We start from the raw sequence: 461,373 nt of genomic DNA on the forward strand, positions 1-461,373 counted from the left end.
TTTACTGCAGCCTGTTGTTGCGATATGGTGTCAAATGCAGAGAGTAGCTGGGAGCCGTTATGGTCAGTTCTCCGGGACTGATCTAGGCAAAAGTGTAACACCAGCCATTTGTTACCGTATCGCTAACCTGTTTAACAGGGACATCGGCAGGTGGGCAGTTCGGCTGGGGCGGCACCCCCTTGAAAATGTATCGAGGGGGCCCAAAGATTGGCTCAGGCGGGACAGAACTCCGCCGGTGAGGGCAAAGCCAAAAGCCAGTCTGACTGGATTCCCAATGATACGGGATTCAGAGGCGAAAGCCGGGCTTAGCGATCCATCATGTCCTCACTATTGGGGGCTGGTGGTGACAGAAAAGTTACCCTAGGGATAACAGGCTCGTCGCGGGCGAGAGCTCCCATCGACCCCGCGGTTTGGTACCTCGATGTCGGCTCTTCCCATCCTGGTTCTGCAGCAGGAGCCAAGGGTGGGGCTGCTCGCCCATTAAAGGGGAACGTGAGCTGGGTTTAGACCGTCGTGAGACAGGTCGGTCTCTGCCTGACAGGGGCGTGGTTGTCTGAGGGGAAGTTGCCCCTAGTACGAGAGGAACAGGGCAGCGCAGCCTCTGGTTTATCAGTTGTCCGACAGGGCAAGCTGAGCAGCTAAGCTGTTTAGGATAACTCCTGAAAGCATCTAAGGAGGAAGCCTTTCCCGAGAAAAGACAACCTTCCGTAAGGAGGAGGGCGGCCATAGAAGATGGCGTTGATGGAATGGAGGTGTAATTATCAAGCCTTCGGGCGAGATATTCAGCCTGCCATCACCAATAGCCCAACGCACCTGATCTGTAATTAAAAAATTACAACCGACAAGTAACTATAAAAAACAAATACAAAAACAAGCAAGCAAGCAAAAGTATGTATGTAAAATACATTATCTTTCTTAATTGCACTCACTCACAATACACAAAAAATATGAACTACATTTCTATTTCATGCGTAAAGAATAGCATTATAATTTGTCAAAGTAATTTTGATCATGTTCAGAGTTTTATGATTTTTTTCTTCTAAATGAATTGTTATGATTGGACTTTCTTTTATTTGTGGTAGTCAAAGGGTGAATTCAAACTAACTTGTTATTTGAAATCAAAGCTCGAGTCCTGTTTTCATCTATGGCTTCTTCAATAAATGCATTTACGGTCTCAATCGAATATAATCTCAAAATTTCAACTAATTTAGAATTTCTGTTTAATTCATAATTTTTAATCTTGCCTTTATATTTATTTTCTATTACAATCTTGTTTTGAACTAATTGAGGAATGATTCTTTGGACTGTTCTTAGAGGTATTTCACTAGATTTGCTTATTTCTACTGTAGTAAAATTAAACTGCTGATTTATTATAAGGAAATCAATCACTCTGGCAATATTATTTCTAAAAATTCTTTCTAGCGGTCTATTCTTTATGACAGTTAATTCTATATTTTCATCCATGTTAGGTACTATTTCTGACAATATAAATTGCTTGTGCCAAAACTGGCGCTATAGATCAAATCTTAACGTTATAGCTTTCTTCTTGAACCCTATTTTTTCGTAAAATTTAGATACTTTTTCATCACAATCAAGAATTATTTTATAGCATCCACGGTCCCGTGATATGGTGATTAGCTTTTTTATTATTTCTCTACCAATACCTCTACCTTCGTACCCTTTTCTAGTTGCTACATCTTCTATGTGGCCAACCTTACCTCCGTTATGGATAAATTTTTGTTCTATAAATAATGTAGCTGTGCCGATGACCTCTCGACTCTTTGCATCCTCTGATATAATTATTACATAATCCTTATTTGTTATGATTTCTTTTATGATTTCTTTTTTTAACACTTCATTGGTGTCTATGCCTCCTATCGTGGATAAGTTTGAGAGTGTTTCAAAAAACCCATTATCAAAATCATTCTCTTCAATTTCTCTTATTGTGAATGACATGCGTTTTAAATTATTTTGACGTATTGTTAAATTAATCTTTATTCAAGTCTTTGTTCTAAAACACGAAAATTTGGTTTATGGATATTAAAATTATATAACATCTCTTCCTAGTGGATTGAACATACAATTAATATCTGTATTTTCATTTGATACCGTCTCCATCGTCTTCGAGTCTATAATCTTTATTAATATTTCTTCCAACATCTCATTGACGCTATGCCATCTTGAGAATGCATTAGTTTTGAAACAACAATTCTCTGGATAAATGATATTGATATCACCTTGTTAAATGTATGTAACTATAACTAGCATTGTCTTTTCACGGACGAACTTTGTACTATTAAAATTAAACTATCAAATGTCTTCAGCTTATTCTATTGTATAAAGGAATTACGAATTCTTTAGAAATGCTAATTAATATATTTCCTTTAATCAATTATTAGTGTAAAAATAATATCCATGACGTCCGAAGTTGAAATTAACAATCCTTACAAGAATAAGATGGCTAGAATAATGGTAGTGGATGATGAAAAAGATATTCTTAGAGTTATTAAGAGAGATTTGGAAATAACAAATGAATTTAAGGTGGAAGTATTTTCTAGTGGCCAAGATGCGTTTAGCTCTTTTAAAAATCATGAATCAGGCTACTATGACGTAATCATCACTGATATTAGAATGCCGAGGATGAATGGTTTCGAGCTATATAGAAATATCAAGGAAATGCGCCCTGATACCAAAATTGCGTTTATTACTGCGTTTGAAATAAACAGAGATGAATTTACAAAAGTTCTTCCTTCAATTGATGTTAAAGATTTCATTATCAAACCGATCGATATGAATGATTTAGTTTTCAAGATTAAATCTATGTTAGCAATTTAAATGGAATTTTTATACCAAAAATGTTAAACAGCTTGTAAATGATAAGTATAGTATCATCTAGAAATAATATTTTCTTGCTAATTCTTGTAATTGGCGTAGGTATTTCTTTGTCTATATTATCTTATCATTATTCTGGCCTAACCGCAGATCAAATTGGTGAGATTGCTTCTAGTGATATCAGGTCAAATGCTATTATTGAAACAGATGGTCTTTCTAAAACTCTGTTACATATCATAGATCCAGTATCTACTAACCTCGAGATCTTATCTAAAATCGTAAACTACAGTAATATAGATGGAACTAAGATAATTATGGATGAAGTTCAGAACTCGACAAAGTCATTGACTGAGGGATATTATTGGATAAATGAAAACGGTCGAATTGTCTCAATAAGCAACGTTAACTCTAGTATAATTGATTCATATAGTGATATTGATCTAAGTAATCGAGAATATTTTGTGATCCCTAAAGAGACTCATGCTAGCTATTATAGTAGTGCAATAGAGTCTATAGATAAAATTCCGCGACTTTATATATCATTTCCTATTATGAAACAATCCGCCGGAGAACCTGTGTTTAAAGGGGTTATCGTTGCATCAATCAAAATCCATGAATTAGGTCGTTTCTTACAAAGCGAATTGGCCCCTCAAGTAGCAGGCAATGTTGGATTAATGGATAAGAATGGTATTATTATTTATGGTAGTAATCCTTCGCTCATTGGAAAATATTATCTTGGAGAAGAATTTCAATCCCTAGTACCCGAGGAAATTAGAGGACCATATAATTCTCTATTGGCTAGATCTCTTCAAGGATCTGCTGGAGCCGAAGATCTAATACTAGATGGGGGAAACAAGACTACTATTACCTATCAACCAGTTTATATCGGTGGAAAGTATTTGTGGACTTTGTTTGTAAGCTCTCCACATCAATTGGCAGCTGAGGTGGGGTTCTTGATTAATAATCAGAAAAATTTTAGCACTTTAATGATCCTGATAATTGGAGCGGTAGCCTTGGGCATTGCGTTTTTGATCCTTTCCTGGAATAAACGACTAGAGTCAGCAGTAAATTCGAGAACTATAGAGCTAAAAGATGCAAATAATTCATTGATAAATTACAATAAGTTACTCGAATCGGCCAATGAAAAACTAAGCATTCATGATAAGATGCAGAAAGAATTCATAAATATTGCTGCTCATGAATTGAGAACTCCCATAATGCCTATACTTGGAGATGCAATATTTCTTGAAAAGCAATTCGAAGATGGAAAAGAAGAAGTCAAAGTTGACAGAGAACAAGTGAGTTCTATTATTAGAAACGCCAAACGCTTAAAGAGATTAGCATCAGATATTTTGGATATTACTAAGATTGAAAGTCAGTCCCTGAAGCTTAACAAAGAACGCTTTAATATTAAGGACATTATTTTGTCATCGATCAGTGATATAAAAACCCAGCTATTAAGCAGTAATCCAGAACAGCTGGAAAATTTGAATATAATCTATGAACCCCAAGACATTTTTGTATTTGCAGACAAAAATCGAATCACACAGGTTATTTTTAACCTTCTTGGTAATTCTGTAAAGTTTACTGAAAAAGGATCGATTGGCATCGATGTGAAAATCGAGAGAGATGCGGTAAAAAATATTGAAAATGTGATCGTCAGTACCTCGGATACTGGACAAGGTATCGATCCAGATATACTTCCAAGATTGTTTACGAAATTTACTTCCAAGTCTTTTGAAGGTACTGGTCTGGGCTTGTTTATATCAAAAAGTATTATTAATTCTCATAATGGCAAGATCTGGGCAGTCAATAATCCTAATGGCGGTGCCACCTTTTATTTTAAAATACCTCAACAGTGAATTAATTGGGGGTAAATCAATGATGCTTTTGCAGATTTTATATAATTCGAATTGATCTCAGCTTTGAAAGTATAGTACTAGACTGGAAGAAAAACTATCTCGCAGAATAGAATGAAATAAAATTCAGATGCTGGATCTAATGTTTCTGGATATATATAATATTATTCTGGGTTGTTTTCCTTTTCGTGGTTCGTTTTTTTGGCTAGTCTTTTATTCCATAACTTACTTGCGATGAATAATAAAACTATGGTTATTATCAGTGATATTTCAAGAATTATTAAACTCGTCACGGTAAGAGTATCAAATATTTGAATCAATACTATGCCCATTATATTTCCGGTAATTAATGCGATAAAAAAAATCTTTAATATCTCCTTCCTTGTCATACTGCGATTATCTCTTCATATTGTAAATTTAAATATATTTTTATTGAATTGACTAATTTACATGACTGACTAAATATTGAATTAATGTAGCCCATATACAGAATCTATAGGGTAAAATATCAAAAAATTATGTTTTATTAAAAGCTGTCAAAACCTCCACCATCAAAATCAAAACCTCCTCCCCCTGCGTCTCCGCTCTGCATGTCTACATTTTCTGTTGCTCCTGTTTCCGTGACGGCTCCAGAATCAGACTCCGACCCCGTGCCACCGGTATCTCCTGCGTCTCCAGCCATTGAACTCTCCATTGGATTAAGGGCCATACCCATAAATGACATTAATGACATAAAAAACACCATATCCATAATGCCTGAAAAAATCAAAAATGGCATCCATGATCTGTTATTTCCCATAAATGTTTGAAGTTGGGCCTTATCACCTTGTGAATACCATTGTTGAACTTGTCTCAACTTATTCTCTAGTTCCTGTTGTTTTGAAGTTAGTATTTTTAATCCAGTCTCTGTTAATTTATATTGCATTTTCTTCCCTAGGAAAAATTTTTTCTTTTCAAATTTAATGACAAGTCGTTGACTTTCTAATTCCTTAAGAATTGTCTCAACTTCTGATTTTGTAAGTTTTGTAAATTTTATGATTTTATCTAAAGTATTAAAATTCTTATATATTGCATTAAGAACTATGAAATGTGTTGGACTATCATTAAGATTGAATGACATATTTATAAAATATATAAAGGTATACTTAAATACTATTGCATTTTTGCATTTCTATTAAATTGGTTTTTGTAATGAAAAAGTGATCTCCTAATACCGTGTCACTGAAAAATTTAGCAAGATGTAAATCTTTTCTGCATTATAGATTTCACCCGCTGAAGAAATAACTAATCCTAGTAATCTTACGATCATTCGTATGTCCTGTATCATCCATATCAATAATGTCCACTCCATACACTTTTTAACAAATACCATATTATGATTAATGAAATCATTACGAGAACCGGAACATCCACAGAAACTAGGAGGTTAAAAATAGTTATAGTTATACTAACTATTTATCTAGCGGTAGAAATCGTGGCCGGATATATCACTGGAAGTCTGGCTTTGATTGCTGATGCTCTGCACATGTTTGCAGATGTCTTCGGGATCTCACTTGTTCTTGTGGCTTCCATATTTAGTAAAAAACCTCCAACTCCTTTACATACCTACGGATTCTATAGGTCTGAAATCCTGTCTTCTCTTGCCAATTGTGTTATTCTTTTGTTAATTTCAATTTTTATCATGTTTGAAGCTTATCAACGGATTTTTGAACCTCGAGATATAGAAAGCTCCTTCATGTTGATCGTTGCTATAATAGGATTAATTGTAAATCTTATTGGGCTAAGGCTTTTAAAAGGGACACATGCCCATGCTCATGCGGATCATACATTTTCTGCATCAACGCAAGAAAATGATAAATTAAGAAAGACCGATGCTCTTCATATTCAAGGTGCGAAGCTAGAACTATTTAGCGATCTTCTCGGATCTATTGCAATCATCGTTGGAGCTGTTCTCATTTATTATACTGATTATTATCTGATAGATTCTATAATTAGCTTCGGTCTTGCTCTGTTCATTATACCTCGTGTTTGGTATTTGTTACAAAGATCAATATCCATTTTGATGGAGAGTTCTCCTTCAAGTTTGTTGTATAAGGACATAAAGGATTCAATTCTGCAGATAAGAGGTGTGACAGGAGTGTTCGATCTCCACATATGGAGTATAACGTCCGGAAATATTGCATTATCTGCACATATAATTATTTTTGATTCTACCAAATCACAAGAGATACTCCAAGAAATAAATTCACTCTTAGAAAAGAAATTTGCAATTTATCATACTACGATTCAGATCGAAAAATATCATACAGTTGATGATAGGGATCATTAAGTGTTTTTTTATTATATTAGCATAAACTTGATTATAATGTCGTCATCATTATCGGATGAAGTAGATATTTATGTATGCAACCTGATCAATATTCGTCCTCAATGGTCTCTGAAATAACTATCGCGTTGGATCTCGATTCTGTTTTGGCTGATGTAATGCAAATCTGGTTAGAAGAATATAATGCAATTTTTAATAGCAAAATAAAAAAACGAGATATATCTGATTGGCACATACATAATATATTATCAATAAGTAAACAACAGATAACGGATTTATTCATAATGGTCTGGAAAAAACGATGGCAAGACATACCTCCTACTAGTAATGATCTTTCAGATGTAATAAATCAATTACAAGACAAGGGCTTTCGAATTTCCATTATTACAAAAAGGGAGCGAGTTACAATGCCATTTGTGGCTCATTGGCTCGATCTAAACGATATCCCGTTCAATGACATTGTTTTCATTTTTGATGATGTGTCAAAGAGCCATTTTCCTTTTTTTCTATTGGTCGATGATTCTCCTATCAATGCTAGGGAAATTGTTACTCCCAAACAGATAATAATTTTTGATCAGCCTTGGAATAAGTCTTTAGCATCTTTTACAAGAATAAGCAAATTGAATGAACTAATCGACTTGGTATAGGATATAACCCTTGACCTTCCATTCTATCTTATTCTACTATCCAGATCTATGAATAATCTATTTAAGACTGATGATAGTCCGTTATGATTACAAAGGAAATTGAAACATTCTTCAAATTTGTCTCTATCCGAAGTTGGTTTTCCCAAATAATCTAATTCTATGTCTTCCAGATCTGTTTTCAAATAAATCGCTATAGAAAATGCTTCATCTTCATCAATGTCACTTAATTTGTATTCTCTAAGCTCAATCTTTGTTATGATCCTCCCTTCGATCACAAATTTATTCTCTAGAATAACTTTCCTTCTATTTAATCTCAACAGTATTGAAACACTATGATAACTAATTTAATGTTTAAGTTCTCTTTATGAGGTATATTATTGTCCACTTATTTATAGTCCAAAAATCGTATCCATTCTGGAAACCACAGCTGACTTTCATGAACACCAATACCTTTTGCCAAAATCTCAGGAGAGTTGTAAAATACTGAATCAGCTCCTAATTCTGATGCTATTTTCTTATTCAGATCATCTATATAGGATATCTTGCCAACATATTTTCGTCCAATAAGATCCTTTTGTTGAGTATATAATCCGACTTGGCGGCCATCAATGGTGGGAACGTAGCTAACCACTATATCAATTCTATTAACATTTGCTTTTCTTAAATAGAAGACTGTTTCAATTATGGTGCCTCCAGTTTGTATTGTACCTTGAACGGATAAAATGTTATTGTTGTGGGTAACTGGAGTAATAATGAACTTGAGTGTTTTGCCATTGGATAGTAATTTGTTCTTACTTACCTGTTCTGAATAATCTATCATTGGATCTGAATCGTCATATCTGTCTTTTATTATGCCTTCAACCATTTCAATTTTTTTTCCGTTATTTTTGAATCCTATGTTTAAGCCTAGAGCCATTGGTCTCGTATAATCTGGTTCCGCAAAGATCATGTCAGCGTCTATGTTTTTGTTTGATAGATATTGTGCCTGAATGTTTCCAATATTTTTTCTTATAGAATAAATGCTCTTGTTATTAAAAATACTTGACACATGTGACTCGCGAATAAATTCGAATGGATCCATTAAGATTCTATTCTTATCCAGTTGTGTCAATATATCCATACCGTACTTGGGACTCAAACGAATTAGCTGTCCTGGATTTATTTCTTTTAATTTTAAATGGAAAAAACTCTCTAGGTAGTTCTCGGAAGTAACCATAAAAAATAATTCGTTTTCATCCTTTCCCAGAAAGAGGGGTTTAAATCCTGTACTATTTCTAAAAACATAGATTTCCTTGTTAATATTTATTACATAATTACCCCTTAAATGCCTGTCCAAAAATTCAGCTGCTTTATAAGGATCTTTTTGTGCCAGTAGCAGTTCTTTGAAAATGTAATGAATTTGCTCTAATGGTTCGGAATTTCTGTTTCTTATTAAAGGATGTGTTGTCAATTTATCTAAATCTATGAAAAATCCATCTAGAGCAAAATTTATTCTCTCCATTCTTTTGGACTTTGGCTTTTTTTTTGAAAGATGTCCAACCGTCGTTTGCATTGGATTATTCAGCTGCTTTACGATTTTTTCATGGATGGTATCAAATGTAGGTAATGAGCCATATCCACTGACCTCAAATTTACCTGAACTAATTTTCCAAACCGCCTTTCCACGATGTTGGAGTAATTGCATTCCGCGGAATACTTGATAAATTGTCTTTTCGTTATTGACGTTCTCATCCAGTACGCATACTGCAACTATTCCACCCATTAAAATTCAGAATTGTTTTCTCGTTAGAACGATAAAAATTTTGATATTTTTCCATTTTTTGTTCGATCATTTTGCTCAAAATGCTAACGTAAATATATATTCCATTGTTAGCTAATCTTTTAGAATTGATAATTGGCTTGTTGGGTAAAGCAAATGTTGGTAAATCAACATTCTTTAATGCAGCTACAGATTCATCAATACCAATTGCTAATTTTCCGTTTACTACTATTAACCCGAATATCGGTGTTGCATTTGTAAGAGTAAATTGTGTTTGTAAAGAGTTGGGTGTTTTGGATAATCCCATCACTTCTAAGTGTATTGGTGGAATAAGATATATTCCGATAAGACTAATAGACGTAGCAGGATTAGTTCCCGGTGCACACTCAGGAAGAGGTCTAGGAAATAAATTCTTAGATGACGCTCGTCAGGCTGACGTTCTCATCCACGTAATAGATATCTCGGGATCTACCGACGAAGAAGGCAGACCAGTTAATCCGGGTGAAGGAAATCCGCTTTTTGATTTGGAGTTCATAGAAGATGAATTTGATCTTTGGATACGTTCATTAATTCTGAGAGATTGGGACAAGATAATAAGAGAGAGTGAAAATTTAAAACAAAGGATAGAAACTGTATTGTCTAATAGACTTTCTGGTCTATCAATTAGCGAACAATTGATCAGAACTTCCTTGGATAATATCAACTTGATCAAAAAGCCAAGCGAATGGACTGAAGAGGATTTGCTCATATTAAGCAAACAAATACGAACACGTTCTAAACCTATTATTTTAGCAGCTAACAAAGCCGATATCTCGTCATCAGATAACAATATCGAAAAATTGAAGAATTTAAAAAGACCGTTTTTCCCTACTGTATGTGAGGCTGAATTATTGTTAAGAAGAGCTTCTCATAAAAGTCTCATTTACTATTTGCCTGGAGATTCGAGTTTCAAAATCAGACAATCTGAAACACTTTCCAACAAACAGAATGAAGCTTTGGAGGTTGTATCCGGTATATTGCGTAAGTTCGGCTCGACAGGGATTCAGCAAGTAATAAATCATGCATGTTTTGAAATATTACAAAATATCGTAGTTTATCCAGTGGAGGACGAATACAAATTTACAGACAAAAAAGGGAATGTCTTTCCTGATGCAAGAATAATTTCCAGTGACTCTACTGCCAAAGATTTGGCATATTTAATTCATAATGACTTGGGAAAAGGGTTTCTCTATGCTATTGATGCAAGAACAAAACAACGAATTGGTGCTGAGCATAAATTGAAAAATGGCGATATTATTAAGATAGTATCCACAATGAGTAGGAATTAATGCATGCTATGCTATGTTTAGGAATTGAAAGCACCGCCCATACGTTTGGGTGTTCTATAATAGAAATTGACAAAAAAAGTGATGCTGGCAGTGCATATAAAGAGTTCATTTTATCAGAAGTAAGGGACATTTATAAAGCATCAGCAGGATGGGGTATTCATCCCAGAGACGCATCCAAACATCATGCCATGGTAGCTACCGAAATATTAAAAAAATGTCTAGAAGGAGCTGGAGTCGGGATTAAGGATATTGATATTGTTTCTTATTCTGCTGGTCCAGGATTGGGGCCTTGTTTAAGAATAGGTGCTGTTGTTTCTCGATCATTGGCTTCTTTTCATGATATACCTCTAATTCCTGTAAATCATGCAGTGGGACATATAGAATTAGGAATTAAACTTACTGGATCTGAAAATCCATTAACATTATTGGTTTCTGGTGGACACACTATGTTACTTATTTACTATAAGAATAAATGGAGAATATTTGGGGAAACTTTGGATATTACCTTAGGACAGCTTTTTGATCAGGTGGGAAGAAAAATGGGCTTTTCATCCCCATGTGGGAATAAGATCGAAGAGGTATCTTATTTATCAAAGGGTCTAAAGGTATATTCCCTCCCATATATTATTAAAGGGAACGATGTATCATTTTCGGGATTACTTAGTGCAGTTAAAACTTTGCTAAATGACAACGATAATGATATCCATGACATATGTTTTTCATTGCAAGAAACAGCATTTTCTATCATTGTAGAGGCGGTCGAACGTGCATTAGCCTTTACTGAAAATAAGGAATTTCTAATAGTTGGGGGTGTTTCAGCGAATAAGAGATTGTCTAGCATGCTTGAAACCGCCTGTGATATACATAATTCTAATTTTAATTCTTGCCCGCAGAGGTTTTGTGGAGATAACGGAGCACAGATAGCATGGACTGGCGCTCAGATGTATTTAAGTCGTCCATCGAGTAGTGTTAAACCTGAAAATGCATCTGTTAATCAGTCTTGGAGATTGGATAGCGTACATATTCCATGGAGATAACTTCATGAATTATTTTTAGCTTGATCTTCAATCTGTAATTTAATCTCTTTAACCCAACCACCGGGATTCAAAACTCCAAACTTGTATGTTTTATTACTATTATTTAGTTCTATCACCAATTTTTTGATAATTCTTCCTTCAGATCTTGCTTGTGCAATGTCTTTTAATTCAAATTCTATTTTTTCTCCAAGTAATTCTTTAGATAATGTTGCTATTCGACCTTTGGTTTTTTCAAAGGCAAGTTTTCTAGTTGTTAGAGTAAGAATTCCACTCTTCAAAGTATCTTCTGAACAGTCTTCAAATAGAACATTTTTTTCATTATTTGATGAATTTGATGTTTTGTCCATAATTTTTAAAGTAATAACGTATTACTAAAATTATCTATTGACGAACGATAGAATATTATTAAAAAAAGGCGCTGAATCTGAACTGTACCTCATTGATTGGCATGATGTTCAGGCCATTTCAAAGATTCGAATTGCCAAAATATATCGTAACTCATCTATCGATATTCCATTGAGGAAACGGCGAACAATTCATGAAGCTAATATTTTATCCCAAGTAAAGTTTTTTGGGGTCAATACTCCTTTCATTTATTTTCTTGACATAAATAATTTTGAAATTATTATGGAATACATCAAAGGAAAAACGCTTAAAGACTTTTTTTCCCCCGATCTTTGTATAAATCTTGGGGAAATCGTTGGAACCCTTCATTGTAATAACATAATTCATGGCGATATTACCACATCCAATTTTATTATATCATCAAATGGAGCCATTTTTGCAATCGATTTTGGTTTATCTTTCTTTTCTGAACGATACGAAGATAAAGCTGCAGATATTCGGTTATTTAAAGAAATATTGACCAGCTTCCATGTCGATGAATTTGATATATCTTTCAAAAATTTCTATGATGGATATAAGAAAATATGTGGTAGTAGAACGTCAAAAGTATTTAAAACGGTAAGTGAAATTGAAAAAAGAGGTCGCTATTCCAGATCTGAATTCTAACATTGTATGTAATTTTCTTATAATAATAAAATAACTATTGTATAACTTTTTTACACAATCCTTTTTCCTTATGTTGTACAAAATGATCTTGACAAAAATCAGTTTCGCATTCATAGCAATGCCAACCGCATAAAGTATAACATACATTGCATTTTGAAATCGGTTTATTATAGTCAAATTCTTTAGTTTGTTTTACAATTCTTGGCTTTTGTATTCTTTTTTGCTGTTGCCTCATATATCTATCCTCTATTTAAGCGCAAAACATCGTCGTGATGTTTGAAAATTCTTCTCCAACTGTGTGGATCTATCAACCTGTTTCATAAAATCAGAATGTTATTTAAGCTTTTCAAACGATAATTAGGGAATTTGCAATTCCAATTATTTCATAAATGCGGGAGGTGGGATTCGAACCCACGAATCCCTAAGGAACAGGGTTGTAGGAAACTTCCAAGCTCATTCTAAGCATCGCACAATTTCTGACCTGCGCCGTTGACCGGGCTTGGCAACCCCCGCATTACCTTGGACTACATTAAAGCCAAATTTATCTATTGTTAATACGAATCAAGTTGAATTCTTTGTTTGATGATCTTTTTTTTAAAAGACCTATTATTCATCCCCTTATCGTTTAATAATTATTAGGATGGTATAAATATTGATTTAACTGGGGAGATGTTTTGACAGAAAAAAAACTATTTGGAACTAACGGCATAAGGGGGATATTTGGAAAAGATCTGTCGATTGAGTTTTTGATAGATATCACTTTTTCTATAGGATGTTTTTTTGAGAAGGGACCAATCGTGTTAGGATATGATGGTCGTTCTTCTAGTTTTGCAATTCAAAAAATTATATCGGCTGTGTTAATGTCAATGGGTATCGATGTATATACGATGGGCATGACGCCTACACCCTGTCTACAATTCACTGTCAAAAATTTAAGATCTTCTGGTGGAATTATGATTACAGCATCACATAATCCTAAAGAGTATAACGGAATAAAACCAATTTCAAGTCATGGGTTTGAATTGTCTAGAGATGATGAAATAAAAATTGAGTCTATATATTATCAAAAAAAGTTCATGAGAGAGTATTCTGGTTCCTTTGGGAACTTATTCAAATTGGATGTTTTGGAACAGTATATCAACAAGGTGCTTTCTTTTATAGATGCCGACAGTATTAGACGATCAAATCTTAAGATTATTATGGATTGTGGTAACGGGGTCCAATCGTTAGTAGCCCCTTTGATAGGAAGAAAATTAGGATGTGAAGTGCTGATTATGAATGGCTATGTTGATTCAAATTTTTCTGCAAGGGGCTCCGAGCCGAAAATGGATAATTTATATGGTCTTACTGAAATGGTAAAAAAGACAAACTCTGATTTGGGTGTTGCATACGATGGGGATGGCGACAGAAGCATTTTTTGTGATGAAAAGGGAATTATCCATTGGGGAGATAAGACAGGATCAATTCTATCTTATCATTTAATTCAAAATAAGAAAATGGATACTACAATTGTATGTCCTGTTAATTCTTCACTTGTTATATCAAAAATTGGTGAGTTGGTTGAGAGAGATGTTTATTTTACTAAGGTCGGAAGCGTTCAAGTTTCTTATGGCATGAAAAATACTAATTCTCTTATCGGATTTGAAGAAAATGGAGGTTTCTTTTATGGACCTCTGAATTTAGTTCGTGATGGAGCGATCACTACAGCTCTGGTTTTAGAAATGATGAGCTATTATAAGCAGGAAAAACTGGGACAAAACACAAATTGCGGTGATAATCTATTGGATAAAAAATCGTCCCTATCAGATATTTTCTCTATGTTAGATAATACATTTCAATACAAATCCAGCTTGAATTTGTCTAGCAACGATGATATGCAGCATGTTTTGGATTTATGTGCTGCACATGGATCTGTATACAAGATAGAAAGGATAGATGGAGTGAAAATATGGTTTGATGCTGAGTCTTGGATAATGTTCAGACCAAGCGGCACAGAACCTCTGATTCGAATCTATGCCGAATCCAATGATAAAAGCTTATTAGATTCAAAAGTAAAAGAATACCTTAATTTAATAAATAAAATTCTGAACGCTTCTGATTGATACATGATAACATTTTTAATACTCTTTTTTATCATAAGAAAGAGTGGAAATGATCCCAATGGGTGATTGTAAATTATGAGTAAACCGTATTATGTAAAATTTGAGATACCTAAAGATCTGGTTAGTGCCGTTTATGAGGCAGTAAGACTTGCCAAACAAAGTGGTAAGGTTAGGAAAGGAACAAATGAAACTACAAAAGCAATAGAAAGAGGAATCAGCAAATTGGTCGTTATTGCAGAAGATGTTGAACCACCAGAGGTTGTAGCACATTTGCCAATTTTGTGCGATGAACGTTCATCTAAATATGTTTTCGTTCCTAGTAAGAAAGACTTGGGTAGTGCATTAGGAATTGATGTTGGTTCTGCTGCTGCAACCATAATAGATCCTGGCGAATCTCAACAAATTCTTGACCAGATTACAAATACTATTGATAGCATAAAAAACAAGTCCGAGTAAAACAGGTGTATTTTATTAAATGAGCAAGACTGAGGAAAAGGTCATTCCTGCAGAAGTAATTCAAATCGTAGGTAGAACTGGTATCGCTGGAGAAGTAATTCAAGTTCGTGTAAGGATATCTGAAGGAAAAGACAAAGGCAGGATTCTGACTCGAAACGTTAAGGGACCAGTTAGAATGAATGATATTTTAATGCTTAGAGAGACAGAACGTGAGGCAAGAAAAATAAAGTGATGCTTAAAATATGGAGTTATTGTAGGTGGTTAAATAATGAGTAAGAATGTTGCGTCATTGCGAAACTGTTTTTTTTGTGGAAGACATGTTGATACAGGTAAAGGGATAATGTTAGTCAAAAATGATGGATCGATCCAATGGACTTGTTCATCAAAATGTAAAAAGAATCTTCGCGATTTGAAACGTGATCCACGGTTGTTTAAATGGACTGATAAATATATCAAAGGTGGAATTAGGAAGCAAAAGTGAAATGGGGGTAGAGCAAACTCTAATACTTATTAAACCTGATGCATTTAAACGAAAATTGGTTGGAAAAATTATTCAACGTTTTGAAGAAAAAGGATTTGACATCAAACAACTAAAGACCTATGATTTTACAGATGAAAAAGCTCAAGATTTTTATTCAATTCATCAAAGTAAACCTTTTTTTAAAGAGCTAGTTTCATTTGTTTGCTCTGGTACCGTCATTGCATGTATTTTGGAAGGAAATAATGCTGTCAGCACGGTTAGGATAATGATTGGACTTACAAAATCTTTTGATGCTGCACCAGGAACAATAAGAGGCGATTTTGGTCTGGGAATAACTGATAATATTATTCATGCTTCCGATTCGCATGAAAGCTTCATAAAAGAGTCATCAGTAGTATTTTTATAAGTGCATCTACGTCAGCCTGTAGTAGTAGTTCTAGGTCATGTAGACTCTGGTAAAACCTCGTTACTAGATAAGATGAGGGGAACATTCGTTCAATCGCGAGAAGCTGGCGGTATTACTCAACATATCGGTGCAAGTTTTTTTCCAATAGAAATAATTCAGAGTTTGACAGGTCCGTTATTTAAGAAATTATTATCACATGATCATGCTATTCCTGGATTACTGGTTATTGATACACCTGGGCATGAGGTTTTTGCAAATTTAAGATTAAGGGGAGGATCAGCAGCAGATATAGCAATTGTTGTAGTTGATGTTAATAAAGGATTTGAACCTCAGACTATAGAAAGTATAAACATTTTAAAGAATAGGAAAGTACCTTTTGTAGTCGCGATAAACAAAGTCGATCGTATTACGGGCTGGAAAAAAGGGATTACCAATTTCATTACCGAAGAAATTAAAGTTCAACCTAAGGAAGTTCAAGTAGATCTTGATAATAAAACATATAGTGTGTTGGGTTCTCTTTCACAATTAGGATTCAATTCAGAGGCTTTTTGGCGTGTTAAGGATTTTACGAAAGAGGTTGCATTAGTCCCAGTTAGTGCATCAAGTGGTGTTGGTATTCCTGAGCTTTTGACAGTCCTGGTAGGATTGGCTCAACAATTCATGATAAAAAAATTAGAAAGGCATGAAGGATCCGCTAAAGGAATTATTCTAGAAGTAAATGAAGAAGTTGGTTTAGGACCTTCTGCTAATGTCATTCTTTTAGATGGTATCATAAAACAAGGTGATTCAGTAGTGGTCGCAAAACGCAATTCTGTTATCGTGACTAGGATTAAATCATTACTTCTACCAAAGCCACTTGATGAAATGCGTGATCCACGGGATAAATTTCGTCATGTAGATATGGTAATTTCTGCTGCGGGATTAAAAATAACTTCCCCTGAATTAGATGGTGTAATAGCCGGCAGTCCATTGTATGGACTTGCCCCTACCGATGACGAAGAAAAAATAAAAAATCTAGTTGAATCAGAAGTAAAATCTGCACTTATTAATACAGACTCCAATGGTATTATTCTTCGATGTGACACTATCGGTTCTATTGAGGCAATTTCGGAAATGCTAAAAAAAGAGAACATCCCAATCCGGTCCGCAGACATCGGACAGATAAGTCGAAGAGATGTGATGACTGCCTCTGCAGTTAAAGAAAAGGACAGATACCTGGGCATAATATTGGGCTTTAATGTCAAAATTTTAGAAGATGCAGAAAAAGAGTCATTTGAAAGGGATGTCAAGATCTTTAATGAAAAGATTATTTATAACCTTGTGCGTAGCTATACTGACTGGGTATCTTATCAAAAGAATCATGAGGATTCTATCTTATTTAATGAAATATTTCCAATTTGTAAATTTGAATTTATGAAAGGCTATGTTTTTAGAAGAAGTGATCCTGCTGTGTTTGGTGCGGAAATTACCATAGGTAAAATGAAACAAAAAATGTCAATAATGAATCCTGATGGAAAAAAAATAGGAGTAATACATCAGATCCAGGATAAGGGTAAATCAATTGAAGAAGCTACTAGGGGAATGCAAGTGGCTGTATCAGTTAATGGACCTCAGATAGGTAGGCAAATTAACGAAGGTGATGTTTTTTATACATACCTGGATAGTAGGCAAGCTAAATTACTATTAAATCGTTTTAATAATAAATTAGATGACGAAGAGAAAGTAATTTTGGATCATATTGTTAGCCTAAGAAGAAAATCAGATCCTGCTTTTGGATACATATAGTAAATTCGTTTTTATTGTCATCTGATATTTATATAGTGTTAAATTTGTAAATAATATAAAACCTATGAATGAATTCAATTTAATAGGAAAAGTTTTCTTTGCTCCTAATACTTCTGATTCCGAATTAATCGAAAAAGCCAAACTAAGATTAAAAGAACATGGGATACCTGAAGAAACAATTGAAATTAATTATAATGTTCAAGAACTAAACGAAGGTGATTTATATATAAGCTATGATCCGCCAGATTTGGTATTGAGAAAAGTGTATGCCAAAACTCCAAGTGGTTTTATTAAAATGAAAAGTGTAAAATCTATCAAACTCTAAATTTATCTCGATCTATTTGTCGACTAACTCTTGAACTAATTCATCAAAATCCTTAGTTATGTTTATCTTCTTATCTGTCTTATGAAATGCATCTCTTAATGTTAGTTTGCCATTTTTTTCTAAATCCTCTTTACTTACAATTATGATTTTTTTACTCTTCTTATTTTCTGCTTCTGCAATTTGTTTTGAAAATGATCTTCTTGACAAGTCGTAGTCAACTGGAAAATTGTTTCTCCTTAAATACGAGGATAATTGTTCTATATAGCCAAATATTTCGATAGAGTCATATACTATATAATTCAAATCTTCAAACTCACTGTGTTTATCTTTCTTGAATTTTCCCTGTTGTTTCATTGCCAAAACAATACGCTCAACCCCACCAGCTGCCCCGATGGCTCCAACTTCTTTTCTTCCAAAAGCATCGGTAAGTTTGTTGTATCGACCACCTCCAACAAGGGATCCTAGGTTATTTCCTGTGTCTATTGCTTCAAAAACTAACCCTGAATAATAGTCCAAACCTCTTACGATGCCCAAATTAATTCGAATGTTGTTTATTCCTTTATTTGATAATGACGTGTTGATTTTTCCTATTTCTTCCCAGTTCTTCAGTTCGAGCAAATTCATAGCATCATCTAATTCCTTGAAACTACCTTTTTTCTCTGCAAAATTAATCACTTTTTCTAAGACTTTACTATCGATTCTTTCACTATATTCTTTTAACACATTGGCTTTTCCCTTCTTTGGTATTTTGTCAATTGCCCTGAATATCTCAAATATTTCTTCATCATTTGATACCTTGAGAATATTTTTGATATATTCTTCAATTAAATTTCTACTGCTAATATCGATAAGTATATTTCTCAATCCGAGTTTTTGTAGAAAAATTGAGGTAAATTCAATTATTTCAGTATCCGATTCTATTGATGAAGGTCCGTATATTTCAATGTCCCATTGATGGAAAAATCTGTATCTTCCTGCTTGTGGCTCATCATATCTCCAAACTCCACCAAATGAGGCCATTTTTGTGGGAATCTTCAGATCTCTTCGGGATACAAAGTATCTTGTTAATCCTATGGTTAAATCAAATCTAAGAGCAATATTTCTATTCCCTTTGTCTACAAAATTGTAGATCTCCTTAGCTATGGAAGGACCTGACTTTGTCTCGAGGGTAGATAATAATTCTAATGGAGATGGTTCCATTAACATAAAATTAAAAATTCTTGCAGAGTCTATGAATGCATTTCTGATCACATTGATGTCCTTATACTCGTCAGGCTCTAGATCTCTCATCCCTCTCGGCAGTAGAAATTTCATTGTTGTTTAGACTGTCAATATTTTTAAATTTAGATTTTCCGGTTCATTATAATATCTATCAGTTTAAAAAGACTGCATGTTTCTTGACAGTGTTGAATATCTTGACCATATGACGGACGCATACTTACGTATCAGAGGTCAAACCATGAATGAAGCTTTTGAATATTCGGCAATGGGCTTGGTTAACATCATGTATGATATAGAAAATATAGAGAAAAAGCAGCGGATTCCTATTTTTGCAGAGGGTGACGAGTTAGAGAATCTGTTGTTTGATTGGCTTGATAAAATCTTGTTGATGATGCTCATTGATAAAGTGATTTTTTCAAAGTTTAAAATTGAAATTACCTTTGATAAATCTTCTGATAAATACAATCTTACTGGCTATGGTGAGGGTGAACTTGTAGATCTTAGTAAACATGAACTTAAAGTGGAAATTAAGGGAATAACCTATCATGAAATGAAAATACTCGATTATAAAGATACAAATGAAACCATAATTGAATATATAGTAGATTTATAGCCCTTCATTTAATATGCGTTATATCTGTTCTTGCAATTCTAAGATTCATTAGCAGATAGAATATATTGTACAATTGAATGCGGTTTACTTATGCCTAGTTCTTAGACGGATACGCTTTCCTTCGAAATGTCATGAATTTTTCATTAATGTACTAATTCATGTAATCGTAAAGTCTTATATATCAATTATTAATATAGATTATCCGTAAAAATGACTAACGAATCAGGATCTGCTTCTTCTTCTAATACTATAACAGAATTATCGGAAAATAATTTTGAACGCTTTATATCTGATAACAAGATCGTCTTGGTTGATTTTTGGGCAACATGGTGTGGCCCATGCCAATTTATGCTTCCAATATTTGATAAACTTTCCAAAAAATACACGGATAAAGTCAAATTCGGTAGATTAAACGTAGATGACAATCAATCAATAGCAATGCGTCTGGAAGTATATGCAATACCCACATTTGTAATGTTTGTAGGTGGTAATGCGGTAGATAGAGCAGTTGGTGCAGTAGGCGAAAAGGGATTGGATAGTCTACTCCAAAAAACCAAATCCTAACAAATGAAATCTATCAATATAATTACGAGTTTTATTCTTAAATTTTCTATTTATACAATCATATTAAAAATTGATAATAAATAACATATACTATGTAAACTTGTGATTAATTATTAGAAAGAATTTATTATTGACTTGATTTAGATATCATGAGATAAAGTATTTGACGGAAACTCTTTCTTATGATATACTTATAGTAGGATCCGGCCTGGCAGGACTTAGGGCTGCTATTACTGCCGCCTCGAAAAACAAGAATCTAAAAATTGCTGTTCTGTCAAAAGTTCAGGTCATGCGTTCTCATTCTGTATCTGCTGAAGGGGGCACAGCTGCCGTACTATATGAAAACGAAGGTGATAACATAGAATCGCATATATATGATACTATTAAAGGTAGTGATTTTTTAGCAGACCAAGACGTTGCAGAAAGACTTGTAAATTGGATTCCATCAGAAATAATACAACTAGATAGATGGGGAATGCCATGGTCAAGACGGGATAATGGAAGAATCGATCAACGGAAGTTTGGTGGCTATTCTTTTCCGAGGGCTACCTATGCCCAGGATAAAGTGGGATTTTACGAGATGCAAACGCTCTATGATACATGTCTTAAATATGATAATATTTTTTTCTTTAATGAATGGTTCTGTACCTCCATCCTTCATGAAGGGAATACCTTTCAGGGATTTACTTGCATAGAGATGAAAAATGGCAATTTTGTTAAGGTGATTGCCCCATCAGGCATAATTTGTACTGGGGGAGCAGGCAGAATCTATAGCTTCTCTACATATGCTTATTCTTCTACCCCAGATGGTTTAGATATGGCATACCGTGCTGGTATGGCTTTAAAGGATATGGAATTTGTTCAATTCCATCCTACGGGTATTTTGCCATCTGGAATTTTGATTACCGAAGGTGCGCGGGGAGAGGGTGGATATTTAATTAATTCTGAAGGCGAACGATTCATGAAAAATTATGCAGGCGAAAAATTAGAACTTGCTCCAAGGGACGTGGTGTCTCGTTCTATGATAACTGAAATCCAGGCAGGGAGAGGATTTAAACATGTTACAGGTGCTGATTGTCTTAAATTGGATCTAACTCACCTGGGTGCAGAAAGAATTAAAGAAAAACTTGCAGGAATCAGAGAAATTGGAATTAAATTTTCTGGGATAGACGTAATTGATGAACCTATTGAAGTGAGACCTGTGTGTCATTACATGATGGGTGGCATCCATTCTAATGTAGATGGTGCTACTGAATTTAATGGATTGTGGGTAGCTGGTGAGGCTTCGTGTAATAGTACTCATGGAGCAAATCGATTGGGGGCAAATTCTACTTCTGAATGTCTAGTATGGGGTGCCATTACTGGAGAATTGGCTGCCAATCACGCGTTAAGTAAAAAGACTAGTATTCCAAGTACGGATAATCATCAATTTTTGATGGAAGAAAAGAGAATCTATGATGGGATATTTAGAGGTCGTGGTGATGCTAATCCTTATGAAATTAGAAAGAATCTGACTGACACTATGGATGAAAGATCTTATGTTTACAGAAATGAAAATGATCTCATAGAGGGCTTAAAAAGAATTCGTAGTCTTAAATCGTTGAGTTGGAAACACGTTGATGATCAAGCAAAAGAATACAATACAAATTTCATTAATGTGATGGAAATAGATTCCATGATGCGGGTTGCCGAAATAGTATTGATAGGTGCAATAAATAGACGCGAATCTAGAGGAGCTCATGCACGAATAGATTATCCCAACCGCGATGATAATAACTTTTTAAAACATACTCTTGCGTATTATAATAGTGACGGGGAACCTAAGATGGCATGGCATCCGGTCGTATTTACAAGATATGCACCAGTGGAGAGAAAATACTAATTGGATATAAAACCTAATAGTGGGAATAATTCTAGTACAGGTGGCGATATTAAGCTCAAATCTGGACGTGAAGGATTAATGGGCTGGTTGAACCCTACTAGATATGGTTGGGAAAGAGTATCTTATTGGCTGCAACGTTTAACCGGAGTCGGTTTATTAATCTACTTTATAGGGCACATATATGAAACTAGCTCATTAGTAAATGGGATTAATGCTTGGAATAGTATGCTAGAGTTGACTCAAACAACCGGAGGCCACATATTTCTATTATTGGTCATAGGTGCAAGCACATTTCATACAGTTAATGGATTACGTCTTATTTTTACCGAGTCTGGAATAGGCATAGGTAAACCAGGACGACCGGATTATCCATATTATGCAACTTCTTTGAATTATAAGCAAAAATCTGGCATATGGGTTGCCATGTTATTAGCTGCTATTGCCATGTTGTATGGTGGTATGGTTATGTTTGGAGATATGAGCTAGGGTTGGACATGACAAACACCTATAGCAGCTTGAATTATTTTATGGAGCTTAGAATCTAATGCCGCTATTAAAATTACGCGAAAGTCAAATAATGAAAATTCATTATTTGACGGGGATATGTGCCGTATTCTTTGTAGCAATTCACATATTATTTAGACTCATTATGCCATTTGGCCAAAGTTTAGAATTTCATAACGTAGTAGCTAATTATCATAATATGTACTATGTCATACTGTTGGAATTAATACTTGTTTTTATCTCCATTCATGGATTTAATGGCTTGAGAATTATTTTAATAGAACTAAAACAAAATCAATGGTGGGAATCCACAATAACTATATTGGTGCTAGCCGCAATGATTGGGGTTGTAGCATATGGTACTAGAACAATTATTATTGGGAGTCAATTATAATATGTATCAAGAAAATATAATACCTTGGTCATCTTCTACACTAATTCTGAATGTTAATCTTGAATATGAAATAAAAAACATGTGCAGATAAATATGAGTGACGAAACTAATAAAATAAAATTAAAGGTATATAGAACTAATTATAACAAAGAAGAGTCTCCACATTATGACGAATTCGATGTGTCCGTTAAACGATGGACTACCGTTTTGGATGCATTGTTAGATGCCAAATCTTATTCTGACAGTAGCTTAGGAATTAGATATTCATGCAGAATGGCTTCTTGTGGTTCATGCGGCATGAAAATAAATGGCAAGCCCCGATTAGCATGTTATACAAAAATATCTGAACTAAATGACCAAACAATAGTTTGTGATCCACTCCCTAGTTTCCCAAGGATAAGAGATTTGGTCACAGATTTTACGGAATTCTTCGCTCATCACAAAAAGATGGAACCGTACATACACAATGAAAAGGTGCCTATTGAAGTTGTAGATAAAGATGACTTGGTTGAATTTAAACAGACTCCAGAAGATGTAGACAAGTATTTGCAATTCTCGTATTGTATTAAATGTGGTTTATGTTATTCTGCATGTCCTACAGTAGCAACGGATACAAAGTTTCCAGGACCTCAGGCTTTGTCTCAGGCTTATCGATATATGGCCGATAATAGAGATTCTGGCGATTCAACTAGACTTGACATAATTGATGATAGACACGGAATTTGGAGATGCCATTTTGCGGGTTCTTGCAGTAATGTGTGCCCTAAGGGGGTTGACCCGGCCTTAGGGATTCAGCTTCTTAAGGGTCATCTGATCGGAATTACAAAAAATGATAAAAAAATCGCGACACTAAGGTCGAAAGAGGAATAGTAAAAATTCATTAATTACCTGGTGACAGGCTATTTTTCACTCTTTTTCTCATCTGGTTTATCTGAAGGTTTTTTACTCTCATTTACCTGCTTGTTTATCGCTTCTGCCATGAAGTGATTGCTTACATTTACTTTTACATCGTTGATGCCTTCAACTTTAAAAATATTGTCTCTTACATCTTGTGCTATTTTAAATCCAAATACTGCTGGACAGAATGGACTAGTAAGATGTAAATCGACATCAACTTTTCCTTTATCGATGTCTACTTTGTCTATTAATTCTAACTCCATTATTGAAACTCCTATTTCCGGGTCAACTATTTTTGTAAGTTCATCAAATATTAGACGTCTAGTTAGTTGTAAATCTTGAGACATGATTAACATATATTGTCATCTTGCCTATTTATTAATTATTTAATAAATCCAAATATTTTTCGCCTAATCAATTTTATTATGTTAAAATATCCGATTAAATTAAAATTTTTGAATGTATAGGTCTAGGCCCAGCGGAAATTTGGATAATAAAGCTCTATCATTTTTGTCCTCAATAGCCGACGATGCTGACTTATTTTATTACGATATCTTGGGGAGTCAGGCTCACGTAATAATGTTATATGAAGTTGGTATCCTGGCTAAAAAAGAACTGGTTACTATTTTAAAAGGTATGAATCACTTATTGACCCATTCCGATTCATTAAACAGATATGGTGATAGCGCTTCTGAAGACATCCATGAACTGATAGAATCTGCTATTATAAGGATTACCGATATCAATTCGGGTGGGAAAATGCATACAGCAAGGTCGAGAAATGACCAAGTGATATTAGACATTAGAATGAAACTTCGGGATGATCTAAATCGAATTAGTGCTAATATAATATTGTTAATAAAATCATTATTATTACAGGCAAACCGTAATGTTGATTCCATAATGCCTATGTACACTCATATGCAACAGGCTCAATTGGGTGTTTTTTCTCATTATTTACTATCGTATTGCTTTTCTTTGACCCGAGACTTCGAAAGGTATTCAGAATCATATAAAAGGATCAATTGTTCTCCACTGGGGGCTTGTGCTATCGGGGGAAGTAGTATGAACATAAATCGTGAAAGAGTGTCCTCCATGTTAGGTTTTTCAGATATTGTCTATAATAGCATAGATGCGACAAGTTCACGAGATTCGTTGATAGAATTCGCTTCTGCCTCTCTTACTTGTATGTTAAACCTATGTAAGATAGCAGAGGATCTTATTGTTTGGTCTACATCTGAATTCGCTTTTGTTTTCTTGGATGATCGATTTAGTTCATCCTCTTCTGTAATGCCACAAAAAAAGAATCCTGATCCTCTGGAACTTATTCGTGGAAAGACTGGCGTTATACAAGGGATTTTGGTAGCAATTTCTACAATTATGAAAGGACTGCCATCAGGATATAGCAGAGATTTACAGGAGATAAAACCTTTGTTATGGAAAATTACTTCAATACTCGAAGGGTCTCTATCTATTATGGCCGGTGTGATATCTACAATGAGTGTGAATAAAAACAAAATGTATGCAGATTCATCCAAAAGCTACGCTATATCACTAGATATTGCAGAACAACTTATCAAAAAAGGGGGAATATCGTTTAGGGAGTCTCACAAATTAATCGGTACTTTAGTAGATTATGCGGTAAAGAATGGAAATATCCCGCTGAATCTATTAAAACCAAGTGATATATCTAAGGCATTAGGACTGATTGACTATTCAAATCGTGATCTAACTATAGAAAAGATTAAAAGTATAATCCAAAGTATGACTCCGGAAAATTCAATAGAATATCGTACTACCAAAGGTTCTCCTAATAAAAATGAACAAAAAGAGATGATATCATACATAACTACAAAAATGAATGAATATGAGGTAATTCTTGAGGACCGTTCTAATAGATTAAAGATCGCTAATGACAAACTTAATTTGAAAATAAAAGAATTTATTGATGAGTCTTCATAACGTTTTAATAGGAGATTATTCTCTATTACTAAAAAATCTTAGATTTAAATTATCCCCTCAAATTACTTATATTGATGTCAGAAGTACACTCACAACCCAATCAACAAAACAAAGAAAATAGCCCTACAAGAGATGCAATATACATCGGTAAAAAACCATTGATGGCTTATGTAACTTCAACACTTATTCAATTGGCGAATCAACCTTCTGTAACTATTAAAGCCCGTGGTTTAAGCATTGGCAGAGCTGTGGATGTATCACAGATAATACTAAAGAGAATGGAAAATGCTGGCTATGCTGTTGGTGATATCCTCATAGGATCTGAAACCGTTCAAGCTGAGGACGGCAGAACAAGAAATGTTTCAACAATAGAAATTCAGATAAAAAGAAATTCTTAAATACCTTTAGTTTAATTTTTCTCCCTTTGTGCTATGGAAAAAAAAATTGCAGCGATATTTTTAGCACATATTAATCCTTTGACTGTTTCGCATGAGTCAATTATTCGGAATCTTTTACAGAATTATAGTGTTTATATTTATCCGGTAAGGTTTTTGAAAGATGGGATAGAAGTAAATACACGTAGTTTCCCATTTTCCTACGAAATTAGAAAACAAATGATATTAGAATCCTTTAATTGTCACAAAAATATTCATGTTCTTGGAGATTATGCCTTTCTTTCTCCATACATACAATATTTTCCACCGTTTGTATCTCCTGCATTTAAAAGATTAAAAAATAAGATAATTCTAAATATTCAAGAAAATTCTTTTATAACCTACACTGGAGATAGAGCCGAACGGGTTCTGTTATCCCTCTTTGGTTTTAATCCCGTTAAAGCTAATCGACAAGTTGTCTCGTCGACGAATGTAAAAAATCTTTTATATAAATCGGTTTTATCCACAGAAAACCTAAACCCGGATGAGGGATCAAATAACAATGATTTGAAATGGCACGAATACGTTTCCCCTAAAGTCGGCCAAGTGATAGAAGACAATTGGGAAACTATAAGAAATTTTTCCATTACAAAAGATGAAACTATACGTGTTATGGGTATGAAATTCCCAAAAAATGGGTTTATTTAAGTTGATTACTGTAGATTTAACACTTTTATAGAAGTAAAAAACTTGCAAATCTATGAATACTAAGAATGCTGATTTTATTTGGTTTGACGGTGAATTCAAATCATGGGATTCTGTTACCGTTCCTATTACGACTCATGCGTTACACTACGGAACGTCAGTCTTTGAGGGCATCAGGGGATACTCAAATGATCAAAATCTGTTTATTTTTAAACTTAAAGAGCATATGCAAAGATTGCTTCAGTCTGCAGAGGTCTATTCTATCAATTCAAATTATGCGCTTTCTGAAATGTGTACATCTACTATTGAATTATTAAGGAAGAATAATATTAAAAAGTCTTGTTATATTAGGCCCTTATTATTTGTTGGATTACACGGAATAGATCTTAATGTTACTAAGCGCTCCCCTTCTCATCTGGCCATTATTGCTTTCCCATTTGATAGATATTTTCCAGAAACAGGGATAAGAACATGCATCTCTTCATGGAGACGAATAAATGAGAACTCTACTCCACCGATGGCAAAAGCTGGAGGAAATTATATGAATTCAGTATTAGCTACTCAAGAGTGCAAAAGAAATGGGTATGATGAATCGATATTACTCGATTATTATGGCAATGTGAGTGAAGCACCAGGAGAAAATATTTTTCTAGTTCGAAATAATAAGATTTATACTCCATCATTATCAGATTCTGTGCTTGAAGGAATAACTAGGGATACGGCTATCACGATAGCGAGACATCTTGGTTATGATGTATGCGAGCGATCCATTACCCGTACAGAATTATACATTGCCGATGAAATATTTGTTACAGGTACTGCAGCTGAAATTACTCCAATAATAAGCGTGGATAATCATAAAGTTGGAAACGGAACAGTTGGCGAATTTACAAGAAAAATCTCTGACTACTACCAAAAAATAGTGGGATCTCAAATACCCGAATTTAATACTTGGGTTACTCCAGTATGGTAACTTCAATGTTATTAATTCTACATTCAAGAAAAAATAGCGTAAATTTAGGAGATGTTGAAACAATTGGATGAAAAGTCAATTAAAATTGCGGTAATTGGAACTGGTGGCTGGGGAAAGAACCACGTACGTGTATTAAACGATTTGGGTGTATTATCTGCAATATGCGATTCAGACTTGAATAGATCTCAAGCCCTGGCAAAAAAATTTAAGATCAATTGCTATTCAACTGTTGAACAATTACTTGAAAAGGAAACTTCTCTTGATGCATGTCTAGTGTGTACTCCGACCAAAACACACTTTCCGATTGCACAAGAAATAATTAAACGTGGAATAAATGTTTTTGTAGAAAAACCGTTATCTTTCTCATCAATTGAGTGCGAAGAACTTACAAAATTGTCAAAACAGAATAATGTAATTTTAACCTCTGGATACATAGAGCGTTTTAATCCTGCTGTGCAGGATCTCAAGCAAATTATTGATGACAATACCTATGGGGAATTATTAATGATGGAATTTCATAGGGAAAATCGAATGCCTATGCATATAAAGGACGTAGGTATAATCTATGATACTTCGGTTCATGATATTGATACTGCTTTGTTTATTTTTGATAGTAAGCCAAATGTCGTTTTTGCTCGTGCAGGTAAGAAGTTTCATAATTCTGAAGATTTTGCAACAATAATGTTAGGATTTCCCAATCAAAAAGTAGCAATAATTGTATCTAATTGGATTACTCCAAAAAAAGTTAGAAGATTTTCAGCTGTTTGTTCTGAAGGAACCATCACAGGAGACTTTATTACTCAAGAAATAAAAATAGATGATGAGAACCAAACACTTATTCCACGAAGGAATATCCGAGAGCCATTAACCTTGGAACTAGAAAACTTTGTTAAATCTTTATCTGGTAATATTACCAAGTATCTTGTAACTCCTGAGGATGCGACCGCCGTAACAAAAATAGCTGAGGCAGCTTTAATTTCGAGCAACACGGGGACACCTGTTTACCTTTCTTTCTAATATACTCACATATCTGCTAACAATATGCACATTCTGAAATATGTCTTGAATTGTAATGTTCTCAGATGAAGATAATGTGTTCGTAACTAATATTATTTTCCTTGTAGATATGGGTGTACTTCTTATCTTTTTCATTTTGGCTGCTTGATTTACTGACTCAGTTCCTGCTCCACATCTGTTAGGTAAATTCGTATTTTAAGTTAATTATAAATGGACTGCGATAGAAATCTAATTGAATTAGAAATGTCTGAAAAAAAAGAAAGTTCTATAATAAATTTCATTTCTCCTAAAGCAACGATTGGTAAAAATGTTAAGATATGGCATTTTGCGTATATTGGGGATAATACCGTTGTAGGTAATGATGTTATGATCGGCTCACTTACCCACGTGGATTACAATGTTAAGATTGGAAACAACTGTAGGATAGAAGGTTCTGTTTATATTCCTCCACTTACAGAAATTGGAAATAATGTTTTCATAGGTCCTGGAACTACCTTTACCAATGATCCTTATCCTATGAGCAAAAGAATGATTGGGGTGATAGTTGAAGATGGAGCAATCATTGGAGGTAGATCCATTATTAAAGCTGGTGTAACAATAGGTAAAAATAGTGTAATTGCAATGGCCTCTGTTGTAACTAAAGATATACCTCCAGATGTAGTGGTAATGGGACATCCGGCAAGGATAAAATATACTAGGTCGGAATACGATGTAAAAAAAACTAATTGGGATGTTTAGTATTTCCTTATTTTCAATTTTTTTTACTCCTGACAAATTCATATTCTAGATTAGATCCTCTTATGTAGATGATATCACAAAGCCTGAAGTAACATTGAACGTGGATGGAGAACAAATGATACAGATCACAATTAATGCTTTATTCATATCCAAATTTTCTGCATAATGCTGATACTACAATTCCATTGTGTTGAAAGTAGAATTCGCAGCTACTACAATTAACTTGTAGTTTGGATGACGATGGTTGATATTCTTCTCCATTCTGTGAATTATTTTCTTATAATCTGCACTTGAACAGGCAATTATGATGTTGTTAGTAGAATTGGGGATATAACTTTCAACGTCTTCGATTTCTACTTCTGCAATATAATCTCGTAGTTTTGATTCCAATAATTCTCGAATAATTGTTTTGTCTCCTCTTATTTCGTGATTATCAATCGTCCAAAAAATAGTAACCTTTGTTCTACTGGCCTTTATCTCTCTGGATTTTAGTTGACTTCTTGTTTCGTCAACCAAATTTTTTATGAATCCTTCGATTGACCTTATTGTCCCATTTACTACATAGCTTAATGCTGTGGAGCTGGATATAGACAAACCAATAATCCTTAGATCGAACAAGCCATTTGCTATTTCATCAAAATATATTGATTCTACATTTTTGTAAAAGATTTCTTGTTTATCTTCTTTTGATTTACCTAATTTTGAAATTTCATTGATACACGTTAAATTTGAATACTTGTTTATGATATTAATCGAATATACTAATTCTGCAGATGTTATACTTGCTAACTTGATATCATTTTGAATACGATTGTTCTCATTAATCAAATCAAAAATGCTATCTATAAATAAATTTTCATTTCTTTGTTGATGGGAACCTAATATTATTTCAGATGTCTTGTCTGAATTTATTGGATTATAATAATATGTAACATCTGTTCCAACCATTAAACCTGATTGATGTTCAATGAGTGTGATTATTTCATTATTTCCTCCAATACCTAATGGAACATTAATTACAATCACAGTATTTTTCATTAAATAGGTAATTATCTCTTTAAATTTTAAAATTATTTCATTCTTTACATCTTGATTGACTTTTCTTATTCTAGGTGCAAAAAAGACTATTGGAGCATTACTAATTGCTTTGTCGAAAGGTTCTAAATTTAGCAGTAGCTCCTCCTCATTTAAGAAGTTAATATGCGGGTATTCTTTTACAATTTCAGAAGTGAGAATAATTCCCAACCTAGAATTTTCATCAATAATAATTACCTTTGATTGTTTGCGGAGTATCTTTTTTGCAATTTCATAACCCTCAGTGCTCAACCCATAAATCACAATAAGTTTGTCCTTCGGATCACTCTTTTCTATATCCAGATTTTCAATATTCTTTCCATTATTAAGATATGTATAATTTGATAATTTTTTAGGTTCTTCACCAATGGTGTCATTTGGTTTAGCTATTTTGTCTGAAATTCTCTACGCCCCAAATATCTTAATTTTAGATTTCTTTATTTAGTTTTGGATTTATTGATTTTTATTGCAATTTCGACTAATTAACGACATTAAAAGCGAAAGAATTTTTTAATATTAAAGAATAATTCTAATTGTGAAGATTTGGTTTGACATTCTGACTCCCAAACAAATAATGTTTTTTAAACCTGCGATTAACATATTACAAAAACAGGGTCATGAGGTCTTATGTACATCACGAAATTATAGAGAAGCCAATGAATTATCACGATTAATGGGGTTGAATCTTTTGATGATTGGTAACCATGGAGGATCAGATCTTTTTGATAAACTCTTTCAAAGTTCAAAGCGAATTATGGAACTGACTAAAATAATTTCAAAATTTTCACCTAATTTGGTGATCAGTTTTTCATCTCCTGAAGCTTCGAGAGTTTCTTTTGGTTTGGGAATAAATCACATTGGTTTCAATGATTCACCACATGCTGAAGCTGTTGCAAGATTAACTATTCCTTTATTAACGACGTTATTTTCTCCATATGTCATACCTATTTCTGCTTGGAAAAAATATGGCATATCATCTAAGCAAATCATTCGGTATAAGGGCTTAGATCCTGTTGCATGGTTGAGCCGAGACATTGATGAAATTACCTTCCGACTGCACGGTAGGAAACGACCTCGAGTAGATAAAGATTTTGAATTCTTGAAAGAGTTAAAGATAGATCACTCGCGAAAAACTATCCTGATAAGACTTGAAGAATCAAAGGCTGCCTATATATCTAACAAGAATTTGCGAATACGACCATTAGATTTAGTAGATTTTATTGTAAATAATTTTGCTGATAATAATGCCATCATTATTCTATGTAGATATCCAGATCAAATTGCAGAAATGTCCAAAAGATTCAGAAATAAAGCCGTTGTATTGAGACAAGTTGTTGATGGAGTTAAATTACTAAATAATATTGATATTTTTGTCGGTGCAGGGGGCACAATGACTGCAGAGTCTGCACTACTAGGCAAACCAACTATTTCTATAGCCCCAATTCAGTTCTATATTGATGACTATTTAAGAAAAATTGGATTAGTTGTTCAAGCTTCTAGTCCAGTACAAATTGATAAATTATTGAAATCATTCTTAGACGACGAGCGAGAATGCATTTTAATACAAAACCGTGCTGCAAGGATTTTAAATAAAATGGAAGATCCAATTGAAAAACTCGTAAGTTATGTATCTACAATTGATAAAAAATAGATTCGTAAAATTAATAACGTCCGTACTTACAATATAAAAATGCCCGGAAGCCCGGTAGTATTACAAGTGCCGAGTGTAGTGGCCAAGCATAGAGGCCTTTGGAGCCTTTGACCCCAGTTCGAATCTGGGCCGGGCTATTTCTATGAATAAACTAATAAATATATTCTGAATTTCTATTTTATTGTGCTGGGCTGTCATCCTGATAACTGCTAATTGATCTTTCTTAATCCAATAATAAATCTGAAACTGGTTTCAAAGATACACAAAAACCAAATGACTAGATTAGAAAATTTTGCTTACTAGTAGGACGAAATTTAACTGGTGTTAATTTTACTTGATCAAAACAATTTCATGAAAGATATCTCTATGACAATCCTGAAACCTATAGTTAGTATAATCGATTACATCAACAATATGAACTGTGATTACCTTTGTATTTATCATAACCATTATATGAGTGAGGGCTGGTCTGTACTTCCGTAAACTAACAGTGTTCGTTTAGATGTCACAACTTTAGCTACCATTTTTCTCATGAACCATGGTTATGAGTTACGCCAATCTCATGTTGATTTCTGATGATGAAAAAACAAGTTATATAGCATAATACAAAATAAGCGTATTGAACTGCATACCAATACTAAGATCTTTCTGCTAAAAGATGAAGAATATATTGTTCCTTAAATAAGGAGATTACCAAATTATCACGACATTGACATGAGAAAATGGGTACATCGATTCGATTAACACAGTATCGATGGAAGCATAATTGGTTTACATATACAAGGTATCAACGTGTTAAAATAATTCTTAATCTAATAACTTAATTAATCAAGCAAAATATTACCATGATTACAAGTATATAATTTTTAACGTACTGGGCCTAATTCACTTTGTTAAAGATATAATATTGGATATAAAATTTAATATACAACCATTAATTATAGAATTAGGGAAATATGCAAAACTCACCAGATCATTAGTTGCGGTTGTATTTCTCTTTAGGCCAAAGATTGATGTTTCCTTCCCTAAACCTTTCTTTACAACTAGATGTTTAGTTTAGTTTACATACGATTCTATTGTACCAATTATTCTTTTATATTAATAATGATCATATGTATTGACTATTCTACAATTCGTAGTACAGTAACTGTTACCCTATATGAGTAACGAATGCCCGTTAATAAAAAGCTAGATAGCACGGGTTGAGGCTATTGAGTAAATAGTTACTACAGTTAGATATTCTAACTTGATGGTTGTAATTTACATAATTACATTTTCCCACAGTATATGAATAGAATGGCGTTTTGACAGGTAATAAGTCGGAATTCTAGGTCACGCGTTTCTTCATAAGCTCCTCCTTCATAGCTAGTAATAGTGATTATTTTTTCTCAGCTTTCCTCTAATACTGAAGAGAGTTGTATTTATTGAATTGATAAGCATCGGCCTTATAAGCATCGGCGCCAGAAAAATATCGATAACATAGAGACAAGTCTATTCATCAATTTAGTATTTTGTAGAAACCGAACTATTGGTAATTTAATTTAACCTCCAAAATCAATTGAGGTATATGTGATAGAAGTAAAATCAATAGCTAGAGTTGAACCATGTTCCATTCAAAGAATAAAAGCTGGAGGTCCTAGCACGGTTGGATGAAGACAATAGTGGACATACAACTTATCAATGGACTCAACCATTTGAACTACCACTACATTTTTTGTTATATTCACATGTCCAGTCATATACTGCTTTACCTATATCGTTCATTTTCAAAGGTGGAGTTGTGTATCAAAATAGTTAGGTAAAGGTGTTGTGGTATCTAACCGACCACTGTTAGTTTAAGCAAGAATATAGATCATTTTTCACACAACTTTTAACCATATGATTCATGCTCATAGCACCATTTCCACGATTTTTTTGGTAGTTCTACTATGACTGGATGTTTGTGATTCTCAAAGTGTTTCCTAGCATGAAGCCCGACTGAAGAATCACAACAACCTACATGACCGCAAGTAAGACACATTCGTAATGCAACCCAATTCTTTCCTTCATTTTGGCATTCTTCGCATCCTATGGTGTTTGGGACCCATTCTTTTTTGTTAGATTTATCAATATGTTCACATTTTTGTGTCATATGCGAATATGAATATCAATGAATTTAAACAATCACTCGTTGAATTCCAATTTTTGTGAATTGAATGTATGCGGAAATAAACTTGTGTCCCTTATCTTTGAGGTATGTAATCAGTCCATTGGATCTGAATGATTCCTATAATACCAGCCGATCCTTTACATCTCCGTCTTAATTTTAGACTTTAAGTAGTAATAAGTTACCAACTTTATATCAAATTGATCATATACTATATTTTGAATCCTTGTATACAAGACATGTGGTGTGGTGTTACTGTCTGAAACTTGTTTTTATATATTTCAGATATAGTTTTGGAGATTTCTCTAACCTAGAGGAACTAATGTATATATGATGTCACAAATTAAAATAGTCTAAAATTGTTATTCTTTCTGTAGTTACCTCTATTTCTATTCAACTGAATGATTGAATGATTGATTTCAACCAATTTTTTGAATATTGTTTGTTTTTGAAAATTCAAACCCTTGTTTAATTTAATCTTTCAGGATTAGAACAACCAAAAATTCTAGAATTGGCGGCTCAGACCCCCGATTGGACTTGACAAAGGTAATAGAGATTAAATAGTATGTTTCACATGTCTTGATATTATGCCTCAAAATAACAACAAAAACGGTAATAATAGAGGTTTAGCTTCAGCTAGCGAAGAAACTAGAACACGAGTAGCAAGGGCCGGTGGAAAAGCTCAACATGATGAAAGAGGACTGCAAGCAGCTAGCGAAGAAACTAGAACACGAGTAGCAAGGGCCGGTGGAAAAGCATCACGTAAGAATACATAATCCTATTCATTGAAGGGTTTACACCCGACTTACTTTCCTTTTATTCGATGATTGTAAGGCTCTCACTCTATCTAATACTTGTACTTAAAGTTTTGACTAAATATGTACTAGATTGAGGATTAAAATCTGATTTCGTTATATTATTTTCTTATTTTTTCGTCTACTAATTGTGACATTAGTATTAACTATCCATTTAAATATTTATTAAATTTATACAGCTGACTAATTTTGAATGCTCATGTAGCCATATCTTAGTAAATAGATTTAAGAAATAATTGATAAAAAAATAGAAAAAAATTTATGTTTATTGTTGTCCGACAGCGTTACTACCGGTGTTATTTTGACTTTGTGTGTTTGCGTTGTTTCCTGAACCAGCAGTGTTGCCACCAGATACTACACCACTACCTTGGTTAGAAGATTGTGATTGGCCTATGCCTTGAGTAGCTGAATTGCCACCACTACCACTGCCACCTTGTTGTGCAGCTGCGTTGTTTCCAGTGTTTGTTTGACTTTGTGTGTTTGCGTTGTTTCCTGAACCAGCAGTGTTGCCACCAGATACTACACCACTACCTTGGTTAGAAGATTGTGATTGGCCTATGCCTTGAGTAGCTGAATTGCCACCACTACCACTGCCACCTTGTTGTGCAGCTGCGTTACTACCGGTGTTATTTTGACTTTGTGTGTTTGCGTTGTTTCCTGAACCAGCAGTGTTGCCACCAGATACTACACCACTACCTTGGTTAGAAGATTGTGATTGGCCTATGCCTTGAGTAGCTGAATTGCCACCACTACCACTGCCACCTTGTTGTGCAGCTGCGTTGTTTCCAGTGTTTGTTTGACTTTGTGTGTTTGCGTTGTTTCCTGAACCAGCAGTGTTGCCACCAGATACTACACCACTACCTTGGTTAGAAGATTGTGATTGACCGATTGCTTGGTTAGCTAAATTGCCACCACTACCACTGCCACCTTGTTGTGCTAATGCATTGTTTCCGCTATTTGCTTGATTTTGTGCATTTAAATTGTTACAAGAAACAAAAGTTCCAGAACCTGATACACATAGAGCATTTTGGTTAGAGGATTGTGCTTGACCTATACCTTGGTTAGCTGTGTTGCCATCGTCATCATCGTCATCATCGTCATCGTTGCCACCACTTTGTGCTGCTGCGTTATTTCCGCTATTTGCTTGATTTTGGTCACTCAAGTTGTTACATGAAAAAAGGGTGCCGTCACCTGATACACAAACACCAAGTTGAGTTGAGGATTGTGATTGGCCTATACCTTGATTAGCAGTATTGGTTGTAGCAGATACATTCATGGTCATTGAAGTTTGACCTAAAAGTAATACGAATGATATTGCTAATACGGCTGAAGTCGCTAAAAATTTATTTACAGTAATGAAACTATTCATCCGATCTTTATTACTAATAAAAGTATATAAACTAATTTATGTAATTATTGAATCTAAAGATGTTTTATATGTATTTTCTGTTATGTTCTTCCATACATCAAGAACCGAATATTTCATTCATCATGGAATTCTAGTATGAATCAGACTCCTGAATCTTATTTAATCAAAAAATAATTGTTGTAATTATCAACAGGATATATTTTATTTGGTGTTTTCATCCTGTTTGATATTTCTATTCATATATGACGGCCTTTTTAATTTCATATTTCTGAACCGATCCATTCTTGAAGTTACTCGCGTCTCTGAAGCGGAATAAGGATGTGGTATTACTAAAACTCTTTCAATGGATGGAAATTGAGAACTAATCACCAACTGTATTTTTAAAGATAGCATTTCGACTTCTTCTAATGATTCCTTCCCATCAACTGCTATGTGTATCTCTGCTTGATCTATCATGCCCGAAGAGCGCAGCAATACGTCTCTTACAACTATTTTTTCATCGCTAAATTGTTCTGAAATTATGTTTTTTATTACTACTGTTAATTTGGGGTTTTGCCATGAGTCTATGAGTATCAAAGATGATTTTTTAAGAGATATATATGAAACTGAGAAGATATAACACGCTATTATCATTGCTCCTATTCCATCCATTTGTACAAACCCAAATTGTGTGGCAACAAGTATACTAAAGAAACCGATAACTGAAGCTGATCCATCTTTTATAGAATTTCTCGCATCTGTCTTTAGTGAAAGCAAATTATATTTGTTAGCTATAATACGCATCTGAAATGCTCTATGAAGAGATAATGCACTTGCTCCGGCTAGGACTGCCATAACAATATATGGATGAGTTATTTCGTGTGGATGAATTAATGCCTGATAGCCATTATAAAGTATAACTATACCAATCACTATCATTCCTATTGCAGCAACTAATGCTGTAAAACTTTCAACTTTATGATATCCAAAATGAAACTTTTTGTCAGCCGGTCTATGTGCAATTCTTAATCCTAATAATACTATAAAAGAAATGGCTGCATCTGATATTGAATCTAAACCATCAGCGGTAGCGACTACACTGCCACTGAGAATTCCTGTGATTATTTCTACAATACCTATAGCCACTAAAGTTATAACTGAGGTTTTTGCAATTTTTTTGCCTGCAATGATTCCTTCTTGGACTAAATTGGGCGATTGCTGTGTATTAGTGCCGCTTTTTATTAGATTTTCCTTAAGGTCCGCGAGTTCATCAGTAGATTTATTTTCTTTACTATCTTCTTCATCGTCCAAATTAATAATTTATTCTAGTATCTTACTTACACTATTTAAAATTTGCTAACGAGTCTATCTTCGTAAAAATTTTTCTAAATATATAATCAAAATTAACAATTTATTAGTAATATTTTACTAATTTTAAATTATTTTATACGTTTTTTGACTAATACTAAATAATCTAAAGACCGTGCTATCATTTAGTAGTATTGGTAATATTCTTATTTCAGTTTACATTCGAATTGGTACAATCTTTAAGCTTTTGTTGATAGTGTATAAGTCAGATTGTCTGAGTTACTTTTGCATAATACATGTTAGATATATTTGTGGTTCTATTATTCTAAAATGGGATCAGCCGGATTTGAACCGACGACCTCCAGCGCCCGAGGCTGGCATCATACCAAGCTAGACTATGATCCCTCCTATTTTCATATTATACTAATTATGCCTGTGGCAAAAGTATGTAAGTAATGTTATCAGCTTTTAATCCTTTGTTTATTAATTTTATGATCAAGTAAAATCAAGATCAATTTCATACTTACAAGCTTCAATTAATTTCTGGTCAAAACATGCTACTTGAGCATCCTTGTGGTTATCCACCCAATCATTTCTTAAAATCCCTAGTTGAATAAGTTTAAAAATTATTGAATAACTAATGGGGAATGCACCTGTGGCTCCTGGAGAATTGTAATTTAATATATGCAACATGTTATTTCTTAACATGAAAATTGGATTCATTACAAAATCACCTTCTTTGTCTATCAAGTTTGACCGAATTCCAGAGGTCCCACGAATTTTAAAGTCTCTATCTTCTATAATGGGAAGAAATTTCTTAACTCTATTTATCATATATTTTTTAGAAATGCTACTTAATCCTTCCTTGTAGATTAAATTGAGCATTTCTCTATTAAATAACGTTCTTTTTATTTTACTATTTTTTCTATTCATAAGTTTGTATATTTTGGGAAGAAATTCCTTTATGTTAACGATCTTGCTGTAGCCATATGGTGAAAAAACCGGACATGCATTGGGTCCTACTTCTCTATTTCCATTAGCTCTAATTATCCAGTGAGGATCCAGAAATGGATATTGTTGGAATTCAGGCACTGAATAAATACTATGGTTTGTGAGTTTGTTATATTTTGGTGGTGCTATCCAATATTCACCTCTGAAAAAAAGATCACTATATTGATGGATTATTTTAGCCATATCTAAAATATTAATCGCATTGCTTCCAGCGGCGTTGATCAAGAAATCACATTTGATTTCTTTTATCTTGTTTTCGAAAAGGTTGATATATTCTAGGATAATTTCAGGACTTGAATTACTTTTATTTTTAATGTTTAGAACTTTAGATCGCGTTATGAAGGATACTTGATGATTTTCACTGCATATCTGGATTGCTAATCTTTGGGTAATTTGGCCGTAATTTACCGAGGCATCTTTATGACATAAGATCGCTGACTGACATTTCAGATTGGGTTCCAAAATTGATATCTCCTTTTCATCCATCATCATTATTTCCTTTTCATCCAAACCATTTTTTATTCCCCATTCCAAATGTAGTGAAAGTGTACTCAATGCTTTATCATCATTTGCTACTTCAATTACTCCATCCTCTACAAACAAAATCTTGTTTGCTTGACAATATCTTTTCCAAAAATCATAACCATACAAGGCAGCTTTAGCCCAAATTTTCTTCTTTTCAGGATTGTAGATAAAAGGTGCATGGACCTTGCCGGTATTCCTCGAACTTGTATGCAAACCTGCCATTTTTTCCTGCTCAATTATTGTTACCTTTGAGCTTGATAGAGTAGAAATAGCATATGCTAAAGTTGTTCCTAGAATACCTGCACCTATAATTATAACATGGTTATTATTTATGGTCAGACACTCTTTCCTCTATCTAGTATTATTCTTATACTCCGGTCATAGTTACTTTGCCCATCATCAACGATTGGTTAATCTCATTTATTTCATGACTTTTATGTTTTCTTCTTTCTATTACATACCCTGATTTAGAATGATAATATATTATCATGTCCGTCGGATAAAATGAAATTATTGAATGGTTGTCAGAATCAGATGCAAGATGTCGAAGGTGGATACTTTCCCATTCAAAGAGTTTGTCTATATTGCCATCAAAATGGAAGTTGCTTCCACAAGCACACTGAACATTTCTCCAGCTTTCCTTAATATTTCTTAACCATTTGTCCTTTTTTGGCACTACTTCGACTTTTTCAATGTTATTCTTTTTACCCATTATTTTTGAATTATTAGATAGCTGCAAATCCCTTTTCTCCGCACTCTTCAAATACAATATATGATCTTCTTATTTTAAATCTGTTTACTTTTATGAACACCCATTATCACATCTATTAGTTTTTTTGAATAAAATGCCTCAATCCAATTAAGATATATGATCTCCTCTGAGGCTATTTTGTAATTCTTTAAAAATATATTTTTTTAATTCAAAAATAATTCGCTATTTGGGTAAATCACTGCTTTTCAATGTCATTTTGGCCTTCGAATAGTCAAGACCATTCCACTCTATATGGAATCCAAGCGACGTGAGTAGATTAATATGTATTTTTTCGGGTATTTTTTTGGAATCTAAAATCTTACATGCTTCGCCCAAATTAATGACATTTTTTATATCTTTCCAAATCACTTCAATAAACTGCGTTTTGAGAATATAATCATCAATCATTAGTAGTCGTTTTTTGGATAACTCACTTTCAAATATAAACTTGAAATCATTATTCTTATCTATCAACTCCTTAAGGCTCACTTTTAAGAATGCATCACTAGTAGTGCAACATTTCTTTAACTTTTCATCTAGGTCACCTAAATACAAATAATTTATATCAGAAATTCTAAATTCTTCTATCAGTCCAATCATATTTTGAATGATCTTGTTCTGATTCTGTGTATTGAGAACATTACGACTTATGTAAATGTTTTCAATATCTTTAATATATTTTAATATCTCTTTGAATGAAATCTTATCGTTCTTGTACGAGGTTATTAACACATTCCTATTATTTTTAATATGAGTTATCTTATATTCTTCATTTAATTCATATGACATCAAATTTTCAAGATTGATCACAAGGATCATGAAAAATTTATCATCATGAGTCTTGTTTTGTACTATTTCAAATATTTTAGTTATTTTCCTTTCTAGGTATTCTTTTGTCCAGAAACCAATGATCTCAACAAATACACTATTGTCAAATTTTGACAAGACAAAATCTGGTATAAAAGCAGTTTTTTGTTTTGTTATCATAGGCTCAGGTTCTCGCTCTATAGTCCATCCTGTTTTAAATAGTTCAAATTTTTGTAAGAATATCTTTTCTATTTTGCTATCAAAAAGCATTGGCACATTAGAATTATCTATGAAATTCCTGATATTGATTTCTTGCATGTTTAAATCCTTTCTATCTTTGGAATTATATTCATCCTGAGATTTCTTGTACATTTGAAAAGGATCTTTCTTTGATTCATTGTCCTGATAAAAGGGATTTTCTAAGTGCATTTTAATCATTTTATCTGAAGGAAATGATTTTGGATAGGATTTTTCAGAAATTTCAAATTCGTAAACTAGTTTCTTTCCACTATTTGTTACCCTGAGAATATCTGCCTGTAGGTGCCATCTTTCTGATTTCATAATTGTAGGTATTATTTTTGATATTGCGCTACCGTATCTATCAGTCAATTTTATTACATTTAAAGCACCTTCAATGGAACAAATTATCGTATTTTCTTTAGAATCCTGGTTTGTTTCATCTACCACATCTAGCCAGTACATTAGACCAAGTCTTTTTACTTCTCTGAGTACTTCTTTCCATCGAGTCCCTAGATTTAGGTTCGACCCTAAACCTATTCTAATTTTTAGACAACCAAAAAGTAAAGTTTGAATCAACGATACATTATAAGAAAGCAGTAACTTATCGACACTGACTGGTACAAATGTACCCATTATCATGTTTTCATCAAGATCAGACCACATTCCTTTTGATAACACCTCATTGGATATTCCTAGTTTATTAGATATTTTCTCAAGAATTGCTTTCCTTGTTTGCTCACTTACGGCGATATTCTGTCTGGCTGATTCATCAAAAACGCTTCTTCTAATATCCATGGCAGTGAAATTTTCTAAAATTTCGATTGGTTGTTTTGACTCATTATGATGAGGGTCTTTTGAGTGAACTTGCGATATGGATTTAAATGTACATCTTTTTTCTAAAACCGAGGCTAATCCCCTAATGAGCTTATAGTCGTTATAAGTTTGCTCCAGACCCTTAAGGGACTGACTCAACTTTTCTTTTATAACGCTATGTTGATAGGAATATTCAAAAACTTGTATGAGTTGTTTAGCTATCTCGACGTCTTTAGAGTTCTGTTCCAGAGAACATAAAATGGGATATATTTTATAACTTTTATTATCCAATTTACATCTGAGTAAATCTGAAGATATCATTTCTTATTCACTAACCATTTTCTGATCATCAGACTCGGAATAATAGATGATATTGTCATTTAGTACTCATTGATCTGATTTATCTATTAATTGCTTTTTATTGCTTATCCCTTTATTTCTTCTGTTGCTAGTAAAGATTTCACTCGTATCGGATGAAATTATTTCAATAAGATTAGCTACGTTTTCAACATCCTTTTTAGGTCTGAGTAATCTTCCCAGTCTTTGAACAAATTCCCTTTTGCTTCCTGTGCCGCTTAATATTATCCCCAAGTTGGCATCAGGTACATCTGTTCCCTCGTCCAACACCTTGGTGGTGACTATAATTCGGTATAATCCTTTCTTGAATTTTTCTAAGATTTCATTCCTTTCTTCATTCTTTGTTCTATGTGTTATGACCGGAATCAAAAATCTGTCTGAAATAATATAGGCCAATTTAGTATGAACCGTAAAAATTATTGTTTTCTCTGTAGTATGACGTTTTAATATCTTTTCTAATTCTACAATTTTTGCATAGCTATTTAGGGCTGTATCTACAGCTTCATTTCTCAAAAGTAAAGCCTTTCTAAGATTGCTATTGTTAGCAGATAGGATAATTAATCTTTCTAGTCTAATGGGATAGAAGATTTTTGCCTCTTTTAACAATTGGTTATATTGAAAAATTCTTCGTTTATATCGTAAAATTTCGTCTGGTAACATCTCTACCTTGATTTTTTTCAATCTAAATTTGGCTAGATGGTTGTCTTGAGATAGTTCATAAAAATCTTTACTGAACACTATCTTTCCTACTAATTTGTAAATATTCACATGTTTGCCATCTTCTCGCTCTATTGTCGCTGTTAAACCTAATCGGTAAGGAGAAATAAATTGTTCTCCAATTAACGAATATTTATCAGAAGCCAGGTGATGTACTTCATCGAATATTAAGAATTCAAATTTGTTTCCTAGATATGATGATTTTAGGTATGCTGAGTCATATGTTGTAATTGTGATACTTTTTATGTCTTCATTGCCACCTCCAAGCTTGCCTATCTGGTTCTTCACTTTTATAATATTTTCCATGGCTTCAAACCATTGTTCCATTAAATTTAGTGTAGGAACTATTACAAGAGTTGAGGTATTTGTTTTCAATATTGCATGTAATGCAATTATTGTTTTGCCTGCACCCGTTGGTAGGATTATACACCCTTTCATATTATGTGTTATCCATCTTTTCCAAGCTTCTTTTTGATAGTCCCTTAATTCATTAGTTATTTTGAATTGGTTCCTATTGAGCGGAATGATGTAATCTCGTACTTTATCCATAAAATCAATCTTATTTCTTCTGAAATAGTGAATTATTTCCGGATAGTAGATACCTAGGGCCCGATATCTATTGATTCTGGGGTCAAATACTGAATATGGGGTATGAAAATCGCCATTTAATAGAATAGTGCCCTTATCATATATTAGCTCAGTCACAGCATTTTTTTTATATGTGATATATCAAGAGGTTTTTTTATTTAAATCTATTTTCAGTTCCCAATAACGCTAGATTTTCTGCGTTTATATCATTGGTCTCATCCTATTTCAATGTCTTTTTCTAATATTTGAATTACCATGACAATTCATTCTGCTCCATCCATCCGTCTTATATATTAAAAGCTTTTGGTATATTATTCCAATTAATGAGTAAATAGATAAAATTAAAAGGATAGTGAATGAAATAATTATTGATTACATAAATGTCAGGTGACGAAAGATTATCACAATTTTTAAAAGAAGGTAAAGATTGGGAAAGAAAACCTACCAACATAGCCGGCGTTTTTTTATTTAAACTTCCTGAATATCGTGGCAGACCAGCATCGATAGCAATAGAAATTAATCCACTCAATTCAAATGGCACTCCCAGTAAAAAAAGAGGGATTGTAATCAAATCACTAGAAGAATTAAATTCCATCTTGGAATTAATTAGTAATTCTAAGGTTTTACAATTAGCACAATCTATTGACAGTGTTAACCCTGAAAGGAAAACCATGGTAAAGAGTGAATCAAATGAGGTATTTGAGATCTGAATATTGATAAGTTCAGTCCTATACCACCATTACTAGCCTTCTCTGATATTTCATAATCCAACTTTGGTCAAGAACTATTTTGCTCATCCTCTATTAAGGGATGAAATTATTAAATATAGACAATACCAGGAGGACATTGTAAATAGGGCGCTATATAAGAATTCATTAGTTGTGATCCCTACATCTTTAGGAAAAACAATTGTTGCTTTATTAGTTAGTCTTGACATTTTACTTAACTGGAAAAAATCAAAGATTCTAATTCTTGCTCCTACTCGCCCTTTGGTGTTTCAACATTTTGAATTGTTCAAAAAGAATACCTTTCTTTCAGACCAATGCATTGCCTTAACAGGAAAGATAGGACCAGAAATTAGAAAAACAATGTGGAAATCCTCTTCGTTTAGGGTGTACTTTGCTACACCCGAGTTGGTAAAGAATGATATCCGAGATGATATAATTAAAAAAGATGAATTTTACTTAATTATATTTGATGAAGCCCAACGAGCTGTTAAGGACTATAGTTATACATCCATTTCTAAACGATTTTACGATAATTCTGATCATGGTAAACATCCACTGGTCCTAGGGTTATCTGCTAGCCCCGGAGCAAAAGAAGAAAAAATCAAAGAGATTTGTTCAAATCTATTTATAGAGCAAATCATTGCCAAATCCGAACGAGATGATGATGTGTTACCATATGTTTTTGATACTAACATAGAGCATTGCTCCATCGAAATGAATGATTATCATAAGGATCTCTCAGCCATCTTGAATTCTTTGATTAATGACAAAATCATCTGGCTAATCAATAACCGATTCATAAGAAAGAGGAAGGTTGAAAGTGTATATAAAAAGGATCTCTTGTCACTTGGAGACTATATAAAATCCAAACTAGATCCAAAAAATATGAATTTTTTCTTACTTACTGCTCTGAAGTTTCAATCTTTATCTTTGATCTTGTTATACTGTCGTGATTTAGTTGAATCTCAAGGCAGTTTTGCTCTCAAAAAATTCTTAGACAATGCTAAAGATAACTCCGAAAGTAAAACTTATCAGGAACTATTTTTGGATTCACGAATAAAAACAATATTCGAAATATTAAAGGATCATATTGATGAACCTCCACCTAAATTAATCAAGGTGTTATCGATAGTTAGTCAGTTTCTTAATTTAAGAGAAGACATGAAAATATCCAGTAATTCATCTAGGGATAATGATGATAATATTACCAAACAGGGTAATTCGGATTACAAAGGCTGCGAAGACAAACTGATACCTACTAATTATCAAAAAAAGATTTTGATTTTTTCTCAATACCGTGATACGCTTGAAGAAATTACAAACTTTCTAAATTACAATGGTATACCTTGTCAAGGATTTTATGGGCAATCAAATAAAAATGGACAGAAAGGCCTCAGTCAGGATAAACAATTATCTATTCTTGGTGATTTTAGACTGGGAAAATTCCCGGTACTTGTTGCTACGTCAGTTGCAGAGGAGGGTCTTAACATCCCCAATGTTGATCTTCTTATTATTTTATGAACCTGTTCCAAGCGAAATTAGGTTTATACAAAGGAAAGGAAGGACGGGCAGATTTTCCAATGGAAAGGTGGTCATTCTAATTTCTGAAAATTCTATCGATACAAAATATTTGGAGATCTCGAAAAGAAAAGTTAATCGGATGAAATCAAGTCTTCAGAATTCAAATTTTACTTTTGAGAAACATGACAAGAGAACTTTCAAAAATCCAGACAAAATGCTTGAATCTGAACTCTTTTTTCTCTACGATAGATCTAAAAAATATTCTGATTTTGTAGATAAAGATAATTACAACGAAAATATTAATCCTATTTTGGATTCTATTACTTCAAATTCCAATAAGAAGATTAAAAGTCTTGTCAAGAAACTATCCTACCGTCATAGTAGCTCCAATGATTCAGAATTATCTGCACCATTTACAAAAAAAAACTTAGAAGATCTTTATGAAGTCTCATTGAATTTGGATAGAAAGAAATTAGTCGAGCGAGTTCAAAGACAAATACATGACTTACTAGGAAAAGCTGGGAAAAGTGGACTAGAAGTTTCATATCTAAATGAGGTAATAGGCATTGATCATGAGATTATTAGAAAGGCGATTGAAAACCTAGCCAAAATGAAGAGAATTATATGGGTAAATAAGAATTCAATTGCATTAATCGAATCTATCAAATTTCTATCTGGAAGTAAATATTCTGTATCCGTTGAAAAGATTGTAATGGGTAAAGCTATTGTAATCGTAAATGAAAAGTGGTATGCTTCTTTGGAACCCAAGGATTACTTTGGTCCTAGGGCGATATTAAAAAAAGGTAATACTTTCCATATTATTGGTGAATTGTATCGACGTGCAGGAACACTTCATTTAATTGTAAAAAAAATAATCTAGCTATTGATATGGTATATTGACAAAACCTTGGTCCTAATGGGTAATCATACTATAAAGGTGAAACACTTGGTTGAACATGATTATTATCCATCCGAAATCCTTATGATATGAAACCTAGTATGAACGCCAATATGGAACCAAATGTTGATATCCAATTCCGTTCTTTATGAGCTTTTGGGATTATGTCGCGATATAGCATGTAAAATATACCACTTGCCGATAGAGCAAGAATTATGGATATAATAAATTGCATTCCCTGAAGAAAGAATGGGCCTACAAGTCCTAAGATTATGGGTATGATGGATACTATGCCAATCGCACCTAACCCTTTCTTTGGGTTATTATTAATAGCGGTCTTTCCTGTCATCATTTCTTTATATGATGCAATTCCTTCAGGAATATTTTGTATCCCTATGATAACAGCTAAAGCAGTTATTGGTCCTGCTGCTGATGCGGCTGTCGACGCTCCAATTGCTAGAGACTCTGGAATCGAATCTAATCCTATTCCTAGTAATATGCCTGCACCCCCACCCTTTTTTCAGCAATATAATCTGCAACAGTGATATTACTGTTTCCAAAGCAAATGCAATCATGGTTAAAACCAATCCCATATCTTTTTTTGCTTCTAAAACTATTTGAAAAATCGCTGCAGCCATGAGTAATCCAGCACTAAATGCAGTTAATGTTAGTATTTTTTATTCTGAAAGTTGTACCTTGTGAGATATCAGAGCACCTACAAAGGATGTACATCCCGCAAACGCAGTAATTGCAATGACCGTTATTACATTAGATATTTCTATCGTCAATCTGATGGACTATTGGTAATATTTCTCAATCTAAAAATCTTTCATTATTCAATTATGTATTTTTTGAAGATCAATTGGTCTAGTTTTATTCCAATTATTGTTAAATTTCTGCTATTTGAATGGAAAATACTACTTAGTATGAATCTAGTTGTATTACTAATATTTACTATTTATATGTATTAGACAATCAAACAATCAAACAATCAAACAATTAAGGAAATCTTGTTATTTGCCATTGTGATTTCAAATATATAATCATCCGACATCTCGAGATTATTTCTTTGTCTCTGGTGGATCATATCATTCTGGAATAATTTGATAATTGTGGGTAGATAAGATAATTCTGATATGCTTAGTCAAGGTGTTCAAATATATGTTGCATTTCTATGAAAAAGATTTAATCTTTACCCATACATCAATCGATGACTTGGAACGTTCCCATCTTCTGGTCCTCCTCCTCCTCCTCCTCCTACTCCAGCGGCACGCTGTTCCTGTTCAGCTTTGATAATTTGTTCTAGCTGTTTTTTCAATTTTTGTCCTTGTTCTCTCAATTGACTTGTCTCAATCTTTAGTTTATTGTCTTTTATGAAATTATTAAAGGATTCAATCAATAGGGAGGCGCCTTCAGGATCAGGAATTCCGCTCGAAGATGGAATGAGAATTGCAGCGCATGGAATTTGATTAGATAAACAAGCAGACAACAATCCGCCTGCAATACCTCCTATGAATGTAGTGTACTTTTTAGTTGAATCTTCAATCGCTTTTCGATTGAAATTACTTTGCGGGTTAAATCCATCATCCAAGGCATATTCGGTTTCACTTCCCTTGTCTTTTTTTACTTCATTATCTGTATCTTCAATTTCTTTATTTGTATTCTGTTCCATATTCTCGCTTGCTAAAATCACTGTTTTTCTATCAGAATCCGGTATGCCTTGAACAGGAATTCCATCTAAAACCATTACTTCTTCTATTGAATTTTTCATCGCCCAATCCATTACTGCATCTAGAACAAAATGTATACCATCCATCATTATAGGCGCTTCGCATACCAAAACGCAAACATTTCCTTCTTTGTTTGCATATAGCCTAAATGGATGCCTTAACTTACCATCAATAAATATTACTCCGGGAGATATATAATGGGATTCTACAAATGCAATCTGATACATTTCTAATTTGTCAATTATATAGCTTGTACTAATTGAACCGACTAGTCCAGGCCCTGGAAATCCAGCAATAAGAATTGTTCGGTCTTTTTTTAAGTTATTTAAGTCTGCAATAGTGATAATTTTTGTCGTAATCGGAGTTGTGGTCGCAGTTTCACTACTACCTGATAATGACGAAGACATAGAATTCATTAATTATCTATACCTCTCATATTTGCTTATTAATTAATATAGTTATTAATGGTTATATGGGAGAAACTTTGTACTAGACATCTTTGGGTTGTCCTATCGTGGGGAGATTTTTTGATTCTTCGTTATTTTATTTTAGAATCTTTGTTAGTATATGATTCATACCTTCTCTGATATAGATTTCGTGTCAAACCTTTCACTAAAAGATAACTTTGTAGTTGAACACCTGTTGAAATAAAATTATATAGATATCAACTCAGTTTGATTACCTTTATGAAACTAAATGGATTCAGTTACACAATGTTGTTATTCCCATATATTTTCCTTGAAAGTCCATTTTTTATTAAATAAGAAATTGCTAACTGATGCTATTGTGACTCCTATTAAGAGTGAAACATCATATGGAACACCTGATTCTCTAAGCATATAAATTGACAAAAACTGTATTAGGATGCCTAATGAACTACATCCAACGAACATTCCGTATTGTCTAATAAATCGGGTCAAATTGACATTTTTGTCTTCAAAAGTCCAGAATTTGTTTAATAAGAAATTCGTGGTTACTGAAACTGCTATCCCGACTGCAGTGGCTTGTAAATATCCAAAGCTTCCCAAGATTCCATTTGATAAAAGAATTGATACCAAATAATTCAAAACAAAGCCGCTAGCTCCTACCGTATAGAACCTGGCCGCCTTTGAAATAAATCGAACCGATTTTCTCTTTTCTAATTGAGTGTTTTGTTTCTTAGATTTCCTTCCATATCGATAGAGTTTCCAAACTGCCTTAACATAATCTAAAATTATTGGAAAGCTAAGTTTACTCTGTCCGTATTTTCGATCCTTAAAGGTATAGGGTATCTCTTTTACCTTGATGGTGTTTTTCTTCTTTATTAAAATTTCTAACAGTATCTTAAACCCGTCAGTATTAAATTCTATGTCGTGAAGTGTATGCTTTGGAAAGGCAAAAAAGCCTGACATCGGATCATAAATGTTTTTTAAACACAATCCATGTCTAGCAATAAAATTTGCTCCAGCACTAAGCAAGAATCTCTTAAAGGGCATCCCCTTGATAGCTCCGCCTGTAATATATCTAGAACCAATGATGATGCAATTAGGTTCCTTCTTTAACTCTGATATCATTCTATTTATTACCTCTGGAGGATGTGAAAAATCTGCGTCCATAATTAGGACATTTTGTCCCTCACTTGTACTGATTCCGTTCACAAGGGCCGAGATCAAGCCCGTCTTTTCTTTTCTATGAACTACCTTAATTGAGATGTCTTGTACTGATTTGTCTCTACGTAAAGTGCTCATGTTAGATTCAATATATTTTTCGACTATTAGACCAGTCCCGTCAGGAGAGTTATCGTCTACTATTATGATTTCTACAATAGTTCCTGAAGGTATATTTGATTGAATTTGATTAAGTAATTCCTTAATATTCCTAGATTCGTTATAAGTAGGTATGATGATAGATACAAATTTTTTAAATTCTGTGGTTTTTGGTATGGTATCATTTACATTTAGCATCGTCATTGGTAATCCCTCATCTCACACCTTTAGTTTATTAAAATACTATATAATATATGCGATTGTTTTCTAATATAAGGATGGGTTTGTTAGATTCAAAATTTGGTTTCCAATTAAATTTTGATTGTAATCTTTCACTTTTATTTTATATGTTTTCACTAATGGATTCCTAATTACTATTAAATGATCTTTATATTTTCATCGACAAATTATATGAATCTAATTATCTTATTTACAAGACAGCAGATAATTTAAATGACAACATGTAGTTTGGGTCATCTTTTTTTGATGATATTCTTTTTGTGATCGATTGGCCTTTCATGATCGATAAAGTCTTGACTAATTTTGCTAAATTGTTGTTTTAATTGATGATTTCTATGATATATTGTTATTTCCTATTAAAGTTAGGACTGAATTACATAATATGATTAGACCATGTTATTTTTCATCAATGTTAAATTGTTGTAATAACCTCGGACTATCTACAACAAGATCATGAAATTTATCTATCTCAATAGTCTTAATCGGATCCATCAAGATAATTTGATTATTCGATTTGACATTACTAAGACTATCTTTTTGATGCAACATGAGTAAATGATTTTTTATATCTGTGGTAATATCAGTATTGCAAATTTTACTATTATTAATTACATTAAGGGACTCTTGAAGCATTCCTTGAATATGTTCATTTCCTTTATTTTCATGGAAGTGGGGGTTTCTTGTTTCAACCTGAAATATTTCTACACCATGCTGTCCGATATCAAATGATTTATTGGAAATAATGCCTCCATATTTTTCTAAAATATTAATTAGTTCATATGGTTCTACTGAATATCCACTAGAGAATTCTAAGTTTTCTGCAAGCGACATAGAAAGTGAGTGTTCTCCAGCATTTCCTGTAGTAATGATATCTCTCTCATATCCGGTAATATAGGAGATCAAGTCATTTAGGTATTTGTTACTGTGTTCAGATATTCTTCCCCATTTCGGAAAATATACTTTGTTGTTTGCTATTTTTGGTTTAGAGTGCCAGCATATTCTTACATTACACAAAGGAGAATTCGACATAGCAAAACCCGCTGCAAAAATCTTGATGTACTCATTCACTGCTCCAGGAAAATAATTGTCACTGTCTACAAACCCTACATACTCTTTCTTAAGCAATTTGGATAACAAGATCCCTATTATCATTCCTTCTGCTTTGCCTTGACGAACTTGATTGTTGAGATCCAAAATTGAAGGATAATTAATCTTGTGGAAAATTCTACTAAGGTTGGGATCCGTTTGATGTATTGTAACAATCCTTTTGTTTGAAAACAGAGAATACTGCTTAACCATTTCTACTTCCATAGCATATTTGTCAACGGGATGTCTTTGGCTGTTTGATACTATGATTATTAGACATTCGTTAGGAATACCACTTAAAACACCTTCCAATAGACTCAATTTTTCATCCTTAACTGGAATCACTACTGCCATGGCTTGAAATGTCTTTGATAATGTGTTACTGTCAAATGCAATGGTCGAACTGTTAAGCTCCTGCGAAGTGGTACTAAAATCATGTCCCGAATCTATTTCATATATTTTTTGAAGTGAGTGAATCTTTACAGCACCTATAGTTTCAGTATATTTAGGTGGAAAATCTAACCTCATTATCCCTAGGCGTATGTATATAAATGTTTAATAATATGATATATTCTAAAAATTCATTCTACGTTTCCATGGGGGTCAAATATTTAACTTTTACTATTGGGACTAGTCCTTCAAAATGATTTAGATTTTCTTTGGACTTTAAGATCAATCCTAATCCAAATAGGTCGAAATTCTAATTTAATCATTGTCACCATATTTAGTTCACTTACCTTGGTCAATTTTAATATCCTTTATTTAATTATCTGTTACTTTATCCAATATTTTATCCCTGTGATTAGGGTAATTGCAAAGAATGGTACTAAATACTTGACTGCTTTATAACAAAGATTAAATGATGTACTCTGGAGCACTGAGATCTTTGTTAGTAAATTCACAATTCAGTGCCAATAATGTATCACTATGTATTATCTCATAGTATCCGTCATTAGGGAAATGATTGAACAAATTGAGACGAATTGCTTAATTGTTGTCATAGTTGACAAAGTACTGTTGAATTGGTTCGTTGATTTCTATATTTCTACAAACTATTAATTGTCATCAATCAAAATGTTATCATATTTGAGGATTGCCGTCAATCTTATATTTATTATGGTTAAACTACGAATATGAAGCTTTTTCTTACACCATTATATGTTCTGTTTATATCTTGTCGATCTTTTTTATCACAAATTTTTTGGTTTATATAATCAATTCGTCTTTCGCAGCACCGACCTCTCCGGTGAATCCATTTGGATGGGGAGTAAAACTTTACCAAATGCAAGAACCGAAGTAACAGCATCCAATTTGGATGAGGCAGTTTATGTGATAGGTGGTTTTACTTTTGACGGTAAAATTACACATATTGTCGAAATGTACAATTCAACTGACAATACCTAGTTTCAAAATATAACGTCGTTACCTTTACCTATTCACTATGCTTCATCAGGCATCTATGGGGACAAGATCTATGTGGTTGGAGGATATACAGGGAATTGGCTCCCTAGTAACAATCTGTTCATTTACGATCCAGCTACCAATAATTGGACTTTGGTTAATCCTATGCCTACACCACGAGGTTCGCCAAATGCAAATTTCGTTAATGGAATATTGTATGTAATTGGAGGAGATAGTTACGATCATTCTCATGTAGTTGTTGAAGGATCTAATCCGATTACCAACGAATGGGTGACACTAGCTTCGATGCCTACAGCAGGGCATCATGCTGCATCTGCAGTAGTTGATGGAAATATTTATGTGATGGGCGGTAGACTCACTGGTTCTTTGGTAAACGTAGATGTAAATGAGAAATATAATCCTTTTTTAGACGAATGGACTACTGATCTGCAACCCATGCCGTCAAAAAGGAGTGGTGTTGCGGCCACATCGGTAAATGGGTCAATTTATGTATTGGGAGGTGAGCAAAATCAAGGAACGTTTGATAATAACAAACGTTATGACGTAGCTACTGATGCTTGGAGCGAAGAATTGCCAATGCCCACTGCTCGTCATGGATTGAGTATCGCTTCATATGACGATAAAATATATGCAATAGGTGGTGATCCACATACTGGATTGACTGTTTCGAATAAGAATGAGATTTATTATTTTGAATTAATACTGAATCTAGTTATTGACCCTTCTCTGATCCTTGTTACAATTTTCACTAGTACCAATTTTGGGGGTAGGATTTAAGGTTATTAGAGAAAAAAAGGAATATCATTGTAGGGAGGGGGCTAAGATACTTTTACTCATTGTTATGTGTTAGATGGACCCTAATTCTATTGGATAAATCCTATGAATTTCACTACTATTTCAATATATTCTTGAGAATCCAACATTGTTATGATATTAATGTTTTGCATACTTATTCTTGAAATAACTATGCAGGCATGAACATTGACGGATTATTACGAAACCTTAATTAAATTATGATATTTCTCTATATTATTAGACTTACCTATGTTTCATAGATCAAAACTATTGATTTCTTTTTTCGCTATATCTTTGATTTTACTTTCTACTATAACTTCTTCATATGTTCAGGTTTCTTATGGGGCTTATGCTAAAGCCCCTTTATCCCCAACTGGACCGACAGTTAACGATGATACCCTTACGGTTGAAAAAATAGCTGATGGTTTGGATTTTCCTACCAGTATGGCGTTTCTGGGTCCTAATGATATTCTAGTCACTGAGAAAACTACGGGTAAAGTGATGCGAGTTACAAACGGTTTTGTATTGCCTCAACCTGTACTTGATGTACCAGTAGCAAATGCAATAGAACGCGGCTTACTAGGAATAGCCGTTTCAAAGCAACCTGACGGCAAAACTTATGTATTTCTATCTTATACTGAATCAGGCGACGGTGTAGATGGCAGTGATGTTGATGCTCTTGTAGATCCATTAGGAAATCGATTATATCGTTATGAATTTGTTGATGGTAGATTGATAAATCCAGTATTATTACTGGACTTGACTGCAATTCCTCCAAATACAAGGGCTGAACATAATGGAGGTAAAATCCGAATCGGTCCTGATAATAATGTCTACTATTTTATAGGGGAAGTCGGAGGTCACAGAACCCAGGCCCAAAATATAATAGCTGGGCCTGCCCCGAATGGTCTAGGAGGCGTACTTCGAATCACTCAAGACGGTGGTATAGTAGATCCCGGTGATCCAATATTTGGTGAAGGGTTGCCTCTTAATGTATATTATGCAATGGGTATTCGAAACAGTTTTGGCATGGATTTCGATCCATTGACAGGGAACTTATGGGATACAGAAAATGGACCAGTAGCAGGCGATGAAATAAATCTTGTTTTTCCTGGCTTTAATAGTGGTTGGTTTCAAATCCAGGGCTATGTGGACAAGGATTTATTAGAACATGGTACCACAGAAGCAGATTTGGTCTATTTTGGAAAAGGTCAATATGCTGATCCAAAATTTGTGTGGGATACGACAATAGGTGTGACAGCCCTTAAATTCTTAAATTCACATAGACTTGGAGATCAGTTTGCAAACAATATGTTTGTAGGTGATATCAATAATGGCTTGTTGTATAGATTTACACTGAACGAAGAGCGGGACGCTATTTTTGTAAATGATACTTATGTTGGTAATACAGGATTATTAGAAGATAATGAAGTAGATGAACCTAAAGAAAATCAGCCTCTGATCTTTGGACAAGGTTTCGGGGGAATAACCGATATTCAGGTAGGTCCAGATGGTTACTTGTATATTTTAAGCTACACTGGATCAATTTATAGAATATTGCCTATATCTGATAGCATTGAACCAAAGTCTCAGCCAAGTTCACCTCCAAGCTCCCCTCCACAAAATGGTACTTCAGCTTCCAAGTCCGTTTCGGCAGTCATTTTGGGAATAGACGGTGATAATTCCTATTCACCAGAACCTATCGAGATTGAATCTGGACAAACAGTAACGTGGATTAATGGAGATACCATATCTCATACGGTAACCTCTGGACAGGATGGTGACTTGGATGAGGGCACTCTATTTGATTCTGATGCTATAATTCCAAATCAGTCATATAGTCTGACATTTGATAGTCCTGGAGAATTCGGCTATTATTGTATATATCACCCCACTATGGTTGGCGAAGTAATAGTGAATGGACCAGATACATCTTCACCTACATCAGAAGATTCCCCAGATGAAGAGTCAGATGAGGAAGATGAGGATGAGTGAAAATATGGATCCATTTGGATTTCTCAAGTAACTCTTACCAAAATAACTAACTAACTATACTTTCACTCCCATACCCATTTTTATACATATAGAGCATATTAACCTATGAAGCAATTGAACCATGATCAAAAACTACAACTACTACTACCTGACTTTTTTTTGAACTTATGTTTTTATAGAAGTGTTGACTTGTCAAATTCACAGCGGGGGGATTTATTATGTTAAGTAGCAAGAGTGCACTAGCAAATATAGCTGTTGAGAATCTGGAAATTTCTAGAAAGTTTTATGAGAATACTTTGGGACTGGAGAAAATAGACTCTGTTGGAGATGAAGTGGTGGTTTATAGATGTGGTAACTCTGCCATTATAGTATATCAATCACAATACGCTGGAACTAATAAAGCTACTAGCGCGACTTGGATAGTGGGAGAGGATATCGATGTCTTGGTAAAGGAACTTAAATCTAAAGGTGTACAGTTTGAACATTATGACATGCCTAATACAACATTAAAAGATGATATTCATGTTGATGGTAACATGAAAGTAGCATGGTTTAAAGATCCCGATGGTAATATCCTAAATATTATTAACAAATGACCACATACAACTATTCTTCAAGCAAGCGACAATAGTTGTTCATTTTTATCTTCTCAACCACAGAGAATTCTATATTTATAACCATAAAGCAAAAGAAAACAATGTGATTCATCGTGAAATTAATCATATTCTCGCGATGCTATTATTTCTTTAACGTCGACATACTGCTATATTATAATCGATGAGAATGATACAAATTAGTTTCTTTTCTGATTTCTATAATGTTCTAAATAAAAATACCTTGCCATTCATTCGGGTAGTAAGTGAATGACAAGGTAACGTCTTCTTTATCTTGTCTGTGGCTTATGGATAGGGCGTGTATTCGTAGCCCAGCATTCAACGTTGTCCTACTAATTTGTATCGCTATTTGAGCTGGGGGCAATGTTGTCGCTACTGTCGCTACTGTCGCTACTGTCGCTACTGTCGCTACTGTCGCTACTGTCGCTACTGTCGCTACTGTCGCTACTGTCGCTACTGTCGCTACTGTCGCTACTGTCGCCAGCATTATCACTGGATGTTGTGCCAGTATCTGCCTCTGGATCATAAATCGGTCTAAAACAATCTCTTATTTCGCTTTCAGATGCAAATGCCTTTACGCCTTCTGATTGAGTCAGACAATTAGAAAATTCTTCATAATTATTTTTTCCTGTTTCAACATTTTCGCCATTAGGTTGAGCAAATACAGAATAACTTGTTATGCCGGATGCGGCAAACAACGATGCTATCGCAATTACGATGGTAACAGTTATTTTCTTAGTCATGTTCATTAAATTTATCTGATTAACATCGTATAAAAACATTAACATCGTATAAAAATAGGGACTTGTCTTTCTACTATAGGGAGTTACCACAAATTTTTCTATACCCTAAGAGTTTGTTGTCATACATTGTGAATAGTTAGACACAAAATGGATTTCATTTTTAGGTTTTAGTGTTATTATAAGTTACCAAGGTTTTCTACCCCTATCGTCAGCAAATAGACAAGCAAGATTGCAAAAACAAGCAAAATATCATCTAAATAAAAAGCGAAGAGTTGACGATATTCAATTATATTTGTTTTTCTTAGTACAAATATTCATCAAATCTTTATAAAGATATTTTACTATATATAGAATATATTTGGGTAATTATAGATAGTTTTGTGTCTAAAGAGACACACATATTTTTTCTAAAAAAGGTCAAACATCTAAAGCACCGATGTTAATTCATTGCTACCTAGTATATGTCAATTTAAGTTTAAAAGGCAGAGATCTAAACGGAACTGGATGAATAACAATTGAGTATCGATTTCAGATTCTATATTACAATTTGTCATCATTATATCTCTCCGGACTCAGACCCTAGAATGAATCGCTAGAGAGGAGCTTAACAATAGATTATAAAATTCAGACTAACAACTTTCAAAATCAAATATCTAAGGATAACTTTTTAGATACATAAAAAAAGGAAATTTGGTTGTATAAGGATGATGTTATTTTGATTTGCTATTTATTGTGTAGTTGTGCTATTGTCTGATGTGCTATTGCCCATCATGGTATTAGCGTCCATTCCCATCCCTGTATCTGATAATTCTGTTGTATTATCAACCGGCGTAGAAGAAGAAGTATTCATTGTCATGTTTTCTTGGGCGAATACTGACGTGCTTGCTCCTATTAATAAAATTGATGCGGCTAATACGCCAATGACTGCAACTGTAAGAATATTGTTCATTATCAGATCCTTTGCAACAATGTTTATAACATTCCACCATTCTTAAAACATGATATAAATTAGTATCGATGAACCAGAATATCGTAGCTTACTTTTATAATTGCCATTGACCAGAATTCTATAAATTAACGTTTTATTCAAAAGTGTAAGATCTTTTGAATTATTTGTGTATCTATATGAATTTATTTGATACAATAGTCGTAATTTTCTTTAAATATAACCTATAGAGTATTTAAATTGAAATGAAGAACATTATCTTCCTGAAATCAGCAATCATATCCATGCTTTTTGTAACAATTGGTATAACATTTGGAGGGTGGACATCAAACAATGAAGTTTCTGCTCAATCTAATAATCAAGAAAATAGTCAGGTACTTGCTGAATTGATCGCAAATTTAACCCAAGCACAAAATACTGTATCAACTAGTAATTCAACAGTATCAACCGCTCAACTAACTGCAATAATAGGGGAACTTTCTGATATTCTCGGTAAAATTACAACTGATAACGATGGTCAATATTTAGATGAACATACTCACTTCTTTACTCACAACGGTCATACTCATACCGTGACCCATACTCATCCTCATCATGCAGATCATCATAGTCATCATCAGAGCTGGACTGAAAAACATCATATCTTTGATCCCAGTAATTGCAAACCAGGTAGAATGTGTTAAATATTCTACCCATCCTATTTGCTCTTAATTTTTTTTCCTGTTGTGAACTATTTATCATTTAATGGTTTTAGTTAGATGTCGTAGCAGTATATTGATATTTCATTTAATAACCTTAACCTCATTGCGTTCCTTAGTCCATCGTCAGGAGATATTTATTTGTTTGATAGATGAGTAGGATCGATTAATAGCTGGGTTAGGGTTTATGGCTTTAGAAAACATTTGTTGATAAGCTCTAATGATGCCCTCTTAGGTATCTGATATGTGATATACATTAAATTCAATCATACAGTTCTTGTCAATAAGTCTTGATAACAAATAAAGTCAAACTGTGACCAATTTATATCAAACTTGGTCAATAAATTCGACCATTCTCTATAATACTATAACAAAATGACTACTATAATAGGAATTAAAACAACTGAGGGAGTAGTACTTGCATCTGATAAACGAGCCAGTAAGGGTTTCTTTATAGGATCCAAAGATCGTACAAAAGATTTCTAAAATAGATGATACTCTTGCAATTGCTATTGCAGGACAGTTATCTGATGCAGAACATTTAATCAAAATTACTGCAGCGGAGAGAAAATTGATAGAACTACGGAGGGGATTTCCATTGAGTGTAAAAGAATCTTCAAGACTAATCGCAAATCTCGCCTACTCGGGGCTAAAGAATTATCAACCATATTACGTCGAGTTACTAGTAGCAGGCGTAGATACCAGCGGATCACATGTAAATGTTGCAGATATGAGTGGTGGGATTACAAATGAAGATTATGCTGCATCAGGTTCGGGAGCCCCCATAGCTTATGGAGTTCTTGAAAGCCTTTACCATTTTGATATTACAAACGACGAAGCAAAGGAAATTGCTAAAAAGGCTGTTGCAGCGGCTATGGAACGAGACCCCGGCTCTGGCAACGGGATAGATGTTTTAGTCATACCAAAATTGGTAGCAGCCGAACGGGTTGTATTATAAGGAGTAGGAAGATAACAGAAAATGTCTGAAGATAATAATTCTGCAGGTTCTCCTTATAGTTTTGGGAATAACAGTAGATATCCATACTACTATGGACAAGGTGGTCGCCTGGTACTAGTAGATAATGCTCTAGAGGCGGTAAATAAGGGTTCAACAACTATTGGGTTAAAAACTCCAGAATTCGCCCTCATTTCAAGTCATATCAAACCCACTTTGCCCTTAGTGGATCCTAATGAAAAAATATTTGTAATTGATAAGCACATAGGAGCGACTGGAGCAGGCTATATTGCAGATATAGAACATTTAATAGAAGAAATAAGGTTACAAGGACAGAAACATCGCATTTCATATGATAGCTCTATCGACATAAGATCTATCACAAAACATCTAAGTACTTATTTACACAATTACACAATTTATGCTGTAAGACCACAAGCGGCTTCAATAATCATTGCTGGCGTAGATGAAAATGGGATACATTTGTACCGAGTTGACCCCAGTGGAACTTATTTGAAAGGAGGTGGGTTTGCAATAGGTCACTCTTCAGATGTGGCACTAGACGTGATTCAAAAAGGCTATGACACAAATATGAATATTGAACAGGCATTGAAATTGTCAAATGAAGCTATAGAAAAAGCAATCGGAGAAAAACCGGTAGTTGAGTCGGGGATAGTTACGTCAAAAGGATTTACAAAATTAAGAAAGGATCTCTAACATAATGTAATGTTGATACCTTGATATCAATCAATTCATTATACGTGGTAATGATTCATAAACACATTTTTTTTGCTATTTTATTCAAAACCTGTAGGTCATAACGCACGAAAAAATAGATTGATTATTTGAAATCTTGTATCTTATAATATCTTAATTCCCAGTTTAGGTGCAAGTCCTAACAAAATGAATTTGATATTTCGTCACTTATTTCCTATTATGCGAAAATTTAATGTCATTAGTGTAAACAGGCGTGTATTCCTTTTCTGGTATAACTTCTTCAAGTAAGTTCTCTTGCAGAATTTTTATTATTTCCTCAATTATCCTGTTTGAGTAATACATAGCTTCCACTTTCTCACTATCAGAAACGGCATCGGATTCTACAATAATATATTCTGACAGAATATTAACATTAATCTGAAATATTTTATTGTTGCTGTTTTTGTCTACTACTATCCATTGAAGTCTAAAACCTGTTTCTTTTTTTATCATGCCGAACCATCTTAATATGCCAAACCATTTCCCGGTTAAATGATCTACGATGGGTTCGATGTTACCCTTTACAGGCATATATATCTGGATTAATTGCTTATATTTTCTAAGTTTTTTTGATTTATCTATTTCTAGCTCTTCATTTAAAAGATTATCTTCTAATATTTGATTGAAGTTATACGCACTTCCTTCAACCAACTTGTACCCTGATGATGTTTTCTCAATTAGGTTCAAGTCCAAAAGTCTCTTTAAAGCCCTTGATAGACTTTGTTGGTGAATATCAAGTTTTCTCTCGAGAGCCTTAAATGAATATGTTGACCACATTTCTTTTCGTAGCAAAGATAGAATTTTCTTGTCGTTATTACGAACATCATTGATAGCTATTATAAACTCCTCATCATCAATATGAGGGTCCGTTTTCTGTTTTGAATTTAATGAAAAGTAATTATAACCCATTTTTAAATTAGTTGTCTGATTTGGAATTATGTGATCAGCGTGAAGAAGTTCCGCATAGTTTTGAAAATTATCACGATTACTAGATTCAGGCAGTGGTAACAATAACTTTGTCATTTGCAATTTTAGTTCAACCTCTTGCCTAGAGATGGAGATAATTTTACAAGAGTTGATGTCGAAATTTTCCCAGAAATAAATTTTATTTTATTTATAGATAATTCTTTCCTCAATTCCATGAGTTATATATCGATTAATCCGCTTAAATACTTATTTCAAAGACCATTTTATCTAGTAGTCATGATCAAGTTTTATGGCTCATTTTCATAGTACTGAAAATATAGATAAAAATGATTAAGGTACAAAAAGTAGTACAAATTAAACAATAGAGCGTTGTTTGGTTTCCACTGAAATTTTATTGATCCCTTTTGTATTTACTAACGAGATTCGCTGAACCCATCTAGACAAATAAATAAATGAATGGAATTAACCTGGTATTTCAATTTAATCACGACCTAAAATTATTCATGAGTTTCATCAAGTCATAATGTTTTTCAATGTATTCACATACGGTAAACCTTGTTACTGAGCTAAAACATTTCGTAACTTTATATCTCCATTTGTTGATCTATCGGGTAGAAAATTTCTGTGCTTACAACGATTATGACTAAATAAATCTGAATTTGGTAACGAGAAATACTAGTATATAGTAACTAGGTGAGCAAACAAATAGGTAAGAAAATTATATTAGTATGTACTAATATAAAAAATGGATTTTCATCAGAATTTTACCACAACAAAGCTTAGAGGGAGAATTATCTTTTCGTTTAGTTTATCTATTTTTTTAATAGCTGGAATGGTTATTTTGACTAGTACTTCTTCTGTTGCAGATGGACAGGTAGGGATACTAAAGCCGGCGTATTCAATCACACTCAGACTGATTCTTCAGGAAACACAACTTGGATAAATTCTGGTAACTGGTCAATGATTGGAATAAATACATCATCTCCCAGCTTGACTGCCATTATAGAAATGGCCAAACCAAATGGGAGTGCGGGACATGAACATGAACATGAGATAAATGATTTCAAATTAATAGGGTCACCAGTTATTGAAAACCAAACGATCCACCTTAATGGTACTTCAACTATAACCATGAGGGATGGTACAGTTACAAATGAACCCACAGTAATTGCTTTATCACAGGAAAAAATTGACATTTACTTTGATCCTGAGGATATAAAAAATCATTTTGAGAATCAGTCAATCTTAGGAATAGCGAATTGAGTACATCAAACTTTCAATAAGTAATAAATATATCTTCTTTTATTTGATAATTCCATATCTTAATAACCTCTATAACTGGTAATTATTCTAGCGACTAAAATTCATTCCTTGAATCCTTTTATATCTCAGATCTTTTTTTACTTTTGAAGTTGCGCATAAAACTCTAACAAGTTAGTGTTAAATGGTAGACATCATATAGACTCTTATTAACGCAGTCGACAATTACGTTACCTGTTCTTAATATGCATACAACTGAAGTTAGGATTCCACTCTGATTTATAAAATAAATCAATTATTTCATGGAGATAGTTACATTTGTACAAGTTAAATATCGATAAGTTCACATCTTACTGATCCCCAAATTAAGAGTGTTCTATTTTATATCACTTGCAATTTTTTGTCTCTAGAACAATTATAAAAATAGAAAACAGGGTCCTACTTTGCTTGGAAACTCAGTAAATATTAATAAAAGAACTCCCTTAAATTCTTATTGTATTCCAAATATACCTTTAAGCAACAAACCATTTGAGTCCAACCTTGGCAGTTACTGTATGATTCATCTAATGATGGCTGGTCTTCATTTATCCAACCTGCCTCTGAAATTGTTACTAGCGTCGTGTCATCTCCAAGTCGTTCAAAATCCATCTCTACTGTCAAGCGATTAGATTCTACTGCACTAGCCCATTCAAAAACGATTTTCTGGTTCTTAATTGTCTGTTTTACATATACTGAAAAAGCACCAGGATAATCATGAAAATCCCACATGACCTCCATTCCTTCATCGAGTGGGCCACTTGCTCCACCTGTAGTAAAATATTTGCTTAATTTCTTTGGATCGTAGACTGCGTTATATACTTCCTCGACAGGCTTTTTTATTTTGGCTTGCACTCTAAATTTCAAATTCATACATATACGCCGTTAGAAGGTTTATTAGTAGTATATGTTATATAAATGTAACATGTATTCAGAGAGCCACTATGACCACGTTTTTAAGGCACTGGGTCATTCTGGCAGACGTCAAATCCTTGATTTGATTAAGGATAAACCACATACAACCTCAGAATTGTGTCTTATCTTAAAAAAAATGGATAGATGTACGGTAATGCAACATTTGAACGTCTTAGAAAAGGCTGGTTTGATTATAGTTAAACATAGTGGAAAATATCGCTGGAATTACATTAATCTTCTTCCTATTCGAGAATTACATGATCGCTGGATAACCAAATTTTCTGTGGATGCCATAGACTTGCTTGCAAAGTTGAAACATGATGTAGAATGAGATCACTGAATACGGGAATCTGAATTTTAGTTCAATAGATGTATTGAATTATCCAATTGTTATTTGGATTTTGCAATTGCTTTTGGGTAGCAGTTAGGTTTATTGATGTCGCGGATCAGATAGAAATCTAGTTTCTGAAGAGGAACAGCATGATTATCCATTTGTTACTAATGGGATTAAAAATTAAGTGTGATTAATAAAATTTCACTTTGAGTACTAAGAACAGCCATTGATTAAAAAATTAATATGGTGTTTCAAAAGAATTAAATCTGTTTCTTAACCGCTGATTTGGTATGAGGTTTACATCAATTGATACATTCGTGCTACTTCAGATGGCAACGTATAATCTAACTGAGTGTAAGGTACAATCCCAAGTTTCCTAATTGCTAAGAATATCGTTCCATAAACTTTATCTATTTTATTCATAAAGTAGTCATATGGGGTATCAAAAATACTTTTTATTCTTATCATTTCTTATTGTCATGTCATTAATATCGCCATTCAATGTACCTATAGAAGAATCATTAGCTCATAATTTTACCTCGGATATTGATGCTTCCTTTCTCAGTGAAGATAATAAGTTATATCTTTTAAAAGGCGACCAGTACGTTCGCCTTACATTTTACGTGGGCCAGGGTGCAACGATGGATAGTGGTTATCCACAACCAATCAGTAATTGGGTTGATCCGCAAGATTCTTAGGCTCATAGGTAGGATTACGTATATATCACTACAAAAACTTTTATTTTTTCCCTCTTCTCATATTACTTTAGATATTTTTGGTATCAGTGAATCCAATTATTTATACAAAAGGTTCATTAATAGAATTAAGTCTGTTTTTTTCATTTGTGAACGTTCCTTTTTTTGTTGTAATAGGGTGTCATCCTGATTAAGTGCGTGGTGATTTCCAGGAAAGTATTTTGAATGAAAAAGATAAAAATTACCAAATAGATTATCTAGTTATTTACCAATATTGAATATTATATACCATTTCTGATATCGTATAAGTACAATATGCTTGGTTAGTTGTTGGTTGGTGCGTCCTATATGCAACCCTTAAAAAGTTAAGCTATCAAATGCTAATTATCATGATACGATACGCAAAATACTACTGTGAACAGCAATTTGAAATCCTACTTACATGTTACTTGAGATATCTACTAAACACCAAATTCTATACATCTCGTTATAACCATTGATAGATACCCACATGGCTGATTATAGGTCAAACAAATCGACTGTGAATAATTTAATAGCCTATTCTAAACCAAATAAAAATAAAAATTTTCCTCTGATTATTGCGTATTTGAAAGAATCTGCAAGTCAAAAGCTTTTATCAAATTAGGATGAATCTGTGTGTGAACGATCATCATTATATCCGTTGGTGAGACTTTGGAATCTAGCGAATTTACAAGCTGCATGATACCACTTTCCAGATTAGTACCATAGGTGGAGGTCCTATTTTGGGATATAATGGGTTTAAGTTCTTTATTAAATATATCCAATAGTTTTTCAGCCATCCCTTTTGCACTTTGATAATTTGCCATATTTACTATGGGTTTATTTGTATTCATTTTGGTATCCGAATCCTTCATTGTTGGTGACATATCAATCATCTTGTTCATATCCATGTTGTTATTGTTACTAGAATTATAACTATTACTATTTTCAACCATAGACCCGTTGTTCATATTTCCCATATTTCCCATATCGGTCATATCAAATTCAACACTATAAGCATCACCATAATTCCTTAATACCTCGTCTACCCCATCAGCAAATCTCATAGGATGGATTGAGCCACTGTTGTTATCCTTTTTCGGACTAAATATATTTGATATGAACGTGGTAACTTGATTTAGAAAGTTAGAATCTTCCGCTTGCTTTTTAGTTTCCGCTAGGGTTATGACTTTGTCTACATTCGTATTGATACTTGTAACTAATTGGTTTGATTGTTCTAGTTTTTGTTTTTCGCCTTGAACTGATGTAGGGGTATTTGAAAATGAAGATGTTAGGTTGCGCAAATCTTCTACAGCTAATTTGAGATCATCTCCAATTTTTTTATCCTGTTTAACTATTTCTACCAACAAGTCCCAGTAAAAAATACTAACAGCTTCATCTGCATGTTTTTGAGCCAAAGTTATATTATTATTTAGAAGATTTGACTGAACAAGATTCGATTCTGTCTGAAATTGATCTAGAGATGCTACAAATGAAGCATAATTATTTGGAGGAAAATTGTGACCATACGCATTTTGGAAAAAAGTAGAATCAGAACTAATACTTGTATTATTATGTATGATTAAGCTAAATAAAATACCTAACACAAATAGAACATACAGGGTATTTTTCTGCTTCACAATAGTAAAATTAGGTTTGAATGTTATAATAATACTTCGCTTGATTACGATTAACAATCTATTGCTTAATCGCGCATCATCTATTGATATAATGAGTGTTTTAATTTACCTATATTAATCCAAAACACAAAAAAGATCAATTGTTTTTTATTCTGACAGTAACTTCAACAAGTTGTTCTCATTCATCGATTAATTTATGGCGATATCGTAACAATCATTATCAAGAAAAATATAATGTCGTTCTTCCTATAATTCGAGTATCAGGCAGAGAATAATACAAGAAACTTCATCCGTCTATTTCTTCGTGGCACAATATTAAATGTTTGACTGAAAATAGATCACCGGATATTGCCTCGATAGATATAGTGGAGAGACGCGAGAGACTGGCATAAGTATTATTATAGAAACTTCTCCCATAGGATCTAGTCCACGATATTACCAAAAACTAGTTCGAAATGCTGTCATCATTATTACTTTCTTATCCACCTTCACATAACGCATATTACGGAATTTCTATTCTGTTATGGATGTGTTATTGCCAGATCACCTTGAATATTTCTTTGATCCAGATATACCGAAAAATAAATCAGTTAACTTCTAGGTTCCACATCGTATAATTGTAAGTATTTAGCTCATTGTCTATATCCCAATCTGCTATGCCGATAACTTTATTGAGAAATGTAAGCGAACCGTTATCATTTAACTGTGGATCGTATAGTTGTGCAGTAGGATAAAACATGATATTCCCATTTGAATCTGTAAACCCACGACCGTATCCTTTCATTTTGACAGAATCGTGCTTTGAATTGGTATTATTATTCTCATTATAAACTAGTTTGCCGTTTCCTTCTCCTTGAATTACGCCATCGGATCTATGGTTGTTTATATAAATCCAGTATCCAGTAACCTTGGGTCCTCCGTCAGTAAATTGCCCAATACCTTCGTAAGAAACCTGAACCTTTGTCCCATTTATTCCGCTCTCAATTATTGTTTGATCTATGATATTGCCATGACTAGAATAGATCTGTTTTGCATTCACTGTATTTGTATTTGAATTATTTGATTCTTGCCATAATAAATTATCTTTGTTATTAGGTTCTGAATCTAGACCATTTGAGTCCGGATTTGAAAAAGTACTGGAAAAAATTCCAATAGCCATAATCCCTGCAATTGCAATAAATAACTTGGTTGATACATGGTTTTTTGCATCTGAAATGTTAACAATGCTTATATTAAAGCGATATGTCCATTTTCACATAGGGATACTACCAATGATATCAAAATACACTTAATTTTCATGATATGTTAGGAGACAAGGAACATGGATATCCTCTTGTTAAAAGCATTTACAAATTCTTCAATTATTCGTACCTGTTCTTTCGTTAACCTGCCCGATTGTATTGAATTGGAATCCATTTTTATCTTATTGTCCATTATTTTTGCCACCTCTTTAATTGTTTTATTCATAGAGTGTCTATGTCGCTCAGATATTTATATATATTGGTATAAATTGGCAATGACAAACAATAACATCATATCAGGGCTATTCGAGCAGCATAAAATATTTTAATCTTTTCAAGCTATCCACGAGTAAAACAAGGATTCTTGCGAACTTATAATATTGAGAAAACAGGATTTTGAATATTTTAACCTCAGATTCGGTTTGCTTGGGAAAATGAGATTATATCCAAAGGGTCTATCGATTTTCATCATCAGATCACCATAAGATCCTGTAAAAATGGTCCTGCCCTTTAGTTCAAATCAATTCTGTACACTTCGCGAAATTCCAAGATGAAGAGTGAAAGTTATCCCCGTAAAAAAGAAATATCATAATCTGATTCTTTTGTAGATGTGGATTTTAACTCAGGACAATTGCTAAGTACCATATCTAATTTTTGTAATTCCACCTGAGATCGATTTGATATAGTCCCTTCTTCATAAGATGCAAGAAAATTTTCCTTATTTCCTTCCAGTGAATATAAATTATTTAGGATTTTACTGGCATTTTGTTTACATTGTTCTTCAAAAGCGAATGGGGCAAACGATCCTACTACTACTGTGGTTACGATGATTATTGATATAGATAAAACTATGATGATTTTTTGGTTTTTTTCCATAGTATATTGAATTAGTCAAATCGTATTATAATAAAGATATCTTATATCTTGTTTATTGAGATGATTTCGTGTCCTCTTATAAACTTGATATCTACTGATCTATTTATTCTCTTTTTACATCGTTCCATTCAATCAGATAATTTCGCATTTCCTTGTCAGAAAATACGAAATTGTTAATTTCTATCCTAGAAAACTATAGATTTGTATGGACCAGCAACGACAATATCCGTGGTGGGCTACTAATGAAAATAATTTGATGTACTTGCTATCATGATGTGTAGCAAAAAGATCTGCCTTCTTAAATAATGATAATCAAAATTAGTTTTATTATCATGGATAGGTGCGAGAAGTAAGATGGAAGTAACAAATTAATCTAATGTGTTGGGAATTGGCATTGCCCAAGCCAAAAATATTACCGATTGTCGTAGCATATAGCATATGCCTGTACAGTTAATGCTGAATCCATATTTGAACTCGTAGTAATTGTGGTGGTAAATGTGCTAAGAGAATCTGGAATTGCAGAATAAGAAATTACATTTCCATCAGTAATATCATATAGGGATCCTCCTCCCAAGTTCAAGTCCGTTGTGACATGATGCAGTAGAGGAATAAGGGTTACCACCAGTTTTATCGGTCGGTCCATGAATTATGTATATTTTTCCATCTAATGACGATGAACCAGTGGAAGACGATGAACCAGTGGAAGACGATGAACCACTACATTATTTGTGGTATCTGTGGAACTGCTTACATGATTAGCATCAGTTGAACAACCTATACTAGATGTGCCTTTGGGACCAGTTGGACAACCTACACCTCCAATACTTTTCGCATTACCTTGACCTATTTGACCTCCAGCATTCTCCATGCCTTGATTACCAAAATGAAAATTACCTCTTTGCGCTAATGAAAAATTTAACAGATCGGGACTATAAGGGGTGTTAAAACTATAAAAACTAATCCATACATTAATAATATACTATTTAAAAAAGTCATAATTTAGACATCAGAGAATGGTAATATAGATTTTATTCATCATACTTTATCTTGATGTTGCTGTCATAATAAAGATAGATAATCCATGATATTTTCATTCCAAGTGTTTGGTATCTATGTATATGTGGTTTGATCTTATCTGAATTTATTTGCTAGTCGTAGAATGACATTTACCGAAGTTTAAACAGAATATTCCTCTTTTTTGATGTGATACCTCAATGCACGTATAAATGATGATGCTATCAAAAGGCGTCTAATAATGTGTCTAATAGTGGTTAACATTTATGAGCATTGTTATTAGAGATCCGTTAATTCTTTAAGAGAATGTCAGCCAAAAAGCAAATCATTGTTAATTATTTTTCAATCCTTGAGCAACTAGTATTGAATAACATCCCAGTCCACATTTTTCACATATTGGCTTCATTGCTTTACTGTCGGAGCTTCCAATACAACAAGGCTGTTTTGACATTCCTTTATGATCTAACGATAATATTGCCCACGAAGGACAGTCCACGGGGGTAGTTTTAATCCCTCCCCAGTTCCCTTTCATTAGTTCTAGTTGTTTTTCAGTGTTCATGATAAAGTCTGGATATTTAGTTCTTAATCTTTGAATATTATTAATTATATCAGTTCTTGTATCACCGAATGGTAACCAAAGCGGATCATTATCTGCGAAGGGTGTATGAAACTGAAACCCTATTTTATTTATCGTATCTTTCCATTCATCAATTAGATCTTCTATGGTGGTATAATTCAGAGAATTTATAGTCATTGTGATCCAAATGTCCTTCCAAGCTGGTTTTCCATTGCGATCGGGCCCGGAGATATAGTCTAAAATATTCTTTTTGGTTTTGGAATAAGCGCCTTTTCCTCTAATGCTATCATGAACTTGTTCTGTACCATCAAGAGATACCCAGTAAAAGTAAAGCTTGTCAAATCTTACTAAAGGATAAGTACCGTTAGTTACTACACATATTCTTCTAGGCATCTCATCACAAAAAACCTTTATGATATCTTGACGCATCATTGGCTCGCCTCCAACGAGTGTAACTACATAGACATGATGTTTTTTAAAGGTCTGTTTTATTATTTCTTTCCAATCCCCGGGACTCAACTCGTCTAGTTCATTTCTTCTAGTTTTCCACCAGTAACAATGGGAACAATGCAAATTGCAGACGTTGATAATATCTGCAGAACCATAGAGAAATGGTTTAGATTTAAAAAACTTTATAGACATATATTTACTTAGGATACTAAAAATTGTAGGAGCGTCTTTTATTATATCGGTTATACCCATACCGTATACAATATCTACCAATAGTAATCATAGATAACATAGATTCCAAAGTATATTAATAATACGCACATTTAGACATATTCTTTAGTGGATCTGCACTTTTTTAGATAGGGTTAAACTTTCCATATTTCTCTTCTATGATTAATGTCCAATTAAATTAGAATGTCGTAAAAAAAGTATTTGGACAAATTGATCATAAATGACATACAAGTATTTTTATGTTCAAGATTTATCATTTCTCCTCATTACTTCCACTTGTATTAGTAGGGTTATTTCAAATTCAGGTTTTCATCCAATGTACTGGTCATCGACAACATAAAATATCTATATTGTTTCCGTATTCTATTTCTACAATATCCTATGGAGTAATTTGGATTTAATTAAGTTGTTCTATAATTGCAAGAAACTATGACCTACTACAATACTGTTTGTTTCTATCTCTGAAGTTTTATCATGGTATTTTTCTAAAGCATTCCCCAAACAAATCCAATCTATTTTCCATCAATTGAGCAATGTCCATAAAAAATAGAATTTCTTTTATGTGCTCTTAATAGTGCTATGTAAGTTATCAGGTGGGGTAAACTGAGATATTGCCTTGAAAAGTTAACACAAAAATGGTCAATTATGACCTAATTATTCTGTTCGTTATTCTAGTTCCAGATCATGCTGTTTGCTACTGAATTAATGGTTCATGTGAAGGAATCATTTGTAAAAGATATTGAAATGATGATTAACATGAACTGAAAACGATATCCATCATAATATACTTAAGAGACATGGTATGTATATAGTAATATGGTAATAGAAAAAAGTTATAATAATAATCACCTTCCCTTCCTGTCATTAGATTCTCTTCATAAAAGCACTGTGATAAATCAGACAAAAAATGAAAGTATCGTTGTCATAGCTGAAGAACAATCAAATGAAAATGTGGAAACATCTTTTCGCCAAAGATATTCTCAAGAATTGAGAACTAAGAAACAGCAAATATATGATATAGAAAGAGGATTTAATGAGTTAGACGACGAAAGAAGAAGTGTTAGACAGCAAATGATGCGAACTCCTGGACGAAGAGGAGAGATTATAAAAGAAGAAGAAATCTCAAAGGAATTTAGCAGGAGATTTTATGAAACTCCAGAGATACGTACAAACTAGATCTCCTTCACTACATCACATAATATCATAATTTTTATATCGTTTTATCTCCAAAAAATAAAGTTTTTACCAGTTTATAGAATTGTACTTCATGTTAGGGGCGTTTATTCGTATTTTGGTCATCATATCAACATGATCTAGCCTTGCTTATAGCAAAGATACGTTAGTAGGTTTTTCTATACGTGTTTTGAAACTCTCTTCAACCCTGATGGCACCACTTTTTATTTGATCTTGTGATTAATACATCGTATAAAAATAATGACTATCAAAATTTGAATTGGTAAAATATGTTCTAATAATATCTATTCGAAATAAAGGCTAAAGTTAAATCTAAATATACCCAAAAGTCAAAAAGAAAGGATTTCCTCTGATTAACCTCTACTTGTAATATATTACCATTAGCAGCTATCACCAATTCTTCAGAATTGTTGGATGAGATGATGGTTAGATAATGAAAGAAAGCTTTGTTGGGTTCTATTGCAATTACTTCAGGTCTGGTTTTTATCTTATTATATATGCTATTTAGTTATATTTTGATAATCCTTAATATGTATCATGTATATCTTAAGGTATGAGTAATATGGACAACATTCAATTGTTAATGTGTAAGAATTGTACCCATTCAAAGGATGAGCATAGACAACAACCCAGTGGCCCAAGATTTTATGATCATCGCTGTTTATTTTGTAAGTGCCAGCAATTCACATAAAGTTATTTTTTTGTCTCATTTCTATTATTCGCATTAATGACGTGAGTGCCTGATTCTAGTTGTACAAGTAATATTCCTCTGATAATTCATACTACCATCATTATTGCCATTTCCTTATAATTTCCTACATGAGAATAGAATCGCAATCATCTATATGTCAATATGAAATAAGCACCTTTCAAACAAACATCCAGTAAAACATTGCTTTTAATATGCTATTTAAATACCACGGAAACAACCGTATTCAATGTTTATACCAATTATGAGCAACATCATCCCAAAAGATAAATTCTGTGTTAGCGATTTACCCAATTGAACTCCGTCCAATTGAACTCCGAAATCCTAAAGAGATATCCAAATAATCCTATACTTATTCCCAATAAGAATAACTGGTGGGAATCAGAAGCTGTTTTTAACTGTGCCATATTATATGATGGAAAAAAAATTCATATGCTTTATCGTGCGATCGGAGAATATGAACACTACCTTTCAAGAATAGGATATGCATCCAGTGATGATGGTTACCTCTTTAGCAGGCGTGATGGAATTGCGTTTAATCCTACATTCGACTACGAAAAATACGGTATCGAAGATCCCAGATTGACCGAAATTGACGGTCAAGTTTACGTTACTTATGTAGTATTACCCGATCGTCCAAAAAAAGGTCCCATGGTATCAACTGCACTAGCAACTACTAAAGATTATTCCAAATTTGAAAGACTGGGCATTATTACGAATGAAGGGATGGATAACAAAGACGTGGTTCTTTTTCCAACCAAAATGCGTTCTAAAAATACCATGAATAGTGAAAAGATGGCGTATTTCTGCTTGCATAGACCAAGTTCTTGGGTAGGTGACGCATACGGAATTGATAAACCTAGTATATGGATTGGAGAGGGAAATACATTGACAAGTTTTGAAACGCATACTTTGCTCATGAAGCCGGAACAAAAATGGGAAGAACTAAAGATCGGTGCTGGTCCTCCGCCTGTTAGAACAAAATATGGATGGTTAGTGATATATCATGGTGTGAGCGCAGACAGAACATATAGTGCTGGTGCTGCACTTGTGGATTTAGAAGATCCATATAAAATAATTGGTAGAAGCAAAGAACCTATTTTAGTGCCTACTACAGCATATGAGAAATATGGTGATATAAACAATGTGGTCTTTCCTACAGGTGCGTGCATTATCAATGGAGAACTTTTTGTTTATTATGGTGGTGCTGACAAGGTGTGTTGCGTTGCAACGGCCAAATTAAGCGAACTTGTAGATTATATTTTTCAAAATAGTTAATCTACCCAGGGTCGTTAACTCATTGAAATAGTGTAGGATTAAGAAAACTGTTTATTTAGTAAGATTTAATAAAAATGGAGTGACAATTTCACTGACTATCATCATATATTATATTATTTCATTGTTCATAAAATGTAATTTAGAAAATCTTCAAATCATTACCTTTTACATTAACTATTAAATAATATAGTAAGCAGTGAAAACAAATTCAGAACCATGTCTTTTCATGTTATAATCAGAGATTAAAAAAATAATCTCTTTAATATATGAATTCTTTGAGCATAAAACTATTAAATTTCTATTATGGGCTGGCATAAGGGACTAGGTTGTTTTTGATTCCCTCGTTCTCGCCTAAAACAGTGGTATAAAGTGCATAATGCTGCAACGCAACATTATCCCACGTTAATTCCCTATTGAATTCCTCAATTCTTTTAGTATAATGAGAGTAATTCGCTCCGAGTTTCTTTATTGCTTTAGCAAATTCATTTGGTCTTCTTTTTACCACTATTCCCAGTCCTTTATTTGCAAATTCTCTAAAGAAACCTAAATCAGTAGCTATGAATGGTAACCCGTGAGCCAGTGCATCAAACATTACCCCTGAACCTGAAGTTACAGTATAGGGAAGAATGATTATATCACATGCATAAAAAAGAATTGAAAGCTCTTTATCTGTTAAGAATCCTCGGTTCAAATTAATTATTTTGTTAAATTGTGTATCTTTCCTTTCTGTGTGAAGAACTCTTTTCTGGTTATCATGACCATCAATTGAAGACGGCTTTATCGTATTGAATAAATTTTCAGACTGATTAATTACCATTGCCCAATCATCTGGAATAACCAAATTATTTAATATGTCCCAGCCTTTTGTGTGCGTCATGAATCCAAAGAATAGAGCTATTTTACGATTTAGTGGTAAGGAATATGCTTCTCTTGCCTCCTTTTTCTTTAAAGGCATATTCAAATTTGACTCTGCACCATGATATATGACAGTAAAATTTTTCAATGATTTTTCATCATTTTCGGCTATTAATTTGGCCAAATAATTTGAAAAAACAATACTGGCCTGACTCATTTGCATTTTTTGCTTGTTTGCTGTATTAAAAGATCGGTAGTTTATAAAGCGTTTCCAATAGGCTATTATTTGCTTGCTCAAATTAACTGGAAAAGTAATCATGTTTTTATCTAAAAGATTAGGGTGTTTTGATAACTCAATCCATTGTCGTAATGGATATGCAGAATGAAATGTAGTGATTATAGGTATTTTACATTCTTTATAAAATTCATCTATGTTAGTACTTAATTTACTTGGATTGATGGCGTCCATTTTCAGTCCATAAAGTCCATGTTCTAATTGGATGTGCACAACATCAGGGACATACTCATCAACTACATCTAGTATTATTTTTGAATTATTGCCATTTTCAGGATCAATACCCAGATAATCTCCTTTTCCCTTCTCGTTGCATAAAACAGAAACTTTCATACCTGATCTTTTTAATCCCTCTGTGAGATTCTTTGCATACCTCCCAACGCCTCCGGGAATGGGTGGATATTCGGTGGAAACCATTAGAATTTTTAACGAAAATTTATCATATTTATCTAACTTATAAGACATCATAATAATAGATTGTATATAACAACCAAGACATATAAGCAAATGTAATAACGCTATAAATTCATCGATATTTACACATTTTTTACCGGTATTTACTATATCTTGGTTATCTTACCAAAACTACTGGACACGTTGCTACTTCTGAAATCCATCTAGAAATACTTCCTATACCTTTTCTATCATGCCTTTTCTTTAATGATCCACTACTACCCATTACTATCATGCTTGCATTCTCTTCCTTAGATACAGTAAGGATCTCATCTGCAGGATGACCTACCCGAATTATTGACTTGGCTACAACACCTTCATGGATTAATCTATCTACCTCCTTTCCAATCATTGTCTTGGCTCCCTCTCTAATTGTCTTTTCAAAGTAGTGCCTAGTTTTATTTAAATCATCCATATTTGAAATAAATTTTGCAATCTCTTTGGGATAGAAGCTTGTATCGTCAATAACATACAAAACAATTATGGCAGAACTCTGGCTTGTTGCAAGATCTTTTGCTTTATCTAATGCCTTTATTGACAGCTCAGTCGCATCAAATGGAACCAAAATATTGGATTTATTGTTATTCATTCATTATTACATGATTCTTTGAATATATAGACATCACCTTTTCGCTATGATCCTATCTTTCTCGTTTCAATGATTGGGTTAAAGACCTTTTATCCTCCATACCCGCTAATTTTGTTTTCTTTATGATAGCATACGATATATCATGCATTACATAGTTTGATTACAAAATCTATTTCCGACATAAATACCGTCGATTGGGTTTTTTGGTCACCCATATTCTGACATGATGAATAGAAATAAGAAAATTTCAATTTATCTACGATATTAGATTAATTTATGGAATTAAATGGAATGGATTCGACTTGCTAGTAAACTTATTTCTGGATTAGTAAATTGGACTAATTTCAGCAATTAAGGCTTATCGATCCTTATATGTTATTGACCTATCTTAGGTAATGGCCCAAAAAATTCCTGTATTTCAATTTATATGAACGATTGCAAGGCATCAAGTGCGGAATCCATATTGATATACTTAATAGGAACAAGTTATATATCTAACTTATGAAAGGTACTTGTAATTATAGTGGTATAATGATGTCTTTGGCTTATTTACACAAAGCAATAGCCGAAAAAAACCTGGTAAATAAAGATGAACTGAGTTTGAAACCGTCTGTTTGAAGGAATACACTACTGACATTATCAACACATAAGAAAGAATAGTCCTACCATCATAAAGAGACATTTATTGTCAATTTGAATTCTTATTAATGCGACAGATATTTCGTTAGGTATAGTACGTGTTTATTTGCTCCTCCGAAATCTTGAAAAATGATTTAGGAGAATCATCCTGGATTTTTTCTCCAATCATGAATTTAATAAATTTTAGAAAATACTACAAGTAGATTTGACGACCATATCTTTCCAATAATTGCATTCATGTAATATGCAAATGAATTAAGGATTAAAGTATTAAGCCAAGTAAAAAACAAACTTATATTCAATAGATGCTTTAAGAAAATAATAAAATGAAGAAAATAACTTATAACATCGAGCGACAATAATAAAATGCCGAATAAACAAGTTAAACAAGATAAACAAGATAAACCATCAGCTAAAATAGAGATATTAAAAAAAGCTAAGAAAAAGGTATCCGATGCATCACAATGTGATAATCTATCTATCGCTGAAATAGATGCACTTCACTATCAATATAGTAAAATTTCTCCATTGTTTAAGAATGCTCCTCATCCTACATTCTTGGTTTTAAGGATCTTAGAACGATATATCCAAATAGACAATATTGTTATTGGAGATGTAATCAATGAAATCAAACAAAGAGGACTCGATGTCTCTCATACTGATGCGCAAATAGATGAATTAGTGAATGAGCTGGCATTAAATAATAAAAAATATAAAGCAAAATCCAGTGGTTAAGACCTAAAAAGTATATGTATTTATTGACACTAGGAAACATCAATACTGTTTCTTCATAATATTTCTACCATCAGGTAGATGTTCTGAAAAAAGATGTTTTGGATTAATTAGTAGTATTTCGAGAAATAAAGCAAATAGCTGAAATGGAATTTGCAAAGTCAATTTTACCTATAATAATTTATGAAAATGATTTCACAATTGCTAGACGATCGAATACTGTTGTTGAATGTCATATCCTGCTGGAGAGATATTGGAACTTGTTTTTGACTTCAGAGTTTTGAGGCCTTAACAGACACGTGTATTATCTTTAAATGGAATAAAAATGAGGTTCATCGTACAAATTGGAACTAGTGTAACTATAATTATTGCTAGTTTAAGATTGTTAATACCATGTTTTATTACTGGTCATCTTTCATTGTTATTTGATATTTTGGTCGAGACAAAAAAACATCATTAAGATAGATCAGTTAAATATTCTGAATTTATGACAGGTCCACATAATCCTCAAGCACATAATTATTTAAATGCCCTTTTGAACATTTGAATGTTGAATTTGGATTCTTCTCAGACTCATTTCTAAATTCATTCATGTTGTCTGTATATACTCCACTAAAAATAATACCACAAGTTTTACATTTTAACATAAGCATTGGCATCTTTATTCCTTCATCCTCTACGTTCTCAATACGTTGAACTTGTTATTATCCTTACATAATTCTGGAAAATCGATAACCAAAATCAAAATGATAATCGATAATCTGACAAGATCGGTTACTATTCAAGCATAAACTTCCAAACATTTGTGTATATTTACTTTAATTTAGATTTAAATGTCGTTTTTCATACTCCTTAAAAATTATACTTTTGTACTTTTTGAAGGGAAAAATGTCTATTTAGTTAATTCAAAAGATAAAATCGTAATTTATGTGCCTCATGACAGAATACCCGGTGTCTACAAAAGTTGTTGGGACACAAAAACTTTATGATATCTATACATAGTGTATTCACCGATTAAGGATATTTTTTCTTGTTACGATTTAGATGATTTATTCATTCTGGTAATCATGCATTTCAACAAAAACAGATCTTCTATACAATCTTTTGATAATTCTACTTATTATTTTCATACAGATGAACTAGACCGCTCAGTTGTAATTGTGTGTATTTATGATTACTAATCAGTGTAATGAATTGACTTTGCATTTAACGGCCTTTGAAATAAACAAATAATGTGTCATGATTTTGATGAACATTAAAGGTTTTTTAGCGGGAATGGATTTGCGACAATAGTAAGCAAATCCATTGACAAAGATCTTATTTTTAGTTTAAATTTAGTTATCTAATCTAATATGTACGTGAATATCTCCAACTGCCGTTATGAAATGTTTCAATGAATCTAACCCCCTCAGTATTATTTCTTATTCTCGTGTTTCCATTCTTAGGGTTATTAAGCTGATTTCTCCTATTAATGACCTCAATAAGTTTTCTCATATTTATATATACATTTCATCATATAAGAACGTATAAAATATTGATAACAAGTCAAATTTTACTTTGGAATAGTAAATTGGGGTTTTTTGACTAATCATAGATGATTATACCTACATAAAGTAAAATTTTATTCTTTAGAGTGAAATATCACCTGGCTCTGACCTATATAATACGCTACTTATTGCACTTGTAAATGAATTCGCAACTACTTCTCAGAAAGGAGCATAATATAATCCAGTTTTCTACCCGCCTTGATCTTTTATTGTCGTTGCTTATTACAAAATATTCTACCAGATTATTGAAAATTCTTAGTTATCGTACTTATATCATCAATCGTTTATTTTCGATCATGACTTTATTTCATTTGGTAAAATATTGATTTGTGTTCTTTGATGATTTGACATAAAAGATCCTTTATCCTTCTTTATGGATCTAAAACACTATTGTTATGTTCTCATGCTTCTTTTTATTCATGAAGTAAGAAAGATACAATCTTATCTTTGTTTAATTTCAATCAGTATTATTGTTCTTTTGAGTATTTTCATTTTGAGTATTTTCATTTTGGAAATACATGTGATTATTACCTTTAGTACGCTTTGGCACGTTTGCAATTGTTGCTTCATCATCATTCTTGCTATAAGACATCAATTACTATTCGGATTCATCTTATATAAGATTATATTAGGTTCTAATTTCCACGGGAATCAGTTATTTTGAAAGGCAATCTAACGGGAAGGCCTTCTGCAAAGACTTGGCGATAGAATTTTTCATCAAATTCAAATGTTGACCTTATCTTTTTTGGAATTTGAGGTATTTTCAGAAGTCAATGTATTTTTGGGTTGATTCGCCTATAATTCAACAGGCTGATGATATTTTTACTAGTTCGCTTTTTTTTCTTGTGCAGGAAGCAATCGTGGTTTGTAAATGAAGTCTCTCGATGGAATTACTATCAATCCAGAGTCCAGCATATCCAAAACTCAATCAATTATTGCGTGTCGATCGATATACGCTGAATTTCCAATCCTGATCTCGTAGACTGGATTTTACGATATAATCTACATAATTGTCTATATTCTTGACATACGTTTGAATCATAACTTGTCACCTTTATGGGGTAAAACAGAAATGCATTTTGAGAGGACTTTTTCAAATTCTAGTAGATCTAGAGGTCTTTATATATAGCCAGAAATTACTATTGTCTAGTAATTTTCCAACCATTAATATATTTGTAGGGCGAATAATAAGTAATGAATGATGCTAGTTTTCAATTATTAATATGTAAAAATTGTACACATTCAAAGAAAGAACACAGGGATGAACCTAATGGTCCAAAATTTTACGATCATAGGTGTCTTTTATGTAAGTGCCAACAATTTACATGACCTTTCATTCCCTATTTTTCTTAAGTTAAATGTTAAAAAATGCTGTCAAAGTATTAGCATGAAGATGGGGTCAGCGTCAAAGGATATATTCCAAAATAAATCATATCAAACAAGTTCTTTCTGAAATTATTGATATCCTATTATAATAATACATTCATACTTTATTCAAATGATCTTGCTGTGTTGTCATTATAATGAAAAGATCTGGTTATCAATCTATCAGATATGACCTTGGTTGTGCGTCAACCGTGTCGTTCTTTTTTAATGAAACTTATTTGACCATTTATCTCTAAATTTGATATTTCTATCTCATTTATGTCTCTTATTCCCGCCAATCGCATGAATGATTGATATTCTTTTATGCCTATTCTAGCTTTTATCATTCCCTCCTTATCCATCTGCCCATCTTTGACCAATTCTATGACTTCTGGATTTATTATTTTCTCCATCCTTTTGTTTTTGGCACTTACATAATCTAACAGCTTGAATACTACGATGATGATGACGACGACAGTAACCATAGATAGTATAGGTGTGTCACTATTGATCATAGGTTCTGCCACTATGTTTCCAAGACTCAATATTATGATTAATTGATAAATGGTTAATTGACTGACTCCTTTACTTCCAATCCATTTTATCACAAAAAGAAGAATTCCAGATACAATTAAAGTCCTCATGATTATGGATAATACTAATGCAGGTTCAAAACTCAATGCGGTATTCAAATATTCTGAAAATGACGCAACAATGTCCATTTTATCTCTTCATCGTGATATGGGGCTAACCTTTGATATAGATTTAATTTTTCCTCTTTCAAATAGTTTGAACTATTCTTATCTATTTTTCGAATTAATTGATAATCACTTTGTAAGTAATATATGAATGGTTAGAATAGAAGAAAAGGTAAAGCTTTGTTGAAGTTTCAGTGACAATAAATAATACTGTGACGGTCGATTTGAAGTCTTAAAGCCCATCTCACCATACAAATAGTCTAAAATTAATTGGTAAAAAATCCTTGTATGTAGAATATGGTAATTGCAAAATCCAGATCAGGTGGTTAGACTAAATTGTTGATATGTAAAGTGAGATCCGTTGACGGAGCTACTATATTTTCTGTATAGAAAAATGTTATGAACAATCTTGCGTTATCATTTTTAAATTAATGTCTATAGTATTTATGAGATGTATGGTCTTAAAGTATTGGTACTTTTTAGTGTTGTTTTCTGTTTTGGGTTAATAACTCTAACATATTATGAATATGGTATTGTCTATGGTTCGTTGGCATCAAATAATTCCACTGAAAACATTTTGAATTATACTATCTACTCTGATGATAGGTTGGGAATCAGTTTTGAATATCCTTCTGACTGGAACGTTGAGGAGAAAATTAATCGGTTTTCAAAATATTCCGATGTACTAGTGTATAATGGTAGTAATTCATTCAAAATCATGAAATCTCAATCAAATTCCGATGCAGTAATGGCAGAGAAACTAGGAGGATTAAAGGAAGTAGTGGAAATAATTTTGCCCCCCGAAGAAAGGGTAGTAGGAGATATAGAGGAGAACAGGTATGCGATAGATGGTTCAGATACCGTGTCAGTGCTAACTGCAATGGAGGGATTGACTAATATTCCTGACAAAGGTTTGGAAAGAATTCTATTGATACATGATGAAATTTTGTATATTCTTAGTTATCAAAATACCGTGGATGAATTTGATTCAAAGCAAAGTCAAGAAACAATAAGACACATATTGAGTTCCTTCAGATTTATAGACTCAAACAATGAGGATGACCCAGATGGTACTACCGACGAGGACGACTAAAATTCGACAAATACAATATGGGTAACCTTTGTTATGATAGAAAGCATATCTCCTCTACTTATTTTCTCGTCTGAATTGTAAGATGAATTTAGAATTTAGCGTTTTATTGATCGATAAATCGTAATAAACCATAGGACAAAAAAATATTTCCAGGGCTACTGAGTGCTTCCCTCTTGAGTAAAGTCTTATCCTGTATCAATCAAATCGTTCCTTAGATGATATCACTCGATCTTAGTATCTATTCGATATGTGGATCGACAAGTATTTTTACATAAAAAATCATGTACTTTTCTCATCGTATGTCTGAATACTGTATAAATATCTCTTCTTTTCTGTTCGCATTAAATAAATGATTCCAATTACTAATACTATCTCTAAGGCCTTGGCCATAATTCCGGCAAGATCGACATCTTCGGGAGTTGAATTTGGTGAAAGGGGAGGGGGGAAAATGACTGAGTACAAGTATAAGACTATTAGAACCAAAGACCCTACTAATCCAATCCAGTTTAAGATTAAAGATTTTTTGTAATACTCTTTTGAAATATACTTTTTGTCAGTTTTTTTGACCGTTAGTTTATCATCAGAGAAAATTAGCAAGATATATGAAATCCCATAGAAAAGTTGTCCACCTGCGGCGGATATTAGAAATATGCTATATTCATACCTTAACGTTGCATGCCCCGAATATACTGCGAGGTGAACTATGGCTGCACCAAGTGCTAAAAACAAGACTGAATATTTAATAAATTCATCATTCGATATGGGATTTGTTTTGCTTTTTCTTCTGCTTAGAAACATCCAGCTTAAAACTAATCCGATAATCAAGATAACACCTACAGCTGAACCATAAATCACTGTAGTAAAAATGAAACCAAACGATTCAGTTATAGAGACATTAAATACGGCTCTTTCACAGTTGCAATTTGAATTATCACCTAATATTGTACGTGCAGGAGGAATTGTATTGATGATATCATCAGTAGAATTATTGGAATTATCATCTAGTATGCTTAGAACAATTTGATAATTTCCTACCTTTGGAAATATGTATGGAACTTGGAAATCGCCTACTGCTAGCCTTGTCCAAGGATAAGCAGACAACCGTTCATTGGTAAGTGTTGAATAAATTTCAACCATCCCTACCAAATTGCTCGTGTCTTTACCTTGCTTATCTTGAATGCTAAATTGGATCTGCGATAATTCATTTGGTTTGGTATATTCTGGCTCTACTTGTTGAAGAACCATGTACTTATCCCCAATTCCTGTATCTCCATTATTATAGTGAGCAGAGTGGCTGAAATGTGCCTCGGCCGAACCAAATGAGCCTGGAATAAGAAAACAAATAGAAAATATTAAAGATATTGAAATCGAGAATTTTGTATTTTGCTTAAAAGAATAAATATCATTTATTCTATAATTTTTCAATTTTATATAATTATACGAAATCATGCTATAAATACCGTTATCTTATTTATGATCTTCGAACTTCCAAATACTATAGGCTTATCTGTCTAATAGCTATTACTAGAAAATTTATGCCGAATTGCCGTTCAATAATTGCGTTGGCAACAAAATTCTGGCACTTTTAACTGAATTAGCATCATATACTTGATACGACATGTTAAAGATAGTTTTAAACATGTAGACCAAGGTACGTTGCCTATGCCTGTCAAGATATTTTATTAGAGATGTAAAATTTTATGTTTAGTTTATAGTACTGGTCACTTAATCCAAGGCGTGTGAGTGATTCAAATTTGTAGAATTAATTCTGGGATTAGAATTAATAGTATTGTTGGTATTAGAACCATCCAATCCTATTCCGCTGATTAGAGTACCAAACATTTCATTAGAACTATAAAAATGACCTCCAGTTTTATTAACATCAATCATTAAACCCAAAACCTTTTTGCCCATAAGGTGAATGGTAATTGGCACCTGTGCGTATTGGGTTCCATTATCTGAATGTATGCTTGATAACCCTGTAACTACGATGTCATTTCCAGCAAAAATAACGTTATTTGAGGTAAAATTATTAATCAGATGATTATGGGAAAGGCTTCCATCGGGTTTTATCATGGTAAAATTGGCATTAAAAGTTGCACTCATGTTCGAATTTTTCAAATTTTTGTCTCTAGAATCTTTGATTTCCAAATTCCATAATCCCCCTTGAATCCAAGTTACTATACCGTTTTCCATCTGGTTATTTGCAAAGTGTCCTGATGCAAATACTAGCATTGGCTCGTTTTGTCCACTCATAGTTAGGTTATTGTTATCATGGCCCAGAGGAAAACTGGCTGTAGGATTGGGAACTGGTTCGGAAATCATTTGTGCATGCGCCTTTATCATGTACGGTTTCTGCTGTATGGGATCCAAAATCGTAAGTGCTATTCCGACGGAAGTGACTAACAAAATTATTACAAGGGATAGGATGATTGATATATCATATTTTGATATAGAAAAAAATATACTCACTAGATGATGTATTGAATTAATACATAAATTTTTTTCGCAAGGGGATCTTATTTCTTACCCAAAATGTTTCCTATCTATGTTTATTGTGATCATGTCTTAATGTAAACTAAATCTAAATACTATCAATAAATTATTTTGTAGGGTTTTGCTACTTTGTCTTGAAAAAGTCTGTAAATCCAATAGGACAGATCAAAAAAAATATTCTGTATTTCATTTACTTGGTCTATATTTTCCTAGCCATAGAGAATTTTGAACTATTGTTCCTGAGATCGTATCCATTACAAGCATACAATGAATGATAGCATTTCAATTACCACTAATCCCGTTGTAGAAACTAATGGCTGTTGCCAGGGGTACTAATCTCCTATTATATACAAAAGCCCGGACATTTCAGAAGTATGAAAAAATCACTATGTTTGGCATATTGATTATAGATCTTACATGATGACCTTAGTTGATTAGATTTGCATCTTCATCAAAACCAATCCATGGGGTAAAAATGAATAGCCATGAATATTAGATCCAGGGACTCTCCTCTTACAAATATCGGCTAATTCATTTTGACAGAGTTACTACGGATTCAGGAAAAAAAGATTTTGATACTGATTCCTCATTCACAACATAATTGGGTCTATATAGTATTTCTTATGGATTTCCATTTACATTAATGTGAAGTGAAAGCGAATAATAACTGAAGGCTTCTTTTGATCCTACAATTAAATTTGAGAGAAACTATAGAGCAAATGAATGATGATGTTTAACAAATGATTCTACCACTGCGGATAAAAATTGATATCATTCCTAATCAAACAATCAGTAGTATGTTATGAATAAATATTTAATTTCCTCTATTATCGTATTTGGAATTTTCATAGTCTTTACACTTTTAGTTTATAATGATGTTATTAAATTGCATGATAATTCATCTGAGGACAGTTTCTTTTATGAATTTGATACTGGTGGGTTACAGACTCGAAGCTATTTTTTTTCCCCAGTCGTAACCGAATTTATGAATATTTTGTCCGATTTTGGTCGAGAGTATTTTTGGATTATTGTTCCTATTCTGTTGTTTGTTTTTGGAGGAATTGATGGTAGAATAGCTGCCATAACCATCTTGATTTCATTTATACTTGTTATTCCTTTGACTACTTTGGTGAAAGATTTGGTTGACCGGGACAGACCGCATATTTATTACGAAACTTCAGTCAATAAATTACCGGTAGATGAATCCTATCCTTCTGGTCACGCCAGTATGGTATCAGCTGGTGCATTAGCAACTCTATTATCATTAAGAAAATGTCCTATGCAGAAATTGATATCCTCTCTTCTTGTAATCGAAGCAGGATTAGTTTGTTTATCCCGTTTATACCTTGGAGTCCATTATCCTACTGATCTAATAGGCGGTATTCTATTGGGAAGTGGAGCGGCACTTTTAGTAACTAGTGCTCATAAGATGATTGAACGACTTGCCAAGCTCAAAATTTGATATGTTTTTTTCTGAATATTATAGTTTAATTCAATCTCAGAATCATCAGTTGGATTCTAAAGATTGATTCAAAACGACCAATGTTAGAAAAGGATAATATGAGAACGTTTTGTCCTAACTTGATCCTTAAGGGCTGTTATTGAAAAGACCTCCATGAACATGCATCTTGAAATTAATCAAGTTGACTTGAGAAACTAATCCAGATCCTGAATCACTAAATCCTCATTTTCTGCATTTAATAATCGTGATCTAATCTATAACACAAAGTCAACTGGTTCAATGGGTTTGTCGACTGTCATGATGATATAAAGATTGTATAGTGATATCCAAAAATCATTGCAATACTGTGATGTTTAAGAATCTCATAGTATAAACATGCATCACTTAATCCGATTTAATATATGTCATTATAACGTTGCAATCCTTTGTCTCTACTTTCATTATTCCACCGTTACAGTCACTGGAGAAAGAAGAATTGTAGTTTGGAATAGCTGATATAGTGACGCTGTACATTCCCATTGACAATTTTACCGTAGTTCCAGAAGCATTTCCTTTAAAGGTATCAGGGATTGGGTCGTTGGCGTGAATATTCACTGTGAAATCAGAAGAGACATTCCTTCCATTTTCTCCATTTAATATAGTTACTTTCACTATCATTACTCCTTTATTCTCCGCTGTTCCCAAGGCTGATGATGAGTTATCAGTGCTACGCTTACTTTCCTGATCGATTTGATTGGGATTGGTGTTGATGAAATTGGCCCCAGTGGAGGTGTCATTTCTTAAGTTTGAATCTAATTCTGAACCAAAACAGGTTAACGTTACAAGAGAAGTCATTAATACAGATAAAAATGGTAGTAAAAACAGTTTAGATGTAAATTTCATAAATTATGTTTGTATTTCCATATTAAAAAGAGTACAGGTCTTTATAATCCCTATCTAACAATTGATTGTATAACTAGTCCGATATTTCCTGGGATGGCTGTAATTGGTCCTTGACCATTGGTAATCATTTTAAAAGATTTTTGGGGTGAGTATAGTTCCACCGAATGCCTTTTCTCTGGTGATTTTATGATGTTTTTTAATGATTGTTGTTTGACGCAATGCCAATTGAGCAAATTAGAATAAGAAATGGCGTACCAGTAACTAGATTAAATTCTGCTATTAACATCTACTATTAGGAAAAAGGATTCGCATATTTGTGACAATTCATTTAGCTATCTTGTGATTTATCAATAGGCAATTTTTCATGAACCATAAATTAAATGATTTTTAATTTAAGACCGCAAATTAAAGTAAATAGTATAATCAATTTCAAAAATAAGGCAAAAAAATTAAATAATAAATCACAATTATTCTATATGATTGTTCTAAAATTAACGAGTAGTATTATTTTTGTTAACCATGTTAACAAATTATTTTAATAAGTGTTTTTGTTAAATAATTAACAATTAATTTGTTAAGGTCGAAAAAAACTACAAGCATATTTTTACAAACTACTTTGATAGCGTCACTCTCTTTCATTTTTACTTTTGCCGGATCTGACCCTTCATTAGGAGCCAATTTGGGATTTGCTCAAAACCTTGATTCTAACACCATCCGGATTCTTAGTACTTCGACTTTCATCGATGATATGGGAAATTTTCATGTCATAGGTGAAGTAAATAACACTGCATTTGATCCTCAAACAAATATTGTAATTACAACAATTTTGTCCAATACAACAAATAATACTATAGTAGGCAATCATTCTGCTTTCTCATCAATAGGAACCCTGAGACATGGTGAATCCTCCCCATTTGATATATTGATACAGGACCCTCAAATATTAGGCAAGTTTAACTTTATTGAATTCGCTACAAGTTCTCAACCTGCAATAGAAAAACCTGGTAACCTATTTATCAATGGCAGCAGTGCCTTCTTTGACAATATTGGTAATCCTCATATCACAGGTAATATAATAAACCAAGGACAATTCCCAGAACAATTCTTAAATCTTGTTGCAACATTTTATGACAATTCAAGTCTTGGTATAGTTGGAACTCAAAGTTTTGGACTAAATGTTGCTAATTTGTCTCAGAATCAAATGGCTCCATTTGATATCACCATTACAGACAATAAAACTAAATCCCAAGCTGCATTCTATTCACTAAATATTGAATCTGATCAAAGCTCTATGGGTTTACCTTTTAGTTCAAAATCATCATTTGTTTCAACTGGAGAGTCTTTAAATAGTGTTGGTGCTATGAGTAATATTTCATCGCCAAATAGTGGAGTTGGATTGTCAAGTATAGATAACAGTAACAATGATTCAAGCAATACTAGAAGTGATTCTGATGATAATGATCAAAATAGTAATGACAATGATGATAATCAACGCGGAGAAAAGAAAACAGATGATAATGGGAATCCATATTATAATGACGAAAATTGTAATGAGGAACCCGGCTCTTCTGGAGGAAACTCGTCTGAATGCCAGGATGCAGAAAATGAAGAACAAAGTGAGGGGGAAGATGAAGATTCTTCAGAAAAGGATCAAGGTCCCCCATCTAACTCCGACTCTTTAGGAAATAACACTGGAGAAGATAATGACGATGGCGATGGAAGCAATGACGATGATAACACAGATAGCAATGAAGACAATGGTAGTAACGATGACGGTGATAACAACTAGATAATTACCTCCAAATTAATCACAAGCCCACTTTTTTTTAAATGTAAACTATCTCAAATGATAATAATAAATTCAAATTGAACCCATTAATTCTTCAACCCAAACCAAGCAACCTCAAATATATAGAACAGGATTACTGCATTTATTTGGTCGATAAAGATAAAAGAAGAAATTACGTTCATGAATCATACGTGGTTTCTAAAAAATGGCTCTCATGGTTGAAAGGCAATGATAAAGTAATAATCGAAATGTTGGAAAAACAATCTGCTAATTTAGTAAATGCAACAACATCTTTGGTTGAAATCATACTAGAAAGTCAGGAAAAAAACATTAGTAAAGGGAAGATATCGAAAATCAAGGATTTGGAACACGAAGGTGATAATATAACTCATAATTTATTTACTACTTTATCTCAAACGTTTGTAACTCCTTTGGATCGGGAGGATATCGCTGGACTCGCTAGTGCGATAGATGAAGTGTTGGATTATACAGATGGGATAGCAGATAGGTTTTTGCTGTTTAACATTGAAAGACCTACTTCTATTATGATCGACCTATCTAAGATTCTACTTGGCGCAACCCAGGAAATACATTTTGTTACCAAAGCACTATATAATATGAAGAATGCTTTTGAATTGCTGCCTCATTGTAATAGTATTAAGAATTATGAGCAACAAGCGGATAAATTGTACAGAAGAGCAATTGCTGAATTATTTGAGACCAACACAGATGCCATTGAAGTAATAAAATTAAAAGAAATATACGAGAATTTTGAGTCTTCATTAGATAAATGTCAAGATGTAGCTGATATAATAGAAGATATTGTCCTTAAATATGGATAGTGTATTTCTCTGTATGTTATTTCAAGTGATATTTAGAATAGTGTAATTGTTGGATAGAAAGATATAGTCTCTATAATAATTTGAATATTTAACCATGGAGGAGAGTTTGTTATATATCACCATTGGGACTATATCTTTAGCCCTTTTGTTTGATTTCGTAAATGGCTTTCATGATTCAGCAAATGCAATTGCAACAGTGGTTGGAACTAGAACTCTTAAACCATTACACGCAGTGACCATGGCATCTATTACAAATTTTATAGGGCCGTTTATTTTCGGAACTGCTGTAGCCGCAACTGTTGGAAAAGGGATAATTCAGCCAGAATTCGCAACCACTGAAGTGATATTGGCTGGTTTAATTGGAGCTATTGTATGGAATTTGATTACTTGGTATTTTGGATTGCCTTCTTCCAGCAGCCATGCATTGATTGGAGGTTTAATTGGCTCCGCATTAATTTCAGGTGGGATGCAAACTATTGTATTTGAAGGGGTAGAAAAAACCATTATTTTCATGATTGCCTCACCGGCCTTGGGATTTTTAGTGGCATTTATTTTTGCTACCCTATTGGTGTATTTTCTAAAAAGAAAAAAACCACGATCAATCAATAGAATGTTTGGCAAACTACAAATATGCTCATCAATATTTTTTTCACTGACCCATGGTGCTAACGATGGACAAAAAACGATGGGTGTAATAACGGCATTGTTGATAGCTGGAGGGTTTTTGCAGTCAAATGAATTCGTTGTTCCTCTTTGGGTGATATTAAGTGCAGCAATTGCGATGGGATTAGGTACTTTTTTCGGTGGATGGCGAATTGTAAAAACGATGGCATTTAAGCTTACAGATCTAAAACCCTATCAGGGATTCTGCGCAGAAACTGGGGGTGGAGTAATTCTTGCAGCCATGGCATGGCTTGGGATACCTGTCAGCACGACACATGCTATTTCTGGAGCAATAATGGGAGTGGGAGCGACTCGGAGGCTTTCCGCCGTGCGATGGGGCGTAGGCAGGAGAATTGTTTATGCATGGATAATAACCATACCTGCTAGCGCTGCAGTTGCTGCTTTAGTTTTCGTAGTTTTTAACTACATTTTTAGATAAATGTTACAAATATTCAAAGCAGTATGGAAAACAACAACTCATATTGTTTACTGAAATTCAATGATTGAAATTATCTTTCTTTTCTCACACCTATAGGAGGATGTTTTGTTAGTTAATGACTCATTTGTCATCCATAATATCGCTTTCATAAAATATGAGATGACATTATCTAAAATTGAAATTGTGGGTGGAATCTGTGATTTAGTTCGAACTCCAACCATGCACTATCCGGAAGAGGCATTTATTATTTATATTAATTATCTTAAAAATTTTTTCTCTCTTAATGTTTCATAACTGTAACAATAATAGAAAACATTCTTTTTCTATACGACATATTGATTCACACGCAATTGTATACTGTTTTCAAAAAAATAACAATTGCATTTGTCTGTTCATAGGGAACATTAGTAACGTACATCTACGTGGCTATATTTTCAACAGACTGGCCTTTCTATGAGATATAATTATACAAAAATACAAAGACTGTTCACTTAGAACCTGATGGAGATTTAGAATCTCTTAAGACTCGTGGCAACAAGATATTACTAATCTGGTTTTATCCATGTGATTATACATAATGTAAAATATGTTATTGAGAATGAATTATAGATTGCTTTCTTCCTCAGCATATAGTATGAATATTTAACATAAACATTTTCATCTTCTAATGTTTGACATTATTTTTATTGTTCGAATGATAGATTATGTTTGATTAAGATGATCCGTGAGCAAGAAAATACCGTCCAACAACCAATGAATAAAGAGGATCAATCAGATCAAGACGTCCTTTTCAAGTACTTTATAAAATGTGACAGCTGTTCATGGAGCACATCCTTTTATGAAGCGTCCGGAAATATTCGCCTAGATGCTGTAAGATTACGTTGCCCAACATGTTTTAAGAAGGAAGTAAGATGGTGGAAAGGACCATTTTAAATATATTAAAATAGATTTTTGCATACCATTCACGAATCACAACCAATGCCACTTTCAAGACATAGTACACAAATCTTTGAATCTTTGAGGGAAAAATAGTATTTCAGAAAGTTCAATTTGATCTAAACTGTTCGCTATGCAACCAATGTTATGATAGCAATGCTTAACACTGAGCATGCTTAATGTACACGATGAATCTAAAGGGGAGAAAGGGGGATAGAAATTCCATGGTTACATGTAATTTATGCCACGGTGGATTGAGTATATGGACAGAAGCAGATCTAAAAATGCATGATAAAATATGGCATCAGAAAAACTCTATTAGTTATTTTATTAGGCACAAAAAAGCCAATTAGCCTGGAATAATTCTTTTCTTATGGTTGAAAGGAACGATTATAGTATTATCAATTTAAAAATCTGATCATTGATGACTCAATTATATGGAATGAGTATTCAAATTTATTGACTTCTTCAAAATTTAACGAATTTATAGGACTTGGGTGTGAATATTGTCAATTTTGGTCGCAGAAATATTTTCCATACACATACTTAATATTGACATTATTATCCTCAGTTTTGAGAAATACTATCGCTCAATTAAAATTCTGGCAACAAAGAACAAGACTTGCTGGTTAAAAGTGATGATAAAAACTGCAGAGCAATAAAGGCATCAATAGGTGTCTCGTAACCCTCCACGTTTTTGTATTTTGCTAAACAAGGCCATTACTGACTTTATTTTTCATCATACTTATTACATGAATGTAGCCTTTATTACTCCACACTGGTAGGTATTCGTTCAATTGAAAGAGTGAGCCTCTTCCATGAATTAGTAGGTATACAATAGATGATTCATCGGTTATTTATATATTGCCAATAATCTCCAATCTGATATTCTGAATTTCAAATAGTAATAACAATATTATGACTATCTGATTTATCGATAAATCCAAAATAGGAAAGGAGATGGGCGAGAATATTGATGGAAAACCCGATACCCAATTCACTTGACAGTATTTGACATGGATGTATTATGCATAAATTGGGGATCAGGTCAAATACCATAAATAGGTAACCTTCCAAAATGATCATCCACACTTTCCGGATCGATATTAAGGATTATTACTTTGTCATTTGATTTTTGTATAGAGGTAGGAATATCGGTTGCGAGACCAGCTTGCAAACTAATCGTCGATGTTCCATCATATAGCGTAGAGTTGTTGTCTGGATGAGACACATTTAAAACAACAAAATCTGTTAGGGTATGTGTATGTCTTGCTGTACCATCAGGTTTTATCATTTCAATAGCAGCATTAAAGAGATCTGAGGATTGATTATTCTGAATATCCGTATCATTTGCTATGTTTAATCTCCAGTTTCCTATTATAATCCAATCAACAGCACCACTTTCATTTTCCTAGAGTCCAGCAATTGGACCAAAAGCAAATTGGTCATCGATTAATTGTGGCAAAATAGCCATTACAGGGTTTGAGATAGATCCGATAAAAATAAAAATAGAAACTAAGATAACAGCAAATAAAAATATTAATGGTTTAATATTCTGCATAATACAAAAAGCAATTTCATTAGTATTAATTACGACGTATCTTATGCAAACGGATGTAAATAATGTAATTATACGATATTATCTGTCTTATTGTTATTAATCCAAATAAACAACCAGATCTAGTAGAATAGTATAGTATAGTATAGTTATGAGGGAGGAAACCATTATGCTATGGGGCTTAATCCAATCAACAGCATCATTCATTCTTTCAACATTTGCCTTAGAAACTCTGTTATAAAGTTTTTATTAATAAAGCATTTTCAAACTATTGAGATCAATTCATTTAAACTCTAAGAACAGTGCAAGTTATTGCTTATTAGAATTAAAAAAAGTACGTAGATTGATTCGATACGAAATATACAAAAAGCATAGAACAAAGTTTAAAATGGTATCTTTTTAATTTGAGTTATTCCATTTGTCAACAAAGGCATTCACACCCAGAATAAGATTAGAACACGTTATATCATTTAGTGATGCAGTATTCGCATTCGCCATAACTCTGATGGCCTTGACAATTGATATTCCTGATCTCAGTTCAAACCTTACTGAACCACAACTCATTGAAAAGTTATTTGATATGTCTTCACAAGTAGAAAGCTACGCCCTTAGTTTCTTTATTATTGCCATGTTCTGGATTTCATATCATCAGGTATTCAATCACATTAAGGATTCATATCTCTCTATGGTTTATCTGAATTTGCTTTTTCTGCTCTTAATAACCCTTTTATCTATCTCCACATCTTTGGTCATAACTTTTGATTCATATCGGGTCGCATATTTGATTTATTATGGAGTGGTTATTGCCGCAAGTACATCACTTGTTGTAATTTGGTGGTATGCAATAAGGATCAATGCCGTAGGTGAAAACCTTCATCCCCTGTTCAAGAAAGGTTTGTTTGTCCAACTGTTAGTTCTTCCTTTAGTATTTTTATTATCCATCATCGTTTCTTTTGTCAACTTAAATATCGCGCAATATTTTTGGTTGATTATAATTCCCTTGAGTATTTATATAAGACACAAATTCAAACACTAACAGTTTTTATTTTTTGGTATTGCCTTTTGATACTATAAATAATCTTCAATAAATATTATTATGAAAAGCTTTTTACATTTTATAGATTCATAAATATTTATTCTACCTACATTAAAAAATGCTGTCCATAAAAGTCAAAACCAACGGAACAACATCAGGTTGACTAATTCCACCCGAACAGATGGAAAATAGAAACGGTTGTAACTACACTTGCAAGTCTTCATGATTTGACACACTCTTTTTCATTTTGTGGATATATGGTGTCTATAGCTAATTGATTAAAATTGTATCAAAATTAATGCTATTAGGTTTGATAGATAATTAGGAACCTTAAATAATCTATGATAAAATGGATATGGGAAAAGACCGGATAAGAATTTTATCCTTGTTCAATAAATCCTCATAAGAAAAAGCTTTTAGTTCCCTATAATACAATTTACAACGTTAGGGGTAAATACAGTTTAATAAATACGATCTTCTCAGTTCAATTGCAGTTATTTCTTTCTTTTTGTTATTATCATTTTTGAGTAAAGGTTTTTTGCATAATGTAGCTATGGCTTTGTCACCCGCTTTTGAGCTTCAAGAACTAATAAATGAAAATCGTAACTGGGTTCAAACATATGGCAACAGTAATGCATATTTAAAATCAAGCTATACCGACATACTGGCAGTCAATTATATTAGCGATGGACAGACTTTAAACACTACTATTTGGTTGAATTCTGGTTTTGGCAATTATTCTTCTACTTATAATACTACTGATAATCAATCTTCTAGAAAATTAAGCTACGGCATGCTTATTGATGCAGACGCCAACACAAAAACAGGATATAACGGTGCAGATTATGATTTTTATATCGAATCAGTGGATGGAAAATTAAGTGGATATCTTTACCAGTTGTCCTCGACTGGTGGTTATATGTTAATAGGATCTAAAACGAACTTTACTCAATCCCATACCGAATCATCTGTAGGTCCTGGTTATGTTAGGATAAATTTGGATCTGAGTTCTATAAACTCACCCGTTGAATATAATTTATTATTCTATTCAGCAGAGTCAATCGGACCCAATGAAGTTAGACAATTTACTAACTGGCTGACTATACCTCCTCCTAGCCTGGAAATATCCACTTCACCAAGTGATATAACTATTAGGCAAGGTGAAGAACAGTTAATTCCAGCTCGGATAAAATCCACTTCTGGTTTTTCTAATGATGTCATTAATATAACCTTGGGTGATACTAGCAGTTTTAACAGCAAAATTAATGATTACAATATTCGATCCGGTTTTAATTCAAGTGAACTTCATGTGACTATCCAAAGAAATCAACCTCCTTTAATTAATATAGATGTTCCTCAACAAACTCCTGTTGGCATTTACACGATTCCTTTGGTTGTTACAATAAGGGAGCCATCAATGGCCACAACAACAAAACCAACATTTAACGCACCACTAGGTGGGACGGTAAATCCGAAGTTTGAATTATCCAAAAAATATCCAACTGTAGGCTATTTAACAAAGCCAGTAAACTTGACAGTAACAGTAATTCCACCCAAGGGTATCGATGATCAATTTAAAGACTTCTGGGGGACATATGGACAGTTCATCGGCATTTTTGCAGGTGCGTTTGTGGGTGCATTTGCTAGACAGATGTTTGATAAAGCAAAGAGAAAAAAAGAAAATGAATGAATTTTCAATAAGGATACGACAGAAAAAGTTGTCGCGAACAAGTCACAAATCAAAAAGGACATATTCCTAAAGAACATTTTATTAATCTTGCTGAGGGAGTATCTGTTTCCAAATAATTGATAATCCTTTTCTTATTTTATCAACCTTACATCACAGGTGATTGGCGTATTTCAACCCTAAAATAGTTCAATTAAAGCTTGGTATCCATAAACAATATTTTTATTATCAAGATAAAAGTCTATGCAACTTTTCTAAAAAATTCTTGTATCAAAATTTCCAAATTATCTTCCTTTTTTAGAGTAAATTTTTATGAAAATTTTAAAGCTTAAATATTATATACATTCGAAAACCTCTAAGTCTACACCATGTCAGTTCTAAAAATAATTCAACTATGTCTCGATGGTGATTCTTGTTAACTTGGTCTATTTCCTTTTGACTTTTATTCTATTTTATCAGTTTATTCGATAAGAATTCAAGTTCATTCAAATTTGTCGTTAGTCCCCACGGGCTGTTCAATAATGGGGATTTTATACCACATCAACTACAACAGATTGTCATTAGGTAATAATACTACCATTTACTCTCCCTCGACCATACACCATATTCATACCATGAATAATGAGGATAATAGAAAAGTGGTTATGATGTTCTATGGCTGATTCTCAAAAATAATAAATTACATTGAGTAATAGAGAATAGATTTTATCGTTACTATTTGATTATAGTATTATTTGTATTCGTTGTTTGATTCGATCCTGACATGATTGTAGTGTTTTCTTCTTCTGTAATATAGAGGTCCTCATAAGCATTTCCTGTTGATCCATCTACACCAGACAATATGGTAGCCTTTGTATTCTCGGGATAGAATATCGAAGGCAATACCTAGTAGATCAAAGTATCAAACATTTGATTAGGTATTAATACCTAGTAGATCAAAGTATCAAACATTTGATTAGGTATCAATAGCTAGTAGATCAAGATATTATCATCATTACAAATTTAAGATACATCATTTACCAAAACATCTGCAGACTTTCGACCAAATTTTTTGATTGGGAAAGCATTAGCTAGGAAGGTATTACAGATATTGAAATAAATGTGTTAGAAAACCAATTTAGAACGTATATTTTCTAGTAAGTAATGCTGAGATTCGTGTGAGTTAAAAATCACCCATTCAAATTGTCATCTTATTATTGTTATCAAAGCATTAGTAGTTTGGCTAACTCCACGAAACATGTCTATGCTAACGAATTGTAAGAAATAAGTATATGATTAATTGCCTCCGCCAATCATCTTGTTTAAAGATTCTCCCATTTGTTCTAAAGGACTTTTAGACTGCTGCTGTTGTTGAGGTTGTGCTGATTGGTTTTGTTGTTGGGGAGACTGCTGCTGTTGTTGAGGTTGTGCTGATTGGTTTTGTTGTTGGGGAGACTGCTGCTGTTGTTGAGGTTGTCCTGATGATGGTGTTTGTGAATTTGTCGAGTTATCCATGCCTATGGTTGTTTGATTGAATGGAACAGTGGTCTTATTCGCTATAATGGTGGTTGCAGGTCCAGTTGGTTGTACCATTGTCTTATTCTCTATATTAGATAGATTTCCAGTTTGAGAAGATATAGTCTGGTTTTGTAGTGGTTGTAATTGAGATTGATCTTTAATTGGTTCAGTTGTTTGATTAACTGTTACTGTTGTTTGCTCAGCTGGAACAGTAGTTTGGTTTGCTATTACCGTTTGAGGTTTGTCAGTCACAGTGGCCATAGTTTCATTTTGTGATGTAGCCTGAGAGAATGTCTGGTTTTGGGTTTGGTTTTGTGCATAAGCTATTCCTGTGTATGCAAAGCTAACAAAAAGTGCAATAGCACAGAGGGTAAGTATACTTGAACTTATCATTGTCTGGTCTTATGTTTTATTATTTAAATAGCTAATAAATTAATTCACCACACAGATGGTTTAACAGTAAGAATATGGAATCCAATCTGTGACTACAATTTTTCTATCTCACTTCATTATGGTATAAACTATCGCATACATTTTATATTAGAATACAAGCAGCGGATTTCATTGTGGGATTGAGGTAAATATTAATCCATATACCAACTTAACGAGGCTGTTGTTTACCTCTTCTCTATTTATTCTGTTTTATTATTATCATTAAATACTATCTTAAACCTAGATACTTACCTCTACAAGACTCAAAGGGACAACTGCATTACTAAGAGATGAGGAATAAGATGTTCATATGATATGTGCATCCGCTTTTCCCTATTCCTCATCTCTGGTTAGAAGACATCATTAGAATTAGTTATGTTTAGATCTGGACAGAGATTAGACTAAGTGTAAGTAATGGAATGCCCGTAACCAATACAAGTTATGAGAGTAGTTCAAACAAGTACAAGCCAAGACCAAAGCCTTTTTTCTATATATTATAAAGGCAAGAAAGTCAATCAAAAATAAATAATTGATGCCATTGTAGTAGAATTCTCATAGAGCAAAATACTATTTACTAATAATTTATAACTTTGGGTTTTCGTAAATGATCCTTTAGCAGTTTAAAATATAAGGCTAACAATTTTAAAATCCTTATCCAATGTTGAAATAATCAATATCTATAATATTAACAATGAGTTCAGTAGCGTTTAATGACTGATTCTTTGTACTTTTGTTTGACGCCACTTGCTCTAAACGATCTTAATCTTAATCTGTAATTGCAGCAAGGACAGGTACTTTTGTCCCATGAAATAAAGATTTCGCATATAGTACATCTTTTTTGTCTATCGTGTTCATATCTTAAGGATTCATTAGAGCTTCTTTTTGCTTTGTATCTTAGACAAATGCCATTACAAGTCATTTACGAGTACATTTTCAAGTAAATTGTTTGCTAAAAGGATTATCGAATATTTATCTAAAACATTTCAATATAATAATTCTAGCTACAAAAATACTACTAAGTTTATAAACAAAGAGAGATATAACAAGGAAGCTTAAGAGAGGATTAAAATTTATCCAAGCGATAAAGTTTGTAAGTTGCGATTATGATAAGTACAAGAATAATGGTAATAGTTTTATGATTGTAAAACAAATACATTCATAGATATATTTTAAGTATTATACACATTATTTATCGCATTAAATATTGTATGGAAATCTGAAAATTTTAATGGTTAGTACCAGTACCCTCCCATGCATGGTGGTGTTGGACGCTATGCATATAATTTGGTAAGATCTTTACGTTCAAATAATTTAGATGTTAAAGTCGTGTCTGATTCTCATGGTTCTGGAGACTACCATGGATTATCTCCACATAATAAGCAAAATTCCGAGTTACTCCTAAATATAATACAAGAGTACAATCCAGATATAGTACATATTCAACATGAGCATGGACTATATGGCTTTTATCTAAATCCTTTGTATCCTCCTAAAACCAGAACAGGGTTGGATAAATTTTATGATAAATGTACTATCCCAATTATTACTACGTTTCATACATCAATGTATTTCAAACAGTGGATGCAATTACTAAATACAAAACAAGGCAATAGTAATGATATACTAAGACTGCATGTTTTTTACAAAATTTGGAAACAACTTATTAATTATCCATCATTGCATCGAATAAATAAACAAATAATGTCAAAAAGTGCATATGGAATAGTACTTTCTAATTATATGAAGACTTTGATACCCGGAACCAATCTTATATATCACGGCTCAGACCCCTGGCCAACTACTATTGGTATTACGCAGAAAGATGCAAGGGAAAAACTAGGATTACCTCCACAGGGGAGACTAGCATTAGCGCAAGGCTTCTTTACATCCACAAAGGGATGGGATATTATAAAAAATATGAGGATGCCAAAGAATTGGAAAATAGTTGTTAATTATTCTAAAAATTTTTACAATACAGAAAATGCCAGTTTAGACCTAAGGAATAGCAAGATTATTGATCAGGTCATTAATCTAAATAGACAATATCTTTCAGAGGAGGAACTATCGCTATTGCTCTTTTCATGTGATGCAGTATTCCTACCCTACAAGGTTAGTTCAGGTTCAGGCGTAATGTATGATGGATTAGCACATGGAAAACCCTTTATTGCATCTGACGTTGGCTTTTTCAAAGAATTTTCCAAAATGAACCTTGGCATCATATCAAAACGAGAGCCTCGCTCTTTTGAAAAAGCATTGGTTGAACTAGAAAAGAACTATAGTAGTTTTGAATCGACCGTAAACGAATTTAGGCAGAAAATCAATTGGAGTGTTATAGCAAGACAACATTATTTGGTTTACAAAAACATATTAGAAAAACAAAAAATAACTATGGAAACAGCTTCAACGAACCACACAAATCAATATCCATAAGAATACTAATTTGAATTCAGATTAGCAAAATCTTGCAATATCATTTTGGTATCCGTTCCTTCATTTTTCTATAGTTGATTATAATCAATAAAAACTTAATCTTTATAATACAAATTTCATCTGATCTTTATAAAGATATTTTACCATACATAGAATATATTTGGTTAATTATAGATAGTTTTGTGTATAAAGAGACACACTTTTATTCTTTTAAAAAAATGTTCCAACATCTAAATAGACGATGTTAATTCATTGGAAATAGTATATACTCGTCTTAAGTTTAAAAGATCTATACTTCTAAACAGACAAAGAATGCATAACAATTAATAGTATCGATCTTAATTTGAATGTGGTTCCCTTCTACAATACAGTTAAAACAAGAATGTTTCGCCAACTAACTATACGCCAGCGACTATTGACAACGCTATATCTGATGTTGTACCAGAATTAACAAATTCCAGCCCTAAAGGAGCGATAGCAAATATTCCAACAAGAAACTGTAGTAAAAGTACTATAACGATAATTGCTATTATAATCAAAATAATTGTCCAAAGTGTTCCAAGCATATCTTCAAGAAATTTTATCAATAATAGTTTATAAACACCTACCATCAGTTATCTTGAATAATGTATCTGTTGGTAATATCATACAGAGATGGAATAAATAGTACATAAAAAGTCAATAATCTCTATTGAAATTACATATTGCCGCGTTGTTGATTAATACTGGATCATGATTGATTTTGATTTATTATTTGACAATCATAGTTTTAAAAATGCTTCGCCTAATTCAGCATATTTGGCTTATTTGACTCGAATGTTACTACTATAAAAACATTGTTAGATATTATATTTCAATGAAGACTTTCATCAATGTTAGTATTCCAGTGGTACTAACCATTAGTTTGGTATTATTACTAAATACTGGAAGCTCCAGTATCTATGGACAAATTATAGGACAGACAAATCAGACCAATCAAACTAGTGGACAAAACACAACACAACAAGCTCAACAGCAATTAGATCAAGCTAATCAACAGATGCAACAAGCTCAACAACAAAAACAGCAAGCTGAGCAACAATTACAACAATCTAATCAAACCCAACAACAATCTAATCAAACCCAACAACAATCTAATCAATCTAAGCAACAAGATCCACAGATGAATGAAAAATTGCTTAATTATACAAATGCAGCTATCTTAGCTTTAAACGACGATAACACAAGTGCAGCACAAGACAATCTCGTTCAGATTCAAAACGCACTGATCAACGCCAGTGGAAAACAAGTAGTAGTAGTTCCAGCTCCAGCTGTATCATCACCATCCGATGATGATGGAGATTCGGGCTAATTTTTTTTATTTATAACTTTAATTAAATATCTGTTATTATGAATTATTTACTCATTATTGAGAATCTAATATTTTGTCCGCAGAAATGAATGTGTGCTGAGCTTAAATTCGATCTTTACTAATTAGCTAAAACATAGTAATCCAGAAGAGCAGCAGACCTAGATGATCAATTTATCTCATTTCAAGATCTAGTAGAGATTCCTATAAACTATAAACTATAAACTATAAACTATAAATGAAATATTGATAGAAATAAAGAAGAAAAGACTAATTTATCTTTCTCTTCTAGTTTTTTGATTGGTGATCTTTTTGAGCAGATAACAATGCATCGTTGTTGTCTCTTTCAATTCTCTCATATGCTGATACATTTCTTTTTCCTATTTCTGCAAGATGTTTAGATTGTTTCTTTGTGTTATCAACTACATTTTTGAATAATTCAATATTAGAAAATGCCATATCATTAAAAATTCTACTCATTGCTATGGTATTTTCTGCATAATTATTTACTAATTTCGAGTACATCTCTGGCATTCTTCTATAGCAATCTTGGTTATTCAATAATTGGTTATTCACATCTTGTATATATGGAGTAGATATTGATTGAAAAGAATCAATTGTTTGTTTTTGATATTCGAGGTAGCTTACTGCAACATCTCTAGTAGCTTGAAGTGTTTGTTCTTGAACTTGATTAACGGTTTCAGTATAACGTGGAATCTGATTTCTTGCTTCTCTAATACTTTCATCTATACTTTTTTTTGACTCATCAAAAGCTTGTTCAAGTGATTCAGTATTTTGTTCTACAATTCTATTATATAATCTTTGATTACTTTGGTAAATATCTTGTTGATTATTGACATTCTTGTAATTCTGGTTATTAATTTCTTTTTTATCGTTCTGTGACATAGTATTATTATAGTTATTATACTATATAAACACAGGTATCTATTGGTTTTTAATACCAGACAAGACTTTATTCATCGATAATCGACTCCTGTTGATCAATTGGGAAATGAGGAGGGATTGACTGAAACGAGACCTAGAGATAAAGTCAATACAATGAAAAAAGCAGTTAAGATTAATCTTTTGATGATCAATAACCCATACCATTAAATTTTAGATATATTGACCATTGTTAATCATAACTTATTCAAATAATAGAAGACAATCGATCTAGAAACGAGGAGTAAGAGATACTAATAGTTACTAGAAGTAAGACATAAGCGAAATATGTACACGAACATACAGACTCTCTGTTCCATATTATTCAATAAATATATTAATTTCTCTCATTCTTTAGATTTCTTTTCGAGTTTGTCCCCGCATGAACTACAGACGTTATTGTCGAACCTTCTGTCCTTGTCAGAAATATCTGTAATTGCATTGCAAGAATTACATTTGAATAAGGATGCATATTGAATCTTAGTGTATTATATTAAAAATGTGTCTCTCTTTAATTCGCTATGTTTGTACTAAATAAATCCGTTAGAAAATCCAATAATGACTATTTTGGAATCTCAAGTTTTTCTCTCGAATGTGGTGGTGTTTAAATGTTTTCGTAACAGTATTAGAAGGAGCACTCAGTACCTCTGCAAACGACTTTAAGTAAACAATCCATCCTATGACAGCAGAATAATTTGCTATTGTTCTTCGTGTTGATAAATTGATAGACGGTGATGCTATCTGTGGCCTGTTTATGAGCACATTGAATGAGTGTATTCCAATTATTTTCTTATTAAAGTTTGTTAAATCATAATCGATGTAAGGTGAACATTTTTTTTAAATGAGGACAAAAATCGGATACACAATACCCATTCCCAAAGAATTGTTGCAAAGAATAGATAGATCTTCTCCTGCTCACGTTGGTAGGCTCCGAAATGCGGTGGATTTTATTGCTCCTATAGGTACACCCGTTCTTGCTGCAGCAGACGGTGTTGTAACTCACATGAAGGATGACTCGATTGTTGGAGGTCCTGATGCATCATACTGGTTTTATACTAATTTTATTACAATCAGACATTCAAATGGGGAATATTCTAGATACGACCACCTTGATTACAAGAGTTCTAAGGTTAGATTAAATCAAAGGGTTCATACCGGTGAAGAGATATCTAAAATAGGAATGACCGGTTATACTTTTATTCCCCATCTACACTTTCAAGTATTCGTATTCACAGGATACAATAATTGGACCGATTTTGAAACCATAGAGATTAAGAATTTTAGAAACATTTTGTAAATTAATCTTGATATAAACATGATGAAAGAAACGGAAGTAAATACAAATTTTGCACAGATTGTAAATTACCATATCCGTAAATTCGTGATGATTTACATTTCTTTCAATTATTTTTCAGATATCAAAATTTTCGCTTGCATCACTAATCATGACGAGTTTTGTTAAACTAATTCTTCAGAGAAAACTTATTATTGGAAAATTTTCTTGCTTTTTCTAGCATATTGTGGTAAGTTACTATTTGTTGAATAACCATACAAACGATAAAAAACATTGTGAAAATCACAGCTAGGAAAAAAGATAGATAACCTAGAAAATTCATAAACATTGTGAAAATCACAGCTAGGAAAAAAGATAGATAACCTAGAAAATTCATAAAGTCTCATCTACACTATTTCATTTATATTTTTAGATTCTTTCCTTTTCTATTCTGATTTTTTACGTATAGATTATTCAGCCAACCATTTCCGTCTGACTAACGTAGATTTGAAAGTAGTCCTGCGTTTTCAAAAACAGATAGACAACATATGCATTGTTTTTTATTTTTGGTAGAAAAAAGGAGAACCAAAATAGAGTGTATTTGAATTCAAAGATATAAAATTTTTTATATAATTTCAATTTTATTATAAATGTTACAATAAACAAATTCAACCTTCTAAAAGATTTAATAAATTTTATACAAACGTGTATAAAATGATTATCTAAATTGTATAGCGTTGGCAAAGAAAATAAAACTCGAAGTCATCGTTCCAATCCGCAAAAAGAACAAAAGCAATACGCAGCCCTTGTTAAGGTGATAGTAGGAATTAAAGTCGAACACGCGCTATTATTCTAAGCTTTTACTTCTTATCTCATACCAACATTTATCGACTATTTTGCTCTTAGCACATCTTCATTTTAAAAGCCACTAGATTGGAAATATGGAATTAATCAACAAATCTTTGAAATCAGGCTTCATTTCTTCATTAATCTTATGTATATATTGCTCTACGAATGACGTTTTTGTTTAACCTAATGCCTAATTTGTATTTAGAATAGTTAAAGTTAAATAAATCTACTAAAAACTATGAATAACAATGTCTTCTACTATTCGTTCAATTATGGTAGTTGACGATGAAGTGGAGCTTTCTAACTTGTTTAAGACATTTTTACAAAATGAGGGTTATAACGCAATCTCTTTTGTTGATCCAGGTACTAGCATTGGAACACTTTAGGCAAACTTCTGATAAATATTCTCTAATAATTACCGATTTAAGAATGCCGGGACTAGGGGGAATAGACCTTGCAAAGAGTATGAGAACATTAGGAGCACCAGATATCAAGATTTTCTTAATGACTGCATTTGATACAAGAGATTTGGAAGTTCAGCTGACTAATACATTGTTGATTAAAGACCCTTTTCTCTTTTTTGTTCAAGTATTTTATTACATGAGGGTGTAGCGCTAGACTCTGCCTCATCTGAAATCTTATTAGTATCGATGATGATTAATTATTATGCCCATAGTTAATATACAAATGTATAGTGGGAGAACTCAGAGAGAAAAGGATAGATTAGCAGAAGCAATTACTGAAGATTTAGTTAAAATATTGAAGGTTGGCAAAGAAGAGGTTATAGTACTTTTTACAGAAGCTTCGCATGGAAATTGGTATTCTTCTGGAGTACGTCTATAAAGAACAAACGAGAAATGTTATACACCAAGTCCAATTTTTACATTACCGGGAACTTCAACTGCATCAATCCCCTAGTTTGAATTCTCATATTGTTAAAGTATGTTGTTCTAACATGTAGATTATTTTCATATAATAGGACAAAATAATTTTGACATTCGGGGGACATAATATTATGATAATTGACATGAATTAATGTCTGGCATATTCCTTTCAATATAAGCCATCCATAAATAGACGAATTTACAGATATTAAATAGACAAGAGTTCCAGGATATTTTTAATCAGAAATCTTTTGTTCCTACATTTAATTTTCAATAAATTGCTAATAGTGATCTTACAGTGGATTTGTCATAATATTCATAATTTATTTCATAAATATTAACCAACAGATACTCAATTAATATATTTACTATAAAATAGTAATTGCAATTAAATGAAATCGGGAGATTTATAATAATTGGATCATCATATTTTGCCACACTTCAGTTGACAAACATAATGATAACAATTACTTGAAAAAGAAAGTTGAATAGCAGCCATTGAATACTAGGAAATACATGTGATTGATTGCCATCCTCCATTCTATACAATGGTTTATTTTTCTAAAATTGATTGTAAAGTTCTTCTCAAACAGTATCTATTTATATATTCCTTGGTGTATAGACGTTACTGATGAAACGCTTTCATTTTTATCTATTTGGAAAATGTTTATTATAGGATCATTTTCGATTAATTGCAGCAAGATAGTAAATAATGACAAAGATTGAGTATATTTATTGCCATTATTTACTACCACGAAGAGACATTTGTATCTTTGCTTTGTTGTTTGTTTCTATGACTAGGTCAAGGTCATATCTTTATTCAAATTCATAATTAATATGACTTCTTGTACATTCAACGAATGTATTACAAATCGGATCAAGATAAATTAGGAATCAATTGATTCGATAACTATCATATTAGCCTGCATCAAGAACTCCCAAATCAATAAATTGACCCGCTGATACATCATACTCTTAGGCGTATTAGTCATATTTTGTCGATCAACAGTCAGCAAATTCTTTAAGACATAAAAATAAATCTGTGCCTATTGCTGCTAATGCAAACAAATTGCCTGTTCTGTTTCTAAAAAAATTTTGATTTAATTTCCTTTTATCGTCAAAAATCGACTTCGATGATTGAACTAGATTGGTTAAATACTTTTTTGTACACATTAGACATAACGTTGATCCATCAAATTCTAAGGAATATGGTCCTTTGTTTTGGGATTTTAACACTTTTGTTCAATTTACCTAATTCACAATTCTTATTTGGACGACAGATACCTTTGTATTCTTTTGATGGAAAAAATCATCTGATGAATGTGAAGTGGGCCAACGAACAGGCGACTGTTGATGATAGGACTAACGTAGAATTAACAGTTGTCTTACCAAATATGATAGATCTGATAAGTACAGAAGCAGATACCACACAACCAGTTACAGGACTTGAAAATTCATTAAAGGTAGACGCTTTGGCTGAGAAAAATTACTCTTGCTTCAGAATTGGAACCTGCATTATTTTTTCTCATACATGAGTTTAGAGGGATTTGATTGTGATTACAATGAAATCTTTTGTTTCTTTTTTTCTAATTATTTCCGTACTATATACATTATCATTTGTATTACCCGTTGCTCTAGCGCAAGAGGTATTGGATGACACTTATACTTCTGATGCATCAACCGAATCGGTAACTTCTAACTATGACGCAGTGTTAAAGGCTATGCTAATTATTTCACAGGTTGCACTTATTGGATTAATATTTAATCATCTCATTTTACAAAGAACTCTTCGTAATAATAAGAAAGCTCAAGAAAATAGTGTAGTTCAATTCGTTTCTACTTCTTTCTTTCATACGTCGGGCAAGTTGGTGGTCTTTCTTCTGATTTGCTGCACATCAATTATCGTATTTTCTACAGGAATAATGCTACTTTCGTCTTATGAATTAGCACAAAATTTGGAACTTGATTTGTCATCAGCGTTTTGGATTATTTATTCAACTCCTGTTGGAGATGTGTGGATGTTGAGGATTGTTACTTCTTTTATAATAATTGCCATCTTAATATCATATCACATCAAGATAAGGAAAAAGATCAACAAGAAAAATAGATTGAATCAAGGGAAAGATCTAGACCCGAACCAAATTGCCCCTAGCTACGGTAAATTGGTTCGGATACTTTTGTTTTCCATTCTTGTATCGGGTTCGTTCAATCTTTATTCTAATAGTATGATAAGTCATAGTAACTCATTAGATTCATTTTCATCTTTAGCAGTTTCGGTAGATTGGATTCATTTCATGTCTGTATCTATTTGGATAGGTGGATTATTCTACCTTACAGTCTTATTTGTAAAGAGGCGTTCTAAACCTGCGGATGGCAACAATAATATTGATTCAAATGTTGTACCGCCTAGCTCAGAAAAGAGAGTTTTAGAACAAATGACTCAAGGTTTGATGTATTTCTCTTTTATCGCTGTTACTGCTATCAGTGTAATAGGTATAACCGGATTGTACTTGGCCTTCGTACACTTGCAAAATTTGTCATCCTTGTTTACTTCCGTTTACGGTCTAATACTTGTAATAAAACTTTCATTGGCTTTTCCAATGATATTTATCGGTCGTTATAACCAAGTCAAGATATACGATTATGCAAAACTAATTTTAACTAGTAACGCCAATATTAAACGCAATTCAGCAGCCTATCAAGATTCGGAATTAAAGTCAAACAGTGGGGTATTCTTGAGAAAAATTAATAAATACTTAAAAATAGAATCCGTGTTAGGGATACTGGTCCTTGTCGCTGCGTCATTTTTAACAGTAACTTCTCCACCCTCTTTAGAATCGATGGACCAAAATTTGAATCAAAGTACCCTGGATGTCCATAGTTCAAATGATATATTTGCATCAAATTTGACTCTTCTATACGTTGTAATATTTTTGTCAATAATTATATCAATCTTTGGCATAATAAATTTTAGGAAGAATCAAAAGCAAATTTATGAAGTAGCGTCCCTTTCTACTAATCAAAGAGCAAAGAGTGGATAGATCATCTAATCCAATGCTGTCATATTTACATCTTATTAATAATTTAGACCATAAAGAGCGATTATAGCAAACAGCCCAGATTGCTTCAAGACTATATGAGTCCTCTATGATGGATTCAGTCGTCCATTTGAGGAAAATTGAGACTTCCCTATCACGATGCTGTCATTTGATATTCTTAATAAAAAGTATTTAGAGTTATTTGGTTATAAATTATTTATCTCTCAAAAATTCCTATTACCCTCTGGATCTGAACAGCTTAAAGTCTTTTTAGGAATACATACGATGGAATAAGTCATGGTTTCTTGTCAATCAAAAACAATAATTGTTTCTCTGCTTTTTGGGATTCTTCTTATATTTGATATCAGTTGGAGTACGAATATTCTGGCTATATCTCATAATACAGTTTCACTTAGTATATTACAAGGATATGTGGATGAAATAAAGTTTAATACATGGTAACATATACATCTGATAGTAAAACGGCTACTTCCATAACTGAGAGGCAAGGACATAAAATAAACTCTGCACCCTTGCTAGCCTCCATTCCAAATCAATATCTTCAGCAAGGTTACGACTTCCTTAATGGAATAAGAGGAGAAGGGCCGTTCGGCTTTCAGCTCCCTGTTGGCTCAGCGCTACCAGGGGATGACGATTATAGTCCTTTAATTCATCTGAACTTAGGAAATTGGACGGATGGCTCTAAAGCATAGATTTTGAAATCAACAAAAGAAATTGTCCAAGCACGGTAATATGGTGAAGTTTGGATAACGGCATCTGGAATAATCATAAATAATCCTGCCGTAAATGAATAAATCCATTTGTCATTTATTATTTTAAATCCTTTTAATTAACTGGTTTGGTGGCTTATTATCCATTATGCAGATGAAAAATGTTATTATTACTTAAAATCTTATTTCAAAGCAGTATTACTGGCTAAACAGTCATGGCGATCAATTATTTAGATAATCCTTTGACTATTCCAGATATTTGCTAAACTATCCAAAATCATCTCTGGAAATCCTGAATTCTGTTATCACGTCTAACTATATCTCCTAGAAATGATTGAAATTAGATAAAGTTGATAATATTTTTGTATTTAAAACATATTATAATTCTTATCCGTATTACTATGTTAAACATAATTTCGTAATACTGTAGTTGTACAATAACAGATATTAACTCTACATAATATCTTACTATATCATAATGTATTGTTGCCTACGTAAGATTCTTGGGGTTTTTCTCTTTAGCATTATAATGATCATCGGAATAAGTCATTTCCTTGTAAATAATGAGAATCCCAAGTTATTTGAATTCGTAAATGCATATGCAACCTCGAATTCTTCTAATTCAAATCCTTTAACCGATATCAATCAATCAGCAATCAATAATAACCCTTATTCTAACTCTACAAATGTTAATACCGATGTTATAAAAACACTGACAGAAAAAGACAAGCCATTGCTATGTGGAGATGATGTTCAAAATTCAAACTTTTACTTTAACGAGTTTATTACTCCGATTCTTTGTAGCCAACCCGTTGGATTGGCCTTAGATAAGGATAACAATATCTGGATAGCATCTGGAAAATCAGGAAATCTCCTCATTTTTAATACTCAAACCCAAAAGTTTGACAAAATAATAAAGATACCTAATTGGCCAAAGCAGGAAAGAAACTTAGGTTCTATGATTTGGGAAATGAAGTTTGATCGAAACGGTGACTTGTGGTTTACCGACGAATTAAGCAATTCCATATGGAAATATTTTGTTAAAGAAGGAAAGTTTGAAAACTATAGGTTACTTCAAGAAGGGGGATATCCTTTATCAATAGCATTTGATTCTGACAATAACGTATGGTTTACACAGGTCTTTGGCCAAAGACTTGGATTTCTGGAGCCCTCAAAGGTTATTAACAATACGACAGAGGGCATTTCAGAACTGGATATGTCTAAACAGATCAACTTTCAAACGATGGGTCCTATATCCAATGGAATTGGATTCTCTCACCCTAACGAAATGGAAAATAATAGTAACAGCAATGTCAATGAAACACTGTGGTTTTCGACTTCTATTTTTCCTGTAGGAGGACAGTTAATTAAATATGATATACCAAATGGAGCACTAACTATTCATGATGTAAATCATACTCATAGTGTTCCATTCAATATTGCTGAAGATGAAAATGGAATTCTTTGGTTTAATAGCCATGTAGCAAATCTTTTCCTATCTTTAGATCCCAAAACAGGGGCAGTCATGCAATATGCTACATCAAATCCATCCAAATCAGGCAATTTGACCACATTGCCCTATGTTAATACCTATAGAGATGGAAAAGTATGGTTTAATGAACATTATGGAAATGCCATAGCTTCATACAATCCCCAAGATAGGACTCTTGTTGAATATTATATTCCATCCAAAAATCCATTATGGGTTAATTCTTCAAATCCATTAAGATTTATTCTTGACCATAACGGTTCTGTTTGGTTTACAGAATGGACCGAGAACAAGCTCGGTGTCATTCCTAAAGAAAAATTAGATCAAATTCCAATTACACTATCAGTTTCCAAAGACAAAATGACCATTGATGGTAAAAACAAGACTGGTGATGCAATTGATATATTCATAAACAAAAATATCCTTAACACCTCCAAGATCATGGATTCTACAACTGGTAATGCTAATGGAAACAGTAGTGATAAAGGGTTAATTGAACCTGTAAATATTACTTTGTCGATAACCTCTTCTATATCTAAAGATGGAAAGCTTGGTAATCTTACAAGTAATTTTAGTCAAGATCGTATACCTATTGAAGATTTAGGATCAGTATCATCAAATAGTCCTCAAATAGGACCCTCTACACCGTACAAAATCTCTTTGGAAGTTAAACCCACTGAAGGAGACGTTACACCGGGAAATTATACCTTAACAATTACTACAAGATATGGAGGTGACATAGCAGTATCAAAAATAGTCGATTTGATAATTCAATAACGGTTAACTACAACTTAATAATGATTTAATAATGTAATATTATTGTACATTTATTTTCATAAAATGTAAAAAATAGTTCAATTTGACAAAATCTTGATAAATTAGAAGCATCTTACTGCCATATCTAGCATAGTCCTGTGTTAAGATATTTTCACTATTAAAAGGATTAATTAGGACATTACTGACATACTGTCGTCGAGGGACGGTTTGTTTTCTAAATTGAGCTGTTCTGATCCTTTACTGGTATTTGAATGATATTATGCTTAAAAATTATGATTATAGTCATTGTCCTGTAAACCACGCATCACTAGGTTATCACCTACTCCTGTTATATGGACTAAAGATGTTCGGTCAAATGCCCCACTGATCAGGCTATTATCGTAGGTTGAAAATAAAGAGAAAATGCTGAACTGAAATTGTTAATCGATTAGCACAAAAAAGTAATAAACCTTATAGGTTTATTTACATAGGTCTGGAACTTCTACACAGATGAGATGCTGAGTTCCATAAATCGGAGTACTTCCAAAGTGCTTATTGGTTAAATTACTTTCAACAGTAATGACTATCGCACTATCATCTAGTAAACTTATTTGTGTTGGTACATTAGAAACTGGTCCATCCTTTAATGTGACTGTAGTAGTTCCATTATATGTCGTAGAGTTGGAATCGCTGTCAATAACTGGATCTCCAGATAACTTCAAATCGTATATTGAATGAGTATGCTCTGCTGTACCGTCAAGCCTGATCATATAGAAAGTAGCGTTTAATGTAGGATTAGATGCATTAACATCAGCAAATTTATACACTCCGCTCATTATCCATGCTGGTTCTGTTGTGTTGCCGTTATTTGAGTGGCCCGAGATGGCTCCTTTCAAGACAGTAGGGTCAAGATTAGAAGGATTTTGAGCAAGAACCTGATTCAAATTAAATGTTGCAAACATAGAAACAGAAACTGCCAGCAAAAAAATTGGTGGAATCATTTTATAAATGGTTTTCATTATCATTCCTCTAGAAGCATTGGTATTTAAATTTCGCCAATATGGAATAATGATGTTTTTTCTGATCTAACATAGATTACACTTTTTCCTTCGGTAAATAATTTTTGACATTGATCCTCCCGCAGACCTTAATGGATGATAATGATTTGTTATTTTTCAATTAAGGTGAAAAAGGGATTTATGGTAGATACCGGTAACAGACAAAATATTAGATAAAACTTTTGGCATAAATTAATTTTTTTTGCAATTCTAATTAGAAAAGAAGTTAGATAAATAATAATTCCTGAGGGGTCATAGTTAGGATGTTAAAGTTATAAACATTCTAAAAACCTATTATTCCATCAATTTGCTGTTTTAGCAATATGATCACACATTTTGAATAATTATGGATAATTCTACATTCATTTTCTACCGTACTTTCAGAATGAATAAATTTGTGAGTATGTCGATAATGTTGTTGGCTAGTCATTTAATGAACTTAATGTTTTTTTCTTTGTTGACATTTACATTTCTACTTATATTCCTCTCTTTACTATCGTTTGACGATGAATATATTGTAAAAGCACAACAGCAAATACAATCACAATCACAAACAAGGACAGGCGCGCCGCTAGCTATTGTTCCTGGACTTACTGGTAATATTCTTACTGCAGTTTCTTTCCTGATAGGAACATCGTCTTTTATTTTGGGATTAAGAATTCAGAGTGCAGCTAAAACAATAGCGGTATCAGATCAAGGATCTCCAACGAGTAAATCATCTGTGATTACAAAGTATTATGAATTATTAATAGTAGCACTAGTTGCCCCTTCAATAGTGATTAATATCTATGGAATACTTTTAGTTTCGAGCCACTTATATACGGAAGATACTCCTTATTTGTTACTACTTTTTGTTCTTTTCATACCAATAGGAGCTATTTTATTTTTAGTCAAGAAACTACACTGACAAGCAACACTTTAGCAAAAATATGTGACATAAGAAACACCGGTTCCTAATCCACTGATTTATGAGATCTTTCTTTTATTGTTTAGTTGAAGTGTTTTTTTGGTAATCTAATTAATAATGCAATAAATCAAGACATTGATAATAGAGTAATAGAAAATACAATTAATTAGAAAATAAAAATACAAGATTATTAATCTGTTAACAACCTATATCCCGCTGAGAATATACAATTTCAATTATCTTTTTTTATAGTCAAAAATGCCCATAGGAGGTATTATATCAAGAAAAGTTAATTGTCAATGACCTTCCTTCTATGTAAATCATGAATAAATTATTAAGTTGCGACAACTTAACTTTATAACAATGGTGGAATTAGTATGCGAGATATGTTATTATAAAGGAGATAAAACTGAATTTGAGGCAAGTAATGATTACTGCAAAGAATGTCTTTGTGATCATGCAATGTGTCCTAAATGTGGAGCCCCTTATCATTCTGCTACCATCACAGATTAAAATAAAAACATAATCATAACTATTATTATTTGCATAAAATGATTTCTGGATAGATTTGTGTAATGATCATTTGCCATGGTTGAGTCTTTTCTACTCGATTATTAAAAATTTAATACTTTTAACAAACCAGTCTGATAGTTTTTGAGATGTTTAGAGAATGTAAATAATCAAAGAATTCGATTATTATCTGTCGATCGACTTGGTTTTTCACTTTGACATCGATATTTTTGATAGTTGTTCCTGACTTTGCGGGAGAATTATTTATCTTCTTCTTTCATCTAATCTCTTACACAGCCAGGATTTATTTGGACCCTAGTGATTAAATGCCTTGGTGGGTTAAATAATAGATATAATACAAGTATATTGCAAAAAAGAATACATTGGAATGAAGAATTTTTGATTTCTAAGCTTCTTTTTATTATACCCATAGCAAACGGAATGAGTATTAATCATCCGTCAGATTTTAGCCTTAAGTTTCTATAACATGGTTAAGACGACTAATATTCATTCTCAAGGACTTGAAAAATTTGTAACTAAAACCAATCAATGATATATACATGGATCCAATCAAAATAGCAAATAAACATTTGATATACTTTTTTTGAATATGATTATTTATACTTTTAAAGTAATATTTGGTAAACTGCGTTAGCAGTAAGATCACTATAATTGTTATTATGTTTAGTACCATTTTGTTTCAATTCCTGTGAGAGGTCATTTGAATCAATAGTCGGTACCCGCTTGTCTGAAGGCAACAGAGGGCTGTGAATCCAAATACTTTTGTTGACTAGACGTTAGATGGGTAGACAAGTTGCGATAATTCTTACAATTAAGAAATTAATAAAAATTAAATAAAGTCTTATATATTGGAGATTTTAATTCAAATACAATATCGTGAGTCATCTTACATACAGCACAAATTCATCCCGGTGGTTCAGATATGTTTGATCGAGAGCTAGATGACAAAGATGATCATAGTGAGGATAATACTAGAGATTATAAACCCACCCCTTTAAGTCCAACGGATAAGCCTAATGAACTAGATGAAAGAACTGAGGTGATATATGGTACCGAGAAGACTACTTACATGATTCTAAAAGTTTTAAGCAACACATCACTAAAATGGGATAATTATACCAATTCTCAAGGTCCTTCCATTGGAATGGGTGTGGATCCAATAAGAAAGGGATTTAAAGAAGCTAATAAGAGAGGAGTCAAAATAAGATTTATTACTGAAATAAATAACAACAATATGCAATATTGTCAAGAATTTATGAAAATTGCAGAACTTCGTCATGTCGATAATGCCAAAGGTGGCATGGCTGTAACTGAAAAAGAGTACATAGCAACCGCAAATTTGCAGGAAGCTCAACCAGTTGCACATCTCATTTATAGCAATGTTAGGGAAATCATAGAACAGCAACAAGAGGTTTTCGAAAGCCTGTGGGACAAAGCTATTCCTGCGGAGCTAAGAATAAGAGAAATCAAACAAGGTTACCAAAGAGTCTCTACTAAGATAATAGATAATTGGAATGAGATTTATGAAAATATTAATAGTTTAGCCGAGAACTCTGATGAAGTGCTGATTTGTTCTGATATTAGTATGCTTAAGTTAGCATATCGGTCACTTTTTATTGTATATCAAAAGATGATGGATAGATACGATAATAAACACCATGAAGGGATTAGATGGATTGTTTCAGTTAATGGAAAGGAAGATGTTGAATTATTGAGATTGTTTATGGATATGGGGATTAAAATAAGAAGCATCAAGAATCTCCCTATAATTAATTATTTGGTTACGGATAAAATTTTTCTTTCAAATATTGAAGGTAACCATACTTCAGAATACGATAAATTAATTACTAGTATGTTAGTAAGTAACGACCCTTCGTATATTAGACATTATAAAACCATATTTGAAGATTTGTGGAAAAACGGAATAGATGTAGGAGATCTCATTAATGATATTGACTTAGGTTATGATCCTGAAAGGATAGATATTATATCAAGATCCAATAATGTCCTTGATCTTTATCATACCATAGTACAATCTTCTAAGAAAGAGATAATGATCATATTTCCATCTACCGGGGCATTTATCAGACAACATAAAGTAGGGTTAATCTCCTCCATATTTGAAACAGTAAAAATCAATGGCGTAAAATTAAAAGCACTGATTCCTTCCGATCATAGGATTTCACGAATTATTGAAGAGTTAAAATTGGAGAAGAATTTTGACGAATTAAAACTCACTAACATCGAATATAGAGACATTGAAAGCTTTCTTGAAACCCGATCAACAATTTTGATTGTTGACAAAAAGATTTCCTTAGTCATGGAGCTAAGGGATGATTCTAAAGATTCATTTTATGATGCTATTGGTTTATCGACTTATTCGAATAGTAAGGCTGGTGTATTATCATATGTCTTATTCTTTGAGAACCTGTGGAATCAAACAGAGATTTCAATAAATTTAAAGAAGGCAAATGAAAAATTAAGAGAGAGTGAGTCGCTTCAAAATGATTTTATCCACATAGCTGCTCATGAATTAAAAAATCCTTTGCAACCTATTTTAATGATGTCTCAAGTTATGAAATCTATTCTGAATCAGATGGCTCTAGACGAGCCAGGCGGTGAGGTAAGGGTAAATCCTGCACATCTAAACGAACTTTTGGACATTATCATCAGAAATACCAATAAGCTATCAAAGCTTACAAATAATGTATTAGATATTACAAAAATAGAATCAAACTCTCTCATATTAGATAAGGAACCCATTGATATGAGAAAATTTTTATACGATAGTATTGTCGACTTTAATAACCAGCTTTTGATAAATGGTAAAAAATATACTTCAGATCCCAAAACGAATGAAAATATAGGAAATGAAATTGTAAAACTGATATTCCATGAGGATCAGGTTATAGAACCAAATAAGAGCGCTTCTCTACCGACCCAAAAATTAGTCGTGGAAATTGATAAATCGCGAATTTTACAAGTTCTTACAAATTTAATTGATAATGCAATAAAGTTTACAAGTCTGAATGAGCAAATTATTGTAAAATTAAATAAGTATAGATTCAATAACTTAGATTTTGCAAAAGTTACAATAAAAGATACAGGAGCAGGGATCGATCCAGATATACTACCAAAATTATTTTCAAAATTTATTACTAAATCAGTAAAGGGAACAGGGCTAGGATTATACATTTGTAAGAACATTGTCAGTGCACATGGGGGCCAAATATGGGCACAGAATAACGATGGTGAAAGGGGAGCTACTTTTGTTTTTACCATTCCTATTTGTCCTGCACCATCATTAAATGAAAAAATATTCTAGATTGATTTTTGTATGCTGATTGATGATAACTTGATGCAATTAAAAGTGCTTCTGAATCTTTGATATCTAATTTTTATCGGTTACTTTTGATTACTGAAAATACTGCTTGATTCAATTTTTCTAACGATACCGGTTTACTAATATATTCGTCAATCGATATTCCATCATCCAATTTTGACATTATCTCTGACTTAGAAACCTCTTGTGCAGTAATAAAGATTACTTTTACAAAAGGATCAATTTTTTTAATCTGATTGATTAATTCATATCCGTTCATACTAGGCATGCGAATATCTGTCATTACTAAACTATATTTGGAATGATTAATCTTAAACTCATCAAGTGCCTTTATCGGATCCGAAAAAGACGAAACAACTAATCCGGACATTTCCAATGCTTTCTTATAAACAGTAAGCAGATCTATCTCATCATCTATAATCACAATACAGCGTTTTTGGTCCGGATCGGAGTAATTAGAATCTACATGATTGTCCAATAGTCTTGTATAAAGATCTGACTATAAATATATTCTTTTTGAACGAGATAAAACTTTTTGAATCACAAATGATATTGTTGTAAATTCGAAAATAACAACAAGTATGTTAAGATGGTAATATTACTTAACTAATTACTAATGGTAAATTCAGATACCTTACCTTCATCCTTTAATAGAAAAGATGAAATATTATCCAATAACAGTTCTTAATTTCCTTCCAGCGAAGTATTTGATTTTTGTATCTGTAATGCTATTTACAATTTATTTGTATTGATATCATCGCGATGGCTCAAGGATTGATTTCATGTGGTCAACCTCATAATGGACGGCAGGTCCAAGCATGACCGTTGATACTGCAATTTCGGCATTAAAAGATATAGGTGAAAAGTTGCCATATAAGTAGTAAGATATGATATGATATGATATAATATGATGTCGCAATAAATCAAAGGTTTTATTTATGCGAAATCCAAATTTTTTGCCAATGAATCTTATCCTATTGTTAGTAGCTTTCATTGCTATATCTTTTTTATCTTATTCGCTTCATCCTATAATGGCAACCAATAATAATTTGACGACTTTTCAAGGTCCAATCAATGAGAATTCACAGATAGATTCTACTTTAAATCCTAGTTCTCTTCCAGGTTTACAAAGTAATTTAGTTAACGGTAGTTCTCTTGTTGCCCCCAATAATAATAGCAGTAGTACCAACAAGAATTTACTCTCTACTGAGGAGTATGACAAGATTAAGAATTGTAGTCTTGATATCGATAAGAAACCATCTTCAATAGAATATTTGACTTTTTTTAACTGTGGGCATGTAAAGTCAAATAGCAGTACAACTGATGATAACAGAATCAATCAAACAGTTAGGGAATTTACTTTGATTATAGAGGAAAATCAATCCATACCGATTGCAAGTAATGGGTTAACATTTTTTGATGCATGGACTTTTAATGGTACTATACCTGGTCCCACTATGCGGGTAACAGAAGGCGATTTAGTGAAAATAAATGTAATAAACAATAAAGAAAACAACCACACGCATTCACTGCATTTACATTCCACACATCCTTCTAATATGGATGGAATAGATGGACCTGGGGGATATATTAAACCCGGTCAAAACTTTACCTATGTCTTTACAGCCCAGCCATATGGTGTTTATCCATATCACTGTCATGTTTCTCCAATTGATCAGCACATCAACAAAGGTTTGTATGGTGCCTTTATTATTGATCCAAAGACACCCAGACAAAATATGACTGAGACGGTAATGATGATGAACGGATATGATTTAGACTATGAAAAAGAAGGAATTGGTCCCAGTCATATTCCAACTCCTCAAGAAGTAATAGGAGACTATATGCCACAAGAATTTGAACACGGAAATGAAGTCTATACAGCTAATGGTAAAGCATTTGATTATGTGGAAAGCCCCATTCCTATTAACATGAACACGAACTATCGTATCTACCTGATTAATATGTTAGAGTTTGACCAAGTCAATTCATTTCATTTGCATGGAAATATGTACAAATACTACCCCAGTGGAACTTCTAAAGAACCTTCTTTTGAAAACGACATAGTGACACTAGGTCAAGGTGACAGAGGCATATTGGAATTCAATTATCATTATCCTGGAAAATACATGTTCCATTCGCATATTAATGAATTTTCAGATTTAGGATGGATGGGGTTATTTAATGTGATATAATAATAGTAGAAAAAGTCCAATTGACAGGATTATTATTATCCGTAGCTCACAACTTAACATATCTATTAATTTCATTATCATTATTTGATAGCTGTTTCTGGAATTTTTGATCTGATTTATCAATACGTGAAACTAGCTCGATATATCAAGACTGTGTCAGTCTTTCATGAGTGATTCCGTTCAAACTTGGAAGTTGATAGATATCCTTAACTTAATGCATAGCATTTACAATTTATGACATTAAGCCTCAATTGCAAGGATGCGGGAGACCCTGTGTGTACACATACCATGTATGGCCAAACAGAAGAAGAATTGATGGAAAATGCGAAAAAACATGGGATAGAAGTTCATGGGTATACGGAAGAGTCATTCAAAGAAGAAATGGCAAAGAACCTGGAACATTTTAGAAAAGTAATAAAAACAACTTAATTTATATACCATATTTTTTTCCAACTAAATAGCTAATTTTTGCTGAAGCACAAAGGAAAGAACTATACTAATAGAGCCATTTTTTTCTTCATGATTAGTTTTATAGACTTTTAATAAGGTGAATAAATTATGATCAGAGATATTTTTATATTATGGTGTCTATCAACCGCGAGAATTATTTACCACCTAACCTGTTAAAGGCTATTGCCAGTTTTCTCATGAATGCTTTGTAATATTTGTTTAAACAATTGGATGAATCGTTAGAGTTTTGGGCAGTCATTGATATAACATAGTGTAACAAGACTACCTATGATTAGTGTCAATTTCATTTTAGAATTTGACTATCAGAATTTCTAGGATAGTAAGAATTAAAGCAGGAAAAAGAAATAACAAAAGCATCAATTAGAAGTTCGCATGGGGAACTTTCTCATACTTTTGTATCCTTTTTTTGAAGGGTAGGATGCCATTTATGCCAATGTCATTATTACCTCCATCCCTTCACCAAATTAATCATTGTCATCTACGATTTAATTCTCGTTTTTCATTTTAAGTCCTATTTTGGGATACTTATCACATGATTGTAGCCTTATTACCTTTTTCTTGCAGTATTCAAGACTGAGACTTGTGGATTACCCTTCGAGGTCTGAGTAACATAATCGAAGAAAAAATCCTATTTATTTTTGATCTAAATTATCATTTCATGTTATCCATATAGAGAAGTCTAGGTAGAATGTCTAGGTAGCCTGTCTTTTCTTTTCTTCGTTTCAAATTTACATTAATCATGGGATGTATTCAATAACAAAAATAAATTTTCTTGTTTTGAAATTGGTTCTTAATTCTGAGATAGTCATAAGTGAAAAAATCATTATTCCTGTGGTAAAAGCGAAATCAAAAATTAGACCCAGACTCCAATCGATCAACGGAACTTCATAGAGTTTATCATTTCTTTTTCTAATTCCTGTGTTTGAACCGAATCAAAATCTGAATACAATGCTATGAATCTAATTGTAATAGTCCCGTTATTATAAGGAATGTAGATCACTTCATTTGTTGTCACCGTACCAGTGTGTGCACTCTCCCCGCTTGCATAGATAAATGAAACAGTGTTTAACCCGTCTACATTCCATTTGGTGGTGTTAACATCTTCTACCACAAAATCATCATAACCTAACAAATTTTCTTGTATTTTTGAAATACTTTTTGAATAGTTGTTTTCTGATGATGGTTCATCCAAATTGTTACAATCAACTATTACTTTAATATATGGATCATTTGAATATATAGAGAAATCAACGTAGCTTTCAATATTATATGTGTTTTTTTCGACTGTAAAATTTGTAGGATAATCGAGGTTTATTTTGCACTTGTCGGATCTAAGGGTACTCCAAGCCAAAGCGTCTTGATGAGTACCTAAGTGTTGAGGTACCTCATAACCTATAAGAAGAACCATGATAAGGATCGAGATAAAAAAATGCTTCACCATAATTAATCGCACATCTTCATTCTAAAATTTATTCCTAATTCTCGTACTCAATATTGATAAGAAAATCAATATGGAGAAAAGGATCAAGCGGAATGACCAAATTACTTACAGAAATCATACAAAAAAAAAATGTTAAAAATTTTTTATTGGAAACTGTCTGTAACAAAGACAAATTGGCAATATCAAAGAGATAAAGAACATCTTGTAAGAAACTAGATGAAGGTCTAAATATATGAATAGAAAGTATCTTTGACTGGTTAGGTGAGAATTACTATTTTAGTGGATCAAAAATAAATAGGATTTCTCAATACTTTCTCAATACTTTCTCAATACTTTCTCAATACTTTCTCAATACTTTCTCAATGCTCGATATATTATCTGTATGCCAGGATTTAATATCAAGATGAACCAACCGAAATTACTTGATTTATTGTCTGATGGAAAAATTTATCTTCTTCATACCATAACACCTGAGAAGTGACATCTAGATATTCCTTCTATTTGGTATCTTTATTACAGGAACCAAAGAAAATTCATTTATATGGATAAATTTATAGGAACAAAATTCAGAGATAAGCTAATTTAGAATGAAATATTGAGATGATATTGATTACAGTTTTTACCAATAATTAGAATCGTAGTTGAATAATTCTCAGATAATGTAAATGACATAATAGTTTAAATAAACATTAGCAATTACCGTAAAATGACATTGTGGTGCCACAAATGGCTTTATTGGATAAGGGAAGTGAATATGGGTTGCCAAGATTATTATCAATCTCTTTTTTATATTCATAACTTTAGGCGTATTATTTGGATTTCAAAAATTCATATGCTCAAATAGTCGATGACACACAAAATGATTCTCTATTGAATCTAAAATAGACAGGTCAAAATTCTACTAATAATAGTAATACTATAATAGTATCCGACCAAACTGAGAATTCAATAGAACCAACAACACCGATTCAGTTTATTTCAAAGATTAGAAATTTACTGAATCAAATTATAGATGCATATAATAATCAGAACTATACTGATGCGGAAGAACTTGCAACCTCTTCATACTAGATAATTATGAATATATTGAAACTCCTTTAGCAGAAAAAGATAAACCTTTAATGGAGACTACGGAGATCATGATGAGAGAGGAACTACGACAGATGATTCTAGATGGTGTACCAAGCGAAGAACTAGTATCACATATAGAAGACATAAATAATAATTTGGGTAGGGCCGTGGTGCTATTGTCTAGCTCATCCTCTACTTCTTCTTAGATTCATCTTAATTCATAAATTCAAATAAATTTGCTAGCAGGTTATTGAGACAGTTCAAGTATATCGACCATCACTCTGGCTATAGTACATATGGCTGATCCATGATATGAATTTTAAAGTTAAAAGAAATTCTAAAAGCACATCGGATTAGTCAAGTTTATGTAATTTCTAAGGTATGACACTTGATAAAAAAAGAAAAAAAGTAGTAATGGCATCAATTAGAAGTTCATATGGGGAACTTTCTCATGCTTTTGTATCTTTCTCTCATGCAAGAATGGTAAGATAGATTGGAGTGTTACCTATCTATTTTTTTGCTGTCATCATGGTCATCAGATTGTGGTATCATGACCCATATTAGCTCAACTGTCAAGATGCTTATCACATGAATGTAGCCTTTACTACTTTTCTGGCACACTATGCGCAAAAGTGATGAGACTTGAGTTTCATCCTTTGAGGTTCAGGTGTAAGTATTACTTAAGGGAAATTCCTATTTATCATTTATCTAGATTCTCATTTTTTGATCTAAGAAGAGAGTCTAGTAAGGGATAATCAAGGTCTAAGGAGATACCTCTTTCATTTTTCTAATTTTGTAAAAAGTATTTATTAATACGTTATATAGTTTTATAACTTTGTACTAGTAATGAACAAGATTCTGTTAATTTCCATAGTGGCGGCGATATGTACAGGAATCGCAGGCATTCTTCATCTAAATATGCTGCCGGCTTTTAACACTCAAATGACTATTTTGTTTCTAGTTGGCGGATTAGCGCAAATATTCTGGATAATTCCCACAGTAAAGAATTGGGGTAAAATATGGGATTATATTGGCATAGTAGGAACGATTGCATTTGTACTTATATGGGTTATTACTAGGATACCGGAAAATCCAATAACAGGTAGGGCAGGAATGGTTGGAGATACAGCAATTGCTATCGAAGTCTTTCAAATAGCGTTTATCGTCCTATTAGGGCTTTTAGTTGCAATGAAATCAAAAAAACAAATCGAAAATTATCCTAAGAACAAAAAGCCTTAAAATACTCTGTATAGACCAGATAAGCCTATTTATTTTTTTACAAATTCTATACCGATCCTCAATTACAATTTATGTTTATCCAGCATGTAATTTTATTAATCTGCCTGCCTGTCTGTCTTAACTACTGAACACTCAGATGGTACAAAGTATTTTATTGAGAATCTAATTAATCGTTTAAGCTGTACTATGTGGCTTAATATGTAGTAAAATTATAGTAGGACCGGTAGACCTCAAGACTATATCGGTCCTCTCGTGGGGATTTTGAATATAAAAGATGAATGTCATATCTTTCGATAGGTTTATCCAAAAAGAATTAGTAGTTAAATTATCCGGATTTTAATGTCAATCAAAAATCGGTTATTGATGATATTTTTAAACCGGTACATCAGTTTAACTAATATAATCCATTAATAGACATATTTGATCTAGAATTTTATTACCAAAACAATAGAGAATAAACCTTATCATAAGTAAGTCAAAACTGCATTTTACCATAATCCCAAGTAGAAAGGAACTTTGGATTAATTTCAACAAGTACAACTCCTCCCTTCTTTGAATCTTCGGCAATCATTTTTGCTATTGGATGATCTAGCGTACCAAGATATTTCAAACTAATTCTTTCTCCTAGTGGAATGACTGTTTTTAAATCATCTACTATGGTTGCAACCCCCTTACCTTTAACTCCTCTAACTGGGGGATTTTCATCGTCTATTGAAAAATAAATAGTTGATTTCTTTAGAATATTTTGAGTTTTCTTAGCAAATTTAGAAGTGTTTATCCAGAGTTTTTCTCCATCTTTGTCATAGTAAAACCAGACAGGTTGGATATTTGGATCACCGTGTTCATCGATAGTGGCCAACTGCAAATTCAATTTACTTTCAAGAAATTTCTCTGCTTCTTCTTTGGTCATACTAGGAATTTCGGAAGTAGCACTAATAATTTTCATAAAAGATAACTTGCATACTTGTAGATAAAATTTCCTTCCTTCTTTATGGCTTCATTTAACATCATTTCTTTAACATGAATGAATGAAGCACTAACCAAATTAAATATTGTTGAATCTTGAGGACGTGCTTTCATGTCTTAACTTTTGTGTCTATCCTCATCATTTAATGTTGTTAAAGCTGTAAAAGATACTTAATGATTATGATTAACTAATATTTCAATAATAGTTATTAGTGGAAAATGGTCAAACTTTCCCTCTTGTGGGTTCCATTAGGAGGTTCATTTAAAATAACAGATTTCTATAAATCATCAACTAGTCGTATCTTCTATTCGAGTTTGATACTGGCCGGATGGTTTCCGTTGCGTTTCTACTACAAACGATTGATTTGTTTATGTTGCCTTTAGAACATTTTTGTTAACCTCATTAGAAGTTTATGTTTTGGATTAGATTTTAACCTGGCTTGACATTTCATTAAATCTTGAATTCTTTTTATACGTATTCATTTAAAGTTAATTGCAGAATATGAACAACAAAGAAGAAAAAGGAGGAGATGTTTGGTCCGAATGGTTAGATTTTGATCACTCTAATATCGATGCAACTACTACGCTTGACAAACCCGGAGTCTTTAAGGTTCATGCAAACATGAAAATTCTATTTATTGGAAGTAGTGCCAACCTAAAACAATCTCTTTTAGAATCGTTATCAGATCCTTGCATAAGCAAAGCAAGGAGATTTAGTTATTTGATTACGGAAAACGCCCTACATGTAAAGGATCAATTGCTAAAGGAATACCGTGAAAGTCATGGTGGAAGTTTGCCTACCTGTATGAATAAATGATTGAATCAATGAATCCTCTAAAAACTATTCTATTCAAAGGTTAACTTGATAGAAGTAAAATTTTAGTTGAAAAATTGTAGTTGCAACATCGTGCAAATTTTGTTATGATCTGTCTTTATCATCTATAATGGATTAGCTCCTCATCCTTAGCAATTGCCTTCAAGACAATATCGGTCCTTTAATGTGGATTCTGCCATTATCATGCCTGTATTTGAAAATTCATTAATGTAGAAATCGCATGATATCGTACTATTTCTAATTAGATTACCAATAACCATAATACTAATTATTCTTAAATATTTATACAATAATAATAAAGCATTGTCAACGTATTCCATTGATAAATCACTTGTTTTAGTCCATGGTTCTTGTCATGGAGGATGGTGTTGGAATAAGATGAAACCTTTTCTAAAGGTTTACGATCATGAAATCTATACTCCTACACTTACCGGTTTAGGCGAAAGGAGTCATATATTATATGAATCTATTAATTTATCTACCCATATTAATGACATAATTCAAGTATTTGAGTATCAAGATCTTTGTGATGTTGTCTTGGTAGGTCACAGCTATGGAGGGATGGTCATTGGCGGCGTAGCAGAGAAAATCCCTAATAGGATCAAATCCATGATTTTTCTTGACGCATATATTCCACAAGATGGTAAGAGTGGATTTGATCTAATACCTGGTTTAAGAGATATTTATGAGCAAAGAAGATTAAGAGAAGAAAGTAAAGATTGGCTTGTACTCTCCTACACACCGGAGGAATTTGGAGTTACTAATAAAGATGATTTTAATTGGATGAAAAGTCGTTTATGTCCAATGCCTTTCCATACTCATGATGAGGCGTTATCGATCCAAGAAATCAAATCCAAGAGGTTATCAAGAACTTATATCATATGTACTGATTTCGGAGATTCTATGTTTCATAGTATGAGGTCAAAAGAAACAGACAGCTGGGGTTATTTTGAACTTCGAAGAGGTCATGATTCTATGATTACGGCACCAGAAGAACTATCTAGATTATTGTTAAAGATAATAAGTGATAGTGATTAGTGATATATTCCGAATTCAATTTTTCGATGAAACCTGATCTTAGGAATTCCTTTTGATGTATATGACATCGAAATCACGGATCTGAATTTACTTATGGCAATAATTCTTTGAGGTATTCATCGCAATTTGTTATCAGGGAAAATCTTAATCTCGAACTTCAATGCTAAATTATTATCTGTACTATGAAAAGTCAACAATCAATAATCACTTTACTCACCATAATTTCTTTTTCAATATCAATTCTTACTTCATTTCTTCTTACCACTAACACCAAATTATATTCTAACCCTATTTGCAGTATTGATTGCAATAATAATGATAATGATAATGCTAATAGCGACTTGCCGTTCCTAATCAATTCAAAAAATTTGACCAAAGTCCTAATCGGTAATACTGTAGATGCCAGATATGATACTCATCTCATTACTCTTGATAAGACTACTCAAATGCCTGAAATCCATGGATTTTATGACATTGTTTCCACCCAGATTAGCAAGATGTATAACAATGATTTGGTTTTCACCATTAATCTGGATGATGATCCAAATCAAAATAAAAAGTATGAATCAACATATCTTTGGCTAATAAGTCATCTTGATCCAGTAAATAACCAGAATAAGGTCTTTACCATAATTATCCCAAACTTTGGCAGCGAATCTAATTTTAATATTAAAGGATGGTATTTGGCAATCTATGATAATATCAATAACGAATATTCATTTCCCTTATCAAGAATAGACAAAATGACTGGTAATAAAGTGGAGATTACAATCGATCCTAATTTCATTGGCGGTATCCTCGATTTCAATTACACAACAGCAGTTATGATTAGGGTAAATGATACTTTTCTTGATAAGCAGCCAGATTATCTAATTGACTCGTCTCCTGATGATAATACCTTTTGGTCGAAATGGTTTGTTTAAGAATCATAGATACATTCATTCGCATTTCAAACAAACTAAAGGCGATATTAGTCTCGCTCTAAAGAATAATCCAGAAAACCGATCTTGAAATGTATACTTTTATCTTACGGGGATTCTTGGTTTAGTTTCAGTATTCTGTTCTAAATGAAGAGTTTTTTTGATATAATGGACATTCATAATTTGGTCAATTTGAGTGATACAATGCATTTCACAATCTTTATCAAATTACTTGAGCTTTGATAATTATACATAAAGATTAAAAACTCATATGTATACCAACCATTTCATTCTCTTCAGGAGATGCATTCCAATGTTCATACTTTCTGCTCACTGCGGAGAAATGAGCAAGATCTTTTGGTGTTGGGGGAGGTAAAGAAGGTACTGTTCTTTAACCTTCCAATCTCTTGAAAAAATTTTCCCATCTTCTTTGTCGTTAGAATGTGAACGATTGTGGTTGAACCCGATACGTTGCGCCATGCGTGAGGCGCATTGCATGGAACATGAATGTAATCACCCGTATTTGCTTTGATCCATTTGTGATCCTCGTTTTCTTTTCTTAAGCAGTCTAATTCGCCTGAGATAACAAAAAAATCTTCTGTATCTGCATGAGAGTGAAGGGGAACATAAACATCGTCAGGTATTATCCCTCTTAGAATACAGAAGTCACTTTTAGTGTCCAGCGGAGATGTTAGAAATTCTACAGTTGGTCCGAAAAGTTCCAAGATCTTGCCAGTACTAGGATTCTTCTCAAGATTCATGCTACTACCCTGTGAATTAATGGTATTTCTATTAAACATATCTTTGTAACCCCTGTCCACTCAGAAAATATCTAGATCTTCGTGTTACTAATTAAGACGCTCTCTTCTGTAAATTCTGTTAAGTTATTACATAAATAAGATAATTTGCAATAGCTCACATCTATGACAATAGATGTAACCATATTTTGATAAAAAGGGATTAGTATTTTATGTGGTTTGTTGTAGATAGTATTAATCAGATTCAGCAAAAAATGGAAGCATTATTTGGATTATTTTTAATATAAGGAACAATAAAATTCACTTCAATCTTACCTCATTCTGTAATTATTATTCATATGAGTGATATTAAAGCTATTTTAGTTATCTATTAAATGAGATTCTGATATTAAGATCTTATCTATCAGGTAAAATGAAATACTTGAGTATAAGTTTGTCATGGCTATCGAAACGGACATTGGATGATTACCTTTTTTTTACACTCTATTGTGATATTTAGTTTGGATGCGCTCAGAATGAGCAACTGTTGACATATTATATATATTATTAGTATTTTGATGCTTATTTTTAGCTCCTATCATTAAATCATTAGCAGGCATATCTTTCATTTATTAGACCTTGTGAAATAAGAACAAGGTTTCATTTTAATATATAATTAATTTAGCGAATAGCAAATGCTAGTATCGTAGCAATGTATGGTTCTTGAATAGTTGATAAAGATATGCAAATAACTAATATATCAATAGAACCAATTATTAGTAATAAACATTCGCAGTGGACACATTAGGATTAATTAACAGATATAATTCATAACCGTTCTTCATAATATTCCAATCAATTATTTTCTGAAGTGTTCCACTATTCAAACATACTATATAAGAAGTACATCATAAAAATATAGTATCATTTTAGATAATAAATATATGATATAAATTATACAGTAAAATCGCATGAATAAAATCTACTTATTTGCAATCGCAAGTATTCTTGCAACTGCTTCTTTAATGGCGGGCACTTTTACATCAGCAGCAATAGCCCAAGCTCCAACTACCCCAGATAGTGAAATGGGTTCTACAACAGATCCAATGTCATTAAACATGACTGCAACAGATGGAAATGTTACTGGTGCAGATAACTCAACAGCACCTATGTAAGCTAGATAACTAACATAGTGGCCACAAACATTTTTCAATTCTCTATTTTTTTCTGTTTTGGATTTTCAGAACTCATTAAACAGTATTGTTTGACCACATAATAAAAAAATGATTTTTCAAAAGTAATGCCGTTTCAACGTTGTTTTGTGAATCAATTTGAGGTTCTAGTTTAAATGTTACCACTCTAGCAATTTTGATTTCATACAGACTTTGAAGGTATTCCGTTTTCTTGTATTCATAAAAGAGATAGGCATCATCTAATGATATATCTATAGTTAAATGCATAAGGCCAATTAATAATAACCTCTAATTATATGATATATCCACATTGTGTAACCAAGTCCATTTAATGAAGGGCATAATTGGTCGGTTCTAAGAACACTAATTGATGATAACTTTACTACTGAAAATATTAATGTATGGTTGAACACGGATTAGTTGATTGATATATTGAAACTAATCTTTGATGGGAATGTATACATCTGTAGGCTAAACTACAGACTACTTTAGGTCAGATTGTGGACGTTAGTATCAAATCTTGCTTTCTAACTATCATGTTATGACTACTAATTTATTAATAAGTATGACTTTACCTATATATTCGCATGCGCTCTTATTTTGATTCAGAATTTTACTCTCACTTATCATATTTTTCCTTGCTATTACATGATTGATTTAGAATGGATTTTGAAAAAAAGACTTTAGATTTTGACAAGGGACGACTTGTATCTCTTACTGATGGAGTTTTTGCAATAATTATGACAATATTGGTGTTCAACATCAGCGTCCCGGAACTCATTTTATTTGAAGGGGGAGAGTACGCATCAGATAGACTTGCTGCTAAATTTGTTGATTTATGGCCTGATTTCCTAGCTTACGTGATTAGCTTTTCAACACTTGGTGCTTTTTGGGTTGCGCATCATAGAATTTTCCGTTGGATACTTTCTGTAGATCGCCCTTTGATTTGGATTAACATCTCTTTTCTAATGATTATTGGATTAATACCTTTCTCGACTACTTTGCTTACACAGTATATGGATAGTCAAAATTCGATCTTCGCCTTTTCATTCAATGCAATTCTTGCAGGTTTACTAATATATGCAATATACTACTATGTCAAACATCACCCCGAATTAGTGGACAAGTCGGTACAGGCTTTGATTGAGAAAAGCTCCAGTAGACGTGTAGTAGCCACGATATTAACGTACTCGGTAGCTATAGGATTTTCATTTATATACTTGCCTGCTAGTCTATTTCTTTTATTACTAGTTTTGATACCAGAGATTATACCAGACAAATATTTTGGAAGAAAGACTGCGTAGATACTGACAAAATGAAATGTGTGAGAAAATATTTGTAGCCCAATACAAGTAAGAAGACCAGTTTATGTGTTACCTCAAATGTAATTCTAGTTATGAATATAAATCCGCTAATACGCGTGGTTGTATTAGGTCCAAATCCAATTCTCCATTTTGATGAAGGATAAAAAAAGCAATTCTATTTTTTGTCCCAATTTATTTACTTCGATGATTTAACAAGATTGGTTATATACTCTTTTAACATATTAAAGGTAACATTGACCAATAAAATTCTCAGGAATCTGGTCCTTTGTTTTGGAATTTCAACACTTTTACTAGTTTTGCCTACTTTACAATCCTCATTTGCACATCAGATATCTCTGTACTTTATAAATGGAAAAGACTATCTTATGGAGGTGGAATGGGCAAATGAACCGGTCGCTGTTGATGACAAGACGAACATAGTATTAACAGTTGTCTCACCAAATATGACAGATCCAACTAATGCAGAAGCAAATGGTACACAACCAATTACAGGACTTGAAAATTCATTAAAGGTAGACATAATGGCTGGAAATAAAACCTTATCATCAAACCTAGATCCAGCATTTGGAGAACTGGGTGTATATGAATCAGAGACATTTTATCCTACAATTCCAACAACATTTAGTTTTAGAGTATATGGAGACATGAACGGAACAAGTTTCGATAACACAGTTAGTTGTAATCCAATTTTAGGTGAGGATGTTCCTCCAGATAACTCTACTGTAAAAATCTCCAATGGAGTTGAGAGAATGGCTTTGATTGGTGGACTAGAATGTCCAGACGATAGAATCGGATTTCCAGAACCCTATACATCCCAACACGAAATTGTTCAAGCGCTAAATGGAACCGACACATAACTTCCTTTTTTTATGTCTAGTTTTACCAAAATCTAGGTTAAGTGAGAAATAGTAAAACTAGTGAGTAGGAAATTTAGTAATATCTAATAATAATAACGGTATCGTTGTTTACTCGTTTTATAATTCATTAAATAGTAATCAACTTGAAAGATAGAAGAACATCTATCATGTTATTTCATGATTTAAACTGCTGGAATAACTGTCCAGGTTGTAAACACGATGTTAATACCAGTCCAATATTTATAAGTAATAAATACCATACTACCCACATTCTTTTAAATTGACTTTTAATTAATTAGTCTAATACTGAATGTTAAATACTATACTATACTAAAGCCATAAATGAGGAATTCAAATATCAAATCAGAACTGCATTACATACATTTTCATAAAATATCCATAAAATTGGTTCTGGTAATTATAGTTACAGGATTTTTAGGTATTTCGTCTTTTAATTTGACCCATAGTAATGTAACCGCCCAGACTCTTCAAGCAAAGTGTACTCCAGATACGGGAATAAATGTATCCAGGTCTAACTGTTTCTCGAACACCCCCACTAATCCGGTGTACAATGTTACCAATACTGAGAATGTTAGGCCACCATCTGAAAATACGCTTACTTACTCTAATAATACAAACTCTAATACAAATACATCCGCCAGATAATCTAATCACTAACAGCTTATGACTTCTATGATTTCATCAATAAATAAAGATGTTCCTGAGATTCCGTTTTCTTTATTTTACACTTTATAATATAATATGATTCTTCAATTAATGATGCTCCTATTTATTTTGCAGAATAACATTTTATTAAAAATGATTCTCGATGGTTCGATAGATCTTATTCATCTTTCTGTGGATTCGTTCATATAATAGAGAAACACAATCCAAAGGCTTAACGTAATGGCCCTTTTTACTTTTAATGAAGAGTAAACCCACTAACGATCAAAAGAAGTATGCTGCATTAGCACGCATGGTAAAAGAAAAAGCATTGCCAGATCATACTTGTGCAATGTTATTGAATATAGACATGCCTCTGCTATCACTAGACAAGATGGTTTGGCTCTAACCACAACACTGTCACAATTTAAATTTACTACCCTGTCCATCATCGGCCCTGCCTGATTATCATCATTAAGATGGTTCGTTTCGCATGTCGTACTCATCATGTCGACAAAACCACAGTCCCATTTCGTTGCGCCCCTTCGGCGCCCGGTCGAGCCACTGATACATCCCCCATAGCGCATCAAGGCCTCGCGCATAGGCGGAGTAGGTGTGGTAGACAACACCATCAGAAAATGCAAACGCGCTCATACCTGGTGCCTCACGAGTGTAGGTTAGGATGTCAGTGCCACTCATGGCCGCGAACTTATTTGAGCCTGCCTCAGAGTCTGAGATCGCGCTGAGTGCGCGGTAGTTGTAATCTACACTGCCGGAGAGTTGTTGCTCCTCTGTGAAGGACGTATTGAAGTCGTAGTTAAAGTCGCTGTCCAGAGATGACACCCAAGTAAACGTCCAGCCCATACGGCGTTTATAGGCCTGAAGCGCAGCGAGTGGGGCACGTGAGACAGCAATCATTGCTACATCGTGGTGTTCTAGATGCACGGCATATCCGTTGAAGCCGTCCGCGATGGCAGAGCATGCGGGGCAGCCACCCGTATAGTCGGGACCAAACATGAAGTGATAAACGAGAAGCTGCGAGCGTCCTCTGAATAGATCGGCTAGAGACATAGTGCCATCATCAGTCTCAAAAAGGTACTTTTTGTCAATTCGAACCCACGGTAGCCTCTGCCGCCATTGTGCCAGTTCGTCGCTACGCCGGGTTAGCTCCTTCTCGGCTTTGAGTAGCTCCAGCCGGCCGGCGAGCCACTCTTCTCGTGTTCCGATCTTGTGATCAGTCATTGTTTCTCTCCTTCTTGCCACAGAAAAAATAATATTCTATAATATATACTTCCAGTTGACGTATCGTCATTTTCACTCTGCATAAGTCATCAGAAAGAACAAATTATATAAGATGCACCTCTCTGTTGCACGATCCACTTTGATTTAATTCATTTAAATCCGGATATAGTTTTTTTGGATATTCTTTAGTTCAATTAGTAATAGAATCACAACAGACCCGAATAACCGTGAAAGGCAGCACTGATTTATTCAAAAGGTTGTTAAAGATAGATTTCATTAAATAATAATTGTAAGAATATAACACTACCATGTCAAATATAATGAATAATATCGACCTTGACAAAATACAAAAAACCATAGAAAGTGGACATAAAGACCCACAATTTTTAAAGAAACCAATAAGATTGGAAGGGGAATGGAATTTTGACATTCAAAAAGGATACCAATTCAAAACAGAACTAGCATATGAGAAAGGTAAAGAAGTGATTGAAATAGATTCGCCGTCCTTCTTAGGAGGCAGTGGTAACAGATTGGGACCTATGGGATATTGTGTGGTAGGAATAACCTCTTGTTTTATTACCACATTAGTAAGTATTTTATCAAGCCATGGAATCAAACTCAATAAACTACGAATAAATGCAGAATGTAACGTTAATTTTGCCAAGACATTTGATATTTCAGATGAACCTATTACAGAAGGGATAAATTTTGAAATTGATATTGGTAAAAATGAGCACGAAGGGGATAATACTACAAATGACCAAAAAATTCGAGAACTGATTCTTATGGCTGAAGAGAGATGTCCTGCTATTTACAGTATGAGTCACATAATTAAGGTTAGCGCAAAATTGAAATAAATAAGAGTCAAATTTAGGAAAATACTATCCTTTCAATCTTATTAAACGATGTTACTAAGATAGTCGACGATGCTGGTAAGTTTAGCAGTTAATAATTTACGAGTCGAAATGTCAGAACGAAATTTATAAAAACATAACAGTCTAATTTATAGAAAATTATCTTTTACAGGATAAACTAAATATGGTTGAAAGGATTAGAAAGATTTAGCCTCAGGGGTTAATTTTAAATTCCATTTGGCTTCCATTTATGACAGTGTATATGAACCACCCTTACAAATGTCCCCATATATGTAAATTATATAGATGATAGACATCGTGCATCACTATTTTTAAATCTCAAATAATAAATAATATTTGGAATTAAATGGAGTTCTTTGCAATCCATGGTGAGATTTCTCAGGAATTTATTATATGACAACTTAATAAATTCATGTTCCTCTATCGAATATCCTTCAATCTGTCTTATTCTTATGTTGAAGATTGTTGGGATGGTGAATGAAAAACCAATAGTACCGCTGGTTTTGTATTGATAAACTCAACTGCAGAAAACGACAATGATATCACTGTTGTTACTAATGCTAGCTGCTGCGTTTTATCATATAAACAAAAATGTTCATAGTTTCTTTTAACCTCTATAAGAGATGACTACTTTGATTCGTTGCCAAAAGGGACAAAATTATTTTGTTGCTTGCTGTTTGTCTTCTTCGTTACCAGTCGGCTGTGAATGCGGTTTCGGAAGGAGGGGAGTGATCGTTTTTGATATCACGAAACCGATGACTGCCCCAATAACAATCACTGGCAAAAGATCTGTCTGTCCTCCCATAAATCCTAGTAAGAGAGCTATTGTCAAAGGAAGCGGGAAAACAGCACACGCAACTGCTGCCATCCCTACGGTTACCCCTACACCTTCTGGAATGAATGTAAGGCCTTTAGAAATCGCAAGCCCTAACGCTCCACCTATAAATAATAATGGGAATATGGGTCCACCATCAAATCCTGTGGCAAATGATGTGCTAGTTATGAGGGCTTTAACAACAACCATAATAAGTAGAATTCCTATGCCAAAGGCGGCAGGGTTATGGATAATTTGTAATAGTTGATTTTGACCAGAGTACAGAGTCAGTGGGAGGAACGTTCCAATGAGGCCTATGATTATACCACCTATGACCGCACGGCTAATCGGTCTATTGGCAAGCGGGGCAAAGACACGGTGAACAATACCGATTATTAATTTAAACATTATCCCGACAAACCCACCAATTATTCCAACAAGCAAAGCCCACCACAAATCAACAAGGCGTGCTGAAGCATAGTCAGGGAAGCTGTAAATTCCAAGAAATGAATCCTGCAATATTGCGGTGTAGACGCCGTATCCAACAGCAGCAGCCAATAGGCCTGGAATCAAATGACGAGAGAGATCCAGCTCTTTGATGAACATGTACTCGATGGCTCCAGCAGCTCCAATAACTGGTGAACCAAAGAAGCCACCAAAAGCTCCAGCTATGGAACTGTAAACAAGTATCTGAACATCATCTTTATTGCGCCTAAGTCGTTCTGAAAGAATGGTTCCAAAGCCTCCAGTCAGAAAAGTTAGAGGCCCTTCAGGACCAAGGGGAGCACCACTCCATAGAGATATGAAGGCTTGAAGCATAATGCTCGGCACTTTGCGAGGATTGATTCGGCCAGTTTGGGCATATTGGCTCTGCGCAACTCCAGGTCCACCGTTCTCACCAAAAAATTTGATAACAAGGCCGATTAATACCCCAGCAGTAGTGAGTAAGACTAGTGGCCATATGTTGATATTAAGTACTATGAGACTTACTTGTTCAAAGATCTTGATGCCTTGAGTGTAGAGTGTTATATAACCCACTGTAATCAAGGAGGATAAGGCACCGAACAGTGCTGCATAGATCATCAATATGAAAAAGCTGTTCTTCGAAGGAACGTCCGGTTCGACTGTCATGGTAGACTACCATCTCCAATGACTGCCTTGATTGTGTTTAGAGAAGCCACTGCCTCTTTAGTGATCCCTCTACAAGTTTTCCCCTTTTCAGCTAATGCCAAGACAAGTTCCTCTTGCTGCTTTCTGTCAATTTACCACCTAATTTATATCTTGACTGGTTTATTATTTGCTATCTATAATTTAACACGAAAAATTATGCAATATGAAAGTCCGACAAGATCAGGATAAGATTAAATCCCTTCTTTTGATTGCCTATTGATAAAGAATCATTTAAGACGCATTTAAAATGATATGGTAGTATATAACGGGCTTGGTGGTTCTGATGTATTATCTCCACTAAAGCAGGACCCGATCACTGTGGATCTGAATTTTTTAAAATCTTTGGTTCTATTGAACTTGATAACTATAATTCTCTTACTGTATTCCATCATTTTGATTCGGTCCTGTTAGATAGACACACACACTCACACACAAACACAAAAGAGCAATCAAAGGTGTTTTCTTGAAGCTAAGGTTATAAGGTCGATATTTATACAGACTGTATGTCTATTTTAGGAAATGTAGGTGGTATCAATAATGATCTTAAAAGGACAGCGATTGCAATCATGAGGAAGTTGAATAGTGAACATATTGTTCAAACTCCTTGGGTGTCAAGACAGACATTGCAAGATAGTACCAGAGCAGTTCATACATATTTCAATCAAGCTATTCTAATCTTACAAAACAATAGATTAATAGAAATGAATGATAAAAATGAATTTCAAATAACTCAACGTGGTATTGCTGATTTAGAGATAATAGAGAGACAATAGACTATGAAATAAAATGTATATATTTTCAACCACGTATTAATTCAGATTATTCTTATCCTGTGAATTGCTGAATCATTTTATTTTGAATTCTAAAAGAATTAAGTGACTGATATGAAATCTGATCCGAATTTCGTTTACTCATTTTGGAGAATCCATATTTTTGAAAAAGGCCCGATAAATACAATATTTGAAATAATTTGAAATAATTTGAAATAATTTGTACTACTTTTCTGTGTGGGTTATTCGATAAATGTTCCCATCAAAATAAGTTAGTATATACAAATTACCATCCAATCCAGTTTCAATATCCGTAATTCTTCCATCAAATCCTTTTGCAAATATAACTTTTTCTAATTCGTCCTTACCATCCGCTACTAAATCTTGCAGCCCTCTTTCATTCCTATCATCATGAACACTTTTATTTATATCAATTCCAGATCTGTTTGAATCTATTTTAAGGAAATACAAATTCCCGTTATTAATGTCTCCTACGAATATGTTATTTTCCAGGTCATCGCCTAGCAACGAAGATTCTAAAAATTCAATGTCTGTTACCCCAACAGGCAGCCTCCAACTAAATTCTGGATCTGAATAGTGAGAACCATCCAAAACAACAAGATCGGAAACTAAAGTGTCGTTATTTCTTGAGATAGGGCCCATTATTTTGGACCATCCACTATTAAAACCTGGTTGGACAAGGTTAATTTCATCATAGTTGTCCTCGCCGTTTTCAGTATCCCATAGTTTTCCCGTTAGAGGATCAATATCTATTCCAAAACTATTTCTAATTCCGTATGCATAATAATATTCTGTCAAATTAAGTTTAGCACTATTAGAATGATATGGATAGAGTGGATTATGGGATGGCATGAACGATTCTATTGATGGATTCATTCGGATAATGACGGAGGAATTATTAGGTATAGAAGTAGATGGATTTTTTCCCTCCGGATAGTTTTGGAGTGTATTATTTATAGCCGTGAGGTCTCCTATTATTGCATATAAATTACCTAATTTATCCATGTGTATTTTCCCACCGTTGTGATAGGGCCCAGGTTCTGCGGGCATATCCATAATAAGTCTTGGATTTGAGAAAGAACCTAATCCATCCCAAGCATATTCATAAACCCTATTCCGGATAGTATAATTCGAATCTTCTAGTTGTACTTTGAGATTATTATCCATAGGGTCGTATATTTTCTCAGTAAAATATAGGTAAATCATATAGTTGGAATCGTGACTCATGGGCTTATGAGAGGCGATTAATACATCCCTGTCAGAGACTGGGTAAGAGGTTGAATTAAAATTTAGATAATCTACTTGAGTCTTTTTTTTAGATTCGTATTTGCTTGATGAGGTAATCCCCAACAAACCCTGTTCTTTTTCATTTGAAATGTTATTTATCGTGTAAATTGGATCTTTTTGCAATGTGCCATTAGATATCAGGCGAACATTACCTTCATCCTTCTCCGTTACTAGTATGGAATTATTATCAACAAATATCATGCTAGTGGGAAACGACAAACCCGTCACATAAAGATCCATGTTAATCCTATCCTTGTAATTTGGGCTAATTTCTATTTGTTTCTTGTCTTGTAGTGGATTTATATAACTTTCAATAATATGATAATAATCAAAATATTTGATCACAATGATTGTAATGACAATTAAGGCAATTAAGAACATAACAAGTCCCTTCATCCAAATACAATGTTAATTTATGAATTATCTCATGTATTTGTTTTACCTATCTTGTGTTTTCTTATCGTTCTAAAAACTTTATTTCTAGGATAAAGTCAATCAATGATTTCTCCTGTACTTTTCATTTAATTATATTTGTTAAATTTTAGTAACGCAAAGTCTTGAGATTTAGGGTCCAAATTCCATAATAAAGATATAATAGCCTTTTTCCTTTGTATGATTCATACTTGATGATTGTAGATAATTCATACATATCCCAAATCTCTTTCCTTATATGGATGGGAGATGAGTCACCAATAATGCCAACTCCACCAATAGGAGGCATAATAGGGTCAGGAAAATACAGACAATAATTCTCTTCTGATTTCCGTTTTTTTAATGAAATGTGGGTAGATAATATAATATGAGATTCTTTCCAAGTTTCTTAAAAATCTCGTACTAATACCATTATTTAATAAGTGGATTTTTAGTTTGCATTAAGACAAATAAATGTCAAAAAATAGTTACTAAAATGGATTACTGGCCCGGTGGTTTTAATAATTGATACGAATCCACTTTTTCAACAAAAATAAACTATTTTAATCTAGAGAAATAAGATTATTCTTTTAAATTAATTAGTTAACTCGATTTTGACCTACTATCATAATTGCTCCGACATTCATATTATTCTTTAATGGATTAATGGTCTCAATTTCATTTGCGTGAGTCTGAAAACATAACTGTAAATGGGCATAACAATAATATTTTGAACAACGAAGGCATCGTGCAATGGGTTTGGCCGAACAGCTATCATATATACATCTAGTAAATTTTATAGAGTGCATTTAGTTCCTTTCTTTCTTTCTTTCTTTCTTTCTCCTTCTTAGCCATGCTCAATTCAAGTTTATCAGTGGTACATTTTAATCGATTCCTGCGTATTTGGATTTGTGATAGCATCAATTGCTTCCTATCGATACATATGCTTTTAATTGGTTCAGTAAATCTATACAATCCTACTGTCACTTTTACAACCACAAATTTTCCCCTCACAAATCACTCGTGATTCATACATAGAAATATTCATTTTTCATTACTCATTCTAACAATGTTCTTACTTGACATGATTCTATACATTGTTGGGAGAATAGTAAGATAATTTAGTATTATTATTAGTCGAATGTCTGAGTTTTTGTATGAGTAATTCTGCATAATTCTCTATCAGAAAGATACTAGTATCCTTTCCTGAATCTTTTCGATTTGATAATTCCTGTTTCGTATTATTAGTACCTAGTACATCTGATTCAATAGTCCCATTAGGCTCATCTCTCTCATTCAAACTATTTGTTTTGTAGTCATTTCGATCGATAGACAACCCATTCCTGATCTGATTGGTATTTTTTGACAATTCATTATAGTATGTATTCAGTTGTCGCCCTTTTAGTCTAGGTATCCTAGATATTATTTTCACCATATTTACACTTCCATAGCAAAGCTATAAAAAAAGTGAAGTACTCTAGTTGAGGATCCATGTAACATTATTACTGCTTCATATAACTTATGTCATGAATCCTCAAATACTACTCTCCTAAAATAATTTTCAATGATAATGCGTTTAATTCTTCTTTAGGTATACTCAAATTTAAGACAGTATAGAACAATCCTTTATCCATTAATAACTATATTAATGGATCTACGTTAGTTTTTCAATCTTTCGATATTCAAACTATTACGAAATGATATAGACCATAATGGATTGGTAATTATTTTTTAGAAAATTATGGAAAAATAAAGAATGGATTATTATGGACCGCAACATATAAGAAGATACATTCCGCTGTGAAAAGATTCTTCAGCAGAATCATATGCTTGTCTGTTTATCTCTTTGCAAGCCCGCATATATTCTGACCAAATTGCGAAGAGTGTCAGAATGTGTGAGGCAGGACTGTATTCTTTACTCATATATACAATTCCGAAGAAAAAATATATTGAATTTGCTAACTAACTGCAATATTCTAATATTCTAATAATTTTGGAATTATCCAGCAAGTTATTATAAAATTTATAAAAATTATATAATGTATTATAATTATTATAAATATCTATTAACAATTTTATAAATTTACAGTAAGCCTAGTGGGCTTGGAATCAATAGGTATGTGTGATCTGCTACTTTATTTTGTTATTATGATCGGTTGAAACAAGATATATCTCATTTTGGCCTATTATTCTTCTCGATTGTAATACCTTGATCAAGTTACAAAGATAAGAATTTAAGCGTAGCACACACTTATTATTATGGATAAAATATCCAATTCCAAAGATGAGACAGACGCTCTTCACAATGTTGAAGGTTTTGTGTTAGAGAAATTATCTACCAAGTTTGACTCCAAAAACTCTTCAACCAGCATTGGAGACTTAATGGATTCCATAGATAAAACTATGTTCCCTCTACTAGATCAAGCAATTGAAGATTTGATTGCTCAAAGTCTCATACATTCTGAAGATGGCGAAAATTACCAAATTACTCCGGATGGTATTAATGAACTAGAAAATAGAAAGAAAGAGGCGATACCACTTAGCTGATGAAAGGTTTTTACATCGTTAGATACCAAGCCTTGATGGATAAGTGAATAATATACAAATTATATTAGTGACATATTACCTGGGTCTAACTTTTTCAAACTTTCAAATTTCAATGATAAATTAAAAGATGCACCAAATGATTAGGGGTTAAATACTATGTTATATAAAATAGTCTACCTTATGTGGAGGCACCGAATCGTTAAGAATCGGTTGTTTTCTATATAAGGTGTGATAAGGTTACAATCATGCCATAAGTTTACCACCAGTAGGAAAACAAAAGCATGAGAAGGTCTGAGGCATGCTATATAATAGTGATGCTAAGTACTATCATAAAAAACAAGGCCTTTATTGAAACCTTATTGCATTTCAAAAAAGTTGTCCTGAATGATAACTTACAGATATACAACACATTTAATGTCTGACAAGGATATAGAAAATCCAGTTATAGCTGTTCTCTAAAAGAATTGAAGGGGAACTGCAGTTTATATAAAAGTAGATTGATTTTACAATATTTAGTTACTGTCTTGGGGCATAGAATATTATGAATGCACCTATAAGAACTATAAAACCTCCAACTATTTCAAATCTGTCGGGTCTTTTTTTGTCTATCAGCAAACCCCAAATGATTGCCATCACAACAAATATTCCTCCGTAAGCAGCATACACTCTACCAAAATTTGATGGCTGAAGAGTTGGAATTATTCCGTATACAACTAGTATGATACCTCCAACAAGTCCAATGCCTATCGTTTTTCTTTCTCTTAGCCATTGCCATACAAGATATCCTCCTCCTATTTCAGCAATTGCAGCAACCAAAAACAATCCGAAGGTTGAAATGATAAAGATTAGGTTATAATTATCCGGAAGTGTTGATTCCAATTTTTTCCCCCCTTTTGCGTGGATAGTAAAAAATAATGATGACTCCAAGAGCAGCGACAGTAGTTCCAACTATATCATAAATATCCGGAATCAATCCTTCAAAGAGATAGCCCCAGCCTAAAGCCATTATAATAAAAATTCCTCCATAAGCTGCATATGTTCTGTGGAAATGTGTTTTTTGTAATGTAGGAATTACGCCATACAAAAATAAAACAAAACCGCCTAGTACTCCAAATATCCAACTATAGCTTTCCCTTAACCATAACCATACCAGGTAACCGCCTCCTATCTCACATACGCCAGCAATAAAAAAGAAAAATAATGAATAAAAAATGTCCTTTATTCTAATATACAACTATCAATTTGATGATTTGATTTAACTTATTTATCTATTTGATCATTTTTTCATCCGATTTAGTAATTGGCAATAGATTCTTCAAGATCTCGACCCTTAAGGTTACCTATTGCTTTCCTTTTATCAGATGAAGATTTTATGATTCTTTTTAAAAGTCCATAGAAACTAAGATATTGATAATAGGGTTTTATAGCATTCTGTAATAGAAACCTGTAGGAATAAGGAAATATACTTGAGATATTATTTTCTCTCTACTAATCAATCAAGTATTCTAAAGTTTAAAATGTTTTATTATTAAATATTCATAAAAGATTGTAAACTCCTTCTACCTAGCCACATAAAATCAGACAATCAGACAAAATCTGATTGTTAATCATACAAATAATCTTTACATTTTGGATTTTCACAACTATATTCCTGGGGAAGAATATTATTTCAAATGCTTAAAACGATTAGTTTTTCAGTGCCCTTCTTGCAAATCTTATGATGAGATAGCCAATAATGCTATTCTATTTAAAACCAAAGTCGAACTGATAAGATACAAAACCTATTTCAAGTGAGGGGTTAAATACATTTATCTTAATGATTTTTAAAAAGCATCAATGGTAAAAGTCTCTATATTTATTGGTACCAGTCTAGATGGATTCATTGCAAGAGAGAATGGAGATATAGACTGGTTAGATGATGCTAACAAGAAAGTAACTCTTGATGAGAATTTTGGATTCAAAAGTTTCCTAGAGTCTGTGGATCAAATAATTATGGGGAGGAAAACTTTCGAGCAGGTAATGACCTTTGACAAGTGGCCGTATAATAATACCAAAATGATTGTATTGACCTCAAAGAATGTTGAAATTCCTGAGAAATTAAAGGAAACTGTAACAACATCTAACATGTCATCACCTAAACAATTGGTTAAAGAGCTATCTTATCAATCTGTTAATCATATATATGTAGATGGGGGCATGGTGATTCAGGATTTTTTATCAGCAAGATTGGTTGACGAAATTACTGTTACTATAGTACCAATTCTTATAGGAAAAGGAAAATCATTTAGTGGATTATTATCAAAAGATTTGTCTTTGCAACATTTAAAAACGACAGTATATGACTTTGGTTTCGTTCAAAACAAATACAAGGTCAATAAATAAGAATATGAATAGGATTTATAGAATTTCGTTAATATATATATTCATCATACATGACCATGATAAGGATTTTTAACTGTTCCTCATGCATAGTTATGTGGACAAATTCGATACCTTAGATTCTTTTAAGATCTCTTCATTGTACTGATATAGCCGTTGACGGCTGTTAAGATTTTGATATCGTTATTCATGAATTATTTTTGGCAACTCTTTTCCCTTTGGAATAAAGTGTATAGATAATGAATTGACACATTCCCGTGTATTTTTATCTGTCAAATGTTCTCCCAGAAATTCATGTCCTAGATGTGCACCACAATTTTCACATTCTATTTCTGTTCTTATTCCATCAGGATCAGGTATACGTTTTATTGCATTTTGAATGCTTTCATCAAAGCTTGGCCATCCACACCCTGCATCAAACTTGCTTTTGGATGAAAAGAGGGGGATATTGCATCTTCGACAGATAAACGTTCCATCTTCATAAAAATTGTCATACTTACCAATGAAGGGATCTTCAGTAGCTTTATCTACAATTATTCTCTCTTCTTCTGGTGTTAGCTTATTGTAACTCATACTTTATAGCCTTCTCAGTCGAGGATTTAAGATCTTGTATATATTGTTATGTATTCTCTTTGCGATGGTAGTGATTCAAAATTATTTTGATATTGGATTATTTGAAATCTTTGGGCATTAACTGATTACTATTTTTTTAAATCGCTCATACCTGTAACGTTTACATTTGGTAAATGTTAGAGAATGAGAAGATGATCTGATTGTCAAAATGTCTAGATGACTATTATGACTCACAACTCGAACTTTAGAGAAAAAAATCTTGACTGAGGGTCTAGGATCGATACCGTTTGGAATGATTTAGTTTGACTTAATTATTCTCGGATAACAATCATTTGTAAAGGAAAACTCTAGTAAACTTTTGATCAATATGAGTTGATTAGGATGCATAAATCTCTTGCTGGGTATTAAAAACCAATGGATGCCTGTGTTTATCTAGTATATTGATTACGAATCCTTACAATGTCTAAAAATGATAAAAAAGAAATTAATGACGAAACTTCTTTAGTTAACAAAAATATCGAGAAGCAACAAGATATCTACCGAAATAATCAAAGAGTATATAATAGAATTGTAGAACAAAATACTGAATCACTTGAACAAGCTTTTGATGAGTCAAAAAAAAGTATAGATGAAAGTATTAGAGAAGCAAGAAATCAGATTCCACGTTATACTGAAACCGTTAATCAAGTTCAAGAACAAACACTTCAAGCTACTAAAGATATTGCAGTAAGCTACCTCGAATATCAAAAACAAACAATTGATTCTTTTCAATCAATATCTACCCCATATCTATACAATGTAAATAACCAATTATTGAATAGCCAAGATTACTTTAGAAGAATGCCAGAGATGTACTCGAAATTGGTGAATAATTATGCAGAAAATACCATAGCAATGAGTAGAATTTTTAATGATATGGCATTTTCTAATATTGAATTATTCAAAAATGTAGTTGATAACACAAAGAAACAATCTAAACATCTTGCAGAAATAGGAAAAAGAAATGTATCAGCATATGAGAGAATTGAAAGAGACAACAACGATGCATTGTTATCAACTCAAAAAAATTATCAGTCTAAAAATTAGATGAGAAAAATTAAATATCATTTTTTCTTAAAGCTATTGGCAAGATTAACTAACTTCCAAAGAAATAATATTTTTTGAATTTATTGGTTTGGTTAATTAATAAACTAATCTAATAGATTAGCTAAAAATGTTTATAAAATCCTTTTCAAAATTTTGAGGTGTCATGAAGGTTTTATTGCGTAATCGTGATGTTACATTGAAATGCTCGCCAGTGCTTTTGCAATTACAATTTATTTTAAGATAGAATTCTATCACTATTAATATCATTTTTGTGGGGTTTTTTGATTTTTATGGTAACGGTAAATGAACAGAAACTAACGTAGATAACACAAAAAAATATTTGTGTCGTAACGATATAGTTTCTAAATTTCTAGTGACGATGAGACTGTTCCTTCACCAATAGCGATAGTATTAATAATTTGTCTTTGCTTCTTTGGATCACTTTTTGGAATTCTAAAAGGGGTTAAAATTTTGCCGGAGGAAAAGCACGTAACTTGGGACCAAAACTTTTCATTTGATTGGTTATGCTGGGGGAAGGCCCAATATAGATGAAGCTTATTATGATAAAGTTTTTGTATTGTAGTATTATTGATACCAGTTTACATTTTAAAAAAAGGATGGATGAGTGTATTAGTTATTGTTGGGGCAACTGATACTTCCAGTTAACCACAACATTGTCTATTAGAAAGTTGTCTTCTGTATTCGGATTCCTTAAGAACTGTATACTGTTCTGGCCCTGTTTTAGCACATTCTCATCCAACAAGACTGTTAGTGTTGCCCAGTTTGCAGATCCAGAATTTCCAAAGTTGCCGCCGGGACTAGTTACACTTTGTCCATTAATTATTATTGTATGTCCCTCAAAGTACAATCCATATATTTGTACCAAGAGATATCCACTTCCATCGGGTATGCTGTCAATTGTAAAATTAAAAGTGTCGGACACATCTCCCCTGTATGGATAACCTGGAGCAAATATGTCGTTTTTATTGTCTCCAAGGTGTTGCTGGATAGGAACTATCGCAAAATCCGAAGCTTGCAAATGAGTCGTTGTCGTTGTTACGTTTTGGCCACTTGCAACATAGACTGACACACCTCCAAAGCTCACCATTCCAAATAATGCGATGATGCTAACAAAAACAATAGGTACTTTTAATTGAACTACCTCCTTTACATTTGACTGATTTGCCATATTGACATATTGATCATGTATAATTAAAATTTATATAAATGAAGTAAATATGAATCCTAAATATCGGTGATGGATAATCTCGTATTGAGAGTGCAAATAACCTTTGGAGCAGGAAATTATGAAGTAGTACAAATCAAAACTGGAACTATCATTGATGGAAATGTTTACTACACTGATTATAGTTTTCCTAGAAAATTATTTTTATAATTTTCCACTATTCAAGAAGATGTTGGATTCATTATAAGTCAGATAAAGCGCAATCGAGGGAATATTAATGTCGGTACTAGAATAGGTATCTGGCTCAGTGGACTTCAAATCCACGCGGTATATATGAACTGTTAATTAATTAAATAAATATTTATTCAAAGAAACCTATTTAGTAATTTTATAATATAACAGCAAGATTATAACAGGTATGGTGGACTTCAGGACGATATAAGTCCATATCTTTTTTAGTTTTGCTGATTATTACACAATCCGATAAAATCGGCCTTACAAAAGAAATTGCTTTTTTACTATTTTGACCGCACATAATTCGTTTGGAAGCGGATGAAGATTATTTACAGTCTTGTTGTTTTGATAACTTGTCCGCGACTCTAAGAGGTTCTGGAATGAATTGATTTGTTCTTGTCATTGATTTAACTAATTGTATTGACGTTGTTAAACTAATCTTATGTCCAACACTGATGTATGCAATTTTATTCGAGTTGTTTTTACCCTTTAATGCGTACCCAAGAATTTCACCTTTATGGCTTACAAAGTTGCTTGATTTGACACAACCGCATAACAAATTTTTTGCGACACCTATTGTTGGCAAGTTTGTAACTATGCCTATGTAACTTGCTAACCCACATCTCCTAGGATGAAGTATCCCATGACCGTCCACTAGCAAAAGTTGGAAAGGCTTTGTGATCAATTTCAAAGTTTGAAGGATGGGCGCAGATTCCCTTAGAATAAACAAGCCTGGGATATATGGATTCTTTATCTCGCTTTTGCTAATGGCTGTCTCTGTAATTTCAAACTTTTCTTTATTGATTACAACAGCTGAACAGAACGCAGTTTTTTCCCTGTAAGATACATCTACTCCACAAATAAATTCGAAGTTACTATCAAAATCATCTCTAACTATAACTCTTTTTGAAAATTCGTTTTGTAATTTTATTAATTCATCGAAGAAAGTTTTGTTACTGTTACTGTTGTCCAATTCTGATATATTCCGTTGCATATGGGAACTCTATGGGAACAAATCCTTCATTCAGAGGGTTTATACTATTTGTTAACTTCCGTGAGGGATATGATTCAAGATTAAATACAATTTTAGTGCATGCGATGTTTAACATATTAAAGATGGATTTTTTTTAATTCCGAAATAATTCGAGGTATTAAGGATTAATCTATTTGGTAAATGGATCCGCTTGTCCCTCTATTTGAATTCCGCAAAATGGACAATAGATAATATCGTAATTATGGAGTTTTGGATCTATCTCTAACTCCATAGTACCGTCGTGTTCTATCACCTTTAACCATCCTTTTTGACTAATACTTGATATCCAAAATGCATTTTCCCTTATCATAATTTTCATTCCATCACAACATTCACGTATCTTCATATATACCATCTAATACAGATTCAAATTTAACGATTATCTTTAATTTTGGGATGAATAATACTAAATTGATTTATAGCGGATATCTACAAAGATAAAGATATAATTTATCTCGATACTTCGAGATGATGTCGATACTTTAGAATAGGTTGCTTTATCTAGTAAATATTATTAATTTTATATTTACTTCAAAAAGCAATGGTTTTATTTTTTTAGGGTACTAGTAGTGGATTTTTTCACATTAAATTTACCTTCGACAAAAACGGGTTCATCAATTCCCCAACCCCATTTTTTAGTAGGCCTTATTCTTATATATCGAGATTGTGGATGGTCCGTATTGGACATATACCCTCCTTGACGATCAACGGTGTCTGCTATTCCATAAATCCTAATACCTCGTGGGTCCCAAGGATTGATAGTCTTTAAATCATCGATAACTAGGGCAACTTTACTGTTCTTTAGAATATTTTTGTATTTAGTAGATTTTAAAATATTTATTCCACCCACATAAAAGTACTCTCCATCAAAATCAAAACCCACAGGAGCAACATCTGGTTGACAACTTGCAATATCTGAGGGGGAAACTGCGGAGGCAGTAGCTATTCTTGCAAGTCTTTGTGATTTAATATACTCCTTTTCTTTTTCAGTGAACAAGTAGTATCTAATTTAATTAATCCTCATTGCATTTAAAATTAGTCTATGAATAATATTATCACATAATATTATCTCTCCTCCGGTAGTTGATAATATGTTTACGTTTGCCTAGTTTTTTTGATAAATAGTAAATTACAATGGGTCCGGTGGGCTTAAGTCCCGTATACTATGCGGGTTCGGTAGAAATCATGAGGATATCCACATGGGTTTAACAGGTTTTTATAACTGGAGTCAGTCCGGTGAATGGATTGATAATCTGAGAATATTTGATTTTATTACTAATATAACTTATTTATATTCTGACCTTTTGTTTTCATCATATTGTCAAATACTGAAATCTTATATTTACAGGCACAAAAACGATAATAAAATATCTTGATAATTACTCTAACCCAATTTTAATTTTAGTGTAATAAAAAAAAACCATACACACAATTGTTGATTATTGTAGGTATTATCGGCACTTGCTATTTGAGTTTATTTGACCACTTGGTGTAATTATTACCTTACAATCTCCAAAGTTACAATGTTCAGCTCCTTGACCACTTGACCCTTTGCTATCACAAATACCATGCTGGTGGCAGAAACCTGTTGAGATATTTGACCGACTAAGGCTGTAAAGCCTGCAAGCATTGAAATAATTACGATTGTGGCAATAATTTTCGAATTCATCAAAGTGCCTGCAATAACGTAAAATTAAAGGATTTTGGATTAGAATGCATTTTTGAATTTAATTGTAATAGTTTGATAATTCCATATGAAATGTAACAAATAAGTTAGTTTTTAATATATACTATCATATATAAAAAATAAAAGGTCGAAAATTAATGTTTTTAATTGTATTTTGATTTTATAAGATGAACAAATAACTGCAAGTTGATATAAAGTTCATCGTAATTAGATATTTAGTTATACGGGAATGGATAAATTGTTCTAAGATACAATACTATCATTGACCTTTTTTAAAAAAATTTTATCAACAATGAGAGGCAAATCTGAGCATGATAAATCTGTATCTGAAAAGTCATCGGCAAACATAACCAATTCCTTTATTGATAGCGATGCTATAGAATCACTATCAAGAGCAAGCATCAAACTTGATGAAAAGTTTGGACTAAAAAGTTCAGGAAAATGCGGAATTTGCGTAAAAGCTGTTGAAACAGAACAATTTAAAGAAATGAAAGAATTTATAGACAAATTTCTTTCAATTGCAACAGCAAACAAAGAGAAAAGTGAAATAGCTATTTCCTATAGTTCGTTAATTGATGAGTATGGGTATCTATGGTTCTTATTAAAAGGGACTAAATTAGAGGATCTGATAAGCTCGATATCATCCATAGGTGATACAATCCATGAAAAGGGTTTTTCAAAGCAACTGTTAGCAACAATATTTGAGTTTACTTCAGGATATCAAAATGACGGTTTCAAAAATAATGGCAGTGGTTCTAACCGACAATATTTAATTTACAATGATAAGTCGGACAAATTTTATCCTTTTGTACCTATTAGTGATAAATCTCATGATACTAATCTAAAGAAACGCAATCATGATCAGGAGATTAAACTAATGGAAGAATTATCGAATGAAATCATATTTGAAAAAGATTTGAGCAAATGGTTTCCTGTTTGGAATATACCATTCTGACTTTTTTGTAATTGATCCGCACCCATCTTTTTATTTTATTATTCCTTCATCTTTGAATACATTTTGTGCTTCGTCAACAGAAATGTCCGGCTGTGGAATATAAAGGTTAGATTTTACTATATCTGTTTCCATTACGGGCCGACCGTTATTTTTTATAAATGATATAATTTCCTCTAATTTCTCTTTTAGTTCCTTTTTAACTACTTCAGGGTTAGATTGACCATTACTATGATTTTTCAGAATGTTGACAACCTTATTGTCAATATCATTAATTTGTGTTAATAGATTATTGTCAATTTCATATTGACCCCCACCAGAAATTCTAATGATGGTTATGTTTTCCTTTGTTTTAGTTTCTACATTTTTGATAGTGGATGAATCTTTTTCAACAGTGTTTGACGCATTTGTCTGCAGATCATTTTTCATTTTCTTAATCTCTTCTTCGACTGCTTGACTAGATGAGACCTTATTCAGCTCGCTCTCTATGTCGGAATCTTTTGAGGATGGAAAGGATGAAGCAAAGTCTGTAAGAGTTCCTGAGTCAATCATTTCATCAAGTGCTTGCGCCTTTGCCTTCATATTTTCAGTTTTTTCTTCCACCCTATTCAAAATATTACCTACATCGCTAAACTCTTCAGAAAGCCCCGTGATGTTTTCTTTAATTTTTACTTGAGCCTCTGCCGCGGAATATTCAGCTTTAATTATTTCTTTTCTAGTCTTAAATTCTTGAATTTTAGTTGAGAGACGCCTCTCTGCGTCTTCCAATTTTGCCTGGTCTTTTTCTATTCCCGATATTTGAGATTCGAGCTCTTTTACTTGCACCATCAGAGCATTTTTTCTTTCGAGAGCAAGTTTAGTTAGATCCTCCCTCTTAGAAATTAATGAACGTTTAGCTTGATCCTCTAACGTATTTACATTTGCCAATAGTTTTGCCTTTTGCATTTCCAGTCTTTTTTTTGATGTAACTACCTGAGCAATATCTTGTCTTAATTTAATTATTAATTCATTTTGTTTTTCAAATGAATAATTTAGCATTTCTTGTGGATTTTCAAGATCATCTGCGATTTTACTCGCTTTTGCTTTAAAAATTGTAGAGAATCGTTCTATTAGTCCAGTCATGATTCTACGTATGAAGATTTTTGTATTAAAATATACCTATCGTATTTTGATAATCCACTAATAAAAGACAAAATAAAAATCATATATCCGTATAATATCTATATCCCTAATTGTTGATAACGAAAAAAGCAATTTTAACATTCGGAGTCATAATTCTTGTTATTGCGATTCTGCTTTTGCTTTCCAGCAATAATATATTTATTCCTTATCCTGACCAGTTCGGTGGAACTGAGATTCCAGATTCCAGTGATGAGCCATTCTCATCGATACCTGATCAAGATTTGCGATCGTATGATTCAGAACCTTATCAAATATTTCCAGATTCCAGTGATGAGCCATTCTCATCGATACCTGATCAAGATTTGCGATCGTATGATTCAGAACCTTATCAAATATTTCCAGATTCCAGTGATGAGCCATTCTCATCGATACCTGATCAAGATTTGCGATCGTATGATTCAGAACCTTATCAAATATTTCCAGATTCCAGTGATGAGCCATTCTCATCGATACCTGATCAAGATTTGCGATCGTATGATTCAGAGTTTAATTGATAAATGTGATCTGGATCTTTAGCTTTAGTTTTTAAATCAATAACCCCTGATTAATTGTGGTTTTTCTCAATTCAATCCGATATTTAACAAATACAAAACTTCGCAAGCATCCAACAACTGACAATATTATGGGGATACCCAATTGCGACTCAGAGCCCTCCAGAGACTGGTACGGCAGAATATAGTTGTCCACCCGATTCTAAAAAATGTAACTGTAGCAGTGTGACTGATTGCTTTAGTATGGGAAAAGATGGAGTTTGTAAGAGTGGAACAATTAAGCCTGACGGCAGTGGTGGAGCTACCCGTACTAGAAAATACTAATTTTTTTCAATATATCGAAGACGCATTATTCTCTAGTTTGCGAGATGATTGCACTAGCGAGCTCCATATGAAATAAGAAAAGGATTCTATTAGACCGGTGGGATTAAGCCCCTTATGGTATAAGGGTTCGGTTGAAATGACGCAGATATCTAGTCTATTAAAGGATTATAAGATGGCACTTATTATCAAAAATATTTTGCGGGGCTTTTGACATCATGTGATTTTGTTTTCTTTTCTTTATCATTAATTAGATAATATTTTATATTCTATGAGACAAGATAATTAGGAACAATCTTTCCAGACATCCGATCCGTAGTCCCACAACAAGCTTTGGAATACGTTTAGGTAAGCGAACTAGGATTATTTCCTATTACATGTCAATTAATCAATACTTGGCTCGAATAGTGGGATATGCGGTAAAAATGACATGGAACTATCATAACATATTAATGGTTCAGGATTCAGCCTCAGTGACCAATCTCTTTATGTCAAGAGGTTTGTGAAACAAAAATGAATAAATGAAAAAGGGTAATCTTACAGACTATTGTCTTGCCTAAAGAAAAAGGCGGTGGACTTAATAGTTAAGTCCAGGGCCCAAAGCATTGGTTTCATCTGTGATACAGAAACTTAGCGCATCCTTTTGTATTTGAGTAAACCCGGGTTGGGCGCCTGCCAAGATGCTATTAATTTCGTCCAATACCAATTGTCTATCGTTTCGAGTCATGACCTCGTTTTCCATTAAATTCCATACCTCTTTCATATCAGTTATTGGACCACTGCCTCCAGCTATATTTTCATTTATTGATGTTAGTTCGTTGTTCGCAGCTAGTAAGGAGAAAAAGCTCTGAACACTTTTTGTGTAATTTTGAACATCGCCGGTGCTTACCTTCGCTTCTCCAACTATCTTAAAACAATCAGTTGTGGCATTACTGAGACCTTTGAAATGTGAGTGTATAGGACAAGTATCTATGTTTTCGTTTGTCCTGAAACAATCATTTGGGTCGTTTCCTTGGTTCTGGGCTACCACAGACGAATCTGAAACATTTCCGGGTGTTAAATGAGGATGTTTGCCCAAGCCAGATAATTCCGCTACCACAGACGAATCTGAAAGATTACCGAGGCTTTGCGCTACCACAAACGAATCTGAAATAAAGGTTACTGCTGTGAGTCCGGCTACGATAGAGGCTAGCACTACAAATATAGCCGCTGCTTTTCCTTCTTGGGGCATAATTGTCTCAAACATGCTACTAATCTTCAACAACATCAACACCTATTTAACGACCTCAAAGACACCCATCATGCCAAAGTCCCCATGGAACATCAGGTGGCAGTGATATACGGCTTTTCCAACAAAATCATCAAACGGGATTCGAATGACCACCTCGCCTTCAGTTGGAATCATAACTATATCTTGATATCCGTGAGCATCATATGGTATTCCGTTAACTGACATTACCTGAAAGTCATTTACATGGATATGAAATGGATGAAGATTGCCAGATGAGATTTTATCAAGGTTTACCAACTTCCACTCCTCTACAGTTCCAAGTTTAGCTTTAATGTCTGTTCTGTTAGGATCAAAGGTCGTGTTATTTATCTCGTATATATAATCTCTATCATTTGATGAGAAATTAAGGACTCTATGATTAGTTATGTTCGCATTACTCAGGTCTCTCTCTGGAATTAGGCTTGTTGGAAGGATATCGGTAGGTTTCACATCTGTTTGGTTGCCTTGTACATTTACAGTTGCAACGTGTGAATCGTACGGTGCAGTAAAGGGGTTAGCAGGAACTCCTAATGGAATATACCCACTCCCGTTGGCAGTTACCAATACATCAAACCGTTTTCCCGATGGGAAGAAAAGAGTATCATTATTCCATACCTCCCAAACGGGGCTTCCATCTTCTGTTATAACATGGAATGAATTGCCTGGGAGTGTAAGTGTGTATTCATTCTCAGAACCGATGTTGGCAAGGCGCCATAACTGGGTCTCGCCTGATTTAATGTTGATAACCGGATTGACTTCCCCGTTAACAGTTAGGCTTTCATGGCCTGACATTGTGTTACTCAAATTATGTGTAGTAACCCATAGATCGTCAAACGGAAAATCCTTCATGGCAACGGCCTGTGTAGTGATATTCTGTAATGGCTCTGGCAATAACTTTTCTAAACCTTCAACTATAAACAAGCCAGACAGACCTCCCGAAACTTGTCCATAAGAAAGCATATGCATATGTGAATGATACCATAACGTGCCTGGATCGTGATCCTCGGGAAGTTTGACCGTATAATGCTGTGTCTTGCCAGGCTCAACCTCAAGAAATATGTTATCCGAATTATTTGCAGGAGACGCATGAACTCCATGGAAATGGAGGTTGGTAGACTCATTGAGATTGTTTACCAAATCAAGTTCAAGTGTATCCCCAGGATAGAGATGCAAAGCAGGTCCCATGAGAGAACCATTGTATACCATTCCAGTGATTGTCTTGTTGTCCACTTTACCTATCTTGTAATCTGCAACGAGTGTAGTTTGCAAAACTCCATCTTTGCTGTATACGTCTACAGGCTTTGAAAAGTTCATCCCAGCCAAATGATCCTTATCATTTATTTTTGCTAATACTTGTTCGCTATAAATATCAGCAAAAGGATCGGATTGATTTTGGGCGAAAACATTATAATTTGAATGATCAAATGCAAACATCACCAAAACAAGCATCGATATAGTAAGGGTACATAGTAAGGTACAAGTCTTGATCGGGGGTCGTATGTGTTGGATCATCGAATTACTCCCTCCATTAATTGACCATTCCAAACAATTCCGCTTACATTAGATTCCATATCGTATTTTCTATTATAATAATAATTTCTAGTGCTCAGACTCATGTATATTACCTAGTTCTAGTAATTAGTATTTAACTTTTGTTTAATTTTGCCATTTCTTGACCACTGATACAAATTATTATAGTACATCAGAATTATGAATGAAAAATGGAGGAAAATCCAGAATTATAACAAGTATTACTATCAGGATTTAAAACAAAAAATATTTTAATGTAAAGTGCCAGCCTCAAGAGTGCACGGAATTTGATATATATGACAATACGTCGCCAAATGAGAGGAATTCAGACAATATGAATAGAATGGAGTATGATTAGTGGCAAAATTGACATGGAACTTTAATCAATCGCTGATACATATCCATGTCTTTGTGTTATTTTAGTGTCAAAATCCAAAAACGATAATCAAAATTAGCCCTTAGCATTAGCAGTCATATAAAATGCTTTAAGAATTGCGCGATTAAGTTCCGTATGGTATAAGGGTTCGGATACAAAACGGACGAATCTGAAGATGAAATATCAAGATAAGAATTCGGTGGGCTTCTAATCTATGTGGTTTAGGGGAATTGCAACATTATTTATTATTTGATGAAAGGTCTATTTCCTGACAGGAAGTTAATTGTATCTCTCTAAATCCACTCGTGTCACAGAGCCTGCTATGATGACAATTCTAGCAGTCTTAGATAGTCAAGAATGGATACGATATATTAAAACAGAATGCAATTACTTAAACTAGTTTGGTCGTATCCAGGACAGTGTAATAATCTTGTTTGAAATAATACCATCTAGAAATATCATAATAGAGCTCTAATTGGTCAAATGCCGCTAATGAGTAACTCTTACCTAATAGAACTGGATAAAAGGTATCAAGTCTCTTGATAATATATATATCGAAAATTAACAAACAAATTGTAAACAATAGAATAAAGAGTATGTTTCTCACCCCTAAAAAGATTATAACATGTGACAGTATGAATGTGACAAACGATCTGAATAATTCTATTAGCACAGAACCAAAATATCTATTCATTTATCTATTCATTTATCTATTTTCAAATTTTACATTCTAATAGTTGAAAATGAAGTGAAGAGGAAAGATATCAAACGGGCCCGGTGGGCTTCGAATCCCGCTACAAATGAGAAAAGAGATCTTAATAGTAGTCCGATTTGGGAATTATTGTTACTATTGGGCAATATTTATTAGATGAAACTTCTGTCGACATAATCTATATCTGACATATCTAGTAATTGCTAACATTTATCGACTTTTATTTGGTACTTGTCTAGACTAAAGCACTCACTGTTGTCTCTTTTTTATTCATTTCTTTACGATATCTATTTTGAATTTTTTATTTCGAGGTTTGGTTCTCAGTTTAGATCCACAACATGGACATCTAAAACCATCTTTCCATTCGAAGAAGATTTGACAAATTTGGCATCATCTATGATTTGATAAATATCACTTGGATTTTGTTCATTGTTCGAAGGAGTTTAAGTAGGTTCATTCAATTCTCTATGTCTTTTTTTGTTTCGGATGTGTTTGAAATAATCATAAAAAACCACGGCTAAGGCGAGGGGAGTAGAATTTATGTCGATAAAGGTTCTTTATTAGAGATTCTACTATTATTATAGCAGGGAGTGATATGAATATTTTTTTGGTTCATTGTTAAAGCAGAATCATTGATTTTATGGGTTTAGTGGAAAGAGTCACAGATCTGGGAGTAATTCACTATTTATTATATGCTTTCTACAAATTCAATAGTTCAGTAAAATTGATCACAATTGCAGATATGATATCTCAACATTTTTACACATCAACTTTTTTTAAAATTTATAAATCGTTTTTAATTTGTTTATTTAATCTAAAAATTGATAGAATTTAAAATCAAAATTTTTAACTACTTGAAATAACCTATCCCAAATACCTTCAAATAATTAAGGAATCCTAACAGTAGTGATTTTAAAATGTTTAAGATCGTTCTTGTAAGCTCTCATCATCGTTGGTTGTGTCTGTGGAGTTTTTATCATCGTCGTTAATATTCTCTATAGTTTGGTCAAAGTCTCTACTTAATGAACTAAAAGTACTGCTATCGTTTTGTTCCGTCACTTCAAAAGACGGATTTGGGGAAGCCATGGAATTTGGAATAAAAGTAAAAGGTAAAGTAAAATAGATATAAAATCCAAGAACTAATGCCGATGTAATTATAGAGAAAAGTCTAATATTCATAATATATTATAATATGTTTATTAAATAATAAAGTTACGGGAATTGAAAATTTGAAAATTTCAACATTCAGTAGGATAGATGATACTTTGCCGCCTTCTTTTTTCTAAATAGAAAACCAATTATATTCAATAAGATTAGAGATTGTTCTGTGCAAAATGTGATTACTGTTTAGGTAACAGGTATTTTTAATCATGGCGGTTATTACAACTTATTATAAGGTTGAATTCCAAAATCAATATGGAATGGGCCATTGTAATTCCTAGTCATGGTTACATAGATCCATTCTGCATACATTAGGTATGAAAATAACTTAAGTAGTCTTTGTGATATGATATAGATAGTATGACAGTTGCCAATTCTAAGGAATTCCATAATTGTAGTGGCGAAGGTTTAAGCAAATACTATGAAATACATGTTGATACTGCAAAACGTGTTGTCCGTGAGGGAAAATATGAAACTTTGTATACCGATACGATGAGTGAAATTATTTGTTTAGTTAATAGTTTGAGTGGAGATTAGAAAGATGGATGAACTTAAAAGAAAAATTCTCTCAAGTTTTTACCATATTCCAGAAAAACCTTAAGACCACAAAGCATATGCATCCAAATAAAAGAGTTACCATAAGATGCATCCAATGATTTCTGGTCTTCATTTTTCCAACCTGATTCTCTTATCTTTATTAGTGTAGATTCAGTATTCAACGGCTCAAATCTTATTTCCGCAAGATTTTTAGTAACTTCATTGTTGTCCCATTCCAATACAATCATCTCATTTATTATTACTTGTTTAACATAAACAGGAAATGCTCCAGGAAAATCATGAAAGTCCCATGTGACCGTAGTTCCTTCATCCAAAGGGCCACTTGCTCCACCAGTTGTAAAGTATCCACTTAGTTTTTTTGGATTATAGACCGCATCAAACACCTCTGCTACTGGTTTTTTTTCTTTGAATAAACTTCAAATGCTAGTTTCATGAATGGTTAATATTTGATATGTTATATAAATATAACATATTGAGGGATAAAAGAGATGATTTAACTCTGAAAGCTTTGGGAAATCCTCAAAGACGTGAAATACTCGATATGCTTAGAAATAAACCCAAAACAACTGGAGAGATGTGTGATCATTTCAAACATTTAGATCGGTGCACGGTAATGCTACATTTACGTGTCCTTGAGAAGGCTGACTTAATAATTGTAAAACGCAATGGTCGCAATCGCTGGAACTATCTTAATCCACTCCCTATCAAAGATCTATATGATAGATGGATATGTAATTATTCTGTAGGGGCAATTGATTTGTTAAGCAAGATCAAAAAAGAAGTTTAAGGAGAGCCTAGAGGTAGAGAAAAGGAATGAACCTACTGTCAATGTCATAGTAATAGGGTTATCAAGGTATTTCCTCTTATGTATCCCATCCAAACGAAATTGCTGATTTCATTCTAGATGTAACAAAAGGAACCTGTGATAGTAATACTGTAACTATTAATCCATAGACCGAAAGATCTAAGAAACTCTGTCTATGATAAATTACTACTTTTATAAACTGGGTTAATCTAGTTTACGAAAATTGTCAGGTAAGAAAGAAGTAATTCGCAAAAGGGGTAACATATTGGGTCATTTAATAAGAATCTAATCCTTTTCTGAGTAGATAAATAAAATTATAGTTTATGCTAAGTGTTATCATTATAACTATAAGGAAATTATTGAAGATACACTATATCATCTTCGTAAGGACATACCTTAATGATATCATATTCAGGTGTATAGCCACATTTGGGATATTCCTTCTGTTTTATAATCGGTTGTTGACTCCAATCTATCAGTTCGCTACAAACTCCACATCTCTTTGGTATCTTATCATCTGTATAAGAAAAATGTAAAAAGCATTTACCACATTACTTGAGGTTTATCGCAGGTGGAACCATGTTATACAAAATCCCGATGCCAACTCTAGCCAAGTTTTGAAGCGCATTGGTAACTTGACTCGTAACTTCACTTCACCTGCATCTTTCGTTGTATCCTAACCTATATCTTTTCCATCTAAGGGTCTAAAACCAATAGACAGATGGTAACGGTACATACCTAAATATAGATTTATTTTGCTACCTTTATTTGATTATTTATACAGACATCTTTAAGGAAGGGCGTACATTATTACCTTCATAATATGACGCCTAAAGATATACATCTTAGTCAAGTAAATCAAGATATAGAACCAAAAACACCAAATGGTTGAGAAGAATGTCTACAGATGGGTTCTGGATGGGTACATTTGCGTTTGTGTTTAACATGTGGCCATGTAGGTTGTTGTGATTCTTCTCCTAATAAGCATGCAACAAAACATTTCAAATCTACCGAACACCCTATCATAAGATCCTTTCAACCAGGAGCAGATTGGAAATATTGCTACATCGATGATGTGATGATAGAGTGATGTCTATGGAATATCTTGTCGATATGGTTACCATAGTACCACAAGGTACTAGTTCACTCAAAGTTGATGAATTACGTGCGGCTGAAGCAGTGCGAGCTGCAGAGCTCTCCAAAAAGGGCCATTTGATTCGCCTTTGGCGTCCTCCGCTTGGTCCTGATGAATGGCATAGTATCGGGCTGTTTTGGGCAGAAGATGAAATAGAAATTCACAAACTCCTCGAGTCCCTTCCCCTTCATATCTGGATGAAAGTTGCCATAACTCCCTTAACTCCACATCCTAATGATCCGCAATATCGTTCCAGTCAAGCCAAGGATCATTCATAGACATAAGAGTTTGGACTTTGTACCTGTACTCACAAGACTATTGATAATAAGGAAGAGTTTTTGATCTTAAAATTTTCTTTTCAATTTGCGATTCCATTCTCATATGTTGGTTGTAAATAGTCTGTTCTAATCAAGTCTGTCAAAGATGCATTTACCATTTTCAAGGCTAGTTCGATTTTTTGGATTATATATCTTGTCTATTCGTAAGCATCATTCATATCCACAACCTTTCCTTTTTCATCAATTGCCATCGTACCTGATAAATGCAAGTATGACGAATAATGGGCCATTTAAGACATTTTGATATTTCATAGATTTTAATATATTTATTTCTCCTACAGAAGATACTCCCAAACTAAATCAAAATCCGCAAGCACGTGTACCAATACTATATCTAATAAATAAGAAGCCACTCTAATCCTGTGTATTCTACCTGGAAAGCCACCCGGTTAAGTAAAATAAGGGGAAAAAAGCATATGTATACTCTAACTATGAAAAACGTTGTAGCCCTAATCGGAAGCGCCACGACGTCATCGGCCAATCATAAATTGCTAGAGTACATCCGGTCAGAAGCTAGAGATACTTTCCATATAACGTTTTACGATCGGCTGAAAACATTGCCGCATTTCGATCCGGAGCTATCTCTGGAACATGCACCGTCAGAAATTACGGAGATGTGCAATCTTATTCAGGATGCGGATGGAGTAATAATCAGTACCCCGGAGTACGTGTTCAGCATACCCTCGGGGTTAAAGAACGCCATTGAATGGTGCGTGGCCACTACAGTTTTTTCCGGAAAGCCCTTAGGAATCATCACCGCTTCCACAAGCGGGATTAAAGGTCATGAAGAATTGCAGTTGATCATGCGTACCCTTATGGCAACCTTTACACCCGAAACCACTTTACTGATCCAAGGTGTTAAGGAAAAAATTGATGCACACGGGGCTATTATCGATATCCAGACCAGGGAAAGTCTAAAGCGCTTCACAAAAGCCTTATTTGCCTTAATTGGTACCTGATCACATTAAAATAGTAAAATTAGCCGACGTCTGGCTATTGCCACCCTTTTACAATATGTATGTGTATCCCTCTTACACAAAAAGCAATATTATGATTTTTAAACACCACCGCGCATGTCTTCAATAACTCTGCACACCGATTTTTGAATTAGGGGTGACAATACTTGTCTTGAGTTTCATTATATGATGGATGCACTGGTAACGATCTGTGATAATCCCAATGAGCTGAAATAAGGCTACGATCATGCTGTAACTTTACCATCAGTTGGAAGCAAAAACATGAGAGGTCTAAGGCATTATACGTAATAGGATCCCAAATTACTACCGTCAAAAGAAACAAAACCTTTATTGAGACCTTATTGCTTTTCAATTAGAATATCTTTGAATGACCACTCCATTAGACAAGAAATTTGATTTCTAACAGCGCATAGAAAATCTAAGTCATGGAAGTTCTCTAAAAGGATTACATGGGGACGTACTATAGATTAAGAATTCCGTGGGCTTCGAATCCATGAGGTATATGGGATCTGTTACTTTTATTTATTGTTTGAATTTGATGATTTGGTTGAATGAGAATATGATTTGTGATGAGGGGGGCAGTTGGGGATCGATTCTATCGCCATGATGGGTTTTAACACGAATGTGAATTAATTATAGGGTTAGTTTCATAATAATAAATTAGGTGGTAAAGGATTAAAGTAATTTATTGGTTGTTAGTCATTTATAAGCATGTGAGAGAGATCAATTCTATATCGAAAAAAGGGACATTGGCTTTACTAATGCAAAAATATAGTTATCTTTGTGTCCTATTTCTGGAGAACACATTTCTATGAGATGTCGTACAGTATCCACAAAAATCTACAATACCGGGTTTGCCATGACACATACATTCACAATTACTTCCTAATGAAAATCTTTGTCTCACAACCCTATGTACCATCCATGCCTTATAATATTATGTAATGATTTGGCTTTAGTATATTTGTTATATCAGGCTGGGTCATAATTCCCAACAAATAAAGCAAGTCTTATAGAGTATCATATTATGATGAATAACAAATACTATGGTTTCAAGACCTCTTCTACCACCTGGGATCATAATTGTACAAAATATCATTCATGTTAATATTGTTAACATTTTATAAGATGATCATTTTTGATTCGACAATAAAAAAACCTTAGTAAATAGAGATTTTCTAAAAATTGCAATAATTATTCTAAATTGAAATAACTTTTGCGTTTATTTTAGAAAATAATCAAGATTGCGTTAATTACTTTCCATAACTTTTAGTCTCTTAAAGTTTGTAAGAAGAAGAAATAAATCTCTATTTCTTTAGTATTATAAGTCAAAATATAGATATTAAATGCACAGCGGACTTCAAATCCCTACCGTCCATGGAAAATATACCGAAATAAACTACTTGTATGTCATGTTTAATTTTTGTATTAATTTAGGCATACAGGATGACATACAAAAATCAAGGAATCAAAAGAATCAGAACATTATTTTAATTTTCTGAATATATTAAATTAGTCTTTATTTATTATTAGATCGAAAGGAAAAAGAGAGGTTAGTTATCAAACTCATAAAAGAAGGGAAGACGACTAGAGTCATTGCGAGAGAGATCCGAATTTCTTTACAAGTTATTGGAAAAATAATTAGGAAGTATACAGGAGGTATTAATGAAGAACAGTTTGAAGCAAGGAAACTAACTCTAGAATCCACCATAATTCTATCTCAAGAATCAGCACCATTTGAATTCATGATAGATGAAATGATATGAGTGATATGGATGTGATAACAAGTGATAAGATCATTGCTAGCGATAGTTAAAAGAATCTATATTACTCAAATTTTCATTTAATGATTCCATTATTTATATAACATAATGCTAAGCTAAATTTACTCATGTACGAACTATATTACCAGTAATAGATAATAAAACTTTAATAGGCTCAAAAGAATCTTTCAAGAAGATAGGGCTATACCATATCGCTTGTAACATGTACTGTTCTATCGATTTACAAAAACAGTATACAAACCAAATAAGTCCAAATCAATATTATTTTGCAAATCAAACGGGCCCAGTGGGCTTCAGGACGATATCAGTTCTTTACTGTGGATTCTATTTCACAAATTAAGTGGGTCAATATTGTTAAGATTGAAGATGATTTTTGTGATTCTACAATTCCTTGAAAACAAATTGAAGTCGTATAATACCAATTTACCATCAATTATCACGAATAATTCGAATTAAAAATTTAAGTTCAGAGAATCAAGATCACTATGTTCCTTTCAACAAACACTTTATTTTGGACCCTCATTAATTAAGTATCTTTTCTCTTCATGATGCATAAATACTGGTTTTTTCATTTATAATTTTTACATTTTCCTAATTTTATCAATCAAATCAAGTACATCGCATTCGACTTCTGTTGTTATATATATCAAATGATCATTGTCCAATGGCATTGTAATTCTTTTTATCTTCTCGTATTCGGCCAATACGTACTTTCCATTACCTATTTTTGGTGCCAATTTACTTCTCATCTTCCATGCGTCAATCGCTAACTGAAGAGACTCCTGACTTTCTTCCCTTGTTAACAAATTGGTAGCTCCGGGTTGATGTTCTGAAAATACTATGCCTTCATTTCTGGTATCAAATATTGTTACAAATCGTATTGATGAATCTCGGTTCAAGATACTTCTTCCCATATTTCCGTATTTTCCGAACACCATACCATTAATAACAAAGTACATTGTTATAAATATTCGATTAACATGTTACAACTGGTTACCATGATACCAATTGTATTATTTTGTGGAGTTTAGATATTTGTGAACCACGACTACCGCATGGTTGAATATATCTTTTGAAATTTCAACATCTGAAACAATGAGTAGAAGTACTTTCTGGCTTAAAGCGAATAGAATTGTATTAATCCAGAGCAGGTAAATGTATGTTACAAATATCTGATGAGTTGAAACTTGAATCGACTCTGTACAACTTACATGGGCTGGGAAAATTAACACAGATATTAAGAGAAAGAAAGTCTAGTGACCATAGTCAGACAAAGGCTTCAGATCGAAAGACCATAATCACAATAGCCGATGCGGAAGTGTTAGAGAATCTTGATAAAAAGATAAAGGGTTTAATGATAAGAATCTCATTTAGAGACAATGGACCTGGCTGGCTTCAGGACGATATCGGTCCTTTAACGTAGATTCTAATAGTCAGATAGATTCAGATAGATTTAGATGTAAAGCTTATGATTTTATCACCATCTAAAGTAGAATATTTCATTTCTTTTGACTATTGTTTTATATGTAAATATTCAAATTTACTAAAGAAAGTCAAAAGATAGTCAAAACTTTCTTGGATCACTCGCTCATCTTCATCGTCATATTTCTTTTCACATTTATTAAACATCCTGAGGAAATACGACTTAAATTTAAATAATATCTATCTGAAAAAAAATAATGGACTTGCTTACGAAAATTGTAACGCTGATCAAAGGGAAGGAGTATGAAATGTTAATAAAAAGGACTGGTGATAAAATCACTTTGAATGGGACAAAGATAGGGTTTGCAGATTTAAATATGGATTTGGCTAACTTCTCAAATAAATTTATCGAATTTGTGAAAGCAAATGAAGTTGCAACAACCCTTGATAATTGTCAGTATTACCTAAGTAAAACAATTTTAAATATAAAAGATAATGATAATTTTAAGCAAGAATGTCAACGAATTAGACTGATGATCATCGTGGCATTTCATCAACTAGGTCAAATAATAGGAACAACGAAAATGACTTCGGATGAGAGTCTAAAAGAACAGTTGACGGAGTGGATAAGATATATGAATGACCTGATTAAACACACTATTTCGATACTAGAACCAGGACCAAAGTTAGTCACTAAAGGACCGGTCTATGATCAAATTATGAAGTATCAAGGTCTAAGTGAAAAAGAAATGCAAGAGGCAATAGACAATTTATGAATTATGATTATTTGTTAATTCTCCGATATAATATTAATCTTAATAAGAATATTTATCGGAGACAGAACTACCGGTATCGGTACTGAAAAAGGAATAACGCTCTAGTTAACGCTTTTCAGTCTGCTTAGTTTATCGATTAGGTTAAGTAGTGAAAATATCATGGAATGGGAGGTTAGACCTCTAATACAACTTTGTATGATGCATTTGTTATACAATGTCTACGTCAGGAGGGGTAGTCTTCACGACTACTCTTTTCTCAAAGCCCTCTCCTTTTATTAGCTTGTCTATGGTTTCTGAGGTATAATCTGCCCACTTATTGTATATACTATGTATATCATCCTTACGTTCTACTGTTACTATTCTTTTCAAATCAAATTTCCTTTAATGAGATCATCGTGTGTTCTTTGTTTATCGGCACGTTTTTTACTTTCAATATTAGTATTTAATAGGTCTTCACCATACAAGATCTCGAAAAGTATAGTAAGAAGTTTTATTATTTTGTTCGAAAATTTATTGGAAAGAGACAAGCTAGATTTATTAATTGTAGATTATAATTCTCAGATATGATTCCAAATAGGAGGCTTTCTCAGAAATTATTGGTTACAACCTTTTTGCTAATAGTAGCAGTATCAGTAATACTATCATTTAGTGGAATAAGCATTAATTTAACTAATAACATTAATGCTCAAGCACAAGCACAAGAGCAGCAAGAAGGGGAGCAGACACAGGTTAGCAAATTGTGGGAAACACCTGCCAATCTGAAGGATCCAGAATCCGTAGCTTACGGATCCAAGCAACATGTCTTGTTTGTTTCAAATATGAATGGACAACCAGATCAAAAAGATCAAAATGGATTCATTTCCAAGGTTTCACCTTCTAATGGGAGCATAATTGAATTAAATTGGATAACAGCACTGAATGCACCAAAAGGTATAGCTATTTCAAATGATAATAGTACATTATATGTTACAGATATCACAGACCTAATACAGATAGATATTGATAGTGGAAAAATTATCAAACGTTTCAATGCACCAGGAAGCTCTTTTCTTAATGATGTTGTAGCAGACAATCAAGGAAATATCTATGTATCAGATACCGATACCAATACTATCTACAAGCTAGATACGAATCCTGGCAATAGTACATCATCATCTGATATACAAGCTTGGTTGCAAAACCCACAATTAAACGGTCCTAATGGTTTGCATATAGACAATAACAAAAATAAATTAATTGTTGTTTCTTTTGGACCTTTAAGTAAACCCGGCGGAGGCATTGAGGATATAGATATGAAAAATAAGACAATAACTAGTTTAGGAGAACAAGGAACTACATCTCCTTTTGGTGGTCTCGATGGAATAGAATCCGATGCTAGCAATACACATTACTATGTTACTGACAACCCCGAAGGAAAGGTATATGCTGTTAACGCAAACGGAACAGGTTATCAAACGTTAATAGACTTGTACACCCAAGGGGCGGCGGATCTGGGATTTATACCAGGCCAAAGTACTATTATAATACCTCTTATGCAAGATAACAAACTTGTGGCTTACAAGTTATTAGAATAGAAATCTATGAGTTGTCGCGAATTATCAGATCCGTATGACCGGTCCTATGAATATATTCCATTGGAAGTTCTCTAAAAGAAATAGATAGGAACGTACGTTGCAACAAGAATACAGTAGACTACAAATCCATTAGAATATAATTCTTTGATTTAGAATCAAGAGAATCAAGGGCTTTTAAGTTTTTTGACATTACCTAAAGTTGTATTAATTCTCACCCGACAAGAAAGAACAACTAGTCATAAAGCTGACCAGAGAAGGAAATACAACTCGGCAGATTGCTCAAGCCGCACACGTATCATTGTTAGACATTGGAAAAATAGTTAGAAGACATACCGGAGAAGAAACAGAGTATCAGAATAAATCTCCATCAATAACTCTAAAGCTTTTCAAATGTTCAAAGAGAACAAAAGCCGAGTGGAAGTTTCGATTGCCATGAATCTGGATGCCGCTGTTAATGTTTTGAATCTACAGTTTGATTTCGTCGTAATTGTATAGGAATTTACCAAACAAGAGATGAATTTTACTGATTATTGGTAAATAATACTCCTTCATCTAAGTTGATAAATGGTTCTTCAGGATGGCTACCCTTTTTATTTGTGAATTGTTGGCAACTCTCAGCCGTATTAAATCCAGCATCTTGCGATTGTGGAGCAAATGTGGCACACACAGAATATGGAGCACCATCTTTAAACAAACCTGCTGGAGTCTTAATTGGATTTAAATCATAAATATTAATTCCGTCATCTTCAAAAGATTGCATGTTTGTAGAAGATAAATCAGTAGTAGGAATGATACAGAATGCTTGAGGATCATCAACTGAATCAAGCGTAACAGTTCCTTCATATACACAATAACTAAATGTCCCTTCTAAATTCTGACTCCATTGAACCGTAGGAGTAATCTCCAATCCATCCCCCGACTGCGACTGGATAGGGCCAATTGAAAGAGGAAGTAAATACAATATGAATTGAATAGATAAAACAGATAGTATAATCACTGAAATGCTGATATTCATGAAAGGCTTCATTAAGATATTTTTTCAACATTGTTTTTATAGTAGTAATAGTGTGCTAATAAGAATCGGGCCAAATGATATGTTCACATTTCTTGTTTTCATCAATTTATAGCCAAGGAAGTTAGAATAATTAAAAATGTTGTAAAAAAACCGGCATCGCCAGTTATTAGAGATCAGCTTGTCTCTACTTCGTCATCTAATACCTTGTCACAGTGAGCACATACCTTAGTAGCAACTCCACCTGAAGGGTTGACTACCCTCTTTACTTCTTTATGTTCACATTCCATTGTTGTTCTTTCTCCAGTAAGAATTTATAAAAACTATCATTATTTTATCCTCATCAGACATATTATTAAAATTTTGTATGATTTATGGAAACAGACAAGGAGAAATTAAAGATGAATGTCCTAACTACCTTTGATTGTGAATATCATACATTATTTGGATTTAGATCAGCTAAGGTCCCAAATACTGACTAAAGAATCCGTTACTGTCGATCGTTTAAAAGTTATAACGTCGCGTTAGAGGCGACGTGGATAGTTATAACCAAACCAAACTAACTAAGTTAATTGGGCAACTTTGTCTAAATTCTCGATAACAATCATGATGTTGTCATCACAATAATATGGTTACCAGGGATACTACAATGATGACACATTGTATGTACAGATTAAAAGCGAATTTAATAATTTATCCAATCATTTGTGTAGATATACCACGTGTATATTAATAAACAGACAGACGGGATTGAGCTTTTCATCTTAAAATAGATACAATAGCGCCGCCCCTTTAGGGCGGCGTAGAACAGCATTAAGACAATAACCTTGGCAACAAGATTGATAAATAAATGGACGTTTCAATAAGAAGCCTGCTCTATGCACAAAAAAATTAAGCATCAAGTTGCAATAATAATCGGTGGAGGAATTGCAGGTTTGTTAGCCGCAAGGACATTATGCGGACATTTTAAAGAAGTAATAATCATAGAGAAAGATCAGTATCCAACCCAAGATGGTCCTAGAAACGGCACTCCTCAATCTAACCACATTCATGTATTGTTGATCAAAGGTAAGGAAATACTTTTGAGATTGTTTCCAGATTTAGAGAGAAATTTGGTTGCCAAAGGGGCTCATATTGTAAACCTCACAAATGATGTCGATTATTATGTTGGAACGGGTTATTCAATAAAATTTGAATCCAATTTAACCACAATTGCTTGTACAAGACAACTTTTAGAACATGAGATCAGAAATGAAATCTTGGAATTTCCCAATGTGAATGTGCGCGAAAATACCCGGGCAACAGGATTGGTCGTTGCAAAAGACGAGAAAACTGAACAGAGTATATGCAAAGGGGTTACGGTGATCTCTACTAATACTAATTCCGAGGAAACCATTATAGGAGACCTAGTTGTGGATACTAGCGGAAGAGAGTCTAAGACCGCAGAATGGCTTGACCAACTTGGTTATGGCAAACCAAAGGAAACGGTTGTTAATTCGTATATAGGTTATTCTACTTGCCGGTTTAAACCACATACGGCCCAAATATCGCAGCAACCGGCTGCTGGTGCTGCTGCTGATAATGATAATGACAAACCTATAATCAAACCTATTATCATATTGACAAAGCCGCCCTTGAATCCAAGAATGGGGATTATTTATCCTGTTGAAGGTTCATCGTGGTTAATCGGGGTACTAGGGATAGGAAAAAATTACCCACCAACAGACAAACAAGGATTCCTGCAATATGCCAAGAAATTGGAAACACTTGACATCTACAACGCTATAAAGGACTTTGAGTTAAGTGGTCCAATATACGGATATCGAACTCCGGGAAGCCGGCAATATCATTATGAAAAAATGAAAACTTGGCCTGAAAATTTTGTTACCTACGGTGATTCCGTTTCTTCATTCAATCCTTTTTATGGCCAAGGAATTACTGTGGCATGCATTGAAGCTGTCACTTTAGACAAAGTCTTAAGAAAACACAAGAAAAAAAATAGCGACCTCCTGGGATTTTCTACGACTTTTCAGAAAAAGGTTTCAAAAATTAACACTCTTCCATGGCTATTGGGGACAAGTGAAGACTTTAGATGGCCTTCAACTGAAGGAATTAGACCACACATCTTTACACGGTATTTGCAAAAATATTCTCATCGTGTGTTACTTTTAACTCCAAAGAGCAAAATTGCCGCGAAATCTTTTTTTGAGGTTATGCATATGATGAGGTCTCCTCTAATCCTTTTTCACCCATTAATTTCACTTCATATCTTGATTGATATCTTAAAAAAGACTGCCAAACAAAGTAAGACTTAATCTAGCGGTAACCGCTCAGCATTTAATAATTAATATCAACTGATTATTGTCCAAAACAATTGATGGTATTGACAATCTGGCGCGTCCTTTAAGGGCGGCTCGGAACGATGAGCTTGAGAAAGAAGGGTAACCCAAATCGAACATAATTGCAAAAAAATATCAAAATACTACGCAGGCAAACATTCTATTAAGGATTCTTTGTCCATCTTTATCTCTTTTCTTATAGTCTCTAGAACTTTAAGAGCATAAGCGACTATTTAATAAGATAAGTATTTTCCCAGATGGGCTTTGCATAATCCTGAGTTATGCAAGTTAGGTAACAGAATTTGGGTTACTCAAATCCTCTTTTGAAACCTTACCTGAGAAAAGAGGTTATCAAGTTTCGGATTTTAAGATATAGTCTTCGCTTAACTTGAAAATACTTTTATATTGAAAAAAACACAAAATTCAAAATGGTTATGTCAAATTAATAGTAATTATTTCCAAAGGATTCATAAATTGAGGTTAAATTGTTTTTAAACCATCTACTACGTATTGAACTGCAATTGCTGCAACCAGAACTGCAAATATTCTAGTAATGATTAATGAACCACGTCTACCCAGTATCCTGTATATCGTTCCCGTTAGAAAGAACACAACATAAGTTATGCATATCACAATTGCGATTGATAGTACTGTTACCATCAACCCCGACATTTGAAAAGATAATATCACAGTAGTAATAGCACCTGGGCCGGCCAACAAAGGAAATGCTAATGGAACTACACCTGATTCGTCAGAAACAGTTCCTCCAAATCTCCAACCACCATGAGTTAACAATTCTATTGAAACCACAAAAAGCAATATCCCTCCAGCAATCATAAAGCTAGATATTGTAATCCCAAAGATCGATAGAATTTGCGTCCCTGCAACTGCAAAGATCATTAGTAAAGCGCCTGCCGTAACAACGGTTGTTTTTAATACTCTATCTCGTTCGTTTTTTTGCATTTTTTGAGTAATACTGGCAAATAAGGGTATAGTACCGATTGGGTTGATTACGGCAAAAAGGGATATCGTGGCCCTTAAAAGATCATCTCCAAAAATATTCAGAAATGAAAATAAATTATGTGGGGAAATAGTAGCTATCTCAAACATAGTCACCTATATTGGAATTCTATTTGTTATTAAGATTCGTCGGGAAAACAAAATTATGATTATGATAAGTTCACCTAAAATAAGATATTGCTTTGCCTGTCATTTATAAAATCTAAAAAATAAAGTAAATTAGAACTTCTTTAAGACTAGTTAACATTTATCCTTATTGTATTTTACATATGCCTTAATTTAATAACTTCAGGCTCAAACGATAAATACCCGAACCTCAACCGGTGGGCTTCAAATCCATGAGGTACATCAGAACTGTTGATTAAATAATCTTATCTTTATGTCTGACATATAATACGTTCATTGTATTCTAATGTTTTCTCCTTAATGTCTTGAATAAGAAATACGCATCTACAATAATTTTAGATTTGCCAACAATGAAGGAGCATTTGTAAATAAAGATTCTCGTAACAATTCAAAAATGTCAATGTGATGAACAATATAATATACAAAATTATAATTAAATATCTTTTAGAAATCCAATTTTTTTAATAAATATAATGTAAATTACGCCCGCGAGATCATAATACAAAAGACATAAACACGGGATCTAGTAGTTTAGATTACAAATAAAATGTCTTTAAGAAAAGACCATAGATGGAAATCAAGGAAAACAATTTCTTTTATAGTCTCAATCTTACTAATAGCTGGTACTACTACTAATATCTTTTTTATTACTAATAACGGTAATATTGCATTAGCCCAACCCCAGTCTCAATCTATTTCACCAGACACATCATCATCTAAACCTATTATAGAGAATGACAATATGACAGATGGCATTTCTCATTCAGTGAATCAGACCCAAAAAGAATTACAACAACAACCTTCACCGCCAAAAATCCACGAGTATACCCTAATTGCAGAAAATACTACCTTAGAAATAGCGCCGGGACTCCGTGTGGATGCATGGACTTACAATGGCACTATTCCGGGCCCTACTTTAACAGCTACAGAGGGAGATAGAGTAATAGTTCATTTTATTAATAAGACGCCATTACCACATACAGTTCATTTACATGGAGACCATCCTAGTGAACAAGATGGTGTTTTTGAAATAATAGGAACAAATGGAACATACACTTATGATTTTATTGCGCAACCGGCTGGTGCCCTAGCATACCACTGCCATGTTCCTCCAGTAATGCAACATGTGAGAATGGGTTTGTATGGTGCATTCATAGTTTACCCAAAGGATCCATTACCACCTGCTAGAGAATATGTTTTTGTTGCAGGAGAATATGATACTCAAAATCAACTTATTCCGTTACCCGAGTACTACTTTTACAATGGTTATGCAGAACAATATGAATTGAATCCTCTTCCAGCAATGACTAATGAGACAGTACGAATTTACCTTGCTAATATGGGAATGTCTCCAGCCTATGGTATGCATATTCACGGAACTCTGTTTAAAGCATGGCCTTCAGGTATTCTAGAAAATTCACCCCTAAAGGTTCAATCTTGGGAATTAGCCTCAGGAAATACAGCCATTTTAGAAGCAAAATGGCCGTGGCCTGGTAAATTCACATTTCATTTCCATGGAATACCGGAAGAGCGCGGAGCGATGGGATACTTTAATGTGACTGACCCTCCTGCCAACGCTATTGATGGAAAGAGCATAGCTATTACTAAATCGGTAAACATGAATGACTGGCAGATGAACTTGACAAAGACCTTACAAAAAGCTGATCCAAATGGAAATATAACTTCTACAGAAATGGTCGAGTCATCTCCTCCCAGTATGCATGGCAATAATCATAATGAAACGAAAGAAAAAGAAATGAAAAAACCTACCACGCAGGAACGGGAACAAGAATCATCTTTATCTAACATATCTTCATCCAATGATAACAATTCAATCCAAGTTTCAATAGTAAAAGGGGCAACTACCCTTGGCGATAAATCATATGTACCAAATCCAATTACAATCAACGTAGGAGACACAATAACATGGACTAATAACGATAATACTATACACACAGTTACATCTGGAATACCAAACACTCCAACTGTAGGTCAAATATTTGACTCTGGGTTAACATCTCTTATTTCACCATCTAAAACTTTTTCACACAAATTCATTAATGCAGGTGAATTTTCGTACTTTTGTAGATTGCATCCAATGATGGTAGGAACAATAAATGTTATTCCTTAGTCTTTTAAAATATAATGAATATAGGATGAAGTCTTACCCAACTAGAAGATGGGCCCGATTAATCTAACAATTACAGATTTACGTGACATAGACCTCTGAATATTATGGCAGAACAAATGAGTGGGACGCGTATGAAATTTCATACTAGTTTTAGAATAAGTTTAAAAAAATTTAAGGGAATTATTCAAAAATATTTTGAATTAATAGCCCAAAATGAATCCTCTTTGTTTTCGTTTTTGTTAACTAATCACTTTAATTGTGAACAGAAAATAAATTCAGATCATTAATAATTCAAATGCAGATTTTGTTTTGAGGATCGAAGAAAGATTCTGATCTACATGCTGTTTATTTCCGGATTTACCTCATATTCAATTCCATTTACATATACATCTAAGTCATAACAAGATCATTTTACATATTTTCACATCATCTAATTACTGCTTGCTTTTAGATCATTATTAGCAAATTTCTGTTTACAGGAAGTACCATCCAGGACACCATTCTTACATTCTTTTGTTTTCATGTTATTGCAGTCGTTATCAGATCCATTACACACGCATTTTTTTAAAATGGCAGAACAAGTATATCCAGATGCTGTCGTCAATGGAACTATATTTAACAGACTACCAACCAAGAAAGCGGATATAAAAAAGCCTACAAGGATTGCAATGGTTGTTTTTTGGTTTGTTGTTTTTTTCTTGAATAATTTTTTTATTCATATCTTTCCTGTATCAATAAAATATATGAGATTTGCTAACAAACTGCAATACTCTAATATTCTAATATCTTTAGGAGCAAAACATGAAGCTTTTAAATGGTTATAGACCTTGTCGACATTATGTTAATAAAATGTATGTAGTTTGGAAAATGTATTAAATGAATCTTTTTAATGACAAATTTGTTAGTATTAAACAAAGATGGTGAAGCAAACTATTATGGAAAAGTAATGACAACATCAGAAGCAAACACATACTATAATTTGTTACTAAAAAATATAAATTGGAAGAACGATGAGGCATTATATCACGGAAGACACATAGTTACAAAGAGAAAAGTTGCTTGGTATGGTGATCAAGGTTTTCTTTACACTTATTCTAATACTACAAAGCAAGCACTACCTTGGACCAATGAGTTAATAGATCTCAAAAGAAAAACAGAATTAATCACAAATTCGCAGTTAAACTCCTGTTTACTTAATCTATATCATGATGGTAATAAAGGAATGACCTGGCATAGCGATGATGAAAAATCCCTGGGAAAAAATACCGTCGTAGCCTCTTTAAGTTTTGGCGCGGAAAGAAAGTTTTCATTTAAGCATAGGCGCACAAGACAAACAATCTCACTACTATTAGAGAATGGAAGCTTGCTTGTGATGAGAGGTAATACACAATCAAATTGGTTACATTCCTTACCCCTCTCGAGCAAAATAAATCATCCAAGAATAAATTTGACTTTTAGAACAATTATAGACGAGTCAATCCATGACACATAGTTGACTTAGATAACATACTAATTTAGTTATTAATAAGATTGATTTTTAGGTAAATCAATAATAGTCATCAAATGGGATCTGTCAAATGGAAAAGATTCTATTTGGAGTTCACTTGCCAGTTATGGGGTTTGATAACACTAACCATGAGAAAAAAGGAATAGACGAATCGCCTAATACACGAGAACAGATGTTGTCTATTATAAAAAAAGCCGAATTTCTTGGATATGATTCATTAAGTGTAAATGATCACATCGTTTTTAGAACTAGCTGGTTAGGTTCATTAAGTGTATTGTCTGCAGCTGCTGCAGTAACCAACAAGATAAAACTTGGTACTTCAATACTGAATATAGTTGTAAGAACTCCTGTAATTTGTGCCAATGCTTTATCAGCCATAGACATACTATCATCAGGACGCTTATTTGCAGCAGGAGTCGGACCTGGTTCACATAAAGGGGACTATGACGTATGTGGAATTCCTTTTGAACAGAGATGGAGTAGATTTAAAGAGGCATTAGAAATTTTGTATAAACTTTGGGATTATACACAAGCAGAACAAAATAGTTTATTAGATAAAGTAGATTATAATGGTAAACATTATCAACTAGAACAAGTATCTTTTGCACCTAAACCATATCAAAGACCTCATCCTCCTATTTTCATAGGAACTTGGGGATCATCAGAAGAAGGTCTAAAAAGAGTAGCAAAATATGGTGATGGTTGGATGGCATCTGCCTATAATATTACACCAGATAAGTTCAAAGAAAAATGGGATATACTTTTATCGTATAGAAAAAGATTAGGTAAAGATACTGACTCATTTGAAAATTCCATGATGTCGATGTTTGGATATATTGATAATGAAAAATACAAAGTTAGAAAAGTGGTAAAAGATATTCTATCTCCAGCATTAGGAAGACCTGTAGAACAGTTAGAAGATTCACTTCTTTTTGGCTCTGTCGAAGAATGCACCCAAAAGATAAATGCTTTTTATGAAGCCGGTGTAAAACGAATACATTTTTGGCCCATAAATGATTTTGAAGAACAGATTGAAATTTTTAAAAAAGACATAGCTTGTAACTATTAGATAAAAAGAAAAGACACAGATTAACAGAAGGTCCAAAGATAACATATAGTTCACTACTCATAAAGTATGAGATATGGCTAGTGCATTTACTATGTTAATCCCATGTTATTTCTTCTATTTATTCAATAAAGAATATTATCTCGTATTTCTTGTAGTAATTAAATGAATGATTGTTCAAACGATACTCGAATTAATAAGGTAAATACACAAATGCTGAAAACCATGTATGAGTCTCTTCAGAATAATCCTTCTGCAATGACAACAACAACGTTTTATGTAAAATCGAATTGGAATGGTGGTTTAGGTGTTACATCCAGTTCCAAAAATTTTAGCCTTGGTGGTAGAACTATGGAAAGGAATGCAGAATATAAAATGGATTACGATTTTCCCATTCAATTTTCAGGTGAAGGAAGCGGTCCCACTTTTTGTGAGGTCCGTATGGGTAGCTTAGCTGCATGTTTAATACAAACTATAGTAGTTCATGCTACATCAAGGGGTATCCTTATTGATAGCATTAACGTTGATGTAGAAGGCGATGTTAATTTGCGTGGTTTTACAGGCATAGATTCGTGTTAGATCCGGGGCCCAGCAGTTTAGAGTAAATCTCAAAATCAATAGTAATACTGCATCAAAGGAGCAAATAAATGAACTATATGAAATTGGAAAAAAGTTTTCCCCTGCGTTTGACACCTTAACTAACGAAACTTCAGTTGTTATGGTTGGCTCTGAATGACTTGATATCCAAACTCTAAAATAACCAATTTAAACATATTGAAGTGTCCGCATATTAATGGTTACATTCTCTAGATAGTATCTCATATATCTCATATATCTCATATAACGTTAGTATCCTAAATATAATGGGACATTAGAAATGAAGTTATTTGCAGAATCATTTACCCAATTGCATACCATTTTTCTTGTTAGAAACATTGATACTGTTTATGTCTATAATAATATAGGTCAAAAAGCTTCAAAAGCATTAAAAAATTAGAAAAGGTATTCTTGAAAATAGAGGTTTTACAATTAGACCATCATCGTTTCTAGCCATCGAATTTTCTGCGTTAAAAATCCCTACATTCTTTATACTGTCGTTGTCTGGAGACAACATTTTTACTGTCACATAAGGGGATAGTCACTGGCGAATAATTTCGGCTCTGCCCTTCTAACTTATATGCAAAATTTGATCTGGCTCAGCACATCAAGATTGCATCACGGAACGCAATATGTTTATTAACAAAATCAAATTCTCTTTGCGTTTGTTTTGCTAGTTTCACAAAACGGCAAATATGTATCATCATTATTTTCCTGTTCATTCTCCCTTTTCTCTTCTATTCCTGCACGTTCTTTTTTATATTGTAATTTTATTTCCAACCAATATTTTATCACTCTTTAATTATTGAGTCCTAATAAAGTAGTAAATTTACAACGGGCCTGGTGGGTTTAGTAATAGATATATTACGAGTCTGAATTTCAGGTTTGAAAAAGATATGAACTCGTTGTTATATATCGATCTGAGACCATATTTACTGTAATTCATATCTACGATTTCAAAAGATTAATTATTAAGGGCAGGTCAGAGAAGAATCAAGATCAATAAAACTGTTTTTGATAATTAAACAAGAGATCTGTCCTTTAATAAAACAAAAGCAATAAATCAATTTAGGTATAACACCCTTAGATATACTCATTCATCATCAAAAATAATGATATTTAAAAGATGATAACAAAAAACCCAAGAATGTTTATTTTGCCCCTGCTATTAAATAATAAATATCAATAAGATGAATTATCATAAATATACTATCGTACAAAAAATTAGCAATTTAACAATTTCCGCATTATTCATAATCTTATTTGCAATATCTCTTCCCGTTGTTTATGCACAGCTGCAACAGGGGCCAGTAGGATCAGTCCCACCATTACCTGATAGAATAAACCTATCTATATCGAACATAACAGTTATCGAAAGCCCTACGGGCTTGACTGGTATAGATGGGATTATTTTAAACAATTCAACTGAAAACGTAAAAGATGTCAAAGTAGATATTATCTTATTTGATCCACTAAACAAAACAATAGAGGATACAACCAGGTCCATTACATCTCCACTTTCTACAATGGAACCAGGCTCTACAGAAGGTTTTAGTTTCCTTATGAGTACGAAGGATATTGATCATTATGATGCACGTTCCTACGGCCTAAGAACAGAATAAAAGACTCGATCTGAAGTATTTTGAAGATCGAACAATAGGTTTATTACAGACTTCGGGACGATATCAATCCCTTTAGATGGGTTCTATTAGTTTAATGAATTAAATTTATAGTGATATTAAACGGACAAACCAATAGGCAAATACTACTCTAGAAGTTTATCCGTTAGTAACGTATATCGTACGGGTGGAAATCATGCGGATAAAACTACCACTGAGCCACACAAAGTAAAAAAATGGTGTCGCAATTATGAAAGAGATCTACTGAATAAATAGTTGTATTGTCTTTATTTATTTAAGTTCCATATGTCATCTCACACAACTTCCGGTCATTTCAAACGAATATGCAATGAGATAATGAACCTAAACAAGTCGATTAGATTTGTAGGAGTAGTGAACAATTTGGGTACGTTGTTGGTCACATCGTACATAGAGAAGTTAATACCACTCATGACAAGTGAAGAGACCGAAAATTATGCAATGCAGACGGTCCTGAGAGCTGCAACAAGAGAAGACTTTGTAAACAAACTGGGTAAGTTTAAACACTCTATCGGAACATATGATGGGCTGATACGCCACAGTTCCAGTTATAATGGAGGAAAATCTTCAAGCTCAGACTAAATTCTATCTCCTAGTATCATTTGACATTGATGCCAACGTTAAAGATATTATAGAAAATGAATTGTTACCCTATATCGATAAAAATTTAGAACTATTCAATTGACAAGAATGAATGTTATTAACATATTGTACTAAGTCGTTAGTGGCCCTGATTGGCTCTGTTCAGTTAACGATAAGACTATACTTTGAAGACATCTTATTCCATTTATGAATACCGGAAATAGAACCCCTCAAAAATACATTAATTATGGTATGTATTTGTACTTTTCAGGTTTGTCTTTTTGAGGAGAGCATCTGAAAGACTGTCCTGTCTTATAAAACGTATCAAGTTCTATTAGCCAAAAAATGGAACTGGATTCAAAAGTACAGGCCTCAACTGATCATCAAGGGAAAACGATTAGAGATTACTCGAAGTATGGTTAATCCTCTTCCTCGCCAGGATAATTCTTGCATCTCACCTTACGGTGCGGTTATAGTAACTATTAGTGGACGTGAAACGCATTCCCCTGCGACAATTTGTAACAATGACCATCTTGTATATGATAATATTTTATAGCGTTTAGGTAAACCCTTTCAAATGAGAGTAATTACACAGGATGTTTCAAGCGACTTATTGGCTATCGATCCCTGCATTAAGGATCAAAATGGTGGATGGTGATTGCGTTGGAACATCTAGATGCAATGGTATAATGAAGTCTGAGGATGATGCTTCTATTACCCTCCAATTCAGATTCCTTAATCATCGAAAATTATTTTTCGTAGTGTTGTTTTGTCAAAATGGTTCTCTTTATTGTGCATGAGAAAGTAGTTTGACCACCTATATCAGATATGATCTCAGTTTTTCACGCTCATTGGTTACATTTCAAATTATACTACTTTAAAGAGAGGGTTCAAATAAAGTGATTGGACCTTTAATGTTTGTAAAATGAATACACAAAAAGTCTAGTAATTTTCTCAAATTACAAGAGTATTAGAGTATTAGAATTAGTTAGCAATTTCAATATGATTATTTGTAATAGAGACCGGTATGAGAATATCAAATCTCAAAAATAAAAACAAACACCGTAAAGCAATCTCCATCTCGGTGACAACGATCATAGTATTAGCAATAATGGTTAGTATGACTATCACTCCCGATGATGCTAAAGCAACGATCGAAACCTGCCCTGATAACTGGACATTTTTACTTGATGGGTTAAATCCTGATTACTTTGATTGTAGAAATGACACTGAAACATCGCAATTTCCAGTTGATGATGCCGCCCCTTCAACTTCAAAATTACACTCAAAATATCTACTAAATTAAACGTGATTTTATATAGAATGGTTGAAACCTTGAATAACGAATAGCACAGGTGAGATTTTCTTACTTCTGTTTACTGTCCTAATAAAGTAGTAAAATTACACCGGGCCCGGTGGGTTTAGTAATAGATATATTATGAGTGCAAATTCTTCAAAAAAGCTATTAATCTTCAGAATAATAAAATAATATGAATTCAATGGCTTCGAATCCATGGGGCATATGGCAAGTGTAATATAATAAAAATTAGGTTGAGATAATTAGAATAATTTGGTCCTATTGCGATTAGTATTACATCCTGTTACTTTGAAAATGGTTTTAAAATTTTAACACTTAGGTGAATGAAATAAATCGTGACTAAAACTATGTTAATAACTCATTAAAACATCTTTGTCGAATTGAATGAACACGATTTATCATTTAAAGTTAGTCTTGTACAAAACAAAAAAATTAGTATTTGAAAATGAAAGTTTGCACTGAATTGGGTTCCACTTGTATGTTATTCAATACTTTGTATGTGCTGTCGGGAAAATCGGCTACTATTACATATTTTCCTGGATTCAAATTTTGAAACACATACTTTCCTTCTTGTGTTAATTCTACACTTGTTGTTTTAGAGAGGCCATCTTGTCCTGCGGCTATCACAATCGTTCCAAGAGCTGGTAATCCTGTTGATGTAAATGCATATCCGTTCACAGCTCCAAGACCATTGTCATATACTGGTAAAGGATCAAAGATAGACCCCATGGTTGCATTAGGCGATGAAATATTTTCCAGGAGATACCCGATAACTAGAATAGTTGATATCATTGTTACGCCTATGGTTATTGTTTTCCTGTGTATTCTAAGTAAATTTAGTATACTTGACCGCTTTGTTTGTTGTATTTCATTGCTTTTGTGTTTGATTGTTATTAATTGCATTTATCTTACAATAACATATTGGTAATCGTTTTATTTAAGCCTTTGTGATAGCTTTACAAAATCGGAATAACTCATTCATTAATTTCAAATAATTATATGATGTGGTAAAAATTTTATAAATTTTTATATATTCTGCTATTGAAGGTAATAAGAATAACAGTAGTAGAATTCATTTGAATTTTTGATAGTTAAATTGTGTGAAGAATTACAGCGGGGAATGTGGGCTTCGAATCCATGAGGTATATGGGATCTGTTATTTTATTTATTATTTTTGCAAAAATCTGATTCCTGTTATGAAGTTAATTGAACCTGTCTAAATCTATTCCAGTTCCAGAACATGGTTATTTCATTGAAAAATAGATAATAAATTTTATAAATTTGGGTATTATTACCTAGAATAAACAAAGGAATGCAATCAATTATTCTAGTATTAGGCGGGATATTTTGGATCCTTACTTATATTTTCATAATTTCAAAAGGTTATAAAGATAAAACCTATGGTATGCCACTATTAGCATTATGTGCAAACATCGCTTGGGAATTCATATTCTCATTTTTATTACCTCATTCTCCACCTCAATTATATATTAATTACCTATGGTTTGCACTAGATGTAGTAATTGTATTCCAGTTTTTTAAATACTCTAAGAATGAATTCCCCACTCTATCATCACTGACTTTGTGTTTTGTTTTTGGAATCTCGGTAGCTACTGCTTTCATTATAATATTGACGGGTGGAATCTTTCTTGGCGATGTTGATGGCGTGTATGCTGCCTTTGGACAAAATTTACTGATGTCTGTGCTATTCGTAGTTATGTTCTTTAAACGTGGAAACACATTAAGAGGGCAATCCATTTTTATAGCCATATTTAAGATGCTTGGCACTGGTCTAACAAGCATACATTTTTATCTATTCGAACCTGTTTCTCAAAGCTCATTTATGTTATCGTTCTTGTTTGTTTCAATTTTCTTCTTTGATCTATTCTATACTGTGCTGATTGTGAAGCAATATAAGAAGAACAACAAATCACTATTTGCTGTGTGAACTTGAACTAAAAGATGAAGAGATATCAAACGGGGCCCGGTGGTTTTCGCTGTATTTTCACATCTAAAAAAGGACTCATTAACTATAATGATACCTGCAATTAGAGTTTTCAGGTTCTCTAGGATTTGACTAATATGATTAGTCTGTTTTATTCTACTGCCAATTAGTTAAACAACAGGAAGTTAAAATTTACAATAAAGAAAAAGATATAATTAATTTATTTAATTCTCGTTTTCTCCACTATCGGAGCCTTCTCCACTATCGGAGCCTTCTCCACTATCGGAGCCTTCTCCACTATCGGAGCCTTCTCCACTATCGGAGCCTTCTCCAGCTTGTGATGCAGCAATTTGTGGAGGAGCAACTTGTGATTCTCCAATTACAACAGTATCATTTTCCATTGTCATATTCATACTGCCCGTGTTATTCATTGGTGCTGTCATGTTGTCCATTGTCATATTCATACTGCCCGTGTTATTCATTGGTGCTGTCATGTTATCCATTGTCATATTCATACTGCCCGTGTTATTCATTGGTGCTGTCATGTTATCCATTGTCATATTCATACTGCCCGTGTTATTCATTGGTGCTGTCATGTTATCCATTGTCATATTCATACTGCCCGTGTTATTCATTGGTGCTGTCATGTTATCCATTGTCACAGTCGTATTTCCTTGGGCTGAGGCAGGTGTCACTATTGATCCAAAGATCAATGCTGTTGTGAATGCTAGTACAATACCTAAAATTGCGAGTAAACTGGTTTTATTCATGCATGCGAATTATAATTCTTCTCATATATAATATCTTTGTTTAGTAATCTCATATTGATATGAATTAATCTTAATTAACGATTTTGATTTGATTTATACCGAAACTTGATGATTTAAAGATTAAACGATGAGGAATTACATGAAATAATAATTTTTTGAGATTCAGGAGATGGTTAATTTAGACTGAAGAATTAAGATCTAATAGAAAAGTCAATGGTGGGTGTTATGGAATAAGGTCCAATAGATTATACCGATGGTAATAGGGTGGATTTAGATACGATTTAAAAAGACAGTGCTTGCATCATCAAGAAGATATGTGTAATAACTATTAAATGTTGTAAACAAAGATGATAGTGAAGAAAATTAGAGTAATTGATGGGCACTGATACCATGCTCTTTTAATTCTTGCCGTGAACCAAATGTTTGGTCACATTTATCGCAAGGGAATGATGCTTTGACATTAGTTGAATTCTCGTCTGAATCTTTCACACTATCGACCTCATAATTATTCATGGCATATAATAGTCTACAAATTATTTAAGGATCCAAAATTTAAAGCTACTAATTGATTGTTTTACTAGTGCCAATTTTGATTATTAATATATTATACTTAATACACAGATAACTTAGAATTAGGTATATACTCAAGTAACATTTTCGATGAAAAAAAGAGGAGAAATACTTTCTCCAATTTGATACTGGAATTAAACAATCACAAGACAGATCGCATCTTATCAATGGTTTCTGAAAACTTTGAAGCCGACTTAGTAGGACATAGAATTTGGCATGGGAAAGACGAATCGAGTAAATTTTTATCGGATTTGTTTCAAGGCTTTGCTGATTTGTTTATAACTCCGATTACTATTTTATATGATGATAGCACCAATAATCTTATTATCTCTGAGGTCGAAGTAGAAGGTCATCAATTGGGATGGTGGAACGGAAATCCTTCCAGCGGTAAAAAATTTTCAACCATGGGGGTAATTTCTATAAAATTTGATAAGGTGAACAAAATAAAAAGAATTGGAGTATACCTTAACTTTGCATCGATATACAAGCAATTGGAAATATTAAAATTTTAAATTGCTTTAATGAGTAAAAGACTTTTTTATACAACTAATTTATTGCGCTATTACTGTTCCATTGATTAAATTTGTTGGTCCTTTGACTAACTTTTTCTAATTATCTTAAATAATTTAAAAGACGAATTGATTCAACTTGGTCTGTGAAATTCTTAGAATATATAGTTCGGTCCCCCTATGAGGCAAAGTCCTTTCAGATATATTTTGTTTTCTACTATTATTGTTTTTACATTTTCTCTCTTTACTTTTGTTAAGCATAATTAGTTTGATATTGCAAATTTATAACCTGAATTCACAAGGATAATTTTTATGGAAATAAAATCAGAATTTATTAGAATTAATAGTGTTGAATTGGATTATTAAATTTAATTAATGATTTCTAACTCTAGTAGGCAGAATCATTTATTTTCTAGGATTAGAATTTAATATGAATCGCTTGTTTGATGTATATTTACTAAAACCCACCCCCGGCTTCGAATCCATGAGGTATATGGGAACTGATACTTTTTTTACTTTCCAAATTAAATTTCAATTATCCCAGAAACAAAATCCTCAAAATTGCACCATAACCAGATACGATGAAGTAAACCAGGTTAATTATAATCTATAAATAGTCTTTCCTATACACATATTTTACTATTGAAATCTAGAAATTCTTTCTTTGTATTAACTTTGATTTTTGTTGTTGGATATACTCTGTCACAATCCTATTCTAATTCCAATGCACAGTTAGAATCAACAACGGCCAATCAAACCAAATTCACATCCTATAACAATACAGAATTTGGTATATCATTTGATTATCCTTCTAATTGGGAGGTTTCAGAAAAAACAAATAGATTTGATACGGCAACTCCTGATGTAAAAATCACTTCTCCCGATAACTTCATGAATTCTTTTAGTTTCTTGAATCATTACGAAACATCAGATGAATCATTAGCCTCAATTGGATTAAAAGAAACAGCAGAAAGTTATGCAGATGCTTTCATAGCTAATCCTGGATCTGTTCTAATAGAAGATGTAAATGATTCTAAGTATACAATAGATGGAAATCCAACTGCCACATTCTTATTCACAGATCCAGGTAATATGTATGGCTCAGATAAAGACATTGGTAATCAATTCTTTATGGTAGAATATGATGGTAAACTGTATGCAATGGGATACAAAAATACCGTTGACAATTTTGATTCTCCTCAAAGTCAGGAAATTATGGAGAGAATCATTTCCTCAGTTAGGTTTTCCTAAATTTGATTTGGTTCTACAATAGCATTTAATTGAAAAAGCCTTAAGAAATATTAGATCTCTTGTGTAATTAGTACAAACAGCCTTATTTCCGTTTATCGTTTGTAAGGATGTCCTTTCCTCTTGTTATCCTATCACAAGTTATCTCGAAAGCCAATCCTGTTCAAGTCATTCACAGGTCGTTCGGTCCAAAAGTTTAACGATATTTATAAAATAATATAATCAAAGTATGCAAAATATGAGATAAAATGCTTATCTTTCCTAAAAAGAGAACTAGACGCATACTCATGCAGAAGTTTCAAACTTGTTGTTAAGAATAGGATTATCATGGTTTTAGTGTACTACCGTTCTGTACATCACCTACACCTTGATGGAATTACTCTTTGGTTTGGACCAGAGTAATGTATATAGAGATATCCAAAAGAATGAAGGGCTGATAAGACAATGCATACCATTCCTCAAAAACTATATAATATTACAAAAAGGTTAAAAACCGCGGAAGAGGTTGAACAGTACTTTCCAGACTTTTTGGCTTTTGTGGATTTTACAGAATAACCCCTACCTAGACATAAGAACAGGTTAAGAAGAAGGATATACCACTCTGATGGAAAGAAAAAGAAACACAAGGTAAAGAACCTGTACGCAGCAATCAAGAAGGGACTGATAATCTACAAATCCAAGCACAAGCAAATAGGTAGGAAATAAGGATAATTACTACATTTACAAAAAGAATTATCCTGATATACCAAAAGACGTAGTTGGCCTGTTTGATCTTGGATTCTTCGGAATAGTGGAAGACTGCCCCGCATAAAAATCATCATTACCCATCAAAAAGGAGAAAGATTGTGAGTTAACTACGGATGAAAAGGAGTACCACAGGAATCATTCTAAAAGGAGGGTAGTTATGGAACATGCCATTTGTAGGTTGAAGAAATTCAAAATAATGAAAGATGTATTTAGAAACAGGTTAAAAAGGTATGATAAAGCATAAGATATCGTTTCAGGTACTGGTAAAACTACAGAATTATGAATCCTGTTTAGTTATGAAGATTATTGTACCTGAAAGGAACTGTAAATTCTTTCTAATTAAGCAAGATCTAATATTGTCTGTTGAATTCATCTTAAAGTAGCCCTTATATCAAACGATCTTGTCACGAATTTAAAATCATGAAATCTTCATAGGTATTTGGATCCTTCACAGTCTTAGGATCGATTTTATTTTTATCGGTTATCATTTTATCTTCAGGGGTTATTATGGGATAAGCCCGACAACAAACCTCAAACTTTTAATATCTAAATCAAAATCAATCTGTACCTTGCTCAACCCTAGTACGAATAGGAGTCCTCAGGTGATTTCAGGAAAAGAACTTGATACAATTTGACGTCTAGTAGGACTCATATTTGGCACTTTACCAAATGTGACGAATAGAATGGTTGCGAAGAAGAGGAAGTTAATCAACTCTTTCACTAATTATCATCCTTTCGCAGTGCTCATCTGTCCATACACCTACCCCCTCCAGTTTATGTTGCCATTCTGCATCTATTTTATCGGAGCATGATTTTGTAAGGGCGTTAAAGTACGACTCAGTCATAGCGTTACTACCATTTATATCTTGAGTAACCTGTGTGTAATTAACTTCACTTAGTGCTGCCATCGCGTTTTCGCGCAAGTCGTTTATGTACTCTTGTTGTAATAAGATATCTTGCTTTGTCCCAGGCTGGCCATGTCCCCCCACGAAAACGTCAAAGTCCAAAGCCAGTGCTTGGTCAATCGATCTGACAAAGGCTGGCACGTCGGGAGTAACACTAAGGTGTTTCCACGGGACGCCGCCAGGCACAACGTGGTCTACTGCCATCAGAACTTTTTGTTCAGGGAGATAAACAAATATGTTACCCTGTTGGTGGTATGGGCCAGGATACAGGAGTTGGAGAACTTGGTCGCCTATTGGTAAGCTCATCTCCTTAGCGAAATTCATATCCGGCACCGGTCTATTCGTGTCGTTTCTCTCATTCAGAATTTTAGTAGTTTCGTTATGAGCAATTATTGTGACATTTTCAAATAAGTTGGCAGCACCTATGTGGTCTTTGTGGGCGTGACTGTATATCAGGTGAGTGATAGGTCTATCTGTGACATTCGACACTGCTGCAAATATCTTGTCACCCATCGCTGGCGGCGCGTCGATCACAACAACTCCCTCCTGAGTCACCAAGAACATAGAGTTGTATCCGCTTGCAGATACCACATATACGCCGGGCTTGATTTCTTGCAACTCATAGTCTGGAGCCTGTGAGTATACAAGGTTAGAGAAAAGAGTACAAAAAAGGATAGCAGCGGCGGCTGCCAAAGAATACTGCGCTATATTTGATTTCATGAAGAATAGTGGCCACCGTTACTAATAAGTATGTTGTTTATGGCCTTGTCACTGTATATGACTTCGTAGAATCGTCTAATCATCCATGGTTCCGTTTTGGGGTCCAATAACCTGCTACGATTCATCTTTATCAAGAATTAGAAAAAATAGCTATATCTTTTGGTATCATACATTTGTAATCCCTAAAGAATAATATAAGAAAGGAAAAAGGCAAACTAAGTCAGTAACAAGATTTCTGATATATGAACAAAAAGGAGATAAATTTATTAATTTTTTTATGGTTGTCTGTTGACCTGGTTTATTACTTTGATATAGAGATTTTAAAAGGATATGCTTAGAGGGAAATAATATATCTTCTCTTATCTAATCTCTTGTATCGCCCAGAATTATTAGAATCCATGTGATTAACGGGCCCGGTGGGCTTCATGACGATATCAGTCCTTGAATATGGGTTTTCTTCATAACAGGGCAACACCATTCTTTTTGATTGATATTTAGCGTGAACTTGATTAGAGCCAAACAACAACTTCCCCATTAACTTGTACAGAAAATATTAATTCAAATTGTTCAAACTATACTTTACAATTAGTAATTAGTTCTTATTTAGCCAAGAAGTTAAAATTAATGTTTAATTGGAACTGGGAGAATATGGAAATATCATGAAAGAACAGCATAAATATTTCTGTTTATCGGTGATTATTTTGTTATCTTCTTTTATTTTCCTTGGAGTTTTAGATTTACAATCCTCATGGGCTCAATCTGTAATTAAAACCATAGATGTTGGTGATGGACCACTTGACATAGAATATAATCCTTTTAACAAGTATATCTATGTAGCAAATGGATTATCAGATGATGTACCCGTAATAGATAGCACTTCTAGCAAGATAATTAAATCTATAGATGTAGGAGATTATCCAACAGCACTACAATATAATCCTAGTAGCAAGACAATCTATGTAGCAAATACTGGTTCAGGTGATATATCTGTGATAAATAGTGCTACTAATAATGTGCTTAAACCTATAGATGTAGGAGATTTCCCATTAGCACTACAGTACAATCCCAGTAACAAATATGTCTATGTAGCAAATTTTAGTTCAGATGATGTATCTGTAATAGGTTAATGCTTATTTCATTCCAGTTGCGTTAGTTGTCGCTCTACGTTAGATCGTCAATGACCACAATTCCTGAAATAACAACTATTATTCTCTTGACTTGCAAAAACAATTTCCTTAAAGAATCCAAAATACAAATCAAATGGGCCAGGTGGGCTTCAGGTCGATATGTCCTCTAAGGTAGGTTATATTGATTATTGACCGTATCGACTATCCATCCATTCAAACTCAAAAGAAGTTTGTTATTATTCTAAAGTCCTCTCATTGCTATTTGGCAAATTCATAACACTACCTTTATTTGGTTTGTCTGGCTGTTCAAGGACTCCATCATCTTGTATGGGGGCTGAAGGACCAGATGGTGAGGATGGTGGAGGATTAGGTGGAGTATCAAGCATCTGGAGTTCCTTATCGTTACAAACTGTATAACCAATACCCTCTTCCCATTGGCATGTTTGACAATATCTTTCTCCATTACTTTCTTTCCAACAACACGTTGTATTTTTAATTGGAGCGCCAGGGGCAAATATATTGCAATTCAGAGTACCAAGAAAACCCGGGTCAGGTTTTACCGCAAATACATAGGGTGAGCTAGAAATTAATCCTGACATCAAGATAGCCATTATGGACGTAATCATTAAAGTTTTTGTGACTATCATTTTCTATTCGTCTCCTCTGTATGATGTACCGAAAATATTTGTAAAAAAAGTTGGTTTTTCGTGTTTTTGGATATAATTGATTATGTACATGAACTTCCATGACCTAGAAAAGTATTTGAGAATGTCTAACTAATTCTAAGAATTTTAGACTAGCAGTAACATTAATCAAACTTAGAATGATTAGCCCAGTTAAAGACAATGGGCCAGGTGGGCTTCGAATCCATGAGGTATATGGGAACTGTAACATATTTATGATTTTTCTAGATAGAGACTGGAAATTCGATAACTTGGCATATTGTGGGACTAGCATGTGGGATAAAAAATGATAGTTTTTTTCACAAGACATCAATGACCTTAATCCCTACTAGCAGGTTCATTTATTCGCTTTGTATGCTGTAACCATGTTATAGGAAGATCTTTCTCGTCTAACAACCCTAATTGAAACAAAACAGATGCCTGATCCCAATAGATATTTTAATTATATGACTCAGAAATTGATTTCATTTTTTCATCAAACTTATCTGGTAAAAATTTTATTTTATGTTGTTAAAATTCTTGTTAATATTGTTTTATTCAACAATTATTTGATTATTCTAATTTTACTAGATAGTTTAAAGTAATATTTTAATATCACAATTTTCACTAAAATATAATGAATTGGAAATTAGTGGCAGTATTTGCCATAAGCTTTCTTATGATGGGAGTAGTTGTAGCAACTGGAATGACACTGGGCTCTGCTTATGCCGACAATCCTCCAAAGTACTCAGGTCCGGGAGAATCAGGCAAGGTTTCATCTAATAGCTTTAAGCAATGCGAGAAGAAGAGTCCTGGTAATAGTCCCTGTAGATAATCCACCCTTCTTTTTTTTAATATAAAATGAATAAAGTATTATGAAGTAAATGTGATGTAGTTATGCTTTTTATTTTAGATCTCTGGTTAAACTATTTCTATAAACCATTTTTGATATTTGGCTATTACAATAGTAAAAGTGATCTGTAATGATTGCTGCAGAGAGTATCATTATCCATACAATACATCTTTCAAAATATATAGATAAGTACGACTTATTTGAGCTGGAGAGTCCTGTAGGTCTATACCAAACCTATTCAGGAATTTATAATTTTGAAACCATTACCAAAATAATTGACGGTTATAAACCCATTAGAATTCTGGTTTATTGCAGTGGAATGCACGCATCTACGATTGTAAAAATTATTGTTACTATACAAATTAGAAAATATCGATTACGAATTCATCGAGTGGTAATCCAGGATGAAAAAAGTATAGTAAGAACTATGATCTTGAGATTTTGGTCACCTTGGTCATCTAATTTTGCATAAAAATGGAATGCAGACCATAAACTATGTACATCATAATGACATGAAAATACTTCTTACTAAATCCCTAACTTATCATATCTTATCACCCTTTTTATATCATGATTTTTTTGCAACTGCCCTTAGAACATGTATTACATCACATCCTCATCCTAGAGAAAAACTTGAGATTTTAAAATAGTTTTTTTGGATTTTCCTGACAGATCTATTTAGATCAATCATACCGAATTAATGAGAGAAACCTTGTTAAATTAATACTTTAAAATTCAATATGGCATCCTTATTCAAATGTCATTCTTGCAATGCAATTACAGATATATCTGAAAAGGACAGAAGGTTTGACAATAACATCTATAGTTCATGCGGGGGACAAACTCAAAAAGAAAGAATAAAGAATGATAGAAATTCATGAATTATTTAATAATACGAAACAGGGAGGTTAGAGACGTTACTAAAATTGGTAGCTGGGTCGGTGGGTTCGGTGGGTTCGGTGGTATGTGAAACATATTTGACCGAATATGCAACTCACATTTTTCTAATACGAATCGGTTGTTGTTTGCGCTGTTTTTTCCTTTCCCTTCTTTTCCACAATAATCACAGATTCTTAATGTTTAGAGGTTTAATATTTTACAGTTTTTGTTTGATTTGTAACCTACCTAGGTTGGATAGGATTTCATAATAAAGTTATGAATGAGGGATTATCAACTAGATAAAACTACAGGAAGTTAGGTTATGGTTTCAAAGTATGATTAACTATAAGAATATTCTACCGGTGGTAACTAATTAAGAATCTATTTTGTTGAAATCTTATTAATATCTGTGATGAAGGATTATCATGCCTATAGTTAGCGTACAAATGTATAGTGGGAAAAGTCAAAGAGAAAAAGACAGATTGGCAGAAACAATTACGGAGGATGTAGTTAAAATATTAAACGTAAGTAAAGAAGAAGTTATAGTATTGTTTACAGAAGCAACTCATGGAAATTGGTATTCTTCTGGTGTACGTCTCTAAGGAACAACAGGGAATGCTTTAACATACTGCCCACGCACTCTTTGATTTAATGTATTTCCTAAAGAAAGTATCGGTTTTTGTGATTTTTTATCGAATTGCTAATTGTATATGAATAACACGGAAATGCATAAAATAAGGCAGTTAGTATAAGGAATGAATGTATGATTAAAGGTAATAAAGAAAAACCACCACCCACAAATAATAGAGAAATACTGCGAGTTTGTATTCAATTATATTCTTACCATGATAGAAGAATTAATGAAACCGCGTTGTTTGTAGGAGAACTATATCATAAAATCTTTGGTAATGATGGTAGGTTGGAATTTAATAATTTTAAAATCGATATTGAGTGGCTAAATTCAAATGGTTTGATATCGTTAAATAATAATGCCATAACAATAGATAAAAAGGTTGCAAAAACGTTAATAGATTACGTTTTTGAACATAAAACTGAAATCTGATCAACTTGTCAAAAATCATCTTTTGTATTAAATGAATTTATTTCTGTTTTCTTTAAAACTTTTTAATTTTGGGTGGGTCAGGGTTTTTCAGTATTCAAAATAGACTAATTCTCAAATCATTATAATGATTTAATCGGATTGGTTAATTACAAATAGTAAAGATAAACTCAATCATTCAATAGCCCACATTCCTTATCGTTACTTTAACTTGGGCCATTAAGATTAGTTTAACTTCAGAATTTCATCCCGTCTGCTGGTCATTGATAACATGTAATATTTAATGTTATTTCCGTGTTCTAGTTCTATAAGGTCTACTGGTGTAATATGGATATGAAATAAATTGTAAAAAAATGTAAGAAACTAGGACCTGTTTCAATACTCTTTGTTTCTCTCTACAGGTTTATCATAGTACTTCTCTAAAGCCTTTCCCAAACCAATCTGACTCAAATTTTCTATCAAATGCGTGATATCTATAAAGATAGAATTTCTTTTACACAGTATTTTAGGATTGCTAACAAAATCTAAAACTCGTGTTATAACATTATTAGTAATAAACTTTAGGATTAATATTTCATGAAAATGTACCTGCTATATTGTCTTCAAATAATTAGATCTTTGTTTGTTACTAATTCCTTAAATGATTTATATATCATTATGTGTATTACTATATTAGGAGAGTGTTAAAAATGAATAATAATAAAATATTATTATATTATTGGTTTGACAGTTTTTTTGATCTGGTTCCTAGTAAAGAACTCTATGATAGATACGAAGTATTCAGAGACTTTGATGATAGTTATAGAGGAATAGATAGTAAGATCAGTGTGTTAGATCACAATTCAGTAAATATACCGAAGGAGATAGTCCGATTAAGAGAATATGAAACACAAGAAGTGTCAATGTACTGGAATAAAAAAATAATGGACACATCAATAAACTGAAAACCTGTGTTGGTGTAAGCGCTAATCCAATTTACTAAGCTCCTTTGTAGAGAAGCAGGATATAGAATTTTATGTGAAGAGTAATACCTTTTAGGGTTATATCTCTACTCGTAGGGCATAATTAATACGAGAAAAGCTTGTAATTTCACTTTATTTGTAAGCATAATACAATGATTATACAAGAAAGTACATGAAATCATAATAGAAGGAAACAATCCATAATATTTTTGTTTATAAGCAATGTTATTATAGATATGATATTCTACCACTAAGCCAACAAAATAGTAAAAAAATGCATCAAAAAGAAAGAAAAAAAATGAGCCACCTACAAAAAGATAGATTAAATTTTCAAAAAATACATCAAATTGCAAGAATTGTCGATCATGATAATAGAATAACTAAGTATACTATCCCATGGATAATAAGATGGCTAAAGACGATGGAATTAATGGAAATGATGAAATAGGTTAGTTTAAGAAATTTGCTGTCAAGTATATCGTGAGTTAATAAATAATTCAATTACTTTTAATGTTATAATTCAGTTTTTCTAACCTAATATATATGAACGACGTTTTGTTGTGGTTATAACTAATAGAATATCGCTCAAATCCAAAAGACATTAGATTTAGTATCAAACACATAGTTCGATAAAAGAGCCTTAAATACTATAGCCTTTATGATTTATTGCTGAGCAGTAATCACTTAACTATTTATTATGTTGTAATAAAAGAAACCAACCATCGATATGATAAATCGAATTTCATCAATCCTATGATAGCTTGATAAAACTTATTGCCACTGATTATACAATTCTTTATGGGATTTCAGTTAAGGGCCACGGGGGATTATTAATAGATATAATGAATCTAAACTTTTCACAGGTCCTGTTTATTTAGCTTCAAAACATGCAATAAACAATGAATCATCTAGTCCGCATTAAACCTAATCTTCTATTTGATACTAATAAAAATATAGGGAGGATGTTACAAAAGACTAGAGATTTATTCTATCCGGGCATGGACGATCAATTTGGTGAAATATCTTAAAATTATCAAATAATATCTTGAATTGAAGAACAAGAATTCAACTACTAATCATTCGCTAAGGCTGTCATTTATCACATATGCTCAAATGATTGAATTATCGTTATTTTTTCCAGGTTTTCGAAATTGTTTACATACACCATTTTGCTATTTTGGTAAGGGAGTATAATTATCCACTTCATAAGTTACAAATTCTTTGACATTCATATTTAGAATAATATTTCCTCCAACTTCAGATGTTTTTGATTTTGGAATAACATATCTTTGTACATAATTCCCAAATACAATGATCTTATCCTTTGTTTCCTTCATGATAAGGCCTACAAAGTCTTCATTTAATATTTTAACTCCTTTGCTGAATAATGAATCAGGATACTAGCTCGTGAAGCTATGGTCAATGTTTGCGAGATGATGATGTCGAGCATCAATTATATCCCCAACGTATGTCAACCCATTTCTTTTTACTAGAATCTTGATCGATATTTTTCTTATTGGAAGTCCGTTAACAGATTTCTGCCGTTTGTATTCATCTCATAAAAAGAACCATTATTTCTCCCATTTCGTTTTTCAAATACCTCCAAATTATTATCAATGGTCCATTCATTTATTTGCTCAATATAAGGAGAATTTAAACCCATCACACCTCGATTATATATTTAATAATAGTCATAATTACCTATCTCAATTGAATCTATTAAAGGTATCAATCCATATCTCGTTATTAGTGCAATTTAATCACTATTATATCACAATTTTTACTTTTTCTTATTTGGTGTATCATTTGATGAATTTATTCTTAAATTGTAGGAATTATGTTACTTTAATAAAGACCCAGTGCGGATCCTGCTTTGATTTTTCCCCGAAATAGTTACAACGGACTTCCGTTGGTTCATCATTTGACATTAATTGAATGTGCTTAGAGAAAGTTCTTAATCTTCTAAGATATGTATCCTTTGTTGTCGGAGTTCTTGTGGTATATACAAATAATGAATATTCGTCGCTTTCTCCCGGGTATTCATCCTCTACTTTTCGTATTTCTAATCCAATTATTATTTACCCACTCTTTGATTAAGAGTTCTAATAAAGTAGTAAAATTATAGCGGGCCCGGTGGTTTCCGCTGCATTTTCACCACTAAAATAGGACTCATTTAATGTAATCAATTACATAATTAAAACTTTTATGACTAGAATTAAGGAAGTTTTGGTAAAGGAATGTTGTAATTACAATAATCATTACAGTCATACTTGGTATAATCAAATCACGATTCTTTTTTTCAATGACTGGATAATACTTGTTCTACTATGTTTGGATAAAGGGAGAATATTTTCCTCAATGGCATCAATTCATCTTTGCTTTCAAATGATTCTGCTATCAAAATTACATCTTTATTTGCTTGTAGTGGAATCTGAAATAATTTTGGAATAAATCTTTGTTGTCATTTAGTTGCAAATTTATGTTCTTTTTTAAGAATTACTTATACCATAATAATCCTTCTAGTAAACATCTTACCTTGTCAATTTCTATTTTTCTATAGATATTTGTTAAATAAAATCTGGAAAGAAACATACCAATTGAATTGATTCATCTATCCAAGTCATTTTGTGATTCATTTGTGCACTCACAAATTGGACATCGGAATTATTATGGAAATTCAACTAACGTGATTTTGTTCTATTAAAATAAGGAAATATACATAGAACTCACATTTGGAGCGAGGGGAGTGGGATTCGAATATAAGTTTTTCAGACGTGGGTTCCAACGATAGTTCTCGATTAGATTTTGTCACTCCTCTCGATTTTTTTATTTATGGTTACTATATCTGGGTCTCATTTAGAATACATTGATTACAATAGTCAAGACAAATGATTGGATAGATCAAGTTTAAAGAAATTAGCCTCCTCGGATTATGCAATTGAATCTAGAAAAAATATGCCGACCATTTTTTTTAAAGTATATCTTTGACATTGACATTAAACTTAAATAAGACTATTTTAGAAAATTAATACGAAATGTCAATCTCTCGTTCAATCATCGTAGTCGATGACGAACTAGAACTTGCGTCTCTATTCAAAGCATTTTTAAAAAATGAAGGGTATCATGTGGTCTCTTTCACCGACCCGGTATTGGCTTTAGAATATTATAAGGCAACTGCCGATAAACATTCATTGATAATAACAGACTTGAGAATGCCAGGTATATGTGGGATAGACCTTGCCAAGAAGGTAAGGGAATTTGACAGTAAAATAAAAATTTTCTTGATGACTGCTTTTGATGCTAAAGATTTGGAAGATCGAGAAGACTTTGAAGATGCAAGAATTGACAGACTAATTCAAAAACCTGTTCGTTTTTCTGATCTTCGACTAATGATAAACGAATCTTTTAAAAACTTAACTTGCTGACTCATATTTTTATTGCAGTCACGTGATGACTTAGTAACTTTTGCTTTTGCTCCTCCGACAACCTATTCAAATCTTTTTGATGATATACACATATCCTCTTCAAATCAATATCGTATTTAGAAGGAAGCGATAACTCAAAATTTACAAGGTCGTCTATGCGATGTTTAAAAGGAAAGGTGCCTTTATCGGCTATGATTGATACACCGGCTTTTCCTTTCGTCTTAGCATACTCCACCAAGGTTTTGTTATAATTATAATCAGAGTCTGAAGATACGTTACCTGTGTATTTTTTTAACGAATCGACGATTATTAATGATTTTTCGGCCTTTTCCCATTTTTCTATATCTATGGACATGTGTCCTTCAGATAGTATTTTTCGCACAGAATCTTCGGTTTCATAGAATGGTGCCAATTGAATAACTTCATTTCTTTCCTCAATCCCTTTTTTTACATATTGGGAATAAAATTCTCTTAGGATTGTTAAATCCTCATAAACAACTAATGTGTGAATCCCATAATCTGATTCTGATATAGTATTGGATGCATTTGCTGCATTCATCTGAATAATATTATTTTCAATAGATATTTGGTAACACCTACCTGTCTTAATATGTTCAAAAAACTTTATAAACTTCACCAAGGCTGCAAGAAGTTATTTTACAAAGTTTGACCATCCTCTTTTTTTCTGTAAGTAAATAATCTCTTTTGTTATAACTCATTTGCAAAGATCCTTCTCAAGAAATAAGGAGAAAACCAATACTCGCTATTGATTAATAGCCATCATTATCTTAGATCAAATCCATAAAGTTCTTCCTCGATGGGCAATCGTATATCTGGAGTTTGTAAACGGTTATTCTTAATATTGATATCGTAATAGGAACTCAATACTCTAATTAGTGATATTGAAATTGAGGTTTATTTTGATGTTTGAAACAATATAATTAATTTAATAGAGTAAAATTTAAAATTATAATTTATGGTCCATTGGTAAGGAATACTTAGGCTAAATATGATTAGACAAAAATCTAAAAACCTCTTTTTCTCGGAAAATTGGGATAATTCCAATCAATATAAGAGATATACAATATAATAGAAACACGTTATTATACATTGAAATCCATGAAAAGATATGTGCAGAGGCATTCATCGGATGAAGACTGTAAATCATGATAATGATTTGAGAGTGCACTTATAATCAAAAATAATGAGAATAGGCGGGAGCCTTTTAATAACTCTGAACATTTTCCTTCAGATATTTTAAAGGACAAAGAAGGCAATCCATTTACAAAAGTAATTGATGGGTCAGAGGATGCAGATAGAGCAATTATAGAATTTGTTAATAGAACTAAAGAAAAGATTGACTCTTGTGTTAGTTCTACTGCACCCTCAGTATTTATAGAGATAAAAGCCATCAAGAATGCAAGAATTACTGCATTCAAAAACAGAGGGGTGAAACTTAGATATGTGATTGAGATGACTGCAGAAAACTTAGAGTATTGTAAGGAGATGCTTGAATTCTCTGAAATTAGGCACTTAGAAGGAATGAAAGGAAACTTTGAGGTAGCAGATGAAAAAGAATATGTGGCTGTAGCAACTCTTCACAAAGCACAACCTATATCTCAACTTATATTTAGCAATGTGCCTGAAATTGTAAACCAACAACAGTTTGTTTTTGATAGTTTCTGGGATAAGGGCATACCTTCAGAACAAAGGATAAAAGAAATAGAAAAAGGAATAGTCTCACCCGTTACCACTATTTTTAACGATTACAAGAAAGCAGAAAGTAAAGAATTCGACATGATTAGAGAAGCCAAGAAGGAAATACAAATAATTTATTCTACTGTAGGAGCATTTCATCTCCAGGAAAAGGCGGGAACACTTGAACTTTTAAAGGAAATGTCTGATCAAAAGGAAAATCTAAAAATTAGTATGCTTGTGCCAATAGACTCTTCAGTAAAAAAATCATTATCTCTTGCACTTTTAACTGGTAATATTAACCACAATATCCAAGTTCAAGATATTGCACCTAGCATTGACATTAAAATAAAATCATCAGTGGCAAATAGCAAAGAATGCCTTATCATGGAAATAAAGAACTTGGAAGAGGAAAAAACAACAACTCCGCTAATTGGTTTCTCTATTTATTCTAGTAGTATTCCAACAGTGTTATCATATTGTTCAATATTTGAAATGATATATAATCAAAGTATTCTTGCTCAAGAACTAAGACGCGAAGGAGAAATCAAGGACGATTTTATAAATACTGCAGCACATGAATTGCGAACGCCAACTCAAGCCATTACGGGATATTCTGAAATGAATGATGAATTGTTTGACATTATCTTGCAAAATAGAAAAAAAATGACAGATGAAGAATTAGCAAGAATCATTGTGAAACTTCATGAGCATCATCAAAATATTTCTAGAAATGCCTCAAGATTAAATATTTTGACAAATAATCTCTTAGACGTTGCAAGATTTGAATCAGATAATAGTGGTAACATTTTACTACATAAAGAGAAAGTAAATTTAGTTAAAGAGATAGATAATCTTATCGAGGTTGAATTTAGCAATAAAGTCAGAGAGAAAGGTATCAAAATGAATTTTATAAATAATAACCTGGGAGAACAATATTGGATTTATTCTGACAAATTGAGATTAAACCAAATTCTCGTTAATTTAATCGATAATGCTATCAAGTTTTCTAAAACAGCCGATGTTATTAATATCATGATAAGAGATAGCAACGATTTTGACCTCACTTTGAATCAAACAGAATTAGACGAAACTAACCATATTACAGAAAATAGTAGGAACTTGTCAGATGACCTGATAATAGAAAAAAGGAATAGCGAAGGAGAACGAAAAAAAATCGAAAAAGAAGAAGAGATGATATATGTTGGTATATCTGACACGGGTAAAGGGATATCATCAAAGATTCTGCCAAGGTTGTTTGAAAAGTTTACAACAGACTCTGATTTTGGAACTGGTCTAGGACTATTTATTACCAGAAAATTAGTCGAGGCTCATGGCGGTAGAATTTGGGCTTTTAACAACAATGATGGAATTGGTTCTACTTTTGTGTTTAGTTTGCCTAGATGAAAAGATAAGCATATAATTAATTCGTTACCGTTACATATACCTTCTAATCTATTTTTCATCTCCCTGGTAATCGCATAACTAATTTATCTCTTTTTTTACTTGATATCTAAAACTATTTTCGTTCTATCCAAATTAATATCTGAAATAGAAATTTCATTGAACTATATGATTTTCTACCTTGTCAAAGAACATTGTATGCAATGGCTTGTAGAAGAGAATCTCAAAAATATATGACCATTAACGGCGAATCCACACATACAAGGTATGCTATCGGTCAAAAAAGATGTGGAACTTGTGAATTATTCTTAACATGGGATCTTGACAATTACTGTCCATGCTGTGGACATAGATTGAGACTAAGACCAAAGAATTCACGGCTACGAAAACAATTTAATAATATACTAAAACAAAAAGTGCAAGATCAGAAAGTAGAACGATCGAATGATCTGTTAACCTTTCTCTTATATTTCTGGGTATAATTAATCTCGCATTCTATATCTTTATCTTTAAACTGTTTTCTATGAATTTACATTGCAATCTTTAAGGGGATGAATCTTGCATAGGCTGGAATCGTTTTTGATTTGATTTTAATTAGTAACTGAGATCTTTCACCTGTCTTCATATTTTGATGTTTATTTGATCTGAGATTGTCCGTGGAGTTTGACGAATCGATCTCAAGACAATTGTTAAATTTACACAGCAACTGATCTCTAATTATATTATTGTCATCTACATAAGTCATTATTGTAAAATGATTCTTTGACAAATTGAGCAGTAAATCTACTGCTTCGATTACCAATTTTTCATTATTTTTGAAATCTCTACTAAAACTTAGGTGACGGTCTCTATCAGTTGTATCAAATTTATGTGAGGATGTGAGTAATGTGTCCATGAGATCAAGAACTATAATCTGTATTTTGTAATTATTATTCAAGGTAAGTAGATAATCGGGAATTTCATTGATTATAATATGTAGCATTTGATAGAATGTGAATGCTCTTATGATTATGATTTCCTCCAAAATTCTCTCAAGATTAAACTCAAAATCTAACGATTTATTTACCAATTTTAAATAAAGATGTCCCAGATTGTTACCATTACCCGCATCTATTATAATCGTCTTTCTCTTTTCTATCGTATTACTGTCAATGTTATTACCTTCATTCACTGTCAGATGGAAATTGATACATACGTTCAATATAAGAGAGTCTAGAAAATCAGCAGTGAATTTAGAATGAGAATTATTTACAATACAAATATTTCTTTTATCTTCAAATGAAAGTAACTCATCAATTTCAGGAATTCCAAATAGTTTTCTATTTATTTCATTGTATTCGTCAAAGGCATTTACAAAACCACACTTATATGCTGTTTTATGAATTTGCAAACTAAATATCTCTACTCCTTCTTAATGTCACTATCGCTTTTTCCATGTAATAACATTCTATAACATGTTAATATGTATTACGCAGTGTAGTAATGCGTATAGTTATATATAGTAAAAGTGAGATAATGGATATGAGTTCCTTAGACGTCTCCAATATTAATTCAAAATATTGTGTATATGGCTGCAACACCAAAATTTACTGGAATAAATTAAATAATGAATATTCAGAGGTTATCACAAAGAAGAAACATTTTTGTCCCAATCGAATAATCAATAGTAATAAACCGACAGGTGCAGCGGCAATTGACAGTATTACCTCATCAAAGCCCACATTTTACAAAAACAATCGCATGAATAATTATAGCAATAAGAACAATTACACTTATAAAAAATCATGGCCTAACTCGAACGCTAAGCAACCAATGGATAACTCCGTGGAAATATTACAAGGATCAGCAGATACAATCATAAAACAATATGAGGTGTTAACTGATTTAATAAAAGAATTCAAAGGAAAAACTCATGGCTCTCAATCACATAGTCTGCTAAATAACTCTTTACAAATAGTAATCTATTATGAGGTTCCTGAAGGAAAGAGAGATGAAATTAAAGGATTATTTAAAGCATATACTAGAAATGAAATAGAAATTCATCAATAATAGTAAATAATTTTATTAATAGTGAAAGATAGGTTCATAACATAATTCGGAGTATGAACATTTCCATTGAATTGTAATTAAAAAAGAATGCAATAGTTACTATATTTTTTTGATGTCTTGGATGAGTCTGAATATTACTTGTAAGAGATGAAGATTATATCATATTTTTTAGTATACTAATCCTGCGGCAGTAGTAACGTCTGAGACATTCTTGTATTCTTTATCCTCTATCTTTGAAAGTGATGAATATATTCTTTCTTTATTGACAGGGGTAATCTTATCACGTATAAATTCCAAAATTTTGTCCTTTCTTGCTGGAAAGTTAAAATCTTTTAAAATTTGACCAATCTCGGCAACATCAGAATAACTTTCTACATTTACTTCTTTCCTTTGTCCTTCTATTGCATTTTGTTCACTTATGATCTTACCTGTTTGTCCTTCAGGTCCGCTTTCGCTTGGAATTTGTTCTCTTTTTTCTCCATTTAAATCAGTCATGGTTATCATTGATATCAAAATATTTAACCCTAATCTAATAAGGCAATTCTGGATAAGATCGAAAATCTTTTGCTATCGGTCGAATATTGGTATTACTTAAATCTATCTAGATTTGTAAATTACTTAAATTTCTTTTTATTTTAGCGTTATAGGAAATATTTGTTTGTTTAGTGGAACCTTCAAAAATATATGGCTTATATCTTTTTGACCGCTCTATAAGAATGCTTTAATAATATTGATACCCTTAAAGTTTTCCTATTTTGCATAGTCCGGTGGTTTCCACTGCATTTTCACCACTAAAATAGGACTCAAACATTATGGTTACAAACTCTAATAAATATTTGCATAAGTTGGAAGATTGAAATCTATTGTCACTACATATCAGACAAGTATCTCCGAGATGGATTGCATTCAGTTTTAGGATAATAAATGATCAACAGGGCAGATCCAATTTGAGCGATCCAGATTCACGACCTAATAATTGAAGTCAGTGAATAGAGTTAGTCTAATGATAAATCCTACATCCTGAGTTTTTTTACAATTAAAGAGGTTTCTATGATACAGTCAATCATATTTGGGATACATCATATATTTCGATTATTCTATCCAATTTTTCAAATACTTTAGAATCAAGAATAAATTTTGCTTCTTCTAACGCTTCTGGCTTTAGAGGATAACTACATTTAGAACAGTATTTATTTTCTAACATGTTAACTAAATCGTATTTGGGACAGCTTAACACTATTGGCTTTCGCTTTTGCACTTCTTCCGTGATGATACCGTTATATTCCAATATCTTATTTTTAAGCTCATTGCCCATTCTGTTTTTTATATATCTAGCTCCTTGTTTAGAATTTATTCGCCAGCGGACTTTTTTCTTCAACGCATATTCAGGCAAATAATCGGAGTCATGACAAATGGATGAATGGCGGATACAATAAGGATTAAATCGTTTACTGTTTATGAGTAACGCTATTTTGTTTCTTTCCATCATGTCTGCAATCTCATTTGTTTCAAGGAGTCTAATAATTCTCTTTTTTAACTGATCCATCATTGTTCGGAGAGCCTCAGGTTTTATGGGAGCTCCAGTATGTAAATTGCATATTAGCCTTACATTAGGTTCATTTCTAAATGGATGCTCATTTAGCCAATCTTAGACATAGGGAAATGACACTGTCAGAAGCAAAGGTCCCGAACCAGTTTTGGCTTGAAATGGAATTTCACCTTCTCCGTATTTTTCTTCAAGTCTAATGTTTTTGATACGTAATAGGGTAATTTCGTGATTTCGAGCATTAAGATCCCACATTAAAGCAAGAGCAGCTTTATTTCTCTTATAGGGTTCATATTTTATTATAGATAAAAATTCATCCTTGTCCCAAATTTCAGTTTCAGAATATGGACTTAACCTATTTGTTTTCTTGGGTTTAAGGGATTTCAAAAAGTCGGGGGTTTTCCATTCATCCATGGATACGCTGTTATTTTTGTTGTAGATCCGTCTTATGAAGTGCTTTAGTCTATGAACATAGTCATTATAGGTTGTTATCCACTTTTGGTCTGGATCCAAGTCTTTATCGTTTATCTTTGATTGTAAGAATGTTAAAATATCATCTTTGTTGTCAATCTCTGTTAGAGATTTAGTGTTAATAAATTGTGCAAAAGACAGGATTGCTTTCAAATTGTTGTTTTGGTGTCTTTCTGATGCACCATTTTCTTTCATAAAATCATGGAATTCTAAGATTAAACAAGAATTATTGCTATTAGAAAGCCTCGTTATCTATTCAACTGTAGTGGCAAGTTTAGCGGGCAATTAAATAATATCCTCCCCATAGCTTTGACAGTTCTTCATTTTCTCTGTTCTTAACCAATGATAATAATGAGGCTCAAGTATATGAGTCCACGTAATCAATGGGCCCAAGGGGTTTCGTAATAGATATATTACGAGTTCAAATTTTGAATTTTTTATAAATCATAAATCTTCTCCATAATCAAAGGATGTTATGTAGCAGGATAACGAATTTTAGACCTCGCATTTCTGTTACAATATTGATTTTTTTCTGGTACTACTGTACCATATAATAAAAAAATAGAGAGTTGAGATATTTGGATACCAGAAACTTCAATCTGATTTCTATGAAGTACCTCTGCCTTCATTCGTTAGAAAGACGCCCTCCTTGGTCATCTATCACCCTAGAAGGTTTACCTTCGTCCTAGCTAATGGTAAATACAAACGGTTTGGTAACATTACCGGGCTGCATATTCTCTGTTAGGTAATAAACAGTGGCGGTTGCTGGTGTCTTCCCCGCCTTGATTGCTTGGTATAAAGTGCCAGGAACTGGACCAGCAACTGTAACCTCTTCTCCTTGGTTTAATTCGAATGGGGTTGAAGCTGCAGTGCAGCCTTGGAATTTATCCTGTCTTATAGCCACATTGGCCTTAAAAAAGGCGGTTAGCGGTGAGTCACATCGCCCAGCGGGTAACGTAATTGAGTCTGGTGAATTATTGACTACTGTTGCTATTAGCTCAAAAGTGTTGCCCGTCTTTACGTTTAAAGGTGAAGGATGAATATCTATAAGGTCAACGCCAGTAGTTGTCATATTTGATGTAGAGTTTGTTGTTGGAGATTGGGAGTATGAATATCGATCTTGACCTAATGGAACAGCGAGGATGGCTACGGTGATTAGTATAGCTAATAATGGAAATACGACAACTAGATTGAGCTTGCTATTAATTGCTGTCACTATATTCTTCTTCTTCGTCTGTTTCGTATTCATTGCCCTCATAGGGCATCTGTCCTATTTTACCTTATCTGAATCGCTAGTTTCATTTTTATATGAAAAAAAATGGAAAATTCTATATCCTTACAAATTTAGAAGCATTATAGTTGTTTCATGAACTTTTATGCTAAATCCAATGGATAATTTGATTACGTCAAACCCATGTGGATATCCTCATGATTTGCACGAGATTAATTTACCTAATTAGCTCAAAAATTTATAATTTTAGCTTTGTTTATTGGAGTATATGCCATTAATATAACTAAATAAAATAATTTCAATTTAACTAATAGAATCCATCGTAAAGACCTGATATCGTCCTGAAGAACACCGGGCCCACACAGAATAAAATCGCTTTAAAATGAGTTCAGAACTTTGCTTTCTGTTCTTATTAGATATTTCAATTGGTACTTGTAATTTGATTCCTTTTATACGACCTAATCTAAAATCCTTTATGAACAGATGAATCTGTACTGTCACTAGATATTCATATAACTGCAGATTCAGATTATTTTCATGATATGCGTCATAAAAAAGATGATGTTCTGATCCATCGATTAGATCTTATCTAAAAAAATGGTTAGTCTAGTGCTTAAGGGCGTCCACCATCTGGACCCGTAATACTTCCTGATGATATTCTCGCATAATTATTAGCCCTTGTCCATTCAGATCCACAAAATGGATTTAACTCAGACCAGAACTTCGTTAGTTTAATGCCTGTCTGATCTATTAGTAGGACCAGATTCCGTTTGCTCTAGTTTGTCCAGGAGGGACATCTGGCCATTGACCATATATCCGGGGGTCCAAAAACACATTGCTTGACCTCTTTATTGCTTTTGTGACGCGCCCAATTTAATTGCCGTTCGTCTCATCATTATACACATTACTATAGTTGAAGCTGAAAGCAGTGCTCCTATCAAGAATATTATATTAAAGGCCATTTCATTAGGAATCGGTTCTGTTGTACCTGATACTGAGATGGGAACAACGAAGAGAGTTAAAAACACACCTGAAATAACAGGACCTATAGCTCCACCTATAATTCTCATGGTTGTGTTTGTTGATGAAACCATTCCAGTCGCCTCTTTTGGTGTATAGCGTAGCATCAAGTTGGGTACAAGCATAATAAAGACTCCGCCTAAAGCAAATCCTAAAAGAACCATTGCTGTTTGTACGGGTGTAGAATGAAATAGAAATAGAACAACCATTCCAATCGTAAGTATTACGCCTCCAGGTACGATGAATCTTAAACTACCGCGTTTGATTGCCATGAAACCCACTATAGGACCAAGGACTACAAATAATAACGCTTGGGGTAATTGTAACAACCCTACATAAAGAACACTCATTCCTAATCCATAAGGCTCTGGTGTCTGACCTAGGACGGGAATTGTAGTAAAAACCAGGTACTGAACAATTCCTAGCATCAGAAAAATCATATTGGCTATAATGACGATCCTGCCAAATGCTAGCTTTAGATTGACAAGCGGTTTTTTACTTCTCTTTTCAATCATTAGGAAGGCTGCTAGTGAAACTACTGCTATTGTCAAGAATACCCAGAACAAGGTAGCTCCTTCTGCACCCATACCTAAGAAGGTAAAAGTCAACATAAATGCTGAAATGGTAAGGGTAAGTGTGATCAGTCCAGGTATATCTACTAGATCTGTAAACTTTTGCTTCTTTACTTTGCCATTTGTACCTTCTTTATCTTTTTTAATAACTGTAGGGGCTCCAACTTTAGGAACAAGTTTCCAAAGTAAGAATAACAATACTAATGTAAACGGAATAGCCGAAATAAATACAGCTTGCCATCCACCAAGATAAACAACGGCTGCACCTAATACTAAACCCGCTGCACTACCCCCTTGGTACATAGATAATATTATACCCTGAGCCATAGGTAGTTTCTTTTCTCCAACAATTTCTCTTGCAATTCTTATAGAAACTGGAACGACTGCTACGGCTACACCTTGTAAAATTCGAAGGCCAATAAGGGTATAAATGTCATGAGCTAATGGGGCCAAAATTACTCCCACAGTATAACAAATAAATACAATAAGTAGCATTTTTTTTGCTCCATAAAGGTCTGCTAGGCGGCCAATTATTATTGTTACAGAAGCCCCTGATACAAGGTAAGCTGTAAGTACCCAGGTGATAACGCCATAGTCTACACCAAATTCTGTCACCATTTCGGGTAAAGCAGTGGTTAAAGATGTGTGAACGTAAAGTACTAAAACTATACTTAGACCCAGTATCCATATGATCAAATTTGCATGTTTATATAGTGGCTCGTGACTATCTGTATCAATATTGTCACCCACTTTACCCATGAATGTAGCTTTTTTGATTTGTTAAATATATAGTTTAAATCAAGATGTCAGCCGCTGCAATTTAGTGTAATCTATAACTATAAGAATATTTAATATATGTTAAGGGCCCATACCAAAATTATCTTTCTGTATAAGATTATACAACAGGAGAATTGTAACAATCCTAGATAATTCTCGACAGTCTTTTCATACCTTGTAAACAGTTTTCTAAATCTGTTGTGCCATGAGTTGGTACGCTCTAAAACCCATCTTTTAGGAGAATATTTTTCGCGAAAATAATGAGAATGCAAGAAGAAAAGCAAGTCTACGAATATAATACATTATTATGAGAATGAATATTTCTTCAAAAATTTACTTTTCTTATTTTAACTTTACACATCTATTCTAAATAATCTTATAAGTACTATTATCAGTAACAATTCTCATCCGTGGGGGCGCACCAATGATATCTAAAACTGATAGATAGCAATCTTCAAATACAATTGATAGAAATAGACAAATTTAGAGAAGGCGAAGTCTAAATAGATATGGCAGCTATGATTGCTATTCATGTTGTTTTTATTAGAGATTTCATTTCAGCGGATTTAGTTAAAAAAAAAGTGCGATTACTTTTGTTGAAAAAGAGGTCAAGTATGCCCCATCAGATTATATCATAATTGATTTTTCTAATGTAAAATCAATTACTCCCGAATTCGCCTACCAATATTTGATGAGTAAGCGCAAAATAAAAAAGGAACTTCACGAAGTGAATCTACCTTCACATGTGGAATCGATAATCAACAAAGCACAGATATCTATCAATAAGTAATATATTCTCTTTTGGCACTTTGTAGTTATTTTAATATTAAAATCAATTTTATATAATCGGTTGAGTTTTTCCTAAACTAAATCCTCATGCATCTGACTCATCAAATTATAAATTGGAAGTGAGTATCATAATACCGATTCATAGTAGAAACCATACTAAAGAGTCCGATTTTTTAGTAGGATCATCTGAATCGCTTTATTTGAATCCATCCATTAAAGAAAGTAGTAATCTATCTTATGATAATCGCAGTAAATAATCAAATAACATTTTCATATTCCTAGTGCAATTCCATTTGGCTAGTAAATCATAGTGATAAATTCTATCCTGCAACGGCGACATAGATAGGAGTTCCTAATACAACTCTTCTGTCATCACCACCTCCTGCGATTAGTTTTTCCGCAAGAAATTCCAGATTTTGTAAAGGCCCCTCCATTTGATCTGTTGCAAGCAATGCAGCCTCTAAATAAGATTCATCGTTGAGAGCAAATGCTCTACGCTGTCCTTCTATCTCATACTTATCTCCAGGAATCAAAGGAATATTTAATTCCACACTTAATTTGTTTGCTATTGCAAAAGGCAATGAATTTGGGTTAGCATGAGAACTTAGTTTTTCTTTTTCTAAAACATGATCCATTGATCCACCCAGGCCTAATACTGTTCCAGCATCGGTAAAACCGCCAAAATAAACCAACTGGGACTTTTCATCCCAACCATAAGAGCCCCAACGCATAGGAAGAATTCCCTTGAAATATTGTTTTGGGGAATCTACTGTCCCGATACTGCCTTCCTTTTCTAGAAAACTAGAAATTAAATCTAATTTATCATAGAGCGTTTTTCCACTATCCGGATTTGCTGTTAAAGTATTACTAAATCCAGCATTAATATTTGATTCATCATCAATGTTCTCCAAGATAGTCTTCAGTATTTGAGGATAAAGCATATCTATTTTAGTTTTTGAAACATATAGATAGTGTTTCACATTTATTTCACGATTTTGTATATATCCTACTAAAATGTAAACTTTTGGCGACTAATTCGATTTTTTTGATGTTGATATTTAACCTATTGATCCTTTTACAGACATTCCCGTAAATCGGATTAGATGGTAGACACTTTTCTGTAGCATTGATTATTACTCCGGTTTGCCAGTAAGGTAGATGAAGTGAGTAACCGATGTAACCAATAATGAGTAAGAATGATTCTGGAAATGTGAATGATTTATCCTTTTTGGTTTTATTCATCTTCTCTAGATCAGAAACCAAACTATAAAGAAAATCATATGAGCGAAGAGGCGGGTCTCACTACCTCGAACCAATGATCTAATGTAAAAAAGCCAGTCTATCACAAATCATCAATCTGAAATTCTCAATGATGACATTGAGAATAGACAAAATAGTGAGAACTCCAAGATAGATTTTCTGTATTTAATGATTTATCAGGATAAATTGTTAGCATATTTGTGCTAATTGATATATGTCTCTAAGTACTACTGTCGTTATCTTGTTCAATTTCAACATATATCTTTGATAGATTGGCATATGGTATAATCTCTCTTACCTTATTTTCTATGTTGTCAATTAAAGATTCAATTTTATCTGTGTCTAAATTTTCAACCACATTTACCTCAATGGCTATTAGAACATCGTCTGGAGCAAGGTGCATCGAACGAATTGAAATTATTCTCTTTACCTCTGGAATTTTAGATAATATATCATTGATTCTTTTATAATCTCTTCTTGTTATAGCTTCTCCTATGAGCAATGCTTTATTTTCTTTGGCTAAAAACACTGCAAAAGCCATCAATATCAGGCTTATTATAAGTAGGTTTGATTAATACCCTGTAAACTCCTCAACCTTTATTCTTTCTTTCGGAATTTCCAATTCTTTTTCTAGTAGTGATTGCATCGACTTTAGCATATCTGGAGGGCCACTTACATAGAATATTGAATTATTCAACATATTGTTATCAACATATTTTAAAATCATTTCTTTATCTATTCTGCCTTTCTCTCCTTTCCATTCCTCGGTGCCAGAAACGTTATTCCTTTGAAAGTTATCGTCACTAAGGGTATAGATTATTTGTATATTTTTATTTAAAGATGTCCAGTCATCAAACTCTTTCTTAAAGAGTATATTTTGCTGATTCTTGTTTGAATCAAACATTATTATTTTTAATGGTAGCTGTTTGTCTGTCGCGTAATTTATCATACTTCGAAATGGTGTTACCCCTATACCTCCAGACAAAAATATTATAGGTTTTGAATAATCTTCAGGTAAAACAAATTCACCTTCAGGTCCACTCGCGTTAACCTTATCTCCCACTTCTAAGGTTGAAAGTCTCTGTTTGTATGGCGAATCTCTTATTTTGGTACTTAGCATCATAAAATTCTCTGTAGGGGATGAAGAAATAGTAAAATGTCTAGTTGGACCTTTGTCGTCTCTTACAACATTATCTAAATTAAAATAGGCATATTGACCTGCAGTATACTCAAATAAATGGGGTGTTTGATATTTTTCTAATTTATTAAGAATCTGATTAAACCTAAAAGACATTACGCCAGTCCCTTCAAATTTTATTTTTTCTATCAGTACAAGTTGGAAATCAAAAGATGGTTTCATTATATTTTTTCTTCTACTTCAGTAAAATGTCATCATTATATTTTAACTTCGCATATTGACAGGCTTATGGGCAGAAAGGCACTCGTATTTTATTAATTGAACCAATTTTGTGCCACAGGCATCTTACCAATTATCTATCTAGATTTTCAATAGGCCAATGGATATTTGATATGAATAAACGTTGCCAGTATGATTGATGTCAATAAGGAAAGAAAATAGTTTGATAGGTAGATAACCATTCGCCTTTTTCCGTTGTGTTATTCTTTGAATGTATAATATTATCTTCCCATGCTGTATATTATATAACATATTATGTAATACCAAGAATATCATGAATATTATGTATCTAATCGTAATTGCTGTTGCAATATCAACTATTACTTTGATAGGGGTCATGACAAGTTCGACACAGGGACAAACTCCTACAGCGTCAGATTTACCAATGACTACAATTAACGAAACAAATTCGACCATTCAAATGTTAAATAAAACTCTCCCAGCTGAAAATGCAACTGACGTAGTGCCTGAAGTTCCTATGTAAAATAGAATGATATGAAGAGAACAGTCGAGTTCATAGAAACAAAAATATTAACGTGTTTATTGGTACGGTTCTGGTTCGGGATTCGGTTCCGGCGTGGGCTCAGGGACAGGTTCAGGTGTAGGTTGTGGTTGTGGGTCAGGGCTTGGATAGGGCTCCGGAGTGGGTGGTGGTTCAGAAAATTGAAAATTTTCGTTCTCTTTTTTCATATCTCCATTCGATAAGTTTACCATATTTTTCTTTGGTGTGCGGACTATTTTTGTTTTTTCAGAACAAGGTAAGAAATAGCATGACCTTTTAAATAACGTTCGTTAATTTTACGATGAATATTATTTTAAAATTATTTCAATGCAAACATGGGAAAATGAGTGATTTGAAAACGTCTATAACATTTCATAAACAATTCCATGTTTACGAATGCGTATAATTTACTAGTTAGTAAAAGACCTAACTAGTTTGGACTAAAGAACTTTTGAGTCTCAACATAGGCGTTGCCTAATTCGTTTGAAGTATCATTAAGAAGTGCTCCTGCTGATTTTGAAGTTGTCACTTTTTGAGTTGCATTGCTTAGGAATTCTCCAGTATCAGTAATAGCTCCCTTTATAGAATTAGATGCTTCTTGTTGTGCCGTTGTTTTAATGGTACTATTAGCAGCGGTTGGGGCGCTGGTTTGGTTTGCTGTTGAATTTGTTTGTGTCGGTGTTGTTGTTGCTGGAGTACTAGTAGCATTAGGAGTAGTAACGGCTGGGTTGCTGGTTTGGTTTAATGTTGAATTAGTCTGACCATACACTGAATCCCAAGCGCCTGTTGTACCTATCAATATTGTTCCAAAAATAAACAAAATTCCAAAAACTACATGTATTTCTTTTTTGTATTTCATCATATTCATAGGTTTAAGATTTCAAATTCATGCTTATATCCTTATCTTCTTTCAGCTATTCTAACATTCACGCCATACCAACATCTTCTTGCAGTCTTATTCTCGAGTTATTATAATCACAGAGATAGAAACAATAAATTTAGACACAGGATTTTGCAAGAGATAGTAATGAAATATTTGATTTTAATTTAATCTTTTAGTTTGATTACATAATCAATCTAAGAAATCCAAAATGAAAAAATGAAAAAGCTAAACCAAACACTATTTTAAATCCAAACTTCATCTTTTGTTTTAAATCGGGCTTCTGCTTCTTCTTTTGTTAGTTTGAATCGTAAAGTATGGCCGTCAAATGTATCAACAAAGGTCTTTGGGATACTGTATGTTACTTTATCTATTAGCCCAACTTTAGTTATGACATTTTCTTGACGAATCTCTTGTACTTCGCCTAAATCAGCATTCTCTATTCCTCTAGCTTCTTTTTTTAACACTTGACTCCAGTCTACACTATCAAATGAAGACATCACTAGATAACCAAAAATATCACATTTAAGCATTGATAGGGTAAATATGCGTCTCATAGTGCCGTCATTTGGAAATCATATATTTTTTTGATGAACGTGAAGTCAAGCATCCTTTTTACAAAGAAATTAGCCCAATTTAGACTATGATATTTTTCTATTATAGTCACCTTTCTCCCATTTTATATCTATAAAGGCCACTAACTCTTTTGATTCAGTATTTATAACAGGAACAGCCGTCAAGACTCTAGTAGAATCCTCAGAATCACGTTTGACTATGATTCGATGTTTAAATTTGTGGGTGCCGTCAGGCAACAAGTTAATATAATTATCATGCTTTGGAGAAACCATGATACTAGTTTTCATAAAAAACTCATAAGGAATTAGTAAAATCTTACTACTAAATTATGAAGCTATAGAGAAATACAATCACTATACCATTCAATCCTAAGGATATACTTGTATTTCGAATCTAATTATTTCGCACTTATTTTGTAGACACGAAAGACTCGGTCCATATTCAGACCATCATATTTCTTTCACCATTTGTTTAACCAAAGACCTGTGACAATGATTTTCATCTTTGCAATGACAGAGGAGTGTGACGGTATCAAATTTTGATAATATATCAGAGCGTTGGAGTGGAGGTTTCTCATGTTCTTCCTGATGTGAATCCAGACTAATAGTAGTCCTATCTAGCGAAGCCAAGTTTTGTAAGGCCTTGAATGCCAAAGGATTGTTTAGTGTTTCCAATTTATATCTACGAGAGTATTCATCCCAATCTATTTTCTTGTCTTTAAGATACTCTTTCCAAAGTGCTTTACTAGGGGCCAACTCCTTCCACCAGACATTCCAATTCTCGTCTTCTTTCCGCAGATATCGTGGTCTATATCTGGCAATCAGAATTCTAAGACCATCAGATTCTTCTGTAGGTTCTTTTAGAGATTTAAGTTTTATAGCATCTGCACTTACCATAGTATTTGTACATTAAACGTTTTCCAGGTTTAAGATTAATTAAATAATAATAAAGATTTACGAATAGGCTGATGGGGGAAAAGATGGTATATAGATATGCTTTTTCTTCCTTCCTAAGAGTTTTCCATGTCTAATTCTGTGTCTATTTTAAGGGTGTTTGTGTCCTTTTTCTTGTTTGCCATTCCCCTTGGTCCAGGCTCCACTGTGTCGCCTATCTCATCTACTATAATTTCACTATTATCAGCTGTGTCGCCAACGTCCTGCTGGAGGTCATCCTTCTTGTTGAGTGGTTTTTCTGACATTATTATAGTTAATGCAGGATAGTTTTTATTGCATATACAATTAGGGAGATTACAAGTTTGGTCGGCTAAGTTATCTGATGAAACGGGAGGCCCAAAAGCAAAATTACAAGTATTAATCGGATTAATATCTACTGTGTCGTTTGTCTGTTTCCAACAACATAAAAAAACATAAGTAGTAATGGTATCAGTCAGTAATTTGAAATAGCAGTCTATTATCTTTTTAAACCAAACCAATACTATTCGCATTATGGGGATCGATTCGATTGATGAGAAAGAAAAGTTGGTCATGAAATTATTAGAAGAGAACAAGAATTTTCAGGAGATAGCAAAAGAGGCTCATGTGTCTTTTTAGTTTTATTTCCAGGGTAAAAAAGAAAATGCTAGGTCAAGATTTGACAGTTAACAAACGGCTATCAATACCGCCGCAGGCTCTAAAGTTGCTTTCGGAAGGCAAATCACTTATTGAGGTAACTATAACCCTTGACAGACCCATCAGAAACCCGAGGATATCATAGCGACTTTCTTAGACTAAAAATATGGACTGTTTATTGTCTCTTATTGAATCTCATATAGACATTCTCCCGACAGTATCCAAATTAATCAAACATATTATACAGAACCCATTCACAAAAAATGATTTAATAATTGCCCTAGAATTAGTTTATGACATTAATCGATTAAGAAACATTAAAAAAACTTTAGAAGAGAAAATTGAAATACTAAACAAAGCAAAAAACCATTTGTTAAATAGCAAAAGAAGAATGAATCAATATTAGTATCATAATGATTACTCGGAAATTGGATTTGATGCCAACGTGGAGGGATTTAATCAAATCATGTAATTTTAAATAACAATGTAAAATGATTCATTGGTATAGTCGGATTGGACATTTTGTTTTTGGCTTTTATTTCCGGTACGTCAATGAATCCTGCCCGTTCATTGTCCCCAGCCATATTTTCTGGCGTATGGACTAGTCTATGGCTGTGTTGGACAGCCACATTTGTCGGTACCTCGTTAGTGACATTTATTTTTAGAAAGAAATTTTATTGAGCTGGTTGCGGCATTTCTTCCATCCTTGTTTGCTTATTCATTGAGGAGAGCCGTCCGCATTTCCATAATACACAGCCAACATATCTATCACATTGACTATCTTTGAGAAATTGAACATTCCTGGGATAAAAAACGGGAGATACCTCAACACCCTTTTTCAAGGATGTTTGCTTACGACAATATATCATGCCATATTTGTTACCACTCCCATTTCAAAAATGATTTTAAAATCTCGATTTTCAACAATTTCCAAAGGCATATTCAAGAATACAATATTTATTAATTGAAATCCATTAAAGTTTGAATATTCTCTTACTACTCTTTTATCAAAAAAGTTCGACTTTATGACCGGAGGATTTGATGTTACTAAATGCATAATTACCAAAGACCCTTTACTTCTCTTTGAATGGTACAGATTTCTATACCATTAGATGATTCAGATAATAGACTTCATGGAGAATTGATTATTCCAAAAACAGTAAAAGGTCTAATAGTATTTGTTCATGGGAGAGGAAGCGGCAGGGCTAGTCCTAGAAATCAACGTGTTGCTAATATTCTAAACTACAATGGATTTGCAACTTTTCTAGTAGTTTTGTTAACTCAGGGAGAACAACAATCTGACCTAAAAAGTCAAAAGATACTTGAAAAATATCCTACTCTAATGCTAAACAAATTTAATATTAAGCTTCTTGCTAGGAGACTTGAAACTGCAACAACTTGGCTAATTGAGATTAAAGCAGATGTTAAGAATCTACCAATCGGCTATTATGGTTCTAGTACAGGCGCTGCGGCTGCAATTGAGGCTTCTATTCTTCTAGATAAAGTGAAGGTAATAGTTTCAAGAGGGGTATCTTTCTTTTCGTCTATGATACTTATAGTACTTACTTTTCAGAACGACAAATTTGACATTTTATGGATTGTGAACTCCTTGGTAATAATATCTCTCAGTTTACTTATACCATACATGATCTGGCAAAAATTTTTAGGAAAACAACAGGAAACAGATAAGCTAAATGATATTATGTATGATACAATTGAGATTTTTGAATTAAAGAAAATTCAACTAGAATTCAAATATAGGAGCGTATAGGGCGCTTTTCCGATCTATATAATATACGGATTTATGCCTTTGTAGTCTATAAATAAAAGACTAAGAAAAATGTTTTTTGGACTTGCTATAGACCTTCTTGTTTCTCCGATAATAGCTTTTGTGAACGATGACTTGTAGATAGCTAGAAAATTTGATGTCTCAAAGAATCTAGAAAATCCCCTTTATAGAAATTCTATAAAAGAATTGAATAGGAACGTACTACATTATCGGAATTCGGTGGGCTTCGAATCCATGTGGTATATGGGATCTGTTAATTTAATAATTATTTATTTATCACAAATTCCTTCATACTCGTTAGCCAATCCGTGAATATACCATTATCTATCGAGTCATCTTAGTCATATAGTTAAGGATTTCTTCTAGTTTACCTTTAAACTTTAAGTTGGTATATAATATAGCGATGAAGTGACAATGGCTAATTAGATATTTGAATTTTTTTTAAAAGAGGGAAGGTGTGTCTCTTTATACACAAAACTATCCGTAATTACCCAAATATATTCTATATATGTTGTAATTTATTTATAAGACAAAATTGTTTTAAGGCGGTAAAAACCAATCCGACGATTGAGATAGTGAATATTACTGATTTTTCATATGATGTGGACTGCGGTAGATGATTGCGCCGCCCTAAACGGGCGGCTTCCCTTTATTACTAGTAATATGTATTTACCAAAAAATCTATTGAATGCCACTGCTGTTATTATTACTAATAGCAGTATCATTGAGAATAAAGGAACCAGTATATTTATCTCCAGATGTACTATGTGCCAGTATGCCGCCGCCATTAAAGCTAACAGATCCATCAGTTACATTTTTTAAAAGTGTGCTGGGTACAAATTTTTTATCTCCAACTTCCCAAATCTTTTTGGTTGCGTTTGCAGTTTGTTGTCCATCTGTAATCTGTTCAAATGAAATAACATCTGCAGGCTTTGAAAGATTGAATGTAACCATTCCTGTATATTTTAGACCATCACTAGAATTTTGGAAAATAATAACTTGATGAGAACCGTGTCCTTTTGCATTATGTGGTATCGATGTTTGATTATTTTGTTGTTGTTGTTGTTGAGCTAATACGTTGTTGCCATTCTCCACCAATATCTGACTTATAACAAATGTTAAACCAGCTAAAATTGCTATGGATAAGCCATAGACTATTACTTTTTTTTCAAAAGTTGGTTGCATATCATCTCATCCATGATCAATATTGGTAATTAAAGTATTTTGTTATGAATAAATGAGTTAAGGCGTATCCGACTAATTTTGATCTCCCCAGTCATGTTGCCCTCAAAATGATTCACTGTTATTCATTGTAAGTTATAGAGCGCGCTATTGACAACATCCCGATTAGATTTTTATAATTCTTTGATTTTTTAAAGAATCTGGGATCTCATTTCTAATTGATCTTAATGAACCTAACTAAAGTGTTAAAGAAAAAACTTGAGGGAATAACACGCATCTAGGGTTTCTCAATTATATAAAATATTTATCAGCTCTACATTTGATACAAATTATTTCCTCGCCTTCTTTATTTCCTTCTATAGTTATGAAGGTAACACAATTACGACAAAATATAAAATCGATTAGATTATCTCTATGATCTCTACTCTCTAGTTTCTCTTTAGTTAGTTTCAAGAATCCTCTATCTGGTATAGTGATCTTATGTAAAGTTTTTGCAGTCAATATACTTGCAGGTGTTTTAGAGGATTCTTTTAGGATAAGTTAAGACAGATAAGAAAAAGATTCGAGATGTTAGTTAGTGTTGGTTCACCTCGCTAATTATGAAATTAACCAAATCAATGTTCCCAATGCTATGAAGACTATTGCGCCAACGCCTCCGCTACTTTCTTGTAGTTCTTCTAGTTGATTGTATATCAGCAACTTCGCTATCATCTGTTTAGTTGCGTATTGGGCAAATGCAAGACAGCTAGAATCATCATATGTAATAGCCTGTCGATACTCTAATTCCCATTTATGTTCATCCAAATACTCTAATAATATTTGCTGAGATTCTGGTTTTACCCCATCAAGTTTAACAGGTAAATTATACTTTCGCGTGCTAACGACTATTAGGTCAACCTTACTTTCTATGTTATTCCAGTCTGTCGTCGTAGTAGTAGTCACCATTAACCTACTCTTTGCAAGCAATAGAATAGTTGATGCCCAAGATGACAAGAAGGAATTCAGGTTCGTTGTTACCACATCCAGTGCCGAGGCAAAGATCTGGCGCCCCGTCCCAAAAGAAATGAATACTGCAGCAATCACTATCATTATATTTTGATCGAATGAAATTACAATCAAAACTGCAATAACCCAAGACGCTATACCAATGACGGCTGCGCTAAATTCAAAGTAGTGTGTAGGCTGTCCAATTAACTTGATGTTGTATTCTGCTCCTGACTTTGTTCTTCTGCGAAGAAGGAATACGACAATAGCATTGACAAAAAGTAAGTTAACAAGGTGTTTTACCATCTCTTTCATGATGAAAGTCACTCCGCGGGCATTTTGCACGATGACTTATGTTGAGCGACGCATTTCTTTAAGAATGTTGTATGTAAGCCTGAGCTGATATATCATGGTTGAATTGGACTAGAGCCAAAAAAGTATGACACATGATCCTTACGGGCCTTGCCGTACTTACTTTTATTACAACTATCTAAATGTAAGGTCGATACTCATTCTCCATTTGTGAAATTTCGATAACGGAGGTGAAAATTATTGATATTTCTATGTTCAGCATGTACAATCTCAAAGGCCGAAAGTCTTTACCTATTTGGTATATCCAGATGGCTTAAATGAATTTAGCGCCAATGGCGGGCTTGTCGACATTCAGCAGCTGTCATGGAAACGGGTAGAAGAGTGCTGATATCGGTTTTTGATTTGGATTCAATTTAGGATTATCAGAAGTAATATACTAATTCAGAAAGATGTTAGTATATAAATCCAGTGGGATATGCGGCAAAAATGAAGTGGAACTTATCTTTCTGTATCACAATGGATGATTATTTAGAGGATTATTTAGAGAAAATTAAGTTAGATAAAAAAAATCCGATGAAACACATAAGACAGTTAGGAAATACGAGAGTCGAATAACTCTGAAAGTTTTGGTGCTATTAGATTAATAGAGTTAAATCCATCTACAAAGATAACTGCTCCTTTTTCCTCCATACCTTTTAGTTCATCCTTAAACCCTTGAAGAGTAATTAAATTTTCTTCTGAGGGATGAGTAAAGACATGAGTATATAATTCATCAATTGACCATGTTGTCTTTTCAGGCATCTTTACCGAACACAGCTTGTATAATTCATAAGCAATATTATTTTTATAAGAATTCATGATCCTTACATTCTATTCTGTGGAAACTCTTCACAAACTTCATGAATATAGATTAGTCAATGTTCTGCATCAATTAAGACGTTATCGTCTTTGTTTTTATTTTTGTGTTTATCACCGTATTTTTGGGTTCCTCCTTCGTCGATCATCCTTTGTCTTTCTATGTCACTAGTAGGAATTGACTTGTTGTCTTTGTTTTTATTTTCCTCGTGCATTGTGTATGTGTAAATTTATACCATATTATTTAACATTAGGTATATTATGTTTGGAACAAAAAACGTCTTATACATTACTTGATTTATTTAATAAAAAGGAGATAACAATAATGTTAATAATGTCAAAAATCGTCTGACATTTAACTTTGTCAACAAGCTGATAAAACTATCATTTTTTATACTCTTCTGCTGTCAGTCTGATAAGAATATCTAATTAAAATAATGATATCTTAGTGTTATGCAGGATCCGCCAATATTAGTAAGGTGTTGGTTAACCTTGTATTAATATGTCACTTGTTTCCCATGAGCACATCTTTTGCTAACCCGTACTCGTATTCACTTAATAAATTAGAGTGACAACTTTTACTATGTCCAAGGCTGTCTGAATACTCTAATGATTCTACACTGGATATGGGAACCATGCCATCATTAGGTTTTGGAAGATTATCGTATCCTCCTTGCTGGATAGGCGAAAATAGTGATAGATCGCAGTTTCCCATATCAGGATTCCAATCACCTGCAATAGTGTAATATTTGGTATTTGGATTCTCCTTTACTTTGGTATCTGCAGCTCCGGGCCTTAAATCGTATACCGCGGGTGTACATACTTCATTATTTACTGCTAATGGAGAGCCTGCATTAGGAGTTCCTATCATTATTAAATTTGCAACATCCTGAGTGCTATTTCCCAAATACATCCTTGCATCTAAACCGCCTTTGCTATGACCAACTATATTCACTTTATTTTGACCAGTTTTGTCTGTTACATCAGCGATTTGACTCGATAATTCTTTTGCATGTTCAGCAGCTGAACCACATTTGTCATCGGATTGCTTAAAAGTTATTGGGAAAACTGGAATATTGTCTTTTTTCAACAAATCTTCCCACTTTTTCCATGTGGATGCATCGGATAAATAACCATGTATCAAGAGAACAGGTAATGGTTTAGTTGCATTACTATTTGCAGGAGTAGTGGTAGCTGAGACTTGAACATAAATTTGTTGAAGTGATATAAAACAAACAAACATGCCCAAGGCAACTAAACTAAAAGAAGCCAATACTATAATTTTTTCATAGTTTTTACTTTTCAAATCAGTAACAATGGTATATAATACCTTAAATAGCCACAGTAAAAACCCAGGTTGCAAGAGCTAAAATTTGTAGTAATAACTAATATACATGATTCCTTTCTTATCAGGATATTTTGGTAACATTAACAGCTGGTCTATATATTAGATTATTATATTGAAGTTGATTCTTTTCACCTTATCTATTTAATCTATATTAATTACCATAAATTGAATGAATCATTCTAAATTGTGGCCTAATGCATCAATCAAAAAATAAAATAATGTCGATTACATTATCAATACTTTTATTCAGTGGGATCTATGTTGTCGCTTTATCAATAGAAGAGTACAATACTGTTCAAGCACAAGGACAATCTCACAATACTACTAATACTGCTACTCCTATGAATGCTAATCAAGCTAATGCTACTTCTGCTAATGTTACAAAACCAGTTGATGGTTATGGCGGTGCACCAACAGGTCCGTTAAATGCGGTTCGACACGTATTTGATGATCCGACTCTTAGAGTATATCATTTTTGTAAACCTAATGACAAAATAATGATGGTATGTCAATTATATGATAGCAGTTCTCCGAATGCAACGTTGATAGGAGTAGAATATATGATTGACTCTAAAACATATCAAGCATTACCAGATAGAGAAAAACCAAACTGGCATTATCATAAGGAAGAATTCTCTCCAGACAGAGCAAATCCAAAATTCCCATTGCTAAATGATCAGCAACAAAAGGAATGGTTGGTGAAATTATCAGAGTCATATGGAAAGGTCATACTGAATTGGAATCCTATGGATATATTGCCTGCATTCCCGCCTCAAATACAACAAGTACAACATCCTTTTATGTTGAATCAAACAGTCAACAATAATACTGAGGAATATGTTGGTAGCTTTAATCAAACATTAGACTACTGACCTTAGCAAGGATTAAGGATTTAATCAGCCGAAGTAACAAACCTAATAAATTTTATTCTGAAGTTGGGATGCCATACATATAAGCCATCTAATCAAATCATCCTGACCCATGTAGTAGCCCGTTCAGTCATAATTTAGAATCAATAATCATTTTGTTTACTACGAAATGTAAACGCAAAAAGTAAAATAAATAATAGAAAAATACGTTTAACAAGCTGTATATTCATTAGTTGAGTTATTTAAATTTTTATACCTATGTTATTTCAGTGTCAAACAAAAAAGAAAGTATAGAAAATCTACAAAAGAAATTAGGTGAAGTTCTAGGTTTAGAACGAGCAGCTCAAAAAGCAGTGGATGAATTAATATTAATGAAGCTGTTAAAATCTGATTCCAAAACTGAAGCAAAAGAGATTCAAGGAGAGGCAAGTACACATGAGGAAAAGATTCAAGAAGTTGTTAGTATTTTTTCTGAAGATAAAAATGTGCATTTAGATGTTAACAAAGTAGAGGAAAGTGCCAAAGAAACAGAGGAGAAAGCAACTAAAATTATGAAAACATATCTTGGTGAAAAGCCAGATACATCAGAAGCATTAGAATTCTTATGTTTAGCAGAAGGTGGTGAGGTCGCTCATTATGAAGTATTACAAGCTATCTGTGGAAACTTTGATAATAAAAAGGCGTTATCAACAGTCAAATCTATCCTAAAAGAAGAACAAAGACATCTTACTCAATGTATCGATATGGCAAAATCGGCAGTTTCATAAGGAAATAATCACCTAGGTCATCATTTTAAAAAATGGTCTCTTATATTTGATATAAAGTGAATCGGTCTTTACTTTGAAGTCAGTGGAACAATTAAACAAAGAAGGATGGGTAGAAATATGCGATTAAAAATTCATAGATTTGATCCTAGACCTAATGAGCAAAGTCCATTTACCCTTCTCTTTACCAAGGGAACTAAGGTTATTAGTTACAATTTCAGCATTAATCAACATGATACATTAGTTTGCATTGAAGATGATTCTATAAGTGAAAAAGAAAAAAGAACTTTTCAATGGATTAGGGATGGCGATATAATAGAGAATCTAGAGGATTATAAATATCTCGGAACAAGTAATGGTTATCGATATTTATTCGAAATTACAGGAAAAGGAGTAGACTAATTATCAAAGTAAGCGCCCTTCCCTTTCTTTAATAAAGATCCATTGTTTTTGTTTAAAGAATAGCAGTAACAGCAGGGCAATAACGCCCATAGTTGAAATCACTACTAACAAGGCCAATCGATTTTTTAGAAAAGTGAATTAAAAAAGTCAGTAAATGGATTTAATAAATTTTCAGTTTCCGATGAGGGTGTGGGATGAGGTATCGCCAAATCAAATGAACTTACGGTAAAAGGTGTAATATTCTTATATAACTGCAAAATTATTCTATGTTCGCCATCATCTGGAAAAATATAATCAACTGAAAAGTGACCTCCAGATATAGGAATTAGTTTATTTTCAAATTTATACAATCGTCCATCATGATCTGTTAGAGTAACCTTTGTGTTCAGGTTATTAATTAGTGTAGAATCATTAAGGTTTCTTACCTCAAAGGAAAGTCTTGTGACTTGATCTATTATCGGCACTTGCGGTTCAAGTCTTAGACTTATGTTCAAATTATCTTGTTCGCTTATCCAGGAATTATTCTTGATAACTGACATATTTGCAATTGAAGAAAAAGCTTGACAAGGATGAATAAATAACACAATGATAAAGAGTATAGATAAAATCTTTATAAAGTCAGACGGTGCACTCACAGGTGAAGTTAGACTCAAAATTTACAAAAGTATTATGATTTATCTCACTAATAAAACATTTATTTTATTAACAGCCTATATTGGTAAATTATTTTAGGTAGTTTCATCCATATGGCGAATGTATTTAGAACTGAAGTCTTTTCTACCTTTGCCAGGCTTGAATAATCGATTTATTAACTTTGCAGGATCAGACCACATTAATCCAACTTCGTCACTATTTCGAATATTTAATTTTAGTTCCTTCCATAACCATGGTGGATTTGCGGCGCCTCCATGAAATTGTCCATTTTCTTGAAATGTTGAGTTAGGTCTATGATGCCACCATTTCCAAAATCCCTCTTCTGGATCCAGAATGTCAACTAATTCATAGTGAAAGGTAGGACTATATGCAGTGCCCCTTCCTTTAAAAATAGATTTGAGATCATAGTATTTTGGTTTATCACCTGGAGCATAAACAACTACATCTGGATAGATACTTAGTAAGGAACGAAGCCAATTTAAGATTTTGGTAAAAGGATTTATCTTGGTGCCTAGAGCATTTAGACCATGTTTTCCTACTTCTTGTTGGATTAGAGGTCTTATGAAATCTATACTTACGTCAACCTCGAGATTATAATCCTCAGGGAATTCTTTACCGGACGCTTGCTTGATGCTATTCTCATAAGCATATAGCCAGAAATCGTGATGTGCTACTGTTATCATTCCCAAAAGCACTTCATTAAGATCCATTTTCTCGAGGATCAGAAGACAGCCCTCCATGTCGTTTGGATGAGTATCATCATCTGCATGATAAAAAGCATAAAGAATAAAATAATGGGTTTCTGTTTCTGCAACTGAATAATAAACTACTGGTAAAAGAAATTCCAGGTCAATCTTTCGTAATCTTTCCCGAATGTTTTTAGTATCCCAACATAATTCCAGATTGTCCTTTTTTTGCTTATAGAAGTTCAATGTAATCGGAACAAGAAGATCTTTTTTTGTTTGATAATAGTTATTTGCTGAATAAAGTCTGATATGTTGATAGTTTATAGGAGCCCATTTAAAGGCCAAGTTTTTGTAAAATTCGTTGTTGTGTTTGATCATTGGTAATGTTGAGGATGCTAAGGTATAACGACTAGAGAATGTTTAATCATATTTTTTTGTCATTAGGGTTTAGGATTTGTATTTTCATTTTTTTCATTTGTATTTTCTATTGCATAGGCTGCTGCTGCTGAACTATGTTATTCTTTCACAAAAAGAAGAAGATGAGATTGTTAACAGATAGGATGTAGGATGTAAAGCCATATGCATTCATTATCTTGGAAAATATGTAATATTTGGTCCCACTGTAACAGGCTCTACGGGGAGATACTTTTGCTGTCCTCCTACTAGGTCTTCTGCGATTCTAAATGCCAGAGCAGAAATTGTTAATGACGAGTTGACTCCCAAAGAAGTAGGAACGATAGCACCGTCTACAACACGTAAGTCATCGTAGATGTCTGTCAAGTTTGCCCCATCACCTTTGAATACTTTACCAAAATCGTCTACTACGCCTTCATCCCTATCATTACCCATAGAACAGCCACCAAGATTGTGTAATACTATTGTGCTATTTCCTGGAATATCTGCTGAATCCCAAAGAGGAGTTGAGAAACTTGAAACTCCATCCTTTCCAATAGTTTTTGCAATTCTTTCCATCTGATGAATCATTTTTGAGAAAAGAGGAGACAACTTGCTCAAGTCAAAATCCACGTCTAACACATCTAAAGCAGTCATGTCCCTGTTTGGATCATTTTTCCATGTGTCTTTGAGTTTTATAGTGCCATCTGATGAATCTGTCCCCATTCCTGAAAGGAGCAATACATTATCGAGATCATTTTCTGAGAACTGCAAAGGTATATTTCCTGCTACAATAGGAATCGGAGGAGGATTTTGAGAAATCATTGCCAAGACAGATTGAACCGAACCTGTTCCTGCAAATGTAAGCAACTTTCTAAATAAAGTTCCATTTGAAAGTAATTTTGATATTCCAGAAAACATTTTTGGTATACTGCTATCTTCTATAGTGTAAATGAAATTGGATCCTTCCTTAAACTTTATTGCAGAAGTAACTATAGGACCCCTTGTAGCATAGACATTTGTCTTTGTAGGATTTATTACTCCTAATAGATCTCCGTTAGTAGAATATCTATTTCCTAACTTCGTGCTAACTTTAAGTTTTAATCCTATAGTCCTAGCAGTATTAACTGATTTTAGTAGAATCTCTGTGCTTCCAATTGCTCCTGCTGCAAGAACCAGTTTTTTGCATTCGATCGTTCTCCTAGTTCCACCTTCAACGAAACTAAACATTTTTACATCTAAATTGTAGGTATCTGGACCTTGTGGCCAACTAAAGTTGTCTTGTTTCCACTGCCTTGATCCAAAATCGATGTAATGTATCTTGTATTTATGTGAAGATGCATTAGGTAACGGCTCGATATCAAATACCTCACAAAGGGGATAAACAAGAAGATGTTTCTTTTTGCTTTGGTTGTTCAAATAATCAAAGATTTTCTTGTTATTTGTATGACGAGCACCTGGGATACACCCTAAAGCACACCTGCCTTGACGCTCACAAATATTTGGCTCATCCATATATTTTCTAAGTAACAGAGATGCTTTTTCCTGTAAATTCGAGTTAGACTGCATGGAATTTTTTACAAAATCAAAAAGATTGTCAGGAATAGGAGCAGGAGATGGAGGCACTCCATAATTAGAGTTTCTTTTGTTAAAGAGGGTTCGTTCATCCTTTCTAAATGGAAAATCTGATATAGATAGGTCAACTGCAAAAATGTCTTCTATGTATGGATGTTGATTTGGATCCTTATCGGGGCTTGCAGGATCAAAGCCAGGTGTCGTCTTGTTTGTTATTATTCCTGAACCTAATGCGTCTTCTTCTTCTTTGATTTTTCTTGCGGCATCCTGAAAAGCCTTTGTTTTAGGAAGTTTGACTGTACCCAATGCTGTGTTAGTTGAAATTCTATTGACACCAATAAAACCACGTGCCATGTCAAAATAGGTCTTTAAGTTAGCATAATTAATTCCCAAATTCAATTGGGAATCCCATGAATCTATCACATTTTCATTAGGTTCTTCAGTAACATTTGTATAAACTAGGGAGCCCCCTCCAACTCCGCTGGCAGCAAGCGTGTGAACCTTTTTTGAAATTCGATAATCGTAGAGGCCTCGTCTATCGATAATCCTCGATGTGTTAAGAAATTGATTCATTCCATTAAGGTTATCGGGATGTGCCCATGTTCTGTGAGGAATATCGTTTGTATCAAGGTATTCTCGTATTCCCTCATCAGGTGTAGCAGGTGGTTTCTTTTCAAATTCATGAGAACTGGGGCTCAGGGGCAATTCATGGCTGACCCACCATTGTCCGCGTTCAAGGATTACTAGTTTACGCTTGTCTGCGTCAGGCTTTAGTTTATCCTCATCAGTAAACTGATTAACCAAAGATAATGATACAATGGTTCCACCAAATCCTGAACCGATAACAACTACTTCGGTTTGACTAAGTTGGTTTGGATTTGTATAGGGAGAGAAGGGGCTGCTAAACTGAGGTGTTTCATGAATCTGCGTTCCATTATTATCAAAGACCTTCATGTAAACATTGGGTTCGGCATTTGAAGTTTCCCAGAACTCTGTGGGTTTTCTGAAATCTTCTTTTCTAAAAGTAATTTTAAAAGTTCCATCATCTAGTGTTACTGCCTCACCAATGGGATCGTCTCCTAATATGTCAAATGGTGGATCCTTATCATATGCCTTTATAGTATAATATGATAAAGGGTTTCCACTACTGTTAGTTAATTTTCCTTTTAGTTCATATGACATATTCTATAATGCTATGGCAAGAATAAAAGTATTGCTTTTAATTAGCAATATCATACAAAAGCAATAATATCAGATTAATGCTTCACATTCAAACATGATTTTTAAATTCAAATAAATTTTTATTTTAAAAGAATATTTTGTTCGGATAATAATAAGACTTTGACAAAAGGCCCGGTGAGCTTCGAATCCATGAGGTACATGGGATCTGTTACTTCCATTTAAATTTGATCTTTGAACGTCTTTACTAAAAATGGATATGGGTTACCGAATCTAGAGTTAAATAAAAAATTAGGATGTTAATGATTCTTCTGCTTCATCTAGTACTTCGTTTGTTGCATTGACGGTTTGTTTGATTTCTTCTATTGATGCATTACTATCTATCTGTGAAGCTAGTTTTTCTCTCAAAAGTCCCTCTCCTTCTTCTGATAATTCTTCACCAATTGGTTCCTCTATATATTCAAAATTATCTAGATAAGCGGCTGTTGCTAGTTCTTTAGCCTTTATAGTATCGTTTGCTGAATATGCATCTATCGTTTGATTGAGTAATGATCTAATATTCGAGATATAGTCTTGAGTACTATTTTCATTATTTGTTGATGTCGTATTTGCAGAAGTATTGTTTACTTGTGCAAATGATGCTGTAAATGTAGTATTATATATTAATGAAGATATTGAAGCCACAACAAGAATCAAAATTATTTTTCTTTGTAGAATGTCCGTAAACACATTGGAAGCTTCTAGAAATTACATATATAATCCATTAGTAGATTCTCTTGGCGGAGAATATACGCAGATTTGGTCTGGGACATCAAAACTATTGTAATACAACGATATAGATACTATCAAATCTGAAAATCTGGATCAAAAATAAATAGGGTTTTCTCCATATAATATTTGCACTGACTCCTAGAATGGCGTAATTCACAATCTCAGGAAGCCTGTCCGCAACCTTAAGAAAGGAAAGTATCAAAGGCTACAATCATGTGATAAGTATCTTAATAAAATACGAACAGTACAAATTGGGCTTCATTTACCACCCGACTATCAGGATGATGATAAAACTGATATTGTCTTTCAGTTTTATACAAAAGCATGAGAAAGTTCCCAATGCGAACTTCTAATTGATGCCTTTATTGCAATTCCTTATTCAAATCCTCAATGGTCTAAAATATTATTATGATTATCATGTCTATAACATGACGGGAATAATTAACATTACGACTGTAGTTTGTAGCAAAAGGTCTAGATGTCAATAAACATCTACTCGTCTCTAAACCCTATATGAAAATAATATAGAACTAAACTCAAACCACACTCTAGGTTGTATTATGAATCAAATAGCCAGTCTAAATTATCACTAATCACGAAAAGTGAATCTCTATTCATAAGTCAATTGACCTTGTTAATTTTTGGTGAATTTAATATACCATGTTAATTTTTATAAACCATAATTGTTACCTTCTATGCTGAAATAATGCCTATAGTAATTATGTAAGAATATATCAATGCGTTATTAAGCATATTTCAAGAAATTACTTTTTTGTATTATTAAGATATATTAATGATGAATGTAAAGTAAGCCAATGTTAAAAAAGCAATTTTTGATAGTCACTTCTATTCTATTGGCTTCATTTTCAATTTTTCCTGTTATAGACGTGTTCGCTCAGAATCAGAGTATGAATTTCGTGTATTATACTAGTTGGGGCTCTGAAGGTGAAGGTGATGGTCAATTTAGTGGTCACAATGATGTTGACTATTTTAATGGAAAGGTATTCGTTCCGGACTATGAGAACCATAGAATCCAAATATTTGATCCTGAAGGCAATTTTATTGCTAAGTTTGGAGAGGGTGGAGAAGGTGATGGTCAATTCCACAAAACATCCGCCTTGTCAATGGATTCTGAAGGTAATATTTACGTAGCAGATCAATTCAATTATAGAATCCAAAAGTTTGATAATAACGGTACATTCTTAGCAAAATGGGGCTCTGAAGGTGCTGGTGACGGTCAATTTTTGCATCCACATGTTCCTGCAAATGATGCACAAGGCCAGTTGTTTGTAACAGACAGAGACCATCCAAGTGTCCAAGTATTTTCAACAGATGGTGAATTTCTAAATAGATGGGGCTCTGAGGGTGAAGGCAATAGTCAGCTTTCAAATCCTGAAAGCTCAATTGTTGACTCCAGCGGTAATGTGTATATAGCTGATTATGGAAATGATCGTATACAAAAGTTCAGTAACGATGGAACTTATCTTTCTCAGTGGGGCACAAAAGGTGTAGCCGATGGTCAATTCCAAGGACCATCTGGTCTCTCAATTGATAACAATGATAATATTTACGTTACTGATAAGAACAATAATAGGGTTCAGGTCTTTACAACCGACGGACAATTTTTGACGAAATTTGGTTCAACGGGCTCTGGAGATGGACAATTGATTGATCCTGAGGGAGTTGGAGTCGACAAAGAATCCGGAGATGTATATGTAGCAGACACGGGCAATTTCCGCATAGTCGTATTCAAGCCCACTGGATAATTTTAATATCTATATTTTTTACAAAAATTCCAAATAACAACATTGGCTATCTACAATATCCGATTAAAAGGTGTTCAGTAAATGAAAAACCATTTACTTTATTCTTGCCTCTTAGTTATTACTCTGCTGTTTGCCAATGTGGTTGGGACTACGGTGACAGCTCATAACTTTAGTACAGATGACAATTCTACCTTCCTTACTCTTATAAACATGATATTAATCGAAAACCGACTCATAAACAATAGCATTATGGACCGTTCAGCTAATGCGTCATTGCATTCTAACTATGTTAAGAATATTAACGAGATAATTGATGATATTCTTGTAAGCGAAGACTCTTTGCTTATTGATAGTGATCAGTTCTATAACAATACTATGATTGCAACAATGATGGCTAATTTGGGAGATGAAGTTTTGAGAAAATATGGCTATGCATATGGTGTCCCTTCAAATATTATGCTTTATATGAATTTTTCAGCCATCTATAATTTCGAAAAAAACATTGGCAAAGAATTGAATCCAAATAACCATTCTAGTCATGATACCTTTGATGTAGGTAATGTAGATAATTATTCTGCTAATCTTAAAGACAAATCCCAGTATTATGATGCATTGGAAACCTCCAAAAGGATGATAGAAATTTATGAAAATGACTTGGACTCAGGAGATACATCCATGCCAACTAATAGCTCTTTATCCCTTTTAAAAAAGTCATTGAATGAGCTTAATGAAAACATACACAATTATAGCAACCCTTCAAAGATTATGGAAATTGTTCATGGCAAAGTGCATCCGAATTTGCAATTAGCATTCAATCTCACATTGAAACGATAACAGTAGTCAATCGTTTGTTTGTGAGGACGGAGATCTTAAATGCACAAATATGGCGATCCTCAAAACAGTATCGTATTTCAATCTTGGATTTTCCCTCGCATTTATCAGTATTTACTGAAACTTTCTCTATAAATATGAATCAAAAACTAAAAATGATTAATTGTGATGTATGGGAACGTACAATACATTATGAATTCTATGGATCCGAATCCATATGTTACATGGGAAATGTTGATTAAATGAATATTTATTTTAAAGAAACCAAATTGGACGGGTTATTTAGAACTATAATATTACAACGTGCCTCGGTGGTTTCCGCTGTATTTTTACCACTAAAAAAGGACTCAATTACTATTTGTAAAGAATTAATTAAACCTTTGCAAACGGTATGACACTTACACTAGAATGCAATGAATATGGTTTGTCATTTAGAATTAGTCTTAAAAAAAATAAAAACTAGTATTTGAAAATAAAAGTTTGCACTGAATTAGGTTCTACTAGTATGTTATTCAATACTTTGTAAGTGCCCTCAGGAAAATCAATCACTATCACATATTTTCCTGGTTTCAAATCTTGAAATACAAACTTTCCTTCTGATGTTATATCTACACTTGTTGTTTTAGAAAGACCACCTTGTCCTGCAGCAAGGACTTAGATTTTTAATATCTTGTATTATTTTAAATAATATACCAGATGTTAGCAGCATGTGAATAAATACAGAACATGAAGAAATGAATTTTTTATAGTTTTATTACTGTATATCATAAAATACCAGTATAAATGAATTACAAAATCGATTTTAATGAACCAATTCCTCAAATGATTAATAGACTAAAACAAGAACACGTAGAATTTGGATTAGCTCTAAACAAAATAACAAAATATAATGACGAATTTAAGATCAACGAGGCAATAGAATCTATACATGATATGAGTGAATCAATAATCAAACATGCGGTTGAAGAAGAAGCAAGGATACTGCGTGTTATAATGCATAACGCAAAAGAAGAATCTACAGATTCTATTAAAATAATACAGGAACATAATGGGGTTGTAGATTTTCTAAAACATAAAATACCAAATATAGAGAATCATATTTACCAACAAAATGAACAGGATCAACAGTATCAACAAGCTGTTCAAAAAGAAATTAATGAATTTGTCGTAAATTTGAGGAACCATTTTTCCGAGGAGGAACAGATTGTTTTTCCTCTAGCGCTAAAAGCAAATTTGAGATAAACAAAAAAGTACAAAAGAAAATGAGGTAAGGTGAATGAAAAAAAAGCTAGATTTCAATGGGCCCGGTCTAATTCATCCTACTAACGATATAATTTAGAGGTTCAATTTTATTATTATATAAAGACAAGTATTTTTTTATTATTTTACGTATGCACCTAACAGACTTCCAACTAAAAAAGCTACTACAGCGGCAATTCCTCCCATCATTAACGTATTTAAGCCAGATCTTACAGGCGATTTGTCAACAACTTTACCCTTTACTAGTCCAATTGAAAAAAAAGCAATAGCAGTAAATACAATCGAATAGAAAAAAACATTGTCTATAGTATATATCGAATCCGACAAATCAAAATATATAAAATACACAAAAATAAACGGAACTAAGGGAACTAAACCAATTAAATAAAAAGCAAAAAAAGTTGTAATTGCTTTGTATATCGGATTTTCATTATTATTGTCTATTGGTCCTATTTTCTCTTCCATCATAGTATCAACCCAAACCTTTCTTTTTGAAACTATGACTTTAGTAATATTTTCAAGCAATTCATCTTTAAATCCCTTTTCCGAATAGATATCTTTAATTTCTTGTATTTTCTGAGCAGGGTTATTTTCGATCTCCCATTCTTCTCTTTTTCTTTCTCTTTGAATAGATTCAATTCTTGATTTTGACGATAGGAAATTTCCTATGGCCATTGCAAAACCATCTGCAAATAGATTTGCAAATCCTAATATCAAGACTATAGAAGGCGAAAGTGAGGCTCCCACTACTCCTGCTACAATTGCAAAAGTTGTAACAGCACCATCAGTTGCACCATATACAAAATCCTCAATGGACCATTTCAATAACAGAAATATATCAGTGTACTATATTATACACTATGATTTGTAAATATGGGGATACAAATGAAAAATTAACATGGCAAGTAGTCCATTGATAAGATTTCCTATTATAATTCCGACTTGAGAAAATAAAAATAAATTGGTTCATTTACCTAATATAAAAAAACTAGATTCTGCATAACCAAATTCTATCATCTAAAAAATGAAAGAGAAAAATAAAGATATAGATAAATAGACAGGTTCTTATTTTAACGATTGGGTTATAGAGGTGTCTAAATTCACACCAGATGATTTTCATTTATTGGCAGTTAATGCTGGGATTATAGGATCAATTTTCATCTTTTTTGCTATTGCAGTACAGCTCCCCCTACAACTATTTTTGATATAGATTCAGAAAAATGCTCTTTTGGATTCCATCTTACTAGTGAGCAGGCTCAAATTTCTGTTGTAATTTCTGTTGGGATTCTGATAATACCCTTTTCAATTTCCTCGATTCTTATTATTTCTCATATCAGAATTGCAAGTTTGTTTACAAACATTGGCTTTGCATTAATTATTACAACGGCGATTTTGATTATAAGTTCGCTTTCCTGCCTAATACCTTCGACTTTCTTTAATGTTTTGATGGTTTTCCCCGATGCAATATCGATATTAGTTGTAATTCTGTTATTTTATTTTAGGCGAAGAAAACCTACCTCTAGTTCCTAGAAAATATTTTCTATTTTCGTTTTCTAAAAACTAATGCAATTTATATATCCTCGTAGAACAAAGAGCCGCTATCAGATTCTAACCTTAATGATAATCATCTTTTGATTATGAATTCCTACATTATCTTCTATCATAAAATGTATACTGCCACTATTTTGTTTTCCTTAATGAATTAAATATTAGAGAACACTTCATCTCTAATTGTGTGTTACTTCGTTACTAAAATAGATGGAATGTCAGTAGTTCTAGTAATAATATCATTCTATGAATGCTCCTCCTTGATATAGATAATAACTTATCTATAATTTTATGTTATATCTTGATTGAATTAAATTGCTTTAATTTGTTAATACCCCTACCGATTTCAATAAGGGATGAATGGGATCAAATTCCTTGTGGTAAGAGGAGTCGGAAGATTGGCAAGGACCGTATATATATTATCATATATCCCCTCTTTTGTTTGTCAATAGATATTCGATCAAAAAATAGTGATAATTATGTTATTGCAATAGTTTTGACTCAATTATATATCATTTTAGAACGTACCGGTGACATTCTAAAGAAAGGATTAGGCTGACCTATGTTATAATCAGATTTAGTATTACACAAATAGAACTAACTAGAATAAGGTAATAATCCCGAACAGCCAAGACTATCATTAGTAAAATCTACTAAAGCTGTTGTACTTTTAATTAATTTACTTTTAAATTCTGTAAGGAAACAATTTATTTCGTAAAGGTAAACATAAAATCAATAGTATTGGAGAAAACTTTAAGGATTAAAGTTTTTTTTGGTATTTTTTGTAGTCTTTTTGGACTCTTTTAAGGAAGGCATTTTTCCTAGGTGTCTCTTACCTTGTGAGGTTATTGCAACCGATGATTTATCAGGTGCCAACATAATGAACTCATCGACAAGTAAGCATTGCAAAACGTTGTGTCTTAATCTTACATTGTCTGGAGAATGTTCTCCACATACTTCATTATATATAGCAATGAAATTTACTTCTTCCCATTCATCTCCTTCCGTAGCATCGTATAATCTCATTAAAAGCTTCTCAGCCAAATCTTGAACGGTTTTGTTTGAAAAAGTCTCGATCAATAAACTTATTCTGGAGCTGATGATTAAAAATATGCCGCTTGAGCAAATAAGCTATTTTGTCTATAATCTGTAGTTCAAATTTTAAGATCCTAGAATGTGTAACCCACACAAATCAAACTAAATATTGAGACTTGGTTCGAATCCGTCGGGATTAACGCCGATACCGGTATTCTAAATTGATGATTCACATCGCTATTCTTTGATAATCCCTTTATTTTTTTGAACTTATTTCCCTTAGAACTGTTCCATATTCTAGGTGAACTTTTTTTCTCATATAAGGAATTAATTTGTAATGAATTGAATAATATTTCTTATCTTGAGTAAGAATTCCTTTAACCAGGAGAGATACTATGCCTCCAGCCATCTTTGAAATAGGAATATTCTTTCCTATTGAAACTTTATCTCTCATCTCACGATATTCCATTGGGGTAAAATAATTTTTATTTAGTTCCAGAATTAATGGCCAGACAATATATTCCCATACTAATCTACGATTTTCTGTGGAGGATGCATATTTTCCCTTTCTATTTGATTGAGTATAATCACTATGCCTGTATTTTTCTACTGTCATTTTCTTGGTCTCGAATGATAAACAACCCGATAGATCCTCACAATTCATTTTGTTTAACAAGTTTTATAATGTCACCTATTATTATTGCTGGTTTGGAGGAAATCATGCAGGATTTGAATTACCTAATGGTATTACTAATTCTCCGAATGAGAATAATGAAAGACCTTTTCGTCTGATAGGATTTGATTCAGCTCACTAACAAAGTGAAAAATTTGACTCTAGTTGTTGTAATATGAAAAAACTCGTATAAACACAAAGATTCGATCATCTTATATAGATTATTTACTATAATAAGGTAATTAATACTCAAAATCAGGTTAATACTCAAGACAGAAATATTATCACACCAACTAATGTTATTACAAATGCAGCGCGATTCAATACTCTGTTTAATAGTTTACAGTTAGGTGGTAATCAAATTCCTGTGAGCATAGCCAAACTATTAACCGTAATGGGTGAACAAGATAACACAATTAGAATATTATCCGATATTGTAGGGCATAGCCACAGTGATAAACAACTACATGATATGCATAACAAATTATTTGGAGGTTCTGACTCACCTAATGAAAACATGGATCTCGAAAATCTGTTTACATCAATAACAAATTTTATAAATCAACAAAATCAACAAATTCAGGAGCTTATAATTAAAATTAAACAAAATGTGCAACATATTAAGAATCAAGTGGTCCTATTAGATTAACAAAAAATCAATATGAAAAAGTATTAGATTTGGAAACGGTTCGAATTAAAATCGAAATTCTATAACTTAGATATAAAATCTTCGAATAATAATAATAAATCTAACGAAAACATACAAAATCTATATGGGCCGGGTCGGATTTATATTGTTAACGGTACAAATTTGGGATTTGTAATTCTGTCATTCTGACATTTGTTAGTAAAGGGTATCTTTAACTACTGTTTGGGAAAATCAAGGGATGGGGCCCGGTGGTTTCCGCTGCATTTTCACCACAGAAAAAGGACTCATTAAGTATGTTTAATTAAATAATTAAACTTTTTTATAAGTAATTTGCTGAATCTAAAGGCCAGGTCGGATGTTTTTCAAATGAATTTTATCCTTTAATCAGAAAAATGAGATGTAGATCCCGCAACTAGTGCAATAAACGATAATCAAATTATTTTATGTATAATATTTGCAGTCCAAATTTTTTATCTAAGTTAGGATATAATAAGAAGTAGAATATTTGATTTCCTGAGGTGTCAGTCTTTAAAATATTCAAACTTTTATTATCAAAATAAAGGTCAATTTACTTACGTAAAACCATGTTACTGGACTACCTTATATATCATATATTCTTTAATTTGAAATATGACACATATAGCAAAAATAATAGAAATAGTGGGCTCATCGGACAAGAGTTGGGAGGATGCTGTTCAGGTGGCATTAGATGAAACTACAAAAACAATCCACGGTATAACTGGAATTGAGTTAACCGATATGACAGCTAAGGTGGATCCAAATACAGGAAAAATAACTGAATATCATTCTACGGTAAAGATAGCCTTCGGGGTGGAACATTCCTAAGGATCGGCAGATAAGGAACTTGAATTTCCTTTTTTCCATAAATTAGCTTTATTTTCTTGTCGCCCTTTACCTTTAAAAAGTGCCAATTTTATCACCGTTAGATTTGTAAAATCCGAAAAGAGATAAATGAATAGATAATCTTGATGAAGAGTTTGAATTCTTTTAATTCATTAATGGAAAAACAAGGACAAAACCATTCCATAGATATTTTTCATTTTTTATCAATTAGGAAAGCAAGATGTAGGAATTTTTGAATGAATTATGGTGGACCAAAACAAAGTTCCAATCTGCATAGATTGCTGTGACTAATATTCAGCCATGGAATTGAAAAGGAAATCATGACCTAATTATGTTTAATTGTTTTTACATTCAATTATTATCGTTGATTTCGCATTTAGTGATTGGAGATACGTCTGGAAATATGATATCATCTTTAATTCTTGTAATAGGTCCAACCAGATGATTGCATAATGAACTATAGCAGTAAGGGGTGTTTTTTCTTACAGCATTTTAAATTGACAATTGTTTAGCTAAGAATACACTAGCTGTAAGAAAATTACCCCCTTAGTCCTATATTTTGTTAAACATCTTGCTAAAGTATTTGTCATCTTTTTTATACAATTTTGGGAATAAAAACGAGATAAAAAATCTGTACACAGTAAGAGTCTGGTCTTATAATCCACAAATCTATACATAAGCAAATAGGTAAGAAACACGACTATAACATCTATAAAAAAAGAACCGTCCTGAATTACCAAAGAAAGTAGAAAGGATGTTTGATCTTGGATATCTGGGAGTAGAAAAAGACTTTCCTGAACAAAGATCATCCTTACCTTTTAAAAAGGAAAAGGACTGCGAACTTACTGTACAGCAAAAAGAGTACAACAAAGAACATTCTAGGAGAAGGATAGCGATAGAACATGTCATTTGTAGGATAAAAAGGTACAGGATAATGAACGATATCTTTAGAAATAGGTTGAGAAAGTACGATAAAGCATCAGATATAGTAACAGGATTGATAAATTACAGGATATCAAATATCTGTTAGTTATAGAAATCAACGATAGTTAAAAGACACTGTTAACCTCTGCTAATTATGCAAGAGATCTAGTATATCAAAGATAGAACTGAAAGTTTTGATGATTATTTTCCTTGTCGAAAAGAAAAATGTAAACTAGAACATTTAAAACGATGGTTTGAGTTGTTTGCATATCATCATAACAAAATTATCAAAACTTAACTTTACAGAGCCGGGTACATAGCTGTTATGTTTTTATTGTCAATCACAATGACAAACTTTAGTATACTTGTGCTAATTGGTATAGACGTAAACTATTGAAAACATTCATGCATTTTCTGCTTTAACAGTAATACACGACAAGAAATACAGACACATACAGAATTAAGACTAAATATAAGAATCAGGCAATTGTGATTTTGTTTTATTATCTACTTTACTATATTACCTACCACTATAGTGATATTTTTTCAGTTTAGAATAGCATGTTCTTTTAAATGGGTTTATGACTTAATACTGCAGGCTGCTCATATTTGAAAGTAATTTCGATTTTATCACCCTGTTCATAGGTACAATTATTGATTTGTCTTGGAACGTTGTCTGATGCTTCAACTATGCATGTTCCGTTCTGTTTAAGAATTACCGTAACCTCTTCGCTCTTGCCAGGAGACAAGACATCAAATATCTGAAATCCAGATATAAAGAAGACAGCAAGTACACCTACAGCAACCAGAGCCAAGGCAATTACTTTCGGAGATAAATCCAAACAAATGAATATAGATTAACTCGTATATTACCATATCTATATACACACAAGCTCTGGTGACTGAGAATATACAAAAAGCAATGAATAATTTACTATTTACATCGCCTTGTGTTATTTCAATTGAATTAATCACAATATTTAATCCAATAGTCTGATTTTGCACTTTCTAAAATATCTCATGTAACAGATACTACCATATTATGACAATGTAATAACCTCTTTCGTAAATCAAAAATATTTTTGACTATGAAGATCAAGGTATTAGTATGGGAGATGTTAAAAATTTTATAAATGCTCCTATTATAGATAAGACGGTCCGAGACTTCAATGATGGTAAGTCCACAGCATTGATTATACCCAAGTAGTTTCCCCGAGAATTGTAAATTGGAAACTCAAGTTAATGTCTTTAATCAAAGACTTATGGCAGCAAGCATTTACTTAAATCAAAAGCTTATGCTGAAATAGTTTTAAATTAATCGATTAGATCTACCTAAGGTTAATGATAAACGCGGTTCAAAGCTATAACAATGAAGTTTTAAATAAAGAAATGCTTGATGTGTGTTATATAAACTATTTTACTAAGGTTAATCACATGAAAGATACAAAATTTTGGAGTTTTACCTCTCAATCTAGTAAAAAAGCAATATCGATTACCATTGCAATTCTTTTATTCACCGGAATCTATGCTTTCGCCATTTCAGTAGAGCAGTACGGCACCGTGCAAGCTCAAGTACAGCCAAATAGCACTAGTCCTTCACCTATGAACGCTACCCAAGCTAATGCTACTTCAGCCAACGTAACAAAACCAGTTGATGGTTATGGAGGTCCACCCACAGGTCCATTGACCGCAGTAAGACATGTATTTGACGATCCGACTCTAAGAGTTTATCACTTTTGCAAACCAAATGATAAGATAATGATGGTATGTCAGCTATATGACAGTAATTCTCCAAACGCAACGTTGATAGGAGTTGAATATATGATTGACTCTAAAACATATCAAGCATTACCAGATAGAGAAAAACCAAATTGGCACTATCATAAAGAGGAATTTTCGCCAGACCGAGCAAATCCAAAATTCCCATTGCTTAATGACCAACAACAAAAGGAATGGTTAGCAAAACTTTCAGAGTCATATGGAAAAGTTATACTCAATTGGAATCCAATGGACACATTACCTGTATTCCCGCCACAAATAGAACAGGTTCAGCATCCTTTCATGGTGAATCAGACAGTAAACAACCAGACAGAAAAACACGTGGGTAGCTTTAACCAAACGTTAAGCTACTAATCTTTTTTTATATTATTTCTTTAAAGCCATGATAATTCAGGATTTGCTATGCGTCATGATCAGAAATTACTCTTTTATCTGTAAGATTGTTTTCTAATTCATATTTTCGAGAGGAGAATGGAATGGCTAACTCCCACAGTTTATTAATAATTTTTTGTTGTTGACTTACTATTGATTCTGAATTATTCCAAAGTGTTTGGTCAGGTTGTTCTTTATGATTGTGAAAAATAAATAACATATATGCCCTCTCGTCAAATATTCCGAAGTTTCCTCTGATCCCTTCCAGATGCCTCATGTTAGGACAGTTTAAAGAATCTATGAAACCAAAATTATCATTCGTAGTTTCTGTAATCATGCGAATTTTAATACCTTTGTCCTCAATCATTTTCTTTGCATGAAACATACCTTCTTTTCCATATTTCCACAAGAAATTGAACATGTTTGCATCCCATAGAGTATCAAATCCTTTATCAGCTATGTTTACCCAATCGGTTATAATTTCAATTACCTTTTCCTGGTCAAATATGACATCGGTTATAATGGGAGTGGAAATTGGATTCTTTCAACTGTTGAAAAGTTACCTCATGCATATGATAATTTACTGTCTTATAGTATTATAAAAAACTTTGCCAATACTCATCGAAAACTGTTACTAAAAAGAATGGCGGGCCCGGTGGGTTTAGTAATAGATATATTACGAGTCCAAATCCTAAATCTAATTACTTATCTTGTAAAAATAACTGTAACTTTAAAGGATGTTCACGGTCATATTGGTATAATATACATGCTGCAGTTTAAATTTATAATTTTATTAAATTGCTAAAAGAAAATTATACTATGAACAGCGGGATCAATCTCTATAATGAGGCAAAAAAGTCGGTTTTTTTATCTATAATTTAAGTGATAACCAAAAATTAGAGCCCATCGGTAGTGGTTTCTTCCTTCGATTTAAAATAGAATCAAGACCAGAAAAAGCGGTAGGATATATGATTACTGCAAAGCATGTTTTACTAAATGATAACGAGGAATTTATTCAAAAATTTGTTATTCGGTTAAAATCAAAATCGAAGGAATCGCAGTTTATCTCGATCGATTTACATCAAACAGGATACTTCATTCATGCTGACCCTCATGTCGATATTGTTGTTATTCCTTATTATCCTCAAATTGACCTGAATGATTTTAGATTTATTAAAGGAGAAATGGTAATGGATGAAGGATTAAATGGCTTGCAAGAAGGCGCCGAAGTCTTTTTTACAGGATTATTTATTCAATATACTGGTCAAATAGAAATTCAGCCAATTTTGAGATTTGGACGTCTTTCTATGATTCCAGTCGAGAAAATCCAAATAAAAGTGAATGAAAAGATTATGAATACAAATTTTTATTTAATAGAATGTACTTCATTTGGTGGTAACAGCGGTTCGCCTGTATTTCTGAAACAAAATGGAGCAGAAATTAATCGAATTGATTTAGCTGATTTGATTACGGGGAGTTTCAATCAGTTCGAAAAGTTGCCATACGACACTATTTTGAAACAAAACACCGGGATTGCGGCGGTAACACCTTCTTACAAGCTCAAAGAAATTTTATTATCTAGCAAAGCTTACGATGCGAGACAAATAACTCCTGATTAATCTTATTCATTAGGTATAGTGTGCTTAGTAATCAATAAGATGATTACAGAAAACTTATTTTAATAGCCTACTATTAACAGATAAATTTCCAGGTAACATAAATCGTCAGTGAACCTACTCCGAAATGAGTATTTTTGGTTCTGACACATCTAAATTATCTAGATCAAGTAGTAGACTCATTAACTAAATATCAATTATATGTGATAAATAGGAACGTACATCAAATTATTAATTCAGCGGGCTTCGAATCCATGAGGTATGTGGGATCTGTTACTTTTATTTACCTTATGAATTCGATGACTTAGTTAAGTAAATGTATAATTCATGATGAGTCTGGCAGTTGGAAATTGAGTCCATTGTGCAGGTGGATCTTAATACATATGTGGATTGGTAATGTGGCCAGAGGTTTCCGCTGTGCTATCGCCACCAAAAATGGATTCAGGACTCTTAAACATTTATGGTACAAGATATAACTTTATTATTAATGTCAATTGCAAATGTTCTAGGATGCAGAGATAATTTCTGTTTTTCACATAATAGTACTCGCGAAAAACACAAGCGAATCTGTTGAGTGAATTTCTATCCGCCCAAACTTTCTTCAGATCATTTCACAAATTTAATTTCCTTGACCTCATTATATTATAGGTAATGTTATATCTTACCAAATCTCAAATAAGCAAACGTGAATTTTGTTGATGACGATGGCTCAATCATAGTACCAAAGTCTGTAAGACCAATTATTGAATATTCTGAGACTGTACTTGGTACCAGGTCTGGAGCATTAAAGCAATTCAGAGCCGGGAAACTTCACATTCGAGATTACGGCAGCTACTATTCGGTTCATTCAGATAAGATTAATCCATCAGACGATCCCCTCGGTCATTTGATTGTCGATGCTCCCGAATACTTAATTGGTATGCTTTCAGGGATTACCACTTACTCAATTGTAAAGAGAAAGATAAAAATGAACTCGAAAATGAGCAATTCAAATCTAGACTCCTTAATAGAGCCGAATAATCGGGATCAACTTTCACCCTATATTGCAGGAATAATTGCGGCTTATACAAGTCACACATTCGTCAATTCAGTAAAAAATTGGCTCAAAGGCGAAGCTAAGCTTTGGAAAACGTAGAAAATTTGGATCCTTCTAATTCTTTTGAATCCACCACCGCTGCGACAGAGATTGACACAGATACAATAAAATCGTCCCCTCGGGTTTCAAAATTTTATCTTGCAAAAGTAGTGATCAAACTTGTTCCGATTCTTTTTTATCTTAGGAGGGACCGCCGGGAATGGGTAAGACGTGAGGGCAGAAATATTGACAAGAAGAAATATACAAAACACGCAGAGAAGGCACTCGCTACTTTTATTGCTCTTGGACCCTCCTATATAAAATTAGGACAATGGCTATCAACTAGAACTGATGTGCTTCCTCAACCTTATCTGGAAGTTCTTGCAAAATTGCAAGACGATGTACCGCCTGCGGATTTTTCAATGATTCAAGGGATAGTTGAAAGTGAAATCGGGAGCATAGAACAGGTTTTCGATAGCTTTGAAAAAACAGCAAAATCTGGAGCCAGTCTTGGGCAAATTCATCTGGCTCGCTATGGGGGTCAAGACGTGGTCGTAAAGGTATCTCGTCCACATATAGAAATGATCGTCTCAAGGGATATCCAGGTGCTAAAGTCTATACTCCCATTGGCAACTCGCTTCATAGATCCAAATCTAAAGTACTCTGTCGAAGCAATGTTTTCTCAATTTGTAGAAACTATTGGTGAAGAGATGGATTATAGAATTGAGGCAACAAATCTAAAGATGATTCGAAAAAACATGGGTCGGGATCCAACTGTATTAATTCCAAGGCTTATTCCGGAAATAACTTCCAAACACGTTTTATCTATGGAGTACATCCCTGGCACAAAAATAACTGATGTAGCAGCATTGGATGCCATGGGTTTAGATAGAGGGCGGATCGTTTCGAAGGTACATCGAGTATTCTTTAAGATGCTTCTCAAAGACAGCGTATTTCACGCGGATCCCCACCCAGGAAACATCTCAGTGAAACCTGATGGCAAGATCATTATTTATGATTTTGGGATGGTGGGACGGATCGATGACGAGACACGGCTAAAGTTAGTAAGATTGTATCTCAGTATGATTGAAAAAGATCCTGTGAGAGCGGTAGATGTGTTAATTGATTTGGGAACACTGGAACCTTCTGTTAACAGATACATCCTTGAAAAGGCATTGGAATTAAGTATCAGATCACTTCACGGGCAACAAGTTGACAGCATGGAAGCCAAGGCCCTTATCGATCTAACTAATAAAACAATGAGCAAATTTCCATTTAGACTTCCAAAAAATTTGGCACTTTACATGCGGATGACCTCCATTCTTGAAGGAATTTATCAACAACATAAAGTCAAATTTAAATTTGCAAGGGTGTTGGAAAATATCCTATCGGAAGAAGGGCTTTTTCGAGAAGCATATATCGAAGAAGCAAAAGACTATTTCCAGCGGTTTATAAAGGGCGTAGAAAGTTCAATAAGTCTTGCGCCTATGATAAGATCATATATGGAGGCCGACTTGCGTATGAAGGAGACCTCGTCAAGCAGACAATGGCTAACTTCCCTAAGCATTATAGGCTCAGGACTATTCATTGGATCTGCGGTATTGGTTCAGTATAATTTAATTCTGGGAGTAGGAGGATTCTTTGCCTCCGCAGCAACATTTATCGGACTCATTGCGATCAGTAGAAGAAAACATTAACGCTAGTCTGCAACTCTTAAGAAATAGGAATTGTATTGTACCGAGGGATGGGTATCCGTAGAGTAACGATACCGTCAGCGTACGTTGCAGAACCCAACACCTGGTCTTCCTCAGTAACTGTGATTGGTAACTGAACCTTCTTGTTAATACGTAGAGGTCTTTGCTGGAGGTAAATTGTATCAGCGCTTGACTCTCCTTCCTTCTGCCTTCTTGCGTTTATGGAAAGGACATTACCTAGTATTCTTAATGAAATATCCTGTTTTGAAAAACCTGGAAGATCAATTAAAACGACTAGCACGGAACCTTCTTCATACATGTCTATTGCGGGCATGACGAATTCAAAGAATTCCCTAGACTTATTTTCAATTTCTCTCATCAATTCTTTAGCCATATAATGTGCTAATCCCATAATATATGTAGTTATCATATTGTTATAAAGCCTTTTACGAAAGGACATTAGATCTTAAACCTTCTTTTTGAATCCTACTAGGCTCGATTATTATAGTAAATGATATATCAAAAAAAAGATACGATGAATTTGTTCAGTTGACTGACTGCACCAGACAAGATCCAAATTGGGCTTGATTTAAATGGGCTGTAAGGCTTATGGCTCTAAAGTTAACTAGATTTCTTATTGCTTTTCAATTAGAATATCTTCGAATAATGACTTAAAGAGATAAAATATTTGAGATATAATTAAGATTGAGAAAACCTATTGTTCCCTAGAGAATTAGACGGGGACGTACTATATAATAAGAATTCAGTGGGCTTCGAATCCATATATTACATGGGATCTGTTAATTAATTAATTTTTTTGTAAGGAAATCAAATTCGGATGATCTACAATGATAAAAAGTTATGTTTTCAAAATGAACCCTGTTGATATCAATTTGATATTAGTTCTATTAAGTTGATTTTATCTGGAATCACAAGCTAATGAGCAGATCCCAGTTTACTTTATTAGTCAAATCCTATATCATAAAATAGTCAGATTGCTATAGATATTTTCACTATCGTTGCCTATTCTTATTATCTTATCACGTCGCCCTCCAGATTACATTGTAATTGCTTCTTGGAAATGCGTAAACAGTTCAAAGTATTATTTTAAACAACAGAAATGCCTGCTGAAATTTCATCGTCCTATATATTATGATGACTTCAAGTCAGTATTTGTAGAGGTACTGATGTATAATTTCAAGATCTCACAAAACCTTATTTGTGATGGAATATATCATAACTGAATCATCCATGTCTAATACGGAGAACAATGACGATAGCAAGATTCATGTCGAGTCGAAACTACATATAGTTAAGGAACTAAACGGAGTACTCTCTATTGAAAACGCAGCAGCGGTGAGGATAGCTTCAAGAATAGACACCACGCCAATTGAAGGATTAAAGGAAATATTAAAAAGGCATTTGGATGTAACAAATATTCAAAAGATCAGACTCCAAGATATGATTAGACAATTTGGAGGAAAGCCAACTGATACAAAGGCCGACTTGTTATCATCATTCGTATCTACTACTACTACTGCTACCAGTACAACGGAGTCTGAAAATAGCCTTTCGGAAAGTTTAGAAAAAGAAGAACAGAATAAGATATTAAAACGATCTACGCCACAGGACTATGAAATTGTACTATTAAGGCAAGATTTCGCAATAAATCATGATGAATTAATGGCTTATGAATCGTTGATAGAGAACATGCAAGTTATGGATATTCCACATAAGCAAGAGAATATATCTATACTTGAAAAGAGTATGAAAGAAGAAGAACTGATGGTCTATTGGTATAAAACACATACACCTTTGATCCTTGACAGTCTCTGGCCAAAGGTAATTCATTCTACTGTGAGACGAGGTCAAAATTATCTTCTTGACCATATCCGCACCAAGATCCCAATAGTAATCATATACGCTGATCTGGTTGGTTCCACACAGATGAGTATGACCCTACCCATAGACAATCTTGTTTCTATAGTCAGGATTTTTGACTATCACATTTCAAATGTTGTAGATACCCTTGGTGGGTATGTCTTAAAATATGCCGGGGATGCAGTAATCTCTTTTTTTCCAAGTCGTGTTGACAATCAGAACAAATATCTTTCTTCAGATACAGCAGTTGAATCTGGGAAGTTGATGATCAAATCAATCCAAGAAGAAGTAAATTCCTTTATGCATAAAATATACAAGTATCCCGAGCTTTCAGTAAAGATAGGGATAGACGCTGGAGAAAACGCAATTGTTCAGTTTGGTTACGATCAACACTCACCTATTGACATATTAGGATATGGGATGAATGTTGCATCGAAAATAATGTCTGTGACCGGTGCAAATAAAGTATCTGTCGGAGAGAACGTTTACAAATCATTAAATCCTGAATTACAGAATGAATTTCACGAACTCACGATCACTGATCGATGGAAATATGTAAACTATGGTACTGATAGGCCTTACAAGATATATACTTTGAATACATAGATCCATATTTGACAGAATCCAATAAATTAATTGATTATTGTATGAATTTTCAGAAGTATCTATGTTCTGAAGATATTCATAAAAGTTCTTAATTACTTGTCTGTTAGTCTGATTCGTTACTTTGATGTCTATATTTGTAATAGTAGTAGATAACTTAGCGGGCAATTATGTACCACCTCATCTCTATTAACTTATACAACTAAGAATTATTTGAACCCATGTGATTAACGGGCCCGGTGGGTTTAGTAATAGATATATTACGAGTCTAAAACTACAGATTGATCCTATAAATAAGAGCAATTGTATAGGATAAGCCGGAACCTGGAAATTAGGTTACTTTACAAGTCCTTTGGTTTTAAGTCGTAAATATATCGAGCATATGCTTATAGAAATCCTTAGATTTTCATCAAAGTCCATCGGCATTACGTCCACTCGTAAAGTTTATGCCGACTTTAGCCCCTACCGCGGTAATGTTTGTCATTCTAATTCCCATAATTTCCACTCAATCCTTAGTGGCTTCGATGGTGGCAAATTTATAGAATATGTTCCCTCTAATGAATACTTCCTCATTTTTGATCTCTATTTCGAGGACTATCCTTCTTGGTCCACTTCGAATGATCAGATGCTGTGGCTTGTAATCTATATCCCATAACTCAGAGGAGTTTACGAACCAAACATTATCAGAAATAGCACCATATAACTTTCCTTTACTGTCATAAAGAGGGAAGTCTAAAGATAGATAATTTCCATATTTTCTCCTTAAAGATATGACATCAAAACTATCTACTTGTAAAATGTGTTCAGTATTAATGAAATTTAAATTACCCAAATGCACAATCAAATCTTTACCCGTTACCTCGAACTTGTCCTTGACTATTTTTTTATTATGAGGGTTTTTCTTAGCATCTCGAAGAACACTTTCTGGATAGTGTCCATGATCAGCTCTTGTATGGCAGGTTGGACACAGTGAAACCATGTCTTCAGATCTAAATTCATGACTTTCTCTAAAAGGTATGATGTGGGCATTCTCTAAAATCGGACAACCGCACATCGCACATCCAAAATTAGACTCTTGCCTGAGTTGTAATTCTATTCTAGCAGGGGTATTCCTGTTTTTGCATCCCATTTCTAATACTCAATATTGAAACTATGGTTTATTTAATAAAAAAGTCAATAATCTAATACAATCTTTGTGTACATCTAACAATTTAATTTATGAATGAGACTTTTTATATAATTGCTTAACAAATTTATTGATTTTAGTTTTGAATAATTTAGTATTTCCGACGAGTCATTGCTATTTTTTAAATCCTGAAGAGTGGAGTGAGGATAACTTTAATTTTATAATTCCATATGTAAATCGGCCCGGTGGGCTTCGAATCCATGTGGTATATGGGATCTGTTGATTAATTAATTTTTACTGTAAGGGAATCAAATTTGGAAGATCTTTAATAATAAGTTAAGTATTCGAACGGGCCCGGTGGACTTCAGGATACAATAAAGGATGGTAATTAGGTCGAGATTCAAAAAAAATTATAGGATTTATCGAATGACTTTGTTTTATTTTATTTTATCCCGGAGATTATTCATCATCTTCAGGTAATTTCAATAGTCGAGCAACATTTTCGTCAGTTACTTTTATTCCTTGTTTATCCGTGGGTGGGGCAGTGTGACTATTGTACCTGAAAAATAATCCTCCAGGCGTAATCAAGATTCCAATTCTTTTATCCGGTCTCTTTTTTTCTGATTCATGTATGAGTCTGTTGACATCATCTGTAAGTTTGACCAGGATATCGTCATGAACATTTTTTCTCTCTTCCATTGTCATCGATGTATGTATGAAATGGTTAAATTTATCCAGGTCTTCCTTAGCAAAGTCTACAACTGCTGCTGCTCTGCAATGACTACCGTCTCCGCCACATTCAATCGTGCCGTCACCATAAAATGTACAAGCTTTTAAGGCCATAATATCTATATGTTTGTGGGATATTTAATATTATCCCCAATTCTAAACAATATCGTAGTTTTTTTGAAATTCACAATGCTTCTCCTCGGATTGACAAATAAGCATCTAACAGAACTCATAGTGATAAATTTAATAATTGAATTCAATTGAACTAATCCTCTGTTCCGCAACTGCTGAGTGTTTCATATAATTTGAAAATTCTGTAGATATTCATAAAAATCGTTAATTATTTGTCTGTTGGTTTGGTTTGTGACCTTGATTTAGCAATATTGTAGTAACAATACAATAGCATTTTTGTCTATGATCACTTAAATATAAGTTTGAATATTGCATTTGTATGGCAAAAACACAAAATGATGATCTTCTTTCTTTCAATTATCCTCCTTCAATGCCTTATATTATTGATCAAATATGGTTAACATTAAACCCTGACTTTGAATCAAAAACGCTTTTTGGAGAAGAGCAATTGAAGCTAACTGCTAGACAGACCATTGATAAACTTGAACTTGATTGTGCTACAGAAATGAAAATCGTTTCTGTTTCATTATCTTTTGCCGATCAGTCAAATGATCCAATGACAAAACTAGAATTTGATCCACCGATCAATGATAAGCTTGTGATCAAACTTGGCAGCAGATCTGTACAAGAAGGAGGTAAATTTCACCTATTAATAAGGTATTCTACTGTTCCTAGTAAGGGATTTTATTTTATTGATGCTCAGGAAAAACCATATAAAAGAGATCGACAGGCTTGGACTCAGGGAGAAGCTATAGATTCTAAATACTGGTTTCCAACATTCGATCATCCTCAAATGAAATTTCCACGTGAAGTATCGGTCATTGTTCCTAAGGAGCTTGCAGTAATATCTAATGGTGAATTGGATATAAGAAAACATGATATTCATGATGTATTTTGGTCTAATGCTAAAGAAGATAACATACAAAAGGCTATGTATGTATGGGAAGAAGTAAATCCAAATCCCGCATATCTTACATGCATTGTTATAGGCAATTATGAAGAAACTAGTAATGGATTTAACTATAAGGATAGAGTGCCACTACGCTATTATGTTCCTAAGGATAGAATACAGGATGCAGATAGGACATTTAAAGATACCCCAAGAATGATGGAATTTTTTGAAACATTTTTTGGAATTGAATATCCTTACGGTAAATACTCTCAAGTAATAATTGAAGATTTTCCATATGGCGGTATGGAAAATACTACATGTACTACACTTATGCGAGAGGTCTTACATGACAAGAGGGCACATCTGGATTTTACAAGTGATGACGTTATAGCACATGAATTAGCTCATCATTGGTTTGGAGATCTTGTTACATGTAGGGACTGGGAGCATATATGGCTAAACGAAGGTTTTGCATCATATAGTGAAGCACTATATTGGCAATCCTCTAGGGGAGAGAACGAATTTCTTTACTATTTGGTACAGATGGCAGATATATATCTCAAAGATGCTCAAATAAATGGTAAGCACGAATTAGTTACCAAGAATTATCTTAATCCTGACTCCTTGTTTGATTTAGGTCATACATACAAAAAAGGGGGATGGGTGGTACATATGATACGTCAGTACATTGGTAATGAAAGTTTTAAAAAATCATTGAATCGATATTTGGACAAATATAGAAATAGGACAGCAGAGACAGATGATATTCGTCAAATTTTTGAAGAGATATCTGGTAGGAGCTTAGAACGATTCTTTGATCAATGGCTTTTCGGAAAAGGACACCCCGAACTAGATATTCAGATTTCTCAAGAGGAAAATAATACCTTAAAGCTAAGAATTATGCAAATACAATCTGATGATACTGTATTTAACTTTCCGTTAGATCTAAAACTAATTATATTAACGGCTGATGGTGGAATTGACACAATTCAAACAACTATCGAAATATCGGAAAAAGTGTCAGAAAAGGTTTTCCAGATTCCCCAAGGATCAACAGTCAAGTGTTTCTCAATCGATCCGGATTTGAAGATACTGAAAGAAATCAAAACAATTGATACTCCTTTAGAGATGTTAATAGATCAACTTAATGATAGAGTTTCTACTACAATAATCGAAAGAATCGATACCGTACGTTATATTGGACAATTATCGGCTAATGATAAGAATGTTGTAGATGTATTGACTAAAGCAATCCTAGAGGAAGACTTGTCTTTAGATAATACTTTTTGGGGGGTTTCATTTGAGGCTGCAAAAGTTCTTTCTTCAATGCTGCCAACTGAGATCACTTATGATGCGTTAATGCATTGTTATACTTCAGTAGATAATCCTAGGACAAAGGCTGTTCTTGTGGAGGGTCTAAGGAAGTTTGACAATTCTGAATTAAGTGAAATATTCCAAACAATCTTAGATGATGTGAGACAGAGTTACTTTGTGCAATCTCAGGCAGCCAGAGGATTTGGTAAGATGGCAGATGATAACTCTATATCTATACTTGAACAAGTCCTAGAAAAGGACCGTAGTTTTAAAAATGTAGTGGCACAAGGAGCAATTGTCGGATTAAGAATATTTGCAACAACAAGGACCCGAAATCAAGATCTAAAAACTAAAATTATTAATTTGCTTATTGACAAGACTAGTACTGAAAATTATGAAAACGTCAGGATTTATGCAACATCTGCTTTAGGATTTTTCATATCAGATAGGAATGGAAATATAGTCAATCCTGGATACGAACAAATAATAAAACTGTTAACAGATACAAAATCAGTCCTTGTTCGAAATTATTCTTGTGTTGCACTAGGTAGAGCTTTCCACTACACTAAAAATCAGACAGTTATTGATCAATTAAAGAATGTCGCTGAACATGATCCTGACGGCCAGGTTAGGCAGACAGCTCTCGATAGTATATCATTAATTAAAAAAGACAGGGAAGTTATTGCGAAGATAATGTTTGCAAAAGATGAAAAGCAGTTCTTAGAAGAAAAGCTGCAATTGATGGAGACACGAATAACACAAATTTAGTGATCCAGTAGTAATTAGACGATATTCTCATTATTTGTCTAAAACTTTGATATTAGATCTTTGACTCCATGAGTATATGGATCTGTTAATTAGATAAATTTTAAGTCAAACTTGTCATCATATTTCTAAATAACAAAATTACAACAACTCCGGTGGGCTTCGAATCGATGATGTATATGGGAACTGTTAATTTAATAAATAATTAGGTTTAGGTTGTTAGCATAATCTGGACCTATTATCATTAGTATTACATCTTGTTAAATTGAAAAAGGTTTCGAAATTTTAGAGCTTAGGTGATTGAAATATATCCTGACAAAGTATTAAATTTATTTTGAAATATCGTAGGAATTTATTATCATTAGTATTTGTTGCTTTATCTAATTATTAATCATCTATTTCAAATAGTATATATTGCAGAATATTGTATGATATTTGATGACAACCAAAATAACGATGAGTGTATTCGTTGTTTCGCTCATAATCTCATCAACCATTATGTTTAATACATTTTCGTTACAGTCCGTAAATGCGCAACGTGTATGTGATAATCAAATAATGCAATCTGCAGGAAATGCCCTTCCTGTAATTCTTATTCATGGATATAAAGAACCAGCCGGTGTATGGGCGCTATGGGAGCATAGGCTTGCAGAGGACAACATACCTTTTTGTACTGTAACTTTTGATTTTTCTGATGATAAATGCGGTTCTGCTATGGCCCATGCTACAGAATTGGGTGCCATAATTGTGGAAGTTAAAAGAGCAACAAGTTCTGATCAAGTAAACATAGTTGCTCATAGCAAAGGAGGCTTAGATGCAAGAGATTATCTTAGTTCTACTGATTCATCGGATGTCGCAAACCTTATAATGATTGGCACACCAAACGGTGGAGGACCTTTAGCTGACTTTGTCATATCAATTAACATATTCAACCCCGCCCTCTATTATCCCTCCCAGATCTTATGCACTCCTGCGCTGCTTGACTTGGAAACAAGTGCTGATGTGTTGGATGTAGCACAAAACCCTTATACTGACTACTACACCATTTATGGGAATTGGCAACCGGGTCTACCATGTAGAGAAATGGGTTCAGAGGGTGATGGTTATGATTATTTGGCCAGGAATGGTCATATACCCAATGATGGAATTGTTCCAGTTTGGAGTAGCGAAGCTCTTGGAAATCACATCAATCTTGGTTCCACAACCCATTGTCATACAGAACTATTAAATAATGAAGAATATAACCTATCTCGATCTGTACTTTCGCCTTGATGACCGTGATCCAATTATTTTCTTTGATCAGATGCTTAAGAATACGATGATATCCATTTTATCTCTAGTTGGAAAAATTACAACGACTCCGGTGGGTTTAGTAATAGATATATTACGAGTCTGAAACTCCAAATTAGTAATTCTATATTTGAGGGTTATTGATATGCGCCGGGTCGGATTAAGGTCATTTTGATGGTAATCTACAGGTCAAATACCTGTAAAGAACCATTCTAAATTTTATATATTCCTTCCAAATATAGGGAAAATTACATGTGCGGAACAATTCAATTCATATTTTATAGATTTTGAAAAAGGCAAGCCGATGGCTTGAGTTGTTGGAACAATTTCTACCCCTAATATTTTTTGTAATTCTCTAATAGGCTTAAAAATGCAATCTATTTGTACTACTAGACCAATTTTCTCCATTAAATTTTGAAAGTGTGAAATTTGATCGACAGGAATCCAATCATCCAGAGAACGACGAAGTCCCGTAATAACCGAGATATAATGTGGGATCTGCAGCTCGCTTCTCCGGATCGTCACAAGATCATGCAATAAACCCTTCCAAGCCCGTGATGTCTTCAAATGCTATACCTATATCAGAGTAACTTAAGAAATATTAATAGTTGCGATATTGCGAGCATTGCCAAAAATTATTTTATTAAAAGAGTCTGTTTTTCCCATGTGACGCAGTGCATATGCCAATAAATGCCAGTATTCTTCTACATTATTGTCAAACTGCAGACAATATTGAACCGATATTAGAGTTTTATGGAATTCTCCCAAGGTGTATGAAGTTGCGGCTGCACAAAAAGCACTCTCTTCAAAAATATTTTTAGTATTTGATACTATTTTATATATATATTCAATCTGGTCTCTTGGCAATTTTATCATGTAGTTTATTATTGAAAAGTCCAATTGATCGAGAGAATTTCGACGAGTTTTTCTTAATGTTTTAGGCATGTTAGTAAGGAAGGGAAAATTTATTGTAACATTTTTTATGGAGAGATTTGGAGTTTCAATACGAGGTACTCGTGATTCAAAATCCAAGTCCATTCCTAATTGCGATAGGAAGTTGATTCCCATTTGATAGGAACTCAAGTGAGAAACGATTTTATTCCAAGTTCTTCGTATATCTCATTAGGCTTACCAAGTAGTTCATTAACGGCCATGCGAGGTAAAAGATCTGATATAACTGAACGTATATCATAATCAATACATGAAGGATTTTTTATTTCATCAAGAGGGTTATAAACTAGTAGCCGTTTAATGCAGATCTCATCTCATAAGATAGGTTACATAGTTTACGAGGGTCTGTAGGATTTGAATTACAGAAGTCTCTTTCAAGTTTGCAGGCAGGAGACACCAGGCTTTCCACACAAGGATCGTATGCGCCACGGGAACATATCGTTTGACCAACTTGCTCAAAGCAAACATATGACGGATCGTTTTCCACACCGCCTGGGCACGTAGGATATTTGGAAGATGCTTGCTCGGCTATGCAATTGTATTGACGAGTCACTGGGGGTATTGGTTTTTGTACCGAACAACTGTAGCGGTCAGTTGGATGACCATTACACCATTCTATTTTGTTAGCACAGGCAAAAGATTTAGGGTCATCCGTACATGGATCGGTAATCCATTCACTAGCACGGGTGCATATCGTTTGCCCCTTAGTATGTCCATTATCAGCCTTATGACAATAATAATTCGGATCATTTTCCACATTAGTTCCGCATGTAGGCCATTCGGAAGATATCTGCTCGGCTATGCAAGAGTATGGATAAATAAATGGTGAGTCAGCTGTGGTAGTTGATGGGTCATCAGAAATGCACTTTGGACCACTAGGAGCATTCGACCCTGTCTTTCCACCAAACCCTACCATATGAGATCGTGCTGGACAAGTTCCATCTGGATTCATGGGTACTTCTGACTCTGTTGTTGTAGATGTTGTTAGTGTTTTATCGCATTCGGGACTCGTTGGATCTTGTCTACAAAAAGGCGTTGTATAGGGTGCTAATGTTGGTACAGCTGGCACTGCAGGACATTCAGCTAAAGTAGCTGCTTGGCGGCCATCTGGACAATTTACAAGTTCTGTTGTTGAAGGTGCAGTTGTACCTGTAGCTGGTGTTGTAGTTGTAGCTGGTGTTGTAGTTGTAGCTGGTGTTGTAGTTGTAGCTGGTGTTGTAGTTGTAGCTGGTGTTGTCGTGGATTTGCAATCGGGATCAGTGGGATCATTAGATTGGAGGCAAATAGCATCAAAACCAACACTGAAACGCGAATCAGCTTCCTTTTGAGTTTCCTCAAATGTAGTTGAGCTTGTCGTTGTTTGTGATTTACAAAATGGAGTTTCAGGAGATTTCGTACAAATATCATTCTTGACAGATCCTGAATCACCAGGAATGGAACCAGATGGTGATCCTGTTGTTGTACCAGGTGTTGTAGTTGTACCAGGTGTTGTTGATTCTTTACAAGCGGGATCAGTGGGATTAGATTGGCAAGGATTAGTATAGAAATAATCTCCCCACAGAACATTTGGTAATTCTGCTGATGGTCCTGGTCCTGGTGATGGTGTTATACTTGTACCTGTCCCTGTACCACATTCTTCCGTTGTAGCTGCCTGACTACCGTTGGGACAATTTACAAGTTCGGGTTCAGTTTCTGGCTCAGTTTCTTGTTCTGATACTCCAGATTCTGACTCTACTTCTGGTTGTTCATTTTCTGATGAGCTATCATTCCCATCTGAACTACCTCCATCTGAACTAGCAAAGATATTAGATGACATTACCATGACTGGGTTTGCAGATAGCATTATGGCTAATGTCAAAACTATAGTTAACCTAGCCGCAACTTTTGGATTCATCCCTATTACTCCTCACTGTTGCAGTCACATGCTAATTTCACATAAGTGTATGCGATAAGTGCTTTTTTACTCACCTTTCTATTTTCTCTTGTTTTTCTAAGATCCACACCCCTTTCCATAATTGGGAATGACTTGTATACATTTCTGCTGTAAAGACACATTATCATAATGTATATTGGAATCAATATGGTGGCTTCTATATAACCATTTTATAATCTGTATTATCGATGTTATCAAAAAATTCAAAACCTATACTTCTGTAATATATTTAACAGATCATTGGCTACTTTATTGTTATACCAGTAGTACTACGCCTAATAATGGGAATAGGCTATATCATTTTACAAAATCGGATCTGAAATTCCATCCTAACAGAAGTAACAGTCTAGGCATAGTTGTAAAACTTCTAATCTAATGCATATTAAGATATTTAGTAACCACTTTTAGAAATGATTTGGTAAAATAAACAAAAAGGAGTTAGGGGTTGTCGAAACAGTATACGATCGCTTGCACGGACGTCACAATACCAGTCGTACTTCGCGCCTGGATTGTCCAACTATTTTCTTCGGTATCGCCCTTATTGCTCAAACTTGTAAGATAAACGAAGGCTCCAAGGTTAGAAAGAATTTCGTATTGACCCCCGCCTGAAACCATTGTGTCACAGGGATCACATTTTGCAGTGCTCGAAGCATATTGTGGATTTGCTACTTCATTTTGAGGTCCGGTCCTTTGATATATTTTATGGAACAACGATTGAGGTCCCTCGGGACCCAGTGGATTTTGTACCTGTTTTAGTTTACAATTCTTTAACTTACAAGTGAAATAATCGTCAAAACTTTCTGTTCTGTCCTTAATGTATTACATCGTTCTCTCTATCAGACTTTTCGCCAGAGAGGAGTGGATATGGTGATCGACATTTAAGAATCTGCAGAGTTCTGGAAAATACGTTCCACCATCTGTTGATACTGGATGCTTTCTATGAATCTGGACCAAACTTGAAATAGATCGCTCAGCAATGAGCATATTTCTTTCTTTTGATTTATTAGCTAAAAAAGTGAGAGTATCTTTCTACTTTTAAGTTCGATAGATACACAAATCCACATGTAGACCGAACCAATTTTAACAAAGGTTTCATCGATTATAAACCCAGATATTCTTTTCCTATTTCTAGCAATTTTCTTGGGTTTATATTTTTGAATCCCTTTCCAGATTGCAACATAACTATCTTGACAAATTGAGCTAGTGCTTTGGATGTGTTCCTATAAGATAAACCTAGAAAGTATAAGTACAATCCATAGCCAATGTACTTTGAAGGTGTTCTCTTTCTTTTAATACTCATAACAAAAAGAGATAGGACATATTTAGCTATAAGATTTTCTTTAAGTTAACAGAGCCGTATATATAGTATAATAGAAATTTAGGATTTGTTATTTATTGATCAATGATGATGACTATTATAAAATACTAGGAATTGGCTATGGTGCATCTAGTGCCGAAATTAAAAATGCTTTCAGAAATCTAACAAAATTATACCATCCGGATAAACATTCTAACTCAAAACAATCTCACAATAAATATATGAAAATTGTAGATGCATTTAATGTTCTTTCCAATAGTGCTAAAAGAGAAGATTATGATAAAGGATTACAACTTTCAATAATTCAAGACCATCTTATTTGCATACTAGTAATGAGACCTCAAATTATCAGGGGTATGAAAAGGCAGGATATAGTAACAATAAAAAAACTAGATATACTAAAAAGGTAAATAAACCAAAAACATTCTTAGAATATAGTTTAATAGATGCCGATCTTATCTTTATGATGGATACCGTTGATATATTCAAGAATTTGCTTTATCGTTCAGCTACCGCTATAAAGCTTGATCTGTTTCCATCTTTAGGCGCTATTAGATGTGATAAAATAGGTCTGGTTTATTCTAGAAAGTGTAAATTGTTCATGTTTTTAGGGTTAAACGATAATGATACCTGTTTTGTTTTATACAAAGATAAAGACGTTTACAAACTACCAAATATTTATAATATTAATATTGAGAAAAATGTACCCAAATATGGATATATCAGAGAATAGCAACAGATTATTAAATTCTGTTTATGAACAAATATATGATCTGACTTCTGACCCACTACATTTATACAAAACGAGTGAATTGTTTAAAAAATGAGTTTGATTATCAGTGAATAATACGTGAGGAAGATTGAAGGATATTTAATTCATTTATGGGGAAAATTTTAATAAATGGGATCCATCTCATTGTATTTAGCTTCTAGCTTTGTTATTTCCTTGATTTCTTCTTCCTTAATTTCATCTAATGCTTCCGGTTTTAAAGGATAGCTACATTTTGAGCAATATTTGTTTTCAAATGTATTAATCAAACCGCATCTGGGACGGTTTGATATGAATGGTTTCTTTTTTCCAATTTCTTCAGTGAACCGAAATTATATACCTTTATGACTTTTAATATAAATTGATAACTTAGATATAAAATTCACAAAAATATTCTTCTTATTAATTATAATATTTACCGAGATAGCTTCGATTCTTCTATCTTAACTTTTTACTACAAATTTTTTTATAGGGAAGTTTCTATTGTTGTTCTGTGGTTGGCTCATCTAAGGATAATTATTTTCACGATGAGATTCCATTTAGACCGTCATCCCAAGATTTAATTTGTCAGAATTGTTCAAGAAAGAATAAGGCGGGATCACGTTTTTGCGATAAATGCGGAAATAACTTTGTCCCATCTTGCAAAAATTGTGGTAACTCAAAAAATTTGCCTAATGCCTCCTTCTGTAACAAATGCGGAGCAAAAATTGATGAAGGGTCGCAAAACAAAAATTATCAATTTGTAAATAATGATTTCAACCGTCAAAACGATAAAAAATCAATTGATTTTAGTGAATGTCTGTCAATAAAATATAGTCTTAAATTCAACTACCCATCAAGCTTCACCAAAATAGATCGCGTTAAAAATGATCTAAATATTATTTTTGCCTTTCAACAAATAGCAAAGAAATCTGATGTTAAATATCATCCTGAGATTACAATTTCGGTTAGAAATTTGGAAGACTCTGTGGCAGATTATCTTAGAGAAATGGGATACAATAGAGTAATACCGCGACACAAACTAGATCTTTTTGTCAGTGATATCGATGTGTATGCAGAATTAGGGTCAAGGGAAATAAGGAATTTATACTGCGAATGCAAATTCAGGGTTTATGATCAAGAATTGACGGACTCTGATCTTGATCAACTTATCGAAAAGATCAAAATTATTGAGAACAATAAAAAAAAGGGGATGTCCTCAGAATACTGGCTCGTTACTAATACTAGTAAAATCCCGCCACCCGTAAAAGACATTGCAAAACAGAACAAGATCAAAATCCATCTCGCTTCGATCAACAATAACTGGAGAAGAAGAGCTACTTGGAGTGTACACAAAATTGAAAAGATAGCCTAGATTGCAAATTCAAGTATTGCTGATTTTACTAAATGGATAAACCATATAGTAGTTAACATGGTATTGGACTTTCCTTTTGAAACGAGTATTCACTATGACTTCTAAAAATTTTTTTAATACTATTTGCATATACTGCATGAATTAGAAGCCACTGGTTTTGTTTAATAATTGGATCTTACTCATACCTTCCATTGATATTATAACACGAGCTTGAAAATTAATTTTATAGAGATTGGGAACTAGTTATCACTATAAAAGATCCTATATTAGATAGATTCGACTATTAAATTTGTATTTTAAGGTAAATATGATTTAACTGACCCAGGCAAAATAAGGTGCTAGTTGAATATACCTTCCTCGATCAATTGCTTTGCTATAGTTTGTTTACCCGATTCATCTACAGAAGAAATAGATTTAAGCAAATTTTGTAAAATACCGTTCATAGTTTGATATTTTGCTTCTAATTCTTTGACTTTTTCATCTTTTTCCTCCATTTTACCTTTTATAATATAGATACTTGTTTTATTTTGTTCTTCTAATTCTTTGACTTTTTCATCCAAGGAATTTTCATCTTGGTTTACAGTTAAAAGGGGTATTGCCTTTTGATATTCTGACAGAACATCCTCTTCCTTTGGTCTCAGATAATGTTGAACTATACCGGTATCATGCGACATTAACATTGAAACAATGAGTTCTCTCATTACTTTCTGACACTCTGTTTCAAAAAACTTCCGGAACCCATGTACACTTTTAAAATCGTATTTTCTGAAATTAAATTCTCCGTCTTTAGGCGTTCGTTTCTCTCTTAAACCTTGTATCTTCCAAGCATCATTGATTAATACTCTAATTCCTGTGGCACTTAATTTTTTGGGATGCTTTGCAAGACCAAGATAGTTACCATATCTTTGACTTTTAATTTGCCAAAGGTTACGAATAATACAAGAATTCGGACCGATTCTTTCACCAAAAGATTCTCTAAAAGCCATCCATTCTTTTACAGATTCGTATGCCTCTGGGGTAACATATGAATAATAATAATTCTTTGTTTTAGTATTAAAAACTTTTAACTTAGCAGCTATTAGTTTTTCGTCCTTATATACTGGGGTAAAGTCACCCCAAATTAGGTAACTCCATGAACTAACTCTTATTCCCGATGATTTCATTACCAAAACGATTGGTTTCACTCTACGATCAGGGTATTGAATCAACTTTCTGATTTCTTCTATACTCGGTGGTCGATCGTTGGAATATCTAATTCCTTTCTTTATCCCTTTTGATATTATCTTCCAGTTAACGCTAATCCTATTCATTTCACAGAATCTTTTAATTGGTTTGAGATAGTTCTTAATTGTTTCCGTGGATATTTCTCCACTTTCAACCCTCTGATTCTGTAATGAGAAAAATTTGAATAATTCGTTTTCAATCCATGGTATACCGTCTTCTTTTGCTTCTAATTTCTCATAAAACACATTACAATTCTCTTCGATAGAACTCGCTCTGATATCTATGAAATCAAGAAACCTCTGTAACCTCTTAGGATATTGACGTTTTGATTCTTTGGAGTTCAGAGCATACATGAATTTTTGATATGGAGTTAAACTAAGCGGACTTTTCTGATTTCCTAAATTATCGGAAGAAGCAAAAGATAGGCTCATTCTTGTTACATATGTATTAGTAACCTGGGTCTTAAAAAAGTAAGAGATATCAAACGGGCCCGGTGGGCTTCGATCCCATGACCTGCGGTTCCGAAGACCGCCGCGATATCCTGACTACGCTACGGACCCTCCTTCTTTTCTTTTGATATGTATTCCCATGGCAGTTATATAATTTATTGTGATTTAATCTTGTAGAATTTTCATGAATGTGAGGAAATGTTGGGAGATTTACAATATTATTGTTATCTGTCATCTTACTGTTTCTGGCAAGATCTATGCCTCATTTGAATTATTCTTACTGAATTTGGTAAGATGACCTGCTTTTTGTCCAATGAGCTGATTCTTACTGATTTTAGTAAGATCTAGTAAATGGGGAAAAAGAGAGTTCAGCAATGGCGATTCTTTATTCAATAATGTGACAATCTTTTTGTTCAAAATTGATCTCAATTTATACTCGTATGACTTTGAAACTTGCTTTTGACCTTGAAGAAATTGAATTTCGGATTTGGATAGAAGGGACATATCAAATGCATATATTATCAGAAAAGTATAAAGCTTTTTTCTACCCACACAATTAGTCATTTATGGGTAAAATTGGAAATGGCTATTCCTGGCCAGAGTTTATCACAGGACCGAAAATGCAATGGGGACCCGCTCTCTGCCCTAACGTCAAGTTCAAATCCCTAAAAATAATAGACGAGAACCCGCGATCCCTCTATCTTTAGTTATTGGTCATAGAGATAGATAATTTGATCGATAGTGTTCACACAAGACTTCACCCTCTTTATATACTCCGTCGAGTGAAATTGGTTATGAATAATAGTAGACAGGTAAGAAAAGGCTATCTTTTCATTGTAGTATTCATTTCTACCATAATTTTCTCAAGTATGACTATGGTCAATGGCTTTACTAATGTTACATATGGTCAAACAAATACTACTCATCCCATTCCAACAAGCAATGTTACTATAAACCTGGTAAACCTACAGGATATCCCATTACAAAAAGTCCGTGTTGGAGATATTGAAATGGCATACAAGATGTTTGGTAAAGGTGACCCCATTATACTTCATAATGGTATTAATGATGGCATGAATGCATGGGACCCTTCTTTTCTAAAAGGTCTTTCATCAAATCACACAGTAATTATATTTGATAGTCGTGGAATAGGAAATACAACTGCTGGTAGCGAACCATATTCTATAAAGTTACTTGGTAATGATACTGCGGGTTTAATGGATGCTTTGAAAATACAGGAAGCAAATGTTCTTGGATATTCTATGGGTTCATACATAACTCAACAATTTGCAATCACACATCCTGATAAGGTTAGCAGTATTACGCTAATTGCTGGAACTTGTGGTGGAAAAGATCATGTACCTCCATCAGAGGAGTTTATCCAATTACAAGAGGGTATTATGAATAAATCTCTAAATAATATACCTCTTTCTCAGGATGAAATGAAATCTCTTGTAAATGCCTCAGAAGGATCAGGATGGATAAAACTGCATCCTGAATCTCTTGATGTTCCAAAAAACATGACATTCCAACAAATGAAACCTGGTCTTTCATCTGAAACAATGAACAATCAATATAAAGGTGCAAAGGCTTGGGTGGCTTCCGACTGGAATGGTGCTTGTGACGACCTTGCAAAGATAGACAAACCCATGTTGGTCATAGCAGGTACAGACGATAATGAATTAGTGCCTCATGAAAATTCTTTAGTCATTGCAAGTAAAGTTCCAGGAGCATGGCTTGTACAGATAAAAGACGCTGGTCATGCTATAATGATTCAATATCCAGATGAAGTCGGTAAGATATTACAAACATTCCTATCTACTATAAAACAATAGGTGACCAAGCAGGAAAGAAGCATTTGGTTATCTAATTATTTTATCCTAGTACAACATAGCCAAGCGGGTTCAAATCAGTCTCAAAAGAAGTGCGAGGTGCGGGATTTGAATCCGCGATTCCCTTCGCTTTCTTGTTAAGTTCAAATCCCGAAATACAGGAGAGAACCAACGTTCCCTCAAATGCAATTATAATCGAGACACTAATTGACTATCCTGTACTGTTGATTGTATTTGATGATATCAAAACTATGATTTTGAGAGAAGTGATATAAAGAACATAATAAGACAAAAAGATATTTCGACCACTAATGGCAGTCATCTTGATTTATGATTTCAATTTGGTCATCAGCTTAATAATAGGCTCATCTAGAATTTAATTACCCAGACTAACCGTATTACAGTGTAGCAGTAAAATTAACCTGAAATTTTATATTGTCATGATCGATAGTAGCTCTAATAAATCAAAATTTAGTGATAAATTATATGATATTAAATACTAGGTCTGGTTTGACACTCTTTTGCATGGCATTAACTCTAACAATTGGAATATCATCATTAAGTTCAAGCGCATTCTCACAAAGTAATGCATTCACTCCAGATGTGGATAGCATTAACAAGATTAGGGAACAATGTGGTTTAAGCAAGGTGCCTGAGAGTACTGATGTATCTGATGTGTTAAAATCGTTCTCACAAAATAATGCTTTTGCTTCTGAAGATGAAATTATAGATCAGATTAGAGAGCAATGTGGTTTTAGTAAAGTACCTCAAGGTGCTGGAGTTTCTGATGTGTTGGAGTCATTTTTAGGTGACAATCCCATACAAGTACCAATAGGAACGCCAATCGCACTGGTTTTTATAGCTGCAGCACTTCTTTTTATCCCCTCGGTGTTATAGCCTCTCTATTTTTCTTTCAAAATTTAATTATACGAACCTTTCCTTCTTGTCCATTTTCCAATTGATTTCAAAAGCTAGTTACTAAATGTTTTAATTCAACACGATAAATGTTATACAACCATGTCCAGATTCTTATTCCAACCTGACCCAATCGACGGTTACGATTTTAATCCAATTCCAATAGACATCCATTTAGGGATAATCAAAATCCCCACTGAAGAAATTCTTGATGATTTTGGGATAAATACAACTGAGTCCGTAATTGTGGGGACGGATAAGAACGAAGTTCTAAACAGGTTGCAAACAACATTTGCAAGAGAATTTAACCGATATGGTAAACTTAGGGAATCAGATATACGGCCCATGGATTATAAAACTAAGCAAGCCTGGACTAGAATTAGAAAACACATCAAGAATGAACCTAATTAAGGATATTAACATATATCTCCAAAATCCAAATCATGATCTTTTCTAAATAATATAATTGTCTGATATCTTTAGGAGACAATAAAGGGTATATCTCCAGTCTATTTTAATTTCTTTATCTCCAATGCCACATAAGAAATGTGCCGGTTCCATTTTTGTCGACATGGTCCTTATAGACTCCTACTGAATTACTCAAAGAGGAGAGATTACCCGTAGCAACATCATCAAAAATAGCAATTCCGTTACTATCATAACCACCACCCACATGATAGTTGGCAATTGCATAAAAGGTATAAGTTGCTATATCTTTGTTATTAGTAATATACTTCGTGTTTCCTTGCAAATAAGATGTGTCATTATCTCTGAAGGTTTCAGTCACGTTCACATCAGCAGTTATATCTACTGTGCCGTTAATTATTCCCTTACCTGAAAAGCTTTCGGAAGCATTATTATTTGTCATATTCAGTTTCCCTAGCTCAGTTTGATAATGTTCAACAAAAAATGGGTTTCCCAAATTAACATTTTTAGAGACGTTGTTGCTATCTAGTGCTTTGGCATATTGCGCACCCATGAAGATAATAGATACAATTACAAATCCCAAAAGCAATGATGAAACATTATTAAATGTGTGTTGATATTTCATGTTAATCATTTTATCCTTTTAGATTATTAATATAGCGGTGTATTTCAAATTTGAAGAACCTCATGTATATTATTGTAAATTAGGAGTAATTTCTATCCACCATACTGGGTATTAGAGATCATTACAATGCTGTTACCTCGATTATCATCTGTCCGAATACGCTTAATTTCATGTGCCGAATTAATGGATCTAGGCTCTCCTTCTCGGACTTGGTAACCGGTTTAACAACTATTGTCGTTTCATTTGGCTCGCTTGAGTTATCTAATTCATTGGTAACTATTAATTGAAAGTTAAGTCTGTTTATTCATTTGTTTGGGCTAGCGATTAGTTATTCCTTGTTACTTTCACATTAACATTGTCTGATATCTTTATACTCTCTTTCATCTTTACGCTTACGTGCTTCTTAGCCTTAGCGACTTCATTCCCACATATTGAGCAACCTACTATACCGTTACTAAGTGTGATACCATATTTTGTCTTACATCGGGGGCAGTGAACATCAGGATAGATATATTCTATGTCTGGCATATACCTCATCATCATCAACCTGAGATAATAACCATTCTTCTATCTGTTCCTTCTGCTATTCGGCTATCATACTGCATACATCTCCCCAATACGCAACAAATCTATCAGCGAAGGTGTAAGCCTGAGCGGCTAGTGTATCCATGTCTCAGTTGTTATATGTCTATGCTTTCGTTATTATCCATATCCTTACAAGTCCCCAATATAATTACAGAAGGAAGATATAGACTTAGTTTAGAAGCATAGCAGCTTGGACAAGGATAAGAAAACATATCAAGAAGTTAACCTGATTGACATAAAACATTAGAACATTCCCTATAAAATATCTTTTGTTTTTCTGAACAGACAATTGTAAAAAACCTTAAGAGAAGAAAGAAGTTTTCAACATAGTGTTTCAATTTTATGTTCTAATGTTCTAATAAATATATAATTATATATATTATAAATTTATTATATAAAGTTAATAATTAATATCCTTGATGTAGCGATATAAGTCAAAAAATTGCCTAGACCGCACCGATTTTCGCAATATCCTTTAGAACAACTTAAAATGTTCTACTATGTTCTGGGCTTTCAGTCACCTACATCCGCATTAGAGGAACGAGCCAAGAGCTCTAGCCCTGGAATAATAGCGGTTGAAGGGTTCACTGTCCTACCTGGTGGCCTCCCCATTAAAGCAGGCAATGAACTCGTTGGCGGGTTTGGTGTAAGTGGAGCTCCAAGCGGTAAAATCGATGAGGAATGTGCCACTGCAGGACTTGCAACAATAGCCTCAAGTTTATCTAATTCAGACACAAGCAGTCTCAGCAATCCAACAAACAACACATATGTTACCAATGATAATTTAAACTTGAATAGTAATGTTACAGGCAATAACTTGACTTCCATAAAGTCTAGCCCTTGGTCAACAACTAGGTAACAGAGTGGATATAGTATAAACGGATCGAAACCATCTATACATTTTTTGTCCACACCGATTTAAAATGATAATTTGTCAGATCCGTTATGAAACAATGTAACATATGAACTATTGATCCTAACGTAAATACCAATACCTAGTAAGCGAATAAGTTCTTCACAGTAGTTATCGATTCTTACGACTCAATACTCACATATAATACCAAGAGATTTTATTTAAGAAATATTGGAATAAATCCGAGTCTTTCGTTATTGAATTTAACTACTGCATTAAATTAGAGAACATAAAAAGTGGCAATTAATTGCACTAATGCTTCTATCACGATAACTCATTATCAAGTAAAAATTACCATTTATTTATTGCCAATTATTTGCAAAACTCGAATCTTATGGTTAGGGAACTAACACTCCCCGCCTGAAACATGACCATTATTTTCAATGTCTGAATGTATTCATTTAATGTCTGAATGGATATAGTTTTGAGTCGTTCATAAGACTTTAGACCACACTCTGTTTTATTGCAAAATCAACTTAGTTTATTTTCCAATTCATCCAACACTGGTCTTATCTTTTTTCTGATTATTTCGCTAATATCTAGTTCCAAGTAACAATTATTATCTTCATGCTATATTATCTATATTTGGAATCTTCAACTCTGTTTCTAATAGTTGTATACAATAAAGTATTTTAGGAGAAGACCGGAATATAGCTTGATTGTTGATTGTCTATATATAATTTGAAATTAATCTCAACTGGAATTGTATTACTAGTATCTTTAAACATTTTACCTTCTTCTATTTCCCAATTAGCCTTTTCTTTGTCTGTACCTACAGAACCATATTGGACTACAGGGACGTCTATGCCAACGGCAAGGTCTGAAATTGTTGGGGCTGTATTAAATGATAAAATATACATTCTTGGTGGGTTTGATAACGAGGACCGCAGTACTTCTATCGTGGAGGTGTATGACCCTGTAACTGGCAATTGGACTCGATCGACTCCATTGCCCCAACCACTAGACCATGCCGCTGCAGCATCTTTTAATGGGAAACTCTATGTGGTTGGAGGAGGCTATCTTAACAGAGATATATTATCTGATAAACTGTACATATACGATTCGAGTACAAATAATTGGACTGAAGGAGCAAGTCTTCCAACTCCCCGTGGGGCATTAACTGCCAATTTTATCAATGGGGTGCTATATGTGACCGGAGGTGTGGATTATGAAAACACATTGACGAGTACTTTAGTATACACTCCTTCTCTAGATCAGTGGACGGAAAAAGCACCTATGCCAACGGCCAGAGAACACTTAACCTCAGCAGTCATTAATGATAGACTATACGTTATGGGTGGAAGAACCAATGGAATGGCTTCCAACGTTGATGCTAATGAGGTATATGATCCAGTAACTGATAAGTGGACTACGCTGGAACCAATGCCTTCAAAAAGAGGTGGCTTATCTTCTGCTGCAATAGCCGCAAATGAGTCAATCTATGTCTTTGGAGGAGAACAACCAACGGGCACATTTAACAATAATGAAAAGTTTGATGTGGTATCTGATGCATGGACCTCTGAGATGAGTATGCCAACGGCACGTCATGGTTTGGTTGCAGTTGCGATTGACAACATGATCTATGTAATTGGTGGTGGACCACAACCAGGGGGTTCATCAATTGGCTTGAATGAGATATTCAATCCTGGTAAAGGATAGCTGTGGATATCCCTATAACTTCGCCTCCACCATCAATTTAAGCATTCGCTGCTTCTGGCCCCATTGCATGGAGCCACATTCAAAGGCTGGATATTCACGTTTAATTTGATTCCTATGGAAGTATTAATGGGGCAAAATGTTTTAATTTGACTCCATATTAACAAATGTAATGAATCTATCAAACAACACTTTGATGATTGTAATGGTGCCGACTATTTTTATCCTCCTTGCAACCGCATTCGCAGGACCGCTTTCTGGCGTAGCAGTAGCTCAAATAGTAACTGGAACTCCAGGTGAAGTAGGAACTAAAAATAATTCTGAGGATTATTATGCTCCAGTGAACGAAACCGGCCCCGAGACGATTCAAACACTTGAAGGTATTGAGGGCAGCAATGCAGCAATTTTTGGAAATGATACCAACATAAGCAATCCAAACATTACCGCAGCTGACGCTGGAACAGTAAACAGTCAAGAGGAATGTCTGCGATTATCGAATCAGTCCGCCGTTGATTGTCCATAATTTCCTTTTTTTTACTCATTTTCGAATTATTTAATAATCTTATTCTAAATCAGAAAAAAACAGTGCTCCCCCTTTTTCGGTATCTTATAAACAAATAACTATGGTAATATAATTAATCAATCTTATTTGACTGCAGCTGACCTTTAAATTCCCTCTAGTGTCGCGCACATTTATCATAATCATGTATTTTCAGCATTATTCATGGAGTTTCTTTAATATAGTCCAAAGGGGTTGTCTATCCCTAATTTTGCTCCCTCCGTCCACTTCAGAAGAAACAACTTTTACATCGATATCATCAAAGAACCGATTCAAATACGCCTCTTGTTCAATCGCTAGGGGGGTTGTGAACAATAATTTTTTTCTACCCATATATGATACACATCAATGTAAAATCTGGCAATTTCTAATCTATTTTGTAAACAGTCAATGGCATTAAGTTTGAATTATACCATATCTAAATAGTAGCAAAGCTTTGTAATTTGCTCATTGAACATTCTATTACTAAATATACGGCCGCTAAATGTTGGACATAGTTATATAAAAAAGATAATATCTATTAAAAACGGTTAATATATCTAAAAATATGTAAATTTTCCATAAAGGAATAAAATATATTATAAACTTTTTATGCAAGTATGATTTTATTTAGTAATTATGCAGAAAACTAAAACTATAACATTCGATCCATTCAAAAACGGAATAGACAGTTTTGTGGTTCAGCTTTATACAATGTGCACGTCATATCCAAATAAAGAAATTTGGAGTTTAGATGAAATTTATGAAGCCCGGTATCCAAATTCCACTCAAGACAAGTCAAAAACAATGACAATTCTAAAAAATAACTTAAAATGGCTAAAATCAAAGGATGCTGTAGAGTTTCCAAACAATAATTCCGTTAAACTAGTAAAATATAGATTAAGCAGTCTGATTGACGGGGTCTGAAATGTGAATAATATTTTTTATTTCTTGAATTGATATTTAATTAATATTTTGGAGTAAATTACACTTGCGACAGTAATGGCAACAATAGAAAGGGAGATACAAATAAGAAGATATACCACTAACCTTGCTAACCCCTATATGTTTCTTAGTCATTCTTAGATGGTATAACTATTACTTTTAATCGCGTGCTATAGATCTAGCAAGTATCTCATAAAAGAAAACGATATCTAAAAATACTTCAAAATAAATCAGAGTATGATTCCAATATTATGTATATTAAATCTCATGTTATTGGAATTTACTTGATTATTGTCGGTTGCGAGTTTACAGTTTTTATTAATACGGCTTTTCCTTATGGAAATCTCAATGAATTTTACTGTATCTACAACAAAAAAATTTTACAAATGTTCAAAATAATACTAACTAATCTTTATGGTATAATTTAAGACCAACGGTAAGGGTTGGATATACCATTAAGCAAATCAAAATAGAGTGGTGTATTTCTCTTATCCTATCTGTCAAATATAGACATAATATTTAGTAACAAGTTATCAACCATCACTTGTATGTTATCCCTGTACTCTTTCTTCATATCCATTTTTTCGTTCGGATTTTTTTAACAGCGGTACTATTTGATAATCATCAAAATTATTCATTCTCTTGATAATTTCGATCATAAATTCATGTGGAACTATATCAGAACCTTAAAGGATAATGTCCTATTTTATCTTCAATATCTCGATCCCTTCTGATAACTGATTTTCTTTATTGGCTTCTATAGCTGATTTAATGCATTCTGAACAGCTTTCATTACCATAACACATTGGGAGCCTTTAATTCAGCTAGGCGTCCTTTAGGAGCAGTGAGATCTTCTAAATCAAATTATGATTTCACTCGATCTGTTTCGTTGGTTATGCACAAATACTAATTAATTAATGCGATAAGAATGAGTTTTTAGAAATGAAGTGGACTCAAACTGATGACTATAAAGAATAAAATTCCATAATGAAGATAAAGTCGTTAATTGTGATCTGGTTATCCGGTTGTCACTTCTGACCAAGGCTCTTCTGGTCCAAATTAAATTAGAAACCCTTTTCTATTATCTGCAATTACTGTCTTATCCAATAAAATAGTTGATAAATTATGAAATGGAAAAGTATCATATTTCAAAATTGAACTCAATTGAATGTTTATATAATTACGAATCGTTATCAATATTGTGATATTATAGATAATGAATATCATTGAAAATGAAATACCATACCTGGTAGAAGCAAGAACTTGCGGGTGTAATGAAAGGGGGAAAAGTGTTTCATATCGTTTCATTGAATCTTCTCATGCCTTGTGTATGGACAAAGTAGAATTGATCTCTGGTCAGATCCAAGCCTGTGAAAGGTTATTGAAATTAGCCAAGGAAGATGGTGAGATTGCTTTACTAAGAGATGAAATATCTAAATTGAAATTGGCTTTAGAAATAATACAACATAAGTAGTTGGTAGTTTAAATGATGATTCTAAAAAGAAATTTCTGCTTGATTTCCTTTTTTTATATGACCTTCTCTAAATCTCACTCAAACAATACAGGCTGAACCTTCTTAGATGATCTTATCATTTAGAATTTCTTGTATTTTACTTTAATTATGTATCCTGAGGTTTATTATGATTCACTTTTGTCAATTGCATATTTGTGTTAATTATGACCATATGGACATACTTTAAAGTGATTATTTATAAAAATATAATTAAAATAGTTCTAATTTATATGTTTGAAAAGCATATCTTTATCATGACTGACATCAGATGCACGATTATTCCAGAACCACATCGCGATCGAAAAGCGGTATTTAGACAATCCACTCTAAAGACTCCTTACATCGATGGAGATGACTATGAAGACGTCCAATCTATAAAGATGTCTTATCTCTGTGGTAATTGTGACTTTATTCTTGCAAAAAATATTCACTCAGATCAGATTGCCCAACTCTTAAGTACAAATAGTAAAGGATTAGATATCGTACTACAGTGTCCAGAATGTAAAAAATTCAATGAATTGAATTCAGATATGCATCCTTCTTAAGTTGTTTATCTTACTATCTATGTCAAGAAAATTTGAGTATTAAATGAATTCACTCAAGACGTCAATCAATTTCAATGCTTATTATTGAATTAGTTTCCCCTCCTCTACAGCGGAATATCTTGATGAGCCTGCAGGATATAGCTTGATTATATGCTACTCGAAGACTGGGAAATAATAAGTATCTGGCATTAGGGAAATAGGCGCTGTTAACTTAGGCGTCTGGCACCTCCTTGTTGTGTATTTTTACAAATAGATTCAACCAGTTTTTGACATGGTCTAGTTTACACTTCTCTTTACTACATGGAAAGTAATCGTCAAATCCTTCAGTTCGATCCTTGATGTACTGCATAGTTCTTTCAATCAGACTTTTCTCAAACGAAGAATTGATATGGTGTTTTAGTTTTAGGAATCTACAAGCCATTGGGTACCAGGTTCCACCGTCTGTTGATACGACATGTTTTCCGTGAATCTTGATCAGACCTGAAATAAATCTCTCTGCGATAAGCATGTTCCTCTCCTTGGATTTATTAGCTAAGAAAGAGTGCGAGAATTTGCCTATTTTCTGGTTCGATTGCTGCCCATAACCAGGAGTATTCTGAGCCGACTTTTATTAATGTCTCATCAATGAGGTATTCTGATATTTTTGTTCTTCTTGTTGAAACCTTTCGAGGTTTATACCTTTGAATCCAATTCCAAATTGCAACGTGACTTCTATTGATAATATGTAAAAAGGACAATGCCTTGGCAGTATTTCTAAGCGATAAGCCAAGAAAGTACAAATACAGACCATAGTAAATATGCTCTGAAGATGTTTTATTTCTTTTACTTAACATAACAGAAATAGAGCGTCTTTAAGCTAAAGATTTATCGTTAAGTTAACAGGGCCGGGAAATAGGCAGTCTTATTTAAATAAAAGTAATTACATTTTATGTAGAAAAACATAGATACCTTTAATACCTTTTCTGATTAAGATTGGTTGGAAAGGAAAGATAAAACAAGATTGTCTGGAAAGTCCCAACTAATTGATAACGATCATACCATGTCTACACTTGACTTTGGCACCATGGAGTTTATGAAATGGCTAATGGAGGTAGAAACAGGTTCAAAAGAATGTCTAATAATAGTGAAAGATTTTTTCGAAAACAAATATGTGATTTTGTTTGATAAGAATATTTCTAGTTCGGTTATAGTTTGTTACAGAGAAAGCATGCCTTGGTGTATTACTTGTGATACTGATGACTGTGGCCATGTAGGATTCGCAATATGCCTTAAACAGCACTATGATAGAAACGATCAAATTATTTGCTGATTAAGTTGTATATTTAAGGAGCATCTTTTTTGATTCCCGTGTCCGATGATGGCGATTCATTACCATTGTCTCGATCTTTTCTATATCTCTCAGTAAATTTCCACCCGTATTTAATAACATAGGGTGAAATGAACGTGGTGATTATCGTCATAGTTCCTATCATTGGTAATATGAAGGAACTTGCAGCGCCAACATCTATTCCACCTTTTGCTACTACTAATGCGATTTCTCCTCCTGATGAAGACAATCCTACAGCAGTACGGGTTGAAGATAGCTTACTCACGCCTTGTATTCTAGAGGAAAGGTAGACTGTTAAGAATTTTGCACCTATTGAAACCCCTATTAGGATTAGTGCTGGGATTATAAACATTGGAATAAGTTTAAAGTCCATCAACGCTCCAACAGAGACAAAAAATAATGCAGCAAAAATGTCTTTAACGGGTGTAGCTAAAACACTAGTTACAGCATGCGACCTTGATTCTGCAATCAGTACGCCTGCAAAGAATGCTCCAGCTGCTACTGATATTCCCAACTGAAAAGATATGAACGCAAATCCAAAAGCAACGCCGACGGCTGCGACGATTAATACATCATGTTGATTGGTCCTTGCAACAACATCAATTAATTTTGGAACTATTTTTGATCCTACTATAAGTACTCCTGCAATAAATCCAATAGTGATTGCTATTGATGTCATGACTTCATTGACAGAAATATCTCCACTCACTCCAGCAGATTGGAATATAGCTAACAAAGAGATAATGAGAATATCCTCTATGATGGCGGTGCCTAGTATCAAAGTGGCGGCTTCATCTTTCATCATGTTAAGTTCTCCTAAAACCCTCATCACGATGACTGTACTTGTTACTGATATCGCTAATGCTATGAACAAACTATCATAGAATCCGAGTCCCAGTGCCTGTGCGGTAAAGAATCCTATAGCTAATGTTCCGAAGGCTTCGCTGGTAGCGATGATAATGGCTTTTCTGCCTATTCTTCTTAGTTTTCGTATGGGGAATTCCATGCCCACTGTAAAGAGTAACAAAATTACACCCATTTCAGCAAATAAATTAAGGACATCTGAATTATGGATAAGACTAAAAGGTGGAGTATAAGGACCGATGATAATACCTGCAACAATAAAACCAATAACTACAGGTTGTTTTAGTCTGTAAAAAATCAAAGTCATTACAGAGGCAATTATCATTATAACTGCAAAATCTTGTAAAATTTGTTCAATCGGTATTTCCACAACAGAATTTGTGGTTTACGTTATTTAAATAATCACGCTAGGTCCATATTTGGCCAATTTAATTATTTTAGTTTTTCAATGTATTACTACATTTTTACCAAACAGTTGATTTCATCTTCTTGTCTTTTTCAAATCAAGAAAATCTTAAACTGGGTAGTTATCCCCTCCTAGAACCATGTCAAAATGTAAAAAATACCTTGCACCTATGGCATGGCATACTGAATTAATACGAAAAGATACTATATGGATCCTTTAATCGTAGATTAACAACAGCATTGTAGCTCATCCTCTTCCTCTTCTCATGTTTGACCAATTTTTTAACTTTTGACTCTACCATTAATTTCTAAAACTTTCCTAAGAGAAAAAATTGAATTTATGATGCAACCATTTTTTTGCTATGAAACCAGTATCACTAAACGAAATTGTTTGGGTCTTAATAACTTGATAGTTATTTCCTATTCCAGATTGGCCGCCAAATTATACAATCTCTTATCTATAAAATCCTTGGTTATCATTGTGGGTGATTCTATCTTTAAATCCCGTGGTAGAATTTTGTTTATCTTAATAAATAATTTAATTTTATCGTTTGTATTTTCCTCGTAAATACATTTCATGATCATACGTTTAACCGTATTTACATTAATCATATTATACTAATGATAACAATGTTTATATTCATATCTATTACCTTGGATTTAGATATCCATTTTAATTCTTTAAATTTAGTTCTGCTTATAAATAATCAAATTGGATGTGGTTGATTGTTCTTCTTTAGATGAAATTAGGAAAAATATTGATTCAATAGACATGGAAATAGTTTCATTATTAGTCAGACGAGGTAAATATGTACAGCAAGCCGCGAGATTCAAGAGTGATTATCGCAACATAGAGGACAAAAAAAGGGTGGATGACATTATTGATAAAGTTACAAACTATTCACGAGAATTGGATTTTGATCCTACTGTGATAGAAAAAATATACTCTTTTCTGATTGAGGTTTATATTCAATTTGAAAAGAAAAAGTTTCTGAATCCTTAGCAGTCATCCATTCTATTCTTTGACGTAAATCTTGTCCATTCCGTTCAACTTCATATGTCAGAGAATTTTCCTTAATGCTTCAAAAGGTGCTTTCATACATTAAAATTACTGTTATCCTTTTGCTAAATTTTCTTTGCCAAGTGAAGAAAACAATGCATTAATTATGATGATTACCTATTTGGATGCCTGATTAAATCTGGCCTACTCTGACCCTTCATTTAACTATACTAATCAGAAAACTGAATTATGAAACTTATAATTAATTTTAATAAAATACAAATATTAATTCAGTCAAAGATAATATTGGAACTAGATCGTTTATGAAAGTATCAGATAGGATTAGTCGAGTTGAATATGCAATTCGAGATGTTATGTTACATGCTAGAGAATATCAAAAAACTGGAAAAGAAATTATGTATTTAAACATAGGTGATCCTGTGGCTTTTGATTTTAAGACTCCTTTGCATATTAAGAATGCCCTAGTAGATGCACTTGCTAGTGATAATGACTATTATACTGATTCTGAGGGGTGGAATGAACTTAGACGATCTATAGTGGGGAAGGAAAAAGGGAAAAAAGGTCTGGATTTGACCCCTGAGGATGTTTTGGTTACAAATGGAGTATCTGAGGGATTGGATATGGTTATGGGTTCCATTGTTGAAGATGGCGACCAGGTTTTGTTGCCTGGGCCTTATTACCCTCCATATTCTTCTTATGCAAAATTTTATGGTGGCAGCATAACTGAGTTTGAGATACATGAGGACGGTACACCTAATCTGGATGATATAAAAAATAAAATTTCATCAAGATCAAAAGCTATCTGTATCATAAATCCTAATAACCCTACTGGTGAGGTTTTCAGCCATAAAAGTCTAAAATCCTTAATAGATATAGCTGCCGAAAATAACTTGTATATCATTTGTGATGAAATTTACGATGAAATTGTTTTTGATGAAGAATTTAGGGGGATTGGGAGTGTTTCAAGAGACGCCCCAGTTATACTACTCAATGGATTTTCCAAAACTTATTTGATGACTGGATTACGATGTGGATATGTATGCATGAATAACAATTCCAGACAACTCGATCCATTAAGGCAAAATATTTTTAAACTTGCACGTGTTAGAATCGCATCCAACTTTCCAGTTCAAATTGCTGCAAATGCCGCTTTACACGGGTCACAGGAACATTTGCCCATTATGGTACAAAAATTAAAGAAAAGGAGAGATTTGGTATACAAAAGACTTAATGAGATCGACGATTTAGAATGCACCAAACCAAAAGGTGCCTTCTATATGTTCCCGAAAATAGAATTGAACAATAGATGGAAAAATGATTTAGAATTTGTAATTGATTTGCTAAATTCCACTGGCGTTTTAACAGTCCATGGGTCGGGATTTGGAAGCTCAGGAACTGGCCATTTTAGAATTGTATATCTACCACAAGAGGAAATATTGGAAAAATCTATGGATAAAATACAAACATTTATCACAAAAAAACCGGTATGATGTAGTTGTCGTTTGTGCCGTTAATGAATTTGTATTTCAATTCATAGAAATTTATCCTGTCTCTTTCTCCTCCCAAAGTAAACAAGGACTAGACCTATAGCGTACATTGCTACCGTAAATTTTTCATTAGTTATTTCAGAATTGAAAAAATTATCAACAAAAAATTCTGGTCCTAATTCTGTTGATATGAGAATAAGATTTCTTATTAATATGATGGTTGCCATTACTATGAACAGTATCCCAAGCGGAAACATCCATTCTTTACGTCTATCTCTTATTCTCTTATCTATCTTATCAAAGTCCATTTTATGCTCTATTATGAAAAATTAATGTTTATACCAGCTTTATCCCTGGATGTTTTATCTTATTCTGCTTCGAAGCATTAAGTAACATTGGAGTCATGACTTCTGCTTGATAAGATAACGAAAGTGGGCCCAAATAAATAGACCTAAGACCATTTATTTCTGACACTAGATCCGAGACCTTTGCTAGGGATTCTTTGTTATCCGTGCAAATAAAAGTGTCGGCATCAAGTGTGGCTTCTATATCTTTAAGTTTTATTTCAGAGATTGTATGAAAAGCTGAAACTATTTTATTACATTTTGGTAAATTTTCGGCAACCAAAGTCCCAGCCGATTTTTTTCCTTCTTGAAAGGGAATGTAATAAAATCCATCCTGATTCCTACCCATAGGAACTATCGGTGATACTACGATACAATTGTCATCAATAATGTTTGCTATTTCCATACATGTACTTTGGATATTTTCATAAGGAATGGAAAGTATTAGTATGTCGCTCTCTTTTGCTACGGAGAGGTTATCGCTGCCTCTGATAGTTCCTTTGATTTTATCAACATGTTTGCTATTTTTTATATTTTTCATATGATTTTCCGAAATAGTTTGAGCTTTTTGTTTATCTCGTGAGCCCAGTATGATTTCATGGTTAGCACACCATCTTAAGGCAAATCCTTCGCCCATACCACCAGTTCCTCCAATGATTCCAACTTTCATATTAATGTGTTAGATATCAAGTTCTAATATATTAAAGCACGTTTGGAGAAGATATCGATGGGTTCGATCTCTGGGATTAATCATATACTATATTTAGATGTCTTTTTCTTAGAATGTGGAAGAAATTTAGTCTGTGAAAAAACCCAGAGTCGAGCATCTTGTATCTGATTCTAGCATTATTTGTCTATATTTATCCATCCTCTATTCGATCATCTTGTTATTAGATTAATATACATTCAATCATTCTATTATTATATCAATTTGAATTCTAAATTGACCGATTTGTATATTTAACTTTCCTTAACACGAAATCCTATATCTCGTCCTTTGATATGTGTCATTAAAGAATATATCCGAAGAATCTTCTAAAGAAATGATTACTCACGTCACACAATTACAATTGTTGAATTATTTATGAATAGTTTAATATTGAAATAATTTTTAATATATTTTAAGTAAATTATGTCACTTATTATTTTCATGAGGCATGGTCAAGCCTATAACAATGTCAAAAGACTGTTAGTTGGAAGAAACCTTGAATCTCATTTGACCGAATTAGGTCGAAAACAGGTAAAACAAAGCAGCGAATTATTAAAGACAATTCCAATTCACAAAATTTATTCTAGTCCCGTAATCAGGACTAGAGAAACTGCAGAAATTGCATCAGATGCACTAGGACTGGATTACGAATTAGATGAACGATTATTTGAAATCGAACTGGGAAAATTAGTTGGGCTTTATTATGATGATGTTTTATCCACTCATGGTGATTTGTTTGCAAAATTTTATTCAGATAACGATGACGAAAATTCATTACTCGAATTTGAAGTGGAATCCTTTGGTTCTGTAAGGGAAAGGATTCGAAATTTATTACAGGAATTCGTCGAAAAGCATGTAAAAGAAAATATACTCTTGATTTCTCATCTGGATCCAATCAAAGCTGCGATTTCACTTGCTATGAATATAAAGCCTTCATCTGTATATAGCGTTCAAGTCCCTAATGCCTCTATTAATGTATTAAAGAATTATCAAAATAATCTAACATTGTGTGGTCTTAATATCTTAAATATGGAACGGTTTCTCACTGAATTTTGATACTTTTATTTAAGGTTAATTGATTTTATTTTCATTTTATTTTCTCTTGCCATTTTTTTGATCGTGTGATTGACATTTATCAAATTGATATAGCAAAAACCTTAAATGGCAGAAAGATTCACCAATCCAAAGAGAGTGGAGATTAAGGTATGGCTTTTTCCTCTGTTAACAAGATATTGTTGATTTTCATATTTAGTTCTATGGCTGTAATAGGTATACAAAGTATACTGCAAATAGTACATGCTGCTGAGGGTGGTGAGACTGTGATCCGTAGAGTTGAAATCTGGGGTCTATTTTATAGAATGATGGTTGCAGCTTTTATTGTTGGGGCTGTAGTTCAGGGTTTGAATGTTTATATTTCTTGGAGGTTTAGGGAGTCTAATCCCCGTTTCAAGAATATCGATAAAGCTGGAGGTAAAATTTAGTGGGGCACAGTACTCCGGAATGGGTGTATATAGGCGCCGTCACTGCGATCCTTATTTGGGTGGGGGCGGAATCTTGGAATATTGAACATACCTTGGAGTATGCTCCGCCTAACTCAGAAACAGTACGAGTAGTAGGTCAGCAATGGTTTTGGTCGTTTGAACATGCTGATGGCACTCAAGAAATAAACGAACTTCACGTAAAGGAGGGGATACCCTACAGGTTCGAGATAGTTTCAAATGATGTCGTTCATAGTTTTAGCGTCCCTGATTTTGCTATGCTCATGGATGCTGTTCCGGGGAGAGTTAATACAATGTGGAATGTATTCGACGAAACAGGCGAATACCTGATTGAATGTAGGGAATATTGTGGTATGCTTCATCAAGATATGAGGGCAAGATTATTTGTTGAACCCAATACTGAAAATGCTACTGCTATTACAAGTGAATCGGAACCGACAATATCTCAAGGCACTGGAACTGCTACTGTAATTGCACCAGGTGGAGGCGAAGTAGGGACTACTGGAAGTGGAACAATGAGAGTAGTTGAACCAGGCAATATGACCCAAACAGCTGCAAACGATTCTACGGCTGCCACTAATGCAACAAGTAGCAACGGCACTTCCTCCGAAAATGCTTCCTCAACAGCTGCAGCCTCTGGTCCAGCATTGTCTATCCCTGCAGGTGCTGCAACTGCCGGAAATCCATCTTATGCTCCAGACATACTAACAGTTAAGAAAGGAGATGTAATTACCGTAACCAATGATGATACTGCACCGCATACTGTAACCAATGGAGCTAGTCCTGGCGATGCTGATGCTGGAAAATTGTTTGATACCAGCATTATGATGCCTGCAGCAACAGCCCAAATAGATACCGCCACCTTAGAAGCAGGAGATCATCCATTCCATTGTACTGTGCATCCCTTTATGACCGGAACACTCACGGTACAATAAATATTTTTTATCTTGTAGCTTTTTTAAGAACAATTAGATATAGATCTTACAATAAAAATGATAATTATTTTAGATATTTCTGGTTATTGAGACTTTTTTATATATTTTAGAATATTTTGTAACAAAGGGGGATCCAAATGCTTTTATAGACTCGTTCCAATTTTATTGGATATAGGGGTGTTATTGTAAGAAAATGGTTCTAGAATTAAAAAAACCTCGACCCATATGGGAGATCATATTTTCTACCCATCATACTGATATCGGGTTATTGTATATTATAGCCTCAATGACGGCACTATTTGCTGGAGGGGCTCTAGCTATGGCGATCAGGGCCGAATTATTTTTGCCTGGTATACAAATATTCTCTGGCCAAGCAGATTTTTCAAGATTTTTCACGGTCCATGGAACAACTTTATTGTTTTTATGGCTGATCCCATTTGCTTCTGGGGTTGGTAATTATCTAATTCCAATTATGGTTAGATACAAAGATATGGCATGGCCAAAACTTAATGCTGTTGCATTTTGGATGATTCCACCGTGTATGTTCTTGGTTTGGGGAGGATTTTCCGATACTACTTGGAATGCTTATCCACCATATTCTATATTAAAAGCTCCAGGTCCAGCAGCGGATATGTGGATAGTTGGGTTAAAGTTGCTGGGATTGTCTTCTGTACTAGGTGCTATTAATTTCACTGTTACTATATTAAAAATGAAGCATCCCGACCTACCGCTGATGAAGATGTCATTGTTTAGTTGGGCAACCTTGGCGACTTCACTAATGATTATTGTAGCAATTCCTACATTTGCGGCATCACTGGTAATGCTCTATACAGACAGGTTGGGAGTAACTGGATTCTTTAATCCTGAAATGGGTGGAGATCCTATAGCGTACCAACATTTGTTCTGGTTCACATTCCATCCGGAAGTCTACATATTTGTGCTTCCTGCGATTGGTATGATGTATGAGGTAATTCCTACCTTCTCAAGGAAACCTCTATTTAGCTACTATTCTGGTGTTGTGGCGCTAATAGTTATATCGATTATAGGTTTTGGTTCATGGGCGCACCACATGTTCGCAGTCGGTATGAGTTTTACCGAAAAGACTGTTTTCATGGTGGGGACTTTGGCTGCAGTACCATCATCAGCTATGCACGTCTTTAACTTCTTGGCTACTATGTGGGGCGGGAGAATTAAATTTGCCGCGCCTATGCTGTTTTCAGTAGGAGCCATATTGCTATTCTTCTCTGCGGGAGCTGGAGGTGTAGTAAATACCGCAATGCCGCTAGACTTTTTGACTCACGATAGCTATTGGGTTGTCGGGCATTTCCACTTGTTCGTAATGGGAACCATATCGTTGGCGTTCACTGGTTTCATCTACTATCTGTTCCCGTTGATAACAGGTAGAATGTATGATACTAGATTGGCGAAAATACATTTCGTAATGACGTTTGTCGGAATTGCTGTAATATTTGGTATACAACATATTCTAGGATTATATGGATTGCCTAGAAGAGTTGTTGACTACCTGCCAATACCTGAGCTAATTATTATGAACCAAATAGCTAGTTTCGGAGGTTGGGCAATAGGCGCATCTTATGCCCTGTTCTTGTACAACATGATAAAGTCCGCAATGTTTGGCAAACCCGCTAATCCAAAGGATCCATTCGAGTTAGGTACCGGAGTTGAATACTACTATGACTACGCACGACGAGAACCACATCACTAGAACTACGCCAAAGCGTTTTATGAAGGGGTTGATAATAATTGTCATCCCCCTCATTTTTCTGGGGTTTATTACTATTGTGTATTGGAATGAAACTGCTAGCATTCCTCCACCTGTCTCTGCTCCACCACCTGCTCCACCACCTGCCCCCGTTAACGCTCCAGGAGCCGCGTCTGAAACAACAAGTAGCGGTGCTACCACTACAACCGCGCCAAATGCTGCTGCACCCGCTTCAGCAGGTCCTTCAATCTCAATTCCAGCAGGCGCTGCAACTCCTGGAAATCCGGCTTACGCTCCAGACACTCTGACAGTTAAAAGAGGCGATGTGATCACAGTAACAAACGACGATACTGCGCCGCACACTGCAACAAGTGGCTCGGGACCTGAGGATCCCAACTCTGCACAACTATTTGATACAAGTATTATCATGGCCGGTGACACAGCACAAATAAACACAGATAGTTTGGAACCAGCGGACTATAACTATCATTGTACTGTACATCCCTTTATGAAGGGAACAATTACAGTACAATAATTTTTTTTAATGTCAAAATATTAGATAGACTAAAAAATAATGCCATGAATTACGATAAGTTTCTTCAGGTTTTTTCAATTGGTACCTTATGCGTATTGTTTGGATTAATGACCCTGGGTGGATATGTTAGTTCTACAGGTGTAGGCTTATCTTGTCCACAGTGGCCCTTATGTCCACAGGGATTGATCCCTTCATATGAGTTTTTGATAGAATATATCCATAGAACGACTGCTGCAACTACTGGACTCTTGGTGTTTTTAACCATGATTTTTGTCCTTAGGGGAAAACATTCGCTCAAATCCACCAAGATGTTTTCAATCATAGCAGCAGCTGCCGTTGTGGGCCAAATAACATTGGGGGCAATTGTTATCAATGAAAAATTACATGCAGATTTAGTAACTGCCCACTTGGGTTTGGGCTTGGTCTTGTATAGTAGTATGATATATGTTGTGATAAACATATTCTATACAAATCTCAATCTAAAATCCGCACTGAATCCGTCTAAGCAGTCTAGACGTGATAATAGTAATACTCCTCAAGTAAGTTCACCGACTTAGCAATAGATAAATAGTAACTGTGATGCCGTCGTTTTCTATAAAAAACTTGAACAAAGAAAAAAAAACCATTTCGGTCCAAGACCTCAAACCATTTTTTATAATGGTTTTTTTGGCATTTTCTATATATTCCTCGATTCCAATTCCCTTTTTTGCTGCAAATGCTCATATCGATCGTTTTGCTTCATATAATAGCTCTGGAATGGGAATAGGCGACAAATATTATGTAATACAACAGTTGGAACCTGAATATGTAAAACCAAATGAACCATCAAAAGTTATGTTTAGTATTCAAGACAAACACGGTAAGGACGTTCACGATGTTACAATCATGGTTGAAATATATTCTATAAATGGAGAACGTGTGTTAGTGTTCCCTTGGACTACACTTGAAACTGGAGATTTTGATATCCCATTTGTATTTACAAAAAATGGTAATTATCAAATTGTATTGAGTATACTAAATGAAGACGTGGCAAATAGCAAAATACTTGATACAGTTCCTCCACCACGAACTATCCTGAATAATAGTGTAAACTGTAATTGTGAAAGAGCTGTATTTAATGTATCTATAACCGAGACTTTTGGACTGATTTCTGCTCTTACCATATATGGTGCAATTTTTGGGGTTATCATTGTGTTGGGAATCGTATTAATCTGGATATTTGTCAGTAGAAGAAAGAACAAATCCAAGACTGTCTAACGATGAATTCATAAAATGATTGGTGCTTTTTTGGATATGAGTGCAAGAACAATTTTGCAGTATATCATATTCATGCGGCGTTGGAGGGGGAGGAGAGAATGAGAGGGAGTACAATATGTTCCCCACTTTTGCACATGGTATTCAAATCTTTAGGGAATTAACTGTATCTTTTATTCTTTTCTGACGATAAATTGATTATTAAACAACGGATTAATCTTCAAAAGGATATTAAAAAGAAAATTACTAATTATGAACCAATCTTCATAGATGGATTTCTTTTTCTCATCTGTTTGCATTTATGCACTGTTACTCTTCCATTAACTTTGTCTCCCGATCCATTATCCTGAAAATGTAAATTTGGATTGGAGTTATAGCTAAATCATTGGAAGTAATAAAATTAGTTAGCAAGGTCTATTTGATGCGAGTGAAAAGAAAAAATCTAGGAAGAGTATCAAGAAATTCACCTAAAATACAAGGTGATGTAACTTTCATTTCAAATCGTCTAGAATTTGTATACCTCTTTTTAATTTATGGTGGCGATATCAGAAAATAGTGGTAAATTATATTTGTTATGGAATTAATATATATAATTTAATATTAATCATCATTTCGTTTTAGTTGTATTTATATTGATGTTTCCTTTTTTACTGACTATGAATAAATTAAAGAAAATCTCTTTAATTTTTATATCAAGTACTTTTGTTATAGCGTTATTGGCATTAGTAACTCTAAATGTCTTATTTATAGTGAGTGGAGTTGCTAGTTTTGTGATGGCTTTATATTATCTTTACATACAGAGGGCTAGACAATCATTTAAGAAAGATTTTTTGGATGCAATGAAATAACCTTTCAATTCTCTCCCCTATTGTTGGTATCTTTATTGATGTTGTTTGTCTGTTTACAACTAGAAACAAAGTAATCTACTTTATTTTTTTCAGATTCGAGTTTTAGCTGTGGACATGACATCGTCTATTGTATTAACAGTCATCTCATAGTCATCTGGAGTGTAAGACCATTTGACCTTTAAACAATAAAAATTATCTTATTTACTTGTTGACCCCTTACCCTGATCAAATTATCTATTCTCTATTTATCTCAGAAGGTCCATAACCTTAAAGGAAATATACATTCATTGTTATAACAAATGTGCAGGAAAGTGATTTGTCTCGTACATATGTTGTTGAAGTTAAGTTTGATCCCAGTGGTCAATTCGTGGTCAATGAGGCAACAATGGAGATCAGAGTTTCATTACGATGTGTCCCCGTTAAAGGGAAGGCGAACAGGGAACTAATAAATACCATTTCAAAACATTTTGACATAAAACCTTCAAATATTAAGATAATTCATGGATTATATTGTAAAACTAAAGTGATTCAGATCGTCTGATTTTTATACTCTTGTACTAATGTTGTTTGATTTGGTATGTAATGGGAGATCAAACTATATTTTGTGACTGTATTTGTTAAATAAAGCTCGTTAGTAGAATAACTACATATCCATCTATAATACAACTGTTCTCAAACAAATAGCATTTGTCAGTGTATATAGAGAGTATTATAGTTTGTTACTCAATTTGTCTTTCCAATAATCTTTGGATTATTTTTTCACCTATTACTGCTGATGCTAATTCTTGTCCTTCTTTGGTTTGAGCTGCAATATGTGGAGTGCACACTATATTATTGAGTTCTAGTAACTCCTTGTTTGTAGGAGGTTCAACTTCATAAACGTCTAGAGCTGCTCCGCCTATTCTTCTATTTTTTAAACAGTCTACAAGTGCCTCTTCATCTATGACTTCCCCTCTTGAAGTGTTGATCAAGAATGCACTATTTTTCATTCTTGACAATATTTCTTTGTTAATGAGGTGCTTTGTTAGATCAGTATATGGAACATGACAAGTTATAAAATCCGAACTTTCCACCAACGTTTTAAGATCTGCTGTAATAAGTGAAACTTCTTGAACAAAGCTCTTATCAATGGGAACAACATCATATCCTATCAGGTTCATTCTTAATCCCCTTGCTAATCTGGCCACATTTCTTCCGATCTTGCCTAATCCAATGATTCCTAAATATTTACCTTTTAATTCCACTCCAATTAGATCTTTCTTAATCCATTTACCATTCTTAGTAGCATTATTGGCAGCGGGTATATTCCTGCTTAATGAGAACATAAGGCCTAATACCAACTCAGAAACTGCATTTACTGAAGCTTCCCCTGCGTTAATTACCTCGATATTGTTATTTTGAGCTTCACTTGTGTCTATGTTGTCCAGACCTACTCCTACTCTTGCTATTATTTTTGCCCTCTTTGCATTTTGTATTACTTCCTTTGTTATCTTAGTCCTACTACGTACAACGATTACATCATAGTCTTTCACTTTGGATATTAATTCCTGATTTGCTATCTCAGGTAAATAATCAACAGTGAGTCCAGCCTTTTTTAAAATCTCAATTCCCTTTTCGTCAATGGAATCACATACTATTACACTGCCATCAATTTGCATATTTGAAAACTTTTTTATGGGAATATATTGATTACTTTTTTAATTTAAGGAAAATGTTTCCAACGTTAGGTAGACCTAACTGATTCGACAGAACCATCAACATACTTATGTTTTTCTTTGGTCAATAGTTGTATTAATAATAAAAATACTTATAATACATAACGCCGTTATTAACAGCATGACCGCAAAAGAACTAGATATGGATTACAGTAAATATGATTTTAAAGATTCAACCCAACTTTATGTATATTTAAGTAAAAAGGGCCTTTCTAGAGGTACAGTAGAAGAAATAAGCAAAATGAAAGGGGAGCCTGATTGGATGCGTGATTTTAGATTAAGGTCATATGATGTTTTTATGAGTAAACCCATGCCAAACTGGGGGGGAGACTTGTCTCACATAGATTTTCAGAATATTTATTATTACGCTAAAGCTGCTGAAAAACAAAGTAAAAATTGGGAAGATGTTCCAGAATCAGTTAGAAATACCTTTGAAAAGTTAGGTATACCGGAAGCAGAGAGAAAATTCTTAGCTGGTGTAGGGGCACAATATGAATCAGAAACAGTTTATCATCATTTGCGTGAAGATCTTGAGCAACAGGGTGTGATATTCCTAGATACTGATACAGCAGTTAAAAAATTTCCTGATTTATTAAGAAAGCATTTTGGAAAAGTTATTCCACCAGAAGATAATAAATTTGCAGCACTAAATAGTGCAGTATGGTCAGGTGGTTCATTTATTTATATTCCTCCAAATGTAAAAGTAGATTTACCATTACAAGCATATTTCAGAATTAATGCCGAAAATATTGGACAATTTGAAAGAACTTTGATTATTGCTGATGAGGGTGCCGATGTTCATTATATTGAAGGATGTACTGCTCCTGTCTATTCTACCGAGTCTTTACATTCTGCTGTAGTCGAATTGATTGCAAAAAGAGGAGCACGAATTAGATATACTACTATTCAAAATTGGAGCAAGGATGTATACAACTTGGTTACAAAGAGAGCATACGCTTATGAAAATGCATCTGTTGAGTGGATAGATGGTAATCTAGGCAGCAAACTCACGATGAAGTATCCTGGGGTTTACATGTTAGGTAAGAATGCTCATGCTGAAATAGTGTCTGTGGCTTTTGCAGGAAAGGGTCAACACCAAGATGCTGGTGCAAAAGTGGTCCATCTTGCACCCAATACCACTTCTCGAATTACGAGTAAATCTGTGAGTAAGGATACCGGAAGAACCACTTATAGAGGATTATTGCATGTGGCAAAAGGAGCACATGGAGTAAAATCAAATGTTCGATGTGATGCATTATTACTTGATGAATTTTCAAGGACTGATACATATCCGTATGTTGAAGTTAATGAAGATGATGCAACCATTACTCATGAGGCAACCGTGGGAAAAATAGGTGATGAGCAAATATTTTATTTAATGAGTAGAGGCTATTCCGAATCTGATGCCTTGAGTATGATTATAGGTGGATTTATGGAACCATTTACCAAAGAACTCCCAATGGAATATGCTGTAGAACTAAATAGAATGGTAAAAATGGAGATGGAAGGTTCAGTAGGTTAATGGTAAGTTTAGCTTCATCTTTAGTCATTTTATTTTTTCATAAAGATTGATTCATAATGATTCCATTATCATTGCTTTCAGAAAATAATTTACATGAAATACTGTCCACTAATGAAAGTGAACCCAATTGGATGATGTCTTCTAGAAAGGAGATTTTATCCAAATTTTCTGGCTTGCCTAATGAAGTTTCACCTTTATATTCTAAATACTCTGGATTAACTCTTTTAGAACCAAACAAAGTTTATTTTTCTAACGAGACCACGAATTCTATTTCAAAAGACCTTAAAATGCGACTACAGGAAATAAAGTCTTCTCCAAGCATACTTTTAATAGGTTCCTCTGTTGCACATATTTTTGTTCCAGAGGAATTATCTAAAAAAGGTTTAATTATTTCGACAATTCAAGATGCCATAAAGAACAATTCAGAACTAGTGAAAAAGTACTTTCTAGATAAAACCAACAATTATGCAGATGATCGTTTTCTCGCATTAAGTTCTTCTGCCTTTCAGTCTGGTTTCTTTATTTACATCCCAAGAAATTTGATGATTGAGGGGCCGATTAGGATTGTATATTCTCTAAAAGACGATCGTACATCATCAATTTGTAGAAATATCGTTATTGCTGATGAAGGCTCCAAAGGAACAATAGTACAGGAATTGTACTCATCATTTCCTACATTTGCTTCATCATATTCATCGTCAAACCATAAAATATCAAATACAAAAAATGAAACTCAAGAAAATGATTCAAAAGATAAACGACAAGAATGCTATTTTGAGGTTCTTGAATGTATTGTCAAACCCGCTGCGGAACTTGAGTTCATTACTTTGCAAGCTATGAATTCTGAAACTGTTTGTGTTGCTAATAGAAAGGCCTATGTCGAAAAAGACGCTAAGATGTCCTGGTATTCTGGAATGTTTGGTGCACGCCTTTGTCGATTCAAGACCGATAGCGTTATGAAAGGCTCAGGCGCACGAGCTGAAGATGTAGAAATAGTTTTTGGTACAAATAATCAATCATTTGACATTTCATCTAATCTTGATCATATTGGGTTCAGTAGTAGGGGTAAAGTGCTAGTTAAATCAATTGTAAAAGATGCTGCCAAGTCCTTATTTAAAGGAATGATAAAAATCCGAAAGGATGCACAGGCTTCAGAATCTTATTTGGCCGGGCATGCAATTTTATTAAATAAAGGTGCCCAGGCAGATGCTATTCCCGGATTGGAGATTGAGACCAATGAAGTTAAAGCTACACATTCTGCGTCAGTATCTCAGATTGATGAAGAACAAATATTCTACTTGATGTGTAAGGGTTTGGATAGAGAAAGTGCTAAGCGGGAGATAATAAATGGGTTTGTGGAACCTTTATCTCGAAAAATGGGCCCATTTATTCGTGCTTGGATAAGTTATCTGTTTGAGAACAAGTGGACTGGAAAACCTCTAATGTTAAAGGGTGATGAGGTTATGGAACAGATTCTTGAAGTAGAAAAATCACGATATAAAGAAACTGCAGATATATTTGAGAAACATTACAAATACAGGTAAAGAAAAAATTTGAAAGATGAAACTTTACATCATTACCTTTATTTTTATATTTGAATTAGGTGTTATAAATTGACCAGCATACAAAAATGGATTGATATTTCCCAATTCCTCAAGTTAAAGAAAGGAGAAATGGACGAATTTGATTATGAAGGCAAAAAAATCATGATATTAAACCTAAACGGCGAATTTTGCGCCTCAGATCGCATTTGTACTCATGCATACGTTGACCTGACCGGGGGTATTTTAAATGAATCTGAAAGAACTGTAACCTGTCCATTACATTTATCGTCTTTTGATTTAAAAAGTGGCAGCGCATTGAACCTGCCTGCAGAAAAACCACTTGAGATTTATCCAATGAAAAAGGAAAAGAACAAGCTGCTAATTTTGATATAATCTTTACCCGTAATTATATTTTCTGTCTATGTTTTACGTATCTCTTAAATCATTTATCTAAAATATGTCACTATTTGATCAATCGAAGTACCGATTCCAGAGCACCATTAATGGTATATTCAGATGATTCTATAAAATCTATTTTATTTTTCTTTAATTCAAGTGAAGTTTTTGGTCCTATTGAAACTACCTTATTTACCTTTAAGGCTTGAAGTACTTCTCTTTCATTTTTGCGAAACGATAATTGAGAGAATTGATGATAAATTATTTTAAAAAAAGATCTGACCGTAGAGGGGCTTGTAAAAATCAGAAATATTTTTTCAACGCGATTAGGTAAACCCAATAACTTCTCCCACTCCTCTGAATTCGATACATTTTTGTTTTCTCTTGTTTCATAAAAGAAAACTTGATCCAGTATTATATTTTCGAATTTTGTATCGATATAATTATTAGACTTTACTGATTCTGCACTTCGGGGCATCAGGATTTTTGGGATTTCTTTTTGATATTCTGTTTTGCATTCTCTATTCAAGTTTTCTAAAAACTCCAGTATATCCGATGAGGAATATTTCTTATCGATGACATTGGTAGAAGATCCTAACTTTGACTTAAATCCATACCCCTGCAATGTTTTTTTGGTCTTAGGTCCAATTACTATCATATTTATCTTATTTAGTTCCTCGATGATTCTTTCATAGTTGTGTTGGTTTTTTGCAATTTCAAAAAATATTTTGACCGCATTCGAGCTCAAAAAAATACAATAGTTATAAAAGCCATTACTGAGTCTTTTAAAAGATTCTCTCACTTCTTGTGAGTCAATTTTATTAAAAGATATGGTGGGTAACGCAATCAATTCAATCCCATCTAAATGAGCTTGGTCAATGTTTTGGTTTTGGATATCATCCGTCAATACTCCTTCATTTGTAATCACAATAATTATTTTTTCCAACTTATTTGATTGTCTCTTTCTTTTTGATTAGAATCATGATTCCCCACTGGTTTGTTGAATGTACCATTTGATCTTCTTGTGAAGATTTACTATGTTTCCAATTATAACTATGGCTGGGGGTTTTACATTATATTCTTTAGCTAAACTAACTATGTTGCCTAAGTTGCCAGTAATTACTTTCTGATTCTTTAAGGTGCTGTTTTGGATTATTGCTACTAGGGTTCTATCATCAATTTTTCTCCCTTTTATTTTGTTTATGATCAATTCTAACTTTTCTGTTCCCATATAGATCACCACAGTATCAACCGCTTCAAATAATTTATCCCATTTTACTTCGGGAGTTTTCTTTTCTGGATCCTCATGACCAGTAACGAATGCTACAGCGGAGCCGTACTTTCTATGGGTGAGTGGTATTCCAGAATAATTAGCTGCCCCAATACCAGACGTAATCCCCGGAATGATTTCAAATGGGATTTCATTGTCAGCCAAAATCTCTGCTTCTTCTCCTCCTCTCCCAAAAATAAAAGGATCACCGCCTTTGAGTCTTAATACCTGTCTCCCCATTTTTGCATACTTTATCATCAACTCATTTGTCTTATTTTGATGTGTAGTCGGGTCCCCGACATTTCTACCGACGTACACTTTCTCTGATGTATCTGGAAATAGTTTAATAATTTCGTCTCCAATCAGTCTGTCATATAAAATTACATCAGCTTGTTTTATTAATTCAAATACCTTTATTGTCAATAATTTTGGATCACCGGGACCTGCTCCGCAAATGAAAACTTTGCCTAGTCTATCGTTGTTTTTCATTCTATCAACTCATCTAATGTATCGATATTCATACTAGTATTATTCCATTCTTTTGTTATTTCTTTAGCCCCTTTTGAAATTAATACTTCTGCTACCATTCGACCCAATTTTCGTGGGTAAGCAGCATTATATTGTTTCTTTACTTTGATAGATTTTCTTCCGTCTAACGAATAAACTACGGCAAAAAGTGTCATTAACCTATCCTTGTTTTTTAAAGTGGCTAACGCTCCCATTGGAACTGTGCAACCAGCTCCAATACTTTCGGTAAGAGATCTTTCAGCCTGGATTTCCTTATGCGAGTTCTTGTGCTCAATTTGCTTTAGCATTTTTACAAGATCTTTGTCATCTTTTCTACAAACAATTGCTAGGGCTCCTTGACCAGGAACTGGTGTAAAGCTCTGAATACTAAGTCTTTGTGTGATCTGATTTTTCATACCCAATCTCTCAATTCCTGCTTCTGCTAGTATTATTCCAGAATAAGGATTTTCTTTTGATTTGTTTATTCTTGTTTCTATATTACCTCTTATTGACTTTACCCTTAATTTTGGATACTTGGTTCTAATCTGTATGGCTCTTCTGATACTACTTGTTCCTATTATAGAACCTGTTTTTAGCTCATGAATCTTATTGTTATTTATACTGTTTATAAAAACATCGTTCGGTCTTTCTCTTTTGGGAATACATGCTATTACTAACTTATCAGATATCCCTCCGTGAAGATCTTTAAGACTATGTACTGCAAAATCAGCTTTATACTGAAGTAATCTTTCATTCACTTCTTTTTCAAATACTCCAGTTTGATTAATTACATAAAATGGTCTTTTATCTCTGTCACCTTTCGTAGTAACTTTGTCCATTCTAATGTTTAGGTTTGGTTTAATTTCCCTCAAAGATGAAATAATTAAGTTAGTTTGATAAGTGGCTAATTTGCTAGCTCTAGTAGCAACAACTATTCCCTTAATACCTTTTCACCTTCGATAATGCCGTTTCATAAGCATCTAAAGTTTTTTCAAGATCTTCCTCATTATGTTGAGTTGAAATAAAACAGGTCTCAAACGGGGAAGGTGGGATGAATACACCTTTTGCGAGTAATATTCTAAACATGTCCATAAAGAACTTTGTATTTGATGATTTTACTGAATAATAGTTGCTTATTATTTTATCCGAAAAAAACAATTGAAACATAGAGCCAATAGAATTTACGGTAGCGTCAATTTTCTTGTCTTGTACCATATTTCTTACTGCTTCAACTAATTTGTCACAGGTTCTGGCTACTCTGGGATATATGATGTTCTTTTCATCAATTAAGATCTCTAAAGTTTTCAAGGCTGCTGTTACTGAAATTGGATTCCCAGCGTATGTACTAGCTTGATATACCGATCCACTTGGAGCTAATCCCGACAATATTTCTCTGTTGCCTGCAAGAAGTGAGATGGGATATCCATTTCCCAAAGTTTTGGCAAATGTAGCCATATCTGGTTTTATACCAAAAAATTCGCTTGCTCCACCCAAGGCTAATCTAAATCCAGTTACCACTTCGTCAAATATCAAAACAATGTTATTTTGTTTAGTTAGGTTTCGAATACTATTAAGATAATCTTTTTCAGGAAGAATTAGACCCGTATTAGCCATAACTGGTTCAACTATGATACAGGCTATGTCATTGCGATTCTGTTCATTATCTATCGCCGAGGTAAGTGACTCTAGATCATTATAGGGAACGGTGATGGTTTTTGAGGCACTCTCTGATAATATGCCATCGGAATATTCTTGGTTGGCTGCCCCAGAACCAGCTTTATTTAGGACATAATCATAAGCACCATGATATCCGCCCTCAAATTTTATTATCTTTGATTTTCTTGTATATGCCCTTGCTAAGCGAATCGAATGCATAGTTGCCTCAGCTCCAGTATTCATAATTCTTATCATTTCTGCACATGGAATTATTTTGGAACAAATTTCAGCTAGCTGAGTTTCCTTTTCTGTAGGCGTACAAAATAAATTGCCTTTGTCTATCTGACTCTTTATTTCAGAGCCTATTTGTTGATTACCATGTCCTAGAAAAACTGATCCGTAACCTAGGCAATAATCAATTAATACATTACCATCATTGGTAAATAGCCTACTTGCGTTGGCAGATTCAACAAAAAAAGGGTACGGTTGAAAATATCTGACTGGACTATTAACCCCTCCTGGAATCACTTTGGATGCTTTTTCAAATAGAATACGTGATTTGTCAAATGTTATATCCGTCATGAGGTATAATGATATTGTTGGTTATATGTTCTAGATATACATTATCTAATATTTTAGTTATCAACACTTTTTGTCTAAAAATGTCTAACTTTCGATCATCTCATTAATTGAGTTTTGGATGATTCTTTGATTGTTTCTACCTTCTGGATAGATGCATATCTACATACATATTTACATTCATTAGCTACTAATCAAGTGATCGAAACAATTTTGTTTTTTCTTGGATTTTCATTTGTTTGGAGTCATATGTATAAGACAAGGACTAAGTAGACATCTATGCTATATACATACCTTCTTCATCAACAACAAGAAAGGGACAATTTATAAATACTAGATTTTGATCTGCTTGGTCAAAAAAGTAGAAAAAATGTGATTTAAGGGACACTATGAAGAAACTCTATCTTGCTGCTGCCAATATTATTAATACTGTTCCAACTATTGCTAGAATAAACCCTACTATCTTCGCTATGGTATTTGCACAAGGAGGCAGCATGCTTGAAATCGAATAAAATATTACACCAATTATAGTAATAATTATTCCAGAAACCCAACTCACATAATATTTGTAACTTTATTAGAATATCATTGTTTAGTGACAATCTTTTAGCAAATTCTAGGAATGCTCAACTAAAAGGCTGACATTCCTTCTGTAATGATTTTATCTATTGCAGCGGTCCCGATATTTTGACCTTCAGTGTGATTTAATCACGATCTGGTTTATTGAAACATCCGAATTCTAAATCTTAGTATTTGGCACGTTAGAGGATGATTAAAAATGTATCCTAAATAATCGCCAGCATGATTTTAAAAACTAGCTGCTTGTTTCCTGATTTTGGTTTTTTTTCCAAATTTTCTCGCTTTTTCTAGAATCTTGTAATAGGTCATTGTTTGGTTAAAAACTAATGAGATAATGAATATAGTCGCGAGTATTACAGCAAGCATAAAAGTTAAATGCTGTAAAAAACTCATACCTATTATAAAAAGTCATACACTTATATGTCTAATCATTTATATGCGTATTCTTAAATAGACAGAAATTAATAGGTTGTAAAAAACTTTGAATTAATAATTATTTTTTAGAAAATTCAGATCACCGAAAGTGGCTAGGTAGGAAAACCTGTCAACTGCTGGACTATCTCTTTATGGACAGATCCTTCAAAATACTTTAATCACTTCTTAATTTATCTTTAATAAGAAATTCATAAAAGATAATAAAGGCAAATGTCCATAATAGTTAATGCAAAATTATGTAACATTAATCCTTGTAGTTTTGTTGATAAGTGGTTTTTCTTCTTTAGGCTTGCTTGCAACTACCACTTTGGCATTGCCTATTGATTTTCTTGACAATACTTATGTTTTTGGACCTATTACTGGGTTAACACAGGATAATAACGGTACAATTGATTGGGTACTTGCAGGAGTATGGAGAGCGAGCTTACCTAACGCTACTGATACCTCCTCTGATACAAACAGTAGTTCATTTAATGCAGCAATCGAAATGATTCGACCTGATGGTACTGGTAGACATACCCATACTGTAACTGATTTTACTTTATTAAATTCATCGCAATCTGATACTAATTCTACAGTCTACAATGGGACTTCCAGTGTTAGCCTTGCCAAAGGTCCGGCACTTGACATTCCTACTTCCATTACATCGTCAAATAAGAGTATAATATCAATATGGCTTGATCCTGAAAGTGTGGATCATCATTTTGGTGAATCACATACAATATTTGGAATAGTAGCGAGCCCTGAATTTGACAGGTCCATTCAGAATTCTCCTCTACAAAATGGACCCGGTAATAATACACTGGATCATTAAATAACTGGATTTTTCTTCTCTTTATTTTTGGACTTTAAAAAACTATTTAAATAATGGATCATTGATATTACGAGATGAAGCTTATTCCATTTGCTATTTTAAGCCCACTTGTGATTGGTGTGATGTTATTAACGGCAAGCCAATTCTCTGCATATGCCCTCGAATTTGCACATAAAACTATGTGGGGGGAGAAAGGTGTTGCTCAAGGTCAATTTAACCAGGTTTCTGGTATCGGTGTTGACTCTGAAGATAATGTATATGTATCAGATTTTGCCGGCTATACAACCAAAATGATCCAAAAGTTTACTCCTAATGGCACATTTATACTTGGCTTTGGTACTTTTGGCAATGGACCACAGTACTTTACTAATCCTGCAGGCATTGCAATAAATTCCAATGATTCTGTTTACATAGCTGACTATGGAAATCCCACGTATGCAATAAAAGAATTTACTTCCAATGGCACATTTATTCGATCTATGGGATCATTTGGTCTTGGTCCTGGATTATTTATTAATCCAGGTGGTCTCGGCGTGGACAAAGAAGATAATATTTATGCCACAGACATCGGAGAAAATAGTAATGTACAGAAATTCGATCAGAATGGAAATTTCTTGACTAGTTTTGGGACTCCGGGTAATGGTAATGGTCAATTTAATAACCCTGCGGATGTAGCCGTGGATTCAAATAATAATATTTTTGTAACTGATTCTAGTAACAACAGGGTACAAAAATTCGATCAGGATGGAAATTACTTGATGAAATTCGGAACCTTCGGATCAGGCAATGGTCAATTTAAAAAACCTATCGATTTAGCAATAGATCCTGCTAACAATGTTTACGTGACAGATAGTGATAATAACAGAATCCAAGTTTTTAGCAATAATGGCACGTATATCACTCAATTTGGAAATATAGGTGCATTACATGAGATGGTTGAGGATCCGGTCGGAATTGCATTGGATTCCCAAGGAGATGTATACGTGGCCGATGGGAGAGATACAGACATTCACGTGTTCTCTCCAATACCTTAATTTTTTTATAATTTTCTATAGCATTATACTTGATTACCTAATGTTTGACTATTCTATACCAAACCAAACTAAACTTTCATTCTTTAACTATTTCTTAAAATTTCTGCCATTTTTTTTGCATAATAAGATATTATAATATTTGCACCTGCTCTTTTGATAGCCGTCAGAGATTCCGTAACAGCAAGATTTTCATCCATCCAATTATTCAATGTAGCTGCTTTTATCATGGAATATTCTCCAGATACACTATATGCTGCAATTGGATGAAGAGTATTTTGCTTTGCAGCATAAATTAGATCTAAATTGGGTATCGCCGGTTTTATCATTAGAACATCGGCGCCTTCTTCTACATCTGATTTGATTTCTCTACTCGCCTCTCTTGAATTATGATAGCTCATTTGATATGATAGTCTATTTCCAAATTCAGGTTTTGAGTGTGCTGCGTCTCTAAATGGCGAAAAAAAAGATGATGCCTGTTTAGCAGAATATCCCATTATTAGTGTATCTTTAAATTCATTATCATCAAGAATATCTCTTATGGTTTTTACCTGGCCATCCATCATGGCTGAGGGTGCAACTATGTCAGCACCGGCGATCGCATGGCTTAAAGCAGTCTTTGTCAGTATATCCAAAGATTTGTCGTTATCAATCTCATTTCCATGGAAAATTCCACAATGGCCATGTGAGGTATACTGACATAGACATACATCCGTAATTATAGCTAATTTTTCTCCAAAGTTTTTCTTAATGGATTTGATGGTTTCTTGAACAATGCCTTTGTCATTGAATGAATTTTTTCCATTAGAGTCTTTTTTTAGTGGGATCCCAAAGAGTATTATTCCCTTAATTCCAAGGGTTGAAATCTGGTCAATTTCTTCTAAAATTTTATCTGGAGAATATCTAAATATTCCTGGCATTGATTCTATTTCCAGATTTTTGTTTATCCCTTCTTGAACAAATATAGGCATAACAAAGTCTTTTGGAGATAAACGTATCTCTTGGAAGAGTTCTCTTATAGCAGCAGTTTTTCTTAATCTCCTTAATCGCATTTTCGGAAAGAGTTCATAACTAGAATGTTTATCTGAGATGAAAGTTGTGTTATCTCTAAAATCGCTATCTATACTTTGGTTCTTGTCTATGTTCCTTGATTTATCTACGTTACGGTTTTTCATAATTAAATAACTTTAAAGCCAAATTTATTAATTCATTTTCATTTTTATTATTTGCAAATTCCTTTCGTAGATTATTCATAGGTGTAGATAATATCCCTTCTACCAGTGCATATGAAAACTGTTCAAGAATCTTAATATCATCATTACTAACTCTATTACCAATTAGTGATAAGGCCTTTTTGAATTCTTTGTTTCTTATAGAATCTGCATTCTTGAATATGGTTATTATAGCTGGTTCAGAACTCTTTCTTTTTAAAATTTCCTTGATTGCTATCAGTTCATCATTTATTATCTTTTCTGCTGATTGAATTTCTTTTTTCCTTCTTCCAACATTCTTTTCTACAATTTCTGAAATTTGATCGATATTTACCAATTTGATATTATTTAGAGTAGCAATCTTGTCTTCTACAGTTCTGGGATTTGATAAATCAAAAATCATTAATCCCTTGTTTCTGTTTTTCATCATATTGGCAATTCTCTCATATGTTAGTAAATAATATGGAGCAACCGTTGAGATGAATACAATATCTATATTGTCATTGATTTTTTCCAAAGCCGTTTCAAAAGGTATGGGGGAACCAGCTACAGTATCTGCAAATGATCGTGCTCTTTCAAAAGTTCTGCTTGTAACAAAAAATTTCATATTTCTTTGTTTCAGAGCTTTCGCGATTAAACTAGCTCCCTCTCCAGAGCCAATGAGGAGAATCTCTTTTTCTTTGATGTCATCAAAATATTCATACGCTAAATTTACTGCCATAGACCCAACTGATGTGCTTCCTTTGTTAATACCTGTTAAAGTTCTAACTCTGCTTCCTATTTTTATCGTCTTGTCAAAAAGTATGTTTAGATTCGGACCTGCAAATCCGTTTTTTCTTGAAAACTCTAGGGATCTTTTGACCTGACCCAAAATTTGATCCTCGCCTACTACTAACGAATCAAGCCCAGATGTTAATTTCACTAGATGTTTTAAAGCTTCTTCCCCATCGTTTATTATTACATTATTTTTCACTTGATCTGCTGGTAAATTAATTAAATAAGACCATGCGGTAATTAAATTCTCATAATCAGGATTTATTCCTACACCATAAATTTCAACACGATTACATGTCTGCAAAATAATACATTCTTGCAAATCAGCCAAATTCAACAGGTGTTGATGAGCATCAAAAATATCTTTAAAAGCAAATTTTTCTAATATGTGAATAGGGGAGTTTTTAAATGTGACTCTTATATTGACAAATTGTGATGATTGTACTCCTAGATATAGCGTCATCTGCTTTTATTATCCTCCCATTTATCTAATGTATTAATAATTCTTTCTTTGGCCTTATCTATGTTATTTTTTGCTATTAATTCTTGAATCTCTCGATCGTCTACTATGCTGTACAAAAACTTCCTTCTTTCATGTTGATTCTCGATGTAGTCTCTTACATGTTCTCTGGCAAATTCTTGAATTTTAATATTATCTGTATCTTTTTTCCCTATTATATTTTTTATAGCATTTTCAATTCTGTCTCTAATGATTTTGCTCATTAAGGGGCTTTTCCCCGACGTGGAAATTGCTATCTGAATTATTTCATCAACATTTATTATCGAAGTGAAAAAGAAATCACTTGCTGAGGCATCATCAATGCTATAAGATAGTAGTCCTTTCTCCTTTGCCCTCTCTATAATTTTTTTGTTCAAAAATGGATCATTAGTTGATGCAAAAACTACAAAAATATCATTAAACTCATCTATGATACTTGGATCCTCAATTTTTCTTCTTATTATAATGATTGGATTATTTTTTCCCTCTATTTCATAAAGCGATTCATTGACAGTTTCGCTTATTACTATTATTTTGCAATCGTGTTTAGACAACGATATTATCCTCTTGGCGCCCTCCATGCCAGCCCCTATCACCAAGATATTTCTGCCTTTCAGGTTTAAGTCAACAATCACGTTTATTAAAGATCGTCTTCAATTAGATTTAATATAGTTTATTTATTAAACCCATGACTACATCATGCTTCAGGTAATAAACTAAAATTATGGCATTCTTTTTCGTTAGATTAGTCCCATTCCATATTTTTCTAATTTGCCTTTAACATTGTTTAGTCCGAATTATTAGCATTATTGAAATATTGGATTAGATAAAATAATGTATATTTGAATTTTAGTCCAGATTCTAGTCCGTTCTTTAATACTAAATCGAATAAAAATCCTTTTTCTTTAGATTTATTACCTAATTTACCCGATGATATGATAAAGTTATTAAAAGAATCAGGCTATCTGTCCATAAAAGATCTGGTTATAGAGGGACCGTTTGAAATTTCTACCAGGGCTGGAATCAGTATCGATGATTCTACCTTCATTTATAATCAATCTATTACATTTCTTGAGGAGTTTGGAATAATGGAAAAGCGCTTTACTCCCGCTACCGCCTTGTATCATAAACGAAAAAAAATAGGAAGGATTTCTACGGGTTCTGAGAACTTTGACAAACTTCTTGGGGGTGGAATTGAAACTAATGCTATTACCGAAGTTTACGGGGAATTCGGAACGGGGAAAACGCAGTTATGTCATACTGCTTGCGTAATGGTACAACTCAATCATTCGGAAGGCGGGCTAGAAGGCGGAGCACTATTTATTGATACTGAAAATACTTTTAGACCCGAAAGAATTGATGCCATTTCAAGAGCCCGTGCTCTAAACCCAAATAAAATCCTTGATAACATTGTGGTTGCAAAGGCATACAGTAGTTCGCATCAGGAACTGATATTATCTGAGTCAAGCAGAATAATTGAGTCTCAAGACATAAAGTTAATGATATTTGATTCTGCGATCTCTTTATACCGTTCTGAATTTCTGGGGCTATCTACCCTATCAATCCGTCAACAGCGTTTGAATAAGTTAGTTCATACTATTATGAGGATCGCTCAAACTCACCAAATCGCCGTCTTATTAACCAATCAGGTTCAGTCCTCACCAGAATCGGGTTTTGCCGGGAATGCCTTTAAAGCTGCTGGCGGAAATATCTTCGCGCATTCTAGTACATACCGGATTTTTCTGAGAAAGGCCGACAGAAATCGGATCGCTAGAATTGTCGATTCGCCAAATCATCCTGAGAGTGAAATTTTGTTTTCAATAGGAGAATCTGGAATTTCTGATCCTATAAAGAAATGAAGTACAAGTAGAGATATTGTATTTTGATTGTAAATAATTTTTATTAGGGTATTTATGAAATGATGTTATGCCCTCATCACACGGAACTAGAAGGAAATCCCGATCGATATTAACAAAATCTAACAAAATTACCGGTATATCATATTTGCTCATAGAATATAAACCAGGTGATAAAGTTGTAATTGATATAGACCCAAGCGAGCATAATACTATGCCTCATAGACGTTTTCAGGGCAAAGTTGGAATAATCGAGCATGTTGGCAGACGCATAGTTAAAGTCGTTGTAGTGTTCGGAAGTAAGCCAAAGTACTTGCAAACAAAACTTAATCACATTCGACCAATAGTTGTCTAACTAATTATAAAGTGTGTGCTTGATTTGCCTGAAGTAATAAAAAGAGAGATCGTCACTTTGTCTGAAGTGAAAAAAATATTAGAATCTATTCCTGTGGATGAGATGGATCAAATTCAACGTTGGACATTTGATTACTCTAAGAAGTTTTCAAAGGTTGATTACGAGCCAGCTAAAGAAATGGTCGATAGGCTTATGGCTGAAGGTGATTTGACCACTGAAGAGTCTGTAGAATTGGTAAACGTAATGCCGCGGTCCATAGAAGAATTGAGGGCTTTTACATTTGGGTGGAAAAAATTAATAGTTACAGAAAAACTTGAAAAGATTAAATCCATTTTACTCTCTAAGAGTGAGAATAATGGGGACGAACAACTTCAATCACAAGTTGAAAGTTAAATAAAAAGTCATTTCTTATATATTTGTAAAGGTAAAACATATTTTGTCAAGGTATAATTCAAACAGAGATAATTATAGCAGACATGGTGATACTTTTTCTCCACGAAAATTCGAAGAGTATGCTTACATTTTAGATTATATTCAAAATGGAAAATCTTCTATAGTGAGAATGAGGGAGGGAGTAATTATTCACGCAATAGGTGAAGAGCATTTAACATTATTGGAATTATTGGGAATTAGTAACGAAAAATTTAGCATTGGTGAACGTGTGTATATCGGTAAAGATGGGCGTGAGAAGATTATTAGTGTATTGGGCAGACTTGATTATACTCACATTTCTCAATCCGCAAAAAATGAATTACCAATTGTAATTGAAAAAATAGTCAATGTAAATGAAAAACGATTTATAGATTATTTCAATTCCGCTCAACCAATGACACCACGGGTTCATTCCCTTGAGCTTATCCCTGGAATAGGAAAAACATACATGAAGTCGATACTGGATGAAAGAGATAAGCGAAAATTCGAATCATTTTCAGATCTACAAAATAGGACAGGATTACGAGATGTAACAAAATTGATTGCAAAAAGAATATACGATGAAATTTCTGGCGAAACCCGAATGAATATCTTTGTAAGAAAATAGGGGTAATTTTTATTCCAGAATTTTCACGGCAATCTATTCAAAAAAGTTAGGTCACAAAATTTCTCAACTCACATTGAAAAAACCTACTATTTTAGGACAAAATTTTCTCGTAGATCATACTATGATGAGAAAAATAATTCAGGAATCTAAAATCAATAGAGAAGATGTGATATACGAAGTTGGAACTGGAAAGGGCATCCTTACTGCAGAGCTATGCAAAATTTCAAAATTTGTACATTCATTCGAATTGGATTCTACTCTGTACTCGCATTGTAAGAGAAATTTGAAACATGCGAATTTAGCATTATTGCAACTGGATGGTTTTAATGAAAATCTGACTATTCCCTTTGATGTTTTTTTCTCTAGTCTACCTTACTATGAGAGCCGAAACGCAGTAACATGGTTGTGCCAAAAAAATTTTAAAAGGGGAATAATCCTATTACAACGTGAATTTGTTGAAAAACTTCTCTCAAAGCCTGGAGAGAAGAATTATAGGGCTATTTCTATATTGTCTCAATATAGGTTCTCAATCAAAAAGTTATTCGATGTTCCTCGTACGTCGTTTTCACCAATCCCAAAAGTTGATTCGGTCTTAATCGAGATATGCCCAAGAACATCACCCTTAACAAATAAACTCATTAAGGACATTCAATTCTTGTTATCATTTAGGAAAAAGACCATCTCCTTTATAGTCAATTATTTTAAAAAGAATTATAACAGTGAATTTGACGATTTTGATCATAATGGATTTGGAAAAAATAAACTTGTAAAATTGTCTCCTGAAGATATAATTCGTTTTAGTACATACTTGAATAATACCTTTAATGGCAAACAGATAATAAAAAATTGATTCATTAGTCAACCATAAATTTCAGAAGGAAGACTAGTATCTACAGTTGATATCTTATTTGCTATTTCCTTTTGCTTTTTCCATCGTCATACATATACAAGAATATTCCGCATTAAAACAAGCTCCGTCTAACATTTGTCTTGATTTACATATTTTTATGATGAGGTCTAGGAGAAAAATAAATTATCCAAGTTTATTGTGACACCTTCTATCCACTGTGGTTGATAATCTTGTTCATAATCATCCAAATGTTAGAAACAACCATAATTCAAAAAACTAGAATATTAATAAAAATAAGTGATATTTATCATGATGTTTAACTATTTTTTCAAGGCAGAACACTGTAAATTATATAAGGATTTCTACAACTATTTTATTATCGATTGCATTAGAAACATTTAGAAATTTGTATTAAAAAAAGATAGTTTGTGTTGTCTTGATTGGCGAATACAGTATACTATTTCAAGGTATTCATTCGGTTTCATCAATTTTATGGTGGAGTGTTACCCTAATTGTAGTTGTTATTATTAGACCTCTAAACGGAAGGGGTAACTTATCTATCATCTTGCCGCACATTCGTAAACTTGTGATATTTGCCTCTACAGTTTCTATTACAAGCGGATTTGTCCTATTTGGCTTTAATTCAAATTTCCAATTTGAGGATTTGATTCATACAACAAAGGGTATCATCATTCTATTTGGCGGTTCTCTATCCCTAGTAGTTTATTATCATGTTTTATCTGGATCAAAGCCCAATTCAGTGGCATCAAAGTTGCACAAAGGGTTGAAATTGAATAAATTTATTCCTTACATTATGTTCGGTTTTCTTACTACTGCCATGGTATCAATGATCCTTGCATCTGCGATCATATTTTAAATATATCATCAACCTTGAAGCAGTAAATTCTTGATAGATTTCACTCGTTGATTTCTAATAATGCATTCAAAATTCCTCTTTGATATTTATTTGATGATGATTTTATTTTACTATTAGGATAGGACAATGAGCATAGGTAGAAATTCCGGAGGCTACGCTTCCTACTATTAGTTTTTTCCAACCGGATTTGCCTTTGGATCCAATAATTATTAAATTGATATTTTCCTTCTCAGCATATGTTAGGATACCTTCTACTATTGATATTACGGTAAACACAACTTCAGTTCTAATTTGTACATTTCTTCCCTCGGCTTTCTTGTTTATTTCTTCAAACCATTTTTCTGCTTCTTGCTTTGCTTCAAGATTCAAATCATTTAAAGAACTTGATGTAATGGCTCCCGCTACTGTTTCCTTATGAAAAGCAAAGCCTGATTGTGAATACAAGACATGCAACGCTAATAGCTCACTTTTATATTTATCCGCTAGGTCCACGGCGTAATCAATGGCCTTCATGGAATTTATAGAACCATCTACGGGGATCAAAATCTTACTAAATATATTATTGTTCACGTTCATCTATGAAAACATTTTCCAACATAAAACTATTTTTTGAACGGTTTTGATTAAATAGTTAACATTAGATGTTTGTTTGTCAAAAAAACAGTAGGTTGTTAGGTAAATCTTAAAAATATTTTCTAATATTTTTTGAGATGACTATTACATTTTATATCTAACACTTGGTTTAAGTAGAACACTTTCCTGATAATAAAACTTATATGCGAAATTTAACAACAATCTTGTGATTGCCAAAAACCTACAATCACATTTTTGTCGCCTACTCTGTGACTAGCATTCTTGTATGTGTAATACTTTTACTAGTCTCTTTTAATATGTCCTATGCCGTAGACCCCCTGGAACTCAATATAACCGATAATCCCAGGGCTTATATCAAAAATTATTCATCTTATCTTGATGGAGATAATAACATCGTAATTATTGGTTCCGTTGCAAAGTCTGATTATCAGATTTACCCACAAAATGTTACCGTAGGTATCTTGGCATATAACAATATTACCGGCAGTCATGAAATCATTGCCGAAAAACCCTATAATTCAATATTGTCTGAAAATAATGAACCGTTTCCTTTCAAATTCAAATTAAATTCTACTATTTTTCCTCTAGCAACAAGAGCTGAGCCATTTATTCTTGAGAGCGAAAACGTTAGTTTGCCTACCACTAAATTAAATACTATCAAATTGGACTATCCCGTAATCCCTCAAGGTAAAAATAAGGAATTATTCGGCAATATAACCAACACCAGTCCTATACCACTCAATAACATCACCTTGTTTGCTATTGTAAATGACAAAAATAGCACACAAATAGACTCTGTAAGGACCTTTATACCTGTTTTAAAACCCTATGAAAAAGTACAGTTTTCATTTACACCAGATCCTGCTATAAAGGACAGAGTTTATTTTTATAGTTGTGTTGGAGGTGACATCGATGATATGAAAATTGATGAATTTAAAATTGTCAATATATCTGCTACAAAAATATTAGGATATAAATTTTCAGCACTAGTTCAAATCGATTCGATGAATTATAATGATAGCAGTAAACAGTTTGATTTTGCAATAAACAATATCTATCCTTATCCTGGGTCACTATCTGTAGAATTAATGCCCATGCAAAATAATCCAGTCTCTATCATGATGGACGGATCACCTTACCAGGCCACAAACTTGAAAAACACCGGTAATAAAACTGCAATAGAATTATCGATACCACAAGGTATCCATGATGTTGCAATATTAAACATAGAGGATTAACAAATAGTATCCAACATTTGAAAGGACTATGTTGGATGACTATATTGGAAAAGGAAAACCCAAACCGGACTATTCCTATGAATTAATTGCCTGGGATGTATTTGTAACTTTGGCTATAAATGATGCCTATAGCCCATATAGGAATGGTAAGATCAGGAGAACCGGCTTGTGAATATGAAACAAATGAACATAGCAATGTGGTTTTACCTCTAATCAACTCATTGTATCACATTTACATGGATGATTTGTCTTTTAGAGATTCTATTGAAAGTGGGGTTCCTGAACATGGTTCTTTGGATAGTTCCAATACAAAGTTGAGTTAAAAAATGAAACTTGGATAAACGTGAAGCCTCTGATAGATTGATGGATAAAATTTGCATTAATGAGTGATCAGCCTTTAATCTTGCGAAGAAACCCATTCTATACATTAAGACACTTGTTACGATTTGGGCTTTTAAAATCCGACTGTATCTCAAAAATCACTAAAGAACCCGCTCAAATTATTGGGATGGACAATATTGGACAAATCAAACCTGAATTTATCTCATCAATGATAATATGAAATGGTGATCCTTTTTCATTACCAGCAACCATATCATGGAGATAGCTGAAGGCAATACCACTTATCAGGAGTAATTCTTAATATTTATAGAATTAAGTTCTTGATGATGATTGATGCAGAGTTTATTATTAAGAAATTGGAATTAGAGAAACATATCTCTGAAGGTGGATATTTTAAAGAATCATATCGTTCCCCTGATAATATATCGAATAATGGATTTCATAACAAGAAACACGGACATGAGATTTCTGAAGAGACCACTCATCCTGAAAAAATACGTCCAGCTTCAACTTTAATATATTATTTGTTGGTTGGAAATCAATACTCCGCTATACATAGAGTCAAGAGTGATGAAATTTGGCATTTTTATTTGGGTAGTCCTGTTACCATTCATTTAATTATTGAAGACCATATTAGTCCACGAATTAAACTTGGCAATAATCTTGAAAACGATGAAAATATCCATTACGTAGTAAAAAAGGATACTTGGTTTTGTGCCGAAGTAAACAACAAAATGTCATTTGCACTGATGGGCTGTACTGTTTCTCCTGGATTTGATTTTGAAGATTTTGAATTGGGTAACAAGGATAAATTGATACTCCAGTATCCTCAACATAAGGATCTCATAGAAAGATTTGCAAAACAATAAAACCGATATCAAAATTCTATTCTCTTATTACTTACCTGTGGTGATCCCTTAAAATGCGCGATATTCATGCTAAATGTTACTCATTGTATTCATAGCATTGTATCAATTAAGTAATTTACTAAAATCTTGTACAGTTTAGTCGAATTGAATGGGTATCCTTTATTATGAAGGTATAATTATTTCATATTTCTTTCTGCATAGTTTATGGATTTGCTCTTCGATATCTCTGGTTGTCAATATCATTTGTTCATCAAGTTCTTTTTTTTGCTTAGCAATCTCATCTTTAGTTTGATTTTCTAACATGATGATCCTCTCATCTTCTTTTCTCTCATCTTCTTTTCTCCTTAATTCGTCGAGGACTGCTATTTTGTCTTTGTCCTTTAATCGATCTACTCTTGAATCTAACTCTTTGATCTCAGCTTTAAATTTTGGTAATTCGTCTATTAGCATGTCAAAATATTGTAATACCTTTTTAGCATCTTTTAATACAATTTTATTACTCCTTACAGATTCTTTGATATCTTTTAGTAGTGTTATGTATTCTGACATATCTGGCTTGGAAACTATTTCTGAAGGTTTATTTACAATTGTATCTATTTTTTCTACCGTTCCTCTAGATAGTCCATAAGAATATTTATTTGCCGCTTTTGTCAAACGGTTGGAAATTTCGTAGAGTTCATTAATAGATTTCTTTCTCTCCTTATCAATTTCCTCCTTTTCTTGTAGGTATTTTAAACATTTACCATAGTCTGAAGAGGATTTTATTGAATTAATTTCCTTTTCTCTCCTATCTTTTACTTCCTTAAGCTGTCTTATCTTTTGATCAAGATTTTTAATTGTGGTAGCAGCCTTATCAATTTCATCTATTTTGGAATGCATGCTTAAGAGGTTAGATCTACACTGTTCTATCATGTTTCTTTCCTCGGTTATCTGATCATATTCGTCGTTTAATATTTCAGAACTGTCACTTATTCTTTTTAATTCTCCCCTTAAACTATTTGCATGTTTTTTCATAAAGGTATTAACGATTCTGCTATGCGAGCTTGTAACTTCGCCGAATCTGTTTATTGACGCCTCCACTGATTCCCTGAATTTGATGAACTCTTCAAAAGTCTTGGGAATGGGTAAGATGTTGGAAGATTCGCGTTTTAATGCCCTTACAATGGTATTTTTTGTATTCTGCACTAAGGGCATCAGTTTTTCTTCTTCGGTATTAATGACTTCAGCGTCTAAATCCTCTGCAATAATATTAATGTGTTGAAAGGCTAGATTCGTCTCCTCAAATGTTTTTTCCAAATTAATCAAGAGATTCTTAGTTATCCTTCCTTCACTCTTTTCTAACTCTTTTACAGCGTCCTCAATAGTAATTTTATTGTCTTGGGCTTGAACTATCGGTATTGTTGAATTTGCAGCACCACTCTTTTTATTACTTAATTTTGAAATATCTTTGTCTTTTTTCTTAAAAAAATTAAACGAGGGCATGAATCTATATTAATTTCGACAAAAATAAGTATATATGTTAACGGAAAAATCCGAATGTATATTTTCCGGACTATATTGGATCATAAACGGTTTTAAGTAGATAAGATATCACTCACTCAAAACTCACTAAATCCTGATTAATGGTCATTAATTCTCCTTTTTAAAATTCACTGGTTAACAAAAAAGACCTAATTGTAATAATTGAGTTAGCAAATCAATAAAATGGTTCAAAAACAACAATTCTTTAGAATGGAAATTATGTTAGTCCTAAACTCGGAGTTATGTATGATAGTTATTTTTCCCTTAGATTTTGTCGTTTTTTTATTAGATCGTTCAAACAGTATCTGAAGGCAAGATACTCGAGGAGTAAACCTGTATCGCTGTCTGCATCTCTTGCCTTGTTTATAAGGACTTTGCAGGTTTTCGTCACTATGGGATGACCATTATTAATAGAGTCTGCGATGGAAACGCATTCACGTAATAGTTTTTCTTTTAATAAAATAGAGTTTTTGGTTATCGGGTTATCCTGTTGTTTTTCATCATCGTTTAATCTGACTATCTTATTGATGAGTTTTATTCTATATGCTTCGTCGGCGTCTATTATTTTTCCGGTATATATCAGTTCTTTGGCTTTTGAGATGCCTACTATTCTTGATAATCTCTGCGTACCTCCCCACCCAGGTGAAATTCCTATCTTAACCTCCGGTTGCCCTATTTTTGCATTACTGGATGCAATTCTCAAATCACAGGCTAGTGCTATCTGACATCCCCCGCCTAATGCAAAACCATTAATCGCAGCGAGTACAGGCTTGGCTAGCCCTTCAATTAGGTTTAATAGTTCATGAACATGATTTGCATATTGTATTGCTTCATTAGGAGACATCTTAATAACGTTGTTTAAATCTCCACCAGCACTGAAAGAGTTTAATCCTTCTCCTGTTAAGATTACGGCACCAATTTTCTCGTTGGTTTCACATAAACCAATCTCTCGCTTTAATTCTGTAACCAAATCGAAATTAATCGCATTATGAACCTCTGGCCTATTAATTTTGATTATACTGGTGCCTCCTCTTTGTTCGGTAATGGTGTATCTCATGTTCTGCAATTAAATATTGTATTTTAATTGTTTAGATATTTAGATTATGTATATCTTTGATCTAATTATTTAATATTCAGTTTTTACTCTTTCTATTCTCTTTACATATCATAATACCTACTATTCATTCAACGGATCTGCCAACGACATTCTTTATAACTAGCAGACAGTCAAAAATATCATGTCTACAAATACCCAACAATTTGAAAATGAATCCTATTTGAATCTTGAAACTTATAGAAAAAACAATCAACCAGTAGTTACACCAGTTTGGTTCATCTTAAATGATAATGATATTTTTGTAGTAACTAAGGAAAAGACCGGAAAAGTGAAACGCCTTAAGAATAATAATGTTGTGAGAGTGGCTCCATGCAATTATAGAGGCCATCCAAAGGGGAAGTGGATGACTGGCACTGCACATTTTGTTGACTCGCAGGAGAAAAGCGATATTCTAAAAATGAGAGATAAGAAATATGGTATCAAAGCAAAAATGGCAAACTTACTTAGTATGCAAAAAGGAAATTATGTTGTAATTGCAGTACAAGTTTGATATTTTATTACTGATTTTTTCAAACATATGGGTTTACAGGGTATTTGGGACAATCATATAAATAATCATCAATATAAATATCATTCAATCTTTTCATGACCCGGAATCGCAATTATGATTGATAATTGATTACAATATTCAGAAGTAATTACTATTTGAAGTGTTGGATTGGAAATTTCAATTAGAACGAGGATCCGTAGCGCATCTAGGATCGCATCAGCCTAAAATTCGATTGTCATTTATTTGAATATTTAACATATAATTGATAACAAAAAATAAATATCATCACTAATTAGTAATCAGTATATCAGAGATAAAAAAAGAGAAACCGGTAAGTTCTAAAAAAAATAGAATAGAACCATTTGCAGTCGCAGACGAGAATTCTTTTGACGATTTACTAAAAAAACTCGATGAAGATGAGATTAAAATAATTGTTCAACTATATGTAATTAAACGAGGTAAACGAGTAACAAACATCAAGGGGTTTACCGATCAAGAAAAAATGGAATCAATTGCTCATGAATTAAAAAAATCCATAGGTACAGGTGGAACCGCAAAAAATGGGATGATCGTATTGCAAGGAGATCATAGATCAAAGGTAACTGAATTTTTGTTGACCAAGGGTTATCCTAGAGAAGCTATAGAAGTAATTTGATTGAGAATACATATATACAATCCAATGATTTTTTTATAATATGATTATTGCCGCGTTAATTCCTTCTTTCTCATTAGATTTGGAGTATGCTGACATTCTGATTTCAAAGATATAAGTAAACTGCAATAAAGCTCCATGAGATTTTATTGAATTTTTTGACAATTGTGTCATAGGCGGTATAGTTCAATATACTTGTCTAATTTATGGGGGTATATTGCTTTTTTACCTAACAATGTTTTTCAATTGTATGACTATTTGTATTAGTATGATTTTTAATTTAGAGACTCTGCAACCTATTTTTCCACTCTTAGTTTCTACAACAACGAGGTTGCAGACTATAAATAAATTAAAAAACTATGATTAACGTTATGTTTTTGCTACAGCCGACCAAATTATCGTAAAAAAAGATAATATCGACACTTTAGATTCAAAAAACCATTAATTAGCATAATGAAATGATGCTTTAAAAAAAAGAAGGATATTGTGTAGAGATTGTCTGTTCTGATCATGGATTGATTGTCAGAGGATTTTGTTGTTTCTCGGTTAAGCTGCTTTTCCAATAGTTTGGCAGGTTTTGCACCCAGCCATCATAAATATTAGGAATCGCTAGTACTCCTTGCCCTCCTGTTCCCTCTAAATCTGTTATTTTGTCATCAGTTATTGTATCCTTTGAAGCAACAAGTGATACCTTTCCAGCAATCGATGCATCTACTGGATTTCCATCATTGTTTGGATCCCCATCTACTACTATAGCCTCATTTGAGAAGGTACTTGAAACGTATGCATAGTATCCGCCCCCTTTCTTTGCACCGAAATTAACTCCGTGACATCCGGCATCACATGGTAATTCTTTTACTACCTGATCAGTGTCGGTATCCAGTATTGTTATTGTTCCGCCGGTATTTGCTGTTACCATATATTGACCATCTGGACTTACAGGTGTCTGTATTGGAAGAAAACCAACCGGCCCAGTTGTATTACCTGTTATTGGATCGTAATTGGCGAGGAGGTTAATTTTCTTTATTAGCGTAGCGTTGGTAGTATTTATGACACTCATAGTACTGTCAAAAAAGTCTGCAACGTATGATTTACTACCATCCGGCATCATTCCAACTGCAACAGGAGATACGCCCGTCTTTACTTTTCCGATTATTTTATCTTGCGTCATATCATATATGGTTGTAGTTCCAGTAAGCGCATCTGGAGTTACCATGTATCTGTCATCTGAACTCATCCAATGACCGTGTGGATGAGTTGAGGGTGCTGATGGAGATTGTAACAAGATAAACTTTTCAAGATTAAATTCAGGATTCGGTGACACCACAGTTACTCCATCTTCACCGTTTAACGCTATATACAGTTTGTCAGTTGTAGTTCCAGTCATTACATGAGATGGGTCATCTCCAACTTGTATGTCCTTTACAAGCTCACCAGTTGTGCGGTCAAATATGGTTGTTCTGTTATCAAACCACTGAGTTTGGTAAATGAGTTCTTGATTTTTGTCAGTCCACATGTTGTGAGGATTATTCATATTGATTTCAGGCAAAGCAACTTTCTTACTTACGTTCCAAGTGGTACCGTTAATGGCCGTAGCAGTTCCCGGTTTAGTCTTGCCAGCAGTTTTTTCAAACTGTGTATCAATCCATATTTCTCCCACTGCAGGAACCGTTGGATTTGACAAAGGAGTCAAAGTAATGTTTTGACCATATGTCTTTTCTAATACATCTTTGACATTAACGACAGTCCCGTTTGTTACTCTAGCATCTACATCAGGATATGAAACGTGCCATGGTTGGGAGATATTTGTATAATCCTGCCAGTTTGGTGGAGAAGTTGCAATAAAGAATGTCCTTAACAACTTTAAGGCCAAATCACTATTTGTATGAATCGTAACTCCGTTTATCAAAGTAAGTTCTTCGCCCAAGTCCAGTCCCTCTGTATCCGGATCATCAACAATGACTGCAGCAAGCATGAAAGGATGAAGACTGCATGCAAATACGTATAATCCAGGCTCGTCAAGGTTTACTATTGCTCCTCCCTTGTATGCCATCATTTGACTAAATGGCATGTGGCTAGCGTTCTTAGGATATATTATGCTAGTTACGGTGTGAACGCCATGTGTACTATCCATCATAAAGTTAACTGTTCCAGACTTGTTTATTATCGCTAGTGATTCGCTACCTGTGTTTGATATGTCGCCTTTGAGATTTGTAAACCATTTACCTGGTTCATCACTAATTGAAAAGGATGCAAAGTTTTTGTAGGGTGATGCGCCAGGAATACTTTTTTGGGTCGGCTTGTCTTCTATCATCATTGTCTTTACTTGTGAGGATGCGTTGGCAGAAAGTACCTTAAAGGTAGACATCATGCCTGCTTCCATATGAGAGAACACATGACAATGGTATTGCCAGTCGCCAGGACCCACACCATCACCTGCATCTATGACAAATACATGGGTCTTACCTGGATGGATTTCTTTTACATCAATGATATTACTTGTACCCGGATCGACCCATCTGTGAGCATGTAAATGGAATGTATGAGAGTGACCATTGGGGTTTGATGACGGGCCTATTCCAACAATGTGGAAACGGATCTTTTGATTCTCTTCTGCTACAGGTACTGGATTTGTCCACAGGGGAGTTTGCGTACCGTTCCTATCTACTTCCATCCCCCAAAAGGTTGACCCTACCATAAACAATAGGACTTCTTTATCCAATTCATCGAGAGGTATGGTTGTTATTTTTCCATCTACAAGGGCCTCTGTCATCCTATCCTTAGGATTAACAATAACTACTCCATATAGTCCTCTATCACCTAATTCGTCATCTTGATATACGTATGTTCCTGGATTAGATGCAACAAAATCTTCTTGGGTTGTATTTCCATCTAGATGGTTGATTGTTATATGGACCTTGTCACCCTCGCTTATCACTATAGCCGGTCCAGGAATGGTGGCTATAGTACTATAGTTATTTGTGATGTTTAATTTAGTACCATTAGTTTGATTAATTATATGTTGAATCATTTTATATGCTGGCTCACCATCTGGTAGTACCTGCTCTTTAATCACTATGTCATGTACAGCAGAACTTGAATTTAGAACCATGTTTCCATCAGTTGTATTTGACGAAACTTTAGATGATATAGTATCAAATACCTTACCATCATTGTTATTTGTCTGAGCCATTGGAATAAATGATTCAATTCCTCGTGCTATCCCGGGAGCTGTCATTGTTGAAGACAAAATTAGCGTTGCAATGACTACGGCATAAATAACATTAATTTTCTTGATCCGTCTAGTATGGTTATTATCGTTGTTGTATGACATTTCAAACCACCTCTTTATTTATTGAATTTTCAAATACTTGTGCATCTAAAGAATCGGATAATACAAAATCTCCCTTCATACCTCCGAGAAGGTTAATTGTCGAATTATCATAGTAGCTTGAATTTTTGTTGGCTTCAATAGTAAAAACATGATTTGCAAGAGGACCTATTATATGAGAGTTGATAACCTTGCTTGTTCCCGGACTTAGCCATTCGATATTATCCATTGTGAAATTGTGAAATTCGTTTCCTGTCGATTGAATATTGAATCTAACGATACTATTATTGGCTGCAGTTAATGTCGGATTGGTTCCCAATTGTGTATGCTTTCCACCCTTTGAATAATCTACTTCAGTTCCCCAAAACACATCATCATTGACAAATAAAATATAATCTTTGTCGATATCGCTGACATTTACCTGTTTTGGAACACCATTAATCAAAGCATTTACCTTTCCGTCAGAGGGATTTATTATTATACTTGAAAAAAGCCCTACTGTCTCAAGACCATCCATGCTTTTTCCTAAAACATTTCTTCCAATGGTATGATCATGAAAAGGCCATGAACCAGCCGTACCATTTGCAGCATCCCATTCAACAGTAAATGGTTTTGTAGGAGAAGCGGCCTGATCAGAAACCTTGTTTAATTCCTTTAATGTTCCGTCACTAGTTATTTTATAGTGCGCACCATGAGTGTGAACACCTGGATAACCCCATCCCATTTCATTAACGAGTGTGATAATTACCTCATCGCCTTCATTTACTATGATGGTAGGCCCAGGAATAGTAGTCTCATTAGTATAGTTGGAAGTAATATCCTTGGTTTCATTACTAGTAACATCTCGAACTAAATAACTGTTGAGATTGTAAGCAATTCGATCTCCGCTTAGTTCATCCACTCCCATCTCAATTTCATGGGATTTTACATGATGGTTTTCTTGTTCTATCCTTGGGTTAGACTGAGCAAATACGTTAATAGCACTAGTTGATGGTAGAGAATTTGCAACTATCAAACCAACCGTTAGAGCTATTATTATATTATGCAACTTAAGTAAATTGTATATGTACAATAACCTGATCGAATAAATAATAAAACGGCGTTATATAATAGATCGGTATTGAATGCAAATTTCTGTAATCTTTAGCAATTGTTTGTATACAAAACAACGAAATCTATCTCGATACTGCAGTTTTGCTGGGTACAACATTCTATGTCGCAGTATAACAGAATTAATCGATTGGATTAATCCCACATATTTATAGAATAATTGAAGATGACGCCAAAATTGAGATAACCTCTGAATAGTTATTAAAATGTAAAACTAATAATTATTCAAAGAACTATTTGATGCTCATCCTTGTTCTCTTTTTATATGTATCAGATAGTACAACTGATGGCAATTGATTAAAATGCAATCCTTTATGTAGAAATATTATTATAGGTCTATTACTAAATAATTATACCTGTTTGATCAAAACTGTTTACACATACCGAAACTACGATGTTGCAAATAAGTTGGCTTATTGAATTAAGCAAATAATCTGACTGAACATTCATGTACGGCTGATGGGATATGATTCGATACGTACTATCGTACTCTTCAACAAATCAAAGACGTTTTATTGTATTCCATAATCCATTTATTTTGATAATTTGTAATAGGAACATGTGTTCATATGGAAAATAATAATACCACAGTGAAAACAGGACTACTGTTATTATTTATGAAAACAAAAATTGTATATATATTATTCAGCTCATTTAATATAACTTCTGTTAATGATTGCATACGTTTGCAACATAAACATCAAGTTTATTTTTTTTAAATTCAGTAGTTCATATGCCAATAGATCTAGACTTTCCAGAAAACCACCGGCCTGTGGGCAGGCATCAACATGTCTAGAAAGAGCAGTATCATTTCGTTTGGGGACTTGGAAGAACTAATGTAGAATCCTCAACAAATAAGGAAGTAAAAGATGCATACAAAGATAAGGGAGAAGAATATGTTCCTCTGAATATTCTTGGAACCCTGGTAACAGTCGAAAGGGAATCATGTGTAGCGGATGGGGCTTGTATTGACGCCCTTCCGGTGCAGGTGTGTCAATGGAACAGAACAAAAAACGATATTCTATGTATTATAAACAGGTTCTATAAGAAATGATGATAGTAATAGGGAAATTTCCTACAGTATATCCTGGCCAAGAAGAGGAATTTATAAAATGGTTCGATTGGTCAAATCAGTTATTAAGGGGGTACCCGGGTTAAATTCAAGAAAGCTTGCAAAAGACAGAAATAGAAACTACATTGCAATAGTTGAGTTTGATTCCTTTGACGCCTTTAAGGCTATGCATAATAGCAACATACATTAATTGATTCATGACAAGACGTCTTCACTATTTAGTGGTATGCTCAAACCAGTCTTCTTTGAGGTAATAAGCACAATATCTTAATTGTATATTCTGATAATCAGTCAAAAGGTAAATGGAATCTTTTCAACCTTATATCCAAATGGATAGGATTAAAAATGGTTCTGATTACTCTAACATACTTCTTTTTTCAAGAATAGGTGTATAATTTGAGAATATAGAATATATCCATCCATAATGGCCATCTATCTTATTTAATTACTTCATCCAATCTTGTTCTTCCAAATAGTCTATTAGTCTGAGCATACCCTGTATCCTTGCTTCTCCACCCACCTGGTTTTTGCAAACTTCATAATGTTCTAATACCTTTTTGTCCTCATCTACAGACAGTGATTTACTTGATTCGATTAATTCAAAGAATTTGTCCTCTTTTCCTGTGTGATCATCTATAAAAACGGTATATGATTTTAACAATCTCGCTACTGGTTCTTTTAGTTTGTTATTAGGATCGTTTGATAACACTATGTTGTTATCTTCAAGCAGGTTTTCTTTTAATACATTTATTTCTCTTCTTAACAAGTTTGCTATTCTTCTTCCTAACTCATGTTCGATCAAAAACTTGCGAACGTCTTCTGCAAAACCATCTTTTTCTTTTGTTTCAGGAAAGTAAGCTTTTTCTTCTTTGCCGTGATGAAAATTATCTACAAACTCTTCTATGATTACAGATATGATTTCAATATGCTCTAAAGGAACTTCTTTATTTGAATACAAATTATTTGAACATTTTTGTGCAATATTTCTTACTCTTCTTATGGTTGTATGATCTTTTTTCAGATTTTTCGTAGAACTCAAACTAGATTATTGGTTGAATAATACATTTATCCTTTATTTATAATTTGGATTGACTGATTGATTGATTAGGATTGTCCTAGCTAAGATATCAGATATTAATAGAATTATTGGAAAGACGAACCTGAAATTAATTTGATTGCGCTATTATAACATATCCTTGGAAAAATAAATATTTAAGATTGATTGATTTATTGATTTGAAAATCTAAATAGCGTGATATACCATTTTTTTGTGTGGAGGCACCAATCGGACAGATTCTACAAGATTTTGCAGTTATAATGATAATTGCCTCTGTAATGACTTTGATTTTTTACAGACTAAAACAACCTGTAGTTATAGGTTTCATTGTTGCAGGCATTATAATTGGTCCTCATAGTCCACCATTTAGCCTTATCCATAACCTAGATGTTCTCAATCTATTTGCTGAATTGGGTGTAATACTATTGCTTTTTACCGTGGGACTGGAATTTCCTATTCAAAAACTAAAGGATGTTGGAAGAAAAGCAATTGTTATAGCCTCCACCGAAGCGTTTGGAACTTTAGCCATAGGTTTTATTGTTGCACAATCATTGGGATTGGGATTTTACAATAGTTTGTTTATTGCACTTGCTATATCAGTAACAAGCACCGTTATTATAATGAGAGTTTTGGGAGAACTCAACATGATGAAAGATGAATCTGCTACTTTAATTTTGGGAACAACCATCATTGAAGATATTATTATAATTTCACTATTGGCAATATTCCAATCCACTGGAGCGAGTGGAGAAATTTCTATTAATGAAATTATAATCTCCGTAGGAATAACCTTGGGGTTTATAGCAGGAGTGCTTGTAGTAGGATCAAAAATCATTCCAAGACTAATGGATGTTGTTGCAAGAACCAATCAACATGATGTACTAATAGTCGCGGCAGTAGGAGTGGCTTTTGCACTTGCGTTTATATCATTTCAATTGGGAATATCAGTAGCTGCGGGTGCATTTTTTGCTGGGGTTCTTGTTGCAGAGTCTCGATCTCACGCAGTAACTAGTGTTTTGGCTAATCCTGTGAAGGATATTTTTGCAGCATTATTCTTTGTATCTGTAGGTGCATTAATGGATTTTTCTCTAATCCCTCAGTTTATAGTGCCTGCATTGATATTGATAGGTGTCTCAATAGGTGCAAAATTTGTGACGGTGTATATTGCATCTAGACTTCAGAAACTAAACAATCTTACTTCGACAAGAACCGCATTAGGATGTTCGTCTTCTGGTGGTGAAATAGCACTAGTTGTAGCAAAGGGAGGAATTGATGTTGGAGCAGCGACACCTATTATTTTACCAATGATAGGAACTATGACAATTATAACAACATTTATTGCCCCTTATGTTATCAAATACGGCTGGAAATTTACAGAGAGACTTGCAAAACGACAGGATAATGACAAGGGGTCACAACAACAACAAACACAGCAACCATCCGATTCAGATGATGGTTCAAACAAACCACTTTAATAATAATTTTCTAACTCTGAGTATCTTTACCATTTTTTTAAGAATTGTAGTTGTAGATAATATTTCAATAATTTATGGGAATTGTAATCTATTAATTTAGGTAAATCCTTGACTACAGATCCTACAATATTATTTAATTTTTGTTTTTTTCTTTTGCCATGAGAACGAGCTAATGGATATAGAATTGAATAGTATACAGAAAAAACAGAAATATACAAGATTCTATAAAGTTAGTATCTGCCTTGATTTACCTAAAATAGTATGTTTATTTCTCAAATCTATATCGTGATACTCTTTGTAAAAGCCCTCAATCTATTTCTCCAAAATATCTATTATTACTACAATAATAGGTGGATGTGTATGTTATATATGCCACAACCCTTACTACCATTATAAGGAAAATAACATCCTTTTGGATGAAATTTACAGCCTCTTTTTTATATTTAATTTAGATAACTCCCTAGTTAATTATGGACATATACTATGGGGCGAATATTTTAAGAGTATCAGAAATCCCATCCAATAGTTCCCTAGTTTGGAAGCTGCAGTATATCTTTGTATTCACTAGTACCTCAACCGTGAAAAAAAAGCTGAATTTTTTTTTGATACAAGAATATCAGTTCCTTCAAAAATTAAAACAATCTATAATTTAAAACAAGAAATTAAGAGATTAGGTATAGATATCTTTAATACCTTTTTTTGTCTGTACGTCTATTGGAAAGGAAAGATAAAAAAAAGACTTGTCTGGAAAATCCGAGACATCTGAAAAGAATTCTGCATTGACTGCGCTTGATTTAGGTACTATGGAATTTATGAAATGGTTAATATCAAAAGACACGAATTCTGGGGATACTTTGATAGTAGTCAAAGACTATTTTGATAATAAATATGTAATTTTGTTTGATAAAAGTATATTGAATGATGTTATTATTGCTTATAGGGATGCTATACCATGGTGTATAAAGTGTAATACTGATGATTGCGGTCATGTAGGATTTGCAATATGTCTGAAACAAAATTATGATAGAAATGACAAGTGGTTTTTTAGGAAACAGGAAAAAATTATCGGAGTTTGTAATAATCTATAAATACTCAAAAAGATCAATTACATCTTCATATTAACCACAAGATTGATGCCAAGACCGAAGATTCATCATTTCATAGGGAATAATAGAGTATTGAAAAAAAACTTATTCAAAATATTTCACAAGCCACTTTTGTTCATTTTTTATCTACTCAACAAGTACAAAAACGTTGAAATTTTCCTTCGAATTTGTATATTATTCTTGATTTGGACCATGAATTAGATCGAAAATAACTTCAATAGATTTGCCTATTTCTTATACTGTAGCAATTAAATTCTATTATTTTAATAAACTTTCAATAGTTATCTTACTATTAACAATGCACAGTGTACTTCTTCGGCAACCTTTCTTGCAACGCTTCCTAGTTTTCTAAACATTCCTGAAATTCCTTTATGTCCAATACTACCCATAACAATGAGATCGATGTTATTCTGATTAGTAAAGTCAATAATTATTTCTGCGGGATCACCTATTTTAATTTCTGTGGTAATAGAAACATACTGTTTAGCATATGTATTTTTCACATCCTCTAGAATCACAATCATTTCGTTCTTTATCTCATTATGGATCTTATTAACTAGTGGAGATATAGTCACTGCATTGTTTTTCGACTCTATTTTTGAAAAATGAATCGGTAAAGGAATTTCATTAATTACATGTAGTATAAAGATTTGAGTATGATTCACCGTACATAATTCTATAGCTTTTTCCAAGGCTTTGATAGACAACTCGGAGGTATCAAAAGGTACTAGTATACGTTCAAAAGGCATCAAATAATAATTATTTTCGATCAATATAAGCAAATGTCTACTTGATTAGACTAAAAATAGTTGTATTAACTGATGATATGTATATATATTTTAATTCGCGGTGTTATTTCAAAAAAATAACTTGTTTAAGTTATGAATTAGTTCTTTCAATGGGTGTCATTTAGTTGTTGACATTATTATTGTATAAACTGAGTTAGCGAAGGATTGCAAGTTTATACACAAAATCATATCACTCCAAGTGTGCGATGCTTTATCTTCTACAAATAACATTATTAAAATAGCTCATAAATAAACAAAAAAGATCAAGAAGAGTGTCCAAAAAAGTAGAACAGGTTCGCATTCACAGACTTCTGGATTAGAGAAAGAGGACTTAATTCTTCATTTTGCCATTGCTTTATTGACTGTAAGAGGATATCTTCTTATGTATATTAAATAAGTGGCATTAAAATTTTAAATAAACTATTTAGTATCAATATAATCTATTATTAATATATTTTGCAATATTCATAGAACAGTTCTCAATAGAAAAATATGCATTTTCTATTATATATGGTATCAGATATTGTTCCTAATTATATCATCTTATTATTGTCATAGGGCAAGTAACCGCTTCCGATACTTTTCTTGATACACTTCCAAGTCCTTTGAATTTAGCTAATCCTTGCAGTCCATTACTTCCCATAACTATCAAATCAACTCTATTGTTGTTAGAATAATCTATAATTTGATTAGCGGGATCGCCGTAAAGAATACATGAATCGAGTTTAATTCCGTGTATAGATTTGTAGGTCTTCTTTTTTTTGTCCATATCTGTTTGCATGAGAGTTTTTGTTTCTTGATATATACTATTAGCATGTTCATTCAATGGTGGATTCTCATTTTTACGATTAATTTTCATTTTACCTAAAAGAGTTGTAGTAAAGGGTATTTCTTGCACTATATGTAACATTAAGATTTTAATAGTTCGTTTTTTTGGATCACCTGAAAAGATCGCTTTCGCTAGATATACCGCATACTCCAATGCATTTTCAGAATAATGGGAACTATCGTAGGGTACTAAAATAACTCTTAGATCCAATATCAACTATAATGATAATATTATATCTTAATAAATTTGCTCTAACCCCAGGTTCTCACTTGTATGCCAAAGTTTGATGATGAAGATGATTTAGACAAAATAATCAATTGCTACATTTATTTATCTGATATCCAAAAAACTGAAAAACTTAGGGTAGGTGACCCTCTATTAGATGATACCGATTTAGGACCTCTTGTAAACTCTAGTGGTCTAAAGAAAATAGATTCTCAGGTTAAAGCCTCCATTAAAGAAGGTGCCGAAGTGCTAACAGGAGGGGAACAAGTAGGAAAAAAGGGTATTTTTATAGACCAACAGTTCTTAAGAATGTTAAACCAAAAATGTCTATGGCTCAGGAAGAAGTATTTGGCCCAGTCGCTCGGATTATCGCAGCTAATGATGATGTGGAAGCCATAAGAAATGCTAATGATTCGGAATATGGCCTTGGAACAAGTATATGGACGCAGGATTTAGACAAGGCAGAAAGACTTTCAAGCAATATCGAGTCAGGTATTGTATCTGTTAATAATGTTGTAGCTTCAGATCCTAGATTTCCGTTTGGCGGAGTAAAAAAGAGTGGTTTTGGTAGGGAACTGTCAAGATATGGTATGCTGGAATTTGTAAATATAAAATCGGTCAGGTTCTATGATCAATTAATTAATAACCATCATGTAGAGTGAGGACGGCAAAATGTCAAGTAAAGTAATAGTGATCAATTACATGCCTAAGGAAGGACCATTTGACTATGTCTGATGGTGCTATCGAAAATGTATTAATTCTTCAAGGTGGTGGTTCTTTAGGAGCGTTCGGATGTGGTGTATATAAAGCTCTCGTAAAAAATAATATCAATTTGGATGTGATTGCGGGTACTTCCATTGGGGGTATAAATGCCGCGATAATAGCAGGAAGTAAAAGTGAAGAACACACTGATCAACTCCTCGAAAATTTTTGGGTAGAACTATCTGAAGGCTTTGTAGATATCGATAATCTTTCACCATTTTTTGCTTGGAACAAGTATATGGAACAAATGCAAATATTTTCTAAATATGGATATTATCCTTATTTTTCAGCTTTATCAGCAACAATAGCAGGAATAAGGGAAAACTACTCTTCAGATAGAATTAAGATGGAGATAAAAATTAAACAAATAAAGTCCTTTTACAGTTCTGCCATTTTTGGAAATAGTAAAATGTTTAACCCTAGATGGGCATCAGAATATGCTTTAAAGGATCGAGAATATTTTACTCCACAGAAATGGACTTTCTTATATGACCACTTGCCTATAATAAAAACTCTAGAAAAGTACGTCAATTATGACAAACTAAAGCCAGAAGCAAATTCTAAGGTCCGCGTAATTTTAACTGCTGTAAATGTTCTAAATTCACGACCGTTAACATTTGATAGTTATAAAGAGCAAATAACTACCAAACATATTCTTGCAACCTCTGCTTATCCACTATATAATTTTCGTTGGATAGAAGTAAAAGATGGAATCTATGCATGGGATGGCAGTCTATTGAGCAATACTCCTTTAAGGGAGGTTATTGCTGCGTCACCAAAAAAGGATAAAAGAATATGCATAGTAGAAAACTATCCAAAGAATATAGATGACCTGCCAAAGAATTTGTTTGAAGTATATCACAGAGCTAGGGATATTATGTTTTCAGATAAAACAGAACACAATGTACAAATGTCTAAAGTAATATCAAGATATTTAGATTATATTGAAGAGCTTTACCAAATAGTAGAAAATAATATTGATAAATTACAAATAGAAGAAAAACAACTCAAGAGAATACGCCAGAAGTATAAAATATACAAACAAGAGCATGGAGCAGAAATCAAAGAAATTTACTATGTAAAACGTGATGAACCATATCCTCATATGTCGGAAAATGCGGATTTCTCACCGCAGACCATTAAGAATTCGATGAAGGAAGGAGAAGAGAAAACTAACAAAGTCATAAAAAAAATAAATAAATCTTTCAATTAAAATAACTTGTAATACAAATGAAGTTAATTTACCTTAACTCTTTATAATGATCGTATTTCTCACATCTACTACAAATAATGTAAATTTATATAATTCGAAACCTACCATGGAAATGAAGTTGATAAATTCTGCTCTAGTTGTGATTTGATAGTGTTTCTTATCTGTGCCAGAAATAAATTATTTTCATCTCAGTTTCGTCTTTGAAGATAATTTATTACAACAAACGGAGAGAAAAATCAGAAACGAGTTAAACAATTTGACTACTATTCAATTATCTTTAGATTTCTTAATTCCAACGGATTAAGATATTTTTCTGTTATTATTACGTCAATAACCCGTAAACTCTTCTACCCTTATTCTTTCTTTTGAAATTTTTAATTCTTCCTGCAACAATGACTGCATAGCTTTCAACATGCTTGGAGGACCGCAAATGTAGAATATTGAATTGTCTAATAAACTATTGTCGAGGTATTTTAAAATCATTGTCTTATTTATTCTTCCATACTCCCCTTTCCAACCATTTCTAACATTTGATTGATCATTATCATCATGTTTGTCTTCACTAACAGTATAGATGATCTTCAGATTTTTGTTTAAAGTTGTCCAATAATCAAACTCTTTTTTGAAAAGTATATTATCCGGATTCCTATTTGAATCAAACATTACTATTTTTAGGGGTAGTTGTTTATCTGTAGCGTACTTTATGATACTTCTAAATGGAGTGACACCAATTCCTCCAGAGAGAAACACAGCCGGCTTTGAATGATCGTCATGTAACACAAATTGTCCCTCGGGACCCCTAACCTTGACTTTGGTCCCGTCCTCTAATATAGAAAACCTCTTTTTATATGGAGAATCCCTTATCCTAGTTGTAAACATTATAAAGTTCTCTGTGGGGGAAGATGAAATGGTGAAGTGCCTAATCGGACCTTTGGGATCATTTTCAACACCGCCTATGTCAAAAAAGGCGAATTGACCTGCAGTATAGTCTGATAGTAGCGTTGTCTGGCTCTTTTCTACTTGATTATTTTGTTTACTAAACTTAAATGACATTACATCGGTTCCCTCTACTTTAATTTTTTCTAATAATTCTAGCTCAGATCGGGGTGGTAATTTACCTTTACCTTGTATCTTAATCAATATGTTGTTACCTTCTATTTTTACCTCATATGCGGGTTCTGGTTCATTTGCTGGTGGGATTGTTACCTCTCCGGTTCTTACATCAAATCTAGATTTATGCCAAGGACATTCTACTTCATATCCATCGAGAATACCATCTGCTAGAGGGCCCCCTTCATGCGTACAAATACTACCAATGGCATAGTATTTTCCGTCAACATTCGCAATACATACACTTTCACCATCAACTTGAACTTCTTTCATTTGTGATGGGGCTATGTCTTTAGTGTCAGCAACTCTAATGAAACCTTCTCCCATTTTCGATCAGTTTTATTATGCATTACAATTTGTATATGGGTTCCTATTTTCAACATCCCAAAGTTTGTATTCTATAATATTATTATACATTTTACCATTCTTCTTAATGAATATAATGCATTTTTTACGGATATAATAAATTGTTATAGTAACCAAAGAGGAAGAAACTAATTGTCTAACCATTACACTTTATAGAATCGAAATTATCCTGCTTTTATTAATTATGACTCTTTTTTAAATATTCCAATTAACAAGATTTATTTACTGACCTGTCATTTTGTTTATTCCAAAGAATAGTTATTTATCATTATTCCTCATTAAAACAAGTTAATACCTTTTCTCAAATGGATCAGCAAACGACATTGGAGAAATATCATCAATCAAAACCATTGTAGTATTGAAATAAATTAAGTTGATAAGATATGAGTTGATTGACAGACGAAGCAATTAAGAGATTGGGATATTCAAAACATGTTAAAAATCGGACTCGATTAAGATAATATTAAAATTTAATAAACTCAATAACTTTCTGAAAGGAATTGGACTCGTAATATATCTATTACTAAACCCACCGGATCGGTATAATCTGCATTTGGAAAGTCGGATCTAAAGTGAGCACCTTTAGATTCATGTTGCATCAATGCGTTCCTTATTATGACCCAACAAACAATTAAGAAGATTTTACTTTCTAAAGTTAATGCAATATTTTCAATACGGCTTTGAAATTCCTTCACAAGGCTGTCTTTAGTACACAATTCTTTTTTTATGGGTATTGAACCAGCAATTAGTAATCAATAAACTTCTTTATCAATATCCTCTAATAATCCTCATAAAAGTAGAAAAGTAATACGCCACAAAGAATATTTTGAATTATTGGTAAAACCAATTCAAGCTTGAATATCACACAAATTATCATAGCTGGACTTGTTTATATTCATGGAATGGATATTAAGTATGAGAATGCTTTATGGGTTCAGAAAAGTTTGATCAAGGTGTACTGGGAATACACCATGTTACGGCCATTGCGCGTGATCCTCAGAAGAATATTGACTTTTATACAGGTATTTTGGGATTAAGATTAGTAAAGATTACAGTAAATTTTGATGATCCTACAAACTATCACTTGTATTATGGTGATGAGTTAGGTAGGCCCGGAAGCATTATTACATTTTTTCCGTTGGAATATGTACAACAAGGATGGAGAGGTACGGGACAGGTTGATACGATATCATTTACGATTCCCGAAAATGCAATAGAATATTGGATTGCCAGATTTAAAGATAAAGGAATATCTCATAGAGGGCCTGCAATACGATTTAACAGTGAGCAAATCATAACATTTGTTGATCATGATGGATTAAAACTAGAGCTGGTGGCCAATAAAGAAGCAGAAAATAGAAAAATAAATACATGGAATGGGGGTCCCATATCAATAGAGCACGCTATTAGGGGTTTACATTCAATTACTCTTACTCTAGAAGGATATGAAAAAACAGTTTCCCTTTTAACCCAAACACTTGGATTTTCTAGAATACAAAATGAAGGTAATAGAGTTCGTTTTCAGATTGATGATACTGTTAGAGGAGAAAAAGTTCAAACTACAGTTAATTCTGCTCCTTCAATTGTGGATATAATATGTCACCCGTATAGCCATCGAGGAACAAGTGGTCCGGGAACTGTTCATCACGTTGCATGGCGAACACCTACAAACGAAAATCAAGCCGAAATACGTAATCGAATAGTTAAATTTGGATTGAATGTTACCCCTGTTATTGATAGGGTCTACTTTAATTCTATTTATTTTCGAGAACCAGGAGATGTATTATTTGAAATAGCTACCGATACGCCTGGCTTTCTAGTCGACCAAGAATCTGCGGAGTTGGGAAATAAACTTGTATTACCAAAATGGTTGGAACCTAAAAGGATTTACCTTCAAAAGACATTGCCTTCACTTAAGATACCTTCTAATGAAAACATTGGCCCTGAAACGAAATAAAATGAAAACTAATAAAAATATCAAATTGAATACTGAATACTGAATATTTATATTAAAATAGCAGTCAATATTTTTTCGAATGTTTAAAATAGTATGGTTGATAAGCAAATGATCAACAATTTTGTTTTAAGTTCAATTGCAATTCGCAACCAGTTAAATTCATACTAACAGGTAATTTAATTAATGTATAGTCTAATATGTATTTTGAGAATTCATCTTCATTGGCTTTCCCTTGAGATTTGTACACTTTAATCTAGTCCCAAATAAGATAGAGAGATTATTCCTTCGTGTGGAAAACCTGAAGAGATGATAAAGTTTGGAAAAACTGTGATAGTCTTTTAGATGGAACCTGGTTGACTATCAAAGAAATTGCTATAATCCTTTTATTCGAAAAGGTGAATCTTACTTTCGGTAAATATAACATTCGTAGAGTTATAATTTACCCTCTTGACTCGTTACCAGACTGACTTCCTCCTAAATATTTTAACCTATTTTCTAAATCTGTTCCCATAGGATACATTTTGTCATTATTCGTATACTCATAAAGATACACCTGAAAAGTTTTACAATTGGGGCAATATTGATAATATAACCTATGCCATAATTTTGTATCTTCATTAGATTCAGGGTTATTATGCCTTAATTGAGGGTGGAAGTGTTCTTTACAATTCTGGCATTGCATGGTAGTATTAGTTGGTAATATTATTAAACCGTTATGTGCGTTGCGGGATTCAATGATGACCTGCTAAATCGATATGAAATTGAGTTTGAATTACTCTATTACTTTAATTATGCTTATACTAACTTGAGCGAAGGGACTTCATAGCGCCCGCCCAAGCAACCAACTCATCTAGCAGAGTGTTAATCGATTTCTCGTGAATATGATGGGGTTTAAATATTGAAAAGTTTTCAAAATCCGTATATAGAGATAATTGCACTTGAGCTCGAACAGTTGCAATTTTAACCTCTGCCATAACCAAACGCAATTGTTCGACTGCACGTACACCTCCAGCGCTACCATAACTAACAAATCCCGCGACTTTGTTGTTCCATTCTTTAAAGAGAAAATCAATAGCATTTTTTAATGCACCGGGGATTCCATGGTTATATTCTGGTGTCACAAACACATATGCATCGAAAGAGTCGATTTTTGCAGACCAAATCTTGGTATGCTCCTTAGAATACTGACCCATAGAAGGTGGAATCGGTTCATCCAGTAATGGGAGACTATAGTTTTTAATATCCACCAGCTCATATTCGGCGTCCCCTCGACTCTTGACTATCTCATATACCCATCGACTTACCGCTTCACCTTTACGTCCAGGCCTAGTACTGCCAATAACGATGGCAATCTTTAGTCTTTGGTCATTCATATAGCAGTTAAACCGCTGCATCAATTATAGTTTATGGATGAATTTATGATAATCTAATCCAATCATAAATGTTGAATTATATATTCATGTATATGACCTGTTTCTTACAAAAAGACCTATCAATTGTGATTTAGAATATCAAACTAAATAATCTGTTATATACGTAAATTAGATAATGAAAAATATTGAATTGGTCATTCGAAGATTTTGTATATAGGGTATGGATAGAATCTACTGTTACCTAAGATATTTCAAAAAATACAATTTATGGATGCTAAAGGATTATAGTTTTTGGTTATATCTATATTCAAGATACGAAAGTTCTTTATCAGTTGTAATGAATTGTAAATTGATTTCTGTAAATTGTAACATACGATTATCTACTATGTAGGCTAATGTTCTGTTAATTTGACTTTTAGAGAGATAAGTTAAAGATTCAAAAATTTTTGATTTTGTGATGCCTTCTTTAGAGATTTCTAATATCTTTACGATTAAATCTTCTTTAAGAGACAATAACAACTAGACACAATCACGACTAAAATATGTAACTAAAGGGAAATGAATGAATAACCTGCCTATCTAATTTCGATTGCACATAATTACACAAGTCCATATTCTAAATCAATATTAATTCTATCAATGATTCATTCAGTTGGTGAATGGCAGAATCAGATTAAAAAAACTTAAAATTCAAATAATCAAAAGAGAATCGGTATTCCCAGTCATCTCGTATTAGACCACCTTATTACCATCTATCTTCCATTTATGAGGGATTATCAAATTCTTAATACAAGTTTAATCCAACCTTTATCTTCCCGCCGAAAGAACGTTTATTTTTTATGATGTCCAGTTTATGGTTTTATTATAGGAAAAGGGTTGGAAGGGGTTAAAGGTATTGCGCCTACTTTAAAGTCGAGTTGCCTCCTCCCACATAATTGAATGCTATAAGCGCACCAGGGCTCCACAAAGTTGTGGTAGGTATGATGGGACCGTCTTTCATAGCTTGCACAGGGCCTGCCGGATCCGTAATTACATAAACGGTACTACCATCAGGGCTAAACGCAATATCTCGATAACGGTTCTCTGAGCGGAAAAGCTCTTGAGGTTTACCTTTGACTGCTGTGCCGTTGTCGTCCAGTGTTATTTTGATGATCTTTCCTCCCTTCAATGTAGTCATTAACAAGTTATTCTCCCACCCTGGAATAGTATCAGATGTATAAAGACGCAAGCTTGATGGTGCAACGGTTGGATAACACGTAGAGGTCATCTCTCCGCATGACTTACCTGCCTCTGTAAAGTTAAAGCCTTTATCTACCGTGTAAAACGTTTGAATTGGAGGGACGAAATTTGTTGCATTGAATTCACTTTCATTTTTTACAGTCACCCCAACAGGTGCAGGTGCTACATCGTTAAACTTTAATTCTGGACAATTCTTTGCAGCAGACCAGTTATAGTACTGATACGCTTTGTCGTCAATATAGCCTGAGACATAAGGCCATCCATAGTTTCCACCTGCTACAAGACGGTTTATTTCGTCATCAGAATTATCGCCATGCTCTGAAATATAAATATCGCCAGTAGGTCCAACTGCTATACCTTGAGCATTACGATGACCATATGTGTAGATGTGGCTTTGGACTCCATTAATAACAGGATTGTCTTCAGGAATTGAGCCATCTGGATTCATACGAAGTACTTTACCTTCGTATGTACTCCAGTTCTTGGCTGCCACCTCTTCAGCCGTTGGAAGGTGTTGTGCCATGTTGTTCAAGCAGGCCAAAGCTAGTTGGTTTTTGCCCTGATCTCCTATGGTATAGTATAGCATGCCATCAGGTCCGAATGTCATACGTCCAGAGTTATGATCACTACTTCCTGATAAACCACTAATTATGTCTAGTGGCTCGCTAATATTGTTTGAGGATGGATCGTATGTAAATCGAGTAATTTTGGTTTTGAGCTCAGGTACTCCTTCACCTTGACTACCCAAATTGCCCTCATAAGTGTAGGCAACGTAAATATAATGTGTGCTATTGAAGTTTGGGTCAAATGCCATTCCCAATACACCATCCTGACCTTTAGATTGGTTAGCGTTTGGGATAGGCGTAGTGCTAAGCTTGCTACCATTAGTTGGATCTACTCGTACAATGTCCTTTCCTACTCGTTCTGTGATCCAGAGCTTATCGTCAGGACCATATAGAAGGTTTAGAGGAGCGCTAAGATTTCTTGCTATCACATTCACTGAGAAACCCTGTTCATTCAAAAGTTGTTCACGAGCTTGTTGTTGTGTTGGTGTTAAGGTTTCATTATTTGCTAAAGGAAATGGATCTTCTCCCTGTGCCAATACTGTTTGGACAATATTGGTGGCAGTAGTAGTAGTATTAATAGAAAACCCACTAAACATGGCTGGAACTACTGACAAAATTATTAGTCCAAACAATGTTACTGTCACAATATAACGTGTTGAGTTAAATTTTGAATTTTTATGGATAAACATTACAAAAAGGTTTGTCATAAAATTATATAAAGATCTATACTTAATTCTTGATATTTTTTGAATCATCATATTAAAATACAAATCTGAACAAATAAACTCATTTTTTATGTAGAATCTCTAACTATTATATAACTTCTATGGAGATATAAGTAATACTATGATTCAAAATATTAAGGATTATCAAATAAAAAACCTGGTTAAATATCTTGAAAAAACATTATTGTTTGAAAATGCTGCAATAGAAACATTGTCAACCTGAATCAATGAAATCGTTACGCATGGAATAAGTCAAAGGATGATCCTAAAACACACATATAAAAAAAATAGATTTGAATAAATAATTTTAAAACTGGATGATAAAACCTTCCATTATTCTAGTTTAAATTTGTAGCAGCGTATCCAATACGACTCGCATACTAAAAAATAGTTTTCAAAACTCCTCAAAGTCGTTAGACGATAATAAAAATATACATTGATGATATCAACCTTCAAGTAAAATAAAATTAAGTTTAATAAAATACTTTTCTCCTTTTACTCCTTAACTACTTTACCAATACTTGATTTTTTCAACACAAAAAGTACTGTAAATCTTATGAAGATTAGATCTTAAAGTCAGAATCTTTATAATCTATTCTTTCGGGTAGTATTTCAAAAGAGGGTTTGAGTTTTTCAACCAAACCAGATAACAGGTGATTTTCAGATTGATAGAACTTATCCATATCTCCTTAGGTTCCCAAAAAGTGAGCACAACAAGTTCAGAAGGGTCTTCTAAACTATCCATTACTATAAACCTATAATTTTACTTTCTTGTGTTTCAATTCCTTTGAAAAACTCCAAAATTCCGTTGGTACTATCGTCTCTTTTACCCCGTTTTACCATAACTTTATTGTATTTTACATATTGCATTATCGTTTTGTTATTCAAACTTCAAAATAACTTTAGCTTAGATTTACTACAGTTTATCATATATGCTACCTTGACAAGAGTTGGTTAGAGACAACACAATTGTTTATAATTCTTGTAGTTTGAACAATTTTTTTATGATTAGTATTACCATGAAGTTCGATTGAACAATTATTCTATCTTTTCTTTCAGAACTATTTCTATGATATATTCTTAAAACGTCCCTCCATGATAATCTCTTTTAGTGACTTTCTATCATTAGGGTGTTCGACCTGTTGTAACTTTGGAGGTAATTTTTCGATAGGTCCTCTCTTACCTATTGCGATCATTGCCATGACGTCAAAATTATCGGGAATATTCAGATTCTGTCTAGCTTTTTGATAGTCAAATCCTTGCATTCCATGTGCCACAATTCCTCTAATTGACGCCTCCAAAGCCAGATTCTCCCAAGCAGCACCTGCATCAAATTGATGAGTTATTGAGGGTTTTTCATTATATTCAAAGTTCTTTCTTGATATTATTACTACCAAGACTCCGGCATCTTTAGCCCAGATCCTGTTACCCTCATTTAATAAATCTAAAAATTTGGACCATTCACTACCCGTTCTTTTAGAATAGATAAATCTCCAAGGTTGATTATTAAAGGAAGAAGGAGCCCATCTTGCAGCCTCAAAAAGACTCATCAAATCATCATCGTTTATTTCTTCTCCTGTCATAGACCGAGGAGACCACCGGTTAACAAAAATGGAATTGATATTATGATCAGCTCTTCTCATATTTTCTGATTTTGTATTAGACATGAATAGCCATAAGAAAAGTATTATAAAAACTATAGACTGATTTGGTTATTATTAAATAGAAAAGAAAAAGAAGAATATTTAACATTCGCAATTTTTGGTTGAGAATGTAAGATATAACAGATTAGAATTTGCAAAACAAAATTTGTTAGGTTTTATGATTAAATAAATCATAATCATCATGTAGAATAAGCACAAAATGAGTACTTTGAAATGTCAGATTAAGAGAAATAGTAATGAAAAGTAGCCTAACTTTCGAAAATAATAAATTACACGAATCTGACTGGGTATAATTCAATATACCTCTTTTCTTATTGATACTTATGCTCGACCATTTATCTACCAAAAGGATTGATTGGCAGAAACCGAGGAAAGAAGGAATTACTTATATCGTAGATAAATTTCAAGGATTTGATAGTGCGAATTTCAGAATAATTTCTCCGCTAATAGACATTGTAAAAATTTATGGTCCACTGCCCCTCTTGATTTCAAACGATCAACTTATGGAACGGATAAATTTCTACCATGAACATGACATATTGGTTTCCGTTGGGAGTACACTCACAGAATATGCTCTGTTAGAAAAATCATTTGATAAATACATTGAAGATGCCTCAAAGCTGGGGTTTGACATCATTGAAGTAGGTGAAAATAATATTGAATTATCTCTAGAAAAAAAGAAACAGATTGCAGCTAAATTAAAGTCCAAAGACTTGGTGGCACTATGGAAAGTAGGAAAGAAAGATCCAAGAAGGCAACTTTCGTTTGATCAATCAATTACTAAAATTAATGAGGCAATAGAAGTGGGTTCAGAAAAAATTCTCCTTGAAGGTAATCTGGGATATGCCGTAGGCATATACGACGAAAAAGGGAATATTAAATGGAATATAGTTGGTGCAGTAACGTCGAAAATATCTCCAAATAAGATCATATTTGAAACTCCTTTGGAAATTCAACAGTCAGCAATGATCGCTGAATTCGGTCAAAGGGTGAATCTTGCTGAAACAAATTTGGAGAACGTAATATCCATTGAATCACAAAGAAAGGGATTCTTATCCCGATCTAGTTATGGAATTTCCAGCATGAAAAAAATAGCCAAAGGCAGTCCAGCTACAAAGTTCATTTATTATATCATTCGAACTCGAAATTCTATGGAACAAAGCGAATTAATTAATATTACTAATTTACCCCGTAGAACCGTTCAAACAGGGTTGGAGGAACTAAAAGAACAAGGGCTAATTGTTGAAAAATCTAACCTAGATGACGTAAGAAAGAAGATATATCATATAGTAAAAGATGAATGGATATGAAATTAGGACAATCGATCAACATATCTATATACAAGATTTCCAATTTCGATGGAAAATAAAACATTAAAAGGAAAGCGGGATGAATGTGAATTAATTAGATAAATGGTGATAACTGGAATTGCTTCAACATCTGTATTTGTAAAAGATCAGCAGGAGTCTTTGACCTTTTGGGTTGAAAAGGTAGGCTTTGAAATTATATGTGATTTGGAATTGGAATCAAACTTCAGATGGGTGGAGATTGCCCCAAGATCATCGACTTCCTCGATTAATCTATATCCAAAATCATTAATTTCTAAAAAAGATCTAAAACCCATGCCCGTGATAATTTTTAGGACCGATGATATTCATGGTACATTTAATAATTTAAAATCGAAAGGAGTTACTTTTTCTCGTAATCCTTTAAAGTCTATTCTAGGAATTCATGCGATGTTTAAAGATGTCGATGGGAATGACTTTCTAATTCTAGAAAAACATAAAAATTGACTTATCTGGTGATGAATTAAAAATGAAATCTTTTGAACAATCATTCAAGGTCAATTGTAGCATTAATAAAGTTTGGAAGTTCTATACTGATATCAAGCATCTAGAAATAATTACACCACCCAACCTGAACTTAAAAATTATTGAAACCTCCGATAAACAAATTATCAAAGGCCTCAGAATGACCATATCAGGCAGGTTATTCCTTTATAACAGCAAATGGAATTCAATAATATCTTTGGTTGATATATCTAGGCATATGTATATTGATGAAATGGTAAAAGGACCATTCAAAAAATGGAAACATGTACATCTATTTTCAGAAATTGAAGAAAATCAAACAGTTATTACAGACAAGATTGAATTCGAATTGCCTTTTTTCTTTTTAGGAAAATTAATGGAAGGTTATGTAGAAAATAATTTAAAGAAAATTTTTGAATTTAGGAAAATTAAAACTGTACGCTATTTATCGAATAAATATGCAGGTGAGTAGGCATTATTTCCAATAGGCAAGATAGATAAACTACTAGTAAATATGATCAAAATAGGGAAAAATTAGGAAGATTTTACTGCATGAATAATACAAAAAATAAAAATATTATTTTTTATGAAAATTCATTGTATATGCCTAGTAAATACCAACCATTGTTAGTTGGTTCCTTTTTGATTTTTACTTTACTTATTGCTAATGTGTCTATATCATACGCGTCAAATCCCATCTCTACGATTAACTATAATGATTCCTCAGGTACTATTCAGGCATTAAAGAATTTTGCTTTATCCAAGATAAATGAGGATCGTGCAAAACATGCTCTTTCGCCATTAGTACAAAGTAATAACACAGCTGCCCAAATTCACGCAAATGAGTTATTACAAACTAAGACCATATCTCACATGAGCCTGGATGGGTTTAAACCCTACATGTTATATTCATTGTATAATGGTACTGGCTATGTTCAGCAAAACATAGGGCAAATAAGTTATGTACTTTCAAACAATGGTCAAAATTACTACAAAGCATCTGATTTATGTTATGATTTCAAGCGGTATTACTGTCCGGTACTTGATCAATACAAAGCAATTAATGATTTGGAATACTCCATGATGAATAATGATGAGGCTTGTTGCAACAATGGACACAAGAATAATATTTTAAACAAGTTTCATACCCATGTGAGCATTGGCATTGCATTTAACAAATATTATTTTGTCATGGTACAGAATTTTGAAAATCACTATCTAAGCTCCGATTCTTAAAATCCTAAAAAATAATGAAGATATAATATTGGAAGCTAAAATCAATGATCAAAACAAATTTAATTTTGTCATAAATCATGTTTCGTTCTTCTTAGACGAATTTCCAACCAAACTGAATTATGAAAAAAATAGAGACAAGAATAGTTATGATTTTGGAGATCTTAAATTAATGATATCTAAACCCTTACCATCAGACTTGCAATATATTCAGGAAAAAAAAGATGATTCCTACAAGATAATTGAAGCAAAAAAGTGGGACTTGAGTAAGAATAATATTGACTTGGAATTTCAACTTCCAGATACTCTAAACACAAAAAACAAAATCTTGACCATGGTTGTTTATGCTCAGAACCTTGAAGATAATCCCGAAGCTAATCAAGATGAAAACTATCTTAATCCTGAATATGTTCCTTTAACATCATACACTTTTTTTAACTATTAGGATTCAAAAAAAGCATTGGTACCAGACAACTGATTTATTGTTTACCATATTTCAATAATTAATTTTTACAAAAACATACACCACGCTTCTTCTTACTCTCCTTTTCATTGGTTTCGAATTGAAAGGGTGTTGAATTTTATACTTTAAATCTAGATTTGATTTTTGATACTAAGATAGATCCAGACTCCAAGATACTATTTTAAAAATGTTTAGGAATTAAGATTTGCCAAACTTGTGTATGGACAAAATCCCTGATAATAATCCTGTAAGTCTTAGCAAAACAACCTGATCGAATATTTCTTTAGTAAGGTCTTGTAACTTTTCATCTTCATGTACATTAAAGTCTTTTTCATAGCTTCGTTCTATCCATTGTAGTACTTTCTTATCCAAATCAGCAACGTCCTTATCTCCAATTGTCGAGATCACATTGCCTTCGATCAACTGTCTTATAAATTCAGTAACTGTCCAGTATTGGAATTCAATTAGTGGATGCATACTAGGTATAATAAATTTTGATATTTAACACTTCTGTTTTATACTCTGATTTTTACTTTGACTTGTATTTGGAAATATGAGAAATCTAATTTGAAAAACCGGATTCAAATTGTAAATTCCTTTAAGAATTTTCATCTTTTTACCCAATTTGTCAATAAATAAATTGAGTCAATGCCGGTTGATTTAATTTTCCGGTAATAGTAAGGTATTTAACATCATTATTGTAGATACATTAGGAATGGATCTATCCTCAAATCAAAATTAAAGAACTATATTGAATATTAATTCTTACTAAAATGAAAAAAGGGGGACGGATGAACTATATTTGTCATTAGATAAAGTTAATGAACAAATCACTTTATGCAGCCAGTGTCCGCGTCTACTGCAATATATTCGTAAAGTTGGAGACTATAGGCCGCAAAGATATAGTGGTTATACATATTGGGCAAAACCTGTACCGTCCTTCGGTGATCCTAAAGCGAGATTATTGATAATTGGTTTAGCACCAGCAGCCAATGGTGGTAACAGAACAGGAAGGATGTTTACAGGAGATAGCTCCGGGGAATGGTTGATGAAAGCATTGTTTGAAACTGGTTTTGCTAATAGCCCCCACAGTGTATCTGTTGATGATGGGTTGCTCCTATCCGACACATACGTTACCTCTATAGTTAAGTGTGCTCCTCCAACGAACAAACCTACTAATTCTGAAATTTCTAATTGTTCACGATTTTTAAGAAGCGAATTAAATCTGTTAAAAAATAGTGTAGTCGTAGTCATAACTTTAGGCAAAATGGCTTTTGATACGTATTGCAAATTGAATGATATGAGGGGATTGTACTTCAAACACAATAGTGTTTACCAAATAGATTCTACTAAGACTCTGATCGTTTCGTATCATCCAAGCAGGAGAAATACCAATACTGGGACTTTAACATGGCCTATGTGGATTCAAATATTTGAAAAGGCGAAATCGATTATTGAGACCAAGTTATAGGAACACATCTAGTCATCAATAACATATATTTTAATTATTGACCCGATAATTGTCAAACTCGATAGCAACTTTATATCTGTATAAATCTTTGAATGGACTAAAATGACAAACAAATAATAAATTCCAGGTAACCGTGAATCCTTAATTTACCTATTTATTAACCCCTCAAGACATTTTCCAAAGTATTTACTTATTTGATTACTTTGGTGAGTATCAAAAGGCTTATAATTATCAAGATCCAATTCAAAATACATATAATTTTTATCCTAAAGGATATTTACGCTTGACCCAATCTATGATGGACCCATCGTACAGTCTTACATTGGCAAAACCTGCTTGTTTTAGTTGCAAATATGTATGTGCAGCTCGAATTCCAGAGTGACAATAGCATATTATTTGTTTGTCCTGGGTGATACCTATTCTTTCGAAATCTTTTTTTAACACTTCAACATCCTTAATCATTTTACCACTGTCTCCTATTCCCTCATCATAATTGTGCAGGATTGAGCCTGGAATTCTCGCGTATAAATGCTCTTGGGGGGTGCGTGCATCTATGATGATAGTTTCAGGCTTGTCTTTCTCTTCAAAAATGATCTGTGCATCCGCTCTCTCAGTAGCTTTAATATGCGCAATAAATCCTCTGTCTGGTTTTGTCGCTGTATTATTTGATCTAAAGTCTTTTGTAACGGGGTATCCACTTTGTAACCAGTTTTCAAAACCAATATCTAGAATCTTTACATTCCTGTGACCAAAATAAATAAGTGTCCAAACAATTCTTGCGAGTGAAGGATCTGGGTATTCACCATACACGATAACTACTTTGGTGTCATCAATACCCATGTCAGTAAATATTTGTTCTGCGGCTTGGGGCGTAATTACCAGATGAGCCCCATTTTCATCGGTTGATATCACCTTTTCCACACCCATCGGCATAGCATTCTTAATATGACTGAATCTAAAGGGCATAATTCCCCTGGAATCAATTATTATCAAATTTTCATCGTCTAAATGTAAAGCCAACCAACTGGCGTCTATTATCATATTCATTTACAAAAAATCATGTATATTTGGGTGAACGTGTTATATTTCTTTAATGCCTAAATTTTCTAAAATCTTGATATGATTTTTGTGCGGTATACAAATAGGTTTTATATACGTACTTACTAATTTTTCGTATATCCATGGCCTCAGGTAAATATGATGAAAAGTCATTACCTCCTCATGGTTTTCATCTGCATAAAAATACGCAGATATTATATGGAGCTGAAAATGCGGTAGGAAAAGGCGTAGAATTTATGAAAAATGTTAAACATAAGATGGATATTACATTTGATCATAGAGCTCCTTCGATAGTTATTGAAATCCCACAGTACTACAATGGCTACGGGGATATTCTAAAAAGGGGAGGAAAAATTAGATGTATAACCGAAATTACAAAAGAAAATCTACAATATTGCGAAGAATTAGTGAAAACTGTTACTGAATTAAGACATATGGATGGTCTTAAAGGCGGAATTGCTATAAATGAAACTGAGTACATGGCTACTACAGTCCTTCAAGAAGCACAGCCATTAACTGAGGTAATTTATAGCAATGTCGACGAAGTTGTTGCTCAGGGGCAATTTATTTTTGATACTTTATGGAAAAATGCTACAGTTGCTCAAAAGAAGATCAAAGAATTAAAAGAAGGGATCAAATCTTATGAAACAAAATTAATTACAGAATCTAGTGATTCATTAATAGAAACTGAGTTTGGGCGAGTAGTATGGAATTCTTCTGAAATTAATGTTTGTACATCTATTGACGGTTTAAGGATTAACAAAAATTATCTTGTAGAATCCATAATAAATGCATTAACAAATGAGGGGAAAAATACACACAAACGAATAAGAATTCTAGTTGAGATCACTAGAGACAATTTAGAGATAGTAAAAGAATTACTAGATTTAGGAATACAGATTAGACATATCAAAGATATATCTTCTATCGATTATACTGTCACTAATTCGGATCTTATTATAGCAGTTAAGAGAACGGAAAGAAATGATCCTAACAATAGTATTTTATATAGTAATGATCCCTCATATTTAGATCATTTCTCAAATGTATTTGAAGAGCTGTGGAAGAGTAGCAAGGATCCAGAAAGAGTCATAAAATCATTAGAAGAGGAAACTGAATTATCTTTTATAGAAACGATCGATGATCCTGAGGAGTCAGTGAAATTAGTTCGTACTTTGATATCATCTGCTAAATATGAGATTTTAGCTATTCTTCCCAATTTTAATTCATTTTTAAGACAGGTCGAATCGGGAATGATGGAGTTTATGAAGAATATCTCTATATCAAGAAAGAATATGAATATCAGAATCCTTATCGTAGAGGAAACTGATAATGAAATACAGCACAAGATTTTGACAATATTTGACAAATTTAATGGAAAGATTCCCGGCATTTCTAACTCTGACGAGATCCCGCTGGAATTTAAATTCAAGGGTGTTGAGAATTTCAAATTGAAAATTTTAAACAGCAGGTTATTTACCGAGATAGGATTCTTAATTGTTGATAAGAATAAATCATTGATAATAGAATCAAAAAACATACCTGCGATTGATATGATTGAGTCTATCGGACTTTCATCATATTCAAATAGTCCCAGGGTTTCTAAATCATATGCGTCTATATTTGAAGCTCTTTGGAATCAAGCTGAAATATACGATAAATTAAAAGTACAAGACAGACTACAAAAAGAATTTATTAATATTGCTGCACATGAACTTAGAAATCCGGTGCAATCATTGTTAGGATATTCAGATATCTTGATGAATACCCGAGGAAATATCGACAACTATAGCAACTTTATAGTTACTATAAATCAAAGCACAAAGAGGCTCGCACGGTTAATTGATAAAGTATTGGATGTTACGCAACTAGAAAATGAATTATTGATACTGCATAAAGAAAATTTCAGTTTAGAGAAACTTGTAATAGAAATTGTAAGAGAATATAATAGTAATATACATCTCTTAAATAAAAATCAATTAGAAATCAGGTACGATTCCAGACTCAATGATTGCAATAGTACTAATTCTGAAAGCAGAAGAAATTTTGGATATGTGTTTGCGGATAGAACACGAATTATTCAGGTAATAGTAAACATCTTAGAAAATGCAGTTGAATTTACAGACAGTGGGACAATCACTCTGCGGTTAAGTGAGAACAAGACAACCAGTGAGATTTTATTGACTATTAGTGATTCTGGTCGCGGGATAGATCCAGAAATTCTACCTAATCTATTCACCAAGTTCGTATCAAGATCACGCAAAGGAACCGGATTAGGATTGTACATTTCAAAAAAAATAATTGAGTCACATGAGGGAAAGATATGGGCTGAAAATTGTTACGATGGAAATAACAAGATTGAAGGATCAAAGTTTACACTGACCTTACCATCAAAAGGCAATTAAGAACTTTATAATTATATCGTTATCAGGAAATCATGGATAACTAATTAGAAATCCTGTTCCTATTGTACTTTACTAGAGCCAAATCTTGGATATTTCGCCAAGGAATCAAATGAATTAACACAAATGATAGGACTTAATATTTTTGATCTATTATTGTTTAAATAAATCTACCAAAAAGTAAGAGGGTGAGTTAAACTTTGGTTGGGATAGAATAATAATGCCCTCAAAAATGAGATTTGTTTCATAATTGACTAGGTCAGATCATTCCTCAATATTATACGATATCTTGCTTTCCCTGCCTCTAGATGTTCTAGGGCTTCATTCACTTTGGACAAGGGGTATTCCTCAACTAGTGGCATGATCTGGTTTCGTGTACAAAAATTGAGCATACTCAAGATAACCGCAGGACCTCCAGTTGGGGAGGCTCCTATTGATCTTTCATGAGAAATCAAAGGAGACATCGTAGCCCTTACCTGAGGGACGGCTCCAACTATATGCAGTCTTCCTCCTGGGGCAAGAGTATTGATATAGGCATCCCAATCTATCTCGACATTTGCAGTTACAAGAATCATCTTAAATTTATTTGCTAATGAATTCAGATTTTTCGTATTATTTGAATTTATAAAGTGATGTGCCCCAAATTTCCTAGCTTCTTTCTCTTTTTTAGGATTAGTAGAGAAAGCTGTAACTTCACATCCCCACGCATTGAGAAAAAGGAGAGCCATATGGCCAAGTCCTCCTATTCCTACTACTGCGACATGATCTGTAGCTTTGATCCCATTTTGAATGATGGGACTAAATACTGTGATACCGCCACAAAAGAGTGGACCTGCTGTTTTAATGTCTAGGTTATCTGGTAGTGGAAAAGCCCATAAGGCTTGACAGCGGACCTTATTTCCAAATCCACCATGTCTACCCACAATTACATCTTCTCCAGTTAAACATCGGTTATGATAACCACTCAAACATTGTTCACAGGTCTGACATGAACGAGATCTCCATCCAACTCCAACTCGTTGACCTGTTTTTAGATGAGTTACCATTTTTCCAACGGATGAAATTTTTCCAATTATTTCATGTCCTGGGACAAATGGATATTTGGTGATCCCCCATTCATTCTTGAGCATGTGCAAATCGCTATGGCAGATTCCACAATACTCGATGTCTATGTCAACTTCATCAGGCTTGAGTGGTCCCAGCTCATATTCAAAAGGCTTTAATTTTGATCCTGATTTAGTTGCAGCAAAGGCTTGGACTTTCATGATAGTAGTTGGCATATATTGTATAAATAAATAATCGTTTGCCTATTTGAAAGTGGCTTTGCATCATCATAAAAATTAAAATTTTGGAAATTGCTTGGTATAATGACATTTACACGTCTTAAATACCGATATCATGTCCTAAAACATCTTTTAATAATTATTCAAGTCTAAAACTTGCTAATTCAATGAAATCTTAAAATCTATAGTGAAAAATAAAGGTGATATTATTATATATTTAGATATGTTATCCACCACGGAGAAAAAAATTTCTAGTATTAAGACTGTAGGAATTTTGATATTTAACGATGTAGAAGTTTTGGATGTTGCTGGTCCATTTGAAGTTTTTTCGATGACACGTCTTGATGAAAACAAGAGATATGAAACCGCATCACCTTTTCGAGTCGTGCTGTTATCGGAAACAAAAACACCTATCATTGCAATCGGAGGATTAAAGCTCCTTCCAGATTTTACTTTTGATGATTGTCCAAATTTAGATTTATTCATCGTACCCGGCGGATGGGGCACACGTAGAGAGGTAAATAATCTTGTATTGCTCCAAAAGATATCAAAACTATCTGCAAAATCTACTTTGACAGCATCAGTTTGTACGGGTTCAAGTCTAATTGGTAGGGCGGGACTTTTGGATGGAAAAAAGGCTACTACTCATTGGAGAACATTTAATTTTCTACATGACTCTGCACCCAAAGCTCAAATACAACAAGATGTGATTTTTACTGTTGATGGAACTATATTTACTTCTGCAGGGGTTGCTTCAGGCATAGGGTTATCTTTATTCCTTGTCAGTCATTTTTTTGGAGCACATGTTGGCAAAGAGACTGCGCGGTTCCTTGAATTTCCATATCCTGAGTAGTTTAGAGAGAAGAGGGTCATCAAAAAATATCCTAAAGGATCATCACCAAGTGAGATTCTAGATTTTCTAGAGGCGAACTCATATAATCATGATCAAATTTTTTAACAATCTCAAGCCGTTTTGTTATTTTAAGTTATATGACTATTTTCATTTATCTACAAAGTTCTAGAATTTCTAACACTATTTTTTACATTTTCTTATGGGGTGAAGCAAAGGAACAAAAAATATCATGATTAAATAGCAAATCATCCAAATATAGTTAGGAAAATGGAGAGTTCTTGGAGGAAAAGGGATACTGGGATAACAATAAGAATAATTATTTGCTTGGGCATATTGGCCTTTTTGTACATTGTTTTTATCACGGTTTTGGCTTATTTTGGCCTGGGTTTTTTTCCAATAGTAGTAATTTCGGCAGTTTTTATTTTGGGTCAGTGGTTTTTTTCTGATAGAATAGTTCTTTGGAGTACTGGAGCAAAAATAGTTACCAAGGAACAATATGTAAGTTTGCACTCTATGGTGGAAAATATAGTGTCTAATAATAATTTGCCCAAGCCCAAGATTGCTGTAGTAAACAACCGAATCCCTAATGCGTTTGCCACAGGAAAAGGTCATCGCAGTTCTGTGGTTGCTGTTACTACAGGATTATTAGAAATATTAGATCAGGATGAATTAGAGGGAGTTTTAGCACACGAATTAACACACATAAAAAATCGAGATGTAATGGTAATAACACTCGCTAGTTTGTTTTCAACCATAGCATGGCAAATGATGCAATTCGGATTTTTTGGAGGAATATATGGTGCAGGAAGGGATCGCAATAATGGAAGCTCTATGATAATCATAATTGTTGTTTCATTAGTAACTTGGATAGTGAGTTTTCTAATAATTAGGGCCATCTCGCGTTATAGAGAATATTCTGCAGATAGAGGTGCGGCTCAAATGACCCGAAAGCCTGTCAGCTTGGCTAACGCATTGTTGAAAATTAGTGGAACTATGCATAAAGTGCCAGCAAAGGAATTAAAACACATAGAGGGCTACAATGCCTTTTTCATAATTCCTGCAATTTCAGGTGACACTCTTACGCAACTTTTTTCAACTCATCCACCAATCGAAAAGAGAGTTCAAAAATTGTTAGACATGGAGTCATCTATGCGTCGATATTAATGCTCATAAAAGGTAGGTATTAATCTAAGATGAATCAATTTTTGAATTTGTCTTCGATTTATTCATTTGACCATATAGATAAGGTCATGAATTGTACTTGATGACTATAGTGAAAATAATGATTGATGTATCTTGTTGCCTTTAACTTCCAACCTTGGTTAGGGCTTTTCAGTCAAACGATATTAGGATTACAAATAAGAATAAAGTGTTCTTTTATTAAATTCGGTGGACTATAATTCCACTTTCCCGAATTTGTTTGCCACATTCTTATACATATCTATTTCCTGTTTTGACAATGGTCTTATTTTTTTCATGGCATCTTCAAAATGCTTCATATTTATTCTTAATTCCTTTGCTTGTTTCTCTGCCTCCTTGGAATCTGGATATTTTGTTATATGTTCTCTTAATGCCAACATGACTGCTGCAGATGATAACGAAGCGATATCAGCTCCTGTATATCCATCAGTTTTATCAGCTAAATCTTCAATATTGACATCTTCAGCCAACGGCTTCTTTTTTGTATGAATCTTGATAATTTGAAGTCTGGATTCCCGATCAGGTGGGGGTACATATAGAATTCTATCAAATCTCCCTGGCCTTAATAATGCTGGGTCTATTATATCGGGTCTATTGGTGGCTCCAATTACTACTACATTCGTTAGTATTTCGAGGCCGTCCATCTCGGTCAGAAATTGACTGATTACTCTCTCTGTTACATGGGAATCTCCATGATCTCCGCCTCTAGTTGGAGCTATGGCATCCAGCTCATCAAAGAAAATTATACATGGCGCAGCTTGTCTAGCTTTCCTGAATATCTCTCGTACTCCTTTTTCTGATTCTCCTACCCATTTGCTAAGCAGTTCTGGGCCCTTAATACTTATGAAATTTGCTTCACTTTCATTTGCTGCTGCTTTTGCCATTAATGTTTTCCCTGTTCCAGGTGGACCGTATAACAAAATTCCTTTTGGAGGGGTGGCATCTGCATAGGTAAAAACTCCCAAATATTTTAATGGCCATTCGACAGCTTCCTGAAGCTCCTGTTTTATGGTGGAAAGTCCACCTATATCATCCCATTTTATATCCGGTATTTCTACAAACACCTCTCTCATGGCTGAGGGTTCTGTTTCCTTAATTACTTCCATAAAATCCTGCATTCTAACTATAATCTTTCTTAAAGTATCAAGTGGGATGCTTTCGCTAGAGAGATTCATATCGGGTAGAACTCTTCTAAGGGCGCGCATGGCTGCCTCCTTCGCAAGTGCCTGTAAATCAGCTCCAACAAAACCATGGGAAATATCAGCTAGTCTTTGTAAATCAACATCCTTATCGAGTGGCATTCCTCTTGTGTGTATTTGCAATACCTCCAACCGCCCATCCCTGTTGGGAACTCCAATTTCAATTTCCCTATCAAAACGACCTGGTCTCCTTAATGCAGGATCAATGGCATCTACTCTATTTGTAGCGGCTATTACCACTACTTTACCCCTTGATTTCATCCCATCCATTAAGGATAACAGTTGAGCAACAATCCTTCTTTCGACTTCACCGGTAACTTCCTCCCGTTTTGGCGCTATTGAGTCAATTTCGTCGATGAATATTATAGAAGGTGCATTCTTTTCCGCCTCTTGAAATACATTTCGAAGTCTTTCTTCAGATTCGCCGTGGTACTTACTCATTATTTCTGGTCCTCCAATTGTAAAGAAATTGGAATTTGTTTCGTTCGCTACGGCTTTTGCCAATAATGTTTTCCCTGTTCCAGGTGGACCGTGTAACAGCACCCCCTTTGGCGCTTCTACACCTAATCTCTTAAACAATTCTGGATGTCTTAGAGGGAGCTCTATCATTTCTCTAACCCTTGCTACCGCATCTCCCAATCCTCCTATATCCTCATATGTGATTGATGCAGTCGTACCTTCTTGGGAGATCTGAACAGCTTTTGAAGACTCTTCCGAAACTACTATCTCAGTCGTATCACTAATTATGACTGGGCCTGATGGATGTGTAGAGATCACAACCAGATCTATTCTTCTACCCATTACATTGATAGGGACTGTATCACCTTTAGTCATCAAAGTTCCATTTAGATATTCTGCGAGATATTCTTCTGCACCCATTATTCGCAAGGGTTCAGTAGGAGCAAATGTTATATCTTTTGCTATTTTTGATTCTACAACTTTGATTTCTACTAAGTCATTGACACCGACATCCAACCTATTTCGGATAAATCCGTCCATACGGATCAACCCTTTGCCTCTATCACTCTCCTTAGCTGGCCAGCTTAAAACGGTAGTCTTCCTACCAATAGATGATAGTTCTAGCGCATCACCGCTAACAATGTTTAACGACTCTGCAATATCGGGATCTACGCGAGCTATTTTTCGTCCAACATCTCTTTGTTCTGCTTCAGCTACCTTCAATGTAGCGGTTTTTGACGATTTGGTGTCATCAACCTTTGCTGTCATACTAATCTGGTATATGATTCATACTAGTATTAATAGTGAATTATTTTTGGCAACATTTTTAGTCCCTAAAGTAAAAGTCTATGCAACCTTTTTCAAAAAATTTTCGTACTCAAATTTCTAAATTTTTTTAATTTCTTAAAATTTTCACAAAATTTTCCAAACTTAAATACTACGTACGTTCGAAAATATCTTAGTCTTTACTAGGTCAATCTACGATAGTTCGATCAAAACACAAACAAGAAAAACAACATAATAACAGGATATAAAAATTTCAATTCTATTACAATTCGACTAAGACTGGCTAGAGAGGACATTTCAGTATATAAAAAAAAGACAGGACCAAAGAAAAATTTGACGATTATATTCCATGTAGAATGAAAAATTATCAAAACATGTACAAACCTGGATGAATCGATTTACATATCAAAATAATTGGGGAGATATGTCATTAAGATGTCTCACTAGTAGGTATGGAAAAGAATAAGTAATAGCTATCTTTAGGTAACCTGTATTGCTGGCAAAAATCACTGTGCTTCCTTTATTCTTGCTTTTCTTTTCTTTTCTTTTCTCCGGTAATCTTGGGACAAACAAATGAGACAAAAACCACCTTTCAAGATCCGCGTACAGGAATTACTCTTCAGTATCCATCGGATTGGAAGGTAACTGATAAAGAATACGCTGATGCGATCTTTGGAGATATGGATGGTGTGGATAATGGGTTGAATCAAAGATCCTAAACTTGTTGAACCTATTTTTGTTACTCCCAGAATCTCTGGATGGATCTTCATTTTTAATTTTGTCTGAGTTACTTCCTTTCCCCGTGTCCATTGAAAAATATACCGAATTCACTAGGAATTCATTACTGTCTGATCCTACAATCAAATTGTCAAATAGCCTTCCAATTTCACTCAGTAATATGAGTGGGTTAAAATATAATGTTACCTCTAAAAGCGATCCGTACTTACAAACACAAATTTTATTTGTTAATGATTCGAATGCGTTTGTAGTAGGCTATACAGTTGGGGAAACTGAAAAATCGCAAAATATCATGGATATTAACTCTATGGTTGATTCCATAAGAATTGACTAACAATGTCTTTTCCACTTATTTTTTATCTTAGTAAATTATTTATGGAGAATTGATTCATATTGCATAATTGCCTTCCAAGCTTAAAATCAAACATCATTGCGTTTCGGTATTTCAAAGATATTCGGACAAGGATTCTCTTGCATCAATCTATGATTTATTCTATCGTTGACAATTTTTGAAATATAAACATGCAAAAAATTTTGATATTAGCCGATGATCCGATAAGGACTAAATTAGAAGAAAAATTAAGACGGCGATTTGATGTGGAATCTATTCCACCCCCTTTAAATAGCATATGTGAAATCAAAATGCGCCTCCGTGGAAACTGGATCACATTATGTAGATTTTCACCAAATGAAAACTTCCGCGATATAATAACGATGTTTAACGTAAATTATGATTTAAAATCTCGAACAACAAAATCAATGTCATAGAAACACAGACGCCTCTTCTTCTTATTCCTTATTTTCTCTATTATATTTGACCTTTTGTCTTGTCCTTTTATTTTCATATACAACATAGTCGTAGCATTTTGTCTATAATCAAAATAAAAAGGGAATTAAAAAAGCTATGAATTACTAAATTCAGGACTCTATGTGATAGGCTTGAAATAAATAAAGTACAAAAATATGTTTGTACCTCTACTAGTTATATGTCCCCATCATCGATTCTAATGATCTTACAATATTTACAATAATATTCGTTCTTTTTTATCAAATCCATTTTTCTATTGCAGCGGTTACATCTTGACATTTGTTCTTTTATAATACGATGCTGAATCCTCTTCAAAACAAAGGGGATGATAAAACCTATCATTATGTATCCTACGACGCGTGATAATACGCCCCTTCTCTGCCTCCCAGAGTTTCCGTATCTTGCCATAGTTCGATTTCTTGTACATATTAGTAATCGGTATTGAATAATCTTTTGTTTGAGATGAGATTAAAAATCAGATTGAATATCATGTGAACTTGTTTAATATTGCCTCCGAATCAAACCATAATGCAATTTTATTAATGACACTTGTATTTAAAGCCAAAATTATAGAATATCCCTTCTGAATTATTTAATTATGACATGGAGAATTAGATAGTGCTTTATAAACAAATATGGCAACAAACTTTCTCCAAGCAGGTTAGCATATGATCATGACAATTGTGTCTGCTCCTTGGTACAGATTTAGTATGATTGTCTAAACCTGTTTCCAATATCATAGTATCCTGTTGCTTGTAATAATATAATCAATACCTAGAAAATTGAATTTGTCTGGTTATGAAAGAACTAGATATGGTGGGGTCTAAAATGACAAATTCTGGAATAAAGGTCGCACATTAAGCATTTATTAGGTCTGAAATAATTACTTCACTTTCATTCTAAAAAAATTCTAACTCAATCCCTTAATTTCTCTAACTCGGTCTTCCTATTAGGTTAGTATCTTTGGTCAATAATGGTAAATGGCTCTTTATCAAAAGGATTAGACAAATTATTAATACCTTGTTATAAGAAAATATACACTATAGTCGATATTTGTTTGCAATCTTCAAGAGTACAACTATACCGAAACTATCTCAATGTCAATTTCTATGTACAATCCTTATCTAACCTATTGATAATGGAGGCTCGGCCTGTATAAGCAATCAAGTATGTATATATTAAATTGAAAAGATATATTACTTTGAAAAACTGGTTGGATGATGCTAATTATTACGAAGTCTTGGAGATATCACGATACGCCAATCAGAGGGATATAAAAAGTGCGTTTAGACGACTTGCAAGGAGATACCATCCCGACAGGAATTCAACAGTTTCTGATGATATAATGAAGAATATTAATATCGCGTTTGAAATTCTATCCGATCCAGGAAAAAGGCAACAATACGATGAATCTCTTGCTGGTGAGCGTCCAAGAAAATTAGACCGTTCTGATCAAAATCATGAAGATAATTCGACTTCTGATCGATATAATTGGAAAGTAGATACTATCTCAGACGACTTGGACCGTCAGACTGGAAGTTACGACAATGAAGTCAACGTAAATTTTGAAAGTAGATTAAATGCTGAACATGAGGCTGCGTTGTTAGGGAAGGATACTTCTTTATTAGAAAGTCGATATCGTATAATTATAGAGCCGTCACTCTGCTTAGCATTCGGAAGTTGTGAAACGCTTGCTCCGAAGGTTTTTGTAGTTGAGAAGAATAGACATATAAATCCAAAAGCGACAGTTATATCAGAAACAGCCGAAGATTTTGAAACTATACTTGATGCAGCCAAAACTTGTCCCACTAAGGCAATTTTCATCATTGACAGATTTACAGGCGAACGCATTTTTCCATAGTTTTCACATAATGAACATCTAGTTCCGCTAAATGATCTTTTTTGTCAGTTGTTCTGTGAGTAGAAATAACAATCTGTTTCAGCAAAATCTAATTTATATAAGATATTTGATTTCGGGACAAAGTGCCACTATCGTTGGTGATTCCATATGGTTATTGTGATACATGTAAGAACTTATCTCCATGACCACCAGTGAACTTTGCTTTTCTTGTAGATTTCCTTTAATTTACCTCTCATTGAACCCCAAGTTAATTAACATTTTTATTATTTTGCTCATCATAACAGTGAGACTAAATTAGTTCTATCTCATACTGCAAATAAGTTTCATAAAATTATTTATCCTATAAAGTATTAAGGTTGTTGAGGGAGAAGTTCTTTGAATGATGCTACTATGACCGGGAGAATTACTGCTGAATCAGTCGATCGAGACTTTATGCAAATAAGGTATACTGATCTTATAGGCAAGTTTCTCGCAAAATATATTCAAATCGATAAAGAGTTGATTCAGGATGTTTTTAGAAAGGGGATAGGGTTGGATGGTTCTTCAGTAATTGGTTTTTCAACTATAGACGAGTCTGATATGATGCTGTTTCCTGATAGAAAAACATTAAGAAAAATACCTTTGTCAAGCTATGAAATAATGACTGTTATAGCTGATGTTTACAATGGATTTGATCAAGGTAGATCTCGAAAAGATCCACGGAGCGTTTCGCAAACTCTTGAGGATCACCTTGCCGTGAGTCAAATTGCGTGTCAAGTAGGTGCTGAGGTTGAATGCTTTGTATTTGATCAAATAATCTTTGATATGGAAAAGAATGACCCCGCAAGTAATAATGTAAATGGTCGGAACCGTGCAAAAGATGTTTCAATCTTATCTTCAGAACAATATGGAATTGGGAAATATCCTATTCGTAAAAAATCTGGGTACGATGTTCCTACTTTTCAAGACTCTCTGATTGAATTTCGGTTTGAGGTAGCTAATATATTGAAACAATATTATGATATTAATGTCACAAATATGAATCACGAGGTGGCTAGTAGTGGCCAAATTGAAATCAATTTTATGCATGATTACTTGACTCAATCCGCCGACAACGTTCAGATTTATAAAGATGTGGTCAGAAATGTGGCAAAAAAATACAACAAGATTGCAAATTTCATGCCAAAACCAATTTTTGATCCTCTGAACAATGAAAATAGTGATAATGGATCAGGTATGCACGTAAGCATAAGCTTATGGACAAAATCCGCAAATAAGAATGCCAATTTATTTTATGATGAGTCTGATGATTATGCCGAATTGAGCCAAACTGGGCGATACTTCATAGGCGGTATTTTAGATCATGCTAGATCATTATCTGCTATAGTAACTCCAACTGTAAATTCGTATAAAAGGATTATACCAGGATTTGAGGCACCCGTCTATATTGCTTGGGCTAGGGGAAATAGATCTGCTGTAGTTAGACTCCCAGTCAACGAAAAAAAGAGTTCGAACTCAAAAAGAATTGAGTACCGGGCACCCGATCCTTCCGCAAATCCCTATCTTGCTTTCTCGGCCATAGTTGCAGCAGGATTGGACGGAATAAATAGAAAAATTGAACCAGGGAACCCTGTTAGTGAGGACATTTACAAAATGTCTGACTCAAGGAGGAAGGATCTTGGAATAGGTGTTTTACCTGGTAGTTTGGAGGAAGCGTTATCTTCGTTGAAAAGTGATTCAAATTATCTAAACCTTTGTTTTCACCATGATTTAATCAGTACGTATTCGGATCTTAAAAATAAGGAAATAGTGGAAATAGGTAACGATGAATCAGTCATAAATCAATTCATGTTTTACTATGATGTCTAAGAATATTATTTCTTGATCAATTTCTTTCTTATCTTTTATATCAATGCGCTCATCTTTTCTGTTCTTTTCTCAATAGGACTAAATCCTCAATATTATTGGGGTTCATATATACTTCTCCCCGTGTAGCCTCTTTGATACCGACAATAGGTTCATCACATTCTGGACATATTTGAAAATAAACAAAAATACTGGCACTTCTCTTATTTTTTCCAACAAGCGTATTACGCATGTTAGAATGAAATTGGCTCTGACATGTGGGACATTCCATATTAATATTTTAATTTGAATTGTATATGTACTTTAACATACCCGAGAAATAATTTAGTAGTTGATTGATTAGTGCTATTATTAAAAATATGTTGTACTAGATTCTTGACTTTTTTTCCTAACACATCTAACCATCTGAAGCTCGTCTTGGCGACCTATTATAGTATCAGAATTGTATTAAATATTACTGCATAAAATGGATTTTGAGGAATATCCACATAATTGGTTGTTTGCTTTCATTCTATGGTTAAAAAACATGTTTATAACATGACTGGGCAAATCATGGTGATCATAGGTTTGACACTAAAAATACTAAACCTGACGAATACATTATATCTAATTTTAGAATATGTGATATGATTGATAAGATAATTTCACTTTGCGCTCTCAAAACCGTTCTAGTTACCAAATTTTGTCTTACTTTTGAATCTCGGTTTGAAACTTTATAGTTTTTTAATCGATTGTTTATCCTAACAGTAATAATACGTCAATCCATGGTTTACTTGTGTATGTCTTCAGTCAAACAAGTATTTTCTCTTCCTGTTACCTCCATAATACTTGCTAGGATCATATATGCAGTAAATTGGTTTAATATTTCTTCTATTTTTTATCTCATCCTAAATGAATTTAAACAGGATGTTTCGATGTTGGGATTGGTAACTTCTGGATTTCTAATAGGGATTGGCCTTTTTCAGATTCCAGCTGGAATACTGTCGGCAAGATACGATGCAAAATTTATGATATTTTTTGGAACAATGTTGTTGTCTATATCTTCTCTTCTTTCAGGGTTGAGTTCAGAGTTATATCAAATGGTAATTCTAAGATTCCTAGTAGGAGTTGGAATGGCATTTTTCTTTGGTCCTAGCGTTATTCTCATTTCAAAATATTTGGGTAAAGGATCATATGGGCTAGGTGTTGGAATTTTAAATTCTGCCCATTCATTGGGTGGAATTATTGGAATATTTGGCTGGATCATTATTGCGGAGGCTATTGGTTGGAGGACAAGTCTAGTAATCAGTGGAATCTTGGGAATACTCAGTGGATTGTTCTTGCTATACGCTCTACAGATAAAAAAATATGATAGCTCCAATAATCTATCTAATTATTCTTTTCAGGAAAAAGTTTCCCTTTTTTTTAAATTCTTTGACCTGAACAAAGAAACCCGCGATCAAAAGTCTAAATTCACAATTAATTTTGATGCCCTCAAATCTATCATGTTGAATAAACATATGATCTATGTGGGATTATCATTGCTTGGATTTCAAATAGCTTGGATTTTAGTCTCTACTTTTATCATTCTATTTCTTAGAGTCGAACTTGATATTACCTCTTCAATTGCGGGGCTAATTGGGGGATTAACCTTGATAGTGAATGTTATATTTGCTCCTTTTATTGGTAGAATTTATGATAAATTAACTCGAAAAAATAATTTCAATAATGATATAATATTGTTGCTAATATGTGGAATAGTTATTTCAGTAAATATTATTTGTTTTTCTATGCTTAATATTTATTTCTTGATCCCTTCAATAATGATAATTGGAATTTTTGCATCAGGAGGATTTGTAATTCCATATGCATTGGCAAGGAGATTAGCCTTGGAGAAACTCGGATTGCCTAAATATGAAATTCTTGCTGTTAGTTTTGTTAACGGATTATCTTTACTTGGAGCTTTTTGGGTTCCATTTGTATTCTCTATCATGGTAAAATCATTTGGTTATTCTTTGGCATGGTTGTTTGGTGGATTATTGGTTTTGGTTTTCATAATTCCGATCATAAAACTCCGCAGCTAAAGTCATAATCATTCTAGTTTCGAGTTACTTCTCTCAAACAGAATCCTTTTGTGATACTAGGCGGGTTTTTATTGACTATTGTGAATTATTTATCAGGAAATATCTATCCTTTAATCCCCCTTTAAACAATTTTGGATCTTCCACTTCTCAAGTAATATCTGTGATGAATTTTCCATGACTCGATGAATCATCTAATTCTGTTGGAATATTCTTGTTTAGAAATATTCTATATCCTAAATTGTTGATCATAGAATTCGTGTTAGAAGCATCTCGAAGCGTTTTCCTTTCTATATATGCAAAGTCCTTCTCACAGTTAATATTTAGATCGCTATTTTCTTTAAAATATTTATTCTTGACAAAATTCAATACATCATTCCATGTATATGCCTTTATTCTATCGATTGGTTCCCTAGACTCAGGAACTGTTGTCTCGTCGTTGTATTCAAAAACTTCAAAGTAGTCAATCGACTTGTTACACTCTCCACAGTAAGTCTTCTTACTAATTTGTCTACATTTTTCACATTGTAATATTATGGCCATATTAGAATATTATCAGATCTTGAGCATATTTATTAAATACTTACAAAAGTGCCTTCAGCAGCCACAATATAAGACAAGTATTATTCTACATTACAAACTATAATTTCTCATCACTATTATCCGTATTTCTAATTGTAAATCAAAGCCGAAAGGGCTGGCAATACCATCTAACATAAAGCCGCGCTCAAACTCGGGGAATGCCAAGGCAGTAAAGCATGACCATGGATATCCCTTGATGATTCTTTTTGATCCAATAAATAATATTAATTTCGATGGACCTGGATCTCCCAAAATTTTACTCCTCTTGCTCTGTTGGGATTTCCCAATATTCTTGATTTGTAGGCAACCAGATTCAAAAATTATTTGTCTTCTATTTCTAATAATGTTATATTCCTGTTAGGATGTACCGAAATAATCGGATATTCTGCTATGACTCTTTCTTGTTTTAATTATACTGCTATTTCCAATCCATTCATTTTTTGATATGGTTAAGTTATTACACGCGAAGGATAGTGCCATGTCCAGTGTTTCAAATTTGTTGCATCTCATTCTCAAAGCCTCTCTTATTCCCTCTCTTATTTGCCAGACTCCGACAGGGAGAATGTATTCTGGATGTATTTCTCTAAGGACTATTACTGATGCATTTCTTTTTTGGTAATGTAGGAATTCTATGGCAGCTAACCTAGCAGCAAAATAAGATCCCCCAATTTTTGGATAGTTCTTCAGACCAATTGAATCCTCTGTATCTGTATCTATCTTTGCATCTCCTTTATTATCTATCCATGCTTCATGCATCTCAAAACTCCATAACTCATCTGGGATTAAGACAATGGAATAATAATTCCCCAGGTGAACGTATTTGTAGATCCTAATCTGATCGAGTGGCGGAAAGGTATTAGTTTTTTTTATCAAGTCAGATGAAATCGTTTGATCAATTGCAGAGATGCTCCATTTGGTTGGTACGAGTTTTCTATTTTTTTTAATCCCAATCATTCCTAAACTTAGGATTTTACTAATTTTACTTATCTCAATTCCTTCTTCATATAAATAGTTGATTGCTTCTATGGCTCTAAAATCAAGATCATAAAATGCTTTTTCAATTTTCTTGTTACTAGAAATATTTGAAGGCACTTTCAAACTCTCTAATTCTGATGCCATCCCGAATTGGACCGTGTCAGAATCCGATGTCGTCCTTGATGAAATTTCTTCTAAATTCAATATGGGTTTTCTCTCAAATGTAACTTCTATTTCAGTAGATCTAGTTGCCATAGTTAATTCCTGTAGGGATTGGATATAGCGATCAGCATTCAAATTTGTTTTTACATGAGTTGAATATGTGCCTCTGATAAGAGATAGTTTGTATCTTATTATATCTTCAATGGACTTTCCTGCCCATTTTTCGGGGTGATCCAGTATTGTCGAATCGGTTTGCAATGGTGAAAATAAGGGTCCAACTTTTACTTTTGGATATGTGTAACTGCTAACGAATACAGAGGGAGGAGATCCACCTGATATTTTTTCTGAAAGATTATTGAAGTTCGATCTTAAGATTTGTTCCCAACTTTCTGTTATGTGTTTTCTTATCCCCTCGGTGTTCTTGCCATGCATTGCAAATTGAATCTGTTTGTTAATGATCTTATTTGAATTTACATCCTACAATGATGGGACCTGAGATTGACAGATCAGGAAATTTGGTTAGAATTGCGAAGAGACCTTTTTGATGTAATTAGAGTAATTTATTATTTCAATTTTTTGAGTAGTTCTCGTACGGATAACGTATTTAGTATATCATTTCGTCCTGCCCATCCTCTTCTTGCTTGTCCTATACCAATTTCCAAAAATGCATAATGCAGGGGATGATGAGCATCTGAATCAACAACCAACTTAACTTCATTCTGTATAGCTGTTCTTATGTATTCATCACGTAAATCTAACCTGTTATAGTGAGAATCAATTTCCAGAATTGTGTTAGTTTCGTTTGCAATTGTCATTAATTTCGGAATATCCACAGGATAGCCATCTCTTTTATTAATGATTCTGCCAGTTGGGTGAAAGATAATATCTACGCTCGGATTTTGGGCTGCTTTAATTAACCTATTAGTTTGTACCTCTATTGGTTGAGAAAAATTAGAATGAATTGCAGCACCTACTATGTCTAATTTATCCAAAATGTTGTTTGGAATGTCTAATGAACCGTTGCTAAGGATGTTTACTTCTGCTGAAGAAAGTATTCTAAAGTCACTCAAATTCCTTTCGCTTTTTTTTCTCTTCTTTTCGTAGTTGCTTGTTTTCCTCTCTAACTGTTTTTCTTCATTATGTTTATTTAGATCCACAAAGAAAGTACCGCTTTTTATTGAATCATTAAATTCTTGAATCTTGTGTGCTTGGTCTAGTAGCTGTTGTTCATCTAATCCCCTAGCGATTCTTAGGCTTTTTGTGTGATCTGTGATGGCGATATAATCAAGATTAAAATTCGTCATTGCAAAATATGCCATCTCTTTTATTGACATTTTCCCGTCTGTATTGTTTGAATGTACTTGTAGATCTCCTTTTATATCGCCGTATTTTATCAATCCTTTCATTTTTTCCTGCCACTCCTTTGACCCTTTCTTTGCTATCTCAATTTCTCCACTGTTTTCTCTCAACTCTGGAGGGATCCATTCCAACCCTAATTCATTGTACAACTGTTCTTCTGATTCGCCTGATATTTTTTGATCGGATTTAATATCAAATAATCCCCATTCATTTAAGCGAAGTGCCTTGGATTGTGCTAATCTTCGCAATGCTATTCCGTGTTCCTTACTCCCGGTAAAATATTGTAATGCTGCTCCATAACTTTCTTTAGGAACGACCAATAAATCGGAATCTAATCCATTATTAAATTTAATAAATGCTTTAGTACTACCTTTGCTTAGAATTTCTTTAACTTCGGGCATATTTACGAATGAATTAATTACTTTATCTGGATTGTCTGAAACTACTAGAAAATCTATATCACCTATGGTTTCCCTCATTCTTCTAAAGGATCCTACTGCTGTTACAGTAGAAACGTTTTCCAAATTTGTTAAATATTTTTCCATTTGCTTTACCAATGGATAAATATCTCCAAGTAAACGCCTTTTTTTGCCTATGTTGTGTAATTCAATTCTCCTTAGTATTTTTTCTTCTTTTTTTTTAGAAATTCCTGAAATCCCGTTTAACTTCCCTTCTCTAGCAGCCCTTTCTAAATCACTGAGATTTCTTATAGGTAACTTGTCAATTATTACTCTCAAAGTTTTCGGACCTATTCCTTCTAAGCCTACGAAATCATCTATCTTTATTGGGTATTTTGATTTTAGTGTTTCATAATATTCAATCTTGCCTGTTTCAATATATTCTTCTATTTTTGAGGAGATTGCTTTACCAATAGAAGGAATTTGTATTAATCCATTAATCCCTCTTTCCTCATAAAGAGATGTAATACTTAGCGGAAGGTTATCAATTTGATCAGCTGCTCTAATATATGCTCTATTTTTGAAATTTAAATTAGTCTTGTTATCATCGTTATCATTATCCAACTCCAGGAGAAATGAAATCTTACGAAGGATATCAGAAATCTCTACGTTTGTAAGTTTCACACTATAACTCATTCTCGGGTATTCATTAATTTTCTTATTGATTTGTTTTGGTGATTGCTTTGATGTTTGAAAGGGGGTGAAACAGCGGACACCAGGAATCCATGTTTTTCATTTGTTTATATGGCCATCTTAAATTTTTACATCATATAATTTGATCAAAAAATCATATTATTAAACGATAATATTTATAATATTTATAGATGATACTAAAAGATATGTAGATCATGTACCAATAAGATAATAAATATTGAAAGTTTATTACAAAATATATATATTTAGCTAGACTTAATACAAAAGAATTAGCGATTTTAGTCGAATCCTTGACCATTGGGATAATTATAGGGGTATGTGGACTTGTGACTTGGTTAGTAAAAAACAAGTTTCAACCAGAAATTGAACGTGATATACAATAACGGGAGCAAAAGACTTTAAAATATGCTCGAGAAATACGAAAAAACCAATAGAGATTATACTTTATTACAATAGTACATTCTGGGATTATTGAATATCAATCCATGGTCAAAATTTTTTTGGCCTGATTTAGTTTCTCAAATAATTCTTTAATGAACAAATCGGCAAACTTGTCAAAATCAATTGTTCTAAATTGCTTCTGATATTCTTCTTTGCGTTTATTGTATTCTTCTTGAAGCCATAGAAAATCTACTTCTTTCAATCTTATACTGAATCTATTAGTTTTAGCTTGGATTCAAATACATTTATCATAAAAATTCCTGCAATTTGTGTAAAATTTTTTAATTTATATTTTCTCATTGTTCTTATTCGAAATAACGATCTTTTAAAAGTGACTAATATATTACAAAAACATAAGTTGGGTATTACCTTTTTTGATATCCAGGGAACTAGTAGAACTCCACGATTTACCTCTGAAATTATTCATTCTTACCACACCGGTAGAACTACAATACCTAAATTTATAGGCCGTGTCCTTGTTATTTCAATAGTTTCGGATTCGATTGTTAACCAAATTATTGAGGAGATGATGCATAGTTTTGATATGCAAGACGAACCATACAGCGTTCTCTCTGTAAAGGATGTGGCTAATGCCTATGAATTAGGTACTGAGTTGGAAGGGGATGAAGTTCTTGTTTCAAAATAATCTAATTCCATAAATGAATAATCTCTTGGAAATGGCCTTAGGACTTTAGTATTATCTTGACGCCTTTGTTCGGTGTCTTCATATCTACCGACGGTTTTCTCTCTTATCTTGGTTACTCTAAGATCTTAAGTCCTGTATAATCAAATTACTATTAACGGTATTAGTTTAAGATAAGTAAATTAGGATCAGGATCAGGATTACAGTAGGGGTCCTTTAATCTGTCATGATCTAGTTCAACACGATCTTAACCAATAATAGTCTGTCCAGATTATTGACAAGAATTGACCAAAGATCTAACAGAAGCTGAAGCTTGGAATATTATCAAACCTATCTGTAGGGAACTTGATGAATTGAGAAATGAAGGCCACTTGATATTTTTGTCTGGACTTCAAAATGAAAATGATGGAACCTATAAAATAAACCTGCGGAGTAATCATTTGCATTTTGCGTCGCGAGGATTAAAGGATAGCATAGGTGATATATCATATGAGACTGGTAGGATCAGAATTGGTATGCGAGCTAATGGGATTCCGATAAACATATTCGTTGAACTATTTTGATATGAAAATTTTGTATTAGGGAAAATGCTCGGAATAATGAACCTAGTCATTAATTCTTGATTTATGTAAAACATGCATTACAGGATTTCTTTTACTAAAAATGGGGAATATTGCCATCAATTACGATTTTTCTTGCTAAATAGCCAGCTGTACTATGTGAGAGTATGACAATTGGAGAATTTATAGTTCATGCTCTTTTAGAGTAATTTGATTCGTTCTTCTTTTCAATAGTATCATACAGGGGAAGGATATCAAAGAAATTATTGTTGCGGTGATAAAGATGAGATCATATGATAACTGAGAAGGAAATGATTGTCCCCCCATACTGAATACTGACTCTTGAAAAGCTTGCATATAAGTTGAGGCAATTACTGGACCTATGGAACTGCCCATTAATACTAATACTACTGATATCCCTATCGAGACTCCGCTATACTGATGGGGTGTATGTTGCAATGTGATATTGAAAGCTCCTACTTGTGTCAATGACAATCCTGCGGAGATTATTATCAAATTTAGTGAAATTAAAGATTCACTTCCATGAAATGCGAATAAACTAGCAAAACCAATTGTAGTCAAAACACTTCCTACAACAATTGGCTTGAAATTGCCTATTTTTGATACTATAAATCCTGAGGATGGAGCAAATATTAAAAAAATTATCATGAACGGCAATTGAACCATTGCACTATCCATTGCTTCCCCACCAAATCCAAACGGTATTGGACTAGTTACCAAAATTGGTATAGTTTGATAAATCATAAACATTGTTATTCCAAAAACTAAGAGGATAATATTTGATGGAAGCAAAATCCTGTCTGATATTAATCTGAGTGGTATTAACGGATCCTTTGCCTTTCTTTCAATGAGTACAAATGCTGTCATTGAGCAAATTGTCAGTGTAACAAGTGAACCTAGGACAATGCCATCAAACGACGTAAAATTATTGGATTCACTATTTGTGTTAGCAAAATATGTCAAAGTTAATAGGAAAGATGAAATTGATAAAGCTAACGATATTGCTCCTTTAATATCTATATGATGTCTGGTTTTTTTATCACTAAGGTTACTTTGATCTAATCGTCTATTTTCCTTTTTGGGTTGGATGAAATTTGAATCTTGTTCACCCTCGTTGTTGATATTTGAAGTGTCATCATCCTTTATCCGCTTCTTTATTATGATCCAAAGTATGATTGCCACTGGTATTATGGTGAAAAAGGTAGCTTGCCATCCAAAATTTTGGACTATTGTCCCACCTATAGCCATTCCAACTACTGATCCTGCAGCAAACATCGAACTGAAAACTCCTATACCAATTGCAATCTTAGACATAGGAAATTGGTCTCTTATGATTCCAAATGCGATGGGGAACATTGAAATACCTATACCTTGAATGATTCTTGCCAAAACTAAAGTGTAAATATTAGTTGACAATCCTCCTATGGCGATCCCTATAATATAAATAATAAAAATCACAAGCACCATTTTCTTTCTACCATATATGTCTGATAATTTTCCTGCTATAGGCGTCATGACTGCTCCTGAAATTAAGTAGGCCGTCAGAATCCATGACGAGGTACTATATGAAATATCAAAGTCTCTAATTATATCACTAATAGCTGGTAAAAGCATGGTTTCTCCGTACATCGTTATCAAAATTGTCGATCCCAATATTGCCAGTGTTATCCACGTGGATTCGTGAATCTTTTCGCTGGCATTTGGTTTTATGTTTTTCATGAATGAATACCTAGTTTAGCAAAAAATGGTAGTAATGTTATCAGATCATACGGCTGGAATTTTAACTTCCTTCTTTAATTTACTTCTATATTCTCTATAGTCCTCATCAATCTCCATGGCTGCTTGAAGTATTTTGCTTCTTATTGTGTTAGATGAATTGATAAACATTCTTGTATCTTTGGGAAGACAATGACCTCCTATTCCATCCCTAGGTTCTAGAACTTCTACATTCCATTTTGTATTGAGTGATTCACGTAATTCAGAAAAACTGATACTGTTAGACTTGCAATAGAGATAAAGCTCTTCTGCAAATGCTATTTGAAGATATCTATGAGCATTTTCTACTATTTTTGTTAGTTCTGCTACTTCAACTGACGATACTGGATGCATTGGAATTGATAGAGTTTTTATCCCAGCTGTTAATTCAGCCTTTGTTGTTTCTGTTGTCTGGGATACCACTTCCCGTCCATCATAAAAGTTAAGACCGTGTTGCAAGCAGCAGTTGCTTACACCTCCTACAATACGTAATTGATTAACACCGTGAACCTCTTCTTCTAATGCATACCATCTATGTGGTGCATGTACAACGTGTAGTCTGTGGTCTACTTTTTCAAATACTTTTTTAGATGTACCTTTTGGTATTGTGCTTTCAATTGATATTAGTGCGCCTGTTTTAGCTTCTCTAGATAACTTTTCAACTACAGACATCAAACCATCTACTTGTGGTGTAAACATATCATCTGGTCTATGTGTAGATACACAGATAATTAGTACGTCAAAATCACCAAAGTTGGATGCTTGCTTTATTCCATAGTTGGCTTCAGCTGATTGCATGGTTTTTTGATTTATATCATATCCATAAGTATCAAAACCATGTTCTTTAACATATTTTGCAACTGGAAGACCAAGTTGGCCAAGTCCTATGATAACTACTTTATCATTTTTAAGGATGTTGGGCCTTTGGGCATTTAACTTGTTAGATGTAATTGAATTAGTAGTGCTAAGGACACTATCTGAATAACTAAACTGTTCCTGTGTCTTCAAACGCATGCCGTCTAAAGACTGGTCATTTTCCTTCCTTAATGGAATCATGATTTATCTTACTAATACTCCTTAATAAATTAAACTGACTGGTCAGACATGTTTATTAGCATCCAGACCTAAATTAACTTGTTCGTGTCTAGACTTGATTTTAATTCCCAAGACCTTGCTTCAAAGTATTTTTTACGATTTAGAATGAGAATTGCCTCATTACCTAACGATATAAAAAATGATACTAGAAAATTTCAAATTATTTGTAGTTACATTAAACCTATAATATCGTGTGCCATAAATTTTTTATTAAAAAAAAGTGGAAAATCAGATGTGCCTCGTATTGGAGTAGTAAACCTCAGAGGATACAAGTATTATTACACACATCTTGAAATGGGTGATCATTAATGTGTCCAAAGGTAACATCTCAACATAAGCAAGAAGTACGAGGTAGGATTATCCAATCAGCAATTGAATGCTTTTCTAAAAATGGATTCGATCGAACTCGAATGGATGAAATATCTCTTTTGGCCGATTTAAGTAAAGGAACATTATATAATTATTTTGATAATAAAGAAGATTTATTTCATGCAATTTGTGAGGACAGTCTCGACCTACTAAAAATTCAACTTGATCACTTATTTACTAAAAGTAGGGATGACCTAATATCCAATGCAGAATTATTTTACGAAAACTTTCAAAAAATACAAAAGGAAGGAAGTGCAAAGGTCTTTTTTGAGGCCTTATCAGAATCAACACGCAATCCAAAATTAAAAATAATCTTGTTCAAGCATAGACTCAAAATCTATAAAGTTGTTGAAAACTATTTGCAGATCCAAAGTGACAAGGGGTTTATTAAAGGTGATATTAACTTAACCTATGTTGCCTCAGGAATGGTGTCTTTGTTTGACGGTATTACCGCAGGAAGTCTCCTTGGGATCCCTGAAGATTATAATAAGAATATTTGGGCTGTAACGATAAAGGCGATATTGTCAAATTTAAACTAGAACCAAACCAAAGCTAAAAAGTTGGCACATCAATTTCAAGTGGAGTGATCCCAATTCATATCGACTAATCTGTAATAATTTATAACTCATTACATCATTAAGACGAGTGTGTCATTATTGCCTTTTAAAAATAAAGTTCCAAAAATAAATTCCGATTGTTTTATTGCACCGAATTCTGTGATTATCGGTGACGTAGAAATAGGCTCTCGTACATCGATTTGGTTTGGTACTGTTCTTAGAGGTGATGTCTTTCACATCAAGGTTGGATATAATACCAATATACAAGATAATAGTGTTGTACATGTTACCGCTAATAAATATCCAACCATAATTGGTAACAATGTTACCATTGGTCATTCGGTGACACTTCATGGTTGTTCAATAAAAGATAACTCGCTGGTTGGGATTGGATCTGTTGTCATGGATGAGTGCGAGCTTGGAGAATGGTCTATAATTGCTGCAGGATCCGTGGTTAAGCCAAACACTAAGATTCCCTCAGGTAAACTTTGGGGGGGATTGCCCGCAAAGGAAATCCGTGACATAAATGACAAGGAACGAGAATGGATAAAAGAGTTATCAAATAATTACTTAGAATTATCAAAACAATATTTGAGCATATGAGGGGAATTAGAAATATGTTTTTCAAATCTGTAATCGGTGAATCAAACTTGCCCCTACATGTGAATATTCAAATCTAATATCTAAAACCAGCCTGCATATGTTGGAATACTAGCAATGTGTTTTAGTAGAGTTCTATTATATAACTAACTAGGTTAATTTTGTTTCTTTTATTTTTATTGAACATGATGTTGTACTATTAATGAAGTAATCAGTTATCAAACTGCTTTATGGGATTAGCTGGGATCTTCAATAATGCTAAAGATTATACCATTTAATCTACTATTAATATTCTTAGTAGTGGTAGTAACAGGTTCAAGCACACACGCAATCTTTAATCAAAACGTATTAGCACAAAACTCTGGTGAAGACAGTTCCCGTGGATTAAATTTTGATAGTCTATTCGGAAGTAGCAAAGAAGGTTTCAGCTTCGATGAAATGTTCCCATTTGGTGATTCTAGCACCACTGGTTCTCAGGATGAATCATCATCTAGCGATGATGACTCCGCCACTGGTTCTCAGGATGAATCCGCAGCTACTGACCCAATGGGTGGGATCGATCTTGTATTTCCATTCAATGATATTCAATCTCCAAAAGCACAATCTGATACACAATCTGAAGATGCAAGCTCCACAAGTCCAGACGCCAGTAGTAAATCCGTAGATCCACAGACTGACGCAGCCTCTTCTAAAGACGAAAGCGACGCAGCCTCTTCTAAAGACGAAAGCGACGCAGCCTCTTCTAAAGACGAAAGCGACGCAGCCTCTTCTAAAGACGAAAGCGACGCAGCCTCTTCTAAAGACGAAAGCGACGCAGCCTCTTCTAAAGACGAAAGCGACGCAGCCTCTTCTAAAGACGAAAGCGACGCAGCCTCTTCTAAAGACGAAAGCGACGCAGCCTCTTCTAAAGACGAAAGCGACGCAGCCTCTTCTAAAGACGAAAGCGACGCAGCCTCTTCTAAAGACGAAAGCGACGCAGCCTCTTCTAAAGACGAAAGCGACGCAGCCTCTTCTAAAGACGAAAGCGACGCAGCCTCTTCTAAAGACGAAAGCGACGCAGCCTCTTCTAAAGACGAAAGCGACGCAGCCTCTTCTAAAGACGAAAGCGACGCAGCCTCTTCTAAAGACGAAAGCGACGCAGCCTCTTCTAAAGACGAAAGCGACGCAGCCTCTTCTAAAGACGAAAGCGACGCAGCCTCTTCTAAAGACGAAAGCGACGCAGCCTCTTCTAAAGACGAAAGCGACGCAGCCTCTTCTAAAGACGAAAGCGACGCAGCCTCTTCTAAAGACGAAAGCGACGCAGCCTCTTCTAAAGACGAAAGCGACGCAGCCTCTTCTAAAGACGAAAGCGACGCAACCTCTTCTAAAGACGAAAGCGACGCAGCCTCTTCTAAAGACGAAAGCGACGCAGCCTCTTCTAAAGACGAAAGCGACGCAGCCTCTTCTAAAGACGAAAGCGACGCAGCCTCTTCTAAAGACGAAAGCGACGCAGCCTCTTCTAAAGACGAAAGCGACGCAGCCTCTTCTAAAGACGAAAGCGACGCAGCCTCTTCTAAAGACGAAAGCGACAAATCAAGCTCTGACAACTCTCGTATGATTGCTCCTCAAAGTGAAACCACCGCAACAGAAACAGGAAAACCAGTAGCTCCTCAAAGTGAAACAACAACAACAGAAACAGGTAAACCACTAGCTCCAATAGCATAATAGGATTGACAATGATTAGGTGATGCAGGTGCGAATGGAAAAATTTCATACCTGCAAGCCTAAAACAAAATTTTTATATTTTTGATTTATTCAGATTATTAGTATTTTTTTGACGTATTATTTCGGGCCATTCGACATAAAGAATAATTAATTTTACAAGAGAAAATTCCAAAGTGCAAGTTGTTAGTCTAGAAAAACTCATTATTTACAGCTATTCTTAATATTATTATGAATTTATGGATCTTAATTTTACAATTCTTTCATTTGGCAGTACAACATGTAGTTTTTTCAATAGTAATTAGTTTCATGAAACGGATTCAAATATTTTCTTGAGATCTTCCTTAAGGGCTTTGTATTTGTCCAATCTTGTTCGTCCTTCCTCCGTGGATGGTATATTCTCTAATAATTTTCTTTGTTCTTTTTCTGTCATACAGTCAACCGAGTTCAGGATGTCTTCTAGTTCAGACTTTGATAATTCAAGTGTGATTATTTCATTGGGATGATTCGTTTTAACAATTTTTGTCATGTTCATATTGCTATAATCAAATTAATATCTTTGTTCATAACCAAACACAGACTAGCCCGGTTGCAACGATTTTCGACATTAAAATTAATCGAAATGGTTAAGGTTAAACATTGATTGGTCCAAATAAGTTCATATCTTAAATAGTCTCAATTTACGCCTTCATAATGCAATTATTTAATTCTCTCTTAAATATTCAAATGTTACTGCTGTTGTAATATGTTTCACAAATTCATTTGTGTTCTAATTTCAAATAGGATGGAGTACATTATATGTCGTTAGTCTCAGAAATTATTTTATTTTTAGACTAACTTCTTCCCCATGTCCGATCGGGACTGTTACTGATTTTATAGAATCTTTTTTCCTTATATGTTCTATATATTTGGACATACTTGGTCTATATTCCTCAGGATACAATACATTATCCGTAACGATCACTCCACCCTTCTTTACTATTGAGACAGCTAAATCAAAATATTCTGGTAAATTTTCTTTGTCAGCATCCAAAAAAATGAAGTCAAAATATTTGGATTGATCGCCTGAATTATCCTTAACATAATTTGACAATTGCCTTAGGACTTCTATGGCGTTTCCTTTAATTATTTCTATTATGTCACTGACTCCAGCATTCCTAAAATTTGTTGCTGCTTTCTTAGCCTTTAGTGGATTATTGTCTATGGTAGTTATATTTCCTTTTGGCGGGTGAGAGTTTTCTTCATTCTGATAAAACGAATATGCTAACCACAGTGTCGAGTATCCAACAGAAGTACCTACCTCTAATATCTTTTTGGCATTCATTGATGATAGTAAGATACTAAAAAATTTTCCAGTGTCCCCGGTAATCGCAAGCATCGAATCCTCATGGGATACCTCTGCTAAGCCTGATCTTTCTAATGTTGATTGTTTTTCCAGCTCAGTTAAGACTTTCATGATTCTCGAACAAGTATTACGATCCAAGTCTGACATTTTCTAGTACCGTGATTATTTGGTTATCCTAATATTAAAAAGATATTTCTCGCATTCTAAATTGATAGAATTAAAGATCATAGTTAATTTTTGCCTTTTCCCCGGTACTTAAATAGAAAAGACAAAAATCATGAATTTGGAGTCTGATCTTGATATTTTGACCTAATACATGAATGATACTAAAACCCCGATAAATGCCCGGAATAAACTTCAACACGCAGTCAATATGTTAACCGTCAACCGAGGTGACCTGTTATAATTTAGCTGATCAGAATGATTTACTTTATGATAACAGGAGAATAGCAATCTAATGCTATCAAAGATAGGGTACAGAATCTAGGATTTAAAGAAAAAACTGAAGATAAACCTTCAGAAAATATACCAGTGTTCTAGTGAGAGAGATTGTAAAAGTACCGTCTATTTCGAGAAATAGAAATTTCAGGTTTGATTACTAGTTTTTACTCAATTTAGGGACTGAAAATATCTTGCATTTAGTAAAATTTGATTAGTATCATTCTAAAAAAATATTTTTTCTAGCTCTGATCAAAAAATTGATAATATTTCTGCTTTTGGCATTTTGTTTCTAATGTTATCATAATTTTCCAGTATTCAATTATTATTAATTGCTAAATCCAAAAAAGATAAAAAAATTGCAAATATTTTTAATAAAGTTCATCTTACAATAAGTTATAGAATGAAAACCCTTCAAATTGCTACCTTTGGTGACGATGATCAAGATGGAATTGCACTAGGGATCCGAAATTTTCCAATTCATCAACTCATATTGATATGCTACTCAAGTGATGAATCCAAAGCTATCGAATATTCAAAGAAGATTGAAACAATAATCGGTATCGGTTCAGAAATAATTCTTGTTGAGAAGGAAAACGTCGTAAAGGATACAATTGAAAGAGTTAATGAAGTATTGTTAAAGAAAAGTATGGAATATCATCAGATACTTATGAATGTAAGTTCCGGGGATAAATTAATCAGTTGTGCTGCACTCTCATCAGCATTCATTAATGGAATAAAGGCTTTTGCAATGGACCATGCTCACACTGTACCTCTGTTATTACCAGTACTAAAGTTCAGTTACAGCGAAATCATATCAGATACCAAAATAAAAATACTGCAAAGTATTGATAGCATAGGCGGCATGGTAAGCAGCTTGGAAGAACTAGAACAAATTTCGGGTTACGGAAAACCTCTTTTGAGCTATCATGTTCAAGGCGGTAAGGAAAATAAAGGATTGGCAGATTTGGGGTTGGTAGAAGTAGACAAAGGTGACAGAGGTAAAACAGTAATTAACATTACTACTTTGGGCAAACTAATGGTTACATCCAACCTCGTAAATTCTTCTCAGCATTAATATTATGTTAATCTTAAAAAATATAATAATCTAAGTGTCAGATGGGCTCGTAGCGCAGACTTTGGATAATCAAAGGTGCATAATGGATAGCGCGGACGCCTCCTAAGCGTCAGGCCGAGGGTTCAAATCCCTCCGGGCCCGTTACGATAAAGATTGTTTTAATTTACATGTCCTGTCCAAATCATTTGAACGAAATGGTCTCTAATCTCAGTAATATTGGGATTAGTAATCTTTAAAGCTTGATATGTTTATTGAAATAGAAATCCAATCATAAAGTGCTAGTAAAACGAATCCACGTTGAATATCGGATTTATCGATTATTTTTTTTAAGAAAAACCATAACATCCAAGACACTAACAAAGGAGGTTTCTTAATTGGTCCATCATAGCAAAATTAATTATTCTAAAATTGTCCAGCATATGAAGGTCTATGTAAATGCTCTTGACAATAATAGGCCGAACACGGAACACACCTGGATATCGGCTTACCAGAACAATGATGTACAGGACAAAAAATTGTATTTTCATGGGTTGTGGATGATTCTATATTTAAATGCTCAAATGAAATATTGTTTAATGAATCAAAATAATCTGTGGACATTTCAAACAATACTATGGGGAAAAGAATCTAGATAAGCATTCGAGGCGATATAATCTATTTACTCTTATATCATGACAGATGGATTTACTTATTTCTGCGGCTAAATTACCTATTATTATTTGATATGTAGTAATCTACTAGAATCTATTTAAAGAACTGATATCAGTCGTAAGCCCTTCAGGTCCTTTTTATTTATTCTAATAATAGTATTTATAAAAAAATAAAATGTAGTTCCAAATTTGGTAGAACGAGAATTAGAGATCCAACTGCCAACACTTAGTATTCTAGATAACTTGACCGTCTCACTTCTCAAATTAGTTTAAATAAATAATTGAAACTTTGGTTGATTTGGCCTCAAAGGAAGAAATCGCTTATTGCCACTTGCTATAAATATGATAAATATTTGTTTTTCAGATTTATGCTGGATACGAACTTTCGCTTTTCCCATTCTTATTGATGATCAAAATATCTATACCATCACCACTTGCAGAATCCCTTTGAATGGATGATCGAATGGATCTTAATGCTAGATTTGTTGCCTTCTCCTCATCTAGGTTTTCATTGAACTCTGCATCCATTACTCCCAATGCCATTTCAGCTCCAGTTCCTACTGCAGCATATCTATCTGGTAAAACCGAACCTAGTGGATCGAGAGTATAAATTTCTGGTTTTCCAGTTGTAACACCTCCCACCACAACCTGAGTCAATAAGGGAAAGTATCTCCTTTCAAACATTATGACGGACATCAGTTTTGCAACCGAATTTGGTTCGACGTTACGTCGGGTTTCCAATTTCCTGATTTTTGATAGAGCGCTTACCTGGCGTACAAGAACCTGCATGTCAGCAACCATACCTGCACAGGCGGCACCCACATGATCAGTAACATTAAATGTTTTTTTAGTATTTTTATTAACTACGAAATTGCCATATGAAACTCTCTTTTCAGCAGCCAAAAGTACTCCATCATTGTAAGTAATCCCAACTGCTGTTGCTCCGGGCATAAATTGAAAAGCCATTTAATAATTAAAAAAAAAGAGTTAGATTTAGTCGTTTCTATATTGATGCCTACTTTTTCAACATTGAGTAGTCATGAATCTTGATTGCTTCGGATATTAGCTTATTTTGAATTTCTAGAATGTCCTTTGCCTCTGGATACTTTGATCCAACCACCACCTCTGCAACAATATTTGTTATGTGTCTGAATAGGAATTCATCTCCTCTTTGAGCCTCTACCTTATAGGTGGAATGAGCCTTATTTACAAAGACGATATTTTCATTTGTAAAACTGTATCTCGGATCAGTTTCATCCTCGTAGGGGATCACCTTGTATCCTATTTTTTTTAGCGTGAAAGTTTTTTTGAGAATAGGCTTTCTAACCGTTTTTCTAATCATCCCGTTGTTGCCAGTAGCGAGGTTGTCTTGGTAATTATTATTTGAAATCTGTGTTAAAGAAGCACTCTCTCTGTTGGTAGAATCGTTAAGAGCAAATTCATTTGCTGAATTTGAGATTTCAGAATTGTTTAAAATTTTGTCTCTATTGTCTGTATAATTGTCTGATAAAGAGGTTTTTGTAGATTTCTTTGCATTCAAATCATCAAAATTTGAATCAGAATTTCGTTTGCTGTTTTCATCACCGATATCTAAATCATTGTTCCCATCTTCCTGTGTTAAGGTAAAAGATACATTATCGGTTTTATTATTTTCATAACCTTGAATTGAATTTGAATCGCCTGTCAGACTATCTTTTATGTGACTTGAGCCATCTGTTCCGTTCTCGCCAGCTGGGGATGAAACCTCGACCGATTCGAATCCTTGAATTTCTTCTACTGGTTCAAGGGTTTCCAAAACAGCTTGACCCATGACTTTATCTATTTCCTTATAAATTTTTGATTCTTCCCTTGTAATGAGAACGTCTTCATATTCTGTTAGGCTCGGAAGCACTTGATCAATTATGAATGTTTTTACATTTTGATTGAAAGCGTTATAGGTATCATTCTCAATCAACGCCGATTTATCTGCAAACCTGGATGTAAGTTCGTCGCATTTTACATATCCTGTAACTCGGCTCAGCTTGTTGTCAAATCCAAATGTGCTCCTCAAAACCACGTGATTACCTACCATTATTGCTATTCCTTTCTCATCTTGCCCCAAAGGCCTTCTCGCAATGGTTATTTCACCGGTGGTTCTTGGATTATCTAAATTTACTTCTAACTTGTAACCTTGAATATCTGGCGAGTGTATTACTTGGGAATTAGACATATCCCATTCTTTAATATTGTTAGCAGATTTGATATACACCTCAAATAGTGGATATTTTAGAATAGAGAGTTTCTTAATCTCTTTGGAAAGTTTGTTTATGTCGATGCTAATTTTAGATCCTATCAAAAATATTTCAGTACCATTTCTGCTGAGTTTTGGTTCTTTTATCTCACGTAATTTTGCTCTTCCAGTAATAAGCTCCTCTAATGTATTCCCATCAATAGCTATGGTTTTGCTAAAATCATCCAGCCGAGTTTTGATTTTCATTTGATTAAACGAAGTCAAAAAGGATAACCGTCCAGTACCATATCTTCCCGTTCTTAACCTTTTCAATTTTGGTGAAAGAGTTTCTTCAGCTTTATGGGGTGAGCCTAATATCAAAAACTTGTCCATTGAATTGGAGTTCATCCCTGCGTTATCTTCAATTACCACGTTGCCGTTTTCTAATACTGTTACGAGAACATTCGTTGCATCCTCGTCAAAGGCGTTTTCAATCAGTTCTCTCACTATTTCGTAGGGAGATATCCACGTTTTCGTGGCAAACTCTCTAAAAAATGATGGATGAACCTTTAATTCCATAGTCAATATATTTTAGTTTTTAGGAGAAGATTATTTAAATAAATATTAAAAATTAGTTGACTAAATTCCTAATTTTTTTTCACAATCTCAGGGCTGTGTTTCTATGTTGATACAGTGGGGGTAAAGCCAAGTATTATGACCTTCGGAATTAAATCTACTAAACCTAACGTTATTTTAGGCGGATGAGTTTCGATGAATGGATGTACCGTCGTATAATAAATTAACAAAACTGGAACTGCAGCGCATCCTGCTATAGTTAAAAGGATTAGCCAAGTAGCTGTCATCTTTCCCGTAAGCATGTAATTTTAAAAATGGTTGAGATATATAAAGATAAAGCTCTCATACGTATATTATTTAATCTCATAATCGAAAGGAAATTTCCTTAAAAGCATTCCAGAATTTATCACCGACATAGTGCAGATTATTTATGATCTGTCCCTTTTGTAATTCTTTGGCGTTAATGCTGTCCTCAAGTGCTATACCGACAGATAAATATTTTCCATATTTTTCCTCCTTTGCTACAACTATGTCATTTTTCTTGAATTGACTAAACTCTACAATACCTGGACGCAATATCTTTGCTCCATTACATATGAACTTTATAGAACCCGAGTCCACAATTATCGAAGGGAATTTTTCCAGGACTTCGGTTCTGCCCAAAAAAGGCAGTATAGTCTCCTCAGAAATGAAAACTGCAACAAGGGAATCGATAACCAAGATACTCTTATTCTCTTCAATTTCAAAAACTTTAATATTCTTAGTTTTGGGAATCGATATCTTCTCCTCCCAGCCATTGACTATTGTTTTGAGTATTTTCTCCGTATCTTTCTTGGAGATCACATACGTCTTCAAACAGCTTATTCAATTCGTCATAGATAATAAAGATGTATAATTATTGATCATATAATAGTGATTATTGGTTATTGCTTATTATATCTCATGCAGATATCCACAAATTTAGCGAATCTAAAATCAAAAATCTTGTAGTCTATATGTCTCTTTTTTTTACACTTTATCTTAATCCTCAAATTGGAAAAAAAATTTTTATAAATAATTAGACCATACATTAAATCTAATTGAGATGAGTGAATCGCCCGATACGAAATATGAGGTTCCAATAAAGCAAGTGGAAAAAACATTGAAAATAAGTGATAGAGCCAAAGCTGAGTTAAAAAGCTCAGGGATGATGGATGATAAAGGTAAACTAAAACTAAAGGGCGTCAGTCCAAAAATGTTAAAGAGAATGAAGTTAGAATCTATAGATTGTCCTGTGTTCAAACAGGAACTTGGCTTTGTAGAATGCTACGTTTGTAGCAATTTTCATAGTAGAATTAGTGGTGTGGTTTATTGCAAGGGTGACCCTTTAGAGTAGTCTAGTTATTTCTTTTTGTTGCGCCATTAATAACAGCATAAGCTTCATAAATAGAAATCCATAGCTATCTTTTGATTAATTGGACCAGAAAATCAGTAAAGAATTCGGTATTAGTGTGAAAAAAGATGAAAACTTTAGCGAGTGGTATTCTCAAATAATTGAAAAAACAGGGTTGGCGGATTATATATCTGCAAAAGGTTTCATTGTCCTGCGGCCATACGGTTTTGCTATCTGGGACCTCATCAAGACTTATTTAGATCAGAAATTCAAAGAGACAGGACACCTAAACGGATTCTTACCTTGCTTGATACCTGAAAGTCTGTTGAACAAAGAGGAAAAACATTTCAAGGGATTTAATCCAGAGGTCTTTTGGGTAACGTCGTCTGGTGATTCTTTGTTGAATGAAAAATTAGCGTTGAGACCCACCTCTGAGGCTCTACTTTATTCAATATTTCCGAAATGGATATCCAGTTATCGAGATCTTCCACTTAAAATGAATTTTTGGAACACCGCTTTGAGGGCTGAGATAAAGTCAACAAAACCCTTCATACGAAATTCGGAATTCTTATGGCAAGAGGGTCATACAGCTCACGCCAACAAAAAAGAGGCAGAGGACGAAGTAATGACAATTTTGCATCTCTACAAATACTTTATTGAAAAAGTCCTTTTAATTCCTACGATATCTGGCTACAAAAGCAACAAAGAGAAATTTGTTGGCGCAGATTATACTACTTCATTGGAGGGGTTGATGCCTGATGGAAAAGCACTACAACTTGGTACTTCCCATAACTTGGGTCTTAATTTTTCACAACCATTTGAAATTAAATTTTTGAACAAAAACAATAATGAAGATTTTGTTTGCCAAACTTCTTGGGGGATATCTTGGAGATTGATTGGAGCGTTAGTAATGGTTCATGGAGATGACAAAGGTTTGATATTACCTCCAATCGTAGCCCCAATCCAAATTATTATTGTTCCAATTTACAAAAATGTAAATGCACATTTAGTTAAAGACCATGCTAATAGGCTAAAAGATAGTTTGGTATCTTTAGGCTATAGGGTTTTTGTAGATGAAAGAGATGAGTTTACCGCTGGATGGAAATATAATGAATGGGAAATGAAAGGGGTCCCTGTCCGAATAAATATTGGACAGAGAGATATTGAAAGAAATAATGTAGAAGTAGTGAGAAGAGATAATAGACAAAAAAGTATTGTCCCTATGGAGGATTTGAGTAAAGAAATCGAGAAAATTTTTCAAGGTTTGCAATCTAATTTGTACTGCAAAGCCGAAACATTTCTTAAAGAGAAAACAAAAATCATAACAAATTATGACGATTTCAAGAGGAATTTGGATTATTATTCAGGCTTTATGGTGACAGGTTGGTGTGGTAATGAAGACTGTGAAGTCAGAGTAAAGGAGGATACTGGAGCAGACATTAGGGTAATCCCGTTTGATTCAAAAGACCTCCCAACAGAACTCAATACGACATATGACCTAATTAAGGATTGTATATATTGCGGAAAAAAGGCAAATAAGACAGTTATCTTTGCAAAAGCATATTGATAAAATACTTTTATTTTGAATTACTCAACGGGGATGAAATAAGAGAGAATTAAAATTTAAACAGAATGTTTATGTAAGGTTTAAAATCCAAATTATTTATTACAAGTTGTCAAAAAAGAACAAGGATAACAAGAGGAAAGATATAAAGATAATCATAATCATTGTTGTAGTCTTTGCTATAGCATTTATTTCTATTAGGACTCTATTGGCCGACTCTAATCCGTTTTATGTAGTGGCAAGTGGTAGCATGATCCCTGTACTCAACATAAATGATTTGATAATAGTTTGGGAAAAGGACAATAGCACTTTTGCTAATGCGAATATAGGTGATATCATCGTTTTTAAAGCCCCGGATCCAGCGGAAGAAAATAAGACCATTGTGCACCGGGTATCAGCCATCATTGAGAAAGGGAATAATTTGACAGGAAACGTGATCCTTTGTGCTCCTATTGCCATAAATGAAGTCATACAGGAAAAAACAATTTTGACAAAAGGAGATGCAAACGAATGTTCCATTCCTGGAATAGATTTTCCGATAACAAAGGAGAACTATGTAGGGAAAGTTATCTATACAATCCCACAGGTGGGTATCATTCCTCAGGTTTTGAAACCCCCTGTAAACTATATCATAATGGCTATAATTGCTGGATTATTGATATATTCATTCATTCGTGGAGGTAAAAAGGATAAACAGGAAGAGGAGAAAGAAAAATTAAAAGATGAGTGAATCCCGTGCGATACCTTTAGAATTAGCTGTACTAATGTATAGGCAGGATGATCCAAACAAGTGTACAGCATCACGACTTGTTAAATTTAAGATGGTTAAGGAAGTAAGAAGGGTTCCTACCACATTTTTGGTACTCAACCCTTTCGCTGAAAAAATGGTTATCCCTAATGATATGAAAAAATTTAGAGGCATTTGCGCTATTGATTGCTCTTGGAAATTAGCACCTCAGGTAATTAATACGTCCAAAAAATTCTTTAATAATAGGAAGCTTCCTGCTTTATTGGCCGGAAATCCTACCAATTATGCCAAATTAGGAATGCTTTCAACTGTTGAAGCCATATCCGCAGCATTGTATATTTTGAATTACAAAGAAATGTCTAGAGAAATTTTAAATAAATTTAAGTGGGGACATACATTTCTGGATTTAAACTCCGAAATCTTGGAGGATTATTCTCATGCACTAGGAGAAGATGAGATCATAACGATAGAAAAGGATTACTTTCCACACATATTCAACTCCTAACAACAAATTCTACGAAAAGTACTGCATTAAAATCAAATTACACTGGAAGGATAATTTCGTTAATACAAATTAGTTCATATATTCAAAAATATTTCAATATCAATCTTTTTGGACTTGGAAAAGAGTATTAATTATATCTTCAACTAGAAAGAATATTCTAAAAACAACTAGTAAATGAGAAAGTTAATAACTTTAGAGTTTCATTTTTACTTGTGAGCTAGCGAGCAAGTTACTTCTAGCAATATATAACGAAGAGGAAACTCCTCCCTCACTACGGGCACCTGAATTAGCGATAATTAGAAGGAGACTTCTGGCAACGAAATAGAAAAGGATCCAGTTGAGATCAAAGGCAATGATGATTAATAATCTGAGTGATTTCAACCTTGGAGTGAAACTGTCGACCTAGGTGGAGAAAGGCCAAACAGAGTTAGGAACCCGTACATACACTCAGGTAGGCTGCTTAGCTAAATCTTGCTTAAAACAAAAGGAGGGTTACTACTAGGACACACGATGTGGGATTCATAAGGGAAACTTTTCCATTTTGAATCCCATACTATTTATCTTCGAATAAACTTCGAAAATCTATTAATTCTAATTGTCACTACCGATAAATTGTAGTATAGAATGGATGATAATTTAGACTGTCCAGCGCTCTTAACGGGTAACGATCATTCGAGGTTCCTATCAAAAAGATATGGATATAAAGAGTGGATGATATCTAGATTTCTAAATTTTATTCCTTATCCTGAAAAGATGCTAGATTATATCCATAATAGTAAAAACTTGCATTATTATATAAGAGTAAATACGCTAAGAACTAACCCACAAGAACTAAAAAGGCGACTCAATGAGAAGGGCTATCACTTAAGCGAAACAATTCTAAAAGAAGTATTTGAGATAAAGAACCCTGGGTTCGGGAGTATTCGAATTAAGGACGCTGGGATTACAATTGATAATAAAAATAGTGATGATAACCATGACAATAAGGACGTTGTTATCATGCAAAAAGATTACGATTTGCAGTCTAGCAAAGATAGTGACCTTAGGTCCAAACAGCCTAGTATAGGTTCAACGATTGAATATTTGAAAGGATACTATTACATTCAGGATTTGAGCTCGTGCATTGCAGTAGAGGAATTAGAAATTCATGCTGGATCCGATTTGGTTGTATTAGATATGGCTGCGGCACCTGGGGGCAAGACAACTCATATCGCTCAAAAATTAAATAATAAGGGAGCAATTTTCGCATGCGAATTAAACTCTAACAGACTTGCACCTCTACTTTTTAACTTGTCACGTTGTTTTGTGCAAAATACAATAGTGCTTAATATTAATGCAGAAGAGATAAACGAACTTGAATTACATTTTGATAGGGTACTGCTTGATGCTCCTTGTACCTGTGAAGGGGTTATTATGAAAGACAATTCTAGAAAGAAAAGTCGTAATTTAGTAGATTTGGAAACCTGCAGTAACAGGCAAAAAAAAATGATAGTATCTGGTTTTAATGTTTTGAAACCAGACGGACTTTTGATATATTGCACTTGTTCCTTTGCCCCAGAAGAAAATGAGATGATAATACAACATCTCCTAAACAATCACAAAAATGCAATACTCGAGCCATTAAATTATGGAATGAATGGTTTGACCAACTTTTCAAAGTACCAATTCGACGAGAAAATGATATTTACCAAAAGGTTCTATCCTCATATCCATTCAACCAACGGATTTTTTATAGCAAAAATAAGGAAGAAACCGAACTAAAATGACTTTTAGAAATTTGACTAATGTTGAAGAAACGATTTTAAAAAGATCCTTTAATAATTGGGGAATTTTTGAAATTTTTGGAACACTAAGAATATTAATCCGAACCTTACCTTTAGATACCGCTATTAGTGATCAAAAGACAAACATTTCAAAACATGATGCCATCCCAAACAAAATTCTACGTAACCATTCAAGTGGTAATAGTAGTAATGCAGACGGAAAATATAACGACAATAATCAGGGACGAATTCATGCCTTAGAATTAGAGTACCCACATGGTATTGAATTCGCTGAGTCGGAAATAAAAATAAAGAGAACTGAAGAAGTTTTCGTTCATTCCAACGTTAAATATAACGATATGCTGTTTAAAAAATTAATTCCTATTAGTATCGGTATGAAAATCGGTACTATTAAGAACAAGAAATTTTCTCCAGGTTTAAATTTTGCCGAATTCGTAGTCAAACACAACAAAAATATGGATTATCCTCATGTTATCATCAATACTAAGGCTGAAAATCTAATAGTTTTTGGTAGGGACACAATGGGAAGTTCAATTCTTTCGTTTTTCAAAGATATAAAAGAAAATCAGCAAGTTATAATATTAAACCATAATAAGGAGGTTATTGGATTCGGTAAATCTAGATATTCGGGGAGCTTGATTATTCAACCTAATATTATAACGATAGATACTACTCAGGATATTGGTACTTACTATCTAAAAAGTGAAAATAGACTATCTAAATCTGTTGACAAAAATATAGACCATTTTCTATAAATACAAACAACAAAAAAATTATTAAATTCTATTGATTATTTCCTTGCTTTTACTAGTACTAGGATTGCCACTCCTGCCATCATCGCTCCAAATATCAATATGACTTGTATGGGAAAGCTACCCGAAGATGTAGCCACACCTTGGGGTGCTACGGATGATACAAGGAGATATTCTTTATCTCCTGATTGTTGAACTTGAGAGAATCCCCCTATCTGCATCTGTCCACTTGGAGGAGCTGTTAAACCATCAACTTCAACATTTACTCCATCAATATCGGCTGAATCAGAAGTTTGTTTTACTGTGTGTGTTCCTTCCCTGAAACTACTCTCCCCTAAAGAATATATCGAAACTATCTTTGATCCTCCCTCAGTGACAGAAAACCCAAAACCTGCTGCACCTGCTTGAGCACCAGTTGCGTCAAACAAAAAGTGCCAGTTATTCATTGACGATCCAAAATCTGCAAAATCCATAATTGGGGTTTCAAATGCAGGAGCTAAAGTTGTATTTTGAATTTTAGTAGCTACCTCTGGAGCTAGTTTTTCCAAACCTCCTATAGGATGATTAATGTCAATCTGACCATATTCTTCAGTATTTACTATCAATGGTTCTTCCAATGCAATACTTCTCCAATCTACATCCAAAATAGATGAAGTAGATCCGTTTGATCCAGTTACAAGGTTAGTAATAAGTGGATGCAATTCCACCTGGTATGAAACAGTTGAAGTTGTGGGTCCTCCATTAAGGGTTGCTTTATAATCTAGTGTGCCGTTTTCAAATTTTACTAAACTTTGTTTTTGAGAAAGTAATTCATTGTTTATTTTATCCAAAATCTCAGATACGCCATTACTGCTATCTGAAGAATTCAATGAAAATGAGATTGATGTTTTATTTCCATCTAAGAGTTGTGACATAGTGCTATTAGCGGGATACTTTAAGGTAAGAATTCTATCACCTGTATAGGAAGCGTCCGCTGTATTTATTGCAGGTGAGACTCCTGCTTCCATTTGTATAGCAAAGCTTTGATTAATAATCCCGCTAAAAAAAACAATAGCCAATAATACTATTACATAATTTAGAGACCTTAATTTCAATATTTTTGAATTCCATTTAGCCTGTTTATAAGCTTATTGAAATATCCTTACTTGAGGTGAATTCACATTGAATACTGCATATTTAGAATTAAAAATTATATTTTATCTACTATAAAAGTAAAAAAATCATAACATAACAAACAGAAAAAAAACAAAGAATAAAAAAAAGAAAAAAATAGAACTGTAATATTGATTACCATTTTAGCCGGGGGAACAGGTTCTGTTAAATTAGTTAGAGGAATGTATAAGGAATCAGAAAATATTTCAATTATTTCAAATGTCGCAGATAACTTTTGGCATTATGGACTCTATATTTGTCCAGATATCGATACGATAATCTATGGACTCAGTAATAATTTGGACAAAAAGAAGGGCTGGGGGATAAAAAGAGATTCTTTTAATTTCTTAAAATATATGAATGCTCTTGGGACTGAAACATGGTTTAATCTCGGGGATAAAGATTTGACAACCCATGTTTTGAGAACACAGCTATTACAAGAGGGGCGGAGTTTAACTGAAATCACCAATTTCTTTACAGACAAATATGGTCTATCACTACTCGTAGCTCCTGCCTCTGATACTCATTATGAATCAAACATGGTGGTTGAAGGCAACAAACGAATTCATTTACAAGAATACTGGATAAAATACAAAGGTTCGGTGCCGGTGCATGACATTATTTACAATAACATTGAAAAAGCCAGGGTTACTTTACAAGCTCAAAAAACACTTGAAGAATCAAGATTGATCTTATTTGCTCCCGGAAATCCGATCACCAGCATTGGGCCAATAATAAGCATACCTGGTATGAAAAACCTTTTGAAGAAGTTAAAAAATAAAATTGTTATGATTTCTCCCCTTATATCTAATAGAGCAGTCAGTGGCCCATGTGAAATTTATATGAAGGCGAAGAATATCTCTCCTAATTTGAGGGGGTTAATTGACTTTTATTCAGAAATTGCTAATACAATGATCTTCGATAAACTTGATGAATCTGAAATTGAAAATAAACTAAAAAACGATTATCCTGAAATAAACTTTTGTTATTCTGACATCCTTATGACGAATTTAAGAAAAGAAACATCACTGGCGCGGTATATAATTTCTAATTTTTAAGAATAGACTAGGGTTATTTTTTGAGCAACACAAGAACTGCAATAATTATTCCGATAAAAAGATTTGAAAAGAGTAAGACACGGTTGAGCGGATTTCTTAGCCAAGAACAAAGAGCTTGGCTTTGTAACCTTATGGTAAATGATTTGATTGAAAAAATGTCCGAGTTAGAAGAATGTAATATGATTTTGGTTACAAATGAAATTATTAAGATACCGGCGAAATCAAGAGAAAAAGCAATAGTGTTATCTGAAGGTCGGAGCAACGGAGTAAATGATGCTGTTAAAATTGCAGATTATTATATAAAGAAAAACAAATTTGATAGCTCGATTGTGATCCCAATAGATATACCACTGCTAACGCTAAAAGAAATAAGAGAGATCATTTCTTTCGCACATGACTTTAAAGAAATTATTAGTATGGTTCCTTCAAATAGATTCGATGGAACCAACATATTGTTGAGAAAACCGCATTCGATAATAGATACGAGCTTTGATAATAACAGTTTTTTCAACCATTTTAGAAAAGCTCTAGATAATGGAGTCTCACTAAAAATATTTTACCACGAGAATTTGAAGCTGGATATAGATACTATCGATGATGTGATGCTGGCTTTGAAAAAATATCATCTAGCTAAATCTACTCTCGAAACGAGAGCCTCAGAACAAAAAGAAGTGCACAAGGATGAAAATAAATCGATAGAATATCTATTGAAAGTATTTCAGAACAGAGATGAACTTGGTTATTAAGTACTATGGGTTTCAATTTAGCATTTTGTAATATTGTGCTTTAAGAAAAATGTAAGTAGTTAGACAGGAAAAATTCTTTCATTCAAGATATTTATTGGTAGTATAGCAATAATTAACGTACTTGATACATAATATCATTGCTATCATAGCCATTTCATTCATAGTAGTTGGTGGTTTATGGGGCATTGGTAATTTATTAAATACTCCTCAGGAAAAAAATATTCAAAAGTCAAATGATTCAATTCTATTAATAGCTCAAAATAATGCCTTTAACCAGACCAATCCAACTTTATATGTGAATGCAAGTCAACCTACTAGACTAATAATTCTTAATAAAGACTTTGTGAAACATGATTTCATTTCTGAGGAACTAGGCATCAATACCGCCTACTTGACAACTGAGCAAGATTTTATAACAGGAATTGCAAGTAATAAAACAGGCAACTACACATATTATTGCTCTTTTCATCCCGAAATGAAGGGAGAAATTGTTGTAAGATGATCAAAAATATGATATAACATAAAATCACAAATATATTCAAAGAACGATTTTCACTTAACCCTGTTTTAAACTCGATAAAGTGAATTTTCTGTTAAAATATTATTAAATAACTGTTTATCTTTTTACTTGCTAAGCGATTACTACATGTACAGCCCTTCAGAGGATACTTATTTTATGGAGGATATTCTCTCAAATTATAGAGGTAAAATTGCCCTTGAGGTCGGTATCGGATCTGGATACTTAACCAGATTATTATGTACAAACTTTGAGTTTGTTGTAGGAACTGATATTGATGTTAATTCTATCTTGTATGCCAAAAATAATACTCTGGCAAATATTGGGAACAAACTGTTGGTTTGCTCTGATTTGAGTCTACCATTAAAATGTAAATTTGATTTGATTATTAGCAATCCACCGTATTTACCAACGGATTTCGGTAATCTTGATGATACTACCGTTTATGGAGGAAAAAAAGGTATCGAATTGACTATTCGATTATTGAGATCAGTTCAATTGCAACTTAGCGAAAGGGGGAAAATTGTGATAATGAGATCAACCTTATCTGATCTCAAAAAAATGGATGATTTCATTAATAAATTGTTTTCAAACACCAAAATAATCGCAAGAAAAACGTTCTTTTTTGAATCTTTAGAAATATTGGAACTCTCTGGGGTAAGATATAGTTCTGTGATTTAATTATCTCAAGTAAAAAGAAAAGATATATGATCAAACCTAGGACAATAAAAGGAAAAACGCAAACACAAAAGGGATCAGTTGATTTTAGTAATAGATTTTGTGATTACTTTTTGATTAATGCTGCTGACCTTTGAGCAATTGCCTCTGCCATTTTTGATAATGACGATGATCCACCCAGATCGTATGTCAAAAACTTTCCCTCATCAATCGTTTGTTCAGTGGCTTTGAAAATTGCTTCAGAAATATGTTTCTCTCCCAAGTATTCGACCATCCAAGCACCTGACAATATGGTTGCCACTGGATTTACCTTGTCTTGCCTAGCATGCTTTGGAGCGCTCCCGTGAGCAGGTTCAAACATTGCATATGCATCACCATAATTTCCAGAATAAACATTGCCAATGGACCCTACATGTCCTGATGCACATTCAGAGATTATATCCATAAATAAATTTGTACTAAGTAGTAAACTATTGTTGAATCTTTCTGGATTCTTGACTAGTTGTTGAGTCATGTTATCGATATAATATTCTTCGACTTCGATGTCTGGATATGTTTTGTTTGTTTCCACTACTGCATTCCAAAAAATCCCGTCGGTTTCCTTCAAAATATTTCGTTTAGTTATTGCAAATATTTTTTTAAATCCTTTTTCTTTAGCTAGTTCAAAACCCTTTTTGACTACCCTCCTGCAACCCTTTCCAGTGGTTTTTCTAATTGCAATGGCCGAATCATCACTTGTCTTAAACTCAATACCTGCATACAGCCCTTCTGTTGATTCTCTTACACAAATAAAATTTAGCTGTAATTTCGAAATCTTGTATGTTTTGATCGGGCGGATGTTTGCGTATAGTTGAAATTTTTGTCTTATGCTTACGGCAACACTTCTAGGTGCATCGGGATTTGGGACTGTAGTGGTAGGACCTTTAAAACAAGCATCAGATGATTTTAGAGTGTCCCATACCTCATTTGAGATATAAGAATTACCCCCATTTTTTTCCCACCATTCAGAGCCAGCATCACATGGTATTAATTCAACGTCAGTATTACATGATTTTAAAACTTTAATCATCGCATTAACTAATTCAGGACCAGTACCGTCACCATTTATTACAGCAGCTTTTTTATTGCTCAAATGAACTCAAAAAATGTTTGACTATATTCATATTTATTTTTTCAGTTACTTTGGGATAAAATCAATCCTCCCAAAAAAAGCATTGGAAAATGGTGGAAACTCGGTATTATTTTCAATTTTAGTAAACTCTCCTTTGTCTGAATAATACGAATATTGGACGTCATAATCGGCAAGTTCTAGAGTGCTATTTACATATTTGCCAGTTGAATTATCTACCAAATTTACAGTTTTATTATCATATGAATAGATTTTCATCAAGTCGGGTAAGGACAAATGAACCGGTCTGATATATTGAACATGAAGAGTATCACCTATCGAATCAGTATGAATTGGTTTTAAACATTCCTTCCCTTCTACGAGTTGCCTGCCTACGTTATCAGGAAACAAATATTGTTTATTGTCTACAAACAATTGGACCCTTGGATAAACATTGTAACTATCCAATGAATGTGCTTTGAGGCAGACGCTCAATATTTCAGGAGGGGGAACAATCTGTGTAAATACAAGTCCAAATAATACAGCTACCCCTATGATTATCGGAGGCAAAAGTAAATCCTTTTTACCCATTTTTTGAAAAAAATTCTTTCGTGGGGTCCCCTCTTTTAACTTTCTCTTGGGCACAAATTCAATATTCTTCTAACAATATAAATTCTTTAGAAATGATGACAGAACATAATACCTTTTATCTTTGTGATGTAAAATAAAAAAAATAAATGTAAACTAGTTTTTTAATAATAGTAGTTGTTGGACGTACATATTGATGGTGCAAGTAGAGGAAACCCTGGATTATCTGCAATAGGCATCATGATAAAAAATGACGACAAAATAATAAAAGAACACTGTGAATTTATAGGTATCCGGACCAATAATCAAGCAGAATATGAAGCATTACGGCGAGCACTTGAAATCTGTACAGACATGGATGGTGAAGTAAATATTCTATCAGATAGTGAATTATTAATAAATCAGAGAAACTTAAAGTACAGAATACGAAGTCAAGAACTAAAAATAATTTCCAGAGAAATTTCAAATCTAGAAAAAAACTATGATAAGATTACTTACAAGCATATTCCTAGAACTAAAAATAGTCGTGCGGATTATCTTGCAAACAAAGCTCTTGATAAATACGTTGATGCAAACTCAAAGAAGGCATGACCATTACTAATCAAAAATTTTTCGCAGGTTATGAAACCAGTATTGGTAAATACTTTAACGTATGAACGTAACTAATGCATATTACACTTTAGAATCGAAAAATCAAATAATCGGTAGATAATATACAGATGCGTAGGCGGCTATGAGGAATCAGAGTTATCACGTATACAATATGAAGAGAAGGCATTTGACTGAGCCGCCAAAACATTTGGTATTTAAAGAGCATTTATTTTCTTTACGATTGTAAGGACATCTTCATCAATAATTTTGTGTTCTAAGCCTACCTTTTGACCTCCAAATTTTACGCTTTTGCCCCATACCTGAGCGAACTTAAAGTCTCTGACCATGTTTCTGTGAATCTTGTTACAAATATTCTGGACAGTACTATTCCGAGGCATAATTAGAGGCTCTTCCAAATCGGCATCTTGTCCCTTGGGTTTCATATATATTCGAACAAAGTCTAATTTATTGTAGATTTCCCGTTTAAGAAGTTCTATGTTCTTGTTTGTGTCTGCCGACACAGCTGTATATGGAATTTTAAGTTTAGAAGTTGCCATCTTGAGATATTCTGTATCAACCAAATCTATTTTATTTATAACTGCTAACGAAGGGATGTAAACCCGATTCCCGGATAAAACATCTATTAACTGGTCAATAGTAAGACCTCTTTCTCGTATGGTGATACGACCGTTGTGGATCCCGTTTATTCGCATCACATTCCTGATAAAATTTTCATCAGCTTGTATTGGAACCTGAATATTTACCGAAATACCTCCCGTAGCAGTCTTTTCTACAATAATATCAGGAGGCTTTTCATCAACCTTGACTCCTATTTCCGATAGTTCCTTTTTTATGACCTCATGATGGTTAATCTGGAATACATCTAGGACAATCAAAACTAAATCTGCATTTCTGGCAACAGATAATACTCTTTTTCCCAAACCTTTGCCTGCAGCAGCACCTTCAATTATACCTGGTAAATCCAAAATCTGGATCCGTGCACCATTGTAGTCTAACATACCTGGAACAGCAGTTAATGTAGTAAATGAGTATGCTGCTGTTTTAGATTTTGCGTTTGTTAATGCATTTAATAAAGTCGATTTCCCTACACTGGGAAATCCTATCAAGACGACAGTGCCATCGCCGGCTTTTCTAACGTCAAAGCCCGCACTGCCTCCTCCAGTAGCGACGGTCTTTCCATGGGTATTTTCCTCTTGTTCTTTCTTTAACTTTGCTATCTTGGCCTTTAGAATGCCTACGTGGAACTCAGTCGCTTTGTTTATCTGAGTTTTGTGTATCTCATCTTGAATAGCCTGGATTTTCTCTGGTATTCCCATTGGTTTTAATATTAGTCTATAAAAATAACAATAAAAATTTTGTTAATAGTGTCTTAGCTGTCCCCCTTAGTTATTTCAATACCATAAAAAATTTCAGACCGTATACTACTGCAACGGTGGTAATGAATCCTAGCATTCCTAACCATGGCAATGCCGGAATTTTGGGGGTTTTAATTTTTATTTGATGATCTTCTACAATATTTGTGATGTAATCCTTGACAATTGAATGCCATAATTGATATTCGATACGGTGTTTTTTTAAGATGGTCTCAATTTCATATACCACAGGAACTCTTACTGATTTTATATGCTGTAAATAATTTCTAGAGATTTCGACCTCCGCATGGATTCCAATCAAACCTTGATTAAAATCTAGGAGTCTTACATGCATTTCCCATGGTTTTTTTAGTTTTTTTGAGAATCCACTACCAATTTGAGTAGGCTTTTTATGTTCAAATTTTACCATTTTAAACCCTTCAGAAACTAATGTATTGACAATTTCATCTTTTCTTATTTTAACCATCAAAAATAAATGATCTCAGCTCGACCTCTTCTCTTTTAATAAGGTTCTGAATCCCTTGTAGAAGATTCATTCTTCTAGGATATAATGTAGAAAATTCAGCCATCAACATTTTTCTCCAATTACAATTGATATAATATTGTTTGACTATTTATAATTTAAAAAATTAAAACTTTTCAAATATATGATGGAGCTGTTCTCTTTGAAAGTCCTCGTACATAAATGTCAAATTTGCTATCCATGTTCAAGGTATCACTCGAGACAGGATTGTCAGTCATTTTTATATTTAATCCCCTTATTATTATGACTGGAGTAGACGCGTCAGATTCTCCCATTATCATCGTCCCGAGGGAAGCCAGACAATCGGCAAGATTTTGAGATGTATATTTTAGAACATTTCCAAAAAGATCAAAAGTCCCTTTCAGGTCTATTACTGGTTCAAACCCGCAGCAAGCTAATGCAACGCCTACTGTACCTTTTCTCATAGGTAAGATTCTACTATCCGACAATATTATCCCGACCCTTTTCAAGGAATTTACCAAAAATTTCTGTTTGAGGGTCTCTATGGAGTGGTACGGATATTTTGGATACAAAACAACACTACCTTTGGGCACATTTGACTTATCAATGCCTGCATTAGGCGCCAACACTTTATGAATAGATGTTAGAACAAAGCCATATAGTCCACCAAAAATTTCATCTGACTCCCTGAGAATTAGTTCCATCATTTTTGGATCTATGTGATAAAGTTTAGATGCTTGAATAGCCTGACTACTTGGTTTTATCCTAGTTAATTTCTTGATCCTACCTTCACTTATCGAAAGATATTTGCTTGATATAACAAGCACATCGTTATCTTCGATGTTTATTTTTCCTATGTTCTTGCTAATTTTATCATACAAATCAAATTCTGATGATTCTCTATCTAGGTGGATGGGAATAACTTCCAAATTATGGTATTTCTCAAAACAATCTATATAATTAATTTTATTCTGATTGACTTTAAATTCTTCAAAAGCTAAATTCAAAAAGTATTAATCATTAACAGTCCTATTTAATAATATTACTATGGGAATGACATTAACCGAAAAAATCCTAGCTCATTCCTCAAATTCTAAAGCGGTTACTCCTGGAGACATCATCTTTTCCAACGTTGATAAAGCGATGATTCATGATGTATCAGGTCCTGGAGTTATCAAGGTGTTTAAGGAATTGGAAAAAAAGGGCTATAAATTGGAAAAATTATGGGACCCTGATAAAGTATGGATTTCTGAAGATCACTTTGTTCCAGCCTCCGATAGAATTTCTGCTGACAATGTGATACAATTAACAAAATGGGCACAAAAATATGGTATTAAGAAACACTTCAAGTATGGAATGGGACAATATGGCATTTGTCATACGATTTCTCATGAAGAGGGGTTAGTGTTACCTGGAGAAGTTTATGTGGGTGGAGATTCACATACTAATACTACAGGTGCAATTGGTGCTTTTAGTGCAGGGCTTGGTCATACAGATATTGCCTATGTCTTAAAACATGGCAAAATTTGGTTTAAGGTACCAGAAACTATGATGTTTAAGGTAACAGGAAAAAAACCAGATTATATTATGGCCAAAGATATTATCTTGAATATTATTTCTGATATAGGGACTGATGGGGCAAATTACAAGGCGATGCAATTTAGTGGTAGTGTTATAGATGGTATGGAAATGGAGGAAAGATTTACTTTAACTAATATGACAACTGAGGCAGGTGCAAAAAACGGAATAATTGAACCAGATAGCACTACTGTAGATTATTTAAGGACAAGACTCGGGGCATTAGATTTCAATCTAATTAAAGGAGATCCAAATGCCGAATTTAGTGAAATATTTGATTATGATTGCGAAAAAATGGAACCTTCTGTGGCAAAACCATACTCGCCGGAGAATGTTGTCCCCGTAAGAGAAGTTCAAGGCACAGAAATAGACAAAGCCTATATAGGATCTTGTACGGGTGCAAAGCTTTCTGACCTCAGATCTGCAGCCAAGATCTTGGAAGGAAAAAAAGTTAAAGTACGAACCGAGGTGCTCCCTGCCGCTCAGTCAATCTATATGAAGGCTATTAAAGAGGGCTTGGTTACCATTTTTATGGAGTCTGGGGCAGTTATTGGTCCACCTACATGTGGAGCTTGTTGCGGTGCTCATATGGGTGTTTTAGGAAAGGATGAAATTTGTGCAAGCACGACTAACAGAAATTTTCCAGGTAGAATGGGGAATGTAACGTCGCAAACATATCTTGCCTCCCCGATGGTTGTAGCTGCGTCAGCGATTACCGGAAAATTAACGGACCCGAGGGATTTATGATGGTTTTAAAAGGTACTGTGCATAAATACAATAGGCCGAATATAGACACGGATGTTATAATTCCAGGTCCGTATCTAAAAATTCATGATCATGACGAACTTGCAAAACATGCTATGGAAGGATTAGATACTAATTTTATAAACAAAGTTTCAAAAGGTGATTTTCTCTTGGTTGGTCATAATTTTGGGTGTGGATCTAGTAGGGAACATGCTCCAATTGCTCTATCAAAAACGGGCATAAAAGCTATTTTGTCTCCATCTTTTGCAAGAATCTTCTACAGAAATTCTATAGACGGTGGTTATTTACTACCAATTGAAATTGAAGAAAATATTTTGGAAAAAATAGATGATAAGGATGAAATAGAAATTAACTTAGACACGAATACTGTTTTCAACGTTACTAAAAAAGAATCTTATCCAATCAAACCGTTTAGTAAAATAATTTCTGATATCATAGAAGCCGGTGGGCTTTTTAACTATCAAATCCCTTGAAAAATATCAAAGCATTCAATTAAAATATGAATACTTTTTAATTTTCACAAAATTCAAAGAAGCTAGTCGGGATGTACTTTACTAATGTAGGAATTTGATGATTGCAATATGCTTACAGGATCTAAGTACTCAAAATCTAATTTATTTTGGGAATGATAAAACATAATCTGTTTCTTTCTTTCCTCGTCTATAACATCTGAGTTAGAGTAGTATACTACGAGCTCAAATAAATCCAACTCCTCAAATCGTTTTACATGGACCATCTGTATATCCCCGTGTTTAAAACACATCGAATGTGCCAAAGCACATGCAAATTCAAAATTCTTGCCTCTGAAATCCTCAATTACAAGATTCGAGGATATCGTTTCAAGCAGTTCGATTCTATTTGATTGGTGGCCGATATCGTAATTATTTTGCATGGTTTCACCTACTATTTTGTTTTCAAATAATATTTTTATTTCACATTCATTAAAAAACGATTCCATCATATAACACCGGCTCTGCTCATTAAAGAATGATGCAGTCTCCAACTCATTTATCTTGTGGAATTATTTACTATCTTCTTTAATAGTCTTTAAAACTTGATATGAAATAGCTTTACAAGAAAAAAAATATTTAGGTTGAATGATCTTCAAAAAACCGGTTGTAATCGAACCGATTGAAATTTCTCATACTTTATTTGTCACGAGTAGGTTCCAGTCAAGTCTCTATATACCTCAAGTGCACTTTCTATATTGTTATTTGCAATAGAATGAAATACTTTTCCACTAAAAGAATAACTAACCAAAAAAGGTTCATTTGTTATAATACGCAATCCATTCCCAGAGAACTGGACACTACCGGTGTTTTTGGGCTCGTCAAGCAGATTAGTTGGAATTACCGCAGTATCGTTAATAGGAAATGTATATAGTGTTCCAAATTGGACAGGCAGTTTCAAGCTATTATTTATAGTCAATATGTTCAACGATTGCATTTGTACGGGTTTACTCGAAGTAAAAGTCAATACTCCTGAATAAGTAGTGCTTTCATTTTTAACCGGGAAAATAAAAAATGATTGTTCCAGCCCAGAAATGTGAAAGATATCCTGATTTGAGGAAACTGTTCCACTAATAGAAACGTCCTGAGATCCTTGACTGGTATTATTCACGCTAACTGCAGCTAAAACAGAAAGTGAAAAACCTGGTGTTACATCAATAAAAAAAATTACTAAGAGTACAATTAGTGTGAGCCTTGGCATCCTAAAAAATGAACTGCATTGGCACTTGTTGTTGTTATAGATTGATGCTTTGATCATTGGACTAATTAAATATTTGATTCTATGGTTGATAATTAAAACTATTAGAATTTATTGAGTTAAATCAACAATGCTCTTCTGAATTACTTGCTTGGCTTCATTTGAAATATTATAACAATCAAGTATTCTTTTTGGGCTCCTAATCAGTCGTTTCCTGAATTCGGGTTCACTGGCTGCCTTAAGTAAAATCTCGCTTATAACTTCAGCTTCTATATTGATAGAACTCAAGTAGTTCCTCAAGAGGAATTATATTATATATACTTTTACTATTCCCCTCTGCTTTTTATGAACCAATAATCTATCTATACTCTTTGATTTAGCATTAACATTATAGCAATCCAATAATTAAAATAATATCTTATAGAAATGATGAATGTAAATTCTTATTGAAAACTACGTCTCAATTATTATTGAAATCTCAAAAAAAATGGAATGCGATGGGTACATCTAGGATCCAGCCAGTAGAACAAACTTTGGAAAAAGTAAATTCCTTGATTCAGGAGATTGGGATTACAAGAATTGCAGATATTACAAATATGGATAGGCTTAAGATACCTAATTTTTCAGCCGTATTACCAGGAACTGAAGACTACATCTGGGTATATAGTGGAAAGGGTCCGACGAAAAACCATGCAAGGGCTAGTGTTATCATGGAAAGCATTGAAAGGTTTTCATCATTACCTGCAAATTTCGACGGAAAAATTCAAAGGGGCACTTTTAAAGAATTATCTCAAAGTTATAATGTTCTAAAATATGATGAAGTAGTAGAACCAGTTTCATTCCACTTGAATGAAGAAATGATAATGGATTATTGTATCGGTTATGATTTATTAAATAATACAGAAGTATTGGTGCCTGCCCCATTAACAATTTTCAGATATACTCCGTCGCCACCATCCATAAATCCTTACTCCTTCTTCCATACTAATGGACTGGCTTCTGGGAATGTAATCGAAGAAGCAATTTGTCATGCCCTATGCGAAGTTGTAGAAAGGGATGCAGTGAGTTTGGCGGAATTCACTTCTAGTGCATTTCAGTATCATATCTTGAAAACTGTTGAAAATTCGCTCGTAAAGAAGGGTTTTCATTTAAAGTCAATTGACTCAAAGAACTTTATGGATGATGATTCTATTTATCCCGAAATTGATCTGAACAGTATCGAACACGTTCCTATTAAGAGAATCGTTAATAGGTTTAGGAGTTCTCAAATATCCTTGACTGTAAAGGATATTACATCCGACCTCGGAATTCCAACTTTCATAGCAAGTAGTGCCGAGTGGGTTAATCATGAATATGGATATTTGGTAGAAGGTCATGGAACTCATCCAGATGCACGAATTGCACTTATGAGGGCAATAACAGAAGTATCCCAATCAAGAGCTGCTAATATTCAAGGTTCGAGAGATGATCTAAGAAAGATGAAATATGATCCTGAAAATAGTGATGAAAACAGATCATGGCAATTCATAAAGTCAAAAGAAATAAAATCATTTTCAGATGTTCACACATTTACCTATGATGATATACTGGATGACATAAAACTTATACTGAGTAGTTTAAAAACAAAAGGTCTAAAGAAAGCTATCGTGGTAAACTTGACTAATTCAAAATTAAATATACCAGTTATTAGAGTCATTGTCCCTGGGTTGGAAACATTCAAAATAAATAAAGCAGTTATCGGTCAAAGAGCTCAGGAAAGTGTTAAAAAATGGTTAGGTCCAAACCTGTAATATTTTTAGGACCGTCTCTATCTAGGGAGAAAGCAAGAAAAATTCTAGACGCAGATTACCGACTACCTGCTAAAAAAGGGGACCTGCTTCAGTTGATACTAAAAGAAGTTGATATTGTTGGATTGGTTGACGGATATTTTCTTCAGGATTATCCCCCTACCCCAATTGAGGTATATAATTTAGTCCGAAAAAGGAATGTAAAGGTTTTTGGATCATCGAGTTTAGGTGCACTTCGGGCGGTCGAACTTGGTAAATACGGGATGATAGGAATAGGAAAAATTTTTAGACTTTTTAGGGATGGAATCTTGGAGTCTGATGATGAGGTAGCTGTGACGTTTACGGATTATACAAATTACAAATCAGAAGCATTGATTGATATTAGATACAATTTGTTTTTGGCTAAGAAATACAAGATCATAGACAATGAGACCGGAAGATCGATCCTTAAAGTATCAAAACAGACCTATTTTCCTTATAGGACTTACGAAGATATTTTGGACAAATGTAAATTAAAGTATCCTGAAATCAATTCTCAGGTTGAAAGTTTTAGAGGTTATGTCCTGAATAATAAAAAGAGTTTGAAGGAAAGAGATGCTGTGCGATTATTAAAGCACATCAAGAGTGTCAACGAATCTTGACAACAATAAAGTTAATTTTATATTCGCTACAATTTAACTAACAGTACTGCGCATGAATAATATGTTGACCAATTTTTTTCATAGTATTGATTCACATTTTATTTATATAGTATTTTTCTATTTTTCAGCATTTATGATGCTGTATATAACAATGTTTGGAATGTATTGGAGTTGGGTGGAATATGATAAAACCGGTGCATTAAATATAGGCGAAACAATCGTAAAGAACGATTTAATCTTTGATGGATCTGGCAAATTGGTTACTTATCTTGCAATATTCTCAGTTATCACATGGTTTTGTGTCACCAAAATCGGATATAGCAGAGTACAAAATACACCTAAAATAGTTCGATCAGTATTATCTGTATTTGCAATTATCTTGATAGTCATTTCAGCTTATGAATTTACATACAATTTTACGGTGTGGGGAGCGTTGATTACTGTACATACCATCAATAACTCCTTGAATTTTGATGAAATCAATATAAGTTATCCTAACCCTGAAACACCCTGGAATTTAGTTTTCGCAACTAAAATGACTCTTGCGGCTCTTATAATTTCCTGCCATGCTTTTTACATCATTCAAAGATCAGACAAGAAATCATCTATTTACGTGAAAGAACAGTCCTAAAGTACTTGCTCCATCCTCCAATCTCCATCCTCCAATTCCCCCCAAGCCTCTCTATTGGGGCCATGTAGGATAAAACCTGGATTCTATTGAAAAAATAAATCAAAATTTATGATCTTGAGAAATCAAAAGTATTTGGAAATTGCTATCCGCAGAACACTAGAACTGCTTAACGCCGTACTCATTTCAATATTTTGATACATAGTATTTTTAAGTTGTTTCTTGAATTTTTTCTTTCCTGGTGTTATTAAGAGAATCACAAGATTTTTTATTATGATTAGAAAACTATTGATAGTGAAAATCGGCGTAATCTCAGATACCCATGATGATATTGAAAATACTGAAAAAGCAATAAATATTTTTAACATGATGAAGATAAACCATGTTTTCCACGCAGGTGATTACGTTTATCCCGGAATGATTAGTTTATTCAAGAAATTAGACAAAGAAACAAAATTTTATGGGGTTCGGGGGAACAATGATGGGGAATTAATGGGTATCACAAGGCAGTTTGGAGAAATTGAAAATGCTCTATTTCTAAACGAATTTGGAAAACTCTTGATTTCATCAAAAAAAATAGGCATCTATCATGGAACAAACCCTGATTTGTCAGAATCCTTACTGGAAAGTCAACTATTCGACATTCTAATACTCGGTCATACCCATATCAAAAGAATTGAAAAAATAGGAAAAACCCTTGTGTTAAACCCCGGAGCTTTGAACCGGAATTTCTTTTCTAAAAAAACTACTGACGATCCCTGTGTAATCGTCTATGATGAAAAACGGAAATTGGCAGAATTTATAAACATTAATAGTACCAAGAATACCGAGTATGACTTTGGAAAATGATTTGAACTTTGCACTTTGATTCCTTATATATCAGCTTAAGAGTTTTCCATAGTAGATTCATAGTACAAACGCAAGAAAAACAACAAGAAAAATATTAGTTGATACCAGGTGCTTCTACGATTAAACCACTCAAGGTAAATAATATATAAAATCATTGATATGGTACCTTGTTATCACATGAACCGAGGGAAAAAGTGGAATTGAACGAATCAAGTTCTGATAAAAACAGTAACGTCGATAATACTATAAAAGTAAATGATAATCAAACTACTCAAGCTAAAAATCAAACTAGTCATAATATTAAAGCCGATGAGGAAATTTCAGATGAGACGCTTGCTGCCAAAAGTCCAACGAATCTTGATAAGAAATATCTCACCAGTGCTGATCTGAAGACGAAGTTAACTTCAAACTATTTTTGCTTCGATTGCGGAGCGGTGTTGACTACCTTAGAAGACAAAAAACAACACGAATTATTCGAAATTGAAACAAAGGATCGAAATGATTTAGAGAATGGTGATTAACTAAGGAATGAAGCAATTACTGCCATACATTATTGTTTTTATTCGCTGTAATATTTAGGGACCCGCCCTTCATTTTGGATTGTTATGATATATTAGTTAGGTATCATTATGTTCATATCTTTGAATATCTATAACTACTTTATCCCCAACCTTGATCTTTAGATCGTCATATTCTTTCATGGTTACTTTGAAAGTAGGGGCATCGCTGACTACGCCTCCACCAAACATATTAGAGATATTTGACATGGCTTTAGGCAGATTCTTCATAAGGTCTTCAGGAGAAGTAAAAGCCATTACATTGGAACCAAAAGGATTCATTTGCTTATCACCAGATTTTAAATATTCATTAGGATCCTTGAATGATACGTATATATAAGGAGAACCATCAGTGGATGCTTCAATTTTGGCAACTATGAATTCTTTTTTCATTTATATTTATTAGTGATAATCGATATAATAAATATTTAATTCTAAAAAATGGCGCTGTTAACTTAGGCGTTTGGCACCTCCTTGTTGTGTATTTTTACAAATAGATTCAACCAGTTTTTGACATGATCTAGTTTACACTTCTCTTTACTACATGGAAAGTAATCGTCAAATCCTTCAGTTCGATCCTTGATGTACTGCATAGTTCTTTCAATCAGACTTTTCTCAAACGAAGAATTGATATGGTGTTTTAGTTTTAGGAATCTACAAGCCATTGGGTACCAGGTTCCACCGTCTGTTGATACGACATGTTTTCCGTGAATCTTGATCAGACCTGAAATAAATCTCTCTGCGATAAGCATGTTCCTCTCCTTGGATTTATTAGCTAAGAAAGAGTGCGAGAATTTGCCTATTTTCTGGTTCGATTGCTGCCCATAACCAGGAGTATTCTGAGCCGACTTTTATTAATGTCTCATCAATGAGGTATTCTGATATTTTTGTTCTTCTTGTTGAAACCTTTTGAGGTTTATACCTTTGAATCCAATTCCAAATTGCAACGTGACTTCTATTGATAATATGTAAAAAGGACAATGCCTTGGCAGTATTTCTAAGCGATAAGCCAAGAAAGTACAAATACAGACCATAGTAAATATGCTCTGAAGATGTTTTAGTTCTTTTACTTAACATAACAGAAATAGAGCGTCTTTAAGCTAAAGATTTATCGTTAAGTTAACAGGGCCTAAAAAATTAAGAGATTTTATATATATTTCCACTTTCTAAGGAAACGATATATATATCTCCATCTGGACCTGTTTGAATGTCCGTAATGCTGCCAAATCCTGTTCCTAAAATGTAACTATTCAATTCTTCCTCTGAATCAATAATAGCGTCCTGTATTTCCAATCCGTCTCTTTGGTCATTTAATTTAAAAAAATACAGGTTACCATTATTATTATCTCCTACTAAAATATTGTTGGTGTAGTCGGGTCCTAGGTTGGTACTATTGATGAATTCTATGTCTGTGATCGCAGTGGGTTCAAGCCAACTTATCTCTGGATCTGAATAGTTAGAATTGGGTGAAAGGAAGACAAGATCTTTTATTTCGTCAGGTGATGCAGTTGGACCCATTATTGATCTCCAACCGCTATTAAATCCAGGCTCTACCCGATTTATTTCATCAGAAAAGGATGGACCATTCTCTGTGTCCCAGACATCTCCGGTAATCGGATCTACAGTAAGACCAAAGGAATTTCTAATACCGTATGCAAAAGTTTTATCAATATTAGGAACATCGCTCCCTACAAAGGGATTATCGACAGGTGCAGAACCTGTATGTGGATCAATCCTGTAAATAGAACCAGTATAGTCTGGATCTCCTCCATTCTCAAAATTCTGTAATTTAGTTCTGTGGTTTAAATCCCCTATTATGGCGTAAAGATTGTTGTCCTTGCCTAGAATTATCTTACCACCATTGTGATTTGGTCCAGGTATGGCGGGCAAATCTAAGATCAACTTTTGATTAGTAAGATCAGTACCATCCCATTCAAAACTATACACTCTATTACGCAAGTTCTCATTGGGGTCTGTCACGGTTTGATCAGCGTCGTTTTCGGTAACATAAAAGAAAACTACTGTGGTGTTATTTTCCTTCATTACTTCCACTCCTAATAACCCGCGTTCACTTTCAAAATTGACGTCAAATTGCTTCAACGGAGTATCCTGTAATATGCCATCTGAAATTAATTTTACGTTACCTTTTTTTTCAATTACTATGATATCCTTTCCAGAATCGTCAAGAAATGCCATTCCTGTAGGCGACGTAAAACCCCTGTAGACTGGTTGCAAACTGAGGTTCGGATCTTTTATAGTCTGAGCACTAATCAATCCAATATCAAGTGACTTGGACTGGGTGATCAATAAAATCAACAAGCAGGTCCACACGGTCAATAGGCCAGTACAGCATAAAGACCTAAGTTTTAAAGCCATTGGGATAATATTTAGAACATTTGATATAAATTAGTATTATTTTTCGTTCAAAATCGTAGAATGAGTTTGGTTATTTATGAATCCTTTAGTGATTTCGCCCAAATAAATCATCTAGGTTTTTGGTCTTAACGCTTCTATGGGGCTTACCTTCGATGCTTTCCAAGCTGGCAACAATCCTGCTATTACACTTAGGACAACAGAGATTATCCATACAGTAATCATGTCGCCCATAAAAAAAAGGGGAATGAGTGGAGGATCACCTTCATTTCTGGGGGTAGCTTGAGACAGTGCATACCCACCTCCTACACCTCCAATTAAACCCAGAGTTGCACCCAGCATACCTATTATCAAAGCTTCAAAAACGAACATTGTTAAAATGTTAGAGCTTTGTGCACCTATTGCTTTTAACGTACCTATTTCTCTGATTCTTTCAATCACGGAAGTATATAATGTGGTAATTATGCCTACTGCACCAACTATTAATGAGATAATGGCTATGCTCAACAAGAAGGATGTAATCCCCCCTGTAAATTGCTCAATGGTCTTGAGTATGGCTTTTACTGTTGTTACCCCTATATCATTTCCATACAATTTCTTAATTTCGCTTTCAACAACATCAACTAACTCATTGGATGATGCTACTACAAATAAAGAATCATACTTGCCTGATTTTTGAAATAGGGAATCGCCTGCATCCAGGTTAATGACTGCTGCATTGTCTATTGTTGGATTGCCTGTTGATTCCATTATTGCGGTAACCAAAAAATTCTTAGGTATTGTGTCTTGTTTGCCAGTTGTGTCATCAATAAATGAATATTCTAATTCTATTGTCTCACCCAATGTTACAAATGGGTTGTCTTCTCCAGGAGGTTTGGCAATATTTTCTGCAATTACAATTGCAGATGGATCATTTTGTTTTATTTGAGAACCCTCTTGTAAATCAAGGGTCGGTGCAATTACAAATAATTTATTTGGATCTATAGATAGTGCTGCATTTGTTTTTTCTTCACCCTTAGATTTGATCAATACCTGAGACTGATAAGATGGTATAACTTCTTCGATAAAGGGCAATGAATTAATTCTGTTTATGACTGCCGCATTTAGTGTTATCTTGGAACCTGCAGAGCCTCCTCCGCCTCCTCCGCCTCCACCGCCTCCACCGCCGGAGCCAACAGTACCTGAGCCCTGTTCTTGACCACTTGTAACAAACAAAATGTTAGGAGCTAAATTACTAAACTGTTTATTAAAGAATTCAGTAAACCCTGCTCCTACACCATTTACTGCTACTAGTAGACTGGTCCCCGCCATAACCATTAGAATGGTCAGAAGAGACCTGATTTTTCTCTCTTTTAGTGCCTGAAATGATAGGACAAATATTTCCTTAATGTCCATTGACTCTATCACTACTCACTACTCGTTCATAACTAGATCCAAACCTTAATTGTGGTGGTGAACTACCATGACCGCATCTCAAAACTTTAAAGTATAACATCATGAAAAAATTGGTATTTAGGATTAAACCGAAATTGAACTTACACAATAGAAGGATTCTATCTCTAATTAATGTGGATTTATAAATTTGATGATTCTTTGTTGTCTTTATATTTTGTGTCACCAGAGCTTTTATCCGTGTTATCGTAATCATCACAATAATCGCTATTATATACAACAAAATAGACTTAAAGTTATCTAAGGTATGATGAAAAAATGTAGATTTACTTAACTACATGACTGAATTCACAAGAAAAATATTTCAGGTAACTATGTTTTCTTCCCGTTCTATTTCCCCATCCTTGAGATATATTATACGATCGGTTTTAATTGCCAACTCCGGATTATGCGTGACCATTATTATGGTCCTATCGTACTTATTAGACAACATCTTGAGCAAATTAAATACTTCATTACCCGTTTTAGTATCTAAGTTACCGGTAGGTTCATCAGCCAAAATTATGGAGGGATTATTCATTAGGGCTCTAGCGATTGCAACTCGTTGTTGCTGACCACCACTTAAATTGAATGGTTTGAAACTACCTTTGTCCTCAATTCCGAGCAATCCCATGATTTTTGAAGCCCTTTCTAACCGCTCCTTTTTATTTAATCCTGATATTATACATGGGATTTCAATGTTCTTTAAAACAGAAGCCCTGTTAATTAAATTATATGACTGAAAAATAAATCCAATCGCATTGTTTCTCAAATAAGCCAGATCATGATCATTTAAAGAAAATACATCTACACCATTGATATAAATATCTCCAGATGTCGGTCGATCTAAAGTCCCTAGTATGTTTAGAAGTGTAGATTTACCGCTACCGGAGGGACCCACAATAGCCACAAATTCTCCCTTTTTAACATCAAAATCGATATTTTTTAATATCGGTGTTTCTCCGGCTGTCGAAGCATAACTTTTGTAAATTCGATCAACTTTAAGGATTGGATCAGAAGAAGGAGATGAAGACGCCATTTAAGATTTCAATTCTATATTATTACTCATATAGCTATATAAAAATTGAAAACAGTTAGGTCTATCAAAGGATCTTTCTACTGAATTATTCACATTACAAAAATTGTGGTTTTCATATGTGAAACTAAATGTATTACTTTTTTCCTCTGAGTGGATACAAATCATCAAAATCCCATTAATTGAACAAATAAAACGATTCATTTCTATCGACTAGACCTGACCTTAGGTTTTATACATAAGATAACGGATAACAGGATGAATTGATGGATAGATGGATAATAATTGTACGGATCCTACAATAAACCAAATTAGTCTTGTTTACTCGTGGTAGATTAGGAATCTAAAGTGTCTGCATCTTTTCTTTTCTTGAATCAAAACAAGATTAGTTTTTGTGGAGATATGACCAGATTTGACAGTTGCTTCAAAGCAATAGTCAAAATTTAAATATTGTATAGTAAAATATAATATAATATTCTTATGAAAAAAATTTATTTAATAATATTATATACTTTTATCTTAGGAGGAATATTATTAAATTTCGAAAGAGACGTTATGTCTTATGCCCAAGAGAATGTTGATAGAAACATAATACCGTTGCTTATTCCTCCATATCAGATGATTAAGGATCTTGGGTCATCAGATTTAAATAGGATTAATGTAACCTATGTCAATAATATTCCATAACAAATAGATAGTTTATGGTACCGCATAAATTTCTAAATTAATAATATAGAAATATTTATCAAAATCCATTAATATGTAAATCTAATAATTCAATTAGACATATGAATCGTGGATTGAATTTTTATGCTATTATACTTGTGACAATAGCTACTCTAGTTTTTTCTGTTAATGAATTTGGAGTGGTTCATGCAACTACTGGTATTGATCTAGGTAATAATCCCTCTCAATCTAATCAAGTACCTGATTTAAAATCTGATCCAAATGACAACGACAATAACAATAACAATAACAATAACAATAACAATAACAATAATGACGACAACAATAACGACAAGAGCAGCAATAACAACAATAACAATAATGACGACAACAATAATGACGACAACAATAACGACAAGAGCAGCAGCAGTACTACCACTACCACTACTACTACCAGCAAGGACGATGTGCCTATGGCTTTACCATTTAATTCAAATATGGCCGATGAATCTGATGATGAGAAGGATTATTCAAGTGTAATCCCTTTCCCATGATTTTAAAAATATCCGTTTTAATGTGTTAGCCGATTCTATGTCTTATTCATTCATTACGTGATTATTCGATCCTATAAATTTCCCATGTCCTAAATTTTCAGGAAGTACCATTCCATTTTCCATAATTATTTTTCCCCTTGATATGGTTGTGATGGGCCAGCCTTGCAATTTAATCCCGTCATATATTGTGTAGTCTGAGGAAGATTGCAAAAGGTCTGGGGTTACTTTTTGTACCAAATTCACATCTATAATAACTAGATCTGCATCTGAGCCCTTTTGTATTGTACCTTTTTTAGGAAACATTCCAAATATCTTTGAAGTATTGTAACTGGTTAATTCTACCAAGCGCTGTATTGGCAGTTGTCTTAGATTTACACCATAATGTAGTAAGACGGGTAACATAGTGGCCACTCCAGGAAACCCTGCTAGTGCGGTCCAGATGTCATTATTTTCCCCGGACTTTAAACTCAAGGTATTCGCAACGTGATCGGTTCCTATAGTATCAATTACTCCGTTTTTTATAGCACTCCATAAACTAGCTATATCATTCTTGGAGCGTAAAGGTGGTACAACCTTGCCCCTTAAATCACCAAAATCTACTGAGTGAGTCAAATAATGCGGACAGGTTTCAATATAGGCATTACAGCCTCCAATTTGCCTCTCAGTTAGTATAGCATCCAATGCACCATTTGATCCTATATGAACAAAGTAAATATTGGATCCAAATTGTCTAGCCATGTTCATTATCTTTTTTATGGCTATTACTTCGCTCTCGGGAGGTCTACATTTAGACCATATGTAAAGTGGATTATCCTTGCTAGGGTTTGTTGGATTATTTTTTATATTTTCTGCACCTGCATCTAAAGAACTACTATCTGTTCTTGACTTTTCTAATTTCTTCTCCTCAATGAGATTCGCACACGTATTATGGTCTTCTGCGTGTACGAGAACAACCGAATTCTTCAATGTTGAAGACTTGCCGACGACGCTATTACAGAGTTCATCTGAAATGAACACATTTTTCGGTAGACGTAAATTTCTATGAGGGTACATATCCATCAATATCCTATTATCTGTCGAACCTAGATTCATGTAGAGTTTGAATGAATGTATCCCACTTTGATACAAATAAGAAATATCATTAATTTGATCAGAATTTAGTATCGATGCATGTATGCCATAGTCTATGAAATGGTTCCTTGCACTAGCTTCTAGATGCTTGGATATTTCATCTTTATATGATTCATATACTCTAAGCATCCGCATAATGGTGGTCACCCCACCAACCGCAGCAGATTTGGATTCGGTTGCTGCAGCCTTTTCAATAGGTGAAAATACCCCATAATGTACGTGGGGATCGATTAATCCCGGTAATACATACTTATCATTTGCATTTATTGATTTTGAATAATTTACACTAGCTGATGAATTCGTCAGTTCTTTAATTTTTCCATTTTCTATGAGTATGTTTGTTCTTAGAACTCCTACTTTAGGTATCACAGCATTTGCATTCTTTATTATTAGATCGCAGCTATTACTATTGATATGATCATAATCGTTACTCATTAATATCACCTGATGAGCGAAAAAGATTGCGTCTAGCCAAGTTCTCTGGTCAGATTCGGGGGATTTTCATAGACTTTGTATCGGTCATTCTCGAGGGCACAATAACAAACATTTGCAGGTTGTACAAAGAACCCCGTCTCAATAATCCCGGGTATTTTCTTTAGTTCTGTATCCAATTGAAGAACATTAGAATAATCATTAAACATGACGTCTAGAATAAGATTTCCATTTTCTGTTATATAGGGATAACCCCTCTCCAAAGTTCTGAGTATTGGGACACCATTTAATTTATCCAAAAAAGGTAACGTTGCAGTTCTCCCAAATGGGAGGATTTCCAGAGGCACTGATCTCGAAAAACGCGGCACAAATTTTGAGATGTCTCCAACAATTATTGTTTTTTTAGACGAGTAGTATAAGATCTTTTCACGGAATAAAGCTCCACCACCACCTTTTATCATAAAGAACTTGCTATCAATTTGATCTGCTCCGTCTATTACAATGTCTAAAAAAGGGATTAATGATTCATCAACTACGCTTAATTTCTTCCTCTCGGCTTCAATTTTTATTTGTAATGAGGTACAAATAAATTTACACTTTTCTATTATTGAAGGTGGTAACAGATTTACAATTTTAGCTGAGGCCCGCCCACTACCTAATCCAATAATACGCGGTTTATTGGATAAATGATTTTCAATGATGTGTTGGGCAATATTTTCAAAGCTTTTATCCAAAGGGGTATTATTTTGAGAACTGGAAGTGGGAGAAGACATAATTCTTTATAGTGAAAATGATGAAAGTATATTTAAATCGATTGAAACGCGCGAAGCACTTACAACTGTCGTAGTCAAGATACTATTGCAATTCCTATGTTCGTATTGTGATTATTTATGAATCCCCTAACCTTTTTAATGTTTTAAGGATGTCTTTTTGTATTTTGTCAATCTCGTTTAAGTCAATGTTTCTATTCGCGGATTGCTTCGAATCCGGGGGAACCGGTGAAACCGATGATGTTCCTATATCTTCATTGATTTGAGAATACTCTTTATTCATATCATTAATTGATCCTCCTGTTTCTTCCAATCCTTCTATGCCAAATCCTAGTTCTCTCTTGTTGTCGCTATCACTATAACTATCATTACCCCTACCAATCTGTGAAAATGATTCATTCTTTTTCTTGTTACCCGATTTTATTGTTTTAATCTTATCTAGTATCAAGGCAGGTTGTTTGAGGTATGCATCTAAATGGGTTTTATCCTTATCCTTATCCTTAAAATTTTGTTCATTATTACCTAATCCCAAACTTGTTAGCTTCGTATCTATTTTTTTTACATAATCTGATAAAATTGAATTTAACTGATTTCTATACTCGTATATTTCCTGTACCTCTAGTATTGGGTTAAGCTGAAAGACCCGTTTATCATACTCTTCTAACAGATTGATATATTTATGCGATAGCCTGTCCCTTTCATACTCGTCTATTTTTTTTTCATCAAAATGCTGGTTAATCTTGTTTAAAGCTTCTAAAGCAACTGATTTTTCAAAGTAAAGACTGCTTAACTCATACTTTACATTGCCGAGAATTTTTGACCGACTCTCTCTTCTTATTTTAATAATTTGGAAGACAAAAAGGGCACAAATTATGCCTAACATGGTTGAACTGGCAACTATGAGTATCTCTATCATGTTAATGCTAATTATAATGACATGTTGGTTTATAAAAATAAAATAATGTTAAATAAGTAAAAATTAGAAGGTTATTTTACTCGCCTTTTTATCCATTTATATTTTCTGAGCTTTGGATCGGGATATCCACATTTTGAACAGGTTTTGCCACGTTTGTGAAATGAATTATGTCCGCATCTTCTACATCTAATATGTGTCTTCTTGCGGGTAAATTTACCCATAGATGTTGTTCCTTTTGTCAATTCATTTTACCTCAAAATTAATTGTAGTTATTTGAACTGAGGGGGAGAAATTATAACCACATTATCTCCTCTCACAACGATATTTCCAATTTCATCTGTCTTTCCTTCTTCTAAAATTTCCACAGAACTTTCTAATAATAAATTCATATGTTGATCAAAACCTTGTAAGTTTCCTCTAATAACCTTACCACCCTTCAATTTTATCAAAACATCTCTACCGAGGCTTTCATCGAGGACTTTAACTGCCATATCTACTGACAACTTTATCTAACCTATTTTCTATCAAATGGATGTCCTATATTAAATTTAGTTTTTTCTTATTTTATACAAACATAAAGAATTACCTATAGTTGGGGTCTGTAATTAGAGACGAAATTTTTTCTATTACCTGGGAAAGCATTTTATTTCCTACTGTGGAATTGGCATTTAAGGGATTTCCCCATATTCCATTTTTAGTAAATTTCGTAAATCCTGCTGGATTGTTAATTGACATGTTTGTACCCAGTTTATACAAAGAGCCGATTTCATGATATTTTGTATCCAATCCTGCCTTTGCAAGATCCATATTAACAAGATTTGGATGTATAGCCATCATGAGGGAAGTTTCTACCTCTCCTGCATGATCAAATCCTGTTTCAAGCATTTGCCAATAGTTAATAAAGTAGAAAAAGTCTGAATTTATGGCATATTTTGATAATAAATTCTGTCCGACATATTGTAAAAGGCCAATATTACCATGATGTCCATTGATTACAAATATACGTTTGATACCGTGCTTTGATAGGGACTGACAAATACAAGAGATAAAGTCAACTAATATGTTATAGTCTATTGAGATGTTAAAGAGTGGTTCATGTTCATAAGATACGCCATAGAAAAGAGAAGGAAGCAATAATACTTTCGATTTGATTGATACAATGTTTGAGATATGTTCTACAATAAGAGTATCTGTCGAAAATGGTAAATGATCTCCGTGCTGTTCTATGGAACCAAGAGGTAAAATGGCCGACTCGAAATTGAAATCTTTTATCAAGCTGGAAAATTTGTTTTGATTGATATTCTTGATTTCCATTATTAATTTAATTAGGATCGTTGCGCTATGCTATAAAACATATTTGATTATTTATAACTGACTTTGCCCCAATAGATCTCTAATTTATCTTCTAAAAACAGCTTTACTGCTTCAAGCAGTGCAAGAGCTTCAGCAATTTGACCTTTTATCTTGATAGATTCCAATGTGTCTTCTGTCAAAACCTTAAACGATTCTTGAATAATTATGGGACCTTGATCTAGATCTTCTGTTACAAAGTGTGCGGTACATCCAATTATTTTTGCACCTCTTTCATAAGCTTGTACATAGGCAAAAGCTCCGGGAAAAGCAGGCAATAAGGATGGATGGATATTTATGATTCTATTCGGATAGCGCCATACAAAATTAGGCGTTAGTATTCTCATATACCTTGCCAAAACAATAAGGTCAATGTCGAAATTTTCAACTAGTTGTAAAATTTCATTTTCTGCAACACTTTGTTCCACGTGGTTTACAAAATGAAATGGTATGGAAAAGGAATCTGCAATTGATTTTAGCTTTTCATCTGAGCCAATTATCAAAGAGATATTGCAATTTATTTCTCCAGAGGCGCGAGAATTTAGAATTTTCAATAAGCAATGATCTTCTCTGCTTACTAGGATTGCGACATTCTTGACTTTGTTCTCTTCATGAAAGTGTACCTTCACTTCCATGGCTAGTTTTCTGCCCAGCTCATCCAATTCCATTTGCATCTTTGATTTATCAATCGTTGGAAATGACGCCTCAAGATGCATTCCAAAGAGTCCTTTTACTACATTCTGGTTTATCTTTTCAATGTTTCCACCGTTTCTAAATATGTAGTTAGTTGTATCTGCTACAATTCCTTCTTTATCTTTACCCACAATAGTAACTTCAATATGTGTTTTAGTATTTTTTGAATCTGTGATATTTGTACCGGTATCTCCCATTTATGATGAAAGATATTAATTATCCGAGATAAATGTGATGCATCTAAACACGTGTGTAAACATACAGTTTGCTATCGTGTCTATGGCAGACTGCTTAAATTTGATGTATTGCTGCCCGTCTTGCTTACTTGCCAAATTGCTTGCGCCACAAACCAAATGACCTAACGATAGTGGAAGGTGTGTGCGAAAGGAAGAAGCAAACCATATTTCAAGACAATAGAGTTTTAATGCTTCAATTATCACATCAGGTGACAGATTCGGGATGAGCTTTGACAATAAATATAATAGTTTTTTATTTAGTAAAAATTTGATATAAGATAGTAGTATATTTATTTTAAGAACTATACATATTATACACATTACCTTAACTTATGATGTTTACATTAAACAATAAAAAACCACATATTTTAGCTGTGGTTGCAGTGGTGACCTTTGCACTATTTTTGAGTCCCACTTTAGCTGTGAATGACGTTTTGGCTACAGACAAGAAAAACAAAGGAAATGATTCTGATCAAGACATCGATCAAGGTCAATCTTCACGACAAAATGCACAATGCGTCTCTGGTGAAGATGTGATAGCATCTTGTAACAATTTGAGCGTTCAAGACCAGGACAATGATGGAAATAACGCAGCAGGGCAACAAAATGGAAAAGGTAAAGGAAATGATTCTGATCAAGACATCGATCAAGATCAAGAAAGCAAACAGAACAGTCAGTGTGTAGCAGGAGGTAGTATTGCTGCATCTTGTAACAATTTGAGCGTTCAAGACCAGGACAATGATGGAAATAACGCAGCAGGACAACAAAATGGTGGAGATAACAAAAAAGGTAAAGGAAATGACGGAGATCAAGACATCGATCAAGATCAAGACAATAAACAAAATGCACAGTGTGTTTCTGGTGAAGATGCAATCGTATCTTGTAACAATTTGAGCTTCCAAGAACAAATCAACAGCGGAAAGAATGCATTAGGCCAAGACTAGCTAATCTCTTCCTTCAATTTTTTCATTTCAGTATCTGATTTTTGCTTTCATTTTTTTTTCTTATATTCTATAGGATTAAGTTGTATTCAATCTTTGAATTTATTATGAAACAATCAATATCGTTTTCATCTATTCATCTGTCGGTCTAGTATCTGTCTTCTGTTTCTTTTAAAGAAATTACCTTTTAAATAATTAATTTGTAATTATTTAGGTAAAAATTTTATATCCTTTTACAAAGGATCAATTTAATTTATTAAAAGGTTGAATTTATTACTAATTATAAAATGGGTAGTAGAAAGAGAAAAACTGCAAGACCAGTACGAAAAACAAAGTCTACTGAGGGACGATGTCCAAAATGTAAGACCATAGTAAGATTCAATGTTTCTGGCCAAGTGGGCAGCGAGATCTATGAATGCATAGGTTGTACTACAAAGTTCAATATTGATGAGCTGTAATTAAAAATAGAATAGTTTGATGACAGAATACATGAAGTTATATCACGGTAATGTTTTTTTATTGCAAAATTTTTATGTATTTAGTGTCTAATAGAATAGAATATACTGATAAAGTCTATCTATACAGCAGCGGGATGCCTGCAGAATTGATAGATAGAAGTAAAGAAAAATTAAATGAACATGGCGTTAATCTTAATGATTTGATAGTAATTGAATCACCAGAAAATGTTCCTGAGGGAGCAATTATGATAACTCTCTGGCCACACTATTTGTCAGTCGCAAAAGTAAAGAGAGTCAGAGAAGGGTCTATCTATGCACCTCAGTTATTTAATATAGATTTGTAGCTTTACACTACAGCATGTTTTTAACCTTTTTTTGCAAAAGAGACAAACATAAAGAATGTCCGGGTAATTGGCCAATTGACGAGACTTGCGGTCCAGACGAAGATTGCTCCTTTGACATGAAAATGACAAGGTGCGAATGTGACTGTCATGATACAAATACACCTAGCTCAAATAGAGTAGACTAAGAAAAAACCTAGTCTTTGCTTGACTCTAAAAAGTGGTTGTGCCGACCATGTTGGTAAGCACCTTGTGTAGTAGATTAACCACTAAACTCGTCGAACAAATTTTTTACATAAAATCGAATGTTGAATAATGTCTTAATTTTTATCTCATCATTGGCAAAAAACAAGAAATAATAATATGTTTTAAAGCAATACAATTACAACTGTATTAACGATGGAAAATAAATATAATAATCATCCAGGTAGATCTGTTTATCATGACAAGTGTATCGCATTTTTGAATATTTCTGAAAAGATTCGCTATGTTGGAATAATAAATAGATTTGGTAGAACATTATCAGGCAAGCTGCGAAAGAATGTGAAACCATTATTATCTCCCGAACAGGCTAGAGATGAACACTTTATCGAATCTATGAGACAACAACTTCGAATTTCCTTTGAGTCATCGATTGGAAAAACCATATTCTCTATTACAAAAAATGAATTTGTTACCCTATTATTAGTTCCATCTAAAACTAGTGATGATGTTATATATTATGTAACTATAGACAAGGACGTTTCACTTGACGAAGTCAACGACATCATAAATAAAGTAATTGAAATAGAAGGATAAAAAGAAAAAAATAGTTTTACTACTAATCTAATTAGTTAAAATTTATTCTACTTCTCATTTCTTTATCCTTTATGATAGCTGGGTGATTTGTATCTACTAATATTACTTCAAACCAAGAATACATTCCGTCTTGATAAAGCAAATATGATCCCATCACTCTTAAATTCAGGTATTTTTCATTGACACGTCTTTCGGCTACCCTTTTCATACTAATACTTTGTTTGATGTGAACTACACCAATGTGTTTTGGCCTTCTGCCTGATACAGGACGTTGTTTTCTCATTCCTCCTCTTCCAACACGAATTCTTACCACAATTATGCCTTGTTTAGCCTTGTAACCTAATGCTCTTGCCCTATCTATGCGACTTGGGTGTTCTATCTTATGTATTGTGGGTTCTCTTCTCCATACATACGCTTTATTCTTTATTTCTGGAGATCTCGTTTTCAACATTGTCTTCCATGTTTCCGCAATATGGCTGTACATGTTTTTGCTTTGTTTTTACCCATTAATATTTTATTTGGGTAAAAAACAATCAAGAAAAGATGATAATGGTTAAATTATAAACTTGATTAATTAAATAAAATTTAGAAAAAACAGAGAATGGCAGGCAGGATTATTTAGCGTCTATGCATTCTTTCTGGCTTTTTCTGTCCTGGTTGAATCCTTTTTTCAAATCTTTTTACGAAGTTATTCTTATTCCTAACTTTAGATGAAGGGCTAGTTCTTTCACGTGCTTGTATTTTGGGAGTTTGACCTCTAACCTTTCCAGCTTTAGTTAATGATCCGTGAGTCGGCATGAGCTATTAATATTGAAACTCATATTTATTATATGCATTTTGAAATTAGAATATTATAGGCAACAATTACCCGCATAGAAATATTCATGGCAATCAAATACTAAATCACTATTATTTAAATTGAAGAATATCATAATTTGTTATGCAAGTAATGTCAGTATTGAAACTAGAATACGCGGAAGAAATTCAAAGACTAAAGAAAGAAAAAAATGCAATAATTCTGTCGCATAACTACCAAATTTCTGAAGTTCAAGATATATCTGACTTTATTGGAGATTCTCTTAAACTATCTAGATTAGCTGGGGAAACAGATGCTTCAATTATTGTATTTTGTGGCGTCCATTTCATGGCTGAAACAGCTTCAATAATAAGTCCACACAAGAAAGTCTTGATACCTGATTTGGAAGCTGGATGTTCACTTGCTTCTTCTATTAATCCACAAGAACTCTTAAAATGGAAAGGGGAAAATCCGGATGCTATGGTTGTAAGCTATGTGAATACATCTGCAGAGATAAAAGCTTTATCGGATTATTGCTGTACTTCTTCTAATGCAGTAAAGGTAGTACAGAGTATTCCAAAGGAGATTCCCGTCCTGTTCTTGCCCGACATGTTTTTGGGAGCTTATGTTGCAGAAGTAACGAAAAGGGATAATATTAAGATATGGCCCGGTGAATGCCATGTACATGCTGGTATTACAGACAAAGATATCAATTTAATGTTGAAAAAGTATTCAAAAGCCGAATTTTTGGTCCACCCTGAATGTAGCTGTACTTCCTCTACACTATACCACGTGTCTAAAGGGGATATCAACAGAGATTGTAAAATATTATCAACAGAAGGAATGATGAAAGAGGCTAGCTCCTCAAAAAATGATCAGTTTCTAATAGCTACAGAAGTGGGAATACTTCATAGGATGCAGGAAGAAAATCCATCTAAAGAATTTATCCCTGTAAAAAAAGACGCAATATGCAAATATATGAAAAAAATAACAATCGAAAAAGTATACAATTCACTCCTTAATGATGTTCATGAGGTAAAAGTTCCTGAAAATATTGCAAAAAAAGCCATAATACCGATAGAAAGAATGTTGGCAATTTCTTGACCGGGGCCTATCATACCCCACTCTCTATCACTCTACCACCAACCTTCTTGTTTGCTTTCTCCCTAGTCATCTAGGTTACATCCTTACATCATTTACCATATCCATCTACGATATATTACTAAGGTTAGAGGAATCAACTGCTGCCATACAAAAACTACAAACCTAAACATGATACGTTCCAATATCTAATTACAACAAGAACACCTATTAATACTGCTACTGATATTACTAACGCGACTTTAGTACAATTAATTTTATCCTATAGCTTGATAAGATTGTAAAAAATTAATTGAACTGATATTCGATGTGTAAATGTAGTATTATCCGGGAATTTCAAGACTGAAATCTATTGCTTGAACTGAATGAGTTAACGATCCAATAGAGATAACATCTGGTTTAGCAATGGCATAGTCATAAATATTATCCAAATTTATGCCCCCAGATACTTCGATAATGATTTTATCGCGTAAGCCTAGTTTCCTAACTCTGTCTAATGACTCTTTGACATCTTCTGGTTTAAAATTGTCCAGCATTACTATGTCGGCCCCTGATTTTATTGCTTCCAGTATACCACTAAAATCATTTACCTCGCATTCTATTTTTCTTTTATTTCCATACACAGACTTGGCCTTCTCAATAGCTTTTTTCACAGAACCAACAACTGCGATATGATTGTCCTTTATTAGTATCAGTTGATCAAGTCTTACCCTGTGGGATATGCCGCCCCCGATGACTACGGCCTTTTTATCAAAATACCTTAGTCCCGGAACAGTTTTTCTTGTTGAAGAAATCTTCACAGTTTTTGACAATTCTCCTAATTTTTCGATAAATTGGTTAGTCCGGGTAGATATTCCACTCATACGCATCAAAAGATTAAGTGCTGTTCTTTCTCCCTTTAGAATCGATCTTGATGATCCGTCTACTGCCAGCACATCTGTACCTTTTGCTATTTTTACTCCATCATCAACCAGAAGTGTTGCTTCGCATCCACAAATATCAAAAATAATTTTTGCCTCTGAAAGTCCGCTAACTATTATGTTTTTTCCGGCGTTCTTACAAACTATTGCTCCATTAGAAATAGTCTCCTCTGGAATCAGTAAATTGCTTGTAATGTCTCCAGTGCCAATATCCTCATTTAAGAAGCCGACCAGTGTGGCTCTTTTTTCTACCTCTGATTGGAATGGAACACCATGTTCTTCCTGCTCCCGCTCCTGCTCCTCTCGCCCTTGTCCTAAATCTCTTAAGTTTGAATTATAAAAATTGTTATAATTTTTCAATTCAAAAATGTTATGTAACTTTTAAAGCATATTTGTGAGGAACAGATATTTCCAATGTAGCTGCGACCTTTGATTTTTCTGGATGAAGTATCAACATGATTCCAAACCAGTCTTTGGATAATTCAGTAGACTTACAAACTGGACACATTTTCCCAGTGGTTAAAGCCTTGCATTTTTTACAGGCGTATTCTCTTACCAACAATATCACTACTCGGTATAATTTTTATCTCTTGTCTTTTTTTGCATCTCTGGAATGTGCGCTCTCTGCGCCTTTTTTGTCTGCATTGTTATCCTTACTGTTAGAATTTTCCCCACTTGCTCCCCCTTGGGCACGTCGTATCTCCTTTTCTACCCATTCTAATGCACCTAGAAATGGTTGTCTACATGTGATTCCTATCTTGCCCATTGATGCACTCTTTCCTAAGCTAATTGCTGTGATTCTTGCACGTATTTTGGAGCTTATTCTTAAAGTTTTTTCAGATTGATTTGATAATATCAAACCTTGTTTAACATCACTTTTTAAGTAATCATCGGTGATCTGAGATAAGTGTAAGAGAGCGTCAGTTGGACCTATTCTAACAAATGCACCAAAATCTGTAATTTCTACTACCTCACCCTCTACGACTTCGTGAAGTTTAGGATAAAACGTTAAAGCTGTAAAATTTACTTTGTGATATGTAGCTCCATCCCCAGCAATAACCTTGCCTACAGCGTTGGTTTCTGCATCTATGATCAAAATAACATAACCCAAATCTGAACTGACCATACTTTCATATTTTTCTTTTAGGATACCAATTGCAGTTAACTTTAGAGAATTAGTTAGCTTACTAGGGGGAATTCTTACTACATCGGACATATGTGCTATAGCAAACATAATAAAGATAAAAGATATCCAGAACTATCAGTTTATGAACTTTATGTTTAATTTTGATTAATTATGTGGAAAGATCCATCCTTAATTACTGTTTAGACTATTTTCATTCTTGCTTTTGAGAATGAATGATTTAAATAGAATAATAACTCGATTTTTATATCGTTATGGTTACTGTAGATAAAGTCATTAGTGCCTTAAAGACTGTCAAAGATCCTGAATTACACAAAGATATAGTTTCTATGGGTATGATAAAAGATATTACCATTAATGAAGATAAACTTGCTTTTACATTGGAATTAACTACCCCTGCCTGTCCATTTAATAGCGAAATTGAGCAGGATGTGAGAAATACTATTTCAAATTTGGGAATCAAAGATTTGGATCTTAAAGTTACGGCTAGAGTGATGGAGGGCAGGACAATAACTATGGATCAGATCCTGCCTGGAGTAAAAAATATACTGGCTGTTGCAAGTGGGAAGGGTGGTGTTGGAAAAACCACTGTTTCGGTGAATTTGGCCGTAGCTCTTGCAAAAACCGGTGCTAAAGTTGGCATATTAGATGCTGACGTTTATGGGCCCAGTGTACCTTTGATGTTGGGACTAAAAGAGGTCCCAGAGGTTTTCGAAGGTAAGATTCAACCTCCTATTACTGAAAATGTTAAGGTAATGTCTATGGGATTCTTTTATGAGCAGTCCCAGCAAGCTGGAATATACCGTGGTCCTATTATTGCAGGTATAGTAAAACAGTTCATAACGGACGTAAACTGGGGCGAACTTGATTATCTTATTATTGATTTACCACCTGGTACTGGTGATGCTCCCCTAACCATGGCACAAACAATACCAATTACCGGGATCCTTATTGTGACAACCCCTCAAGAAGTTGCTATGAATGTAGCCGTTAAATCAATCGGTATGTTCAACAAATTAAACATACCTATAATAGGTGTGATAGAAAATATGAGCTATCTAAAATGTCCTAATTGTGATGAAAAAATACATATTTTTGGAGAAGGTGGAGGAATTAAGATTAGTGAACAGTTCAAAATTCCTTTCATTGGTGAGATACCTTTGACAACCCAAATTATGAAAGGAAGCGATAGCGGAGTATCTGTCCTCATTTCTGAACCTACATCTGAATATGCTCAGGCTTTTAATAAAATCTCCAAAATCACCGCAGGAAGAATAAGCGTTATTGCATCAGAACTGATGGACCAAGAACAAGAACAACAAAAAGAACAACAAAAAGAACAACAAAAAGAACAACAAAAATCATAGAGTTCTGGATAATATTTAATAATTCTTTAAACCAAACCTTGAGAGAAAAGAAACAAAAAAGAAACCTTTCTAAAATTTTTAGAGGAGAGACAAGAATTTGAAAATCGATCAATCCCAATTGAATCTTTTGAAGGAGCCTTTTGGGGTATTAATCAAGGACGATAATATCAATAAAGAGTCCTTAAACGGAGAAATTGGAAGAGCAAACAAGATAATAACAGTAGGAGATACTACTACTGAAAAACTGGTGCGTTTAGGCTATATTCCTGACATCTCGGTTGTAGATGGAAAAGAAAAAAGGATAAAAAAACCCGAGAGATTTGAATATACCACTGATAAAATTTTATATTTCGAGAATAAACCAGGAGAGCTTGATGAGCGTATAATTACAGAAATACTGCAATTAACTAAAAGCAAATTAGAAAGCAAAATCCAATTCATTATTGAAGGTGAGGAAGACTTGGTTGCGCTTCCGTTTCTCATGTTTTCGCCAGATAATTGGGTCGTATGTTATGGACAACCATATCAGGGCTTGGTAATAGTGCATGTAAGCGAAGATTCTAGAAGCCGGGCCAAGTTAATATTTAATAAAGTCTTTAACATTTAGAGTTCAACAATACAGGGTATGATGATACGGTGGCTGTATGAATATACAATAAAAGAGATGATTTGATTTTACCATTTACTGACCCTGAATTTGTTTTTTGTACTTTTTATTTAATTTTTTAGGTTTGTACTTTTTTCATCTTCATTTCTATATCGATTATGACCTGCTTCTTCTTGTCAGCAATCACATCCACAACCATCTCTGCTATTATCAAAAGTGCCTATGCCATATTTCTTCATACATACATTGCATACACTCTCAGATTCATTAATTGTAGCAATATTACAAAACGAACATACTTTCGTCATATGTGTAACTCTATGAAGATCAAAAATAAATCCTTATCTAAAATTAACATTTTCCTCTTTTATCAATGTCTAGAGTTTAAATATGAACCAGGTAGATACTTAGGCGCGGTTCAGGTAAAGTTTGTATATCGTTCCTGTCTCGTCGCTGATATAGTTCCAGTTTTCAGGATTGATCGCTACAACAGAAAAATATTCTTGTTCCTCTTTTGATAGTACATCATAAATTAACTGGCCCACTACTATGTGGTTAACCTTAGCAAAAGCAGTCATTTTGGTAGCAATACTAATGGTGTATCCTAGTATATCGTAAGACGGTTTCTTATCGGATATCAATTCGCTAGTTTTTTGAATGGTTTTATAATCATACAGTGTTAGGTCGTTTACATTATCTACATGTGGATAATACTTTACGATTACATTTTCGCCGTAATCAATACCAATTCTAACCCCGATCTCCGGATAATCATATTGACTAAATACCGGATTGAATCCATGATTGATAACTTTAATCATGGTACGGGCGCAATTTATTGCATTAATACAAAGGGTATACAAATGGTCGGAACTAACATTAAAAAAACCAATTATTCCATCACCAATATATTTCAAAACATATCCTCCATAGAGACGGATGATCTTGGTCATCTCCTGACTAAAAGTTTGAATTATTTTAGACACCCTTTCTATCGGGAGATTCATTGACAATTTCGTAGACCCTACTATATCGATATTTAGAATTATCAGTTTAATTTTTTCATTATAGTAACTGCTGAGAACCTGTTGAGTTTCTTCAAACGGGGCTGTAAAAATGGGATCTGAACGTAAAGCTTTCCACATACTTGATTGGGAAGCGGTAATAATTTTTTGGATATCTATCAGAGCATCTACGTAAAAGACAGAGGCATTATCTACCATATTGTTGCCTATCAATCTGTTATTTTCATGATCTTTTTTTTCATTTAGATTCTTTATGACCTCATCAACTTCCTCTACATCAATATCTAGCTGCAATGCGATTATCTCTGGAGAAATTCCGGAATCAAAGAGATTTACAATCGTTTGATGTTGCTCATATTTGGCAATTTTCTTTATTGTTTGACCCTTTTCTAAGTTGTTATCATCTGATTGAGAAATTCTCTTTTCACCTTCAATAATGATAAATCATGGTTAAAAGTCTATAGCAGATTATCATTTATAATTTTTGCCAATATCGTATTGGTTAATTTGGATAATGATTCTAGATTTATTAATAAATTGCATAAAAAACCACTTTCTAATTGACTTTAGTCAATGTTTTTGACCTTCCTGTCGGACTTTTTTGCTGTCGGGTAAATGAAATCTTCTCTACTGCTATCACCATAACCATCTACATCATTATCACCACCCAATCTTTTGAGGGCGGTTAAAATTTCCTTCTCTATTTTATCTATTTCTGGGTTTGAATTTTTTTCAATGGGGCGATCAGTATCAGCGAAGCTGTTGGTGTTTGTAGATTCCTTACTGTTCTGCACAAAGTCTGTTGCTGTGTCCTTAGAAGCATCATCACTACGTTTGTTGTTTGTCGATATTTCTGAAAATGAATGATGATTAGAAGTAGGGGATGATGATGTGGTTGTAATCGCGGGTTCTGATTTTAATGGAGAAAAGGATGAAGTTTCTTTTGCTGGTATAGGTCGAGTTTCTGAGTCTTTTGGTACAGTTGCAGTTTGTCTTGATTCTGCTATTCTAGAGCTCATTGAATTTTGACCATATAGAATAGTATCTTTAAATAGACTTTGAGAACCTGATTCCTCAGTACTGGGAACACTAGTTCGGTAATAAGTCGAGGGATCGAGAGAAGATTTGGTACAGTTGAATTTATCCTGATTAGCGGAGATTACTAAAACTTGGTTGTATAAATAGGATAATTTTGATTCAACTCTATCAAGTTTTTCATCTATTTTCTCTTGTAAATCAATATTTTTATAATGAATTTTTTGTATTTTAAAATAAATAGTCAATATTATTAATGAAATGGCAATTGTTTGAGCAAAAATTGCGACTATCAATAAATCGGAGGTAATTTCAAAACCAAACATTTCAATAAGAAACGGTAAATTTTTTCTCGCTTTTAAGTCTAATTATTTAATTGATTGTTGGGATGGTGTGGGTGAGTCGGCCAACGACGGTTTTCCTCTCATTCACAGCGATGGGTATCTAAAAAGAAGGTAGGAAGAGATGAAGGGGATTGGAAGAAGGCAAAAAAAAGAAAGACCTATGCATTCCATCGAATTGAATCTGTATTTCGAATAAGATATGAAATTCGTTTGAGGACACTTTTTGTATCATCTCCACATCCATACTGGGAATAAAAATTGTTTCTTATATAGCAGGATTTGGATAATTTCTGATCGACTAATTGCACATTCTTATATTTTATCAGGCCTAGGTTAATTTTTATCAAATCTGTGATTACCTGTACCAAGCCTTTTCTTGAAGCATATGCTTTGTCTCTCTTTACATACCAAAACATCCTAGTTGGGTCTTTGGAATAATTACTAAATACTAATTCCTTTAGTTCTGTGGACCTTTCAATATCAAAGTGCCCCAGGATTTCTATCTCTTTTTTGGACAGGTTGTAAATGAAATTAGCAAATTTGGAGCAAGAAGAACAATAATTATCATATATTAAAACCGGAAAATGAAACTTTACGTCCTTTTTTTCCATACCTGTTATTATGCATCCTAACTTTTATCTTATTAACAAGAATTTTGAGTGTCTAAAGCACTTATTTTATCATGAGCGTGTAACATGCGGATATATACCATTGTTCTATTGGATCTTAATAAGGCTAAAATATCTTGTATGTTTGATGACTTGAAAATTACTTTGATTCAAAATTTGATCAATATGCCCAATCAGGATCTGCAAAATCGATTTTGGTTCACAAAAACGAGGCCGTAAGGATGTTGCTATCCCGTTTTGATACATTGTACTAAAAAAGAGTGATCCATATTAATCGATAAGGTGGACATCTAGATATTAGAAGAAAATATTTAAATTGAAAAAAACATTTCAGGGTAATGTGTGGAAGATTTTAATTCCAAAAAAAATCGCATATGGAGAAAATGCCGCAAAGGAATTTGATTACCCTGAAAATGCATTAATAATAACAACCACAGAGAGCAAAATTTATGAAAAATGGATTGACTATATGGGAATAAAAAATTATCACATTTATGATAAAGTCACTCCTGATCCAGCTATTGAATCCATTGAAACCATAAAAAATGAATTTGATGGAAAAAATGTGTCTTGTTATATCGGGTTGGGTGGAGGTAGCTCACTTGATGTGTGTAAATACTTGAGCAAGATGACTGGTGTCCCAAAAATTCTAATACCTACTACATTTGGAACAGGTGCCGAGATGACTACTTATGCTGTGATTAGTTTTGATCATAAGAAGAAATTACTACAGGATGAGGCATTCTTGGCTGATGCTGCTGTTATTGATCCATACTTTTTGCCTGGGACTCCATTTAATATCATGCGTAATTCTGCATGTGATGCTGCAGCACAAGCCTCCGAGGGATACGACAGCAAGTTGGCAAATCCTCTAACAAAATTGTTTTGCAGAGAGGCATTTGATATTCTGGAAGACGCTATAATCAACGATAAACCTGATTTATTGCCTTATGGGGCAATGCTTTCAGGAATAGGCTTTGGCAACTCATCAACTACCTTAGGACATGCCTTATCATATGTTTTTTCTAACGAGGGCGTTCCACACGGATATTCTTTATCTTCATGCACAACTATTGCCCACAAATTTAACAATTCTGTCTATTATGATAGATTCAAGAAAATATGCCAAAAACTAAAATTTGAGCCCTTAAAACTTAACCAACCTCTGGATGCCGCTGCAGATGTTATTATGCCTGATAGGGGGCATTTAGATAACAATCCGAGACAAGTTACAAAACAGGACATTATAAAGTGTCTTGACGAGATTGTAAACAGTAATCCCCTTGCATAAAAACCCTATTTTTTTATTTTTTGCTAGGAAAAACTATAAATTCATATTAATTATTTATCAAGTTATCTTATGACTACCATTAGTAAGAGTATGGATATTGCTGCTCCATTGAGCGAAGTTTTCACTTATTTTGCAAGACCTGAACACATGGCAGATCAATTTCCAGAAAATATGGGTCTAAACGTAATTCCATTAGAAGTCAAAAACGGATTTGGAGTAGGTACAATTTTTAGGATTAGCGGTGATTTTGATGGCAAAAAATTAGAATGGGATTGTGAAACCATTGATTACATTCCACATAAAAAAATAGTCGCAAAAATGATTGAAGGACCATTTAAACATTGGCAGATTACTGTTGATTTTGATGAATTAGAAGAGAAAAAAACAAAGACAGCATTAACAGTAGAGTACGATATGCCTATGGGACCTCTTGGAGGCTTAATTGATAAAGTTAAGCTAAAGAAAATAGCTGAAAGAGGAATGGAAAATGGGTTGTATAGAGTTAAAGCGTTGTTGGAAGGTACCGGCTCAATTCCAGTCTATATAACTCTAGAAGCTTATAGAAAGGTCTTAAAAGAGAAAGAGAGGTTAAAATGCTCAGTTTCTGAGGCAATTGTTGAGATCATCAATCAGAATCAGCAACAAGCTACAACCGCGAAACCAATCCAATAATTTTTTGAAACCATTATATTAATAAAACCGATAATCTCCTTAGTTTAGTTTAAATAGTGTTCAGCTAATTTCATTTAAACGTAGGGTTCGTAGCTCAGCCAGGTAGAGCGTCTGGCTCTTAACCAGATCGAAAGAGGTTAAAATGTCGTGGGTCCGAATCCCACCGAACCCGCTTAGAAATACACACTAATATACTTAATTTGGACTACAACTATTATAAGTTGTGGCTAAAAGAGGCAACTCCATTTCAAAATTTTGCTTATGCGTTAAAATCTAAAGATGTAAAAAGACAATATCCAGCTATGCTCATGAGGTTTTTAAGTTTTACAAATGCCTCGGGGGAGACTATCGAAGAAAAATGTATTTCATTGTGTGATTACTCGGGTAAGATCGAAAATCGTAAAGCTCTAGAATCAGAGCTAATGCGCTACATACATTTTCAACAAAGTAGAGTTGATAGTAAGGAGATTAGTCCTGGTACTTTGAGGAATTACATAAAAGCCATAAAACATTTCTTCACTATGAATGACATCCTTGTGAATTGGGATAAGATAAAAAAAGGAATGCCTTCTGTTAACCAAACCTCAAATGATAGGATTCCCGAGATTTCAGAAATAAAATCACTTTTAAATTACAATGATATTCGGATTCGACCAATTATTCTTACAATGCTATCATCTGGAATTCGTGTTGGTGCTTGGAATTGGTTAAGATGGAAAAATGTAATTCCAATAGAAAAAGATGGTTCAATAGTTGCAGCAAAATTGATAGTGTATTATCAAGAACCCGAACAATATAGCACTTACATAAGTCCAGAAGCGTACTCTTCTTTAAAATCTTATATAGACTTCAGAGAATTACATGGAGAAAAGATTACCGGAGAAAGCTGGCTAATACGTGATCAATGGCAAAAGATGAGCAAAACTCATGGACACAGGATAGGCCAAGCAACCCTGCCAAAGAAACTTGATGCTGAAGGTATTCGAAGATTAATTTATGACGCATGGAAGATCCAAGGAGTAATATCTGTTCATACTTTAGATTCTGAAGGAAAATCGCGTTTCAAATCATCACATGGCTTTAGAAAATTCTTTCAGACTCAATGTGAAATGATCATAAAGTCTGAAGATGTAGAAATTTTAATGGGACATGGCTTTTCAAGGAGGGGACTAAAGGCAAATTATTACCGACCAAAAGAGGAGTATTTATTACAACAATATCTTAAAGTAGTTGATCTTGTAACTGTTAATGAGGAACAAAAGCTATCCATTCAGGTAAAGGAATTGTTGGATAAAGATAGATCTAATGAATTTATAATTAAAGAAAAACTCCAGGAGAAAGAACAACAAATAGAAAAATTAAATGAAAAATATGAAGAAAGTATTAAATCACTTAAGGAAGAAATGGAACTGAAATTTCGACAAATATTATCTAAAATCGATACCAGCAAGATTTAGAATTGGTTCTATAATGCCTGTAATACACCTGCATCTTATTTTTTTAATGTCCTAAAGAAATCTTCTGGACAAATATGCGTGAGAAGTGAATGCATGACTACATATTGTTTCGCTGGAATAGATTCAAGAGATTGTTTTACTCGCATATATAGTTCATCAATTTTCTTATCTGTATTTTTGGTGATATCCAAAGTCTTTTTCTCTTCATTGGTTATTTTAGATCGTTTTTCACGATATTGAAGGTCTTTAAGGTTATATCGTCGTTTTCCATACATTTGAATATACCATTCTTTCTCTTCTCCAAATAATCCTTCAATGGCCCATTTTCTATGAATACGATCAATTATTTGATCAAAAAGGTTCCAACATTCCTTAACAAATTGTTCGAGATTCTTATTAATGATAAAAAGTTTCTCCTTATTCACGTAGTATGAGGATATAATTTCCTCTCCAACTAGAAATTTAAAGCATAAAATTAGTTTTTCCTCAGATAATTGCTTTTCCATATCTTTGTTCATAATTGCAGTAGCTTCTTTGATCGTGATGCCAGTTTTTCTCGATGTAGAGACTAATGTTCTAAAATTATTTTTATTATAAATAACAATTGATCCTAATCCTGATCTTACTTTTTTGATGTTGATTAGACCCTCTTCCGTTAGACTTAAAATGATTAAACAATAATCCCTAAAAATTTCATATTCATCGATGGAAAATTTGTTCTTATAACAAAATCTGCCAATAGATGTTAATGATGTGAATTTGTTCTCGTAACCCGTTTTTATTAATACACCATTTACAATTTTTTCCTTTGTTTTGAGTAATGAAATGGAATTCCACCTGGATAATTCATTAAGGGTCCTACTGAACATGGTTTTTGAAACTTTTGGAGGAGAGTTTTTATCTTTATCTGGGTGTATCTTTTCGTCTACTTTATAATATAATTGACTATATTGAATGGATTTTCCTACATCGCCTTGTTCATTTTTATACAAAATATCTAGAATTGGCAATTTTAGGTCATATTTAAAGTTCAAGAATACCGGTATTTTTCATATTTTTCATATTTGAAGTTATATTTTATTTTGTCAAAATGGCAAAATTAAAAAGAAAGTGGACAACCGGAATTTCCTTGGATAAGGAAATTTGGAATAAAATCGACGAGAGTAGGGGAGATGTTAGCAGAAGCAAGTATGTTTTGAGAATCATAGAAAAAAGTCTGCCTTCTAAAGTTTCCAATTTTAGTCAGTCAGAAGGTAGAAGCATAAGTAGATCAAAAGCCATGAATAACCATGACTCTGATAACAAAGATACTGACTCACTAGCATTTAAAGATAAAGCCTGTATAGCACATTGCAACAAAGAGGGGATCGAGCTCCTAAATATAATATACATAAACAGAGTTGGAAGGTTTTGTCGTGTTCATGCGGAAGAGCTATTAGCATTGGGTCTTGTCACACCATTAGAAAATTCAACCGAAAATGAGGTAAAAAGTAATGGAATTTAAGATACCAGACCATCTGCAGTATTCTATCAAATCGATAAGTTTGGAGGCTAACAACAATCTTCTCACGACTAAACTTGGTAAAATATACGATAACAAAGAAATCATCTGCTCATTTGATGTTAAAGATACACTGGCATTACTATACAAAGAGAATCTTTTGAACTCTTTAGAGAGATATGGAGAATCAATCTCATACAATGACAAGATATTAGAAATTGACCCTAACAATACCAATGCGGTAATCGAAAAAGGTACTGCCTTACAGGAGCAGTCTGCTTCTAATCTTTCTCAAAAACAGGATTCTGAAGGTCAAAATAAGAGTTCAAACGCTCAACCCCCTATTTCCATAAAATCTAATTCTACATTCTCTGAGGGGAACTCTTTCTATATTCTAGGTGAAATCAAAAATAATCAAAATAAAACATTAAATCTTGTTAAAGCGTATGTAGAACTTTATAATATAACTAAAAATAAAATAGGATCCATTTCAACTTTCACAACCCCAAGTACTATTCAACCTTTCGAATCAGCCGCATTCAAATTATCTATCGGCCCTACAGATGTAGATAATGTAAGTAGTATTGATAGTTGGAAACTCTATGGTGGTTATCGTTAAAATATTGTAAAATTTTATGGGAACTTGATACCCATAACTCTATCGTTCTGAGGTGGTAAATTATTTAATTTGAATAGCCACGTACATCTTCGCCTATCTCTGTTTTTCGAGTGATATATTCCTCTATGGACCATGTATAAAAGCTCCCCGTAAAATGTGATCATGGCTTTGTCTTGGTAACTATAGAAGACTGTTTTATCGCTATATCGTTACTAGGTTAAGTGTTTACATTTTATTTCATTTTGTTCGGTTTATCATCATCGATTAACATCGCATCAATTTTTGCCCTCAAGATCTTGAGATTTTCTTTATCAATTGCAAAGCCAATTGTATCTACTTTTTCATCGTTCATGTAGACATGCTTAGCCACAGAAAACATATTCTCGTATCCTGCTTTACCTTTATGCTTTTTTTCTAAATCTGTAACTGTTACTTCTACTTTATCTACCATATTTCAGAGATGAGAATCTCGAAACTTAAATATATAAGATTTCTTAGTTGGTTGAAATACCTGATTGCAATTCTCTTATCACCTAAGTTAGAATATAGGTCATATTTGTTTCACATACGCCGAAGCCATCCCGAGATGATTCTACGGATAAATATTTTGGATATCATTTTTCATTCAAATCACATTTTTCGACTTCTTTTCGCTCAGTGAGACTGTATATTATAAGATTAGTAAAACCAAAACACATTGAAAAATTGTAAGTGCTGTTAAAAATGATTGGAAAAACTTATCTAATTATTATCACCGTCATCTCCGCCACTGTCACTATCTCCGCCACTGTCACTATCTCCGCCACTGTCACTATCTCCGCCACTGTCACTATCTCCGCCACTGTCACTATCTCCGCCACTGTCACTATCTCCGCCACTGTCACTATCTCCGCCACTGTCACTATCTCCGCCACTGTTGCCTTCATCACTACTATTCTCGTTACCATTATTGTCTTGGTCTGAATTGCCTTCATCGTTATTGTTATCGTTATTGTCATCGTTGTCACTTACTCTTTCACAATCTCCGCTTGGACTACGATGAGATCCATCAGGACATCGTTCCATTCCCGAAGTGTCCGTCACTCTTTCACAATCTCCGCTTGGACTACGATGAGATCCATCAGGACATCGCGAATTATTATCACTAGATACAACATTTAGGCTATCAGCATTATTGTTATTGTTGCTGCTTTCACATCCAATCCCATCACCGTCACCATCAAAGTTATTTGGATCGCTGCCTCCAACTTGGAAGTTACTTGCAGCAACATCGCTACAATTCAAGTCACCCACAGTAGCACTATTGTAATTGTTACTACCATTAATATCAACGTCATCAAGTTCCACTGCCTGTTCTGCTGCTATTCTTATAGTGTGTTGTTCGAAATCGTCATCTGACCATTGGATACTAAATTCATATCTTTCAGTGTCATCTTGAACAGCGTCACTAGTTATCATAATGTCAAACCCTGCTCTCCCCCCTGGTGGGATTGATGAAGGTTCTGTGATACCTGAAGCCGTCCCTAGAAAGACATTATCCTCGTCATAGAAAGATGCAGATACCTGTACAAATTCCGCTGTCTCGCTTCCGTTATTTAATAATTCACCAACTAGGTGATCCGCAAATCTGTCTTCGTCATAATTTTGACTGAGTAATACTATGCTATTGTCCGAATCATCTCCGCCATTATCTGGGGGGCTAAATTGAGAGACAGAATTTCCACCAATATCTCTTGGAATAGTAAATGCTTCCGGTTGAGATCCTTGAGGTGGTTGTTGTGGCTGACTTGGTTGAGTCAAGGTCGTATTAGAAGGATTTTGAATACTAGTCGCAGGTGTAGCCAACACACTTCCAGACCATGGGAAGATCATAAGAATTACGGATAAAATGACAAGAATAGTGGTCATCTTCGAATTAAATGTTTTGTCAATAAACAATGGATTTATTGTGCCATGACCTCAATATTTGGATTACTAACATTGATTGATAATAATAAAAGTTAGAATTTACTATTACGATAAATCTAAGGTAATAGTAATAAGATTATATATCTATCCATATAAACACAATCAATTGCAATATCATTTTTTAATTCTTTTAGCATTAATTTTTAGTGGTCCTATTTTAGTTATTTTGGATGATAATCAAGAATCTTTCGGAAGGTGTCCCGATGGATTTCATAAGAGTCCCAGTGGTGATTGCGAAAGAGTGACAGAAAATAAAGGGAAACCCAGGTGTCCCGATGGATTTCATAGGAGTCCTGATGGTGATTGCGAAGCAGTAAATGGCAGTAGCCGGAGCAGTAGTAATGACGATGATGATGAAGGCAAAGATCGCGACAGTGATAATGATGAGAAGAGTACAAGTGATTTTGATATTAAATTATCAGATTTAGGTAATTCCAATGAGGAAGGCGATAATGAAAACGACATCAAAAGTGATAAGAATGATGAATGTCCTGCTGGATTTTCTAAAGATCTTGATGGTGGTTGCAAATCTATCTTAGGTTATGATACGGAAAACGAAAATGCAATTACAAGTACGGAAAGAAACAGTATTCCAAATACTCCTGACCTAAAAAATGAGGGGATTGTGTTTAAAGACGCCAATAAAAAGAACACCTTCTACGATCAATCGGGCAAAATATTGTACATGATCATTGATTCAGAGGAGATTGCTGCAATTAATGATAAAGACCTTGTTAAAAAACTAACAGTCAAAGATATTAAAGATCCAGTTTATGATATTTCTGAAAATAATATATATTTTCTGAGCACTAATGACAAAATTAATGTTTTCGACGGTAATGAAATCCAACCTATAGATACCGGAGTTGAGATAGATGATTTAGAATACAATCCCTCAAACGGGTATACATATGCAACCAGTAGCGAATATGGTAAAATATTTGTCTTAGATAATGAGCAAATAATAAAGAGCCTAGACATAGGCCTTGGTCAAGTGGATTATCTTGCCTATAACCCTTCTAATGGATATATGTATGGTGTGGATAGTTATAAAGGAAATATCATCATTTTAGATCCGTCAGGGATAAAGGGAAATTTGAGTACTGGCTATAGGGTGGATTATCTTGCCTATAACCCTTCTAATGGATATATGTATGGTGTAGGCAATGAATACAAAGAGATCGAAAAAGATCCTGATCCATATCCATTGAGTAATAATAGTCAACTTTCTGGCGGATTACAACCTTTTGCAGAAATTCAACAATTCAACCAGGATGTAGGAAATGGCCCAATCTGTTGTGATATAACTGCGAGCAAATCTCCTGGATCTACCGGTAGTTTAGGTTTCGGCGAGTCTACTAATGGAAAAATCACAATAATAAACGGAACCCAGAAGATACATAGTCTAGTCCTTAATAGCCCCATAGAGAACATTGAACTTAACCCAGTAAATCATTTACTCTATGTATTATCAAATAATCCAGGAAAAGCATCGCTAATCAATGATACTGAAATAATCGATACGATGGAAATAGGGGGCAATCCTAAAAAAATATTCTTTAATCCAGCCAATGGGCTTACCTATGTTACCAAAGAAAATAATTATGATTATTCTATCGACGTATTTGAAGGAAAACTATTAAAAAATAATATTCCTATCAAATATCTCTATGATGAAATTGTAGTCAATCCGTCTAATGGGCTGGTATACATGCTAGATAATGATATAGTATATTTAATTGAAAATGGTTCAATTTCTAATAAAATAATATTAAATGCAGGAGAAGAGCAAGAAGTGGAAGAAAATTTATTTTAATTTATAAAATGATGCTAACTAGTCTATAACGATAATGTACGGCAGCGAAAATGCTGTAGCCAGAGGTGAACCATTTATGAAAAAATGTTTGAAAAAATGGATAATTATCTATCTAGATTCTACATCGTACCGCAAAATTATACTGTTAACAATCTAAACCAGACTCGGCCTGTACCAACGATCTTTTTTTCTTATTCAGAATAACTATTTTGCAAATTCAGACTCAATCTGTCTATTAACAAACCAATAAGGCCGTGGTTTTAGTTTGTATTATGAATGCCGTTACGATAAATTCTGATTGATGTGTGAACCCTTAACCACAAGGATTTAAACTCACTTGGTTCCATATTAACATATCAATGGAATCAAACCGATGGACCAAATGTATTACTGAATGATGCTACTTCTGTCAATCCAACCTTTGCCGCACCGACAACCACAACGCAAATTGACCTCACTTTTCAATTGACTGTCACCAATGAAGAAGGTACGACTAGCAAACCTGTCATGTGACTGTAACAGTTGGTCCAGTTTCAACGATCCCTCCTCCTACTGAAGATCCTCAAACCATCTATGACATTATTAAGGAGAACATTAAAAATCTATTGGACATAACTAACTCCATTGGGTTTTCCGATCAAATAGTCGAAATCTTAACAGACAGCAATCGAGATAAAGATGGATTGGTCTTTGAATTCCTGAGCGATTAGCGATCAACCAGATGAATCGAATAAAAGATGCAATAGGCAGTTAATTAATTTCCGATGCAATATTGTCAAAGTCATTTACATAAGTCTAAAGCAAAACCCATAAGCACAAACCGATAGTGAGGACGGAGTTAACAAAAAATGTAGGAAAACATTCGTGTAAGCAATCCGAGCTGCCGAATTAGTGTGTTCTCTTCTAAAAGTAACATAATGTCTTGTAGAAAATCACCTATTACATCCATATCTAGGGTATAATGCAGTTTTGATATTCTGTGTATATTTTCTTAGAATAGTGTTACCAATAGTCAAGATAATTTGTAAAGCCTCGCATATATATGTCATAGTTAACTCCCGTGCTTTAATAAGATGTCATACCAGTTTACAGCGAGTTGGACAGGTATTTTCTGGTCCTATCTAATACCATCTTTTTATTTTCGAATAGAGGTGCATTATTCACCATTTCTTTGAATTGAAGCGCGTTAACAGCGGCTTGTCCACCGTATGAATTACTGAAATAAACGAAGGTGTTATCAGTCATATCATTAATTTTTTTTATTTTTTCTGCTAATGTCTCTAGTTCCTTCTGAGAATATGAATAGTTGGACATATGGTCATAAGTATTCCTTCCACAAAGTCGAAAAACCGCCAAGGACTTGCATGTTATATGATCTTCATTATTTAAGAAATTTAGGTTCGCCTGACTGGGTGCATCACTTAATACATATGACACATCGTAATGCTGTAATATATTTAATACTCCTTTTGTATCCCATGACTTGTCATTAAATTCTATTGCATAATCAAAAGATTTGGTAACTGAGTTATTTTTTATCATATATAAGAACTCTTGCAACTGCATATGTTCTTTGATAGTAAAATATGGTGGTAATCGAATGATTATAGCACCTAACTTATTGGCATTTTTTAGAGGTGAAATTTTACCAAGAAAAAGTGTTAGGTCATCTATCATAGTCTTGTTGTAAATGTTTAATCTTTTATTATCAGTTATGATTTGAGGAACTTTGACAGACATTTTAAAATTTTCAGGAGATATCTCTGTTAACCAGGTAAACAGATCCTTACTCATCTTTTTATAATGTTTCTTGTAGAAAGTTTGGATCATTTCTACAGTATCAAAAAATTGTGAGTAATATGCAAAAGTTTTGGTCTTTTTGCTAGGATAAAAGGCGTTTACCCACCCACCATTTTGAGATGTATCAAGATAATTCCATCCAGAACATCCTATAAATAATTTAGAACTCATGTCCTATAATTTATTGTATCATTAGTGATAAATAAGAAAATCGATTAGCTATAAACATTGGTAATGATCTTCTACCCTTCAATACCTCTATTTATTCTGATTCGTGAGATCATAGAATATGAGATGGTATTTTTACAGATGTTAATCTTTCTTTAAACAAAAATAATCAAAATTCCCAAATACAGGACAAAATAAAATGTATTAAGATGAAAGAAAGGAATAACTGAGATTAATTTTAGGACCGTATCTGGGAAGAACAAAAAGTTATGAGGACCAGCTTAATTTTACAAAGATGACTCGATAAATGTGAATGTATAAGACCTTTGGATATGGACTTTAATTCAAAACAAAGAATAAAAGCATCATTAAAAAATACAAAAGGTTTTTTGAGTTTAGATAATTTAGGACTGAAATATCCATCACTGCATAGAGTCATCACTATGTCGATAAGTACTTAGGATGAATTTATTAATGAAAGGTGGACTTCATCAGAACTGTTAGGAGTATTCTAATAGCTAAAAATTAAAAAAAAGGATTAGTTAGATCGAACCAAACGACAATTAAATTATTTACCAACCTAGAAATCCTTACCAACTTGACTGCTCCAAATGATGGCCTATGCTAAATAGTATTAACGCTAGCGTCTAAAGCCGAAGTAGATGTACTTCTTTTTTCAGTTCAGGCACCAGTCAAAAAAAAAATTAAATGGTAAACAGTAAAGCTAATGAAATTATTATTTCTGATAATGCAATAGAAGGCTTGGTAAGTTCGTTATCCAAAGAAATTTTTCAATCCTTATATCCTTAGAATATCTAATCAAATCTGTATTTGAGGCATGATATTGTTCATAATTCTAGATATCTAAAGTTTAATGTAATTTTTTTAATTATTACATTATTAACAATATTCATGTTCATTGATACATTTCTCATTAAGTTTTATGATATAGTAAAAAAGAACTTCATCACTCCGGATGGAAAAAAGATATTGTTTAGTATAATTACAAGTGCATGTCTAATTCTTGAATTAGTAATTTTTCAGTATATGAAAAAATTAATCGAAAAAACAAAAGTAAATATTAAACTAAATCTGGGTTCAATTGACAAGATTGTTTACATCACCCAATTTTCCGTTATGATCTTTATATTTATATTAATAATCCAGATTTTTTATGTTAATTATTATCTATCTTATATCCTTATGATTATTATCACTATTGTTTTTGGGACTACTGCGTTCCTTATAGGGAAGATCACTAGTATATTTGTTTCATGGTATCGTATAAGAAATAATCGTATTTTTTTCATTTATGCTCTGTCTTTATCATTAATTATTTTTAATCTAGTGATGACCGCAATTGTTTTAAACTTAATCATAATGGAAAAACCAGAACAAATTCGACAATTCGTTGGGGGTAGTATGGACTTAAATGCAGGGAAGCATTCGATATTACTACTTATCTTCAAGATTTCAACAATTTTATCATTTGGAAGTATCTGGTTGACCACAGCCTTGTTAATGCATGTTTCAAAAGATCAGTTGTCTAAAGGATTTAGAAATTGGGGTTTGTTGAGTATACCTGTAATCTATTTCTTAATAAGCTATTTTGCTCAAGATCTCTTTTCTAAGATGTTTTCATCTTTTCTTCAAACCGATCCCGTAAATTTTTCGATAATACTGACTACGTTTATTGTATTGAGTAAACCAATAGGCGGATTGATATTTGGATTGTTATTTTGGAGAATATCGAAATTCATCACGTTTGATAAAACATTAAGAGATTGTATGATCATTTCAGGATTTGGATTTCTTTTATTATTCGGATCTAACCAATCTACTTCACTTGCTTTAGGACCATATCCTCCTTTCGGGATAGCATCCATCACAATATTGATTGTTTCGGCTTATTTAATAGTAATCGGCATATATGTGTCAGCAACTTTCTTATCTTCAAACGCTAATCTTCGTAGAACCATCTATAAAAAAACAAATGAGTTAAAATTATTAGATCTCATTGGGACTGTTGAATTCGAAAAGGAAATCGAAAAAACGGTGAATAATGTCATTAAACAACAGAAGGTATTGATGGATTCCGAAAATGTGGACCTTGAAAACGATCCTAACGAATTAAAAAATTATATAGAAAAGGTTGTAAATGAGTTGGGGAAAAATTGACATATAAGGGTGACAAGTTGTTTAAAAGTATAGTTTCTAAAGAATGGAAATTCAGTAATTTGATATTTTCCACTAAACTGGAATATAGTATGACTCTTACAAACAATCTATCAATATGGACTCATAGAATTTAATCTATATCATAATTCTTTTGTAGTAGCAGTTTATACAGATTATAGAATGATTCAAATAGTCTATTTTGTTGCAATTTTAATGTTAAATACTGTATTGTTAATTCCTTCAACGATGTTAATATCTGTTGCTTCCTCTGATAATTCTACAATTGGTATTTTTCCACCTGACAGTAATCCGTATGGATTATCATATGAGAGACATACCGAAAACTTTTGGAAATGGATTTTATCTTTGCCCATAGACAAAAATCCATGGGAAGATGCTACTGGCTCCAATTGCGATAACGGACAATCTGAGACAAATTCGTCTATATTTTATCTGAGTGGCAATGGGGGAGGAAAATCGGATAGAACATGTATTATTGAATCTGGAAAAGGTTTGTTCATTCCCATTTCACAAGTAGAGGTATCTGATAAAGAGGTTCCAAATAGCTCTATAGAGAATCTACATAATATAGCAAAGAATGATCAAGATAGCGTTACTAGTCTATATCTAAAGATAAATAACAAAGAATATAATCGTGAAGATCTGGTCCCATATAGAGTACATACCGCGACTTTTGACGCATATTTTCCTGAAAATGCAATTTTTGGAGCTAGCGAAGGAAATTCCAAAGCTGTGGCGGACGGTTATTATTTAATAACTAAACCTCTTGAAAAAGGTAACTATACTATACAATATAAGTCGAGCCTAATATGTTCTAAGATAGATTGTTTAGAACCTAATTTTGCCCAGGATATAAAATATACCATAATCGCGAAATAAAAATAACAGCCATTTGAGCACCTTGACGAGATCATCGTTGATGTCAGAACATCCATGTGTATATGAATTGGGGGTGTTCCAATTGTCTGGTATTTGAAGTTGTATACTTAGTTTCGTGCAAACCCGACACATTTAATACTTATTTTATAAATATTCTTGATCAAATTACTCACAGATCTGTGACTCTTTCCACCGAACCCTCATACCATAAGGAACCTAATCCCACCGAAATAAAACCACGTGTAATTGCTATTTTAATAAAGATTTATTAGCAGTTTGGAAATAATATCAAGATTTTCTAAATTGCCGGTCACTGATGGTTCTTTGCTTCATATTACAAGTGAATTAATCATCTTTTGTATTGTTAGTAGATAATGTGAATATCCTTCTATGTTACTAACATACGTAATTATATATGCTTTATTTCCTTTTATTAAAAACACTTTCATTTCCTTTTCTTGTCCTTCCCCAATGGAATACACTATTCACAAATACAGTCCGGATAAAAACGCATCGAATTGGCGGACCGAACGGAAAATAATTCCTTTAGCTCTCATTGAGCATTCTGAATGTCTCGAGTGTGGTTCGAAAAATATTACCACAGAAAATATTGAGGATATTAATACGAATGAGGGGATTGACATTTTAGTCTCCTTTAGATGTAAAAATTGCGATAATACTAAATTTCAAATTAGAGAATTTCAAAGTTTATGGAATAAAACTGAATCGATCAAATTAAGTCCAGACAAAATAGAAATTGTAAAGGATAATCTAGACGAAATAAATCAATCTTTTATTGATTAAATATCTTAGCATGAAATCAATAATATAATGTATGATAATTTAGATTATCTTTTATTCAGATTCATTAAGGTTCTCCATCCTTTTTTATTTGATATTTCGGATTTATACCTCAGTCGACTACCTTAACATCTTAATATACTATAATCAGATAAAAGATCCTCTGTCGGACTAATTATATTTACGAAAACTGATTCAAGATATAGCAAAAATGTCTTTTACAAAATTGTAAAATTCTTAAAATTAAATCCAAAATTTGCACCAAATTTGTATTACAGACCTCTCGATTTACATTACCTAAATTGAGAAAATAAAAAGGTATTGTTAATTAATGTATTAACTATTATTGTGGATCTTGATTATCATCATTACCGCAATTGGGTTTCTGTGGTACACATGACGGGTTATTGGCTTGTCCTGGTAAACAGAGATCCTGCTTTGGAGTAATCAATATACTGTCTCCTCCACTTATAACGTCGCAGGGCTTTGCTTCTGCAACTAAAGTTAGGGAATTGACGTGAGCAGTCATCATGACCATTAGTATTATTGAAGATAGCAGCACAAGTTTTTTCTTATCATTGTAAGTCATTACCATTAGTGAATTGATCCAAGTATATATACATAATGTGATCAATATTTACTATTAATAATTATCCATTCCTAATGGTATCAATATAATTTCTATTACCATATTGCCGATGATAAAATATTGAAAGCAATAAATAAGAAAATCTAAAATGTGTACTGAATTTTAATCTCTCGATCTCTGCTTAAAACTAACATGACTTACTTGCTTTTCTCGAAGATCATTCTCGGCAATTACTATCATCATGGTCTTTGATGGACATATAAGTTAAAATCCAGACTTCTTTAACAATAAGAATCTGTTACCATACTTAAACTCGCCATATATTCATGGTAAATCTGATTAGGTGTCCATTTTTATCAGCATAATAAAATAAAGATAACAAGTTATAGCATTATCAACTACGTTAATTTTTTATAGGGTACTAAAAAGTATTAATAGATACAGATAGTTTTTTATTACATTCCCTTTGAAAGGTAAAAACTTTACTAGAACTAGAGCATAATGTAATTATACAATTTAAGTTTTAAATTTCAACCTTCAGTCTCATTACAGGTTTCTTCATTTAAATTCCTAATTGTATCTATTTAATTATGAGGTCGAAGGTATCCTGATCGGATCTTATTGGATTTGAACTACAATTGTTGATTTTATTTAGTTGTACAAGTAAACCATGGATCTGGATTATCTTCATTTTCTTTTGTATACTCTTTACACAATTGTTTCGATCCTTGTTGTGCTTGGGCAGCCTCTTTGTTTGTTGTTTCAGAACTTTGACTAGAGCATTCGCCATCAGTACATGTGGTATCTGTTATAGTTGGATCTTGACCTTGAACAGTACATCTTTCTGATGTAATGTCTTCATCTACTATATCAAAACTGGTGCATCGTTCATTTGATGATGCTTCAATAGATTGTATAATTACTGGATTTAAAGCAAATGAGGTCATTGGCCCTACAGATATGATCAGAGCAAATATCCAAAATGAGAGGTATTTCATAAATTCTCTTTCTCACTATGACATATAAAAAGATATTGTTAATTTAATCAATTATAATACAAAAATGAAATCAAATATTTGACAAGACCCATATGAGGATTGAGATATACGAAATGGAGAATGGATTGAAAAACTGCTTCAAACACCTTTGAGTGATCATAGAAAGTACTGTATTTTTCACATACTAGTTCCCTATCTTTTAAACATAAGAAAAATATCTGTTGAAGAATGTACAAAGTTACTTGATCTTTGGGTTTCAAGATGTAATAAAATAAGGCCAGTGGATTTTAATCCTTCAATAGAGATTAAGAATCGAATTAAATATGTAAAAGACTTCAAACCAATGAGTTTGTCAAAGTTACAAACTGTTAATTTAGAGTTATATCGATTGATAAATTAGTAAATCGGCTTAATTAATAAAAATTTTAGCTATTTGGTATTCAAAAGGATTTCATTATAAAAATAGATCAAAAGGTTATTTATTCTACAAAAAAATTCATTTATGTCAAGGAAAACGCCGTCGCCAAGTTGCCACAAATTGTTTGAGTCGTTTGTCTTCGCTAGGAGACAGTTTGCTTGATTCTGTCGGAAAGGTTAGAACTAATCCCTCCGACCATAGATTCTTTTTAGTGATGACTGAGGTCTCTTTAGGTGAGATCTCATCTTCATAATCGTCGCCTGGATTGGTCCCAACCATACTCAGAGCACCTCCGACAGCATAACCACCGGGAAAACCGGGGCAGAAAGTTTGACCCATATATCTATATGCACCACTGCCACGGTAGGCGAAAGACAAGTAATAGCGGGATACTCCAAGTAAGAGTTGAAGGTCCATCCTCTCTATGTGCACCTCTGCTGAAAAGAAACCTATCCATCTTCTCTTACCTTAATGATTAACAGCAGCAGCCTTTCTTTGACCTTCGGATCCTTTTCCTTCTTGTACAGGATACCACTTTGGCTTTGGTCAACAAAACTGTCGTTGTCTAAGCCATTGATAACAACAGATTGATAGATACAAAAGGTGGTAGATAGCTTTTATATTTTATGATGTTTTGGTGATGAGTTGTTTAGAATTTTTGTGCTAATTGGTATAATCGGTATAACATAGGCTAAATAGTTCAATCTAACATCTTTTTATATGAAATATGATAATTATCGTAATAATGATTCAATAAAATCAAAATCTAATTCAGAGTATATCTATATCCTAGATGAAGGAACGATATGGTTTGTTGATTATTTTTTAGGAGTTGCATTTCCTACCCCCATTAGTTTTGTAGACGTAGAAAATGGGCTTTTTGGATCAGGTTTACCATACAGAGAATTTTCAGACTATTTAGATTTCCAAAACTTTTTAGAAGAAATAACTGGAGGCCAAGAAGTATCTTTAGAATCATCAGTAAATCCCGGGACATTCAAGGAAACAAATAGTATAATAAAATGGGCAACAAGGTACACTATACATAAAGGATCTGCTAATCCATAAAATACATCAGACTTTCTTAGTATTCTATCATGGAATTCTAATTTCTCTATCCGCCAAAGTCGTGGTTTTATCATCTAGTCATCTAAAAATCAAATAATTTTGATTAGACCATTGTATAAACTGATATACTCGCCATATTGGTTTATTTCCATTTTACATTTACTCACAGGAAAATCTTCGGTTATATTAAAATTCCATACTAATTACTGTAAGATATGGAAAATGAAAATGAAAATTATAATAATCATATATATTGATTATTAATACTTCTATTTTCATGAATCATGAGAATGGAAAGGTGGATCCAGACATCACGAAAAAAGATAAAAAGAGTTGCGTAGAACAGTCTGAACGAATTACAAATAAAAAACAACCAGACGGATTTACAAGTTAAGAAATACCAGAACATCCTGAAAAATCGAAATTGGTTTCAGGTCCTTGAATGGAAAACTATCTCGTTGCTATTTTGTTATCTTAATAGAATCATTATTTTTGTTCATCTGTTTTATTTATCACGTTCATTAGGTTTTCGCACCGCAACTGAAACAACACAATTAGTGTAAAAAAAACATACATTAGAGACAAAATGATGAATCCTAAATAAGTTGATTAGTATATCATCCTTAAATCAAATCCATTATTTTATTTCCGTTTCTTAATGAGATTGACTATAGTAAAATAAATCTTGACTATTGTAAACATAATATGAGGTCAAATTTGGACCACATAGAAAATCTCTGGCTAAAATACCGGCACCGGTAAGCGACAGTAATATCCACGTTATAAAAATTATTATTTAATCGTTACTAATGTAAGTAATTATATGAATATTAACACGATAAGATCTAAAAACTATTAATATTTCTATCATAAATCATATCGTGAACAAATCAATAGAAATTTTGTTAAAATTTTCTATGGGGATCAAATACAAATGTTTGGTATAAATTCAAATCATTATTGCTTTGACGAATAGATTTGAAATGAATATGTATTACTGTCACAAAGTCTTTGCTACCTATTTAAGAAACTATGGAATAGAACCTGAAATTATAGATTTACTTTAGGGAAGAATTAACAGTTCAGTTTTTGCTAATCATGGTTATCGTCCAGACATACATGAAATTATTACAAAAAGGATAAGGCCGGTGTTGGGGTGATCTGAAGAAAGAACTAAAAAATTGACATTATAATCAGATTATAACATCTAATCATTATGCTTGAAATGGAATTTATAGATCAGAAAACAAGATAAATGAAAACTGACTTGCAAAGAAGAGGAAATACCTCATAGTAAATAGATGTTGATTTCATTACAAGATGCTCTGGAAATCCGATATACTCTCTCCATAGCGATTGTTGTAAGAGTCAACTATAGCTTCCTTGAGTGTGGCAAGATCAACATCCTCCAACTTGCGTGGTGAAGAGACTCCTGGAGTTTGCTCATAATTAGAGACGATTACATCTATGAATACCGGTTGGCGCAGACGTTTGTTTCCTACTAACTTTAACAATGCCTCGGCTATTGCTGGATAGGGTGTAAAGCTAGGATTATTGAGCCAATTCTTTAGATCCTCTTCCGGAACACTGAAATCAATTCCAATATCTTTCAAGGCCAGTATTTTGTCACTCTTCGTTTCTAATTTTTTAAGGATATTTTCCAATCGACCTGCGAATTGCAGTAATTCTGGTAGACCAATTTTTATCTTAATGAGGTCTGACCAGTGCCTTGTGAATTTTTCCTTACTATCCAAGATAGATTCAAGGCTACCGTTAGTGGTGACAAAACCGGGCGGTTTTGGAAGATCTTTGGCAGTAAAAGTATACATCGAAAATGGATCACAGAGGCCACCAATATAGTAACCCCCATAAATATCCGCAACCGCAACCGGTACTCCTTGTGTAGGAATATTTTGAATCTGTTTTGGAGTTAGTGTACCAACTGACCGTACACCTGATTCCATCTTTTGAAAAGCTTTAGCAATGAATGTGTTGTAACGCTGAACCTCTTGGTGTATTGCGTTATCATCAAATCCAACAGTGTGAATTACTACGATCCGAGCTGAAATGGCATATACCGCAACAGGTAGCGCCCACCGGTAATCCCAGACCCGACTGAAGGAATGATGTTCAGCCCTGTCAGGCATGTGTACCATCCAGCCGCTTTGGAAACTCGTAGGATCTCCAGCCCAGGAAATTGCCTTAACACTATCAGGACGGAGCCAAAATCCTTCCTCCAAATCCCCGGTAAAAGTCTGCACTGCAATAAATGAGTCCCTTTCGGCTATTGCGAGTCTAGGTGACCATTCAGGATCAGATCGAGCCTCGCCGCTTTGCAAGAAAGCATTTGCCGTTTGAAGGGCCGATGTAGCGTGGGCAAGGAGAAAGGCGATATTGTCTTCTCTCTGTGTAACCCATGTCGCCAAAGTTAGATCATTGATCTCATTCAATTTAGCATGTACCCTGTTTAGTGAGTCTATCATTGGATCAGGTGAACCTGGTTTTTCGGTAATCCAGTCATTTAACTCCTTGACTCCAGTAAAAAAGGCGCCATATAGACCCATGACATCGACACCAAAGCTTATAACTTCATGTCCTTCCATAGTTGACATCAACGGTCAAACATTTATCTATATAATAAAGTGCTTGTTTTATCTATAAAAATTCATGTTAGAATCTTGGTATATTAATATTCTTACAAACATTTCAATTGCAATAGCAAAAATTTTAGGAGGAATAAGCCTTTTTAATATTTGTTTTTATCAGGGATCAAGCATAATTTGTAGAAATAAGACCATTGATAGAATTAGGAATATTCTCTTTATTAATAGCAAATCCCTCATCAAGAACTTTACTAACTTTGTAAATTTTCTTAACAATTGATTAATTTAGATAAATCTATTTAAAATAAAATTATTCAAACAAAACATCCGTTTTAGATAAAGTTTGAACTATATTCAATAAAATTTTGAAATATAATAGATTTATTATAATGGTAAAATAATACAATACAATGAATTCAAAACCAATATTCTTAACAATTGGCATAATTGCCATATTGGGAATTGTGTCTATTACATTTTCCTATGGACAAACCGCATTAGCAGACCAAGGTGGTAAACCGAACAACAGCGGCCAAGCACAAGCAAACGCCGATGAGAGATTCCAAGCGAAGATGGAAAAGGCATTGGATAATGATCGCAATAAAGAAGATGGAGCAAACCAAGCGTTAGAGAATATACGAGATGGCATTGGGGTTACCTGTAGCCGTTGCTAAAATCTTTTTTATATAAAGGCGATTAGGGGGCATGTTATCTTCTTGTTAAATATTAAAGAATATAACATTAATTTATAAAGCAGATAATCAAACAACGTAATCACTTTCCCGATCCGTAAGATTAGTACTGTTTCAGAAGGGGATAAAAGAATATCATTTAAGCATAAAATGCAATAAAAACATGGAGTCTGATCTTTACATTTTGATTTAGGCCACTCGATTATTTTGAATTGACCTGCGGAGCTAAAGATGTAAAGCAAGGGGAATTTTTCTAGCACCGTAAAAAGGGAAAAGATTCGAGTTACACTTGAATTAAAAATCGCTAATTAAGGAGGAACAAAAAGACGATTTGCAGAGGAACAATAAACCATCCATAACATGACCAAGACTCTTGTCAAAAATCCATTAGATATAACAAACTCCATTGAGTCTTAACATAAGATAGTAGATCTTAACAGACAACGGTAGAAAAATGATAGATTGGATGACCTTCTTGGTAATATAGAGATCAAACAAACAAATCGAATAAAAGATGCAATAGGCTGTTAATTGATTTTGATTACAATCATATCAAAGTCATTAACTTAATCCTAAAGGGTTTTGCTTTAGGACAAAACATTGGAGAACCGAAATAACAAAAATGACCTAGAAAAATCGGTATGTAAACGCCTTAATACGCTCATTCGTATTACTCTCAAAATTAACGCCAGACCTCGTAGAAAATTACTCATTAACCTTTGTACGTGGTTTAACGAAGGTTTCATATTCTGTCTATATTTTCTTAGAATAGTGTTACTATTATATAGTATAACGTAACCAGTACATATAAACATTACTCACCCTCTCATCGTATTTTTTTAACCCCTTTTAAGCCATGTAATAATTGTTTTGTTTGAGTACATATCTAAATCATAAATGCCAAAACAAACCCCTCTTAGGGTTTAGTCCTCACGAATAATTAAGAGAGATTATAGGAGTCTCAAGCACGGAAAGTGGAAATAAGTAAACATACAGATGGGTTTGTTTAAAAAGTCTGGCTTACAACTAAATAGACGACTAAAGCCGTATTATAGAACTTCTAAAATCAAACAAAAAATTCTTAATATATAGTTACTATTTAGAGTAATTAAAGAAGAGCTGCACTGAATGAGATCAAAAAAGTTTAAAAGAAATACCACTACACTAACTACACTAACCTAAGAAAACTATATTTAGAATACTGGATCTAAGGGGTTAGAAGGGATTCCTAATTGGTTTGAATTTGGAATTAGAATAATATATGTACTATCGAAGGAACGGGAGACTAGCAAATAATTAACGAAGGCATTATAAATAGAAGAGTATGGGATTTAGACCGTATAATAATACATCACAGTAACAAATTTCGTGTGTTAAAATTGTCATCACTCTATAAGCTCTTCAACTTTTTCTACATTACCCAAAATGTGGATTTTTTTCCATATTCCTATATACATTCCTTCCTTATTTGGAATATTAGAAAATTTATATTTTAATAGTATTGCAACCCATGTATATTCCACTTTTTTAAACGGGTCAAATACATTTGTATGTGTGGCGCGTTCTTCTGAATTAGGTAATAGAATTATATTTGGTCCAGGTTTTCTGGATTCACTTATCTTCAGGATATCATTTAAGGACATAGGTGAATTACTTGTTTCTATTACCTTTAAATGAATTGTAGCTGGTGTCCGCCCGTAATTTTTAAACTTTGACCATATCTCACCGTTATCTTTTACATCTATATCCTCTATTGGACCAATCCACGGTCGTAGTGTCAACTCCTTTTCTTCTTGGAGTATTCGGACTTGCTCCTTTGAGTTTTTATACTGTAAAATAAGAACAACAATTGCGATTGCAGTTATGACACTACTTATTGCACTAATCCATTCTGTAGGAGAGCAACTTAACCAAGTATTAATTGATAGCAAATCACAATTCTGTGAAGATTTATCAGTCACTAGTACCTCTTCGAGGAATCCAATCATAACTTGATAATTCGAAAAAAAGGGTTCAAATAGTGAGTAAAACATCATTAACATATACATATTATTTTATTTTCAGTCAGTAAGTTTACTAGTCATACATATGAGTGTAGTTGATTGCGCCTCTGCACTGATAAAGTAAAACAATCACTTGATGAACCGCTGAATCCTCCACCAGTCTCACCGTCAGGTCCTTCAGCCCCAATACAAGATGATGGATTACTTAAACAAACATACGATCCAAATAAAGAACGTGTGACGAACTTGTCAAATAGCAATGGGAGGAGTTTGAAATAACAACCATTTTCTTTTGAATTTACATGGATGGAAAGTCAATGCGGGAAATAATCAATAGAACCTACCCTCGAGGACCGATATTAGCAAGAAGCCCTCCGGGCCCGAACCTACCTTAACATAGTAAATTACAATAGACAATACCGAATTAAGACAAATCAATCCCTAGTATGCTGAAACTAATCCCGTAGATTGGTTATCTAACCCATGTGATAATTCACACGATTTCCACCGAACCCGCTACCTATTTATAGTAACGAAATTGATAAATTAAAATTAGAAAACTTGATAATCAATGAAAATGTTTAATCTACTATTATTTCTCCTACCATTGAAGGATGATAGATGCAATAGTATTGATATTCACCAGATTCATCAAATGTCATGCTAAAATATTGGTTGGGTATTATTGCACCTGAATCAAAGGCTTCTCCTGCATCTTTGTCATTATCTTGTCCTGAGGTTACTGTATGGGAGATAGTATCGCCGTTATACCATGTAATTGTTTGACCCTTTTCTATTGTGATAGGATTAGGAGAGTAGGAACTATCACCGTTTATTCCTACTATGACTGCCGGAACAGAATTGTCATTCTGAGAATTGGTTTGATCATTATTATCTAACTGTTCCAGTTGCGGTTCATCATTAGTTGTGGTATTTACAGTAGGGGTGTTGCCGCTGGTTGTTATATTACCGGAAGAAGGTAAGATTCTAAATATTGAACCAGTATAGCTTAACACATACAGGTATCCATCTGGACCTGTTTGTAGGTCTGTTATGCCGCCAAAACCTTGACCAAATACTATGGGTTGATTTTCTTTGGGGTCGTTAACTTCTTTATCTGCAAGTAGTGCTGTGTTTTCTATATATCCATTATCAAAGGCTAAATCATTTCGTGCCTCATTAAGAACAAATCGATATAAGAGACCATTATTTATGTCACCTACAAACATGTTATTCTGATATTCTGTTCCTAACTTATCGGAATTCAAGAATTCTAATGCTGTAACGCCTATTGGTGTAACCCAAGAGAATTTAGGCTCAGAATATGATCCATTTCCAAAATATACCAAGTCATCCGGTGTTGCTCCAGTACCCATAAAATCATTCTTTGAAAATCCTTGAATCAATGACCATCCTCCATTAAAGCCAGGATACACTAAATTGATTTCATCGCCCGCCGTCGGACCATTCTCTGTATCCCATAAGTTACCTGTCACGGGATCAAAATCCATGCCAAAACTATTTCGAATGCCCATTGCATAATACAAATTAAGAGGAGACTCATCACCAAATATTACATCGCCATTTACGATATCGCCATCTTGAGTAACTCTGAGTACACCACCAAGTCCATTTGGTTCTGGACCGTCTTCAATATTCTGTGCTTGGGTCCTATGTCCTCCCACTTCTCCTATTATATAGTAGACGTTATTATCTGGACCAATTCGGATTTTGCCTCCGTTGTGCTCACCTCTGCCATTATCTGGTATTGAAGTAAGATCTAGTAACAGAGTAGGATTTTCCAGTTGCCCGTCAATGTATTCATAACGATATAATCTATTACCTGATGGGTCTACATTGTCTTCAAAATCGCTACCATCTGAATCGTTGCCTGATTCAGTATAAGAAAGGAAAACATAGATTTTTCCGTCTGGTTGTTTTGCTAATGCAATACCTAGTAGACCTCTTTCTATGTCAGTAGCCACAGATACATCGAGTACTGGTTTATCCTGGATATGACCATCTATAATCCGCATAACCTTTCCAGTTTCTTTTTCAGTGACCAGAATATCGTTCGGACCCAAGAACGCCATACTAGTAGGTTTTTCTAATCCATCTGTTATTTTTTCCACGACAAGGTTGTTATCCTTTACAGTGGGTCCATTTGGTGATTGAGGAGCTTTAGCATATGCTCCATAGGATAAATTAATCGTAGAATAACTGGAATCTAACAATAAAAGTATGCAAATGGTAGACAAAATAAGGGACAGATCAGTTGGTTTCTTCATCAATTACCAATTAACCCATTTTTTTTATTTAGTCTATCTATGCTCGTAGAGTGTGTATTGACTTTTGAATCTTGTACAATCCCGCAAAGGACAGTGCAATAGCCACACTTTGCAGAATTTTTGAAATCACGTCTAGTTTTCCAACATAGAGTTCTACACCCACAATTGGCACACCCACTGTTCTTGAAGCGGCATACGTTATGATCAAGGCTATTGAAACAACTATAACTGCTATGTATGGCGATTTTTTCATAAACCTTGTTTTTATCAACCATAAAACAAGACCCAAATAGATTAAACCTGAAGTAATGAATAACGTAATTTCAACCTGCTTTTCAGTAGTTTCATCATGTATACCAAAGTTTAGTAATTCCACCCAATCGGTATACTCACCATATGCAACAAGAAAATAAACTATCCCTGTGGCTACAAGAATGCCACATAAAGCATAAACTATCAATAAATTTCTATTCATTTTTATCACAAATTATTTTTTGCTAGTACCAAACAAAAAAATAAGATTAGGCTAAACCTTTCTTTGCTTCTTCAGCATGAGTTAAAGCTCCGTTTGTATCATTATCTTTTAAGGCTTTCAGTGAAGCTTCGATGTGTTTTTCAGCACCGCTTACATTTGGTTTATCCTCTAAACCGGATTCAGCTTGCAATAATGATTTTTTTGCGCCCTCATTGTCACCACTCTTTATCATTAAGATACCAGAATCAATCAATTTTATTAGATCGCTATTTGGACCACCAGAGGTACTTGTTTGATTTGTAGCATTTGTTGTGTTGGTTTGTCCATAAGATGTAACGCTATTTGAAATTAAAAGTAGCGGTACAATGGCCAGAATTGAAAACAAGGCAACTCTCCTATAATTTTGTAATATGTTAGTCATTTAGGGACATCTGTTTTTTTTAGGAATAATAAACTTCTTATCATTCCCAGTGATTGAGAATGGTCAAGAAGGTTAATTATAAGTCGACTTTGGATCTTCATAGTATTTGAACCCCTGCCATAATCGAACTATTTTATCGTGATTTTCTTTATTCTTAACCTTTGCAAATAATTTTATTATTCTTAAACGTCATTTGAATTTCATCGATCCAAGAAGTAAAAAATGATTCATCCGTTCCATCAGTTTTGCGAACTATTTTTGTTTTCTTTATCGTCTTTAACTGTTCTAACTTGTTTACCTTTCTATATGTTGAAGATAAAGGTAGATCTAGGTTAGATGCAATTTGTTGGATGCTGTATTCTTTTTCCTCAAGCAGTTTCAAAATAGTAAGACTAGATTTATCTGTCAAAATGGATAAAACGTCTTCTGGCGGTAGTGATGAAGATTGGCGAACATTCAACTCTTCAACACGGCTATTATTACCAATATAAAACCACATATTTCTGCTATTTCTTCAACCATATCTTTGATTTTTTCATCTGACAAACCCAATGAGTCGCCAATTATTGTATCACCTATTGTTATCAAGGCAAAACCAACTGCGAGAAATATCATTGGAACATATCTACTTCTTCTATAGGCTCGAATAGCAAAATAGACTAGTATGAGCCCTAAAACTATGTGAATCAGTATAATCAGATTCAATACTTCCATGGCTTTACTGTTAGATGGAAATATGATTATGATTTAAATGTTATACTAAATAATGAACGCAGTTTTTCTATATATTAATATTAAGAAATATCACTGTAACTAATGGTAATAATTAACGTGATGCTTATCGGTATTATCTCAGAATTGTATATCTTTTGATTTAGCCATTACGTAACGTATATTACCTCTCATAGACCCCATCTGATTTCTGTCTAATTTTTTGGTACTCCTTAAACCTATAATCGGGCCAGTAAAGAAACCAAATAACATCTTTTGCATCCAGACAAGCGGTTATACTTATCTGGATGTAAGCATCAAAGCCTAAATGATGCAAATAATTTACCTTATCATTAGTCTTAAGGATTTACAAAAAAAGCTCCGTTTACCTCTATATCCCTAAAATTGATCACGACTTTCTTATGTTGATGCTGTTTTTTTAGGAAAATGGCTTAGTTAATGCTTTCTCCAACCCTCTTAATAATATATTATATATCTGTCGACAGTTCTCATTGACTGAGAATAGTCAAACCTTTTATTTGGTATCAATCTATTGAAATTATTGGTAGTACTGTGAAGAAATCAAATCTTATTCTATTTTATTTATTAGGTGGAATGATGGGATTATTATTACTCCTGTCGTCATTTACAAACAATATATCAGCTCAGCAAAATTCAACAGGCAATGGTGATGGTACTCCTATTAGTTTACAGCCTGACATAAATGCTGAAAATATGTTCAATACCAAAACAATGACCTTGGGTAACAATGTAAAAAATCTTGTTATCCTTATTCCTAATGAAGGTCATCATGCTGCCGGTGAAGACGATGAAGCCCGCTTCTTAGACCAGCATTTTGTTCCTGAAAATGCAGTAGTTAATACAGGAACCACTGTACTCTGGTTTAATGGCGACGTTGGTCATGAGCGAACAATTGACGTTAAAGATCAACAAGGAAATTCAGTATTTAATACTGGGAAAATTATCGATAGCCAACCTTCCCAGTCATTTGCCTTTAATACTCCAGGAGAGTTCAACTATGAAGCGGTAGGTGACCCAGGTGTAACCATGACTGGTACTATTACGGTTGGAAACATAGAATCTCCAGTTGCTCCTTCTAGTTCGTCTGCTACTACTATAAACTCAAACTCAAGAATCATTGACACTGTGGGAGTACTAATGGTACCAACACAAGATATTGACAGTTATATTCAACAGATAAGAGATGCTGGAATCACGGTAGATAATACATATGACTTTAAAGATTTGAGAGGGGGTCAAAAAGGCACAGGAGATACACAAACGCTTATTGTATGGACTACTGCGAACAAAGACTTGAATGAGACGCTTTCATCATTAAGTGGACTCTCGGCAAGTTTGCCTTATAGTTAAATTCTTATCTATTTTGTGACCTAATCGCAAATTTTTTTACTTGCTAAATATTCGAAAAGTTTTTGCTTCGTGCTTTCCTATAAAATTCTTGTATTAATCGAATCAAGTAGTAACTACTCAAAAATGAAAAGGATGTTGCAGTTGTAATAATTATAAAATATATTGTAATTTCTTCAAAATCATTTACAGACTCATATGAAATTTCACACTCGTCCCACCGAACCAGCGACTAATATTTGGTAACGATAATATATAATAGTAAGAAATAATTTATGGTAAGGCTGTGATTTTTTGTTTGATTATGGCTCTAACTATGGACCTGCCCAGTTAAAGGGTATATGCTTACTAGACCTTCCTTCTCTTTTCCACTTAAAACTCATTGCATCTACTTCATCTTTTACAGCTGTTCCCCATGTAGCAACAGCACCTGGGCCAACTTCACTACCCGGTGGATTAATTGTTTGAACTCTCTTCCCTGGGGGAGTCATTGGACCTCCTAGTGCTACTGCTTGAGCAAGAACTTTTCCTGGTATCTCTGCACTCCACTTGCTCAAATCCTCAGAAATGTCAAATTTAATGGGAGCAAAATCAATTCCCTTAATTTCCCCTATTAACTTGGCAAATTCAGCCATAAATCCGCCTGCTTTACCACTAAAAATCATCTGAAGTGCTTCTCTTTGTTTTTGGTCAGCACGCTCATCAAAAAATAAACCCATAGTTACCTTTGTATTTCCTGCCCAAATATTTCCTTCAAAGGCTCCTATAGCTAATGCATTCAATCCGTCGAGAGATGTATCACCATAATGTCCTTTGTTAATATGATAGGCCAATACCCCTTCACAATCACCGAACGTAGGTTCTTGAGCAAATTCACAAGGACATGGTATCTTACATTTACAAACATCAAACCAATCTCCCGAAGCTTTCCAAGAAGGAATGTTTGTTGCCATTTAGCTAGATAAACATACTAAAATTTAAGAGTATCCGATTTCGAAACAAATTTTGTGATATTCAAATAAGATGAAGCAAATAATACAAATTACTCCAATCTTTTTTACCTGATTTATAACACCTTCTAACCCATTTGCAAATTCATATCCATATTGTCATTCATATTCATACCGTTATTATCTCTATCTTGATTTGAACCTTCCATTATCATTGTATTCATTTTATTCTGAGAATCGTGCATTCCACCTCCGTCTGTTGCAATTGATATTATTCCTGTTATTGATAACATGCCTATTATTACAAACACTATGCCGGTTACCCTTGCAATCCAAATTCCTCTAGACCAGACTTTCTCTGCAAAAATTATTAATGCGAACAATCCCATCCATAGTAAGTTCATCCAACCCAATGCAATCATAAGTAAAAAATACGGCCAACAACATCCAAGACAGTAAACGCCGTGATACAGACCCATCTTTAACCCATCTTTCAACTGTTTTCCTTTCCATCGTTTCATAAAAAATGACAAGGGTGATTCGCAATAGCCCAAACATCTCTTCTTCAATGGGCTAAATTGGTAAACTCCAGACACAATGAGCAAAATTCCAGACACAATCGCAAAATCTTGTATGCTATATCCTACTAAAAGATTATTCATAATTATAGACCAAAACACTAGTAGCATAACACCTGTTAATGCCCAAACCAAAAGGTATGTTCCTATAAATCCTGATGTTTTAATAGCCCTTTTAGAAAGAAGCGCGAATGATCTGGAATTTTGTCTATTTCCTCTTTCTTCTAAATTGTCTGTACGCTGATTGAATTTACTAACCAACGACAAATTGTCATTTTTTTTATTATGATTTTGATCGTTAGAGATTAGGCGATTGTATAGTAACACCATTGGAATTATAGCTGGAAACATCATGGCTGCCATCCCGATAGTCCAACTTATTGTAAATATAGTAACTGCTATTGGGTCCAGAGTCATCATAGCCTCCATCATGTCTGGCTGTTTGATGGAAAAAAGCCATGTAATGGAAGAAATGGAAATGAGGGAGATAAATATTATTTTTTGAGATTTGTCCAATGATATAACGCTCTTAAAAAATGGATTTCGGATTTGTATGGTAAAATAGGACTACCTTTAAGGTCCCTTGTATTCTATGACTGAGTAAAGCGCATTCTTACCCGAATGGTCATAATTAAGATGAGGAGTTGTAATTCTCATCACTTTAGTTTTTGCCATTTCTGCAAGTTTCCAGATAAACCCTTTGGGTAATTGTATTCTTGTATCCTGTTCTTCACCAGTAACTGGATTAACAAAGCTTTCTGACTGCACATCTATGATGCCTGGAACAGAAAAACTACTCTTCTTGCCGTCTATCTTGACTAAGATGTCTACAAACTGTGGTTCTAGGAAAAATTTTATTGTTCCTGCAAATAAGGTAAATGGACCCTCACCTTTAGCTTGACCTGAAAAAATAGATATTATGGCATTTCTTTGTTCGTTGTTAGTATTATTTTTTGATATAAATAATTGAGCAGTACCGTTTCCTTCATGGATTGCTTTGGGCCATGAGATAGCGGAAATTACATCAATTCCGTCAAGACTTGTATCACCATAGTTTCCTGAGCGAATGTGAAATAATACAAGAGTTCTACAGAAACCGTTGGATGGGAATCCATTGAAATTACATGGACATCCATAATTACAATTACAGGTTTCAACATAATCTGCTTTAAATGTCCAAGCTGGGATTTGACTTAAAGTAGAGGTCATATTCATTTAATCTAATCGAAATATATTAATTTTACAGTAATATTGGTACCATGATTGATTTAGATAATAAGATTGTTTGAACTTTTTTAAAGGAGGGTTGTTATAGCATCAGCCATTTGTTTTTGACGTCGACCCATGTGGATATCCTCATGATTTCCACCGAACCCTTATACCATACGGGACTTAATCCCACCGAACCAGCTACCAATTTATAGTAACGATATAAGATTATTAATGCTAATTTCAAAGAAGTTATTTATTCTATTTTGAATATTAATTATTAAAAAGATGGGTGAGTAATTACCCTAGTTATCCGTTTCATTCAAATAAAATTCTCAGGATATTACACTGCTATTCTGGTTTGTTGATTGTCTTTGGTGTAAGGGTGAGTCAGAATACATATTTCCTTCATTGGCATAACCCGACTGTCCATCTACATTATTTTCTGAATTTTCCTGAACCTGGATGTTGACATTATTACCCGAACCTACTATTCCTTCAAAGTTTGAAACAACGGTGATAGTAACACTATCAGGTTCACTCTGTATACCTGCTTTGTTAGTAACTACCAGTTCAAACACAATATCGCGCTGTAAAAGGACATTAGGTGCCGTAAATGTGGGATGACTGACGTTGCATCGCTTAGACTAACTGACGGACCCGCAGGTTGAATCCACTTATAAGTTAGTGTTTCATTTCTGGGGTCTGAGCTTCCACTCCCATCAAGCAGTACAGCATCTCCAGAGTCTACTGACTGGTCAGAACCAGCATTAGCAGTTGGCACTATTGAACCGATCACGGAAACAGTATTTGAATTTGCATTTGTAACATAAATATACCCGTTACCAGAGTTGTAGCCCACTCCAAATGGAACATCCCCATAGTCACCGTATCCACCACATTATTATTGTGGTCTATAACCGAAACGGTGTCTGAACGCTGGTTTGATACATACATATTCTTATTATCAAGGTTGTACGCCACTCTTACTGGAGAAGATCCCACGGGTATAGAATATATCACCCCATCTTGAGCAAATGCCTTTGCAATGTCGGAGAACGGGATTACTAACATTATAAACATAAAAAAAGAAGAGTTTAAGGTTGCATAAATTAAAAAAAGCATCTCCTATTTACTGTAAAAGACAATGGAGAAGGAATATTCGAAGATAAAATTGACAATCTGTTTAAGAAATTCTATCAAGTCGATGTGATGACATCTAGAAAACATGGAGGAACTGGATTGGGTTTGGCAATATTTAAAGAGATTATTGATGTACACGGTGGAAAAATATGGGGCTCACAATAATAAAGATGAAAAAGGTCCCAGTTTTTTTAGCTTACCACTCATGAGTGAAGATGACTATTAGAAAATGCTCTTATGAGACCCTAAGTTATGCATTTATGATTTCATACAAATATTGAAAATATAACCAATTTAATGAAAACTTATCTTTACTTTTAACGGACCAGGAACTCAATGAGCCCAAGCACAGGAGAGATATTCGAGCTGTCAATGCAGATATCACCGAAAGGAACAATGGGAAACATGCCGTTTCGACAGATGGCGGTACATGGTACCTAATGGCTAGTAGATTCTTGAATCTTGATCATCACATTCATTCCTACTATGAGAAAAGCATAATCGAAAGAGCAATGCAGTATATCAAGGATAGAAAAGAGAATTTCGATGATTACTTTCCCTGTAGGTTGAAGAATTGCAAATTAAAGCATGTGATAAACTGGTTAATCCTTTTTGTTCTTATAACAGTGAATAGAAAATGCTTGTGAACATCCATGAAAATCTGCTTGTAAGTTGGCTTCCTGCAATGTCCTGTTTAGCCTACAATATCTATACTTTTAGTTCTAATAATGTTTTCTAAACATAGCCATCGCTATATGGATGACATGGAGGCAGCAATTGTTTTTATTGTTGTTCTAATTTCCGTAGCTTCTGTTGGTATCTTTGCTTGTTCATGTTTCTGTATAGTTCGTTTCTAGTCAGCATGTACCATATGATTACAAGTAATTCTTTAGCGGTTGCAACTATATCTTTACCGTGACCCTTCCTGTTCTTTATTCCGATATAGAATGCTCCCAATCGACTATCGTATTTTACTGCAGTGAGTGCACACTGTACCAATATCCATCTTAACCACGGTGACCCTTGTTTCGTTATTCTACCCGTTATTGTCTTTCCAGCTGATTCTCTAATAGAAGGATCTAGTCCAGCGTAACTTACCAGTTTCCAGGGTGTGGAAAATCGGCTTACATCAACTATTTCTGCGGTTATAAGCATGGCTGAGAACACATCTATTCCAGTAATACTAAGAAGGATCTGTACAAACTTATCATCTCTACATGCATACTTTGATATCTCTTTTGATACTACATCTATCTGATGATTGATTGTTTGGATGGATTCAATTGACGTTCTCAAGATTATCCTATCTACTGGACTAACCTTTGGGAGCAGTGATTTCAACCATTCTATACCTGAAATACTGAATATGTCAGTCAAATCAGTCTTGAAATCATATTTGTCAAGGATTGAATGTACCTTGTTTACCAGTTTTGTTTTGGTTCTCGATAGTGTTATCCTGTGTCTCAGGAGGCTTCTTTTGTCCCTATCTTCTTGTTTTGGTACGTATGATTCGTATATCAAATTGGTTCTGAGTAGATCAGATAATATACTTGCATCCTGTAGTTTATCTGATTTTATCTTGGCTTCTGCTACTATCCTTGTTTTGTATGGATTTGCAAGGAATGTGACTATTCCATTCTCTTCTAAGGTATCATGGATTCTCATCCACATGTTACCTGTAGACTCTAGTACTGCTTGAGTGGTAGCGGTGATCGTGGTGGAATTAGTCTTTACTCTAATAAGTAGATCGCTTATGCCGTTTGCATCATTACGAAAAAAGAATTCCTCCAGTATCTTTCCTTTATCGTCTTTAAGCGCTGCTCTAAACACTTTATTTTTCCTACATCTATTCCAAGATGATTCATATTTTTTCTCCTTTTCTTATTGTTTGCTTTATAGGCGGCAAACATCCATTCACCTTCTTTTATGAGGTAGTTTGATAGCCGCTCAAGGAATCGGTTCGGTCAGAGCCTTGCTCTCATACGGAGCATGTTCACTTTGAACCTAGCCAACACACAATATTGTAGGATACTACAAGATTTTCATATCGTCAGAGCTGTTAGCAACAATCAAATCTTTAAATACCGTGAATCGGGTGTCTGATCGAATGCATAAGGATCCTGACCGAAATCATTCACTATCTGACTACAGAAAGATTGCAATTAAAGTTTCTATAGCAATCATAATAATTTTAATAGTTGATACTTTAACTACGCGACAGATCCTGCCATATAATAACACTACAGGCTCGGTGCTCTTTCTCATAAACATAGTTGTAGCTTACGGGTTAGGGTCATGGGTTCTTTTCAAGTACGTAAGAAAAATCAGCGAGGAGATCATCGGGTCTAAGTCATTTATTGATCATCTTATCAAGTTTGCGATGATAACTCAATATTCACTCTTGATACTGTTCTCATTAATTTTTGTAGATTTTTATTTGCTTGATAATAGTACCCCTGTTCTCTCGTCGTTGGCATTTGCAATAAGTACAATTTCAGCTAGCATCATTATGTCTTTTACAGCCTATAAATTCTTTCTTTGGTTTAGAGCAAGCAACCGAAATAAGATCATTTTGGTCTATGGTTTAGCTGCCACTTCACTAGCAGTGGCCATGATATTCGACGGTGGTGCCAAACTACTTATGGTTAAAGTAATGGAAGAACCATCTTTGACTGCGGTGCTATTGAGTGGTAACTCATCAGATGCTTTTGTATATAAACAATCTGACAAATACAACGGAGACATCCAGTATGAAGTAATTAAACCCGACACAAAAACTGAATACATCGTACCGGCGGAATCTAAGATGCTGTATCAATATCTCAATGGTTGGATACCCATAACTATCTCATTTATCTTTACCTGGGCTATTACGTTGATAGTCTTGAGGAAGTACTATCAAAGGCAAGGCAAACTGCCTCGGTGGATTAATCTTCTCATGATACTCCCACTTGTACTTTATTTTATCGGGAGAAGTGTCGAGTTCTACACCTTATTTACCGGCAACGTAATTCGTTTTGATGATTTGCCTAATCCGTACTTATTTAGAATACTATTTAGAATAGGCGTTATAGGGGGAAGTTTATTATTTGGAGTAGCGTTCTTTATCGTCGCTAAAATGACAACATCGGGTAAGGTTAAGGATTGTCTTACAGTCGCTGCGATTGGAGCTGCTATGATTGGCATATCACTTTCGCCTTCAGCTTTGCAACAAACCTATGGAGTAGCCGGGAGATCACTTGAGCTATTAGCTTCGCTTCTGTTTAGTCTTGGCTTTTATCTTTCTGCAGTGTATATTGCCAATGATACCTCAATAAGGAAAAGTATCGGATCAATTGATAAGCTTGAATTTTTGCACTTGTTAGGACATGCTCAGATGGAAATAGAAATTGAGAATAAGATTGAGGAGGTTGTAAGAAGACAACAACAAGCCCTAAAAGAATCTCGAGTAATTCCCCCATTAGAAGTAGACGATTATGATGTTAAGCTGTATGTCGAGGAGGTGTTGAATGAAGTTAAACGAAAGAAGTCAGAGATATCATAAATTCAATATTATTTAACATAATTAAGTTATCTTAAATATTCAAATATCGACACAATCGAGTGTTGATAAATAGCGGCGATTAGCTATAGTCTATTAAATTATTAACTAGTGTGAAATTTCACACTCGTCCCACCGAACCTCTAACAAATAAAGTAGATTACGGACTAATCTAAATTCGTCAGTTGCAATTTTATGATTTATTTACTTTTGAGTGAAAAAACAAGGTCAAATTTGTTTCACATACCACCGAACCCGCTATCAATATTAGTAACAATGTAGGACATAAACAAATTTGAATTTTAAATTTATGTTTTAATAAAGAAAAGGTCTGTATTATGTATTCTGATATTTAGCAAACTTTGATCTATCTTGTGTTTTATGTGTATTCAAAATATTGAAAATTTTTTTTATTACCACGTTAATCTTTTTCTTTTTCTTTTTATCTCAATCTATAGATATCTGGCATTTTTATGAGTTTTGTCTTGAGGTACTACTATTAAGGGTGAGAGTTTAAGGGACGTCTTTACCGATAATAATTACAACAAGATTATTGGAAATAAAGTATAAGACTGTAGTTGAGTTAATTACTAAATGAAAATTTATTTTGTAATTAGGATTAATCTCTATTGAATACCGATATCCGCACTGCTCCCTACGGTGCATCTATATCTATATATTAATTCAATAACTTGCATACCGTCTCCAAATGTTAATTCATAACGTGTCGAATTTATCTTGACCATGTGATAGGAAAAAATTTTGGTGGGCTAATCTGAATTCTAGCTAATATCTCAGTACTAATAAATTCAAACAGTCACGAATGCTCAGAATTAATATTATTAAAGAAATAAAAAAAAGGGATGTAAGTTCTCACTCGAATTAATTTTACCTGTTTTGGCCTGGTGAGTCTGTTGAGGGCAATGTGCTTCTATCTACCGTTACCTTACAACTCTTTGTTCTATCTTGGCCCGGTTGAAAGTCTGTGAGTGTATCTTTACCCTTACCACAATCCGTGGTGTCACTGCCCTGTCCCCCGGTGACCGTATCATCTCCTTCGCCTGCATAGTTCATATCATCCCCATCGCCACTATCGATAGTATCGTCGCCATCTTGTCCGTAGTTTATGTCACTACCAGTACCGCTGTATATGTCATCATTTCCCGTACCACCAGATAATTCATTGTCACCATAATTAACATCATCTCCCTCTCCGCTAACTATCGTATCGTCGCCAGTTGGGGTTGAATCAAAATTGTCTCCAACATTCCTATCATCTCCAGCACCACTATCAATTTCGTCATTTCCTGTACCTCCATAGTTTGTATCAATACCTTCTCCGCTATCAATTTCGTCATCCCCAGCTCCTCCCACATTTCTGTCATCCCCAGCACCACTATCAATTTCATCGTTTCCATCTCCTGCAACGTTTATATCATCACCATCGCCACTGTTTATAGTATCGTCGCCAACACTACCAGAATTATAGTCATCACCATCGCCACTGTTTATATTATCATTTCCACCCTGTCCATAATTTCTGTCATCTCCAGCTCCGCTATCAATTTCATCATTTCCATCGGTGGACGTTCCAAATTCGGCCATTGTACATTCAGGCCCCGTTGAAAATACGAATACTTCACAATTATCACCAACATTATAATCATTTCCATCCCCGCTGTTTATGACATCATCTCCGCCCTCGCTACTAAGTGGTGTCGGTATGTTAGCTTCTCTCCCATTATCTCCAACGTTGAAATCATCTCCGCTTCCACTATCTATTACGTCATCGCCACCATCGCCGTCTCCTGCAAAATTGTCACCAAAATTAAAATCATTTCCTGCACCACTATCTATTATGTCATCGCCACCATCGCCGCTTCCGATCCAGTTATCTCCCTGATTTTGATCGCTTCCGTCTCCACTATCTATTATGTCATCTCCACCGTTGCCAAATACGTTTGCTGGTTGGAGCTCATTATCTCCTGTATTAACGTCATTTCCTGCTCCACTATCAATAGTGTCGTCTCCACCGTCGCAATTTGAGGTACAAAATTCATTGTCACCCTCATTCTGATCATGACCATCGCCGCTGTCTATTGTATCCTCTCCACCGCTACCCGATCCACTAAAGCTGTCCCCCGTATTGCCGTCATTTCCGCTACCACTATCAATATCATCATCTCCCTCTCGTCCCTCATTTCTGTCATTTCCATCAAAGCTATCTATATCATCATTTTCTGAGGTTCCTGACAAATTGTCATTTCCATTAGTTCCATCAATGTCTGCAGCAAAAACGAAATTGGAATCAAGAGTGATCCCATTCGGGATAAAGAATCCCGAAAATACTGCTATTACAAAAATTAACACTGCTGTTTTTTTGCTATTCTTCCTTGATATGCTATAATCGTTATCACCATCTAAATTATTCAATTAATGTCCTAGATCGACGTGCAATTGAAATATTTTGCAATTAAACCCAGAACACTACAATAATTCCAATACCAAGCTAACGCGATAACACATAAAGTATTAGCACAATGGTGCGTTAGGTGTTTATGAAGATTGTTACTGCATTTTTACGATATATTTTCCTTCTTGTCATTATTAAGACTGCAAAACTAATTTAACCCCTGACATACAATGGATAACTTTAAACATCATTACTAGCTGTGTTCTATAAATTGGCATAGAATCTTGTTGAAGAATCGATATTAGCACTTATCCTTCCGGTTCCGAACCTGGATTAGCATAGTGGATTACAATAAGCCAGACCGTATTGGTACAATTGAACGCTAATACCATATAGAAACTAATCCCATGGATTGATTAACAAACCCATGTGGATATTCTTATAATTTTCACAGAACCCTTATACCATACGGGACTTAATCCCACCGAGTCAGATACTTTTTTTACTAATATTGAGTGATAAAAAGGGGTCAAACTTGTTTCACATACCACCGAACCCCCTTTGTAATACACAAATGATTATAGGACAAACCAATTGGTAAAACACGTAATTCAAATAGAATTTACAGGTTTCTTATACTTTTAATTCCTTGCATTTTCTTCGTCTTAATTGTTATACCGTGTTTAATCTTTAGATGAAACACAAATGTCCCGTTTTTTCTGCTGAAAATAAAGATAGTCAGTAGATATACTTGGTTATATACCCATCCAGTTCGACTTACTTTGTATATAGTTACTATCAAGTAATAAATGAGTTCCGAAACTATAGAAAGGATTTATGACTATTAATATATCTCAAATTTGTGGAGATTACACAGTACATAGCAGCTGTAAAGGGTTAGCGGTTCTCATCTTTATTTTCGGGATTTAAAGTTTAAGCAGCAAAGAGGGTTTCAAACGCTTCTTTAAGATTAAAGATTATACCGACCTGAAGAATTATTTTAGAATATCAAAAACGACATTTTAAGCTATCAAACATATATCAGATTTTCAAGGTGATATTATATACTGGTATCAATTTTACTTGTATAAATTTCCCAAATTATTTTCTTGATCTTTGATCCAAACTCTAGATAAATAAAGATAGAAATAGGTGGATAATGCATTTAAACTCCAAACAATTACTATTAGTAATAGTTACAGGCTTCATCGCTATAGGTGCCAGCATAGTCTCTTATGCAGGACCTAGCTTTGGAACAAGCCTATCAGATTCTTTTACAGATATAAACAAGATAACAAATGGACTAGGTTTAGACGAATTGGATGATTTGACTGGAATCAATATATTTGGGGACTCTAGTGATGTTTCTAATGCTTGCAAAGAAATTGAACAGAAGCTAACTGGTCTCGAAAAAACACTAGATGGCCTGCAAGAAGAACTTCAATCAGCGCCAACTTATCTAAAATCAGATCTTATGAAACAGATAAACGAAGTTAAAGGCAAAATCTCTGAAACCAAAGCATTATTCAAAGAATGTCAAGATGGAGGTCAACAGCCTTCATTGCCTTCAAAAGTCACAGGTCTTTCTGCTACCCCTGTGAGCACTAGCCAAGTCGATTTAACATGGAATCAGAATCCTACTGATGAATCAATTCAGCATTATAATGTTTACCGTGATACTTCTCCAGGGTTTTCTCGAGATGACCGCCACCTGATATCACGACCAACCATTACTTCCTTCTCAGATTCTAATCTGAATACAGGAACAACTTATTATTATAAAATTGCCGCAGTAAATAGAGATGGAACTGGACCTGCGTCTGATGAAGTTTCAGCTACTACTGAAGACGACAATCCAGGAGGTGTTAATCCCGAATTAATAGATCTAGGGTATGAAAAAGGAGAAAAGGAGACAGGTTATGAATGGGGTGCTGCTCAATATCAAGAAAATCCTAGTGACGGCGAATCCCGTCTAGTTCAAGTTGATAAAACTAGTATGAATCCAAATAATGAAGGGGATCCCCAAGGCGAGTTTGCTCTAAAAGCAACGGTCAAGAAGGGCGATGTCGCCACGAATCCAAAAGATTCAAATCATAATCCTCAAGGAAATCGGGCGGAAGTAATTCATATCAATCAATCAGCCCCTCGCAATGATCCTTACTATAACTTCCAAGAAGGTGATGATGTTTGGTTCCATTGGTATACTCTATTCCCCCAAGGGGATTATTCTCCAGGGGATAAGAGATTCTATGTATGGACTCAATGGCATCAGAAGGATGATAACGCATGTTGCGACCCTGTTGCTGGATTCACAGAAAAGGGTTCTAAACTTAGTATGAATGTCTTTGGAGATACCAAATGGACTGACGCAAATGATTTAGATTATAACCATTGGTATGAGATGCTATTCCATGTTAAATGGTCTCAAAATGGTAATGTCGGATATATGGAATTGTGGCAAGATAAAAACAGGGTAGCCATGGATAAGTTGGATAGAAATATTCATTTTAAAACGCTAGATGTAGACGGTGCAGCGTATATGAAGCAGGGATTATATAGAGATGCTGAAACTACTAATGATCAGACTGTATATCATGATGGAATGGTTGTGGCCACTTGTCCTGATGAACTCAATTTTAATCCGATAACGGAAAAGTGTAAATCGACACTTCCCTA

The 461,373-nt window shown here is 33.6% G+C and carries 475 protein-coding genes, 6 tRNA genes, 1 rRNA gene, 1 other RNA gene and 8 pseudogenes (2 of these 491 running past the window's edge); 260 read left to right on the forward strand and 231 right to left on the reverse strand.

From position 1 onward, the window contains the following. A 23S ribosomal RNA gene (locus AAGU22_RS00010) occupies window positions 1-819 on the forward strand; it begins 2,138 nt to the left of the window's first position. Window positions 820-1,095: 276 nt separating this feature from the next. On the opposite strand, the gene AAGU22_RS00015 is transcribed toward AAGU22_RS00010, so the two are convergent. Together AAGU22_RS00015 and AAGU22_RS00020 are read right to left on the reverse strand one after the other, a co-directional pair. Then, window positions 1,096-1,464, reverse strand: a complete 369-nt coding sequence (locus AAGU22_RS00015) for a hypothetical protein (protein ID WP_458720209.1) — start codon at window positions 1,462-1,464, stop codon at window positions 1,096-1,098. 48 nt (window positions 1,465-1,512) lie between these two features. Then, window positions 1,513-1,956, reverse strand: coding sequence for a GNAT family N-acetyltransferase (locus AAGU22_RS00020; RefSeq protein ID WP_458720210.1), 444 nt, complete (start codon window positions 1,954-1,956; stop codon window positions 1,513-1,515). A gap of 459 nt (window positions 1,957-2,415) precedes the next feature. Here AAGU22_RS00020 and AAGU22_RS00025 point away from each other — a divergent pair, with 459 nt between their 5' ends. Both AAGU22_RS00025 and AAGU22_RS00030 read left to right on the forward strand, forming a co-directional pair. Continuing rightward, window positions 2,416-2,835, forward strand: coding sequence for a response regulator (locus tag AAGU22_RS00025; RefSeq protein WP_458720211.1), 420 nt, complete (start codon window positions 2,416-2,418; stop codon window positions 2,833-2,835). 38 nt (window positions 2,836-2,873) lie between these two features. Then, on the forward strand, window positions 2,874-4,694 hold the full coding sequence (locus AAGU22_RS00030) for a sensor histidine kinase (RefSeq protein ID WP_458720212.1): 1,821 nt from the start codon (window positions 2,874-2,876) through the stop codon (window positions 4,692-4,694). Window positions 4,695-4,855: 161 nt separating this feature from the next. Here the strand turns inward: AAGU22_RS00030 and AAGU22_RS00035 are convergent, their stop codons facing one another. Both AAGU22_RS00035 and AAGU22_RS00040 read right to left on the reverse strand, forming a co-directional pair. Continuing rightward, on the reverse strand, window positions 4,856-5,080 hold the full coding sequence (locus tag AAGU22_RS00035) for a hypothetical protein (protein ID WP_458720213.1): 225 nt from the start codon (window positions 5,078-5,080) through the stop codon (window positions 4,856-4,858). A 137-nt stretch (window positions 5,081-5,217) separates the two neighbouring features. Further along, a complete protein-coding gene (locus tag AAGU22_RS00040) occupies window positions 5,218-5,811 on the reverse strand; it encodes a MarR family transcriptional regulator (protein ID WP_458720214.1) in 594 nt (197 codons plus the stop codon). A gap of 255 nt (window positions 5,812-6,066) precedes the next feature. Here AAGU22_RS00040 and AAGU22_RS00045 point away from each other — a divergent pair, with 255 nt between their 5' ends. Both AAGU22_RS00045 and AAGU22_RS00050 read left to right on the forward strand, forming a co-directional pair. After that, a complete protein-coding gene (locus AAGU22_RS00045; protein ID WP_458720215.1) occupies window positions 6,067-7,020 on the forward strand; it encodes a cation diffusion facilitator family transporter in 954 nt (317 codons plus the stop codon). A 74-nt stretch (window positions 7,021-7,094) separates the two neighbouring features. After that, entirely contained in the window at window positions 7,095-7,664 is a 570-nt protein-coding gene (locus tag AAGU22_RS00050; RefSeq protein ID WP_458720216.1) for a 5' nucleotidase, NT5C type, read from the forward strand. Between the two features lie 23 nt (window positions 7,665-7,687). Here AAGU22_RS00050 and AAGU22_RS00055 read toward each other — a convergent pair whose 3' ends face one another. Next, window positions 7,688-7,981 carry a hypothetical protein gene (locus tag AAGU22_RS00055; protein WP_458720217.1) on the reverse strand — a complete coding sequence of 98 codons (294 nt, stop codon included), beginning with the start codon at window positions 7,979-7,981 and terminating at the stop codon, window positions 7,688-7,690. 68 nt (window positions 7,982-8,049) lie between these two features. Further along, window positions 8,050-9,426: a hypothetical protein gene (locus AAGU22_RS00060; RefSeq protein ID WP_458720218.1), complete on the reverse strand. Its 1,377-nt coding sequence runs from the start codon at window positions 9,424-9,426 to the stop codon at window positions 8,050-8,052. 104 nt (window positions 9,427-9,530) lie between these two features. Here AAGU22_RS00060 and AAGU22_RS00065 point away from each other — a divergent pair, with 104 nt between their 5' ends. Both AAGU22_RS00065 and kae1 read left to right on the forward strand, forming a co-directional pair. Continuing rightward, entirely contained in the window at window positions 9,531-10,751 is a 1,221-nt protein-coding gene (locus AAGU22_RS00065) for a redox-regulated ATPase YchF (RefSeq protein ID WP_458720219.1), read from the forward strand. Window positions 10,752-10,759: 8 nt separating this feature from the next. Next, the gene (gene kae1, locus AAGU22_RS00070; protein WP_458721709.1) at window positions 10,760-11,788 is read left to right on the forward strand and encodes a KEOPS complex N(6)-L-threonylcarbamoyladenine synthase Kae1; all 1,029 of its coding nucleotides are present in this window, start codon (window positions 10,760-10,762) and stop codon (window positions 11,786-11,788) included. Between the two features lie 2 nt (window positions 11,789-11,790). Here kae1 and AAGU22_RS00075 read toward each other — a convergent pair whose 3' ends face one another. Then, on the reverse strand, window positions 11,791-12,135 hold the full coding sequence (locus AAGU22_RS00075) for a hypothetical protein (protein ID WP_458720220.1): 345 nt from the start codon (window positions 12,133-12,135) through the stop codon (window positions 11,791-11,793). A 37-nt stretch (window positions 12,136-12,172) separates the two neighbouring features. Here AAGU22_RS00075 and AAGU22_RS00080 point away from each other — a divergent pair, with 37 nt between their 5' ends. Beyond that, the gene (locus AAGU22_RS00080) at window positions 12,173-12,799 is read left to right on the forward strand and encodes a KEOPS complex kinase/ATPase Bud32 (protein ID WP_458720221.1); all 627 of its coding nucleotides are present in this window, start codon (window positions 12,173-12,175) and stop codon (window positions 12,797-12,799) included. 390 nt (window positions 12,800-13,189) lie between these two features. On the opposite strand, the gene AAGU22_RS00085 is transcribed toward AAGU22_RS00080, so the two are convergent. Further along, window positions 13,190-13,312 (reverse strand) — tRNA-Leu (locus tag AAGU22_RS00085). A 161-nt stretch (window positions 13,313-13,473) separates the two neighbouring features. Here AAGU22_RS00085 and AAGU22_RS00090 point away from each other — a divergent pair. From AAGU22_RS00090 to AAGU22_RS00120, 7 genes are all read left to right on the forward strand, one after another. Beyond that, window positions 13,474-14,901 carry a phosphoglucosamine mutase gene (locus AAGU22_RS00090; RefSeq protein WP_458720222.1) on the forward strand — a complete coding sequence of 476 codons (1,428 nt, stop codon included), beginning with the start codon at window positions 13,474-13,476 and terminating at the stop codon, window positions 14,899-14,901. A gap of 75 nt (window positions 14,902-14,976) precedes the next feature. Continuing rightward, complete coding sequence (rpl7ae, locus tag AAGU22_RS00095) at window positions 14,977-15,357, forward strand: 50S ribosomal protein L7Ae (RefSeq protein WP_458720223.1); 381 nt, start codon at window positions 14,977-14,979, stop codon at window positions 15,355-15,357. A gap of 19 nt (window positions 15,358-15,376) precedes the next feature. Beyond that, a complete protein-coding gene (locus AAGU22_RS00100) occupies window positions 15,377-15,589 on the forward strand; it encodes a 30S ribosomal protein S28e (protein WP_134484477.1) in 213 nt (70 codons plus the stop codon). Between the two features lie 36 nt (window positions 15,590-15,625). Then, window positions 15,626-15,838 carry a 50S ribosomal protein L24e gene (locus AAGU22_RS00105; RefSeq protein ID WP_196817673.1) on the forward strand — a complete coding sequence of 71 codons (213 nt, stop codon included), beginning with the start codon at window positions 15,626-15,628 and terminating at the stop codon, window positions 15,836-15,838. Between the two features lies 1 nt (window position 15,839). Further along, entirely contained in the window at window positions 15,840-16,244 is a 405-nt protein-coding gene (gene ndk, locus AAGU22_RS00110) for a nucleoside-diphosphate kinase (protein ID WP_458721710.1), read from the forward strand. After that, window positions 16,245-18,029 carry a translation initiation factor IF-2 gene (infB, locus tag AAGU22_RS00115; protein WP_458720224.1) on the forward strand — a complete coding sequence of 595 codons (1,785 nt, stop codon included), beginning with the start codon at window positions 16,245-16,247 and terminating at the stop codon, window positions 18,027-18,029. 64 nt (window positions 18,030-18,093) lie between these two features. Next, window positions 18,094-18,354 carry a hypothetical protein gene (locus AAGU22_RS00120; RefSeq protein WP_458720225.1) on the forward strand — a complete coding sequence of 87 codons (261 nt, stop codon included), beginning with the start codon at window positions 18,094-18,096 and terminating at the stop codon, window positions 18,352-18,354. Window positions 18,355-18,366: 12 nt separating this feature from the next. Here AAGU22_RS00120 and hisS read toward each other — a convergent pair whose 3' ends face one another. Then, window positions 18,367-19,644: a histidine--tRNA ligase gene (gene hisS / locus AAGU22_RS00125; protein WP_458720226.1), complete on the reverse strand. Its 1,278-nt coding sequence runs from the start codon at window positions 19,642-19,644 to the stop codon at window positions 18,367-18,369. Between the two features lie 100 nt (window positions 19,645-19,744). On the opposite strand from hisS, the gene AAGU22_RS00130 reads away from it, so the two are divergent. The 6 genes from AAGU22_RS00130 (at window position 19,745) to AAGU22_RS00155 (ending at window position 24,402) form a co-directional block, all read left to right on the forward strand. Continuing rightward, the gene (locus AAGU22_RS00130) at window positions 19,745-20,188 is read left to right on the forward strand and encodes an archease (protein WP_458720227.1); all 444 of its coding nucleotides are present in this window, start codon (window positions 19,745-19,747) and stop codon (window positions 20,186-20,188) included. 210 nt (window positions 20,189-20,398) lie between these two features. Continuing rightward, window positions 20,399-20,752: a thioredoxin gene (gene trxA, locus AAGU22_RS00135; protein WP_458720228.1), complete on the forward strand. Its 354-nt coding sequence runs from the start codon at window positions 20,399-20,401 to the stop codon at window positions 20,750-20,752. A 163-nt stretch (window positions 20,753-20,915) separates the two neighbouring features. Then, window positions 20,916-22,634 carry a succinate dehydrogenase/fumarate reductase flavoprotein subunit gene (locus AAGU22_RS00140; RefSeq protein ID WP_458720229.1) on the forward strand — a complete coding sequence of 573 codons (1,719 nt, stop codon included), beginning with the start codon at window positions 20,916-20,918 and terminating at the stop codon, window positions 22,632-22,634. A gap of 78 nt (window positions 22,635-22,712) precedes the next feature. Then, window positions 22,713-23,120 (forward strand): succinate dehydrogenase/fumarate reductase transmembrane subunit, encoded by a 408-nt coding sequence (locus tag AAGU22_RS00145; RefSeq protein WP_458721711.1) that lies wholly within the window; start codon window positions 22,713-22,715, stop codon window positions 23,118-23,120. Between the two features lie 58 nt (window positions 23,121-23,178). Then, a complete protein-coding gene (locus AAGU22_RS00150; protein ID WP_196817682.1) occupies window positions 23,179-23,532 on the forward strand; it encodes a succinate dehydrogenase/fumarate reductase transmembrane subunit in 354 nt (117 codons plus the stop codon). Window positions 23,533-23,625: 93 nt separating this feature from the next. After that, window positions 23,626-24,402: a succinate dehydrogenase/fumarate reductase iron-sulfur subunit gene (locus tag AAGU22_RS00155; protein WP_458720230.1), complete on the forward strand. Its 777-nt coding sequence runs from the start codon at window positions 23,626-23,628 to the stop codon at window positions 24,400-24,402. A gap of 29 nt (window positions 24,403-24,431) precedes the next feature. Here the strand turns inward: AAGU22_RS00155 and AAGU22_RS00160 are convergent, their stop codons facing one another. Further along, window positions 24,432-24,776, reverse strand: coding sequence for a metal-sulfur cluster assembly factor (locus tag AAGU22_RS00160; RefSeq protein WP_458720231.1), 345 nt, complete (start codon window positions 24,774-24,776; stop codon window positions 24,432-24,434). A gap of 112 nt (window positions 24,777-24,888) precedes the next feature. Between AAGU22_RS00160 and argH the strand changes: the two genes are divergently transcribed. The 6 genes from argH (at window position 24,889) to AAGU22_RS00190 (ending at window position 30,198) form a co-directional block, all read left to right on the forward strand. Further along, window positions 24,889-26,391 (forward strand): argininosuccinate lyase, encoded by a 1,503-nt coding sequence (gene argH, locus AAGU22_RS00165; RefSeq protein ID WP_458720232.1) that lies wholly within the window; start codon window positions 24,889-24,891, stop codon window positions 26,389-26,391. Between the two features lie 74 nt (window positions 26,392-26,465). Continuing rightward, on the forward strand, window positions 26,466-26,789 hold the full coding sequence (locus tag AAGU22_RS00170; protein WP_196817686.1) for an AlbA family DNA/RNA-binding protein: 324 nt from the start codon (window positions 26,466-26,468) through the stop codon (window positions 26,787-26,789). A gap of 33 nt (window positions 26,790-26,822) precedes the next feature. Then, the gene (locus AAGU22_RS00175; RefSeq protein WP_458720233.1) at window positions 26,823-27,473 is read left to right on the forward strand and encodes a hypothetical protein; all 651 of its coding nucleotides are present in this window, start codon (window positions 26,823-26,825) and stop codon (window positions 27,471-27,473) included. Window positions 27,474-27,525: 52 nt separating this feature from the next. Continuing rightward, the gene (locus AAGU22_RS00180) at window positions 27,526-28,443 is read left to right on the forward strand and encodes a branched-chain amino acid transaminase (RefSeq protein WP_458720234.1); all 918 of its coding nucleotides are present in this window, start codon (window positions 27,526-27,528) and stop codon (window positions 28,441-28,443) included. A gap of 63 nt (window positions 28,444-28,506) precedes the next feature. Next, window positions 28,507-29,460, forward strand: a complete 954-nt coding sequence (locus tag AAGU22_RS00185) for a Gfo/Idh/MocA family protein (protein WP_458720235.1) — start codon at window positions 28,507-28,509, stop codon at window positions 29,458-29,460. Window positions 29,461-29,703: 243 nt separating this feature from the next. Beyond that, the gene (locus AAGU22_RS00190) at window positions 29,704-30,198 is read left to right on the forward strand and encodes an acyltransferase (RefSeq protein WP_458720236.1); all 495 of its coding nucleotides are present in this window, start codon (window positions 29,704-29,706) and stop codon (window positions 30,196-30,198) included. Window positions 30,199-30,372: 174 nt separating this feature from the next. Here AAGU22_RS00190 and AAGU22_RS00195 read toward each other — a convergent pair whose 3' ends face one another. Beyond that, on the reverse strand, window positions 30,373-31,524 hold the full coding sequence (locus tag AAGU22_RS00195) for a hypothetical protein (protein WP_458720237.1): 1,152 nt from the start codon (window positions 31,522-31,524) through the stop codon (window positions 30,373-30,375). Between the two features lie 283 nt (window positions 31,525-31,807). Here AAGU22_RS00195 and AAGU22_RS00200 point away from each other — a divergent pair, with 283 nt between their 5' ends. The 3 genes from AAGU22_RS00200 to AAGU22_RS00210 all read left to right on the forward strand — a co-directional run bounded on the left by AAGU22_RS00200 (window position 31,808) and on the right by AAGU22_RS00210 (window position 34,721). Then, entirely contained in the window at window positions 31,808-32,923 is a 1,116-nt protein-coding gene (locus tag AAGU22_RS00200; protein WP_458720238.1) for a DUF354 domain-containing protein, read from the forward strand. Window positions 32,924-32,971: 48 nt separating this feature from the next. Beyond that, window positions 32,972-33,060 (forward strand) — tRNA-Gln (locus tag AAGU22_RS00205). Window positions 33,061-34,568: 1,508 nt separating this feature from the next. Then, a complete protein-coding gene (locus AAGU22_RS00210; protein WP_458720239.1) occupies window positions 34,569-34,721 on the forward strand; it encodes a hypothetical protein in 153 nt (50 codons plus the stop codon). Window positions 34,722-34,793: 72 nt separating this feature from the next. Here the strand turns inward: AAGU22_RS00210 and AAGU22_RS00215 are convergent, their stop codons facing one another. Further along, complete coding sequence (locus AAGU22_RS00215) at window positions 34,794-35,054, reverse strand: UBP-type zinc finger domain-containing protein (RefSeq protein ID WP_458720240.1); 261 nt, start codon at window positions 35,052-35,054, stop codon at window positions 34,794-34,796. A 602-nt stretch (window positions 35,055-35,656) separates the two neighbouring features. Between AAGU22_RS00215 and AAGU22_RS00220 the strand changes: the two genes are divergently transcribed. Continuing rightward, the gene (locus tag AAGU22_RS00220) at window positions 35,657-35,845 is read left to right on the forward strand and encodes a general stress protein (protein ID WP_144729619.1); all 189 of its coding nucleotides are present in this window, start codon (window positions 35,657-35,659) and stop codon (window positions 35,843-35,845) included. Window positions 35,846-36,149: 304 nt separating this feature from the next. On the opposite strand, the gene AAGU22_RS00225 is transcribed toward AAGU22_RS00220, so the two are convergent. From AAGU22_RS00225 to AAGU22_RS00255, 7 genes are all read right to left on the reverse strand, one after another. Beyond that, a complete protein-coding gene (locus AAGU22_RS00225; protein ID WP_458720241.1) occupies window positions 36,150-37,253 on the reverse strand; it encodes a hypothetical protein in 1,104 nt (367 codons plus the stop codon). A gap of 201 nt (window positions 37,254-37,454) precedes the next feature. Beyond that, complete coding sequence (locus AAGU22_RS00230) at window positions 37,455-38,543, reverse strand: cation diffusion facilitator family transporter (RefSeq protein WP_458720242.1); 1,089 nt, start codon at window positions 38,541-38,543, stop codon at window positions 37,455-37,457. Window positions 38,544-38,871: 328 nt separating this feature from the next. Continuing rightward, window positions 38,872-38,945 (reverse strand) — tRNA-Pro (locus AAGU22_RS00235). 90 nt (window positions 38,946-39,035) lie between these two features. After that, window positions 39,036-40,415, reverse strand: coding sequence for an NAD(P)/FAD-dependent oxidoreductase (locus tag AAGU22_RS00240; protein ID WP_458721712.1), 1,380 nt, complete (start codon window positions 40,413-40,415; stop codon window positions 39,036-39,038). 28 nt (window positions 40,416-40,443) lie between these two features. Further along, complete coding sequence (locus AAGU22_RS00245) at window positions 40,444-40,839, reverse strand: hypothetical protein (protein WP_458720243.1); 396 nt, start codon at window positions 40,837-40,839, stop codon at window positions 40,444-40,446. Window positions 40,840-41,010: 171 nt separating this feature from the next. Further along, the gene (locus tag AAGU22_RS00250) at window positions 41,011-43,008 is read right to left on the reverse strand and encodes a DUF790 family protein (protein WP_458720244.1); all 1,998 of its coding nucleotides are present in this window, start codon (window positions 43,006-43,008) and stop codon (window positions 41,011-41,013) included. 66 nt (window positions 43,009-43,074) lie between these two features. Beyond that, a complete protein-coding gene (locus AAGU22_RS00255) occupies window positions 43,075-44,466 on the reverse strand; it encodes a DEAD/DEAH box helicase (protein WP_458720245.1) in 1,392 nt (463 codons plus the stop codon). 263 nt (window positions 44,467-44,729) lie between these two features. Here AAGU22_RS00255 and AAGU22_RS00260 point away from each other — a divergent pair, with 263 nt between their 5' ends. The 4 genes from AAGU22_RS00260 (at window position 44,730) to AAGU22_RS00275 (ending at window position 48,041) form a co-directional block, all read left to right on the forward strand. After that, window positions 44,730-45,059, forward strand: coding sequence for a hypothetical protein (locus AAGU22_RS00260; protein ID WP_458720246.1), 330 nt, complete (start codon window positions 44,730-44,732; stop codon window positions 45,057-45,059). Between the two features lie 63 nt (window positions 45,060-45,122). Continuing rightward, entirely contained in the window at window positions 45,123-46,598 is a 1,476-nt protein-coding gene (locus AAGU22_RS00265) for a DEAD/DEAH box helicase (protein WP_458720247.1), read from the forward strand. After that, entirely contained in the window at window positions 46,573-47,478 is a 906-nt protein-coding gene (locus AAGU22_RS00270) for a DEAD/DEAH box helicase (RefSeq protein WP_458720248.1), read from the forward strand. Before AAGU22_RS00265 ends, AAGU22_RS00270 begins: the two co-directional genes overlap by 26 nt. A gap of 308 nt (window positions 47,479-47,786) precedes the next feature. Beyond that, window positions 47,787-48,041, forward strand: coding sequence for a hypothetical protein (locus AAGU22_RS00275; protein ID WP_458720249.1), 255 nt, complete (start codon window positions 47,787-47,789; stop codon window positions 48,039-48,041). 647 nt (window positions 48,042-48,688) lie between these two features. Here the strand turns inward: AAGU22_RS00275 and AAGU22_RS00280 are convergent. From AAGU22_RS00280 to mpgS, 3 genes are all read right to left on the reverse strand, one after another. Further along, window positions 48,689-49,642: a proteasome assembly chaperone family protein gene (locus AAGU22_RS00280; protein ID WP_458720250.1), complete on the reverse strand. Its 954-nt coding sequence runs from the start codon at window positions 49,640-49,642 to the stop codon at window positions 48,689-48,691. A 303-nt stretch (window positions 49,643-49,945) separates the two neighbouring features. Then, entirely contained in the window at window positions 49,946-51,175 is a 1,230-nt protein-coding gene (locus AAGU22_RS00285) for a glycosyltransferase (protein WP_458720251.1), read from the reverse strand. Between the two features lie 432 nt (window positions 51,176-51,607). Beyond that, window positions 51,608-52,825: a mannosyl-3-phosphoglycerate synthase gene (gene mpgS / locus AAGU22_RS00290; RefSeq protein WP_458720252.1), complete on the reverse strand. Its 1,218-nt coding sequence runs from the start codon at window positions 52,823-52,825 to the stop codon at window positions 51,608-51,610. A 732-nt stretch (window positions 52,826-53,557) separates the two neighbouring features. Here mpgS and AAGU22_RS00295 point away from each other — a divergent pair. The 4 genes from AAGU22_RS00295 (at window position 53,558) to AAGU22_RS00310 (ending at window position 57,105) form a co-directional block, all read left to right on the forward strand. Further along, window positions 53,558-53,701, forward strand: a complete 144-nt coding sequence (locus AAGU22_RS00295; protein ID WP_458720253.1) for a kelch repeat-containing protein — start codon at window positions 53,558-53,560, stop codon at window positions 53,699-53,701. A gap of 30 nt (window positions 53,702-53,731) precedes the next feature. Next, a complete protein-coding gene (locus tag AAGU22_RS00300; protein WP_458721713.1) occupies window positions 53,732-54,496 on the forward strand; it encodes a Kelch repeat-containing protein in 765 nt (254 codons plus the stop codon). Between the two features lie 267 nt (window positions 54,497-54,763). After that, window positions 54,764-56,509: a PQQ-dependent sugar dehydrogenase gene (locus tag AAGU22_RS00305; RefSeq protein WP_458720254.1), complete on the forward strand. Its 1,746-nt coding sequence runs from the start codon at window positions 54,764-54,766 to the stop codon at window positions 56,507-56,509. 218 nt (window positions 56,510-56,727) lie between these two features. Then, complete coding sequence (locus AAGU22_RS00310) at window positions 56,728-57,105, forward strand: VOC family protein (protein ID WP_458720255.1); 378 nt, start codon at window positions 56,728-56,730, stop codon at window positions 57,103-57,105. A gap of 350 nt (window positions 57,106-57,455) precedes the next feature. On the opposite strand, the gene AAGU22_RS00315 is transcribed toward AAGU22_RS00310, so the two are convergent. Next, window positions 57,456-57,866 carry a hypothetical protein gene (locus AAGU22_RS00315; protein ID WP_458720256.1) on the reverse strand — a complete coding sequence of 137 codons (411 nt, stop codon included), beginning with the start codon at window positions 57,864-57,866 and terminating at the stop codon, window positions 57,456-57,458. Window positions 57,867-58,593: 727 nt separating this feature from the next. Next, window positions 58,594-58,815 (reverse strand): hypothetical protein, encoded by a 222-nt coding sequence (locus AAGU22_RS00320; RefSeq protein ID WP_458720257.1) that lies wholly within the window; start codon window positions 58,813-58,815, stop codon window positions 58,594-58,596. Window positions 58,816-59,057: 242 nt separating this feature from the next. Here AAGU22_RS00320 and AAGU22_RS00325 point away from each other — a divergent pair, with 242 nt between their 5' ends. The 3 genes and pseudogenes from AAGU22_RS00325 (at window position 59,058) to AAGU22_RS00335 (ending at window position 61,182) form a co-directional block, all read left to right on the forward strand. After that, window positions 59,058-59,495, forward strand: a complete 438-nt coding sequence (locus AAGU22_RS00325; protein WP_458720258.1) for a hypothetical protein — start codon at window positions 59,058-59,060, stop codon at window positions 59,493-59,495. 390 nt (window positions 59,496-59,885) lie between these two features. Next, a pseudogene (locus AAGU22_RS00330) lies at window positions 59,886-60,468 on the forward strand (Ntn hydrolase family protein). A 21-nt stretch (window positions 60,469-60,489) separates the two neighbouring features. After that, window positions 60,490-61,182 (forward strand): Ntn hydrolase family protein, encoded by a 693-nt coding sequence (locus tag AAGU22_RS00335; protein WP_458720259.1) that lies wholly within the window; start codon window positions 60,490-60,492, stop codon window positions 61,180-61,182. A 207-nt stretch (window positions 61,183-61,389) separates the two neighbouring features. On the opposite strand, the gene AAGU22_RS00340 is transcribed toward AAGU22_RS00335, so the two are convergent. Continuing rightward, window positions 61,390-62,244, reverse strand: coding sequence for a MarR family transcriptional regulator (locus AAGU22_RS00340; RefSeq protein WP_458720260.1), 855 nt, complete (start codon window positions 62,242-62,244; stop codon window positions 61,390-61,392). Between the two features lie 649 nt (window positions 62,245-62,893). On the opposite strand from AAGU22_RS00340, the gene AAGU22_RS00345 reads away from it, so the two are divergent. Together AAGU22_RS00345 and AAGU22_RS00350 are read left to right on the forward strand one after the other, a co-directional pair. Further along, entirely contained in the window at window positions 62,894-63,091 is a 198-nt protein-coding gene (locus AAGU22_RS00345) for a hypothetical protein (RefSeq protein ID WP_458720261.1), read from the forward strand. A gap of 17 nt (window positions 63,092-63,108) precedes the next feature. Beyond that, window positions 63,109-63,411 carry a hypothetical protein gene (locus tag AAGU22_RS00350; RefSeq protein WP_458720262.1) on the forward strand — a complete coding sequence of 101 codons (303 nt, stop codon included), beginning with the start codon at window positions 63,109-63,111 and terminating at the stop codon, window positions 63,409-63,411. A gap of 462 nt (window positions 63,412-63,873) precedes the next feature. Here AAGU22_RS00350 and AAGU22_RS00355 read toward each other — a convergent pair whose 3' ends face one another. Continuing rightward, window positions 63,874-64,317 (reverse strand): SRPBCC family protein, encoded by a 444-nt coding sequence (locus AAGU22_RS00355; RefSeq protein WP_458720263.1) that lies wholly within the window; start codon window positions 64,315-64,317, stop codon window positions 63,874-63,876. Between the two features lie 52 nt (window positions 64,318-64,369). Here AAGU22_RS00355 and AAGU22_RS00360 point away from each other — a divergent pair, with 52 nt between their 5' ends. Next, window positions 64,370-64,690: an ArsR/SmtB family transcription factor gene (locus AAGU22_RS00360; protein WP_458720264.1), complete on the forward strand. Its 321-nt coding sequence runs from the start codon at window positions 64,370-64,372 to the stop codon at window positions 64,688-64,690. Between the two features lie 300 nt (window positions 64,691-64,990). Here AAGU22_RS00360 and AAGU22_RS00365 read toward each other — a convergent pair whose 3' ends face one another. After that, window positions 64,991-65,161: a hypothetical protein gene (locus AAGU22_RS00365; RefSeq protein ID WP_458720265.1), complete on the reverse strand. Its 171-nt coding sequence runs from the start codon at window positions 65,159-65,161 to the stop codon at window positions 64,991-64,993. A gap of 11 nt (window positions 65,162-65,172) precedes the next feature. Between AAGU22_RS00365 and AAGU22_RS00370 the strand changes: the two genes are divergently transcribed. After that, window positions 65,173-65,391, forward strand: a complete 219-nt coding sequence (locus AAGU22_RS00370) for a hemopexin repeat-containing protein (RefSeq protein WP_458720266.1) — start codon at window positions 65,173-65,175, stop codon at window positions 65,389-65,391. A 593-nt stretch (window positions 65,392-65,984) separates the two neighbouring features. Here the strand turns inward: AAGU22_RS00370 and AAGU22_RS00375 are convergent. The 7 genes from AAGU22_RS00375 to AAGU22_RS00405 form a co-directional block, all read right to left on the reverse strand. Then, window positions 65,985-67,049 carry a hypothetical protein gene (locus tag AAGU22_RS00375; RefSeq protein WP_458720267.1) on the reverse strand — a complete coding sequence of 355 codons (1,065 nt, stop codon included), beginning with the start codon at window positions 67,047-67,049 and terminating at the stop codon, window positions 65,985-65,987. A 586-nt stretch (window positions 67,050-67,635) separates the two neighbouring features. Next, window positions 67,636-68,208, reverse strand: coding sequence for a hypothetical protein (locus AAGU22_RS00380; RefSeq protein WP_458720268.1), 573 nt, complete (start codon window positions 68,206-68,208; stop codon window positions 67,636-67,638). 146 nt (window positions 68,209-68,354) lie between these two features. Beyond that, window positions 68,355-68,516 (reverse strand): hypothetical protein, encoded by a 162-nt coding sequence (locus AAGU22_RS00385; RefSeq protein ID WP_458720269.1) that lies wholly within the window; start codon window positions 68,514-68,516, stop codon window positions 68,355-68,357. Between the two features lie 338 nt (window positions 68,517-68,854). Next, complete coding sequence (locus tag AAGU22_RS00390) at window positions 68,855-69,166, reverse strand: hypothetical protein (RefSeq protein ID WP_458720271.1); 312 nt, start codon at window positions 69,164-69,166, stop codon at window positions 68,855-68,857. Window positions 69,167-69,578: 412 nt separating this feature from the next. After that, window positions 69,579-69,809, reverse strand: coding sequence for a hypothetical protein (locus AAGU22_RS00395; RefSeq protein WP_458720272.1), 231 nt, complete (start codon window positions 69,807-69,809; stop codon window positions 69,579-69,581). A 21-nt stretch (window positions 69,810-69,830) separates the two neighbouring features. Continuing rightward, window positions 69,831-70,034, reverse strand: coding sequence for a hypothetical protein (locus AAGU22_RS00400; protein WP_458720273.1), 204 nt, complete (start codon window positions 70,032-70,034; stop codon window positions 69,831-69,833). A gap of 477 nt (window positions 70,035-70,511) precedes the next feature. Beyond that, window positions 70,512-71,459, reverse strand: coding sequence for a radical SAM protein (locus AAGU22_RS00405; protein WP_458720274.1), 948 nt, complete (start codon window positions 71,457-71,459; stop codon window positions 70,512-70,514). A gap of 795 nt (window positions 71,460-72,254) precedes the next feature. Between AAGU22_RS00405 and AAGU22_RS00410 the strand changes: the two genes are divergently transcribed. After that, window positions 72,255-72,614 (forward strand): hypothetical protein, encoded by a 360-nt coding sequence (locus AAGU22_RS00410; RefSeq protein WP_458720275.1) that lies wholly within the window; start codon window positions 72,255-72,257, stop codon window positions 72,612-72,614. A gap of 1,021 nt (window positions 72,615-73,635) precedes the next feature. Then, window positions 73,636-74,619, forward strand: coding sequence for a glycoside hydrolase family 130 protein (locus AAGU22_RS00415; RefSeq protein WP_458720276.1), 984 nt, complete (start codon window positions 73,636-73,638; stop codon window positions 74,617-74,619). Between the two features lie 301 nt (window positions 74,620-74,920). On the opposite strand, the gene AAGU22_RS00420 is transcribed toward AAGU22_RS00415, so the two are convergent. Further along, a complete protein-coding gene (locus AAGU22_RS00420; protein ID WP_458720277.1) occupies window positions 74,921-76,237 on the reverse strand; it encodes a glycosyltransferase in 1,317 nt (438 codons plus the stop codon). Between the two features lie 103 nt (window positions 76,238-76,340). Further along, window positions 76,341-76,811, reverse strand: a complete 471-nt coding sequence (locus AAGU22_RS00425) for a universal stress protein (protein WP_458720278.1) — start codon at window positions 76,809-76,811, stop codon at window positions 76,341-76,343. Window positions 76,812-77,816: 1,005 nt separating this feature from the next. Here AAGU22_RS00425 and AAGU22_RS00430 point away from each other — a divergent pair. Next, entirely contained in the window at window positions 77,817-78,185 is a 369-nt protein-coding gene (locus tag AAGU22_RS00430) for a hypothetical protein (protein WP_458720279.1), read from the forward strand. A 2,001-nt stretch (window positions 78,186-80,186) separates the two neighbouring features. Here the strand turns inward: AAGU22_RS00430 and AAGU22_RS00435 are convergent. Next, on the reverse strand, window positions 80,187-80,321 hold the full coding sequence (locus AAGU22_RS00435; RefSeq protein WP_458720280.1) for a hypothetical protein: 135 nt from the start codon (window positions 80,319-80,321) through the stop codon (window positions 80,187-80,189). Between the two features lie 979 nt (window positions 80,322-81,300). Then, window positions 81,301-81,816: a DUF421 domain-containing protein gene (locus AAGU22_RS00440; protein ID WP_458720281.1), complete on the reverse strand. Its 516-nt coding sequence runs from the start codon at window positions 81,814-81,816 to the stop codon at window positions 81,301-81,303. A 427-nt stretch (window positions 81,817-82,243) separates the two neighbouring features. On the opposite strand from AAGU22_RS00440, the gene AAGU22_RS00445 reads away from it, so the two are divergent. Continuing rightward, complete coding sequence (locus AAGU22_RS00445) at window positions 82,244-82,885, forward strand: PsbP-related protein (protein ID WP_458720282.1); 642 nt, start codon at window positions 82,244-82,246, stop codon at window positions 82,883-82,885. Between the two features lie 279 nt (window positions 82,886-83,164). On the opposite strand, the gene AAGU22_RS00450 is transcribed toward AAGU22_RS00445, so the two are convergent. Next, entirely contained in the window at window positions 83,165-84,310 is a 1,146-nt protein-coding gene (locus AAGU22_RS00450) for a hypothetical protein (RefSeq protein WP_458720283.1), read from the reverse strand. A gap of 300 nt (window positions 84,311-84,610) precedes the next feature. Further along, window positions 84,611-85,357 (reverse strand): hypothetical protein, encoded by a 747-nt coding sequence (locus AAGU22_RS00455; RefSeq protein WP_458720284.1) that lies wholly within the window; start codon window positions 85,355-85,357, stop codon window positions 84,611-84,613. Between the two features lie 826 nt (window positions 85,358-86,183). Here AAGU22_RS00455 and AAGU22_RS00460 point away from each other — a divergent pair. After that, window positions 86,184-86,843 carry a phosphatase PAP2 family protein gene (locus tag AAGU22_RS00460; protein WP_458720285.1) on the forward strand — a complete coding sequence of 220 codons (660 nt, stop codon included), beginning with the start codon at window positions 86,184-86,186 and terminating at the stop codon, window positions 86,841-86,843. Window positions 86,844-87,227: 384 nt separating this feature from the next. Here AAGU22_RS00460 and AAGU22_RS00465 read toward each other — a convergent pair whose 3' ends face one another. Continuing rightward, window positions 87,228-87,725, reverse strand: coding sequence for a hypothetical protein (locus tag AAGU22_RS00465; protein ID WP_458720287.1), 498 nt, complete (start codon window positions 87,723-87,725; stop codon window positions 87,228-87,230). A gap of 571 nt (window positions 87,726-88,296) precedes the next feature. Here AAGU22_RS00465 and AAGU22_RS00470 point away from each other — a divergent pair. From AAGU22_RS00470 to AAGU22_RS00490, 5 genes are all read left to right on the forward strand, one after another. After that, window positions 88,297-89,514, forward strand: coding sequence for a hypothetical protein (locus AAGU22_RS00470; protein WP_458720288.1), 1,218 nt, complete (start codon window positions 88,297-88,299; stop codon window positions 89,512-89,514). Window positions 89,515-89,660: 146 nt separating this feature from the next. Further along, a complete protein-coding gene (locus AAGU22_RS00475; RefSeq protein ID WP_458720289.1) occupies window positions 89,661-90,356 on the forward strand; it encodes a DUF47 domain-containing protein in 696 nt (231 codons plus the stop codon). Between the two features lie 106 nt (window positions 90,357-90,462). After that, window positions 90,463-91,458: an inorganic phosphate transporter gene (locus AAGU22_RS00480; RefSeq protein ID WP_458720290.1), complete on the forward strand. Its 996-nt coding sequence runs from the start codon at window positions 90,463-90,465 to the stop codon at window positions 91,456-91,458. Window positions 91,459-91,563: 105 nt separating this feature from the next. Beyond that, window positions 91,564-91,752, forward strand: coding sequence for a hypothetical protein (locus AAGU22_RS00485; RefSeq protein WP_458720291.1), 189 nt, complete (start codon window positions 91,564-91,566; stop codon window positions 91,750-91,752). A gap of 414 nt (window positions 91,753-92,166) precedes the next feature. Beyond that, entirely contained in the window at window positions 92,167-92,391 is a 225-nt protein-coding gene (locus tag AAGU22_RS00490; RefSeq protein WP_458720293.1) for a hypothetical protein, read from the forward strand. Between the two features lie 1,051 nt (window positions 92,392-93,442). On the opposite strand, the gene AAGU22_RS00495 is transcribed toward AAGU22_RS00490, so the two are convergent. After that, complete coding sequence (locus tag AAGU22_RS00495) at window positions 93,443-93,688, reverse strand: hypothetical protein (protein WP_458720294.1); 246 nt, start codon at window positions 93,686-93,688, stop codon at window positions 93,443-93,445. Between the two features lie 682 nt (window positions 93,689-94,370). Between AAGU22_RS00495 and AAGU22_RS00500 the strand changes: the two genes are divergently transcribed. Together AAGU22_RS00500 and AAGU22_RS00505 are read left to right on the forward strand one after the other, a co-directional pair. Further along, entirely contained in the window at window positions 94,371-94,988 is a 618-nt protein-coding gene (locus tag AAGU22_RS00500) for a TMEM175 family protein (RefSeq protein WP_458720295.1), read from the forward strand. Window positions 94,989-95,511: 523 nt separating this feature from the next. Next, entirely contained in the window at window positions 95,512-96,678 is a 1,167-nt protein-coding gene (locus AAGU22_RS00505; protein WP_458720296.1) for a hypothetical protein, read from the forward strand. A gap of 711 nt (window positions 96,679-97,389) precedes the next feature. Here AAGU22_RS00505 and AAGU22_RS00510 read toward each other — a convergent pair. Then, complete coding sequence (locus AAGU22_RS00510) at window positions 97,390-97,557, reverse strand: hypothetical protein (protein ID WP_458720297.1); 168 nt, start codon at window positions 97,555-97,557, stop codon at window positions 97,390-97,392. 393 nt (window positions 97,558-97,950) lie between these two features. Next, complete coding sequence (locus AAGU22_RS00515; RefSeq protein WP_458720298.1) at window positions 97,951-98,565, reverse strand: hypothetical protein; 615 nt, start codon at window positions 98,563-98,565, stop codon at window positions 97,951-97,953. Between the two features lie 1,290 nt (window positions 98,566-99,855). Here AAGU22_RS00515 and AAGU22_RS00520 point away from each other — a divergent pair. After that, the gene (locus tag AAGU22_RS00520) at window positions 99,856-101,034 is read left to right on the forward strand and encodes a glycosyltransferase (protein WP_458720299.1); all 1,179 of its coding nucleotides are present in this window, start codon (window positions 99,856-99,858) and stop codon (window positions 101,032-101,034) included. Window positions 101,035-101,432: 398 nt separating this feature from the next. On the opposite strand, the gene AAGU22_RS00525 is transcribed toward AAGU22_RS00520, so the two are convergent. After that, window positions 101,433-101,621 carry a hypothetical protein gene (locus tag AAGU22_RS00525; protein ID WP_458720300.1) on the reverse strand — a complete coding sequence of 63 codons (189 nt, stop codon included), beginning with the start codon at window positions 101,619-101,621 and terminating at the stop codon, window positions 101,433-101,435. A 269-nt stretch (window positions 101,622-101,890) separates the two neighbouring features. Between AAGU22_RS00525 and AAGU22_RS00530 the strand changes: the two genes are divergently transcribed. Continuing rightward, complete coding sequence (locus tag AAGU22_RS00530; RefSeq protein WP_458720301.1) at window positions 101,891-102,385, forward strand: hypothetical protein; 495 nt, start codon at window positions 101,891-101,893, stop codon at window positions 102,383-102,385. Window positions 102,386-102,670: 285 nt separating this feature from the next. Here the strand turns inward: AAGU22_RS00530 and AAGU22_RS00535 are convergent, their stop codons facing one another. Further along, window positions 102,671-103,288 (reverse strand): hypothetical protein, encoded by a 618-nt coding sequence (locus AAGU22_RS00535; protein ID WP_458720302.1) that lies wholly within the window; start codon window positions 103,286-103,288, stop codon window positions 102,671-102,673. Window positions 103,289-104,165: 877 nt separating this feature from the next. Here AAGU22_RS00535 and AAGU22_RS00540 point away from each other — a divergent pair. The 8 genes from AAGU22_RS00540 to AAGU22_RS00575 all read left to right on the forward strand — a co-directional run bounded on the left by AAGU22_RS00540 (window position 104,166) and on the right by AAGU22_RS00575 (window position 112,365). Continuing rightward, on the forward strand, window positions 104,166-104,621 hold the full coding sequence (locus tag AAGU22_RS00540; RefSeq protein ID WP_458720303.1) for a M23 family metallopeptidase: 456 nt from the start codon (window positions 104,166-104,168) through the stop codon (window positions 104,619-104,621). A gap of 1,073 nt (window positions 104,622-105,694) precedes the next feature. After that, on the forward strand, window positions 105,695-105,832 hold the full coding sequence (locus AAGU22_RS00545) for a hypothetical protein (protein ID WP_458720304.1): 138 nt from the start codon (window positions 105,695-105,697) through the stop codon (window positions 105,830-105,832). Beyond that, on the forward strand, window positions 105,819-106,058 hold the full coding sequence (locus tag AAGU22_RS00550; protein WP_458720305.1) for a response regulator: 240 nt from the start codon (window positions 105,819-105,821) through the stop codon (window positions 106,056-106,058). Before AAGU22_RS00545 ends, AAGU22_RS00550 begins: the two co-directional genes overlap by 14 nt. A 54-nt stretch (window positions 106,059-106,112) precedes the next feature. Further along, window positions 106,113-106,289: a tautomerase family protein gene (locus AAGU22_RS00555; RefSeq protein ID WP_458720306.1), complete on the forward strand. Its 177-nt coding sequence runs from the start codon at window positions 106,113-106,115 to the stop codon at window positions 106,287-106,289. A gap of 1,174 nt (window positions 106,290-107,463) precedes the next feature. Next, complete coding sequence (locus AAGU22_RS00560) at window positions 107,464-107,865, forward strand: hypothetical protein (protein ID WP_458720307.1); 402 nt, start codon at window positions 107,464-107,466, stop codon at window positions 107,863-107,865. A gap of 27 nt (window positions 107,866-107,892) precedes the next feature. Further along, window positions 107,893-109,371 (forward strand): copper resistance D family protein, encoded by a 1,479-nt coding sequence (locus AAGU22_RS00565; RefSeq protein WP_458720308.1) that lies wholly within the window; start codon window positions 107,893-107,895, stop codon window positions 109,369-109,371. A gap of 452 nt (window positions 109,372-109,823) precedes the next feature. Beyond that, a complete protein-coding gene (locus tag AAGU22_RS00570) occupies window positions 109,824-110,081 on the forward strand; it encodes a DUF7482 domain-containing protein (protein ID WP_458720309.1) in 258 nt (85 codons plus the stop codon). Between the two features lie 547 nt (window positions 110,082-110,628). Next, a complete protein-coding gene (locus tag AAGU22_RS00575) occupies window positions 110,629-112,365 on the forward strand; it encodes a Vgb family protein (protein WP_458720310.1) in 1,737 nt (578 codons plus the stop codon). A gap of 458 nt (window positions 112,366-112,823) precedes the next feature. On the opposite strand, the gene AAGU22_RS00580 is transcribed toward AAGU22_RS00575, so the two are convergent. Further along, window positions 112,824-113,363, reverse strand: coding sequence for a hypothetical protein (locus tag AAGU22_RS00580; RefSeq protein WP_458720311.1), 540 nt, complete (start codon window positions 113,361-113,363; stop codon window positions 112,824-112,826). A 472-nt stretch (window positions 113,364-113,835) separates the two neighbouring features. Here AAGU22_RS00580 and AAGU22_RS00585 point away from each other — a divergent pair, with 472 nt between their 5' ends. The 3 genes from AAGU22_RS00585 (at window position 113,836) to AAGU22_RS00595 (ending at window position 118,165) form a co-directional block, all read left to right on the forward strand. Then, complete coding sequence (locus AAGU22_RS00585) at window positions 113,836-114,309, forward strand: hypothetical protein (RefSeq protein WP_458720313.1); 474 nt, start codon at window positions 113,836-113,838, stop codon at window positions 114,307-114,309. 363 nt (window positions 114,310-114,672) lie between these two features. Then, on the forward strand, window positions 114,673-114,822 hold the full coding sequence (locus tag AAGU22_RS00590; RefSeq protein WP_458720314.1) for a hypothetical protein: 150 nt from the start codon (window positions 114,673-114,675) through the stop codon (window positions 114,820-114,822). 940 nt (window positions 114,823-115,762) lie between these two features. Continuing rightward, on the forward strand, window positions 115,763-118,165 hold the full coding sequence (locus tag AAGU22_RS00595; RefSeq protein WP_458720315.1) for an ATP-binding protein: 2,403 nt from the start codon (window positions 115,763-115,765) through the stop codon (window positions 118,163-118,165). Window positions 118,166-118,238: 73 nt separating this feature from the next. Here the strand turns inward: AAGU22_RS00595 and AAGU22_RS00600 are convergent, their stop codons facing one another. Beyond that, window positions 118,239-118,661 carry a response regulator gene (locus AAGU22_RS00600; protein ID WP_458720316.1) on the reverse strand — a complete coding sequence of 141 codons (423 nt, stop codon included), beginning with the start codon at window positions 118,659-118,661 and terminating at the stop codon, window positions 118,239-118,241. 484 nt (window positions 118,662-119,145) lie between these two features. On the opposite strand from AAGU22_RS00600, the gene AAGU22_RS00605 reads away from it, so the two are divergent. Both AAGU22_RS00605 and AAGU22_RS00610 read left to right on the forward strand, forming a co-directional pair. Then, a complete protein-coding gene (locus AAGU22_RS00605; RefSeq protein ID WP_458720317.1) occupies window positions 119,146-120,378 on the forward strand; it encodes a multicopper oxidase domain-containing protein in 1,233 nt (410 codons plus the stop codon). A gap of 234 nt (window positions 120,379-120,612) precedes the next feature. Beyond that, complete coding sequence (locus AAGU22_RS00610) at window positions 120,613-120,807, forward strand: DUF1059 domain-containing protein (RefSeq protein ID WP_458720318.1); 195 nt, start codon at window positions 120,613-120,615, stop codon at window positions 120,805-120,807. 916 nt (window positions 120,808-121,723) lie between these two features. Here AAGU22_RS00610 and AAGU22_RS00615 read toward each other — a convergent pair. After that, window positions 121,724-122,257, reverse strand: coding sequence for a hypothetical protein (locus AAGU22_RS00615; RefSeq protein WP_458720319.1), 534 nt, complete (start codon window positions 122,255-122,257; stop codon window positions 121,724-121,726). A 1,175-nt stretch (window positions 122,258-123,432) separates the two neighbouring features. Between AAGU22_RS00615 and AAGU22_RS00620 the strand changes: the two genes are divergently transcribed. Together AAGU22_RS00620 and AAGU22_RS00625 are read left to right on the forward strand one after the other, a co-directional pair. After that, entirely contained in the window at window positions 123,433-123,567 is a 135-nt protein-coding gene (locus tag AAGU22_RS00620) for a hypothetical protein (RefSeq protein ID WP_458720320.1), read from the forward strand. Window positions 123,568-124,207: 640 nt separating this feature from the next. Continuing rightward, window positions 124,208-124,600 carry a hypothetical protein gene (locus AAGU22_RS00625; protein WP_458720321.1) on the forward strand — a complete coding sequence of 131 codons (393 nt, stop codon included), beginning with the start codon at window positions 124,208-124,210 and terminating at the stop codon, window positions 124,598-124,600. 475 nt (window positions 124,601-125,075) lie between these two features. Here the strand turns inward: AAGU22_RS00625 and AAGU22_RS00630 are convergent, their stop codons facing one another. Further along, window positions 125,076-125,546, reverse strand: a complete 471-nt coding sequence (locus AAGU22_RS00630; protein WP_458720322.1) for a pyridoxamine 5'-phosphate oxidase family protein — start codon at window positions 125,544-125,546, stop codon at window positions 125,076-125,078. Between the two features lie 522 nt (window positions 125,547-126,068). Here AAGU22_RS00630 and AAGU22_RS00635 point away from each other — a divergent pair. The 3 genes from AAGU22_RS00635 to AAGU22_RS00645 all read left to right on the forward strand — a co-directional run bounded on the left by AAGU22_RS00635 (window position 126,069) and on the right by AAGU22_RS00645 (window position 128,362). Beyond that, window positions 126,069-126,383 carry a hypothetical protein gene (locus tag AAGU22_RS00635; RefSeq protein WP_458720323.1) on the forward strand — a complete coding sequence of 105 codons (315 nt, stop codon included), beginning with the start codon at window positions 126,069-126,071 and terminating at the stop codon, window positions 126,381-126,383. Window positions 126,384-126,704: 321 nt separating this feature from the next. Next, window positions 126,705-127,439 carry an alpha/beta hydrolase gene (locus AAGU22_RS00640; RefSeq protein WP_458720324.1) on the forward strand — a complete coding sequence of 245 codons (735 nt, stop codon included), beginning with the start codon at window positions 126,705-126,707 and terminating at the stop codon, window positions 127,437-127,439. Between the two features lie 182 nt (window positions 127,440-127,621). Next, window positions 127,622-128,362 carry a hypothetical protein gene (locus AAGU22_RS00645; protein ID WP_458720325.1) on the forward strand — a complete coding sequence of 247 codons (741 nt, stop codon included), beginning with the start codon at window positions 127,622-127,624 and terminating at the stop codon, window positions 128,360-128,362. A 314-nt stretch (window positions 128,363-128,676) separates the two neighbouring features. On the opposite strand, the gene AAGU22_RS00650 is transcribed toward AAGU22_RS00645, so the two are convergent. After that, on the reverse strand, window positions 128,677-129,159 hold the full coding sequence (locus AAGU22_RS00650; RefSeq protein WP_458720326.1) for a cupin domain-containing protein: 483 nt from the start codon (window positions 129,157-129,159) through the stop codon (window positions 128,677-128,679). 908 nt (window positions 129,160-130,067) lie between these two features. Here AAGU22_RS00650 and AAGU22_RS00655 point away from each other — a divergent pair. Then, complete coding sequence (locus AAGU22_RS00655) at window positions 130,068-130,271, forward strand: hypothetical protein (protein WP_458720328.1); 204 nt, start codon at window positions 130,068-130,070, stop codon at window positions 130,269-130,271. A gap of 75 nt (window positions 130,272-130,346) precedes the next feature. Here AAGU22_RS00655 and AAGU22_RS00660 read toward each other — a convergent pair whose 3' ends face one another. Then, window positions 130,347-130,556, reverse strand: coding sequence for a hypothetical protein (locus AAGU22_RS00660; protein ID WP_458720329.1), 210 nt, complete (start codon window positions 130,554-130,556; stop codon window positions 130,347-130,349). A 395-nt stretch (window positions 130,557-130,951) separates the two neighbouring features. Between AAGU22_RS00660 and AAGU22_RS00665 the strand changes: the two genes are divergently transcribed. The 4 genes from AAGU22_RS00665 to AAGU22_RS00680 all read left to right on the forward strand — a co-directional run bounded on the left by AAGU22_RS00665 (window position 130,952) and on the right by AAGU22_RS00680 (window position 133,543). Beyond that, window positions 130,952-131,593, forward strand: a complete 642-nt coding sequence (locus tag AAGU22_RS00665; protein WP_458720331.1) for a TMEM175 family protein — start codon at window positions 130,952-130,954, stop codon at window positions 131,591-131,593. A 254-nt stretch (window positions 131,594-131,847) separates the two neighbouring features. Next, window positions 131,848-132,471, forward strand: a complete 624-nt coding sequence (locus AAGU22_RS00670; RefSeq protein WP_458720333.1) for a hypothetical protein — start codon at window positions 131,848-131,850, stop codon at window positions 132,469-132,471. Between the two features lie 342 nt (window positions 132,472-132,813). Next, entirely contained in the window at window positions 132,814-133,137 is a 324-nt protein-coding gene (locus AAGU22_RS00675; protein ID WP_458720334.1) for a hypothetical protein, read from the forward strand. Window positions 133,138-133,396: 259 nt separating this feature from the next. Continuing rightward, on the forward strand, window positions 133,397-133,543 hold the full coding sequence (locus AAGU22_RS00680; protein ID WP_458720335.1) for a hypothetical protein: 147 nt from the start codon (window positions 133,397-133,399) through the stop codon (window positions 133,541-133,543). Between the two features lie 65 nt (window positions 133,544-133,608). On the opposite strand, the gene AAGU22_RS00685 is transcribed toward AAGU22_RS00680, so the two are convergent. Beyond that, window positions 133,609-134,376, reverse strand: a complete 768-nt coding sequence (locus AAGU22_RS00685; protein WP_458720337.1) for a DUF899 domain-containing protein — start codon at window positions 134,374-134,376, stop codon at window positions 133,609-133,611. Between the two features lie 308 nt (window positions 134,377-134,684). Here AAGU22_RS00685 and AAGU22_RS00690 point away from each other — a divergent pair, with 308 nt between their 5' ends. Continuing rightward, complete coding sequence (locus tag AAGU22_RS00690; protein ID WP_458720338.1) at window positions 134,685-135,233, forward strand: OsmC family protein; 549 nt, start codon at window positions 134,685-134,687, stop codon at window positions 135,231-135,233. Between the two features lie 676 nt (window positions 135,234-135,909). Here the strand turns inward: AAGU22_RS00690 and AAGU22_RS00695 are convergent. Further along, a complete protein-coding gene (locus tag AAGU22_RS00695) occupies window positions 135,910-137,196 on the reverse strand; it encodes a chloride channel protein (RefSeq protein WP_458720339.1) in 1,287 nt (428 codons plus the stop codon). A 542-nt stretch (window positions 137,197-137,738) separates the two neighbouring features. Here AAGU22_RS00695 and AAGU22_RS00700 point away from each other — a divergent pair. After that, window positions 137,739-138,008, forward strand: coding sequence for a hypothetical protein (locus AAGU22_RS00700; protein ID WP_458720340.1), 270 nt, complete (start codon window positions 137,739-137,741; stop codon window positions 138,006-138,008). 222 nt (window positions 138,009-138,230) lie between these two features. Here the strand turns inward: AAGU22_RS00700 and AAGU22_RS00705 are convergent, their stop codons facing one another. The 4 genes from AAGU22_RS00705 to AAGU22_RS00720 all read right to left on the reverse strand — a co-directional run bounded on the left by AAGU22_RS00705 (window position 138,231) and on the right by AAGU22_RS00720 (window position 141,647). Continuing rightward, the gene (locus tag AAGU22_RS00705; protein WP_458720341.1) at window positions 138,231-139,553 is read right to left on the reverse strand and encodes a PQQ-dependent sugar dehydrogenase; all 1,323 of its coding nucleotides are present in this window, start codon (window positions 139,551-139,553) and stop codon (window positions 138,231-138,233) included. A gap of 957 nt (window positions 139,554-140,510) precedes the next feature. Beyond that, window positions 140,511-140,738, reverse strand: coding sequence for a hypothetical protein (locus tag AAGU22_RS00710; protein WP_458720342.1), 228 nt, complete (start codon window positions 140,736-140,738; stop codon window positions 140,511-140,513). Window positions 140,739-140,814: 76 nt separating this feature from the next. Beyond that, on the reverse strand, window positions 140,815-141,159 hold the full coding sequence (locus tag AAGU22_RS00715) for a hypothetical protein (RefSeq protein WP_458720343.1): 345 nt from the start codon (window positions 141,157-141,159) through the stop codon (window positions 140,815-140,817). 329 nt (window positions 141,160-141,488) lie between these two features. Further along, complete coding sequence (locus AAGU22_RS00720) at window positions 141,489-141,647, reverse strand: hypothetical protein (protein WP_458720344.1); 159 nt, start codon at window positions 141,645-141,647, stop codon at window positions 141,489-141,491. Between the two features lie 336 nt (window positions 141,648-141,983). On the opposite strand from AAGU22_RS00720, the gene AAGU22_RS00725 reads away from it, so the two are divergent. After that, a complete protein-coding gene (locus AAGU22_RS00725; protein ID WP_458720345.1) occupies window positions 141,984-142,271 on the forward strand; it encodes a hypothetical protein in 288 nt (95 codons plus the stop codon). Between the two features lie 516 nt (window positions 142,272-142,787). Here AAGU22_RS00725 and AAGU22_RS00730 read toward each other — a convergent pair. Beyond that, entirely contained in the window at window positions 142,788-143,111 is a 324-nt protein-coding gene (locus tag AAGU22_RS00730) for a YnfA family protein (protein ID WP_458721714.1), read from the reverse strand. Between the two features lie 16 nt (window positions 143,112-143,127). Further along, window positions 143,128-143,505, reverse strand: coding sequence for a YnfA family protein (locus AAGU22_RS00735; RefSeq protein WP_458720346.1), 378 nt, complete (start codon window positions 143,503-143,505; stop codon window positions 143,128-143,130). Window positions 143,506-144,107: 602 nt separating this feature from the next. Between AAGU22_RS00735 and AAGU22_RS00740 the strand changes: the two genes are divergently transcribed. Next, window positions 144,108-144,653 carry a dihydrofolate reductase family protein gene (locus AAGU22_RS00740; protein WP_458720347.1) on the forward strand — a complete coding sequence of 182 codons (546 nt, stop codon included), beginning with the start codon at window positions 144,108-144,110 and terminating at the stop codon, window positions 144,651-144,653. Between the two features lie 180 nt (window positions 144,654-144,833). On the opposite strand, the gene AAGU22_RS00745 is transcribed toward AAGU22_RS00740, so the two are convergent. Further along, on the reverse strand, window positions 144,834-145,223 hold the full coding sequence (locus AAGU22_RS00745; protein WP_458720348.1) for a methionine-R-sulfoxide reductase: 390 nt from the start codon (window positions 145,221-145,223) through the stop codon (window positions 144,834-144,836). A 459-nt stretch (window positions 145,224-145,682) separates the two neighbouring features. Between AAGU22_RS00745 and AAGU22_RS00750 the strand changes: the two genes are divergently transcribed. Beyond that, on the forward strand, window positions 145,683-146,309 hold the full coding sequence (locus tag AAGU22_RS00750) for a hypothetical protein (protein WP_458720349.1): 627 nt from the start codon (window positions 145,683-145,685) through the stop codon (window positions 146,307-146,309). 634 nt (window positions 146,310-146,943) lie between these two features. On the opposite strand, the gene AAGU22_RS00755 is transcribed toward AAGU22_RS00750, so the two are convergent. From AAGU22_RS00755 to AAGU22_RS00775, 5 genes are all read right to left on the reverse strand, one after another. Then, a complete protein-coding gene (locus AAGU22_RS00755; protein WP_458720350.1) occupies window positions 146,944-147,498 on the reverse strand; it encodes a DUF7383 domain-containing protein in 555 nt (184 codons plus the stop codon). A 556-nt stretch (window positions 147,499-148,054) separates the two neighbouring features. After that, entirely contained in the window at window positions 148,055-148,723 is a 669-nt protein-coding gene (locus tag AAGU22_RS00760; RefSeq protein WP_458720351.1) for an endonuclease V, read from the reverse strand. Window positions 148,724-148,892: 169 nt separating this feature from the next. Next, the gene (locus tag AAGU22_RS00765) at window positions 148,893-149,108 is read right to left on the reverse strand and encodes a hypothetical protein (protein WP_458720352.1); all 216 of its coding nucleotides are present in this window, start codon (window positions 149,106-149,108) and stop codon (window positions 148,893-148,895) included. A gap of 201 nt (window positions 149,109-149,309) precedes the next feature. Further along, window positions 149,310-149,759, reverse strand: a complete 450-nt coding sequence (locus tag AAGU22_RS00770) for a PPOX class F420-dependent oxidoreductase (RefSeq protein WP_458720353.1) — start codon at window positions 149,757-149,759, stop codon at window positions 149,310-149,312. A 501-nt stretch (window positions 149,760-150,260) separates the two neighbouring features. Further along, on the reverse strand, window positions 150,261-150,431 hold the full coding sequence (locus AAGU22_RS00775; RefSeq protein WP_458720354.1) for a hypothetical protein: 171 nt from the start codon (window positions 150,429-150,431) through the stop codon (window positions 150,261-150,263). Between the two features lie 310 nt (window positions 150,432-150,741). Here AAGU22_RS00775 and pspAB point away from each other — a divergent pair, with 310 nt between their 5' ends. Further along, window positions 150,742-151,404 carry a PspA-associated protein PspAB gene (gene pspAB, locus AAGU22_RS00780; RefSeq protein ID WP_458720355.1) on the forward strand — a complete coding sequence of 221 codons (663 nt, stop codon included), beginning with the start codon at window positions 150,742-150,744 and terminating at the stop codon, window positions 151,402-151,404. Window positions 151,405-151,434: 30 nt separating this feature from the next. Here the strand turns inward: pspAB and AAGU22_RS00785 are convergent, their stop codons facing one another. Further along, window positions 151,435-152,523 (reverse strand): PspA/IM30 family protein, encoded by a 1,089-nt coding sequence (locus tag AAGU22_RS00785; RefSeq protein WP_458720356.1) that lies wholly within the window; start codon window positions 152,521-152,523, stop codon window positions 151,435-151,437. A 113-nt stretch (window positions 152,524-152,636) separates the two neighbouring features. Here AAGU22_RS00785 and AAGU22_RS00790 point away from each other — a divergent pair, with 113 nt between their 5' ends. Beyond that, entirely contained in the window at window positions 152,637-153,077 is a 441-nt protein-coding gene (locus tag AAGU22_RS00790; protein WP_458720357.1) for a hypothetical protein, read from the forward strand. Between the two features lie 265 nt (window positions 153,078-153,342). Next, window positions 153,343-153,474 (forward strand): hypothetical protein, encoded by a 132-nt coding sequence (locus AAGU22_RS00795; protein WP_458720358.1) that lies wholly within the window; start codon window positions 153,343-153,345, stop codon window positions 153,472-153,474. 498 nt (window positions 153,475-153,972) lie between these two features. On the opposite strand, the gene AAGU22_RS00800 is transcribed toward AAGU22_RS00795, so the two are convergent. The 3 genes from AAGU22_RS00800 to AAGU22_RS00810 all read right to left on the reverse strand — a co-directional run bounded on the left by AAGU22_RS00800 (window position 153,973) and on the right by AAGU22_RS00810 (window position 158,462). After that, a complete protein-coding gene (locus AAGU22_RS00800) occupies window positions 153,973-154,656 on the reverse strand; it encodes a hypothetical protein (protein ID WP_458720359.1) in 684 nt (227 codons plus the stop codon). Window positions 154,657-154,668: 12 nt separating this feature from the next. Beyond that, the gene (locus AAGU22_RS00805; protein ID WP_458720360.1) at window positions 154,669-156,177 is read right to left on the reverse strand and encodes a multicopper oxidase family protein; all 1,509 of its coding nucleotides are present in this window, start codon (window positions 156,175-156,177) and stop codon (window positions 154,669-154,671) included. A gap of 2,027 nt (window positions 156,178-158,204) precedes the next feature. Next, on the reverse strand, window positions 158,205-158,462 hold the full coding sequence (locus tag AAGU22_RS00810; RefSeq protein ID WP_458720361.1) for a hypothetical protein: 258 nt from the start codon (window positions 158,460-158,462) through the stop codon (window positions 158,205-158,207). A gap of 342 nt (window positions 158,463-158,804) precedes the next feature. Here AAGU22_RS00810 and AAGU22_RS00815 point away from each other — a divergent pair, with 342 nt between their 5' ends. After that, window positions 158,805-158,981: a hypothetical protein gene (locus tag AAGU22_RS00815; RefSeq protein WP_458720362.1), complete on the forward strand. Its 177-nt coding sequence runs from the start codon at window positions 158,805-158,807 to the stop codon at window positions 158,979-158,981. Between the two features lie 14 nt (window positions 158,982-158,995). Here AAGU22_RS00815 and AAGU22_RS00820 read toward each other — a convergent pair. Then, window positions 158,996-159,435 (reverse strand): annotated as a pseudogene (locus tag AAGU22_RS00820) (SRPBCC domain-containing protein). A 36-nt stretch (window positions 159,436-159,471) separates the two neighbouring features. Between AAGU22_RS00820 and AAGU22_RS00825 the strand changes: the two are divergent. The 5 genes and pseudogenes from AAGU22_RS00825 to AAGU22_RS00845 all read left to right on the forward strand — a co-directional run bounded on the left by AAGU22_RS00825 (window position 159,472) and on the right by AAGU22_RS00845 (window position 164,023). Further along, window positions 159,472-159,789, forward strand: a complete 318-nt coding sequence (locus tag AAGU22_RS00825) for an ArsR/SmtB family transcription factor (RefSeq protein ID WP_458721715.1) — start codon at window positions 159,472-159,474, stop codon at window positions 159,787-159,789. A 910-nt stretch (window positions 159,790-160,699) separates the two neighbouring features. Continuing rightward, a pseudogene (locus AAGU22_RS00830) lies at window positions 160,700-160,897 on the forward strand (UBP-type zinc finger domain-containing protein); the annotation flags it as partial. A 5-nt stretch (window positions 160,898-160,902) separates the two neighbouring features. Next, on the forward strand, window positions 160,903-161,220 hold the full coding sequence (locus AAGU22_RS00835; RefSeq protein ID WP_458720363.1) for a muconolactone Delta-isomerase family protein: 318 nt from the start codon (window positions 160,903-160,905) through the stop codon (window positions 161,218-161,220). Between the two features lie 491 nt (window positions 161,221-161,711). Beyond that, a complete protein-coding gene (locus AAGU22_RS00840; protein ID WP_458720364.1) occupies window positions 161,712-162,239 on the forward strand; it encodes an NADPH-dependent FMN reductase in 528 nt (175 codons plus the stop codon). A gap of 1,529 nt (window positions 162,240-163,768) precedes the next feature. Beyond that, a complete protein-coding gene (locus AAGU22_RS00845) occupies window positions 163,769-164,023 on the forward strand; it encodes a helix-turn-helix domain-containing protein (RefSeq protein ID WP_458721716.1) in 255 nt (84 codons plus the stop codon). Window positions 164,024-164,622: 599 nt separating this feature from the next. Here AAGU22_RS00845 and AAGU22_RS00850 read toward each other — a convergent pair. Beyond that, window positions 164,623-164,979, reverse strand: a complete 357-nt coding sequence (locus tag AAGU22_RS00850; RefSeq protein ID WP_458720365.1) for a DUF6659 family protein — start codon at window positions 164,977-164,979, stop codon at window positions 164,623-164,625. Window positions 164,980-165,200: 221 nt separating this feature from the next. Here AAGU22_RS00850 and AAGU22_RS00855 point away from each other — a divergent pair, with 221 nt between their 5' ends. From AAGU22_RS00855 to AAGU22_RS00865, 3 genes are all read left to right on the forward strand, one after another. Beyond that, complete coding sequence (locus tag AAGU22_RS00855; protein ID WP_458720366.1) at window positions 165,201-165,464, forward strand: hypothetical protein; 264 nt, start codon at window positions 165,201-165,203, stop codon at window positions 165,462-165,464. A gap of 256 nt (window positions 165,465-165,720) precedes the next feature. Continuing rightward, complete coding sequence (locus AAGU22_RS00860) at window positions 165,721-166,239, forward strand: hypothetical protein (protein WP_458720367.1); 519 nt, start codon at window positions 165,721-165,723, stop codon at window positions 166,237-166,239. A 596-nt stretch (window positions 166,240-166,835) separates the two neighbouring features. Continuing rightward, window positions 166,836-167,813, forward strand: a complete 978-nt coding sequence (locus AAGU22_RS00865; protein ID WP_458720368.1) for an SMP-30/gluconolactonase/LRE family protein — start codon at window positions 166,836-166,838, stop codon at window positions 167,811-167,813. 520 nt (window positions 167,814-168,333) lie between these two features. On the opposite strand, the gene AAGU22_RS00870 is transcribed toward AAGU22_RS00865, so the two are convergent. Then, entirely contained in the window at window positions 168,334-168,828 is a 495-nt protein-coding gene (locus tag AAGU22_RS00870; protein WP_458720369.1) for a hypothetical protein, read from the reverse strand. An 875-nt stretch (window positions 168,829-169,703) separates the two neighbouring features. Between AAGU22_RS00870 and AAGU22_RS00875 the strand changes: the two genes are divergently transcribed. After that, entirely contained in the window at window positions 169,704-171,140 is a 1,437-nt protein-coding gene (locus AAGU22_RS00875) for an NAD(P)/FAD-dependent oxidoreductase (protein WP_458720370.1), read from the forward strand. Window positions 171,141-171,644: 504 nt separating this feature from the next. Here AAGU22_RS00875 and AAGU22_RS00880 read toward each other — a convergent pair. After that, window positions 171,645-172,274 carry a MarC family protein gene (locus tag AAGU22_RS00880; protein ID WP_458720371.1) on the reverse strand — a complete coding sequence of 210 codons (630 nt, stop codon included), beginning with the start codon at window positions 172,272-172,274 and terminating at the stop codon, window positions 171,645-171,647. 583 nt (window positions 172,275-172,857) lie between these two features. Between AAGU22_RS00880 and AAGU22_RS00885 the strand changes: the two genes are divergently transcribed. After that, the gene (locus AAGU22_RS00885; protein WP_458720372.1) at window positions 172,858-174,441 is read left to right on the forward strand and encodes a multicopper oxidase domain-containing protein; all 1,584 of its coding nucleotides are present in this window, start codon (window positions 172,858-172,860) and stop codon (window positions 174,439-174,441) included. Between the two features lie 430 nt (window positions 174,442-174,871). Here AAGU22_RS00885 and AAGU22_RS00890 read toward each other — a convergent pair whose 3' ends face one another. Continuing rightward, window positions 174,872-175,045 carry a hypothetical protein gene (locus AAGU22_RS00890; RefSeq protein WP_458720373.1) on the reverse strand — a complete coding sequence of 58 codons (174 nt, stop codon included), beginning with the start codon at window positions 175,043-175,045 and terminating at the stop codon, window positions 174,872-174,874. Window positions 175,046-175,330: 285 nt separating this feature from the next. Here AAGU22_RS00890 and AAGU22_RS00895 point away from each other — a divergent pair, with 285 nt between their 5' ends. The 3 genes from AAGU22_RS00895 (at window position 175,331) to AAGU22_RS00905 (ending at window position 177,593) form a co-directional block, all read left to right on the forward strand. Beyond that, window positions 175,331-175,933: an alpha-ketoglutarate-dependent dioxygenase AlkB family protein gene (locus AAGU22_RS00895; protein ID WP_458720374.1), complete on the forward strand. Its 603-nt coding sequence runs from the start codon at window positions 175,331-175,333 to the stop codon at window positions 175,931-175,933. An 85-nt stretch (window positions 175,934-176,018) separates the two neighbouring features. Then, on the forward strand, window positions 176,019-177,017 hold the full coding sequence (locus AAGU22_RS00900) for an LLM class flavin-dependent oxidoreductase (RefSeq protein WP_458720375.1): 999 nt from the start codon (window positions 176,019-176,021) through the stop codon (window positions 177,015-177,017). A 162-nt stretch (window positions 177,018-177,179) separates the two neighbouring features. Continuing rightward, a complete protein-coding gene (locus tag AAGU22_RS00905; RefSeq protein WP_458720376.1) occupies window positions 177,180-177,593 on the forward strand; it encodes an OsmC family protein in 414 nt (137 codons plus the stop codon). A 406-nt stretch (window positions 177,594-177,999) separates the two neighbouring features. Here AAGU22_RS00905 and AAGU22_RS00910 read toward each other — a convergent pair whose 3' ends face one another. Together AAGU22_RS00910 and AAGU22_RS00915 are read right to left on the reverse strand one after the other, a co-directional pair. Beyond that, on the reverse strand, window positions 178,000-178,140 hold the full coding sequence (locus tag AAGU22_RS00910) for a hypothetical protein (RefSeq protein WP_458720377.1): 141 nt from the start codon (window positions 178,138-178,140) through the stop codon (window positions 178,000-178,002). 119 nt (window positions 178,141-178,259) lie between these two features. Further along, on the reverse strand, window positions 178,260-178,406 hold the full coding sequence (locus AAGU22_RS00915) for a hypothetical protein (RefSeq protein ID WP_458720378.1): 147 nt from the start codon (window positions 178,404-178,406) through the stop codon (window positions 178,260-178,262). Window positions 178,407-178,801: 395 nt separating this feature from the next. On the opposite strand from AAGU22_RS00915, the gene AAGU22_RS00920 reads away from it, so the two are divergent. The 4 genes from AAGU22_RS00920 (at window position 178,802) to AAGU22_RS00935 (ending at window position 181,157) form a co-directional block, all read left to right on the forward strand. Beyond that, window positions 178,802-179,233, forward strand: a complete 432-nt coding sequence (locus tag AAGU22_RS00920; protein ID WP_458720379.1) for a hypothetical protein — start codon at window positions 178,802-178,804, stop codon at window positions 179,231-179,233. Between the two features lie 303 nt (window positions 179,234-179,536). Beyond that, window positions 179,537-179,851 carry a hypothetical protein gene (locus AAGU22_RS00925; RefSeq protein ID WP_458720380.1) on the forward strand — a complete coding sequence of 105 codons (315 nt, stop codon included), beginning with the start codon at window positions 179,537-179,539 and terminating at the stop codon, window positions 179,849-179,851. 415 nt (window positions 179,852-180,266) lie between these two features. Continuing rightward, window positions 180,267-180,407: a hypothetical protein gene (locus tag AAGU22_RS00930; protein ID WP_458720381.1), complete on the forward strand. Its 141-nt coding sequence runs from the start codon at window positions 180,267-180,269 to the stop codon at window positions 180,405-180,407. Between the two features lie 471 nt (window positions 180,408-180,878). Next, a complete protein-coding gene (locus AAGU22_RS00935; protein WP_458720382.1) occupies window positions 180,879-181,157 on the forward strand; it encodes a hypothetical protein in 279 nt (92 codons plus the stop codon). A gap of 444 nt (window positions 181,158-181,601) precedes the next feature. On the opposite strand, the gene AAGU22_RS00940 is transcribed toward AAGU22_RS00935, so the two are convergent. Then, complete coding sequence (locus tag AAGU22_RS00940) at window positions 181,602-182,072, reverse strand: peptidase associated/transthyretin-like domain-containing protein (protein WP_458720383.1); 471 nt, start codon at window positions 182,070-182,072, stop codon at window positions 181,602-181,604. A gap of 409 nt (window positions 182,073-182,481) precedes the next feature. Between AAGU22_RS00940 and AAGU22_RS00945 the strand changes: the two genes are divergently transcribed. The 5 genes from AAGU22_RS00945 to AAGU22_RS00965 all read left to right on the forward strand — a co-directional run bounded on the left by AAGU22_RS00945 (window position 182,482) and on the right by AAGU22_RS00965 (window position 187,202). Then, a complete protein-coding gene (locus tag AAGU22_RS00945) occupies window positions 182,482-183,117 on the forward strand; it encodes a transmembrane-type terpene cyclase (protein WP_458720384.1) in 636 nt (211 codons plus the stop codon). Window positions 183,118-183,395: 278 nt separating this feature from the next. Then, on the forward strand, window positions 183,396-183,455 hold the full coding sequence (locus tag AAGU22_RS00950) for a hypothetical protein (protein ID WP_458721717.1): 60 nt from the start codon (window positions 183,396-183,398) through the stop codon (window positions 183,453-183,455). Between the two features lie 1,121 nt (window positions 183,456-184,576). Beyond that, window positions 184,577-184,966, forward strand: coding sequence for an ester cyclase (locus AAGU22_RS00955; protein WP_458720385.1), 390 nt, complete (start codon window positions 184,577-184,579; stop codon window positions 184,964-184,966). A 639-nt stretch (window positions 184,967-185,605) separates the two neighbouring features. After that, entirely contained in the window at window positions 185,606-186,214 is a 609-nt protein-coding gene (locus AAGU22_RS00960) for a PsbP-related protein (protein WP_458720386.1), read from the forward strand. An 823-nt stretch (window positions 186,215-187,037) separates the two neighbouring features. Then, window positions 187,038-187,202, forward strand: a complete 165-nt coding sequence (locus tag AAGU22_RS00965) for a transposase family protein (RefSeq protein WP_458721718.1) — start codon at window positions 187,038-187,040, stop codon at window positions 187,200-187,202. Between the two features lie 460 nt (window positions 187,203-187,662). On the opposite strand, the gene AAGU22_RS00970 is transcribed toward AAGU22_RS00965, so the two are convergent. Together AAGU22_RS00970 and AAGU22_RS00975 are read right to left on the reverse strand one after the other, a co-directional pair. Then, window positions 187,663-188,583, reverse strand: coding sequence for an MBL fold metallo-hydrolase (locus AAGU22_RS00970; RefSeq protein ID WP_458720387.1), 921 nt, complete (start codon window positions 188,581-188,583; stop codon window positions 187,663-187,665). Between the two features lie 334 nt (window positions 188,584-188,917). Further along, window positions 188,918-189,106, reverse strand: coding sequence for a hypothetical protein (locus AAGU22_RS00975; protein WP_458720388.1), 189 nt, complete (start codon window positions 189,104-189,106; stop codon window positions 188,918-188,920). A gap of 178 nt (window positions 189,107-189,284) precedes the next feature. Between AAGU22_RS00975 and AAGU22_RS00980 the strand changes: the two genes are divergently transcribed. Beyond that, the gene (locus tag AAGU22_RS00980; RefSeq protein WP_458720389.1) at window positions 189,285-189,710 is read left to right on the forward strand and encodes a YncE family protein; all 426 of its coding nucleotides are present in this window, start codon (window positions 189,285-189,287) and stop codon (window positions 189,708-189,710) included. Window positions 189,711-189,946: 236 nt separating this feature from the next. Here the strand turns inward: AAGU22_RS00980 and AAGU22_RS00985 are convergent, their stop codons facing one another. Further along, on the reverse strand, window positions 189,947-190,357 hold the full coding sequence (locus AAGU22_RS00985; RefSeq protein WP_458720390.1) for a hypothetical protein: 411 nt from the start codon (window positions 190,355-190,357) through the stop codon (window positions 189,947-189,949). Between the two features lie 652 nt (window positions 190,358-191,009). On the opposite strand from AAGU22_RS00985, the gene AAGU22_RS00990 reads away from it, so the two are divergent. The 5 genes from AAGU22_RS00990 (at window position 191,010) to AAGU22_RS01010 (ending at window position 194,108) form a co-directional block, all read left to right on the forward strand. Further along, on the forward strand, window positions 191,010-191,207 hold the full coding sequence (locus tag AAGU22_RS00990) for a hypothetical protein (protein ID WP_458720391.1): 198 nt from the start codon (window positions 191,010-191,012) through the stop codon (window positions 191,205-191,207). Between the two features lie 148 nt (window positions 191,208-191,355). Further along, window positions 191,356-191,697 carry a hypothetical protein gene (locus AAGU22_RS00995; protein WP_458720392.1) on the forward strand — a complete coding sequence of 114 codons (342 nt, stop codon included), beginning with the start codon at window positions 191,356-191,358 and terminating at the stop codon, window positions 191,695-191,697. A gap of 832 nt (window positions 191,698-192,529) precedes the next feature. Further along, on the forward strand, window positions 192,530-192,706 hold the full coding sequence (locus AAGU22_RS01000) for a tautomerase family protein (protein ID WP_458720393.1): 177 nt from the start codon (window positions 192,530-192,532) through the stop codon (window positions 192,704-192,706). A 161-nt stretch (window positions 192,707-192,867) separates the two neighbouring features. Next, the gene (locus AAGU22_RS01005; RefSeq protein ID WP_458720394.1) at window positions 192,868-193,167 is read left to right on the forward strand and encodes a hypothetical protein; all 300 of its coding nucleotides are present in this window, start codon (window positions 192,868-192,870) and stop codon (window positions 193,165-193,167) included. 686 nt (window positions 193,168-193,853) lie between these two features. Next, complete coding sequence (locus AAGU22_RS01010; RefSeq protein ID WP_458720395.1) at window positions 193,854-194,108, forward strand: hypothetical protein; 255 nt, start codon at window positions 193,854-193,856, stop codon at window positions 194,106-194,108. Window positions 194,109-195,298: 1,190 nt separating this feature from the next. On the opposite strand, the gene AAGU22_RS01015 is transcribed toward AAGU22_RS01010, so the two are convergent. Beyond that, on the reverse strand, window positions 195,299-195,463 hold the full coding sequence (locus AAGU22_RS01015; protein WP_458720396.1) for a hypothetical protein: 165 nt from the start codon (window positions 195,461-195,463) through the stop codon (window positions 195,299-195,301). 176 nt (window positions 195,464-195,639) lie between these two features. Then, window positions 195,640-195,789 (reverse strand): hypothetical protein, encoded by a 150-nt coding sequence (locus AAGU22_RS01020; protein ID WP_458720397.1) that lies wholly within the window; start codon window positions 195,787-195,789, stop codon window positions 195,640-195,642. Between the two features lie 1,372 nt (window positions 195,790-197,161). Here AAGU22_RS01020 and AAGU22_RS01025 point away from each other — a divergent pair. Further along, window positions 197,162-197,551: a response regulator gene (locus AAGU22_RS01025; protein WP_458720398.1), complete on the forward strand. Its 390-nt coding sequence runs from the start codon at window positions 197,162-197,164 to the stop codon at window positions 197,549-197,551. A 1-nt stretch (window position 197,552) separates the two neighbouring features. On the opposite strand, the gene AAGU22_RS01030 is transcribed toward AAGU22_RS01025, so the two are convergent. Beyond that, on the reverse strand, window positions 197,553-198,110 hold the full coding sequence (locus AAGU22_RS01030; RefSeq protein WP_458720399.1) for a DEAD/DEAH box helicase family protein: 558 nt from the start codon (window positions 198,108-198,110) through the stop codon (window positions 197,553-197,555). Between the two features lie 544 nt (window positions 198,111-198,654). After that, on the reverse strand, window positions 198,655-198,990 hold the full coding sequence (locus AAGU22_RS01035) for a hypothetical protein (RefSeq protein ID WP_458720400.1): 336 nt from the start codon (window positions 198,988-198,990) through the stop codon (window positions 198,655-198,657). A gap of 34 nt (window positions 198,991-199,024) precedes the next feature. Here AAGU22_RS01035 and AAGU22_RS01040 point away from each other — a divergent pair, with 34 nt between their 5' ends. After that, a complete protein-coding gene (locus AAGU22_RS01040) occupies window positions 199,025-200,653 on the forward strand; it encodes a sensor histidine kinase (RefSeq protein ID WP_458720401.1) in 1,629 nt (542 codons plus the stop codon). Window positions 200,654-200,853: 200 nt separating this feature from the next. Beyond that, a complete protein-coding gene (locus tag AAGU22_RS01045; protein WP_458720402.1) occupies window positions 200,854-201,132 on the forward strand; it encodes a hypothetical protein in 279 nt (92 codons plus the stop codon). A gap of 47 nt (window positions 201,133-201,179) precedes the next feature. On the opposite strand, the gene AAGU22_RS01050 is transcribed toward AAGU22_RS01045, so the two are convergent. Then, on the reverse strand, window positions 201,180-202,040 hold the full coding sequence (locus AAGU22_RS01050) for a hypothetical protein (protein ID WP_458720403.1): 861 nt from the start codon (window positions 202,038-202,040) through the stop codon (window positions 201,180-201,182). A gap of 131 nt (window positions 202,041-202,171) precedes the next feature. Between AAGU22_RS01050 and AAGU22_RS01055 the strand changes: the two genes are divergently transcribed. Next, window positions 202,172-202,699 (forward strand): hypothetical protein, encoded by a 528-nt coding sequence (locus tag AAGU22_RS01055; protein WP_458720404.1) that lies wholly within the window; start codon window positions 202,172-202,174, stop codon window positions 202,697-202,699. 168 nt (window positions 202,700-202,867) lie between these two features. Here AAGU22_RS01055 and AAGU22_RS01060 read toward each other — a convergent pair whose 3' ends face one another. The 10 genes and pseudogenes from AAGU22_RS01060 to AAGU22_RS01105 all read right to left on the reverse strand — a co-directional run bounded on the left by AAGU22_RS01060 (window position 202,868) and on the right by AAGU22_RS01105 (window position 211,725). Continuing rightward, complete coding sequence (locus AAGU22_RS01060) at window positions 202,868-203,194, reverse strand: DUF2795 domain-containing protein (RefSeq protein WP_458720405.1); 327 nt, start codon at window positions 203,192-203,194, stop codon at window positions 202,868-202,870. Between the two features lie 568 nt (window positions 203,195-203,762). After that, window positions 203,763-204,248: a hypothetical protein gene (locus tag AAGU22_RS01065; RefSeq protein WP_458720406.1), complete on the reverse strand. Its 486-nt coding sequence runs from the start codon at window positions 204,246-204,248 to the stop codon at window positions 203,763-203,765. Between the two features lie 99 nt (window positions 204,249-204,347). After that, window positions 204,348-204,911, reverse strand: coding sequence for a hypothetical protein (locus tag AAGU22_RS01070; protein ID WP_458720407.1), 564 nt, complete (start codon window positions 204,909-204,911; stop codon window positions 204,348-204,350). Window positions 204,912-205,189: 278 nt separating this feature from the next. After that, window positions 205,190-205,345, reverse strand: a complete 156-nt coding sequence (locus tag AAGU22_RS01075; protein WP_458720408.1) for a hypothetical protein — start codon at window positions 205,343-205,345, stop codon at window positions 205,190-205,192. 56 nt (window positions 205,346-205,401) lie between these two features. After that, window positions 205,402-205,965, reverse strand: coding sequence for a hypothetical protein (locus tag AAGU22_RS01080; protein ID WP_458720409.1), 564 nt, complete (start codon window positions 205,963-205,965; stop codon window positions 205,402-205,404). An 830-nt stretch (window positions 205,966-206,795) separates the two neighbouring features. Next, complete coding sequence (locus AAGU22_RS01085) at window positions 206,796-208,298, reverse strand: MFS transporter (protein WP_458720410.1); 1,503 nt, start codon at window positions 208,296-208,298, stop codon at window positions 206,796-206,798. 1,127 nt (window positions 208,299-209,425) lie between these two features. Next, window positions 209,426-210,085 (reverse strand): DUF7019 family protein, encoded by a 660-nt coding sequence (locus tag AAGU22_RS01090; protein ID WP_458720411.1) that lies wholly within the window; start codon window positions 210,083-210,085, stop codon window positions 209,426-209,428. A 61-nt stretch (window positions 210,086-210,146) separates the two neighbouring features. After that, window positions 210,147-210,451 (reverse strand): annotated as a pseudogene (locus AAGU22_RS01095) (IS5-like element ISThar1 family transposase); the annotation flags it as partial. A 134-nt stretch (window positions 210,452-210,585) separates the two neighbouring features. Continuing rightward, a complete protein-coding gene (locus AAGU22_RS01100) occupies window positions 210,586-210,906 on the reverse strand; it encodes a cation transporter dimerization domain-containing protein (protein ID WP_458720412.1) in 321 nt (106 codons plus the stop codon). Window positions 210,907-210,936: 30 nt separating this feature from the next. Then, entirely contained in the window at window positions 210,937-211,725 is a 789-nt protein-coding gene (locus tag AAGU22_RS01105) for an FAD-dependent oxidoreductase (RefSeq protein ID WP_458720413.1), read from the reverse strand. 331 nt (window positions 211,726-212,056) lie between these two features. Between AAGU22_RS01105 and AAGU22_RS01110 the strand changes: the two genes are divergently transcribed. Next, on the forward strand, window positions 212,057-212,266 hold the full coding sequence (locus AAGU22_RS01110; RefSeq protein WP_458720414.1) for a hypothetical protein: 210 nt from the start codon (window positions 212,057-212,059) through the stop codon (window positions 212,264-212,266). Window positions 212,267-212,322: 56 nt separating this feature from the next. Here AAGU22_RS01110 and AAGU22_RS01115 read toward each other — a convergent pair whose 3' ends face one another. The 6 genes from AAGU22_RS01115 to AAGU22_RS01140 all read right to left on the reverse strand — a co-directional run bounded on the left by AAGU22_RS01115 (window position 212,323) and on the right by AAGU22_RS01140 (window position 215,226). Next, window positions 212,323-212,472 (reverse strand): hypothetical protein, encoded by a 150-nt coding sequence (locus tag AAGU22_RS01115; RefSeq protein WP_458720415.1) that lies wholly within the window; start codon window positions 212,470-212,472, stop codon window positions 212,323-212,325. A 242-nt stretch (window positions 212,473-212,714) separates the two neighbouring features. After that, window positions 212,715-213,143, reverse strand: coding sequence for a hypothetical protein (locus tag AAGU22_RS01120; RefSeq protein ID WP_458720416.1), 429 nt, complete (start codon window positions 213,141-213,143; stop codon window positions 212,715-212,717). A gap of 266 nt (window positions 213,144-213,409) precedes the next feature. Further along, the gene (locus AAGU22_RS01125) at window positions 213,410-213,721 is read right to left on the reverse strand and encodes a hypothetical protein (protein ID WP_458720417.1); all 312 of its coding nucleotides are present in this window, start codon (window positions 213,719-213,721) and stop codon (window positions 213,410-213,412) included. Window positions 213,722-213,805: 84 nt separating this feature from the next. Continuing rightward, on the reverse strand, window positions 213,806-214,027 hold the full coding sequence (locus AAGU22_RS01130; protein WP_458720418.1) for a hypothetical protein: 222 nt from the start codon (window positions 214,025-214,027) through the stop codon (window positions 213,806-213,808). A 162-nt stretch (window positions 214,028-214,189) separates the two neighbouring features. After that, on the reverse strand, window positions 214,190-214,636 hold the full coding sequence (locus AAGU22_RS01135) for a DUF488 domain-containing protein (protein ID WP_458720419.1): 447 nt from the start codon (window positions 214,634-214,636) through the stop codon (window positions 214,190-214,192). Window positions 214,637-214,749: 113 nt separating this feature from the next. Continuing rightward, entirely contained in the window at window positions 214,750-215,226 is a 477-nt protein-coding gene (locus AAGU22_RS01140; protein WP_458720420.1) for a hypothetical protein, read from the reverse strand. A 50-nt stretch (window positions 215,227-215,276) separates the two neighbouring features. Here AAGU22_RS01140 and AAGU22_RS01145 point away from each other — a divergent pair, with 50 nt between their 5' ends. Together AAGU22_RS01145 and AAGU22_RS01150 are read left to right on the forward strand one after the other, a co-directional pair. Then, a complete protein-coding gene (locus tag AAGU22_RS01145; RefSeq protein WP_458720421.1) occupies window positions 215,277-215,453 on the forward strand; it encodes a hypothetical protein in 177 nt (58 codons plus the stop codon). 356 nt (window positions 215,454-215,809) lie between these two features. Further along, window positions 215,810-215,989 (forward strand): annotated as a pseudogene (locus AAGU22_RS01150) (aquaporin); the annotation flags it as partial. Between the two features lie 184 nt (window positions 215,990-216,173). Here the strand turns inward: AAGU22_RS01150 and AAGU22_RS01155 are convergent. Next, window positions 216,174-216,365 carry a hypothetical protein gene (locus tag AAGU22_RS01155; protein ID WP_458720422.1) on the reverse strand — a complete coding sequence of 64 codons (192 nt, stop codon included), beginning with the start codon at window positions 216,363-216,365 and terminating at the stop codon, window positions 216,174-216,176. Between the two features lie 30 nt (window positions 216,366-216,395). Between AAGU22_RS01155 and AAGU22_RS01160 the strand changes: the two genes are divergently transcribed. After that, window positions 216,396-217,079, forward strand: a complete 684-nt coding sequence (locus tag AAGU22_RS01160) for an alpha/beta fold hydrolase (protein WP_458720423.1) — start codon at window positions 216,396-216,398, stop codon at window positions 217,077-217,079. Between the two features lie 699 nt (window positions 217,080-217,778). On the opposite strand, the gene AAGU22_RS01165 is transcribed toward AAGU22_RS01160, so the two are convergent. From AAGU22_RS01165 to AAGU22_RS01185, 5 genes are all read right to left on the reverse strand, one after another. Next, window positions 217,779-218,282, reverse strand: coding sequence for a hypothetical protein (locus AAGU22_RS01165; protein ID WP_458720424.1), 504 nt, complete (start codon window positions 218,280-218,282; stop codon window positions 217,779-217,781). A gap of 594 nt (window positions 218,283-218,876) precedes the next feature. Beyond that, on the reverse strand, window positions 218,877-219,578 hold the full coding sequence (locus AAGU22_RS01170) for a hypothetical protein (RefSeq protein WP_458720425.1): 702 nt from the start codon (window positions 219,576-219,578) through the stop codon (window positions 218,877-218,879). A 588-nt stretch (window positions 219,579-220,166) separates the two neighbouring features. Next, window positions 220,167-220,433 (reverse strand): hypothetical protein, encoded by a 267-nt coding sequence (locus AAGU22_RS01175; protein WP_458718698.1) that lies wholly within the window; start codon window positions 220,431-220,433, stop codon window positions 220,167-220,169. A gap of 56 nt (window positions 220,434-220,489) precedes the next feature. Continuing rightward, window positions 220,490-220,645, reverse strand: coding sequence for a hypothetical protein (locus AAGU22_RS01180; RefSeq protein WP_458718699.1), 156 nt, complete (start codon window positions 220,643-220,645; stop codon window positions 220,490-220,492). A gap of 290 nt (window positions 220,646-220,935) precedes the next feature. Next, a complete protein-coding gene (locus AAGU22_RS01185) occupies window positions 220,936-221,736 on the reverse strand; it encodes an alpha/beta fold hydrolase (protein ID WP_458720426.1) in 801 nt (266 codons plus the stop codon). Window positions 221,737-221,972: 236 nt separating this feature from the next. Between AAGU22_RS01185 and AAGU22_RS01190 the strand changes: the two genes are divergently transcribed. From AAGU22_RS01190 to AAGU22_RS01200, 3 genes are all read left to right on the forward strand, one after another. Further along, window positions 221,973-222,650 carry a DUF1264 domain-containing protein gene (locus AAGU22_RS01190; protein WP_458720427.1) on the forward strand — a complete coding sequence of 226 codons (678 nt, stop codon included), beginning with the start codon at window positions 221,973-221,975 and terminating at the stop codon, window positions 222,648-222,650. A gap of 266 nt (window positions 222,651-222,916) precedes the next feature. Further along, complete coding sequence (locus AAGU22_RS01195; RefSeq protein WP_458720428.1) at window positions 222,917-223,414, forward strand: hypothetical protein; 498 nt, start codon at window positions 222,917-222,919, stop codon at window positions 223,412-223,414. A 117-nt stretch (window positions 223,415-223,531) separates the two neighbouring features. Further along, window positions 223,532-223,813 (forward strand): hypothetical protein, encoded by a 282-nt coding sequence (locus tag AAGU22_RS01200; protein WP_458720429.1) that lies wholly within the window; start codon window positions 223,532-223,534, stop codon window positions 223,811-223,813. A 125-nt stretch (window positions 223,814-223,938) separates the two neighbouring features. Here AAGU22_RS01200 and AAGU22_RS01205 read toward each other — a convergent pair whose 3' ends face one another. From AAGU22_RS01205 to AAGU22_RS01220, 4 genes are all read right to left on the reverse strand, one after another. Next, window positions 223,939-224,448, reverse strand: coding sequence for a hypothetical protein (locus tag AAGU22_RS01205; RefSeq protein ID WP_458720430.1), 510 nt, complete (start codon window positions 224,446-224,448; stop codon window positions 223,939-223,941). A 93-nt stretch (window positions 224,449-224,541) separates the two neighbouring features. Next, window positions 224,542-225,531 carry a hypothetical protein gene (locus AAGU22_RS01210; protein ID WP_458720431.1) on the reverse strand — a complete coding sequence of 330 codons (990 nt, stop codon included), beginning with the start codon at window positions 225,529-225,531 and terminating at the stop codon, window positions 224,542-224,544. A gap of 210 nt (window positions 225,532-225,741) precedes the next feature. Continuing rightward, on the reverse strand, window positions 225,742-228,303 hold the full coding sequence (locus AAGU22_RS01215; protein WP_458720432.1) for a GMC oxidoreductase: 2,562 nt from the start codon (window positions 228,301-228,303) through the stop codon (window positions 225,742-225,744). Between the two features lie 288 nt (window positions 228,304-228,591). Further along, window positions 228,592-229,029, reverse strand: coding sequence for a hypothetical protein (locus AAGU22_RS01220; protein WP_458720433.1), 438 nt, complete (start codon window positions 229,027-229,029; stop codon window positions 228,592-228,594). Window positions 229,030-229,886: 857 nt separating this feature from the next. Here AAGU22_RS01220 and AAGU22_RS01225 point away from each other — a divergent pair. The 3 genes from AAGU22_RS01225 (at window position 229,887) to AAGU22_RS01235 (ending at window position 232,910) form a co-directional block, all read left to right on the forward strand. After that, window positions 229,887-230,837: a 6-bladed beta-propeller gene (locus tag AAGU22_RS01225; protein ID WP_458720434.1), complete on the forward strand. Its 951-nt coding sequence runs from the start codon at window positions 229,887-229,889 to the stop codon at window positions 230,835-230,837. 81 nt (window positions 230,838-230,918) lie between these two features. Then, window positions 230,919-231,671, forward strand: a complete 753-nt coding sequence (locus AAGU22_RS01230; RefSeq protein WP_458720435.1) for a hypothetical protein — start codon at window positions 230,919-230,921, stop codon at window positions 231,669-231,671. Between the two features lie 780 nt (window positions 231,672-232,451). Then, complete coding sequence (locus AAGU22_RS01235; protein ID WP_458720436.1) at window positions 232,452-232,910, forward strand: hypothetical protein; 459 nt, start codon at window positions 232,452-232,454, stop codon at window positions 232,908-232,910. A gap of 138 nt (window positions 232,911-233,048) precedes the next feature. Here the strand turns inward: AAGU22_RS01235 and AAGU22_RS01240 are convergent, their stop codons facing one another. From AAGU22_RS01240 to AAGU22_RS01250, 3 genes are all read right to left on the reverse strand, one after another. Next, the gene (locus tag AAGU22_RS01240; protein WP_458720437.1) at window positions 233,049-233,753 is read right to left on the reverse strand and encodes a VIT1/CCC1 transporter family protein; all 705 of its coding nucleotides are present in this window, start codon (window positions 233,751-233,753) and stop codon (window positions 233,049-233,051) included. Window positions 233,754-235,229: 1,476 nt separating this feature from the next. Further along, window positions 235,230-235,556, reverse strand: coding sequence for a hypothetical protein (locus AAGU22_RS01245; RefSeq protein ID WP_458720438.1), 327 nt, complete (start codon window positions 235,554-235,556; stop codon window positions 235,230-235,232). Between the two features lie 211 nt (window positions 235,557-235,767). Further along, window positions 235,768-236,127, reverse strand: coding sequence for a hypothetical protein (locus tag AAGU22_RS01250; protein WP_458720439.1), 360 nt, complete (start codon window positions 236,125-236,127; stop codon window positions 235,768-235,770). 424 nt (window positions 236,128-236,551) lie between these two features. On the opposite strand from AAGU22_RS01250, the gene AAGU22_RS01255 reads away from it, so the two are divergent. From AAGU22_RS01255 to AAGU22_RS01265, 3 genes are all read left to right on the forward strand, one after another. Continuing rightward, window positions 236,552-236,833 (forward strand): hypothetical protein, encoded by a 282-nt coding sequence (locus tag AAGU22_RS01255; RefSeq protein WP_458720440.1) that lies wholly within the window; start codon window positions 236,552-236,554, stop codon window positions 236,831-236,833. A 630-nt stretch (window positions 236,834-237,463) separates the two neighbouring features. Further along, window positions 237,464-237,679, forward strand: coding sequence for a dodecin family protein (locus AAGU22_RS01260; RefSeq protein ID WP_458720441.1), 216 nt, complete (start codon window positions 237,464-237,466; stop codon window positions 237,677-237,679). Window positions 237,680-238,451: 772 nt separating this feature from the next. Further along, entirely contained in the window at window positions 238,452-238,727 is a 276-nt protein-coding gene (locus AAGU22_RS01265; RefSeq protein WP_458720442.1) for a transposase family protein, read from the forward strand. A gap of 463 nt (window positions 238,728-239,190) precedes the next feature. Here AAGU22_RS01265 and AAGU22_RS01270 read toward each other — a convergent pair whose 3' ends face one another. After that, complete coding sequence (locus AAGU22_RS01270; protein WP_458720443.1) at window positions 239,191-239,463, reverse strand: hypothetical protein; 273 nt, start codon at window positions 239,461-239,463, stop codon at window positions 239,191-239,193. A 499-nt stretch (window positions 239,464-239,962) separates the two neighbouring features. Between AAGU22_RS01270 and AAGU22_RS01275 the strand changes: the two genes are divergently transcribed. After that, entirely contained in the window at window positions 239,963-240,754 is a 792-nt protein-coding gene (locus AAGU22_RS01275) for a DUF1264 domain-containing protein (protein WP_458720444.1), read from the forward strand. A 46-nt stretch (window positions 240,755-240,800) separates the two neighbouring features. Here the strand turns inward: AAGU22_RS01275 and AAGU22_RS01280 are convergent, their stop codons facing one another. Then, window positions 240,801-241,193, reverse strand: a complete 393-nt coding sequence (locus tag AAGU22_RS01280) for a hypothetical protein (RefSeq protein WP_458720445.1) — start codon at window positions 241,191-241,193, stop codon at window positions 240,801-240,803. Window positions 241,194-241,740: 547 nt separating this feature from the next. Here AAGU22_RS01280 and AAGU22_RS01285 point away from each other — a divergent pair. The 3 genes from AAGU22_RS01285 (at window position 241,741) to AAGU22_RS01295 (ending at window position 245,160) form a co-directional block, all read left to right on the forward strand. Continuing rightward, window positions 241,741-242,391, forward strand: a complete 651-nt coding sequence (locus tag AAGU22_RS01285) for a hypothetical protein (RefSeq protein ID WP_458720446.1) — start codon at window positions 241,741-241,743, stop codon at window positions 242,389-242,391. 682 nt (window positions 242,392-243,073) lie between these two features. Further along, the gene (locus AAGU22_RS01290) at window positions 243,074-243,523 is read left to right on the forward strand and encodes a hypothetical protein (RefSeq protein ID WP_458720447.1); all 450 of its coding nucleotides are present in this window, start codon (window positions 243,074-243,076) and stop codon (window positions 243,521-243,523) included. Then, on the forward strand, window positions 243,511-245,160 hold the full coding sequence (locus tag AAGU22_RS01295; RefSeq protein ID WP_458720448.1) for an ABC1 kinase family protein: 1,650 nt from the start codon (window positions 243,511-243,513) through the stop codon (window positions 245,158-245,160). Before AAGU22_RS01290 ends, AAGU22_RS01295 begins: the two co-directional genes overlap by 13 nt. Before the next feature lie 16 nt (window positions 245,161-245,176). On the opposite strand, the gene hsp14 is transcribed toward AAGU22_RS01295, so the two are convergent. Continuing rightward, window positions 245,177-245,617 (reverse strand): archaeal heat shock protein Hsp14, encoded by a 441-nt coding sequence (gene hsp14, locus AAGU22_RS01300; protein WP_458720449.1) that lies wholly within the window; start codon window positions 245,615-245,617, stop codon window positions 245,177-245,179. A gap of 764 nt (window positions 245,618-246,381) precedes the next feature. On the opposite strand from hsp14, the gene AAGU22_RS01305 reads away from it, so the two are divergent. Beyond that, window positions 246,382-247,644, forward strand: a complete 1,263-nt coding sequence (locus AAGU22_RS01305; protein ID WP_458721719.1) for an adenylate/guanylate cyclase domain-containing protein — start codon at window positions 246,382-246,384, stop codon at window positions 247,642-247,644. A gap of 502 nt (window positions 247,645-248,146) precedes the next feature. On the opposite strand, the gene AAGU22_RS01310 is transcribed toward AAGU22_RS01305, so the two are convergent. Both AAGU22_RS01310 and AAGU22_RS01315 read right to left on the reverse strand, forming a co-directional pair. Beyond that, entirely contained in the window at window positions 248,147-248,770 is a 624-nt protein-coding gene (locus AAGU22_RS01310; RefSeq protein WP_458720450.1) for a hypothetical protein, read from the reverse strand. Window positions 248,771-249,226: 456 nt separating this feature from the next. Then, on the reverse strand, window positions 249,227-249,610 hold the full coding sequence (locus AAGU22_RS01315) for a hypothetical protein (RefSeq protein WP_458720451.1): 384 nt from the start codon (window positions 249,608-249,610) through the stop codon (window positions 249,227-249,229). A gap of 337 nt (window positions 249,611-249,947) precedes the next feature. Between AAGU22_RS01315 and AAGU22_RS01320 the strand changes: the two genes are divergently transcribed. Further along, the gene (locus AAGU22_RS01320) at window positions 249,948-252,602 is read left to right on the forward strand and encodes a M1 family aminopeptidase (protein WP_458720452.1); all 2,655 of its coding nucleotides are present in this window, start codon (window positions 249,948-249,950) and stop codon (window positions 252,600-252,602) included. A gap of 435 nt (window positions 252,603-253,037) precedes the next feature. Next, window positions 253,038-253,871 carry a hypothetical protein gene (locus tag AAGU22_RS01325; protein ID WP_458720453.1) on the forward strand — a complete coding sequence of 278 codons (834 nt, stop codon included), beginning with the start codon at window positions 253,038-253,040 and terminating at the stop codon, window positions 253,869-253,871. A gap of 237 nt (window positions 253,872-254,108) precedes the next feature. On the opposite strand, the gene AAGU22_RS01330 is transcribed toward AAGU22_RS01325, so the two are convergent. The 5 genes from AAGU22_RS01330 to AAGU22_RS01350 all read right to left on the reverse strand — a co-directional run bounded on the left by AAGU22_RS01330 (window position 254,109) and on the right by AAGU22_RS01350 (window position 258,073). Further along, on the reverse strand, window positions 254,109-254,456 hold the full coding sequence (locus AAGU22_RS01330) for a hypothetical protein (RefSeq protein WP_458720454.1): 348 nt from the start codon (window positions 254,454-254,456) through the stop codon (window positions 254,109-254,111). A 24-nt stretch (window positions 254,457-254,480) separates the two neighbouring features. After that, the gene (locus tag AAGU22_RS01335) at window positions 254,481-254,957 is read right to left on the reverse strand and encodes a hypothetical protein (RefSeq protein WP_458720455.1); all 477 of its coding nucleotides are present in this window, start codon (window positions 254,955-254,957) and stop codon (window positions 254,481-254,483) included. Window positions 254,958-255,126: 169 nt separating this feature from the next. After that, window positions 255,127-256,734, reverse strand: coding sequence for a hypothetical protein (locus tag AAGU22_RS01340; protein WP_458720456.1), 1,608 nt, complete (start codon window positions 256,732-256,734; stop codon window positions 255,127-255,129). Window positions 256,735-257,211: 477 nt separating this feature from the next. Next, the gene (locus tag AAGU22_RS01345; protein ID WP_458720457.1) at window positions 257,212-257,484 is read right to left on the reverse strand and encodes a hypothetical protein; all 273 of its coding nucleotides are present in this window, start codon (window positions 257,482-257,484) and stop codon (window positions 257,212-257,214) included. 388 nt (window positions 257,485-257,872) lie between these two features. Beyond that, window positions 257,873-258,073: a hypothetical protein gene (locus AAGU22_RS01350; RefSeq protein ID WP_458720458.1), complete on the reverse strand. Its 201-nt coding sequence runs from the start codon at window positions 258,071-258,073 to the stop codon at window positions 257,873-257,875. A 95-nt stretch (window positions 258,074-258,168) separates the two neighbouring features. Here AAGU22_RS01350 and AAGU22_RS01355 point away from each other — a divergent pair, with 95 nt between their 5' ends. Both AAGU22_RS01355 and AAGU22_RS01360 read left to right on the forward strand, forming a co-directional pair. Further along, window positions 258,169-258,501: a J domain-containing protein gene (locus AAGU22_RS01355; protein WP_458720459.1), complete on the forward strand. Its 333-nt coding sequence runs from the start codon at window positions 258,169-258,171 to the stop codon at window positions 258,499-258,501. A 56-nt stretch (window positions 258,502-258,557) separates the two neighbouring features. Then, window positions 258,558-258,824, forward strand: a complete 267-nt coding sequence (locus tag AAGU22_RS01360; protein WP_458720460.1) for a hypothetical protein — start codon at window positions 258,558-258,560, stop codon at window positions 258,822-258,824. Between the two features lie 161 nt (window positions 258,825-258,985). On the opposite strand, the gene AAGU22_RS01365 is transcribed toward AAGU22_RS01360, so the two are convergent. Then, window positions 258,986-259,129, reverse strand: coding sequence for a hypothetical protein (locus tag AAGU22_RS01365; RefSeq protein WP_458720461.1), 144 nt, complete (start codon window positions 259,127-259,129; stop codon window positions 258,986-258,988). 224 nt (window positions 259,130-259,353) lie between these two features. Here AAGU22_RS01365 and AAGU22_RS01370 point away from each other — a divergent pair, with 224 nt between their 5' ends. Beyond that, complete coding sequence (locus tag AAGU22_RS01370; protein ID WP_458720462.1) at window positions 259,354-260,214, forward strand: zinc ribbon domain-containing protein; 861 nt, start codon at window positions 259,354-259,356, stop codon at window positions 260,212-260,214. 338 nt (window positions 260,215-260,552) lie between these two features. Here the strand turns inward: AAGU22_RS01370 and AAGU22_RS01375 are convergent, their stop codons facing one another. The 3 genes from AAGU22_RS01375 to AAGU22_RS01385 form a co-directional block, all read right to left on the reverse strand. Next, window positions 260,553-261,869 carry a hypothetical protein gene (locus AAGU22_RS01375; RefSeq protein ID WP_458720463.1) on the reverse strand — a complete coding sequence of 439 codons (1,317 nt, stop codon included), beginning with the start codon at window positions 261,867-261,869 and terminating at the stop codon, window positions 260,553-260,555. A 54-nt stretch (window positions 261,870-261,923) separates the two neighbouring features. Then, window positions 261,924-261,998 (reverse strand) — tRNA-Arg (locus tag AAGU22_RS01380). A 144-nt stretch (window positions 261,999-262,142) separates the two neighbouring features. After that, window positions 262,143-262,439 (reverse strand): hypothetical protein, encoded by a 297-nt coding sequence (locus AAGU22_RS01385; protein WP_458720464.1) that lies wholly within the window; start codon window positions 262,437-262,439, stop codon window positions 262,143-262,145. A gap of 242 nt (window positions 262,440-262,681) precedes the next feature. Between AAGU22_RS01385 and AAGU22_RS01390 the strand changes: the two genes are divergently transcribed. The 3 genes and pseudogenes from AAGU22_RS01390 (at window position 262,682) to AAGU22_RS01400 (ending at window position 265,045) form a co-directional block, all read left to right on the forward strand. Beyond that, window positions 262,682-263,722, forward strand: a complete 1,041-nt coding sequence (locus tag AAGU22_RS01390; RefSeq protein ID WP_458720465.1) for an alpha/beta fold hydrolase — start codon at window positions 262,682-262,684, stop codon at window positions 263,720-263,722. Between the two features lie 522 nt (window positions 263,723-264,244). Next, a pseudogene (locus AAGU22_RS01395) lies at window positions 264,245-264,613 on the forward strand (hypothetical protein); the annotation flags it as partial. Between the two features lie 123 nt (window positions 264,614-264,736). Beyond that, entirely contained in the window at window positions 264,737-265,045 is a 309-nt protein-coding gene (locus AAGU22_RS01400; protein ID WP_458720466.1) for a hypothetical protein, read from the forward strand. 112 nt (window positions 265,046-265,157) lie between these two features. On the opposite strand, the gene AAGU22_RS01405 is transcribed toward AAGU22_RS01400, so the two are convergent. Both AAGU22_RS01405 and AAGU22_RS01410 read right to left on the reverse strand, forming a co-directional pair. Beyond that, a complete protein-coding gene (locus AAGU22_RS01405; protein WP_458720467.1) occupies window positions 265,158-265,685 on the reverse strand; it encodes a hypothetical protein in 528 nt (175 codons plus the stop codon). A 324-nt stretch (window positions 265,686-266,009) separates the two neighbouring features. Then, on the reverse strand, window positions 266,010-266,213 hold the full coding sequence (locus AAGU22_RS01410) for a hypothetical protein (RefSeq protein ID WP_458720468.1): 204 nt from the start codon (window positions 266,211-266,213) through the stop codon (window positions 266,010-266,012). Window positions 266,214-266,712: 499 nt separating this feature from the next. Between AAGU22_RS01410 and AAGU22_RS01415 the strand changes: the two genes are divergently transcribed. From AAGU22_RS01415 to AAGU22_RS01425, 3 genes are all read left to right on the forward strand, one after another. Then, window positions 266,713-267,129: a GlcG/HbpS family heme-binding protein gene (locus tag AAGU22_RS01415; protein WP_458720469.1), complete on the forward strand. Its 417-nt coding sequence runs from the start codon at window positions 266,713-266,715 to the stop codon at window positions 267,127-267,129. A gap of 735 nt (window positions 267,130-267,864) precedes the next feature. Then, on the forward strand, window positions 267,865-268,842 hold the full coding sequence (locus AAGU22_RS01420; RefSeq protein WP_458720470.1) for a Kelch repeat-containing protein: 978 nt from the start codon (window positions 267,865-267,867) through the stop codon (window positions 268,840-268,842). A gap of 169 nt (window positions 268,843-269,011) precedes the next feature. Then, window positions 269,012-269,362 (forward strand): hypothetical protein, encoded by a 351-nt coding sequence (locus AAGU22_RS01425; protein WP_458720471.1) that lies wholly within the window; start codon window positions 269,012-269,014, stop codon window positions 269,360-269,362. A 195-nt stretch (window positions 269,363-269,557) separates the two neighbouring features. Here the strand turns inward: AAGU22_RS01425 and AAGU22_RS01430 are convergent, their stop codons facing one another. After that, window positions 269,558-269,731, reverse strand: a complete 174-nt coding sequence (locus AAGU22_RS01430) for a hypothetical protein (RefSeq protein WP_458720472.1) — start codon at window positions 269,729-269,731, stop codon at window positions 269,558-269,560. A gap of 285 nt (window positions 269,732-270,016) precedes the next feature. Between AAGU22_RS01430 and AAGU22_RS01435 the strand changes: the two genes are divergently transcribed. The 3 genes from AAGU22_RS01435 to AAGU22_RS01445 all read left to right on the forward strand — a co-directional run bounded on the left by AAGU22_RS01435 (window position 270,017) and on the right by AAGU22_RS01445 (window position 272,380). Beyond that, a complete protein-coding gene (locus AAGU22_RS01435; RefSeq protein WP_458720473.1) occupies window positions 270,017-270,304 on the forward strand; it encodes a hypothetical protein in 288 nt (95 codons plus the stop codon). Window positions 270,305-271,538: 1,234 nt separating this feature from the next. Further along, entirely contained in the window at window positions 271,539-271,796 is a 258-nt protein-coding gene (locus AAGU22_RS01440; protein ID WP_458720474.1) for a hypothetical protein, read from the forward strand. Between the two features lie 293 nt (window positions 271,797-272,089). After that, window positions 272,090-272,380: a hypothetical protein gene (locus tag AAGU22_RS01445; RefSeq protein ID WP_458720475.1), complete on the forward strand. Its 291-nt coding sequence runs from the start codon at window positions 272,090-272,092 to the stop codon at window positions 272,378-272,380. Between the two features lie 211 nt (window positions 272,381-272,591). On the opposite strand, the gene AAGU22_RS01450 is transcribed toward AAGU22_RS01445, so the two are convergent. Both AAGU22_RS01450 and AAGU22_RS01455 read right to left on the reverse strand, forming a co-directional pair. Next, complete coding sequence (locus AAGU22_RS01450) at window positions 272,592-272,888, reverse strand: hypothetical protein (RefSeq protein ID WP_458719599.1); 297 nt, start codon at window positions 272,886-272,888, stop codon at window positions 272,592-272,594. Window positions 272,889-272,907: 19 nt separating this feature from the next. After that, window positions 272,908-273,213 (reverse strand): hypothetical protein, encoded by a 306-nt coding sequence (locus AAGU22_RS01455; RefSeq protein ID WP_458719600.1) that lies wholly within the window; start codon window positions 273,211-273,213, stop codon window positions 272,908-272,910. A gap of 167 nt (window positions 273,214-273,380) precedes the next feature. Here AAGU22_RS01455 and AAGU22_RS01460 point away from each other — a divergent pair, with 167 nt between their 5' ends. Continuing rightward, window positions 273,381-273,689, forward strand: a complete 309-nt coding sequence (locus AAGU22_RS01460; RefSeq protein ID WP_458720476.1) for a hypothetical protein — start codon at window positions 273,381-273,383, stop codon at window positions 273,687-273,689. Between the two features lie 13 nt (window positions 273,690-273,702). Here AAGU22_RS01460 and AAGU22_RS01465 read toward each other — a convergent pair whose 3' ends face one another. Then, window positions 273,703-274,941: a cation:proton antiporter domain-containing protein gene (locus AAGU22_RS01465; protein WP_458720477.1), complete on the reverse strand. Its 1,239-nt coding sequence runs from the start codon at window positions 274,939-274,941 to the stop codon at window positions 273,703-273,705. Between the two features lie 455 nt (window positions 274,942-275,396). Then, window positions 275,397-275,555, reverse strand: a complete 159-nt coding sequence (locus AAGU22_RS01470) for a hypothetical protein (RefSeq protein ID WP_458720478.1) — start codon at window positions 275,553-275,555, stop codon at window positions 275,397-275,399. A gap of 139 nt (window positions 275,556-275,694) precedes the next feature. Here AAGU22_RS01470 and AAGU22_RS01475 point away from each other — a divergent pair, with 139 nt between their 5' ends. Both AAGU22_RS01475 and AAGU22_RS01480 read left to right on the forward strand, forming a co-directional pair. Next, the gene (locus AAGU22_RS01475) at window positions 275,695-275,979 is read left to right on the forward strand and encodes a chorismate mutase (protein WP_458720479.1); all 285 of its coding nucleotides are present in this window, start codon (window positions 275,695-275,697) and stop codon (window positions 275,977-275,979) included. A gap of 320 nt (window positions 275,980-276,299) precedes the next feature. After that, window positions 276,300-277,487, forward strand: a complete 1,188-nt coding sequence (locus AAGU22_RS01480; protein ID WP_458720480.1) for an aminotransferase class I/II-fold pyridoxal phosphate-dependent enzyme — start codon at window positions 276,300-276,302, stop codon at window positions 277,485-277,487. Window positions 277,488-277,528: 41 nt separating this feature from the next. On the opposite strand, the gene AAGU22_RS01485 is transcribed toward AAGU22_RS01480, so the two are convergent. Both AAGU22_RS01485 and npdG read right to left on the reverse strand, forming a co-directional pair. Then, window positions 277,529-277,792: a hypothetical protein gene (locus AAGU22_RS01485; protein ID WP_458720481.1), complete on the reverse strand. Its 264-nt coding sequence runs from the start codon at window positions 277,790-277,792 to the stop codon at window positions 277,529-277,531. Window positions 277,793-277,820: 28 nt separating this feature from the next. Next, entirely contained in the window at window positions 277,821-278,498 is a 678-nt protein-coding gene (npdG, locus tag AAGU22_RS01490) for an NADPH-dependent F420 reductase (protein ID WP_458720482.1), read from the reverse strand. A 462-nt stretch (window positions 278,499-278,960) separates the two neighbouring features. Here npdG and AAGU22_RS01495 point away from each other — a divergent pair, with 462 nt between their 5' ends. The 9 genes from AAGU22_RS01495 (at window position 278,961) to AAGU22_RS01535 (ending at window position 285,872) form a co-directional block, all read left to right on the forward strand. Next, window positions 278,961-279,593 carry a histidine phosphatase family protein gene (locus AAGU22_RS01495; protein ID WP_458720483.1) on the forward strand — a complete coding sequence of 211 codons (633 nt, stop codon included), beginning with the start codon at window positions 278,961-278,963 and terminating at the stop codon, window positions 279,591-279,593. A 149-nt stretch (window positions 279,594-279,742) separates the two neighbouring features. Then, complete coding sequence (locus AAGU22_RS01500; RefSeq protein ID WP_458720484.1) at window positions 279,743-280,018, forward strand: hypothetical protein; 276 nt, start codon at window positions 279,743-279,745, stop codon at window positions 280,016-280,018. Beyond that, entirely contained in the window at window positions 280,018-280,971 is a 954-nt protein-coding gene (locus AAGU22_RS01505; RefSeq protein WP_458720485.1) for a cupredoxin domain-containing protein, read from the forward strand. Before AAGU22_RS01500 ends, AAGU22_RS01505 begins: the two co-directional genes overlap by 1 nt. Window positions 280,972-281,164: 193 nt before the next feature. Continuing rightward, complete coding sequence (locus tag AAGU22_RS01510; protein ID WP_458720486.1) at window positions 281,165-282,697, forward strand: cytochrome c oxidase subunit I; 1,533 nt, start codon at window positions 281,165-281,167, stop codon at window positions 282,695-282,697. Then, on the forward strand, window positions 282,666-283,229 hold the full coding sequence (locus AAGU22_RS01515) for a cupredoxin domain-containing protein (protein WP_458720487.1): 564 nt from the start codon (window positions 282,666-282,668) through the stop codon (window positions 283,227-283,229). Before AAGU22_RS01510 ends, AAGU22_RS01515 begins: the two co-directional genes overlap by 32 nt. 44 nt (window positions 283,230-283,273) lie before the next feature. Next, window positions 283,274-283,786 carry a COX15/CtaA family protein gene (locus AAGU22_RS01520; protein WP_458720488.1) on the forward strand — a complete coding sequence of 171 codons (513 nt, stop codon included), beginning with the start codon at window positions 283,274-283,276 and terminating at the stop codon, window positions 283,784-283,786. A gap of 22 nt (window positions 283,787-283,808) precedes the next feature. After that, entirely contained in the window at window positions 283,809-284,486 is a 678-nt protein-coding gene (locus AAGU22_RS01525; RefSeq protein WP_458720489.1) for a hypothetical protein, read from the forward strand. A gap of 382 nt (window positions 284,487-284,868) precedes the next feature. Next, window positions 284,869-285,039 carry a hypothetical protein gene (locus tag AAGU22_RS01530; protein WP_458720490.1) on the forward strand — a complete coding sequence of 57 codons (171 nt, stop codon included), beginning with the start codon at window positions 284,869-284,871 and terminating at the stop codon, window positions 285,037-285,039. A gap of 608 nt (window positions 285,040-285,647) precedes the next feature. After that, the gene (locus AAGU22_RS01535) at window positions 285,648-285,872 is read left to right on the forward strand and encodes a DUF167 domain-containing protein (RefSeq protein WP_458720491.1); all 225 of its coding nucleotides are present in this window, start codon (window positions 285,648-285,650) and stop codon (window positions 285,870-285,872) included. A 178-nt stretch (window positions 285,873-286,050) separates the two neighbouring features. On the opposite strand, the gene AAGU22_RS01540 is transcribed toward AAGU22_RS01535, so the two are convergent. Then, window positions 286,051-286,989, reverse strand: a complete 939-nt coding sequence (locus tag AAGU22_RS01540) for a D-2-hydroxyacid dehydrogenase (protein ID WP_458720492.1) — start codon at window positions 286,987-286,989, stop codon at window positions 286,051-286,053. A gap of 178 nt (window positions 286,990-287,167) precedes the next feature. On the opposite strand from AAGU22_RS01540, the gene sufB reads away from it, so the two are divergent. From sufB to AAGU22_RS01555, 3 genes are all read left to right on the forward strand, one after another. Further along, window positions 287,168-288,568 carry a Fe-S cluster assembly protein SufB gene (gene sufB / locus AAGU22_RS01545; protein ID WP_458720493.1) on the forward strand — a complete coding sequence of 467 codons (1,401 nt, stop codon included), beginning with the start codon at window positions 287,168-287,170 and terminating at the stop codon, window positions 288,566-288,568. 56 nt (window positions 288,569-288,624) lie between these two features. Beyond that, complete coding sequence (locus tag AAGU22_RS01550) at window positions 288,625-290,112, forward strand: SufB/SufD family protein (protein ID WP_458720494.1); 1,488 nt, start codon at window positions 288,625-288,627, stop codon at window positions 290,110-290,112. A gap of 69 nt (window positions 290,113-290,181) precedes the next feature. Beyond that, entirely contained in the window at window positions 290,182-290,505 is a 324-nt protein-coding gene (locus AAGU22_RS01555; protein WP_458720495.1) for a Rieske 2Fe-2S domain-containing protein, read from the forward strand. Between the two features lie 70 nt (window positions 290,506-290,575). Here AAGU22_RS01555 and AAGU22_RS01560 read toward each other — a convergent pair whose 3' ends face one another. The 4 genes from AAGU22_RS01560 to AAGU22_RS01575 are packed head-to-tail and all read right to left on the reverse strand — an operon-like array spanning window position 290,576 to window position 294,523. Then, window positions 290,576-291,436, reverse strand: coding sequence for a uroporphyrinogen-III synthase (locus AAGU22_RS01560; protein ID WP_458720496.1), 861 nt, complete (start codon window positions 291,434-291,436; stop codon window positions 290,576-290,578). A gap of 51 nt (window positions 291,437-291,487) precedes the next feature. Beyond that, window positions 291,488-292,267, reverse strand: coding sequence for a uroporphyrinogen-III C-methyltransferase (gene cobA / locus AAGU22_RS01565; RefSeq protein WP_458720497.1), 780 nt, complete (start codon window positions 292,265-292,267; stop codon window positions 291,488-291,490). Next, window positions 292,264-293,229, reverse strand: coding sequence for a hydroxymethylbilane synthase (gene hemC / locus AAGU22_RS01570; protein WP_458721720.1), 966 nt, complete (start codon window positions 293,227-293,229; stop codon window positions 292,264-292,266). The genes cobA and hemC overlap by 4 nt, the downstream gene beginning before the upstream one ends. Further along, window positions 293,225-294,523, reverse strand: a complete 1,299-nt coding sequence (locus AAGU22_RS01575; RefSeq protein WP_458720498.1) for an aspartate aminotransferase family protein — start codon at window positions 294,521-294,523, stop codon at window positions 293,225-293,227. The genes hemC and AAGU22_RS01575 overlap by 5 nt, the downstream gene beginning before the upstream one ends. 386 nt (window positions 294,524-294,909) lie before the next feature. Here AAGU22_RS01575 and AAGU22_RS01580 point away from each other — a divergent pair, with 386 nt between their 5' ends. The 3 genes from AAGU22_RS01580 to AAGU22_RS01590 all read left to right on the forward strand — a co-directional run bounded on the left by AAGU22_RS01580 (window position 294,910) and on the right by AAGU22_RS01590 (window position 297,382). Then, window positions 294,910-295,032 carry a hypothetical protein gene (locus AAGU22_RS01580; protein WP_458720499.1) on the forward strand — a complete coding sequence of 41 codons (123 nt, stop codon included), beginning with the start codon at window positions 294,910-294,912 and terminating at the stop codon, window positions 295,030-295,032. 728 nt (window positions 295,033-295,760) lie between these two features. Continuing rightward, window positions 295,761-296,348: a hypothetical protein gene (locus AAGU22_RS01585; protein ID WP_458720500.1), complete on the forward strand. Its 588-nt coding sequence runs from the start codon at window positions 295,761-295,763 to the stop codon at window positions 296,346-296,348. A 74-nt stretch (window positions 296,349-296,422) separates the two neighbouring features. After that, window positions 296,423-297,382 carry a 6-bladed beta-propeller gene (locus AAGU22_RS01590; RefSeq protein ID WP_458720501.1) on the forward strand — a complete coding sequence of 320 codons (960 nt, stop codon included), beginning with the start codon at window positions 296,423-296,425 and terminating at the stop codon, window positions 297,380-297,382. An 83-nt stretch (window positions 297,383-297,465) separates the two neighbouring features. On the opposite strand, the gene hemB is transcribed toward AAGU22_RS01590, so the two are convergent. The 3 genes from hemB to AAGU22_RS01605 form a co-directional block, all read right to left on the reverse strand. Continuing rightward, window positions 297,466-298,431, reverse strand: coding sequence for a porphobilinogen synthase (gene hemB, locus AAGU22_RS01595; RefSeq protein WP_458721721.1), 966 nt, complete (start codon window positions 298,429-298,431; stop codon window positions 297,466-297,468). Window positions 298,432-298,540: 109 nt separating this feature from the next. Continuing rightward, window positions 298,541-299,827, reverse strand: coding sequence for a glutamyl-tRNA reductase (gene hemA / locus AAGU22_RS01600; protein ID WP_458720502.1), 1,287 nt, complete (start codon window positions 299,825-299,827; stop codon window positions 298,541-298,543). After that, a complete protein-coding gene (locus AAGU22_RS01605) occupies window positions 299,824-300,498 on the reverse strand; it encodes a precorrin-2 dehydrogenase/sirohydrochlorin ferrochelatase family protein (protein ID WP_458720503.1) in 675 nt (224 codons plus the stop codon). The genes hemA and AAGU22_RS01605 overlap by 4 nt, the downstream gene beginning before the upstream one ends. A 207-nt stretch (window positions 300,499-300,705) precedes the next feature. Here AAGU22_RS01605 and radA point away from each other — a divergent pair, with 207 nt between their 5' ends. The 6 genes from radA to AAGU22_RS01635 all read left to right on the forward strand — a co-directional run bounded on the left by radA (window position 300,706) and on the right by AAGU22_RS01635 (window position 304,840). Then, complete coding sequence (gene radA / locus AAGU22_RS01610; RefSeq protein ID WP_458720504.1) at window positions 300,706-301,722, forward strand: DNA repair and recombination protein RadA; 1,017 nt, start codon at window positions 300,706-300,708, stop codon at window positions 301,720-301,722. A gap of 67 nt (window positions 301,723-301,789) precedes the next feature. Beyond that, entirely contained in the window at window positions 301,790-302,074 is a 285-nt protein-coding gene (locus AAGU22_RS01615; protein WP_458720505.1) for a 50S ribosomal protein L21, read from the forward strand. Window positions 302,075-302,089: 15 nt separating this feature from the next. Continuing rightward, the gene (locus tag AAGU22_RS01620; protein WP_458720506.1) at window positions 302,090-302,467 is read left to right on the forward strand and encodes an RNA polymerase Rpb4; all 378 of its coding nucleotides are present in this window, start codon (window positions 302,090-302,092) and stop codon (window positions 302,465-302,467) included. Between the two features lie 43 nt (window positions 302,468-302,510). Continuing rightward, window positions 302,511-303,113 (forward strand): DUF655 domain-containing protein, encoded by a 603-nt coding sequence (locus AAGU22_RS01625; protein ID WP_458720507.1) that lies wholly within the window; start codon window positions 302,511-302,513, stop codon window positions 303,111-303,113. A gap of 73 nt (window positions 303,114-303,186) precedes the next feature. Continuing rightward, window positions 303,187-303,963, forward strand: coding sequence for a ribosomal RNA small subunit methyltransferase A (locus AAGU22_RS01630; protein WP_458720508.1), 777 nt, complete (start codon window positions 303,187-303,189; stop codon window positions 303,961-303,963). Window positions 303,964-304,399: 436 nt separating this feature from the next. Further along, window positions 304,400-304,840 (forward strand): hypothetical protein, encoded by a 441-nt coding sequence (locus AAGU22_RS01635; RefSeq protein ID WP_458720509.1) that lies wholly within the window; start codon window positions 304,400-304,402, stop codon window positions 304,838-304,840. Between the two features lie 102 nt (window positions 304,841-304,942). Here AAGU22_RS01635 and AAGU22_RS01640 read toward each other — a convergent pair whose 3' ends face one another. Further along, window positions 304,943-305,410, reverse strand: a complete 468-nt coding sequence (locus AAGU22_RS01640; protein WP_458720510.1) for a universal stress protein — start codon at window positions 305,408-305,410, stop codon at window positions 304,943-304,945. 272 nt (window positions 305,411-305,682) lie between these two features. Here AAGU22_RS01640 and AAGU22_RS01645 point away from each other — a divergent pair, with 272 nt between their 5' ends. The 3 genes from AAGU22_RS01645 (at window position 305,683) to AAGU22_RS01655 (ending at window position 307,883) form a co-directional block, all read left to right on the forward strand. Beyond that, a complete protein-coding gene (locus tag AAGU22_RS01645) occupies window positions 305,683-306,672 on the forward strand; it encodes a hypothetical protein (RefSeq protein ID WP_458720511.1) in 990 nt (329 codons plus the stop codon). Window positions 306,673-306,815: 143 nt separating this feature from the next. Next, a complete protein-coding gene (locus AAGU22_RS01650; RefSeq protein WP_458720512.1) occupies window positions 306,816-306,995 on the forward strand; it encodes a hypothetical protein in 180 nt (59 codons plus the stop codon). A 345-nt stretch (window positions 306,996-307,340) separates the two neighbouring features. Continuing rightward, window positions 307,341-307,883, forward strand: coding sequence for a cupin domain-containing protein (locus AAGU22_RS01655; protein ID WP_458720513.1), 543 nt, complete (start codon window positions 307,341-307,343; stop codon window positions 307,881-307,883). Between the two features lie 162 nt (window positions 307,884-308,045). Here the strand turns inward: AAGU22_RS01655 and AAGU22_RS01660 are convergent, their stop codons facing one another. Beyond that, window positions 308,046-309,365: a coiled-coil domain-containing protein gene (locus AAGU22_RS01660; RefSeq protein ID WP_458720514.1), complete on the reverse strand. Its 1,320-nt coding sequence runs from the start codon at window positions 309,363-309,365 to the stop codon at window positions 308,046-308,048. 292 nt (window positions 309,366-309,657) lie between these two features. Then, entirely contained in the window at window positions 309,658-310,461 is an 804-nt protein-coding gene (locus AAGU22_RS01665; protein ID WP_458720515.1) for an enoyl-CoA hydratase/isomerase family protein, read from the reverse strand. 181 nt (window positions 310,462-310,642) lie between these two features. On the opposite strand from AAGU22_RS01665, the gene AAGU22_RS01670 reads away from it, so the two are divergent. Beyond that, a complete protein-coding gene (locus tag AAGU22_RS01670; protein WP_458720516.1) occupies window positions 310,643-311,011 on the forward strand; it encodes a PPOX class F420-dependent oxidoreductase in 369 nt (122 codons plus the stop codon). A 430-nt stretch (window positions 311,012-311,441) separates the two neighbouring features. Next, window positions 311,442-311,666 carry a translation initiation factor gene (locus AAGU22_RS01675; protein ID WP_458721722.1) on the forward strand — a complete coding sequence of 75 codons (225 nt, stop codon included), beginning with the start codon at window positions 311,442-311,444 and terminating at the stop codon, window positions 311,664-311,666. Window positions 311,667-312,171: 505 nt separating this feature from the next. Here AAGU22_RS01675 and AAGU22_RS01680 read toward each other — a convergent pair. Together AAGU22_RS01680 and AAGU22_RS01685 are read right to left on the reverse strand one after the other, a co-directional pair. Beyond that, a complete protein-coding gene (locus AAGU22_RS01680) occupies window positions 312,172-314,997 on the reverse strand; it encodes a multicopper oxidase domain-containing protein (RefSeq protein ID WP_458720517.1) in 2,826 nt (941 codons plus the stop codon). 1 nt (window position 314,998) lies between these two features. Next, window positions 314,999-316,009: a multicopper oxidase domain-containing protein gene (locus AAGU22_RS01685; protein ID WP_458720518.1), complete on the reverse strand. Its 1,011-nt coding sequence runs from the start codon at window positions 316,007-316,009 to the stop codon at window positions 314,999-315,001. Window positions 316,010-317,216: 1,207 nt separating this feature from the next. Here AAGU22_RS01685 and AAGU22_RS01690 point away from each other — a divergent pair. Continuing rightward, a complete protein-coding gene (locus AAGU22_RS01690; protein WP_458720519.1) occupies window positions 317,217-317,366 on the forward strand; it encodes a hypothetical protein in 150 nt (49 codons plus the stop codon). Window positions 317,367-317,621: 255 nt separating this feature from the next. On the opposite strand, the gene AAGU22_RS01695 is transcribed toward AAGU22_RS01690, so the two are convergent. Next, complete coding sequence (locus AAGU22_RS01695) at window positions 317,622-318,215, reverse strand: hemerythrin domain-containing protein (protein WP_458720520.1); 594 nt, start codon at window positions 318,213-318,215, stop codon at window positions 317,622-317,624. A gap of 233 nt (window positions 318,216-318,448) precedes the next feature. Between AAGU22_RS01695 and AAGU22_RS01700 the strand changes: the two genes are divergently transcribed. Continuing rightward, window positions 318,449-319,708: a cation:proton antiporter domain-containing protein gene (locus AAGU22_RS01700; RefSeq protein ID WP_458720521.1), complete on the forward strand. Its 1,260-nt coding sequence runs from the start codon at window positions 318,449-318,451 to the stop codon at window positions 319,706-319,708. A gap of 740 nt (window positions 319,709-320,448) precedes the next feature. Continuing rightward, a complete protein-coding gene (locus AAGU22_RS01705; protein WP_458720522.1) occupies window positions 320,449-320,796 on the forward strand; it encodes a hypothetical protein in 348 nt (115 codons plus the stop codon). A 299-nt stretch (window positions 320,797-321,095) separates the two neighbouring features. Here AAGU22_RS01705 and AAGU22_RS01710 read toward each other — a convergent pair whose 3' ends face one another. Both AAGU22_RS01710 and AAGU22_RS01715 read right to left on the reverse strand, forming a co-directional pair. Continuing rightward, the gene (locus tag AAGU22_RS01710) at window positions 321,096-321,563 is read right to left on the reverse strand and encodes a universal stress protein (RefSeq protein ID WP_458720523.1); all 468 of its coding nucleotides are present in this window, start codon (window positions 321,561-321,563) and stop codon (window positions 321,096-321,098) included. Between the two features lie 577 nt (window positions 321,564-322,140). After that, on the reverse strand, window positions 322,141-322,641 hold the full coding sequence (locus tag AAGU22_RS01715; RefSeq protein ID WP_458720524.1) for a universal stress protein: 501 nt from the start codon (window positions 322,639-322,641) through the stop codon (window positions 322,141-322,143). 63 nt (window positions 322,642-322,704) lie between these two features. On the opposite strand from AAGU22_RS01715, the pseudogene AAGU22_RS01720 reads away from it, so the two are divergent. Further along, a pseudogene (locus AAGU22_RS01720) lies at window positions 322,705-323,318 on the forward strand (aldehyde dehydrogenase family protein). Window positions 323,319-323,383: 65 nt separating this feature from the next. Then, window positions 323,384-324,631, forward strand: coding sequence for a patatin-like phospholipase family protein (locus tag AAGU22_RS01725; protein WP_458721723.1), 1,248 nt, complete (start codon window positions 323,384-323,386; stop codon window positions 324,629-324,631). 327 nt (window positions 324,632-324,958) lie between these two features. On the opposite strand, the gene AAGU22_RS01730 is transcribed toward AAGU22_RS01725, so the two are convergent. Both AAGU22_RS01730 and AAGU22_RS01735 read right to left on the reverse strand, forming a co-directional pair. Beyond that, window positions 324,959-326,068: a Rieske 2Fe-2S domain-containing protein gene (locus tag AAGU22_RS01730; RefSeq protein ID WP_458720525.1), complete on the reverse strand. Its 1,110-nt coding sequence runs from the start codon at window positions 326,066-326,068 to the stop codon at window positions 324,959-324,961. Window positions 326,069-326,586: 518 nt separating this feature from the next. Further along, window positions 326,587-326,823: a hypothetical protein gene (locus AAGU22_RS01735; protein WP_458720526.1), complete on the reverse strand. Its 237-nt coding sequence runs from the start codon at window positions 326,821-326,823 to the stop codon at window positions 326,587-326,589. A 212-nt stretch (window positions 326,824-327,035) separates the two neighbouring features. On the opposite strand from AAGU22_RS01735, the gene AAGU22_RS01740 reads away from it, so the two are divergent. After that, window positions 327,036-328,064, forward strand: coding sequence for a ring-cleaving dioxygenase (locus tag AAGU22_RS01740; protein WP_458720527.1), 1,029 nt, complete (start codon window positions 327,036-327,038; stop codon window positions 328,062-328,064). Between the two features lie 800 nt (window positions 328,065-328,864). On the opposite strand, the gene AAGU22_RS01745 is transcribed toward AAGU22_RS01740, so the two are convergent. From AAGU22_RS01745 to AAGU22_RS01765, 5 genes are all read right to left on the reverse strand, one after another. Next, a complete protein-coding gene (locus AAGU22_RS01745; protein ID WP_458720528.1) occupies window positions 328,865-329,437 on the reverse strand; it encodes an NADPH-dependent FMN reductase in 573 nt (190 codons plus the stop codon). Between the two features lie 282 nt (window positions 329,438-329,719). After that, window positions 329,720-329,950 (reverse strand): hypothetical protein, encoded by a 231-nt coding sequence (locus AAGU22_RS01750; RefSeq protein ID WP_458720529.1) that lies wholly within the window; start codon window positions 329,948-329,950, stop codon window positions 329,720-329,722. Between the two features lie 388 nt (window positions 329,951-330,338). Beyond that, complete coding sequence (locus AAGU22_RS01755) at window positions 330,339-331,886, reverse strand: glucose/sorbosone family PQQ-dependent dehydrogenase (RefSeq protein WP_458720530.1); 1,548 nt, start codon at window positions 331,884-331,886, stop codon at window positions 330,339-330,341. Between the two features lie 828 nt (window positions 331,887-332,714). Beyond that, a complete protein-coding gene (locus AAGU22_RS01760; RefSeq protein ID WP_458720531.1) occupies window positions 332,715-332,855 on the reverse strand; it encodes a hypothetical protein in 141 nt (46 codons plus the stop codon). Window positions 332,856-333,034: 179 nt separating this feature from the next. Beyond that, window positions 333,035-333,634, reverse strand: a complete 600-nt coding sequence (locus AAGU22_RS01765; RefSeq protein ID WP_458720532.1) for a nitroreductase family protein — start codon at window positions 333,632-333,634, stop codon at window positions 333,035-333,037. Between the two features lie 320 nt (window positions 333,635-333,954). Between AAGU22_RS01765 and AAGU22_RS01770 the strand changes: the two genes are divergently transcribed. From AAGU22_RS01770 to AAGU22_RS01790, 5 genes are all read left to right on the forward strand, one after another. After that, window positions 333,955-334,941: a phosphosulfolactate synthase gene (locus AAGU22_RS01770; protein WP_458720533.1), complete on the forward strand. Its 987-nt coding sequence runs from the start codon at window positions 333,955-333,957 to the stop codon at window positions 334,939-334,941. A gap of 102 nt (window positions 334,942-335,043) precedes the next feature. Continuing rightward, on the forward strand, window positions 335,044-335,424 hold the full coding sequence (locus AAGU22_RS01775; RefSeq protein ID WP_458720534.1) for a VOC family protein: 381 nt from the start codon (window positions 335,044-335,046) through the stop codon (window positions 335,422-335,424). A 22-nt stretch (window positions 335,425-335,446) separates the two neighbouring features. Continuing rightward, window positions 335,447-335,914: an SRPBCC family protein gene (locus AAGU22_RS01780; protein ID WP_458720535.1), complete on the forward strand. Its 468-nt coding sequence runs from the start codon at window positions 335,447-335,449 to the stop codon at window positions 335,912-335,914. Window positions 335,915-335,994: 80 nt separating this feature from the next. Next, entirely contained in the window at window positions 335,995-336,678 is a 684-nt protein-coding gene (locus tag AAGU22_RS01785) for a CAP domain-containing protein (protein WP_458720536.1), read from the forward strand. Between the two features lie 28 nt (window positions 336,679-336,706). Beyond that, on the forward strand, window positions 336,707-337,120 hold the full coding sequence (locus AAGU22_RS01790; RefSeq protein ID WP_458720537.1) for a hypothetical protein: 414 nt from the start codon (window positions 336,707-336,709) through the stop codon (window positions 337,118-337,120). 216 nt (window positions 337,121-337,336) lie between these two features. On the opposite strand, the gene AAGU22_RS01795 is transcribed toward AAGU22_RS01790, so the two are convergent. Further along, a complete protein-coding gene (locus AAGU22_RS01795) occupies window positions 337,337-337,615 on the reverse strand; it encodes a hypothetical protein (RefSeq protein WP_458720538.1) in 279 nt (92 codons plus the stop codon). A 325-nt stretch (window positions 337,616-337,940) separates the two neighbouring features. On the opposite strand from AAGU22_RS01795, the gene AAGU22_RS01800 reads away from it, so the two are divergent. Next, window positions 337,941-338,609, forward strand: coding sequence for a uracil-DNA glycosylase (locus tag AAGU22_RS01800; RefSeq protein WP_458720539.1), 669 nt, complete (start codon window positions 337,941-337,943; stop codon window positions 338,607-338,609). A gap of 261 nt (window positions 338,610-338,870) precedes the next feature. On the opposite strand, the gene AAGU22_RS01805 is transcribed toward AAGU22_RS01800, so the two are convergent. Next, window positions 338,871-339,650, reverse strand: coding sequence for a sulfurtransferase (locus AAGU22_RS01805; protein WP_458720540.1), 780 nt, complete (start codon window positions 339,648-339,650; stop codon window positions 338,871-338,873). Between the two features lie 140 nt (window positions 339,651-339,790). Between AAGU22_RS01805 and AAGU22_RS01810 the strand changes: the two genes are divergently transcribed. After that, entirely contained in the window at window positions 339,791-342,073 is a 2,283-nt protein-coding gene (locus AAGU22_RS01810) for an ATP-binding protein (RefSeq protein ID WP_458720541.1), read from the forward strand. 251 nt (window positions 342,074-342,324) lie between these two features. On the opposite strand, the gene ahr is transcribed toward AAGU22_RS01810, so the two are convergent. Continuing rightward, entirely contained in the window at window positions 342,325-343,335 is a 1,011-nt protein-coding gene (ahr, locus tag AAGU22_RS01815) for an NADPH-dependent aldehyde reductase Ahr (RefSeq protein WP_458720542.1), read from the reverse strand. A gap of 205 nt (window positions 343,336-343,540) precedes the next feature. On the opposite strand from ahr, the gene AAGU22_RS01820 reads away from it, so the two are divergent. Further along, the gene (locus AAGU22_RS01820; protein ID WP_458720543.1) at window positions 343,541-344,206 is read left to right on the forward strand and encodes a DJ-1/PfpI family protein; all 666 of its coding nucleotides are present in this window, start codon (window positions 343,541-343,543) and stop codon (window positions 344,204-344,206) included. Window positions 344,207-344,473: 267 nt separating this feature from the next. Then, the gene (gene htpX / locus AAGU22_RS01825; protein ID WP_458720544.1) at window positions 344,474-345,370 is read left to right on the forward strand and encodes a zinc metalloprotease HtpX; all 897 of its coding nucleotides are present in this window, start codon (window positions 344,474-344,476) and stop codon (window positions 345,368-345,370) included. A gap of 230 nt (window positions 345,371-345,600) precedes the next feature. On the opposite strand, the gene AAGU22_RS01830 is transcribed toward htpX, so the two are convergent. Next, entirely contained in the window at window positions 345,601-347,832 is a 2,232-nt protein-coding gene (locus AAGU22_RS01830; RefSeq protein ID WP_458720545.1) for a CDC48 family AAA ATPase, read from the reverse strand. A 578-nt stretch (window positions 347,833-348,410) separates the two neighbouring features. On the opposite strand from AAGU22_RS01830, the gene AAGU22_RS01835 reads away from it, so the two are divergent. The 4 genes from AAGU22_RS01835 (at window position 348,411) to glnA (ending at window position 353,105) form a co-directional block, all read left to right on the forward strand. Next, window positions 348,411-348,569, forward strand: a complete 159-nt coding sequence (locus AAGU22_RS01835; RefSeq protein ID WP_458720546.1) for a hypothetical protein — start codon at window positions 348,411-348,413, stop codon at window positions 348,567-348,569. Between the two features lie 83 nt (window positions 348,570-348,652). Further along, window positions 348,653-348,922: a hypothetical protein gene (locus AAGU22_RS01840; RefSeq protein WP_458720547.1), complete on the forward strand. Its 270-nt coding sequence runs from the start codon at window positions 348,653-348,655 to the stop codon at window positions 348,920-348,922. Window positions 348,923-350,579: 1,657 nt separating this feature from the next. Continuing rightward, complete coding sequence (locus AAGU22_RS01845; RefSeq protein ID WP_458720548.1) at window positions 350,580-351,257, forward strand: DnaJ domain-containing protein; 678 nt, start codon at window positions 350,580-350,582, stop codon at window positions 351,255-351,257. A gap of 375 nt (window positions 351,258-351,632) precedes the next feature. Beyond that, window positions 351,633-353,105: a type I glutamate--ammonia ligase gene (gene glnA, locus AAGU22_RS01850; RefSeq protein ID WP_458720549.1), complete on the forward strand. Its 1,473-nt coding sequence runs from the start codon at window positions 351,633-351,635 to the stop codon at window positions 353,103-353,105. Window positions 353,106-353,154: 49 nt separating this feature from the next. Here the strand turns inward: glnA and AAGU22_RS01855 are convergent, their stop codons facing one another. Further along, window positions 353,155-353,373, reverse strand: coding sequence for a hypothetical protein (locus AAGU22_RS01855; protein WP_458720550.1), 219 nt, complete (start codon window positions 353,371-353,373; stop codon window positions 353,155-353,157). Window positions 353,374-353,881: 508 nt separating this feature from the next. Here AAGU22_RS01855 and AAGU22_RS01860 point away from each other — a divergent pair. Then, on the forward strand, window positions 353,882-355,165 hold the full coding sequence (locus AAGU22_RS01860) for an MFS transporter (RefSeq protein ID WP_458720551.1): 1,284 nt from the start codon (window positions 353,882-353,884) through the stop codon (window positions 355,163-355,165). A gap of 147 nt (window positions 355,166-355,312) precedes the next feature. On the opposite strand, the gene AAGU22_RS01865 is transcribed toward AAGU22_RS01860, so the two are convergent. The 5 genes from AAGU22_RS01865 to AAGU22_RS01885 form a co-directional block, all read right to left on the reverse strand. Continuing rightward, window positions 355,313-355,705 (reverse strand): hypothetical protein, encoded by a 393-nt coding sequence (locus AAGU22_RS01865; protein ID WP_458720552.1) that lies wholly within the window; start codon window positions 355,703-355,705, stop codon window positions 355,313-355,315. A gap of 90 nt (window positions 355,706-355,795) precedes the next feature. After that, a complete protein-coding gene (locus tag AAGU22_RS01870) occupies window positions 355,796-355,996 on the reverse strand; it encodes a hypothetical protein (protein ID WP_458720553.1) in 201 nt (66 codons plus the stop codon). Between the two features lie 105 nt (window positions 355,997-356,101). Then, window positions 356,102-357,313, reverse strand: a complete 1,212-nt coding sequence (locus AAGU22_RS01875) for a hypothetical protein (RefSeq protein WP_458720554.1) — start codon at window positions 357,311-357,313, stop codon at window positions 356,102-356,104. Window positions 357,314-357,444: 131 nt separating this feature from the next. Then, the gene (locus AAGU22_RS01880) at window positions 357,445-359,322 is read right to left on the reverse strand and encodes a helix-hairpin-helix domain-containing protein (protein ID WP_458720555.1); all 1,878 of its coding nucleotides are present in this window, start codon (window positions 359,320-359,322) and stop codon (window positions 357,445-357,447) included. A gap of 508 nt (window positions 359,323-359,830) precedes the next feature. Continuing rightward, window positions 359,831-359,995, reverse strand: a complete 165-nt coding sequence (locus AAGU22_RS01885; RefSeq protein WP_458720556.1) for a hypothetical protein — start codon at window positions 359,993-359,995, stop codon at window positions 359,831-359,833. Window positions 359,996-360,151: 156 nt separating this feature from the next. On the opposite strand from AAGU22_RS01885, the gene AAGU22_RS01890 reads away from it, so the two are divergent. After that, window positions 360,152-360,439 (forward strand): hypothetical protein, encoded by a 288-nt coding sequence (locus AAGU22_RS01890; RefSeq protein WP_458720557.1) that lies wholly within the window; start codon window positions 360,152-360,154, stop codon window positions 360,437-360,439. 281 nt (window positions 360,440-360,720) lie between these two features. Continuing rightward, window positions 360,721-360,999, forward strand: coding sequence for a hypothetical protein (locus AAGU22_RS01895; protein WP_458720558.1), 279 nt, complete (start codon window positions 360,721-360,723; stop codon window positions 360,997-360,999). A gap of 180 nt (window positions 361,000-361,179) precedes the next feature. Here the strand turns inward: AAGU22_RS01895 and AAGU22_RS01900 are convergent, their stop codons facing one another. After that, entirely contained in the window at window positions 361,180-362,736 is a 1,557-nt protein-coding gene (locus tag AAGU22_RS01900) for an MFS transporter (protein WP_458720559.1), read from the reverse strand. A 45-nt stretch (window positions 362,737-362,781) separates the two neighbouring features. After that, complete coding sequence (locus AAGU22_RS01905) at window positions 362,782-363,828, reverse strand: NAD(P)-binding domain-containing protein (protein WP_458720560.1); 1,047 nt, start codon at window positions 363,826-363,828, stop codon at window positions 362,782-362,784. Window positions 363,829-364,175: 347 nt separating this feature from the next. Here AAGU22_RS01905 and AAGU22_RS01910 point away from each other — a divergent pair, with 347 nt between their 5' ends. From AAGU22_RS01910 to AAGU22_RS01920, 3 genes are all read left to right on the forward strand, one after another. Then, complete coding sequence (locus AAGU22_RS01910; RefSeq protein WP_458720561.1) at window positions 364,176-364,775, forward strand: TetR/AcrR family transcriptional regulator; 600 nt, start codon at window positions 364,176-364,178, stop codon at window positions 364,773-364,775. A 108-nt stretch (window positions 364,776-364,883) separates the two neighbouring features. After that, complete coding sequence (locus AAGU22_RS01915; RefSeq protein WP_458720562.1) at window positions 364,884-365,396, forward strand: gamma carbonic anhydrase family protein; 513 nt, start codon at window positions 364,884-364,886, stop codon at window positions 365,394-365,396. Between the two features lie 252 nt (window positions 365,397-365,648). Beyond that, on the forward strand, window positions 365,649-367,097 hold the full coding sequence (locus AAGU22_RS01920; RefSeq protein WP_458720563.1) for an MSCRAMM family adhesin: 1,449 nt from the start codon (window positions 365,649-365,651) through the stop codon (window positions 367,095-367,097). Window positions 367,098-367,401: 304 nt separating this feature from the next. Here the strand turns inward: AAGU22_RS01920 and AAGU22_RS01925 are convergent, their stop codons facing one another. Both AAGU22_RS01925 and AAGU22_RS01930 read right to left on the reverse strand, forming a co-directional pair. Then, complete coding sequence (locus AAGU22_RS01925; protein WP_458720564.1) at window positions 367,402-367,623, reverse strand: hypothetical protein; 222 nt, start codon at window positions 367,621-367,623, stop codon at window positions 367,402-367,404. A 288-nt stretch (window positions 367,624-367,911) separates the two neighbouring features. Further along, entirely contained in the window at window positions 367,912-368,586 is a 675-nt protein-coding gene (locus AAGU22_RS01930) for an O-methyltransferase (RefSeq protein WP_458720565.1), read from the reverse strand. A 694-nt stretch (window positions 368,587-369,280) separates the two neighbouring features. Here AAGU22_RS01930 and AAGU22_RS01935 point away from each other — a divergent pair. Both AAGU22_RS01935 and AAGU22_RS01940 read left to right on the forward strand, forming a co-directional pair. After that, on the forward strand, window positions 369,281-369,955 hold the full coding sequence (locus AAGU22_RS01935) for a hypothetical protein (protein ID WP_458720566.1): 675 nt from the start codon (window positions 369,281-369,283) through the stop codon (window positions 369,953-369,955). A 43-nt stretch (window positions 369,956-369,998) separates the two neighbouring features. Next, a tRNA-Arg gene (locus tag AAGU22_RS01940) sits at window positions 369,999-370,096 on the forward strand. An 875-nt stretch (window positions 370,097-370,971) separates the two neighbouring features. Here AAGU22_RS01940 and AAGU22_RS01945 read toward each other — a convergent pair. From AAGU22_RS01945 to AAGU22_RS01960, 4 genes are all read right to left on the reverse strand, one after another. Beyond that, window positions 370,972-371,571 (reverse strand): Ntn hydrolase family protein, encoded by a 600-nt coding sequence (locus AAGU22_RS01945; RefSeq protein WP_458720567.1) that lies wholly within the window; start codon window positions 371,569-371,571, stop codon window positions 370,972-370,974. A gap of 49 nt (window positions 371,572-371,620) precedes the next feature. Beyond that, window positions 371,621-373,393, reverse strand: coding sequence for an ATP-binding protein (locus tag AAGU22_RS01950; RefSeq protein WP_458720568.1), 1,773 nt, complete (start codon window positions 373,391-373,393; stop codon window positions 371,621-371,623). 101 nt (window positions 373,394-373,494) lie between these two features. Next, window positions 373,495-373,692: a hypothetical protein gene (locus AAGU22_RS01955; RefSeq protein ID WP_458720569.1), complete on the reverse strand. Its 198-nt coding sequence runs from the start codon at window positions 373,690-373,692 to the stop codon at window positions 373,495-373,497. Between the two features lie 61 nt (window positions 373,693-373,753). Then, the gene (locus tag AAGU22_RS01960; RefSeq protein WP_458720570.1) at window positions 373,754-374,245 is read right to left on the reverse strand and encodes a PUA domain-containing protein; all 492 of its coding nucleotides are present in this window, start codon (window positions 374,243-374,245) and stop codon (window positions 373,754-373,756) included. Window positions 374,246-374,474: 229 nt separating this feature from the next. On the opposite strand from AAGU22_RS01960, the gene AAGU22_RS01965 reads away from it, so the two are divergent. From AAGU22_RS01965 to AAGU22_RS01995, 7 genes are all read left to right on the forward strand, one after another. Continuing rightward, window positions 374,475-374,765 carry a hypothetical protein gene (locus AAGU22_RS01965; RefSeq protein WP_458720571.1) on the forward strand — a complete coding sequence of 97 codons (291 nt, stop codon included), beginning with the start codon at window positions 374,475-374,477 and terminating at the stop codon, window positions 374,763-374,765. Window positions 374,766-374,856: 91 nt separating this feature from the next. Beyond that, window positions 374,857-376,329: a proline--tRNA ligase gene (proS, locus tag AAGU22_RS01970; protein ID WP_458721724.1), complete on the forward strand. Its 1,473-nt coding sequence runs from the start codon at window positions 374,857-374,859 to the stop codon at window positions 376,327-376,329. A gap of 106 nt (window positions 376,330-376,435) precedes the next feature. Then, complete coding sequence (locus tag AAGU22_RS01975; protein ID WP_458720572.1) at window positions 376,436-377,056, forward strand: signal peptidase I; 621 nt, start codon at window positions 376,436-376,438, stop codon at window positions 377,054-377,056. Then, entirely contained in the window at window positions 377,049-377,579 is a 531-nt protein-coding gene (locus AAGU22_RS01980; RefSeq protein ID WP_458720573.1) for a DUF367 family protein, read from the forward strand. Before AAGU22_RS01975 ends, AAGU22_RS01980 begins: the two co-directional genes overlap by 8 nt. Window positions 377,580-377,791: 212 nt before the next feature. Then, an RNA gene (rnpB, locus tag AAGU22_RS01985) (RNase P RNA component) lies at window positions 377,792-378,086 on the forward strand. A 117-nt stretch (window positions 378,087-378,203) separates the two neighbouring features. Beyond that, entirely contained in the window at window positions 378,204-379,340 is a 1,137-nt protein-coding gene (locus AAGU22_RS01990) for an NOL1/NOP2/sun family putative RNA methylase (protein ID WP_458720574.1), read from the forward strand. A 1-nt stretch (window position 379,341) separates the two neighbouring features. Beyond that, window positions 379,342-380,118, forward strand: a complete 777-nt coding sequence (locus tag AAGU22_RS01995) for a hypothetical protein (protein WP_458720575.1) — start codon at window positions 379,342-379,344, stop codon at window positions 380,116-380,118. Window positions 380,119-380,153: 35 nt separating this feature from the next. Here AAGU22_RS01995 and AAGU22_RS02000 read toward each other — a convergent pair whose 3' ends face one another. Continuing rightward, window positions 380,154-381,209 carry a hypothetical protein gene (locus AAGU22_RS02000; protein ID WP_458720576.1) on the reverse strand — a complete coding sequence of 352 codons (1,056 nt, stop codon included), beginning with the start codon at window positions 381,207-381,209 and terminating at the stop codon, window positions 380,154-380,156. A 189-nt stretch (window positions 381,210-381,398) separates the two neighbouring features. On the opposite strand from AAGU22_RS02000, the gene cofD reads away from it, so the two are divergent. From cofD to AAGU22_RS02020, 4 genes are all read left to right on the forward strand, one after another. Continuing rightward, the gene (cofD, locus tag AAGU22_RS02005; protein WP_458720577.1) at window positions 381,399-382,325 is read left to right on the forward strand and encodes a 2-phospho-L-lactate transferase; all 927 of its coding nucleotides are present in this window, start codon (window positions 381,399-381,401) and stop codon (window positions 382,323-382,325) included. A gap of 20 nt (window positions 382,326-382,345) precedes the next feature. Then, complete coding sequence (gene cofC / locus AAGU22_RS02010) at window positions 382,346-383,071, forward strand: 2-phospho-L-lactate guanylyltransferase (protein ID WP_458720578.1); 726 nt, start codon at window positions 382,346-382,348, stop codon at window positions 383,069-383,071. A 121-nt stretch (window positions 383,072-383,192) separates the two neighbouring features. Further along, the gene (locus AAGU22_RS02015; protein WP_458720579.1) at window positions 383,193-383,573 is read left to right on the forward strand and encodes a cupredoxin domain-containing protein; all 381 of its coding nucleotides are present in this window, start codon (window positions 383,193-383,195) and stop codon (window positions 383,571-383,573) included. Window positions 383,574-383,717: 144 nt separating this feature from the next. Continuing rightward, on the forward strand, window positions 383,718-384,269 hold the full coding sequence (locus AAGU22_RS02020; RefSeq protein ID WP_458721725.1) for a HemK2/MTQ2 family protein methyltransferase: 552 nt from the start codon (window positions 383,718-383,720) through the stop codon (window positions 384,267-384,269). Window positions 384,270-384,372: 103 nt separating this feature from the next. On the opposite strand, the gene AAGU22_RS02025 is transcribed toward AAGU22_RS02020, so the two are convergent. Together AAGU22_RS02025 and AAGU22_RS02030 are read right to left on the reverse strand one after the other, a co-directional pair. Then, the gene (locus AAGU22_RS02025; protein ID WP_458720580.1) at window positions 384,373-385,398 is read right to left on the reverse strand and encodes an isocitrate/isopropylmalate dehydrogenase family protein; all 1,026 of its coding nucleotides are present in this window, start codon (window positions 385,396-385,398) and stop codon (window positions 384,373-384,375) included. Between the two features lie 45 nt (window positions 385,399-385,443). After that, complete coding sequence (locus AAGU22_RS02030) at window positions 385,444-386,019, reverse strand: hypothetical protein (RefSeq protein ID WP_458720581.1); 576 nt, start codon at window positions 386,017-386,019, stop codon at window positions 385,444-385,446. A 120-nt stretch (window positions 386,020-386,139) separates the two neighbouring features. Here AAGU22_RS02030 and AAGU22_RS02035 point away from each other — a divergent pair, with 120 nt between their 5' ends. Then, window positions 386,140-386,553, forward strand: coding sequence for a ribonuclease HI family protein (locus AAGU22_RS02035; RefSeq protein ID WP_458720582.1), 414 nt, complete (start codon window positions 386,140-386,142; stop codon window positions 386,551-386,553). Between the two features lie 215 nt (window positions 386,554-386,768). Here AAGU22_RS02035 and AAGU22_RS02040 read toward each other — a convergent pair whose 3' ends face one another. The 3 genes from AAGU22_RS02040 to AAGU22_RS02050 all read right to left on the reverse strand — a co-directional run bounded on the left by AAGU22_RS02040 (window position 386,769) and on the right by AAGU22_RS02050 (window position 389,360). Then, entirely contained in the window at window positions 386,769-387,890 is a 1,122-nt protein-coding gene (locus AAGU22_RS02040; protein WP_458720583.1) for an OBG GTPase family GTP-binding protein, read from the reverse strand. Window positions 387,891-387,960: 70 nt separating this feature from the next. Next, entirely contained in the window at window positions 387,961-388,413 is a 453-nt protein-coding gene (locus AAGU22_RS02045) for a hypothetical protein (RefSeq protein WP_458720584.1), read from the reverse strand. A gap of 173 nt (window positions 388,414-388,586) precedes the next feature. Continuing rightward, window positions 388,587-389,360 carry a coenzyme F420-0:L-glutamate ligase gene (locus AAGU22_RS02050; protein ID WP_458720585.1) on the reverse strand — a complete coding sequence of 258 codons (774 nt, stop codon included), beginning with the start codon at window positions 389,358-389,360 and terminating at the stop codon, window positions 388,587-388,589. A 124-nt stretch (window positions 389,361-389,484) separates the two neighbouring features. Between AAGU22_RS02050 and AAGU22_RS02055 the strand changes: the two genes are divergently transcribed. Next, window positions 389,485-390,756 (forward strand): 3-isopropylmalate dehydratase large subunit, encoded by a 1,272-nt coding sequence (locus tag AAGU22_RS02055; protein ID WP_458720586.1) that lies wholly within the window; start codon window positions 389,485-389,487, stop codon window positions 390,754-390,756. After that, the gene (locus AAGU22_RS02060; protein ID WP_458721726.1) at window positions 390,756-391,247 is read left to right on the forward strand and encodes a LeuD/DmdB family oxidoreductase small subunit; all 492 of its coding nucleotides are present in this window, start codon (window positions 390,756-390,758) and stop codon (window positions 391,245-391,247) included. The genes AAGU22_RS02055 and AAGU22_RS02060 overlap by 1 nt, the downstream gene beginning before the upstream one ends. Window positions 391,248-391,309: 62 nt before the next feature. Here AAGU22_RS02060 and AAGU22_RS02065 read toward each other — a convergent pair whose 3' ends face one another. Together AAGU22_RS02065 and AAGU22_RS02070 are read right to left on the reverse strand one after the other, a co-directional pair. Then, window positions 391,310-391,735: a hypothetical protein gene (locus tag AAGU22_RS02065; protein WP_458720587.1), complete on the reverse strand. Its 426-nt coding sequence runs from the start codon at window positions 391,733-391,735 to the stop codon at window positions 391,310-391,312. A 194-nt stretch (window positions 391,736-391,929) separates the two neighbouring features. Continuing rightward, entirely contained in the window at window positions 391,930-392,484 is a 555-nt protein-coding gene (locus AAGU22_RS02070; RefSeq protein ID WP_458720588.1) for a hypothetical protein, read from the reverse strand. A 443-nt stretch (window positions 392,485-392,927) separates the two neighbouring features. On the opposite strand from AAGU22_RS02070, the gene AAGU22_RS02075 reads away from it, so the two are divergent. The 5 genes from AAGU22_RS02075 to AAGU22_RS02095 all read left to right on the forward strand — a co-directional run bounded on the left by AAGU22_RS02075 (window position 392,928) and on the right by AAGU22_RS02095 (window position 396,907). Continuing rightward, the gene (locus tag AAGU22_RS02075) at window positions 392,928-394,271 is read left to right on the forward strand and encodes a YcaO-like family protein (RefSeq protein ID WP_458720589.1); all 1,344 of its coding nucleotides are present in this window, start codon (window positions 392,928-392,930) and stop codon (window positions 394,269-394,271) included. Next, window positions 394,250-394,909: a TfuA-like protein gene (locus tag AAGU22_RS02080; RefSeq protein WP_458720590.1), complete on the forward strand. Its 660-nt coding sequence runs from the start codon at window positions 394,250-394,252 to the stop codon at window positions 394,907-394,909. Before AAGU22_RS02075 ends, AAGU22_RS02080 begins: the two co-directional genes overlap by 22 nt. Window positions 394,910-395,042: 133 nt before the next feature. Beyond that, a complete protein-coding gene (locus AAGU22_RS02085; RefSeq protein ID WP_458720591.1) occupies window positions 395,043-395,540 on the forward strand; it encodes a hypothetical protein in 498 nt (165 codons plus the stop codon). A gap of 291 nt (window positions 395,541-395,831) precedes the next feature. After that, the gene (locus AAGU22_RS02090; RefSeq protein ID WP_458720592.1) at window positions 395,832-396,386 is read left to right on the forward strand and encodes a metallophosphoesterase; all 555 of its coding nucleotides are present in this window, start codon (window positions 395,832-395,834) and stop codon (window positions 396,384-396,386) included. A gap of 194 nt (window positions 396,387-396,580) precedes the next feature. After that, entirely contained in the window at window positions 396,581-396,907 is a 327-nt protein-coding gene (locus AAGU22_RS02095) for a hypothetical protein (RefSeq protein ID WP_458720593.1), read from the forward strand. 96 nt (window positions 396,908-397,003) lie between these two features. On the opposite strand, the gene AAGU22_RS02100 is transcribed toward AAGU22_RS02095, so the two are convergent. The 6 genes from AAGU22_RS02100 to AAGU22_RS02125 all read right to left on the reverse strand — a co-directional run bounded on the left by AAGU22_RS02100 (window position 397,004) and on the right by AAGU22_RS02125 (window position 401,786). Beyond that, window positions 397,004-397,336: a hypothetical protein gene (locus AAGU22_RS02100; protein ID WP_458720594.1), complete on the reverse strand. Its 333-nt coding sequence runs from the start codon at window positions 397,334-397,336 to the stop codon at window positions 397,004-397,006. Between the two features lie 62 nt (window positions 397,337-397,398). Further along, window positions 397,399-397,695, reverse strand: coding sequence for a hypothetical protein (locus tag AAGU22_RS02105; RefSeq protein ID WP_458718895.1), 297 nt, complete (start codon window positions 397,693-397,695; stop codon window positions 397,399-397,401). 19 nt (window positions 397,696-397,714) lie between these two features. Continuing rightward, window positions 397,715-398,020 carry a hypothetical protein gene (locus AAGU22_RS02110; RefSeq protein ID WP_458720595.1) on the reverse strand — a complete coding sequence of 102 codons (306 nt, stop codon included), beginning with the start codon at window positions 398,018-398,020 and terminating at the stop codon, window positions 397,715-397,717. A 60-nt stretch (window positions 398,021-398,080) separates the two neighbouring features. Next, on the reverse strand, window positions 398,081-399,319 hold the full coding sequence (locus AAGU22_RS02115; protein WP_458720596.1) for a PQQ-dependent sugar dehydrogenase: 1,239 nt from the start codon (window positions 399,317-399,319) through the stop codon (window positions 398,081-398,083). Between the two features lie 111 nt (window positions 399,320-399,430). Next, window positions 399,431-400,723, reverse strand: a complete 1,293-nt coding sequence (locus AAGU22_RS02120) for an ABC transporter permease (RefSeq protein ID WP_458720597.1) — start codon at window positions 400,721-400,723, stop codon at window positions 399,431-399,433. 349 nt (window positions 400,724-401,072) lie between these two features. After that, the gene (locus AAGU22_RS02125; RefSeq protein WP_458720598.1) at window positions 401,073-401,786 is read right to left on the reverse strand and encodes an ABC transporter ATP-binding protein; all 714 of its coding nucleotides are present in this window, start codon (window positions 401,784-401,786) and stop codon (window positions 401,073-401,075) included. Window positions 401,787-402,583: 797 nt separating this feature from the next. On the opposite strand from AAGU22_RS02125, the gene AAGU22_RS02130 reads away from it, so the two are divergent. Continuing rightward, window positions 402,584-403,003, forward strand: coding sequence for a hypothetical protein (locus tag AAGU22_RS02130; RefSeq protein ID WP_458720599.1), 420 nt, complete (start codon window positions 402,584-402,586; stop codon window positions 403,001-403,003). A gap of 42 nt (window positions 403,004-403,045) precedes the next feature. Here the strand turns inward: AAGU22_RS02130 and AAGU22_RS02135 are convergent, their stop codons facing one another. The 8 genes from AAGU22_RS02135 to AAGU22_RS02170 all read right to left on the reverse strand — a co-directional run bounded on the left by AAGU22_RS02135 (window position 403,046) and on the right by AAGU22_RS02170 (window position 408,768). Then, window positions 403,046-404,569, reverse strand: a complete 1,524-nt coding sequence (locus AAGU22_RS02135; protein ID WP_458720600.1) for a dihydroorotase — start codon at window positions 404,567-404,569, stop codon at window positions 403,046-403,048. A 32-nt stretch (window positions 404,570-404,601) separates the two neighbouring features. Further along, complete coding sequence (gene rpiA / locus AAGU22_RS02140; protein WP_458720601.1) at window positions 404,602-405,339, reverse strand: ribose 5-phosphate isomerase A; 738 nt, start codon at window positions 405,337-405,339, stop codon at window positions 404,602-404,604. A gap of 115 nt (window positions 405,340-405,454) precedes the next feature. Then, entirely contained in the window at window positions 405,455-406,252 is a 798-nt protein-coding gene (locus tag AAGU22_RS02145) for a hypothetical protein (protein ID WP_458720602.1), read from the reverse strand. A 71-nt stretch (window positions 406,253-406,323) separates the two neighbouring features. Next, a complete protein-coding gene (locus tag AAGU22_RS02150; RefSeq protein WP_196818086.1) occupies window positions 406,324-406,494 on the reverse strand; it encodes a 50S ribosomal protein L37e in 171 nt (56 codons plus the stop codon). A gap of 27 nt (window positions 406,495-406,521) precedes the next feature. After that, window positions 406,522-406,755 carry an LSm family protein gene (locus tag AAGU22_RS02155; RefSeq protein ID WP_149861860.1) on the reverse strand — a complete coding sequence of 78 codons (234 nt, stop codon included), beginning with the start codon at window positions 406,753-406,755 and terminating at the stop codon, window positions 406,522-406,524. 79 nt (window positions 406,756-406,834) lie between these two features. Continuing rightward, window positions 406,835-407,566, reverse strand: coding sequence for a creatininase family protein (locus AAGU22_RS02160; protein WP_458720603.1), 732 nt, complete (start codon window positions 407,564-407,566; stop codon window positions 406,835-406,837). Window positions 407,567-407,613: 47 nt separating this feature from the next. After that, window positions 407,614-408,492: a formyltetrahydrofolate deformylase gene (locus AAGU22_RS02165; RefSeq protein ID WP_458720604.1), complete on the reverse strand. Its 879-nt coding sequence runs from the start codon at window positions 408,490-408,492 to the stop codon at window positions 407,614-407,616. A gap of 15 nt (window positions 408,493-408,507) precedes the next feature. Further along, entirely contained in the window at window positions 408,508-408,768 is a 261-nt protein-coding gene (locus tag AAGU22_RS02170) for a hypothetical protein (RefSeq protein ID WP_458720605.1), read from the reverse strand. A gap of 95 nt (window positions 408,769-408,863) precedes the next feature. Here AAGU22_RS02170 and AAGU22_RS02175 point away from each other — a divergent pair, with 95 nt between their 5' ends. The 4 genes from AAGU22_RS02175 (at window position 408,864) to AAGU22_RS02190 (ending at window position 411,069) form a co-directional block, all read left to right on the forward strand. Then, window positions 408,864-409,475: a hypothetical protein gene (locus tag AAGU22_RS02175; RefSeq protein ID WP_458720606.1), complete on the forward strand. Its 612-nt coding sequence runs from the start codon at window positions 408,864-408,866 to the stop codon at window positions 409,473-409,475. Between the two features lie 284 nt (window positions 409,476-409,759). Beyond that, the gene (locus tag AAGU22_RS02180; RefSeq protein ID WP_458720607.1) at window positions 409,760-409,930 is read left to right on the forward strand and encodes a hypothetical protein; all 171 of its coding nucleotides are present in this window, start codon (window positions 409,760-409,762) and stop codon (window positions 409,928-409,930) included. Between the two features lie 83 nt (window positions 409,931-410,013). Next, a complete protein-coding gene (locus AAGU22_RS02185; RefSeq protein WP_458720608.1) occupies window positions 410,014-410,274 on the forward strand; it encodes a hypothetical protein in 261 nt (86 codons plus the stop codon). A gap of 396 nt (window positions 410,275-410,670) precedes the next feature. After that, window positions 410,671-411,069, forward strand: a complete 399-nt coding sequence (locus AAGU22_RS02190) for a hypothetical protein (protein ID WP_458720609.1) — start codon at window positions 410,671-410,673, stop codon at window positions 411,067-411,069. Window positions 411,070-411,100: 31 nt separating this feature from the next. On the opposite strand, the gene AAGU22_RS02195 is transcribed toward AAGU22_RS02190, so the two are convergent. Together AAGU22_RS02195 and AAGU22_RS02200 are read right to left on the reverse strand one after the other, a co-directional pair. Then, complete coding sequence (locus tag AAGU22_RS02195; RefSeq protein WP_196818093.1) at window positions 411,101-411,553, reverse strand: 50S ribosomal protein L15e; 453 nt, start codon at window positions 411,551-411,553, stop codon at window positions 411,101-411,103. Between the two features lie 134 nt (window positions 411,554-411,687). Next, window positions 411,688-411,867, reverse strand: a complete 180-nt coding sequence (locus tag AAGU22_RS02200) for a 30S ribosomal protein S30e (RefSeq protein ID WP_148687371.1) — start codon at window positions 411,865-411,867, stop codon at window positions 411,688-411,690. Window positions 411,868-412,018: 151 nt separating this feature from the next. Between AAGU22_RS02200 and nadA the strand changes: the two genes are divergently transcribed. Continuing rightward, window positions 412,019-412,969 (forward strand): quinolinate synthase NadA, encoded by a 951-nt coding sequence (nadA, locus tag AAGU22_RS02205; protein ID WP_458721727.1) that lies wholly within the window; start codon window positions 412,019-412,021, stop codon window positions 412,967-412,969. Between the two features lie 320 nt (window positions 412,970-413,289). On the opposite strand, the gene nadC is transcribed toward nadA, so the two are convergent. The 3 genes from nadC to AAGU22_RS02220 are packed head-to-tail and all read right to left on the reverse strand — an operon-like array spanning window position 413,290 to window position 415,120. After that, window positions 413,290-414,246 carry a carboxylating nicotinate-nucleotide diphosphorylase gene (nadC, locus tag AAGU22_RS02210; protein WP_458720610.1) on the reverse strand — a complete coding sequence of 319 codons (957 nt, stop codon included), beginning with the start codon at window positions 414,244-414,246 and terminating at the stop codon, window positions 413,290-413,292. 10 nt (window positions 414,247-414,256) lie between these two features. After that, a complete protein-coding gene (gene spt4 / locus AAGU22_RS02215; protein ID WP_458720611.1) occupies window positions 414,257-414,445 on the reverse strand; it encodes a transcription elongation factor subunit Spt4 in 189 nt (62 codons plus the stop codon). A 24-nt stretch (window positions 414,446-414,469) separates the two neighbouring features. Next, complete coding sequence (locus tag AAGU22_RS02220) at window positions 414,470-415,120, reverse strand: DNA-directed RNA polymerase (RefSeq protein ID WP_458720612.1); 651 nt, start codon at window positions 415,118-415,120, stop codon at window positions 414,470-414,472. Window positions 415,121-415,284: 164 nt separating this feature from the next. Here AAGU22_RS02220 and AAGU22_RS02225 point away from each other — a divergent pair, with 164 nt between their 5' ends. Beyond that, window positions 415,285-416,397 carry an Mrp/NBP35 family ATP-binding protein gene (locus AAGU22_RS02225; RefSeq protein ID WP_458720613.1) on the forward strand — a complete coding sequence of 371 codons (1,113 nt, stop codon included), beginning with the start codon at window positions 415,285-415,287 and terminating at the stop codon, window positions 416,395-416,397. 97 nt (window positions 416,398-416,494) lie between these two features. Then, window positions 416,495-417,004: a GTP-dependent dephospho-CoA kinase family protein gene (locus AAGU22_RS02230; RefSeq protein WP_458720614.1), complete on the forward strand. Its 510-nt coding sequence runs from the start codon at window positions 416,495-416,497 to the stop codon at window positions 417,002-417,004. A 407-nt stretch (window positions 417,005-417,411) separates the two neighbouring features. Here AAGU22_RS02230 and AAGU22_RS02235 read toward each other — a convergent pair whose 3' ends face one another. From AAGU22_RS02235 to AAGU22_RS02245, 3 genes are all read right to left on the reverse strand, one after another. Then, window positions 417,412-418,323 carry an adenylate/guanylate cyclase domain-containing protein gene (locus tag AAGU22_RS02235; RefSeq protein WP_458720615.1) on the reverse strand — a complete coding sequence of 304 codons (912 nt, stop codon included), beginning with the start codon at window positions 418,321-418,323 and terminating at the stop codon, window positions 417,412-417,414. A 272-nt stretch (window positions 418,324-418,595) separates the two neighbouring features. Further along, on the reverse strand, window positions 418,596-419,390 hold the full coding sequence (locus AAGU22_RS02240) for a hypothetical protein (protein ID WP_458720616.1): 795 nt from the start codon (window positions 419,388-419,390) through the stop codon (window positions 418,596-418,598). Between the two features lie 176 nt (window positions 419,391-419,566). Continuing rightward, window positions 419,567-420,019, reverse strand: coding sequence for a hypothetical protein (locus AAGU22_RS02245; protein ID WP_458720617.1), 453 nt, complete (start codon window positions 420,017-420,019; stop codon window positions 419,567-419,569). A 334-nt stretch (window positions 420,020-420,353) separates the two neighbouring features. Here AAGU22_RS02245 and AAGU22_RS02250 point away from each other — a divergent pair, with 334 nt between their 5' ends. The 4 genes from AAGU22_RS02250 (at window position 420,354) to AAGU22_RS02265 (ending at window position 423,457) form a co-directional block, all read left to right on the forward strand. Further along, window positions 420,354-421,328: an iron-containing alcohol dehydrogenase gene (locus AAGU22_RS02250; RefSeq protein WP_458720618.1), complete on the forward strand. Its 975-nt coding sequence runs from the start codon at window positions 420,354-420,356 to the stop codon at window positions 421,326-421,328. Window positions 421,329-421,397: 69 nt separating this feature from the next. Then, complete coding sequence (locus tag AAGU22_RS02255; protein ID WP_458720619.1) at window positions 421,398-422,000, forward strand: SRPBCC family protein; 603 nt, start codon at window positions 421,398-421,400, stop codon at window positions 421,998-422,000. A gap of 83 nt (window positions 422,001-422,083) precedes the next feature. After that, window positions 422,084-422,172 (forward strand) — tRNA-Lys (locus AAGU22_RS02260). 49 nt (window positions 422,173-422,221) lie between these two features. Continuing rightward, window positions 422,222-423,457 (forward strand): hypothetical protein, encoded by a 1,236-nt coding sequence (locus tag AAGU22_RS02265; RefSeq protein ID WP_458720620.1) that lies wholly within the window; start codon window positions 422,222-422,224, stop codon window positions 423,455-423,457. 35 nt (window positions 423,458-423,492) lie between these two features. Here the strand turns inward: AAGU22_RS02265 and AAGU22_RS02270 are convergent, their stop codons facing one another. Next, complete coding sequence (locus AAGU22_RS02270) at window positions 423,493-424,491, reverse strand: hypothetical protein (RefSeq protein WP_458720621.1); 999 nt, start codon at window positions 424,489-424,491, stop codon at window positions 423,493-423,495. 56 nt (window positions 424,492-424,547) lie between these two features. Here AAGU22_RS02270 and AAGU22_RS02275 point away from each other — a divergent pair, with 56 nt between their 5' ends. Beyond that, window positions 424,548-424,961: a hypothetical protein gene (locus AAGU22_RS02275; protein ID WP_458720622.1), complete on the forward strand. Its 414-nt coding sequence runs from the start codon at window positions 424,548-424,550 to the stop codon at window positions 424,959-424,961. Continuing rightward, window positions 424,951-425,577, forward strand: coding sequence for an FxLYD domain-containing protein (locus AAGU22_RS02280; protein WP_458720623.1), 627 nt, complete (start codon window positions 424,951-424,953; stop codon window positions 425,575-425,577). The genes AAGU22_RS02275 and AAGU22_RS02280 overlap by 11 nt, the downstream gene beginning before the upstream one ends. A 232-nt stretch (window positions 425,578-425,809) precedes the next feature. On the opposite strand, the gene AAGU22_RS02285 is transcribed toward AAGU22_RS02280, so the two are convergent. Both AAGU22_RS02285 and AAGU22_RS02290 read right to left on the reverse strand, forming a co-directional pair. Next, window positions 425,810-426,028, reverse strand: a complete 219-nt coding sequence (locus tag AAGU22_RS02285) for a hypothetical protein (RefSeq protein WP_458720624.1) — start codon at window positions 426,026-426,028, stop codon at window positions 425,810-425,812. Between the two features lie 290 nt (window positions 426,029-426,318). Next, on the reverse strand, window positions 426,319-427,485 hold the full coding sequence (locus AAGU22_RS02290) for an FxLYD domain-containing protein (protein ID WP_458720625.1): 1,167 nt from the start codon (window positions 427,483-427,485) through the stop codon (window positions 426,319-426,321). A 226-nt stretch (window positions 427,486-427,711) separates the two neighbouring features. Here AAGU22_RS02290 and AAGU22_RS02295 point away from each other — a divergent pair, with 226 nt between their 5' ends. The 3 genes from AAGU22_RS02295 (at window position 427,712) to AAGU22_RS02305 (ending at window position 430,071) form a co-directional block, all read left to right on the forward strand. Further along, window positions 427,712-429,361 carry a hypothetical protein gene (locus AAGU22_RS02295; protein WP_458720626.1) on the forward strand — a complete coding sequence of 550 codons (1,650 nt, stop codon included), beginning with the start codon at window positions 427,712-427,714 and terminating at the stop codon, window positions 429,359-429,361. A 345-nt stretch (window positions 429,362-429,706) separates the two neighbouring features. Continuing rightward, on the forward strand, window positions 429,707-429,874 hold the full coding sequence (locus AAGU22_RS02300; protein ID WP_458721728.1) for a PKD domain-containing protein: 168 nt from the start codon (window positions 429,707-429,709) through the stop codon (window positions 429,872-429,874). Then, the gene (locus AAGU22_RS02305; protein WP_458720627.1) at window positions 429,871-430,071 is read left to right on the forward strand and encodes a hypothetical protein; all 201 of its coding nucleotides are present in this window, start codon (window positions 429,871-429,873) and stop codon (window positions 430,069-430,071) included. Before AAGU22_RS02300 ends, AAGU22_RS02305 begins: the two co-directional genes overlap by 4 nt. Window positions 430,072-430,447: 376 nt before the next feature. Here the strand turns inward: AAGU22_RS02305 and AAGU22_RS02310 are convergent, their stop codons facing one another. Next, window positions 430,448-431,332 (reverse strand): DUF72 domain-containing protein, encoded by an 885-nt coding sequence (locus tag AAGU22_RS02310; protein WP_458720628.1) that lies wholly within the window; start codon window positions 431,330-431,332, stop codon window positions 430,448-430,450. 1,347 nt (window positions 431,333-432,679) lie between these two features. On the opposite strand from AAGU22_RS02310, the gene AAGU22_RS02315 reads away from it, so the two are divergent. The 3 genes from AAGU22_RS02315 (at window position 432,680) to AAGU22_RS02325 (ending at window position 435,211) form a co-directional block, all read left to right on the forward strand. After that, the gene (locus tag AAGU22_RS02315; protein WP_458720629.1) at window positions 432,680-433,507 is read left to right on the forward strand and encodes a hypothetical protein; all 828 of its coding nucleotides are present in this window, start codon (window positions 432,680-432,682) and stop codon (window positions 433,505-433,507) included. A gap of 213 nt (window positions 433,508-433,720) precedes the next feature. Continuing rightward, window positions 433,721-434,407 carry a hypothetical protein gene (locus tag AAGU22_RS02320; protein ID WP_458720630.1) on the forward strand — a complete coding sequence of 229 codons (687 nt, stop codon included), beginning with the start codon at window positions 433,721-433,723 and terminating at the stop codon, window positions 434,405-434,407. 471 nt (window positions 434,408-434,878) lie between these two features. Next, entirely contained in the window at window positions 434,879-435,211 is a 333-nt protein-coding gene (locus AAGU22_RS02325; RefSeq protein ID WP_458720631.1) for a hypothetical protein, read from the forward strand. Between the two features lie 340 nt (window positions 435,212-435,551). Here AAGU22_RS02325 and AAGU22_RS02330 read toward each other — a convergent pair whose 3' ends face one another. Both AAGU22_RS02330 and AAGU22_RS02335 read right to left on the reverse strand, forming a co-directional pair. Then, entirely contained in the window at window positions 435,552-435,797 is a 246-nt protein-coding gene (locus tag AAGU22_RS02330) for a hypothetical protein (protein ID WP_458720632.1), read from the reverse strand. Window positions 435,798-436,444: 647 nt separating this feature from the next. Continuing rightward, window positions 436,445-436,795, reverse strand: a complete 351-nt coding sequence (locus tag AAGU22_RS02335; protein ID WP_458720633.1) for a hypothetical protein — start codon at window positions 436,793-436,795, stop codon at window positions 436,445-436,447. A gap of 124 nt (window positions 436,796-436,919) precedes the next feature. On the opposite strand from AAGU22_RS02335, the gene priX reads away from it, so the two are divergent. Then, a complete protein-coding gene (gene priX, locus AAGU22_RS02340; RefSeq protein WP_458721729.1) occupies window positions 436,920-437,195 on the forward strand; it encodes a DNA primase noncatalytic subunit PriX in 276 nt (91 codons plus the stop codon). Between the two features lie 105 nt (window positions 437,196-437,300). Here priX and AAGU22_RS02345 read toward each other — a convergent pair whose 3' ends face one another. Next, window positions 437,301-437,591: a hypothetical protein gene (locus AAGU22_RS02345; protein WP_458720634.1), complete on the reverse strand. Its 291-nt coding sequence runs from the start codon at window positions 437,589-437,591 to the stop codon at window positions 437,301-437,303. A gap of 342 nt (window positions 437,592-437,933) precedes the next feature. Between AAGU22_RS02345 and AAGU22_RS02350 the strand changes: the two genes are divergently transcribed. Then, the gene (locus AAGU22_RS02350) at window positions 437,934-438,281 is read left to right on the forward strand and encodes a hypothetical protein (protein ID WP_458720635.1); all 348 of its coding nucleotides are present in this window, start codon (window positions 437,934-437,936) and stop codon (window positions 438,279-438,281) included. A gap of 1,313 nt (window positions 438,282-439,594) precedes the next feature. On the opposite strand, the gene AAGU22_RS02355 is transcribed toward AAGU22_RS02350, so the two are convergent. Beyond that, complete coding sequence (locus tag AAGU22_RS02355) at window positions 439,595-440,893, reverse strand: hypothetical protein (protein ID WP_458720636.1); 1,299 nt, start codon at window positions 440,891-440,893, stop codon at window positions 439,595-439,597. Between the two features lie 401 nt (window positions 440,894-441,294). Between AAGU22_RS02355 and AAGU22_RS02360 the strand changes: the two genes are divergently transcribed. After that, the gene (locus tag AAGU22_RS02360) at window positions 441,295-441,558 is read left to right on the forward strand and encodes a hypothetical protein (RefSeq protein ID WP_458720637.1); all 264 of its coding nucleotides are present in this window, start codon (window positions 441,295-441,297) and stop codon (window positions 441,556-441,558) included. Window positions 441,559-442,961: 1,403 nt separating this feature from the next. Here the strand turns inward: AAGU22_RS02360 and AAGU22_RS02365 are convergent. Continuing rightward, window positions 442,962-443,537 (reverse strand): hypothetical protein, encoded by a 576-nt coding sequence (locus AAGU22_RS02365; RefSeq protein WP_458720638.1) that lies wholly within the window; start codon window positions 443,535-443,537, stop codon window positions 442,962-442,964. 141 nt (window positions 443,538-443,678) lie between these two features. Between AAGU22_RS02365 and AAGU22_RS02370 the strand changes: the two genes are divergently transcribed. Beyond that, window positions 443,679-443,858, forward strand: a complete 180-nt coding sequence (locus AAGU22_RS02370; protein WP_458720639.1) for a hypothetical protein — start codon at window positions 443,679-443,681, stop codon at window positions 443,856-443,858. 302 nt (window positions 443,859-444,160) lie between these two features. Here AAGU22_RS02370 and AAGU22_RS02375 read toward each other — a convergent pair whose 3' ends face one another. The 5 genes from AAGU22_RS02375 to AAGU22_RS02395 form a co-directional block, all read right to left on the reverse strand. Next, entirely contained in the window at window positions 444,161-445,867 is a 1,707-nt protein-coding gene (locus tag AAGU22_RS02375; protein WP_458720640.1) for a PQQ-dependent sugar dehydrogenase, read from the reverse strand. 37 nt (window positions 445,868-445,904) lie between these two features. After that, window positions 445,905-446,342: a hypothetical protein gene (locus tag AAGU22_RS02380; RefSeq protein ID WP_458720641.1), complete on the reverse strand. Its 438-nt coding sequence runs from the start codon at window positions 446,340-446,342 to the stop codon at window positions 445,905-445,907. Window positions 446,343-446,388: 46 nt separating this feature from the next. Then, window positions 446,389-446,727, reverse strand: coding sequence for a hypothetical protein (locus tag AAGU22_RS02385; RefSeq protein ID WP_458720642.1), 339 nt, complete (start codon window positions 446,725-446,727; stop codon window positions 446,389-446,391). A gap of 190 nt (window positions 446,728-446,917) precedes the next feature. Then, window positions 446,918-447,223, reverse strand: a complete 306-nt coding sequence (locus AAGU22_RS02390) for a helix-turn-helix domain-containing protein (RefSeq protein ID WP_458720643.1) — start codon at window positions 447,221-447,223, stop codon at window positions 446,918-446,920. Further along, window positions 447,220-447,477, reverse strand: coding sequence for a DUF7521 family protein (locus tag AAGU22_RS02395; RefSeq protein WP_458720644.1), 258 nt, complete (start codon window positions 447,475-447,477; stop codon window positions 447,220-447,222). The genes AAGU22_RS02390 and AAGU22_RS02395 overlap by 4 nt, the downstream gene beginning before the upstream one ends. Before the next feature lie 570 nt (window positions 447,478-448,047). On the opposite strand from AAGU22_RS02395, the gene AAGU22_RS02400 reads away from it, so the two are divergent. Beyond that, entirely contained in the window at window positions 448,048-448,866 is an 819-nt protein-coding gene (locus AAGU22_RS02400) for a cupredoxin domain-containing protein (RefSeq protein ID WP_458720645.1), read from the forward strand. Between the two features lie 311 nt (window positions 448,867-449,177). Here the strand turns inward: AAGU22_RS02400 and AAGU22_RS02405 are convergent, their stop codons facing one another. From AAGU22_RS02405 to AAGU22_RS02430, 6 genes are all read right to left on the reverse strand, one after another. Next, window positions 449,178-449,816: a DUF1326 domain-containing protein gene (locus tag AAGU22_RS02405; protein ID WP_458720646.1), complete on the reverse strand. Its 639-nt coding sequence runs from the start codon at window positions 449,814-449,816 to the stop codon at window positions 449,178-449,180. A 125-nt stretch (window positions 449,817-449,941) separates the two neighbouring features. Then, window positions 449,942-450,907 carry a DUF2182 domain-containing protein gene (locus AAGU22_RS02410; protein WP_458720647.1) on the reverse strand — a complete coding sequence of 322 codons (966 nt, stop codon included), beginning with the start codon at window positions 450,905-450,907 and terminating at the stop codon, window positions 449,942-449,944. Window positions 450,908-450,964: 57 nt separating this feature from the next. Then, window positions 450,965-451,600 carry a DUF1326 domain-containing protein gene (locus AAGU22_RS02415; RefSeq protein ID WP_458720648.1) on the reverse strand — a complete coding sequence of 212 codons (636 nt, stop codon included), beginning with the start codon at window positions 451,598-451,600 and terminating at the stop codon, window positions 450,965-450,967. A 335-nt stretch (window positions 451,601-451,935) separates the two neighbouring features. Further along, window positions 451,936-452,181, reverse strand: a complete 246-nt coding sequence (locus AAGU22_RS02420; RefSeq protein ID WP_458720649.1) for a hypothetical protein — start codon at window positions 452,179-452,181, stop codon at window positions 451,936-451,938. Then, entirely contained in the window at window positions 452,166-452,384 is a 219-nt protein-coding gene (locus tag AAGU22_RS02425; RefSeq protein WP_458720650.1) for a PKD domain-containing protein, read from the reverse strand. The genes AAGU22_RS02420 and AAGU22_RS02425 overlap by 16 nt, the downstream gene beginning before the upstream one ends. Window positions 452,385-452,395: 11 nt before the next feature. After that, a complete protein-coding gene (locus tag AAGU22_RS02430; protein WP_458720651.1) occupies window positions 452,396-452,674 on the reverse strand; it encodes a YncE family protein in 279 nt (92 codons plus the stop codon). Window positions 452,675-452,731: 57 nt separating this feature from the next. Here AAGU22_RS02430 and AAGU22_RS02435 point away from each other — a divergent pair. Both AAGU22_RS02435 and AAGU22_RS02440 read left to right on the forward strand, forming a co-directional pair. Further along, window positions 452,732-452,908: pseudogene (locus tag AAGU22_RS02435) on the forward strand (ATP-binding protein); the annotation flags it as partial. 275 nt (window positions 452,909-453,183) lie between these two features. Continuing rightward, complete coding sequence (locus tag AAGU22_RS02440) at window positions 453,184-453,390, forward strand: hypothetical protein (protein ID WP_458720652.1); 207 nt, start codon at window positions 453,184-453,186, stop codon at window positions 453,388-453,390. Between the two features lie 136 nt (window positions 453,391-453,526). Here the strand turns inward: AAGU22_RS02440 and AAGU22_RS02445 are convergent, their stop codons facing one another. Continuing rightward, window positions 453,527-454,573 carry an IS110 family RNA-guided transposase gene (locus AAGU22_RS02445; RefSeq protein ID WP_458720653.1) on the reverse strand — a complete coding sequence of 349 codons (1,047 nt, stop codon included), beginning with the start codon at window positions 454,571-454,573 and terminating at the stop codon, window positions 453,527-453,529. A gap of 265 nt (window positions 454,574-454,838) precedes the next feature. Between AAGU22_RS02445 and AAGU22_RS02450 the strand changes: the two genes are divergently transcribed. Beyond that, window positions 454,839-456,287 carry a hypothetical protein gene (locus tag AAGU22_RS02450; RefSeq protein WP_458720654.1) on the forward strand — a complete coding sequence of 483 codons (1,449 nt, stop codon included), beginning with the start codon at window positions 454,839-454,841 and terminating at the stop codon, window positions 456,285-456,287. 885 nt (window positions 456,288-457,172) lie between these two features. Here AAGU22_RS02450 and AAGU22_RS02455 read toward each other — a convergent pair. After that, window positions 457,173-458,717, reverse strand: coding sequence for a calcium-binding protein (locus AAGU22_RS02455; RefSeq protein ID WP_458720655.1), 1,545 nt, complete (start codon window positions 458,715-458,717; stop codon window positions 457,173-457,175). A 1,139-nt stretch (window positions 458,718-459,856) separates the two neighbouring features. Between AAGU22_RS02455 and AAGU22_RS02460 the strand changes: the two genes are divergently transcribed. Further along, window positions 459,857-461,373, forward strand: partial view of a heparin lyase I family protein gene (locus AAGU22_RS02460; RefSeq protein ID WP_458720656.1) — the 5' portion only. The gene runs 7 nt beyond the window's last position; only the first 1,517 of its 1,524 coding nucleotides appear in the window; it begins with the start codon at window positions 459,857-459,859; its stop codon lies beyond the right edge, outside the window.

The organism is Candidatus Nitrosocosmicus sp. R (assembly GCF_054408505.1).

Bases quoted from the DNA above. Each gene is read 5' to 3' on its own strand.
- AAGU22_RS00015 (WP_458720209.1), bottom strand. From the start codon at position 1,464: ATGGATGAAAATATAGAATTAACTGTCATAAAGAATAGACCGCTAGAA.
- AAGU22_RS00020 (WP_458720210.1), bottom strand. From the start codon at position 1,956: ATGTCATTCACAATAAGAGAAATTGAAGAGAATGATTTTGATAATGGG.
- AAGU22_RS00025 (WP_458720211.1), top strand. From the start codon at position 2,416: ATGACGTCCGAAGTTGAAATTAACAATCCTTACAAGAATAAGATGGCT.
- AAGU22_RS00030 (WP_458720212.1), top strand. From the start codon at position 2,874: ATGATAAGTATAGTATCATCTAGAAATAATATTTTCTTGCTAATTCTT.
- AAGU22_RS00035 (WP_458720213.1), bottom strand. From the start codon at position 5,080: ATGACAAGGAAGGAGATATTAAAGATTTTTTTTATCGCATTAATTACC.
- AAGU22_RS00040 (WP_458720214.1), bottom strand. From the start codon at position 5,811: ATGTCATTCAATCTTAATGATAGTCCAACACATTTCATAGTTCTTAAT.
- AAGU22_RS00045 (WP_458720215.1), top strand. From the start codon at position 6,067: ATGATTAATGAAATCATTACGAGAACCGGAACATCCACAGAAACTAGG.
- AAGU22_RS00050 (WP_458720216.1), top strand. From the start codon at position 7,095: ATGCAACCTGATCAATATTCGTCCTCAATGGTCTCTGAAATAACTATC.
- AAGU22_RS00060 (WP_458720218.1), bottom strand. From the start codon at position 9,426: ATGGGTGGAATAGTTGCAGTATGCGTACTGGATGAGAACGTCAATAAC.
- kae1 (WP_458721709.1), top strand. From the start codon at position 10,760: ATGCTATGTTTAGGAATTGAAAGCACCGCCCATACGTTTGGGTGTTCT.
- AAGU22_RS00075 (WP_458720220.1), bottom strand. From the start codon at position 12,135: ATGGACAAAACATCAAATTCATCAAATAATGAAAAAAATGTTCTATTT.
- rpl7ae (WP_458720223.1), top strand. From the start codon at position 14,977: ATGAGTAAACCGTATTATGTAAAATTTGAGATACCTAAAGATCTGGTT.
- AAGU22_RS00100 (WP_134484477.1), top strand. From the start codon at position 15,377: ATGAGCAAGACTGAGGAAAAGGTCATTCCTGCAGAAGTAATTCAAATC.
- AAGU22_RS00105 (WP_196817673.1), top strand. From the start codon at position 15,626: ATGAGTAAGAATGTTGCGTCATTGCGAAACTGTTTTTTTTGTGGAAGA.
- ndk (WP_458721710.1), top strand. From the start codon at position 15,840: ATGGGGGTAGAGCAAACTCTAATACTTATTAAACCTGATGCATTTAAA.
- AAGU22_RS00120 (WP_458720225.1), top strand. From the start codon at position 18,094: ATGAATGAATTCAATTTAATAGGAAAAGTTTTCTTTGCTCCTAATACT.
- hisS (WP_458720226.1), bottom strand. From the start codon at position 19,644: ATGAGAGATCTAGAGCCTGACGAGTATAAGGACATCAATGTGATCAGA.
- AAGU22_RS00130 (WP_458720227.1), top strand. From the start codon at position 19,745: ATGTTTCTTGACAGTGTTGAATATCTTGACCATATGACGGACGCATAC.
- trxA (WP_458720228.1), top strand. From the start codon at position 20,399: ATGACTAACGAATCAGGATCTGCTTCTTCTTCTAATACTATAACAGAA.
- AAGU22_RS00145 (WP_458721711.1), top strand. From the start codon at position 22,713: ATGGGCTGGTTGAACCCTACTAGATATGGTTGGGAAAGAGTATCTTAT.
- AAGU22_RS00150 (WP_196817682.1), top strand. From the start codon at position 23,179: ATGCCGCTATTAAAATTACGCGAAAGTCAAATAATGAAAATTCATTAT.
- AAGU22_RS00155 (WP_458720230.1), top strand. From the start codon at position 23,626: ATGAGTGACGAAACTAATAAAATAAAATTAAAGGTATATAGAACTAAT.
- AAGU22_RS00160 (WP_458720231.1), bottom strand. From the start codon at position 24,776: ATGTCTCAAGATTTACAACTAACTAGACGTCTAATATTTGATGAACTT.
- argH (WP_458720232.1), top strand. From the start codon at position 24,889: ATGTATAGGTCTAGGCCCAGCGGAAATTTGGATAATAAAGCTCTATCA.
- AAGU22_RS00170 (WP_196817686.1), top strand. From the start codon at position 26,466: ATGTCAGAAGTACACTCACAACCCAATCAACAAAACAAAGAAAATAGC.
- AAGU22_RS00175 (WP_458720233.1), top strand. From the start codon at position 26,823: ATGGAAAAAAAAATTGCAGCGATATTTTTAGCACATATTAATCCTTTG.
- AAGU22_RS00180 (WP_458720234.1), top strand. From the start codon at position 27,526: ATGAATACTAAGAATGCTGATTTTATTTGGTTTGACGGTGAATTCAAA.
- AAGU22_RS00190 (WP_458720236.1), top strand. From the start codon at position 29,704: ATGTCTGAAAAAAAAGAAAGTTCTATAATAAATTTCATTTCTCCTAAA.
- AAGU22_RS00215 (WP_458720240.1), bottom strand. From the start codon at position 35,054: ATGACACAAAAATGTGAACATATTGATAAATCTAACAAAAAAGAATGG.
- AAGU22_RS00220 (WP_144729619.1), top strand. From the start codon at position 35,657: ATGCCTCAAAATAACAACAAAAACGGTAATAATAGAGGTTTAGCTTCA.
- AAGU22_RS00225 (WP_458720241.1), bottom strand. From the start codon at position 37,253: ATGAATAGTTTCATTACTGTAAATAAATTTTTAGCGACTTCAGCCGTA.
- AAGU22_RS00250 (WP_458720244.1), bottom strand. From the start codon at position 43,008: ATGATATCTTCAGATTTACTCAGATGTAAATTGGATAATAAAAGTTAT.
- AAGU22_RS00260 (WP_458720246.1), top strand. From the start codon at position 44,730: ATGTCAGGTGACGAAAGATTATCACAATTTTTAAAAGAAGGTAAAGAT.
- AAGU22_RS00270 (WP_458720248.1), top strand. From the start codon at position 46,573: ATGTTGATCTTCTTATTATTTTATGAACCTGTTCCAAGCGAAATTAGG.
- AAGU22_RS00275 (WP_458720249.1), top strand. From the start codon at position 47,787: ATGCCAATCGCACCTAACCCTTTCTTTGGGTTATTATTAATAGCGGTC.
- AAGU22_RS00280 (WP_458720250.1), bottom strand. From the start codon at position 49,642: ATGAATTCTATGTCTTCGTCATTATCAGGTAGTAGTGAAACTGCGACC.
- AAGU22_RS00285 (WP_458720251.1), bottom strand. From the start codon at position 51,175: ATGACGATGCTAAATGTAAATGATACCATACCAAAAACCACAGAATTT.
- mpgS (WP_458720252.1), bottom strand. From the start codon at position 52,825: ATGAGGTTAGATTTTCCACCTAAATATACTGAAACTATAGGTGCTGTA.
- AAGU22_RS00295 (WP_458720253.1), top strand. From the start codon at position 53,558: ATGGGGAGTAAAACTTTACCAAATGCAAGAACCGAAGTAACAGCATCC.
- AAGU22_RS00305 (WP_458720254.1), top strand. From the start codon at position 54,764: ATGTTTCATAGATCAAAACTATTGATTTCTTTTTTCGCTATATCTTTG.
- AAGU22_RS00310 (WP_458720255.1), top strand. From the start codon at position 56,728: ATGTTAAGTAGCAAGAGTGCACTAGCAAATATAGCTGTTGAGAATCTG.
- AAGU22_RS00315 (WP_458720256.1), bottom strand. From the start codon at position 57,866: ATGACTAAGAAAATAACTGTTACCATCGTAATTGCGATAGCATCGTTG.
- AAGU22_RS00320 (WP_458720257.1), bottom strand. From the start codon at position 58,815: ATGAACAATATTCTTACAGTTGCAGTCATTGGCGTATTAGCCGCATCA.
- AAGU22_RS00325 (WP_458720258.1), top strand. From the start codon at position 59,058: ATGAAGAACATTATCTTCCTGAAATCAGCAATCATATCCATGCTTTTT.
- AAGU22_RS00335 (WP_458720259.1), top strand. From the start codon at position 60,490: ATGTCTGAAGATAATAATTCTGCAGGTTCTCCTTATAGTTTTGGGAAT.
- AAGU22_RS00340 (WP_458720260.1), bottom strand. From the start codon at position 62,244: ATGACAAAGTTATTGTTACCACTGCCTGAATCTAGTAATCGTGATAAT.
- AAGU22_RS00345 (WP_458720261.1), top strand. From the start codon at position 62,894: ATGGATTTTCATCAGAATTTTACCACAACAAAGCTTAGAGGGAGAATT.
- AAGU22_RS00350 (WP_458720262.1), top strand. From the start codon at position 63,109: ATGATTGGAATAAATACATCATCTCCCAGCTTGACTGCCATTATAGAA.
- AAGU22_RS00355 (WP_458720263.1), bottom strand. From the start codon at position 64,317: ATGAATTTGAAATTTAGAGTGCAAGCCAAAATAAAAAAGCCTGTCGAG.
- AAGU22_RS00360 (WP_458720264.1), top strand. From the start codon at position 64,370: ATGTATTCAGAGAGCCACTATGACCACGTTTTTAAGGCACTGGGTCAT.
- AAGU22_RS00365 (WP_458720265.1), bottom strand. From the start codon at position 65,161: ATGATAAGAATAAAAAGTATTTTTGATACCCCATATGACTACTTTATG.
- AAGU22_RS00370 (WP_458720266.1), top strand. From the start codon at position 65,173: ATGTCATTAATATCGCCATTCAATGTACCTATAGAAGAATCATTAGCT.
- AAGU22_RS00380 (WP_458720268.1), bottom strand. From the start codon at position 68,208: ATGGCTATTGGAATTTTTTCCAGTACTTTTTCAAATCCGGACTCAAAT.
- AAGU22_RS00385 (WP_458720269.1), bottom strand. From the start codon at position 68,516: ATGAATAAAACAATTAAAGAGGTGGCAAAAATAATGGACAATAAGATA.
- AAGU22_RS00390 (WP_458720271.1), bottom strand. From the start codon at position 69,166: ATGGAAAAAAACCAAAAAATCATCATAGTTTTATCTATATCAATAATC.
- AAGU22_RS00395 (WP_458720272.1), bottom strand. From the start codon at position 69,809: ATGGACCGACCGATAAAACTGGTGGTAACCCTTATTCCTCTACTGCAT.
- AAGU22_RS00400 (WP_458720273.1), bottom strand. From the start codon at position 70,034: ATGGAGAATGCTGGAGGTCAAATAGGTCAAGGTAATGCGAAAAGTATT.
- AAGU22_RS00405 (WP_458720274.1), bottom strand. From the start codon at position 71,459: ATGGGTATAACCGATATAATAAAAGACGCTCCTACAATTTTTAGTATC.
- AAGU22_RS00410 (WP_458720275.1), top strand. From the start codon at position 72,255: ATGGTAATAGAAAAAAGTTATAATAATAATCACCTTCCCTTCCTGTCA.
- AAGU22_RS00420 (WP_458720277.1), bottom strand. From the start codon at position 76,237: ATGATGTCTTATAAGTTAGATAAATATGATAAATTTTCGTTAAAAATT.
- AAGU22_RS00425 (WP_458720278.1), bottom strand. From the start codon at position 76,811: ATGAATAACAATAAATCCAATATTTTGGTTCCATTTGATGCGACTGAG.
- AAGU22_RS00430 (WP_458720279.1), top strand. From the start codon at position 77,817: ATGCCGAATAAACAAGTTAAACAAGATAAACAAGATAAACCATCAGCT.
- AAGU22_RS00435 (WP_458720280.1), bottom strand. From the start codon at position 80,321: ATGTCTTATAGCAAGAATGATGATGAAGCAACAATTGCAAACGTGCCA.
- AAGU22_RS00440 (WP_458720281.1), bottom strand. From the start codon at position 81,816: ATGGACATTGTTGCGTCATTTTCAGAATATTTGAATACCGCATTGAGT.
- AAGU22_RS00445 (WP_458720282.1), top strand. From the start codon at position 82,244: ATGTATGGTCTTAAAGTATTGGTACTTTTTAGTGTTGTTTTCTGTTTT.
- AAGU22_RS00460 (WP_458720285.1), top strand. From the start codon at position 86,184: ATGAATAAATATTTAATTTCCTCTATTATCGTATTTGGAATTTTCATA.
- AAGU22_RS00465 (WP_458720287.1), bottom strand. From the start codon at position 87,725: ATGAAATTTACATCTAAACTGTTTTTACTACCATTTTTATCTGTATTA.
- AAGU22_RS00495 (WP_458720294.1), bottom strand. From the start codon at position 93,688: ATGATAAAACCTGATGGTACAGCAAGACATACACATACCCTAACAGAT.
- AAGU22_RS00515 (WP_458720298.1), bottom strand. From the start codon at position 98,565: ATGATAAGTTCAAGTATACTTACCCTCTGTGCTATTGCACTTTTTGTT.
- AAGU22_RS00520 (WP_458720299.1), top strand. From the start codon at position 99,856: ATGCATGGTGGTGTTGGACGCTATGCATATAATTTGGTAAGATCTTTA.
- AAGU22_RS00530 (WP_458720301.1), top strand. From the start codon at position 101,891: ATGAAGACTTTCATCAATGTTAGTATTCCAGTGGTACTAACCATTAGT.
- AAGU22_RS00535 (WP_458720302.1), bottom strand. From the start codon at position 103,288: ATGTCACAGAACGATAAAAAAGAAATTAATAACCAGAATTACAAGAAT.
- AAGU22_RS00540 (WP_458720303.1), top strand. From the start codon at position 104,166: ATGAGGACAAAAATCGGATACACAATACCCATTCCCAAAGAATTGTTG.
- AAGU22_RS00545 (WP_458720304.1), top strand. From the start codon at position 105,695: ATGTCTTCTACTATTCGTTCAATTATGGTAGTTGACGATGAAGTGGAG.
- AAGU22_RS00555 (WP_458720306.1), top strand. From the start codon at position 106,113: ATGCCCATAGTTAATATACAAATGTATAGTGGGAGAACTCAGAGAGAA.
- AAGU22_RS00560 (WP_458720307.1), top strand. From the start codon at position 107,464: ATGATTGAACTAGATTGGTTAAATACTTTTTTGTACACATTAGACATA.
- AAGU22_RS00565 (WP_458720308.1), top strand. From the start codon at position 107,893: ATGAAATCTTTTGTTTCTTTTTTTCTAATTATTTCCGTACTATATACA.
- AAGU22_RS00570 (WP_458720309.1), top strand. From the start codon at position 109,824: ATGGTAACATATACATCTGATAGTAAAACGGCTACTTCCATAACTGAG.
- AAGU22_RS00575 (WP_458720310.1), top strand. From the start codon at position 110,629: ATGATCATCGGAATAAGTCATTTCCTTGTAAATAATGAGAATCCCAAG.
- AAGU22_RS00580 (WP_458720311.1), bottom strand. From the start codon at position 113,363: ATGAAAACCATTTATAAAATGATTCCACCAATTTTTTTGCTGGCAGTT.
- AAGU22_RS00585 (WP_458720313.1), top strand. From the start codon at position 113,836: ATGAACTTAATGTTTTTTTCTTTGTTGACATTTACATTTCTACTTATA.
- AAGU22_RS00590 (WP_458720314.1), top strand. From the start codon at position 114,673: ATGGTGGAATTAGTATGCGAGATATGTTATTATAAAGGAGATAAAACT.
- AAGU22_RS00595 (WP_458720315.1), top strand. From the start codon at position 115,763: ATGTTTGATCGAGAGCTAGATGACAAAGATGATCATAGTGAGGATAAT.
- AAGU22_RS00605 (WP_458720317.1), top strand. From the start codon at position 119,146: ATGAATCTTATCCTATTGTTAGTAGCTTTCATTGCTATATCTTTTTTA.
- AAGU22_RS00610 (WP_458720318.1), top strand. From the start codon at position 120,613: ATGACATTAAGCCTCAATTGCAAGGATGCGGGAGACCCTGTGTGTACA.
- AAGU22_RS00615 (WP_458720319.1), bottom strand. From the start codon at position 122,257: ATGGTTCTTCTTATAGGTTATGAGGTACCTCAACACTTAGGTACTCAT.
- AAGU22_RS00620 (WP_458720320.1), top strand. From the start codon at position 123,433: ATGAGAGAGGAACTACGACAGATGATTCTAGATGGTGTACCAAGCGAA.
- AAGU22_RS00625 (WP_458720321.1), top strand. From the start codon at position 124,208: ATGAACAAGATTCTGTTAATTTCCATAGTGGCGGCGATATGTACAGGA.
- AAGU22_RS00630 (WP_458720322.1), bottom strand. From the start codon at position 125,546: ATGAAAATTATTAGTGCTACTTCCGAAATTCCTAGTATGACCAAAGAA.
- AAGU22_RS00635 (WP_458720323.1), top strand. From the start codon at position 126,069: ATGAACAACAAAGAAGAAAAAGGAGGAGATGTTTGGTCCGAATGGTTA.
- AAGU22_RS00645 (WP_458720325.1), top strand. From the start codon at position 127,622: ATGAAAAGTCAACAATCAATAATCACTTTACTCACCATAATTTCTTTT.
- AAGU22_RS00650 (WP_458720326.1), bottom strand. From the start codon at position 129,159: ATGTTTAATAGAAATACCATTAATTCACAGGGTAGTAGCATGAATCTT.
- AAGU22_RS00655 (WP_458720328.1), top strand. From the start codon at position 130,068: ATGAATAAAATCTACTTATTTGCAATCGCAAGTATTCTTGCAACTGCT.
- AAGU22_RS00660 (WP_458720329.1), bottom strand. From the start codon at position 130,556: ATGCATTTAACTATAGATATATCATTAGATGATGCCTATCTCTTTTAT.
- AAGU22_RS00665 (WP_458720331.1), top strand. From the start codon at position 130,952: ATGGATTTTGAAAAAAAGACTTTAGATTTTGACAAGGGACGACTTGTA.
- AAGU22_RS00675 (WP_458720334.1), top strand. From the start codon at position 132,814: ATGAGGAATTCAAATATCAAATCAGAACTGCATTACATACATTTTCAT.
- AAGU22_RS00680 (WP_458720335.1), top strand. From the start codon at position 133,397: ATGAAGAGTAAACCCACTAACGATCAAAAGAAGTATGCTGCATTAGCA.
- AAGU22_RS00685 (WP_458720337.1), bottom strand. From the start codon at position 134,376: ATGACTGATCACAAGATCGGAACACGAGAAGAGTGGCTCGCCGGCCGG.
- AAGU22_RS00690 (WP_458720338.1), top strand. From the start codon at position 134,685: ATGTCAAATATAATGAATAATATCGACCTTGACAAAATACAAAAAACC.
- AAGU22_RS00695 (WP_458720339.1), bottom strand. From the start codon at position 137,196: ATGACAGTCGAACCGGACGTTCCTTCGAAGAACAGCTTTTTCATATTG.
- AAGU22_RS00700 (WP_458720340.1), top strand. From the start codon at position 137,739: ATGTCTATTTTAGGAAATGTAGGTGGTATCAATAATGATCTTAAAAGG.
- AAGU22_RS00705 (WP_458720341.1), bottom strand. From the start codon at position 139,553: ATGGATCTTTATGTGACGGGTTTGTCGTTTCCCACTAGCATGATATTT.
- AAGU22_RS00715 (WP_458720343.1), bottom strand. From the start codon at position 141,159: ATGGTGAAAATAATATCTAGGATACCTAGACTAAAAGGGCGACAACTG.
- AAGU22_RS00720 (WP_458720344.1), bottom strand. From the start codon at position 141,647: ATGAGTAAAGAATACAGTCCTGCCTCACACATTCTGACACTCTTCGCA.
- AAGU22_RS00725 (WP_458720345.1), top strand. From the start codon at position 141,984: ATGGATAAAATATCCAATTCCAAAGATGAGACAGACGCTCTTCACAAT.
- AAGU22_RS00740 (WP_458720347.1), top strand. From the start codon at position 144,108: ATGGTAAAAGTCTCTATATTTATTGGTACCAGTCTAGATGGATTCATT.
- AAGU22_RS00745 (WP_458720348.1), bottom strand. From the start codon at position 145,223: ATGAGTTACAATAAGCTAACACCAGAAGAAGAGAGAATAATTGTAGAT.
- AAGU22_RS00750 (WP_458720349.1), top strand. From the start codon at position 145,683: ATGTCTAAAAATGATAAAAAAGAAATTAATGACGAAACTTCTTTAGTT.
- AAGU22_RS00755 (WP_458720350.1), bottom strand. From the start codon at position 147,498: ATGGCAAATCAGTCAAATGTAAAGGAGGTAGTTCAATTAAAAGTACCT.
- AAGU22_RS00760 (WP_458720351.1), bottom strand. From the start codon at position 148,723: ATGCAACGGAATATATCAGAATTGGACAACAGTAACAGTAACAAAACT.
- AAGU22_RS00765 (WP_458720352.1), bottom strand. From the start codon at position 149,108: ATGAAGATACGTGAATGTTGTGATGGAATGAAAATTATGATAAGGGAA.
- AAGU22_RS00775 (WP_458720354.1), bottom strand. From the start codon at position 150,431: ATGAATTCGAAAATTATTGCCACAATCGTAATTATTTCAATGCTTGCA.
- pspAB (WP_458720355.1), top strand. From the start codon at position 150,742: ATGAGAGGCAAATCTGAGCATGATAAATCTGTATCTGAAAAGTCATCG.
- AAGU22_RS00785 (WP_458720356.1), bottom strand. From the start codon at position 152,523: ATGACTGGACTAATAGAACGATTCTCTACAATTTTTAAAGCAAAAGCG.
- AAGU22_RS00805 (WP_458720360.1), bottom strand. From the start codon at position 156,177: ATGATCCAACACATACGACCCCCGATCAAGACTTGTACCTTACTATGT.
- AAGU22_RS00810 (WP_458720361.1), bottom strand. From the start codon at position 158,462: ATGAATATTAGACTTTTCTCTATAATTACATCGGCATTAGTTCTTGGA.
- AAGU22_RS00815 (WP_458720362.1), top strand. From the start codon at position 158,805: ATGACAGTTGCCAATTCTAAGGAATTCCATAATTGTAGTGGCGAAGGT.
- AAGU22_RS00835 (WP_458720363.1), top strand. From the start codon at position 160,903: ATGGAATATCTTGTCGATATGGTTACCATAGTACCACAAGGTACTAGT.
- AAGU22_RS00840 (WP_458720364.1), top strand. From the start codon at position 161,712: ATGAAAAACGTTGTAGCCCTAATCGGAAGCGCCACGACGTCATCGGCC.
- AAGU22_RS00850 (WP_458720365.1), bottom strand. From the start codon at position 164,979: ATGGTGTTCGGAAAATACGGAAATATGGGAAGAAGTATCTTGAACCGA.
- AAGU22_RS00855 (WP_458720366.1), top strand. From the start codon at position 165,201: ATGTTACAAATATCTGATGAGTTGAAACTTGAATCGACTCTGTACAAC.
- AAGU22_RS00860 (WP_458720367.1), top strand. From the start codon at position 165,721: ATGGACTTGCTTACGAAAATTGTAACGCTGATCAAAGGGAAGGAGTAT.
- AAGU22_RS00870 (WP_458720369.1), bottom strand. From the start codon at position 168,828: ATGAATATCAGCATTTCAGTGATTATACTATCTGTTTTATCTATTCAA.
- AAGU22_RS00875 (WP_458720370.1), top strand. From the start codon at position 169,704: ATGCACAAAAAAATTAAGCATCAAGTTGCAATAATAATCGGTGGAGGA.
- AAGU22_RS00880 (WP_458720371.1), bottom strand. From the start codon at position 172,274: ATGTTTGAGATAGCTACTATTTCCCCACATAATTTATTTTCATTTCTG.
- AAGU22_RS00885 (WP_458720372.1), top strand. From the start codon at position 172,858: ATGTCTTTAAGAAAAGACCATAGATGGAAATCAAGGAAAACAATTTCT.
- AAGU22_RS00895 (WP_458720374.1), top strand. From the start codon at position 175,331: ATGACAAATTTGTTAGTATTAAACAAAGATGGTGAAGCAAACTATTAT.
- AAGU22_RS00900 (WP_458720375.1), top strand. From the start codon at position 176,019: ATGGAAAAGATTCTATTTGGAGTTCACTTGCCAGTTATGGGGTTTGAT.
- AAGU22_RS00905 (WP_458720376.1), top strand. From the start codon at position 177,180: ATGAATGATTGTTCAAACGATACTCGAATTAATAAGGTAAATACACAA.
- AAGU22_RS00920 (WP_458720379.1), top strand. From the start codon at position 178,802: ATGAATTATCATAAATATACTATCGTACAAAAAATTAGCAATTTAACA.
- AAGU22_RS00925 (WP_458720380.1), top strand. From the start codon at position 179,537: ATGTCATCTCACACAACTTCCGGTCATTTCAAACGAATATGCAATGAG.
- AAGU22_RS00930 (WP_458720381.1), top strand. From the start codon at position 180,267: ATGGTTAATCCTCTTCCTCGCCAGGATAATTCTTGCATCTCACCTTAC.
- AAGU22_RS00935 (WP_458720382.1), top strand. From the start codon at position 180,879: ATGAGAATATCAAATCTCAAAAATAAAAACAAACACCGTAAAGCAATC.
- AAGU22_RS00940 (WP_458720383.1), bottom strand. From the start codon at position 182,072: ATGCAATTAATAACAATCAAACACAAAAGCAATGAAATACAACAAACA.
- AAGU22_RS00945 (WP_458720384.1), top strand. From the start codon at position 182,482: ATGCAATCAATTATTCTAGTATTAGGCGGGATATTTTGGATCCTTACT.
- AAGU22_RS00970 (WP_458720387.1), bottom strand. From the start codon at position 188,583: ATGAAATCAAATATAGCGCAGTATTCTTTGGCAGCCGCCGCTGCTATC.
- AAGU22_RS00985 (WP_458720390.1), bottom strand. From the start codon at position 190,357: ATGATAGTCACAAAAACTTTAATGATTACGTCCATAATGGCTATCTTG.
- AAGU22_RS00990 (WP_458720391.1), top strand. From the start codon at position 191,010: ATGAATTGGAAATTAGTGGCAGTATTTGCCATAAGCTTTCTTATGATG.
- AAGU22_RS00995 (WP_458720392.1), top strand. From the start codon at position 191,356: ATGATTGCTGCAGAGAGTATCATTATCCATACAATACATCTTTCAAAA.
- AAGU22_RS01000 (WP_458720393.1), top strand. From the start codon at position 192,530: ATGCCTATAGTTAGCGTACAAATGTATAGTGGGAAAAGTCAAAGAGAA.
- AAGU22_RS01005 (WP_458720394.1), top strand. From the start codon at position 192,868: ATGATTAAAGGTAATAAAGAAAAACCACCACCCACAAATAATAGAGAA.
- AAGU22_RS01010 (WP_458720395.1), top strand. From the start codon at position 193,854: ATGAATAATAATAAAATATTATTATATTATTGGTTTGACAGTTTTTTT.
- AAGU22_RS01015 (WP_458720396.1), bottom strand. From the start codon at position 195,463: ATGAAGGAAACAAAGGATAAGATCATTGTATTTGGGAATTATGTACAA.
- AAGU22_RS01020 (WP_458720397.1), bottom strand. From the start codon at position 195,789: ATGGGTTTAAATTCTCCTTATATTGAGCAAATAAATGAATGGACCATT.
- AAGU22_RS01025 (WP_458720398.1), top strand. From the start codon at position 197,162: ATGTCAATCTCTCGTTCAATCATCGTAGTCGATGACGAACTAGAACTT.
- AAGU22_RS01030 (WP_458720399.1), bottom strand. From the start codon at position 198,110: ATGAATGCAGCAAATGCATCCAATACTATATCAGAATCAGATTATGGG.
- AAGU22_RS01040 (WP_458720401.1), top strand. From the start codon at position 199,025: ATGACTGCAGAAAACTTAGAGTATTGTAAGGAGATGCTTGAATTCTCT.
- AAGU22_RS01045 (WP_458720402.1), top strand. From the start codon at position 200,854: ATGGCTTGTAGAAGAGAATCTCAAAAATATATGACCATTAACGGCGAA.
- AAGU22_RS01055 (WP_458720404.1), top strand. From the start codon at position 202,172: ATGAGTTCCTTAGACGTCTCCAATATTAATTCAAAATATTGTGTATAT.
- AAGU22_RS01060 (WP_458720405.1), bottom strand. From the start codon at position 203,194: ATGACTGATTTAAATGGAGAAAAAAGAGAACAAATTCCAAGCGAAAGC.
- AAGU22_RS01065 (WP_458720406.1), bottom strand. From the start codon at position 204,248: ATGATGGATCAGTTAAAAAAGAGAATTATTAGACTCCTTGAAACAAAT.
- AAGU22_RS01070 (WP_458720407.1), bottom strand. From the start codon at position 204,911: ATGAAAGAAAATGGTGCATCAGAAAGACACCAAAACAACAATTTGAAA.
- AAGU22_RS01075 (WP_458720408.1), bottom strand. From the start codon at position 205,345: ATGAAGGCAGAGGTACTTCATAGAAATCAGATTGAAGTTTCTGGTATC.
- AAGU22_RS01080 (WP_458720409.1), bottom strand. From the start codon at position 205,965: ATGAATACGAAACAGACGAAGAAGAAGAATATAGTGACAGCAATTAAT.
- AAGU22_RS01085 (WP_458720410.1), bottom strand. From the start codon at position 208,298: ATGGGTAAAGTGGGTGACAATATTGATACAGATAGTCACGAGCCACTA.
- AAGU22_RS01100 (WP_458720412.1), bottom strand. From the start codon at position 210,906: ATGGCTTTTGCAGTGTTTTTAGCCAAAGAAAATAAAGCATTGCTCATA.
- AAGU22_RS01105 (WP_458720413.1), bottom strand. From the start codon at position 211,725: ATGAAACCATCTTTTGATTTCCAACTTGTACTGATAGAAAAAATAAAA.
- AAGU22_RS01110 (WP_458720414.1), top strand. From the start codon at position 212,057: ATGAATATTATGTATCTAATCGTAATTGCTGTTGCAATATCAACTATT.
- AAGU22_RS01115 (WP_458720415.1), bottom strand. From the start codon at position 212,472: ATGAAAAAAGAGAACGAAAATTTTCAATTTTCTGAACCACCACCCACT.
- AAGU22_RS01120 (WP_458720416.1), bottom strand. From the start codon at position 213,143: ATGAAATACAAAAAAGAAATACATGTAGTTTTTGGAATTTTGTTTATT.
- AAGU22_RS01125 (WP_458720417.1), bottom strand. From the start codon at position 213,721: ATGAGACGCATATTTACCCTATCAATGCTTAAATGTGATATTTTTGGT.
- AAGU22_RS01130 (WP_458720418.1), bottom strand. From the start codon at position 214,027: ATGAAAACTAGTATCATGGTTTCTCCAAAGCATGATAATTATATTAAC.
- AAGU22_RS01135 (WP_458720419.1), bottom strand. From the start codon at position 214,636: ATGGTAAGTGCAGATGCTATAAAACTTAAATCTCTAAAAGAACCTACA.
- AAGU22_RS01140 (WP_458720420.1), bottom strand. From the start codon at position 215,226: ATGACCAACTTTTCTTTCTCATCAATCGAATCGATCCCCATAATGCGA.
- AAGU22_RS01145 (WP_458720421.1), top strand. From the start codon at position 215,277: ATGTGTCTTTTTAGTTTTATTTCCAGGGTAAAAAAGAAAATGCTAGGT.
- AAGU22_RS01155 (WP_458720422.1), bottom strand. From the start codon at position 216,365: ATGCATTTAGTAACATCAAATCCTCCGGTCATAAAGTCGAACTTTTTT.
- AAGU22_RS01160 (WP_458720423.1), top strand. From the start codon at position 216,396: ATGGTACAGATTTCTATACCATTAGATGATTCAGATAATAGACTTCAT.
- AAGU22_RS01165 (WP_458720424.1), bottom strand. From the start codon at position 218,282: ATGCAACCAACTTTTGAAAAAAAAGTAATAGTCTATGGCTTATCCATA.
- AAGU22_RS01170 (WP_458720425.1), bottom strand. From the start codon at position 219,578: ATGAAAGAGATGGTAAAACACCTTGTTAACTTACTTTTTGTCAATGCT.
- AAGU22_RS01175 (WP_458718698.1), bottom strand. From the start codon at position 220,433: ATGAATTCTTATAAAAATAATATTGCTTATGAATTATACAAGCTGTGT.
- AAGU22_RS01180 (WP_458718699.1), bottom strand. From the start codon at position 220,645: ATGCACGAGGAAAATAAAAACAAAGACAACAAGTCAATTCCTACTAGT.
- AAGU22_RS01190 (WP_458720427.1), top strand. From the start codon at position 221,973: ATGCATCAATCAAAAAATAAAATAATGTCGATTACATTATCAATACTT.
- AAGU22_RS01200 (WP_458720429.1), top strand. From the start codon at position 223,532: ATGCGATTAAAAATTCATAGATTTGATCCTAGACCTAATGAGCAAAGT.
- AAGU22_RS01210 (WP_458720431.1), bottom strand. From the start codon at position 225,531: ATGATCAAACACAACAACGAATTTTACAAAAACTTGGCCTTTAAATGG.
- AAGU22_RS01215 (WP_458720432.1), bottom strand. From the start codon at position 228,303: ATGTCATATGAACTAAAAGGAAAATTAACTAACAGTAGTGGAAACCCT.
- AAGU22_RS01225 (WP_458720434.1), top strand. From the start codon at position 229,887: ATGTTAAAAAAGCAATTTTTGATAGTCACTTCTATTCTATTGGCTTCA.
- AAGU22_RS01230 (WP_458720435.1), top strand. From the start codon at position 230,919: ATGAAAAACCATTTACTTTATTCTTGCCTCTTAGTTATTACTCTGCTG.
- AAGU22_RS01235 (WP_458720436.1), top strand. From the start codon at position 232,452: ATGAATTACAAAATCGATTTTAATGAACCAATTCCTCAAATGATTAAT.
- AAGU22_RS01250 (WP_458720439.1), bottom strand. From the start codon at position 236,127: ATGACAGTAGAAAAATACAGGCATAGTGATTATACTCAATCAAATAGA.
- AAGU22_RS01260 (WP_458720441.1), top strand. From the start codon at position 237,464: ATGACACATATAGCAAAAATAATAGAAATAGTGGGCTCATCGGACAAG.
- AAGU22_RS01265 (WP_458720442.1), top strand. From the start codon at position 238,452: ATGTTTGATCTTGGATATCTGGGAGTAGAAAAAGACTTTCCTGAACAA.
- AAGU22_RS01275 (WP_458720444.1), top strand. From the start codon at position 239,963: ATGATAAACGCGGTTCAAAGCTATAACAATGAAGTTTTAAATAAAGAA.
- AAGU22_RS01280 (WP_458720445.1), bottom strand. From the start codon at position 241,193: ATGTTCAATTTCTTGTGGAAATATGGAAAAGAAGGTATGTTTCATGCA.
- AAGU22_RS01285 (WP_458720446.1), top strand. From the start codon at position 241,741: ATGATTACTGCAAAGCATGTTTTACTAAATGATAACGAGGAATTTATT.
- hsp14 (WP_458720449.1), bottom strand. From the start codon at position 245,617: ATGTCCTTTCGTAAAAGGCTTTATAACAATATGATAACTACATATATT.
- AAGU22_RS01305 (WP_458721719.1), top strand. From the start codon at position 246,382: ATGGAATATATCATAACTGAATCATCCATGTCTAATACGGAGAACAAT.
- AAGU22_RS01310 (WP_458720450.1), bottom strand. From the start codon at position 248,770: ATGGGATGCAAAAACAGGAATACCCCTGCTAGAATAGAATTACAACTC.
- AAGU22_RS01315 (WP_458720451.1), bottom strand. From the start codon at position 249,610: ATGGCCTTAAAAGCTTGTACATTTTATGGTGACGGCACGATTGAATGT.
- AAGU22_RS01320 (WP_458720452.1), top strand. From the start codon at position 249,948: ATGGCAAAAACACAAAATGATGATCTTCTTTCTTTCAATTATCCTCCT.
- AAGU22_RS01325 (WP_458720453.1), top strand. From the start codon at position 253,038: ATGACAACCAAAATAACGATGAGTGTATTCGTTGTTTCGCTCATAATC.
- AAGU22_RS01335 (WP_458720455.1), bottom strand. From the start codon at position 254,957: ATGGGAATCAACTTCCTATCGCAATTAGGAATGGACTTGGATTTTGAA.
- AAGU22_RS01340 (WP_458720456.1), bottom strand. From the start codon at position 256,734: ATGAATCCAAAAGTTGCGGCTAGGTTAACTATAGTTTTGACATTAGCC.
- AAGU22_RS01350 (WP_458720458.1), bottom strand. From the start codon at position 258,073: ATGAGTATTAAAAGAAAGAGAACACCTTCAAAGTACATTGGCTATGGA.
- AAGU22_RS01360 (WP_458720460.1), top strand. From the start codon at position 258,558: ATGGATACCGTTGATATATTCAAGAATTTGCTTTATCGTTCAGCTACC.
- AAGU22_RS01375 (WP_458720463.1), bottom strand. From the start codon at position 261,869: ATGAGCCTATCTTTTGCTTCTTCCGATAATTTAGGAAATCAGAAAAGT.
- AAGU22_RS01390 (WP_458720465.1), top strand. From the start codon at position 262,682: ATGAATAATAGTAGACAGGTAAGAAAAGGCTATCTTTTCATTGTAGTA.
- AAGU22_RS01400 (WP_458720466.1), top strand. From the start codon at position 264,737: ATGTCCAGATTCTTATTCCAACCTGACCCAATCGACGGTTACGATTTT.
- AAGU22_RS01405 (WP_458720467.1), bottom strand. From the start codon at position 265,685: ATGAAATATCAACACACATTTAATAATGTTTCATCATTGCTTTTGGGA.
- AAGU22_RS01410 (WP_458720468.1), bottom strand. From the start codon at position 266,213: ATGCCAGACATAGAATATATCTATCCTGATGTTCACTGCCCCCGATGT.
- AAGU22_RS01425 (WP_458720471.1), top strand. From the start codon at position 269,012: ATGAATCTATCAAACAACACTTTGATGATTGTAATGGTGCCGACTATT.
- AAGU22_RS01430 (WP_458720472.1), bottom strand. From the start codon at position 269,731: ATGGGTAGAAAAAAATTATTGTTCACAACCCCCCTAGCGATTGAACAA.
- AAGU22_RS01435 (WP_458720473.1), top strand. From the start codon at position 270,017: ATGCAGAAAACTAAAACTATAACATTCGATCCATTCAAAAACGGAATA.
- AAGU22_RS01440 (WP_458720474.1), top strand. From the start codon at position 271,539: ATGAATATCATTGAAAATGAAATACCATACCTGGTAGAAGCAAGAACT.
- AAGU22_RS01445 (WP_458720475.1), top strand. From the start codon at position 272,090: ATGACTGACATCAGATGCACGATTATTCCAGAACCACATCGCGATCGA.
- AAGU22_RS01450 (WP_458719599.1), bottom strand. From the start codon at position 272,888: ATGCTTATCGCAGAGAGATTTATTTCAGGTCTGATCAAGATTCACGGA.
- AAGU22_RS01455 (WP_458719600.1), bottom strand. From the start codon at position 273,213: ATGTTAAGTAAAAGAAATAAAACATCTTCAGAGCATATTTACTATGGT.
- AAGU22_RS01470 (WP_458720478.1), bottom strand. From the start codon at position 275,555: ATGAAATGTATTTACGAGGAAAATACAAACGATAAAATTAAATTATTT.
- AAGU22_RS01480 (WP_458720480.1), top strand. From the start codon at position 276,300: ATGAAAGTATCAGATAGGATTAGTCGAGTTGAATATGCAATTCGAGAT.
- AAGU22_RS01485 (WP_458720481.1), bottom strand. From the start codon at position 277,792: ATGGACTTTGATAAGATAGATAAGAGAATAAGAGATAGACGTAAAGAA.
- npdG (WP_458720482.1), bottom strand. From the start codon at position 278,498: ATGAAAGTTGGAATCATTGGAGGAACTGGTGGTATGGGCGAAGGATTT.
- AAGU22_RS01495 (WP_458720483.1), top strand. From the start codon at position 278,961: ATGTCACTTATTATTTTCATGAGGCATGGTCAAGCCTATAACAATGTC.
- AAGU22_RS01500 (WP_458720484.1), top strand. From the start codon at position 279,743: ATGGCTTTTTCCTCTGTTAACAAGATATTGTTGATTTTCATATTTAGT.
- AAGU22_RS01510 (WP_458720486.1), top strand. From the start codon at position 281,165: ATGGTTCTAGAATTAAAAAAACCTCGACCCATATGGGAGATCATATTT.
- AAGU22_RS01515 (WP_458720487.1), top strand. From the start codon at position 282,666: ATGACTACGCACGACGAGAACCACATCACTAGAACTACGCCAAAGCGT.
- AAGU22_RS01520 (WP_458720488.1), top strand. From the start codon at position 283,274: ATGAATTACGATAAGTTTCTTCAGGTTTTTTCAATTGGTACCTTATGC.
- AAGU22_RS01525 (WP_458720489.1), top strand. From the start codon at position 283,809: ATGCCGTCGTTTTCTATAAAAAACTTGAACAAAGAAAAAAAAACCATT.
- AAGU22_RS01540 (WP_458720492.1), bottom strand. From the start codon at position 286,989: ATGCAAATTGATGGCAGTGTAATAGTATGTGATTCCATTGACGAAAAG.
- sufB (WP_458720493.1), top strand. From the start codon at position 287,168: ATGACCGCAAAAGAACTAGATATGGATTACAGTAAATATGATTTTAAA.
- AAGU22_RS01550 (WP_458720494.1), top strand. From the start codon at position 288,625: ATGATTCCATTATCATTGCTTTCAGAAAATAATTTACATGAAATACTG.
- cobA (WP_458720497.1), bottom strand. From the start codon at position 292,267: ATGAAAAACAACGATAGACTAGGCAAAGTTTTCATTTGCGGAGCAGGT.
- AAGU22_RS01575 (WP_458720498.1), bottom strand. From the start codon at position 294,523: ATGACGGATATAACATTTGACAAATCACGTATTCTATTTGAAAAAGCA.
- AAGU22_RS01580 (WP_458720499.1), top strand. From the start codon at position 294,910: ATGAAGAAACTCTATCTTGCTGCTGCCAATATTATTAATACTGTTCCA.
- AAGU22_RS01585 (WP_458720500.1), top strand. From the start codon at position 295,761: ATGCAAAATTATGTAACATTAATCCTTGTAGTTTTGTTGATAAGTGGT.
- AAGU22_RS01590 (WP_458720501.1), top strand. From the start codon at position 296,423: ATGAAGCTTATTCCATTTGCTATTTTAAGCCCACTTGTGATTGGTGTG.
- hemB (WP_458721721.1), bottom strand. From the start codon at position 298,431: ATGCGATTAAGGAGATTAAGAAAAACTGCTGCTATAAGAGAACTCTTC.
- hemA (WP_458720502.1), bottom strand. From the start codon at position 299,827: ATGACGCTATATCTAGGAGTACAATCATCACAATTTGTCAATATAAGA.
- AAGU22_RS01615 (WP_458720505.1), top strand. From the start codon at position 301,790: ATGCCCTCATCACACGGAACTAGAAGGAAATCCCGATCGATATTAACA.
- AAGU22_RS01650 (WP_458720512.1), top strand. From the start codon at position 306,816: ATGGTAAGATCAGGAGAACCGGCTTGTGAATATGAAACAAATGAACAT.
- AAGU22_RS01655 (WP_458720513.1), top strand. From the start codon at position 307,341: ATGATTGATGCAGAGTTTATTATTAAGAAATTGGAATTAGAGAAACAT.
- AAGU22_RS01660 (WP_458720514.1), bottom strand. From the start codon at position 309,365: ATGCCCTCGTTTAATTTTTTTAAGAAAAAAGACAAAGATATTTCAAAA.
- AAGU22_RS01665 (WP_458720515.1), bottom strand. From the start codon at position 310,461: ATGAGATACACCATTACCGAACAAAGAGGAGGCACCAGTATAATCAAA.
- AAGU22_RS01670 (WP_458720516.1), top strand. From the start codon at position 310,643: ATGTCTACAAATACCCAACAATTTGAAAATGAATCCTATTTGAATCTT.
- AAGU22_RS01680 (WP_458720517.1), bottom strand. From the start codon at position 314,997: ATGTCATACAACAACGATAATAACCATACTAGACGGATCAAGAAAATT.
- AAGU22_RS01690 (WP_458720519.1), top strand. From the start codon at position 317,217: ATGGTTCGATTGGTCAAATCAGTTATTAAGGGGGTACCCGGGTTAAAT.
- AAGU22_RS01710 (WP_458720523.1), bottom strand. From the start codon at position 321,563: ATGCCTTTTGAACGTATACTAGTACCTTTTGATACCTCCGAGTTGTCT.
- AAGU22_RS01725 (WP_458721723.1), top strand. From the start codon at position 323,384: ATGTCTGATGGTGCTATCGAAAATGTATTAATTCTTCAAGGTGGTGGT.
- AAGU22_RS01730 (WP_458720525.1), bottom strand. From the start codon at position 326,068: ATGGGAGAAGGTTTCATTAGAGTTGCTGACACTAAAGACATAGCCCCA.
- AAGU22_RS01740 (WP_458720527.1), top strand. From the start codon at position 327,036: ATGGGTTCAGAAAAGTTTGATCAAGGTGTACTGGGAATACACCATGTT.
- AAGU22_RS01745 (WP_458720528.1), bottom strand. From the start codon at position 329,437: ATGAATGACCAAAGACTAAAGATTGCCATCGTTATTGGCAGTACTAGG.
- AAGU22_RS01765 (WP_458720532.1), bottom strand. From the start codon at position 333,634: ATGTCTAATACAAAATCAGAAAATATGAGAAGAGCTGATCATAATATC.
- AAGU22_RS01770 (WP_458720533.1), top strand. From the start codon at position 333,955: ATGCTCGACCATTTATCTACCAAAAGGATTGATTGGCAGAAACCGAGG.
- AAGU22_RS01775 (WP_458720534.1), top strand. From the start codon at position 335,044: ATGGTGATAACTGGAATTGCTTCAACATCTGTATTTGTAAAAGATCAG.
- AAGU22_RS01780 (WP_458720535.1), top strand. From the start codon at position 335,447: ATGAAATCTTTTGAACAATCATTCAAGGTCAATTGTAGCATTAATAAA.
- AAGU22_RS01785 (WP_458720536.1), top strand. From the start codon at position 335,995: ATGAATAATACAAAAAATAAAAATATTATTTTTTATGAAAATTCATTG.
- AAGU22_RS01795 (WP_458720538.1), bottom strand. From the start codon at position 337,615: ATGCATCCACTAATTGAATTCCAATACTGGACAGTTACTGAATTTATA.
- AAGU22_RS01805 (WP_458720540.1), bottom strand. From the start codon at position 339,650: ATGATAATAGACGCCAGTTGGTTGGCTTTACATTTAGACGATGAAAAT.
- AAGU22_RS01810 (WP_458720541.1), top strand. From the start codon at position 339,791: ATGGCCTCAGGTAAATATGATGAAAAGTCATTACCTCCTCATGGTTTT.
- ahr (WP_458720542.1), bottom strand. From the start codon at position 343,335: ATGAAAGTCCAAGCCTTTGCTGCAACTAAATCAGGATCAAAATTAAAG.
- htpX (WP_458720544.1), top strand. From the start codon at position 344,474: ATGGAGAGTTCTTGGAGGAAAAGGGATACTGGGATAACAATAAGAATA.
- AAGU22_RS01830 (WP_458720545.1), bottom strand. From the start codon at position 347,832: ATGACAGCAAAGGTTGATGACACCAAATCGTCAAAAACCGCTACATTG.
- AAGU22_RS01855 (WP_458720550.1), bottom strand. From the start codon at position 353,373: ATGGAATGTCCCACATGTCAGAGCCAATTTCATTCTAACATGCGTAAT.
- AAGU22_RS01860 (WP_458720551.1), top strand. From the start codon at position 353,882: ATGTCTTCAGTCAAACAAGTATTTTCTCTTCCTGTTACCTCCATAATA.
- AAGU22_RS01865 (WP_458720552.1), bottom strand. From the start codon at position 355,705: ATGGCCATAATATTACAATGTGAAAAATGTAGACAAATTAGTAAGAAG.
- AAGU22_RS01875 (WP_458720554.1), bottom strand. From the start codon at position 357,313: ATGCATGGCAAGAACACCGAGGGGATAAGAAAACACATAACAGAAAGT.
- AAGU22_RS01900 (WP_458720559.1), bottom strand. From the start codon at position 362,736: ATGAAAAACATAAAACCAAATGCCAGCGAAAAGATTCACGAATCCACG.
- AAGU22_RS01905 (WP_458720560.1), bottom strand. From the start codon at position 363,828: ATGATTCCATTAAGGAAGGAAAATGACCAGTCTTTAGACGGCATGCGT.
- AAGU22_RS01910 (WP_458720561.1), top strand. From the start codon at position 364,176: ATGTGTCCAAAGGTAACATCTCAACATAAGCAAGAAGTACGAGGTAGG.
- AAGU22_RS01920 (WP_458720563.1), top strand. From the start codon at position 365,649: ATGCTAAAGATTATACCATTTAATCTACTATTAATATTCTTAGTAGTG.
- AAGU22_RS01925 (WP_458720564.1), bottom strand. From the start codon at position 367,623: ATGACAAAAATTGTTAAAACGAATCATCCCAATGAAATAATCACACTT.
- AAGU22_RS01930 (WP_458720565.1), bottom strand. From the start codon at position 368,586: ATGTCAGACTTGGATCGTAATACTTGTTCGAGAATCATGAAAGTCTTA.
- AAGU22_RS01935 (WP_458720566.1), top strand. From the start codon at position 369,281: ATGAAAACCCTTCAAATTGCTACCTTTGGTGACGATGATCAAGATGGA.
- AAGU22_RS01945 (WP_458720567.1), bottom strand. From the start codon at position 371,571: ATGGCTTTTCAATTTATGCCCGGAGCAACAGCAGTTGGGATTACTTAC.
- AAGU22_RS01950 (WP_458720568.1), bottom strand. From the start codon at position 373,393: ATGGAATTAAAGGTTCATCCATCATTTTTTAGAGAGTTTGCCACGAAA.
- AAGU22_RS01955 (WP_458720569.1), bottom strand. From the start codon at position 373,692: ATGCTTACGGGAAAGATGACAGCTACTTGGCTAATCCTTTTAACTATA.
- AAGU22_RS01965 (WP_458720571.1), top strand. From the start codon at position 374,475: ATGAGTGAATCGCCCGATACGAAATATGAGGTTCCAATAAAGCAAGTG.
- AAGU22_RS01980 (WP_458720573.1), top strand. From the start codon at position 377,049: ATGAGTGAATCCCGTGCGATACCTTTAGAATTAGCTGTACTAATGTAT.
- AAGU22_RS01990 (WP_458720574.1), top strand. From the start codon at position 378,204: ATGGATGATAATTTAGACTGTCCAGCGCTCTTAACGGGTAACGATCAT.
- AAGU22_RS01995 (WP_458720575.1), top strand. From the start codon at position 379,342: ATGACTTTTAGAAATTTGACTAATGTTGAAGAAACGATTTTAAAAAGA.
- AAGU22_RS02020 (WP_458721725.1), top strand. From the start codon at position 383,718: ATGTACAGCCCTTCAGAGGATACTTATTTTATGGAGGATATTCTCTCA.
- AAGU22_RS02040 (WP_458720583.1), bottom strand. From the start codon at position 387,890: ATGGGAATACCAGAGAAAATCCAGGCTATTCAAGATGAGATACACAAA.
- AAGU22_RS02045 (WP_458720584.1), bottom strand. From the start codon at position 388,413: ATGGTTAAAATAAGAAAAGATGAAATTGTCAATACATTAGTTTCTGAA.
- AAGU22_RS02055 (WP_458720586.1), top strand. From the start codon at position 389,485: ATGACATTAACCGAAAAAATCCTAGCTCATTCCTCAAATTCTAAAGCG.
- AAGU22_RS02060 (WP_458721726.1), top strand. From the start codon at position 390,756: ATGGTTTTAAAAGGTACTGTGCATAAATACAATAGGCCGAATATAGAC.
- AAGU22_RS02065 (WP_458720587.1), bottom strand. From the start codon at position 391,735: ATGATGGAATCGTTTTTTAATGAATGTGAAATAAAAATATTATTTGAA.
- AAGU22_RS02070 (WP_458720588.1), bottom strand. From the start codon at position 392,484: ATGCCAAGGCTCACACTAATTGTACTCTTAGTAATTTTTTTTATTGAT.
- AAGU22_RS02080 (WP_458720590.1), top strand. From the start codon at position 394,250: ATGGTTAGGTCCAAACCTGTAATATTTTTAGGACCGTCTCTATCTAGG.
- AAGU22_RS02085 (WP_458720591.1), top strand. From the start codon at position 395,043: ATGATGCTGTATATAACAATGTTTGGAATGTATTGGAGTTGGGTGGAA.
- AAGU22_RS02100 (WP_458720594.1), bottom strand. From the start codon at position 397,336: ATGAAAAAAGAATTCATAGTTGCCAAAATTGAAGCATCCACTGATGGT.
- AAGU22_RS02105 (WP_458718895.1), bottom strand. From the start codon at position 397,695: ATGCTTATCGCAGAGAGATTTATTTCAGGTCTGATCAAGATTCACGGA.
- AAGU22_RS02110 (WP_458720595.1), bottom strand. From the start codon at position 398,020: ATGTTAAGTAAAAGAACTAAAACATCTTCAGAGCATATTTACTATGGT.
- AAGU22_RS02115 (WP_458720596.1), bottom strand. From the start codon at position 399,319: ATGGCTTTAAAACTTAGGTCTTTATGCTGTACTGGCCTATTGACCGTG.
- AAGU22_RS02125 (WP_458720598.1), bottom strand. From the start codon at position 401,786: ATGGCGTCTTCATCTCCTTCTTCTGATCCAATCCTTAAAGTTGATCGA.
- AAGU22_RS02135 (WP_458720600.1), bottom strand. From the start codon at position 404,569: ATGAGTAACGATTATGATCATATCAATAGTAATAGCTGCGATCTAATA.
- rpiA (WP_458720601.1), bottom strand. From the start codon at position 405,339: ATGTCTTCTCCCACTTCCAGTTCTCAAAATAATACCCCTTTGGATAAA.
- AAGU22_RS02145 (WP_458720602.1), bottom strand. From the start codon at position 406,252: ATGATAGAGATACTCATAGTTGCCAGTTCAACCATGTTAGGCATAATT.
- AAGU22_RS02160 (WP_458720603.1), bottom strand. From the start codon at position 407,566: ATGGAAATCAAGAATATCAATCAAAACAAATTTTCCAGCTTGATAAAA.
- AAGU22_RS02165 (WP_458720604.1), bottom strand. From the start codon at position 408,492: ATGGGAGATACCGGTACAAATATCACAGATTCAAAAAATACTAAAACA.
- AAGU22_RS02175 (WP_458720606.1), top strand. From the start codon at position 408,864: ATGATGTTTACATTAAACAATAAAAAACCACATATTTTAGCTGTGGTT.
- AAGU22_RS02180 (WP_458720607.1), top strand. From the start codon at position 409,760: ATGGGTAGTAGAAAGAGAAAAACTGCAAGACCAGTACGAAAAACAAAG.
- AAGU22_RS02190 (WP_458720609.1), top strand. From the start codon at position 410,671: ATGGAAAATAAATATAATAATCATCCAGGTAGATCTGTTTATCATGAC.
- AAGU22_RS02195 (WP_196818093.1), bottom strand. From the start codon at position 411,553: ATGTACAGCCATATTGCGGAAACATGGAAGACAATGTTGAAAACGAGA.
- AAGU22_RS02200 (WP_148687371.1), bottom strand. From the start codon at position 411,867: ATGCCGACTCACGGATCATTAACTAAAGCTGGAAAGGTTAGAGGTCAA.
- nadA (WP_458721727.1), top strand. From the start codon at position 412,019: ATGTCAGTATTGAAACTAGAATACGCGGAAGAAATTCAAAGACTAAAG.
- AAGU22_RS02220 (WP_458720612.1), bottom strand. From the start codon at position 415,120: ATGTTTGCTATAGCACATATGTCCGATGTAGTAAGAATTCCCCCTAGT.
- AAGU22_RS02225 (WP_458720613.1), top strand. From the start codon at position 415,285: ATGGTTACTGTAGATAAAGTCATTAGTGCCTTAAAGACTGTCAAAGAT.
- AAGU22_RS02240 (WP_458720616.1), bottom strand. From the start codon at position 419,390: ATGTTTGGTTTTGAAATTACCTCCGATTTATTGATAGTCGCAATTTTT.
- AAGU22_RS02245 (WP_458720617.1), bottom strand. From the start codon at position 420,019: ATGGAAAAAAAGGACGTAAAGTTTCATTTTCCGGTTTTAATATATGAT.
- AAGU22_RS02255 (WP_458720619.1), top strand. From the start codon at position 421,398: ATGACTACCATTAGTAAGAGTATGGATATTGCTGCTCCATTGAGCGAA.
- AAGU22_RS02275 (WP_458720622.1), top strand. From the start codon at position 424,548: ATGGCAAAATTAAAAAGAAAGTGGACAACCGGAATTTCCTTGGATAAG.
- AAGU22_RS02280 (WP_458720623.1), top strand. From the start codon at position 424,951: ATGGAATTTAAGATACCAGACCATCTGCAGTATTCTATCAAATCGATA.
- AAGU22_RS02285 (WP_458720624.1), bottom strand. From the start codon at position 426,028: ATGGTAGATAAAGTAGAAGTAACAGTTACAGATTTAGAAAAAAAGCAT.
- AAGU22_RS02290 (WP_458720625.1), bottom strand. From the start codon at position 427,485: ATGACCACTATTCTTGTCATTTTATCCGTAATTCTTATGATCTTCCCA.
- AAGU22_RS02310 (WP_458720628.1), bottom strand. From the start codon at position 431,332: ATGAGTTCTAAATTATTTATAGGATGTTCTGGATGGAATTATCTTGAT.
- AAGU22_RS02315 (WP_458720629.1), top strand. From the start codon at position 432,680: ATGACCGCAATTGTTTTAAACTTAATCATAATGGAAAAACCAGAACAA.
- AAGU22_RS02320 (WP_458720630.1), top strand. From the start codon at position 433,721: ATGTTAAATACTGTATTGTTAATTCCTTCAACGATGTTAATATCTGTT.
- AAGU22_RS02325 (WP_458720631.1), top strand. From the start codon at position 434,879: ATGGAATACACTATTCACAAATACAGTCCGGATAAAAACGCATCGAAT.
- AAGU22_RS02330 (WP_458720632.1), bottom strand. From the start codon at position 435,797: ATGACTTACAATGATAAGAAAAAACTTGTGCTGCTATCTTCAATAATA.
- AAGU22_RS02335 (WP_458720633.1), bottom strand. From the start codon at position 436,795: ATGAAATACCTCTCATTTTGGATATTTGCTCTGATCATATCTGTAGGG.
- AAGU22_RS02350 (WP_458720635.1), top strand. From the start codon at position 437,934: ATGAAATATGATAATTATCGTAATAATGATTCAATAAAATCAAAATCT.
- AAGU22_RS02355 (WP_458720636.1), bottom strand. From the start codon at position 440,893: ATGTCAACTATGGAAGGACATGAAGTTATAAGCTTTGGTGTCGATGTC.
- AAGU22_RS02360 (WP_458720637.1), top strand. From the start codon at position 441,295: ATGAATTCAAAACCAATATTCTTAACAATTGGCATAATTGCCATATTG.
- AAGU22_RS02375 (WP_458720640.1), bottom strand. From the start codon at position 445,867: ATGAAGAAACCAACTGATCTGTCCCTTATTTTGTCTACCATTTGCATA.
- AAGU22_RS02380 (WP_458720641.1), bottom strand. From the start codon at position 446,342: ATGAATAGAAATTTATTGATAGTTTATGCTTTATGTGGCATTCTTGTA.
- AAGU22_RS02395 (WP_458720644.1), bottom strand. From the start codon at position 447,477: ATGGAAGTATTGAATCTGATTATACTGATTCACATAGTTTTAGGGCTC.
- AAGU22_RS02405 (WP_458720646.1), bottom strand. From the start codon at position 449,816: ATGGCAACAAACATTCCTTCTTGGAAAGCTTCGGGAGATTGGTTTGAT.
- AAGU22_RS02415 (WP_458720648.1), bottom strand. From the start codon at position 451,600: ATGACCTCTACTTTAAGTCAAATCCCAGCTTGGACATTTAAAGCAGAT.
- AAGU22_RS02430 (WP_458720651.1), bottom strand. From the start codon at position 452,674: ATGTTAGTAATCCCGTTCTCCGACATTGCAAAGGCATTTGCTCAAGAT.
- AAGU22_RS02440 (WP_458720652.1), top strand. From the start codon at position 453,184: ATGGCTAGTAGATTCTTGAATCTTGATCATCACATTCATTCCTACTAT.